The sequence below is a fragment of the Chryseobacterium sp. MEBOG06 genome (genome assembly GCF_021869765.1).
Lineage (GTDB): Bacteria > Bacteroidota > Bacteroidia > Flavobacteriales > Weeksellaceae > Chryseobacterium.
The window spans coordinates 1441789-1903161 of the sequence record NZ_CP084580.1 but is presented as its reverse complement, the minus strand read 5'-3'; the positions used below and the strand labels follow the sequence as shown (position 1 = coordinate 1903161).

The window sequence follows — 461373 nt, the reverse complement described above, 5'->3', positions numbered from 1 at the left end:
AGTGAAGAGACGTTAATAATACGCCCGCTTCCCTGCTTGATCATATGGGGAAGTGCCAGTAATGTGGTTTCACAGACCGTTTTAAAGAGAAGGTCAAATGCTTTTTGATAGTCTTCCACCGTTTTATCCAGTGCCAGCCCTGGTTCGGGACCATTCGTATTGTTCACGAGAATGTCTACAGAGTAACTGCTGAAATATTCACCAATAATTTTTTTATAGTTCTCAAAATCTGAGAAGTCTGCCACCAGGTACTGGTGTTTCTGATCAGAATGTAATACAGGCAATGATGAAACTATATTTTGAAGTTTCGTTTCATTACGGGCCATTACAGTAACATTGGCTCCGCATTTTGCCAGTTCGACAGCTATTCCTGCTCCTATTCCCTGAGTAGCAGCACCTACCAAAGCATTTTTTGAAAAAAGTTGAATATTCATAGTTCTGTAATGATTATGATTTAACTTAGATAAATGTAGGGAAAAACCTCCAAATATACTTTGAAGGTTTACATTAATCAGATTAGTTTTTTGCCATTATTGAACAACGGTTGCTTCCAGCTCAACTTTTAAAGTTTCAAATAATCTGTTTACCTCCAGTAAAGTGAGTGCCTGTTCGACCTTATGTTTTGATATCCATTCCTGAAGGATAGGAAAATAAGGCCAAAGCTCTTCTGTGGAAGTAGTATAGACGTTTAATCTTACAATTCCCTTACATTCATATCCTGCTGTCATGATGACTTCTTCCAGATTGGCAATAGCCTGCTCAAGCTGAGATTTCATATCTTTATTACTGGATGTTCCATCTGAATCTATCGCTGCCTGCCCGGAGCAGTATAGCGTTTTTTCGACATTTTTCACCTCAACTGCCTGAGAATAGCTTCGTTCATCCTGCCATTTCCATGGGTTTACGGTTCTTTTTTCCATTGTATTCAATTTCTTATATGTTACTATGCAAAATTGCAGAATAGATATGGCAAACCTCTGTGATCCGGATCACGATTATAAAGTGAGAAACATCACCTATTACAAAGACAAACGGCTTAATGTTTCTCTGGACACCCCTAGGTAAGATGCAAGAAGAGACTTCGGAACTCTCTGAACCAGCGAAGGATACTTCTTTACAAGTTGATCATAACGTTCTTTGATCCCTGTTGTCATCATAGAAATGGTACGCTGCTGGGCTGCAATAAATCCCATATAGGCTTTCTCCAGAAAGAAGTGTTCCAGTTTTGGGAGTCTGGCGCAAAGTTTTTTATAATCTTCCAGCTGAAGACATAATAGTTCCGTGCTTTCCACACATTCCAGTGACATGGTTGCAGCAGCCTGTTGGTAATAGGCAGGAAAATCAGTTTCCCACCAGTCTTCCATTGCAAATCCTAAAATATGTTCTTTTCCTGCTTCATCTGTATACACCAGCTTCAGAAGTCCTTTCAATACAAAATAGTTGTACAGAACCAGTTCACCTTCCTGTATCAAAAACTGGTGTTTTTTATATTTCTTATAAGTGAAACAAGAGGCTATGAATTCAAACTCATCATCACTTACAGGGATTATCTTTTCAATATGTGCTCTTAACTGCCCCAGCATTCTGTATAATTAAATTTTTTGTTGAGCTGCTCGAAGGCTATTTCACGAGCCAGAATCTCTTCGACCTCATCAAATGTTACCAGACCTTCTGCTTCAAAAGTATGTCCATTAGGGACTTTGTAAGTATATTCAAAAATATCCCGTTGGTAGATATCCTTAAGAATGTCTATCTGTTTTGGGTTTAGATACGGCTCATGGGTTTTCAGTTGGTTGAGTAAATTTTCTTTCAGATCTGCTTCTTCGTCTTCATAAAACATGGAATCATCATCTATTTCAGTTACGGCCTCCAAGAGCTGGCGGAAAATAAAATCCTGAAAATTACCTGCCATTACCTCAGCTTCCACATCGTCATGAGGTATGAAAGTAACAGGAACTTCGCCGTCATTCTGTAAGTCAAACTGAAAAGCATACCAATCTCCTGCTCCATTTTTAGCAAACGGAACAAACTTATAATCTGAATGAATATTTCTGTAATCATCTTCATCTGACATCTCTTGAATTGAACCTTCAACGAGCTGATGATTATTCCAGATTTCAATATCATATCCAAATAAAAGCAATGGCGGGTTTTCCGTTAGTTTTGGAAAAACCGTCTTATACCAGTCTGAGCTGGATTCACCCCAGTCCAGCATCTTATTTTCGGATAAACGTCTGTAAATTTCAGGGTATTGAAAGTTATATTTTTGTTCCAAATCTGTTAAATTATTCATTGTTTTTTGGTTTAAAATGTAAATGGGTAGATTTCACTGAGTTTTATATGAATGGTATTCAAGGTATCATAAAATTCCTGTTTAACAGGTTTCGGGATATCTTCATATTCTTCAAAATAATGGTCCAACTGTTGAATAACAAATGCCATTTGGAGCCACTGTTCAAAGTTAATATTCATCGGTTCAAGTTTTTCATCATAATCATGATCGTAGAAAAAAACCTGATTTCCGGAATTCAGGAACCACCGGTCCCCCTGTCCGTTGCCGGCAAAGCACCAGTAGTGAGGTAATTCAAATTCTTTATTTTCAGTAATGGCCTCTATGGAACTGTATAAGATGGCTTCGGAAGAGATTTCTATTGTTTTAATCTGGGTAACTAATTTTACGTACCATTCTGAAAGAGGAAACGCCATTGTTTTCGGAAAGTTCTGTACAGCTATTTTACCAGCCAGCATTTCGGATTCTACGTCTTCAATGGTTAATATTTTAAACAAACTCATAATAAACTGATTTATAAATTTTCACAAATAATTTCAATGTCAGAGTTTTAATACATCATAATTTTTGTTTCAACAGCTCATCAATCTGTTCATAAAAAGAGTCTGTACTGTAATCGGCCACTCCGGTATGGTGAAGACGAATCTCTCCTTTTTTATCAAGAACAACTGTCGTTGGCAATGAACCGTTATAGAGTACATCAGGAATACTGGAAGCAGGGACCAGAAAAGGAACTGAAAACCCTTTCTCCAGTAAGTAAGTTTTTCCAAGTTCTGTCTTATCATCCATATTGACAGTAAGAAATACTATATCCGGATTGCTTTTATATTTTTCATAGAGTTTCTGAACAGAAGGAAATTCTGCACGGCAGGGAGGGCACCAGGATGCCCAGAAATTGATAAAAACCACTTTATTTTTTAAATCAGAAACATCAGTGACCGTTCCATCTTCATTCTTCAGTATAAAACCTGCATAAGACGTATATCCTGATCCGGAATGATCTTCTTTTGGTTCCGAAATATGGGAATTCAGAATTCCTGTAGAAGCAACCTGTCTCATCAGCCATGCTTTAGCGTCTTTATTTACTAATAATATAATGAACAGAATCATTAAGATTGCCGTAGACCAGTTACTTCTTAACCATTTTTTCAGTCGTTCCATATTCTTTACTGATAATTCTTTACAGCAATATAAGGCTAATATTTGATTTGGCAGTAAACGGCAAATGTTTCCAAAGAAAAAGGCCTTTAAATCCGAAGACTTAAAGGCCCGTTCCTGCATGACGTCTTTTCTTACCGAGAAAAAGACACCTCTTCATTTTTAGCATACATCAAGAATTTCATTTGTGTACTTTACCTTCCATCCGTTTGACTGCTTTTGTATATCCCACATTGTGCGGTAAATTCCGTTTTTTTCCAAAAGTTCCTCATGGTTTCCTTTTTCTGCAATTTTTCCTTCATTCAGAACCAGTATCTGACTGGCATTTTGTATCGTAGATAGTTTATGGGCAATAACAACAACTGTTTTTGACTGTACCAGTTCATGTATGGCACGCTGAATATATATTTCGTTTTCAGGATCAAGGCTCGCCGTAGCTTCATCCAGCAAAACAACCGGAGCATCTTTCAGCAAAGCTCTTGCAATACTTATTCTCTGTTTTTGCCCACCTGATAATTTGCATCCCCCTTCTCCTACTTTTGTATGAATTCCATCTGGTAGTTCCCGGATAAATTCCATACATTGTGACTGCTCAACAGCGTCATACACCTCTTTTTCTGAAGCATCAGGATTTCCAATTTTAATATTATTATAAATGGTATCATCAAAAAGGTATACCTCCTGAAACACTTCACTGATCAGCTTGTAAAATTTATCCTGATTAATATTTCGGATATCGATTCCTCCCAAAGTAATACTTCCTTCATTCACATCCCAGAATCTGGCAATAAGCGATGCAATTGTTGTTTTTCCTGAACCTGAGTGCCCTACCAAAGCAAGCATCGAGTTTTCAGGAACAGTAAAATTGATATCCTTTAAAGTCATTCTATCCTGATATCCAAAGTTCACGTTTTTAAAACCTATTTCATAGTTTTCAGGAAGCTCATCTTTTGGGGTTTCCATGGTAGGCTCTTCCAAAACTCCGATAATCCGGGCCAGACTTTCATTCATATACCTCAGCATCAGGTAATCCACCATTACTACTTTCAAAGGATTATACAGATTATATCCCATGATCAGAAAAGTAATGAGTACCGGAATGGTGATGGACTGCTGAAGAAGAAAATACAATCCAAGTGCCGTCATTCCTATAAAACCAATCTCAAAGACGATAGCTGCCGTCACAATGAATGGCCCTGGAATAGCTTCCATACGAATACTCTTTCGGCGAAGATCATCAAAAGAATCCTCAAGTCCTTTATGCCTTTTTCCCGTTAGCCCATAGGATTTCAGATGGCGGATTCCCTGTACATATTCTAAAAATTTCGCTCCTACTGTATTTCTGGCCGCAATCTGTTTTTTTCCTAAACGGCTTACCAAATAATTGGCTATCCTTAAAAAAGGATATATGAGTGGTAAAGCCAGTAAAAGGCAAAGTGCCAGTCTCCAGTCATATACAAAAAGAAAAACGGATAGTAAAACGGTACCAAATGCGGCAGAAGCCAGGTTGCCAATACTGTGTCCGAATATTCCTTCAAAATTGGCAACATCCTGCAAAACAATAGAAGCAATCTCTCCCGGATCTTTCTGTTTAAAGAATCCCAAAGAAAATTTTTGAATATGGTTTCCAAGTTTAATGCGCAGTTTTGTAGAGAGATCATATACCAGAAGATTCGATCTCACCATGGAACGGGAAGCCACAAAAAACTGAATAAGAAGCATCACCGCCATCAAAGCAACTACGGACCAAATTCTTGTATGATCCGGCTTTTCTGAAAAAAGCTCCCACACTACCACCAGCAGGATACCTGAGGGAGCAGCGATAAGCATACTGTGTACAATCTCCGTAAAAGCAACTTTCCGGGTATCTTTCGGATTGAAGGAGGTGACATACTTTAAGTTTTTTATCATTGTAAAGCTCTTTTAGAAGTTTCATATTCTTTCATCAATTTTCCTCTGAACAGGAACAGCAGTGAACTGAAGAATATCAGATAAGCAATATTGAATATAGCTCCGCCCACCCATCCTGAATACGGCAGAGGCAGCATATTTTTAACAGGAATAATGAACATAGTCAGCACAAACGGTGTCAGCAAAGCCATCCACCAAGGAAGCAGGGTTTTATTTAAAAGAATGCATACGGCAAATGAGATCCAGCCGATTGCCAATACACCTATGGCCGCTCCCCAGGCAATATTCAGCATCTTCATAAATGCTTTTCCTGTATCTAAAAGGTAAAGGTGTGAAACCGGATCTGTATGATAAACCGCTTTATAGATTTCCCCTACATAAAAGAATCCCGCATGACCTAAAGGAGACAGAACGGCTCCTGCCAATAATACCCAATAGACAAAAACCGCGTACCATTTCTGGGTGTCTTTAAAAAACTGATAAACCAGCCAGCTTGCAGGAATTAATAATGGACCTGTAAGTGCCCCAATCAGCGCACCAAACATCAGTCTGGCAGTTGAGCCCTCCAGCATCAAAGTTGCAAATTCAACATTCACATGGTCTGCATAAGTTTTTGAAAACAACGGATAATCGGCTGGATTGGGATCAAATCCGGCAACGTAAATATCGCCAATAAGCCAACAAACCGAGACGATAACGGCTGCTGCAAAAGACCAATTTATTTTATTTGAATATTTCATATATTTTTCTGTAAATCATTAATTTTTAGTCAGAGTTATAGTTTTAAATAACCATTAGACAGGTATTAGTGAACGTCGGCTTCGGAATTCTCCGCATGCCTTTCTGTTGCAGATTTATCTTCTGCGACTCCGGATTTCCAGTACGAATAGGCATAGAGCTCTTCCTGTTTCCATTGTTTATCTTTTCGGAGATATCTTCGGATTTCTTTTACTGATGAAAATTCTGCTGCTACATAACCGGAGCGCGATCCTTCAGGCAGCACCTGTTCTTTGACTACTTCCGCAAGTCTGCTGCCCTGCTGAGGGTGCTCATTATAAATCCAGATAAATTCAATCTCCGCAAGTGTTTGTAAGTTCTGTTCATCTTCTTGGCTATCAACTTCAATGATGCAGATTCCTTTAGCCGTTGCCGGAAGGTCTTCCAGAATTGCTGCTAATACGGGAATTCCCGTTGAATCAGCTACCAGGATATAATGATCAGCCTTTCCATAAAGCTCTGTTTTCCCGTCTTTCATTACTACCCCTATCAAATCTCCTTTCTTAGCGTCCAGGGCCCATGCAGACGCCGGACCTTCATCTCCGTGAGCAACAAAGTCAATCCAGATCTCATTATTTTCAAGATCAATCCCGCGATGGGTATAGGTTCTTATAGTTGGACGAATTTCTTCAGGCTGAGTTTTCCACTGCATTTTATCATAATCAAATTCCGGAAAGTGAACCTGGTCTGCTCCTTTTGGCGGAATAAGAATTTTATTGTTCACTCCTACCGTCGTATTGGCTATTAAAGAGACCTTTTCTCCTGTCAGAAAAATCCTGATATAATGCGGTGTGATATATTCTTTTCTGCTTACTGTAAATTCTGTCTGTATTGCTTTAAAATTTCTCATAATACTGTTTCTGTTATCTTTTACATTACAAATTCTTTGGCTCTGATGTGGGCATTCCACATTCTGTTATAGAGTTCACTTTCTTCCAGTAGGATCTTATGTTTTCCCTCCGAAATAAGCTTTCCTTTGTCAAAAACTATAATCTTGTCTGCATCGGTAATTGTGCTTAGTCTGTGGGCTATAATCAGTACCGTCTTATCTTTTATCAACTGGCTGAATGCCTGCTGAATCATGAATTCATTTTCCGGGTCTGCAAATGCTGTGGCCTCATCCAGAATCAGTATCGGAGCATTTTTAAGAATTGCTCTGGCCAACTGAAAACGCTGCTGTTCACCTCCACTCAGATGTACCCCGGACTGCCCGAATAATGTATCATAGCCATCCGGAAGATTACTGATCATCTCATGAAGCTGAGCGGCCTTGGCTGCCTCTTCTACCTCTGCACGGGTTTTATCCATTCCCATCCGGATATTTTCATACATACTTTGCTGAAACATAAAACTGTCCTGAAAAACAAAAGAAACCATCTGCATAAGCTGCTCCGGAGGGTAATGTTTGATATTAATTCCGCCAATGGTTATCCTTCCTTCGCTGGCGTCCCAGAAGCGGGCTAAAAGTTGTCCTACTGTACTTTTACCTGCTCCTGAAGGGCCCACCAGCGCTGTAATGGACCTTTCCCTGATCTCAAAATCAACATTTTCCAATACAAGATTATTCTCATCATACGCAAAGCTTACATTCTTAAATGCAATACTGAGATTTTCCGGATGATGATTTTCATGGCTTTCTTCTAAGTTTTTATGATACAAAAGTTCATCAATCTGTTCTACTCCCCTGTTGATTATTGAAATCTGTATTCCCATATTGCTCAGTACAAAAAGCGGTTTGATATAGCCTGTCCCCAGAATCAGAAACAACAGCAAAGTAGCCAGGGTTACCCCGTTCTCAAAGTACAGATACAGGCCCAGCGCAAGTACCGGAAGCATCGCATTACTGATAAAGCTCATGAATACGGCAAACGCAGGGGTACTTGTTTTCACCCAATCATTAACGAAGCCATTGAACTGCTTCACGGTATTTCCGTATTTATCAAAAGTTTCCGCAGACTGTCCGAATATTTTCATCACAGGCATTGCCCGCACATATTCTACAATTCCGGAATTCATATCTTCTAAAGACTGGTGATAGTTTTTCATCATTCCTTTGGCTTTTTTCCCTCCAAACATGATGGGAATCCATATAGCCAGAATAATCAAGGGAACAAAACTGATAACAGCCAGCCTCCAGTCCTGGAAAAAAAGGAAAATAATTGTAATCACCGGCAAAGCTACTCCTTTCACAAAATCAGGAATCTGATGGGCAATAAAGTTTTCAATTCTTTCCACATCATCAGACAGTATCTTTTTCAATGCCCCCGAATTTCTGTTATTAAGGTATCCCATCGGGAGCTTCCCTACTTTATCTACAATGAACCTTCTTAATTCGAATAAAATATGATACGCCGCGATATGAGATAAAATTCCTGAAACAAAAAATACAAACATACTTACCACCGCTGCAATGACTGCATAAATAATGTATTGGCGGGCCAGGCTGAAATCCACTCTTTCTCTGGTCAGTTCACGGATGATATAAAATATCAGAATGTAGGGAACCAGACTCAGCAATGCATGTAGTACGGATAAAAAACCAGATATGAGCAACAGTAGTTTTCTTCTTCCCGCTATCTCCAGCAATCTTGCAATTCCGTTTTTCCTTTTCTTATATTCTTTCATGAAAAATAGATTTAGTTATTAAGAATGATTCTAAATAATTATTACCTTTGTGCAAAAGTAGAAAGTATACTCAACAGTATGGGTATGTGAAACGGAATAAAAAGTCCGTGAAAAGGAGAACTTAACCAAAGGAAAGAAAAATGACATTACGCTTATATGATGAAAGTGTCGGAAAAATGCTCATAGAGCGAAATTATCCTGACAGCTATTACGTCCATGACGGAGATATACAGGAGTGTATCATCCAGCTGATCCCTCCTTATGGTAATGGATTTTACCATGAGATCTGCTTTGAAAATGTCCATATCAGTTTTGGAAATATTTCACTGGACAACCAGCTTCAGCTGTATTTCGAGAGTGATTTCGATACGGTGGAAATGCATTTTGCCCTTAAAGGAAAAAGCATGGCAAGTTCGGAAAACTTTGGAAAAACAGTACAGTTTGACAGCTATCAGCATAATATTATCTATGCCCACCGTATGCAGGGAAAAATGGATTTTTACGGTCCGGATCTTCATTTGCTGGAAATCAACCTGGCTCCTTCTTTCTTTAAAAAATTTCTGCCTGAGTATTCGGGCTTGTTTGAGACTTTCAGAAATACGATTGAAAAACAGCAGTCATCACTGATCACACCGGATCACAACCGGATCAGCCTTGAAATGTATGAGATTCTGAATGACATCATGCATTGTGACAGAAAGGGAGTCTTTAAACGGATATATCTGGAGGCCAAAGTAAGCGAACTGCTTCTTTTACAACTGGAACAGCTTTTCCACAACGAATCTTCGAAATCACCCATTGTAAAAAAAGATGAAGAGAAGATGTATGCTGTAAGGGATTATATTCTCAATAACCTTAGTACCAGCTGCTCTTTAAATGATCTGGCCCACCATGCAGGCACCAATGAATTTACTTTAAAAAAGGGATTTAAAGAGCTTTTCGGAACAACAGTCTTCGGTTTCTGGAATGATATGAAAATGGAAGAGGCTAAAAAAATGCTTCTTGACACCCATATGAACATCAGTGAAATTTCGGATATTATCGGTTATAAAAACCCACGCCATTTTTCAGCAGCTTTTAAAAGAAAATACAATATACTTCCCAGCAAGATAGGCAACAGATAATCAATATGATGATAGGCATCAAATCTTCTGTAACTATGTTATTTTAAACTGGCCACTCCCTGGTTTAAAAAGATCATGTAAAACTATATTACTGAATATAATACCACCTGTAGAGTCTTTTAAAGCTCAAAATAAATTTATTTTCTTATTTTATATATCCATTCATTATTACACAGTCAATATGATAAAAAAAATAATACAATTATAAAATTAACACATTGTTTACACCATAAAAATAATATGAACATGGATTATATAACATAATAAAATTCTATCTAAAAAGTATTAATATTTAACATTTTACGGCTAAATCAATTTATTGTTAAAAAAAGAAATATTTAATGCATAATAATATTATTTATAAGAATTTGCGGTTATCTTTGCCTCTTAAATCGATGGAAGAATGCATTAGATGACAAGGCAAAGCCTTTTTACCACGGATTTATTCAATAATCTACCTTTCCTGTGTAACTAATCTCCTTCCTCTCCAACTAATTCAACATTCACAAACTATAACCTATATAAAGAAATCTCTACTACTTTAAAAAAATAAACTTAATGCAAACATCTTTTTTTAAAATTGCTGCTGCTTCTGCCGCACTCTGTCTCAGCAGTTGGGCTATGGCACAGCAGAAATATTCGGTAAGCGGAACGGTAAAAGACCAGAAAAACGGAGAACTTCTGATCGGAGTAGGAGTAAAAATAGCAGAAGATCCTTCTATTAATGTTATAGCCAATGAATATGGATTCTATTCTTTATCATTACCGGAGGGAAATTATACAGTGATCATTTCTTATCCCGGTTATAAGGATTTTGAGCAAAAGATCACTGTTGACCAGAATATAAAACTGGATCTTCCCCTAAACCAGGAAGAACAGAAAGAAAAATCCAAAACAATTGATGAAGTAATCATTTCAGGAGTTAAGAAAGACAAAAACCTTTCTACAGCTCAGATGGGAACTGAGACATTAAGTATTAAAAACATCGAAAAGCTTCCGGTTTTATTTGGAGAAAAAGATGTCATGAAAACCATACAGCTGTTACCAGGGATCAAAAGCAGTGGTGAAGGAAGCAGCGGATTCAGTGTAAGAGGTGGTGCTACAGACCAGAACCTTATTTTACTGGATGAAGCTCCGGTTTATAATGCCTCACACCTTCTTGGTTTCTTCAGTACCTTCAACAGTGATGCATTAAAAGATGCAAGCATTATCAAAGGAAACAGCCCTGCTCAGTATGGAGGAAGACTTTCTTCTGTACTGGATGTAAAAATGAAGGATGGTAATAATCAGGATTATAACGTCAACGGAGGAATTGGCCTGATCAGCAGCAGATTGAGTGTGGAAGGACCTATTCAAAAAGAAAAATCATCATTTATTGTTTCAGGGAGAAGAACTTACGCCGATCTGTTCCTTAAAACAACTAAAGATTATAAAGACAACAAATTATATTTTTATGATCTGAATCTGAAAGCAAACTATCAGATCAATGAAAACAACCGTATTTATCTTTCCGGATATTTCGGAAGGGATGTGCTGGGGCTGGGTGACACATTCTCCACAGATTGGGGAAACACCACAGCTACATTAAGATGGAACAGCATTATCAGCAGTAAATTATTCTCAAATACCTCATTTATCTACAGTGATTATGATTATAAAATCAGTCTGAAAAATGATGATAATGTATTTGATTTAAATTCAAAAATAAAGGACTGGAACCTTAAGCAGGATTTTACATGGTTTGCAGGGAATAAGCATTCTGTACGTTTTGGACTTCAGTCTATTTACCATACTATTATCCCCAGCAGTGCCTCTGGAACCAGCGTGAGCAGTTATCCAAGAAACCCGAGATACTCATGGGAAAATGCTTTGTATATTAACGATGATTTTAAAGCAACAGAAAAGCTGACCGTTAATTATGGAGCAAGACTTTCCATGTTCAGTGTATTGGGGGGTGATACTTTCAACACGTATGAAAATGGCGTTCTTACGGACAGCCAGTTTTTGGAAAAAGGGAAATTCGGGAAAACATATGTCAATATTGAGCCGCGAATTACAGCCAATTACCGCATCAACGAGGTCAGCAGTGTAAAAGCCGGATATTCCCGTAATACTCAGAACCTGCATCTTCTAAGCAACAGTAACAGTGGGAATCCCACAGATCAGTGGATTGGAAGCAGTTATACAGTAAAACCTGAAATTGCAGATCAGATCAGTGCGGGCTACAGCAGAAACTTCAACAATAACAATTATGAACTGAATGCTGAAGTATACTACAAGTCTATGCAAAACCAAATCGACTTCAAAAACGGGGCTCAGATTGGATTTGATACAGGGTCTGATGTAGAAAGTGAACTTTTATTCGGTAAAGGAAGGGCTTATGGTCTGGAACTTATTGCAAAAAAGAAAACCGGAAAGCTTACAGGATGGATTTCCTATACCTTGTCTAAAACAGAAAGAAGGATCAACGGGATCAATAATAATGAGTGGTACAACGCAAGAATGGATAAAACTCACGACCTTTCAGTAGTGGCTACTTATCAGCTTAATCCAAAATGGACCTTCTCAGGGCTTTTTGTTTACAGCACAGGAAATGCAGTAACGTTCCCTACAGGGAAATATGAACTGAACGGACAAACTGTATTCCAATACAGCAACAGAAATGCAGACAGAATGCCTGCTTATCACAGAATGGACGTAAGTGCTACTTATGAACCAAGCACCAATAAACGTTTCCGCGGTTCATGGACTTTCGGTATTTATAATCTGTATGGCCGTGAAAATGCCTATATTATTAACTTCGAAGATAATCCTGACCGTCAGGGAACAACCCGTGCTACGCAGGTTTCTTTATTCCGTTGGGTACCTAACATCACTTATAACTTCAAATTCTAAATCATGAAAAATTCATTTTTTATCATATTATCCCTGTTTGCATTAACTTCTTGTGAAAAAGAAATTGACTTAGACCTTAGTGATCAAAGCGGAAACATTGTCATTGAAGGAAATGTAACCGATAAAGCGGGACCTTATACTGTGAAAATCACAAAATCCGTTGGTTTTTCGGAACCTAATCAATATCCAGCCGTTACCGGAGCTCAGGTTATTTTAAGTGACAATACAGGACAGATGGAAACGCTGCATTATATAGGCAATGGAATGTACCAAACTACTACTTTTTATGGGGATCCGGGCAGAACTTACACCCTGAACGTAAAGGCCGAAGGAAAGGAGTATACTGCTCAGAGTACTATGCCGGAACCCGTTAATCTTGACGGGCTGCAACAGAGTTCATTCAAATTTGGTGATAAAGTTACCTATACCCTTTTGCCGCTGTTTACAGATCCGGCACCATTGGGGAACCGTTATCTTTTTACTTTTACCATCAATAATCTTACTAAGAAATACATGAATGTCTTTTCAGACAACGTTAACAACGGATTGCCCAATCAACAGCCTCTCCTTCTTCCTAATGATGATAACAAAGGCAGAGATCACGAGGTAGTGGTAGGAGATACTATTCATGTAGAAATGCAGTGCATCAGTGCTAATGTGTTTACTTATTATAATGCCCTCCTTCAGATTTCCGGAGGAAACGGCGGCGGCGTAACTCCTTCCAACCCTCCCAGCAATATCAGCAACGGAGCTCTGGGGTATTTTTCAGCCCATACGCTTAATAAGGACAGTTATGTGATTCAGCAGCTGACTACTCCATAAATTTTAAAAAGGATATTCCGAACGTTTGGAATATCCTTTTTTATTAAACATTATTCTGAAATCTGAAACGTATTAACTTTGACCAGGCTTCAACTGCACCAGCCTCAAAAAATATAAATGCTTAAGCTCATTTAAACATAAGGATACTTTTCATCAATATTGAATTCAAAATAAAAGCAGCCTTCAAAAAAAATGAAGACTGCTTTCTGGAAATGTATGAATGTTCTGAATTTAAAATCCTGATTCTAATACTTTTAGAAGTTCTGTCTGCTGGATAACATCATTTTTGCTGCTGATAAGGTTATAATTGGCCTGAAGCCATCCGTTCCGGACAACAAAAAAGGTATAGGCATCCATCAGTCCTTCCTTATATTTTTCTTCTGACTTCTGGAATGACAGTTTCTGATTTTCAAAATTGGCCTCCAGCAGGTTATATTTCTCCTGAGCATTTAAAAACTGTGCTTTGATTGAATTAATATTTTGCGTAAGATCATTAATAACCAATTCTTTATCGTAATTGGAATTGATGATGTTCAGTTTTGCAATTTCCACATTGGTTTTTACCTGTAACTTATTAAAAACAGGAACAGTAAGTCCAAAGAAAACAGTCTGGTTTTTGTTTTGTGAAAACTGATCAGAGAAACGGATATTAGAACCATCATCATTGCCCAACACTTTATTATAAAAAGTAGACCAGCTGTAACTGCCGTTTAAAGTTGGCAGATATCCTGCTTTTGCAATATCTTTTTTCTTTTCCTGTGCCTTAATCTCGGCAATAGCAGATTGGTAGGCAGGATTTTTTTCCAGCAGTTTTTTTGTAAAATCCGGATCATGAAATTCTGCTTCAGAAAAAAGATTTTCGTCACTCATTACAAAATCCACTGAATCCTGACTCACAGACAACGCATTAAGCAGATTAATCTTTGCCTGGTCACGCTGGTTTTTAGCAGATACCCACTGCTCCTGCAGCGTTCCCAAATTCGCTTTGATGTCGTATACGTCACTTTTGGGTCTGTTTCCGATCTCTACTTCTTTTTCGGTACGTTTGATCTGATCCTGCATTCCGGAGATCTGGGTCTCCAGCACTCCAAGCCAGCTTTTGCTGTTCTGGTACGCAAAAAACATCTGGATCACGTTCAGTTTTACTTTGTTCTGAGCCAGTTTAAGTTTATAGGTACTGGTTTCTTTATTCAGCTTAGACAAAGATATATCCAAAATATTTCTCCAGTTGAAAAGGCTCCAGTCTGCCTGGGCTGTAAACTGGTCATACTGGGTATTGAGGGCTTCTCTCTGGTTACTGGACTGATTAATGGAAGAACCAAAACTAAAGGTATTCCTTACGCCTGCTTCTACGGAGGGCAGCAGCATTCCTTTTGATCCTGTTATCAGTTTATCATTTTTCTCAACATTTATGGCAGCCTGTTTTATTAAAGGATGATGGGCGGATGCATAGTCGAGACATTCCTGCAGGTTCCATGTTTGCTGCGCCGGATAAAGGCCAACAAAGAGTATGAAAATCAAATTTTTCATGAGTACGGTCTGGTTTGAATAAATTTAAAAATAAAGTGAATAATGAACTCAGTTACTCATATTTCAGATATTTTACAAGATTCACTTTGGTGGCTTTATAAGCTTTAATGCTTACAACAGCAAACGTTAATCCCAATAAAACAAGGAAACTTGCAATAAAAGGCCATGCCGGCATATCAATTCTGTAGGCAAAATCTTTAAGCCATTCATTCATCAGATAATAACAGATGGGAATGCTGATCAAAACAGCTATCACTGCAATCCAGAGGAATTGGCGCGTCAGTCCGAAAATCAGAGTATGATCTGAAGCTCCCAATGTTTTTCTGATGGCTACATCTTTCAGTTTCTGCTCAATCATTAATGACGATAGTGCAAAAAGTCCCAGTAAAGCTACCATTAATACCATTGCATTCAAAATAGCGAATAAAGTCTGTTGCTTCTGATAGGCTTCAAAAGTTTTGGCGAATTTCTGATCAAGGAAATAATAATCAAAAGGATATCCCGGTTCTACTTTATTTTGCCAATATGTTTTTATTCTTTTTACAGTTCCGGCAATATCATTTGGATCTATTTTCAGTTGAATATTATAGACATTGAATCTCTTCCACTGTGTTTCTCTGTAATGAAAAAACACAATCGGTTCTATTTCCGTTTTCAGATTCCGGATATTGAAATCTTTTACAATACCTACAATTTTATAATTTTTGATATCAAAACCTGGCTTAATTTCATTTTTTAAAGCATCTTCATCTTTCCATCCAAACTTTCTTACAAAAGCCTCATTCACCAAAACATTATTGATGGTATCTGATGAAAGATTAGGGTCCAGCCAGCGCCCTTTTTTAAGTTTTACATTGATGAATTTCAGATAATCATAATCCATAGAACCATGCTGCCCCTGTATACTCTTATCCATAAAGTCGATATTGGAACTGCTGGATCGTCCACTTCCGGGAACTGCTTCTCCATAAGAAATATCAGTAACTCCGGGTATTTTTCTCATCTCGGTTTTAAGTCTCTCATACTTCAGCCAAGGTTTTGCATTATTTTCATTGAAGTTGATCATCATTATCTGTTTACCGCTGTAGCCCAGATCTTTGTTCATCATATATTCCACCTGTTTGTTAACAATCAATCCGCAGATAATAAAGAAGGAAGAAATCACTAATTGCAGTGTCAGAATTCCGTTTCTCAGCCAAACGCCATGTTTACTTCTTGCGAAATTACCTTTAAGAGTTTCTATAGCTTTAAAGTTGGAGAGATACATGGCCGGAATCAGTCCTGCAATCAAAGTTACCATAATGACCATCAGGAAAGAGTAAAAGAAAATATGCCAGTCATCCATCTTCATTTCTTTATCATAAAACTTATTGAAGCTTGGTAAGAGGAGCTCTGTTAATGCCAATGAAAGTAAATATGAGGTCATACAAATCACAAATGTTTCCAGCAAAAACTGCAGCACAAGGCTGGATTTGGTACTTCCGATTGCTTTTCTGACGCCAATTTCTTTTGCTCTCTGAGAAGCCTGCGCCGTTTTAAGATTAATAAAATTAATAGCTGATAAAACGACAATAAGCACAGAAAGTGTAAACAGAATCATCAGTGTTTTGAAATCCGGAAACCCAAACCATGATGCTTTTGCATGGAGCTTCACCTGATCCCATGGCGTCAGCAGACTGTCGGTAGGACCATACAAATCAAGATATTGCTGAACGGTTAACCCGGCAGAACCACTCTCCAGGCTGGCACGGTATTCTAAAACATCCTTTCTGAATCTTTGCTGTACCATAAGAGGATCTGTTCCTTTTTTGAGCATAAAAAGACAGGCATAGTTAAAATTACCCCAGTTCTTTTCATCATTTTTAATCTGGTCAACAGGATTGATGATGAATTCCGGTTTTACCTGCGTATTTCCCTTAGGCAGCTCATACACTGCAGTGACAATATAATTGTGGTTGTCAAATTTGATACTTTCTCCTGCTACATTTGTTCTTCCAAAAAGATTTTTGGCAGCCGTTGTGGAAAGCACAATAACATTCCCTCCTTTCAGTGCATTTTTATAACTTCCGGCAATCAGTTTAAATGGGAAAAAGTCGAAAAAACTTTCTGTAGAGGTCATTCCATCCTGCTGATAGATCGTTTTATCTTTTGTGCTCATCTTCAATCCTATTCCGGAACCATTAAACAAAACGTAATCCTGAACCCCCGGAATGACTTCTTTAGCACGTCTTGCCATTGGGATCGAAATATTATTCCCATAAGAATTTTCTTTCTTGTGATACGTCTGGAAATAGTACATATTCTCCCTTTTAGGGTTCCATCTTTCAAAAGATTCTTCATCATTCCAATTCATCAGGATGAGCATGAATCCAGTTAACCCGACAGTAAGTCCAAATAAATTGATAAATGTGGACAGCCAGTTCTTTTTATAATTGATCAGGGCAATTTTGAGCCAGTTGGTAAGCATAATAGTAGTGTTATAGTTAATGATAGGTGATGAAGTGCATCTGGATTAATCAAATGCTCCGGCATCTGCTTTTGCAAAGACATCTTTTCTTCGGGAGGCATATTCTTCATTAAAAATTTCGCCATCTTTCATAGTAATGATCCGGGAAGCAAAACCTGCATCATAAGAAGAGTGTGTCACCATCACTATGGTAGATCCTTCCCTATGAAGTTCAGCCAGAAGGTTCATTACTTCATTACCATTGGAGCTGTCCAGGTTTCCTGTAGGCTCGTCCGCAAGAATCAGCCTGGGTTTTGTTACCAGCGCTCTTGCTACTGCTGCTCTCTGCTGCTGTCCTCCGGAAAGCTGTTGTGGATAATGTTTTGCACGGTGGGCAATATTTATTTTCTCCAGAATTTCCTCTACTTTTCTTTTTCTTTCAGAAGAAGAAAATCCGTTGTATATGAGTGGAAGCTCAATGTTTTCATAGACCGTCAACTCGTCGATCAGGTTAAAATTCTGGAATATAAAACCTATATTTTTTTTGCGGACGTCTGATTTTTTTCTTTCACTCAGTCCGATCATTTCAACGCCTTCAAACTGATAAGAACCTGATGAAGCAGCGTCGAGAAGTCCAAGGATATTTAAAAATGTAGATTTCCCGCAGCCTGAAGGTCCCATTATCGCAAGAAATTCGCCCTCCTTAATATTGAGATTTACTTCATTTAAAGCATTGGTCTGTACATCTTCTGCTTTATAAATTTTTGAAAGATTATGTATATTGATCATTGTAGTATATGTTTAATGTTATGGTTATTGATATTCTGAAAGCCTTTTGTGGCTGCTTTTTATAAGAGGTTAAAAATATTCATCTTTTTACTTTTTAATCTCAATGATTTCATATTTTTTCAAGTCTGAATAATCTGATGTAATAATGGTCTCTCCTTCTTTGAGTCCTGATATTACTTCATAGTACAGCGGATTTTCTCTGCCGATACTTATTGTTCTTTTTTCTGCTTTATCTCCTTTCACTACAAATACCCATTTTCCATTGGTCTCTTTAAAGAAGTTCCCTTTGGGGATCATGGTACTCCGGGTATCTGCTGAAAGCTTTAATTTCAATCCGAAGGTCATTCCTATTTTCAGGTTGTCAGGTTTTTTATCTGTAAAATTAAGCTCCGCCAAAAACTGTCCGTCTTTTACTTCCGGCAGGATTTTAGTAATTACCACATTATAAAGCTTACCATCATTATCAAGGATCCCTTTGATTCCGTTCTGAAGTTTATTGATATAATACTCATCTATTTTAGCTACCATTTTATATCCGTCCATCAAATCAATCTTCCCTATACTTTGTCCATTGGTAAGGTTTTCTCCTATTGAGATGCTGAACGATGAAAGTCTTCCGGAAGCCGGTGCCAGAATCAGAAAATTGTTTTTATTGGAACGCAAGATCTGAAGGCTCTTATCCATCTGCCCTATTGAGCTGCTTATAGACGCCATCTGAGCATTCCTGGAGTTTTTTTCTGTAGAAAATCCTTTCTCTACGATAGATTTTCTCTGTTTCTGATAGGTAAGATTTTGCGTACTGATGTCATAATCTGTCTTTTTTCCAATCTCTGCGTCATAAAGCCGTTTCTGAAGATTAAAATTCTGCAGCGCCGTATTATAATCATTTTGAGCCTGCAGCAATTCTTTATCCTGAGCCAGTTCCTGATTTTTCAGTTCGAGAAGGGTGCTTCTCATCTGGCTGATCTGCTGCATAATTCCTGTTTCCTGATTCATGTAAGTAAATTCGGTATTAGGATTATACACTCTCGCAATAGGCTGTCCTTTAGTGAGGATCTGACCGTCTTCAGCAAAGATTTCCTTCACCGCTCCTCCCTCCAGTACATTGACCAGTGAAGAATTAAGAGATTGGGTCTGTGCTGTCACCATCAGCATATCTTCAAATTTCCCCTGGGTAACCTCGTCCATCTGAATATCTGCAGCGGAAACATTATATGTTTTTTTCTCACTGATAAAGTACACGCCGGACAACGATATCATTGTCAATAGGGCCAATCCGCCTAAAACAAATTTTAATTTCGATTTCTTTTTTACTATTTTCGTATCCATATTAAAGATAACTCATTTTATTACAATAGATTACACAAGGCAGATGCCAGAGAAATATAAACAGGTAAGTCATTGACAATCTGCAATAATGTTTTCAGGAATAGAAGATCAACTGTTCATTATCGGACACTTCTTGTGCGAAAACGAACACTTTTGTAATCAAAAAACAAGTTTTTAATACATTTAATGTAAACTGTATGCGTAAAAAAGAAGCCCATATTCTGATTGTAGATGATGATGAAGACATTCTCTTCTCCGCCAGAGTCTGGCTTAAAAAGTTTTTTTCAGAAGTCAGCTGCCTCAGTAAACCTGCTCAGATTTTAAAATTCATGACGGAAAATCAGGTGGATGCCGTGGTACTGGATATGAATTTCAGAAAAGGCTTTGAAAGCGGCCAGGACGGTCTATATTGGATGAATGAGATCAAAACCCTGGAACCTCATCTTCCCATTATTCTGATGACGGCTTATGGAGAGGTGGAACTGGCGGTAGAAGCTTTAAAGAACGGAGCTTCCGATTTTATTCTAAAGCCCTGGAACAATGAGAAGCTATACGCCTCCGTTAATCTCGCCGTAGATATTTCACGGAAAAACAGAAAACTCAGCCAATGGGAAAACGTAAGTCAGAAAAACAGCCAATATCAATTGGAAAGCCACTCTTCAAAAATGAAGGAAGTTCTTGAGCAGATCAGCAAAGTAGCCCCTACAGATGCTAATATCCTGCTGTTAGGAGAAAACGGAACGGGAAAATATGTCTTGGCAGAGTCTATCCATGAACAGTCTGAACGGAAAAATCAACCTTTTGTTCATATTGACCTGGGAAGTATTTCTGAAAATCTTTTTGAATCTGAGTTATTTGGATATAAAAAAGGTGCATTTACTGATGCTCATCAGGATTATACCGGAAAAATTGAAAATGCCCAAAACGGAACTGTATTTCTGGATGAGATCGGAAATTTACCCCTTCAGCTTCAGACAAAACTTCTGAGCCTGATTCAGAACAGGAAATTATCCAGAATTGGAGAGTCTAAAGAACGTTTACTGGATGTCCGTTTTATTTTTGCCACCAATGAAAATCTTAAAAAAGCAGTTGCTGAGCACCGTTTCCGGCAAGATTTGTATTACAGGATCAATACGGTGGAAATTCAGATTCCTGCTTTAAGAGAAAGGCAGGAGGATATTGAACTGCTTACACATTATTTTCTGGACCGTTATAAACAGAAATACCATAAACCCAATCTTGTCCTCACGGAAGATTTATTATCCGGTCTCAAAAATTATCCCTGGCCCGGCAATATCCGGGAACTGGATCACTGCCTGGAAAGAAGTGTCATTCTATCCAATGAAAGTAATCTTCACCTATTAATGCCTCAACATGAAGAACATGAGAACACTATTGTGAATCTTAATATCGAAGAAATGGAAGAAATCCTGATCAGAAAAGCTTTGAAAAAACATACCGGGAATATTTCTCTAGCAGCAGAAGATCTGGGCCTTTCAAGGGCGGCTCTGTACAGGAGAATGGAGAAATTCGGGTTATAAAAGCGATTAAATTTCAGATGTGAGATTCCAGACTGCAATCGGGCTGGTAAAATATAAATCTCCGGTTATTATAATGTACTATCAATACTATATAAAAATTCATGAGTAAAACAAAGTATCTGTGGCTGATCTACAACCTGCTGGCTATCGTTAGTGGAATCACGAGTTATCATTTCTTTTCAGAAAAAAAATGGTTCAATGCTGTTCTTTTTGCCGTACTCATGATTGCTTTTACAGCATTGGTCTATACATCACTCATGGCCCAGATTTCAAAAGCAAACAAGGTGATTTCCTCTATCAGGAGAAAAGATTTTTCGTTATTTCCAAAGGAAGAAGGAGCAGAACTTTTAGAAAACAGCGTCCGGCTATATTATCAAAGCAAGGAAGAACAATTCTCTTTGTCTTCTTATAAGCTTCTCTATGAAAGTATACTGGATCAGCTGGAAACCGGGCTTATGATCCTCTCTGAAAAAGAAGAGTTCTGGAATGTATTTTATGTGAACAGCACTTTCCTCAATACTCTTCAGGTTCCCAAATACAACCGGTGGGATCTGTATGCCGAAAAAGTTCCTGAATTTTATAGGATTATCGAAGATACCAATTACAAGAGTTCACAGGAATTTTTTGACATTTCTATTCACGGGAATTCTAAACAGTCGTTCTCTCTGAGAACTAAACAGGTCAGAAGTACTCAGCATCATTTTTATATTATTACGCTGGAATCTGTACAAAAGATTATCGAACAAAAAGAAAAACTGGCATGGAACAATCTGATGAAAGTGATTTCCCATGAGCTCCTGAATACGCTTACTCCCGTCAACAGCCTGATTCAAAACCTGGAGTACATCAGCAACCAGGAAACCATCGATAAGGAAGATCAGCAGGAAATGAAAGAAAGCCTGATGATTATCAATTCAAAATCAAAACAGCTTCTGAATTTTGTAGATCACTACCGTCAGGTTGCAGAATTGCCCAAACCCGTTCTGGCTCCTATTTCACTGAAAAAAATCTCTGAATCTGCCGCTAATTTCCTGAAACCTGAGTTTGAAAGATACAATATCATGATGGTTTCGGAAATAGAAGATTTTATAGTGTCTGCGGATGAAAAGATGATTGAGCGAAGTCTGATCAATCTCTATCTCAATGCAATTTATGCCGTCTCAGAAAAGGAACAAAAGATGATCAAAACAACCGTTAGATCCAATAACAACCGGATTATCATCAGTATTGCTGATAACGGCTCAGGAATTATTCCTGGTATTAAAGATAAAATATTCCTTCCTTTTTTTACAACGAGAGCCAACGGATCGGGGATTGGATTAACACTGGCTAAAAGTATCATGGAAGCTCATGGCGGATATCTTAATTACAGAGCCCTGGAAGAAGGAAGTTGTTTTGAATTGTGGTTTGTAGAATAACCTCCTGACACCCTGTTGTCACCCTTCTGCTCTACCTTTGTTTAAAATTATTCAACAATTAAATTTAAACAGTATGAAACTTGCCTCACTAAGGATTATTACAAAAGACATTAAGCAAACGGTATCATTTTATGAAAAAGCAGTTGGCTTAACCGGTCAGTGGTATACTGAAGATTTTGCCGAATTATCCGCCAGCTCTATCACCATAGCCATTGGAAGTACCCGAACCATGAAACTATTTGGTGAAAATCTTACAGAATCAACAGGAAATAAAACCACAATCATAGAGTTTCTTGTTGCTGACGTAGATGCAGAATATGAAAGGATCAAAAAACTCACAACTGACATTGTACAGGAGCCTACAACTATGCCATGGGGAAACCGGTCTCTTCTGTTTCAGGATCCGGACGGGAATCTGATTAATTTTTTCACACCGGTGACTGCGGAAGCAATTCAAAAGTTTAGCTAAAATTTATGCCAAAAAAATACCGCCTTATTCAGGTGGTATTTTTTAGTAAATCTATGCTCCTTTATTTTTTTAGCTTCTCCAATTCCAACACTTTATCAAGTGTCTTGTCTTTGAAAATACCGGCCGGATAAAAGCTGTTATTAAAATCAGGATATTTCCTTGGGTAATCCATCTCTATCGTGACAGGAATTCCGGTTCCTTCGTAAATTTTTCCTCTTTTATCAGTATAAATCTCGTTGGAAAGGCTAAACTCCCATCCATTAGGCAGTTCTTTCCAGAGGATTTCTGAAAATATTCCTGAAGTTCTGCTTCCGATTCTTGTAATATGCGGATAATCCAGTGCTCCAAGTGCAAAAATTTCTGCTGCACTTGCTGTATTGGGTCCCAAGAGTAAATAGACAGGCTTAGAATACGTTTTCTGTGCAGGATGTAAAGTATAGTTCTGTTTCGGGGTAAAGCCGGAACCCATTTTTGCTCTAACAGAAAGCACATTTTTGTCAGACGGAACAAAATAGCTTAACAGTTTAAGGGCTACCGTTTCATATCCTCCCCCGTTGAAACGAAGATCGATTACTACGGAAGATGTTCCTTCCAGATCATGAAGTACCCGATCCATCATCTTTGCCGCTCCTTCGATTTCATCATCAAACATTTTCTGAGGAGTTTTTGATTCACTGATTTTATCATACAAAGCTCTGAATTCTTTTGAGTTTTGCTGATTTTCAGGAACGTAATCAGCAAAATTATTCATATCTGTCATTAAGATATACCCCGTTTTACCATTTTTCAAAAACCCCCATTGCAATACCCCTCCATTATAAGATTTTAGTCCCTTTCCATAAGTATTTTTCAGATCAGACAGCAAAATCTGTCTTGTATGCACACTTCCTGATGCAGCCGATACTGGTGCAGGCTGGTCCTTCAAAGCATCTGGAAGATCAAGACGGATATGCCCGTCTTTAAGTTTTCCTATAATTTCCTTTAAGATTGCGGCAAACTCTTTATCGGTCTTAGCATTCTGAACCATTGGATGGTATTGGTCATATATTGCTTTCCAGTCTATATTCCGTTCTTTAAAAAAGGCATAATTATCATTAAACGTTTCCCAAAATACCTGAAAGTTCTTTGGATAAGATAGGTCCTTCACCTCTCTTATACATTTTGAAGGAAGTGAATCCAGTGGGGTAAAATTATAATTAACAATTCCTCCCGGATTTAAAACCAGCTTTCTTTTAGCTGAAGAAATGACCCGGAAACGACCGTTAAAAATCCCTTCTGCCAAGGGTTTGCAGGTAACAGAATTGATATTGTAATACGAAAATGCAGAATCTTTGATTGCCAGCACCCGGTCATAGCCTTGTTGTTTCCACACTGTGTTGGTTAGTGACTTTGCGATCTCCTGGGCTTCCGCCATACCTCCTGACAAAGCTAAGCTCAGTAAGAAGAAAATATTTTTTGTAGTATTCATTGGTTACTGATAAGACAATCTTATCCATAGTAATATTACATGGTTTTCAAGATCTTACCTAAATTAAAAGCTAAAACAATTTTTCATTATTTTCCGATAAAAAATAAAACCTCGAAATTTATCGTCGTATATTTTATATAGTAAAATATAATTTATCATATCATAAAGCACAATGTAATACTAAATTATCATTTTTTACCTGGCCACAATATAATGGCAAAAAGAATTGAAAACATCTCCTTTTACTAACTAATTCAGATTTTAAATCTAAATCAGAGAAAGATTATTATCTTTTATAATTCCTGTTACTCAAGAATCATCCTTATGACTATCACTATAATTTGGTAAAATTATATACCTGTTTCCTGTATTAACCAAATCTGCCGATGTAATTTTACTTTCGAATAGACTATTTGTATAAGATATCCCACCAACAGCATTACTTCCTGTAAAGGCAGAGTTGAATCCTCCTGAAACAATACCTGGCAGTACAAACTTAATGGCTCCCGGATTACTTGAAATAGTTCCCAATGCTCCTGAGATTACCGCTCGACCAATGGCGCCTCCCAATACCGTACTCCATATTCTTTGCCAGTCACATTTTACAGGGTTCCAGTTTCCACCATTGGCAGCTACACCATTGAAATAGCCTCTCAAGAATAAACAAAAGTAGGGAAGTCCCTACTTTTGTTTAAAATTCAATTTTGAATATATTACTAGGAGTAATATATTTCTATTAATTATTTAAAAATTTAATAACTATTTTCTTATTACATTTTCTAGTTGCTATAAATAAGAATTCTTAAAATCATCTTCATTTTTTAAAGCTTTTGGCAAAAAATCATTCGCAGTTTTTTGAATGTAAGTCCACTCATCATTACTTAATATAATACTTTTTGCAAGAGAATAAATTTTAAATGATAATTCTTTGTTAAAAATAGCAATCTCTAAAAATGGTGATGTATCTCCGTTAAAAAAAATTCTAAATATGGATATTCTGAATTAATATCTCCAACTTCCTCTATTCTAATATTTCTTTTCATATATATTTTATTTTAACCCTCTAAATCTAATAAATATACCATCTGCTGTCTAACTTGCAGCACTTCCATTAGACAATGTAAAAGTAACCATATGTACAATCTGTATTTTATATAATAATCCCTGAGTCACACTATTTAGGAAGATACTGGTTAAGCTTTGCGTAAATCACTCAAAAGTTCATTCATTCTTTCTTCTCTTTCTTTTCTCTCCTTCATTTCTCCTTTGTCATCTTCACCCCAAAAATCAAGATATACAAATTCTCTACTAAATGCAGCTTCTGCCCATTCCTTCACTTGAGGTTCAATCTTACCTTCCAAAAATAATTGAGAAAATGCCAATGCAATTACTTTGTTATCAATTGCATTTAAATCAATATATTGATTTTGCATGGTATCGACTATTCTTCGAAGCCTTTCAGGGTCTTTACCATCCATATAAAGATCAAATCCTGGATATCCTGAACTAATAAGTTCTTCGTCTATAAATTTTCTTATATCTTCTTTTGGATGTTCTTTTTTCCAGTCACAATACAAGTAGTATGTATCACTACCGATATCATTTCCAAAAGGAGACCATGCATCTAAAGGATCATAATAATACTCATTTAGCATTATTTTTTTTGCTGCTTCGCTTCCATTCTTCCATTCAATTTCTATATACTTAGAGGTGGTCTGGCCTTTAGATATTCCGAAAACCAGAAAACAGAAAAGAAGAGCTAAAGTATTTACAATTTTTTTCATAGATCTACATCACATACTTTTAAAATTATTTTAAATAGAATCCAGAGCAGGAGAAGTCCTGCTCTAGATTTTTAAATTATTTAATAATCTCCTTTAAATCAAATATTGCAGGAGATTCAAACATTGTATTGAAAAAATTCTTATAGATAAATGAATTAAGTTTATTAATTATGATTGGTGTAAACAAATGCAAGGAAATATAACTTATCCTCTTCTTCTCTTGGAGGCAAATGATAACCAATTGTCAATGTAGATTTCTTAGAATCAGTTTCCATTAAGATCTCAGTATTTTCATACTTTGTGTCAAAATCTTCATTTTGAATAGTAGAATTTTTAACTCTGGATCCCAATTTTTCAAAAGATTCAATCAATTTGTGATATTCATTTATCATATCTTCTTTATTATAAAACCAAACTCTTTCGGTAATTGAAAAATTGCCAGACTGAATATCTTCATCTTTTTGTATTATACTAATTTGTCCCTCTTTTATACTGGACTCAATTAATGGGTTCTTATCAAATCTAGCAACAAAATCACTAACATTACCTCCTGCATTTCCCCAACTTATTCCCTGTCTGACTATATGTTCAAATTTCAAGGGGGATTTATTAACCATATTTTTAGGACTTGAAGCTAGATCTAAATCTAAAAATAACTTGTTTAACTCTTCATTCATATTATTTTGACCGTTTAAAATTAAACTTAAAAAACTTAGCACTACAATAAGAATATTTTTCATATAATTATAAATTATTTTATTTAATAAATGATGTACTAGGGCTTCCACCACCATAATATAATCTCATTTCCATAAATTTATTTATCATTCTATATTGAGCTGTCATATGTACAATCTGTATTTTATATAATAATCCCTGAGTCACAATATTTGGTGATATTTTTGTATCAGAAGTAGTACCAATAATAAATTGTCCTCCATATTTATTTACTCCTCCATTTTTACTCATTGCATAAAGCATAGATGATATCTGGCCTTGATTAGAACCATTGTATAAAGTACCATCCATTGCTTTTACCTCTGCAAACTGAACACCAGGATATCTTGTTGAACTTTTAGGAAATGGTGTTGGGACATTAAACATAGAATAATATTCATCTATAACCATATCAAAAATTCCATCTGGAACAGTATTTCTCAATTTTTCGTTATACTTACCTGCTATTTTTTTATTATTACTTTCATAATTCAACGAAGAATAATCAACTCCCATAATTGCATTGAAAGCCTTTTCAAACATTGTACCCGACTTCTGTTGCAGTTTTCCATAAGAACAGTCTTCACAAAAATTAGTTTTAACATAATTGAGTAGTATACTCTTTGTTAAATCATCCCAGCCCCCACCAAAATAATCTTCTGTGGGAGAGTTGATATATCTATACCCTGCACTAATCCCATCCGTAGAAGTCACATTATTGGTAAACAAATTACCAGAATAAGATATCCCACCAATAACTCCTCCTAAGAAATTACCTCCTGTGAACGCTGAGTTGAGCCCTCCTGAGATTATCCCTGGCAAAGCAAACTTAATAGCTCCCGGATTACTTGAAATGGTTCCCAATGCTCCTGAGATTGCCGCTCCACCAATGGCGCCTCCCAATACCGCACTCCATGTTCTTTGCCAGTCCCATTTCCGGGAGGATTTTTTAAGAAAGCAAAAGTAGGATTACTCCTACTTTTGCTTAAAAAAATTACTTTACCACTTTATTTATTAATAAATAATGAATCTTTTAAAATTAGATCTCTATCATAAACTTTATAATCTACTCTCTCTTTCTTCAATAAAGAATCTAAAACTTTAGCTCTAGGTTCATAGAATTCCCAATCCGCTGAGATTCTTGCATTTTCCTCATTAAAGGTTTTATCATTCATTTTATTTGAATTAAAAAAAATAATTATTCTCCGCTCTGATTTTTTTGGAAGAAATAGAACGTAATTTGAAAATAAATCATCTCTACTATTTAGAAAGTTGGAAAAATCATTTTCTGAATTTTTGTAATTAAACAATGTTTTTTTACAGAATGAAAATAATATTCTATTACCTTTTTCCCAATCTTCTATTTCATCTGCAAAAGCAGAACTTACGATTTTCCCTCTAATCTTTCCCACATCATCAGAATAAATTAAACCTTTTTTAGTTTTTACTAAATAATATTCTGGAAAAATAGAAAGTGCATAATTCTGATCAGAATTATTTTTGAAGAGAAGAGTTGTCATTAAACTATTATGATCAATCTTGTCTTTTTTTAGCAAACTAATCTCAATATTTCGATTATTCAAATCTTCCTTCAACTTATTACATGAGAATAAAAAAAAACAGCTCATTAACAAAAGGATCGTTTTTTTATTTGATTTTAACTGATAAAATTTTAATTTTTTCATAAAATTGTTTATAAGTAACACTGTTTAAAATATTTTGGTTAAATATGATATTCATTTTGGAACTATTGTTAAAGTATTTCGGTAGTTCACTCAATCCGTTTTTTTGTAAAAAGTCACGTTCAAGTCCCCAAATCGCAGCATGGTCTATTGAAACTCCTGGGCTACCTGTCCCTGGTATGGTAGATGGAACATAGCCAGAAGTGGTTTTATCATATCTTAAATTAAATAAGGTAGAAAATGTATTAAGCCTCGAGTGTCCCAACTCATGAGTCATTACAAAACCAAGTTTAATTTTAGAGGCAAAAGAGGCTTTGGAGAATGATATACTTGAAGAATTATTATCCCAAGGATTACTTCTGGTATAAGCATATACATCCTCCCCCGTTATGGTATTATAATACGCATCCCCCTTTTTAATATACGGACTAGATACATGATCTACATAAAACTGTTTTGCTCCCGTATTCATTTCACTCCATCCAGTATCTTTAAACATTTTTCTTAACGTCTGTATTGATGGATCCAGAGCTTCTCCCGAATCAGGTATTCCAAGAGCATCATATTCGGCTTTGGCTAGTTCGCTATATACTGATGTTGAAGTCACATTATTGGTAAACAAATTACCAGAATAAGATATCCCACCAATAATTCCTCCTAAGAAATTACTTCCTGTGAACGCTGAGTTGAGCCCTCCTGAGATTATCCCTGGCAGTACAAACTTAATAGCTCCCGGATTACTTGAAATAGTTCCCAATGCTCCTGAGATTGCCGCTCCACCAATGGCGCCTCCCAATACCGCACTCCATGTTCTTTGCCAGTCCCATTTTACAGGGTTCCAGTTTCCACCATTGGCAGCTACCCCATTGAAATAACCTCTCAAGAATAAACAAAAGTAGGGAAGTCCCTACTTTTGTTTAAAATTCAATTTTGAATATATTACTAGGAGTAATATATTTCTATTAATTATTTAAAAATTTAATAACTATTTTCTTATTACATTTTCTAGTTGCTATAAATAAGAATTCTTAAAATCATCTTCATTTTTTAAAGCTTTTGGCAAAAAATCATTCGCAGTTTTTTGAATGTAAGTCCACTCATCATTACTTAATATAATACTTTTTGCAAGAGAATAAATTTTAAATGATAATTCTTTGTTAAAAATAGCAATCTCTAAAAATGGTGATGTATCTCCGTTAAAAAAAATTTCTAAATATGGATATTCTGAATTAATATCTCCAACTTCCTCTATTCTAATATTTCTTTTCATATATATTTTATTTTAATCCTCTAAATCCAATAAATATACCATCTGCTGTCCAACTTGCAGCACTTCCATTAGACAATGTAAAAGTAACCCAACCATCAGGATACCTTCCCCCCGCACCTGAAGTTTTAACGCCATTACGTAAAACGTCTTTGATAGTTGCTGCACCTAATTTATTTAGGGCTTGTGGACTTCTATATACCTTCATTAAAGCTTCTGTCGATTCAAACCCAAAATATTGAGGATGCTTTGTAACCGCTCGACCTGCATTCGTAAGAAAGCCACCTCCTTTAAATAAGGATAATGCAGATTTAAAAGACTTTAATATGTTAAATGAACCCGAAGGTCCTATCGGAATATCACCCGTTATAAATTTTATTTCATTCCATTCCCCTCCAAAATAAGTGTAAGTCTTCCCTACTTTACCAAAATGTTCCCAACTCCAATATTGCTTGTCAAACATTGAATGAGTTTTTTCCGTAAAAATATCCCCATTTTTAGCATTTTTAGGACATTTTGGACAAACATCATTCACAAAATCACCTAATCCAGACTCGTTATAATCTGGTGAAATAATATATTTATATGCAGTACTAATCCCATCCGTTGAAGTCACATTATTGGTAAACAAATTCCCTGAATAAGATATCCCACCAATAGCACCTCCTAAGAAATTACTTCCTGTAAACGCTGAGTTGAGCCCTCCTGAGATTATCCCTGGCAGTACAAACTTAATAGCTCCCGGATTACTTGAAATAGTTCCCAATGCTCCTGAGATTGCCGCTCCACCAATGGCGCCTCCCAATACCGCACTCCATGTTCTTTGCCAGTCCCATTTTACAGGGTTCCAGTTGCCGCCATTGGCAGCCACCCCATTGAAGTATCCTCCTAATAAAGCGCCTCCAAGCATTAACCAAAATTCACCGTCCGGGTCATTATACATCAGCGGATTATTCATCACATACCCGTATTTATTATAGTTCTGGGTATTCATGGGATCCTGGATGTTTTCGTCCGCATTTAAAAACCTTCTGAGCAGAGGATCGTACAATCTGCCATTCATATGGATAATGCCCACGTCCATAAAATGCTCATGGCTGGTGTATCCACGGTCTATGAGAAGTGAAGCTTCTGCAATAAGATTTTTATTCGTTATTACCACCCCGTTATTCCCAAATGCTAAAGCTGTTAAGCTGCCCCATGCATCATAATGCCTCTGCTCCAGTTTATTCCCGGCTTCATCACTAATAGCAAGGACACTTCCTATATAGTCTTTGTGAAGGAATTTATAAGAACCGCTGCTCTGTCCTGCTTCTTTCAAATATACAATATCTGCTTCATAAGGAGTGCCTCCGATGTATAATAAATGATGCTCCTGTCCTGTACCCAGATCCGTCACGACTTCAAAGCTCCCGTCTTCACTGTATAGTTTTGTTAAAGTATTCTGCCATACAGGTGCATTAGGGTCCCAGATTCCGCCGCCGCCTGTTTTTAGTTCTGTGCCTGCTCCTGCATTTTTCAGTTTAGCAATGTTAACCCGCTGACGCATACTTCCCAATCCATATTCGAAATTAATACGGGCCTTTTCTCCATTAATCTGTACCGGATCATTATTCTCATTATAGGTGATGCTCTGTATCAGATCTCCGTTATAATTCTGTACTCCATCCGTATTCAATGTCATTCCGGTTGGCTGATAGATCTTCGCAGCATTTTCATACTTCATGATTCCCACCTGATCATTTTCCATGATTCTGCCTTTTATATCATAGATATTTCTGTTCATGGCGGGTTTAATTCCTGTGACCGGATTGGTCCAGTTTATAAGCCTGTTATTGTCATCATAATCAAAAGATTCTGCAATATTGAGATCTCCTCCGGTTGTTCTTGTTTTAAGTTCATTTCTGATGGCATCAAATGAGTAGGAGATCTGCAGAATTCCCGGTTTTACCTGCGAAGAATGATTAACGCTGCTCAGAAAACCATTGGCATCGTATGCATTGGTAATCTCTGCTGCTCCTAATCTGCTTTTTAATACCTGCCCTTTAGCATTAGTCTCCTGAAGCTCCCAAAGCACTTTCCCGGAGCTTTTATCTTTAACCTGATAGAGTTCTCCGCTCCAGGTGCTGTAAAGGTTTTCTATCACGACCTTGGTTGTAATACCCAGAGAGAGCAATTCTTTCTCATAAGAAATCATTCTTCCTTTATTGTCATAGGTCATCCCTTTCTGGGTATAGGTTCTTTCATTGCTGTTTTCTACAGCAGATATAATCCTTCCCTGAGGGTCATAGGTAATGCCGGTGCTGAACAGCTGCCCTTTTACAGTACCGGATTTTGTGGTAAGCCTGCCTTTGGTATCATAGGTAAAAGCAATGGTTTTATTGGTGGCCTGTCCTCCGTCTGTTGTGGAAAGTTCCTTCTGGGAAACCAGCTGCCCCATGTTATTGTAGGTGTATTCTTTTGTTCCTTTCGGGCTGGTTGTCTTTTTCGGCTGTCCGAATCCGTCATATTCATACTTGTACAACCCGTTGGATGGATCATTGAATTCTGATTTTCTTCCCCATACATCATAAGCAGTTGTGACTGTATTTTCTGCATACTGAGCCTTAATCTGTTCTCCTGCTGCATTATAGGAAAACTGTACAGTTCCTCCTTTGTCTGTTGAAGAGATCATATTTCCCAGTGCATCAGCTGTTTTGGACGTGGTCCTTCCATAGTCCGCTATATTGGTCTCTTTTACCGTTGTGGTGAACCCTGACACCACAGTTTCCGTCTGTTTACCCGTAAATGCTGTAACTTTTACCTTAGCAGGATATACGGAATCATCATAGGCAATGGTATTCCACTTACTGGCACTTTGCCCCTCAAAATACGGTTCGGATTCTTTTATCTTTCTTCCCAGGATATCGTACTGGGTTTCCTGAGAAACGTATTGTCCCTGCGAGAAAGCCTTAGCTGACACCTTATATACCTGTCCCAGTTTGTTGGTGAATGTTTTGGATATATTGCCATCGGGCTCATTTCTTGTCACCGTAACATTATCAAGGTGATCCCTTTCATAGGTATAGCTGGTGGTTCCCTGAAGACTGCTTTCAGAGGTCAGGCGTTTTCCCCAGTTATCATAAGTGCTTGTAAGGGTATTTCCTAACGGATCCGTCTGGCCCGTCAGCTGTCCCCAGCTGTTATAAGAAAACTTAGTCTCTAGCCCTAAATGGTCTGTTTTCTTAATGATAAATCTTCCGGTAGGATCATACTGTGAGCCCGTCATGCGAACCTGAGAATCTATACTGTTAGAGAGTGTTTCCCCCGTTATATTCCCAAAACCGTCATAACTGTAGCTTTCCTGGATATAGCCTGTATTATTCCTGTTCCATTTTTTAAGGGTTTTTACCCTGTTATTTTCATAGGTGTATTCTTCTTTGCCGGACTGGCTGTCTCCGTAGGCCTGCCGGGTTTCTGTTTTAGATTTCAGACGCCCTATATAATAGGCTGCTGCACTGCCGGAAGGGTTGTGTTCATACTCATAGCCGGAAGCTGTAATTCCAAGCGTAGTATTCACCTTAGAAACTGACTGCACCGGCAGATAATACGCTCCGTAAGTAATATTGTTTTCGGTAACAGCTCCTGTTAAGAAGTCTTTTACCCTGCTTGTTTTGGGTAAGATGGCGGTCACTACCTTAGCTTTGTCAGCATCCGAAACACTTGCCACAACCTGACCATTTAGGATTTTATCAATCTGATAGGTTGTAGATTTTAAGGAAAGAAGCTGGGTGTTATTTTCAGAAAGATCCGGCGGGAAAATATTTGCCTCATTATTGGTCCTGATTGACCATTCTTTCACAGGAATACCATCATTCAGAGGGTCTGTCTCTACACCAGACCAAATTTTTGTATTTTCAAATTCCTCTGCATACCAGGAGGAGCGAGCCGTTTTTCTAAAGCCTGTAAGCCCTCTTCCCAGAATATTAGAGGTAAGCCCCCTATACCTGAAATCCTGCTTTAGCTTTTTGTCTGAAGTTGTACTTTGTGTCAGCTGGGAGACCACGTACATTCCAATAGACTGGTTAATCTCTACAAAAGGATAGCTGAGCTGAGAGACATTGTCATATAATCCTGGATTGATACTTTTGTCCAGCTGCTTATATACAATATCTGTAGTGATTCCTCCCTGTGATATGCTTTTGATCCTGCCTGCCTTTGCAATGTCATAATATTCATGTGATATAAGACGCTGCCGGTCTCCAATATCACTGCCATACCCTAGAGCAGAACCCATTGCTACTTTTCTCAGCATCGCCCCGGTCCACTGGTCCACCGGTAGACCTATCAAGTCCCTGGAATTAACACCCACTTCCGCATTAATGGCATTGCTGTCAAGATACAGCGTATAGGGATCAAGACTATAGAGGTAAACCCCATGCGAAAACTGATTTTCTGTAGTGGCATACCCCCCGGTGTCAGAATAAATAGCAGTCATGATATCAATACTTGTGACATACTTAGCTGCGTTATTGTTATCCTGTACAGAGGCTAAACTGTAATTCCTTATTGATTTAACAGCAATGACCTCTGCTTTTCCGTCATTATTAATATCATAAGCAGTAAAGGTTCGTGGGTTATGAATTCTAAAATAGGCACCATGCTGCTCAAGCTCTCTTTCTGTAGGGGCCTTAAACAGTACCTTTTCATAGTTAAAACCATTTCCTTTTGAAATATATTTATGCCAATATTCGGAAGTATTACTCTCGGGTATCATCAGATCACTTAGGCCGTCTCCGTTAATATCTCCCACAACCCCTTTAGCCCAAACGCCCTGTAAGATTTCATTGTTTGCTGGATTAAACGGAGCAATGAAAGATTCATACTGCCCCTGGGTATTCTTTTTAAAAGTAATCAATACAGGTTTTAAGTCCTGGCTTAGTTTCAGAAGATCAAATACTCCGTCCCCATCAAAGTCTCCTCCTTTGTAAATGGTAAATACATCCTTATCCAGCTGATTATAGTCCGGATACAATTCCAGGGAATAATACCAGCCATTACCCTGAATGGACTCATCAGGATCTATTACATAATACCGCTTTGAAGTGGTGCAGGTCTGCGGCGGTTTGCCAGTGAGGTCAGGATTGCCAATGACTGTTGGATGGCATTCCTTATCATTAAGCGCTATAACAAGTTCGCTCAGACCATCCCCGTTGAAATCAACACTGTTGATTCCTGTAACAGTCGTTACAACTCCATTGAATTGGGATCCTGTAGAATTATCATAATCAGTACCCGGAATGGTTTTTGTAAAATCCAGCACCAGGCTATTTCCTGAAAAGCTGTAAAAAGAAAACTGCAAATCTTTTGTGGAAGCACCAGTATTGGTAATTGCTTTAAATCCTACAATTCCCTGTTTGTTATGAATAAGATTAGTACTTTTAGAATTAAATGCAATGAAATTTTTCAATCCCTGCAGGGTACTGCTAATAAATATGGGATTCTCCGTAGTATAAGTAACGGAATAAAAATTTTTGTAAAGATATACTCCCGGTTGAGGAATTCTGGATGAAGTTGAGGAATGATATCTTAGCAGGTCAAGATTGCCGTCTCCATCAAAATCTCCTACAACATCATTATCTTTTTTGGGTTTTAACGCTGTACTTACGGTAGAGAGTAAAAAATCTGGCTCTCCTGACTTTTCATAGGTGAAAACAACCGGGTTGGCTTCTTCATTTTTACCATTTGAAATAGTAATCTTCTCCGGGTACCGGTATGAAGTGCCCTGAACATCTTTTTTATAAGAAATATTGTATTTTTTGTACTGCTGCCCACCTGTGGAAACTACAACGGATTCAAGGAGCTTTGTCTGCTTATATTCAACTCCCCTGATGTAGGCGGTTTCGCTTTTGGGTCTTGCCGTAAAAATAAAATCAATCTTATTAAAGTGTTGTAAGCCTTGTGTTTCATTGCCTCCCCACTGAATATTGCTGACCACAGATATATTACCTTCAGAAATATAGTTGTAGGTAATATAATTCCCGTCAGGATCTTTTGACTTTACTATATTATAGTCTATAGGTGTTCTGGCATTGCTGCTTCCCGAAGCTGTGGCTCCATACCATACCTGAGAGCCGTCAGGGGAAGTGACCTCCCAGTATTCAGGGCCCTGCCAGCTTTGCCCGCTAATGCTTCCTACAGATCTGATTTTAAAATTAGAATACTTCTCGGTAACATATTCTGCCCCGGATTTACCATATTTCCCGGATTTTAATATGAGCCGCTGCCCGTTAAAGCTGTAGTAATCTGAATAATCCAGCTGTACTCCTTTGGTGATGCCATCCTTTTCAAGATTCCTGCCTACCCTTGAGATGGCGCTGAGCCCTGTGAGGTTCCAGCCATAACCTGCCAGGCCGTTTCCAGCACCGCTTACATAAACAAGACCGACACCGGGGGCTGTATTTTTAACTCCGGGGGGAAGGTCTATTGCAAGGGTATACTGAAGCTGTCCCGCCCCTGTAACCTCTATATTTCCCTTGGTATCGTGAAATTTCGGGGCTGGAGTCTGCGAAAAACAGAACACTGATATAAAAGACAGTATAAGCGACGAAAACAGCTGTATTTTCTGATGATAATTTTTTTCCATAGCCTTTATCTTTTGGTGATGTTTTTACTGAAGATTCTCCCGTCTTTCAGGGTAAAGCGAAGAACATATATCCCCCAATCATAGCCAGTCATATTGATTTTTAACTGTCTATTAAGGCCAGAAATATTCTGCTGCTGAAATTTCCAGTGCACCGTACTGTGCTGATAGAGAGAAACTGATTCTATAAGCTTATCTGTTTCCTCGCTCCAGTCAATGGTAAGCATATCATTTACTGGAACCGGGTACAGCCGTACTTGTTTCCAAAAGGTTTTTTCATCCATAACCGGAGGCTGTGCCATTGCAGAGGTTTTAGATGTTAACGCTGATAAAGTTTCAGGGGATTCTTTTGAATTGGTATCAGGGCCGCGATACCGCTGATTTCCTGCTTCGTCATACTTGAAATAGACTTCGGTTTGCTGCTGGGCACCGAGTGCACTCAGCGTAGCGCATAAGAATAATGCGCTTAAGTAATTTTTTTTCATTGATTTGAATTTTTGATGTAAAAAATAAACATTAACTCCCAGTTAAGAGAGAAAATATTTTGATATGGGTTTGTATAACAGGATAGATTTACCCTGAAAGACACAATACTTTCATATGTTTATTTTAAAGAATGATGGTATAGCCTGATTTAAAATCAGGATCTGTTATAATCAGTCACGGGGGACCTTAGACTTTAGAAGTCCTGCACAAAAGAAATAAGGAAGGACCTTAATTTGTGCATACAAGAAATTAGGTGTGGGACATAATTTCTTTCTCTCATCTTGTGTTATTTTTCTCTTAAGCGAACTTATGCGCTACAGAGATTTTCTACAATCCGTAAAATCACGATACTTTTATATCCCGGTTTTTACGGTAATTAAAATAATGCTACCCTATCTTTTTATGTGTAAAGGCGATAAAATAACCTGATTAAAAAATCAGACTCTGATAAAAGAAAAAGTAAACATAAAAATCTGAGGCTTTAAAAGCCCTGCGCGGCAAGAATAAGGTAAAAAACTTAACGCACATGTTCAAAGAAATTTAGTATGGGAAATATTGGGATTACCTAATTTCTTTTCTATCATTCAGTGTTTTTGCAAAGCGACTTTACGTGCTTTAAAGCAGATATACAATCCATAAAAAATCACGGAGTCTGACAGCCGTCATTTTGAGGTAATCGTAAAAGTCTGCTTCTCAAATGTAAACTATTTTTTTTAAACCACTCACTTTAAAATGAAATAAAATCTATTTATTATTAGTTTGAAGCTGATCTTAATGTGATAATACCCCTATTAAAACAAGACTATAAAGCTATTTAAACTATTTTAATTGTTCCCAATCAAGATCTGCCGGGTGAAAGAATGCAGGATATTAAACACTTTAATCAACCTAAGAAATATACCTGGTGCATAGGAACACAGGTGAGTTTTTGACAAATCTTATCTCATAACAGCTTAAGTGATCTAAAGTGTTTTAAAATATCAGGTTATGGTAACTTCATTGTGACTCAAGAACCGGAAACCTGTAAAAGTTTAAGCAAGTTCTATATCCAACAAACCAAAATGAATTGACCTTTACTTATTAGTTTTCAATGCATGAAGTGCTTTCATAGCATCTACAGCATCTTCTTTCGCAACAAAAATGTGATCATGAAAATAGGCAGCCACTACATTACAGCTGATATTCTCCAGTTTCAAGGCATTTGCAAAGGCAGCCGTAAGTCCTACAGCTTCCAGGGAGGAATGAATGTTCAGGGTAATCCACGAAGAAATATAGCTGTAATCCATATTCCACTCATCTGCAATGGTTCTTTCTAAAACAAGTGTAACAGCCTCAGTTTCCCGAAAGAAAAACTGAACCTTTTCAATATCCGGTATCCCGCTCAGATTTTCAATGGTACAGAACACATATTCTCCGGCATTTATTACCGGCTCCATATTCTGCAGTAAAACCGCTAAATCTTTTTCTCCTGACATTTTTTTTGATACAAAACTAAGGTATAGATGGTATTTTCTATTTATCATTTGATAAAAAATAAAATTCATTGCCCCATTAATGACAGATGCCTATTTCTTGTCTTATGCAAAGAGTATTGAAAATTAATTGAGGTAATATTGTAAGGCCTTACAAATAGCTTTCTGCAAACAAATATAAAAAACAACATCTATGGAAAATTATAGCAACAGCTTTGAAGTGAAAACGACTGCTGATAAAGCATATGAAGCTTTGACCAATCAAATTCCGCTTTGGTGGACTGAAATATTCGAAGGTTCGTCAGGAAAGGCTGACGGAGTATTTACGATGAGATTTGGAGATCATGTTCACAAAACAATGCGCGTAAAGGAATTAATTCCCAATTCAAAAGTAATCTGGTATGTTGAAGACTCTCTGATAGCCATTACAGACTTAAAAAACCAGACAGAATGGATGGGCACAACCATAGTTTGGGAGATAAAAGAAAAAAAAGATATGATTGTGCTTCAGCTTACCCACATCGGTCTTACGCCTGCTGTTGAATGTTACAATCTCTGTACTGATGGGTGGCGGCACTATATCAGCAGCCTAAAAGCTTTTCTGGAAACCGGAACAGGAAACCCACACACAAAATAAAGTTTTACCATCATTTTATTTCCATGACGATTATTCTATTTCGCGCCGGGAAGGATCATATATGATAATTTGTTTGTAAATTACGCACAAAACTAACCTCCTTCAGTAATCCATGAAAACTACTTCAGGCACGCAAGATCCATACGAAAAAGAAAGAAATCCATTTGTAAACTGCCATACCCATACTTTTACGGGAGATCATATTCCTCAATTTCTTGGTAAGAAACTTCTGCCGGCAGGTCTTGAGTTTATTCTCACCATAAGACTTATAATCGATTTCTTCAGGTGGTATTACCGGGTTCCTGCAAAATGGCAGTACAAACGCCCTTACAAAGCATGGCAGGCTTTCCACTTTCGTGTAAAATGGTTTCTTCAGAAAGTCCCGTTTATTACCATTCCTATTGCAGTTGTACTTACACTGGATACCCTGCTGATTCTCTTCTTCGGGTATTTCGAAGGAAAATATCACGATGAAATTGGCTTTCAATATATTAAATGGCTGAATGATTTCATGCAAACGATCTATCTTCTTCCCCATCCAGATCATACTGTATTAAGGTTTCTGATTGTAATGGCTTTATTTTTACTCATCAAGTCCGGCAGAAAATTAATCATCTTTATTGCTAAAAGTTTGTTTCAGTTCCTGCGTATCCTTCCCGGGCCTGAAACGAAAGCTTATCTGAAGCGATATATCAGCATAGGCCGTTTTGCATTCCATAAAAGCCAAATGACCATATTCAGAATGCTGGAAAAACAATATCCTGTAGACTCCCGTTTTGTAGTTCTCCCTATGGATATGGATTATATGGATGCCGGCACTCCCAAATCCGGCTACATGAAACAACTTGAAGAACTGAAAAAACTCAGACGCACCAAACCTAAAACCTGTCTTCCTTTTGTATTTGCTGATCCCAGAAGAATAAAGGATGACACTAGTTATTTTGCCGAAATTAAAAACTGTATCGTTCATGAAGAATTCCGAGGGATTAAAACCTATCCGGCCCTTGGATACTATCCTTTCGATAAAGATATTCTACCCCTGATGCTGTGGGCCTGTGAAAATCAAATACCAGTACTGAATCACTGTATCAGAGGAACCATTTATTACCGCGGTAACAAAAAGAAGGAATGGAACAGTCATCCCGTATTCAGGCAGTCAACCGGAGAAAAAGGAAAAAGTGAGCCGCTGGCCCTGTATGAAATCAATAACAGTAACTTTTCTACCAATTTCACCCATCCTCTCAATTATCTTTGCCTGTTGAATGAAGATTACCTGAAACGGCTTCTTGAACATTATAATGATGAGTCCTTATATTCTCTTTTTGGCTATGCAGGTAAAAATCTTCCACTTGCCAGGAACCTTCACGAGCTTAAAATCTGTTTCGGGCATTTCGGGGGTGAAGATGAATGGACAAAATATATGGAACGTGACAGATTCCTTTCTGAAAATGGGTTTACCAATCCTGTAGGAAAAGGAATCAATTTCATTCCTACTGCATTGGAAAATTCCTGGCGGTATAATTCCTGGTTTTCCATTATTTACAGTCTGATGCTGCAGTATCCCAATGTATATGCTGACATCAGTTATATTCTTCATGATGAGAATATTTTTCCTCTTTTGAAATCATTGCTTAAAAAAGACAGCCGAATCAGTGACCGTATTCTGTACGGCAGTGACTTTTACGTAGTCCGAAGCCAGAAAAGTGATAAGCAAATGTGGGCGGATACCTCAGGGAGATTAACTGATCTTGAACTGGAACTTATTACCAGAGATAATCCAAGAAAATTTTTATACAATCATATTCATCAGTATGTTAAGTAATAAAAGTACAGATTCAACTATTAAAAAAGATATCTCACATCTATGGTGTTCCCTTTCACGCTAATCGGGATTTGATACTCAAAACAAAAAGGAGGCTTATTGCCTCCCTTTTTTGTAATAATAACCTTTCAATTGAACTTCTCTATTTGTCTTTGTGTTTTTTTTATCTTAATTATCATTTGGTCTTTTTATCAAGAAGATCCTAAGGTCATTGATACACTTCTATATTTATTTCATCATTTGCATTTTACGTAATTATAGTTCATTATTTTTATGGCTATAATTATTTGTGTTTTTTAATAAAATTTAAAACAAAAAAAAGTTTTTTTTATGAACTTAATACCTTTTTTTCATTTGGTAAATTTTATACTACAAAGTAACAACATTACGGAATAAAATTACGCACAAACCCCATCGATAGCTATCGATAGCTTTATAGATATTTATCGATAAAGCTATTTTTTTGCACTAAGAAAGTGTATAAAGTACTTTAGATACCTTAAATTTTATGGTGGATTTTGACAAGATCAATCAGCTCAACAATGTTTTCTATTTTTAATTTCTCAAAGATATTTTTTTTGATCGTACTGACAGTATTTTGCTTTATGTCTAACGTATTCGCAATTTCCAGATTCCCATATCCTTCTGCATACATTGCGGCAATTTCCATTTCTCTTTTAGTTAAACTGGTCAGAGGATTCATCAGGTTTGGATTGTAAATAAACTGTACCAGTAAATTTCGGGAAATATCAGAAAAAAATTCACCTTTCTGTATAAAAGTACTAAGGGCTTCTCTTATTTCATCTTCTTCACTTAATTTGCTCAGATACCCGTTGGCCCCTGCTTTGATAAATTTAAGGGCATGCAGCTCTTCTTCAAGTCCCGTAAAAATTAAAATCTTAATATCCGGGTTCAGAGCTTTCATTTGCGGAAGAATGTGCAGACTGTTTCCCTCCGGAAAATGGGCGTCAATAATCGCCATCTCTATTCCTTTAGATTCCACGAGTTCTATGACCTGTTGCAAAGAGGATGTGTGATAAATTGTAGCTTTCGGAACAATATCATTGATGACGATCTCCATTCCCTGTCTTACAATACTATGATCATCTGCTAAAAGAAATATGATTTCTTTATTTTCAGTTGGTACTTCCATTCTTATTAATATTTAAATTGATCCTGAATATTATTTTGGTTCCTTTATGCAGCTTGCTGGAAATTGAAATCTCACCATCGAAAAGGTCAACAATTTCTTTTACCAGATTAAGACCCAGACCTGCTCCCAGGTTATCCACCTCATCAGAAACCATTCCCTGATAGTACGGGTCAAAGATTTTACCAAGATCTGATTCTGAAATTCCTACTCCGGTATCTGCTATTGTCGTAATGAGTGAAATATTGTTTTTATCAACAGGCTCGGTGAGCATTGTAAGATCAATCTGCCCATTTTCTGTAAACTTGTTGGCATTCCCGAGAATGTTCATAAATATCTGGTTGATCCTTATATTATCAGAAAATACGACTACATTTTCGGGAATTCTGTCGGTAATAACAAACTTATTATTCCGGGTTTCGAGATAAGGAGTGATCACTTTCACGATAGAACCAATCTCATCTTTAAGATTAAAAACACTTTGTATCAGTCTTTTTTCTGCATCCTGATTTTTTGTATATTCCAGAATCTGGTTAGACTGCAGCAGTAAGGTGCTGTTGGTAAATTTTATCGATTTAAGATAATCCTTTATCGTTTCATCTTCGGTAGATCTGTAGATCTTATCAATAAATATATTAATGATTTTGAGCGGGGATCTCAGATCATGGCTCAGCATTCCCAATATCCTGTTTTTGAAATTGAGGTTCTTTTTAATTTCTTCATTGGCAGCGTTCAGCTTGCGTTCATAGATGAAAGCCACTCTTGTAAAGTACATAATCAGAATAGATACGATGAACATCAAAACCATTAATCCAAGTACCAGATAAGTTCTGATCTTATTATTATCTGAACTTTGCTGGTTGTACTCTTTCTCCAGTTCTGATTTAAAATCCTTAATAGCACTTTCATATACTTCTATCAGTCCGTTACTGTATATCAACAACTTACTGAAATTACTGTAAAACTGCATATTATCCCTTTGATTCTGAACAGCATACAACTGAACTTTCTTTACTTCAGCCGCGTAATGCTTGTCCATAGACTTTATGGTATTGTCCATTTTCGACTTTACCTGAGAAAGATCTATCGTTTTATTATTCGTTAAAGTGATCACCGTGCTTTCCTTCTGAACATTCACTTTTCCGGTAACTGCATCTTTTAAACGCCCGAAAAAGCCCTTTTTCTTAATGGTGTCAGCATAGGTATGCGTTTGTACGTTGAAATCCTCAAAATCATTTTTATACTTCTCCGGCTCAAACTTTTTGTCCTGAATTTTTGCAGGAGGGTTCAGAGAAGATTGATACACTGAATCAATTAGTGTTTTCAGCTTGGCAGTCTGAAGCGTATCTTTTATGTGCTGGGCCAGGTTTTTTTTCAGCCTAGGACTGGTATTTTCATAGTCATTAATCTTATCAAAATTAATCTTAAGATTTTTCAGTGACTGAAAATAAGATTGCAGATCCTTATCATCCTGAGTCACCATATATTTCTGGAAGTGATTCTGGGCATCCATGAAATCTTTTCTCGAGTTATCCGTTAATTTCCCTAACGCCCGGCTGTCTTCCAGCTGATTTTTGATAAACTCCAGCTTCTTCCCATTTACAAATTCGTTGTAGAAAAAGATGGCAATAATAACCTGTATCAATAAAATACATATGATCAATGAGTAATGAACAACTTTCCTCAATTTAAAATTTAAGAATTTATTTTTCATATCTATTTGTCAGCTAAATTAATTTCCTGATTAACTTGGTTTTATCTGTTATTAGTTTTTTTATGATATACTATTATTATCAAAAACTTAGCAATAAGTATATCCCTTACAATTTACAAAGTTAAAGTAATTTTCGGCTTCTTTATAATACTAAATATCAGGCAAAATCAATGAAATCCAATGCTACTCTGTACCAAAATGCTTTTACAACTTTAAAATTCCATCAAGTGTGAGGAAATTTCACTGATTAGCTGCAAAAACCGGGATTGCAAAAAATATTTCAGATGATCTTCAGATTCATCATGACGAGCATAGTCTCCTTATTCCTGGCTACTTCCCACACTCCATCTTTTCTTAGTAATTCTCAGACTTTTTGGTGGGCAGCCACCACTATCGGCATTGCCGGAGCTTGAAATAAAAAATTCATAATTGATAATTGATAATTGATAAATGATAAATGATAAATGAAATATATTGTTAAAAAAAATAAATAACCTCTGATAAACAAACAATAACCGCTCACGTCGCAGAAACCGGAAAAGAAAAGCAGGAAAAGCATCTAACAACTATAAAATCTAAGCATTGATACTATATTCTATTTTCATATCGCAGTTATAAGTATTTTCTATTTCTCATCGGAAATCCTGAAGTGATATTTTGCTAACTTGTCTCTTTAAAATAGTAAGGAGACATTAAGCCTTTACAGAAAACAGGATCCGGCTAAAAACACTTATAAACTTTAGTTCAGGACATCATTCTAACACATTTAACAGCAAAACAGCTTCATCATCTTATGACCAATAAAGATTTTAATTCTCAGAGAGGTTTTACATTCAGTAAACATGTACCGGAAGAATTATCGAATTTTGACAGGGTCTTTGATATTTTCAAAGATCTGCTTACCCATACGTCCGGTGATATTGAAGAAGCCTTCGAATGGCTTGATATGCTCGACAAAGAGTATGATATCTTCAGTGATGAATATACCATTCAGGATTTTGAGGAAGATTTAAAAAAACGAGGATATATCAAGGAAGAGGAACCGGAGGATGGAAATTCAGGACTGGGAAAGGGCAAAAATATTTTGACACCCAAACTGGAATCAGCCTTGCGTGAATACGCTTTAGACCAGATTTTCGGGCAGCTGAAAAAAAATGGCGCCGGAAACCACCGCACTACAAAAACAGGAATTGGTGATGAAAGGGATGGTGAAAACCGCTCTTATCAATATGGAGATGACCTGTCTGCCGTGAATATAACGGAAAGTTTAAAAAACGCACAGGTCAATAATGGGATTTCTGATCTGCATCTCACAGAAGACGACCTTATCATAGAAGAAACCAAACACAAAGCACAGATGAGCACAGTCCTGATGATAGACATCAGCCACTCCATGATTTTATATGGTGAAGACCGAATCACACCCGCTAAAAAGGTAGCCATGGCCCTGGTTGAATTAATCAAGCGAAAATATCCCAAAGATTCCATAGATATTATTGTATTTGGAAACGAAGCCTGGCCCATCAAAATCAAAGACCTTCCCTACTTAAAAGTAGGCCCTTATCATACCAATACCGTGGCGGGTCTGGAACTGGCTATGGATATTCTTCGCAGAAAAAGAAATACCAACAAGCAGATTTTCATGATTACCGATGGAAAACCAAGCTGTATTCAGCTTCCTACCGGAGAGTTTTACATGAACAGCTATGGGCTGGATGATATCATTGTTAACCAATGCCTTAACAGAGCGGCACAGGCCAGGAAGCTAAAAATCCCTATTACCACCTTTATGATTGCTCAAGACCCTTATCTGCGACAGTTTGTAGAAGCATTTACTGCTCAAAATAAAGGGAAAGCATTTCTGACAGGCCTATCAGGGCTGGGACAAATGATTTTTGAAGATTACGAGAAAAACAGAATAAAGAGAATATAAAAGAAAATGAAAAACGATATTACATTCAAAGAATTAAAAGACTCCGGTTATACCCATAAAACGATCAATGAAGAGATCCAGGCTAATTTAATTTCAAAAATTAAAGCTAAAGAACCTGTATTTGAAGGACTTTGGGGTTATGAAGACACTGTAATTCCTCAATTGAAAAAAGCAATGCTAGCGGGACATCATATCAACCTTCTGGGCTTACGCGGACAGGCGAAAACCAGAATTGCAAGAAGTATGGTAGATCTGCTGGATGAATATATGCCTATTGTAAAAGGATCCGAAATTAATGACAGCCCCTTCCACCCTATTTCAAAATTTGCCAAAGATCTCCTTCAGGAACTGGGTGACGAAACCCCTGTTTCATGGGTACACCGCTCCAGCCGTTTCTTTGAAAAACTGGCTACTCCTGATGTGAATGTTGCCGATCTGATTGGAGATATAGATCCTATCAAAGCTGCCACCCTAAAGCTTCCTTATTCTGATGAGCGTGTTTTGCATTACGGAATGATCCCCCGTGCCAACCGTTCTATATTTGTATTGAATGAACTTCCTGATTTACAGGCAAGAATTCAGGTTTCTTTATTTAATATTCTGCAGGAAGGAGATGTCCAGATCCGTGGTTTTCAATTGAGAATGCCTTTGGATATTCAGTTTGTCTTTACAGCTAATCCGGAAGATTATACCAACAGAGGAAGTATTGTAACTCCTTTGAAAGACAGAATCGGGTCACAGATTTTCACCCATTATCCAAAAACGATTGCTCTTGCGAGAAAAATCACAGAACAGGAAGCACTTATTTCTCCTGAAGATAAAGAACAGATACAAATTCCTGATCTGGCGAAAGACCTTTTGGAAGAGGTTTCTTTTGCAGCACGTATCAGCGAATATGTAGATGCAAAAAGCGGTGTGAGTGCGCGTCTGACGATAAGTGCGATGGAGAATTTAATAGCTGCGGCAAAATTACGTCTTATAGAATCAGGGGTGAAAAGTACCAGCGTCCGTTTACTGGATTTCATATCGATTATCCCTTCTATTACAGGAAAAATTGAACTTGTATATGAAGGTGAGCAGGAAGGAGCAGATTATGTAGCGAAAATACTGATCGACAAAGCGGTAATGACTCAATTTGAAACCCTGTTTCCACGTATATCCAAACTGGAAAAAGAAGGAATAAAAACTCCATATACTGATCTGGTAAGATGGTTCAACAAAAACCACCTTGAGCTTAACTATAATGATACTGATGAAGAATTCTATGCTAAACTCAATAAGATTGCTCCGCTTACAACAGTAATTGAAGAAAATGTTTCTGAACTGAGCAAAGAAGACCAAAATTTCTGTAAAGAATTAGTTTTATGGGCATTAACCATCAGCAACAAAATTGATAAATCTGAACATCAGAATACTTTCACTTTTGATTCTCCAGGGATTGGCCAGTTTTTGCGTAACTAAATCATACTCTCAAAATCTGATTTGATTCTCAATAAAAATATAATCCTCCGGTTATCCGAAGGATTATATTTTTATTAAAAAAACTACTTACAGGTAATTGGTATTTCCATTTTTTTCATTGATTTTCTCCCTGGAATTCATTGATTTTATACCGCCTATCCTCTGCGAAAGAGTACAGATAGGTATCCTTATTTTTTCTAAAAAGGGGAAAATAATTTTACAAACCTTTACGAAAAGCAGTTGGTGTATTTCCTGTATGTTTTTTAAAAGCGGTATGAAAGGAAGATTTTGAATTAAACCCAACTTCATATAGGATTTCCAGGATAGTTACCTTAGTTTTTGTCTCATCTTTTAAAATATTCATGGCATAATGAATACGGTAGCTATTAATGAAATCATAAAAATGCTGTCCCAACTGATGATTGATTAAAACCGATAATTCCCGGGTGGGGATTTCAATCGAATTCGAAACATCCTGAATAGTCAGAGAAGGATCAAGAAAAGGTTTTTCTTCAGCCATATATTTTTTTAATTTCAATATATCTTCATTATACTTCTCTTCAGTGAGTACCGGCTGCTCATTGTTTTTTTCTTCGGAAACAATATCGACAACAAGTTTTAAGTTTGAATCTATATTTCTGAATAAATCCGGATTATTTAAAGCTTTGAACAGATACCAGCATACCATCAGCACCTGAAATAATACAAGTCCTAATTTTATCCCTTCTGAAACAGAAGGGTAATCTGAAAATTTAAATATGTTTTTTAAAAGGGCTATCAAATACAGAACACACAATACAACTGTAAACTGAAACAGCCAGTGATAGGAACTGATATGAGTCCCTGCATAGTTTTCAAGATAAAGTTTCTTGGATTTTCTCAGCAGCAAAAAAATGGCAATCATATAGATTATGATTTGCAGATGTATTACAATATGATTGAATTTTAGCTCTATCCTGTTTTGCCGGGTTTCAATAAAATCAATTTTGGAAGCAGCATCCACTAAATAAAAATTGGGTAATAAAACAATATTTGCAATCAAAAACGGGATCAGATGAAATAGATACTGAGGTTTAAGTTTAAAATCGGAATAACATACAGATAACACATACAGATAAAAAACAGGAATCTGCAAGAAAGCAAATGTACTTCTAAACATTCCCAGATTAGAAGGAAAATAAACGACTTTGTTAAATAAAGGTTCGCTTATATCAATCGCAATTATAATCAGGAAAACAGCAAAAAGAGCATTACTCAACTTATGTTTTGTCTTAGCGGTCAGCAAAAAAAAGACTAGAAATAGTGAAATGAACAGCGAGATTATTGTGATAATAAATAATACATTCATCTTATACGTTTTATTCTTTTGCTTATTTCAATTTACGAAATCAGTCTCTGGATACAGCAATGATCTGAGTGTGAAACTGAACTGCACAAATATAGAAATTAGCAGGGATTTGTATTCATATTTTGAATGAAAAAACGAAGGCCAAGGCTATTACTACTAATAAGTGTAGTAAATATTATTAACCACCACATTTTCCTTCATTAGCCTACTCCATTCAACAGGCAATCACAGAAGGAGTGATCACAGACCACTCTCCTTTTTTCTCGGAACTTTTTATTTTAATAAGTCCAGACAGGTTTTATCGCAAAGATCAAAAGCTGTTTAGCCCATTTAATTATTATAACGACAATATTCAACGGGGTTAAAAATAGTATAAAAGCACCATATTAAAGTGAAAATAATGAATCATACTAAAAAATTAAAATTTCAAGAAATAAAATACTAAAAAAAATTGGTCTGCTCAAATCAATATCGTAATATTGCAATATGAAAATAAAACAACCTGATTTATAAAAAGCGAGCAGGTAATCACGCTATTAATGTTCCTGTTAGCTAATTAATCGCAATATAACGATGTTAAAATCATCAATTAATTTTAAAAATTACATTTATTATGAAATTATCTGAAATTAAAGAAATTCTACCCTCTCTGGAAAATGTTGAATTTCAGTTGGAACACGGAACTTTTGTACCCGAACATTTTCATGTTACAGAAGTAGGGCAAATCTATAAAAACTTCATAGATTGTGGCGGGGTCATCCGAAAGGAGAGATGGGTAAACTTTCAGCTATGGGATGCAGACGATTATGAACACCGCCTGAAACCAGGGAAACTTCTTCATATCATTCAATTATCGGAAGAAAAACTGGGTATTGAGGACGCAGAAATTGAAGTAGAATACCAAAATGATACAATAGGTAAATATGATTTGGATTTTAATGGTAAAAATTTTGTCCTGAGGAACAAAACTACTGCCTGTCTTGCTCAGGATGCCTGCGGAATTCCTTCTGAAAAGCTAAAGAAAAATGTATCAGAATTTACTGGTGATAAATCCTCACACTGTACTCCGAATTCAGGATGCTGCTAATTCAGATATTAAGTTATAGCCTGAAAAAAGCGGGAATACCTGAATGAATTGATAAATACCTCATCATACATTCAGAAATAAACAAGCCCTAGAATCAAAAGATTCTAGGGCTTGTTGGCGGAGAAAACCATAAAACTGATTGAATTTGTTTTCTTTAAAATAAGAACGTTAACACCGCCTCTTATCCGAACTCACTTTAATTATTTTTTAATGATTTTTCTGACAATCGTTTTTCCCTGTGAATTTTTTAATATTATCGTGTAGATTCCGGCATTTAAATTTGATACATTTATTTCCTCATTTCCTTTTTTAAGACTTCCGGTCAATAAAAAACGGCCTTCCGTATTATATAGACTATATGAACCATTTTCTTCTGACACTATCCGCAAACTACTGTTTATGAGCGTTTCAGGAATATTTGCGAAAGAATTCTTATTCTTTTTCACTTCATCCACTGTCAATGTTGCATTTGGATCATATCTGTAGGTAATGGTAACCGGAGTTCCGTATTCCGTATTTAAATTATTTACAAGGTAATATTTTATAACATAATCAATAGGATAAGCTCCACTTCCGGCATTAGAATTCCACATATTGTAACCGGTAGAGGGCGTTTCTGAGTTAGCCGCAATATTAATTGGCAAACTTGTATTTGACGGATATACAGCGTTAGCTGCTACAGAGGGCAGACAGGTACTAAGATAGCAGAATTGAAAACCACTTCCCGCTGCATTCTGAATACTCATGATCTTTATACGAACTTTTACAGAAGAGGCAGATGTATTTTTAATTTTATAATGAAGAGTTGCGACATCCTCATCTGTTGAATTATAGGTAAAAACCTCACCGTCAGCAATTGGCGTTCCGTCATCTTTTGCCAATGCAATCTGTGCCTGACTCCATGAGCACATGAAGCTACATACTAATAAGAAAATATTTTTTTTCATAAGTTTAAATATTAAGAAATCAGGAAAACCAAAAGTTTGAGCTTTCCTGATTTGAGTTTAAGTTTGTTATTTTATAATTAATTTTTGGGTTTTAGACTTTGATTTCTTTTCTATTATAGAAACCATATAGACCCCTTTGCTTAATGCCTGAACAGAAACGGGGCTGTCCGGAATGACATTAGACTTCTCTAAAACAAGCTTTCCTGAAGCGTCATAAAACCTTAGATCTACGTTATGATTTGCCTGCACTTTGATGTAATCTGCAGCTGGATTAGGATATATTGTAAGATAGTTTGCATTGGTTTCTGCATCATTCGTACCTAAACTACTCAATATAAAAGAACGTGCATTCACAACTTCACCTGTACCGGCATCCAGTAGAAGTACTACTGCTTTTATTTTGCCCATATTGTATGTTGGAGGGATAGTTGCATTAAAAGTATAGATTACATTCTGTCCATCTGTAAGAGTAGTCGGAATTGATCCTGCCTGCCCTGTATAACCTCCTAACAGCATTCTTCCTACATGATTGTATTCCATTTGTGCTGCAGGAACCGGATTAGGTAAGCCTTCAAAACCTCCCATGGGTCCATATGCATTGTTTGCATAATAATTGGTTTGTTTATAACCTGCAATTGTACCTTTTACTCCATCTTCTATTAAAACTACAGCAAATCTGAAGTTGGCATTAGTAAAATTAGTTCTGAATGTAGCCGATGCATTAAAAGTAAGCTGATCTCCTGATAAAGAGGCCGAGCCATCCAGCTGAGCCGGAACTACAATATTTTTTCTCTCGTTAACATAAGAGGTCATGTCAGTAGTACTTACTGATTCACCTAAAAAGACTCTATCTACATTCATTCCCGGAAATCCGGAAAATGCTGCCCCTGTATTATATGCAGCGACCTCCATAGGATCATTGTTATGTACTGCAATTCCTATAAAATTATCAGGAAAATTGATGTCCATATAATTCATTGCAACCGTACCCCTTGGGCACCATCCGCACCATGTACCGGTCCCTTCTTCTATCAGAACTTTTTTAGTAGAATTCTGACTTACGGTGTTGAAGGTTGTGGTAAGGCTGTTATCCGCAGGAGTAGCATCTGCTGCACCATTAACCTGCGTAACAGTAACATCAATATTTTTATCTACAACTGATGAATAATTTACAGAAACAGGATGATTGACAATTGTTTCCTCCCCTGAAGCCAAAGGAACGGCTAATGCTATTGTGGAAATATGATCTGCTGTCCCGTCATTCCAGTTAACAGTGATGTTATTAATAGTTTCTGTACCATTATTCGTCACTGTTGCTTTAATAGTATAATTTGAATTAGTCACCCCATACCGATCTAAAGACACTTTTTTCAGAGCAATATCTTTATCTGCAATAGTTTTCACCTCAACATTGTCTACAACTAAATAAAATTGATCATTACAATCATAATGTCTGAATGAAACATAAACCTGCTGTCCGATAAAAGATGTAAGATCGATTGATCTTTTTTGGAAACCGCCTGCTGCAACTGTTTCTGTAAAAACAGGGCTACTAGCTGTTATCACTCCTGAGTTATTAGAAGTCGTAACATATACTGAGTACTTCTCCTCAGGATAATCTATATGTGTTGCCAGATCATACTTCAGGAAAACGTTAGATGCACTAACCGTGCCCAGGTTGATTAACGGTGAAGTGACAAGATTATCAGGCGTTACTCCTGCATTGATAACACTTATATAAGAGAAAGAAACCAGTGATCCTGTCCCAAAATCCGGATTTATAGATGAAACGTTCATATTACTCCATTGATAAGTATCTCCATCAATGTCTGTACTTACCCACCCGTTGAGTCCCGGGGTGTTAAAGTTCTGACTGTAGTAAGTCTGTGATTGGTATAATCCAAATAGAAAAATACCAATAATAAATAAAATCTTTTTCATGTAATTTTGATTTTTAAAGTGTTAAAATATTTTATAAAAATTCGTAACTGTTATTTGTTCCTATTTTTTCTTCTCTAACATTCAATACACTTCCATTTTCATCCAGTATCATAATAATTACTTTCAAATGTTCAGGATTGAATCCGGATAAGATGTTATATTGGAATGATCTTATATATTCGTTCGAGATTACCGTTTGTGAATCAGGAATAGGATCTCCGGTTACAGATCCCAGTTTGTTTCGTAAAACATTATGGTGGGTGTAATTATAAATTGCACTGCCACCACCATAAAGCGTTCCGATATAGTTTTTTTGATTATGTACCAATTCATCTTCCACAATAAAGGCTGCAATCTTAAGATTGTCAAGATTTTCCGTAAAGAAGACCCTGGCCTCTATATTTACTTTGTTTCCGGAAATCGTAGAATTCATCTTAATCCCTATTCTACTGTAAGCCTTAATCTGACTGAGCGGAAGTGACATATCTGTATAATTGGAATCATATACCCAAACAATATTCCTATTGATAAACATACCTGGCCATTCTGTGATATTTTTCAGCACCTCCATCTCTGTACTCGTTGCATTAGCCCAGGGATCAGTAGTTCCTTCCGGGCCATGAATCCCCATAAAAACATAATCTCCTGTCTGCAAAGACAAATTATCATGTCTTGCCAATGCTATTGTGCAGTATCCGCACCAGGTCCCCGTAAAATCTTCATATAAAATCCTATGCTTAAAGGCAACCCCTTCATTTACTACAGAATTTACTGAAATAGGATTTACAGGCAGATCTTTATAAGTTGCTTTTACATTGTAGGTTCCTTTTTCAAGGGGAGTATAGGTATTTCCATTTATAAGCTGGTTATTGACATATATTTTACTTTGTGATGTTACATCACTGCTAAGGTTGTCTTTTACTTTAAAAGTAAATGTCTTTCCCAGTAATTTTTCATTTCCGCCTTCAGAGGAGACAGAAATATACGTCACCGCTGAATTTCCTTCATCGCTCTCATTCCCTTTACAGGAGCAGAGTAACAAAAAAATAAAAATCACACTATGAAGAAATAATAAGCTTTTTTTCATGTTTATATAAAATTTTAAATTAAAACTTTAAGTTTTTACGATTTTAAGAAAGTCAATACAATTAAATGGTTAATAATTTACTTTCAAGACATATTAAAAATTCAATAAAAACACATTTTAATTACATTTAATTCAGTAAATATATACAATTATACAATATACTATAATAAATATTACATATATTTGAAAATAAAATTTTACAATATGAGGAAAATATTATCTCTTTCATTACTCCTGACTCTTAGCTTTTGCTATTCTCAAGAAATCCCAAATGTTTCCATCAGCAATCTGGATGGCGAAAAAATAAATGTTTCAAAAATGGATTCCTCAGAACCTGTAGTAATGAGCTTCTGGGCAACATGGTGCCTGCCCTGTATGGAAGAACTCAGCACGATTAATGATAAATATGATGCCTGGCAAAAGGAAGCAAACTTTAAGATGTATGCAGTATCTACAGATGATGCGCGCACCACTTCAAAGGTAAAAACCGTCATAAAAAGTAAAGGATGGCCTTACCGCATATTACTAGATCCCAATCAAACATTAAAAAGAGCTTTAAATATCAACAGTATCCCCTATATGATACTAATTCATAAAGGAAAAATAGTCTATTCCCATGTTGGATATTCTGCCGGAGATGAGGATGAACTGATTGCAAAAATCAAAGAATGTAATAGTAATAATTAATTATTTTCCTATGCAGAATAAATTAATTACCGGAACACTCTTACTTTTTAGTGTTAAAATATTTTGTCAGCTGACCGTTAATCTGGAATCTAATTCTCAGTATTATATTGATGATAATAAAATTAAGCTTACTGAAAAAGAAGCAGCTCAAAGATTCAGGTCCAACAACTATCTGAACGCAAGTTATAAAATCAAGGATTTCACTCTTGGTGCACAGCTGGAATCTTACGAACCGGATGCATTACTTAATTACAATCCGGCTTTTAAAAAAACAAATTTAGGTACTTATTACATCAATTATTCCAATGAAAAATCTGGTATAGATGCAACTATTGGGCATTTTTATGAACAGTTCGGAAGCGGATTAGCGTTACGCCTGTGGGAAGATAAACAGCTTGGGATCGCCAATTCTCTTTTAGGAGGAAGGATAAAATATACAGATCCTGCACAGATTATAACATTGAAAGCCCTCCTTGGAAAACAACGATCCGGGTTCGGATTAACAAACGGCCTCATTGGAGGATTGGACGCTGAAGTAAGACTTGATTCTCTAATGAAAATAAAAAAGCTGAGAACAAGTACCGGCTTTAGTTATGTCACTAAAAATGAAGACAATAAAACAAACATTATATATCCGAAAAATGTAAGCATTTACGGAAGTCGCCTAAAAATGGAATACTCCAAATTTTCCCTGGAATTCGAATATTTATACAAGACCAAAGACAACATAAAGCAAGTCACTACTTTGGATCCCAATAACATCTTTTCAGGAAATGCTTACTACCTTAATCTATCTTACGCAACAAATAATTTTGGAATTATCGCCAATCTCAGAAGATTAGAAAATTTTAGTTTGTATTCCCAAAGAGATCAGATCGGAAACATTTATAACAATGCAATTCTGAACTATATCCCTGCGCTTACCAAACAGTTTGATTACAGTTTAGCCAATATATATGTTTATCAGGCACAGCCGCAACTTACTTTTCTGTCGCAAAAAAAAGCTGGAGAAATCGGTTCACAATTTGACGTTTTTTATAAAATAAAAAAAGAAACATTACTGGGAGGTAAATACGGAACGGATCTGTCTCTGAATATTTCTAATTGGTACGGTTTAAAAGGCAAATACCGTTCTTATATCAATGATGATCAGAATTACGAAACAGAATTCTTAAAATTAGGAGAAAAATACTATTCTGACCAAAGCTTAGATATCAGAACACGATTGAAGGAGAACTGGAAAATTGCTCTTGTTTTCATTAATCAATATTACAATACTTACCGTACAGAAGAAACAACCGGTGAAGTAAAAGCCCAAACCGTTGTTTTGGATAATATCTACAGGTTCAGTAAAAGTTCTATGAAGTTAGAATTACAGCACCAGTGGGCAGACGGTTATCATGGTAACTGGATGGCAGGCTTGGCAGAATACAATTTCAAAAAAAATTGGTCTGTATTCATCAACAACCTTTATAATTACGGGAATCCTGAAAAGGAAAAACAGCTTCATTATTATACAGCAGGACTTGTTTTCAGGAAAAATAGTACCAGAATTCAGGCTTCTTACGGAAGACAGCGTGGAGGACTGTTGTGTGTAGGAGGAGTCTGCAGATTCGTACCCGAAAGTGCCGGATTTTCTCTTGGCATAAGTACTAACTATTAGAGTAGATATGGATTTGATTATTAAAGGTTCATCATCCAAACTTCCATTCAGTAAGCTTTATGTAGTATGGTTAACTTCTGATCTCATTTAATAAGACCATTAAAACTAACAACAGAACATAAAAAAGCATCATTAATATCAATGATGCTTTCTGCTCTTGCGGAGAGAGGGATTAAATACCATTTCGACATTGTTCGGATTGTCATCAGTAAGTATTATTTGAAGTGGAGCTTCTCCAACCTCTAGCACCAAATATGTATTGGCATCTTCTCTTTTAATTGTTGCTTTTTTAGTTTCCATATATTTTTCCTCTTTCTCCGAAGGCTTCTTTACCACCTTCTAATGTTTTCATACTTATCCCTTTCCAGTTTAGCTCAGGTTTTTAAACCATAAATACACTTTAGTGAATTTGAAAATGGGTTTCCTGTTAATGTAAATTTTGCAGCAGATCCCAGAGATACTGCAGCCAAAATAGTTGAATTGGCAAAAAATCCACGGAAAGATTTATTTCCAGATACTGCTTCTATGCTCTTAAAGAATGTTTATGGTGCATTTCCTAAACCTATCATGAATATAGCCTCCACAGGAATGCGATTGATGATGAAGATTAAAAAAGCCTCTTCTGATGACAGAAATGTTTTATATCAATCATCAGAACCTCATAGGATTTATGGCGAAACCATGTTTCCGGCTCCCTCAAAGAAAACTAAAATGGCAGTGTTGGCGGGTGTTAGTTTAGGATTAGCATATATGCTATTCACCAACAGATCTTCAAATAAAGATTTGTTATAGAAAAAACTAAGTCACAAAAATATCCTTCGATTTGAAAGATATTTTTTGTTACTGATCTCAACGTTTTATTCTTCATTTAGTTTGAGATTCCCTGGTAATTGCCATCTATTTAAAACAAAAACGCTCTCTATTCGTCAGGATTTTATTGTTTGTATATTTTTCCACTCATAACAGCTAAAGAGGAATATTTCTACTGAATTACAAAATCTTTTGTGCTTGAGGTGTGTGCCGAGAAATATCCTAAAGCACCATTGCTGATATTACTTGGCGGATTGGAAGGCGTAACACCACCTCCATTTTCTCCCGTAATTTGAAGAAGCGCACTGTAGAACGTAAAGATATTGTTATCAATACTCTGCATTTCAACGTGGATGGTATCGCCTACTACCACTTTAACGGCGTCAGCATCATCGCTGTCATCATTAGGAAGAAATAAAGATCGTTGATTAGGTAACCCATTATTCACGTTATCTGAAAATACATTGAATGTCTTTTTAGGTTTATTATTAACCGTAAACCTAAACAGATAACGGTTTCCTAACGCTATAGGATCTGTAAAAATAGGTAGAAGCGTATATGTTGTTACGCCTCCAAAAACAAATGAATCCTGCGTAAGTCCTTCAAAAGCCACCACGGCAGGCATCGTGCTTTGTGCAGTATACTGCTTTCCTTCAGCCTGTACTTTCATCGTATAGGTTCTTCCTGTTACCACCGTAAAAGCATTCGTCTGGTATTTTCCGTCACCTACGTAATGCAAGGTTTCAGTTTGTCCTGTGTTATCACTTAAAATAACCTGAGCATCTGCAATTGCAGGATATTGGTTATTTTGAGTAAAAGCCACCGATTTTGTAATTCTTACCGTGTGTGGTCCTGCTTGATTAGTGATATTTCCTTCAATAACGATGGTTCCGCTTTTATCGTCTAGATCGAGGTCGATTTCTTTTTCACAAGACGTTAATGCCAACAGGGATAATATAATAAAAAATGTATTCTTCATGATTTAAAATTTGAAATTGTAAGTGATGTTAGGTACCCAACGGAATAATGAGGTCTGCATAGCGCGCGTTGTTCCTGGATTGTTCGGATTATCTTCAAACGTAATGGTATAAGCATTTTCACGACCGTACACATTGTAAATCCCGAATGACCAAGAGCCTTTGAAACGTTTGTTAGAATCCGGTTCATACGTGGCACTTAAATCCATTCTGTGATACGCAGGCATTCTGTCTGCATTTCTGTTGCTGTACTGGAATATTGTTTGTCCGTTCAACTCATACTTTCCTGTTGGAAAAGTAACGGCATTTCCTGTACTGTAAAGGAATAATCCTGAAACCGACCACTTTTTATTCACTTCATATGTTGCAACGATAGAAAGGTCATGGGTTTTATCCATTCTTGCATTGTACCATTCATTATCGTTAATGCCATCAATTTTTCTTTCGGTTTTAGATAATGTGTAAGAAATCCAACCGGTTAATTTTCCGCTTTTCTTTTTCGCTATTAATTCTAAACCATACGCTCTTCCTTTACCAAAAAGTAATTCACTTTCTACATCGGCAGCGGTATCAAATGAGATTTGAGCCCCATTTTTAAAGTCGATTTGATTTTGCATTGATTTATAATAAATCTCTGCATTCACTTCGTAATTGTTATTCTTAAAGTTTCTGCTGTATCCTGCACTTATCTGATCTGCAATTTCAGGCTTCACCGTATAACTGCTTCCAATCCACTGATCGGTAGGGTTTCCGCTGCTGCTGTTGCTTAAAAGGTGTAAGTTTTGTGTATTTCGAGAATATCCTCCCTTAATACTGCTAACTTCATTGATTCTGTAATTCGCTGTAATTCTTGGTTCAAGATTTACATAGGTTTTTCCAAATTTTCCTTTTTCTAAAAATCGACTGTCGGTAAGATTTCCGTTTTCGTACGTATTAAATGTATCGCCTCCTAAAACACTGAAACCGGAAAGTCTTAATCCATAATTAACGGTTAACTTTTCAGTTGCTTTAAAATCATCATTGATGTACACTGCGTTTTCCCATGATTTTCTCGGATTTCTTGGAAAACTGCTCACGCTCGTTCCCGAAGCACTGCTCGGCGTAATGTTATGATAAATAGACTGCAGACCAAAACGAACAGAATGCTTATTTCCTGCAAACCAAGTGAAATCCTGTTTCAGGTTCCAGTCTTGAATTTTTGAATTTAAACCAAAGGTATTATCATTGCTTTCCAAACTGATCTTATAATCATAATCACTGTAAATCAATGACGTATTAGAGAATAATTTGCTATTGATAATACTGTTCCATCGTAACGTTCCTGTTGTATTTCCCCAATCTGTTGCAAAGGTCTTCCCTATTCCCAACACATCTCTTCCAAAATATCCTGATAAATAAAGACGGTTATTTTCGTTGATCTGATAATTGGCTTTTAAATTAAGATCATAAAAGTATAACTTGCTGTCTTTAAAATCGTCCGTTCCTCTCAGAAAAAGATCGGCATACGTTCTTCTTCCTGAAACTATGAATGACGATTTTTCCTTTTGAATAGGCCCTTCCACACTCAGCCTGCTGCTGATTAAACCAATTCCTCCATTGACGTTATAATCTTTATTATTTCCGTCCTTCATTTTAACATCCATTACCGAAGAAAGTCGTCCTCCGTACTGAGCTGGACTGTTTCCTTTGATAATACTTGCATCTTTCAAGGCATCACTGTTAAACGTACTGAAGAATCCCAATAAATGCGAAGCGTTATAAACAGGCGCTTCATCTAGTAATATTAGGTTCTGGTCTGTTGCTCCTCCTCTAACGCTGAATCCGCTGCTTCCTTCCCCATTGCTTTTAATCCCCGGCAATAACTGGATGGTTTTCATCACATCCTTTTCACCGAATAAAACAGGAAGTTTCTCTATGTTTTTAATGCTTAATGTTTCCGTACCCATTTGAGCAGTCGAAAGATTTTTATCTTTTTTTACTCCGGAGATAATAACTTCATCAATATTCGCTATTCTTTCATTTTTATCTTCCTGATTTAAAGGAAGGTCCAGCTTAATATTTTGATCTACTTTTATATACTGTTCGAAATCTTTGTAGCCGGGATATGAAATAATCATTTTATAATTTCCCTCAGGCAATGATAGAGAATAGAATCCGTATTCATTAGCTACCACGTTAATCGAAGGATCTTCAGCTACTTTTACCGTCACCCCGACGAGTAATTCCCCATTTTTTTGGTCTTTTACCGTTCCGCTTACCGAGTATTTTTGCTGCGCTACAGCTAAAGTACTGAAACAGAGCGCAGCTGAGGCAGCCGCGATTTTAAAAAAAGATGTTTGCATTCAGTTTATTGTTTAATGTAGTAGAGTTTTCTTTATAGTGATTTTGGTTTATGTACAATAAACTTCAATCCGTGATTTTATTGCATTTTATTTTTTTAAGTTGCATTTGTAGGTAGAAGTTTTTGTTATTCCATTTTCGGTTTTTGTATATGTATTTTGTGCTTCTAATTTTTTAATATCAGATTCGCTTTTATCACAAAATACAATGGTAGAAGAACTTGATCCTATCATTGTATCATTTTCTTTTACCTCATAGGTCTGTTGCTTGCATTCATAGCATGTGTCATCATTATCTTTTGTACAAGAGGTTATTATTACTGTAGAAGCAATAGTTAAAAAGCTTAAAAATTTCATTATTATTTTTATTTAAAAGAGTAAATAGAATATTTTTGGATTACTATTCATCCCATCATAGTATTGTTTTATTTTCTTTTGAATAGCATGTTTTGAAAAAAGTTGAAGTGTCTATCTTCAACATATTGCTAATGGTTGCTTTATATTTAACGGTTAAATGTTTCTGTTTTTCTGAAAAGGTTTGATAACAGAGGCGGTAAATAAGAGAAAGCTTAAAACGGCAAAAAATGTTCTTAGTACATTAATAGACTGCCACCTGCTGATGATTGCTTGCCAATTATGAGGAGTGTTGTCTTTTGTCCATACCATAATTTGGTTATTAATTGGTACCTCAAATAGGATAGTGAGGAGTAGAGCAAAAATAAAAAACATCAGGCTGAATATTTTAAAATAAAACCATTTTTGTTTTTTTACCGGATACATATAAATCGTAATACTTATAAGTATTATCGTTGCAATGGAAAGAATACGCATCGGGACTGCAAGATTATGAACAATATTTTTTGCAATAGTTATTATTTCTGTTAACGAAAATTGGTCAAAAGATCTGCTGAGTGAAAAATAGTTTCCCCAAAAAACACCTACCGTCAGTAGTAAAAAAAACAATCCTACATATTGCACTACTTTCAATATTGAATTTTCAATATTGTTTTTCATTTGGTAGAATGCGTGTTCGAAATCTTTATGAATTCTGTCATCAGCGATGCTTGTTTCTGTTTGTATAGGCTTGGTGTATGCATTCATTTTTTTTTCATAATCACTAATAGCGGCTTCAATAGAATGAAATTGATTATCAGTTAGATTATTAGTAAGCAATAAGGCATCCTTTAATCCCATATTTACTCCCATCCCTCCAAATGGTGTCATTGCATGAGCCGCATCTCCAGCCAACGTCACCTTTTCGGTTTGGTTTTTCTTTTTATAGTTTGTATTGAAAACACGGAGAGGAAAACCTTTATATTCATTGGATGCATTGAAAAGTTCATGATACAAAGGATTCCAATCTTTAAAAATTTTAAAAAGAAATTGATTGACTGAGCCAACATTTGTATAGTTTAATTTTATATCAAGAAGCCATTGTTCAGTCTTTCTAAATGAAATGTAAAAACAAGTACTCCCGTCACTGCGGTTTTGTAAGAATATCGTTTTCTTGTCCTGAACACATGCCAAGTTATTTTTCCTGATGATTTCATATAGTTTTGGACAATCTTTTTCCAAATTCTTTATTTCTCCTTGTATAACATAAGTCCCTGTTTCTTCAGATAACTCATCTGTAACAAATTTTCTTGCTTTGGAACGGCTTCCATCTGTTGCTATCACTATATCTGCAGTCTCTGATAGACCATTCTCAAATTTTAATTCGTAAGCACTCTCTATTTTTGAGATACTTTTTAGATTAGCATTCCAAATCACAGTATTGTCCAGTAAACTTTCTAATAAAATTTTACGAAGTATGGGCCTGTCGATTTCTGGTTTAGATTTATCAGGGCTTATTGTTATAAGCAATTTTCCATTCAGATCAATAGAGCACATTCCTGTGGGTTTTGAATTCTCAAATAATTTCTGTAATAATCCAGCTGCTAAAAATGTTTTTTGCCCCGTATTTTTATGGATATCAAGAGTCCCTCCCGAAACTCTTGCTAATGAATTAATATCACGCTCATAAACTTTAACATCAGCTCCTTTTATTTGGAGAAGTCTAGCAATAGTTAATCCCACAGGTCCTCCGCCAATTATAGCTATTCTTTTGTTGTTCAATAATGAATTTTTCATGCCTGAAATATTTATAAGTACAAAATTATAATAACTAATGTGGTTAAAATAACTACATTTGGTCTATTAATAGTCTCAAACGGTCAAAATGGAATTAGAAATAAAAGCAACTGAAGGTATCTTATTTTTATCTTCTATTGCCAAATCAATTGGAAGTAAAGTAGAAGGTGATTTAGTTAGAATTCCTGAACATTTGGGCAAAGGGCAAATTAAAGGATATATCATTAACTCTAATATGGGTATGATGATAAGGCAATACGAAGTTCACAAGAATCTGAAATTTAAAATAATAGCCAATAAACAAAAATCAGAAACCATAATGATCGCTTTTCATAATGTTTTCAGAGAAAAACAGGCAAGCAGAGCAGAACTGCCTTATGTGCAAATGGCTTCAGCTGGTTTAGATGCCTCATTTTTTATTCCGGCACAAACAAAAATGAACTCAATAATTATTGGGATAAATGCAGCATATTTGAAAGAGTTATTGGGTTTGAAAGAAGATCACTGGCTTCTACAAACAATTATGTCAAATAATAAGCCTTTTTTGTTTGAACAAATTATTTCACCACAGATACAAGAAGTCGCCGCAGAAATTGTTGAAAAAGAAATCATTGAAGAATTACAGAAATTTTATCTAAAAGTAAAAACTGAAGAGCTCATTTTTCTTTTACTATTAGAATTACTTAAACGTAAAGACACCTCTATAAGTTCATTAAATATTGCAGATGTACAAATGATTTATAAAGTGAAAGACAAAATTCTTTCAAGACTTGATATTCCTCCCAATCTTTCTGAACTAGCTGCTTTCGCATGTATCAGTGAATCAAAACTGAAAAGGTTATTTAAACAAATTTTTGGAAATAGTATTTATAGTTATTATCAAACAATCAGAATAAATGAGGCCGCTTACCTATTAAGGGAAGAAAAATTATCTGTTTCTGAAGTTGGTTATAGACTAGGATTTTCTAATCTCAGTCATTTTTCACGAGTATTTGAGGAGCATATTGGAATAAAACCGAAAAAATATTGGTTAATGCAATCTTAAAAATGGTTGTGATCCCTTTTTATTTGTATCGAAATGATATTTTTTAATATCTTCTAAACATCAAAAGCCTTTAAATAGTAGTATTTAAAGGCTTTTGATGTTTTTTGGTCTCCCAACTTGCGGAGAGAGAGGGATTCGAACCCCCGGACCTGTTACAGTCAATAGTTTTCAAGACTATCGCAATCGACCACTCTGCCATCTCTCCTTAAACTCCGACTATACCGTCGTTTTCAGTGGTGCAAATATAAAACCTTCTTTGTAATCTGCAAAATTTTCGGACCAATTAATAGCTGTAATATGGAAAAAAATATAAAAACCCGACAGGCTTAAAGTAAGAATGATATCCTGCAATAATGAATAACCCTGATAAACAGCAGTATATCTTTTCTAGTTCAAAAAAATAAAAATAAAAAAATTATCAACTCAGGAGAACAGTTTATATTCAACTTTTTGGAGGAAAAGGAAAATGTTTTAAAATAAAGATCCTATCCCCCTCAATAGTACTTCTCAGAAAACGTAATACCAAAAAGCATCATTAATTACAATGATGCTTTCTAATGTTGCGGACGGTAAAAGAGTCGAACTATCTATATCTTAAGTTCACCCATTCTACACTCTCCCGTTTTGAATATATACTCTTTCATTTGTAAATTTCCAGTTTTAATACATCTGATTTTCTGCATATTTATAAACGCTTTTTTCATCCCAAACAAATAATTGGATAGAAGTAAAGGGTGGTATTTTAAATGCCTGACCTGCACTTTCTATTCTAAATTCCTGTGCTCCCTTTGGGTGAGCATTCAATACCAATATTCTTTGACCTGGAAAGCATTCTTTTAATGAGAAAAAACTCGATGGATCTGTACATCTGATGGCCAGCATTCTACTATCAGAACCATAATAATAAACTCCTGACTGTTGTTCGATCCTCGTATGAGATAATCTCATTCTGGAATCCTCATTGACAATCTCATCATTAAGATAGGATAAACTACCGTCTGCAATAAATAAACTGTTAGGGTCTTCATACTCTGATTTAAAGTTTTTAAAAGCCTTCACTGAGCCCAATACATTTACTGAACCGGAAACATCAACTGATTCTGAAACATTTAGCGAACCTGAAATATTTACTTTATGTGTATTATTAGCCTTTGTACCTATACCAATTCTTTTACTTTTTTTATTAAAATTGATACCATTCCAATCAAAATAACCACTTGAATATTTATAATATTCATCTTGTAATACAGTTAAATAAGTTTCTTCATTTTCATCATATATACCAGATTCTCCACCATGCAAATCATCAACAACAATCAATCTGTTACTGCTGTAATTAGTAAATTTCTGGTTGACTATGATACCGTTACTAGACATAGAATTCCAAGCATTAACCTGACTTTGTGAAAAATCAGCATCACTCCACAATTTGTACCACGTACTAGACCACTTATCATCAATCCCTTTTCTTATTTTAAGCATAGGTGCTCCATCTCCATTGATACCGGTTTTATTAGCAAAAGCTAATTGGTATGAAGAGTCTCCAGTTGACCCAGAGGTCCCGTCCCAAGGAGAATAAGTCATTAAACCTGCATAATTTCCGGAGCCTCCTACATGTCCGGCATTAATAAAATCAAATCTAACTCTACGACCATTACTATTGGGTTTAACAACTGTATTTGGATCTCTCGTTCCATCTCTGGATGTAATAAAGTAGTTGGTCGCTAAAACTCCTGTTGAATTGGTCAGATTTATCCATTGCCCATCTTCTCCCTCTGGCAGAATGGATAGAGCTTGGTTAGCAAAATTAGATGACACCCAAGATTGAGTAGCCAGGAACACGTAGCCATCTGTTCTATGATATATATAAGGCGCACCTGCTGATAAACCACTTGAAAACCCTACTATTTGAGCATTTTCTGCAGAATTAATTTTACTGTCAGGATTAAAATTATTAGCAGTCCAGGGAATAGCACCCTGAATTTTTACAGAGCCACTATCAGAGGCTAAAAGTAAATCACCACCGGCACCTGTTGCGCGAACAGCAAAGCTATCACCGCTTCCACCACCATAGGCAGCGCCTCCATCAGCTCCTATATAAGCAATATTTTTAGATCCGTCATATTTTTGCCAGGACATATAATTACCACCTATGGCAGTACCTCTCCAGCTACCAATGAATGGTGAGATAATATTAAGAGCGCCTGTCATCGTATCACCATCTTTCCTAAGATAATCTCCTAAAGCGGAAGATGATACAAAATCGGAAGCTAATCTATGCCCTCCACCTGCGGTTAAAATATAGTTATCATTATAGCCAATTTTATTAAAACCTTTTGATGAAACCTGACCAGCATCCGTAAATTCTACACTATTACCCAAGTCCCAATCTTCTGCATTCTTTGAAACAGATGGTACAAATTTCAAATTATTATTGGTAGGTTTCTGAATTGACCAGGATTTATATGAACTGTTTTTTAGCTTAAAAGGGATTCTGTTATAATAAGATTTTGCTGCTGATATAATTTCATCCGTATTTCTTGTCTGGTAATCACTCGGTTTGAAATTGACATTATCCCAAGCTTTTCTCCATACAGTCCAATTACCGTTATAGCCTCCTCTATAGACTAATTCTCCTGCACTTGCATCGCCATCATTATATTTTACCTGTAGCTGTGCCGTAGTATCCTGAGCTCCCATGTGCAACATAGGACTATATAAATGGTAAACTCCTCCTGCATCATTGTTTGCCCTGTAAATTCCGGAAGAAGAATAACCTCCAAGGCTATTGAAATTATTATTATATTGTACTGATCTTGGTATATAGTTATTATCCACAAAATTAGTTAACCAACTTCGTGTAGCGACCACATCAGAAGGCAAAACAATGATATTATTAGCATACAAATCAAAATTTGATTCGATAGCATGAGACCAGCCTACATTCCAATCTAAATTATAGTTCTCATATTTAGCCTCCACTTTAGCTACCTCAAATGAAAAATACCCATTCCAGAATGTATCTGATTCTCCTAAAAGAATACTAAGATATCCATCAGTTCCAATTCCAACCCTTGCTGTAGTGGTAGGAAAATTATCTGTTACTTCCCAGATTGCTTTGGAACCATTAGAAATTATAGCCCCTGATACATATTTGTAAAAAGCTACATTAACTTTTCCTAAGTATTGACTTTCATATCCATAAATATTAATATCAATACTAAACATCACCTGGTTTGGTGAAGCTTGTGGCATTTTAATGGCTAAAATACCCGTGTGTCCTCCCGTATCATAATAGCCTTGATAAACTTTATTAAATATTCTTACTCTATTTTGGAGTTTACTTATCGCTCCCCCTCCATCAAACTCTAAATCTTTTGCCCCAAGATTAACATCCTGTGTTGCTCCTGTATAAGGGACAAAGTTAAGGGCTTGATTATTTATCTGAGCACTAACCCAATCTCTGTATGCAAATTGTTTCCAATTTCCGAAATTTCCTGCGGCAACACTTCGGAAAAAGGCACCCTCATTATCATTAAATCCTAGCTGAACTCCATAACCTCCCGGATGTGATGCAATACTTACAATAGAATTTGCATTATCAACAATAGGAAACATATTAGCTGAACCATCATGTATTTTATGGTTCAATTTTAATTTATAATCTTCAAATAATGAATTAGCATCTACAACACCTGACTCAGGACTGGATAAAGACTGATGGCTATGATTTATTTGTGAGTAGTTGTTAGGATTAAAATTACCCGTATGATAGACCTCATTAAAAGAAGTATCTTCGTTTCCATGATTACCTCTAAATAACAACCGTTCTTTAGAAACAAGTAATTGAGATTTATGTTCCAAATTATTACCTCCTATCGATAGATAGTTACCTACCCATGTATTGATACCTCCTGCTCCACTTAGTGCTCCGTTGATCCAACCAAATTTATTTTCTTTGGCAAATAAATTTACTGGCTCTTGGTCATTAGTGATTAGATTTGCAGAACCAAGGTTTCTTGTATGTAACAATTCTGACCATTCTCTTACCCCATTGACGCCTTCTTTAGTTCTGAACCAAAGTCTAGGTTCAGTCCCATCATGTCCGTTATTATAATATAAGTCTAAGTTATTTATATCTGCAAAATAACCTTTAAATTTAATATACCCTCCGTAAGAAGCACCAACAGGTCTGTCAGCACCTCCCCAACCACCTGTATTATAAGATGAAATAAAACCTCCGTTTGGTAGTTCAGCATCTAATGTGGTTGCTACATTTCCGATAGCACGAGAAGAAATCTTATTATTACTGAAAAAATTTTCATTGGAACCTGTTACCAAATTTAGATCAGCAATGATCTCTGAATTTGTTCTTTGGGATATTTTTTTTGTTGCGGGATTCCAAACCAATACAAAACCTGCATCGTTTGGAACACTTTTTACAACAATTTCGCCTTCTACGGCGACGTGATTATTAAAATATTCAGGAGCAATCATTAATCAAGTCTTGCGGTTAAAGTAATTCTATATTCATTCGGAGTAAGAGGTGCTAACACCTCTATTTGCACATCGTTTATAGATGTAGGTACACAGCTTACATTTATTTTTCTATTATCAGCATTACGATAACAGATATAATCAACATTCGAGGTTTTCCAACCATGATTAATTGAAAAACTAACGGAAGTTCCATCTCCAATATCCCAAGTATGGGATTTAACTTTTGCATCCAAAACAGCTTTTGTAGATCTTGGAGTCATTGCTTTAATGGAATTAGTTCCCGCAATAGCTTCCACATCTGTAGCTATTTGAATAAGTCCCTTCACGGTATCTGTAGCATCTACTATGTCAGGAATCCCTTTTTCTATAATCTGATAATTTTTAGGAGTATTTGAACCATTATCAGTGTTAGCGATAAGGTGATCTCCAATAGAAACAGGTTCATTACCCACCCATCCATTGGCGGTGATTACCCATACCATACCTGTTTTAATGGTAGCAGATGTAACCGGTATCGGAGCAGCCATTGAGCCTTGAGCAGTAGAAGGAACATAACCTCCCGGCTGATAAATCAATGCTCCTGTAAGGCTTTGTCCTACTAAGTTCTCAATATAATCTTTAATCTTATTGGATGACCATGTAAAGGTACCGGACTGAGCGGCGTCATTCAGGAAAATAGAGACAATATCAGCATTGGTAAGATTTCGGCCTGCTATTTTAATAACATGTCCTGAACTATTGGTCAGGATCTGACTTAATAATAGAAGACCGCTTGTCTGATCGGTCTGAAATGGATTATTGGTTAGCGGATAATCTGGATGTATATAGTTCTGTGCCAGATTAATCCATTTCGTTCCATTCCACTGATGTAACTCGTTTTTATAATCAATTATCCAACCTGGGAGAGCCTTATCTGTACTGGGAAATGTATCAAAATATTGAAAGCGCGTACGCTGCAATTCCCCAAAAAAATTATCCTGATGTGCGTTATTACTTATTACTGCGTTATTATTCATAGTTTTATATTTTTTTATGGTTTAACTTTTAAAATGAGAATATTAATTGGATTAATGAGGTCGCCAAACATCTTAATCTCTATGGTTTGATTGGTTGCGTAATCGTCAACATTTATTTTTTTACCCGTAACGCTATCACGCGCCTGGATGATCACATTCTCTGTCTCCAGTGGATTAGCGAATACCGCACTTTCCTTGATCTGTACCACTGCGCTTGTAGGGGTCTGGGAGATCATTAAAACCTTATCATAGATCTGCTTATTAAACTCCTGCTGATTTTTCGGACTGCTTAACCAATTGTAGTCGAGCAACAGCTTTACTTTATCTTCCCTTGATTCTCCGAATGGAATAGCCTTTAAAGCTTCAATATCATCACGATTTTTTTTAATGAAATCCACTATTTCCTGAAGCTCATCTAAAGACAGATCATTAGATAATAGGATATTCTTAATATTTACGATCTCCAGTGCTAAGTTTTTATCAGCATCTTTCAACGCATCAACAAAGCCATTAACCTGTATTTTGGTGTACGCATTACCCAGCTGATCAGAACTGTCAATCGTAGCAACATTGCTGAGTCCGAGTTTACTTTTCCAGTTATTAATATGAGTTGAAGTCAGATTACTGGCATTCAGCAAAGCCAGATATTGCGAATGTGCTTCTGGATCCGTTACATGCTTTTTAAATGCTTCTGCGCTTGCAAATGATTGAAAAATATCTTCAAACCCCTCGATACCTTCCATAGGGATCGGGTAATCTTTGTGATAAAAAGATGAAAATGTTTCTTTAAACTGTGTTTCTGTGGGAAAATCTCCAGTTTCAAACCAACTGAAAATTGTATCTAATGGTGTACTCATTTGTTTTTTGAAAATTAGTTATGATAAAATTGATTAATTGGGAAAGGCCTATATTGTCCGGAGGCTGATTGCCTTAAATAGAATTCTATATTTTTTTGAGCAATTTTTGATTTAACCTCTCTTTTATCATACTATCAGTAGTGAATTATTTGAACGGTTATCACTTAAGAAAACCATATATTTTGTCAATATTTTATCATTTTATTTCATATCAACAACATCACTCTCATTTTTTCTATACTACTTTCTGCTTATTCGTTTAGTATGATATTTTTTTGAATTCAATGACTATTCAAATTCTTTAGAGCTCAAATTTCATATTTCTCCAGCTCTTATAAAAGTTTTTTGACCTCTCTATTCTGTAGCTGCAGTCCCATTTATTTTTCTGGAATCGGATGATACTGCTTTGCAATTTCAATGTTCAAAATTCCTTTTTTTTAAATTCCTGTGAAAGTTTTTTGACCTCTCCATTCTGTAGTTGCAGTAGATCTGTACCATATATATTGAAATTACAGATACCTATCAAACTATTTTCATCTGGTATTAAAAAAGGCTCAGATTATAAATTCCAAGCCTTAGTTTTTTCCTGCATCCCGCGAAATAATTATTTTTTTTCGCAGAGCAGAATATTAAACAAATCAGCCTCAAAAGTTTTGGGCTAAACAAAAAAAAATTAATCCGGATAGAAAGTATTACTCACTTTACTCTTAAAAAAAATCAATTTTAATCCTTTTAACTGACGTAAAGAGTATTCTCCTTAGGAAAGGGGAAGATTGGAAAGGCAACCGTAAGCGGGTTTACAGAATAACTTTGTTGAATTCTGTTTGGTCATGATTTGAAAGATAAAGCGTATGTTATTCAACTAGTTTTTTTAAAAATAGTTGTTACGTTTTCCCCTAACTTCCCGGCACCTGGAATGGTTGAGAAGTTTGGAATTTCTTATTTTCTGTTAAAGGCAAAATTTCTTGCGAAATGCAAATATGAAGTATTAACAAAATTCACAATCTCGCTAAGCACCTGTTAGACATGGCTTTTGCTAAAAATTTTCTCTCTTTAACTCCATTTGAATCGTGTCCTTGTATAAAACCATGTTCCATTGCATTGATTTATTTCTAAAATTATTAATTTGAACAGGAATTGTATCAGGTTTACTCGGAATTTTTTCATAAGATATAACCTTAAAATTCTGCCCTTTATCATCATGATGATATTTCATAAATAATGCAGTACTATCCACATACATATATGGATTCGGGCAGTAATACATTTTTCCTCTTTCTTCAATATAGATTGTTTTCCAAGCCATAGGATCTTGCTGCCATTCATTCTCTTTAACCAATTTTCCATTACGTGTCATCGATGTGACTTTCCATTTTCCAAAATATTTTTTTGAAAGATGGACGTCATAATTATAGTAAATAACAAACAACAAGGGAATTAGAATACATAATACACGAGCTATTGAGCGTAAAAAATGATTCCCAATGGACGGAAGTCTGTTTTTATGCTGATTAAAGAAGTTTATTATATTTACTCTTTGCTGTAAAAATAAATTGATCAAGCCTAATGTTATGAGAATAGATGTAAATAATGTAATTGGTCCAATATTATAAAAAATATTGATCAAAACAATGTTCAGCATTACAGGCAAAAGTATGGTAATGCCTAGTAAAAGGGTACGTTTAAATAACAAAAGAATACTACCAATTATTTGAAAAAATGCCAAAATTACAGCAAGTCCGTAAGAAAATCCATAATATTTCCAAGTTAATTCCTGACCTGTCAACGCGCCTGATAAAGAATCATTTATATGATATGAATAATTAAAATTAACTTCAAATATTTTTTGAAATCCAAAGTCTAATAATAGAAATGCAATCCAATAGCGTAATAATATTGAAAGCCCGGAAATATATTTTATAGAATTAAAAGTCCTGTTATTTTCTTTTTTGTGCCAATAAAAAGAAAAACAAATTGAGAATAATATAGCTAATCCTAATGTGAAAAGTCCTGCGGGGAGTATAAACTTTGACAATTTATACGGTAAAAGAGGTGAAATTATAAAAAGAGCCGTATTTATGGCACCAACAATTGCTAAGAATGATAATGAAAATTTAGGAAACCATTTTGTATTATTGATTACTTCTGTTGAATTCATAGTTTTTTTAAAATTAATTTTTTGATTTCTACTTGCACAAAAGGATGCCTGAAATTATTATTCACGAAACAAAAAACGTAAGAAATTTGTAAAAAAACGCCTATATCCGTATTTCGTTAAATTTGTCTCTAAGATAACTATTTATTACACAATAGAGATAGTTAATAAAAAAACTTCAATAGATAGCGAAATAATTTAGGATATAGAACAAATGATAGCGAACCAATTCTCGAAACTTTATCCAGCAGATTAGATACACAGCGGTATTCGAATAATACCAGCAAATCATCCTGCGGGTATTCACAAATTTCTTAGAACATATGAAAAAGTATAATGATCTCAATAAAATGGATCAGTCTCAAAAGTTGGGGGGAATGTTTAGTGATTGTATCTTTGTCTTATGCTAAGCGATTACAACCTTCTTAAATTCTTACTTCCAGAATTTCTAGGACAGATCTATTTTTTTTATTCAGATCAACCAAACTTTTTGCGTAGCCCCCAACTTTTGAGACTGATCCAGCTTTTGCACCTGATCCCATTTAACTCCAGTACGTGACATCTGAAAATAAAAAAAGCCTTGAATCAAATGATTCAAGGCTTTTTTCTGCGGAGAGAGAGGGATTCGAACCCCCGGACCTGTTACAGTCAATAGTTTTCAAGACTATCGCAATCGACCACTCTGCCATCTCTCCTTAAACTCCGGTAGTACCGTTGTTTTCAGTGGTGCAAATATAGAACGATTTTTAATTTCTTCAAAACTTTTCTAAAACAAATTTTAACAATACTTAATAATAGCCTATAAATCAATGTAATTATTTTTACTTAAAATCTTTTCAATGCCCTACTTCAGGACAAAACATCGGTAGATAGCTGATGAATTCTCGAAAATCTCTGTGTAACTCTACAACATTTTTATTCAGATACGAAACGGCTTCCAATAAAAAAATGATCATATTTCTAAAATACATAAAACCCGCTATTGAAAATCTCAGTAAGAAAGGGAAATGGCTTCAGTTTTTTCATTCAAGAGATCAATAACTTCTTCTCTCGCGCCGGAATCCGATTACCTATGAATTTTCTCTCCATTCCTACAAAGGAATATCATATCTTTGCAATGTTCATTCATGAACAATACAGAACTAAAAACTATAACTATATTTTCAGATGTTTACTCAATCTTTTATTAAAAAAGTAGTGGTTACGGCCTCCGTATTTCTCTATTCTGCAGGCATTTTTGCACAAAAGACACCCTTAATGATAATCCCTTCCGGCCACCTGATTGTAGAAGCTGAAGTAGAAGGTAAAAAAGGAAACTTTATCTTTGACACCGGAGGCGGAATCAACCTGTTCCTGAGAAACTTCACCAAAAATCTGGAGCCAAAGGAATCTTATAATTTTCTGACTGCTTTTCGTGCGACCGGAGAAAAAATAATCGTTCCGATATTTAAATCAAAAGAAATTCTTTTTAATGGTAAAAAATTTAAAGATATATGGTATGCCACCCATGATATGGAGATTAAAGGAATTGACGGTTTAATTTCTCTGCCTATGCTTTATGACACGGAATTTATCATAGATTTCACAAAAAAGGAACTTGTGTTTCCCACCGAAAAACTGAGCAGTAAGAAGGTAATGGACATTCAGCTCTCTACCAATGCAGACCAATCTCTGGATATTACTACCTATGTGCTTCTAAACAATAAATATAAGATAAATGTTCTTTTAGATTCCGGAGCCGGTAATGATTCATTCTGGCTGGGTGAAAGCCTTATGAAAACACTGGGTATCAAAAAGGAGGATCTTCAGCTTGTAGAAAAGAAAAGCGAATTTAATCCTGACGTTATCAATAAGTTTTACAAAGGAAATATTGCATCTGTTTCTAACTCTTATGCAACAGTTGAAAAGCCCAACGTCTTCTTTGTAGAAGGATTGATCTATGAAGGCAAAACAAGCATCAACTGGTTGGGCAAAAAGCTTGGGTTCAATCTTAAAGAAAAGAAAATCTACATTCTGGATTAAAAACAACACCAAATATACTAAAAATGGCTTCTGATGGAAGCCATTTTTTGTTTTTTACAGATCATATTTATACTTATTAAAACCCTTCTCACCATTTAAATGGGAGGCTGGAGGGATTTCAGATAAGTCAGCGGAAGCCTACTCTGCTGCCGGCTCGAACAATTCAATTTTATTTCCTTCGGGATCCATAATATGTACAAACTTACCATATTCATAGCTTGCCACCTCATCCAGTATAGTAACCCCTTCCTTTTTTAACTCTTCTACCAGAGCCTCGATATTATCCACATGATAATTGATCATAAATTCCTTTGAGGAAGGCTCAAAATATTGGGTAGATTCTTTAAAAGGGCTCCAAAGCGTATAGCCTTTTTTATCGGAATCCACTTCTTTCCAGTCGAATTTGGCACCATATGGACTTGTTTCCACTCCAAGATGTGTTTTATACCATTCATTTACTTGTTCGGGTTCTTTACATTTAAAGAAGATTCCTCCTATAGCCGTTACTCTTTTCATTTTTTATTCGTTTTTGTTAAGTTTATAGTTTCTTGCCTGCAAATTAAGATCGTTTTGCAATTTCACAAATATATTAATGTTTCGGCTACCTATTTCACGATTTGAATTGATTTTTTGATGAATATTATCAGAACAGGTAAAAACACTCATACTATTAAAAAGCAAACTGTCTGATCTGCAAGATAATTATAACTATCAATTACTGAGAATCATTGATTTTCATGTTCTCAAAAGGTATAGAGCAGAAATAAAAAAGCGTACCCACTTGGGTACGCTTTGTATGTTATAAGCTCAATTATACTAGTGTAACTCAGCTAAATATTTCTCAGCATCCATTGCAGCCATACATCCGCTTCCTGCAGCAGTAATAGCCTGTCTGTAGATATGATCCTGAACATCACCTGCCGCAAATACTCCCGGAAGATTCGTTCTTGTAGATCCTTTTTCAGTCAGGATATATCCGTTTTCATCAAGATCTACCTGGCCCACGAAGATATCTGTATTCGGTTTGTGACCAATTGCGATGAAGATTCCTTCTACTTCTACTTTAGAAGTTTCCTGAGTCTGGTTATTGATAATCACAGCTCTTTCTACCAAACTGTTTTCACCTTCAATAGCTATTAGCTCATGGTTGAATTTCACTTCAATATTCGGTGTGTTTTCTACCCTGTGGATCATCGCTTTTGATGCTCTGAAAACATCCTTTCTTACCAACATTGTTACCTTTCTGCATAGTTTTGAAAGATAAGTAGCTTCTTCAGCCGCTGTATCTCCTGCTCCTACTACTACTACATCTTTTCCTCTGTAGAAGAATCCGTCACAAGTAGCGCAAGCGGAAACTCCTCCTCCTGAATATTTTTTCTCATCCTCTAGACCTAAATACTTTGCAGTAGCTCCTGTAGAAATAATAACTGATTTGGCAAGGATCTCTTTATTTCCTGCATATAACTTGTGAACACCGCCCACTTCTTTAGAGAATTCAGCTTTAGTGATCATTTCATAATGCACTTTAGTCTCAAATCTTTCTGCCTGTTTTTGCAGATCCATCATCATTTCAGGACCTGTAATTCCTGCTGGATATCCTGGAAAGTTATCAACTTCTGTAGTGGTTGTTAATTGTCCGCCCGGCTCCAAACCTGTATACAATTCAGGTTTTAAGTCTGCTCTTGCTGCATAGATAGCAGCGGTAAAGCCAGAAGGCCCAGATCCAACGATCACACAATCTAAAATGTTTTGCTCCATAATTTACTTGTTCGAAAAGATTTAATTAAATTAAGACTGCTAATTTCGGAATTTTTACCGTCTCTTTAAAGTTATTTTAATGATACTTGTCAATAAGAGATATGCGAATACTCAATTGAGCCCGGAATGGAAAAGTGAAAGTTATGAGTTGAAAATTAAATTGTGTATTTCCTGTCATATATCCATGAATTCTTCACGTTCCGACTTCAGTTGCCAACTCCTCATTATTCATTTCTGATTTTCATCTTTCCATTTCAACTCCCTACACCTTCATCTTAATCTTATCTACGTTAATGATCTTATACACCAGTTCTTTGATCAGCTCTGCCTCTCCCATATTCACTGCTCCAAGTCCTTTTCCTTTCATATCAAATTCTCTTAAGATAGAAATAACTCTTGTGGCGTGTTTTAAGGGATAAAGTCTTGCGCTTTCCGCATAATCTTTGATAAAATAAGGATTTACCCCCATTTGGGAGGCAATAGTCTGCGGAGGCTGTCCTGCCATCGTCTGATAGATAATGACATTGGAAAAGTAATTGTAAAGGCTTGCCAGCATCATTACAAACGGATTATTCTTTGGATTCTTACCCATAAAGTGGGCGATCTTAAAGGCTGTATTGGCATTTTTTGTTCCTAATGCTTTCTGCAGCTCAAAAATATTGTATTCTTTACTGATACCTATATGATTCTCAATGATAGTTCCGTCGAGGATATCACCTTCTTTAAGGATAATTTTCAGTTTATTCAGCTCATTCGCAATTCTGGACAGATCGTTTCCAAGATATTCTGCCAGAAGGTGTGAAATATTGGGTGCTGTTTTTATTTTCAGGGCTATACATTCATCGGCAATCCATTTTGGAAGGTTATTTTCCTTTACCGATTCGCTAAGGAAAAGAGCCTTTGTTTTTTCTAAAGCTTTGGCCGCCTTTTTTCTGCTGTCCAGTTTCTTATGCTTGTGGGCAAAAACCAATACTGTGGAAGGCACAGGATTTTCTACATAGGATTCAAGAATTCTGTTTTCCTCTTCATTGAATCTTAAGTCCTGGGCTTCTTTGACGATAATAACCTGCTTATCCCCCATCATCGGGAACTGTCTGGCCAAAGAAAGAACTTCCTGATAAGAAGTATCTTTGCCATAGGTAACCGTTTGGTTAAAAGCCTTTTCATCTTCCTCCAAAAAGTTATGCTCAAGGGCTTTTACGGCAACATCAATAAAGTAGGCTTCTTCTCCATGGAAAAAATAAATAGGTAAAACTTCTTTATTTTTAATATTTTTGAGGATTAAATCTAATTCTTTCATCTTATTAATGGAACTTCCAAAACTGAATTTTCAGGAAACTTTTGATTTTAAATTCAAGAAAGACAAAGATAAGTTTTTTATTTATGATTTGGTTCGTAAAACTTATCTTCTGCTCACTCCTGAGGAATGGGTCAGACAGCACTGGGTACACTATTATCTTACTGTAAAATCCTATTCTGCATCGGCACTTATCACCGAAAAAAAGATTGTGCTGAATGGCCTTACCAAACGTATAGATCTTCTGGTTACTGAGAAAACAGAGCCCGTAATTCTAATTGAATGTAAGGCCCCGCAAATCAAATTAACAGAAAAAACATTTGAACAGACCGCCAGATATAACTCCATTATCGGGGCCAGAGAAATCATCCTTACCAACGGATTGCAGCACATTAATGCCTATTATGAAAATGGGCAGTATCAGTTTTACAAGCCTCAATAAAAAAGCAAAGCTGAGCTAAATCATAAATGTATCTTAAAACAAACTGAAACGGTATGCTTTTGGGTATTCTATACTTAGTTTTAAAATACAATTTTAATTATGAAAAAGTTATTAATTGTGGCAGCCCTTGGTGTATTCACATTAGGCTTTTCACAGAGTTATTACAATGATTACAGAGGAAGTGTTTCCTCTATTAATTGGGGACAGGTTGCTATTTTTCTTGGATTAAACAACAATCAGATAAATCAGCTAACATTATTGAATAATCGTTACCCGGATTACAACTCCTGGAATCGTGTTTATGGTAAAGCACCCAACAGATGGTATACAGACCGCTACTATGCTATGGAAAGAATAATGACTCCCGCACAGTACAAAAAATTTTCTTCACGCTATTATCAGGGACAGAATCCAAGGTTGAAATATGACAATGATTACAGAAATCATCATGACAGACCACAAATGCCTCATGATAGAAGGTTTAATAATCACCGTGATGACAATCACAACGATCACCATGACGGGCATCATGGATAGAACAATATAATGAGCCGGAAGATTTCTTCCGGTTTTTTTTATTCAAAAATTTTACTTTAAACAAAACTTCAACTTTGTAGCTTATGCTAAAACTTCGAAAGAAACAATTTCATTCATATCATCTTTAATACTGGTCAATTATAAAAAATTAATCTGGTTTAAATTTTATGTTAATACACAAAGCACAAGGATCGGGTAAAAATTACCTAATTTTAAAACATAATTTAAAATATGAACATTAAGAACATTATATTCGATTTCGGAGGCGTACTGATGGATTGGAATCCGAGATATTTTTTTAAAGACTATTTCAATGATGATGAAAAAATGGAATACTTTCTTGAACATATTGCCCAGTCTGAATGGAATGAAGAACAGGACAGAGGAAGAAGTCTTTCTGAAGGAACGGAAATTCAGGTAAAGAAGTTCCCGGAATGGGAAAAGGAAATCAAAGCTTATTACGATAACTGGACCGTGATGCTGAAAAGTGATATTCCTCAAAACGTAGAAGTATTAAGAAAACTAAAAAACACGAAATATCATCTGTTCGGACTGACCAACTGGTCTGAAGAAACATTTCCTTACGCTTTGGAAAACTATGATTTCTTCCAGATTTTTGATGATAAAATTGTAGTTTCCGGAACTGAGAAACTAATCAAACCTGATCCGAGAATATGGCATATTTTACTGGAAAGATACAATATAAAGGCTGAGGAGTCTGTTTTCATTGATGACAATCCCAAGAATATTGAAATGGCAAAAACTTTAGGATTTATCACCATTCATATTACTCCTGAAACTAATTTGGAGGAGGAATTAACTCATTTAGGAATACAATTCGGGTGATTAGAATTTACAGCGGTCTTTCACTATAATTATGAGTTATTTTGATTAATTTAGTTGAAGATTACTTAATAAACTTTACAAAGCAAAATATGATACGTTCAATCTTATTAACCACAATGATTATGGCTTCAGGAAGTCTTTTCAGTCAAAAACTTAAAACTGTTTCCTATCAGGACGGCTCCCAAAAGCTGAACGGCCTGGTGACTTCTAATGCAGGGAAAAAACTTCCGGGTGTTCTGATACTTCCGGCCTGGAAAGGAATTGATGAGGAAGCAAAAACAGCAGCTCTTGAACTTGAAAAACAAGGATATATCGCTTTTATCGCTGACATTTATGGTGAAGGCAAGCTTCCGGCTGATAATGAGTCGGCTGCAAAAAGCTCAGGCTACTACAAGCAAAATTTTCAGGAATACCAAAAAAGGATTTCTTTGGCGCTGGAACAGCTTAAAAAAAACGGAGCGATCTCTGACAAAACTGCGGTCATTGGATACTGCTTTGGAGGTACCGGAGCTTTAGAATCGGCAAGAGGCCACCTACCTGTAGCGGGCGTTGTTTCTATCCACGGAAGTCTCGCGAGGGATCAGAACAGAAAGAATGAAGCATTAACGGCAAAAATTCTTGTAGAAAATCCTGCTGATGATAAAAGTGTCACTCCACAGGATTATGAAAACCTCATCAAAGAAATGAATGAAGGTAATGCAGACTGGCAGATTATCACCTATGCCCACTCTAAGCATACTTTTACCGATCCGAAATCACCGGATTATAATGAGGTAATGGCTAAAAGAGCATGGAATCACACGCTGATGTTTCTGAAAGAAATTTTAAAATAACAACTCATAAAAAAAGGCAAACCCGCTGATCGCGAATTTGCCTTTTTTGTATTTTTATGATGGGTCTGTTACGGTTTAGCTTCAAGCTCAACATCGTATTTCTTTGGTGAATACTTCGTCAGAGAACCTGTAGCAGCATCAATTCCAACCCCAATAGCCCCGCCAAAAAGGATATTTAACAAGGTCACTGCATTAAAGGTTTTAGTAAGTTTGAATTCCTTGCTTACAAACCCTTCTTTTTCTAATGTAACGGTCTGTTTGCTCAACGATCTTGGAATTTCGGCAATACAAGGCGTAACACATTTTTCAATTCCTTTATGCAATACTTTAGCTCCTTCAGGGCTTGAGTTGAAAGATATTTTGTCTTTAGAACCTGTAAAGATGGTTGCACAAGAAGTAGCAGAAAGCGCAATGCCTAGTAATAGCACAGTCGATAATTTGTTTTTCATAGTATTTTAAAAAGTATTCTTAATAAATTTAAGCGCGCGAACATACAAAATAATTTCGGGCTGTAGAAATTTGTGGATTATAATCTGTGAATTATCTATAGGAATGTTTAAACTTAGTCACAAAAGGTTTTCTTTTTTAAACACTTTTTTACACTTTAGAAAGTTTAAGGAAATACAAAAATTTTTGTACCACCTTTGTGGTTTAATAAAAAATGCTTTGAGCAAAGGTCTCAAAGCATTTTGTCCGGCAAATATCTGTTGTATACTTTACAAAAAATTATTAAAAAAGCAAATCCGAAAATTTACCTTTTACCTTCTTAATCTACACCTTCCACTTCCCTGTTCACCAGTTCCATAGAAAAGGCAGGCAGACAGATAGCAAGGTATTCGCAGGGTTCAGAAAACGGATTACTGTAACGGATCCGGGCTCCTTTTTCAATAAGAATACTCTGTCCTTTTTCCAATATTACGTTTTCACCATCAATTTCAAATTGTTTTTTTCCTGAAATGATATAAGTAAATTCATCAAATTCAGGAGTCTGGTGAGGCTCGCTCCAATCCGGAGGTGCTACCATATGAGCAATTGAAACATTAGAATTCCCTGTAGAATTCCCCCAATGTTCTTCGATAAGTTTTCCGTCTGTAGTGGGTACTACAAAGGGAGACTGTTGAATTTTATATTTTTTCATACCCAATCTTCTTTTGTGATTTCATAAACAAAATTGGTTCTTGTAGGCTCTGCAAAATAAGCCACTTCTTCTTCAGCTATTTTTTTACCGCCCAATCTTTCTAATGCTGTCTGGGAACGGAAATTTTCTTTTCCGATATGAAAGTGAACCTTATCTACAAACTGGAAAATATAATCCAGCATCAGTTTTTTAATCTGCGGGTTGATTCCCTTTCCCCATGACTTTGTTCCATAGAAAGTATAACCTATAAAAATATGATTATCCTCTTTATCAAAGTCATAATAGCGGCTGCTTCCCAATATATCTCCTGTAGCTTTCTCAATAATTTTAAAAGCACCGCCACTCTCTATCGCTCCTCTGAAAAAATTCTCAAAAACTTCTCTCTGATAACGATCTTTATTGGGATGCTGTTCCCATACTTTAGGATCGGAAGCTACTTCATATAAAGATTCAAAATCCCCTTGCTGTAAGGGGATTAATTGATATTCTTCATTCTCTAAAACAGGTTGAACAGAAAAATTCATTGTTAGCCTTTTTTGTTAGAGTCTGATTCTATTTTCTTGATTTCTTTCAACTTATCAGAAATCTTAATTACAGTATCTAATTTTGATGGCTTCAACGGAATTTCTGCCTGTGCCATATCCCATTTGATCACTAAGTTACCTGAGTTTTCATCTGTAGGATTAAGGGTAATCTCGAACCATTCCTGCTTATCCGTTAATGGGTTAACAGGTACAGTAACATCTACCACATCCTGTTTAGGATCATAAGTATAAGCTCCCCACTGCTGGAAATCTTTATTTAAAATTATTTTCCATTCTTTTTCAGTTGGAACAATGAACAAACCATAAGTTCCTGGTGCCACTGTTTTTCCACCAAAGCTAACCGCCTGTCCGAATGTAATTTTTGTAGATGAGTTCGCTCCGGCTCTCCAAACCTGACCGTAAGGAACAAGTTCTCCGAAAATCTTACGCCCTTTTACTCCTGGTCTACCATAGTCGATGGAAATCTTAGACATAGAAAACTGCTGTTCTACCTTCTGACGCGGACTTACTGCGGGTACAGAATAGTCCTGTGCAAAACTGAATGTTGAAACTGAAATGCAAACTGCTGCTATTAACTTTTTCACGTGTAAATTTTTGCTTAAAATTACAAAAATCAAAACAAAATAGCTTTCCCAAATTTTAATAATTTTTGCTTTCTCGATATTTTTCTATTAACATATTTTTCCGGGCAAATCCTTTTAAATACATTACTAACCATTGAATATGTCACTTCTTTTAATCGCTTTTCTCCGCTACCACACGAAAGGATTCATGCCATAGCACTGGAATTTACTTAGCCATTTTACTTTATTATTTGTTTTTCCCGGGATAATGGGTAATTTTAAGCTGTTAAAACACTAATCACCAACAATGCTAAAAAAAACAGGTCTATTTCTATTCCTTTCTGCAGGACTTTTCAGCTTACAAGCGCAGCAAAAGATTCCGTTCAGAATCACTAAAAACAATAATATCATTGTAAAATCCCTGGTGAATAAAAAAGATTCTCTGGATCTTATGTTTCAGATTGCCATGAGGGACTGCTCCATTTCTCCTGAACGCCAGCGGAAAGCTGATCACATTATTTTCAATAAAGAAGAAATAAGTGATGATAATACTCTGAATATTGGAAAACTGTCCTGGAAAAACATTCGCTTTTTTAATCACCAGCTCACCGGCCATGAAGCTGACGGAAAAGTAGGTACCGGCATTTTTGAAGGAAAAACCTTTATGATAGATTATGACAACAACCAGTTTGTCATTTACGATCAGAAGCAAAAGCCCGACCTGAACGGGTTTCAGCCTGTAAAAATTATTTTAAATAATGAAGGTCTTTATATATCGGCAGATAATGTAGTGGATGGTAAACGTCAGCAGGAGGGTTATTTTGTTCTTCAATCCGGCTATTCCGGGGGGATCTTATACAGTAATGATTTTGCGGAGAAATATGAGCTTAGCAAAAAGCTGAAAGTCACCGGAGAGAAGACCTTAAAAAACTCAGAAGGGCAAAGCCTTATTACCAAACAGGCAGTTCTTCCTTTTTTTAAACTCGAAAAATTTGTATTTAAGGATGTTTCAGTTGGTTTTTTCTCTGGAGAACTGAAAACACAAAACGTAAGCTATTTTGGAGCAGATATGCTTCGTAGATTTATATGGATTTTTGATGCAGACAGAGAAATAGCATACATTAAACCCAGTAAATATTATTCGGAACCCTATTATAAAATAAATTAAAGCATAAAAGCTGTTTACACTATTTTTACATCATAAATTTCAATGTACAAAGCAACCAAAAAGATGCAACATATTAAACACTTTAGTTCATGAAAGAAACAGATTCTGTGCATGTAAGAACACTCAAATTTTTAAAAATCTTTGATTTCCATCTAAAGTGAACTTATTTACGCAGTAAGATATTAACCATTCTATAATGAACTAAAGTATTTTAAGACTTCTAATTATATGAATTTCAATGTGAGTAAAGAGCTGGAAATCGATAAAAGTTTAAACAGGTTCAATATAATTAATGATAGTATCTCTTCTTGAGCCATACACTGGCCTTTACCAATAAAATTAAAACAGGAACTTCAATCAAAGGACCAATCACCCCTACGAATGCCTGTGGAGAGTGCAGTCCGAAAACTGCAATAGAAACTGCAATAGCCAGCTCAAAATTATTTCCTGCAGCTGTGAATGCTATAGAAACATTTTTATCATAAGAGACTTTTAAAGCCTTATTGATCAGGAAACTTATAAAAAACATCAGCATAAAATAAATGGTCAGAGGAATGGCAACCTTCAGCACATCCATAGGCAGTTCCAGAATCTTATCTCCTTTCAGGCTGAACATCAAAACGATGGTAAAAAGCAATGCATACAATGTTATGGGTGAAACCGCCGGAATAAATATCCTGTTGTACCAGTCTTTTCCTTTGAATTTGATTAAGAAATATCTACTTAAGAAACCAGCCAAAAAAGGCACTCCCAGATAAATCAGTACGCTCTCTGTAACCTCTTTCATAGATATTTTTATATTGAAACTTGCGAATCCCAACTTTTCAGGCAGTACATTGATAAAGAGCCACACAAAAAAGCTGTAGCTTATTATCTGGAAAATAGAGTTCAGTGCAATCAGCAGAGCTGCATATTCTCTGTTTCCTTTAGCCAAATCATTCCAGACAATTACCATGGCAATACATCTTGCCAGGCCTATTAAAATCAAACCTATCATATAATCCGGTTCATTTCTCAGAAATAATACTGCGAGAGCAAACATTAAACATGGGCCTACGATCCAGTTTAGGAACAGGGAAATACTGATTACTTTTTTATCTTTAAAAGCCATAGGCAGCAATGAATAGTCCACTTTTGCCAACGGAGGATACATCATTAAAATCAATCCTGCTGCCAACGGAATATTGGTGGTTCCGGTGCTCAAAGTATTGGCAGCATCAGAGATACCCGGAAATATTGCTCCCAGGCCAATTCCGGTGAGCATAGCAAGAAAAATCCAGAGTGTTAAATAGCGGTCGAGAAGTTTTAATTTGGGATTCATTTTTTATTTTTTAATCATTGAAAAAACGTACAGCATTTCTGAAGCGATCTCCAGGCTGCGCTGATGATATACTTCTTCCTGTACCGGTAAATTATCTGAATATTTAGGATCTTCATAAGTAATCGGGATTCTGACTTCGGCCCCTGCTATATACGGGCAGCCATCATCAGCCTGTGAGCAGGTGATTACCGCAGCAAAACCTGAATCAGGATTAAACAGGCTGTCATACTTTTTAGAAAAACCAATTACGGGGAAAGCATTCTTATCATATTTTATAGCATAGACAGGATTATCATTCTCAGATATTTTGAAAATAATAAATCCCTGATGGATTAATGTTTCTGCAACTTTAGGAAACAATGCGGTTTCTTCAGTTCCTCCTGAATAACAAAAAACATTAGCTATTCCGAAATGAGCAGCCGCCACTTGCGCCCAAATCTGCGAAAAATGACTCCGGCGGGAATTGTGAGTGCAAATAAAACTGATATTGACCGCTTCATTATGAGTTACTTTCTTTTGGATAAATTCAATCAAAGGCTGTACAATTTTCTTTCGGTCTTCATTTATCGGTTTCAAAAATAAAGCCTTCTGGATTGTTTTGGATAAGTTTACGTTCATTTTTATTAATTATCATATTGCGATATAACGATATTAAAAAATGTAAAAAAATGCTTTAGCAGCATTGATCTATATTGGCTTGCTGATTAAAGAAAAGATTAAACTGAGATTGAACCTCTTTCCAGACCTTTTCATTAATACAATAGCATACCGATTTCCCTTCAATTGATCCTTTGATAATTCCTGTATTTTTAAGTTCTTTCAAATGTTGTGAAATAGTAGCCTGAGCTAATCCTAATTCTTCAACCAAATCATTACAGATACAAGCTTTCTGATTGATGATATGCTGAAGAATGGAAATTCTGGCCGGATGCCCAAGTACCTTAAACAATGCTGCTAACCGGTTCTGTTCCTCTGTAAATATTTCGGTTTTTGTAAGTCCCATATCATATTATTTTACATCGCAATATTACGATACTTTTTTTTAATTGACAAAATTTTAGGATAAATTTCTTTATTATTTTTCTAAAAAACAGGGTAGATCTTATGTCTTCAATCTACCCTGCCTTCTCAATATTTAATAAAAATCTCCTATTTTACTTTAGGATAAAGCTTATTTTTAAGATTCATAAAGTAGGTTTCCGTCTCTTTAAAGTCATTACTTTTCATAAACTTAAGAACAACGTTCAGATAAGCTTCTGATGGAAGAAACTCTGTTCCCGTTTTATCAGAAAGCTTTTTATAATCCACTTCAAGCTGTTCAGGATTTTTGGCAAGCCTTTTAATATCTGTCCTGAAACCTTTGAAAATAAACTTCAACGCTTCATAGTTTGCAGGGTAAGAAACCGTTCCATGTACTTCTCCCGGGAAAAAGCTATGCTTATAATTCAATGAACCGTTTTGCTCAATAATTCCTTTGAACTCTTCTATGGCCTGTGTCATATCAGAATTCCAGTTTTTCTGCTGTTCTTCGTTATCTGCCTGAGAAACGTATAATGATTTTTTGGCTGGAAATTTTTTATTCTTCTCCAGATAATCTTTTGTTCTCGAAACGGTTATTTTATTATCCCACCATAAGCTGGGATCATTCGCCACATAAGCGTTAAAATAATCCGGATGAATAAGGAAAGTATTGATTGCAAACAATCCTCCGAAAGAATGCCCCACCAATATAGATAAATCCTGAGTTCTATAGTTTCTATTGATCCATGGTTTTAATTCTTCCTGCAAAAAGTTTGTAAAATTCTCACTTCCGCCGCTATCTGCAAAAAGAATAAGATCAGGGTTTACCGGACTTTTCCTGTGAGATTTCGTAGGTGTAAGATCTCTGGTTCTTTCTGTATTTTTAATTCCCACCACAATACATTCCGGAATGTCTGCATAAGGAGTTCTTGCAAGGAAATCACTCATTCCTGTATAATATTCAAAATTGATTTCTCCATCCAAAAGATAGATTACCGGATATTTTGCTGGATTGATTGTCTTGTCATTATATGTTTTAGGAAGATGAATCCAGACTTCCCTGTTTTCATTTAAAATTTTTGAAAATAGATTCTGCTTTTCTCCTATTGTCACTTTTTCCTGAGCTTTTCCCGAAATGGAAAAAGCAAATACTGTGAGGTATAAAAATTTAAACCAATTGTTCATGATGTCCTTCTTTTCTATGTTGATGAATATTTTTAATTTCTTTATTTTTCCCTGATGATTTATTCCTCCTTCCCCACCAGATCAGAAATCCGGTCACGGGAAGACTTGTACAGATAATCCCGATAATGAAAGTGAAGATTTTTCCAAACATCCCGCCCCAGTAGCCGACATGAAGGTCAAAATTCATATGTTCAATGACCTCGTGCATCTGGACTTCTTTAGGGTAATGAATTTCGTTTCCTGTATACTTGTTGATTTCTCTGCTTTTGCCTTTTGAAATACTTTTTAACCCAATAAAATGAGCGGCAACAACATTATAAACTGTAGATGAATCATTTCTTGGAACACTCATTCTGATCTGTTTTGCCTCAGGAATTTCTTTGAAGTTTCTGTCTATAAAATCAGTAAAAGGCAATGCTTTTTTCTCAGGATCAAACTTTGGTTCATACTTCTCTGCAATTTTGTGGGGATCTGCTACTCCTCCGAAGGCTTCCTGAGTAAGATCTGTTAAAACCTTATAGGCCATAATCAATCCGGTAATGGTAATAAATACTGCCGGCAATAAAGTATAAAAGCCGAAAACATTATGGAAATCGTAGTTTTTCCTGCGCCATTTTGTTCCTGCCTTGATTTTAAAAGCGGCTGTTCTTGTCGTTTTATTCCATTTTTTAGGCCACCAGAGAATCAACCCGCTGATTAACTGGATGAAAAATATAATTGAGGCAATTCCCACCACTGTCTTTCCAAGCTTTCCTGCCAGCAACTGTGCATGAATATGGGCTACTACATAAAAGAATTCATAGCTTTTGGTAGATCCCATTATTTTACCGGTATAAGGATCGAGATAGTGATAGGCAAATACACCTCTCGGACCACGGCTTTTCTTCTGTGGCTGTGCTGCTTTAGCTTCATTTTTATCTTTTGGTGGCTGGGTAGCTGAGGCCACTCTGAAGGTTCTGTCTGCATCTTTATAAGTGTCGAAATAAAATGCTCTTCTGCCCGGCACCTGTTTCTGAAATTGGACAAGCAGTTCTTCAGGAGCCATTTTCTTTTTATTATCCGGAGCCTGCACATATTTTGCACTGCCTCCGCACCAATCTATAATTTCGTCACAAAAGACAAATACGGTTCCTGAAAGCGTTACCGTCAGCACAATAATTCCGGAAACCAACCCTAGCCATAGATGCAGCCACCCGGTGACTCTCTTGGTAAGAGATTTTCCCTGTTTTTTCTTTGTATTAGTTTTTTTGTTTTCCATATCCTGTTCATTAGATGATTTCAATAGCAACCCATCACTAAAGGGTTAATAGATGCCGGATACGCAAAGACGAAAAGGTATTTTACAGCTTTAATCAAGATGCGAGAATCTGAAATTGATCAAATTTATGAATGCGTGTTAAAATCTAATTATTAAAATTGGTACTTTGTAAAAAGTATTTGATATTCTTACACCTTTTTAAAAACTATATAATCCTCTCAATGTCCTTGCGTTGTCCAGCAAATAGTCGGTTATTAAAATCTTTATGCTTTTTTAAAATTTAAATGCGAAATTGGCAAGAATTTCCCTTGGCTTCTGTGGCTGACCATAAAAGTTCCAGTAATTTTGGTTCAGTGCATTGTTCATCTTCAGACCTATTCTGTATTTTTTTCTGTCATAGAAAACTGTTGCCCCTACTGTGGTATAAGCCGGTGCAAGAAAATGATTTACTATATTAATATAGGTTTTATCTACAAAATTGAATCCCGCACCAAAGCCAAATCCTTCATAGGTTCCATCCATAATCTTGTAACTTGTCCAAAGATTTGCTACATGTTTAGGGCTCCAGGCACTTCTTTTTCCTGCATCTTTACTTCTGTCGTCAAATTTGTTATCGTTATAGCCGTAACCTGCAACAATATTCCATCCTTTAGCCGGATTGGCTACAAGATCTAATTCAAACCCCTGGTTTTTGATATTTCCATCCTGAATATATAATCCTGCAATACCTGACGGATCTGCTATCAGACGATTTTTGATCTTCATATTGTAATAACTTACCGTTGTCAAAAGTTTTTTGCCAAATAAATCAAGTTTAAACCCTGCTTCAAACTGATTTCCCTGTTCAGGTTTATATTCTATGAATGTGTTTCCTTTCTGATCTCTCGGGTCTCTCGTAGGGGCCACGTTCTTGAATCCGTTTACATAATTGGCAAAGAATGAAATTTCGTTTTTGATAATTTCATATACCAACCCGAATTTTGGGGCAAACTGAGTTTGTGTATACTTGCCTTTTCCTTCTACTCCATTTGAAATGATATTATCACTTTTATAATTGTCCATTCGTAGACTTGCCATCACCAGTAAATTGTCTGTAATATTAAGAACATCGGAAGCATATACGCTGAAAGTGCTGATTTTATTAATATCATACATCGTTCCGCTTCTTGGGAGTGCCTTGATGACATCTCTGGAAAGCGGAGTCCATTTTGTGGAAGAATCCAGATAAACCACATCAGTTGGCTGATCTTTGTCCTTTTCTTTAGTAATGATTCCATCCAAAGGGTAAGGAACGAATACTGAAGCATCGTTTTTACCTACTTTATAGACAGGATATTGGTTTTTACCGGTCTGCTGAAAGTAATCTACTCCTACAACCAGACGGTTTCTGAGGTTCCCTATTTTAAAATCTCCAATGAAATTCTGCTGGATATTATCTGTGGTAATTTTATAGCTGTCGAAAGGGCGGATACTTCTGCTTACAGAGTTGTTATTCAGATAATTTAATACTAAAAATACAGATTCATTTTCATTAGCTTCTCCTCGTTGATAGGATGTTCTGGAAGTCCATTGGTTGTTGAACTTATGGGTTACTTCAGCCATTGTCACGAAATTGGTTCTTTTTGATCCTACATCATTACTGGTAAATGATCTGTCGTAGGCACCAGCCAAGTCTTTCATGGAGTGCAGAGTCAATTTATCAGACTGCCTTACATAGGCATTCAGGGTCTTTTCCGGAGCATGGAATTCGGTATCTAAAGTTACCGTTGTTCTGTCACTTACTTTATATAAAATGCTTCCTGAAAAAAATGCTCCTTTATTGTAACCGGCATCCTGAAAAGAGTCCTGTGAATAAGCGGCTATATTAAATCTTGCCAACGCTGTTTTCTCCTTATTTAAAGGGGTATTGACGTCTGCTGTAATTCTGTTCATCCCCCAGCTTCCCGTGGTATAATTGATAATTCCCCCGAAATTTTCCTGAGGTTTTTTGGTGACTACATTTACTACCCCTCCATAATTAGCTAAGGTTCCGCCAAATAAGGTTCCGGAAGGACCTTTGATTACTTCTACTCTTTCAATATTGGCAATTTCAGACTGTACTCTCGGATTCTGGATCAATCCATTTCTGAAACTTGCATTAGAACTGAATCCTCTCAGGAAAATATCATTACCGCTGTCATTCACACTATTACTTACCACTACTCCCGGCGCAGATGCCATTGCTGTGTTGAAATCTGTAGCTCCCATTTCACTGATAATTTCTTTGGGAACAAGATTATAAACGGTTGGATTTTCCAGATTTTCTAAAGGAAGCCTTGCTATGGATTCAGACTTTTTGGTTCTGTAATTGTGAGTTCCCTGAAGGGATACGGATTGAATCTCGGAAACTTTAATTGTGTCTTTTTCCTGTGCACTCAGCATGGCTGCTGCCAATAAAGATGCAGAAATAATAATTTTTTTCATGTTTATAATTAAGCTTAGTGGCGCTAAATTACTTTATTTTTATTAATTCTAAATAAAAATATGATGAAAATCATAAAATACGCTCTTTGAAAAAGCCCATAAATAAAGGGTTTTTGACAAATCAAAAACCCCTTATTTCATTCTATAATGATATTTTACATTGATTATTTTATTTTCTAATCATTTTTTTTGCATTATAATAAAAGCAATGGAATTTACATTCAGATATCTACACAGCCATTATCATTGACATATAATAATTGGCACAATGTAATGAGTTGATCAATATTATTTCTTTGTGAGAAATTGTTTCGAATTTTTCTGAAGTGATGATCTGATATTCACAAGTCAGAGCGCTCCATTTAAGGTGTGGCTTCATTACAAAAAGTTCCGTTCCCTGCTGATCTGCAAGTACGAATGATTCTTTAAATACCCCTCTGTGTTTAAAAAGAAACCCTTCTTTTATTCCATCAAAATAAGTTTGTACGACAATCTCCCCATTCCAGTTCATTCTGAATTTTAAGATCACTCTTTCATGATCTTTTAATTCAATGGTTGTTCCCCAAAAACCCTTTGGCTCCACTTGATAAAAACGGCCTTCAATCTCTATTTCAGCATTAAATGTAAACCAGTTTTTATAAAGTAGTTTTCCTATTAACTGTTCTTCTTTGGTAATTTCAAAAGATAAAGAATCTACTGATTTTGCGTAATATTCTGACATGGCTGTTATTTCGTTTGGTAAGATTTTTATAAATTTATAAATATGATTAACAGTTTGAATTTTAACGCTCTAATTTATAAATAATTCCGCAAATAATATCTACTTTTAAATTGATCTGCCAATAAACCTGTCAGTATTATTTCTTCTCTATTTTCTCTGCGGATATTTTATTTTTAAATACAGGTGTGGCCCCACAGTTTTGATATATAATTCTGTTTAGAAATCCTATTTTTTTTGCATCTGGTGACTAAAAGTACCTTCCAAAGGAATGAAATTTCACTTACTTTAACCCAGGCTCAGGAGATTTAATAAGATTTGATTTTATAGATATAATCGTTATGAATTTTCTCAGCATTTTTCTCCAGTTCCTTAATGCTGTATTCTTTTCCGTCTATATCTACAGAATTTATGGTCATATACCAATTAGCATTAAAGGTCTGATCTATTCTTGTTGTTGAATGCGGATGAAGCTCCATGATAACTGATGAATCTCTGACTTCAATTTTCTCAAGAGTCTTTAGATTTTTAATTTTCTTAAAAACTTTAGGTGATACTATCTCATCTTCATAGTTGAAACTTAAATCTCTATGAAAGGGTCTCTTCAGATCATTGAAAACCCTGCTTTTATAATTAATTGTTATCATCTTTTTTACATCTGTTAAATTCTGAATATAAAAATCTGTTCCTACAGCACATCCTGAGAGTATAAAAAGAAAGATGATTGTGAACAGAGGCCGAATTCGTTTATGTATTTTCATATAGAGTTGGAAGATTTTTATTTCACTACTATTATATCAGTTGAAATAGAAGTAAATTTTGTTTGATATCATAAAATTCAGATCAGAAAGATATCTAATTTCAGTAAAAAGGACAAAAAAACCTCGTAAGAAAACTTACGAGGTTTAGGATATTCTATTTTTCCGAAAATTACATAGTCTCCATTTTGAAACTCATGCTTTCGATTACTTTCAGGATGGCTTCTACCGTATCCATTGATGTAAGGCAAGGAACACCGTTTTCCACACTCATTCTTCTGATCTGGAAACCGTCTCTTTCAGCCTGTTTACCTTTTGTAGTGGTATTCACAACATACTGAACTTTTCCTTTCTGGATCAGGTCGATAAGGTTCACACTTTCTTCTCCTATTTTGTATCCGATCTTACAAGGAATACCTTTTTCACCGAAGTATTTTGCAGTACCTTCCGTAGCCCAGATTCTGAATCCTACTTCATGGAATCTTGCTGCAAGAGCTGCTGCTTCATCTTTGTGCTTGTCTGCTACCGTGAACAGGATAGAACCGTGCATAGGAACTTTTCTTCCCGCTGCTACCAATCCTTTGTAAAGAGCTTTTTCAAGGGTGGTATCTTTCCCCATAACTTCTCCTGTAGACTTCATTTCAGGTCCCAGGGAGATATCTACTTTCGTGAGTTTTGAGAAAGAGAATACCGGAACTTTTACAAAGACTCCTTCTTTGTTTGGAACCAGACCATCTTTATATCCAAGATCTGCCAGTTTCTGTCCTAAAATTGCTTTTGTCGCAAGGTTAGCCATGGGCACCTCTGTAATTTTGGATAAGAAAGGAACTGTTCTTGAAGAACGCGGGTTTACTTCGATTACATATACATTTCCTTCAAAAAGAACGTACTGGATATTCATTAATCCGATCACCTTAAGTCCTTTTGCCAGTCTCTTTGTATAATCTACCAAAGTATCTATTTCGCTCTGTGAAATATTCTGCGGTGGGTACACAGCGATAGAGTCTCCGGAGTGAACTCCTGCTCTTTCGATATGTTCCATGATTCCTGGAATCACTACTGTTTCACCGTCACAGATTGCATCTACTTCGATTTCTTTTCCTACCATGTACTTGTCAACCAAGACAGGGTGTTCCGGGCTCGCTTCTACAGCGTGCTCCATATAGTGAGCCAATTCTGCCTCTGCATATACGATTTCCATCGCTCTACCTCCAAGAACGTAGCTTGGACGTACCAATACGGGGTAACCGATTTCGTTAGCGATTTTTATAGCTTCTTCTTTTGAAGTGGAAGTTCTTCCATTTGGCTGAGGAATTCCCATTTCCTGAAGTGCTTTTTCAAATTTGTCTCTGTTTTCAGCTCTGTCAAGATCTTCCAATGAAGTTCCTAAGATCTGTACCCCGTGCGAAGCCAGTTTATCAGCAAGATTGATCGCAGTCTGCCCTCCGAACTGTACTACTACTCCTTTTGGCTTTTCAAGATCGATGATATTCATTACATCTTCTTCTGTAAGCGGCTCAAAGTATAGTTTGTCAGAGATAGAGAAGTCTGTAGAAACGGTTTCAGGGTTATTGTTGATGATAATCGCTTCATATCCCATTTCTTTGATTGCCCAAACTGAATGTACCGTTGCGTAGTCAAACTCAACTCCCTGACCGATTCTGATAGGTCCTGAACCTAGTACAATAATCTTTTCTTTGTCAGAAACAACACTTTCATTTTCTTCTTCATATGTTCCGTAGAAATAGGGAGTCTCGCTTTCAAACTCAGCAGCACAAGTGTCTACCATTTTGTAAATCGGCATTACTCCGTTTTCTTTTCTGAAATTGAAAACTTCACGCTCTGTTACCTCCCAAAGAACAGCTATATTAACATCTGCGAAGCCTAATTTTTTAGCCTGAACTAAGGTTTCTTTATCAAACTTATTATCTGCAATTACCTTTTCGAAATCAACCAGCTTTTTAAGTTTCCAGATGAAGAACTTGTCTATTTTACTCCATTCTACAATCTTCTCCCAGTCGTATCCTCTTCTTAAAGCATCTCCGATGATGAATAATCTCTCATCATCACACACTCTGATTCTTCTTTCGATTTCTTCTTCTGTAAGCGCCTGAGCCTGCTTTGTTTTTAGTCCCAAGTGCTTGATTCCTGTTTCTAATGAACGGATCGCTTTCTGTAAAGATTCTTCAAAGTTTCTACCGATCGCCATCACTTCTCCAGTAGCTTTCATCTGAGTAGAAAGTCTTCTGTCTGCTGTTTCAAATTTATCGAATGGGAATCTTGGGAACTTCGTTACCACGTAGTCCAGTGCAGGTTCAAAACATGCGTATGTTTTTCCTGTTACCGGGTTCATGATTTCATCCAGCGTTAGTCCTACAGCAATTTTAGCAGCAATTTTAGCAATCGGATATCCTGTTGCCTTACTTGCCAGAGCTGATGAGCGGGAAACTCTAGGGTTTACCTCGATGATATAGTATTCGAATGAGTGAGGGTCTAAAGCCAGCTGTACATTACAACCTCCTTCAATTCCCAATGCTCTGATAATTTTCAGTGAAGCATTTCTCAGTAATTGATATTCTCTGTCTGAAAGGGTTTGAGAAGGTGCTACTACAATTGAATCTCCTGTGTGAACTCCTACAGGATCAATGTTTTCCATGTTACAAACCACAATGGCATTGTCATTTGCATCACGCATTACTTCGTATTCTATTTCTTTGAAACCGGCAATAGATCTTTCAATAAGACACTGCGTAACCGGGCTGTACTTCAATCCTAATTCGGCAATTTCTTTTAATTCTACTTCATTAGAAGCGATACCTCCTCCGGTACCTCCCATGGTAAATGCAGGACGCACAATTACCGGGTAGCCAATTGCATCTGCAAAAGCAAGTGCTCCTTCTACTGTGTTTACAATATCAGACTCAGGAACCGGTTCGTTCAGTTCTCTCATCAATTCACGGAAAAGGTCTCTGTCCTCCGCTCTGTTGATTGCAGAAAGCGTAGTTCCCAATACTTCTACTTTGCATTCTTCAAGAATTCCTGATTTTTCCAATTCTACCGCCATATTCAGTCCTGTCTGACCTCCCAATGTTGGTAATAGAGCATCCGGCCGTTCTTTTCTGATGATGTGGCTTACAAACTGTAATGAAATCGGCTCAATATATACTTTATCAGCGATTTCTACATCGGTCATAATTGTCGCAGGGTTTGAGTTGATCAAAATTACCTTGTAGCCTTCTTCTCTTAAAGACAGACAAGCCTGCGTTCCTGCGTAATCAAATTCAGCTGCCTGACCAATGATGATAGGTCCTGAACCGATTACTAAAATTGTTTTTATATCTGTACGTTTTGCCATTTTTCTTTTTTTATTAGAGTCAAGAATCTAGAGCCAAGAGCCAAGATTTCCAGACTTTATTTTAAACTATTTTTGAATGAGTAAATCATTCTTTGAATTTCAGAAACTTCATTTAATAAAGCATTTACTTTGTCTTCAGTTAAAAGATTCAACTCTTTTACCAAAATCAGTTGAGTCTGCAATTCAAATGCAGAGCCTAAAGCGATAGCGAGAAAGTCATTAAACTCTTTACTGCTATTTCTGCCGGAACCTTCAGCGATATTAGACGGAATAGAAACAGAACATCTTTTTATCTGAGAAATTAAACCATACTTTTCGTCGCTACTGATCTCCTGACAAATAATGTATATATTTTTTGCCAACACAATAGATTTTTGCCAGAAAAGTAGCTTTTCAAAGTTGTGCATCTGTTCTTTCTCTCTTAAGTCTTGATTCTTGGCTCTGGATTTTTACTTTTTAAAGTCTTCCATCATTTGAATAAACTCATCAAACAGGTAGTTTGCATCTTCCGGACCAGGGCTCGCTTCAGGGTGGTACTGAACTGAGAAACAAGGGTGAATTTTATGTTTCAAACCTTCATTTGTTCTGTCATTCAGTGCGATGTGGGTTTCAATAAGATCTGTTCCTTTCAAACTTTCCTGATCTACTGCATATCCGTGGTTTTGAGAAGTGATAGCAACTTTATTTTTCGCTAAATCCAATACCGGATGATTTCCACCCCTATGTCCGAATTTTAGTTTGAACGTTTTTGCGCCGCAAGCCAAACCGATTAACTGGTGTCCTAAACAAATTCCGAAGATTGGGACTTTCCCAAGTAATCCGCGTATCATATCCAGAGCGTGTGGAACATCTTCCGGGTCACCAGGACCGTTAGAAAGCATGATTCCGTCCGGATTCATTAGCAGGATATCTTCAGCAGTGGTATCCTGAGACACTACGATGATGTCGCAGTTTCTTTGAGATAATTCTCTGATGATCCCTAATTTCGCTCCAAAATCAACCAATACAACCTTGAAACCTCTGTTTGGGTTAGCATAGGGTGTCTTTGTAGAAACTTCTTCCACCTGATTGGTTGGAAAATTGGTCACTTTAAGCTCAGAAGCTACTGCAGTTTCGTCAGCATCAGCATTTACGATTTTCCCTTTTACTACTCCAGAGTTACGAAGAATTCTTGTAAGTCTTCTTGTATCAATTCCTGAAATTCCTGAAAGGTTTTTCTTTTTAAATAATTCATCTAAAGTAATCTGAGTACGGAAGTTGGAAGGGAGATCGCAAAGTTCTTTTACGATAAGCCCTTTGATTGCCGGCTCAATACTTTCATAATCATCACGGTTAATACCATAATTTCCGATAAGCGGATAGGTCATACAAACTATCTGACCGCAGTACGATGGGTCAGAGATCAATTCCTGATACCCTGTCATTCCGGTATTGAAAACTACCTCTCCTGCAGTTTCCAAATCTGCTCCGAAACCTTCTCCATGAAACACTTCACCGGACTCCAGTATTAATTTTTTCTTCATTTTTAAAAATTAGATTTTCTATTATTTTCTTTTTTTCTTGTACAATGTCGGTTGTACAAGGTATAATGTATTTATATTCTTTTTTCCTGTACAATGTTGGCTGTACTTTTTACATTATACTATATACTTTTTACAATTTACTTAAAGGTAAACCCTTTCTCTTCCAAAGCTTCTTTCAGAATGGCCATTCTGGCAAAAACTCCGTTTTCCATTTGTTTGAAAACTCTTGAGCGTTCACACTCTACCAGTTCTGAGTCTATTTCTACATCCCTGTTGATAGGCGCAGGGTGCATGATGATGGCTCCTTTTTTCATGGCCTGCTCTCTTTCTTTAGTCAGCCCGTATCTTCTATGATATTCTGAAGCGGTAAAGCTCATAGCAGCATCATGCCTTTCATGCTGGATTCTCAATAGCATCAGGACATCTACTTCTCCTATCAATTCATCTACTGAAAGATAAGTCCCGTTGATTAAAGCGCCTTCGTCAAACCAGTGTTCAGGTCCTGAGATGTATACTTTGGCTCCTAATCTCCTTAATGCTTCTGCATTTGAATTGGCAACACGGCTGTGCTTTACATCTCCCACAATTCCCACTTTTAATCCTTCAAACTTTCCAAATTCCTGATAAATAGTCATCAGATCCAGCATACATTGTGAAGGATGGTTTCCTGTTCCGTCTCCTCCGTTGATCACCGGGATTTTAATATTTTTCAGTTCATCAAAATATCGGTCTTTCTTATCACGGATCACTACTAAATTTATCCCTATACTTTCAACAGTTCTTACTGTATCATAAAGGCTCTCTCCTTTATTTACAGAACTGTGCGAAGCATCAAAGGGTACTACCTGAAGTCCTAATTTTCGTTCTGCAAGATCAAAGCTTGTTTTCGTTCTTGTACTGTCTTCGAAGAAAAGGTTTGAGCAAAAAACTTCTCCTTCAATTTTAGCAGTTTTACCATTCGCAAAAGCGAGCGCTTCTGTTAGTATACTGTTGATTCTCTCGGTGCTTAGTTCTGTAATCGTAAACATAATTCTTAATTTTTGAGCATAAAAAAAGCGAAGACAACAATCTTCGCTAATAACAATAAATATCGTAAAGGGCGCTTTCGCCCGGTAAATCTAATGATATAAATGCTTTTTTATTCATTAGGTGCAAAGATACAGAATTTTTACGAACCTACAAAAACAAAGTTTGAAATAAATTAAAAACCTTAGTATTTCCTTATTCTCATTTAAAATTAATATTTTTGTTAAAACTCAAATTTATTTTATGGATTTAAAAGACAAAATGATTCTCAGCATTATTCAGGAAGATTCCACTCTATCTGTTAAAGAAATTTCAGAAAAGATTGGTCTTACCTTTACTCCTACGTATGAGCGAATCAAACAATTGGAGAAACAGGGGATCATTGAAAAATATGTCGGTCTTTTAAACCGTGAAAAACTGGGTCTGAATATTATTGTCTATTGCAATGTACGTCTTAAAGAGCAATCCAAGAAAGTATTGGAAACTTTTGAGGGTAATATCGGCAAGTATGATGAAGTACAGGAAATCACCAGCCTTTCCGGAGAATATGACTATATGCTGAAGATTATTGCAAAGGACATCAATTCCTATAATGAATTTGCTGTCAATGTAATCTCAAACCTTCCTAATATTGGACAATATCACAGTTCTATCGTACTTCATGAGGTGAAAAAATCTACCAAATTCAAAATCGATTTGCAATAATTTTTCCATTTTAAGTTCAAAATCAATTTCGATAAGAACAAAATAGAATCAAACCATTAAGATAACTTAAGCAGTTAAGATTTATTAAGATTAAGGATTTACAAACGAATGTAAGGCAGTATGCTAAAAAATAATTTTAGTAATTACTGATTCTACTCAGGTTTTTCTATGATCTTAATGGTTTGGATTCTAACCCAATAATTTATTTTTCAGTTTATTAAACTGGTATTCTATCTTATCCAGACAAAGATTGCCTATACTTCCCTGATGGGTATGGTTCAGGTTTCCAGTTTCAAAATCAAACTCATTATTTTCAATTTCCTGTCCTACTTTTACATAAGCATCACGGAAAGAGCTACCGTTTTTCACTTCTTCATTAATCTTTTCTACACTGAACAGGTATTTATACTTCTCATCCTCCAAAATCCCGTCTTTTACCTGAATATTCGGCAACGTATAGGCTAAAATCTCCAGACATTCTTTCAGAGAATCTATGGCAGGGAAAAGAATTTCTTTTGTCAGCTGTACATCTCTGTGATATCCTGAGGGAAGATTATTCGTCAATAGGATCAGTTCATTCGGAAGCGACTGGATTCTGTTGCATCTTGCACGAACCAATTCAAAAATATCAGGATTCTTCTTATGCGGCATAATGCTGCTTCCTGTTGTAAACTCTTTTGGAAAGCTGATGAAGTCAAAGTTCTGATTCAGATACAGACAGACATCGTAAGCAAACTTCCCAAGTGTTCCTGCCAGAGTAGCCATTGACATAGCCAGCATTTTCTCTGATTTTCCACGCGTCATCTGAGCATATATCGAATTGTAATTCATCGACTGGAACCCTAAGTTGTACGTCGTACTTTCACGGTTGATCGGAAATGAAGAACCATATCCCGCCGCTGAACCCAGTGGATTCTTGTTGATAATATTCTTTACAGAAAACAACATTTCCACGTCATCCAAAAGCGCTTCAGCATAAGCTCCAAACCACAATCCAAATGATGAAGGCATTGCAATCTGTAAATGGGTATATCCCGGCAGCAAAACATTTTTGTGCTGATCTGCCAACTGAATTAAAATCTGGAAAAACTCATCAGTAAGTGCAGTGATCTCCCGGATCTCATCCACTAAATAGAGTTTGATATCCAGCAATACCTGATCATTTCTTGATCTTGCAGTATGGATTTTCTTTCCTGTATCTCCTAATTTTTCAATCAAGATTGCTTCTACCTGAGAATGGATATCCTCAGCTTCTTTATCAATTTCAAAAGTTCCTTCTTCAATTTCTTTTAAAATAGTATTTAAAACAGACAGCATCTGTTCTGATTCTTCCTGAGAAATAATCCCGGTCTCTGCCAGCATTATACAATGTGCCATAGATCCCTTGACATCATATTTTGCTAAACGCTCGTCAAAGTCCAGATCTTTCCCGACTGTAAATTTATTTACTAATATATTGGTGGCAAGGTCATCCTTCTGCCATATCTTTTTCATATGTGACTATTTATTTAGTTCATATATAATCTCCGTTTTCTTCTGTTTATCAGAAGATTTCTGTACCGGAGATATAATGATCTGATTCAAAATAATTGATTGGTTTTGACATGCTCAGCAAAGCATTCCTTATTATTAACTATAAAAAAACATTTCCCTATTAAAGTCTTCGTTTTTAATTTTCTTTTTTGCATAAATCCTTATTAAAAACTAAACTTTTGTGCCTGCTGAGCGAAGTCAAAACATATTTTTTTCAGATATTCAGACTTCAGATGTCTGATATCTTTATAATACTTTTTCTAAAACCCGGATATAGATTTCAATCCCTTCTTCTATTTCATTGATATAGATGAATTCATCCGCAGTGTGAGAGCGCCTACTGTCTCCAGGGCCCATTTTCACTGATGTACATGGAATAATGGCCTGATCTGATGAGGTAGGTGAACCATAGGTTGTCCTTCCTATTTCTAATCCTGCTTTTACAAATGGGTGATCCATTTCAATTTTTGAGGAATTCAGCCTGAAAGATCTCGCTGTAAGTGCAGATTCCATCTGAGACTGGATAATTTCAAAAGCCTCCTTATTAGAATATTCATCCGTAACTCTGACGTCCAACGTGAAATTGCATGACTCAGGAACTACGTTATGCTGTACTCCGGCATGAATTCCTGACAACGTTATTTTAACTTCACCCAAATACTCTGAGATTTTCGGGAATTTAAAGGTTAAAATATTCTGCAGGTCCTGCATACATTTTACAATTGAGTTATCATCGTTAGGATGAGCGGCATGAGAAGGAGTTCCTCTCATTTCCCCGTCTATCACAAGCAGTCCTTTTTCTGCAATCGCCAGATTCATCTGCGTGGGTTCTCCTACAATGGCGAATTCAATGTTGGGAAGCTGTGGAAACAGGGCTTCAATTCCGTCAAAACCCGAAATCTCCTCCTCTGCCGTCAAAGCAATCACTAAATTATATTTTAAATCTTCTTTTTCATAAAAGTGTAAAAAAACCTGTGCCATAGAAACCAGAGAAGCTCCGGCATCATTACTCCCCAATCCATATAGTTTCCCATCCTTTTCAAGGGGCACAAAAGGATCAAGTGTATAAGCTTTATTAGGCTTTACGGTATCATGATGGGTATTCAATAAAACAGACGGTTTAAATACATCAAAGTTTTTATTAACTGCCCAGATATTGTTTTTAAAACGTTTCGTTGGAATCTGATGCTTTTTGAAAAAATTCTCAATCTCCACCGAAGTATTGAATTCATCTTTGCTGAATGAAGGAATTTCAATTAGATTTTTAAGCAATCCAACCGCATTATTCAATAGTTCTTCTTTATTATAAACAGATTTCAGTTCCTGCATGATGATTCTCTATATGATTTTTAAGTTCAGTTTCTTTGATAAGAAACACTTTATTTACATTATTTTTTATTGCTCCAAGAGCATTTTCAAGTTTGGGCAAAATCCCTTTATGAAGCTTTCCTTCTTCTTTTAACACTGCAAATTCTCCTTCAGACACAGTTTTGATCACAGATTCCGGATTATTTACATCTTCCAAAACGCCTTCTTTATCAAAGCAGTACAATAATTCAACATCATATTTATCTGATAAAGCCTGTGCCATCACAGATGCAATAGTATCGGCATTGGTATTGAAGAGGTTTCCTTTTTTGTCGTGGGTAATGGCAGAAAATACAGGAATAAGATCAAGTTTAATCAATTTTGAAAGCAGTTTCTTGTTGACGCTTTTCTTATTAATATCTCCTACAAATCCAAAATCAATTTCGGGATGCTCTCTTTTTTTAGCCTTAATTAAATTTCCGTCTGCACCGGAAAAACCAATCGCATTACATTTTTTCTGCTGTAGTTTTTCAACAATATTCTTATTGATTCCGCCAGCGTATACCATCGTTACAATATCCAATGTATCTTTATCTGTAATCCTCCTTCCATTGATCATTTTCTGTTCTACACCAAGCTTGTCAGCCAATGTTGTAGCCAACTTGCCTCCGCCATGAACCAGAATTTTTTTCTCTTTGATTCCTGAAAACTGATCTAAAAACTGATCCAGTAATCGTTCATCATCAATGAGTGCTCCGCCTATTTTTATGATGTATATTTTATTTTTCATGAAAAGATTAAAGGATTTGGGAGTTAAAAAATTACATATGTTTTATTTTCTTTATCATCTAAAAACGTAGATGACAGTATTGATTTTGATGATTATATCAGATTTATTTTGAATTAATTTCGTCTAAAATTTCAGAAAAAACAGCTTGCGCAGAGAAAATACGATTCTTCGCCTGTTGGTAGATAATTGAGTTTTCGCCATCCATCACCTCATCACTTAATTCTACATTACGACGAACCGGCAGACAGTGCATCACTTTTCCTTCATTAGTATTGGCCAGTTTTTCATTGGTTAACATCCAATCTCCTTTCACTTCCGGCATTGCGGCATAATCATCAAAAGACGACCAGTTTTTCACATAAATAAAATCTGCATCTTTTAAAGCCTCATCCTGATCATGGATTACTTTTATATCTTTTGTGAATTTCTGATCCAAATCGTAGCCTTCAGGATTGGCAATCACAAACTCAACATCCATTTCCTGCATCCATTCTGTAAAAGAATTCCCAACTGCCTGAGCAATAGGCTTGATGTGCGGAGCCCAGGTTAAAACAACTTTTGGTTTATGGTCTTTTTTCCAATTTTCGGTAATGGTAATACAGTCTGCCAAACTTTGCAACGGGTGGCGCGTTGCAGATTCTAACGAAATAACAGGAACTTTAGCGTACTGCTCAAATTGGCTCAGAATGCTCTCATTAACGTCATCCTCCTTATTTTTCATTCCTGCAAAGCAACGTACTGCAATAATATCACAATATTGATTTAAAACTTCAATAGCATCTTTGATATGCTCTACTGTATCTCCGTTCATTACGGCTCCATCTGCAAATTCAAGATTCCAGGCTTCCTGTGCGGCATTCAGCGTCAGAACATTCAGTCCCAGGTTTTGTGCTGCAATCTGACTGCTCAGACGAGTTCTTAAACTTGAGTTTAAAAATACAAGTCCTATTGTTTTCCCTTTTCCTTTTTCTGTTTCTGAAAGCGGGTTTGCTTTTATCTGTAAAGCTTTTTTTATGATTTCCTGTAAGTTTTCTACATCACTTACAGAGGTGAATTTTTTCATTTCGAATTGATTTTAAAGATTTCCTTTACCTATTAATTGTTAATCCGGACACAAAAGTTTTTATTTAAGCTCTTTAAAAACACTTTAGCTTTAAAAGAATTCTTTTGTGACTTTTGTGGTTTAAATCTGTTCCAATACTGTTTTCAGAGCATTGATAAAAAGATCTGTTTCCTCTTTTTTGATATTCAGTGCCGGAAGAATCCTTAAAACACTTTTATCATTCGAGTTTCCTGTAAAAATATGATGATCAAACAGTAAGGTTTTCCTTACTTCCGAACAGTCTCTATCGAGCTCTATTCCAATCATCAAGCCTTTCCTTCGGATCGATTTAATATGTGGTAAATCTTTAATTCCATTTTCAATATACTGACCCATCTGCTGGGCATTTTCGATAAGATTTTCATCTTTCATTACGTCCAGTACAGCAATCGATGCTACGCAGGCAAGATGATTACCTCCGAAAGTTGTTCCCAGCAGTCCGTTGGCTGCCTGGAATTTCGGATGAATAAGAACTCCTCCAACCGGAAATCCATTCCCCATTCCTTTTGCAGTAGTAATAATATCCGGTTCAATTCCAAATTCCTGATGAGCAAAGAAATATCCACTTCTTCCATATCCGGATTGTACTTCATCTAAAATAAGAACAGCATCATATTTCTCACACAGTTCTTTGATTTTAGCTAAAAATTCCGGCGTTGGAATCATAATTCCTCCTACCCCTTGAATTCCTTCGATAATTACAGAGGAAATTTCGTTTCCGTGTATGGCAAAGGTTTCTTCAAGCTGCTCAATATTATTCCAGTCTGATTTGATAAATCTTTCTGAGAAGTTGACAGGAGCAACAATTTTTGGATTATCCGTTACAGAAACTGCAGCAGACGTTCTTCCATGGAAGGAACCTGAGAAATAAAGCACTTTACTCTTCCCGTTATGAAAAGAAGCCAGCTTCAATGCATTTTCATTAGCTTCCGCACCAGAGTTACACAAGAAAAGATTGTAATCTTCATATCCTGAAAGCTGTCCAAGTTTTTCAGCCAATTCAGTCTGTAATTCATTCTGAACAGAGTTGGAATAAAAAGAAATTTTTTCCAGCTGCTCTTTTAATTTATTTTGATAATGAGGATGGTTATGTCCAATAGAAATTACAGCATGTCCCCCGTAGAAATCAAGATATTGTTCCCCTTTGTCATCCCAAAGAAAAGACCCCTGAGCTTTAACCGGATTGATATTAAATAATGGATATACGTTGAATAAATTCATTTTTTATTTTTTTATATTTTTCTTTTGTCCTGAAACAAAAGAAACAAAAGTTCAAGACGTGGAAACTTTCGCTAAAAAATATTTTTGTTCTCTAAAAATTCTAAAACTTGTGCGAAATCGGCATTTGTTCTTCGGTTCGACATTTTTGCCGCACTTCGGACAGTAGAATTTTCTTAACGTTCAAAAAATTATTTTTCTTAACGCTCCATTTTCCTAGGTCGGTTTTGATTAAGTTTTAAAAATTCACGATTAGCTTATTGACAATTGATTTTTAAGTTTTCTTTTAAAATGCAATAGGTTTTAAGTTTAATCCTGAGTTTTCTTCCCAGCCCATCGCAATATTCATATTCTGTACGGCCTGCCCGGAAGCTCCTTTTAACAAATTGTCAATCGCTGAGTGAATAACTGCAACATTTCCACTTTTTTCAATCTGAATCACACAGCGATTCGTATTGACAACCTGCTTTAAATCAATTGCTTTTTCGCTTACCTTTACAAAAGGCTCTTCTGCATAAAAATCATGATACAACTGATAGATGTCAGAAAGCTCTAAATCTGTTTTCACTGTAGAACTTGTAAAAATCCCTCTTGCAAAATCTCCTCTCCATGGAACAAAATTCAGACTGACATCTTTATGATTAAACAAAACTATTTGCTTTAAAATTTCTCCCACATGTTGATGTTCCAGCGTTTTATAAGCCGACACATTATCATTCCTCCAGGTAAAATGAGTGGTTGCCTGTAATGACTGTCCAGCTCCTGTAGACCCTGTGATCCCTGTTGTAAAAACCTCATCGAGCAAACCTTTTTCAGCCAACGGTAAAAGCGCTAACTGAATGGCGGTTGCAAAACATCCCGGATTGGCAATACTTTTTGAATCGACCAGTTGTTTTTTATTGATTTCAGGCAATCCGTAGATAAAATTTCTGCTTCCAAAATTTCCATCTAAACGGAAATCATTTCCAAGATCAATTACCAAAGTTTCCTCCTGAGCAGGGTTTTGAGTTAACCAGTTCTGACTTTCCTTATGAGGAAGGCATAGAAAAAGTACATCTGCTTGCTCTGGCTGATCTGTCAAAACCTGATCACAAACCGTCGCTAAATCCGGGTACAAATCCGATATTCTTGTACCCGAATTCGAACGACTATATAAAAAACTCAATGTCACATGGGGGTGGAAAGCCAGCAAGCGTATCAACTCACTTCCTGTATAACCATTTGCTCCTACAATTCCTACCTTTTTTTTCATATTTTAATCTGATAAGACAATGCCTTATCTTTTGTTAAATCGTTCCTTAGGAACTCTAGTTGATATTTTGGTTGATCTGGTGATATATATTTAAAGAATTGCTTACAATTTTTGTATATCCTTTTACATCATCTCCTGTCCATGCTCTGTTTGCCTCTCCATAACTTCCGAATTTATCGGACATCAGATCATGATCAGACTCAATTCCATTTAAAATAAATCTGTACGGATGAAGCGTTACAAATACTTTTCCGCTTACCGTTTTTTGAGAATCTACTAAGAAAGACTCAATATTTCTCATTACAGGATCTAAGAAAAGTGCCTCATGAAGCCAGTTTCCGTACCAGTCAGATAATTGAGATTTCATCATCTGCTGATATTTTGAAAGGGTATGTTTTTCCAGTAAATGATGAGCCTTGATAATCACTGAGGCTGCTGCTGCTTCAAATCCTACTCTTCCTTTGATTCCTACAATGGTATCTCCAACATGAATATCACGTCCAATACCATAAGCAGAAGCTAGTTCTTCTATTTTTTGAATAGCATATACTGAATGTTCGAAGTTTTCTCCATTAACGGAAATTACTTCTCCATTTTTAAATTCAATTTCCAGTTCTGAAGACTGTGTTTCTTTTATTTGCGAAGGGAAAGCTTCTTCCGGTAAATAATTCCTGGAAGTCAACGTTTCTTTTCCTCCTACAGAGGTACCCCAAAGACCTTTATTCACAGAATATTGTGCTTTATGGAATTCCATTTCATAGCCATGGTTTTTCAAAAACTCAATCTCCTCCTCACGGGATAAAGCCATATCTCTGATTGGCGTAATAATGCCGATATTTGGACACATTACGTGAAAGATCAAATCAAAACGAACCTGATCATTTCCAGCTCCTGTACTTCCGTGAGCAATAGCATCCGCTTGTACTTCTATCGCATATTTTGCAATTTCCTGCGCCTGAATGGTACGCTCTGCACTTACAGAAAGAGGATAAGTATTGTTTTTCAACACATTACCAAAAATTAAATACTTCACACAAGAATTATAATAATCCTCCTGAGCATCTACGCACCTGTATTCTTTTACTCCAAGGTTTAAAGCTTTTCTCTCTAATTCTTTTTCTTCCTCCTTAGAAAAACCTCCTGTATTTACAGTAACTGCGTACACATCATATCCTAATGTTTCACTAAGATATTTTGCACAGTAGGAAGTATCTAAACCTCCGCTAAACGCTAAGACTACTTTCTTGCTCATTGTTATATTTAATTTCCGGCTGCATATTGGCAACCCCGTTTACTTTATTATTTTCAGGAACGAAAAGCATTGCTGTACAAAGACAGTTTTTACGCTCCTTTTTCATTAAGATCTCATAATTCACACAGTTCTTGCAACCGCTCCAAAACTCCTCATCCTGAGTCAGCTCGGAATAGATCACCGGTTTATATCCTAAATCACTATTGATTTTCATGACCGCAAGACCTGTTGTAAGCCCAAATACTTTCGCATCCGGATATTTTTCTCTAGATAACTGGAAAACTTTATGTTTAATCTGAGTTGCAACTCCCCCGTTCCTGAATTTCGGCGATACTATCAGTCCCGAATTAGCCACAAATTTCCCATGTGACCAGGTTTCTATATAACAGAAGCCTACCCACTCTCCGTTTTCAGTGGCCACCACAGCATTGCCCTCTGAAATCTTTTTACTCAAATATTCGATGGAACGTTTTGCGATCCCCGTTCCTCTACGCTGTGCAGAATCATACATTTCCTGCTGTATTTCACTCACATACATTAGATGTTCGCATGAGGAAATTTCTATTTCCATTTATTTATCTAATTTTTTTGGCAAATTTAAAATATAATTACTTTAAAAACCAAATAAAAAAGATATTTTTTTTGTTTTAAAAATTTACACAGGTAAAATTATCTTTATCCAGAAAAGTACATTTGCTAATTTATTATATATTTGCTAAAAAACTATAGTTATGGAAAACACGTGCCCAAAATGCCAGAGCAGCAAAGTTGTAAAAAGCGGTATCGTAAATGAGAAACAACGTTTTCACTGCAAGAACTGCAACTATTATTTTACAGTCAAGAAATTGGGCAAACAGATCGATGATTACTATGTAACCAAGGCGCTTCAACTTTATCTTGAAGGGCTTAGCTATCGTGAAATAGAAAGAATTATAGGAGTTTCTCATGTTACCATCAGCTCATGGATCAAAAAATACAATATCACAAGACCTCCCCATTCTGAATTTCATCCGGTATATAAAATTCTCAAACAAAGTGAACTCATTGAATATATTGCTCAGGAAGAAAACATCCAAAATGCAGGTATAATTATCACCCAGTTTGCAGATAAATATATGCTTATCAAATGGGAAAGATTTAAGAAATAACTGATAATTCTGAATTTACAATTAAAAATAGAGAATAAAACTGCATATAAAGTACTTTAAAATCTATAAATTTTTAATTTTTAACTTTCAATTTCCATTTTCAGCTATACTCTTAGCAGTAATATATATTAAATTTTCGTAAACAAATTATTAATTACAATTTGGCATTCTCAAAAAACAACGCCAAAAATTGATAATTTATGAAGAAATTACTTGCATTCATTGGAGCAGTCTTAATAAGTAGTTCTCTCTACTCCCAGGGTTCCCCAGACTATGGCAGTGGATTAAAAGTAAACCTCAATCCTGAAGGAGACAAATTCATCAGATTTATTCTCTGGGACCAGCTTTGGCTGAGAAATACCTCAATGAATCCCGGAAGTATGGTAGGTGGAGAACCTACAGACAACTCCTGGAACATAGGAAACAGGAGGTTACGTGCTTTAACCTATGCACAAATCTCTAAAAGATACATGATTCTCCTCCATTTTGGAATCAATAATCAGACCTTCATCAACGGGGGTGCTACAGGTACTTCAGGAACAGGCGGTTATGGAAACGGAAAGAAAACACAGCTTTTTTTTCATGATGCATGGAATGAGTACGCAGTTATTTTACCTGGAGAAGCGGGTAAATTCAGTTTATCTTTAGGGGCAGGGCTTCATTATTATATGGGACTTTCCCGTATGACTATGGCTTCAACATTGAATTTTCTTACGGTAGATTCCCCTGTTTTTTCATGGCCTCTGATAGACAATTCAGATCAGTTTGGAAGACAGCTGGGAATGTTCGCTAAAGGAAAATATGGAAAATTAGAGTATCGCTTTAGCTTAAATAAACCTTTTGCTACAGACATAGTCCCTGTAAATGTAACAGATCCGTCAAGAGCTGTAGCAGTAGATAATAATGGAAATCCGAGTTTTTCAAAAGCGGGATATGTAGAATACCAATTCCTTGATGAGGAATCCAACACCCTTCCTTACAAAGTGGGCTCTTATCTGGGAACTAAAAAAGTGTTCAATGTAGGTGCAGGGTTTTATCATCAGGCGGACGGAACAAGAACTTCTGTCAATTCAAATATTGAAAAGCATGACATCAGCCTTTTTGCAGTGGATGCTTTCGCAGATATTCCATTGGGAGAAGCAAAAAACAAAATGGCCGTCTCTGCGTATGCCGGATATTATAACTATAATTTTGGTCCTAACTATGTAAGAAATCTGGGAACCATGAATATTGCCGCTTCTGACCCTAATTTTATCGGTAATAAAGCAATTGCAGGCCCGGGAAATCTACAGCCAACCATAGGAACAGGTAATATTATCTATGCACAGGCTGGTTTACTATTACCAAGTCAGGCACAAAAGCCAAAAATAAGAATACAGCCTTTCGCAGCGTATACTCGCAAAAATTTTGAAGCTTTTGATAAATCTTCATCTCAATTCGACGTAGGAGCCAACTGGTTTATAGATGGTCATCATGCGAAAATCACCACACAGTATTCAACGAGGCCTGTTTATACCAGCCCCACTGAAAGTCCTTCTTCAAAAGGAGAATTCATTGTACAGTTTCAGATCTATTTATAAAACTTACACCATTAAGACTAATAAAAACGGTAAGATAAGATCACTTAAAATTCTTTAACAGTCAATTCCAATAACATCAAAACTAAACAATATGAGCGAAAATCACCACGAAACCTACGAAAATATGACTGATAAGCAGAAAAACCGCACCATCTGGAGCGTTATCACTGCCTCATCACTCGGAACACTTATAGAATGGTATGACTTTTATATTTTCGGAAGTTTGGCCATTGTTTTAGCTACAAAATTTTTTCCTGCAGATAATCCTACCGCAGCATTTTTATCTACGCTGGCTACTTTTGCTGCAGGATTTGTTGTAAGACCTTTCGGAGCTTTATTTTTCGGAAGACTGGGAGATATCATCGGAAGAAAATACACCTTCCTTGTTACGTTATTAATCATGGGATTCTCCACTTTTCTGATTGGATGTATCCCGAGTTATAAAACCATTGGATTTATGGCTCCTGTTTTGGTTTTAATTCTGAGACTATTACAAGGACTGGCTCTGGGAGGAGAATATGGTGGCGCTGCCACTTATGTTGCAGAATATGCACAACCTCACCGAAGAGGCTACTGGACCTCATGGATACAGACCACAGCAACAGCAGGACTTTTTATTTCATTGATCGTTATCCTGATCACAAAATCAACACTTTCTGCCGAAGAGTTTGATAACTGGGGATGGAGGGTTCCTTTCTGGATTTCTATTTTAATGGTAGGAGTTTCTTATATCATCAGAAAAAACATGAAAGAATCTCCTCTTTTTGCGAAAGCTAAAAGCGAGGGAAAAACTTCTAAAAACCCTTTAAAAGAAAGTTTTGGCAATAAATACAACTTCAAGTTTGTTTTACTTGCTTTATTCGGAGCTGCCATGGGACAGGGGGTAATCTGGTACACGGGACAATTCTATGCGATGAGTTTCCTGCAGAAGGTAATGAATGTAGAATCTATGCAGGTAGACTACTTAATGGCAACCGCTCTATTCCTGGGAACGCCTTTCTTTGTATTTTTCGGCTGGTTATCGGACAAAATTGGGCGAAAGGCAGTAATGATGACCGGAATGCTGGTAGCCATCCTGGCTTACCGCCCTATTTACGACAGTATGTATAAAAGTGTGAATCTTGAAAATAAAACAGTAGCAACGAACGGAATTACAGAAAAAAGAACAGCTAAAATTCACAATGACATTGCCACAGACAGTCTTGTGACGTTCCATAAAGAGACACTTTATACAGATGGAACTTTAACCAAAAAAGACAGCATCACTCATTGGTCACCTGCCGGTCCTATCATGAAGGACGGAAAAGCTGAGGAACCAAAAGTGTCACAAACGGTAAAATTAGGTGATAACACGAAATGGTATCTCGTTTTCCTTGTATTTATACAGGTGATATTTGTAACCATGGTATATGGACCTATAGCTGCTTTCCTTGTTGAAATGTTCCCGGTAAGGATCCGTTACACCTCAATGTCTTTACCTTATCATATTGGAAATGGGGTATTTGGAGGACTTCTTCCCGCAGTGGCAACTTACCTGGTTACAACAGGAAAAGAAGCCGGACACGCCACATGGTATCTCGAAGGACTTTGGTATCCTATTGGAGTTGCGGCTGTCTGCCTGATTATCGGATTGTTTTATCTTAAAAATAAGAACAATAATCTTCATGATTAATCACCGAATCACTTAAATTTTTATTAATTTTAAAACTACTAAAATGAACGGACTAAAAAAAATATTAGGTATTCTATGGATCGCAATCGCTGTGATTGTGGGCTACTTTGGAATTACAGTTTTAGGAATTCCAAAGATTACTTCCGGAAAACAGGAAGATTTGGTTTTCGGTATTATCATTTTATTTGTATTGATGCCGATTATCTCAGGCGGAATGGCAATTTTCGGCTATTATGCTTTAACAGGAGAATATTCTGACGATAAAAGATAATTATAACAAACACTGATAATTGATGAGCGATCCACAAGGCCATCTGCTCATCAATTATCTTTATCAATCATCATTTATGAAAAAGAGACACGAACAAAAGTTGATTATTCTAAGTATCGGATTAATGATTGCCTTCAGTATTCCCATCTCGCTTCTTTTCAACAGCGAAAAAGAAGTTATGGGTTATCCTATGATTTTGATTTATTTGTTTGCCGTCTGGATGATTTCCATCGTAATTTCTTTTGTAATTGTAAAAAGGTACGATGAGTAGTTTTGCATTATTTTTTGTAGTCTTGTTCTATCTGGCTCTTCTCTTCTTGGTGGCCCATCTGGCAGAAAAGAAAAAAAGCAAGATATGGATTAACAATCCCTATATTTATGCACTGTCTCTGGCTGTATACTGCACGGCATGGACTTATTATGGAAGTATAGGTGTAGCCGCCACAAGTGGATTAAACTATCTGACGATCTATATTGGCCCTATTATGATTATTCCTGCATGGATCTTCATCAATACACGGATCGTAAGAATTTCCAGGGTCAATAAGATAAGCAGCCTTGCAGATTTTATCTCTTTACGATATGGAAACAGCAGAAGCTTTAGTGCCATTATTACTATAGTTTGTCTTTTAGCCATTGTTCCTTACATCGGATTACAAATCAAAGCGATTTCCGAAACTTTTCACTTAGTGACAGAAACTTCCATGTCAAAGGATATTCTGACTGACAATGCAACATTTGTTGTTATTCTGATTGCTTTATTTTCCTCTTACTACGGAACGAGATATGTAGATGCATCAGAAAAACGTCTGGGAATTATTTCTGCGATCGCCCTGGAAAGTTTTCTAAAGCTATTCTTTATCATTATTCTCGGACTTTTTGTCATCTACTATGCATTTGATGGATTTTCGGATATTTATCAGAAAGCGAGTCATTTTAAGGATTTTAAAGAAAAAAATACCTTCAATGGAATTGAAGGTGCTATGAACTGGATGATCCTGTGTATGATTTCCGCAACAGCAATCTGCATTCTTCCAAGACAGTTTCACACGGCAATCATTGAAAACAGACAGGAAAAGCACATCAAAACAGCAATCTGGTTTTTCCCGCTTTATCTTTTAATATTTACCCTATTTATTTTTCCGATCGCCTGGGGCGGGAGGTTAATTTTTGATGGTCAAAACGTCAATCCGGAGTTCTACTCCATTTTGATTCCACAGCATTTTGACAATACATTGATTACCGTTTTAGTGTTTCTTGGCGGGTTAAGTTCATGTATTTCCATGATTATCATTTCCGCTATTACATTATCTATTATGCTTTCCAATAACCTTATTATTCCGTATGGCTTGCTTGGAAAGTTCAAATCTGAGAATGAGGAACAAAACACCAGAAGCATTACCAATATCAGAAAATTCAGCATTTTTGCGCTGATCATCATGGCTTTTGTTTTCTACAAGTATTTCATCCTGAAAATTTCGCTGGATTCTGTAGGTTTAATCTCCTTTGTGATTATCGCGCAGCTGGCGCCTACATTCTTCGGAGCTATATTCTGGAGAAGAGGAAGCTATAAAGGAGCTATTACAGGGCTTGCTGCAGGCCTGGTGATCTGCTATTTCGGATTGATTATTCCGCAGTATTACTTTTCATACAACCAGGAATTCAAAGGAGTTTTGAGAGATCTCTACAACACCTTCGAATTTTTCTCTATTCCTTATCTTGAAAGAATTCCCCAGATTTTCTTTTGGTCGCTTCTTATCAATACAGGTTTGTTTACCATCGTTTCTGTCATGACCAAAGGAAATTATCGGGAAAGAAATTTTGCCGAGCTATATGTAGATATTGACAAATACATTCAAAATCATGAAAACGCCTTTATCTGGAGGGGAACTGCCTATATATCAGATATTAAAAATATTCTGGAGAGATTCTTAGGCAAAAACAAAACAGAGCAGGCTCTAAGAATTTTCAATTTGAAATATAATATTGATTCTAAAACAGAAACTGCAGATTCAAGATTTATTAAATTTTCAGAAAACCTTTTAGCAGGGAGAATAGGAACAGCTTCTGCCAAAATATTAATCGAAGGAGTAACGAAGGAAGATAAAATATCTTTAAAAGAAGTTTTAAACATCCTGGAAGAATCTAAGGAAAACATAACCTTGAATAAAAAACTAACAGAGCAGTCTGAAGAACTTCAAAAATTATCTGATGACCTTAGAACGGCCAACGAAAGCCTGATCATCAAAGACCGTCAGAAAGATGATTTCCTGGATTCTGTGGCCCATGAATTAAGAACACCCATCACTGCTATCCGATCCGCTGGAGAAATTTTAGCAGACGATGATGATATTCCTTATGACATCAAACAGGAATTTCTTAATAATATTATTACAGAATCCGACAGGTTAAGCGAAATTATCAATGACATCCTTTATCTTGACAAGCTTCAACATGGAGAGATTTTATTAAACATTCAGCCCAACAATATAATTGAGACCTATGAAAGAGCAGTAACCCCGCTTCTTCATCTTATCCAGCAGAAAAACATCCATCTGAGTGAAGTCAATCTGCTGAATCAGCTTACTTTTGAATATGATGAAGCAAGAATGATTCAGTTATTTCAGAATATCTGGGGTAATGCCTTGAAATTCACGAATGAACAGGGAACTATACAAACAAAGCTATTTGAAAAAGAGGGATGTCTCGTCATTAGCATTTTCAATACCGGGAAAACGATTCCTGAAGAAGATCTGGAAATGATTTTTGACAAATTTTATCAGTCTAAAAATCAGAACATTTTAAAACCAACAGGAAGCGGACTGGGTCTTGCGATTTCTAAAAAAATTGTGCAGGCTCACGGAGGAAAAATAAAAGCAGAAAATAGCGGATTAGGCGTAACTTTCACCATCAGCATTCCTAAAAAAATAAAAGAAACCAAAAATGAAGTTGAACATCATTAAAAACGAACTATGAAAAAGATAATCATTGCGGATGACGAACATAAAATATTAATGTCTCTGGAATACAGTTTTAAGAAAAACGGTTATGATGTCTATATTGCCAGAGATGGAACAGAAGTTCTTGAATTTTTAAAAACCATGGTCCCCGACGTTATTCTACTCGATATCATGATGCCCAATCTTGACGGATACAGCACATTGGATCTCATCAAACAGAATGAAAAAATGAAAGACACCAAAGTCATTTTTCTAAGCGCCAAGAACAATCCAAGAGATATTGAAAAAGGAATGGGCATGGGAGCTGACGCTTATGTAACCAAACCTTACTCAATTAAAAAACTGATGCAGCAGATTGAAGAAATGTTTGAGTAGATAATCAGAAATTGAATGACATAGAGAACGTACAACACAAAATAAAAACCAAAGGTCATCGTAAATGAAGTATACAATTTTATCTTAAAATGTTATTAAAATCAACATCTTTAAAATCTTCATTACAATTAAAGGTTTAAAGTTCAAGACTAAACCATTAAGATGAAGAAAAAAGGACTAAGGCACTGTTTACCTTCGGCCCACGATGACAGAACTTTCCCACAACGCCCAATTATTAATATGAATGCAGATCAATTATTTAAACAAAGTATAGACAATAAAGAAGACTTCTGGAAAGAAAAAGCCAGAGAAATACAGTGGTATAAATTTCCACAGCAGATCCTTTCAAAAGACCTTAACGATTATCCGCAGTGGTTTTATGACGGGGAGCTTAATATGTGCTATTTATGCATTGACAAGCATATTGAGGATGGTTTTGGAGATCACACCGCTATCGTGTACGACTCTCCTGTCACCCATCAAAAGAAAACATACACCTTCCGTCAGGCTCAGGAAGAGATATCGAAATTTGCCGGGGGACTGGCTTCGTTAGGATTAAAAAAAGGAGATACTGCGGTTATTTATATGCCTATGATTCCACAGACGCTGTTTGCTATGCTGGCGTGTGCAAGGATCGGGGTGATTCATAATGTAGTTTTCGGAGGTTTTGCCCCTCATGAACTGGTAGTAAGGATTGACGACTGCAAACCTAAAGTTCTGATCACTGCTACAGCAGGCATAGAAATTGCCAAAAGAATTCCATATCTGCCTTTGGTGGAAAAAGCAATTGAACTGGCACAGAATAAAGTAGACAATATTATTGTTTATAACAGAAAACTGGTCGACAACCAACACGAAATGTTTGAAGGGTTGATTGACTACGAAGAACTGGTTCGAAAATCAGAACCTGCAGATTGCGTTTCAGTAGCTTCTACCCATCCGCTTTATTTACTTTACACCTCAGGAACTACTGGAAAACCTAAAGGAATTGTTCGGGATACCGGAGGATATGCCACCGCCCTGAAGTTTTCTATGAAATACATATATGGAGTTGAACCGGGAGAAACTTATTGGGCGGCCTCAGATTTTGGATGGGCAGTAGGACATAGCTTTTCAGTGTATGGCCCTCTAATCAATAGAAATGCCACTATAATTTTTGAAGGAAAACCTATTATGACGCCTGATGCGGGAACTTTCTGGAGAATTATCTCAGAATATCAGGTTTCAGTAATGTTTACTGCTCCTACAGCCATCAGAGCAATAAAAAAAGAAGATCCAAACGGAGAACTGGTTAAGAAATATAATCTGTCTCAGTTCAGAAAACAGTTTCTTGCGGGTGAACGCTGTGATGTTGCAACATTAGACTGGTTTGCGGAGCACATTGGGGTTCCTGCCATTGACCACTGGTGGCAGACAGAATCAGGATGGCCTATGCTGGGCTTAATGACCTGTGATGATGACTACAAAATAAAAAGAGCTTCGGCAGGAAAACCTATTCCGGGATACGACATCAAAATATTTGATGAAAACGGTCTGGAGCTGGATCCACATCATGAAGGATATCTGGTTATCAAACTACCGCTTCCTCCGGGAAGTATGCTGGGAATATGGAAAGACCACAAGCGTTTTCAAAGCAGCTACCTCACTCAATATGATGGTTATTATTTCTCAGGAGATGGTGCTATACAGGATGAAGACGGTTATATTTTCATTACCGGACGGGTGGATGACGTTATCAACGTAGCCGGGCACAGGCTTTCTACATCAGAAATGGAAGAGATCGTTTCCTCTCATCCCGATATTGCTGAATGTGCTGTAGTAGGCATTGATGATGATCTGAAAGGGCAAATTCCTTTTGCAGTTGCTGTTCTGAAAAATGGAACTGTAACTTCAGAGGAAGACCTTGAAAAGGAAATCATCCGCATGGTTCGTGAAAAAATAGGAGCCGTAGCCTTTTTAAAAAACGCGATGGTTGTCAAACGTTTACCAAAAACAAGATCCGGAAAAACTTTGAGAAAGCTCATCAGAACCCTACTCGATGGAAAAAATTTTCAGATTCCGCCAACGATTGATGATGAAAAAATCATTGAAGAAATACAGGAAAAGATCAGGGAATATAGGGGGTAAGCGAAAAATTAAACATATATTTAAAATACAATTCAAATTTCAAAAAACGAAAGGGATATGAGAAATTACTTAATAGAAGATTTACCACAATACTTTGAAGATTACAAAAAATCTATCAAAAATCCGAAGAAATTCTGGGATAAGGTAGCCGATCAGAATTTTGTGTGGTACCAGAGATGGAGCAAGGTTGTTAAGTACGATATGAACGAAGCTAAAATCACGTGGTTTAAAAATGCCAAGCTCAATATCACCAAAAACTGTATAGACAGGCATCTTGCGGTAAGAGGTGATAAAACAGCCATTATCTGGGAACCGAATGATCCAAAAGAAGAAGCACAGCATATTTCCTACAATGAGTTATATACGCAGGTTAATAAGACTGCAAATGTTCTTCGTGACATGGGAATTGAAAAAGGAGACAGAGTCTGCATCTATCTTCCCATGATTCCTGAACTGGCTGTTACCATGCTTGCCTGCGCAAAATTAGGAGCTGTTCATTCTGTCATTTTTGCAGGATTCTCAGCCGCTGCAGTAGCTTCAAGAGTCAATGACTGCGAAGCGAAAATGGTGATCACATCCGATGGAAGTTATAGAGGAAATAAAGTTCTGGATTTAAAAAGTATTGTAGATGAGGCATTGGAAAAAACGCCAACCATTGAAAATGTACTCGTTGTAAAGAGAACGCATAATGAGATTAAAATGAAGGAAGGAAGAGATTACTGGCTGGCTGATTTATTTGAAAAAGCTTCTCCTGATTTTGTAACCGTCATTATGGATTCTGAAGATCCTCTTTTCATCCTTTATACTTCGGGTTCTACAGGAAAACCAAAAGGAATGCTTCATACTTGTGCCGGCTATATGGTTTACACTGCCTATACTTTTAAAAATGTATTCAATTATAAGGAAAATGATATTTACTGGTGTACTGCTGATATCGGATGGATCACCGGACACTCTTATATTCTTTACGGACCATTACTGAATGGAGCCACCACAGTTATTTTTGAAGGAGTGCCAACCTATCCTGAACCTGACCGTTTCTGGGAAGTTATTGAAAAACACAAAATTACTCAGTTTTACACAGCACCTACGGCTATCCGATCTTTAGCAAAAGAGAGCGCTGAATGGGTAGACAAACATGATCTCAGCTCTCTGAAGGTTATAGGCTCTGTAGGAGAACCTATCAATGATGAAGCATGGCATTGGTTCAATGATCATGTAGGAAAGAAAAAATGTCCGATTGTAGATACATGGTGGCAGACTGAAACCGGAGGTATCATGATTTCTCCCCTTCCATTTGTGACTCCTACCAAGCCTACCTATGCTACTTTGCCCTTACCGGGTATACAGCCTGTTCTGATGGATGACAAGCGCAATGAAATCACAGGAAATCAGGTGACGGGAAATCTCTGCATCCGTTTTCCATGGCCGGGAATTGCAAGAACGATATGGGGAGATCATAAGAGATATAAAGAAACCTATTTCACAGCATTCCCCGGGAAATATTTCACTGGTGACGGTGCTTTAAGAGATGAGGTAGGCTACTATAGAATTACAGGCCGTGTAGATGATGTAATCATTGTTTCCGGGCATAATTTAGGCACAGCTCCTATTGAAGACAGTATCAATCAGCATCCTGCTGTAGCTGAATCGGCAATTGTAGGCTATCCCCACGACATCAAAGGTAACGCACTTTATGGCTTTGTAATGCTGAAAGAAGTTGGCGAAGGCCGTGATAAGGAGAATCTAAAGAAAGAAATCAACCAATTGATTGCCGATCAGATAGGACCTATTGCTAAACTGGACAAAATTCAGTTTGTTTCCGGGCTTCCAAAAACACGTTCAGGAAAAATCATGCGTAGAATTTTGAGAAAAATTGCGGAAGGTGACTTCAGTAATTTTGGAGATATCAGTACGTTATTGAATCCTGAAATTGTTGAAGAGATCAAGAACGAAAGAATTTAAATACCTTTTAAATTAACCCTAAAAGAGGCTGTTCAGAGATGTTCAGCCTCTTTTTAATAATGTATTAACTAAAACCTTATTCTATTTTTGTATTTCTGTTCAATACTGAATGAACTGTTTCATCAGGAAATAAGTAGCTAAAAAAATTAGAGTTAAATTATTTAAAAAACGGTAAGTTATTGTAAATATGACAGATTCAATAAAGTGATCTGTACCATCACTAATTATTTAACATTTTATTAAATCATCAAAATTAAACACACGTTCAATGAATATTTCCACACAATCAATAATTACTATGTAAATAAAATGTTAATTAATGAATTTTATTAATTAAAGAACAATAAAATAAGAAAAATAATGACTAACTTTAATCATAACTTTAAACCAATTAACTATGTCAAATATACTAGCGGGGCTGTTCGAGCTCCACAGCGATTACAAAAAGCTTGAGAGTGATCTGGAAAATTCTGGGTTTGCCAATTCCGATTACGTTATATACCTTAATAATGATGCTTCAAATAATTCTCAGTATTTGGCCAGTGTTACTGTAAAAGATAACAGTGAGATTGAAAATGCACGGAATATATTCTCCCAAAATGCAGCGCTAAAAGCGTATTTATTTGAGGGGATGAGCGTCAAAGAAACTAACTATGACACTATTAAAAAGTACATCGATGCCAGAAATAAGGCGGAAATTCACAACAGCCCTGATGTAAAGATCAAAACATCCAGTGACGGTATGAATTCTGAAGTAAAATTCTAATCGGCATATAACCTGATAAACAAAATCTGTAGAATCTTCTGCAGATTTTTTTATGGATCACTTTTTGAAAGAAACACTTAAACTATAAATTCGGATTAAATATTTTTTTTATGTTCAAGACTGAGTCCAATCACCTTGTGGTTCGTTCTTCAACTTTTAGATCCGCTTTTTTATCTTTGAAAAAACTAAAAATTTTCGTATTTTCGTTTAAATATAGGCATTAGCACAAATGAGTTACGACTTAGAACAAGAAAACAAAGAGATCCTTGCCAGATATAAGGATCTGATTTCGAATACATACAGAACTTTGGATGAGGAAAATAACAAACTTATCCGAAAGGCATTTGATATTGCTTTAGATGCCCATAAAGATCAAAGGAGAAAATCTGGTGAACCTTACATCTACCACCCTATTGCTGTTGCCAAAATTGTAGCAACGGAGATCGGTCTGGGAGCGACTTCTATTGCCTGTGCTCTTTTGCATGATGTAATTGAAGATTCCGACTATACCTATGAAGATCTTAAAAAGATCTTCGGGGAGAAGATTGCCAATATCGTGAAAGGATTGACCAAGATCTCCATCATGAATCATCAGAATATTTCTGTTCAGTCTGAAAACTACAGAAAATTATTACTGACACTTTCTGAAGATTTCAGGGTGATTCTGATCAAAATTGCAGACCGTCTTCACAATATGCGGACGCTGGAAAGCATGGCTCCGGACAAGCAGAAAAAGATTGCTTCGGAAACAGTCTATATCTATGCTCCAATGGCTCACCGTCTTGGGCTCTACAATATCAAATCTGAACTGGAGGACCTTTCATTAAAGTATAACAATCCTGAAGTATATAATGAAATCACGGAAAAATTGGAACTGGCCAAGGAAAACCGTGAAAGATATATTGAAGAATTCAAAAAAGAGGTATCAGAAAGACTTCATGAAGAGGGACTTAACTTTAAAATTAAAGGCCGTGCAAAAGCTATTTCTTCTATTTACAGAAAGATGCTGAAGCAGGGAGTTTCTTTTGAAGAGGTTTTTGATAACTATGCGATCAGAATTATTTATAAATCTGATGCGAAGAATGAAAAGTTCCTGGCATGGAAAATTTATTCCATTGTTACAGATGTGTACCACAGTAACCCTTCAAGAATGCGTGACTGGATCACCCAGCCCCGTTCTACAGGGTATGAAAGTCTCCACTTAACTGTTCTGGGACCTGATAAAAAATGGATCGAAGTACAGATTCGTTCAGAAAGAATGGATGAGATTGCCGAAAAAGGGGTGGCAGCCCATTACAAATATAAGGAAGGCTATAAGCAAAGTTCTGATGACCGGAATTTTGAAAAATGGGTCACTGAGATCCGTGATGTTCTTGAGCAGCAGCAGAACCTTTCCACTTCTGAGCTTCTGGACAATATTAAGCTTAATCTCTATTCAAAAGAAGTATTTGTTTTTACTCCAAAAGGGGAAATCAAGATCTTGCCAACCAATGCCACCGCTCTGGACTTCGCCTTTTCCGTTCACTCCGATCTTGGAATGAAGTGTCTGGGTGCTAAAATTAACGGTAAACTGGTTCCTATTTCCTATATTCTCCAAAATGGAGATCAGGTAGACATCCTGTCTTCTCAAAATCAAAAACCAAAATCTGACTGGCTGGAGTTTGTAGTAACTTCAAAAGCAAAATCCAAGATCAAAAGTTATCTGAATTCTCAGAAAAACCAGTTGGTGGACGAAGGTAAGGAAACTCTGCAGAGAAAGCTTCGTCACGCAAAAATAAACTTCAACGACGAAGAGATCAATAAACTTCAGAAGTTCTTTAATTTAAAATCATCACAGGAATTGTTTCTTAAATTCCAGAGCAATGAACTGGATGCAAGCAGCCTGAGAAAATACATTGAAAGTAAAAACGTATTCAACAATTTACTTTCCAGATTCAGAAAATCACCCACAAAGAATAATCACTATGAGGAACTGAAAGAACAGAACCTTGATATGATTGTCTTCGGAAAAGATGAAGAAAAGCTGAACTATAGCTATGCAAAATGCTGTACAGTAATTCCCGGTGACAAAATCTTTGGATTCATCACCATTTCAGACGGAATCAAGGTACACAGTGACAACTGCCCGAATGCTATTAATCTCCGTGCGCAGTATGACTACCGTGTGATTCCGGCCAAATGGGTAAATGCAGAAAGCTTCAAAAACAGAGTAAAAATTGAGATTGAAGGGCTGGACAGAATGGGAATGATCAATGATATTACCACTGTTATCAGCGGAAGCATGGGAATGGATATGAAAAGTATGTCCATAGAATCCAATAACGGCATTTTCACAGGAAACATCAACTTAGAAGTAAAAAACAAAGGTCAGCTGGAAGAGACCTTTAAAAAGCTTAAAAGTATTAATGGCGTTTCCATAGTGAGACGATTACAATCTTAAATATGAATTTATCTCTTTATTTTAAAAAATTTTTCAATAACAGCCAGTCCTCAGGAATTATTCTTATTTTCTGTGTGCTGATCTCATTATTAATTGCCAATTCTTCTTTAGCTGAAACCTTTCAACAGTTTTTAGACAAGGAAGTGGGCACTCACTTATTCGGACTGGAATATACTGTCAGCATCTGGATCAACGACGGATTGATGGCTGTATTCTTTCTTTTGGTAGGTCTTGAAATAAAAAGGGAACTTGTAGAGGGCGAACTATCATCTTTTAAAAATGCCTCACTTCCTATTTTTGCAGCAGTAGGCGGAATGCTTGTTCCTGCAGTCATTTATACTATTTTCAATGCCGGCACAAAGTATGGCAACGGCTGGGGAATTCCTATGGCAACTGATATTGCTTTTTCGCTGGCAATTATTTCCATGCTGGGTAAGAAAATCCCGAATTCAATTAAGATATTTTTAGCCGCTTTAGCAATTGTAGATGATTTGGGAGCGATTCTGGTGATCGCTGTTTTCTATACTGAGCAAATTCACTGGACTTATCTTCTGCTGTCTTTTGGAGTGGCTGCCTTACTGTTTATTTTAAACTTTTTAAAAGTCACGAAAATCATATTTTATCTTATTCCCGGGTTATTTTTATGGTATTTTCTTCATCATTCCGGAATTCATGCTACGATAGCGGGTGTTTTGCTCGCCTTCTCTATTCCGACCAATGCATCCAATGTAGAAATTTCTCCTTTAGAAAAGCTGGAGCATAAACTGCATATTCCTGTAAGCTTTCTGATCATGCCTGTATTTGCCTTAACGAATACTAATATTACTTTCTCAAGTAATATGGTTGCAGGAATTACAAGCACTTTAGGATTAGGAATTATCTGCGGACTGATCTTAGGAAAATTAATAGGAATCAATTTATTCTCCTTACTTGCTATTAAATTAAAGCTTAGTTCTTTACCTCAAAACAGCAACTGGACTCAAATGATTGGAGTAGGTTTACTTGCCGGAATTGGTTTTACCATGTCCATCTTTATTGCACTGCTGTCTTTTAAAGATGATATTCATATTCAGGATGAGGCTAAATTTGCTATTTTGATCGCTTCTTTTCTGGCTGCTATTTTAGGATTTGCAATTTTAAGTATGAGCTCCAAGGGTAATATGGAACCTGAAGAGGATTAATCTTTCTTCAGGCCGCCCAATTTCCGGAGCGATTATCCACCTCTTTAAAAGTTGGGTTTACAGCCTGATGCTAAACCGTTTCTTTCTCTATTTCATCTGACAGAATTTTTTCTATTCTGAGTTTTCTGATGGCCATATTGAGTTCATTTCCAAACAACAGAAGATAGACGTTTACGTTTACCCATACCATTAAAAGAATCATACTTCCGATCGATCCGTAAAGAACATTGTACCGGGCAATATCTTTTACATAAATCGCGAAAATATAAGTAGTAATCACAAACAGTACTGTCGTTAAGATAGCCCCCGGAACGGCCTGTCTGAATCTTGTAATCTTTACTGTCCCCAACCAGTAAAATAAAGTCAGAAGTATAAAATAAAAAAGCGGGAAAGAAACGAATCCGATAATTTTGGAAAGGTTATCTACAAGCCATGTAACATCATAAGCCGGCGTAAAAAGTTTCATTACAACTTCCGCATAATATACTCCGAAAAGTGTTAAAAATACAATGGTAATAAAACCTATTGTAATAAAAAATGAAAGGATAAATTCTTTGACATCACTTAGCTTTTCATCTGAGTTTTCGTTAAAACCGTTGATCAGTGAAAAGGTACCATTGGTAGCAAAAAGGAGGGCCAGGACAATGGTCAGGTTACTGATCCCTTTCATATTCGGGATGATATTGTTTACGATATAACCTTTAACATCTCCTTCCATATTGGAAGGAAAAACATTATGCATCAGCACATCGAAAATATAGAACTGCAGTTCATTATAAAGAGGCATATAGGGCAGTACAGAAAGCAGGAAGAGAATAAACGGGAACAAACTGATGGTAAAGCTCCAGGAAATCGCAGCTGCTTTTCGACCAATGTTTCCTTTGAAAATTCCGGAGATATAGATCTGAAACATCTGCCAAAGCGATATTCCCAAGACAGGAATATGAATGTTATCAAAAAATTCTTGAATCTTCAAAATAAAATTAGGAACTTTCAAACCCATCTATTTGTTTGTTTTATACAAATGTAGGGGAATTAAATGAAATAGGGAAAAGCGAGAAGATGATAAGCGGCAGATAAATGGATTAGCTGAGAGAGTGGAGAATTTAGAATTTAGAATGGAAAGTGTAAAGCAATATTGCGTGGCTTGTGACTCCTCAATTTCAATTCGCAATTTTTACACTTCCAGTATAAACCCTTATCTTTGCAGCTGAAACTTCTTATACATGCGCATCAGTTTACTTTGTATCGGCAAAACAGACGACAAGGAAATTACTTCTTTAATCAATTATTATCTCAACCGTTTACCCAGGCACTGGAATTTTGAAATCATAGAAATTCCGGATGTTAAAAACGCAAAAAATCTATCTCCGGATCTTCTTAAAAAGGAAGAAGCGAAGTTGTTTATAAATCATATTGATAAAAATGACCTTGTTGTCATTCTTGACGAAAAAGGAAAGCAGTTTACCAGCCGGGAATTTTCTCAAAAAATTGATGTCTGGATGAATTCTTCTGTTAAAAAGGTACACATCCTTATTGGTGGAGCTTATGGCTTTTCAGAGGATATCTACAGCAGAGCCAACGAAAAAATGTCATTATCCAAAATGACATTTACGCACCAGATGATCCGTTTGTTTATTGTTGAGCAGCTTTATCGTGCTGATCAGATTCTGCAGGGGAAACCTTATCATAACGACTAATATTTAGAAACAACCCATTGAGCAGTTTCTAAATATTGACGTCTTTAGATATTATAAAAAGTTTTAGCGGTTTAATCTGAATATTTTACCGCAGAAAAGCAGTCAGTATAATCTGTTCTATAATCCTATCTGTCTTTTTGCTTCGCCTACTACAAAAGCAACAGAATTTGCAATATTAAAACTTCTGATTAATTTTGACATAGGAATGGTTAAATGATTTTCAAAAATATTCAAAACATCTTCACTCAGCCCCACACTTTCTTTTCCAAAAACCAGCCAGTCTCCATCCTGAAATTGGTTCTCTAAATAAGATTTCTCCGCATGGGAACTCATTAAAAAAACACGTGAAGGATCCGGAATATTTTTAACCCATTCTTCAACGTTGGCATATTCTGAAACATCAAGATGCTGCCAATAATCCAACCCTGATCGTTTCAGATTTTTATCATTAATGATAAATCCAAATGGGTGAACCAGGTGTAATCTGCTTTCGGTACCTACACATAATCTTCCGATATTCCCTGTATTATTAGGTATTTCGGGTTCTACGAGAACAATATTCAACATCTATATTTCTTTATTCTTTTTTTAATTGAAATTAAGTTTAGTTTGTATGGACATCTCTTCTCCATACTACAACGTGTTTATTATTTAAGAGAAGAAAAGAACTGTGCCCTACTTCTTTACACATTTTGTGTAATACTCTGCCAGTACAGCTTTCTCATAGCCTAATGCCACCGCTTTGTCAAGATTTTCACAGGCCTCTTTAGATTTGGCTGTTTCAAATAAAACCAATGCCTTGCTGACATACGACTGCGCGAATTTGGGATCGATAGAAATAGCTTTATTGACATCAGTGAGCGCTTCTTTATACTTTTTCATTTTGAAATATACATCTGCCCTGCCATTGTACAGTAATGATTCCGGTTTCTCGGTGATAAGCTTGTTGTAGTCTTTTAAAGCACCTTCAAGATCCCCGTTATTTTTTTTGAGATTGGCCAGACCTGTTTTTGCAAAAATATTATCTGGTGCAAAGGTCAGAATCTGATTGAGATCTTTAATTGCGAGATCTTTTTTACCCTGGCTATCGTAAATTTTTGAACGTATAAGGTATAGGTCAGGATTTTCAGCATCCACCTTCAATCCTTTTTCAATATACTCCAGTGCTTTGGGCTTATTGCCTTTCTGGCTGTACAATGATGAAAGGTTAACGTACACGGAAACTGATAATGGATTTGCCTTTAAAGCAGATTCATAGGATTTAAAAGCCAGATTAGTCTTTCCCAGCCTTCTCTGAGATGTTCCCAGATAATCATAATATTCAGATTGAAATTTCTGGATCTGTTCTTTCTCCGCCAGCTTTAAATACTGTTCTTCGGCACATTTATAATCGGCCCTTTTAAAACAGTCCTCAGCTAGTTTTTTATCCTGCGAAAAGGCGTTGAATGTAAGACAAATGGTTACTGCAAGTAATAATTTTTTTTTCATGAAGTTATAGTTTGTTTGTTGATCACTTTTCTGGCGAGTGCACCAAATATCACTCCCAATAAAGATCCAACAAACGCCCCCACCAAAATATCAATTGGAAAATGCACTCCTAAATATATTCGGCTGTAGGAAACCACTATAGCCCATACAAATATAGCGTATGGAAACCATTTAATTTTATTTTTCAGTATAATACTTAAAAAGGCTGCTAAAAAGAAGGTATTGGATGCATGAGCGGAATAAAATCCAAATTGCCCGCCACATTTCACAATCCTCATATGATGTTCCAGAGTAGGGTCATGACATGGTCTCAACCTTGCCACTCCATATTTGAAAACACTTGCCAACTGATCAGAAACCGTTGCTCCCAGTGCTAAAAATATAAGAATAAAAACTAAAGCTCTTAGTTTGTAATTTTTGTATAAAAAATAAAGGAATATAATATAAAGGGGAACCCAGATCCAGGTACTGGAAATCAACATCCAGAACTGATCAAAAGAAGAGTTTCCCAAATTATTAAGGTAAAGAAATACCTTTTTGTCTTCCTGAATAAGCTCCTCCATATTCTATTTATCTGCTTACAGGTCCTTCATAAGTTTCATCTTCTGAAGGTTTTGGTTTTGGAGGTTCAGTAGATTCAGCAGGCTCTGTTAAGATATCTTTCTTGATATCATTCATAGGATTGAAATCTTTGGCAGCATCTTTTACCTTTTCAATCTCACGTTTAATTTCAGATACAGGATTATCTGTTTCTTTCATAATCTCCGTCTTGATATCTTCTACAGCTCCACGCATTTTTCTAACACCTGATCCAAGGTCACGCGCGATCTGAGGAAGTTTATCCGGTCCGAATAATACAACGATTGCAATGGCAATGAGTGCCATTTCTCCAATGCTTAATTCCATGGAGTAAAATTACGAAAGATTATACATTAAAATTACAGTAAAGTAAAAATTTAAACAAATTTTAAGATTTTGAGGAAAATAGAGCACAAAAAAAGCCAAAATAAACGGCAGAAACCTTGTTGCTGTCTATAAGCAGCTTGTTATTTTATATGTGAATAGAGAATTTTTTTATTATTAAATTGACAGAGAACATTATTGATCTGTCTTTTTTTAATACGTTTTCCCATTTATTTTTAGTGCTTCAACGGCATTCTCTTTTAAGCCAAAAGTATTGGTAAGAATTTCAAACAGTTGTTCATCATTTTTTATAGGTACAGATTCTTTTATCCCGTCATTAGACCGGATATTCAGCATATGATCTGTGTAAGTATATCTGGCATTCGCATCCACTTTGGACAGAATCAGATTTTTCTTAAAGTTAGATTCCGGATGGGTAGATAAGTACCAATTGGCAATTTCCAGATCAGCAGGTTCTACGTGTTCTATTATAAAACGGTAAACAGGAAGCCATTTTTCCTTCCAGGTACAGAGTACATACGTTTCTTCTTTATGCGAAACCTTAAACAATCCGTTGGGAGTTTGCTGAGGACCTTCTTCATTTAATAATAAAGGGGCTGTAAGCGTAGCCGCTCCAAAACCACAGTCTACAAGATACTCCTGCCCTTCAAAATCTACAATAAGCAATAAGTGGGTCTGCGCAGCAGTGCTGTCTTCTTCCCTTTTCCAAACTACCCTTCCCAATTGCAGTTTCACCTTGAATCCTATCAATTTCAAAACTCCGTCCAAAAGCAGATTTTGTTCATAACAGTATCCACCTCTGGATTCAACGACCAGTTTTTGAAAAACATCTTCTACGTTCAAAGAGGGAACAGTTCCGGTGTAAGGATCTATATTTTCAAAAGGGATATATTGGGGATGGAGCTGATGTATTCTCCTCAATGTTTCAAGATTCAATTTCAATTCTCCGGAATAATGAATCCTCTCCAGGTATTTTTCTAATTTTAATTTGTCCATAATTTCATCTTTAATAATCAGACTTGGAAACTCCAAAATGCAATAGAATAAACGGTCACATAACTCTATTACAATTTACGCAAATATTTAAAACACAGCAGTAAAAAAAATAAGGTTAAGATGAATTCGCACCTTAACCTTATCCGTTTTATTTCGTTTGTTATTGTTAAATTTTCCTCTTTTTCTGAAAGGCAGAATAGGTAACTCCTACACTGATGGCCATTAAAATAAATGCTAAAAAGAACGGCGCTCCTGAAAACTTGAACGGTGCTTCGTCATGCGTAAAGTAGTAAAACAGATTGGTCATCATCGGAGGTCCGATAATGGAAGTAGCACTCATTAAACTCGTAAGTGCGCCCTGAAGTTCTCCCTGTTCATTAGAAGGAACACTTTTGGTAATGACAGACTGTAAGGCAGGTCCGCAAATTCCTCCCAAACAATACGGGATTAAAAATACAAACATCATCCACCCTTCTGAAGCAAATGCAAACAGCAACATTCCTACCGCATAAAATGCCAGTCCGTAATAAATACTTTTCTGCTCTCCAAGCATTGGTGTTGTCCATCTGATCAGACCGCCCTGTACAAGACCTACCAACAGACCTACAACTCCCAATGAGATCCCGACCATTCTTTCTGTCCAGTTGAATTTATACATCGTAAAAAAGCTCCAGTTACTCTGTACGGCGTGACCAGCGATATAGATCAGTATTAATGAAACTATAAGTCCTGAAATCTCAGGATGCTTCCCTAAAAACTTAAACGATCCAACGGGGTTAGCACGTTTCCAGTTAAATTCTCTTCTTTTATCTTTATCTAAACTTTCTGGAAGGATGAAGTAGCCATAAAGGAAATTAAGCAGGCAAAGCCCCGCTGCCGCATAAAATGGAACTCTTGCGCCATAATGTCCAAGAACCCCGCCAAGTACGGGTCCTATGATAAATCCAAGGCCAAACGCAGCTCCTATAAGCCCAAAGTTTTTAGCTCTATCTTCATCTGTAGAAATATCTGCAATATAAGCACTTGCCGTAGTTACACTGGCTCCGGTAATCCCTGCAATCACTCTCCCCAGGAAAAGCCACCAAATCGTGGGGGCCAAAGCGAGGAAAATATAATCTACAGCAAAACCGAAAAGTGAAATCAGAATAATAGGTCTTCGTCCATACTTATCACTCAGATTTCCAACAAGGGGTGAAAATATGAACTGTGTAAATGCATAGGCAAATCCTAGCCAGCCTCCGTATTTTGCAGCCTCACTGATATCTGCATGAATCAGCTCTTCAATCAGTTTTGGAACCACAGGAATAATGATCCCCCACCCTGTAATATCAATAAGTAAGGTAATAAATATAAAGCCTATAGCTGCTTTTTTCTTTGAATTTTCCATGATGATGCAAAATTAATCAAATCTTAAAAATAATGGTTCTAAATTTCATTGTATTAAAAAAGTATAATATTCCCGGAACCATTTCTCATCAGGATCATTATTGACTGCTTTTTCTAAAAATAAAAAAGCCTTTCTTTCGAAAGGCTTTACTAATTTATTGTAGTTTGTATTACTTTGAAGCTAGTACTTCTTTTTCGGAAGTGGTCTTCCCATGCACTTCATCTTCTTTTCCTGTCTTAAGGAAATCATAAGCAATTGCTGATGCAATAAAGATGGATGAGTAAGTACCGAATCCAATACCGATTAACATCGCAAACATAAATCCTCTTAAGTTATCACCACCGAAAATGAAAATCGCTAAGATTACCAGGATCGTAGTAAATGAGGTGTTAAACGTTCTACCTAATGTACTTGAAATAGAGTCATCAAATAATCCCGCCAATGTTAATGATTTCTTCTCTCTCAGATATTCTCTAATTCTGTCGAAGATAATTACCGTATCATTAATTGAGTATCCTAATACAGTAAGGATTGCAGCAATGAAATCCTGATTGATCTCCATGTTGAACGGCATATATTTGTGAAGTAATGAATACGTTCCTAAAATAATAACCGCATCGTGGAATAAAGCCGCTACAGCACCTAGAGAGAACTGCCATTTTCTAAATCTGAATAAGATGTATAAGAAAATACCTCCTAAAGCAGCAATTACAGCAAGAATACCATGAGTCTGAATATCGTCAGCTACAGTAGGACCTACTTTTTCAGAAGAAATGATACCTGCGTGGTCTTTATCTGCAGATTTGAAATCATTCAAGGTAATGTTAGCCGGAAGATCTCCTTTTAACCCTTCGTATAATTTTTGTTCAATAGTCTGGTCAGCTTTTAAAGACTCATCTTCAATAAGGTAATCAGTAGAGATTTTCAGCTGATTAGCATTTCCGAAAGTCTTAGCTTCTACAGAAGAGTTTTTACCGTCTTCAGTTCTAAATAGTTTTACTAATTTTTCTTCAACATCGTTAGCATTAACTTCTTTATCGAATCTAACTACATAGTTTCTACCACCAGTAAAATCAATACCATATTTAAATCCGTGAGTAACCATAGATCCGATACAGATAACTGTTAATACCGCAGAAACAATATAAGCATATTTTCTCTTTCCGATAAAGTCGATCCACGTATTTCTGAATAGGTTCTTCGTAGGTGGAGTCCATACAGAAAGGTGCTTTCCTTTGTTCAGTCTGCTGAAGATCATTACTCTTGATAACAATACAGAAGTGAACAATGTCATGATAATACCGATCATCAATGTCAAAGCAAATCCTTTAATAGGCCCTGTTCCGAAGAAGAATAGTACAACTGCCGTCAATAATGTAGTGGAGTGACCATCAATAATCGCACTTAATGCGTGTTTGAAACCATCCTTATAAGCCTCTAAGATATTCTTACCGGCAAATAATTCTTCTTTCGTTCTTTCATAGATAATTACGTTTGTATCTACCGCCATCGCCATCGTCAATACGATACCGGCGATACCAGGAAGAGTAAGCGTAAAGTCTCCGGAATCCATAATTCCGAAAATATAGAATAAGTTAATTACCATCGCAATTACTGCATATACACCAGCTCCACCGTAGTAGAAAATGATATAAACAATGATAATTAAGAATGCAATAGCAAATGAAATCATACCTGCGTTGATAGACTCCTGTCCTAGAGACGGACCTACCTGAGTAGCCTGAACTACTTTTGCACCAGCAGGTAATTTACCAGCTCCTAAAACGTCTACCAATTCTTTAGCTTCTTCCTGAGAGAAGTTACCGGAGATTTGAGTTCTTCCGTTAGGAATAGCATTTACAACGTTTGGAGCAGTATAAACTCTACCATCAAGCGTTACCGCCACTGGTTTCCCTACGTTTTTCTCAGTCAGAGTTTTCCACTCTTTTGCTCCTTTAGAATCCATCTGCATATCTACTACCACTCTACTCAATTCATCGTAGCTGATATTTGCAGATTCTACAGCACCATCTACTGGAGCCTTTTGATTGATGTTACCTCTGATCGCATACAATACCAAATCGTCCGGGCTTGTAGCTTCAGGTTTGTAACCCCACATGAATTGTGTATATTTAATGTTGGCAGGACGTGAAGCCAATCCAATTTTACTGTTTAAAATTTTGTTTACAGCAGCAGTATCAGATAGTTTTACGTTCGCAACACCATTTGTTCTTAATTTGTCAAGCTGTAAAAGATTCATGAAGTTTACGTTCTTTGCAACTCCCATAGAATCTCCTTTTGCAGCAACAATACTTGTCAAGGATTGGAAATAAGGTGCGATTTCAGGAACCTGCTGTACTTCCCAGAATTGAAGTTTTGCAGAAGTCTGAAGCATTTTCTTCACTTTGTCGATATCCTTCATACCAGGCATTTCCACAGAAATTCTAGCTGTACCAGGTACTCTCTGAACGTTTGGCTGGATAGCTCCAAGCTTGTCAATTCTCGTTCTGATTACCTCGAAAGCTGTACCTACTGAAAGATCAATTCTTCTTTTAACAATACTTTTCACCTGATCATCAGTAGTGTTGTACTTGATTTCAGATAGATTGGTATTTCCGAAAAGTTCCGGATCAGCAAGCTTAAGGTTTGTTCCTTTCGCTTTGTTTACCGCATCGAACTGTTCAAAGAAGTTGTCGATGTAAGATTTTGTTGAGTTTTTCTGAGCCTCATCAGTCTTATTTAAAGCCTCAATAAGAACAGGGTTTGTTGAATAATTGGTTAAATCATTTACCAAATCTCTCTGGTTGATTTCCAATAGAACGTTGATCCCACCTTTTAGGTCAAGACCAAGTTTCATTTCCTTGTCTTTAGCTTTTGAATAATAAAGCTTCGTATACCCAAGATTAAGAGTATCTTCCTTGATCCGTTTGATCTCTTTCTCGTTTCCTTTCGCAGCTTCAATCTGCGATTCAATTTTGCTGGCGTACCAGGTTGGTAATAGCTCGTTTAAGCAGATCAACCCCAGGACAATAGCAACAATTGTAATAAGTCCTTTTCCTTGCATTTTGTTATAACTACGTTAAATTAAGTCGGCAAATATAATGATTTTCTGGTATTTTATGAATTTTTAACAACAGAAATGGTTTATTTTCAGATATATTGGTATTCTGACCTCCATTTAAGATTTAACAATTTTTTCATGCTATCATAATGAAGTCTTCAAAATTTGATTGGTACAAAATTTTCATTACTATTTCAACACACTAATCATCAATATATTATGAAAAAACTACTTTTTAGCATCAGTATTGTTTCTTCCTTAATTGTTAATTCTCAAAGCATTAATTTGGAAGAATTTGTGACCGGGCTTACCAGTCCGGTAGAGATTACGAATGCCAATGACAACCGTTTGTTTGTCGTACAGCAGAACGGTATTATCAAAATTATCCAGCCCAATGGAACCGTTAATCCAGCAAATTTTCTGAATATCGATTCAAAAATTATTTTTGGTGGCGAAAGGGGGCTTTTGGGGCTTGCTTTTCATCCTCAATACTCTACCAATGGGTATTTTTTTGTGTATTATAACAACCCAAGCGGAAATGTTGTTGTCGCAAGATACAGTGTCAGCTCTACGGATCCCAACATTGCAGATCCCAATTCTGAAAAAATACTATTGAACATTCCGAAACCATTCGACAACCACAACGGTGGAAGCATTCATTTTGCTCCTGACGGAAAACTCTGGATTATCACCGGCGACGGAGGAAGCGGCGGAGACCCCAATAATAATGCACAAAATAAAAATGTTCTTCTGGGAAAAATGCTGAGAATAGATGTAGATGCTACCGGCCCTTATAATATTCCTGCAGATAATCCTTTTGTAGGGGCTGCAATAGATGGCGCAGACGAAATATGGGCCTACGGACTACGAAATGGATGGAAATTTTCTTTTGACCTCACAACAGGAAATGTGATGATTGCTGACGTGGGACAGGGAGCCATAGAAGAGATCAACAAAATGCCTATCACTCAGGCAGGTTTAAATTATGGCTGGCGCTGCTATGAGGGAAACAATTCTTACAACCCTGCAGGATGTCCTGCACAGTCTACAATGACATTCCCTATTGCTGTGTATGATCATTCAGGTGGAAAATGCTCTATTACCGGAGGATATGTTTACAGAGGCTCTCAATATCCATCTCTACAGGGAAAATACTTTTTTGCAGACTACTGTTCTACTCAGATCGGAATACTGGATAATAATAACACGATCACATGGACTTCAGCCTACACTGGAAACAACTTTTCTACTTTTGGTCAGGATTCACAAAACGAATTGTATGTAGCTGCTGTTAACAGCGGAAAGATTTTTAAAATAAGTACGGGAACTCTGGGCACACAGGATAATAATAATCTGGGATCAGTAAAAGTGTATCCAAATCCTGCTTCTAAAGAAATCTTCATCAACGGAATTAAAGATAAAAATGCTACTGCAGAGATCATCAGTGCAGAGGGACGAAAAGTACTGGAAACTGATCAGATTGTCAATGGCAAAGCAATTGATATTTCAAAAATATCTGCTGGAGTTTATTTTATTAATCTGAAATCGGGAGACACTAAGTCTTACAGCCAAAAATTGATCATTAAATAGTTTTATTTTTAAAAACACTTCATTAAGGGCCAATCACTCTGTAGCCAAAAGGCAAGATATAAAGCGATGTATGATCCTTTGTGTTTTTGTTAAATACTATTTTTATAACTAAAATTTAAAGCAAATAAAAAGCGGTTCTAAGTGAACCGCTTTTATTTTATATCGTCATAGAGAAAATTCTCGTTTCGGGTTTATTTCTCATCATTCTGAGATCGAAAACCATGGCTACATTTCTGGTGAATGCTCTTCCTTCTTCTGTAATTTTAATTTCATTACCACTGATTTCAACCAATCCGTCATTTTCCATCTCTTTCAGCATTCCCAATGCATTTTCAAGCTCAGGGAACGAATTCTCTTCATGAAAAGTGGTCTCAAGCTGACACATCAGATTCAGAATATGTCTTCTTACGATCAGATCTTCTTCATTCAGAACATGCCCTTTCACTACCGGGATCTCTCCTTCTTCAACCATTTTCTGGTATTCTTCCACTGTTTTTACATTCTGCGCAAAAGCATACCATGAATCTGAAATCGCAGACATTCCCAATCCAACCATCAGCTGCGTATTGCTGGAAGTGTAGCCCATAAAGTTCCTGTGGAGCTTCTTATGTATCAAAGACTGATACAGATCATCATGCTCCAGAGAGAAATGATCCATTCCTACTTCAATATATCCTAAATCCTGAAGGAGCCTTTTGCCATCTTCATACAAACGGCGTTTTTCTTCTCCACTTGGAAGATCATTCTCATCAAAACCTCTCTGCCCTACTCCTTTTACCCATGGCACATGCGCATAAGAATAAAATGCTAATCTGTCCGGCTTCAGCTCCATTGTTTTTCTGATCGTATGCTCCATTGCTTCCCAATTCTGGTGCGGCAGTCCGAAAACCAGATCATGGCTGATTCCTCTATATCCAATTTCCTTAGCCCATTCCGTTACTGCTTTTACATTTTCAAAAGGCTGAATTCTGTTGATTGCTTTCTGAACTTTAGGATCATAATCCTGAACACCAAAACTTACTCTTCTGAAACCAAGATCATATAAAGTCTGAAGATGATCCTTTGTCGTATTGTTCGGATGTCCCTCAAAAGAAAACTCAGGATGTTCTGCAATGTCTACCGTTTCAAAAATTCCACTTAATAATGTTTTTAAATTCTCAGGAGAGAAAAACGTAGGAGTTCCACCACCAAGGTGCAATTCTTTTAGTTTTGGTTTCTCGTTGAAAAGCTCAAGATATAATTTCCATTCTTTTAAAACGCTTTCCAGATAAGGAATTTCCACACTGTGTTGTTTTGTAATCCTTTTATGGCATGCACAGAATGTACACAACGCTTCGCAGAAAGGTAAATGGATATAAATAGAAATCCCCTCCTCTGCATTACTCTCGTGAAAAGACCTTATTACGCTCTGCTTCCATCTTTCCGGTGAGAATGTAGTATCATCCCAATAAGGAACAGTAGGATAAGAAGTGTAACGCGGCCCGGGAATATTATACTTATCTATTAAAGAGTTCATTTTGAAAATTAAAATTTTATAAGGATAAGAAATTTAACATAATTAAATCTCCGAGCTACAAAATTAACCAATAGTTATGAATTTTAACCTATGAATTATATTAGGTTCTATTTTATAATGAGTCTAAATACGTATGGTCAGGCTTTTGTATAATAGTGATAAATTCTATATCTGATATTTAAAATTTTAATTTCATAATCACAATTCTGTCTTTCCCTGCAAAAACCAGGCTGTTACTATTGATCCATTGGCAGACGAAAAAACCTTTTTCATCGGAAATTTTCTTCCAGGTCTTTCCATAATCTGAAGAATAGCTGACATGCTGATCTCCCACTGCAATGATCTCTTTCCCCTTTGAGCCGGGCTTTATTTTCACACACGTCATATATCCTGCATTCTTTGCGGAGGCTTGAATCTGCCACGTTTCACCACCGTCATTGGTAGTCGCAATATTATTGACATTAGCATCCTGTTTGGTGTAATCTCCTCCTACTGCAATTCCGAATTTATCATCTTTGAAATCTAATGAGTACATCCCCTGTGAAGACTCACCCTGTATAAATGGTGTTTTAAATACTGTCAGGTTCTCATCTATCAAATTCAGTCTAATAATTCTTGAAGCCTTACCACCTGTTGCAATCCACATATAGCGGGAAGCGGATGAAATATTGGTATTGCTGGCAGCAAAAGCAGCTTCACCCTCATTCAATACTAAACTATTTTTAAGCATACTCCATTTTCCATCCTTATATTTTGCCAGTTTCAATACATGATCCTGGTCTGCATCACTAAAAGTGTAGGCAAGTTTATCATTTACGAAATGTAGAGCATCGTAAAATGCTGTTTTCGCCGAATCTTTAAAAACAATCTGTGATTTAAGATCTTTTTTATCAATTGTAAAGAAATAGGCCGGACTTTCGATATTGATGGTATAAAAACACGTTTTATCCTGAGCTAATGTTCTGAACTGAAGTTTTCCTTCTGAGAGCTTAATCTGCTTTTGTTCTTTATAATTCTTAAGATCTACAAATCCAAACTTGGAATCCGTACCTGTATACCAGACTTTATTATTATACAGCTCAAGTGCTCTGATGCTTATTTTATCACTGAAAATCGTTTCAACGCTTTCTACCTGTTGAGAAAATGCACTGATTCCTATAGATAAGAGTAAAATGGCGGATATTTTTTTCATAATGAATTTTAAAACAAAAAAACCGCCGAAGCGGTTTATATTATATAATTAATCTAAGTCCTTATATTTTTCAGGATTATTAAGTTTACTATTTGATTTTCCGTAAAGGAAGTATACTAAACCTCCCAAGAATAGCCATACTGCAGAAAGCTCTAATGCATGAGCACTCAGGTTAAAAATCAAATAAATATTAATAAATACACCCAGCGTTACAACTATTTTATAAGCAGGAACTTTAAAAGGTCTGATCAGGGCCGGTTCTTTCTTTCTCATCACCCAAACAGCGATGCACACTAACGTAAATGCAAACAAAGTTCCGAAACTTGTCATATCTGCCAATGTTGAAATTGGTGTAAATGCAGCAATAAATGCTACTACAACTCCTAACAGAATAATTCCTTTGTAAGGTGTTTTTGTTTTAGGATGAAGCTGACCGAAGAACTGAGGAATCAATCCATCTTTAGCCATTCCGATAAAGATTCTTGATTGTCCCATCATCATTACCATTACTACAGAAATCAATCCTACAGTAGCTGCAATAGTTACTACGTTACTAGCCCAGTGTTTTCCGGCAATTTCAAAAGCATAAGCTACAGGCGCTTTGATTGCGTCAGGATATTTACCTTCCGGGTTAAAGTCTGAATAATGCATCATCCCAGTCAATACAAGAGATACACAGATATAAAGAGCTGTACAAACCAACAATGAAACGATAATTGCAAAAGGCACATCTTTTTTAGGGTTAATCGCTTCTCCGGCCTGGGTAGAAACAGCATCAAAACCAATATAGGCAAAGAAGATGGCTGCAGCTCCGGAAATAATACCTTTGATGCCATAGGCAGAGACCATATCACCTTCAGAATTTTTAATTTTTATCTGATCGGGAATAAAAGGTTTCCAGTTTTTAACACCATCTACAGCGTTATAAAGATCTGTATTTGTAAAAATAATATAAACTCCTGCAATAATTACAAAGATAACGGCAGAAGTTTTCATTAAAACAATCAGGTTATTAGCTCCTGCTGCCTCTTTAGTTCCTTTAACCAGCAATGCTGTAATCAGTAAAACAAGAACAAATGCAGGCAGGTTCATGGAAAACCCCTCTCCTGTGTAACTTGCCGGGTCTGAGGTAAGATAGGTGGGTAAATGAATATTAAATATTTTCAAAAACTTGTTAAAATATCCGGACCAGCTCACGGAGACTGCCATACTTGCCATAGCATACTCCAGGATAAGACACCAGCCCATGGCCCAGGCAAAGATTTCCCCCACAGTACCATATGCATAGGCATAAGCAGAGCCTTCTACAGGAATAATAGAGGCAAATTCAGCATAGCATAATGCTGCAAAAACGCAGGCTATACCTGCTATGATAAAGGAAATGGCAAGTGCAGGACCTGCATGATAATAGGCTCCCGTTCCGGTAAGAACAAAGATTCCACCACCGATGATAGCACCCACTCCAATAGCTGTTAAACTCCATTTCCCGAGGACCTTTTTCAGCTCACTTTTCTTCATATCTGCCTCATAGGCACTTAGTGGTTTTTTAACCCAAATTTTCGACATGTTTTTTTATTTATTAAGGATTTACGAAAATATAAAAAATTTAGAGACTCTCACGTTTATCGTTAAAATTTCATCATTTATTTTACATTAAAAACTTTAAAAACCTGACCAGCACCTGATTTAAAGCATTTCGGAAAGTAGTAAATTTTGTTTATTTTTGAACACATGAATTTATATGATCTTTTTATAAAGCCTTATGAAAATTATGATGCTTTACAGATTATACTGGAAGCTTCAGGAGCAATATTCGGCACTCTGAGTGTGTATTTTTCCATTAAAAAAAATATATGGGTATACCCCACAGGTATCATTTCTACCTTGATTTATGTTTATATCCTTTTCAATTTCGGTTTACTGGGAGACTGCCTGATCAATGTCTATTATTCCGTAATGAGTGTCTACGGATGGGTCCTGTGGGCAAAGAATTCAAAAGATCATATTCATGTGGATGTTACATGGGCCACCAGGAAGGAATGGCTCTACGCAAGCATTCTTTTTATATTGAGCCTGGCATTGGTCACTCTTATTTACTATTATAAACCTTATATTGACAACAAGTTTTCAATGGACGGAACCAGCCTTGGGTTATATCATTTGGACTGGGCCAATTGGCTGGATGTATTTACCACTTCAATATTTTTAGTCGGAATGTGGTTTATGGCCAAACAACGCATTGAGAACTGGATTTTCTGGATTGTCGGAGATTTCATCTGCATGCCTATGATGATTTTTAAGGGTCTTGGTATCACTTCGGTTCAATATTTGGTATTTACTATAATGGCTATCTTAGGATATCTAAATTGGAAAAAAAGTTTTAAAGAAAAAAGTACAATAAAGTCATGAAAAATTTATTTAAAATAGCAGTCACTATTTTTGCTATTACCAGTTTAACATCTTGTTTAGCATATTCTGACGGATATGGTTATAACAGCGGTTACGGTGACCCATATTATAATAATGGATATTATTATGCCCCTTCCGGCTATTACGGAAGTGGTGGATATTATGGGAATGATGGGTATTATTATAGAAACAACGTCAATTATTACTATGATAATGGTGTTCCTTATTATTACTATAATGATAATAACAACAGAAGAAAAGTATATGTAGAGAGACGTTCGTCAACAACGTCACAGAGACCTGCTAACGGATTCCAGAATACACGTACTACCAATAGTAATGGCTCATACAATAACGGAGGTGGTTTCAATAACAACGGAAACAGAAACAACAGTGGCGGGTTCAGAAACCAAAACAGCGGTTATCAGAACAGTCAGGGAACCCAGAACAACAGTGGCTTCAGAAACCAGAGTAGCGGTGGTTTCAGAAACCAAAGTACTGGCAATCAAAATACTCAGGGAACTCAGAATAATAGTGGTTTCAGAAATCAAAACAACGGAAGCTCCAACAATAGCGGCTTCAGAAATTCTGAAAGCACCAGCAGACCGGAGCCTTCATCAGGTGGGGGATTCAGAAACAGCTCAGGCAGCCAAAGCAGCAGTGGCTCTACAAGACAACAGAGCGGCGGCGGCTTTAGATAAAACGATTATAAATAACAAAACGAACAGTTAACACTGTTCGTTTTTCATTTTAAATATATTAATTTTGCTCCTTCATTTTAGACAAAAAAATATGGAATTTTATAAATATCAGGGAACAGGAAATGATTTTGTAATGGTAGACAACCGTGATCTGCAATTTCCTAAAGATAAAAAAAGTATTGAAAAACTATGTGACAGACGTTTTGGAATAGGTGCAGACGGACTTATTCTATTGGAAAACGATGCTGATTACGATTTTAAAATGGTCTACTACAATTCTGATGGCGGCGAAAGTACCATGTGTGGAAATGGAGGAAGATGTCTGGTAGCTTTTGCTTTTTTCCTGGATATTTTTGAGGATAAATGTAAATTTATTGCAACAGACGGAGCGCACGATGCTGAAATCCACAATGGAATCATCAAGTTAAAAATGATTGATGTGGATACTATTTCAAATGACGGAAACGATTTTGTGCTGAATACCGGATCTCCCCATTATGTAAAATATGTAAAAAATCTAGCTGAATATAATGTGTATACTGAGGGAAACAGCATTAGAAATTCAGAAAATTATAAGGAAAACGGCATCAATGTCAACTTTGTTGAAAAAATTTCTGAAAATGAAATTTTTGTAAGAACCTATGAACGAGGCGTTGAGGATGAAACTTACAGCTGCGGAACCGGAGTTACAGCTTCTGCTTTAACTTTTCTTCAAAAACACAATCTAACCTCTGTAAAAGTTAAAACTTTAGGTGGAAATCTTAAAGTATATGCTGAAAAAAACGGAAATTCTTTCTTCAAAATATGGCTAGAGGGTCCGGCAAAGCAAGTTTTTAGAGGTAAAACAGATCTTCTTTAAAAACAGGAAAACTTTTAATCAACATATTTAAGAATGAAAAAAGCTATTCTCATTATTATTCTGCTTGTTTTTGCAGTTGCAGGATTTTTTGGTTTGAGATTTTATAATAAATATTACGGAAATAACGTAGAGAAAGAAGGCTATGTTCTGATTCCTCATAAGGCAGGTTTCAAACAGATTCTGGACTCTATTGCTCCCTATATTAAAGACAGAGAATCTTTTGAAGCGGTAGCTAAAGATAAAGGTCTTGACAGTAATTTTAAAGCCGGACGTTATCATATTGAGAGCGGAACCGGAAATACAAATCTTGTCAATATGATTAAAGCAGGTAATCAGACTGCAAATTCTTTCAGAATCGGAGATTTTGGAGATATGTATCAGATGATTGGCAAAGTGAGCAAAAAAACGGAACTGGATTCTTTACATTTCATAAATGATCTTGATGTTGTTGCAAAGGAGAAAGGATACAAAGATGTTGAAGATTTGAAAAAATATTTCTTCATTGATACGTATAATTTTTATTGGACAGTAAGCCCGAGAGAATTTTTTTCAAAATTTGAAGATCAGTATAATGATTTCTGGACAAGTGAAAGAAAAAATAAAGAACAGCAGTCCGGTCTTACAAGAGATCAGATTTATGCCCTGGCTTCTATTGTGTATAAAGAGTCCGGTGGAAAGAAAGATGAAATGAGAACGATCGCAGGATTATATTTGAACCGTTACAGAAAAGGAATGAAACTTCAGTCTGATCCTACGGTGATCTATGCAATCAATAAGCAGACTAATTTTAAAGAATCTATTAAAAGAGTATTATATAAGCATCTGTCTACTCCATCTCCTTATAACACTTATGCTAATGCGGGGATTCCTCCGGGTCCTATTTGTGTGGTAGATAAGAATTCAGTGGATGCTGTTCTGAATGCAGAAAACAACAATTATATATTTATGTGTGCTGATCCTGCAAGATTTGGATATCACAAATTTACAGCAAGCGCTGAAGAGCATGCTGTGAATGCAAAAGCTTATCAGGACTGGCTCAATTCAAAGAATATAAAGTAAGTGTAGAAAGCACCTAAAAATTTATACAGCTAAAAAAAATAAATCATAATATTTTGGAAATCAAATTGATATGGATATTCAAAATATTAAGGGTTATCGTTTCACGATTTTATACAAAAAAATAACCTATGAAGAATAAGACAGAAATTGTCAATATTTTCACAAGAAAAACTTTAGGACTAACCTTAGTACTTTCGGCAGCAGCACTCGCTTTTGCACAAGAAAAAGCGGGGATTTCAGGGACTATTGTCAACAAGAAAAATCAACCGGTACCTTATGCCTCTGTAACCTTCAGTAATAAGGCCGACAAAGCATTAAGTGATGCAGTTCTTACAGATGAAAAAGGACAGTATAAGCTTCAGCTTATGCCCGGGAATTATGACATTACGGTAGAAGCAATTGATTACAAGAAAACTGTAGTCGCTAAAAACATTGCGACAGCAGGTAATATTGGTGCATTATCTATAGAGCCTGAAGCAGGCACTACTATTGACGGGAAAACAAAAGAGATCCAGGGTGTTGTTATTACTGCTTCCGCAGCCAAACCTTATAAGGTAGAATTAGACAAAAAAACATATGATCCTTCACAGGATATTGTAAGTAAAGGAGGAAGTCTTCAGGATGTTTTAACCAATGTACCTTCGGTTTCTGTGGATACGGATGGTACAGTTTCTATGAGAGGAAGTTCTAATGTGAAATTTCTTATTAACGGAAAACCATCTGCTCTTCTGGGAATAGACGATGGAGCTAATGCATTACAGAGTATTCCGGCAGATCAGATCGAAAGAATTGAGGTAATTACCAATCCTTCTTCAAAGTTTGAAGCAAGTGGGACTTCTGGTATTTTAAATATCATTCTTAAAAAAAGTAAGAAAGTTGGATTTAATGGTAGTGTGGTCGGAACGCTGGGCTATTTCCCAAGAACTTCTCTTAATACCAATTTGAGCTGGAGAAAAAACAACTGGACATGGTTTGTCAATGGAGGTGGCGGCTACACTGAAAATAAAACTAAAAATAATTCTGAGACTACTTATCACAATCTTCTTTTTCCAGATGTAGTTCCTAATAAACAACCTAATGATGTTTTGGTACATCAGCTGCAAAATTCAACCAATAATACATATAACAAAAATTATAACGCAAGTGCAGGTTTTGTTTATGATATTTCTGACAAAACATCAATCAACTTAACCGGATTGGTAAGGACATTTGAAGGAGATGGGACTGAAATTCTTGACACTTATGATAGTTTTTACAGGTTTTACAGAGATTCACCAGATCCAACTACCACTGCAGGAAAATGGAATTTATTAAACCCTTTTGGAAGAAGAGATTCTAGAAGTGTATTTAATAACCTTGCATTCCAGGGGGATATTGGATTGGACCACAAATTTGATGACAAAGGTCAAAATTTAGCTGTATCATTAAGTTTGCAGAGAAACAGAAGTAACAACAATGCCAACATTCTTGAGACGAATGATCTTCTTCCTGATGTTAATGATATCACAAGAAGACATTCTGTAAGTAAGACCGTTATTGGAAAAGCGGATTATGAATTGCCATTAGGAGAAAAATCTAAACTTGAAGCGGGATACAGATTGGATATCAATGACAATACCTATGACAATTTTGTAAGTAGTACTTCCAACAATCCTTATATTCCAAATTATAATAACAATACTAACTACAGAGAAATCTTCAATGCCCTGTATTTACAGTTTAAAAGTAAGATAGGAAACTTTGCTTATCAGCTAGGGCTAAGAGATGAACTTTCAAATGTTAAGATTAATTATATCAATCAAAATCCTAACGACCCCCCTATAGATAAAACTAAAAACTATAACAATTTATTCCCAAGTGTATTCCTGAGCTATGATGTTTCCAAGAATAACCAGATTTTGGTTAATTATTCCCGTAGGATAGACAGACCCAGATCATTCTTTATGGTTCCTTTCCCGAATTATAGCAATAGTCAGAATATTTTTGAAGGAAATATAGATTTGAACCCATCCTATGTAGATTCATTTGAAGTAGGATATAATATTACCAGAAAAAAGTTTACTGTTAATCCTACATTATACTACAGACATGCTACGGATGATACTAAAATGTTAGTATACAGACCGGATGAAAGTCTTGGAGTTTTCTATACTAAACCTATCAACTTAGGAAATGACGACCGTTATGGTCTGGACCTGAATTTCACCTATGATCCTTTTGCATGGTTCAAAATAATGGGTAGTCTGGATATGTTCGGATATAAAACTACCGGAATAGCTTATTATGCTGCTGTAGACAGGGATAAACAGGAACAAACCCGCTCTATGGATTTTACAGGAAGTGGTTTCTCTACGAGAGCACGTCTTAATACAACATTTAAGCTTGATAAAACGTTAAGCGTACAGTTACAGGGATTCTATAGAGGTGCACAAAAATCTGCAAATCAAAATACTCAGGATATGTATGCACTGAATCTTGGTGCTTCTAAAACGATATGGAAAGGAGATGGAACAATCTCTTTTAATATCCAGGATATCTTTAATACAAGAAGCAGAGAGGTTTATAGTTTCAACAGTGACTATACAAGAAGAAATTATATGCAGTGGCAGCCAAGGCAGTTTTCTATTTCTTTAACCTACAGATTCAAACAAGGGGAGAAAATAGATCAGCCTAAGAAGAAGAAAGACATTAATTCTAATGCTGCAGGCGACGACCAAGGTGGTGGCCCTATGTAATACAACAAAAATCCCGAAAAATTACTTTTCGGGATTTTTTATTATTTTATTTTACAGTTTCTGCTTTAGTATCTTTTTCCTTTTCCGCTTCATAGATTCTTCTTCTTAAATCACTGGTGGAAAACCTATGGTCTCTTTTGTTATAAAAGATCTCAATTCCTTTTTCCTCACAGTACTGCTTACCGGTAAAATCTCTGTCCATATAATCATCTCCAATGATTCTTACGTCAATAACAAAAGACTTTAAGATATCCAAAAGATCTTCTTCTGTATAATAAGGGATGATCTCATCTACCGCATTTACAGCTTTCAACTGGATATATCGTTCCACGATCGTCTGACTTGGCTTATTTTTGTTTGGCCGGTCGTGAGACGGATCGATCTGAAGCCCTACAATTAAATAATCACATACGGTCTTAGCTTCTTCAAGCATTTTGATATGTCCCGCATGTAATAAATCAAATGAGGAAAATGTAATACCTATTCTTTGTGTCTTCATATTAATTTTAAATTAAAATTTCGCTGAAACCAATGCCCTTTTAAGGGATAAAAGACATAAGATTCAGTTAAAATGTTTTGTAATTTGTTTTATAATCGTTTTAAAATTGTTCTTTTATGTGTCCGGAAATATTTTTATAGCCTCCCAGCTATTAACTTCTGGTGTTCAGATATTTCTGCCATTCCCAAACAGTTCTCAGGGACTCTTCCAGAGACGTTTCCGACTTCCAGTTAAGTTCTTTCTGAGCTTTTTGAGGATCTGCATAAGCGATTGTAATATCTCCTTCTCTTCTTGCGCAGATCTGATAAGGTACTTCAACGTTATTCGCTTTTTCAAAGGCCTTTACAACCTCCAATACAGACGAGCCGTTTCCTGTTCCCAGATTGTAAATATCAATCAAAGAATCAGCTGAAGAATCGTCTATAAGTTTTTTCAATGCTGCAACATGGGCCTTCGCCAAATCCACAACATAAACATAATCCCGAACGGCTGTTCCGTCTTCTGTAGCATAGTCGTTGCCCCAGATATTCAGCTTCTCACGCACTCCGGATGCAGTCTGCATCACAAAAGGGACCAGATTACTAGGAACCCCTATTGGCAATTCTCCGATTTTTCCGGACGGGTGCGCTCCGATAGGATTAAAATATCTCAATAAAGATATTTTACGGTGGTAAGCTTTAGCAAAATCAATCAGGATCTCTTCTCCCATTTGTTTTGTTTTCCCATATACACTTTCAGGAAGCTTTAAAGGGGTCTTCTCGGTAATCGGCATCACTTCAGCCTGTCCGTATATAGTACAGGATGAACTAAAAATGAAATTGGAGATTTCCCTTGCTTTAAATTCCTGAAGAATATTGATTAATGAAAATAAATTATTCTCATAATAGTCTACAGGTCTTATCTGACTCTCTCCCACTGCTTTATAAGCAGCAAAATGAATACATCCATCAATCTGATGGGCATCAAAAACCTGTGTAAGAAGTTCTTTTCTTCTTAAATCGAAAGGATAAAAAACCGGCTTTTTACCTGTAATTTCCTCTATATTATTTAAAATAAACCTTTCTGTATTGGATAAATCATCTACAATAACCACCTCAAAGCCGTTATTGAGAAGTTCTACTACAGTGTGGGAACCTATATATCCAAGTCCTCCGGTAACAAGTATTGCCATTTTTTATTTTTAATCTTTGTGTTCCTTAATCTTTGTGTTTTCCTATATCATCTAACTCTAGAAATTGCACTTTTTTATTTTTAAAAATATTCGTCATCAAAAGAAAAGCTGATATAGTTGAAAAAGTAAGAAAGAATATCAAAATATCAACTTTCTCGAACGAGTCTTCAATCCTCAACTTTATGTATTCAAAAATAAAAAATAATAAAATTAAAATATAGTTTACATTTAAATATAGAACTGCTTTTTTGCTTTTAAATAAAATAGTAATTAAACTTAAAAACGAACTTATAAATAAGGCTAAGGTAAAGAGAAAAAGAAAATTCTCCATTGAAAATATTTTCCCTATACTGATTTCCAAAAATGATCTATAAATACCAAAGCAAAAAAGTAAAAATAAAAACAATTGGAATACAAATACTGCTATTCCAATTATTCTATATTTAAATATCTTATTTTTCATTATCCCATAAACTCAAGCACTGCATCTGTAATATACTTCAGCTGCTCTTCATCTAATTCCGTGTGCATCGGTAAAGAGATCACCTCTTCCAAAAGCTTATCTGTATTTACAAAATCTGCATCATTGCTTTCCTGGAAATAGGCTTTTTGCTTTCTTAACGCTACAGGATAATAGATCATTGCAGGAATTTCTTTTTCCGTTAAAAACTTCTGAAGTTCGTTACGTTTTCCGTTCAGAATTCTTAAAGTATACTGGTGAAATACATGGGTAGAATTTTCAGCTCTTTTTGGGGTAAGAATATTCGGGTTTCCTTCGAATGCTTCATCATAAAAGTCAGCAGCTCTTCTTCTTGCTTCGTTATAAGTATCAAGATGAGGAAGTTTCTTTCTTAAAACAGCTGCCTGAATACTATCCAAACGGGAGTTCACTCCTACTTCATCATGATAATATCTTTCGTACATTCCGTGGTTGACAATACCTCTTAAACGGTGCGCCAGTTCATCATTATTGGTAAAAATAGCTCCACCATCACCATAGCATCCCAGGTTTTTTGAAGGGAAGAATGAAGTGGTTCCTACGGTAGACATTGTTCCGGCAAACTTTACTGTACCGTCAGAGAATGTATACTCAGCACCAATTGCCTGAGCATTGTCTTCAATAACATATAAATTGTGCTCTTCAGCTATTTTCAGGATCTCTTCCATATTCGCACACTGTCCGAATAAATGTACAGGAATGATCGCTTTTGTTCTGGGTGTAATTGCTTTTCTCAAATCTTCTGTTGAAATCGTAAAGGTATCATAGTCAACATCTACCAATACAGATTTTAACTTAAGCAGGTGAATAACTTCCACTGTGGCAGCAAAAGTAAAATCAGCTGTAATAATCTCATCTCCTTCTTTCAGATCTAAAGCCATCAGGGCAATCTGTAATGCATCTGTACCATTGGCACATGGAATAACGTGTTTTACGTCTAAATAAGACTCCAATTCATTCTGGAAAGACTTTACTTCAGGGCCGTTAATAAACGCTGCAGAATCCATTACATTCAAAACCGCATTGTCTACATCATTCTTTATTTTGTAATACTGACTTTGCAAGTCAACCATCTGAATTTTTTTCATATAGATAAATATTTCTGTAAAAATAAGGAATTTAAAATCCTATCAAAAATTTTATTGATTTTGTTTTTATCTTTATACAAATTAATCTCATGAAAAAACTTTTACTCTTTTGTTTACTAACCGGTTATCTCCATGTAGCTGCCCAGACAGAACTTGTTTTTGTTTACTTCACGGACAAGCCTAATAAAGCTGCATTTTATGCTAATCCGCTTACAGAATTGAGCCAAAAATCACTCAGCAGACGTACAACACTGGGAATTCCGCTTAATGACCAGGATGCTCCTATTGAGCAGTCTTATATTCAGAATCTTCAAAATCTGGGTTTTACTGTAGTTGATTATTCAAAATGGCTTAACGGAGCTGCTGTCAATGTTACTACTGCCCAAAAAACAATACTTCAGGGCCTGTCTTTCGTACTTTCAGTAGAAAGTTTTGCCAAAAACAGCTCGGTTTTAGTAAAATCAGCACCCGGAAAATGGAAAGACGATTCCAGTATCAATAAGGTACTTACCAGTTTCAATTATGGCTCTGGTGCCGCACAAATTGACCAGGTAAATTTACGTCCTCTGCATGTCGCAGGATATACGGGAACAGGTATTTCCATAGCGGTCATAGATGCCGGATTTCCGACAGTGAATACAGGCAGTGCTTTTTCAAGATTATGGAATGGAAACCACATAAAAGATGCTTATGATTTCGTTACGAAAACCGGAGATATCTACAACACTTCACTCAGCACTCATGGGTCAGCAATTCTGGGGGCTATTGGCGGATATCTGGAAGATACTTTCGTAGGTTCAGCACCTGATGCAGATTTTTATCTGTACCGTAGTGAGAATGCAGCGGTTGAAGTTCCTGAAGAGGAGTTATATTGGATTGAAGCTGCAGAGGAAGCCGATAGAAAAGGAGTTGAGATTATTACCTCATCTCTGGGATATAATATATTTGATGACTCACGCTATAATTACACCTATGCTGATATGAACGGAACTACTTCCTTCATTGCGAGAGGGGCACAAATTGCGGCTGAGAAGGGAATTTTTGTTCTTGCGGCTGCCGGAAATTCAGGGGAACAGCCCTGGCATTATCTTCTGACCCCTTCAGACAATGCCAAAGTATTCTCCATTGGTTCTGTGGATTCTGCAGGAAATCCTTCGGACTTCTCTTCTTTCGGGCCTAATGCTCTTGGAGTCGTAAAGCCTGACGGAAGTACCCAGGGTACAGGCACAACAACAGTTTATGATAACAACACTATTATTGTAAACGGGACTTCTATTTCTACCCCAATTGCAGCGGGAGGAGTAGCTTGTCTTATACAGGCATTTCCTGCAATGAACAGGGACCAGATAAGAACAAGGCTGAGACAAACTGCATCCCTTTATCCCAACCCCAGTGATCAGATAGGATATGGTATTCTAAATTTCGGAAGTTTATACAATTCTGTTCTGAATGCTTCTGAAATTGTAAGAAAGGAAAAACTTACCCTATTCCCCAATCCCGTTAAAAACATTCTGAATATTACCTCTGAAGAAGAAATACAGTCATTGGAAATCTATGACAATCTGGGAAGACTGGTCAGAAAGAACAGCAACCTAAAATCTATAAAGGTTGAAGATTTTGCAAAGGGAATTTATTATCTGAAAATTCAGACAAAGGATAAAGTCTATTATGAAAAGTTTATTAAGGAATAAATATATTTTCCCGCAGATTAAACAATTTCCTTTATCTGCGGGAAGTTTAATTCTTTTGAAATTATTATCATAGGTTTAGGCTAAAGCCGACGGATCGGGCTATAAAAAAACGGGCTAAAGCCCGTTTTTATGGATATAGATTATTCTATTATCAGTAAAATCAGTCTCGTTTTAAAGAAACTTAAGCCGAGTTTCTACTGGCATTGATATTCCCGAATAAAGAACGTGTTACCAGCTTTTCATAAGCTTCCTTATTTCCTTCTCCTTTCTGAATCTTCATTAATGCATACTGCTGAATACTCAGGAGCGGAAGTACAATTCTTTCACGGATCTTCACAGATTTTCTGGAAAGCGGATCTTCTTCCTGCAGCATTTTAAATCCTGTCAACTCCAACATGATATCTCTTGAAAGCTCATATTCATCAAAAAGGATATTCCAGAATGCTCCGAACTTTGGATTTTTTTTGATGTAGTAAGTCAGAGGGAAATAAGATTTGTTCATACTCATCATTGAGTTCAAAACTAAAGTTTTAAAGAAATCCGAGCCTTTATACAGTTCTCTCACTTCGTCAAACCTTCCCTGCTCCTTCATCTTTTCCATAGCATATCCGAAACCAAAAAATCCCGGTACATTCTGCTTAAGCTGTGACCATGATCCTACAAATGGAATGGCTCTCAGGTCTTCAAACTTCATTTCACTTCCGTTTCCTCTTTTGGAAGGACGGCTTCCGATATTGGTTTTCCCATAATATTCAAGGGTACTCATTTCCTGAAGATAAGGTACAAACATAGGATGAGCTTTTAAATCTGAATATTTCTGATAACTGATATCTGCTAATTCCACAATCAGAGCTCTTTCCTTTTCGGTAAGCTCTTTTTTTGCATTTTTGAACACATCATTTTCCACTCCTGCTGTAAGAAGCTGTTCAAAGTTGTATTTTGCCTGTTCTTTATTTCCGAAAATACTGGTGATCGTCTGTCCCTGAATGGTTAATTCAATCTTATTATTGGCAATCGTTTTTCCCTGTGAAGCGTAGAAATCGTGGGTTTTCCCGCCTCCTCTGGCTGGTGGCCCTCCTCTGCCATCGAAGAATACAACTCTGATATTACTCTGTTCGGAAAGCCTCGTTAATACTTCTTTCGCTTTATAAATTTCCCAGTTGGCTTTTAAATAGCCCCCATCTTTGGTTCCATCAGAGAATCCAAGCATGATCGTCTGCTGATTTCCTCTCTTTTCAAGGTGCTTTTTATAGACAGGATCCTGGTACAGTGCATTCATCACATGTTCCGCATTCGCCAAACCTTCCATGGTTTCAAAAAGGGGAACAATATCCATATTAATATCTTCGTCTTTGTAACCGCATATTTTAAAGAATGCATATACATTCATAACATCTTTTACATCATCTGAATTGGAGATAATATAGCGGTTCATCCCTCTTAGTCCATTTAAACTTTGGATTTCCGAAACTTGTGAAACGGTTAATAAAGTATCTTTTACAATATCCTCAAAATCATCAGCATTTACTTTTTCAGAAATCCGGATCAGCTTCCTAAACTTCTGTTCGGAATCAGCTTCTTCGTCTCCGTATACCTTTGCAAAGACCTCATCAATAACTTTCTGGTGAATTCGGCTGTCCTGGCGTACATCTAAGGTTGCAAAATGAGTTCCAAAGATCATTACACGATCCCTGAAATTCGCTAAAAGATCCAAAAACAAAGAATTATGTTCATTAATCAGAATTTTTTCTGCCTCATTTGCTTTCTTTAAAATATCTTCTGTTGTAATATTTTCACCATTGAAAATAGCAGCATATAGCTCTTCACTCAGTTGGGTCAGTATTTCAGAAACTCCTCTGAAGCTCAATCTTCTTCTGATGAATTTCAAATGGCTGTAATACGATTTTAAAATGGCTGAACGAAGCTCTTCGGCTACTCTTTTCGTAACATCTGCCGTTACAAAAGGATTCCCGTCCCTATCCCCTCCCGGCCAGAAGCCAAGCTGAATGATATCTTCATGCAGATGAAAATGTCCGTTTCCGAAAGTTTTTTTAATCTTTGTAAACAGTTCACCTATGGTATCATAATATACATATCTCAGATAAGAAATAATGCTCAGTGCCTCATCAATCGGGGTTGGTTTTTCTTTATTTACAAAAGGCGTTTTCCCCAACTGCTGAAGAAGCGTATCAATCTGTGTAACAGAATCGCTGGTAATAGCACCTCTTAAATCCTGAATGATTCTTTGTACCGAACTTGGGTAAAACTGCGTCGGATGTGCCGTAAACACAACCTTTATACTGAAATCTTTTAATTTTTCACGTACTTTTTCAATTTTATGGTCCTGAAAAGAACGTTCGAAGAGGTTGGTTACCGTTCCGCTGTCACTTTCTGAATGGAGATTCGGAAATGCGGCATCTTCAATGCTGTCGAATAAAACCACCTGTCTTTCTATGTACTGAATAATCTTGAAAAGCAGTTCGAGTTTCTGTTCTTCGGATTGAAGATCAGTATGGTTTTTAAAAAACTCTTCAACTATTTCTTCGGGAGTTTTTCCTGCTTCATAGCCGGTTCTGCTTTCCTCATAAAGAAATGGAAGGAGCATACCGATATTTGTCATTTTATCATAGGGCAGGCTCATAAATAATGAATTGTAGATCTGGAATTTGTTCTCCACGATCTGCCTGAATTTTTCTGCGCGTTGGTCGTGTATCATATTAACAAATGTAAGTGATTTTGAAATGAGTTGAATTGACAAATGACAAAAATTAAGGGCTCAAAACAAAAATAATATTAATTTTTGCTTAAAAACTGAATAATTGAGTAGCCATTACTATGAAGTGAAATATTAGTAATATCTTAACCTTTTAAGATTATTATGCACTCATTTACCATTGGAATGTAATAAATCCCGTTTCCAGAGTGTTTTACCTGTAAATAAATCACATGAAGATTCTATTAACCTCCGCTTTTTTCTTATTATTGCTAAATACCTCTCTGTTTTCGGGACAAACAACAGCGCAAAAAAACTCTGACAGTATTGATATTTTTATTAAAAGTAAAATGGAACAATTAGGAATTCCAGGACTTCAATTAGGTATCATTAGAAATGGAAAACTTGAAAAACTGAACAATTACGGATGGGCAAATATTGAACATCATTCAATGACACAAAATAATTCTGTCTTTTCTATCAATTCTATGACCAAAGCATTTGTAGGTGTTGCCATTTTGCAGCTGCAAGAGAAGGGTAAATTAAAAACAGACGATTCTATTTCTAAATATCTCACTGATATCCCCAATGAATGGAAACCCATCACTATCAAACAATTATTAAGCAATACTTCAGGACTTCCCAATAATATTGATAATAAAGAGCAGTTGCTGGGCGACGGAACAGAAGAAAAAAATTGGGAAATGGTGAAAAAACAGTCCATGGAATTTATTCCCGGAGAACAATTCAGCTATAATCAGACCGGTTATTATATTTTAGGGAGAATTATCACACAGCTTAGCGGACAACATTTTACAAAATTTATTGAAGATAATCAATTCAAACTATGCCAGATGTCCGTTACGCAATTTGGAGACTCCAATGATATTATTGAAAATAATGCCGGAGCCTATTCTACGATCATTAATAAAGAGGGGAAATGGATCAATGCCGGATCCCTGCACAATATTTTTGCCAGCTTTCCGCTATTTTTCCGGACGGCTACAGGAATTCTTTCTTCCGCCGAAGATATCAGCCACTGGTTAATCGCCTTACAGGAAGGAAAACTGCTTCAAAATGAAAAAAGTATCAAAGAACTTTTCACGACTGTAAAGCTTAATAATGGCAGTATTGGCGGCTTTAACAAACTGACTAACGGATATGCTTTAGGATGGCCAACAGTGGTAAGACCTGAACATCCTGCTGCGGCTCCTGTTGGAGGGATGCGCTCGGCTCTTTTTGTGTATACTGAAGATGATTTGTCAATCATTGTTTTAACTAATTTACAGGGAGCAAATCCGGAATGGTTTATTGATGAAATTGCAAGTTATTATATCCCTGACATGAAAATTGAAAATAGTTTCGGACTGAGTCCCAATATGAAACTTCTCTATCATCAGATCACCCTGGATGGCTATGAAAATACTGAAAAGGCCTATCAAAAGATAAAGAAAAAACAAAAAAGCTTTACATTGCCCGAAGAAGAAATAAATACCTGGGCCTACCAGCTTATGGGCCGAAATCTAAAGGAGAAGGCTCTTTATATTTTCAAGTTAAATACGATATTGCATCCGAACAGCTTCAATGTCTACGACAGTTATGGTGAAATATTGGATGTATTGGGATATCAGAAAGAGGCTGTTGCCAATTATAAAAAGTCATTGCTACTCAACCCTGATAATACCAATGCTTCCAATTATTTAAAAAGTAAAAAATAATCTTAACAAACAGAGACTATATCTTTATTAATAAATTTCAATGAAATGAAAAGCCCTGTTTTATTGAAAACCCCTAAATTTATGGTATATTTAAACAGGCATGGGCTACATCAGAGAATACTACGAACAAATTGTCAAATTACAGGAGTCAGAATGGGCATTTATCGCAGGGCATTTCCACAGAAAAATATATTCTAAAAATGAGGTCATTACCCAGCATGGAGATACTGAAAACTTCCTATCTTTTATAGAATCAGGCTTGGTGAGATTTTATATTCCTGATGATGAGTACGGCTATACATTCAGTTTCAGTTTTGAGAAAGAATTTACCTGTGCCTATGATTCTTTTCTTACGCAAACTCCTTCAGAATATGAAATGCAGGCTTTAACGGAAACGGTAGTCTGGCAGATTTCTTATGATGACCTGCAGAAAATCTATAATCAGACGACTGTTGGAAACCATTTGGGACGTTTTGCTTCTGAGAAACTGTTTCTAGCCAAAAGTAAGAGAGAGCTTTCATTACTGAAGCTTACCGCTAAAGAACGCTATCTGAAATTATTTACAGAACAGCCGGAAATGCTGAAACGCGTTCCACTAAAATACATTGCATCCTATATCGGCATCACCCCACAGGCTTTAAGCAGAATCCGCAGACAGATTAATTAACATAGGTTCATTGTATATCTCTCCCCTTCTGCGGAACTTTGCGGGAAAATACGACAATGAATTTATCTATTCTAGCCTATGGAAACCGCATTTTGAAACAGAAATGCTCAAAGATCAGTGGAAATACCCCAGAGATACAGAAACTGGTAGCTGATATGTGGACTACGATGGAAAACGCCAATGGCTGCGGCCTCTCCTCTTCTCAGATTGGAAAACCACTTCAGCTATTCGTGGTTGACAGCGAGATCACCTATAAAAATATGGATTCAGAGGATAAGATTTTATATTTTAAAAAGAATGACAAAGGTATTAAGGAAACCTTTATTAATGCTAAAATTATCCACAGCTCAGAAGAAACCTGGGAAGATTACGAAGGATGCCTGAGTATTCCCGGACTTTCTCAAAAGGTAAAGAGACCCTGGGAAATTACTATTGAATATATGGATCAACATTTCACAAAGCATACCAGAGCCTTTACAGGTTTAACAGCCAGAATTATCCAGCATGAGTACGATCATACCCTTGGGATCTTATATACCGACCGTCTGACACCTTTATCAAAAAAGCTCATGGAATCTAAACTCAAAAAAATTATCAATGGGAGTATTGAAGTGGGATATCCGATGAAGTTTTTATAAATTTGGCGCCAATCATGCATGTCAAATTCTTTCCAATGATAAAATTGAACTTCGGAATTATTTTTTATACGATTTTAGGGATCTTAACCTTCTTAATAGGCATTTATCTATTACAATATTTTATTCTTCTTTCTATTATTTTTTTCATTGGTTCATTCATCAATGGAGTTTTCATTCACAAAGAATATTCTCTTAATACAATTGATGCAACTGAATATGATGAAAATTCAGTTCCTGATGAAGTTATCATCAAATATTCGCGTTCGGGTATAATTATCGCTATTGCTACTTACAGTATATTTCTGATTCTGGGCCTGTTTTTTCTTTTAGGCTTTAATTTCAAATTCACAGGAACAGCAATAGTGGTGTTATGTATACTTCTTGGATTTACCGGTTATTTTATTTTTAAAATAATTTCACAAGTCAAAAAAATATCACAAATTATCATCTCCATCAATGGAAAAGGAATTCAGATAAAAAATAATAAAAGGTATCTGTGGAATGAAATTCAACTTGAAAAGATTATTGTAAAACGCTTGGTAAGCCGTGAGTCTAAACACGATTACAAACCTGAAATAAATTATTTATACTTTTTTCACAACAACGACAAGATCGAAATAAAGATCGATGATTTTGATATGACAGATGACCAGCTTGCACAGGTTTTGAAAATATTTAGAGCTCGTTTTAATAATTCAGCTTTAACACAGCTATGATTACAAAACATTCATTACTTTTACTCTCCACACCATCCATAGACCATGAAAAAAATATTTACTTTTCTGCTAATAACAATTCTGTTCATCTCTTGTGAAAAAGACTGTTATAATGCACCACAACCCATCGTTTTTGAGTTCGTAAATGCCAATAATGAAAATCTTATTGCCAACGGAACATTGACAACTTATTCACTTAAAGACGAAAATAATGTCAGTGTACCATTAACCAAAACATCTGACAATATGGTTATTCTGGAAAATGTAGGAGCATATAACGGTATTAAAAAATATACATTTTCTTCTAATGTTAAATCTTTTGATTTATCAATACAATCATCTGAATTTAAAGGAGGTTGTGATGGCTATCAAATTAATAAATTAACGTTTACAGGCATAGATATTGATGCAACTGATGAAAAAGGACATTATAAAATTGTACTGTAAACCTATTCTCTATGAAAATAATCATCGCATTTTCCCTCATTCTCTCCAATCTGCTTTACAGCCAGATCAAGACTCCCGATGATTATAAAAAAATCCCTGATATCCTCGATACGGTAGATTATCTTTATCCGTTTATAGTTCCGGACAAAGACTATGCATACTGGAGAGTTCTCAATAATGATACAGATCCTGACAAGGCTATCATTTATGAAAGTCAGGCTCCTGATTATATGACGATCAATGATCCGGCTCCTGAAAAAGGTTTTTTCCAGCGGTGTACAGGTAATAATTGCTTTTCATATATTTTGGCATGCAGGCAGGAAAGATCTGTTTATTTTTCCAATGAACAGCAGCTTAGAGATTTTATCGGAACAGTGGATAATCTTCCTGAAGCTTTGTTGATAGCAAGAACTTATGGCTATTCTATTGATACCAAAAACAGGTTTACGGGATCTTATAAAATAGATGACCGTTATATTTCGATGTATGCTTTACAGTCTAAAGGGTGTCCCGTTATTAAAGAATCCTTTCTAATTAAAATCAATAGAAAAAACGGTAAGCTGGAAGCTAAAAGCAATGGCATTTACTCTAAAAATCAAGATTGCACTGTTCTTTAGTGATTTGCTGAAAACGTAAGAAATCCCTCCGATAAAATTAATACTTCGCTGTAATACATTAAGGTAAATGAAGATCAGAACAATAGATGTTGCCAGCATTACTTAATTATTCCTGATTACTTAAATACCTTAATGTTTCAATTCTCTTAAGCAGGTATATGAGGAATTAGATATTAATTGCTCCCTGCCCTGAGGCAATGAGGTATGCTTCTTTTAAAGTTTCAGAGTACGTTGGATGGGCATAGGAAATACGAAACATATCTTCAGCCGTCACTTCATATTCCTGAGCAATTACTCCCTGTGCAATAAGGTCTGCAGCTCTGGCACCAATAATGTGAACTCCCAGAACTTCTCCATATTTAGGATCTACCAGAACTTTTGCAAATCCATCCATATCCATTGAAGCTCTTGCTCTCGCACTGGCGGAAAAAGGAAACTTTCCAATATTGTAAGCAATGTTATTTTTCTTTAAATATTCTTCGGAATATCCCACAGAAGCTACTTCGGGCCATGTATATACTACAGACGGAATACGGTTGTAATGAATATGTCTCTTTTGTCCATTGATGGTCTCCGCCACAAAAACACCTTCTTCTTCAGCTTTATGAGCCAGCATGACTCCTCCAATGACATCTCCTATTGCATAGATATTAGGTACGGAGGTCTGATTGTTTTCATCCACTTTAATAAATCCCCGTTCATCTACCTGTACATCTGTATTTTCAAGGCCAAGACCTTTCACAAACGGAGATCTTCCCACTGCCACCAAAATATATTCAGCCTCCACTGTATCTTCTTTACCAGTTTTATCTTTAAAAAAGACTTTTGCTCCGGAGTCCGAGTTTTCAGTTTTATAAACAGCATGATTCAGACGAATATCTATTCCTTCTTTTTTCAGAATTTTCTGAAGGTTTTTCCCCAGATCATGATCCATAGAAGCAATCAGGTGATCAGCATATTCTAGGATAGTCACCTGAGTTCCGATACGGTTAAAAATAGAGGCCATTTCAACACCTATCACTCCTCCGCCGATAATAACTATCGATTTCGGTTTTTCATGTAAGGATAAAGCTTCAGTAGAAGTAATGATTCTTTTCTTATCAATATCTAAACCAGGAATGGTTGAAGGTTTTGATCCTGTTGCGATAATGTAGTGCCGGGCTGTAATTTCTTTAATTTCAGACTCATTTACAATCTTTATAGTAGAATTATTCACGAAACCCGCAGTTCCTTTCAGCCTGGTGATTTTATTTTTATTCATCAGAAAATCAAGTCCGGTGGTATTTTTTGAGACCACTTCTGATTTCCTTTTATACATCTGAGCAAAATCAAGCTCTACCTGATCCAGCTTTATACCATGCTCCTTAAATTTACTTTGAGCTTCTGCGTAATGATGTGTACTGTCTAGCAGAGCTTTTGTCGGAATACAGCCTACATTGGTACAGGTACCTCCCAAAGTGTCATATTTCTCTATAATCACAGTGCTATAACCGAGTTGTGCGCTTCTTATCGCTGCTACGTATCCGCCAGGTCCTGATCCTATCACGGCAATATCATAATGTTCCATTTTATTTATTAATTTTTTATGATTAAATTTACTTGCAAAATAAAAGCAAAATTAAATTAAACACTTTCAATTTGCAAGTATTATTTAAAAATTAACAAAATGAGTAAAAAAAGATCAGACTGCCCCATCAGTTGCTCCCTTGAAATGTGGGGAGACAAGTGGTCTCTGTTGATTATCCGCGATTTGATGATAAAAAAGGAATGTACCTATGGCGATTTTCTGAAAGCTGATGAAAAAATAGCTACCAATATTCTCGCTTCACGGCTTCAAAATCTAATGGATGACGGGATTATCGGCAAAAGGGATCATCCGGACAATAAACTGAAAATCCTGTATCACCTTACAGAAAAAGGAATTGATCTGATTCCCATAATTGTTGAAATTAACCTTTGGGGAGATAAGTACCTGACAATTCCGGATGACCGGAAAGAATTACTTGACGATATAAAGAAAGGAAAAGAGGATTTTATAAAACGGGCAAAAGTCTATCTTTTGAGTCCTCAGTAGTTTCCGGATGAAAACGATCAGATAATAGCTTTCATTAAAATGAATCATAGTAATTTTAAAATTTCGTTAACTCAGTTTTACTTTTTCATTCCGTAAATTTGACTTAAATAAATTTAGAACAATGCTTAATTTCGAATTTAAAAATCCAACTAAAATACTTTTCGGGAAGGGTGAAATTGCAAAAATTTCCAAAGAAATCCCTAAAGATGCTAAGATATTAATGATCTACGGTGGTGGAAGCATTAAAAACAATGGTGTTTACGATCAGGTGAAAGAAGCTTTAAAAGATCATGAGCTTTATGAGTTCGGAGGAGTTCCTGCCAACCCTGAATATGAAGTCCTGATCAATGCTTTGAGCTTCATTAAAGAAAAAAACATCACTTATCTTCTTGCTGTGGGTGGCGGATCGGTAATTGACGGAACAAAATTCCTTTCTGCTGCAGCCAATTATAATGGTGAGCCATGGGAAATTCTGAAAAAGCCGGTAAGAACTTTTGAAGGTGAAGGAATGCCTTTCGGCAGTATCTTGACCCTTCCTGCAACGGGTTCTGAAATGAATTCGGGATATGTAATCTCAAGAAGAGAAACGAATGAAAAACTGTCTTCAGGAGGGCCTGGTCTTTTCCCGGAGTTTTCTGTTTTAGATCCTGAAGTGATCAGATCTATTCCTAAAAACCAAATCGTAAACGGAATCACGGATGCCTATACCCACGTATTGGAGCAATATATGACTGCACCTTCTTCTGCTGATCTGCAGGAAAGAATTGCAGAAAGCATCCTGATCAGCCTGCAGGAAACTGCGCCTAAGGTTTTGGCTGACGATTTTAACTATGACGCTGCAGGAAATTTCATGTGGTGCTGTACAATGGCCTTAAACGGATTAATCCAGAAAGGAGTCATTACAGACTGGGCAGTACACGCCATGGGACACGAGCTAACGGCTTATTTCGGTATTGACCATGCCAGAACTCTTGCTATTATCGCTCCATCCCACTACCGTTATAATTTTGAAGACAAAAAAGGCAAACTGGCTCAATATGCGGAAAGAGTTTGGGGAATTAAAGAAGGCACTGTAGAGGAAAGAGCGGAACTGGGAATCAAAAAACTTGAAGAATTTTTCCACAGCCTTCATATCAAAACTAAACTTTCTGAATATACAGAAGACTATAAAGGCACTGCTGAAAAAGTAGAAAAAGCTTTTACAGAAAGAAACTGGCTTGGGCTTGGGGAGTACAAAAAACTGACTCCGCAAGACGCATTAAAGATTGTAGAAATGAGTTATTAAAAATTTAAGGCTGGAGTGAAAACCTTGATATCTATAAGTTTCACAATATCATAATTTAAGTTTCGTCTATAGCCTGGTTGGCAGTAAATCTATATTAAAAGCGGGGTAAACTCCGCTTTTATTGATTAATACTGGTGTTAAATAGCAAAATTCTAGTTTTTAAACTAGAATTCTTTTTCAGCCGTTTTTAATTAAAATCTTAAACAGAGTTTTAAGAATTATCTTTTTTATAAACATTTGTTTAGAAAATCGTGATTTCATTACGGATATTTCAAATTTATTTATATTTTAGCATATTCTTAAATTTGTAAAATGAAAAAACAACTACTTTTATTGGCCTTTTCTGCCTTGGCACTTACCTCTTGTAAAGATGATAATATTGATGCATACGAAATGGACATAATGAAGGGAGATTGGAAGGAAGTTAAAAGGGAAATAATTTCCGGAAAAGACAATAAAACAGTACTTTATACTGAGATTTTAACAGGATGTGAGGCTAAGAACACGCTTTTCCTTAGAACAGATTACTATGTAAGCTATACTGCGTATACCGGAACAGGAGCAGACTGCCAGCAATCTGATAAAAATGAAGGAACCTATACTTATGATGGTGACTCTAAAGTTCTAGGGATTAAATTCAATGGAGAAGGAAACATGAACTATAAAATTGAAGTTTTAACCAACAAAGAATTCAGACTTGCACAGCAATTTGGAAACTTTGACATCAATGGAGATAAGATCCCCGACATCAACTACGTTAGTTACAAAAGATAAAACATAAAACTCCCGATGATCGGGAGTTTTTTATTATTTTTAACTCAAATTTAAATCTGAAAACAATGAAGAAGATTCTATCAGCATTTCTATTGCTGTATTTTACCTTTTCCTTTTCACAGGAAACAAAACCAATGTATTGGCAAGACGTTCAGGAATTCAAGAAACTAGATCAACAAAACCCTCCTCCAAAAGATGCCATTTTATTCATAGGTAGTTCATCTTTTACAAAATGGACAGATGTTGCCGATTATTTTCCTGGTAAAACGATCATTAACAGAGGTTTTGGAGGTTCCAGGCTTGCAGATCTTAATTATTTTGCCAATGATCTCCTAGCCCCTTATCAGCCGAAGCAGATCATTATATACTGTGGTGAGAATGACTTTGCCGATAATCATCAGCTAAAAGCGGAGGAAGTTGTCAGCAGGTACAAAGATTTTTATGCAAAAATACGCCAGAGGTTTCCTGCAATTGAAGTTGATTATATTTCAATGAAGTATTCTCCCAGCAGAGAGCAGCTATGGCCGCAGATGAAGCAAGCCAATACCATGATTGCTGCTTTTATGAAAAAACAACGTAAGTCTAAATTTATTGACGTTACAAAAGCCATGGAAGATTCCAACGGAAATGTAAGAAAAGACATCTTTGTAGAAGATATGCTTCACTTTAAACCGGAAGGCTATAAAATCTGGGCAAAGGTGATGACTCCCTATATGAAGTAAACCAAAATCATGATAAAAAAAACAATAACCATTTTATTTTTTATTTCCCTGTATTCACTTTCGTTTTCTCAGAATAACCTGAATAAAAAAACAGCTCTTCAGGAGCTTTCAGAAAATGCCTGTCAATGCACTGATTCTATCTCCCTGGCTAACCGGAAGAAAGAAGATATCATCAAAGATATGCATGACTGCATTGACAAATATACAGGGGCTCTTCAGATTTCAAATCTTTTAAAAGGAGCAGAGAAACTGTCGGAAAAAGCGCCTGAAATGAATGGTAAAAAGCAGATTAACCTGACTTTTAATACCAACAAAGATTCACAGCAGTACAAGGACAGTTATAATGAAATTGAGCGGTATCTGATGCAAAACTGTGAAAGTCTGAAAAGAGCTACCCAAAGTTCAGAAACCAATTACGACAAGTTTTCAAAAAATGAAACTGCAATTGATTTCTACCAGAAAGCAGTTGATGCATCAAAAAAGGAAGACTGGAAAGAAGCCATCCAAAATTATGAACAGGCTTTAAAAATTGACCCAAAGTTTATTTATGCCTGGGATAATCTCGGAATATGTTACAGAAGGGTTGAAGAATATGATAAGGCTCTTCATGCTTATAAGCAGTCTTTATCTATTGATCCTAAAGGTAAAATGCCTTTACAGAATATAGCGATAACGTATGTTTATAAAAAGGAATATCAAAAAGCTATTGATGCATATAACGATTTTGACAAGGTATATCCAGGTGACCCGGAGGTTTACTATGGAATGGGGCAGGTCTACTTTACCCATTTGAAAAATAATGAAAAAGGGCTCGATAATATCTGCAGAGCATACAGGATTTACAGTGAGCAGAAATCTCCATATCGGTCTGATGCCGAAACCATGATAGGCTATATCTACAAGAGCATGAAAGAGGAAGGTAAATCAGATAGGTTTAAGGAAATATTAAAAAACAACAATATCAAATTTGACTAGGAAAATAAAAAACTCCCAATATAAAATGGGAGTTTTTTATTTTATTTCTTTCTTTTGGACTTAGAGATCGCTTTCTGCTGGGCTCTGTTTGCTCCAAACTTCTTAGGTGTTTTTCTTTTCGAAGGTCCACCCCAGTTTTCTTTTGTATTTTTAGACTTTTTCTCATGGAATGCTGCTCCCCCTTCATTCAGTTTTACCTGTGCCGGGTTTTTCATCACAATCTGATCTTCTTCAGAAACGATTTTTTTAGCATTGATCTTAACTTCTTCCGGGAAGTCATTAAATTTAAGATCCTTATCCATCAATAACTCAATATCAAGAATCAAAGGTTCTTCTTTTTTGGTAACAAAAGCGATTGCTTTACCTTCTTTATCAGCTCTACCGGTTCTACCGATTCTATGAATATACTGCTCCGGGATCTCAGGAATTTCAAAGTTGATAACATGGGTGACATTTGAAATATCAAGACCTCTTGCCATTACATCTGTAGTAATAAGTCCTCTTACTTCTTCGTCTTCAAAGCTTTTCATCGCCTTAAGTCTGTAATTCTGAGACTTATTGGAGTGAATTACATCAAACTGGCCAGGGAAAAGTTCATCTATTTTAGTAAAGAGCAGATCGGCATGTTTTTTATTATTGTTGAAAATCAAGACCTTAGACATATCGTCATTGTTCTTCAATAAATGCTCAAGAAGATTAATTTTTGTATTAAAGTTTTCAACTTTATACGCAGTCTGTTCGATTTTTTCAAGCGGTGTTCCTGATTTTGCCAACGAAATTTCAATTGGACTTGCAAAATACACATCCAGCATTTCATCTACGGCTTCTGTCATGGTTGCGGAGAAAAGGATGTTCTGTCTTTTCTCTTTCATCATTTCAAAAATATGAGTAAGCTGAGGTCTGAAACCTAAGTTCAGCATTTCATCAAATTCATCAATGATCAATTTCTGTACTTCTTTCAGAGAAATAGCATTATCTATGGAAAGATCCATCACTCTACCTGGAGTTCCAACCAAAATATCACAACCATCATTAAACAAGAGTTTTTGAGTGTTAATATTTTTCCCTCCATATATTCCAATTACTCTTGCAGTAATACCTTCTGTCAGTTTTTCAAGAATTTCAGTTACCTGAACCACCAATTCTCTTGTAGGAACAAGCACCAAAACAGTTGGGTTACCTGTTTTACTGTATTTCCAGCCTTTAAGAACCGGTAATAAATAAGCTAAAGTTTTTCCTGTTCCAGTCTGTGCAATTCCCATTACATCTCTTCCGGAAAGAATAGGCTTTAAGCTCTTCTCCTGGATCGGTGTAGGTTCAAATAATTCTAAATCTGCTAAAACATCAAGAATTTTAACCGGCAGGTCAAAATCTGCAAAAGTGAGTTTTTCCATTTTGCAAAGATAGGTATTAATATGTATAATTTAAAATATAGAGAAAAGAGGCAATTAAAAATGAAGAATAGAAAATAGGAATTTGAGAATAAAGACATAAAATGAAAAAAATTATAATAAGTCATCTTCAATTTTCCACTTTCAATTTTCAATTAACCTTAACGCTTTTACTGCTAATCCTGATATCATCATCTTCCCATTTGCTGGTAGTGATGATGACGTAGCCTTTTTTCTTCGGGTCTTTTTTGATTGGAAATTGATTTTCCTCCCACTGACTGCAATGAGTAGAAATGGAAGGCACTAATGGTTTCCAGCCTGTTTTCCCAAATGTATATACATAAAAAGGATGCCAGCAGCTTGTACACCAATTAGGATAAAAACCAATGTCGTCTTTTCCGTCATTATTAAGATCGCCTAAATTATATAAAGTTCCCCCATTGGCGGGTGAAATAATAAATGGTTTTATATTTTCATCACTGAAATAGACGGTAGTATCACATTTACCATCACATTCATCACTGCAATCGCTGACTTTTGTATAGGCATATTCTTTTGTTCCGTTGCCATCAAAGTCTCCTGAAATCTTTTCATTATTGCCTTCCTGAGCTTTATAAAACAGACTGCAGAAAATGAATACTGATGTAATAATTGTTTTCATTGTTATTGTTTTTTATGTAAAGTGAAACTCTCAGCAATGTGTGATTCCTGGTTTTGAGTTATTGAAATTTTATTTCTTTCTTCCAGATCACTTTCTAGTTACTCTCAATAAAAGTATTACAACCAATACGACTGAAAAGGTAAAGCCTAGAACAGCTACCAAAGACAACTCTCCTATTCTGGGTCCGGATTCTGATGCGAAAACAATAGCCGTTGCAATGATATTAGCTCCTAAGATCATTGCCAAGATCAGATTGACCACGCTGGATTTGATGAGCTGATTGGTCTTTTCTATATTTTTGCTCTCGGTGGAGACCGTAAACTTATTTTCATCTAATTTCTGAAGAACAGAACGAAGCTCTTTGGGAATTTCATCTATATTGTCTGTGAAATTCATCATTCTGTCCATTCCCGTTTTTAAAATATTTTTCGGGTTAATTTTTCTGGTGAATATCTTTTTGGTATAGGGATGGAGACTTTTAACAATATCAAGCTCTGGGTTGATTGTTCTTCCTACACCTTCTATCAGGCTTATTCCTTTAAATAAAAGGTAAAAATAATCCGGCATATAAAGCCTGTTATCTTTTAAAATATCTTTCATTTTATTGATAATCACCTGAACATTGATTTCTTTCAACGACGAGCTGTGAACGAAGTTGAGAATATCTTCCACATCATTTTCAAATCTTCTTTCGTCCGGGATCTCATAGCTTACAGCCATTTTTTTAAGGTAGCGGACAATTTTATGCGGATTTTTAGCCACAAAACTGACAATCAGATTTTCAAGGATCTCTTTATCATTGGGCTGGATTTTTCCTACAGCACCGAAATCAATAAAAACAATTCTGCCGTCTTTTTTTACTAAAATATTTCCTGCATGAGGATCTGCATGAAAGAATCCATAATCTAAAATCTGAGAAACAAAAAGTCTCAATCCGGCTTCTGAAACTTTCACCGGGTCTATATCGTGAGCAATAAGACCAGGCTGATCTGTCACCTTTATTCCATCAATAAATTCCATACAAAGAATATTATTGTTGGAAAATTCATCATAGACTATCGGAACGTAAGTTTCTTTATTATTTTTAAAATTGAGACGAAACTGTTGAATATTATTCCTTTCATTGATCAGAGAAAGTTCTTCCAGCAATGATTTTTCAAAAGTAGAAATTGCCTGTTTCAGATTAAGCTGCTCTCCTATTTCTGAATATGCAGATATCAATTTCTCAATATCCTTGATCAATAGCAGGTCATCTTCAATGACAGATTGTACGTCCGGTTTTTTTAATTTTAAAATAACAGGGCTTCCATCCAGCAAAACAGCTTTATAAACCTGTGCAATGGAGGCTGTAGCCAGAGGTTCTTTCTGAATTTCCCGAAAATAGTCTTTAACGGAAATATTGAATTCACTTTCCAGTATATCTTCAACATCCATTTCTATTACTTCTACTTTATCCTGAAGTTTCTGCAGTTCCTGAATAAGTTCCGCAGGTAAAAGGTCTTCCCGATTACTGAAGGTCTGTCCAAGTTTGACAAACGTAGGCCCCAGCTCTTCCAGAGCGAGCCTTATTCTTTCATAAACGGTACCTTTTGAAACAATCTCATCGGAATTTTCTGAAATTTCCTCTTGCTTGTTTCCACCGTTCATTCTTGCCAGCATATCTTTAAAACCATATTTACTTAATACGGAAATCAATCTGGCGGATCTTTTCAGTTTTCTCTGCTGCTTGTCAAACATAATCTATCTATAGTAAGTGCAATTTACTCCAAAAACTGTTCCCAACTACAGTTTTATAAAGGGACCTACTAAAAAAACTGCCGGAAAACCAGCAGTTTTTCACATGTTTGTCCTTAAAATTTATTGTGATAATGTTATATGAGCTGCTTCTAATTTTCCTGTTTTTGATGTAACAACTTCAAATGAAACTCTCTCCCCCTCAGATAAAGTTATTAATCCCGCCGCTTTTAAAGCGGAATTATGAACAAAAATATCTACTCCTCCACCCTCAGGAGAAATAAAGCCATATCCTTTTGATTGGTTATATCACTTAACTGTACCTGTCATTTTTATTAATTTCTAGTGATTTTTTGACTCTTTTTATTTTAGCTGTTATCCACAACTCTCACATTTTCTGCCTGTCTCCCCCTGGGGCCTTCTACAATATGAAATTCTACGGTTTGTCCTTCTGACAAAAGTTTTAAAGAGCCGGCAATAGCCGAATGGTGACAAAAAATAGCATCTTCTGTTCCTTCAGGGATGATAAATCCATAGCCTTTTTCTGCATTATACCATTTTACAATTCCTTTTTGCATAGTTTTTAGTTTTTTATTAATGAATAAATATAATAATTTTAAAGAATAGATTAAAAATTCAAACCAATAATTTGTATTTTACAAATAAAACAGTAGTCATAATAACAAAATAAACAATTAGTGATAAAGCTTAATTAAAATTATATATATTTACAGTGTACAAACAAAACAAAAGTATTAAAACATGAAAAATTTACGCAACAGCAAACTTTCAAGAGAACAATTAAAAGGAATTGCGGGAAGTGGTCTTATCATTGATATTCCTAACTGCTCTAACCAATGTTGTCCTACTGACGGAAGGCCAAGATGTCCAAGACTGATCTGTCCTGCGGTAGTATGTCCTCATTATGATTAATTTGTTTTTTTAAAATTTTAGGTAAAAATAAAAACAGAATGCTTTCGCATTCTGTTTTGTTATTTGAGGTAGGTATCATAGAGATCTTTTCTCCGGTCTTTCATCACCTGAACAGAGCCGTTATGATGGAGATCTTTTAATAGATTCAGGTCTACATCTACAATTAAAGTCATTTCTGTATTCGGTGTAGCCTCTCCTTTTACGGCATTCGATGGGAAAGCAAAATCGGAAGGGGTAAACACGGCCGCCTGTCCAAACTGGATATCCATATTATTAACCCCCGGAAGGTTTCCTACACAGCCGGCAATGGCTACGTAACATTCATTTTCGATAGCTCTTGCAGCGGCACAATGACGCACTCTGATATAGGCGTTCTGCGTATCGGTAAGGTAAGGAACAAAAAGAATTTTCATCCCCTGATCTGCAAGAATCCTTGGTAATTCCGGAAATTCTACGTCGTAGCAGATGACAAGACCAATTTTTCCACAGTCGGTATCAAAAACTCTTATTTCGTTTCCTCCTTTCATTCCGTAGTATTTCCTTTCATTCGGTGTAATATGAATTTTTCGGTATTCATCTATACGCCCATCGCGGTGCAAAAGGTAGCTTACATTATACAAATCATTGTTATCATCGTCAAAGACAGGCATACTTCCTGAGATAATGTTTACATTGTAACTAATGGCAAGCTCAGAAATTTTATTTTTGATATCTTCACTCAGTTTAGCCAGTTCTATCATACTATCCCTTTCTGACAGCTTATTGAATGGTGCCAGCAGTGGTGTATTGAAAAGTTCCGGGAAGAGAACAAAGTCTGATTTGTAGTCGCCCATTACATTGACAAAAAATTCTACCTGTTCATAAAAAGCATCTATATTTTTAAAATGCCTCATCTGCCACTGTACAAGCCCCAGACGAATGATACTGTCCTGCATCGTATTGGGCTTTTTGCTGTAATAAATATTGTTCCATTGCAGCAAAACAGCGTTTTCCAGTGATGATTCATCTTCGGGAAGGTATTTTTTCAGGATCTTTATGGGAAGAAAGTTATTGGAAAGCTGGAAAGACAACACAGGATCATAAATTTCCTTATCTCTTACTCTGCGGATGTATTCTCTTGGGGAAAGTTCGTCACTGTATTTATGATAATTCGGAATTCTTCCGCCCAGGATAATAGATTTTAAATTAAGAAGCTCACACAACTCTTTTCTGGCATCATACAACCTTCTTCCCAGACGCAGCTCCCGAAATTCCGGATCAACAAAAACTTCTATTCCATACAATACATTTCCTGTTGACAAATGGGTGTTGAATGTATAGTTTCCTGTAATATCAACATAGGTATGATCGTCCCCAAATTCGTCATAATTCACGATAATGGACAGCGCTACGGCCGCTAACTTCCCATCTACGGTGATACAAATCTGACCTTTAGGAAATATTCTCGTAAGTTTTTCTATACTTTTTTTAGACCAGATAGATTCAGACATCTGAGGATACGCCCTTTTCATTGTTACAACCAACTCATCATAATCCTGAACAGTCAGGGGTCTCGTTTCTATTTGCATTTGATATAATTTTACTTAAATTTAAGGAAAAATAATTAAGAAAATATAATAGAAGTGGGTACTTACATAAAATACACTGATGAAAATAATATTGAAACACCAAAAGAACAACTTCATAAGCTTTCAGAATTTAACTGTTTAACTTATGATTCTACTACTAATGAGCTTAAAAAGATAGAAAGATTTTTAAAAAACTACAGGACTCAGCAAGTTGAACAATTGGGAGGTGAGGTTTATCTCTCTTCAGAAGATCATTTATCAGAAGTTATTCATCGTCATATAGATATCGGAACATTTGGTAAACCCTGGACCTTTTACTACAATAAAGAAAATAGCAGTAAGGGAGAAACCATGTGGGAGTATGTATTTTATCGTAAAGGCAGCCTGTTAGGAAAAGGTGTTCTAATATTTGATGATAAAAACAGAAAATTAGCTGGATATGCAATTGATGCAATAGCAGGATTTAAAACTGATAAGTTTAAAAACTTTTATGGTGATCCTTCTCTATTTGATGATGAATTCCAAAACGAAACCATTCCTACTATTGAATTTAAATATAACCCAGACGATTCTATCGAAAAAGTTTATTTCCGAGATGATGATTATTCGTTGAGAGATTTTCTTAACAATGATGAAATAAGCACAAAATTCGATTGGAAAGAAAATACTTACTATCATTCTTTTGAGCCCTTCTTTTTATCAAATTAAAAAACATCTTTTTAAAGCTTTTATTGATAAATGAAACCATATGCAATAACTATAAGTATTACAGTTATTTTTATTTTAAGCGTTTTTTATCCCAGCTCAATAATTAATCTTTCCCACTATTTAAACTTATTTTCAGTGTCTGAAATAAAGACTCAGGAAGTAAAAAATCTTGTTTATTTTTATATAGCGGGATCAATGTTATTGAATTATCTTATTTTTCATAGACATATATTATTCAAGTTAATATACTGTTTATTAATCACTCTCAATATTTTATTTATTATTTTTTCATTGAAACTGTTTTAATAAATTTGATGAAATTCTACCTAAATTCAGCGAGAATAACCTGAGCACTACAACTTTGTTTATCTACCTGTTTTAAGTAAAACTTCACATACTATAACTATGAAAATCAACCTATTCCTCATTATCATCTTATTTCTTACAGGATGTAATAAACAAAAAGTAAAAAAATCAGAAGACAGTATGACTTGGATTAAGGATTCTTTAGGCTGTAAGGGAAAGAGAACCTTTGATTTGGCTGAGAAACTCATTCTCGAGAATACATTAAAAAATAGTTCGGCTGAGAAATTCAAAACAATATTTGGAGAACCTAATGAAACTTTCCGGGATGGAAGTTTTACTACCTTCACTTACTATGTAACATCAGTATGTAATAATGATTCTCTTCAAAAAAACTCTGACAAATGCTTTTCAGTATTTACTTTTAAGCATAATAAATTTATTGACCACAACAATGCTTGTGAATGATGATAAGGCAAGCTATTCCAATAAAAAAATCCTGCCCGTTTGGGCAGGATTTATATTATAAATTCAAGTCAAAAATTATTCCCACTCAATAGTTGCAGGTGGTTTGCTTGAAATATCGTAAGCTACTCTGTTGATTCCTCTTACTTCGTTGATGATTCTACTGGAAACAGTATCAAGGAACTCATAAGGAAGTCTGCTCCACGTTGCTGTCATAAAGTCGATGGTGTTGGCAGAACGAACTACAGCGGTGTATTCGTAAGTTCTTTCATCTCCCATTACTCCTACAGATTTTACTGGAAGAAGTACTACAAATGCCTGAGATACTTTTTCGTAAAGGTCATTTTTATATAGTTCTTCAATGAAAATATCGTCAGCTTCCTGAAGGATTCTCACTTTTTCAGCATCTACAGCTCCCAGTACTCTGATTCCTAATCCAGGACCTGGGAAAGGGTGTCTGTATACCATGTGGTGAGGAATACCTAATTCTTCTCCAACTCTTCTTACTTCGTCTTTGAAAAGCTCTCTTAATGGCTCTAACAATTCGAATTCCATATCTTCAGGAAGTCCTCCTACATTGTGGTGAGACTTAATCACTGCAGAGGGTCCGTTGACAGACTGGCTTTCGATAACGTCAGGGTAAATAGTCCCTTGAGCAAGGAATTTAGCCCCTTCAATTTTGTGAGATTCTTCATCAAAAACATGGATAAATTCGTTTCCAATGATTTTTCTCTTCGCTTCAGGATCGTCTACTCCAGCTAATTTTGTAAGGAACCTTTCCTGAGCGTCCACCATTTTAATGTTCATATGGAAATGTTCTCCATATTGGCCCATCACTTTCTCACCTTCATTCTTTCTCAATAATCCCGTATCTACGAAGATACAAGTCAGCTGATCACCAATTGCTTTATGAATCAAAACTGCTGCTACAGAAGAGTCTACTCCTCCTGAAAGTCCAAGAATCACTTTGTTATCTCCTACTTTCGCGCGGATTTCTTCTACTGTTTTATCAATATAATTGGTCAGTTTCCAGTTTTTATCTGCATTACAGATTCCGAAAACGAAATTTTCAAGCATTTTCCCTCCTTCTTCTGTATGAGAAACTTCCGGGTGAAACTGAACACAGTAGATTTTACTTTCTTCATTAGCAATAGAAGCAATAACTCCTGATTTTGCATTGAGCTCAAAACCTGCAGGCAATTCTCCTACTTCATCAAAGTGACTCATCCAAACAACAGAGTTCTGAGTAACTCCTTTCAATAAAGAGCTTTCTTTAATGATTTCAAGGTTTGCTTTTCCGTACTCGCCTTTTTCTCCTTTGTTTACTTTTCCTCCTAAAAGGTGAGCCGTCATCTGCATTCCATAGCAAATACCCAAAACAGGAACACCCTGCTCATATAAAGCTTTTTCTACCAGATGGGCATTGTCTGCATTTACAGAACTCGGACCTCCGGAAAGAATGATTCCTTTAGGCTGTTTTGCTAAGATATCTTGTAATGGTGTATTGTAAGGTAAGATTTCAGAGTATACTCCCATCTCACGGATTCTTCTTCCGATAAGCTGATTGTACTGGGATCCGAAATCTAAAATAATAATACCGTTGTTCATTTTATAACTGATTGATTTATTTTAAATGATGTCAGACATCAGATTTCAGATTTCAGACCTGGTTGAACGTCTGGCATCTGATATCTAATATTGACTGTTTTACAAAAAAAGACTTGGAATTGCTCCAAATCTTTTTTCATGATTTTTATTAAAACTTTCCGATGTCTTCTCTGTAGAAGCCGTAATCGAAATGTACATGACCTGCGTCTTCGTAAACTTTCTTGCGGGCGTCTTCAAAAGTAGCTCCCGTAGCTACAATATTCAGAACTCTACCACCGTTAGAAACCACTTTGTCTCCTTTAGTAATAGCTCCTGCGTATAATAGTTTACTGTGTTGTATTTTATCTCCTCCTGTAATTTCGAAACCTGTTTCGATGTTTCTTGGATATCCTCCTGAACACATTACAAGACACACTGCTTTTTCTTCTTTGAATTTAAGTTCAATGTCTTTTCCTTCCATACAATCCTGGATCACATCTAAAAGATTGTTCTCCATAAGTGCCATCAATACCTGAGTTTCAGGGTCTCCAAATCTCATATTGTATTCAAGAAGGTAAGCTCCGTTTTTCGTAACCATCAATCCGAAGAAGATGATTCCTTTAAATCCGAACCCTTCAGCTTTAAGACCTTTAATAGTAGGCTCTAAAATATTTTTCTCAAAATCTGCATAGTGCTCCTGAGTGAACTCCGGGCTTGGTGCTACAGATCCCATACCTCCTGTATTAGGTCCTGTATCTCCATTTCCTGCTTTTTTATAATCTTTTGCAGCTACACATGGGAATAATTTTTCACCATTAGAGAAAGCAATGATAGAAGCTTCAAAACCTTGCAAATATTCTTCAATAACTAAACGGATACCAGCGTCTCCATAGATTCTTCTGATCATGAAATCATGGATAGTAGCTTCAGCTTCTTCAAGAGTGTCACAGATAACAACACCTTTTCCTCCAGCTAAACCACTCGCCTTGATTACTAAAGGATACTGCTGTGTCTGCACATATTCTTTAGCATCATTATATGAATCAAATACAACAGCCTTAGCCGTTTTGATATCATAGGTCTGCATAAATTTCTTAGAGAAAGCTTTACTTCCTTCAAGGCTTGCTACTTTCTGAGTAGGACCAAAAACCTTAAGATCGTGTTTTTTGAATTCGTCCTTCAAACCAGCCACCAATGGAGCTTCAGGACCTACGATCGTAAGATCTACCTTTTCTTTAATAGCGAAATCTCTAAGTTCTTTGATTTCTGATAAATGAACATTTTTCCCTATTACATCGGTAGTAGCATTTCCGTTGGCAAAAAACATTTTAGAAATTCTTGAGTCATTCTGAAGTTTTGCCGCTAAAGCAGATTCTCTACCACCTTCACCTATGATTAATATTCTCATACTTTATTTATTATCTAGTCTTATTTTACAAATATATAATTTTGAATGCTATAAATACAATCCCTAATTATTTTTTATCTCTATTTTAATTAGTGGAAAAAGTGTCTAACACCTGTAAACATCATTGGTATACCGTGCTCATTGGCAGCTTCTACACTATCCTGATCTTTTACACTTCCACCTGGCTGAATAATAGCCTTGATACCCTCCTGAGCGCAGAAATCTACCACATCACGGAAAGGGAAAAATGCATCTGAAGCCAATACCAGGTCTCCGGAGAATTTTTCTTTTGCTCTTTCAATAGCCTGTTGTGTTGCCCAGATTCTGTTTACCTGTCCTCCACCGATACCGAATGCCTGAATTCCGTTAGAAACTACAATTGCATTTGATTTCACATATTTTACCACTCTCTGAGAGAACAGTAATGCTTTCTTCTGCTCTTCTGTAGGCTGTACTTCTGTAACCACCTTAATATCATCAGAGAAGTGAGTATCGTTATCCTGAACCAAGATACCGCCATCCACTTTCACCCATGTTTGTTTATCAGAAACAGGATTTACGATTTTGATGATTCTTAGATTTTTCTTTTTTCTTAAAACTTCAAGAGCTTCTTCATCAAATTCAGGAGCCATTACAATTTCAAGGAATGTTTTGTTTAATTCTTCAGCTGTTGCAGCATCTATTTTATAGTTCATAGCAACAATTCCGCCAAAGATAGAAACAGGATCACATTCGAATGTTTTCTGATAAGTTTCCAATGCTGAAGTTCCTATTGCTACGCCACAAGGGGTAGAATGTTTCACTGCACAGCAAGCCATTTCTTCTTTGAACTCCGTAACTACTTTCCAGCAAAGGTCCATATCACGAAGGTTGTTGAAAGAAAGTTCTTTACCTCCAAGCTGTTCGAAATCTTTCATTGCACCGTTTTCGAAGGTGGACACATAATAAGCAGCTGTCTGATGTGGATTTTCACCGTATCTCAGGTCAGAAACTTTTTTGTATGAAGCGTTTAGGTAAGCAGGGTACTCCTCATCTAAAAGCATTCTTGAAATAGCAGCATCATAAGCAGAGGTAAGGTTGAATACTTTTCCTGCAAGCTTTTTACGGGTTTCTATATAGCTGTCACCGTTTTGCTCCATTTCCAGTCTTACTGTTGTATAATCTTCTACATCGGTAATTACGGTAACAGAGTCAAAGTTTTTGGCTGCAGAACGAAGCATTGACGGACCACCGATATCAATAAACTCCACCTTTTCATGTAAGGAAATGTTTTTATTTACATTTTCAAAGAAAGGATAAAGGTTTACGATAACCATGTCAATCAGGCCAATTCCGTGTTCCTGAACAATTCTCATGTGCTCTTCGTTGGTACGAACAGCTAAAAGTCCTCCGTGAACTTTAGGGTGCAAAGTTTTCACTCTTCCGTCCAGCATTTCAGGGAAATTGGTTACCTCATCAATCTGAATAGGATTTAAACCAGCGTCTTTCAAATGTTTGAACGTTCCTCCTGTAGAGATCAACTCATAATTCTGAGCTTCCAAAAACTGCGCGAATTCTATTAATCCACTTTTGTCAGAAACACTGATTAAAACTCTCTTTTTACTCATTTTACTTTCAATTTTTTACTTTTTACAGCTATTTCAAACTGTATCCGGGTCTTTCACCTCCGAATTTACTTTTATTTTACTTAGATTTCTTTTTAATTAATGTAACAATGTATCAATTTAATGATGTAAAAAAACATCTTAAATATTGGTCATTTGTTATATTGATCTATTAGTTTCCCAGCACCTTATTGATTGCTGTCGGAAATATTTCATATTCAATCTGGTGAACTTTCTGTGCTAATGTTTCAGCAGTATCTTCTGGGGTTACTTCAAAAGATTTTTGAAGAATAGCTTCTCCTTCATCGATTCCCGGAGTTACAAAATGTACTGTTGCTCCGCTTTCTTTTTCTCCTGCTTCAATAACTGCATGGTGAACGTTCATTCCCCACATTCCTTTTCCTCCGAATTTTGGAAGTAGTGCAGGATGAATATTAATGATCTTACCAGTCCAGTTTTCACAAAACTCAGGTTTCAAAATGGATAGAAAACCTGCCAATACGATAAGGTCGGTATCTGCAGGAATTACTTTTGCCAATTCACTGCTGAAGCTTTTTCCTCTTGGAATCAGAATATTTTCTATGGTATGTTTTTTCGCTCTCTCAAGTCCGTAACACTCTCTGTCAGCCACTACCAAAGATACTTTTGCATTCTGAATTTCTCCAGCTTCAATAGTATCTATGATTCTCTGAAGATTGGTTCCTGAACCGGATACGAGTACAACGATGTTCTTCATATTCTTGTAAAATGTAAAAAGTATTAATGTATTTATGACTTAAAATCAGGAATACTTTTTACGTTCATACATTTATTATAGTGATAAATTGATTTTCTCTGCACTTTCTGTGATTTCTCCGATTTCGTAAGCATCATCTAAAAGGTGTAATACTTTTTCAGCGTGCTCAGCATCTACTACGATGATCATTCCTACTCCCATATTGAAAGTTCCGAACATTTCTTCGCGGGTTACCCCGCCTCTTTTCTCCAGTTCCAGCATTACAGTAGGAATTCTGATTTTTGAACCATCGATGGAAGCACAAAGTCCTTCAGGGATGATTCTTGGGACGTTTTCGTAAAGACCGCCTCCTGTAATGTGAGCAATCCCTCCTACTTTTACTTCTTCCAATACTTTATGAATATCTTTGAAATATAATCTTGTAGGAACTAAAAGTGTTTCATATAAAGGTTTCCCTTCAAACTCTTCTTCGAAGTTCGGGAATACTTTTCTTACTAAAGAAAATCCGTTTGAATGGAATCCTGAGCTTGGCAATGCAATAATCTTGTTTCCCGGTTTGATGTTGGACCCATCAATGATCTGGTCTTTTTCCACGATTCCTACACAGAATCCTGCTACATCATAGTCTCCCGGCTGGTACATCCCAGGCATTTCTGCAGTTTCACCACCTATCAATGCACAGTTGTTATCCTTACAAGCTTTTACCATTCCAAGAACGATTTCAGCAGCAATCTCAGAATCAAGCTTCCCACAAGCCAGATAATCTAAGAAGAACAGAGGCTTAGCTCCGTGGCATAGGATATCGTTGGCACACATTGCAAAACAATCTACCCCGATAGAGTCATACTTTTTAGTATCTAAAGCCACTTTCAGCTTGGTTCCTACTCCATCTGTTCCTGAAACAAGAACTGGATTTTTATATCCTCCGATCTCATAGAAAGCACCAAAACTTCCCAAATGATTCAATACATTGGAATTGTGGGTTTCACCGACCGCTTTTTTGATCTTGTCAACCGTTTTGTATCCTTCTTCTTTGTCTACTCCTGCTGATTTGTAAGTGTTGCTCATGTCTGCTTAGATTTTTAGATATTGGATTTCAGATGATGGATTGTCTTACATCTTTCCTCTTCTTATCTTTTAATATTTCAATTACTTTTTATATTCGATTTTAGAAAACAAAAAAGCCGACAATCTTTTCAGATTATCGGCCGTTATTTTATCTCAGAATTTCAGAGCCCACAACTTTCCCTTTATGAGAAAAACATTGTTTATAGGAGGTCTGAATTTTCATCTCTTTTCTTTTTGCAAAAATAGTAATTTTAAATGAATATTCAAATTCTATTTTTCAAGGATGGTTTCGATAGCTGCAATCTTCTTGATTTTTTCTTTTAATTCGCTGTTTTTCTCTTCATTAGAAATTTTTTGCCCAGCTTTATCAAAGTTATCGTTAAAGAAAGGCAGCGAGAACGTTTCTACCACATTTCCTCCGTGGAAAGGAAAGCGCTTTGATGCAGCTTCCAAAACTCCTGCTCCACCTCTACCTCCCGGGGATGTAGACATCAATAGCATTGGTACTTCATTCCAAACCGTTCTGTCTTTGATTCTGGATACCCAGTCGAACACATTTTTGAAAGCTGTAGAGTAAGTTCCGTTGTGCTCTCCTAAAGAAACCAATAATACGTTTGCGCCATCAATCTTTGCTGCAAAATCATGAGCTTCCTGAGGTACACCACCTGCTAATTCTCTTTCATGTTTATAAATTGGCATTTCGAAAGGATTCAGATCCACTACTTCCACTTCTGCATTTTCAAATAACGTGGCTGCATAAGCTACCAGCTGCTTGTTCATTGAAACTTCTGAGTTACTTCCTGCTATTGCTAAGATTTTCATATGATAGATATTTATTTTTTTTAAGGTTACAAATTTAGTTTATTATTTAAGATAAGAAGGTAATTCCATTGGGACTTCCATTAATAATACTTCTGTATCTTCTACTGCTTCCAGATTAAAGCTCTGAGTATCCCAGATTCCCAGCCCATCTCTTTCATTAAGAACACGATCTCCAATTTTCACACTCCCTTTTAAAACAAATGCATAGACTCCGTTTCCTTTTTTGTTGAGCATATAGTTTTTGCCGTTTCCTTTTGTAAAGTTGGCTAAATTAAACCAGGCATCCTGATGAATCCAAACTCCGTCATCATTTTTATCAGGGGATAAAATCTGTTGAAATCCGTTGATCTTTTCACCTTCCTTGATGCTTTTCTGATCGTATCTTGGCTCAACATTCAATTCTCTCGGGAAAACCCAGATCTGCAGAAATTTTACTTCCTCATCTTTATTCTTATTATATTCACTGTGCATTACTCCGGTCCCTGCACTCATTACCTGGATTTCTCCTTTTTTGATCACTGCTGTGGTTCCCATTGAGTCTTTATGCTCCAGATCGCCCTCCAAAGGAATTGAAATAATTTCCATATCTCTGTGTGGGTGTGTTCCGAATCCCATTCCCTGAGAAACGGTGTCATCATTCAATACTCTTAGCACTCCAAAATTTGATCTTTCTCTATTTTGGTAGTTAGCAAAACTGAAAGTGTGGTAAGAATTTAACCAACCATGATCAGCATGGCCTCTCGAATCTGCTTTATGATATACTGTTTTCATTTTGTGATTATTTATAGTACAAATGTACGGGGTATAAATCCTGTAAATGTTGATGTAGGTTAAGAAAGGAGGTTATATACAAAAGGTGGAGGGAGCAAGTTAATAGCTTTATACATTAAGCCTATCATAAAAATTCAGGTTAAAAATAAAAAAGATTTAGTTTTTACAAATAGGCTTATTATCAATTTTATGTTTTGGCTAAAGCCAATGGGTTGTCCATAAAAAGAAAAAGTGGGCTAAAGCCCACTCCTATTGATATTAAAACCTATTATTCTATTAAACAACAGACATTAAAATAATTTTCAATTCTCCATTTTTCAATTTTCAACTATTAAAATGAAGAGGGCTAAAGCCCACTCCTATTGATATTAAAACCTATTATTCTATTAAATAACAGACATTAAAATAATTCACAATTCTCCATTTTCAATTTTCAATTATTAAAAATGCACCTGTTTAATCTCCCCTTCAATTTCTTTTGGGGTCTCATTTTCTGATTTGACAAAAATCATTGTAACTAATGCTCCTATCAACATACAAACTCCTCCTACAACCACATAATCCATGGCCTGCTTACCAAAAATACCGCTTACAACAGGACCTCCGAATAACCCATTGATGATCTGAGGAACAACAATAAAGAAATTGAATATCCCCATATAAACCCCCATTTTCTTCTGAGGAATAACTTCAATCAGCATCGCATAAGGCATCGCCAGAATACTTGCCCAGGCAAAACCTAATCCTACCATTGAAATCCATAAATTGTTGACATCTTTAATAAAATACATTGAAATGAGCCCTATCCCTCCACAGGCTAAAGCGAGAGCATGGGTTTGTTTTTTACCTATCCATTTTGCAATAGGAGTCAATAGAAAGGCAAAAGGAATAGCCCAAAGGTTATACATTCCGAAAAGCTTACCTGTTAAATCTCCTGCATTATTAAATTCTTTGGAATGGGTATCTTCCGGAGATAATCCCAAATGATGGGTTGCCAGGGCACTGGTTGTAAATACCCACATCGTAAATAATGCAAACCATGAAAAGAACTGAACAATACCCAGCTTTTTCATTTGAGCAGGAATCCTGGCAAAGTCTTTAAAAATATCAGAAAACCTGGAGGGTTCTTCTATTTTTTTATCTCCTGCAAATTCTGCAAACTCCTTTGGTGAATATTCTCTGGTTGTAATGATGGTATATAAAATAGACAGAATAAGTAATACTGCTCCTATGTAAAAGGAATAAATAACATTATCTGCTACAAAACCTTTAGGCGCTTCATTAGAAATTCCAAGTTTAGTAAGCCAGTCCGGAAGGTAAGAACCGAGTACTGCACCTATTCCAATCAGGATGGTCTGCACAGAAAACCCTACTGTACCCTGATGCTTTGGCAACATATCTCCAACTAAAGCCCTGAAAGGTTCCATTGCAACATTTATAGAAGCATCCATCATAGCCAGGAAAATTACGGCCAGCAAAAGAGCGTTGGCCGCAAACATCTGATTTGCAGAAGCAGCATTAGGAAGCAGTACCAATCCTATGGCACATAAAACAGCTCCAATCAGAAAGTAAGGTTTTCTTCTTCCCAACGGGCTCCATGTATTATCTCCCATATGCCCGATAATAGGCTGAACGATCAATCCTGTGATGGGTGCTACCAGCCAGAACCAAGATAATTCATGAACATCAGCCCCTAAATTGGCCAGAATACGGCTTGCATTTCCATTCTGCAGCCCAAATGCCATCTGAATTCCTAAAAATCCCGTGCTCATATTAATAATCTGAAGCATCGAAAGATTAGGTTTTATTTTCCCTGAAAAAGTACCGTGCCGAGTATTCATTCTTATTTCTTTAATTCTTGGATTAATGGATCTTCAAGGGCTGTTTTCTCAGCAACCACTTTATCCACTACGTCATTGGGAACTGTCATGGAAAGTACATATTGCTTTACCTTCCAGTTTCCATTAATTTTTTCTACGACTCCGGAGCCTCTGCAAATCTTCATTTGGGTATCCAGTAATTCATCAAACCAAGCCAGTTTTCCATCATTACTGAAATAGATATTTCTTTTAAGAGCGGTGAAATTCCAGGTTTTCTTTTTGTCAAAATGAGGTTTCGCCCACACCATGAATTCTTTTTTGTTCCAAACTTCAGTTGCATCAGTTCCAATGAAAGTAGACTGATCAGCAAAGTAATTAAAATAAGCATTGTAATCCGCTTTTGCAGCAGCTGCATTAAATCCGTCAAGCATCTTGCTGATCTCTGTCTTTTCTTTTTCAAATGTTTTTGACGATTGAGCAGAAAGGACTGAAAATCCAAATAAAAATAAGATGAATGTGTGAACAGCTATTAATTTTTTCATAGATCGTAATTATTTTTCAAGTTCAATAATAAATGAAGTTTTCGCAGGTATGGCAATAGTGTTTTGGAATGTAAATTCTTTATCTGCAATGATATCTTTCCCTTTTGTAAATCCATTAAGTGATTCTGCAAAATGTTTCAAATCTACTGTTTGGTCTTTATCATTATTATTGATCATAACCATTACACTTTCTTTTTCATTATATCTGAAATAGGTAAATACACCATCCTGAGGGGCGAAGTTTTTAGTTTTCCCGCTATGAATCACTTCTTTTCCCTTTCTCCAGTTCAATAATTTCTGTGTATACTGAAAAAAGTCTTTCTGCTGCGGAGTTTGCGCTGACAGATTGAAGGCATTCTGCTTATCAGATTTCCATCCTCCCGGAAAATCTCTTCTGATATCGGTATCTCCACCTTTTTTCTTATCTCCTCTCATTCCTATTTCTGATCCATAATAGATCTGCGGAATTCCACGGGTGGTTGAAATAAGTGTTAATCCCAGTTTATAGGCTTTGGGATCTGCATTAAAAATTTCATTCCATCTTTCGGTGTCATGATTTTCAAAAAATACCAGCAGGTTATTAACATCCGGATACAGAAAGTCGCTTGTAAATGAGTCGTAGATTCTGTTCATTCCACCGTTCCAGCTCTCTTTTTCATGAAAAGCTTTAGGCATTTCTCCAAATAATATAAAATCCATCACAGAAGGCAGATTCGAGTTGTATCCTGCGGCTTCTCCGGTTTTAGAGTTTTTCTGCCATGCCGAAATGTGTCCTGCAGTAGAAAGCCAAGTTTCACCTACGATATTAAACTTCGGATATTCCTCGGTAATTGCTTTAGCCCATTTTGCCATTGCTTCTTTATCATTGTAAGGGTAAGTATCTACACGGAAACCGCCAAGTTCTGCATATTCAATCCACCAGATTGCATTTTGAGTTAAGTATTTCAGGACTAACGGATTTTTTTGGTTAATATCCGGCATTGTAGTATCAAACCATCCGTCCAGTGCATATTTTTTATCTATTTCGGAAGCATTGGTATCAAATTGAGAGGTAATTTTATAGTTAGATCTTTTGAATCCATTCTCACCATCGTTGAACCAGTGAATCCAGTCTTTTGTGGGAAGGTCTTTGATCATCCAGTGTGAAACTCCCCAGTGATTGGTTACATAATCCATCACCAGCATCATATGTCTTTTATTCAACTCACGGGATAATGTTCTGTAGTCTTCATTAGTACCATAGCGGCCATCAATTTTATACAGATCGGTCTGAGCATAACCATGATAAGAGTATACTTTTTCATTATCTTCATTGACCGGAGTCAGCCATACCGCTGTTGCTCCCAGCTTCTGAATATAATCAAGATTATTGATAATACCGCGAAGATCTCCGCCATGTCTTCCGTTAGGCAGGTTACGGTCAGCTTTCTCAGTAAGATCCGGTCTGGAATCATTTTTCTCATCGCCATTAGCAAAACGATCCGGCATAATCAGATACATCACATCTTTCGAGGTAAAAGAGGAGCGGTCTGCGGATCCGGAATTCCTTTGTTTAAGCTCATATGAGTAGGATCCTATATTTTTTTTACCATTTTTAATATTAATGGTAAACTTAGGAACGTTTATCTCATTGGTATTAACAGTGATAAAAAGATAGTTAGGATTCTCCACCTTTTGGAGATTTTTGATCTGTATCCCGTCCGAAAGAGTGACTTCATTATTGGCAACTCCTTTTCCGTAAACAAGAATCTGAAGTTCGGGATTTTTCATTCCCTTCCACCAGAACGCCGGCTCTACTTTTTCCAACATTTTTTGGGAAAAAGCTGCAGAAGCTATCGAAAGGGCTAATACTGCATATATAGTCTTCATATTAAAGTTCAATTTAGCATTAAATTTTCAAATATAAGCTCAAAACCTAATGTAATGTGCTTATTTCAATCTTCTTAAACTGAAAAAATTAAGGTTTGGCATTGATATCTTAATTTTTATCAAAAACATATAACTTTTTCATAAAAAATTCATCTAAAAATAGGGATTCTCATTATTTTTATCTTTAGTTTTACAGAAAAAATGTTTGATTTCACTTCAATCTTCAAAAGTGATGGGCCAGATATCGTTTATACATGGACTATCCCTTTGTTTGCCGTCATTATTTTTATAGAAATGGCCTACAGCCATTTTAATAAAGAAAAGATTTATGAAACCAAAGATGTTGCTACAAATGTTCTTTTTGCTCTGTTAAATTACAGTTTAGATATCATCATGAAAGGCTTTTCTATGTTTGTCATGATGTTTTTTTACCAACACCGTCTTTTCACCTGGGAAGTGGGAATATGGTACTGGATTGCGGTTTTCCTCGCTCAGGATCTCGCCTATTATATCCATCATTATGTAGATCATCATTCCCGTGTTTTCTGGGCAGTGCATATTACCCATCACAATTCTGAATATTTTAATATCAGTACAGGTTTCAGAAGTCCTGTATTCCAGCCTTTATACAGGTATCTGTTTTTCTCTCCTTTAGCATTTATGGGGTTCCATCCGTTACATGTTATGGTGGCGTATTCTGCAATACAGATCTATGGAACGTTTGTACATACCCAGTCTATTAAAAGTATGGGCTTTCTGGAATATATTTTGGTAACTCCTTCTCATCACCGTGTACATCATGCGTGCAACATCAAATACCTGGACCGTAATATGGGAATGGGACTGATCATCTGGGACAAAATATTCGGAACTTTTGAAAAAGAAGATCCCGAAGTTCCTGTAAAATACGGAGTATACCCCAAAATAAAATCCAAAGATCCTGCTACTATGCTTTTCTATGAATGGAGAAGGATAGGAAAAGATCTCAGACAGCCGGGGGTATCTTTTAAAAACCGTATCAAATATCTTTTTTACTCACCGGGATGGAGACATGACGGCACCGGAAAGACGGTAAAGCAGTACCAAAAGGAATACAATGAAAAAATAAGAAACGGAGTTCCTGTTAAAAGAAAAGAACAGGTATCAGAACCGGAATATCAATATTCATCACTCAGCCAGCAGGCAGAGGATAAATAATCCAAGTTTATTCTAAAGATATAATAAGAAGAAAAACTGGAAGAGTGAAGTTATTTATGATCTAAATAATTTTGCTCTTCCAGTTTTTTTTTAGGCGTATGGTAGCCTCAATACATTATAAGGTAATACAAAACTATATATTCTACATTAATTTTAATTTCCTTAACCCAAACTCAGATTAATTGAAATAGGGAATTCTTAACCTGTATTAAAGAATAATTTCTTACAAAAAATAAAATACCCCGGACATGGAAAAATCCAATGAGCCGGGGCACCCTAGTGTATTTTCAAATTATTTTACAGGCTTGATAGAAATTGCGAAACCTCCGCTTCTTACCATTTTAAAATTAATTTTTGATTTGCTTGTAATCTCTTTCTTATAGATGTTATAGCTTTGAGGATTGTTGATGTAATCTGCATCTTTTCCATCTTCATAGATGATTGCCTCATATTTTTTTCCTTTATCCAGGAATGAGAAATCTACCGTATACTCACGTTTGTTCTCATCGGTAATTCCTCCCACAAACCAGTTTTCTGTTCCTTTTGCTTTTCTGGCAGTGATTACATAATCTCCTGGTTCTGCGGATAAGATTTTCGTGTCATCCCAGTCTGCTGCTACATCTTTGATAAACTGGAATGCATCCATATGTTTTTTGTAGTTCTCAGGAAGGTCTGCGGCCATCTGAAGCGGCATGTACATTGTAACGTACAAAGCCAGCTGCTTGGCCAGTGTAGTTTTTACGAAACGGGTATCTCCAGGGAAATAATAGTCTAATTTTGTCTGGAAAATTCCCGGTGTATAATCCATAGACCCTCCCATCCATCTTGTAAACGGAAGAACAGTCTGGTGATCAGGCTTATTTCCTCCAAATGCTTCATATTCTGTTCCACGTGCGGCTTCGGCAGAAATATAGTTTGGATAAGTACGGCTTTCTCCTGTAGGACGTACAGACTCGTGAGAATTGACCATGATCTTATAGTCATTTGCTTTTTCAGCAATTCTATAATAATGATTGATGGTCCATTGAGAATAATGGTGCTCTCCTCTTGGGATAATATCTCCCACATATCCTGTTTTCACAGCATCATAGCCATATTTATTCATCGTCTGGAAGGCTTTGTCTGCCCATCTTTCATAGTTCGTTGCAGAACCTGAAGTTTCATGGTGCATGATTAGCTTAATTCCTTTTGAATGAGCATAATCATTCAACATTTTGATATCAAAATCCGGGTAAGGGGTAACGAAATCAAAAACAAATTCTTTTGAGTGTCCGAACCAATCTTCCCAACCTATATTCCAGCCTTCAATAAGCAATCCCTGAAATCCGTTTTCCGCAGCAAAGTCAATATACTCTTTAACTTTAGTATTATTGGCTGCATGCTTTCCGTTTGGTGTAAGTTTTGTAAAATCGGTTTTATCCAAATGAACGTTTTCTGCTGTAGAATACGCCCACTGTGATTTTCCGATGATCATTTCCCACCAGACTCCCATGTATTTTGTAGGGTGAATGTAGGAAGTGTCTTTATATTTTGTAGGCTCATTGAGGTTAAAGATCATTTTGGAATCCATCACTTCTTCTGCTTTGGGAGAAACAATGATGGTTCGCCAAGGTGTAACGGACGGCGTCTGAATATATCCTTTTGCTCCCTGTCTGTCTGCTGTCAAATGCGTTTTGAATTTGTAATTCTGTGCATCCACTTCCAGATGGGAGGCCGGATAATCCAATACTGCGGCTTCGGCAACGTTGATATATAAAGGAGATTTCCCTTCTTTCTTCAGCATCAATGGAGACTGCACTGCATTTTTAACCAATGTCTGAGAGGCGTTGGCGTCATATGCCTTGTCCCACTGTGAAGGAATTTCAGAAACTTTTGTTTCCTGATACTGATATTCCTGAGAGTCATAATCTGCCACCATCCACCAGGCTTTCATATCGGTTGGAAAATCAATTTCAGAATCTTCTTCTCTGATCACGAAATAATTAAGATTCTTTTGCTGTGGGAATTCATATCTGAACCCAAGGCCATCGTTGAACAACCTGAATTTCACCACAATACTTCTGTCTGTAGAAGCCTGATTCAGTGTAACGGCAAGCTCATTATAATGATTGATATAGTTCTTTTTCTCACCAAGAACCGGCTGCCAGGTCTCGTTTTTAGAGTCTCTTTTTTCATCTACCTTTGCAAAACCGTTGTTGAGGTCGTATTTTGCATCTTCCGGCTTGGCAATTTCGGAAGCGAATTTGATGGCTGTGTCTTTAAATAATCTCAATCCCAATTTAGAATCTTCAACTACTACGGCTCCGTTATATTTCAGGTTATAGTAAGGCACTCCTTCTTTCAGCTGAAAGCTCATTTCAAACTTCCCGTCCGGAGATTTTAAAGATTGGGCTTTCACGCCTGTAAACATCATTGAGAGCAAAAGTGCTCCAACTGTAATTTTCTTCATAATGACTATTTATTAACTTAAAATATCAAAGTGCCACGGTAAAGCAGCACTTTGCTTTATTTTAAATTTGATTTTTATTATTATTTAAATATTGGAATTAGTGAATATTCAGCGGTAATATCATTGAAATACACATCATATTTAAAGGTTTCACTTACTGGAATATTTCCTCCTCCAAGCTCTGCCACTCCAAAAAACTCCTGAGCTTTCCCCCAGTTTGTTCCCCAGTCATGATTGGCTCTGAACTTGAATTCACCAGAATTCATTGCCGCATTTTTCTTCACCCAAATATGAGGGTCAAAAGTTGACTTTTGAAGATCTACATCTGTACTCCAATCTCCGGATGCTGTTCCGATCATTGAAATTGTAGTATAGCTAACTGTTGGAGGTGCTATTGCAGTAAAGGTATAGGTCAAAGCATTGGTATCAACCGTTAATTTATAATACCCTGCAGCTGATACAGAAATGTTTCCAGAAGTAGCACTTGTGCTTAAGGCTCCGGCAGAACCGCCTAAGCCATATTGAGTATCCCAAGAACCTGGAGTTTTAATTAATTTAAAACCACCCTGTGCAAAATACCCTACATAAGAATATACTCCCGTTGCAGCTGTTTTCTGTAAAGGAAGGAACTTCGCATTTGTTTCACTATTATCCCAACCAGCTGATGTAGCATCACCTATTAAATAAAGATCTGTATACTTATAAGTAGGTCCTAGAAGATAAGGAGTTACTACTAAAGTTGTCACATCAGAATAAAAAGGTGCCGCCCCAACCAAAGTTCTTATTCTAACTTCAATCTCTGCTGACACATTGGTAGCTGCCCCTAAACTCAATGCTATATTATTAAGCTGTTTATTGGTATAGGCTAATGGTGAAGTTGTCACTTCCGTAGTAGAGGCATCTTTAAAATTTTCACCTTTAATTGCAAACTGTATTTGTTGTGTATAAACTACAGGTATATTAAAGGTTGATTTATTCCAAGTGATATTTAGAGCTACATTATCAGGATTCGCCTTATCTAAAACAATCGTTGTCTTATCCGGTGTAACCTTACTTTTTATAGTTTCAGTAATAACAGCCTGATCTTCATCTTTTTCACATGAAATAATAAAAATTCCAATGAATGCTATTGCTAATATTTTAAAGAAATGTTTCATTTTTAGATTCTTTTTTTAAAATTAGTATCCAGGATTTTGAACCAAATTAGGATTAGCTACAATATCATTAGCTGGTATAGGGAAAAGATTTCTATATTCATCTACACCTTTGCCTTCTTTTACGCCTCCTTTCCATGGCCATACATACGAACTTGAAGTGAACTTTCCATAGCGAATAAGATCCGTCCTTCTGGTTGCTTCCCAAGACATTTCTCTAGCTCTTTCATCTAAGAAAAAGTCAGTATTCACTGATGTTACCTGATTTCCTCCAGCTCTCGTTCTTAAAGCATTTACATATCCTAAAGCCGTTCCAATATTACCTCCTGAACCACCTCTGGTAACTGCTTCTCCATACATTAAATAAATGTCTGCTAAACGGTAAAGTGGTATATCAGCATCTACAAAAGTACCCGTAGGGTCTGAGCCCTGAGTATTATCTGCATATTTTATATTCTTATATTTAACAAAAGCATATCCATCAGTAAATGCAGTTATATCATTAATCTCCAGATTTTGCCCATTTGTATAAAAATTACCTCTCTGATCATTTGGATTTCCATTGAATAAGCTAACAAAAGATTTTGTTGTTCTTATTCCGCCCCAGCCTCCGTTGACTCCAAATTGTGCTGCCGGCATAGAACCACCAATAGCAGCATGCACCATAAAAGTTGAACCTCCATAAGTTTTGGTACGCATACCGTCATAATTAACAGATAAAATCACCTCTGGATTACTCAAATTATTATCAGCCATAAACAATGAACCATAATTTGGTTTCAGAGTATATCCTGTATTAATTATTTTATTACAATAAGTAATACAGTCTGTATTTCTTTCTGTACCTGTATAAACTTTTGCATTGAGATATAATCTTGCTAATAAAGCCCATGCTGCAGCTTTATCTGCTCTACCATATTCATTAGTTCTAGCATCCTTTAAATTATTAGCACATGCTAACAATTCCGTTTCTACAAATTTGAATAGTTCAGTTCTTGTAATTCTTGGTGGCGGATTATTAATAACATCAGTAGTTTCCAATACAAAAGGAACATTTCCAAACAGGTCTAAAGCATGATAGTAAGATTGAGCTCTCAAAAATCTAGCTTCTGCATTCATATATTTTGCTTCAGTAAGATTACTTCCTGAAATTCCATTGGTTGCCAACTTTTCATCAGTTGTATTTTTGATAAACTCATTACTTACTGCAATAACGTTATATATCCTATAATAAATAGCAGCAACAAATGGATTTGAAGAATTCCAGGTCATATTATGCATTTCCGGAAGACCTGCATCGCTCCAAGCAATGATAGCCTCATCGGTTGTTAAAACCTGCATACTGTACATTTGACGAAGATAATTAGAAAACCCACCATCAATACCGCCGATATCTGTATTTCCATCACCATTATTCTCATCTCCCTGTCCACCAATTGCCAATCCGGCATAAATTTTTGCTAACGCAGGTTTATAATTATTAAAATCCTTGTATAATACTGTAGAGGTTAACCCTAAAGTTGGTTCTCTTTCAAGATCTTGAGTACAAGATCCTATCGAAATTAAAGTGGACAATGTAATTGACCCAATAATTAGTTTTTTATATAAATATTTATTTTTCATAATAGATTAAAATTGGAAGTTAAACCCTACTGAATACACTTTAGGTCTTTGATAAAATCCATTATCAATTCCACCAAAAACTTCAGGATCTACACCTTTGTACTTTGTAATTACAAATACGTTCTGAGCCATCGCATTGATTCTTAAATTAGTTCCCTTTCCTATTAATTCGCCAGCATTATAACCCACTGTAAGATTATCCATTCTTAGGAACGATGCATCTTCAATAAACATATCCGAAAATAGTTGTGTAGTAGCAAATTGAGTATTCAAAACACTTGAATTGGTATTGCTTAAGAAGTTATTAGCCTGAATATTGGCTATTGAACTGTTAGAAGCAGAGTTATTGTATACATAATTACCCAAAACAGCTCTGAGGGCCGTACCAATCTCCCAATTCTTAAATTTAACCTTTGTAGAAAATCCTAAAATGATATCGGGTGTAGGTGACTTGTAAAAGTATTTATCATCTTCAGTTATCTTTCCATCTCCATTTCTATCAATATAGGCACCATCTAATGGTTTTCCATTGGCATCATAAACTTGTTGATAAACGTAGAATGCATTCAGTGGCTGACCTACTGTAATTGCCTGAATATAATTATTAATTCCAGAAATGCTTCCAGCAGGAATTTTATATGCAGAATCTACATATTGTGAAAGGCTTGTAACTTTAGGATTAAATTTAGTTGCATTAAAATTAACATCCCAAGTTAGGTTTTGACTTTTAATTGGAATAATATTCAAGTTCGCTTCAAAACCTTTGTTTGATATAATTCCAACATTTTTAATATTAAAGTTATTTAAATCTCCAGCCCAAGTAGGAACTTTTGCGATCAAGTTCTCCGATTTTTTGTCAAAATAATCTATAGATCCACTAATTCTACTGTTAAGAATTTCAAAATCTAATCCCAAGTTTTTGGTTGTTGTTGTTTCCCAAACCAGGTTTGGATTATAAACATCAGGACGAAGCAAAGTATAAAAACTATTTCCAAGCTGATACTGAGCAGTACTGCTGTTACTATATGAATAGGAACCAAAAGCTGGATAAAAATTACCTGTTTCCTGCTGTCCAGTTTTACCCCATCCTGCTCTTATTTTTAAGGAGTTTATACTTGAAATATTTTTAAGGAAACTCTCTTCGTTAATCTTCCAGGCAACTGATACTGCCGGGAAATTTCCCCAAAGGTTATTTCTATCCGTTCCATTCCAGAATGTAGAAGATCCATCTCTTCTTATTGATCCATTAATCACGTATTTGTTAGCAATCGTAAAAATACCTCTGGCATAGAATGACACCAATGTTCTTTGGGTATCACCTGGCGTAGAAAAATCTGTTTTTTGATTACCATAATACGTTGGAGCTTCCGGTGTTATTGAATGAGTATCTTGATAAGAATACCCAGCAATAACATCTACATTGGTATTGATGGCTTCAATCTTTTTTACGTAATTTAAATAGGATTCAAATAATTTACTTTTGATTTCCTGAGAATAAGAACGATAAGAGCCTAAACTTCCGATTCCTTGGGCATAGTCCTTAGATACATTTACCGAGCCATCACTTTTAGCATAATCATAGGATCCTGTAACATTTAATCTTAAATCTGGTAAAAAGTGAAATTTATAATCCAGTTGCAAACTTGGAATAACTCTAAAAACAGAAGAAAGATCTCTTTTACCATATAACAAGCCCAGTGGGTTTCTAGTACCATTTACATTCAGACCTGTAGCATGATTTTGAGGATCTAGCCATTCATAATACCCCCCATAATTAGAGTTTCCAGAATATACAGGCTGCGTTGGGTCAAAATATGTTGCTGCTCCAATAGCGCCTTTATCAGGAAATCTATTTTCCGTAAAAGTTCCTTTGAAATTACCATTAACAGTTAAATGATTATCAAAAAACTTAGGAGAGAAATTTAATCCTAAAGATGTTCTTTTAAAATCATTCGTTCTTACAATTCCATTTTGCTCATTATATCCTAAGGATACTCTATATGGCAGTCCTTTAACACCTCCTGAAAAAGAAACATTGTTATCTGTTCCCCATGCCTGCTGATAAATTAGATCTTGCCAGTTTGTATTTGAAGTTCCTAAATAGCTTTTTTGTAATGAAGTTCCAAAGGAATTTACAAACTGCCTAAACTGATCTCCATTCAAAACATCCACATTGTTCATTTTGGTAGAAACGGAAAAATTGGTATTAAAATTTACTTTAAACTTGCCCGCAGTTCCTTTCTTTGTTGTAATCAAAATTACCCCGTTTGAAGCTCTGTTACCATAAATAGCTGCTGAAGAAGCATCTTTTAAGATATCAAAAGTTTCAATATCATTAGGGTTAATTAATGATAGTGGGTTTGTGGCACCACTTAAACTATTAAAGTCAATGGGTACACCATCAATAACAATTAGAGGGTCATTATTTATAAAAGAAGAGCCCCCTCGTACTCTGATGGTAGAACCTGCTCCTGGGGCACCACTATTTCCAGTTATCTGAACCCCTGGTGTCTTTCCTACTATTAATTGGTCTGCAGTAGCTGCCCCTCCATTAAAGTCTTTGGAACTAACCGAAGATATCGAACCGGTAAGGTCTGTCTTCTTCTGCTTACCATACCCAATCAGTACAACTTCCTCAATTTTCTTTTCTTGTGGAAGAGAGTCCTTTGTTTGCGCATGCATTACTGTGCTGGCCAGTAAAAAAGCGGGCGCGATTTTTAATACTGTTGTAAAATTCTTCACAATCTTATTTTTATAGTTTCTTTTTAAGTCAAATTTTGGCCTAAAGCCAGAGTGGTAATTTAAAAAAAAAATATAATTATCATAAAATTAATATAATTTAAGATAATTTTATGTATATTACGAAGCTAAAATAGATTAGATTTCTAAAATCCAGTAGATTAAACGATCCTATGCAATACATAACATAGTATGAAAGCTAAGCACAAAGTCAAACAAACGTTTAACTTTATTTCATGTTCAGCTCATTAAATTGTCTTACAAATCATAATAAGTCCACAAATAGCGGTATTCAAGAGATAATCCTTATCTTTGCAGTCAAAACTTTACTATAAATGTCAAACAGAAAGATGATTACGGCAGCTTTGCCTTATGCAAACGGGCCGGTTCATATAGGACATTTGGCAGGTGTTTATATTCCTGCGGATGTTTACGCAAGATTTCAGAGAAGATTAGGAAAAGATGTAGCGTTTATCTGTGGTTCGGATGAGCACGGGATTCCTATTACTATAAGAGCTAAAAAAGAAGGGGTTACTCCTCAGGATATCGTTGACAAATATCACGGGATCATTAAAAAATCTTTTTCTGATCTGGGAATCTCCTTTGATGAATATTCAAGAACTACGTCTAAGAACCATTATGAAACCAGTCAGGATTTCTTCAAGGTTTTATATGAAAAAGGCAAATTCACAGAGGAGGTTTCTGAGCAGTATTTTGATGAGCAGGCTGGAGAATTCCTTGCTGACCGTTATATTGTAGGAACGTGCCCGAACTGTGGCAACGAAAACGCATACGGAGACCAGTGTGAGAAATGTGGTTCTACCCTTTCGCCATCGGAACTGATCAATCCGAAATCAATGCTTAGTGGAAATGTTCCTATCCTTAAAGAAACAAAAAACTGGTATCTGCCTTTAAATGAATATGAAGATTTCTTAAATGAGTGGATCATTGAAGGTCATAAAGATGACTGGAAGCCTAATGTATACGGGCAGGTGAAATCCTGGTTGAATGACGGCCTTAAGCCTCGTGCCATGACCAGAGATCTGAACTGGGGAGTTCCGGTTCCACTTCCAAATGCAGATGGGAAAGTATTGTACGTATGGTTTGATGCACCTATCGGTTATATCTCTTTCACCAAAGAATGGGCAGAGAAAAATGGAAAAGACTGGAAAGATTACTGGCAGAGTGAAAACAGTGACCTGGTACATTTTATCGGAAAGGATAATATTGTATTCCACTGTATTATTTTCCCTGCGATGATGAAGGCTCACGGAGATTACATTATGCCTAAAAATGTTCCTGCTTTTGAATTCCTGAACCTTGAGAACGATAAGATTTCGACTTCAAGAAACTGGGCAGTATGGGCTCATGAATATGTGGAAGACTTCCCTGGACAACAGGATGTTTTAAGATATGCTCTTCTTTCATCCGCTCCGGAAACTAAAGATAACAACTTTACATGGAAGGATTTCCAGACGAAGAATAATTCTGAGCTGGTTAATAAATTTGGAAACTTCATTAATAGAGTTATTTCTTTCACTAACAAAAACTTTGAAGGAAAAGTTCCAAATGGTGTTTTAGATGATACCAGCAAAGCTGCAATGAAAACAGCGATTGAAGACGTTAACAATTACCTGGAAAAATATGAATTTAGAAATGCATTAAATGCATTTATGCTTTTAGTAGATTATGGTAATCAATATCTTCAAAATGCAGAACCTTGGAAGACAATAAAGAATGATCCAAATGAGGCGGGCCAAGCAATGTTTGTCGGAGCTCAAATTTCTGCTGTTGTTGCTCAATTATGTGAGCCATTCATGCCATTCTCAGCTGAAAAATTATTTGGATACTTTAATATTGAGAAAAAGAATTGGAATGATTTACAAAATACTGAAATCCATATTGAAGTCGGACATAAAATTGAAGAAGCTCCTCTATTATTTACTAAAATTGAAGACAGCGCAATCGAGGCTCAAATTCAAAAGCTGGAAAATACAAAACAAAACAATAAAAAAACAAATCCTAACGCAAACCCTATGAAAGAGGAAATCACGTTTGATGACTTTACTAAAATAGACCTTAGAACAGCAACTATTATAGAAGCTGAAAAGGTAGAAAAAGCAGATAAATTATTAAAACTTACTGTAGATACAGGAGTAGATGTAAGAACTGTTGTTTCAGGTATTGCGGAAAGCTTTACCCCTGAAGAAGTTATTGGTAAGCAGGTAATGATCCTTTTGAATCTTGCACCAAGAAAAATCAGAGGAATTGAATCTCAGGGAATGTTATTATTAACAACAAAACCAGACGGAAAATTATCTTTCGTAACACCGGATGACAGCAATGTTGAAAACGGTATTGAGATCGGATAATTAACATCGTGATAAAGATAACAGGCTGTTTCAATAGAAGCAGCCTTTCTTTTAACAGCTTATGGTGAATAGAAGTGTTTTAAGAAAATTGTCCAATCAGGAATTGGAGGTTTATTTACAGGAAGGCAATCGCTTTGTTCCGGAGGCCGTTCAGGTAGCTTTTGAAATTTTGCAAGAAAGAGGACGTATTTTCAGTGAGCAGGAAAAAACAGCCGTTCAGCAACTAATCCAGTATAAAAAAGAAGCGGAAGAAGCTAAAATCAATGCAGAAAAGGAAATATGGCAGGATTATATAACTGAAGATCCCAACGCTGTAAAACTGTTTCCAAGGGAGCTTATATTCATCATCAGCTTGCTTTTAGGTACTATTCCCGGCTCTATTTTATTAGGTTTGAACTTCATTAAACTAAAAAAATACGGTCCGGCTATTCTGACTTTTATTTTTGGATGTATTTTTTTTACTGTCCAGTATTTTGCTGTTCCTTTTATGTACAGAAATAATATTCAACGGGTTTTTACCTACAGAAAAAGTCCTGAACTTTTAATAGGTGCAGCAGGAGCTTTGATATTATTTGTATTCTGGGTTTTATTTACACCGAAAAAGCTGCCCTACAGAGCAGCTTCATATATTTTTCCGGGAATTATCTCTTTCATTATGTTAGCTTTAATTGTAACCAACTACCAGGGATGGTTCTCAAGCTATTTCTTAGTCAGTTTTGCTAAGTAAGAATCTTCATCTTTCATGATTTTTTCGATTTTAAAACCATTGTATTCAGCGGCATTCTTCAAAGTATTAAAATCAAGGTAAAGCCACGTAATCGGCTCTTCAGATTCTCCTTTGTAATGAACAATATACTCCAGTTCCCCATAATATCCTCCTGCCGGAATGTATACTCCGCCATCTTTATCACGGTCAAACATATAGATAATGTCTGTACTGTCAATCAGAATCTGTCCATTATCATTTAATAAAGTATGCAATTTCTGAAGATAGGTATCAATTTTAGCAAGACTTTCAAAAACCCCTGTACCATTCATCAATAATAAAATGGTATCAAATGTTTCACCGGAAAAATCAAGCATATTTTCACAAACAGCCTTTTCAATTCCTCTCAGCGCACAAACCTCAACAGATTTTGGAGAGATATCTAAAGCAGTTACATCAAGTTTTTTTTCATTCTGAAGATATAAAGAATGAGAACCTGCTCCTGCTCCAATATCCAGTATTTTTCCTTCGGATAATTGCAGTGCTTTCTGCTCAATATCATTCATTTCTTCAAAATCTCTGAATAAATAATCTACCGGAAGCTCATCCAGCTCAGAAATTGATGTTTCAGTCTGCAGGTCTTCAGGATTTTCATTGTGATAGTAATCCCAGATCGCTCTGCCCATTAAATCTTTCATGGCTGCAAAGATACATGTTGAAAGTTGAAAATGGAAAATTGAAAGTGAGAAATTACTTTTGCTGCCTGTACTTCTTTTTTCCCAACCACTCTATCCATTCTCAATTCCTCATTCTCAATTATCAAAAAATTTTCCTACCTACGCCCAGCTCACTACTCCAGTGAATCTTTTTCCTTCTGTCTGTCCGCCTGCGATTCATTTTCTGCAACACCTGCTTTCCAATAAGAATAAGCGTAGAGTTCCTGTGAAGTCCAGTTTTTTTCTTTCCGGAGATATGTACGGATTTCTTTTACGCCTGAGAATTCGCATGCTACATAGCCAAATTTGGATGTTTCGGGGATTTCTACATTCTTCACTGCATCAGAAATATCACTGCTGATCTGTGGATTTGAATTATGAAGCCACTTAAAATCAATATCAGCTTTGGTTTTCAGCTGCTGTTCATCTTCTTTTCCATGAACTTCAATGATGCATATTCCTTTTGCAGTTTCAGGAAGGGTTTCCAAAATCGCACTGATAACCGGAATTGCCGTAGCATCACCTACCAGCAGATACCAATCAGCTTTAGGGTACAATTCTTTTCCATCCAGACGCATCATTACCCCCAATTTGGAACCAGCCTCAGCTTCTCTTACCCATCTTGACGCAGGACCTCCGTCTCCGTGGTCTACAAAATCAATGATCAGTTCATTTTTTTCCAAATCAATCCCTCTGTGCGTATAGGTTCTTATTGTTGGAGCCAATTCTTTCGGAGGATGAACCCACTGATGGTTTTCATCCAAGGTTGGAAAATGAATTTCGTTTAAACCTGCCGGCGGTACAGCAATTTTATTATTGTCTCCTACAGCGGTATCTTTGAATAGCTTTACTTCGGGCGAATATAGATAAACCCTTATAAAATGATCGCTGATGTATTCTTTTCTGGTAACTTCGGCAATGATCTGCCCTGTTGGAATTTTAGCCATAACTGATTTTTTTTAAATTAAAATCCGGTTCCCGATCAATATCAGAAACCGGATTTGAAATACAATATATTTTTCAGAATAAGGCGGTTATACCTTAATCTTATTTTTAAAAGTCAAAAGTATAAGACAGATTGAATGTTCTTCCTCTTCCTTTGTAGTTAAATAATTCCGGAAGTCCATAGGTAGAGTATAAAACCTGGGAGCGCTTACTCCATATCGTCTGATAATCTGTATTAAACAAGTTTTGAATACCCAGGTTGAATTTCCCCCAGTTGAATCTGTATCCCATCATCAAATCTGAAGTATTATAACCTTCTACAACATTATTAAGTTCATCCTTCTGCTTGAAATTCTGTAATGACTGGAATCTGAATGACCAGTTTTGAATATTGTAACCAATATAAGTTACTAATTTGGATGGAGAAGCATTATAAATCTCCTGTTTCTGCCATTCTCCTTTATTATCTACCTCAGACTTGATCAAAAGACCGCTCGCCCCGAAATAAACTCCGTTCTTTAAGGAATAGGAAATCTCAGCTTCAATTCCCATATTTCTTAATTTCAAATCATTCACAAGAATCTGGAAAGTCTTTTTATCTACTGTAACACTCTTGTCAGAATTACTCATAAATCCTGCAATCTGAGCTCTTAAACCACCTTTATTAATACGATATCCTACTTCAAACTGATTTGTTTTGATCGCTTGTAAAGGTTGTTCTTTAACGTTGATACTGGATACTACATTCCAGTTTGTTCCCACCAGCTTATATTGCCCAATACCATAAAATTTAGCAGGGTCTGCCAGACTTGCTCCCTGAGAAAATGTTCCCCAGACCTGATGCTGTTCATTGAACTTATATAATAAACCGGCATTGCCCAACGTCACATTATAAGAACTTTCTCCTCCCGGAATAGCAGATGCTGAGCTTCCATAGCCCATTGCTACCTGCGTTTGCTGTTCTGACCCTACAAAATCATCCATTCTTACATTGATATGCTGGTAACGAACTCCTGCATTGATCTGTAATTTTGGAAGAATATTATATTTTGCCTGTACATAACCTGCGTAGCTCTGGGAGTGATTGGTAGGATATCTTCCAAGGCTGTATTTTGTTTCATTGATCAATCCGCCGCTTGACATTGTTTTGGCAATATCATAAACTGACTGATTTCCTTCAAATTTTTCAAAATCAATATCCGCACCATAGGTAACATTCAGCCCTTTCCATGATTTTGACAATAAAGCTTTTATCCCTGAGTAATAAGTATTTTGTTGGGAAGATGACATATAAGCAATCTTTCCTGTCTGAAGGGTAACATTCCCCGGGAAAGGATAAAATCCTAATTTTTCACCACGGGTAGCAAATTGTACATATAAATCCTGACCTCCCAGAATTCCGTTTGCGGTGTAAGCAACGGTTCCCATATAACGCTCAGTTCCTACATTTTTATCGGAAGAGAATCCGTCTCTCATATCCAGTAAGGAAGCATTTTTGGTAGTGAATGCGCTTAGGTTTTCACCCAGGAATAAACTTCTGTCTCCGTTAAATTTAGAGTTGTAATACTGAAGGGAAGCTGTTATTTTATGTTTATTGTTAAACTGATATCCTCCTGTTGCAAGGATGTCAATAGACTGGTTGTACTGAAGATCAGTTTGTGTAATATCTGTAAAAAGCTGTTTTTGATCTGCTCCATAAACACCACCATTCTGCTGATAAGCAATTCCTAATCTTCCAAAGACCTTTTCACCCTTACCTGCGATGGATTGGGCAGCACGGAAATCATGGTCATCTTTCCCCATAAAACCAGTACGTACTCCCAGTTCTGTTTCTCCGCTGATTCCTTTTTTGGATGGGGTTTTTGTAATAATATTAATGATACCGCCGGTAGCATTTCCTCCATAAATAGAGCTTGCTCCGGAAAGAACTTCAATTCTTTCGATATTAAAAGGGTCAATAGCATCCAGCTGACGGCTGATTGCACGGATACTGTTCAATGAAACCCCGTCAATCATAACCAAAGCAGAACGCCCTCTCATATTCTGCCCATAGTTGGTTCTTCCCTGCGGGCCAATATCCATACTTGGAATCAAAATGGAAAGCATTTCTTTAATGGGCACTCCGCTTTTAGCCTGTTCCTGTATTTTTTCTTTCTGTACTACCCATACTGTACCTGGAATTTCAGAAATTTTTGTAGGCTTTCTGGAAGCTACAATCACAACATCATCAATGTTTTTTGAGTCTACAGAGTCTTTAACTGTCTGGGAAAAAAATAATCCCGAAGCCAGCAGACCTATGAATGCATACTGCTTTTTCATTCTTTCTAATCAAAGTTTTATAATTTCACAAAGGTAATTCTTATTTAGAAACAATAAAAATAACAAAGTATGAAATTTTTCATGATTTCAAGAACCATAAAGTGATTTATAGCACTTCAACCGCTTTTAAAACGTAAAACCCCAGCCTATAAGGATCCAGGGTTTTACTGTGAAAAAACAAGGTTATTTTTTATAATGCAGGTCCTGCCGCATCTTTTATTTCTTCTAATAATTTTTTCCGTTCACGAAGCCTTCTTCTTGCAATAACAGACTTACCGCCAAGAACTCTTACAAATCTGAAATACTGGAATCGCTTCGCTCCGAAGTGATGGGTTATCACATAAAATAACACTCCAAAACCGGCCAGAATAATATATCCGAATATCTTTTTGGTTGCTATGATCACCGCATTAAGCTGAATGCCCTTCATATTGGCCGCCACATTTTGAGGGGTAACTGTCATTCCGTCCATATAAACAGCAAGATCTCCTATTGCAGTAACCTGAAAACGGTATTGTAACCAAGAATACAGGGTTGAAAAAATCCCCACAGCCAGAAAAGTTCTCCAAACCAATACAAGTCCGATAGCAGCAAGCATTTCATCCATCTCAAGCTTATCAAGAGTATAGAACCATACGGAAATAAATAATGAACACATTCCGTAGCCTTTTAAGAACATAGGTAAATACCAGTTATCATAACTGAATTCCAATACCATGGAAAAATACATGATAATTGCATATCCTATCATGCCCGCAAACCCTGAAAATATATACATTTTCAATGGTTTTTCGTTTTTAAACCAAAATATAGCAATAACTCCGGCCAGAATAATTCCAGGAATCATAAGTAAGTTAAGTCCGGCATTTGTCACCTGATCATATCCTAATACTCCCACTGCAAAAGAAGTCTGAATAGAGGCCGTTCCTAAAAACATTCCTAACCAAAATAACATAAACAGACCGTTCTGTACATTGCTTCTGGTGAAAATTTTGAATGATAGATAAGGCCTTTTTAAAGTCAACTGACGAATCGCAAGCAATGCAAAACTCACAAAAGCAGCGATACTTGCATTAATAATATTTTTCGAATTCAGCCAGTCCTGCTGTCTTCCAAATGCATATACATAAGCGGAAAACATAAAAGTGGATATGAAAAGTAAAATGCTTAACCAGTCAATATAATGTAATGGAACCTTTAATGCAAAGTATTTATTATGCATAAAAATCCAATGAATCAATGCCAGAATGAAACACAAAACCGAAGTAAAAATATAGAACTGCTGCCAATTGTAAAGAAGTGAAAATTCAGCTGCATAATAAGCTGCAACCTGGTTCATCACCAACACAAATGTATAGAATGCTCCATAAAACATTCCACGGTTCCCTATCATGGCCATTAACGGAAGAAACAGCTCTATTGTCACCATCATCTTCATAAATCCGATCACCAGAGCCGTAAATACAAAGATCATCGGCTGTAAGGTAGTCGCATTAATATAGCTCATTAATCCTAAAAGAACCAATAACAATACCATTTTGTCCCGTACCTTAAACCTCATTTTAATCCTGAGGACCACAGGCATACAGGCTCCCATCCCGATTGTGGTGGCATAATTGGCCCACATAAAATATTCCGTCAATGCTCCGGTACCACTCACCAGATGGCTGATATTTCCCGTATAGACTCCGCCAATAGGCATTACCACGGCAAGCAGTAATACAATCAGCAGCAGCTGCACGGGTTTCGGTACCCAGTCGCTATATAATCCTTTGTTGTACATGATTTTTTAGATAATAGATTTGAAATATCAGATAAGAGATTTTTTCTATTCATTTTCAGTTTTCATTCAGCATATGATCTGAAATCTGACATCTTCCCTCTTTAAGTCTTAATTGATATTTACATTCATATTCATTCCCGCACTTAGCTTATCCAGATTTTCTTTTGTATTGGATGCTGTGAATTCAATTCTTACGGGAATTCTTTGCTGTACCTTAATGAAGTTTCCGGTAGAATTATCTGTAGGCACGCTTGAATATCTTGATCCTGTAGCTGCAGAAACTGCGGTAACTACACCTTCAAACTTTTGTCCTCCCAAAGCATCTGCTGTCATGGTCATCTTCTCTCCCACTTTAATATTGGGCATCTGGCTTTCAAGGAAATTGGCTGTTACCCATTTCTGGCCGTTTAAGACGATAGTAGCTACCTGCTGCCCCGGCTGGATCAGTTGTCCTTCGGTAATCGTTCTTCTTCCCATTATTCCATCATAAGGTGCTGTGATAACGGTATAAGAAAGGTTAATTCTAGCCATGTCCAAGGCTGATTTTGTTCTTTTAATTTCTGCATCATTGATTCCTAATCTGCTTTTCACTTCTGTAGTAGAAAGATTAGCTGACTGTTTTTGATTAACCAGTGTTTCATAGGCTGCTTTTTGAGCATCATATTCGGTTTTTACCTGATCGTACTGTTGTCTTGTAACTGCTTCTGCCGCCAAAAGGTTTTTGTATCTGTTCAGGTTTTGTTCGGCATTCCAAAGTCTTGCCTTTGCACCGGCAATATTAGACTGCATTACATTAATATTGTTGGAGACAGTATTTATCGAAGAACTTGTGGCTGTTTTCTGAGCTGTTGCGTTCTGGTAAGCTGCTTCAGCCTGCCCCAATTGTGTAAGAATTTCACGTTCATCCAAAATTACCAGTGTATCACCTTTTTTTACACGCTGATGTTCAATAAATTTAATTTCTTTGATATAAGCAGAAACTCTTGTATTGATGGGATTAATAAACTCCTCAACCTGAGCAGCTTCTGTATAAGTCTTATTTCCAATATGGAAATATTCACGGATAAGCCAGAATAACCCAAAGCCAATCACCAGAAAAACGATGATATTAGAAATAATGGCTCTGATTTTATTGGTTTTATTTTTCTTTTTTTTGCCGTCTCCAGCCGGTCTTGCAGGAGTCTGGGCAGTATTTTGAGTAGTTTGTTCCTTGTTTTCCATTGTTGATTTTCAGTTTTAAAAATTAAAGTGTTCCGGTAGATTTCAAAAGGTTGTAATACTGATACAAAACATTGATTTCTGCGTTTGCATAATCCAGTTCTGATTGTAGTTTCTGGTTCTGCGCATCAATCATTTCTGCCTGTACAGCCAATTGATTAAGGTATTTGGCCTCAGTGATCTTGTAGTTTTCTTCAGCAAGCTTTTTAGAATCGTTCAGAATATCTGCCTGCTGAATAGCTTCCTGATATTTTGTATAAGCTGCATTCACTCCCATATCTACATTCTGTTGCACCAGAGTCACAGCATCATTGGCCTGTGTTTTTTGCAGTTCACCTAATTTTACTTTTTCCTTTGTTTTATAGAGGGTATCTATATTATAACTGAGAGAAACACCTGTCTGCCATCCTCCGGAATACATATCCAGGACCGGATTCCTTGTGGTAACAGGCCTTTGCAGGGTATAGCCTCCAAACCCTGCAATGGTGGGTGCATTATCTGTCTTTATGATTTCAATATTTTTATCTGCGATATCTATATTTTTCTTAGCCGATTTCAGCTGCGGATTCTTTTCGTAGGCAAGATTTGTGTAATATTCCATTCCGATTCCCGCTTCTTTGCTCTCTAAACTTTCAGTAGGAACTATTTCCGTATCAGCAGGCAGGCCCAATGCAATATCTAAGTTATAATTCAGGATCTTTTTATTGTTTGAAAGAGTCAGAATTCCCTGATCCAGGTTTTTGATAGCCAGTTCTCCACGGATCACCTCGTTTCTGGTCACCATACCCTGCTGATAGAACTTCTGAATATTTTTAAGACGCTCCTGAGCCAGTTTTTTGTTATTCTGAAATACTTCTTCCTGATTCACAATTTTATAAACGTCCAGATAATTTGAAATCACTAAAAATTTCACATCCTGTTTATTTTTCTCCAGATCCAGTTCAGAAATCTGTTCACGAAGTCCTGCCATCTCTATAGACTTATTTACCAATCCTCCTTTAAAGATCAGTTGGGTTGCCTGTACAGCGTAAGAGCTACCATAATGTGGCATCTGAACTTTTGTAGAATTTGAAAAGTCTTTATCAATGGCAGCGGCATTCCCTAAATAAAACTGACTTGTGGAAGCCGTAATAGTAGGTAGCTGCTGAAGTTTTGTAACATTGATGCTCTGTTTGGCAATATCAATATTCTGTGCGGAAACTTTTAACTGCTGATGATTCTGAACAGCCAGTTCGGCCACCTCGCCTGCGGTCATCTGTTTAATCTGTTGGGAAAAAAACAGCGCAGGAAAAGCTGCTATCAAAAGAGATAGTGCTGTTTTTATTTTCTTTGTCATTTTACCTTGTTTTACAGATGCAAAGTTAGGAGAACAACAAAATCAATCAAATGCTTGATTTTTGGAAAAAGATGTTCAAATGTAAGATTTTAACTTTCGAACTGATGTCTGTACTGGGTAGGACTTACCTCCAGATGTTTTTTAAAGAAGTGAGAAAATGAGTATTGATCACTAAAACCAAGGATAGAAGAAATCTCTGAAACCGGTTTATTGGAAGAGTTTAAAAGCACTTTGGCTTCATTGATAACAATCAACGCAATGATATGACTGGCCGACTTACCCGTGATAGACTTCACTACCGACGAAAGATGTCTGGTTGTAATCGACTGCCGTTCGGCATAAAACTCAACACTACGCTCTGTAAGGTGATGTTCTGCAAGATCGGTAAGAAATACAAATACGATTTCTTCCTGTCTGGACATTTGGTTCAGGGAATTGTTATCTTCTTTAGAAATAATTCCTGCCATCTGATAACAAAAAACGGAGAAAAGATGTTCTACCATTTCTTTCTTATAAAGCATTTCTGTATCAGAATCCAGAATATATTTCAGGAAATTAACACTTTTCCAGACTACTTCCATCTCATTTTCAGGAAAAGGCACTCCTTTGTTCATCTGCTGCCTGAAATAGCGGTAAGTAATCAATCGGTTAAACTTTAATGACAGGGCAGAGATGAATTCTCTTTTGTAAGAAACCATGCGGGATTGAAAATCATCAGTTACAGAAACTACTTCGTAGATCGTCTGCGGGTCTGTTACCATAAACATATTGGCAGAAACTTCCAGATCACTGAAGTGCTGGCGGAGTTTTATAGTTCCGGATTTAATAAAAATAAACGCAGGATTATCAGGACGGAAAGGTTTATCGACAGCGATTCTTTCGAAAATATTACGTTGCGTAAAAATTTCAACTCCGAACTTTTCTAAGGCAGACATAACACAAATGTAAGCAAACTTATCAGTGATTACAAAATTTTATTATTTTAGCGTATCTCAAATCCCGCTACTATGAGAAAGGTTGATTTATTATTTGCAGAATATAGCAAAAGCCATAGAAATGCTACCAACAAATTTATTCACTGGATCTGCGTACCCCTTATTTTCTGGACTATTCTGGGATTTGTATCTCTTATTCCGGCACCTCATTTCTGCATTTCTTATTTTGGATGCGTCAGTATAATGAGTATGATTACAGTAATATTTATCAGTTTATTTTATCTCAGACTTTCTTTACGCATCAGTATTATTATGATCTTCATGATGTTTTTGGCGGAGCATTTCATCTATCTTACCAATATTCATTTTGAAAAACAGTCATGGATGGTCTACTTAATTGTCTTTGTAATAACATGGATTTTCCAGTTTATAGGCCATAAGATAGAAGGAAAAAAGCCTTCTTTCATACAAGATATTCAATTTTTACTGGTAGGCCCTATATGGCTCCTTGGATTTATTCTGAAGAAAACAGGAATCAGATATTAACCAGTAAGGACTTTTACTTCTGATCATGTATTTACTTATATTTTAATGGGCATATTGTATGGGTATTTCCGGGTAATGACTTTCTATAGAATTCCCTTTCCTGCTTTAGGGATTTCAGCTTTGGGATACGTATTTTCAGGTCGGTTTTAGAGCTATTTATTGAATTAAGATTCAATATTCTTTCGATTTAAATTTTAATAATTTTTACAAATGACCATTTTTGAGCACGCTTTTTGATCATATCCATGAAAAACTAACATACCCATGAAAAAAATTATTCTCCTGTTATCAGGTCTTATTCTAATCAATTGCAGTAAATCAGGTGGTGAAAAGCAGGAAGTGAAAGCCGACCTAATGGAAGTTCTGACCGAAGATAAAACACCTTCTTCTTCACATACTCCTGCACCTCCTCCATTTTCTGTTTCTGAGAAGGTAGCCTCCGGTGAAAATGGAACCAACAAAGAAGTTTATACCCCAAAGAAAACAGATACGATCTCTAAAAAAATCATCAAAAACGGAGATATGAAAATTCAGGTGGGTGATATTAAAAAAACACAGAACCAAGTCAATGAGATCATTAGGAAAAACAATGCTTATATCCAAAAAGAAGAGTTTCAAAATACGGATATGGATGATAATCTTACTCTGATTATCCGTGTACCTCATAAAAATTTCGATGCATTGATCAGCTCATTTTCAAACGGAGTAGGATCTGTTTTGTCTAAGAATATTTCATCCAGTGATGTGACAGAGGAATATACTGATGTAGCCATTAAGCTGGCTAACAAAAAAATATATCTTGAAAAATACAGGGACATGCTTAAAAGTGCTGCTACCACAAAAGATATGCTTGAAATTCAGGAAAATATCCGAGAACTTGAAGATGAGATTGACGTGGCTGAGGGCAGGCTTCGTTTTATTGATGACCGCGTGAATTACAGTACCTTGAATTTGAACTTATATAAAGAGAAAGTGAGAAGTTCGGCTACCTCAAAAATCGGTTTTGGAAGCCGCTTTATTGATTCCCTTACTGAAGGCTGGAACAGTTTTGTAAGTTTTCTGCTGGGACTGGTTTCATTATGGCCGTTCTTTTTAATCATTCCATTTATTGTGCTATTATGGAGGAAATGGAAATCTGGAAAAAAAGATAAAAATTAATTTAGTAAAAAATCCGGGCATCTTCGATGCCCGGATTTCTATTGCATTATCAACAATTTAATTGTACTGTTTCCAGTATGATGTTAAAGAACAAAAATAATGCAATAACCGTGTTAAGGGCTGTTAAATATTTTTACCGGAAGAGCTAAAAAAGGATGACCTTTTCGTAGAATAAAACCACCTTGATGACAAAGTGGTTTTTATTCTTATTCTAAATTTTCGTTATTACTTTCGGATCGTTTTCGTAATGCTGCTTCCATCTTTATAATGAATTCTCACAAAATAAATTCCGGCTTGCAGATGACTTATATTAATACTGCTCTGTGTTGGGTTAACAGAAGAAAGCATCTGAAGTCCAGCAGGATTAATCACATCCACTCTACTCATTTTTCCATAATAGTCTTCCGGTGAAAAACTGATCAGATGATCAGATACAATTACTGAAAAACTGTCTTCTTTACTTGTAAGACCGGATGTACAACCCGGACCTTCAGTGCAGGCATCGATTACTTTCCAGACAGGATTACTTCCCGGATTTTCTCCTGGATTAGCATACCATTTATTTTCCCATATTTTGCAGGCATAGAAAACCTTTGTTCCTGCTGTTGGATATGTTTTTGCCGGATTATATTCTTGTGCACCACAATAGGTAACCGGACCGCTTGACTGACAGCCGGGACCTTCTGTACATACATTTATTTCCTCCCATACCATATTTGTACCTGGAAGTTCTCCCGGATTAGCATACCATTTATTTTTCCAGATTTTACAGGCATAAAAAACTTTTGCCCCAGCTGTAGGATATGCATTAGCAGCATTATACTGTTCTGCTCCACAATACGTCTGACCATTCCCAGGTGTAATCATCTTAGTTTTGACTTTTAAATCATTACTCATATCAGAAATCTGATCGTTCATCGCAACAGATCTTACAGTATAAAGATATTCCGTGTCTTGTGCTAATCCTACTCGTGAAAAGTTTGTTTGTACGGTTTCTCCTACTTTGATCCCATTTTCAAATACCTGATAGTTTTTAATACCTTGTGTATGGGTCGAAGCCATCCACATTAATGAAACTGAGTTTTCAGTAGTCCCCATCGAGTGAAGATTTGACGGTGCTATGGGTTTTTCCGGAATACCCTCACTGTTCGTTTTTATATTGAGTGGTGTGCTTTTCCCTGAAGTGAGCCCTGAAGAACCTTTCGCCTGTATTTCATACGTATAAACCGTATTCGCAGTTAAGCCGGTATCTTCAAATGCAGCCATGCTTACCTGCTGAATGCTTTGTCCGTTGCGGAAAACAGCATAAGATACTGCATCTGGCTGTGGCATCCAACTTATTTTGGCAGAAGAACTTGTTACTCCTACCTGTGTTAATCCTGTAGGAGTGGCAGGTGCTGAAACTCCTGTTCCAGAAGTTACGTTAACATCAATAACATTATAAAATGCATTTGTAGTATCAGCTACATCCCAAACCGCTAAAATTATATGGTAACCCGTACGGTTAGCAGGAACTGTAATCTGATGAGAAACATTATCCTGCGGTGGTGTACCGTTATGGGTGACCGTACCAATGAGCTCAAGATCCTGACGGGAAATAGGTTTATTAGGATCCCATCCTTGCTTTGTCATGTAATAATGCCATTTTGCAGTTGCATGATAAGCCAGATATTTCCAGATAAAGGCATTGACACCCGTGGTGATATTGGTTTTCTTCCAACGGTCAGCAGTTTGGAGATCCAGTGTAGTGTCTCCCCCTATACTTCCATTAGCAGAAGCAATCTTTCCATCTGCCGGACCCATTGCAGGAAAGCCTTTTGGTGCTTCCAGAGAACCAGGCTCATTAATAACAGAACCATATTTTCCGAATGCTACAGAATAGCCAAGTGCAGCCTTATCCAGACTTCCCTGATATCCTCTTGAGGCAGGACTTAGTACATATCCGTGTGCAGACAGATGAATAAAAGAAGGTACCAGCATCGCCAGCATGAGCAATACCGGAAAAAAAATTTTACGTGTAATCATATTTAAATATTTGGTGTTGATTTTATTGGATCTATTTTATAAAAAATAAATTTTTAATTATTATACTCTAAATAACTAAAGAAATATGAAGCCTATTGGCTTAAAGCTTTTTAAATTATAAATTATTTAATAAAAACTGAAATAAACAAAATAAATCAGTTAATACATGACGTTAAAACACAAAATAGCAATTTATAACATATTATTATTAATATATAATCATAATATTTTAAAACATAAAAATAGGAAAAATCAAGTAAATTAATCACATATTGTTGAAATAAATTTAATTTAAGTGGTGATAAAAAAACCGGAAGAGAGAAGATGAAACTGAAAATAAAGTAAGTTCCATGATTTCCAGGGAATTAATGAAAACTCTAATACATAAAAAAAGCCGGGATACTGATCCTGATGACCAATACCCAGCTTGTAAGTATAAAATATTCCTGTTAATTTATTAACCAGAAGGAAGTTTCGTTTATTTTCCCAGAACAAAAACGGCAGGAATTTTATGAAGTTCGGGCTTTTGTTTCTGCCAGTCTTTAATTGTTTTTGTCTTAATGAATTCATGCTCAGGATCGTTGATATTAGCAGCGATACAAAGCTTTGTATTTGGTGATAAAAACTTGCACAAATCCTCAAAAAGCGGGTTGTTTCTATATGGTGTTTCCATGAAGATCTGCGAATAGCCCGTTTTCTGGACAAGACTTTCGAGATTCAGGATCTGTTTCTTTTTCTCTCCTTTCTCAATCGGAAGATAACCATTGAAGGTAAATTCCTGCCCATTGAATCCACTGGAGATCAGCGCAAGAATAATAGATGAAGGCCCTGAAATTGGGATCACTCTGATATTTTTCTCATGGCACCATTTTACGATAAGATTTCCGGGGTCAGCAATACAAGGGAGACCTGCTTCTGAAAGCAACCCAAAGTCCTGCCCTTTCAGCATTAGCTCCTGGGCTTCTTTGATATCTGCATTTTCAGTATACTTATCCAGCAGAAATAATTTCAAATCAGACTGTTTTTTTTCGGGAGCAAAAAATTTAACAACTTTTCTGGCTGTCTTTTCATTTTCCACGAAAAAATAATCTGTCTGCATGATATAATCCTTTAAGACAGGAGAAAAATGATTGATAGAAGTATTTTCTGATAAGTAAGCAGGGAGTAAAAAAAGCATGGGAAATTAATTAAAATTATGAATTATATATGATGGGTCGGACTGGTCAAATGAACTGCTATTTCGTCACAACCGGCATTCAATAGCTGAAAAACCTTTTCAAAATCTTCCATTCCGCCCCAATATGGATCCGGAACATCGGCATTTTTATCTTTTCCGGCAGCTTCTAAAAATAATGAAACTTTTTGACGGTCTTCCTCGTTTTCTGTTCTGGATAAAACTTCTTTGTATACCGAAGTATCCATACAGTAGATCTTATCAAACGTCCTGAAATCAGCTTTTGTGATAGGTCTTGATCTTTGTTCGGATATATTGACATCATGGTTGGCTGCTACTTTAACAGCTCTCCTGTCAGGATGCTCTCCTTCATGCATAGAAATGGTTCCGGCAGAATCAACAACAAAATTATCCGGCAGTTTTGCTTTCATAATTCCTTCTGCTAAAGGGCTTCTGCATATATTACCTAAACAGACCATTAATATTTTCATAAGCTCTCATTTAAAAGATAAAAAGGATTAAAAGGTTTATTTACTTTCACAAAACTAAATAAAAAATGAAGAATACAACTATTCTTCATTTCAATTTATCTTTGCTTTACAGTGTGATCTATTGTTTGATTCTTTCTGTAAGGTCTTTAACGTATTTCTTAATTTCTTTATCAATTTTTGATACATCTTTGATCGTATCACAAGCATACATTACTGTTGAGTGATCTTTTCCTCCCATTTCTTCACCAATCTTAGTAAATGTTGAATTGGTAAATGCTTTGGAGAAGTACATCGCAAGTTGTCTTGGTAATGCGATCTCTCTTTTTCTTGTCTTTGATAAAAGCTGTTCTTTTTTGATTCCGAAATAGTCGCATACCACATCCTGGATATAAGGAATATTGATCACTTTCTTCTGGTTGGCAGCAATTCTATTAATTGTTTCCTTCAGTAATTCAAGACTTAAATCTCTCTTATATACTGTTGAATATGCAATCACGGAGTTGATAACCCCGATCAGTTCTCTTACATTGGTTTTTGCTTCTGCGGCAAGGAAATCAAGCATATCGCCCGGAAGAACAATTCCGTCTCTGCTTAGTTTATCTTCAATAATCTGTCTTCTTGTGGATAAATCAGGAGATTTTATTTCTGCAGAAAGTCCCCATTTGAATCGGGAAACAATCCTGTCCTGAATATCCATAATATCTGCCGGAGCTTTATCTGAAGTAAGGATGATCTGTTTTCCGTTTTGGTGCAGGTGGTCAAAAATATGGAAGAAACTGTCTTGTGTAGCTGATTTTCCTGATAGGAACTGAATATCATCAATAATCAATACATCTACCATTTGATAGAAATTAGCAAATTCTGTCTGCTTGTGTGCTTTAGCCGCAGAGATAAACTGCTGAATAAACTTTTCAGATGACAGATAAAGAACTACTTTGTCCGGAAACTGATTTTTCACTTCCAGACCCACAGCCTGGCCTAAGTGTGTTTTTCCAACTCCATATCCACCATATAAGAATAAGGGGTTAAATGCAGTTGCTCCGGGCCTTTTAGCGATAGATCTTGCTACGGTAGCGGCAAATTTATTACTTTCTCCTTCCACATAGCTGTCAAAAGAATAATCCGGTTTCAGGTTTGAGTCTATATTTACTTTTCTAATTCCAGGAACCACAAAAGGGTTTACAATATTAGCTGAGAATCCTTGTGGCATTGTCTCCTGTGTTTTTGGGGTAGGAACACTTTGTCCCTTCATATTCATGGTAACTGGCTTTTCAAGACCTTTTGGTCTGTTTTCCATTACTGAATACCATAATTTCACTCCTTTTCCAATATTTTTCTTTAGGGCAGCAGAAAGTAAGGACAGATAATTATCCTCAATATATTCCTTGTAAAAATCACTCGGTACGATAAGTGTAAGGTTATTAGCTACTAATGAAAGTGGCTGCACCTTATCAAATAACATATCGAAAGATTTTTCAAGTTTTTTTAGGTCAGAATTGTCTTCAGCTGCGTTTAAATTATCACGCATAAACTGAAGGCATTTCTGCCATAACATCATTAAATTATCATCCATTTTTTATGCCCCGATTATTCTTTGTTTGTACTGTTTTTAGAAGGAAGACAAAGGTCCAATATTTTCTTTTCAAAAAAAAATATTGCAGGTATTGATTATTTAAAAATATATTTGTATGTATAATTTGACATTAAAAATGATACACACAACACACTCATTACGAGTACGTTACGCAGAAACAGATCCTATGAAATATGTATACTACGGTAACTATGCCGAGTACTTCGAAGTTGGCAGAGTTGAACTGTTCAGAAGTATAGGAATTTCATACGATGAAATTGAAAACCAAGGAATTTGGCTCCCGGTTTCAGACTATAAAATCAAATATATTCGCCCTGCACTGTATGATCAAAAATTGGAAATCCATACTTATGTTAAAAAAATTCCTGGTGTAAGAATTGAATTTGAGTACGAAATTTACAATGAAGAGCATATTAAAATAACAGAAGCTTCCACCACTCTATTCTTTCTGGATGCAAAAACAAGCAAGGTAATCAAATGTCCGGACTTTTTGATGGAACTGATTGAAAAAAATTGGAAACAAGAAGGAGAGAGTTGAAAATTGAAAACTGAATTGATAATGAAAAATGGAAAGTTGAGAATTGAGAATTGATAATGAGGAGTTATAAGTTGGCAAAATCAGTGATAGGTTGAAATATTGGGGCTTACAGCTAATAACTTTCAACTTTCCATTTTCAACTTTCCATTTTTAATTCTTTAACCTCATTTGTCAATTAATTCGCACCTTTGTACCTTTATTTATTATACCTTATATATATTATTTATGAAGATTGCATTTTTGGGGCCTCATGCCAGCTTTACCCAGCTTGCTGCTGCACAACTTTTTCCGAATGAAGAGCTTTTACCACAGGCAAGCATTCTGGATTGCTTTAATGCGGTGGAAAACGGCGAAGCAGTAAAGGCTGTAGTTCCTCTGGAAAATTCTATTGAAGGAACCGTTTCTATGACGCTGGACTATTTATATAAGACGCCGTCTATAAAGATCGACGCAGAAGCAGTAATGCCTATTGCACACCATCTGATGATTCATCCTGAAAATTCTAAAGAAGAGATAGAAAGAATATACTCTCATCCTCAGGCATTAGCCCAGAGTTTTCATTTTCTGGATTCCCATTATAAAGAAGTTCCCAAACAGGATTTTTCATCCACCGCAGCTGCGGCTAAGTACGTTTCAGAAAACCGCGATAGTAAAATTGCAGCAGTAGCGAATCAGTATGCCGCCAATTTATATGGTTTAGAAATCATTAACCGCAATATTCAGGATTTTGAACAGAACCACACCCGTTTTATCATTATATCTAAGGAGCAGAAAAAATATCACAACCAAAATCTGGAAACTTTAGGAGAAAAATCCGGAATGCTGATCACCCTTCCTGAAGATCACCCTGGCGGGCTTCATCAGGTTTTGTCGGTTTTTGCGTGGAGAAAAATGAACCTCAGCAAAATTGAATCCAGAACATTAAAGACCGGACTTGGCAATTATTTCTTCTTTATTAATGTGGAAGGTCACTGGGAAGATATCTTACACGGAAATGCACTGAAAGAACTAGAATCTATTAATGCCAATGTAGATTTCCTTGGAAATTATAAAGAATTCCTTCTGGAAAGCTAAAACATATCAATAAATCACATAAAAAAAACACTGTCATGATGGCAGTGTTTTTTTATGTGACTATTTATGATATAAATTTTATAATAAATATCCAGCTAATAAGAGTTCATAACTCTCCAAAATAACCCACATAAAAGGGATAAATTTATTTTTTAAATCCCTAATAACCATCCATTTAATTAAAAGACTCAAATAATAACTCGTAATTAAATTACATGATATTATATATTAAAATATAAACATATGTTTAAATATATTACATCATATTAATATTAAAAATGAAAATTTCACAACAACGTGTATAATTTTTATTGTATATTTGTTAACAACTAATTAAAAATCTTGATCATGAAAAGTAAAATTTACAGCCTAATTTTAGCGTGTGCAACATTACCGTTATTTTCACAAGTTGGTATTAATACTGATGCGCCTACAGCCACTCTGGATGTTAATGGAACATTAAGAGTTAGGGTTACACCACCTGCTGCTACTGTTACCGGGTACCAGATTTTAGCTCAAGATGCAGCCACTACAGAAGTCTACACACTGGACCCACAGTTGCTAATTGCAGCTTCCAATGTTAATTCAAGTATTTACTCTGCAAAAAAAACTGCCACTCTGAGCCTTTTGTCTCTTGGCCTATTTCCTTCAGGATTCAGATCGGTTAACTTCTTGCAGGCAGAGAGAACAATAGGCACAGCAGCTTTGTTCAGTGATACAGATAACACATATACTATTCCAACTACCGGCGTTTATGCAATCACTTTTTCTTTTCGTTTGGGAACAGGATTACAAGCTTCAGTACTTGCTAACAGCCCTGGTGTAGGGATTTTAAGAACCAGAAGTTCAGTAGCTACTGTTATAGACAGCCGCCCATTTAGTGGAGCTAATCTCGTATTACTGGACCTTACGATTTCCGACACCACCATTAATGGCATATATTCATTACAGGCAGGAGATAAAATCACATTCGGCCTTACCGGATCTTCTGCAATAACAGCAGGTCTATTAACCAACAGTATTTCTTCATTTTATATTTATAAAGTATCCAACTAGTAAAACATATTGTTAGTTATCTATACCGTTAACCCATCGCTTTGTAGTGATGGGTTAATTTTTTAACAGAATTTTCAAACACATTTCTTTATATTTGATAAAAACTATCGAATGAATGAACTTCTTAGTGTCATCGTAATTGTAGTCATTATTATTATTTTCAACAACCTGAACTCCAAGATCAGAAAACTTGAAAAAAAAGTAACTGACCTCAATTCCAAAATGAATGCTACTTCCCTTCCCTCCCCAATTTCCAGCGAAAACATTCAGGCTGAAAAAATCATTATACCTAAACCCATACAGTCTCGCGAAGCAAGTATAGAAGAAATAACGACACCCAATGAAGAATCTTCTGTAAAAGTTCAAAAAGACTGGCTCGGTCCCTTATCTGATTTTCTAAAACAAAATGCGCTTACCATCATTGGTATTTTCACACTGGTTTTAGGAATTGGCTATTTTGTAAAATATGCCATTGACAAAAACTGGATAGGAGAAACGGCAAGAGCAGGAATTGGCCTTGGTATCGGAGCAGGAATTATACTTACCGGACATTTTCTCAGAAAAAACTATACAACATTTGCCTCCATCATAACTGGCGGGGGAATTGCTGTTTTATATTTTACAGCAACCATCGCTTTCAGGGAATATCATCTCTTTTCCCAAAATACTGCTTTTATCATTACATGTCTGATTACAGCGGTCTCTATTGTACTGTCCTATTATTATAAAAGTGAAGTCCTGATTATTTTTTCATTAATAGGAGGTTTTTCTGCTCCTTTGATGATCAGCACAGGACAAAGTAATTACCTTTTCCTGTTTATTTACCTCAGCCTTTTAAATATAGGAATGCTTACAGCCAATTTTCTTCAGCACTGGAAAAGTGTGGGATGGACAGCTTATCTTTTTACAACAGCTTATCTTTTTTACTGGACCCATGAAAACCCAGAGTTTTTAAATATCACTTTTTATATGATCAGCTATGTGATCTTTTATATTTTCGCTCTGCAGGATTATTTCAGGAAAGGCCATCTTTCAATCTCTGATATTTTAATGGTTACGTTCGTTAATTTCTCAGGCATTATAGGTCCTATTTATATTTTTGACGAATTAAAATACGAACCATCTATTATTTTCCCTCTTATTTTTGCAATAATCAACTCCTTTTTTCTTTTTAGAGAATATGGTCTAAAAAAATTCGGAATTTCATATACTGTATTTACGGGTATTACAATCAGCCTTATTACAACCGCAATAGCGATTCAGTTCAAAACCCATTTTTTGACCAGCATATGGGCCATAGAAACTACCCTGCTTCTTTTCATCTGGAAAAAGACCGGGCATCAGATTTTCAAGACCTTTTTTTATATTCTTTTCCCATTGGTAATGATTGCCCAAACTGTTACCTGGGCTGAATACTTTAATAGACACGACTACCATATTATCTTTAATCCAATATTCATCACAAGTTTATTTACAATCATTTCTATAGTTATTAATTTATATTTACTAAAAACCACCAAAAAAGACACACAGAGTAAAGTAAATCCTTTTTTTGAAGACCTTATTACGGGAACCAGCTATGCAGTAATCTATGCTTCCCTTCTGTTTGAAATCATCTATCATATGCTGGAGATATCCTGGGTGGCGGTTATCAACACAGGACTCTTATTCACTATTTATTATATTTTTGCGCTCTTATTTTTCAGAAGGCAGCTTAACATCAAAAATGATATTCAGGCTATTTTAATCTACCTGTTTCTTTTCCTGATACTATTGAATATATCTGTTTCCACTTCATCAGTGGTTGCAGCTATCTTATCTAAAAAACTACAATCCGGTTTTTATCTGTTACATCTTCTTCAGTGGATCCCATTTATATATACAGGTTTGAGAATAATCCCTTCTTCGGAATTTCATAAGAATAAAATCTCTTACTGGATTCTTTCTTTAGCCCTTATTGTTTCCATAAGCTGTGAGCTTCATCATTCATATGTTTTAATTGCTTCTCCAGATATCCCTCATTCCTATGAACTAAAAAAACATTTTAATATTCTTTACCTGCCCGTAATATGGACAATCATGGCCAGCATTTTTATTTATACCGGCTTAAAAAAGAGCATTCGGGAATATAATAAAATAGGCTTTGCGCTGGTAGGACTTATGGTTTTAAAACTTTATGGTTATGATGTATGGCAAATGGACAATATCTCCAGAATAAGTGCATTTATAGCTCTTGGCATTATTTTGTTATTGAGTTCTTTCACATTTCAGCGTCTTAAAAATATCATCAAAAATATGGTTGACAAAAAGGATAAAACAGAGGAAAACAAAGACTTATAATCGATATTATATAATGATATCTTTAAATAAAATTCTAAACTAAATGATATTCCATTCACATTTTATAAAAAATAACTATATTTATCACGTTTTTAATATTTATAATATGCTGACCATGAAAAAATTGCTCTATTCTTTTTTAATATTATCTTCTGCAACTTTATTTGCACAGCAAAAGACTGCTACTAAGTTTGCTGTAGCTGATAATGTTATCGGAACCGTTGATATGTTCAATGCGAAAAAAAACCTTGTACAGGTTTCGAAGGTATATACGACTCCTGCAAGTCTTCCTCAAAGCCTGAAGAAATACAGCAAGTTATTTACAAAAGGAGTGACTGAGTATAAATTTAAAGACGGAAAAAACATATTTGACATCATGTCTCTGGCTGATATCAATATTCAGTATGGCATTGCACAGGACACTCCTGTTTTTATTGATGGAGTTGAGTTTAATGATACAAAGACTCTAGTATATCCACAGATTCTGAAAAAAGCAGAACAAAAGGATCACAATGGTAAGAAAACATTATTCATTAATACTGCGGGATAATTTCGGATCACTATAATACATTATATCAAAGGATACTGCTTTCACAGTATCCTTATTTTTTTAATATTTTTTGCTCCACTTTTTCTTTAGCTCTTCATAGATTTTCTTTTCTGTAGAGTTATTACCCGGCTCATACAATTTTACGTTTTTTATCTCTTCGGGAAGAAAATCCTGTTCTACAAAATTACCTTCATAAGAATGGGCATATTTATATTCTTTGCCATAATCAAGGTCTTTCATCAGCTTTGTAGGGGCATTCCTTAAATGAAGCGGAACTGGTAAATTTCCGGTTTGCTTTACCAATGCCAATGCTTCATTGATCGCCATATAAGCAGAGTTACTTTTAGGAGATACAGCCAGGTAAACCGCCGTTTCGCTTAAAATAATCCGTGCCTCCGGGTTTCCAATAACGTTTACTGCCTGAAAACAATTGTTGGCAATAACCAATGCATTCGGATTGGCCAGTCCAATATCTTCAGCAGCAAGAATAAGCATTCTCCTTGCAATGAATTTAATATCTTCTCCTCCGGCAATCATCCTTGCCAGCCAGTAAACAGCTCCATTCGGGTCACCACCACGCATGGATTTAATAAAAGCCGAGATAATATCATAATGCTGCTCTCCGTTTTTATCATAAAGAGCCATCGTCTCCTGAAGAACCTCCAGAACATCCGTATTGATAATCTCTGTGACATTAGAATTTTTATATTGATTCAAAACCAATTCTACAGAATTAATCAATTTTCTGGCGTCTCCTCCGGAATATTGTATCAAAGCTTCTTTTTCAAGAATTTGAAATTCTGTCCCTTCATCTTTGTTATATCTTTCAGAGGCTATATCAACAAGTTCTTCAAGCTTTTCGTAGCTTAGTGCTTTTAAAATGTAAACCTGGCTTCGGGAAAGCAGTGCTGAAACCACTTCAAAACTTGGATTTTCTGTGGTAGCCCCAATTAAAACGATCCAGCCTTTTTCTACAGCATGCAGCAGCGAATCCTGCTGGGATTTATTGAAACGGTGAATCTCATCAATGAACAAGATAGGAGGCTTTCCTGAAAACAAATTCTGTTTCCTGGCATCATCAATTACATCACGTACGTCTTTTACTCCTGAAGAAACTGCGGAAAGTTTATAGAACTTTCTACCGGATTGCTCAGAGATAATTTCTGCCAGAGTGGTTTTTCCTGTCCCCGGTGGTCCCCAGAAGATCAGCGAATTCAGGGTGTCATTTTCAATCATTTTTCTGACTGTCCCTTTCTCACCGGTAAGGTGCTCCTGCCCCAATACTTCAGCAAGAGCTTTAGGTCTTAATTTTTCAGCTAATGGAATATTTTGATTCAAAGTAATTCTATTTTTTAAGATCAATATTTCAGATTTCTTATCTCTGAAACTTCTAACAAAATTAAACTAATTTTCATTTTTTTACCCTATTTTTGCATTGATTTGAAACTTACATTCAATAAAATCATTACATTTCCTTTGGTAATTTTGATAAAATTTTACCAGTGGTTTATCTCGCCCCTACTTCCCAAAAATTGCCGTTATAATCCTACCTGCTCACATTACATGCTGGAGTCACTTAAGGTTCATGGATTATTCAAAGGCTTCTGGATGGGATTCAAAAGGATTTTAAGATGCCACCCATGGGGCGGAAGCGGCTACGACCCTGTTCCTCCAAAACATAAAAATTAAAAAAATCAAACTATTAAATCAATAGAAAAATGAATACTATTTTTTTCAGAATTTACCTTGTACTTTTCGCGTTGATTACTCAATGCCTTTTTGCACAGGAATACCCTGGAGGTTTATCTGATGGAACTTTAGACATCAACGGGAACAATGTCCCTGTAAAAATCTATTCTACCACAGAACTCGGAGATCTTAGTGCTTTTCCGGACAGGGAAATCAGTAATAATGTTGTGGTGATCCTTAATGAGTCCAATTTTGAGCCTGCTTACTATAACTATGGTGCATCAGCACTGGCAAGATACAAGGATTATAAATACCAGTTTTTTGATAAAAACTTTAAATTGATTAACTCTTCAATTAATAAAGACAATATTACCACTTTCAAATATGCTGTAAAATCAGCAAAGCCTATCAGCAGTTCTGATAAAGTAGAGCTTAAAACTCCTTTTAAAATATGGGACCCTTCAAAAGGTATCCAGCTGGGAGCTTTTACACTGCACTTTTACAGTCTGATGTTTGTGTTTGCATTTGGTTTCGGATATATTTTAATGACCAGAATCTTTAAGATCGATAATGTTAATCAAAAATACCTGGAACCTCTTTTCACATGGACCTTAATAGGAACCATCCTGGGAGCGAGATTAGGTCACGTCATTTTTTACCAGCCGGAACTATTTAAAGAAGATTTCTGGAGTGTATTTTTGCCGATCAGCACAAAAAATGGTTTAAAGTTCACAGGGTTTTCAGGGCTGGCAAGCCATGGAGCTACTATTGCACTGATCTTTACTACTCTTTATTATTCATTTAAAATTATCAAAAAAAATCCTTTCTGGGTGTATGACAGATTGGGTATTGTAGTTGCTTTAGGAGGTGCATTTGTAAGAATGGGAAATTTTTTCAATTCTGAGATTGTAGGAAAACCTGCGGATCCAAATTCTCCGTTTGCTTTACTTTTCCCACAGCAGAGCAGTGAATACGGCCTTACTGTACCTCGTTACCCAAGCCAGTTATTTGAGGCTATAGGATATGTTACCCTTTTCATTCTATTATGGATTCTTTATAGAAAAACGAATAAAAAATATCAGCAGGGATGGTTATTTGGACTGTTCTTTATCATTCTTTGGGCCATCAGATTCTTTGTTGAATTCCTGAAGGAGCCACAAGGCGATGAGTTTATCCAAATAGGAAACTTAAATACCGGACAGGTACTTTCTATTCCATTTATGATTGCGGGAGTAATTATTATGATTGTTTCCAGGAAGTTTAAAATCACTGAGGAAGAAAACGGGAAACCGGAATAATCGGAATTTAAAAAAGCTTTTCAGAATCTGAAAAGCTTTTTTTATTTTTTACTATGAGAATTGACTTCTTCAATATCATCAAAGACCACTGAAGAGGTTAGAAACTTCTATCCCGTTTTTTTAACCAAGGGAAGTACCTTCAGTAAAATCCCTGTCACCATTATTCTCTGCTACTTTTTAATGATTGTACTCATTTTCTATATTTTAAGCTTTTATATCCTTTAGCTATAAAACTATAAAAAATGTTACAGTTTATTTTCTAAAAGCCTGAACACACTTCCCAATTCATTCACAACATCTGTTGGCAGCATGGATTCTTTTGAATGCTTTTCTGCAGCTAGGTCAGCTGCTTTTCCATGAAGCCAGACTCCCAACACACATACCTGTTCTTCAGAATACCCCTGTGATAAAAGCGAGGTCAGAATTCCCGTGAGAACATCTCCGCTTCCTCCTTTGGCAAGCCCGGCATTCCCGGTAATATTGTAGAAAACACTTCCTTGTGGAGTAATGGTTTGTGTATGGTGATCTTTCAATATAATATAGATATTCAGTTCTTTTGATTTTTCTTTAGCCAGTTCCAATCTCTTAAAAGAATCGTCTGAAGTTCCAAAAAGTCTTTCAAATTCTTTTGGATGAGGAGTTATAATTGATCGTTCAGGAATCAGTTTCAGGTTTTCCGGAGCTTTTGAAATGATATTTAATGCATCAGCATCCAAAACTAAAGGATGAGTATGGGTTTTCAGGAATTTCAAAAGACCATTTTCTGTATCCGGATGAGTTCCCAAGCCGGGGCCGATTCCGTAAGTCAGGTCCTTTTCTCCTTCAAAATTGGTCACAAACAGACTGCCTCCTTCTATAAACATCGCTTCAGGACATGCAGTCTGTAGTATTTCATAGCCGCACTTCGGGCCAAGTGTAAAAGTGAGCCCTGCACCGGTTTTTAAGGCCGATTTTGTAGCCAATACTGCGGCTCCCATCTTTCCGTAACTTCCGGCAGCAATGACAGCTTTACCATAGTTTCCTTTATGGGAAAAATCCTGTCTTGGTTTAAAAATAAAATCGATAACGGAATCATCTGTCACAAAATACTCACTTTTTGTCTTTTCTGAATATTCTTTACTTAAATCAATATCAAGAATAACTACTTTTCCGGTATACTTTCCAGTTTCAGGATGCAGGAAACTCCGTTTCCAGGATTGAAAACTCAGGGTATAATCTGCCTTCAGGGGAAGTTTGTCATTCTCAAGCATTCCGTCAGCCGGTAATCCTGAAGGAATATCAATTGATATTTTAAGACTTCCTTTTGTATTTAACTGGTCAACAAGTATTTTATATTCCCCTTCCAAAGCTCTGTTCAGTCCTGTTCCAAAAAGGGCATCAATAATAATTGTTTTATCATCAAAATTGTATTGCTCTATCTGATTAAGCTTTCTGACAGAAATTCCTGTTATATCCCTAAGTCTTTTCAAATTAACCAAAGCATCTTCCGAAAATTTACCTTTGGGGCCATTTACAAAAATATCCACATCAAAACCTTTTTGATAAAGCATTCTTGCAATGGCTAATCCATCTCCGCCATTATTTCCGTTTCCGCAAAAAACAGCTATCTTTTTATGATTTTTACAATATTCAGAGATCCAACTGGCAACAGCCAGTGAAGCTCTTTCCATCAATTGGATGGAAGAGACAGGTTCGTGAGAAATGGTAAACCTATCCCAACTGCGTATTTGCTCGGCGTTGAAGATTTTCATAAGATTCAATCAAGTTTTAAGCAAATTACAAAAGATTTTCCATTACTATGGTACACTGACAATAAAATTACGGGCTTATTACTGATGAGATAAGGGATCAATTTAAATTTCAGGTTTCCATTAAAAATGGGACTATGAATTCGGAATAAAATTCTACATTCCGGGAATAAAAAACTACAAAAAGTACCGTTTTTTACATTTTTTAATTATATTTTTGTGTATATACTAATTAAAAAAATATAAATTATGGGATTTGTTAAAGAATTTAAAGAGTTTGCTTTTAAGGGCAATGTTCTCGATCTTGCTGTCGGTGTGATCATTGGGGCAGCATTTGGTAAAATTGTTTCTTCTTTAGTTGAGGATGTAATTACTCCGTTGCTTCTAAATCCGGCACTGAAAGCTGCTGGTGCAGAAAATATCGCTAAGCTTTCCTGGAATGGGGTTGCTTACGGGAATTTCCTTTCTGCTGTGATCAGTTTCCTTTGTATTGCTATGGTTCTTTTCTGGATCATCAAGATTGCCAATAGGGTAAACAAAAAAGACGCTCCAGCTCCAGCAGGTCCTACAGATGACCAAAAATTATTGACAGAAATCAGAGATTTATTAAAAAGCAGAAGCAATATATAATCTGCCTGGCAGTTTAAAAATAAAAAGCACCTCGGCCGAGGTGCTTTTTTATCTTATTCCGATCCGATTAATGGATCTGTAAAATGCTTGATATCTGTTCTGCAAGGGAAAGTCCAATTCTATCCTGTGCTTCAAGAGTAGAAGCTCCGGTATGAGGAGTCAACGATATTTTAGTATGATTTAGAATCTCTTTGGATGGTGTAGGCTCATTAATGAAAACATCCAGTCCTGCAAATCTTACTTTACCGGAATTCAATGCTTCAACTAAAGCTGCTTCATCAATTACTCCTCCTCTGGAACAATTGACAACAGCCACCCCGTCCTTCATCATATCAAACTCATTTTTACCAATCATATATCCATCCTTCTGAGCCGGAACATGCAGGGTAATAAAGTCTGAATGTTTTAAAACTTCCTGTAATGACTCCGTTTCTATGTCTACATTGATAAACTGATTGTTGTAGAATTTCACTTTGATACTGGCTCTTCCCACATTATTATCAGCAGCAACCACTCTCATCCCAAGTCCTAAAGCAATTCTGGCAACCTCCTGCCCGATTCTTCCCATCCCTACGATTCCTATGGTCTTTCCTCTTAATTCAATACCGGCAGCATATGCTTTTTTAAGTCCGGCAAATTCTGTATCTCCTACCAATGGCATCTTTCTGTTGGAATCCTGAAGGAATCTCGCTCCTGAAAATAAATGAGCAAAAACAAGTTCAGCAACCGATTCTGAGGAAGCTGAAGGAGTATTGATCACATGAATTCCTTTTTCTCTTGCGTAGTCCACATCAATATTATCCATTCCTACACCGCCTCTTCCGATAATATCAATAGAAGGACATCCATCAATAATATCTTTTCTTACCTGTGTAGCACTCCTTACCAGTAAAGTCTGGATCTTATGCTCATTAATATAATCTACCAAAAACTCCTGCGGAACTTTTGCTGTAATGACTTCAAAGCCTTTTTCTTTTAATGCATCAATCCCTGATTGATCCAAGCCGTCGTTTGCTAAAACTTTCATAAATACAAGTATATTAAAAAATGAAAAGATTTAAAAATTAAAAACGTTTCAGGTTGTTTAATCTTTAAATCTTTGATTTATATTTTTTTTATTCTCCGTCTTCTTTGAATACCTCGATAGTCACTTGTTTTTCCACCAAATCTGTAAATCTGCCTTTATATCTTGTAGCTCTTACCAGGTGATTGTCTATCCAGTGGTAATTGCCTCCTCTTGGTTTACCGCAAAGCACACTGTGGTATTTAAAGCCGTGCTTATCCAACCAGTCTATTGTGATTTGTTTCAAATTTTCGGTTCTTGAGGTAAAGAAGCAGATCTGGTGCCCTTCATCATACCATTTGTTGACTGTTTCCAGTGCGTCCGGGTAAGGTTCGCAGGTAACCATTCTTTCGGGTTCTTCATTGGGAACATCTTCTGTGATGGTTCCGTCTATGTCGATTAAGTAATTTTTGATTCCATCCTTAAGGATAGGACTGATATGTTCTTTGTATTCTAATTCCATCATTAAACATTAAGAAACAAAGTTAGCGTTTTTAGCCTTAACAGCCTTGTTAAACTTGGTTTATGTTAATATTTTACTATAAAAATTACTATTTAATAAATAATATTAATATTTTATCATTCTTTTTCATAGATATGATTAAAAATTTTCGTTTAAACATGATAGCAAAGAATATTGAAATTAAAATCATGGAAATATCAAATTTTCCTTTTAATCGATTCCCTGTCTTTAGATAGTCACAAAAAACATGATGTTTATCTAAAAATTTCCAAAATACATTTATTACTCTTACATTTGTAGGAATGGAAGAATTTGTAGTTTTAGTAAATCCTGATGATAAAGTTTTGGGGCTGATGGAAAAACAGCAAGCTCACATCAACGGCTTATTACATCGTGCTTTTTCTGTATTCTTATTCAATAGCAAAGGTGAAATGCTTCTTCAGAAAAGAGCTTCCGGAAAATACCATTCTCCTAACCAATGGACCAATGCTGTCTGTTCGCACCCAAGAGAGAGCGAAACTTATCTGGAGGGGGCTACACGCAGACTGAAGGAAGAACTGGGAATAGAAGCGGAACTTTCAGAAAAATTCAATTTCATTTATAAAGCAGATGTAGGAGGCGGCCTTTGGGAGCACGAGCTTGATCATGTCTTTGTGGGAAATCATGAATCCGATTTTGATCTCAATAGAGAAGAGGTGGAAGGGGTAAGATTTATCTCTTTTGAAAACCTGGACAAAGAGATTAAGGAGCATCCCGAAAACTTTACAGAATGGTTTAAAATCATTCTTGAAGAATATAAACACCACTTTTAATCATGAAGAAAATACTGCTTTTTGCTGCTTTCTTATCAGGAAGTCTGTTTTTTGCCCAAAAAGCGACGGTCTATGAGAGTTCCAACTACTCAATCAATGTACCTGATGGATGGAAGTCCACTAATGACAGTGAGATTATTAATATCTTCCCTACCAGCCAGATCGGGGCAATTACGATTTCGGAATACCATGATCTTCCGCTGCCAAAGGAAGAGGTAAAAAAATTCATCCTGGCACTTTATCAATCTGAAGATGCCGAGAATAAAGTAAAAGAAAAAAAGAGCCAAAAAGGATACACTGAATATTTCTATGAGCATTTTGATCAGAAAGAGAAACTATTCTGGGTGACCAAAGCTTTTCAAAAAGACAAAAACTTATTTTTAGTTTCCATCAACTGTGGCCAGAAATTCTGGAACGGAAACTATATGACCTTATTCAATGAGACTTTCAACAGTTTTAAAATAAAGAAATAAAAATTAAATATGAAGAAAACAGCCTTGTACGACAAACATGTTTCTTTGGGAGCTAAGATCGTACCTTTCGCAGGTTTTGAAATGCCTGTACAATATTCCGGAGTAACGGAAGAGCATTTTGCAGTAAGAGAAAAAGCGGGATTATTTGATGTTTCCCATATGGGACAGTTTATTATCGAAGGTCCGGGTTCAAAAGACCTGCTACAATTTGTAACTACAAATAATGTAGACGTTCTGGAAAACGGAAAAGCTCAATATTCTTGTCTTCCAAATGAAGATGGAGGGATTGTAGATGACCTTATCGTTTACAAAATGGAAGATGATAAATATTTCGTGGTTGTAAATGCTTCAAACATAGAAAAAGACTGGAACCATATCTCAAAATATAATACTTTCGGGGCTAAAATGACCAATGCTTCTGATGAGATGTCATTATTGGCAGTTCAGGGGCCTAAGGCTACGGAAATTCTTCAAAAACTGACGGATGTTAACCTTTCAGAAATACCTTACTACAACTTCACTGTTGGTTCTGTGGCTGGAGTACATGATATTATTATTTCAAACACCGGTTATACCGGAAGTGGTGGTTTCGAGATTTATTTTAATAACGACTCTGCTGAGAAGCTTTGGGATGCTATCATTGATGCTGGAAAAGAAGAGGGAATTATACCTTGCGGATTGGCAGCGAGAGATACTTTAAGATTAGAAAAAGGGTTCTGTCTTTACGGAAATGATATCGACGATACAACGTCTCCTATTGAAGCTGGTTTAGGATGGATCACTAAATTTGATAAAGATTTCGTGTCTAAAGAAACTTTTGCCAAGCAGAAAGAAGAAGGTATTACCAGAAAACTGGTTGCTTTCGAACTTACAGACAAAGGGGTTCCAAGACATGATTACCCTGTAGTAGATGCTGAAGGAAAGGTAATCGGAAAGGTAACTTCGGGAACACAGTCTCCAATGAAAAAAATAGGATTGGGTCTTGCGTATGTAGACAAACCTCATTTTAAAATAGGTTCTGAAATCTTCATTCAGGTAAGAAACAAAAATATCCCTGCAAAAGTGGTGAAAGCTCCTTTTGTATAATTAGAAAAAGATATTTACAGAAAAAACCGCAGATTGCTCTGCGGTTTTTTTATTTTCTGAATTTTCTATTGAGAATTGCCGACTTTTCTTTTAGCTGTTTAAAACTTTTACATTCAAAGATATCAGAATCTCTGAAGCCCAGTTTCTTTTCACATTGACTGGCAACCTGTGCAGTTTTCACATTGCTCAGATCAATAAAATTCTTCACCTGCCTGTCATTCTCCATCTCCTGTTTAGAAGAAAAGGGATCTGTTATTTTCACTAAACAGTCTGCAATACGTTCCATTGCATCAGAACAATCACAGGGCGTCTTTATTTTTGAGATATCAATAGATACCAACCGTGAAAAAACCTCTTCTTTCTTGACTGTATCTGTTTTTTGCTGTCCAAATCCATAAAAAGAAATCAGGAAAAAGAAAAGAACATTTAATATTCTCATTATTTAGCATCATTTTCCCTGAAAAAATCTTGCAGAGCTTCCACATTCTTTTTATCATTTCCTACAAAAATTTCTTTATCAGTAACGAAAACAGGACGCTTCAAAAAAGTATAGTGATCCAGCAGTAATTCTTTAAAATCCTTTTCCGTCAAAGATTTAATATCCAGTTCTCTCAATTTAATCTGAGTAGACTTTTTACTGAATAGTGCCTCATATGATTTCGTTTTTTCATACATTTCCGCTAATTCTTCTTTTGTGACAGGCTCTTTCTTAATTTCACGAAGTTCCCAATCTCTAAGATTAAACTTGGCTAAAATTTTTCGACACGTATCACAAGAGTTGAGATAAAATACTTTCTTCATTATTTGTAAATCTGTTATTTGTTAAAACTCTCTCTCATTGAAAGTTTCGTCCTCCAAAAGTAGGATTTAATCTATGACTTTGGAAATTATTAAATAACTTTATTCAAATTTTATAAAGATGCAGAACAAGCCTATTACTTTTCAGTTTATTTCAGAGCCTTCAGATGTTAATTATGGAGGGAATGTACATGGAGGAAGTGTTATGAAATGGATTGACCAGGCGGGATATGCCTGTGCTACCACCTGGAGCGGAAATTATTCTGTAACGGTATATGTAGGAGGAATCCGTTTTTATGACCCTATCAAAATAGGAGAAGTGGTAAAAGTAGATGCACAGGTGATCTACACCGGAACTTCAAGTATGCATATTGCGATCAATGTTTTTTCAAGAAACTTAAAACAGCCTACTTTTGATAAAAAGACACATTGTATCATAGTCTTTGTAGCGGTAGATGAAAATGGTAAAAAACTTCCGGTTCCTAAGTGGACTCCAGAAACAGAGGAAGAAAAACAGCTTGAAATATATGCCAAGCGCCTGATGGAACTGAGAACGCAGATTGAAAATGAAATGAAACCTTTCTTATAGGAGCTGAGAGAAAAGTATTGATTATGAACAAAATGTATGTTTTTATTGATTAAAAAACGGATGTTCATGATCCAAAGTAATATTTTTTTGAAAAAACAGATTCTTCTTTTTATATTTGTGCTATCAAAAGGAAATGGTGTTCTTCCTTACCCAACCGCTTTTCAAAAGCTGATGACGCCTGATTGAGAGATTATTAACAATAACTAATCAGGTTTATTATGTCAAAAAATCAACGAACAATTGGTAAAAAAGCGATTTTTCACACTCATTTTTTCTTCAGAAAATTTCCGGCCCTCCCCTATATTTTAAAGTGGCTGGTGATCAGCATTATTATCGGAGCCTTAACGGGGACAGCATCTGCGGGATTTCTTCAGTCGTTGGAATGGGCTACTGATTTCAGAGAAAGCCACCTCTGGCTGATTGCGTTTCTTCCTGTGGCAGGATTTCTTATCGGGCTTCTCTATTATTACTGGGGAAAAGATGTTGAAGCAGGAAATAATCTTCTTATTGATACTATTCATAATCCTCAGGCAATTATTCCCTTCAAAATGGCTCCTTTTGTTTACCTCGGAACCCTTGTTACCCATTTGTTTGGCGGATCTGCAGGCCGTGAAGGAACAGCTCTTCAGATGGCGGGAGCTATTGCTGATCAGCTTACAAAACCTTTTAAACTTGATACCAGTGAAAGAAAAATACTGATTATCTCTGCCATTGCTGCCGGATTTGGTTCTGTTTTCGGAACTCCCCTTGCCGGAGCTGTTTTCGGGCTTGAAGTCTTTCTCATCGGAAAAATCCGATATAATGCTATATTTCCGGCTTTTGTTTCTGCTATTTTAGCGGACTGGACAACAACCTTATGGAATGTAAAGCATACTCATTATCATATTGATTTTATTCCAAAACTGGAATTTTTGCCCATTTTATACAGTATTTTAGCCGGAATTACTTTTGGAATTTGTGCTGCTGCTTTTAGTAAGATCATCCATTGGGCAGGTTCTGTATTTAAAACTAATATCAAATATCCTCCATTTCGCCCAGCAGCAGGTGGAATTATTATTGCTTTATCCGTTTTTGCCATGGGAACAACCCGGTATATCGGCTTGGGAGTTCCCATTATTCTGGAGTCTTTTGAAAAGCAGCTTCCCTTGTATGATTTTGCTTTAAAAATGATCTTTACCATCATCACTTTATCTGCAGGATTCAAAGGAGGTGAAGTAACTCCGTTATTTTTTATCGGTGCAACATTAGGGAGCGCATTATCCGTGTTTATTCCTTTACCCTTCGCATTATTAGCAGGAATGGGATTTGTAGCTGTATTTGCAGGAGCTACGAATACTCCGCTGGCCTGTATGCTGATGGGAATAGAATTATTCGGAGCTGAATGTGGTGTGTATGTAGCTATTGCGTGCGTAGTATCTTATCTTCTTTCAGGACACAACAGCATTTATACCAGACAGAAAGTGGGAGAAGCTAAAAACAGAAGATATGAAAGCCAACAGGATAAATCTGTTTCGGACTTTTTGTAAGTTGAAAATATTATAAATATGCAGATTCAACAGGACTTTATATTGCATGTGTTATGAATAATCTGATTAAGATAGTTTTCATCTGTATTATCAAACTTAGTCTCCAAAGCTTAAATTCTATCTACTCTTCTTTTGACAGTCTCTGTTCCTGCTCTTAAATATTACCTGAAAATTCTTAACTTTTAATTTTCAATTTCCCACTATTACTCATCACAACTATAATTCGTAATTTTACGCCATGTTTGATTACAGATTAAAAGTTTTCCATACGGTAGCTTCAAGACTCAGTTTTACGAAGGCCTCAGAAGAGCTTCATATTTCCCAGCCTGCTGTCACAAAGCATATCAAAGAAATAGAAACTCAGTTAGGTTCCAAATTGTTTGACCGTAAAGGAACTTCCATTCAGCTTACCCAAGGCGGAAAAATACTCTATGAATATGCTGAAAAGATAAGAAATATCTATCGTGACCTTGAATTTGAAATCAGTCAGCTCAATCAACAGCATAAAGGGAAACTTATTATCGGAGCAAGTACTACCGTTGCCCAATATATTTTACCTGAAATCTTAGCCAAGTTCAATGTCTATTATAAGGATATTAAAATTGAGCTTCTTACAGGAAATACGGAAGCTATTTCGACTCTTTTAAAGGAGGGAAAGATTGATTTGGGAATTATTGAAGGAGAATCCCAATCTTCTTATTTTGATTATAAAACTTTTAAAGCTGATGAAATTGTTCTGGCTGCAAAATCTGATCATGTGCTGGCCAATAAAACTTTAAATCTTAAAGATCTCTATGATATTGATCTGATCTTCCGCGAGCAGGGTTCCGGAACATTGGAGTTCATCCACAACCGCTTAAAGGAGAAAGGAATCAATATCCATGAATTGAATACTCTTATCCAGCTGGGAAGCAGCGAAAGTATCAAAAACTATCTTCTGCATTCTGATGCGATGGCATTTCTTTCCATCAGCACAATTCTTAATGAGCTGAAAAACAAAACCCTGACTATTGTTGATATCAAAAACTTTAATATTGAAAGAGATTTTCATTTTATCCTCCCAAAAGGAGGACAATCTGACCTGATAGAAATTTTTCTAAGGTTTGCTGAATAGTTAATAGAATGTATTAATACAATTATCTATTATCTGGCACCCAACAATTATAACCTCTAGTTATCCAACATAACAAAATACAATTTACTTTGTAATACTATATTCCGCAATTTTGATGCAGATTTTAAAAGTTCGCATTATGAAAGATTTCATTCAAAATGAAATGACACGGAAAGTATTTTTTATTGTATTGGCTGTTTTGTGTCTTACTCCCTTTATATCATCACCTATAGCTCTTGCTTTGGGCTTTGGACTGGCCATTTTTATCGGAAATCCATTTGAAAAAAACCTTCATCATTACATTCATTTGCTATTGCAGATCTCGATTGTAGGTCTGGGATTCGGACTGAAGCTGGATGAAGCTCTGCATGCCGGAAAAACAGGATTGATGTTAACTGTTGTAAGTATTGCCGTTGTAATGGGTCTGGGATATGTATTAGGAAAGGTCTTTAAACTCGATAGACCTTTATCTTATCTTCTTTCTGCAGGGACTGCTATTTGTGGCGGAAGTGCTATTGCTGCTGTATCTCCCATTATTAAACCCAGTACTAAACAGATTTCCCTTGCCCTGGCTATTGTTTTCACGTTAAATTCTATTGCCCTGTTTGTTTACCCCGCTATGGGTCATCTTCTGAATCTTTCACAGGAACAGTTTGGCTTGTGGTGTGCCGTGGGAATTCATGATACAAGCTCTGTAGTAGGTGCTGCCGGTAAATATGGAGATGAAGCATTGAAAATAGCAACAACCGTTAAACTCGCCCGTGCTTTATGGATCATTCCTATTTCACTGATCACCATGTTTGTTTTTAAAAGTAAAGATTCAAAAATAAAAATCCCATGGTTTATCGGTTATTTTATTCTGGCAATTCTCCTTAATACCTATTTCCCGTTTCTTGACCGTTTCAGTGCTTCTATAACTGTTTTGGCAAAATCCGGATTAAATCTGACCTTGTTTTTCATTGGCTCTACCCTTTCTGTTCAGACATTGAAAACCATAGGTTTAAAGCCTCTACTAACCGCTGTAATTCTTTGGGTTACGATAAGCGTTGGCAGTCTGCTTTATATTATCCATTAAAAACAGCAGAACCCTTTTGAAGGTCAAAAGGGTTCTGCATATTAAATGTGGAAATGTTTATTTCATGTAGAAATAATTTCTTAATACTCGCCACAAGTATAAACTTGCGGACAAGCGATATATTGCGCGCAATATTTAGGACCTTCTACAGATCCTGCACAGTTGCACCCGCAAAGAGATAAATCCGGAGTTCCGCTTATCCCTCCTGTAATATTTTTCAGATCTTGCTTTGCTAGCTTTTTAGCATTTTTCATAATGTTCATGTGAATTAGTTTTTGATTAAACAGTATAGTTTTACTTACCTTCCAAAGTTAAACAAATATTAATCACCCGCAACATAATTTAATATAAATTTAAATAATATATTGATTTTAATCGTATTAATCTATAAAACAACTAGGATAATCCGTTCAAAATTATTAAACAAATTAAATTATTCTGTAAATTCAAGATCCTTATTATGAGTCTCCGAAATGGTAAGCGAAGAATAAAAAGCAAGTCCGAATACCACTACTCCAATAATCGCAGCGCTTTCTACCACGGAAAAATTTCCTTTTAGGGTGTCAAATGCCAGAATCATCACAGGAACCAATCCTCTTACCATATTCGGGACTGTGGTAGTTGCTGTATTTCTGATATTGGTTCCGAACTGTTCTGCCGCCAGCGTTACAAACATCGCCCAATACCCTGTCCCAAGGCCAAGCCATACGCAAAACATATAATATTTTGTTTCTGTATTGGTGTTCCCAAAGAGCATAACAGCCACGCCGATCAAAGTAAAGCTCAGCATGTAAAATATGGCCATTTTGCGGGACTTTAAAATATGGGAAATAAAACCACTCGCCAAATCGCCGGCAGATATCCCCACGTAAGCCCACATAATTGCTTTTCCGGGGTTGACATCCTTTATTCCAAGTTCAGGGGCAAATTGATTGGCTAAAACGGCCAGAATCCCTATACAATACCAGGTGGGTAATCCCACTGCAATACATTTTAAATATCTTATCAATCTGTTCTTATTGGTAAAAAAAGACAGAAAGTTCCCTTTGGAAACGCTTTTATGTTCAATATTTTTATAAATTCCGGATTCTGATACACTTATTCTGAGTAACAGCAGCAGAATTCCCATGATTCCGCCAATGACATAAGAGATGTTCCATCCTCCGGCCAGTTCTACTGTGAGCTGGGCTACTACGGCTCCCATTAATCCAAAACCAGCCACCACCGAGGTTCCGATCGCTCTTAAATTCTTCGGCAGGCTTTCAGAAACCAGTGTAATTCCCGCTCCAAGCTCCCCGGCAAGCCCTATGCCCGCTATAAATCTTAAGCCTGCATACTGGTACACCAAATGCTCTTTTGGAAAATAAGGCAGAAAGCCACAGGCTATATTCGCTAAAGAATATACGAGGATAGAACCAAAAAGTACGGAAAGTCTTCCTTTTTTATCTCCGAAGATCCCCCAGAAGACTCCTCCAATGAGAAGCCCTACCATCTGACAGTTCAGAATAAAGGTCCCATCCGCATCAGGATTAAGCCCTAATGCTTTTAAACTTGGAATTCTTACAATCCCAAATAAAAGAAGATCATATATATCTACAAAATAGCCCAGGGCAGAAATAACAACGGGGATAGAAAAAATGTACTTCAGTTTTGAAGACAGTGACAGTTCTTGCATTTTTAAGTTTTGATAAAAATAAAAAACCTTTCAATTTCTTGAAAGGTTTTTATAAAATATCTTAATTTGATTATTATCTTGCAATATTGACAGCTCTCGTTTCTCTGATTACTGTTACTTTTACCTGTCCCGGATAAGTCAGTTCGTTCTGGATCTTTTCAGAAATATCGTAAGATAATTGAGAAGCGACTTCATCATTTACTTTTCCACTTTCTACCATTACTCTCAGTTCTCTACCAGCCTGGATTGCATAAGCACTTGATACTCCTTCGAAGCTTAGCGCAGCAGATTCAAGGTCTTTCAGTCTCTGAATATAAGATTCCAGCACCTGTCTTCTTGCTCCCGGTCTTGCTCCTGAGATAGCATCGGCCACCTGAATGATCGGAGATAATAACGACTTCATTTCAATTTCGTCGTGGTGAGCTCCAATAGCATTAACGACTTCTGGATTTTCACCATATTTCTCAGCCCATTGCATTCCTAATAACGCATGTGGTAATTCAGATTCCTGCTCAGGAACTTTACCAATATCGTGTAATAGACCTGCTCTTTTAGCTAACTTTACGTTCAATCCTAATTCAGCAGCCATTGTTGCAGCAATATTAGCTACTTCTCTTGAGTGCTGTAGTAAGTTCTGTCCATAAGAAGAACGGTACTTCATTCTACCAACGATTTTGATCAATTCAGGGTGCAATCCGTGGATTCCTAAATCAATGATCGTTCTCTTCCCTACTTCAATAATCTCCTCTTCTATTTGTTTTCTTGTTTTTTCTACCACTTCTTCGATTCTTGCCGGGTGAATTCTACCGTCAGTAACCAATCTGTGAAGGGACAGTCTTGCAATTTCTCTTCTTACCGGGTCAAAGCACGAAAGAAGAATCGCCTCCGGAGTATCATCAACGATAATTTCCACTCCTGTGATCGCTTCTAAAGCACGGATATTTCTACCCTCTCTACCGATAATTCTACCTTTTACTTCATCAGATTCAATGTTAAATACAGATACTGAATTTTCAATAGCCTGCTCTGTTCCGATTCTCTGAATGGTTTGAATAACGATTTTTCTTGCTTCGTTCTTCGCATTCATCTGAGCTTCTTCCATGATGCTCTGAACGTGTGCCTGAGCTCTTGTTTTAGCTTCAGCTCTCATGGTTTCTACCAATTCTGCTTTTGCTTCATCTGCTGTGTAGTTAGAGATTTTTTCAAGAATTTCAACTTTTTTAGCGTTAGCAGTGTCTAATTCATGCTGCTTTTTCTCTAAAATCTCATTTTTCTTGGAATAATCAGCAATCTGCTTATCCAAATCTTTTTCAAGTTTTCCTACTTTGCTAAGTTCGTCATTCAGCTTATGCTCTTTGTCCTTGGTTCTTTTTTCAACCTCCTGCATTCTCTTTTCAGATTCCTGTATTTTCTTTTCACGGGACTGAATGTCAGCATCATGCTGTGATTTTAGCTCCAGAAATTTTTCTTTTGCCTGAAGGTTCTTTTCTTTCTTTATGGATTCGGCTTGTACGTTAGCTTTTTCTATAAGGTTTTCGGCATTTTTCTTTGCATCATCTATGATAAATTTTGCCTTAGTATTCAGAGAGCTTCTAGAGAAAAACATCCCTATTACTACCCCAATAACTAAGCAAATAACGCCGACTATAATGGCTGTTGTCATAATATATATTGAGTTTTAATTGTCTTCATATAAATAAAAAAAGCCCACAATAATCCAGGGATTGAGAGTAAACTCCTAATCAACACGATTTGAACTGATTTCCACTGTCTGTAATCCGGGAATCCGGCACGCCATTCACTGGACATTTGCTCGGTAATTGTTTAGCGTTGAGTTTACCTTTAATGTGTTAGAATTATTGTAGGCAGGTCTTTAAGGGAAAAAAAATCTATTTCCCTATTTCATTCAATGATTGATTAATCTGCGTTAATCTTTCATTGGTTGAATTAATATTTTTCTCGTAATTAAGAGATACTACTTCTGCATTGGTTCCCAGTTTAAGGGCACACATAGCCAAAGCATCCTGTTTATCTCTTACATCGAAGTTTTGTTCAAAATCTTTAATCATATTCTCTATCTGCTTCCCTACTTTACGCAAAGTTTCCTCCTCTGCTGCCGGTACGTTCAGCGGGTATACCCTTCCTGCAATGTTTACGGTTATTCTCCTTACCTCCATTATAGTCCACTGTTTTGAAGCTGAGCAATACAGAAATCAATCTCTTTTACCAATCTGTTGATATGGTTTTTCATTAATCTATTGTGTTCAGGATTCCCTGATATTGCTGAATAAAGTTTTATATTTTTTTGTTCTTCTGCTAATACCTGATTTCTTCGTCTTTCCTCATCATACTTCTTCTTCAACTCTTCATGCTCAACACTCAGTTCTGCTAAATTTTCCGTAAGATTCTTATAGTTCTTTTGCAGAGTCGAAATCTTTCTCTCTAATTCTGAAAAATTGTTTTCTAAATCTTGAAGCATTTCAGGTTTGTATATTCTAACTGAAAGCAAAAATAAAAAAATAATAACACTAACAAAAATAAAACGCTCTATATTTTGAAATACCAACAAAAAAGGAGGCGCCAGGCACCTCCTTTGTATTTTTTAATATGAAATTTATTATTCAAATTTCAGAACGAACATTACTGCTCTTGTCTGTAATGTAGACATTGCAGCCGCCCAATATGGAGGTGTGGTAGCGTTATCAGCCACTTTTTCGTTATTCATAAAGAATGTTCCTCTGATGGCAGGGGTCAATTTAAATTTGTTGAAATAAAACTGAATCCCCATTTCTGCAGACCAAGCAAAGTTATGCGTTGTTGATCTGAAGATTCCCTGCATGTTATCATCAGTAGAAGTTGCGTTAGACTGAAGATTCACAATATAGTTCACCCCACCGGCAATGTAAGGTCTTGAGTTATACCATCTTTGCCCATGAAGCTCCAAAAGAACAGGAATATCAATCAAGGTAGATTTAATTTCTCTAACTTTATCTTTATCCTGAAGCGGAACAGGCATAAAAGGAGGATTGGTTAAAGATCCGCCCGCGTAGATATCATTAGATTGGGTATTAAAAGTCAACTGTCTTTGTGCAAACTGTAAACCTGGTTCCATTCTTACATCTAAGTAGTCATTCAGTCTCCATTTTGCAATCAGCCCGGCACCGAAACTATAACTCTCCTTGGATGTGACAAGGTTTTCATTCCCGTTCATCCCATATCTCGGATGCAGTACGATGCGATAGTCCAGTCTGTTCCCGTTCAAATAAAACCCCCAACTGAATTTTTGCTCGTCAAAGTCTTCCAACTTATCCATTCTGTTTCGGGTTCTGAATTGCGCATTCGAAAGAATGGCAACATTTACTGAGGTTAAAACCAGTGCTTTTAATAGAAATTTATTCATAGGTTACTTTGTTGCTTTATAAATTGTGGCTATACCTAAACTTAATTTTTTATATTCAACTTTCTTAAATCCCGTATCTAAAAGAATTTGTTTCATCTTCTCCCCGAAAGGAAAAGCATTTACAGAATCCGGAAGGTATGTATACGCCCTATTATCTTTGGAAACCAATCTGCCTATGGCAGGTAATACATTTTTGAAATAAAACATATAAAATGGCCCCATAAACCCCTCAACCTTTGAAAACTCCAGTATATAAACACTTTTGTTATCTTTAACTACTCTTCTTAACTCTGCCAAACCTTTGGTAAGGTTTTCAAAATTCCTCACTCCAAATGCAACGGACACAGCATCAAATCTATTGTCCTCAAAAGGAAGATTTTCGGCATCCCCTTTTTGCATTGAAATTTTGCCGTCTAATTTAAGTTTTTTTATTTTAATAACGCCAACATTCAGCATTTGTTGTGATAAATCTAAACCAACTACTTTTGAACCGGTTCCTTTTTCAATGGTAATTGCCAGATCTCCCGTTCCTGTAGCCACATCCAGCACTTCCTGCGGATTATCATTTTTCATCCATCTTACCAGTTTTTTCCTCCACAAAACGTCAATTTTCATGGATAAAACATGGTTCAGAAGGTCATACTTCGGTGCAATATTGTCGAACATATCCTCTACCTGGCTTTTCTTAGTAGCCTCTGAATTGTAGGGAGTAACTTTGGTGATATCTTTTGTCAAAACTTAAAACTTGTAATATTCTTTATAATAATTTAGGTAATCCTGCTTTCTGAAGATCTTTGATCTTGATTCTACCTGCTGGATATTCTTGATCAGTTTGTCATAATCTTCATCCACATTGTAGTAAAAATCTTCTGTGTAAAGCTTGTTGAAGCGTTTTGCCCCTCCGAAATAATCCTTTCCGTCAATAACAGTCTTATCAAGTGCCATCAGCAGGGAATCTTTTTTAAGATTATACCCATAATACTGATCGTTAACGTAATAATCCTGGTGTGTAATGTTAATCAAACCACGAAGTTTGTTCACTTCAAATGCAGAATCGTAAAGCATTTTTTTATTCTGATCAAAGACCTGAATAGAGTTTTTCCCTTTATTCAAATCCACATGCACATACTGCCCCGCAGACAGAATTCCTTCAGATCCGTTATTGATCTTAAAGTAATAGGTATTCGGGGTAGGATTATCTACGACATAATAATTCTTCTTGGCTAAAAAAAGGAAGTAGATCCCAAAGGCAACGATAAACGCCACAGCTGCAATAAGTAAGCCTTTCAAGGACGAGTTGTTTTTCATAGATTGTAAAGTACAATTTTTGCAAATTTAATAATATTTTTAATTCTTTGTTATTAATATTAATTATTAACTTTGCAACTTTAAAAAAATCATATAAACGAATGCCGAATACGATCATTATTGGTTCTGGATCTTATATTCCGAACAGAGTTATTGGTAGGGATTATTTCATGAATTCCGAGTTCTACACAGAGGATGGAGTAAAGATTGAAAAGCCTGTGGAAGAAACGATTGCAAAATTTGTAGAAATAACAGAAATTGAAAACAGGAGATTCATTGAGGAAGATCTTTCCAATTCACAAATCGGTTATGAAGCCGCAAAAGTTGCCCTTGAGGATGCAAAAGTAGACGGTGAGGAATTAGATTATATTATTTACGCAAGCAATTTCGGGGAAGTTACTGAAAACGGATACGCTGATTTTATGCCGACAATGGCCGCAAGGGTAAAGAACAAACTGGGTATCAAAAACAGAAAATGCGTAACGTATGATATGCTTTTCGGATGTCCGGGATGGGTGGAAGCTATGATTTTGGCTGATAATTTAATTAAGGCTAAGGTTGCTAAAACCGTTTTAGTAATTGGAGGGGAAACATTAAGCCGTGTAACAGATCCACACGACAGAAACAGGATGATCTTTGCTGACGGTGCTGGTGCTGTAGTAGTAAAAGCTACTGATGATGAGAATGTTGGAATCATTGCCCACAACACAATCTGCGACAATGGTCCGGAACTGAATTATCTTGAAAATGCTCCATCAATCAATAAAGAAGTAGATCAAAAACGTCTTTATGTAAGAATGCTGGGAAGAAAAATCTACGAATACGCTCTTAAAAACGTACCGGTAGCCATCAAAGAAACCATTACAGATGCAGGTCTTTCTATTGAAGATATAGATAAAATCTTAATTCACCAGGCCAACGCCAAAATGGATTATGCTATGATTGAAAGACTTCACAGACTTTACGATATAAAGGAGTATGACCACTCTATTTCCCCAATGACCATTCAGGATCTTGGAAATACATCTGTAGCAACTATTCCTACAATGTATGATTTAATAATTAAAGGAAAAATGGAGGGTCAAACGTTTAAAGAAAAAGGTAACATTGTGATGACTTCGGTAGGTGCCGGAATGAACATCAATGCTATCGTTTACAGATTTCCTTAAAAAAATATTTAATAAACAAAAAAATATAAAAGCACAGGGAAGTTATTCTTTGTGCTTTTTTTAACCAGAATATGCAAAAAAACTTTTTAATTATCGCCGGAATCTTCCTGTTTTTGGAAGTGTATATTTATCAAGCCATAAAAACACTTACGGATAACTTCTGGATTAGGGTCGGATACTGGGTTATATCGTTAGCAGTATATGGGATCTTTGCTTACGAAATCGCTCATCAAAAATCTGACAGGAGTACAGCAAGGGCACAGATTATGATTTCATTATTTTTGGTTTTTATTCTTCCTAAAATTTTTGTAGTTTTATTTTTACTGATTGATGATATTATCCGTGCCGGAGGATATCTGATCGGCTTTGCAAAACCTACTGAAAACTTCTTTCCGGAAAGGAGAAAATTCTTAAGCCTGATAGGATTGGGAATGAGCGGAGTTCTTTCTGCTTTATTCATAGACGGAATTACCTTCGGAAAATACCGTCACAAAGTGAGAAGGGTAAAAGTGAAGCTTGCCAATCTTCCGAAAAGTTTTAAAGGGTATAAAATTATACAGATTTCGGATGTTCACAGCGGAAGCTTCTCAGATCCAGGTAAATTGCAGCATGCGATCGACCTGATCAACGAGCAAAAACCTGATCTGGTTCTGTTCACGGGAGACATGGTGAACAATGTTGCAGATGAATTTAAACCTTTCATTCCTTTATTTTCAAAAATACAGGCTAAAGACGGTAAACTTGCTGTATTAGGAAACCATGATTACGGTGATTATGTAACCTGGGAATCTCCTCAGGCTAAAAAAGAAAATCTTGACACACTGATTGATTATGAAAAACAGGCTGGTTTTGATATGCTGAGAAATGAACACAGAGTCATTGAAAAAGATGGTGAGAAGCTATATATTTTGGGAGTTGAAAACTGGGGATTAAAACCGTTTCCTCAATTTGGTAAAATTGACGACGCGTTAAAAAACGTACCGGAATCAGCAACAAAAATATTAATGAGCCATGACCCTACCCATTTTGATTATGTGGTAAAAAAACACCCTGGGAATATTCATCTAACCCTTTCGGGACATACTCACGGTATGCAATTTGGTTTAGATCTTAAAAATATCAAATGGTCACCTGTACAGTACCGCTACCCGAAATGGGCAGATCTATATGAGAGTGAGGGGAAAATGCTTTATGTAAACAGAGGATTTGGAGTATTGGGATATCCGGGGAGAGTGGGTGTATTGCCAGAGATCACTCTTTTTGAACTGAGCTAGGTTTTAGTTGAAAGTGGAAAATTGAAAATTAATAGTTATCGGTTATTTGCTGTTGGAAATTTAGTTTCTGGTGGTTTAGTTTACTGATGATATTTACAGTTACTTTTCTCTATTTTAAATTTAGAATTGGAGAGAAGTTTTGTAAATTTTCAACTTCCCATTTTTCATTTTCAACTCAAAATATATAATCTTTCATACGGGAAGTAGCCATTTCCCTGTCATTAAGAAAAGTAAGGAGGGCATCTAATTTGTCCTCCATTTTTTTGCCCGAAAATAAACTTCTGTAAAAAGGGATCTCAAAGCGGTATTTCTTAAAATCGGTAAACTGCCAGGAGTTTAAATAGATCAAAACAAATTCTTCATTCTGCAATGTTTCCAGAACCATATTCTGGTAATACTTCATCGGCAGGATCTGAAATACAAAATCATTGTATGGCAGCTGGCTGTATGGAGAGATACTTTCCGGCACAATACTCAACCCATCCTCTTCTGTAATTTCAGTATCTCTTTTCAGACGTTTGAGAGGAAAAAGAATATTGGCATTATCGATATTGGAAACATAATTGAACTCCATCATCTTCAGGATTTCCTGAGAAACCTTTACCTCTTTCTGACGAATTCCTCTGATCTGTTTTTCCAGAAGTTCCTGAATATTCTTCTTGGCATTTTCTATTTCTTCCGGACTTGAATCTTTATTATAAAAAGCAATTTCATGCCCTTTGGATGAAATTGCTTTTATAAGATTCTGCAGTTTTCCAGTGAGAGAAACCTCTACAAAAAAACTTGATTTTATATCATGAATATCTAAAATCCTAAGAATTGCTTTGGTATTATTTTCTATAATCTTTAACCTTTCTTCATCCGAAATCTGAACCCCGTTTTTTGCTTCAGCTTCCATTTTCGTAATGTTAAAAGTCAATAATACCATTTAAATTAAGTTTTAGATAAAATTTATAAAATATTAAAAATCAGATGTTAAAACACCTGTTAATTAAACAATAACTTTAGATAATTAATTCTTAGTTAATTTTACTTTAAGATTCTTGATCATATCTTTTGTCATTTCAGAAATTCCGAAATCATAGGTCAGTCCCCAGTCTTTTTTCGCTACTGAATCATCAATTGAAGCGGGCCATGAATCTGCAATGGACTGTCTGAAATCAGGATTGTAATCGATCGAAAAATCAGGAATTTCTTTCTTGATTTCTTCAGCCAGTTCTTTTGGAGTAAATGACATTCCACCAAGATTATAAGATGAACGAACAGTCAGACTTTCTTTTGGAGCTTCCATTAATTTTAATGTTGCATTAATTGCATCATCCATATACAACATTGGCATTCCTGTATTCTCAGAAATGAAACTTGTATATTTCCCCTCCTCTATTGCTTTATAGAAAATCTCAACAGCGTAGTCGGTTGTTCCGCCACCTGCCGGAGTCTTCCATGAGATCAATCCCGGATATCTGATACTCCTTACATCCACTCCATATTTATCAAAATAGTACTCACACCATTTTTCTCCTGCCATTTTAGAAATCCCATAAACAGTTGTCGGGTTCAGTACTACCTCCTGCCCTACATCATGCTTTGGAATTCCTTTTCCAAACACAGCGATTGAACTTGGCCAGAAAATCTTTTTAAGAAGCCCTTCTTTTGCCATTTCACAAAAATGAAGCAGGGGTTCAAGATTTAATTTCCAAGCGAAAATAGGCTGCTTTTCTGAAGTACCTGACAAAAGTGAAGCTAAGTGATACACTGTCGTGATATCATAGTCTTTAACCACCTGTCTCACAAGCTGCGTATTAGTAACGTCCATTCTTTCATAGTGTCCTGCAGAAGTAATTCCTTCCTGCCATCTGTCCAATCCTGAAGCAACAACGTTGTCTGCTCCGTGAATTTCAACAAGTCTGTTCGTAAGCTCTGTGCCGATTTGTCCCAAGGCACCTGTAATCAGTATTCTTTCCGTATAGGATTCCATTTTTCAGATTTTTTTAGAATTGTACAAAAGTAAAAAAAACAAGTCAACCATTATAAAAAAGGTGTATTTAAAAATATACCGAAGTTTAGAGCGAAAAATCATCATGAATTTGAGGTTTTTCATTTCAAATTTCCAGTCAAATCACACTTTCTCATACCTTTTTTGTAAAATATATCAGTGAAAAAACAGTGTATTAAAAATCAAAGCTCCAAATAATCTCCAATTACCTTACTATTCGGTTCCCAAAACAAATCATGCAATTTGTGCTTTTAGCTATTTAGCAGTTACCTGAAATTATTCCGCCATCATCAACAATCATCTAGACAAAAATTCTCTATTTTTGTTATAAAGAAAATCATATGAAGAAGTTTTTAATTGTTTCGGTACTATTGGCCAGTCAATTAAGCTGGGCACAGTTTACAGACATCAGTATTGTCAAAGAAGTACAGGTAAAAAACAAGGGCGTGGTGGTATCAGCACATCCTCTGGCCAGTGAAGCAGGAGCAAAAATCTTAAAAATGGGAGGAAATGCTTATGATGCAGTCACTGCCACACAATATGCATTGGCCGTTGTGTATCCGCAAGCCGGAAACATTGGAGGAGGTGGATTTTTGGTAGGCGTGAAAAATAATGGTGAAAAATTCACTTTGGATTACAGGGAAACAGCTCCTAAAAAAGCTTCCAGAGATATGTACCTTGATAAAAAAGGAAAAGCGGATACGGATCTGTCTCAAAACGGAAGGCTTGCAGTAGGGATTCCGGGAAGTGTGGCTGGTTTCTTTGCCACATTAAAGTACTGTAAACTTCCGATGGATAAAATTATCCAGCCTGCTATTGATCTTGCAGAGCAAGGGTTCACCATTACAGGAAAAGAAGCAGATATGCTGAATAGCCAGAAAGAAAAGTTCCAGAAGAATAATAAATCTTCAATCCTATTTGTAAAGGATACTCCATGGAAAGCAGGAGACCTGTTAGTTCAAAAAGAGCTGGCTGAAACGCTGAAACTCATTCAAAAACTAGGGGCAAAAGGATTCTATGAGGGAAAAACAGCAGAACTTTTGGTTGCAGAAATGAAAAGGGGCAATGGTATTATCACTCTGGAAGATCTTAAAAATTATAAAGTAGCTGAGAGAAAAGCATTAGAGTTTGATTACAAAGGAAACAATGTTGTTTCTATGCCTTTACCTTCCAGCGGCGGTCTTCTATTGGCCCAAATGCTTAGAATGGCGAGCTTTGAAAACCTTGAAAAATATCAGCAAAATTCTACAAAAGCAGTTCAGATCATGGTTGAAGCTGAAAGAAGAGCTTTTGCAGACAGGGCAGAATATATGGGAGATCCGGATTTTATTCAGGACAAAACTTCTTATCTTATTTCTGATGAATATCTGAAAAAAAGATGGAAAAGCTTCAGTTTTGACAAAGCAACACCAAGCTCAGAGGTAGGAAAAATAATTACACAACCAAAAGAGTCAATGCAAACTACCCATATTTCTGTACTTGACAAAGACGGAAATGCAGCATCTGTGACCACAACTCTTAACGGCTATTACGGAAGTAAAGTATTGGTTTCAGGAGCAGGCTTTTTTCTAAATAATGAAATGGATGATTTCTCCATCAAACCAGGAGTTCCCAATATGTTTGGAGCGGTAGGCGGAGAAGCCAATTCAATTCAGCCTAATAAAAGAATGCTTTCGTCTATGACTCCTACCATACTTCTTAAGAACGGAAAACCTTATATGGTAGTGGGAACACCTGGAGGAACTACAATTCCGACTTCAGTATATCAGTCTATTGTCAATGTTGTAGATTTTAAATTAAATGCCAATCTTTCAGTGAATACCCCCAAGTTCCATCATCAATGGCTTCCGGAAACAATCACTGTAGAAAATAATTTTCCCGAAAGCACTATTGCTGAGCTGAAAAACAAAAATTATATCATTGAAAAGACCAAGCAAATCGGAAAAACAGAAATGATCGTGCTTGATGAAAATGGAAATATTCATGCGGTAGCAGATGGCCGTGGAGACGACTCAGTGGCTGTAGAGTAATAAAAATGATTCAAAATAGAATATATCAGGGGCCGGATTTTAAAATCCGGCCCTTCTTAGTATCTGGAAATCAAACATTAGATTCTCATCACCTGATACAATTGCTTAAGCTTATATTAAAACTCATGACTTTTGTCATATTTTTATAAAAAATTCATAATTTCGCCTTCTCAAAAAACCGCATCTATTGAAAGCAAAAAAGTTTTATCAGCAGCTTTATTTTCAGGTAATCATTGCTATTATTGCAGGAATTCTTTTAGGAAAATTCTATCCTGAACTGGGAGAAAAAATGAAACCGTTGGGAGACGGCTTCATTAAATTGGTAAAGATGATCATTGCTCCGGTTATTTTCATTACCCTTACTTTGGGTATTGCGCACATGACCGATCTGAAAAAAGTGGGAAGAATTGCTGTAAAGGCAATGATTTACTTTTTCACATTCTCCACTCTTGCACTGATCATTGGTTTATTTGTCGGAAATATTTTACAGCCCGGTCATGGTTTAAATATTGACCCTTCTACCCTTACAGGGGATGTATCACAGTATCAGGCAAGAGCCCATGAGTCAACACTTACAGGGTTTATTATGAATATTATTCCGGACACTTTATTCAGTCCTTTGGTAGGTGATAATATTCTTCAGGTTCTTCTTGTAGCTATTTTAATGGGTGTTGCACTGGTTCTGACGAAAGAAAAAAGTCAGAAAGTGACTGATTTTCTACAGGATTTATCAACACCTGTATTTAAAATTGTTCATATGCTGATGAAGCTTGCTCCCCTAGGGGCTTTTGGAGCCATGGCATTTACTATTGGAAAGTATGGCCTTCATTCTGTCCTGAATCTTATATTCCTGGTGGCTACCTTTTATATTACCTCTATTCTTTTTGTAGTTTTGGTATTAGGAGCAGTTGCGCTGTACAATGGATTCAATATTTTCAAGCTTCTTTTCTACCTTAAAGAAGAGCTTCTTCTGGTATTAGGGACCAGCTCTTCGGAGTCTGCCCTTCCGGGAATTATGGAAAAGCTTGAAAAAGCAGGTTGCTCACGTGCAATAGTGGGACTGGTGGTTCCCACGGGGTATTCTTTTAATCTTGACGGCACCAATATCTATATGACCCTCGCCTCTCTATTCATAGCACAGGCATTAAACATTCATCTGCCAATTGAAAAACAGCTGATGCTTCTTTTAGTGGCTATGCTAAGCTCAAAAGGTGCAGCAGGGGTTACAGGTGCTGGATTCGTAACTCTGGCAGCAACTTTGGCCGTAGTTCCTGAAATTCCTATTGCCGGAATGACACTTATTCTCGGAATTGACAAATTTATGAGCGAATGCAGAGCCTTAACCAACGTAATAGGCAATTCTGTAGCTACAATAGTCGTTGCAAATTGGGAAAAACAGCTTGACAAAAACCAGCTTCATTACTGTTTGAACCATCCGGAAGAAATGGAGAAGAAATTACATAGGTAATAGCTGGGATTAGAACCTATCCAATTTAAATCAGGATATTCAAACTTGAAGGCTGTACTTTTACATGAATAGGTGATTCTATTTTATTAAATTCACCATCAAGATGCCAGTTTTTGGTATTTACTTTAAATGAAATCTCGGAAACCGGAAGATAGGTTACATATTCATCGTCTTTCAATCTTTTGGTAAACATTCTGAAAGCAAAAAGTGCAGAATAGGTTAAAGGGAATTTTTTTACCAGAACCATATCTACAAGACCGTCACTTTTACTCGCTTTCGGAGCAATATAGGCATTGTTACCAAACTGGCGGGTATTGGCAATATTCAGCATAAGGTATCTCCCGTTATACTGTTCATATTTTTCATCAAAGAACTTCACCTTGATCGGTTTATAATTGAAAAAGGTTTTCAGGGAAACTTTAATATAATTTTTGAATCCACGGGTTGTTTTTTCAAATTCCTTAACTACCTTACCATCAAACCCTGTTCCTGATACATTAATAGAAAGCCTGTCATTGACAGTAAATGTATCAATCTTTCTGGATTTCTTTGCTTTTATCTTTTCTAAAAGCTCATCAAGATTTTTACTGAAACGGGTTTCGTTAGAAAATCCATTTCCTGAACCTGCCGGAAAAATAGCCAGAATTTTTTCTGTATTAATCAGATTCTTGGCCACAGTAGAGATTGTACCATCTCCACCTATAGCTACAAAAATATCTACATTCTCAAAGTGAGTCTGAATAAATTCATCTGTTCCCAAAATAGATTCTGAGACATAATACAGGGGATCTCCAACCTTAGATATAAGCTCGTTCAAAAACGGCTGATAGTTTTTTTTGGCGGAAAAAGGATTGATAATAAAAGCTACTTTGTTCATCACCGCAAAAATAGAAAATGCTTCCTGAACTGGAAGCATTAATTTACTTAATTTTCATTCTTTCTTTAAATTCGGCATTTAATGTCCCATTTAATTCCTCCCATGAAACCGGAATTGTAATATCTCCTGCGGCAAAAGCTGCAATTTCGTAGGGGCTGTAATGAAAATAGAGATTCTTTTCATCAAAATAAAAATTATCAGAAGCGGGGATTTTATCTACCAAAAGCATTTCAGAATTTTTCACTTCTCCGTCACCATCCGTTGTGCCACTGTTAATCTTATTGATATTCTTCATCAGAATAGCTTCAATTTTATTTTTAGGCATTGAAGTAATATCCTTGAGTTCAAGTTTTTTACTGTTTTTAAGGTCAAAAACCCTTTCTGAAAATCCATAATTATCATGTGCGCCTCCTTCGTAGCTGCTTCCTGTGTATCGAATATGCATATATCCGTTAGTATTGGATATCAGATTCATGTAAGAACTCGAATACCACTCCTGAGCAGAGGTAATATCTGAGTACCAGTCTTTATTATCCTCTTTCATAGATTTGAAATAGCTGTTTTTCTCATTTTCCAGATAGCTTTGAAGTCCACTTTTGGAAAAATCTTTAATCTTTTCATTCTGGAAATAAATACTGTCTAATAACTTTTTGTCTTTTAAAGAAGGAAGAACCAATAGTTTTGATGTATAAGAAAGTTTTAATGAGTCTGTAATTTTAACGGATTCATTCACCTTTACGGAATCTACCACAAAGTTTTCTGACGGCCTCTGTTCTGCTTTTTCTATTTTCTCCCCTTTCGCTTCTCCTTTTTTACAGGCTGTAAAAGCTAAGAATGAAGACAATGCTAAGACAGCAATAGTATTTTTCATAATTCTCATTTTCTATATTAATACAAAAACCATTCAAAAGATGAATGGTTTTATAAAAATATTTTTAAGGGTAATCCTTTTAGCAGATCAATTATTTTTTGATTAAACTGATAACCTGGTTTTCGAATTTTGAAGCAACGCCCCAGATTTGTTTAAATGCTGAGTAATATTCTTTTGGATAATCTGCACTTGCCACTTTCATAGTAGAAGTGACTTCCAGTTTATTTTCTTTCTTCTCAACGTAATAAGTATATTCTATCTCTTTGTCTTCGGTTACTATCTTTTTTTCTTTTGGCATTTCTTCAATGGTATATCCTTCTGGAATTTCAAGAATAACCTTTTTGACTTTGGTGGTTGGCGCTCCAAAATCGATAGGAAATTTCCTTGCTTCCGTCTGATCAAATTCATTGGAGTTTTTATTTAAAAACAACATAGGATTGATGATCATTTTTTTACCTACATGATCAATCAAATTCGTTGAAGAAAATTTCATTTTACTTTCAAATGCTCCATTTTCCAAAACTTTTGAATCAATTTCTGTAAAATCTATGGCGAAATTATCCTTGTACACTTTCTTATACTTTTCAGGATTATCATCGTAACTATCTTTAGCATACATTGCAAAAGCGCCGGTATCACGATCTGAATATGTTCCCGAAACACTTCCGTCTTCATTGATCTTAGCTTCAGCAGTAAGGAAAGTATTACTTACTTTAATATTGGCCATTTCAATTGGCATTGCTTTATTTTTCGTCACCAGCACCCCATACTGATTCCAGTTTCTCAATGGAACTTCATCCAAAGAAGATTGCTTAACTGTTGCATCATAGATATGCTGTTTTCCTTCAATTTCTAAAGCTGCCAACACAAAATTCATATTAGAAACATTAGGTGATATCAGATTGATCAACCCGTTGTTCACTGTAGATATAATAAGCGGATTGGCATTTATCCCTGCTTCGCGAAGCATCATTACGAGGAATAGGTTAATTTCCGCGGCATTTCCTACTTTGGTTTCCAGCATTTTTTTTATACCGTCTTCTGTATAAATTCCTCTGTCTTTATTCCACTTAAATGTCTTTTGAACAAATGAAAAAATAGCATTGGCTTTTTCAAGCTCCGTTTTCATGTCCAACACTCCTGCAGGGATATTTTCTTTGGCTAGTTTCGTTTTTTTAAGTTCTCCTCCAAACTCTTCATTCTCATAGAGTCTTTTGCTGATCTGATCCCATGAAGATGAATATAGCTTAAGCTCTCTAAAATTGGTTGAGTTCAATTCAGCACTGATTTTTGTACGGAAATTATTATCATTCCTCACCCACTTTTCAGTTTTAAATCCTTTAAGATTTTCATAGCCAAATCTAAACGTTTTGCACTGGGTACCATATAAGTTCCTTTCTTCGACTTCCCTGTATTTTGGAGCTATACTTCCTGTGTAATTTATGTTATAAGCAATATTAAGGGGAGCGTCCAAAACGTATTCTGTAATCAGGGAAGGGGTATCAGACTCTATCAACATTTCCGGAATAGCGAATAAAAATGGAGATGTTATTTCATACTGATATTCCAGAACCGAACCGTTTTTCACACTGGGAAAAGCAAATTTAGTCACTGTAACATATTTGCTCTCTTTACTTTTATACTGCGAACTTTTTTCCACTTTCACAGGAACAACATTTCCGTTTTCCAGATTATAGGTAAAAGCTTTGAATTTCCCTAAGGTTTCCCTGCTGCCGTTTGAGCTATAAAGAGGAATTTCAAGATTCAACCATTCTTCTGCCTTATCTTTATCATAAATCTTTACTCTGTAAAAATATTTTTTGCTCAGGTTCCCTGTAGAAGTATCCACCATAAAATACATGGATTTATACAGAATTTCTGCAGGTGCATTTTCATCCAGAAGTGATTTTACTTTAGATAAATCTGCATCGTTAAATTTTGGAGGGTTTAGAAACTGGTATTTTTGTGCATTAATCAGTATTGCATTTGCAGAACATAAGACTAATACTATTATTTTTTTCATATTCATATTTTTGTAATTAAGATTTTTGAGTTGTCCATATTCATGATCTTCTTTCTGAAACTTACATAATCATTGTATTTTTCTTTTGAATAAATTCCTTTATTGATCTGTATTTTTCTTATCACTTTTACCTGATCATCACTTTTTACAAAACTTATTTTATAATACCCAAATTCAGAAGTCAGATTCGAATCTGCAGGAGTTTCATCTATTCGGTATCCCTTAGGAAGACTAAAGGCGATGTCATAATCATCTTCAAAAGACTGTCTTACTTCAAAAGGAAGCTCACGGTTTTCATCAGTTTTATATACATTATCTGAAAAAATAGGAACAGCTCTGAACAGAAGACTGTTTCCTGCTTTTTTAGAAAAATTATTGGTTTTAAAGTCGATATCATAGGTGATAACTGCTTTATCTCTGTCATTGACAAAGTTTTTCATTTCAACTTTTTCAAAGTTTAAGATACTCAGCCTGCTTTTCAGGGCATCGTTTTTCTCTTTAGGGTTAAGATTTACAAATCCTAAATTATAATCATACTGACTTCCTGTATAAAAAAAGCTCCCCTCTCCTGTGATACTGTTATCTTCATTAAGGTTGATCTTTAACACCTGCTTTTCCCTATTTTCTTCAGCCTTATAGGCTGGTGTATTAATAATCTCGATTCCTTTAGAGGTTACAGCAAGCACATTTCTATCGGTTGTACTGTAGCTCAGATGGTTAAAAGCAATCTGTTGAGAGGTGTTTTCAAGCCAGATGTTTCCTTTTTCTGTAGGGATCATCAGAATAGCGTGATTCCCTCCCATCGAAGGAAAATCAGGATCAAAAGAGACCTGTGATGAACTGGAGTTGATGATGCAATAATTAGATGGAATACCTGCCTCATTCAAAAGTGTTTTCATGTAATTGGTAAGTCCTTTGCAGTCACCATATCCTTTTTTATTCACTTCATCCGGCAACATAGGAAGCCAACCGCCTATCCCCAGCCCTACAAATATATAACGGGTTTTAGACTGCATATACTGATAAAGCTTTTTCACCTTATCTTCTGTTGATCCCTCTAATTTCAAAGCAGCAATTTCAGATTTAATGGCAGGTGTAGAAACAGCAACCGGCTCTACCAGATTATTGTAATACCAAACCCCGAAATCTTTCCAGTTATTTAAAGTACCTTTTTTTCCTGCCAGATTGAACTGTACCAGAGAAAAGCCCATCTTAGGCAATATCTTTACAGGCTCTGGTACCATCAGTGCATCATCAATGGCCGGAACATTTTTAAAAGTATATGTCTTCTCAGCTCCGTTGTCACTTTCTATCACTGAAGCATAATTATATTTTGAAGGATAGCTTTTAGTTTTAAGCTCAATTCCTGATTTATTAATTATTTTCAACTGACTTTCTTCCAAAGAAACATTATTAGATGAAAAAGGTATAAAATCTGGAATAAAAACAGTATTTTCATCCGTAAGCTCATATGAAAAATCTACTGTATAGGGATAATATGCTGAAGTATAGGGTAATGCTAAGACCCTATTATCAGAATAAAATATTCCCTGAGGATTATTGGCAAAATCACTAAAATCAGACTTTGAAAAGCTCTTCACTTTTTTCCCTGCTTCATCGTATATTGTTACTTTTACATTTGAAATATTATCCCCTTTTTGATAAGGTATATATATTGCTGCTTTTGAATCTCCATCTTTATTGATAACCGTCATTATTCTGTTATACTGATATCTGATCTCATCAATTTTATTAATCTGAACAGTTGTAAAGTTTTTTCTGATGACAACATCAGCATTTTTCTTTAAATTTTCAGGAATTGAAGAAGCCGGATAGATCTGTGCGAAATATATCGAGGCTGTTGAAAGAGCCCCTAAAATTAAAATTTTCATCTTGATTGTTATTTTTTACGAAATAATAAATTGTTAAAATTCAGTTTGCTATTTTTAAGTTACGAATAATAACAACCATTGAATATGGTGGTGTAAAGTAAATTGAAGCAGAAAGAGCTTCTGGAAATGGTATTTTCATCATGGTTATTAAAATTATGCAAACATAAGAAAATCTTAATAGTTGTTAAAATAATATAAAACAATATCACAAAACACTATTAAACAAGCGTATACATTATTAAAAAAAGTATTTACGCATAAAAAAAGACCTCATCTCTGAGGTCTTTTTTTATCATTTCTATTTCTTTAATCATTTGGAATTCTCTTACTGTCATAAGGATCACTCCCCAGTCCAAGTACAGGAATAAAAATAAATCCAAAGAAAAGTATAAGGATGGTGTACAAAGGAGTTTCTTTTGCAAAACCTTTAGCAAGCCTGTCATAGACTACCCAACATGCATAAATATTAACCAAAGGGATGCAGAATAAAATAATCCACCATAGAGGCTTCTTTACAATATCCAGCAATACTATTGTATTATAGATTGGAATAAAAGCTGCCCAGGCATCTTCCCTCCCAGCTTTTTTGAAAATTTTATACATACAGTATCCATAGAATATATAGAATACCAATCCCATAAACATTGTTCCAATTCCTAATCCTGCAGCTGCTGCGCCGGAAACTGCATCTGCTCCTTCATAAGAAGCTGTTTGTAAAAGAGTTAACATATTATTAATTTTAGTTTATCCAAATATAAAAAAAGCTTCTAAATAATTAGAAGCTTTTTTACTATTTTTTAAAAACGATTATGCATCAATTTTTGCATATTTCGCATTTTTTTCGATAAACTCTCTTCTTGGTGGAACCTCATCTCCCATCAACATTGAGAAAACACTGTCTGCTTCCACTGCATTATCAATAGTCACTTGTTTCAAGATTCTATGTTCAGGGTTCAGGGTTGTTTCCCAAAGCTGCTCAGGGTTCATTTCTCCAAGACCTTTGTAACGTTGTACTTCTACACCTTTACCATCCGGAGACATTTCCAGAGTAAATTCTTCACGTTCTTTTTCATTATAGGCATACACTTTTTTGTTACCTCTCTTTAGTAAATATAAAGGAGGTTGAGCGATATAAATATATCCATTCTCAATAAGTTCCTTCATATATCTGAAGAAGAAAGTAAGAATCAGTGTAGAAATGTGAGATCCGTCAATATCAGCATCGGTCATGATCACAACTTTATGGTATCTTAGCTTAACCATATTCAATGCTTTACTGTCTTCTTCTGTTCCTACAGAAACTCCAAGTGCGGTATAGATATTTCTGATCTCTTCGTTGTCATATACTTTGTGAAGCATAGACTTCTCAACATTCAAAATTTTACCTCTTAATGGAAGAATCGCCTGAAAGTGTCTGTCTCGTCCCTGCTTTGCAGTACCTCCTGCGGAATCTCCCTCTACAAGGAATAGTTCAGATTCTGCCGGATCTTTAGATGAACAGTCAGATAATTTCCCAGGAAGACCAGAACCTCCCATTGGAGATTTTCTCTGAACCATTTCACGGGCTTTTTTAGCGGCCTGTCTAGCTTTTGCTGCTAAAACTACTTTCTGAACGATTAACTTTGCTTCACTAGGATTCTCTTCCAGGAAGTTAGTCAGCATTTCCCCAACAATTTTATCTACAGCTCCGGAAACTTCAGAGTTACCTAATTTCGTTTTTGTCTGTCCTTCAAACTGGGGTTCCATTACCTTTACAGAAATTACAGCGGTTAATCCTTCACGGAAGTCATCTCCTGTAATTTCTACTTTTTCTTTCTGTGGAATACCTAAATCATCAGCATATTTCTTAAGGGTTCTCGTCAAAGCACGTCTGAAACCTGCCAGGTGAGTTCCTCCTTCATGAGTATTGATATTATTTACATAAGAGTGAAGGTTCTCGTTGAAAGAAGTGTTGTAACGCATTGCTACTTCCACCGGGATATCATCTCTCTCTCCTTCCATGAAAATAACGTGCTCCATAATAGATTCACGGCTTCCATCGATATACCCAACAAATTCTTTTAATCCTCCTTCAGAGTGGAAAATTTCTGTTCTGAAAGAACCGTCTTCTAAAGTTTCTCTTTCGTCAGTAAGGGTAATTGTAATTCCTTTATTAAGGTATGAAAGTTCTCTCAGACGGTTTGCTAAAGTATCATAGTTATAGACTAACTCTGTAAAAATACTATCATCCGGCTGGAAAAACTGTTTCGTTCCTCTTTTTTCACTATGGCCAATTTCTTCAACTCCAGTCTGTGCTTTCCCTCTGGAATACACTTGCTGGTATACATTACCGTCTCTGTAAACTGTAGTGATCATTTCGTTGGAAAGTGCATTCACGCACGAAACCCCCACTCCGTGAAGACCTCCTGAAACCTTATAAGAATCTTTATCAAACTTACCTCCGGCTCCTATTTTGGTCATTACAACCTCAAGGGCTGATTTTTGTTCTTTTTCGTGAAAATCAACCGGAATCCCTCTACCATTATCGCTTACTTCAACTCCGTTTCCTTCTTTAATGCTTACGAAAATCGTATCACAGTATCCTGCCAACGCTTCGTCAATAGAGTTATCGACTACTTCATAAACCAAATGATGGAGACCTCTTGTCCCAACATCACCAATGTACATTGAAGGACGCATACGAACATGCTCCATTCCTTCCAATGCCTGAATACTACTAGCTGTATATTGTTTCTGACTCATATTAAATATTAAAAATCTTGCTATATGCAAAGACTTACAAATATCGTGATTTTTTTCGAGGTATGAAAGTTAAAAAGTGTCAAAAAAATGTAGAGTTAAAAAGAAAAACGAGCAGACTTTTTCTGCTCGTTTTTCTTTTTAACTCATATCTATAGATCTATGGATTATTCTTTTTAATTTTAAATATATTTTTCAATTTATAACCATAGCTGAATCTATTTTCTTTCTTGGTAAGATTTACCTGTACTTCCATCCTATCCGGATATAGAAAAAATTCAAAATAATTAATTTCATTTTTTTTCACCTCGATATTTTCAACTTGCTGTTTTCCTTTAAGCGTATTATAATATTCTCCTAAAAAATTAAAGTCTGAAGACATGCTGTCAATATGGGGCGTTACTTTAAATATAAGAACATAGGTTTTCCCATCAAAATCATAAGTTAAGTTCTGTTCAATTTTTTCGATAAAAAAAGAAACATCAGATTGGTCGTTCTTCTTTTTTGCATAAAAAAATTCATTAGGCAAGACCAGTTTTATGTCTTTATTCATCATATTCAGATCTCCTCTTGGAAGAACATAATCATTGGTCATATTCTGCAGAGATAGGTTACCCAATGATCTAAAGAAACGGTCAATATTCTGTCTTGTTACATTTTCATCCTTATCTTCAATATAAGCTTTATAAAGAGCCAATGTACATTCGTCACCCAAAGTCTGGGCATTAATATCTTTACATAATCTGGTTAACAGCCCAGGTGCAAATTCATCAATCTTTTCTCCTACATTAATTTTGTTCGCCTTGTTAATATCCCTGATCAACTGAACATATTTTGAAATCCTACTGTTTGCTGGAGTATCCATCCTATTTAAAAAATGAGCAAGAACCTGTTCGTTCGTCATGTTCCAACAAATAACCATGTACAGGAAATTGGCAACATTATTTCGGGGATTGTAAGTAGCAAAGTCTACTGTTCCAAAAGCCATTTTCCATGTATTGTTATTTCGGACCGTAACCGTGGAAATATTCTTTCCCATCAGCTTGCTGTTCATTTGTGGAACCAGCACAAATCCAGTATTCAGAAAATCATATTTTCTGTTTTCAAAAAAAATAAGTTCCAATGAATTAAAACTACTGTCTCTTCCACTGGAACGTTGAAGATTCTGGTAAAATACCTCACCCGCGATTCTGCGTCCTTCATCTATAAAAAAGTTATATTCTGCCGGAAGATTGACTTGTTCTCCCTGGGGCATATAAATTCCCTTCAATCCGTTTCTATACTGAGTAAAAGAATACGAGTAAAATAGAAAAAAAATAATAAAAACGCCCTTATTTAAAAATTTCATGGTTGATAATTTAATCAAAATTCCTGCAAAGATGATATTTTTTTTCGGGGTATAAAAGTGAAAAAAATGTAGAGCTTTTGTTTAGGAAAACATAAGGAGTAGGTAACCAATAAAAGATTCAAAATTAAAATGTATTGCTGAAATAACAACTGTTTTAAATCATACCCAACATCAATAATTTATGCGTAAATTTATTTACTGAAAAGTTGATATTATGGATGATTTTATAGCTGCCCGCGCCCAGATGGCGCTTTCTCTGGGCTTCCATATCATATTCTCCTGTGTGGGAATGGTGATGCCTTTTCTAATGGCTTTTGCCCATTGGAAATACTTAAAAACCAACAACGAAGTATATAAAGGACTTACAAAAGCCTGGAGCAAAGGGGTAGCCATTCTATTTGCAACAGGGGCTGTTTCCGGAACAATGCTTTCATTTGAATTGGGACTGCTATGGCCCGGTTTTATGAAACATGCCGGTCCTATATTCGGGATGCCGTTTTCCTTAGAAGGGACAGCCTTTTTCATTGAGGCAATTGCTATCGGATTCTTTTTATATGGATGGGAAAAATTTAATAAATGGTTCCACTGGTTTTGCGGCTTCCTGGTTGGAGTAAGCGGCCTGGCATCAGGAATTCTGGTGGTGGCTGCCAATTCCTGGATGAACTCACCTACCGGATTTGATTATATCAATGGACAATACCTTAATATAGACCCTATAAAAGCAATGCTCAATGATGCATGGTTTCCTCAGGCTCTTCATATGACTGTGGCAGCCTTCTGTGCGACCGGATTTGCAGTGGCCGGAGTTCATGCTTTTATGATTATGCGAAAAAGAAATGTTGAATTTCATACCAAAGCTTTTAGAATTGCCGTTGGATTTGCCCTTATCGGAGCATTTGGAGCCCCTTTAAGCGGTGATATTGCTGCCAAATCAGTAGCAGAAAGACAACCTATTAAGCTTGCCGCAATGGAGGCTCATTTCGAGACGGAAAAAGGGGCTGCATTTGTGATTGGCGGAATTCCTGATGAGGAAAAAGAGGAGATCAAATATGCCATTAAAATTCCAAAAGTATTAAGCTTTTTAGTGAGCAATGATTTTAATGCTGAAGTAAAGGGACTCAAGGACTTTCCAAAAGATGAATGGCCTCCTATTGCCGTTACCCATTATGCTTTTCAGATAATGATCTTCTTTGGAATGGTGATGATATTTATTGGCGTGGTTTACTTATATGCTTTCTTTTTCAAAAAAGAATGGCTTACTAAAAAATGGTTATTAAAAACATTCTTGATAGCAACTCCTTTTGGGTATATTGCACTGGAAGCCGGATGGACAGTTACTGAAGTGGGGAGACAACCATGGATTATCTACGGAATTATGAGAACAATAGATGCCGTGACTCCCATGCCGGGAATACAGTATTCATTCTACTTTTTTACGGCTATTTTCATCTCATTATCATTGATCCTGGTTTTCCTTTTAAAGAGACAGATTCAAATGGTTCCCAAACTTTACGACCCTACCGACGCTCAGTTTAACGATAAAAACAAAAAATCATGATTTACATTGTTATAGGCTTTCTCTGGCTTTCCATCTGTCTTTATATTATTCTGGGAGGCGCTGACTTTGGAGCAGGTATTGTGGAGCTTTTCACCAATAAAAAATCCCGTCATAAAACCCAGGAGATCATGTATGAATCTATCGCTCCTGTCTGGGAAGCGAACCATATGTGGCTGATTATCGCTATTGTAATCCTTTTTGTAGGGTTTCCTGAAATCTATACCACAATGTCTACCTATCTCCACATACCGCTGGTTCTGATGCTCGTAGGTATTATTGCCAGAGGAACAGCGTTTACATTCAGGCATTATGATGCTGTAAAAGACAACTGGCAGGTGCTGTATACTCATATTTTTTATTACGCAAGTCTTCTCACCCCTTTCTTCCTGGGGCTAATAGCTGCAGCTACTGTTTCACATTCTATTAATCCTGATGCTGTAGGGTTTGTGGATCTGTATATTTACAGCTGGCTGAATTGGTTTGGTGTTTCTGTAGGTTTATTTACGGTAGCACTTTGTGCTTATCTTGCTTCTATTTTTTCGTTAAGAGAAACAAAAGATAAAGCAGAACTGTTGCTGATGATCAGAAAGTCTAAACAAACCATGATATTTGTTGTTATTACTGGAATTCTTGTATTTGCTACGGCTTATATTTCTGATATTCCTCTTTTAAAGTGGGTATTTTCCAAGCCTTTGGGTATTATGGCTATTGCTTTTGCCACCATCGCCCTTTTATTGATTCTTAGAGCACTGAACCGTCAAAAACTGTTACCGGTAAGAGCCTTGGCAGGTTTTCAAATCGTAATGATATTGGTAGCAGCCACGTATCAGCACAATCCTAATATTATTTTATTAGGAAATGGGCAGCATCTTTCCCTGTTGGAACATATGGCTCCTGAAAAGACTATTTCTGTTTTGGCGTGGGCTTTAATGTTGGGTTCATTATTTATCCTCCCATTCTTATTCTATCTGATGGCTTCCTTCAGTAAACTGAGAAAATAGTACCCTATGCAGAGTTATAAGGATAAAACAGAACTGATTGAAGAGATAAAGAACAGATATCTGTTGTATGATAAGGAATTTGATGATATCAAAGAAGCTGATAAAGATTTACTAAAAGCCGGAGTAGATAAAACACCATCACAGAATCTCTCTTATCAGCTCGGATGGACCCATTTGCTTCTGCAATGGGAATATGATGAAAAGAAAGGGATTGATGTGAAAACCCCGACTGCTGATTATAAATGGAATAATTTAAAAGGTTTATATGAATCTTTTTATAATCAATATGGTGTTTTTACACTGGTACAGCAAAGAGCCCTACTGAAAAAGCAGATCAATGAAATTATAGAATGGATAGAATCTCTGGGTCATGAAACATTGTTTTTACCGGAACAAAGAAAGTGGGCAACCACTCCTGCAAAATGGCCCATATGGAAATGGATACACATCAATACAGTAGCCCCGTTTAAAAATTTCAGAACGCAGCTGCGAAAATGGAACAAAGAAACCGGTACAGAATAATTCTGCACCGGTTTTTATTTTTAAATATTTCAATTGCGAATACACTTATAAAAAAGGCGCATATATTATTTTCCAAAATAAAAAAGAGGTTGTCTCAAAAATGGAACAACCTCTTAGAATATCGTTAATCTGATGATATTATGCCAGTTTCATCAAAACATTTTCGTCAATCTTCTCTACTTTCACTAAGTTATTTTTAGTCAAAGTCTTAGAAGCTTTATCCCATTTTTTACCGGATAATTTACTTCTCTCTTTCACTTCAGATAAAGCCATTGGCTCTTCCTGAGAGTTAAGGATTTCAAGGATTACTTTCTCATCCTCTCCGAGCTCAATTTGCGGAACTGCTTTTTCAGGTCTCATCTGAGGGAAGAATAACACTTCCTGAATGGATGCATTGTTCGTTAAGAACATGATTAATCTGTCCATACCGATTCCTAGTCCTGAAGTTGGCGGCATACCATACTCAAGAGCTCTTAAGAAATCCTGATCGATGAACATTGCTTCATCATCTCCTCTTTCTGATAAAGCCATTTGAGATTCAAAACGTTCTCTCTGATCAATTGGATCATTAAGCTCTGAATAAGCATTTGCAATTTCTTTACCGCAAACCATTAATTCGAAACGTTCCGTAAGGCCCTCTTTGCTTCTGTGTTTTTTAGTCAATGGAGACATTTCAACCGGATAATCTGTAATGAAAGTTGGCTGGATGAAGTTTCCTTCACATTTTTCACCAAATATTTCATCAATTAATTTCCCTTTCCCCATTGTTTCATTCACCTCAATTCCGATAGACTTAGCGAAATCGTATAATTCCTTCTCAGTTTTTCCGGTGATATCAAAACCTGTGAATTTCAGGATCGCTTCTGTCATGGAAACTCTTGGATAAGGAGCTTTGAAATCAACCTGGTGTTCTCCAAATGTAGCGGTTGTAGCACCATTTACCTGAATAGCACAAAATTCCAATAATTTCTCAGTGAAATCCATCATCCAGTTGTAATCCTTATAAGCTACATAAATTTCCATTGCAGTAAATTCCGGGTTGTGGGTTCTGTCCATTCCTTCATTTCTGAAGTTTTTAGAGAACTCATATACTCCGTCAAAACCACCTACGATCAGTCTTTTCAGATATAGTTCATTGGCAATTCTTAAATATAATGGAATATCCAAAGCATTGTGGTGCGTGATAAACGGTTTTGCAGCAGCTCCTCCGGGGATCGACTGTAAGATAGGTGTCTCAACTTCAAAATATCCTGCATCATTGAAGAAAGTTCTCATGGCATTGAACAATTTTGTTCTCTTCACGAAAATTTCTTTCACCTGTGGATTTACTGTTAAATCTACATAACGTTGTCTGTATCTTAATTCCGGATCTGTGAATCCGTCGTGCACAACTCCATTTTCATCTGTTCTCGGCTGAGGCAGAGGGCGTAAAGCTTTTGTAAGAAGGGTAAAGTTTTTCACTAAAACAGTCTTCTCTCCTACCTGAGTGGTAAACAATTCTCCTTCGATACCGATAATATCTCCGATATCCAAAAGGTGTTTGTACACTTCGTTATATAATTCTTTATCGTCACCCGGACAGATCTCGTCTCTGTTGAAGTAAACCTGGATTTTTCCTTTAGAATCCTGCAATTCTGCGAAAGAAGCCTTCCCTTGAATTCTGCGGGACATCAATCTACCAGCGATCTTAACCTGTTTATTTTCAGAAAAGTCCTGTTTTATAGATTCTGTAGTATCTGTAATTGTATACTCATCCGCAGGGAACGCATTAATCCCCATTTCAGTAAGCTTATTCAGCTTTTCTCTTCTAATGATTTCTTGTTCTGATAATTGCATTTCTTATTTTTCTAAAAGCGTACAAATTTAGGCATTTTTGAGTTGACCATCAATGGCTTTTTTCAGAAATCTAAATTATTTCCGAAAAATTAAGTTCAGCAGATGATTTCATAAGTGAGGAATGGATACGATTTCAGAAAACAGTAATAATTATCAAAGATAATAAGGTGTAAGCTAAAGCTGATAGATTTACTGATATATTGGTACGCATTAAGGCCTACTCTACTTTCAGATAAAACAAATAGGGATATTTAATAGCAATATCTAGTATCTATTATAATCCTAGCCCCGATAGCAACGGTTACCCCGCAACACCCTCTGGCGTTTGGCTTAGGCGTGAGGAGTATGAGTGAATAGCGGGATAAGCTGCTAAAAAGGAATAGAAATTATTACTTGGATACCCAACCCCTTCGGTTCTGTTGAGGGATAAACGTCCACACAAGTATTCTGCTTACTTTTTGCCCCTGCACCATATCAATAATTTTGAAATCAGCTTTTAGTTTCTTTATCAGCGCTGTTAGCTTGGGTAGGTTATCTTTTTTAGAAACCAGACAGGTAAACCAAAGAACCTGTGATGAGTATAGAGAACTTTCGTGGATCATTTTTGTAATAAATGCGATTTCACCACCATCACACCACAATTCTGACTGTTGTCCCCCAAAATTAAGGAGCGGTTGTCTGGATTTTGATTTTTTGAGATTCTTCGTTTTTCTGATATTTCCTTTTACGGCTGATTCTTCAGAATCATGAAAGGGAGGATTACACATGGAAAATGTAAACCGATCATCAGCACCCATTATATTTTTGAATAGGTGACCTGAGTCAGGCTGATATTTTAATTGGATAACCGGCTCTAAGTCTGGATTCTGATCTAAAATGTGCTGTGCATTTTTCAAAGAATCTTCATTAACATCAGTTCCTGTCATCTTCCATCCATAAGAACGGTGTGCGATCAAAGGATAAACAAGATTCGCCCCTACCCCAATATCTAAGCCTTTTACTGAAGACCCTGAAGGAATTTCACCAAAGGATTCTGCTAAAAGATCGGCAATATAATGTACGTAATCTGCCCTTCCCGGAATGGGAGGACAAAGGTTGGCATCAGGAATATCCCAATTTTTAATATTGTAGAAATGTAAGAGTAAGGCTTTGTTAAGCAGCTTAACAGCCTGAGGAATACTGAAATTAATGGTCCGCGTCTGATACGCATTCACAAAGACATAGTGTTTCAGTTCCGGCACACAAGAAATAAGCTGATCAAAATCATAGGGATTACGATGCAGATTTCTTGTGTGCAGACTGGATTTTTCAGCAGACATATTTTATTTCTTCTGGCTTAAAATATATTCTACCATTTTTTTAGCATCTTCTTTAGATACCTGTGGATGGGCAGCCATTGGGACACCTCCCCAAACTCCACTTCCGCCTTCTATAATCTTGGAAGCCAGCAGTTCTGTATCTTTTTCAGAATATTTGCCTGCTATTTCTTTGTAAGAAGGTCCTATCATTCTCTCATTCAGAGAGTGGCATCCGGAGCAGTCTAATGTTTCCATGATCTGGTCACCTGAAAGATTAGATTTTGCCGGCTCTGAAACGGTAGCATTTTCAGAGGATACAGCCACTTCTGCTGTATTTTCTTTTTTAGAACAGGAAAACATCAGAAAGCCCAATGCACCTGCCAAAAATATTTTTTTCATTATTTTTTTGCTGTAGAATCTGTTTTAGCAGCTTCAGGAGCAGGGGTAGCCGGAGTTGCAGCAGCTGGAGCAGCAGCAGGTTTAGCTGTAGAGTCTGCAACAGTAGCTGTTGTTGGCTCTTCAAGCATTGTGTTGCTGTCTTGTAAAGAGTGATCTACTTTTTTAGAACAGTTTACGACTAATAAACCTCCGATAAATGCAATTGCTAATACTTTTTTCATTGTTTTCTAATTTGGAAGCAAAAATATAAAAAATAAAGTTTTAAACTTATGACAAATGTTTTCTTTGAAAGAAATTTTAATAATCAGGCTAAATTGATTGTTATAAAAAAATTAATTCAAAATATAGGGAATTTTAAATAAGCTTATTACTTTTGTGTTACCAATCATCCAAACAAAAAAAATAGTATTCTTAATTAAAAACTTATGATCACAAAAAATTTATTAAAAATGGCCTTAATTGGTTCTTTTGTATCCCTCATTCTATCCTGCGAGGATTCATCAGATCCTCAAACATCCTCCTATTCTGATAAAGTAGAATCTGCAATATTACTGAAAACCACAAAATCATGGGACGGAAGTCTTTATGAAAGCTATCCCACCGGACAGCCAGAGATTTCAGTGCTTAAAATTGCTATTCCCCCCAATACGGCTTTGGACTGGCACAAGCACCCTGTTATCAACGCAGCTTATGTAGAAAAAGGTGAAATTCAGATCGAAAGAAAAGAAGATGGTAAAACACAATTGATAAAAAAAGGACAGGTGCTTCCCGAGATGGTTAATACGGCTCATAGAGGTAAAACGGGAGAGAAAGGAGCCACCCTGATTGTCTTCTATTGTGGATCTCCTGATATCCCACTATCAGAACCGATACACTGATCTATTTTTTAATGCTAAGTTCGCAAAGACATTAAATTCTTTTGTCAACTAAGCGATTAAAACAACATCATATTAAAAGATAATAGTAAATTTAAAGATGATTTTACTTTCAAAAATTCTGTTTTTTACGAGTCATCATGGTTTTTATACTTTGATACTGCTCTTTTTATTCTTTGGATTACTCTCTTATGTTACCAAAAAAGCATTATTTCTGATTCCTATCATTCCTTTGGCAGTTTTGAATGGATTTTGCGGACAGTTTTTAAACGCCTGGTTTCTTAACACCTATGGTGTTGAAAGTACTGCTATTATCACCTCAGATATTGAAACCAACTCCACGTTGAACGAATCATATATTCATGATTATGAAGCTATTGTAAAGAAACAGGACGGAAAATACACGACGACCTTTTTTTCCACTACAACTGCCTCTATTTATCCTATCAGAAATTCAATCAGAATCCCCAGTCAAAAGGATCTTCCCATAAAATATATTCCAGGGTATGAAAAAAACATTGTCATTCTTTATGATCAGTCCACAGAAGGAAAAATTTTATTAGAATATGAAAAACTAGCTCCCGTTAATTCCGCAAAAACCAAGTATGAGGCAGACAAAACGAATAAGGAATTCATTGAAGAATATATAGCCGCATTGGAAGAGTATGTAAAAGAATATGATAATGAAACTTACAAAGAAAAAATCAAAGAATTGAAACATGAGCTCAAACAGCTTAAATAACAAGCTCTTATATTAAGTTTTCTTTATTTTCTGATTTTTTTTATTCTTTGTATTAAAAAAATTTCTACTTTTGTAACATGTTTAACATGAGCAACAATATTTGGTGGTGGCTTTCAAACTCTTCGTCGGGTCTGGAAGTATTGTCATGTTGTTAACTGTACAGCAGAAATAATTAAAATAAACAATATATAGACTTTGACGGATTCCGTTGAAGTCTTTTTTTTATTCCTTAATCTTAAAAAATAAAACAGCAGATGTTTACTGATACAATCAAAATAAAAACCGTTTCAAAAAAAACACTGGGTGATCTTCATACTCCCATGAATATCTATCTTAAAATCCGAGATAAATTCCGTGACACAATTCTCCTGGAAAGCTCTGATTCAAAGAGTATTGACAACAACTTTTCCTTTATCGCCATCAATGCTATTGCCGGAATTGAAGTAAAAAGCCTTACTGAATTTGAAGTAAAAATGCCGCATTCTGCCCCGGTAAAGCAGTTTATTATAGAACGTGATATCATTGATATATTTGAAGAGTTCCGCAAAACCTTTGAATGTGAGAAGACCAATGATCCTATAGAACAAACTGCTCAAAGTCTTTTTGGTTATACCAGTTTTGAAGCTGTACAGTTCTTCGAAAATGTGGAATTTAAAACCCAAAGCCCGGAAGTGGAGATTCCTATATTAAGATATAGATTATATCAATATGTGATTGCCATCAATCATTTTAATGATGAAATGCATATTATTGAAAATCAGATTCACGGAATAAAATCTGAACTTCATCTGCTGGAAAACCTCATCAAAAATCAAAATACACCAGTCTACCCTTTTGAAAAAAACGGCCAGGAAACTTCAAATATTACCAGTGAAGAGTATATTGAACTTGTAAAAACAGCTCAGAAACACTGTATGCGTGGGGACGTATTTCAACTGGTGCTAAGCAGAAGGTTTGAGCAGAAATTCAAAGGAGACGAGTTTAATGTATACCGTGCGTTAAGGAACATCAACCCTTCACCTTATCTTTTTTATTTTGATTACGGAAGTTATAAACTATTCGGATCAAGTCCTGAGAGCCAATTGATTATCAAAGACAACAAAGCCACAATCCATCCGATTGCGGGAACAGCGAAAAGAACCGGAAATTTTGAAACCGACCTGGAGTCAATTGAAGCTTTAAAAGCTGATCCCAAAGAAAATGCGGAACATACTATGCTTGTAGACCTTGCAAGAAATGATCTTGGAAAGCTTGGAAAAAATGTAACGGTTACGAAGCTTAAAGAAATACAGCTTTTCTCCCATGTCATCCATATGGTAAGTGAAGTAACAGCAGAACTGCCGGAAGAAATCAACCCTCTGGAAATGGTGTCTGCAACTTTCCCTCAGGGTACTTTAAGCGGAGCCCCTAAACATAAAGCTCTTCAATTAATTAACCAGTATGAAAAAGATTCCCGCGGATATTATGGAGGCTGCATAGGAATGATAGGGTTAAACGGAACTTGTAATCAAGCCATTATGATCAGAACTTTTTTAAGCAAGAACAATACCCTCTATTATCAGGCAGGAGCAGGCCTTGTTGCAAAATCTGTTCCTGAAAGTGAATTACAGGAAGTGAATAATAAATTGAATGCGCTGAAAAAAGCGGTAGAAAAAGCGGAGAAGTTAGTTGAGAATTGAAAATTTCAAACAGGAAACATACAATTTTACAAACCAACACCAACAAATAAAAAAATAAAAAATGGACAACACTATAAACACTCAGCCAGCACAGCCTAAAGTTCTTGTTTTTGATAATTATGACAGCTTTACCTATAATCTTGTTCAGATCATTGAAAGGATTCTGAATCAGAAAGTAGATGTGGTGAGAAATGATAAAATAACTCTGGAAGAAGTAGATCAGTATGACAAAATAATCTTATCTCCCGGCCCCGGAATTCCTGAAGAAGCAGGAATATTATTAGATTTAATCAAAAAATATGCACCTACAAAAAGTATTCTTGGAGTATGCCTTGGACAGCAGGCTATTGCGGAAGCCTTTGGAGGCAGCCTTATCAACCTGTCGGAGATTTTTCATGGGGTAGCTACTACCACAGAGCTGGTAAAAGAAAATACAAAACTTTTCAGAGATCTAAGGTCAGGCCTTGAGGTGGGAAGATACCACAGCTGGGCCGTCAATACAGCAGATTTCCCTGAAGAACTCGAGATCACAGCCATAGATAAAGACGGAATGATTATGGCTTTACAGCATAAAACCTACGATGTACATGGCGTACAGTTTCATCCCGAAAGTATCTTGACCCCTGAAGGAGAAGTCATTATTAAAAACTTTCTTCTACAATGAAAACAACAGAAATCCCATCATCAATAAAAGTTCCCCAAATGAAAGAAATATTACAATACCTTTTCAACCATCATACTTTGTCAAAACCCGAAGCAAAAGCGATGATGATTGAAATTGCACAGAATAAATTCAATGCTGCAGAAGTAACCGCTTTTATCAGCGTTTTCCTGATGCGGAATATCACCCTGAAAGAGCTGGAAGGCTTTAGAGAAGCATTACTGCAGATGGCTGTTTCTGTTGATATTGATGCCCGGGATGCAATGGATATTGTAGGAACGGGAGGTGACGGAAAAAATACAATCAATATCTCTACATTGGCCAGCTTTGTGGTGGCCGGAGCAGGACAGAAGGTAACAAAACATGGCAATTACGGGGCTTCCACCACCACAGGTTCGTCCAACGTTCTGGAAGAGCTGGGCTATGAGTTCAAAAATAATTCTGATCAGCTTAATGAAGACCTTGAGAGGGCTAACATCTGCTTTTTGCACGCTCCTTACTTCCACCCTGCCTTACAATCGGTTGGAGTGTTGAGAAAATCACTGGGATTAAGAACGTTTTTCAATCTCTTAGGTCCATTGGTAAATCCTGTAAAACCTCAATTTTCCATGATAGGAGTTTACAATCTGGAAATTGCAAGAATCTATCAGTATCTCCTGCAAAAAGAGGATCCCGAATTTATTCTTGTACATGGTCTGGATGGTTATGATGAAATAAGTCTGACCCATGACAGTAAGGTAATTACCAAGAGCGGTGAGGAAATTTATTCTGCCGAAGATCTGGGTTTCAATCCGGTGACATTGGAAGATATTAAAGCAGGAAATAGCATCCAGGAAACTGCGAAAATATTTAGAAATATTCTTGAAGGCAATGGTACCGAACAGCAAAATTCTGTGGTTTTGGCCAACGCTTCTGTAGCACTTCACCACACCCAAAAATTCGGGACTTATGAAAACTGTCTTCTATTAGCTAAGGAAAGTCTGAAAAGCGGAAAAGCACTGAACAGTTTTGAACTTTTGATTAACTAAGAAAGTTGAAAACGAACAATGAGAAATTGAAAATTGAAAATTGAAAATGAAAATGGAAAACTTAGATAGCTTACGGGCTTTAGTAACTCTCAATTCTCAACTTTCAATTTTCAACTCAAAAACCTTAACACAAACAAATGACTATACTGGATAAAATTATTGAACGAAAAAAAGAAGAAGTAGCTGCGGCAAAAATCATTTCTTCCATTGAGCAGTTAAAGGACGCTGAGTTTTTTGAAAGAAAAACCTATTCCCTGAAAGAATCGGTTAAGAATAAAAATGGAATTATTGCTGAGTTTAAAAGGCAGTCACCATCTAAAGGCATCATCAATAACAATGCACAGCCATTAGAGGTCGTTTCAGCTTATGAAAAGTCTGGTGCCAGCGGAATTTCCATTTTAACGGATAAGGATTTCTTTGGAGGAAAATTTGATGATATTCTGAGTGTAAGAAATCAGATCAACATTCCGGTTTTGCGAAAAGATTTTATGATTGATGAATATCAGTTTTATGAGGCAAAAAGTATCGGAGCTGATGTTGTTTTACTTATTGCTTCCTGTCTTTCGGTCAATCAGGTTCAGGAATTTACGGATCTGGCCCATGAGCTTAATATGGAGGTTTTATTGGAAATCCATACTGAAGAGGAACTGAAACACTGCAATTCAAACGTAGATCTTGTCGGAATTAACAACAGGAATCTAAAAGATTTCAAAGTAGATCTTCAGCATTCTGTCAGACTAAAAAATCTTCTTCCAAAAGATATTCTGTCAGTTGCTGAAAGTGGTATTTATAACCTTGAGGATTTTAATTATTTAAAAGAACAGGGATTCGACAGCTTCCTGATGGGAGAATATTTCATGAAAAACACAGATCCTGCCAAAGCATTTGAAGAGTTTACCAAACAAATCTGAAAATGTGCTAATCTGAAAATTAAAATTGAGAATGAATGATCAATCTTTCAAAATGTTACAGAACGTTTAACTTTCACACAATATGAACGCACAACCTGCCAACCGAAGCCTCCCTTATCATCTCAAAGTATGTGGTTTAACGAAACTGAACCAGATTGAGGATCTTATCGCAATGAAAGTCAGCTTTCTTGGTTTTATTTTCTATGAAAAATCTCCGAGATATGTTCTGAATCATTTGACTTTAGAAGACATTTCAAAGATCGACCATCATGGGAAAACAGGTGTTTTTGTAAATGAAGAAATTAATAAAATAGTAGAGATCGCTGAAAAAGCCGAACTCCATTTTATTCAGCTTCATGGTGATGAAAGTAATGATTTTATTATTGAATTAAGAGAAAAATTAAAGCCTGAAATTAAAATCATTAAAGTCATAAGAATCGGCAGTAATACTGCAGAGGGCAAAAATAGAATAATACAGATTTTTAAAAATCAATCAGAAACTGACCATCCTCAGCCTATCAGCTACTACCTTTTCGACACAGACAGCAAAGCCTTCGGAGGAACGGGAAAGCAATTCGACTGGACCTTGTTAAATGATTTTGAAATCCCACTTCCCTATTTCCTGAGCGGCGGTATTTCAGAAGAAAACATTGGAAATATTGAACATCTCAAGCAGAAACCATTTGCTCTGGATATCAATTCAAAATTTGAAACAGAACCTGGTAATAAAGATACCAGCAGAATAGAAAAACTCATAGCTTCATTCCCCATAAAGACTCCCACATCCTCTACTGTGAAATATCAGATCAAACAGGCAAAAGACTTAACGGAAATCGAGACAGAGCATATCTTAAAGTTATGGAATATCTCTTCCTGGGACACCATGAAGCCAGATTATTTCCGTATGTTTTTCAACAAATCTGAGTTTCACTTACTGCTGGATCTTCATGAAAATATACTGGCACTTATCCGTCTTAATTTTGATTTTGCCCTGGAAATATCAGGAGAAAAACTATCGTTTGCAGAAGCTGTAGGACTTGTTTCTGCATATAAGAAAAAAGGATACGGAGCAAAACTTGTTGAGCTGTTCCGGCAGCATGTGGTCCGGGAAAATATTGAAACTTTAGGGTTCTGTCATAAGGAACTCCGCCCGTTTTATGAAAAATGCAGTATTGAACTCTTATATGACAAGGCTAAAGCCATCAAAGAAAGTATAGATTCTGAATGGATCAATTCTGAAGATGATGATATTTTAATTTTTCATGTTTCAGAAAAAAGAAAAGAACTGCTCAGTCAGCTGAGCGATCAAAACAATGCTTATTTAATCACTAAAGAATAAAGAAATGAATTATAAAAACCCCGATGAAAATGGATATTATGGAGAATTTGGAGGAGCTTTCATCCCCGAAATGCTGTATCCGAATGTAGAAGAACTTCAAAAAAACTACCTTGACATCATAGAGTCTCAAGATTTTCAGAATGAATACCAGGATTTGCTTACCAATTATGTGGGAAGGGCCACTCCTCTTTATTTTGCTAAAAATCTAAGTAAGAAATACAACACTCAAATTTATTTAAAAAGAGAAGACCTCAATCATACGGGAGCTCATAAAATCAATAATGCTTTGGGGCAGGTTCTGTTGGCAAAGCGTCTTGGCAAAACCAGGATTATTGCAGAAACCGGAGCAGGACAGCATGGGGTTGCTACCGCTACAGCATGTGCCCTGCTTGGTCTTGAATGTATTGTCTATATGGGAGAAGTAGACATTCAGAGACAGGCTCCTAATGTTGCCAGAATGAAAATGCTGGGAGCAGAAGTTATTGCAGCCACCTCAGGCTCTAAAACATTAAAAGATGCTGTGAATGAAGCGTTAAGAGACTGGATTAATAATCCTGTGACCACTCATTATGTGATCGGAAGTGTGGTAGGCCCTCACCCGTTCCCTGATCTTGTAGCAAGATTTCAAAGTATTATTTCAAAGGAGATCAAAGAACAGCTAAAAGAAAAGATAGGAAGGGAAAATCCTGACTATGTGATCGCTTGTGTAGGCGGAGGAAGTAATGCTGCAGGAACTTTTTATCATTTTGTGGATGAAAAAGAAGTGAAGATCATTGCCGCTGAAGCCGGTGGCTTGGGAGTACATTCAGGAAAATCTGCTGCCACCACATTTCTGGGCACTCTGGGAGTGCTTCACGGAAGCAAAAGCCTTGTGATGCAAACAGCGGACGGGCAAGTTATTGAGCCCCATTCTATTTCAGCAGGACTGGATTATCCTGGAATCGGGCCTTTTCATGCACATCTATTCAAAGAAAACCGTGCAGAATTTTTCAGTATCAATGATGATGAAGCTTTAAAATGTGCATTCGAACTGACAAAACTGGAAGGGATTATTCCTGCATTGGAAAGCTCTCATGCACTCGCGGTTCTGGATAAAAAGAAATTCAGTGAAAATGATATTATAGTCATTTGCCTGAGCGGACGAGGTGATAAGGATATGGAGACGTATTTGAAAAATCTGTAAAATGTCGGATGTAAATGTACTATGTATTTCTAATTTATCATTATACTTTTTACATTTTACACAGTACATGATACTTTAATACAATAAAAGAAAAAAACATGAAAAAACTAAACATATACTTTACAGCAGGTGTTCCGCAATTGGATAATACGGCTGATATTATAGAGCTTATTCAGGATTCCGGAGCAGATATGATTGAGATTGGAATGCCTTATTCTGATCCGGTAGCGGACGGACCTGTTATTCAGAAAGCGCACGAGCTGGCTTTGCAGAACGGAATGACAATAGAAAAGCTTCTTTCTCAGTTAAAAACAATTAAAGACAAAATAAAAATTCCCATCATTTTAATGGGCTATATCAATCCTGTTCTAAGCTTTGGATTTGAAAAATTTTGTAAAGCCTGTTCCGAAAGCGGTGTTTCAGGATTGATCCTTCCTGATCTTCCTCCAATTGAATTTGAAAAAAATTACCAGCAGGTTTTAAAAAAGTATAATCTTAATTTTACGTTTCTTATTACTCCGGAAACCTCTGATGAAAGAATTTTGTATCTTGATTCTTTAAGTTCGGGGTTTTTGTATGCTGTAAGCTCTTCCTCTACTACAGGAAATGAAAATGCTGTTTTGAAAAATGAAAATTACCTGAACAGATTAGCTGCTCTTCCTCTTAAAAACCCTGTGATGATTGGCTTTGGAATCAAGTCAAGAGAAGATTTTGAAAATGTAACCGAAAAAGCCGATGGAGGAATTATCGGAACAGCTTTTGTCAATATATTATTACAGGATAAAGACTGGAAGAAGACTGCTATAGATTTTATCCATTCCATAAAAGGGTAAAATTCACTAAATTTGTATATCAAAAATTGAAATGAATACAAATCAGAATAAAGCCGTAGAATTTGAAGATTTAGGAATCAAAGAATATCAGCCTGCCTGGGAATATCAGGAAATGCTGATGAAAAATATTATTGATACTAAAATTAAAAACAGGGATTTACCTGCTGAGCAGCACATTACCACTTCTAATCATTTTCTTTTGGTGGAACATCCACATGTTTATACCTTAGGAAAAAGCGGACATGAAGAAAATATGCTTGCCGGTATTGATAAGCTGAAAGAGCTTGAAGCTACCTATGTAAAAACCAATCGCGGCGGAGATATTACGTACCACGGTTACGGGCAGATTGTGGGTTATCCTGTTCTTGATCTTGAAAACTTCTTTACCGATATCCATCTGTATATGAGGAATCTGGAGGAAGTGATTATCAGAACAATTGCTGAATATGGCCTCAAAGGAGAGCGCTCACAGGGAGAAACCGGGGTTTGGCTGGATCCAGGAAAGCCTTATGCCAGAAAGATCTGCGCAATGGGTGTAAAAGCTTCCCGATGGGTGACACTACACGGTTTTGCTTTGAATGTAAATACAGATATGAGGTATTTCGAATACATTATTCCATGTGGTATCAAAGATAAGCAGGTAACTTCTTTGAAGAGAGAGCTTGAAAGAGAGCTGGCACCAGAAGAAATGGAAGATATTAAAGCGAAAATAAGAAAGCATTTTGCAGATGTTTTTCAGGCTGAGTTAATCTACAAATCAATATAAAAAACTTTTCCCTATACATTCCTGTTATTGATGTATAGGGAATTTTTTATTTATTAACCGTATTCTAAAAAAAATCAATATCACATTGATTTCAGCTTTTTACGAATGTCAGACAGCCTATCAGAATTATATACACTCTGGCATTCTTCTTCTATTTCTTTGGATTAGTCTTTTAATCTGATGTTTACCTTTTTTTCTTCCCACATTCGTAGAAATATTTTTATCTTAAAATTAAAGACATTACCTTAAAATTTCATTTTATTACCAATTTAATAATGATATTTAAAATTTTATGAAAAAATATTTGCGTGTGTTCTAATTTTTGCTACTTTTATTATCACAAAATAGTGAACTATTATTAAATTTTTAAGTTCATTAAAAACACCATTAACCACCAAACTATGAGAATTATGAAAAAATTCCTTTTATCCATGATGGTATTCGTGACCATGCTGTCATTCAATGCCTGCTCAGATTCGAGCGCTGGTCAGGATCAAAATTTAACCTCTAAGGAGTCTTCTGAAATTGGCATGAAAGACTTCGGAAGAACTGTTCCGGTAGGGATAGAAAAAGAAAACGGGAAGTTCAAAGTTTCATTTATTATTTCAGCACAGCCTTATGAAATAAAGGACAGCAAAGAAAATGAAAGCTACATTTCCATGATTCAACAGGCTGTAAAAGATGAGTCACCAATTCACATTTTCCTTAAATCCAATACCAATGAAATTGCAAAAGTAGAAAAAGCAACAGAGGAAGATATCCGTTTTTTCAAATCTGCTTTCACAAAAGAGGAAAAAACAGAGAAGGGACAGAGTAATAAACTTGCTTCTGTTATTCCGGACCTTGCGACTTTAAACAGCCTTTTTGCACAGATTAAAAACCAGTCATGCGGAACTTCTACAGCATCATCACCATGTATTACGTTCAAATATCCGGTAGATGGCTGCTATGCAAGGGCTCATAAAATGAGACAAATCCTGATCAATGCAGGGTATGATTGTGAAAAGCAGTTTGTATATGGAAATCTTAGAGCTTCTACCGGTAGCTGCTGTGTATCATGGGTATATCACGTTGCCATACTTGTAAGCTTTAAAAATGCTTCAGGAGTAGTGGAAAAAAGGATAATAGATCCTTCATTATTTTCAACCGGACCTGTGACTGACACAGCTTGGAGAAGTGCATGTACTAATTCTACCTGCGGTTCCACTTCTGTTTCATCCTTTGCTAACACAGCAGGAAATGTTTACTACAGAAGCCCGTCAGGTTCTCTATTGTATGACAATAATTATGTGAATACGAATTGTGTTCTGACTACCTTCTCATCACTTTCAGGCTGCTCACCATCTCCTGCACCTAGCGTAGGACATTGCGGATTTTAATTCTTTTTCATATAGCTCCTGCATTGATTATTGATCAGTTGCAGGAGCTTTTAATTAATAATTTACCTTATGAAAGCCTTATCATACTTATTATTACTATTTTTTATGATTGCATCCTGCTCCGGAAATTCAAGTTCACAGAACTTAACCTGGTATAATAATTCTACGATCACTAATATTATAGAAGACCCTGACAAACCGGAAGATTTTGCACGGGTTTCTATTGGAATAAGTGCTCAGGTTTTTTACATTTCAAAAAAATCTACTGATTATAAAACCATTATGAAAAAAGCTAACCAAAGTTTTAAGAAAAGTAAATCTTTTAATATTGGGATAGAAAATAAAACCAACATCATCAGACAGATTAATGAGGTGAAATAATCTCTGGAATATTCCGGTTTATCTTATCACAGAAATTCCGGCATCTACTTTTATTTCTGCTCCATGGATATAGGAAGCTTCTTCTGAGGCCAGAAAAAGAACTGCATTCGCTATTTCTTCTGGTTCGTCCTGTCTTTTATGAGCTTTTTTCTTTGTTCAAATTCATTAGGGCCGGGGTACAAAAAGAAGCAATCCCAACTAAGAAAATAATGAACCCCAAGATCACGAAAACTGAGCCAATTCCAATCAAATCTGCAATGAAGCCTGTACAAACAAGCCCCAGCATAGTGGGCAGCACTTCTATACTAAAATACATCGCAAACACACGCCCCAACATCCCGGAATGTACTTCTTCCTGTACTATAGCCGTAAATCCTGAGCTGTAAAATGAAGCAGCAACTCCGCCAAGCCCCGTTAAAACAACGAAAAGCAAAAACTTTTCCGATGACAACAGGCCTGAGCATAAAAAGGAAAGTCCTATTAAGATATGGGATATATTCACAATAATAACTTTACGTACGGAAGGTTTCCAAATTCCGAGTATTCCTCCTCCGATCAATGCTCCTATTCCCCAGGTACTTTCTATGACACTCATTTCAAATTTTCCGCCATTAAAATTTTCAATTGTCATAAGAGGGAACAGTACTGAAATTGGCATAATACAAAATCCTGCAATAATAGAGTAAAGGAATAGAAAGCTCAGTCCTTTATTTCTGATAACGACCAGAAATCCACCTTTCATATCTTCCCACATCATTTTCAGACTTGATGAACTTTTCTTTTCCCACCCTGGTGAAGGAACCGAAATGAAAAATAAGGAGACTATAGCTAATACTGCGCCTGCAATATCCAGCAGCAGAACATTTCCGATAGTTAAAAGACCTACAGCCAGAGCTCCCAGCGCTGGTCCGGCAATATTGGACACTGATTTTATAATCTGGCTTATCCCGGCAATACGCAGCAACTCTTTTTTGGGAACCAGTAACGGTATAGCAGCCTGCATAGCCGGCATATGAAATGCGGAACCGGCAGAACGCAACCCCAATATAATATAGACCAATTCAATATTTTCATACCCCATATAAAAACTGACAGACATCACCAATGTACAGGCAGCAACAAAACCATCAGCAAGCATCATTGTTTTTTTACGGTCCCATCGGTCTACATATACTCCGGCAAACGGACCTATCAAAGCCTGGGGAAGCAAACCTGCAATTGCCGCAAAAACCAATATTTCAGCAGAACCTGTCTTTAGACTCAACCATATAATAATTGCAAAGCCTACTGCCGAACTGCTTATCAGAGAAAAAAACTGCCCAATCCATAAAATGGTAATTCTCCTTTTCCACTCATTATTGATCATACAAACTTTATTTGATGGCAAAGATAAACCAAAAATTAATTAACCAACAAAAAAGTTGTTTAATTAATTTTCAACATGCACAATTAAATTTTTTAAAATTAAATTGCACGCAATTTAAAAAATTGTATATTTGCATTATCATTTCATGTTTACTTTAGAATGTAAAGATGAATAATCACCAAGTAGTTTAATTTAAAAAAGAAAAAAATGTCATTAATAGAAAACCTAAACTGGAGACACGCTGTAAAAGCATATGACCCAACCAAAAAAGTTTCACAAGAAGATCTTAACACTATTTTAGAATCTGCAAGACTTGCTCCTACTTCATCGGGATTACAGCCTTTCCGAATCATTGTAGTGGAAAATCAGGAATTGAAAGAGAAAATGGTGGCAGGAGCATTGAATCCTGAAGTGATGAGAGATTCTTCTCATGTTCTTGTTTTCGCAGCCTGGGACAGCTATTCTAATGAAAAAATTGACAAAGTTTACGATCATCATACGGATGTAAGAGAGCTTCCAAGAGGACGTTTCAGCAGTTATACAGACAAAATCAAAGAGATGTACGGAGCACAAACTCCTGAAGAACATTTCGCACACACTGCCCGCCAGACTTATATTGCCTTAGGAATTGCTCTTGCACAGGCAGCAGAACTTAAAATAGACAGTACTCCGGCTGAAGGATTCAGCAACCAGGTTGTAGATGAAGTACTGGGATTAAACCAATTAGGCCTAAAAAGTGTAAGCCTTCTATACCTTGGATACCGTGACGAAGCCAACGACTGGTTGTCTTCTATGAAAAAAGTCAGAGTTCCAATGGATGAGTTTATCATAAAAATGTAATACCTTCATCAACTCTTCGTACTTAAAACTTATGGAAAATCCGAAAACACCCAAATTAGAAAACCAGATCTGCTTTCCTTTATATGTGATCGCCAAAGAGATTACCGGGCTTTACCGTCCTTTTCTTGATGAACTTGATCTCACCTATCCTCAATATCTTGTGATGATGGTTTTATGGGAAGGTGACGGGCTTACCGTAACACACATCGGTGAGAAGCTGTTTCTGGACAGTGGTACTTTGACTCCTCTTCTTAAAAGACTGGAGGCAAAAGGACTTATTGTAAGAAAAAGAAAGAAAGAAGACGAAAGAGTGGTTGAAGTATTTTTAAATGAAGCTGGTCATCTGCTTCGTGAAAAGGCTTGTGAGATTCCCGGAAAAATTCAGAAAAAAATCGATATTCAGCCGGAAGAACTTTTACAGCTTAAAGAAACAGTTTTAAAAATCTTAAACAAAATAGAAAAATAAATGAAAACATTATATACAACTCAGGTTACTGCCAAAGGAGGCAGAAACGGTCATGTAAAAAGTGAAAACGGAGTATTGGATCTTGAGGTAAGAATGCCCAAAGGTTTAGGAGGAGCAAATGATGATTTTACTAATCCTGAAATGCTTTTTGCAGCAGGATATTCTGCATGCTTCGATAGTGCCTTGAACAGAGTAATCAGTCTTTCTAAAGTAAAGACGGGAGAAACTACAGTAACGGCACAGGTAAGCATTGGCCAACTTGAAAATGGTGGTTTCGGACTGGCTGCAGAGCTTGATGTGAACATCCCTGGAGTTTCTATTGAAGAGGCACAGGAGTTGACAGAAAAGGCACACCAGATCTGTCCTTATTCTAATGCTACCAGAAATAATATAGAAGTGAAGTTATCAGTAACTAACAACGGTTAATCCAATTTTTTTAAGCATAGTTATAATGAAAGGAGCTGTTTCCATGGAAACAGCTCCTTTTTATTTTTGAAGCAACTGATAAATAAAGAGATATGAATTTTATATATTTGTACTGTGCAGATTTGTCAAAAGCTATAAAAAAATAATAAAAGTCCTAACCCCTCGTCAAAGCTTATATGAGAAATCGGCAGGTTATTCACAACAGCCCATCTATTTAAGTTTTTAACAAAGGAAGGAATCCAATATATAATATATAAATGATGAGAACACTACCAACAGTGACAGTTTATTTAGGACTTATTTTGGCTTCTTACAACCAGTCTTATGCACAAAAAAACCAAGGAAATAATTCTTTACAACAGATTAGTGATCCTAAAATAGCTGAGCATATTACCCGACTTATAGATGCTAAAACCTGGAATTTGCTATTTCCCAACAGGAATAATATACAGGGAAAAGAAAGCAGCCACAAGGACTTTTATTCTTACCGGGCATTTATAAAAGCGACAACCCACTTCCCCATTTTTCTGAATGAAGGAACACAGGAAGATCAGAAGAGAGAGCTCGCTGCATTTTTGGCCAATATTGCTCAGGAAACGAGCGGTGGCTGGGATAATGCTCCAGGAGGTTATTATAAATGGGGGCTTTATTTTATCGAAGAAAATAATAAGGGGAGTGAGAATAATTATTCTGATGCTTCTAAGGTCAACTACCCTCCGGTAGCAGGACAAACTTATTATGGTCGTGGTCCTAAACAACTCAGCTGGAATTACAACTACGGGCAATTTAGTGAAGCCTGGTTTGGTGATAAAAATATACTTTTAAAAAGTCCCGGACTTCTAGCCAACAACAATGTTTTATCTTTTGCTTCTGCCATCTGGTTCTGGATGACGCCTCAACTACCTAAACCTTCTTGCCATGATGTGATGACCGGAAAATGGCAGCCCACTGAAAAGGATAAAGAAAGTGGAAGAACCTCTGGTTTTGGCACTACTGTAAATATCATTAATGGCGGTATTGAATGCGGACAATCTACCACACAACCCAAGACAGAATACCGTTATGAATACTACCGCTACTTTTGTAAATATTTTGGAGTGAATCCCGGAAAAAACATCACCTGCAGTACTCAAAAACCATTTGGTAATTAACACTATACCGTGGCTTTTTATTTAACTTATCTTTTTTCTAGAAACTTATTATATTATTATCTGAAAATCTATCTCCTGTTCACATCGCTTTTCTGATAGGCATCTACCTTTTTGTAAGAGTTGTTTTTCTCTTTTTCCTTTTTATCGGAAATCAGGATTCCGAAAAGGTGGTCGATCTCATGCTGGAAAATAACGGCTGTAAATCCTTCCACTATTTCTGTATATTTCTGTCCTTTCAAATCCACATATTCCAATTGAATAACTTTACTTCTATAAAACTGATCTCTGAAATCAGGAATTGAAAGATCTCCTTCCGGGCCGAGATTTTGAAGATCAGATTTCCATACAATTACCGGATTGATAAAATATTCTAAGGGATATCCTTCTTTATCGAAACGCTGTACCCAGATTATTCTTCTGTTGATTCCTACCTGCGGAGCTGCAATACCTACTCCTCCATCTGTTGAAAGCAGTGATTCTTTCATTCTTTTTACCAGAGTAGCTGTATTAGCATCAAGGGGGTCTGCTTCTGCAGACAGACTCAGTAATGTTCTATGCTGATGATCATCTGTTGTCTGATAGATGGGTAACGCGGTTTTCACATCTCCCTGATTGATAATTTCAAGTTCGTTTGATGTTAATTTCTGAGCATTGATCAGGCCGGCAAAAAGGATGAACAGAACGGATAATTTCTTCATGTTGATGGAATGTAATACAAAGGTAAATATTGTATCACAAATATGATAATACTTAAAGCTCAGATTTAAGATTCTTTGACTAATTCTGGAATTTTATGTTTTGGCTAAAGCCGTTGTTTTTTAAAAATATACGGCTGGGCTTTAGCCCGGCCGTATTCATGTTTTAAATTAAAAAGTCTTTGTCATATCAGCTGGAATAATCAGATTAAAATCTGTCGGGATATAGTCTTTTGCAGGTACTTTCAATGTTGGATCTTCAGCTTCAAAAACAGAAATTACTGCCATTTTAAGATTTGGGTTTTTCTGTTTGATATACCAGTAAATTCCTCCGAATTCTTTGCTGTGATAGTTTCCGTTATAATGGATAAAAGTTTTTCCAGCCTGGAAGTTTTTCAGGATAGATTCTGCCATGGTTGCATCTTTCGTTGCCTGTGCAGAAATAAAATTCATCACTTTTGTTCCTTCTGCATGGTCGTCCATCATTTTTTTCATTTCCGGATATCCGGGGGTATCTAAAGTGACTTTAATAGGCAATTGTGCAATATATGTTTTCTCTTTATCGGTAAGTTTATTTAATGATTCAAGTCCTTCTTTTGAGGTCTGTGAAGCATATTTTCTTGGAATATTCGTTGCAATAAAGTTTAACTTTTTATCTTTTGCAAAATCTACCAGAGGTTTATAGTCTGTAGCATAATTGTTCCATAAACGGGCAGAATCTTTGAATGTTTTAGCATCAAATTTCCCATTCAGATACTGATTGAGCTGAGGCTGGTTGTCTCTTTCAAACATTTCTGCTCCTAAAATAAGCTGACCGTTTTTCTTTTCGTATAATGCCTCTGTAATTTTCAGCTGCAGCCAGTGATTGATAGAACTGTTATGATTTTCACCAAAAAAGACCACATCATAATCAGCCAGTTCCTTAATCAGTTTATCTGTCTTTACTTCCTTTCCTTTCTTATCATAAAACTGGTAAGCTTTAAAATCCTGTGCATTGAAAGTACAGAAACCTGCCAGCAGAATCATTATGAAAATATTCTTCATTTTATATCTTTTTTATCGTTCAAATTTTAATCACAAATTATGTATTTTTTTTCGGTAAACGGCGAGTTTGCAATTTTGCTTTTTCTTCCTTTTACAATAAAAAAGACCGCTTTGCATTTTACAAACAAAACGGCCCCATTCAAATCATCTAATTATTATTGCTCTAACGCAGCAACAAGATCTTTCCATTCCTGAAGTTCAGGAATTCCTGGTTTTCTTTTCCCAAAAAACTGAACAATAAAGTCACCTTCGTTATTGAATACTTCAATAGCTGTTACTTCACCGTCTTCAGTTGGTTTTTTAACGATCCATGCTTCTGCAATCTTTGTTACATCCAAATGCAGGTTGAAATCCGGATCCATTACATTGAACCACTGCTGATGCCAAAGTGTTTTCTTTACATTTCCGGTGTGGATCTGAATAATACCTCTGTTTCCTACAAAAACCATGATAGGTGTATTTTTTTCAGAAGCATCTTCAAGAACGTTTACCACTTTTGCATTATCAATTTTCTTAGCGAATCCTTCCGGAGCTAATCTTAATGCCTGAGTTCTGCTTACTCCGAATTTTCTTGTCATCATAAAGAAGTCGTGAGTATCTTTCAGTTCTGTCCATGCTTTTTTGAATCCTTCAACATCAATATCAGCATCTGCTTTTTCTGCCTGCTTTGGAGCTACAGCTTCAAAGGTCAATACCTGATTCTGATCTTCTGCCCTGAATTTTTCCACGATGGTATCAAAAACTTCTCCGATACTTTCTTTTGTAAGGTAAATTTTGTGAAGAGCTAATCCGTCTTTACCGAAAAACTGAAGACTTTTCTTATCTCCTTCTACTACTGCAAAAGCAAATTTCCAGTGGTTAAGGAAAATTCTAAGATCGATATCTTCACCTACGAAAAGCTGTGCATGAGGGCTGCTGAAATCTCCGTTCAGGTAAGTTCCTTTTCTTTCATGAACACATTCATCATTACGTGTAAGAGCCATTACTTTTCCTAATTGCCCGGCTTCAGTAAGGATACCTTGAAAATCCGGGTTCAGGACAATTACTCCATCACCTATGCTTGTTGCTAACAATTCTGCCTCACTTACTTCTAACTGTGCGGCAGCATTTCTTATTCTTATATGTGGATTTTCTGCTTTCAGAGCTTCCCATTTCTCCTTTAAATCATTAACTAATGTGCTCATTATTTTATTTTTTTATGGTTAAAACTGTATAAATTCTATGTATTGTTTCGTTTCCGGTTTTACTTTTTATATTTTCTTCCTTTTCAGAGATTTTCATTCTTTTAAAATGAGTTTTAGAGACCAGCTCTTCCATTTCATTATTATGATACAATGTAAAATCGTATTCTGTAAATGGTAATTTCTCCATGAATTCTCTTTGTCCGAAAGTAAGAACGAAAGTTCCGTCATCCTTCAAAACTCTGTAAACTTCATTTAAAAAATCTACTGGATTTTCCCAGAAATAGACGGTATTGACTGTAAATATCTTATCAAATACTTCATTTTCAAAAGGGAGTTTTGTTCCTTCATACAATATAAAGTCTGCCTGGCTGCTGAATTCCTTATTCAATTTTCTGGCTTCGTTATACATTGTTTCGGAAACATCAATTCCTGTATATTTCAAATTGGCGGCTAATTTTAAAATATTTTTCAGATGGCCTGCATTTCCGTGACCTATTTCAAGAATATGTTCATTGTCTTCAATCAGAAGTGTTCTGATACTTTCTAACGTCATTCCGATGTTAGTGGCATTCATCATTTCACCGATCTCAATACCTTTATCACCCTGAGGATTGGCAAGATTCTGTGCAAGGATTTTTAGTTCTTCTTTTTCCATGGTTATCCAAAAATGATCATTGGGTTATTAGTAATAGGATGTCCGCATATGGTACATGGAAAGTTATACGCTTTGCTGATATTATCTGCAGTAAACACTTCCTCCGGGGTTCCATAGGCAGAAACTTTTCCTGATTTCATTAATAAAATCTTATCTGCAAACTGTGCGGCAAGATTCAGATCATGCAGAACAACAATAGCACTGTTGGCTTTTTTAGTAAAGTTCTTAATGATCTCCAGTGCTTTGTACTGATGTTTTATATCAAGATTATTCAAAGGTTCATCCAAAAAAACTAATTTGTGGGTGATCTCATTCTGCAGCTGAGCCATTACTCTTGAAAGATGTACACGCTGTTTTTCTCCTCCTGAAAGGGTGTTATATTCCCTTTCTTTCAAATGAAAAATATCGGTTTCATACATCATATTGTTCATGGCTTCAAGATCTTCTTTTCCGGGCTGGGCATCAAAATACGGATACCTTCCCATCATGACAACATCTTTTACCTGTAAAGGAATTTCATTGGAATTGTGCTGGGAAAACTTAGCTTTATGCTGAGACAATTCTCTCACTTCCCAATCTCCGATAGGTTTATCTTTAAATAGTATTTTAGATTTACCATCTTTTACCTCATTTGCCAAAATGCTCAGAAGACTTGATTTTCCTGCTCCATTTGGTCCTACGATTGCTAAAAATTCACCGTAATCTAAAGAGACATCAACACTATCCAGAATTTTAAAATTCCGGTGATGGTAATTGATCTGATGTGCTTTAATCATTAGAGTGATTTTTTAAATTTAATTAAAATAGCAATAAAAATAGGTCCTCCGATCAAAGAGGTCAGAATACCAATAGGAAGTTCTGAAGGTGCCACAATACTTCTGCTGATAGTGTCGGCAATCAAAAGTAAAATACTGCCCAGAACTGCTGACAATGGTAATATAAACACATAATTGGATTTAAATAAAAGTCTTAAAATATAAGGTACAATAAGACCCACAAATCCAATAGTTCCTGAAAATGCCACACAGGTTCCTATCATCAAAGAGGTAATAATTACGATCTGCTTTTTCAGTCTTTCTACATTAATTCCTAAATGCTGAGCATCTTTTTCACCCAGCATCATTGCATTGAGTGCCTTTCCTTTTGGGAGCAGGACGGTGTAAGAAATGACAATGACTACTGCCAAAACGATATTTTTGGTCCAGGTAGCTGCTGCAAGACTTCCCATATTCCAGAATGAAAGATCTCTCAATTGTTCATCTTTTGAAATATAAATAAGAAATCCTGTAATAGAGAAGCCGATAGAAGTAATGGCAACACCACTTAACAGCATCATGACAACATTTGTTTTTCCTGCACTGGTAGAGATCCTGTACACCAGCATCATCGCCAGTAAAGCTCCTATAAAAGCAGAAATACCTACTAATGAGAATTGTACAATTTCAGGAAGATACTCTTTAAAATGCCCTCCCAAAACAATAGCAAATGCAGCCAATAGTGTTGCTCCTGATGTTAACCCGATTGCCTCTCCTGTTGCCAGTGGGTTTTTAAAAAGTCCCTGCAGTGTAGTCCCGGAAACGGCAAGCATACTTCCTATCAGAATGGCCATAATAATTCTGGAAGTTCTTACTTCCCATATAACATATTTATCACTCAATGACAGAGCGGGATCTCCTTTAATAAACTGGCTTAAAACCGTAAACGGCGAAACACCATTAAAATCATAGACCCCAATATAAAGTGCCACCACTGCCAGAATAACCAGCAATATGGCACTTATAATAAGATAAAAGTATAGTTTACTTTGCGTTTTCAATTAAAAGTTTGTTTAATCCTACTGCTGCTTCTCCTAGTCTAGGTCCGAAACCTGATACTAAACCTCCATCCATTGCGATGATCTTTTTATTTTTCCCTGCGTTGGTCTGGGAAACTCCCGGCATTTTAAGGGCGCCTTCGTTTCCTCCAGCTCCCTGAAGGCCTGTTTCAAAGAAGAATAATACATCTGGATTAGCTTTTACAACTGCTTCAGGAGTTAATGGTTTGAAATCTTCGAAATCATTTACTGCATTTTCTCCACCTGCAAGGGTGATCAATGATGCCATAGGTGTATTTTTACCTGATACCATCAGCATATTACCTCTGGCATAGATGAATAATACTTTCGGCTTTTTAGCAATTGGCTGAACCTGTTTAAGGTCTGCGTCAATTTTATCATTTAATTTCTGATATTCAGTATTTCCAAGGGCTTTCGCAACTTCTTCGATTAATTTTTTGGTCCCGTCAACAGTGTATTCCTGTTTAAAAACGTCAACTTTAATCCCTGAAGACTTTATTTTACCTAATAATTCAGGATTGATATCTTTATCAGAAGCAAGAATCAAAGTAGGGCTTACCGCCATAATAGGTTCAATGGTCATTGATCTTACGTGTCCCAAATCTTTTGCTGTAGTCTTTAAAGAGGCAGGATAAGTACTGGTAACGTCTGTTCCAACGATTTCTTTTTCGTGGCCCAAAGCGCTTACGATCTCGGTAATTCCACCGTTTAATGTTACAATTTTATTGTTGCTTTTCGGCGCTTCCGAAGCTGCTTCTGTTGTATTTTCTTTTGCTGTGCCTTCTGCTTTTTTGCAAGAGTATACTGCTACAAGAACAGAGGCTGCAAGAATGAATTTTTTCATGATATACTATTATTTGATTTCTTAAATTGATTAAAATAAAGGTTTGTATTCAAACTGCGGGAATCCACGCTCTCCCTTTTCGTTGGTTAATCTGGTAAATCTTAACTTGAAATAATACCCTTCTGCATCTTTAATTACGTAGAAAACATCACCTTTTACCTGATATCCATCCGGTCCTACTTCTCTCCAGTTGCCACCAATCACCCGCTGATCTTTATAAACAAATTTTGATTTATCAATATCTGAAAGTTTAAAATTGGTAAATGCAGCTGCTCCTGTTGTAGGTGCAGTTACTTTCACTTCATAAGCTCCAACTCCACCAAGGTTATTAATCGTTGTAAAATCTGCATAAATATAACTACCTGCTCCTGCGATTGAATTAACAAATACAGAGAAACAAATATCCCAATTTTTCTTCTCCGGCTGTACAGTAACTGTTGTTTTATTTTTTAAGCTGTAAAAGCTGTAATTATATGCTGAGTTTTTATTAATCACCACTTCAGTATGCGTTGTAGAATTAAGTTCTGCATATTTTACTTTATAAGCATCTCCCTGTCTTACTACCTGTACTTTCATCCAGCCTCTGCTGTCTCCTCCTGTAGTAACTGTACCTAACGGAACTGTACCTGTAAAAATATTTTTACCCATATTAACTAAATAAACAGGGTTATCAGCATCGATCACCTTAATCTCTTCTATGGCAGTATAACCAGATGGGAAATTTCCGGTAACATCATCAATATAGCTAATATTGGCAGGATTATAATTGGCTACCTGTACCTGGTTCATTAAGGCAGTAACATCTGATTCTTTAACTAAATCTATATTGGTTGCATTGGCAATTTTTCCAGCTCCCATCATAATTGATGGATTGAGAATAACTTTAAATTCACTTCCTGAATAAAAGCCAAGGTCCCAGTCTGTTCTTTTAGTAACCATCTGAGTATTTGTACCCAAATCAAACCAAACCTGATTAGGCTGGCTGGGTCCTCCTACGGCAGGGTCAACAACGTAGCCATCCGTCTTAGATATTGCTATCGGATCTTCATTATCATTGATGCAAGATTGAGAAATAAATGACGCTCCTAGTAAAAGATAAACCAGTATTTTTTTCATTTTTTAGATTTTAGAAGTTATAACTTAATCTGGCAAAGTAACTTCTGCCATAGAATAAATTAGAAGTTGGATCTGCAGCACCGTGAGCAGTACCGGCAACTGTACTATCTCTCACAGATGATACATCAAAAATATTTTTAACACCTGCACTTACTTCAAGATGCCTGTTGAAGAAAGGTTGTGAAACAATAAAGTCCATCATATTGAAGTTTCCTCTTTCTCCTACTTCATAGTAAGGGTTTGCAAGGTCCGGAACAAGAACGAACATTTGAAGTTTCCCTACATATCTGTAAAACAATGAGAAATTGGTATTGACTTTTGGTAAAGTATAGCTTCCGGCAACTTTCCCTTCAAAAGTATAGAAAAAGTCAGTTGGTGATTTTACTGCACCTGAAGACAATTCTTTTGAAATTCCATAATAAGATGCATTGGCAGCTAAAGTGAACTGATCTTTCTGAGCACTAAAGTTGGCCTCAAATAAATAAGATTTAAACTTATCTATATTGATATATTTATATTGTAATGGCTGCTGATTAACGATTAATTCTTCAATCCTGTTTTTAAGCTTCATGTAAGTAGCACTCGCTCCCACTTTGAAATTCCATCCGGAGATTGCATTAAACCTTTTGTCTGCATTTAATGAAGCTGTAAATCCTTCCTCAGGTTTTAAATTTTCATTTCCCCGGATATCATGATTACTATCTACGAAATAAGTATACAGTTCGTCAAAATTTGGAAACCGGTTTGCACTTCCTACTACCAAACGGATATTCGTAGTTTCATTAGCCTTTCCTCTCACCGTTAAGGAGTAGTTATGCTGGGTATCAAATTTATCACTAAGTGCAAGACGGTAACCGGGACGAATGGATAACCATTTGTTTGCATTCCACTCCGCAGAAATGAAATTTGCATAGTTGAATATTTTTCTGGTCACATTATTTCCGGCAAAACTTCCTGCAATAGATCCTGCATAACCTGAAGTATGATCTAATTCGTATCCTAACTGGAAATCAATTTTATCATTATCAAGGAAATTACTGAAAACTCCTCTTGAATAAATAATATCTGCTTTGTTGTATGACTGGTACTCATTCTTATCACCTCTTACCTCACGTTTTGGAACGTCATAGGTGAAATCTCTGTATTTTCTGTCCTGAGTCTGATAAGAAAAATCTCCGGTATAATTGATCGCCCCTAACTTCGTCTGAACATTAAGCTGATTCACATATCTTGTAGTAAGGTAATCTCTGTCTGTAGAAACATAAGTTCTGTTTCCTTCGCCTAAATAAAGTTCTCCAACAATTGGATTATAATAGTTCAGCTTTTCGCTGACAAAACCGAATTTATAGAATATGGACGTTTTATTTTTACTGTATCGTACAATACCATCAACATTCAATACGTCTTTAGGCTGCCACAGATATCCTCTTTTTTTATCTTGTCCAAAATATTTATATCCTTCCTGAGTTCCTTTGAATCCCTGAAAATCATTATGATTAATATTTGCCCCTACATACCAGTGTTCATCAATATTATACCCTATGTTCAATGTTTGTATATGTCTTCCTTCTCCTTTTTTATAAAAATCATACTCTTTACCTACCGTTTCTTCCTGTACAGAAGCATTGAGGGTCAACTTTTTGGTGCTATTCTTTTTGGTAATAATATTAATAACCCCTGCTACTGCATTACTTCCGTAATCTACTCCCATGGAGCCTCTTACAATTTCAATACGTTCAACATTATTTACATTCAGTTTTGTAAGATCTATATTATTTCCTAGACCTATATCTCCAACGATAGGAATATTATCTACCAGAATTTTAGTATATTCTCCACCTAGTCCCATAAGACTTGCCGTAGAATTACCTGAGTTACGATCTGATGTGATAAGAATATTTAAGCTTTGATTCAGAACGTCGGCTACATTGGTGGCAGCCATTCTTTTAATTTGTTCTGCATCAACTACTTCAACTTTATAAATAGATTTATTAATAGATTGCTGGGTATATTGCCCTGTAACGACAACTTCTTCTATTTTCTTCTGATTAAGAGAATCTTTTTCTTGTGCACTCATCCATAATACTATGGATAATGATAGAACGGAAAGCACCTTCTTCTTCATAGAGTAAAAATTTTGGCAAATATAATGCTTTATTTAGAATAGTTAAAAATTAATACTTATTTTTGTAGAATAATTCTAAATAAAAATAATGTCATGAAATTAAAACTACTTTTAGGAACATTAATGTTTACGGCTTTCACAGCAAATGCACAAGTATCTTCAATAAATGAAACTTTCAGTTCTTTCACTACCGGTACGGCATCATTACCTCAAAATGGATGGAGTACAGTAATTCCTGCTTCATCTAATCCTGCTAATCCTAGCTGGGTACCAATGCTTACAGTAGAACCGGGAACTGGGAACAATTTTGTTCAGGCTTATTCATTTTTTGCAGGAAGTAAGGCATTTTATTTGATAACTCCACAAATTGTTGCTCCAAATGGTACTCAGACTTTATCATTCACTTCGGCTCTTATTGGTGGTACGCCAGGAGGAACGGGTACTCTTGAAGTTGGTCTTGTAGCAAGCCCTTCAGATATGTCTACTTTTACTCCTATCGGAACTACTGTAAACCTTACATCAAGTACAGATGCTACGACAACTTTCAATGTACAACAGTCTTCATACCAATATATCGCATTCAAGTTCACAGCATCTACAGTCCACGTGGCATTGCGTATGGATGATGTAGTATTAACTGCTGCCAGCGGTACACTAGGTGTTTCTGATCATGTTAAAACGAAAAATGCTTTGCAATTTGCTGTTAATTCAGAGAACACGGCATTGGAATTTGTTACAGCAAAAGCGCCAAAAAATATCCAGATCTACTCTGCTACCGGGCAGAAAGCTACAGAAGGGAAGCTTAATGGACAAAGATTTGACATCAGTACACTTCAAACCGGAGTTTATTATGTTCTTATTGAAACTGCAGAGGGATCAGTAGTACAATCTAAGTTCATCAAAAAATAAGGTTTATTACACAATCATATACCTTTATAAAGCCGGCTGGAAGATTTCCAGCCGGCTTTTTTTATGAAAAGATAGTCCTGCCGCTATCATAATAATAACCAGTGGTAAGAATGATGATTAACACTTATTTATTCTCCCCGAAAACTTTATATCAAAAGTGAACACGACAAAAATCATGTTTTTATTTAGACTGATTAAAAATAATTATATACTTTTGTAGAATAATTCTAAATAAGGATTCAAAAAAATTAAATTATGAAAACAAAACTATTTTTGGCTTCGATGCTTGCTCTAACGGTTCAGCAGACTGTTTTAGCGCAAACTGATGCATTAGGGTATACACAAGTAAATATGTCTATGGGAAGCGGATACCAAAACCGTGTATTTGTTAATCTGGAAGATGGTAATATGGTTCCTCAGCCTGCTAATACATGGGATGTTGCTTTTTATAGAAATTCAAACTTTGCATTTGGATCAAGAATTAATGATGCTAAAGATATTGAAGTATATGCAGCTTCAACCAATCTGGCAGACTGGGATACTATCAGTATAAGTAATGAATCTTCTTGGGGAGCACCTCTTTATAACCCGGATCAGACAACAGATTTGAGTCAGGGAGCCTTCGAACAGGGACCGATTACTGATCCATTTCTTCCGGCAACAGGATGGGGAGTATACAATACATTAAATCATCATATTGATGGAAAAGCAATTTTTGTTTTAAAATACTCAAACGGAGCCTATATCAAATTTGCAATTTTAGACGCATTTGCAGGTTATACATTTAAGTATTCTAAATGGAACGGAAGTACCTGGGGGCAAACGGAGACCAGAACAATTACCAACGGAACTGATGATGCCTTCTTTAATTATTTCTCATTCGACACCGGAGCAAAAGTTCCTAATATGGAACCTTCCAAAAATGCCTGGGATCTGGTATTTACAAAATATTATACTTTTTACAATGGTCTTCAGATGTATCCTCTTTCAGGAGCTATTCAAAGTCCAAATATCAAAGTTGCCATGGTACAGCCGGAAACACAGCAGACAGCTGCGTACAGCATACCTGCAAGTACCGCTTTCTCATCTGCTATAACAACTGTAGGGCACTCCTGGAAAGGGATTGGAACAGTAAAAAACGATGTAGTATACTACGTTAAAAAAGGAAGTGATTACTACAGAATGTACTTCACAACCAACGGAGGAGCCACTACAGGAAATATGTATTTCAAATACAAAAAAATTACTGAAACATTAGGTATCACTGAGGTAGGTAAAAATGCAAGCTTCGGAATCTATCCTAATCCAACAACTTCTGACAAACATGTTACCGTATTGTTTGATGTAAAACAAAAAGCAGGCAATAAAGGTAATGTGGAAGTTTATGACCTTACCGGTAAGCAGGTTTATTCCGCGGAACTGTCTAACCAGGCTGGGTTCTACAAACAAGATCTGAACCTATCACATCTTACTTCAGGTAATTACCTTGTAAAAATCACTTACGGAGGCAGTTCGGAAACGAAAAAGCTTATCGTGAAATAAATTTTTTATTTTAATACTTTCTATTTTTTCTAATAAAAAGGCGGTTTCAACTTCTTGAAACCGCCTTTTATATTATTTAATAGATTTTAAATCCTTTATAAACTTCCGTCGAGCTCTCCATCATTCTGGAAGCATCTTTACGGAAATCCAGCAGATGATCTTGCCCTATATGTCTGTTGTGGTGTTCTACACTCTCCCATAGCTCAATAAGGAAAAAAGTCCCCTTATTATCTTTATCTTCAATAAGGTCATACTGCAGGCAGCCTTCTTCCTTTCTTGTTTCTTTCACAAGGTTCTGAAACAGCTCTACCGCATCCATCAGATAGTTTTCATTAAACTTAAAGAGTGCAATGATATGTAAATTCATGTTCTAATATTTAGTGATGTAAAAGTAGAATATTTTCAAAACCAAATATATTTTTAACGCTTTTATTTTTGAACATTTAACATGTTTTTTAATTGAAAACTGATTTATAAATAGTTATGGAACTCATGATAATCACTAGAAGTCCAATCATCAGAAACATCTTCTTCACAGGAAGTCTGGCGGTAAGCATAGCGGAAAAAGGAGCCGTTATAATTCCTCCTATCAAAAGCCCGAGAATAATGTTCCAATGCTGAATACCAAGGGTAAAGAAAAAAGTAACTGCAGCAGTTACAGTCAGAATAAACTTGGCTACGGTAGAACTTCCTACTGCAAATCTGGGGGTAAAGGCATTTTTGATCAGGGTTCCGGTAACCAGAGGCCCCCATCCTCCTCCTGCGAATGAATCTATAAAACCACCGATTATACCAAGTCTTGTGAGGTTTGTTTTTCTTTTCAGTGCCTTACTTTGTTTTCCTTTGAAAGCATTTGATAAGATTTGTATCCCGAGATATAATGTATAAAATGCAATAAGTGTTTTTGTAATTTTGGCATAATATTCTCCCAGATATGTTAAGGAAACAGCTCCAATAACGGCACCGATAACAGCAGGAATCGCCAGTTTCTTAACCAGGTTTTTACTTACATTTTTAAGTTTGATATGGCTTACACTTCCTGCAGCCGTTGTAAAACTTTCTGCAGAATGAATACTGGCACTTACAATATGTGGGGGAATATTGAGGAGTAAAAGTGTCGTTGTACAAATTACGCCGTAGCCCATTCCCATAGATCCTGCAACAATTTCTGCAAAAACACCTACTAACAGCATCCAGTAGAAAATATAATTGTCTTTGGCTAATATGTTTAAAAGCTCATCCAGATACCCTAATTCGTACATAGAAAATACGGCAATACCTAAAATTGCTACGGTTACAAAAAGTAAGTTAAGCCTTACCTGGACTTTTCTTGAAATTACCATATATAATATATCGTTTCGGTGTATTTACATCTTCATCCATTATCCGCATGAGATAAAGCTGAAGCATTGCAAATATCTGATAAAATAATTATCCTACCAAAAAGATAGACTATCAATTCAAAAAAAAGGATCAGGTTTAGTCAACCAGATCCATTAAAGTTTTTTTCTCTAAAATATTTAAAGAGGCATCCCTAACTTCGATCAGTACATCATGGAGCCCGCAGTGATCTTCATTACAGTCTTCACATTTTTCATAGAAATTCAGACTTACACAGGGAAGCATGGCAATAGGGCCGTTTACAAGACGGATAATCTTGGCCAGTTTTACATTTTCAGGCTTTTCTTTGAGGAAATATCCTCCCCCTTTTCCTTTTTTACTGTCGAGAATCTCCGCTTTTTTCAGTTCAAGCAGAATATTTTCCAAAAACTTTAAAGGAATCTTTTTGTGTTCCGCGATTTCGGAAATAAGAATAGGTCCTTCATTTCTTTTTTCTACAAGATATGAAAGTGCCTTAAACGCATATTGAGATTTTTTTGAAAGCATTACAGCAAAAGTAAGAAAATTGTTTAATATTTGAAAAAGGTTAGAAAAGTAGAAAAAATAAAGAAGACCAGAAGCTATAAAAAATTGAAAATAAGCACATTATACACAAAACCCTACTCCCCTCACCTTTTATTGCAACAAAAAACGGTTCTCCAGAATCTTATTTCATTAGACTTTATTTTTATGACGAGTAATAAATTGGCTAAATAAGGTTTAAAATAAATTACGTCCCCTTATCCGCTTTCTTTGTCCCAACAATTTTGCCTTTTTCCCATTAAATCATTATGTTTGTCTTATGTTCAGTAAACAAGAAGCACAGCAGTTAAAAAAAGACTTTTGGACAGCTTTTGGAAAATCTTTTCCAAGAAAATGGATTCTCTATGATACCAAAGTCAAGGATATGGCATTCAAATTCTCTGCAGATAATAAAAAAGTAGAAGTATCGTTAGATATTGAAATGAAAGATGAAATCTTCCGGAATGCTTACTATGAAAAAATCTGGTCGCTGGAAGATATTTTAAAAGACTTCATCGGAGAGTTTCATAAAGAAGAATATTACAGCCTGGAAAATGGCAAAGTTATTAGCAGAATCTGGGTAGAAAAACACAGTGTATCAGTATTTAACAAAAACACATGGCAAGAAATTTTTGAATTCTTTTACGACAAAATGGACGGATTTGAAAGGTTTTACTACGAATATGAGGATTTTATAAAGGATATATGAAATCCTTATGAAAATTATACTAATATACACTAAAGGATAAGATAAAAAAGAAACTTATCTTTGCTTCATACCACTTAAACTAATAAATGAAACTAACTAACATGATTAAAAATGAAAAAAGTGTACAAAAACATTTTTGGAGAAGTCATATCCAAAAGCAATGCTGCGAAGCTAAATGAATATCATCTGTATTACTATGACAAAGGTTCGGATTTCCTGAAAGAAATAGAATTCATCAGTGAAGATAGTATATACAATATCAACTACTTTCTAAGTGATCACGAAAACGAGGAACAGGTACTGGATTACCTGAAAGAAAAATCTGACTTTTTTGATATTGAAAAAAGAGAAACAAGCGGTCATTTTATTATTTCTACCAACAAACTTTACTCGCTTTCTGTAGATGATATGCCTTTAATATCAAAGACTGTCTTCAAAACAGATGATCCTGAAAATTTTATATGCTCTCAGGTTATTGACAATGAAACAGCCGAGCCCCAACTTGAAAAAACGGTTAAATGCTGGTATACATCTGATCAAAGCGGAGAAATATATGCAGCGATAGAATGCAGCTATCAGGAAGACGGGAAACTGGAACTTGCCATCGACAAAACTTCTGATCCTGACCACGAGGAAAACTGGAAACATTATGATTATGATACCTTTCAGGATCTTCAGGAACAATTTTCATCCGACATCAGCTATTACAGAACCGCCACATTATTACCTAAGGAAGCCTATCAAAAATAATTATTTTTTTATCACCTAATCACAATTTATTATAATGGAAGACAGTCCAGTTTTTTTTGCAGACGGAAATGACCCGGAAATGATTAAAGCCTATCAAAAAGCACAGGATACTTTTAAGTATTTCTGGCGTGAGCAATCGTGGGAATACAGAAGAATTATCCCCGGGCTTGATGTAGCCTGTGTAAAGACTCTTTTTGAAGAGCAGGATGAACAGACAGGAGAAAATCTTGCTGAGCATATGTGGATCAACGAAGTTTTTTTTGACGGTAACAGTATCAAAGGCTACCTGATCAATGAACCTAATGAGCTTAAAAATATTCAGGTGGGCGATTATGTAGAGATCCCTTTAAGTCATCTTACCGACTGGCTTTTTGCGATAACTCCGAATGTGCAGAAGCCTAAAGGACTCTCCAAACTCTTTTCATCATCATCACCCGTACTTCCGAAAACCTACGGTGGATTTACGATTCAGAAAATGCGTGCTGATATGTCTGAGGCAGAAAGAAAGGATCATGATGAAGCCTGGCAGCTCGACTTTGGTGACTTCAACGACATTCAGGTGGTTAATAACCAGAAAGAAAACCCTGAAAACCTTATTGAACATCCTATGAGCCAAAATATGAAGGATGAATTCGATAAGTTCTTGCAACAATATCCTGATGAAATCCTCAATATTGACGACCATGGTCTGACTCTTCTTCACAGAGAGACTATTGCAGGAAATCTCACCACTGTAAAGGTTGCTTTGAAGGCCGGAGCCGATAAAAATATTCTATCCGGAAATGGAAAAACAGCTTTAGACTATGCAAAACAATTGAAATGGGATCACATTATTCCTGTATTGGAAAATTAACAGAATATTTAATCAAAACAAAAAAGAGAAACGTTCAAGTTTCTCTTTTTTGTTTTGATTAATGGTTTGACTTAATAATATTTTCAACAAGCCCGGTTTCAATGGGATTTCCTCCCCCATTGTTATAAAAATCCAGAGGAATAATTCCCAGACGCCTTTGCCCGGAATAATTTGTGTATTGCTTCAACCACGGATTCATAGCAGGATCTACTCCTATTCCACCCCAGGCGTACTGGTAGGGTGTATGATGAAATGCTCCAAAGGCAATACTGTTAAAACTCACATACATTATAGACTCGTTTGCCGAATCTTTTTTCACAGCTCTTTCCAGATTTTCCTGTACATACTTTACTTTTTTATGGGTGTCATAACTTTGATAGTTATCTTCGATATAAAACTTCTGTCCTTGTGCATTTTCACTTTCAAAAGTAACATCATCTTTCCAGGGTCCGAATCTCACTCCTGCTTTGCTTTTATCTATTCCTGAGTTTCCGGTATTCAGATCAAATCTATAAAAAAACACAATCTTTCCTTTGGCCTGTCCCAGGTCCGGAACAGAGTTTCCCTGATAGTAGAGACCGTTATATTTTTTAAGATAATACATGAAATTTTCAGAAATATCCTGTCCGCTTTTCTCATTATTGACGGACATTAAAACAGTTTCGGAAGGGTGATTTTTCAAAAATGTCTGACAAGCATTCAATACTTCACCAAATGTAACATCACAGGAGATAATACCGTGATAGAGACTTAATGGGTCAGATGAGTATGAAGAATTTACCAATCTGATATCCAGAAAACGAATTCCGTTCTCAAGCTGCTGCTGGATATCATAATTCTGACACCGTGCTCCAAAGGCTGCAGAAGAAATTTTGTAAGTACCCGAGTCATGGGTTCCCGGGATACTCAAAGCTTTCAATGAGTTTTTTTGATTCACTTTACCCATCCATTCAGAAGCATTAAACTTGCAATAAAACTGATTGACTCCTGAAACCAAAATATTACATTTGAAATAAATATTCTCACCCGTTTCCAAAATATAAGTTCCTGAATTTTTTTTAAGATTCCGGCTGCCAATCCACCAGTTATTTTCCAGTTTTGAATTGTGCCCCTGCCCTATTTGAATATCATATAACTCACAATGTCTGTTCTGATAATCAAAAGACAGTGTACAGGTAAATGCAAAATTCAGTTTGCCAGGCAATGCGTCATTAGAACTGCATCCAATGGCATTACCACCTGATATTTTATTTTTAAACCATTGGGCAACTGTATCAGTCCCATGCCTTCCCGCCTGAACATCTATTTCCCACGTATTTCCGGACTTCTGAATAATATCCGGTATATTTTCCCAGGGCTCCCCTGAAGAAATGCTATGTTCTGTTATTACAATTCGTAAATTACTTACTCCATCCATCATTTGGAGGAGAAATCTGTTATGTCGTTTTGTTGGCATGATAGTATGATTTTGTGATATTTATTTACACTTATCATACAAAACTAGAGAGAAATAAAGAATGCTATTAGCGTATAAATACGGATTTTAGAGAATAGGTATTTCCTGAAAGAAATCACTATTTTTTTAAATGATAATGATAAAAAATCATTTTATCTATATTTATATAAAGGCACAAATAAAAAGTCACTGTGTAAAAACTAAAAAATCTAAGAAAGCAAAGAGGCTTCACACTGGATATAAACAAAAAAGAGAAGCTTTCGCTTCTCTTTTTTTATTCAAATTTCTTCTTTCTCAACCAGAAGAATAACCCTCCTATCAAACCTATAATCACCAGCGGAAGTAATAAATTCAACCACTGCCAGTTGGTTTTTTCTTCGGTGATTCTGTGCCTGTCCAGAAGTCGTTCTTCAATATTTCGATTTCTCAGCTCCATTAGATTACTGTCATCTAACAGATAATCTAATGCATTTCTAAGGAACTGTTCATTTCCAAATTGTTCGTTAGTCAGCAGATCCACTCCCAGCGGAAGCGGTTTCCCTTTGATTACTTTATTTCTTCCAACATCTCCGTCTGCAATAACGATCATTTTATTTTCAGGACTTGCAGCTTTAAATCCAGGATAAGATTTCCTTTCAATTCTTGATGCATAAGCAGAGTTAAATTTCCCTTCCAGTGCTACAGCAAAGATTTTGGGTGTGCTTGGCTTTTCCATTTGCCCAAGGCTGTCTACGCTTGCAATTTCTTTCAGATCAACATAATTCGGAACCTGTTTCAGCAATGTTCTTTCACTGGATTCGAAAAGAACTTTTGTTTTGATATTCTTTCTTCCTCCTAACGTATCGATAGAAGTTGGAAATTCAAATTTTACAGGATTAATATTTTTAGTAATCGGATTATTACTTTCAGCAATTCCCAATGGGTAATATGGCCATGGCAGACTTGTATATTGGGGATTTCCGCCTACTTCTCCTGTTACAAGTCTCAGCAAAGCAAACTTCTTAACATCTTTTACCAAAGCGGGATTGATTCTTATCCCATAATTGAAAAAGAAATCTGTCATATTGATATCTACCGGGAAAGGCATTACTTTTTTAGACCTTGTCAGTGTATCCATTTCAGCATTTACGGCATCAATCATCCAAAGCGTTTTCCCGCCATTCATGATATATTGGTCAAGGATTACTTTTTCATTATCTGTAAAAGCTTTTCTTGGCTTTGCAATCACCAAAGCACTCATCTGCTTTAGCAAAGGAACATCTTCCAGTGAAAGTTCGGCCTGGTTCTTAGGAATGATAGGTCCTGCATCATAGTTTTCCATTGCCAGATGCACAAATCCCTGAAATTCTTCAGCACTCAATTCATCATGATTTACCAGAATCCCTATTTTCTTTTTCTTATCAACTGCAATATTCTTAATATTGGATACAAGGCTGTATTCAAGACCTTCAATTGATCTGGTAAGCTGCTGATCTGCGTCTATACCTGCCTGCTGTACTACCAAAGGTATAGATGCCCCATCATTTCCATATTTAATAACAGCATAGGGAAAAAGAGTGATCTGTGAGATCTTTCCATCTTTGATATCCGGAAGAATAGAAGGTTCCATTCCCATCGCCATCAGGGTATCCTGAGACATTTTTGTCTTAATCGGGTCGATGAATTTAAAATCAATCTTTGAATTGACTTTTCTGAACTCTTCCAGCATGAACTTCGTTTCGCTCTGAAGCTGCTTAAAGCTCGCCGGAAAGTCACCTTCAAGATACACTTCAACAGTAAGAGGCTTTTTCACAGACTCCAGCACTTTGATGGTACTGTCGGAAAGAGTATATCTTTTTTCTTTTGTAAGGTCTAATCTGATCCCTGAATACGCCAGGATAATAACAAGGGGAACAATCACAAATAAGAAAATTCCCAGTGGAGATTTAGCATTGATCTTCTTCATAATTCTACTTCTTTTTGTTTATAAAATGATTGGACAATACTAATGAAGCTCCAATGACCAGAATAAAATAAGCTACATCCTTAAAATCAATAAGACCCCTTGTGAAGCCTAAGAAATGCTGATAAAATCCTATATTCTGAAGAAGAAAATCTGCTCCTCCCAGAAGTTTGTAGCTCGCCAGCTGTTCGATTCCAAAGTACATAATGAAGCACATGAAAACACCCAGAAGATAAGCCATAATCTGGTTTTGTGATAATGAAGATGCCAAAATTCCCACTCCGGAAAATGCGGCAATGAGCATAATCAGCCCCAGGTAACTTCCAAGAGTCATCCCAAGGTCAATATTCCCTGCCGGAACTCCTAACACATATACCGTATAAAGGTAGATCAAAGAAGGAATCAGACATAAAATCCCCACGATCCATACGGAAAGGAATTTTCCTGTTACCAGATCTGAAATTTTTAAAGGTTGTGAAAAAAGCCAGTTCAATGTTCCGGTTTGCTGTTCTTCAGCAAAAGTTTTCATGGAAAGCGCCGGGATGATGAACATCAGCAGCCATGGAACCAATACAAAATAGCTCTGCAGCGAGGCCATTCCGATCTCAAAAATATTAGAATCGTTGTCGAAAAAGAACAGGAAAAGGGTCGCTATCAAACTGAAAGCGGCAATGATCACCCATGCGCTCCAGTTTCCAAAGTAACTCCAAAGTTCTTTCTTTAAAATTGCAATCATAGTTTTTTAGTAAAGTGTAGAAAAGATAGATATCCTACTCCACAATTATTTGTTTTTTTTATTTTTATTTACAAGTTTTACGGTCATCATGATCAGAAATACAAGAACGAAAAATCCTGTAATTAATTGCCACCAATATTCAATTGCCATTGATTTTAAAATAACAGTGAATACGACCAGAAACAAAATGAATGTCGCAATTTCATTCGCCTGTCTCAGTTTGATATTGGCAGTTTCTAATGGGTCTCCGTTCAGTACCTTTAAAAGAAGTACTTTTTTCCAGCACCAGTAATGGTAAATAGCAAGCCCGATAAGAAAGGTAAGTTTTAAATGAAACCATCCCATTTTCATCAACCCCGGATTTAAGGCGATCATGACCAATCCACATACTGTCATAATGACTCCTGCCGGAACGGTAATGATATTCCAGAGTCTTCTGGCCATAAAGGTGTACTGCTCTCTAAGAATTTTCTTTTTTTCTCCCGGAAATTCATCGGTATCCTTATAGTAAACGAAAATCCTCACGAGATAAAAAATTCCCGCAAAATAACTCACCATAAAAATAATGTGCAGCGCTTTGATTATTGTATAAAGCATTCAGAAAAAATTAACAGCAAAGATAAGCTTATTATATAATTGTTAAAAATAAATTTCTTTTGATCAGGAAAACCTAATTAAAATGGAGTTCTATAAAAAAATAGTTCGGCTCGGGGCAGCAAAGCTGCCCGAGCCGAACATTATATTTTCATTGATTGGACCAATTCAACGATTAAGAGATCACTCCTAATTCTTTTCCTACTTTTTCAAAAGCAGCAATCGCTTTATCCAGATGTTCTTTGGTATGAGCAGCTGATAACTGTACTCTGATTCTTGCTTTTCCTTTCGGTACTACAGGGTAGAAGAAACCAATTACATAGATTCCCTCATCCATTAGCTTTTCAGCCATTTTCTGAGAAAGCGGAGCATCGTAAAGCATCACAGGAACAATCGCAGCATCTCCGTCCGGAATATCAAAGCCTTTTGCTTTCATCTCTGTTCTGAAATAGTCTGCATTTTCCATTACTTTATCACGAAGTGATGTATCGTCAGAGATCATATCCAATACCTTCAAAGCAGCGCCTACGATTCCTGGAGCTAAAGAGTTTGAAAACAAATACGGTCTTGAACGCTGTCTCAGCATATCAATGATCTCTTTTTTACCGGAAGTAAATCCTCCTAAGGCACCACCCAAAGCTTTTCCTAATGTAGAAGTAATAATATCTACTCTTCCCATTACTTCATTTGCTTCATGAGTACCACGGCCTGTTTTCCCAATAAATCCTGTTGCATGAGAGTCGTCTACCATTACCAAAGCATCATATTTATCAGCAAGATCACAAACTCCTTTTAAGTCTGCAACAATCCCGTCCATAGAGAATACTCCGTCTGTAACGATGATTTTGAAACGGTGATTCTTTTCAGAAGCTGCAATTAACTGAGCTTCCAGATCAGCCATATTGTTATTTTTATATCGGTATCTTGCGGCTTTACAAAGACGAACTCCGTCTATGATAGAAGCATGATTCAATTCATCTGAAATAATAGCATCTTCTTCTGTAAATAATGGTTCAAAAACTCCACCATTCGCATCAAATGCCGCTGCATAAAGAATTGTATCTTCAAGACCTAAGAAATCTGCAATCTTTTTCTCTAAATCCTTGTGAATATCTTGTGTACCACAGATAAAACGTACAGAAGACATTCCATACCCATGAGACTGGATCATATCCTGAGAAGCTTTCATTACTTCCGGATTGTTGGATAATCCCAGATAATTATTCGCACAGAAGTTCAATAGCTTTTTACCATTAGCTTCTATTTCTGCACTTTGCTGAGAAGTGATGATTCTTTCTTTTTTGTAAAGTCCGTCACTCTCAATATTCTGAAGTTCATTCTGTAAATGTTGAAGGTATTTTTCAGAGATCATTTTAGTAATTTTTTAGATGTGCTAATTTACTAAAAAGGCCGCAAAATAAAACCTTTTATATGTTTAATTCTAAAAAATTGGTGCTATATTCAGTTTTAACGACATTAGTCTATAATTTTAGTAGGATAATATCTATATTTGTTTAAAATTTGAACGTATGAAATTAGTTCCGGCACAGAAAATAAAAAAAATAAGTCCCGAAACCTTTATCAAGAAACATATGAAGCCAAGAATTCCGGTTATTCTACAAGATTTTGCAGATCCGGAAAGTCCTGCTTTTAAAAAGTGGAATTATGATTATTTTAAAGAAATTGCAGGCGAACATAAAGTCAACATTTACGGTAGCGAGATTGAATCACTGGACCGAGTAGCCAGCAAACCGATAGGACAAAGCACTTTTTCAGAGTATCTTGATTTGATTACCTCCTCTCCTACCGAGCACCGCCTTTTCTTATTTAATTTATTAACCATTAAACCCGAGCTTAAAAATGATATTCATTATAATGATGTTACAAAAGGAAAAATTTTAAAATGGCTTCCTTTTATGTTCTTCGGAGGCGAGGGTTCAATTACCAGAAACCATGTTGATATTGATATGTCTCACGTTTTTATCACCCAGTTTCAGGGAATCAAAAAAATATGGCTTTTCCCTTGGGAACAGTCTGATTTACTTTACAAACTTCCCTATAATTTTCATAGCATTACTAATATTAAAGAGCCTGACTATGCGGAATTTCCGGGATTAAAATATGTAAACGGCTATGAAGCTGTTATTAAACCGGGAGAAACCCTCTATATTCCTTCCGGATGGTGGCATTATATACAATATGAAACGGAAGGTTATTCTGTTTCTATCAGAGCCCTGCCTTCAGGATGGCTTGAAAAATGGAGAGGTTTTAAAAACCTTGTTCTGATCAGACATTTTGATAATGTAATGCGAAATGTATTTAGACAGAAATGGTTTGATTTTAAAGTACGAAAAGCTGTTAGAAAGGCCAACAGATCAATCAAAAAACAACGAAGCTTTCAAATATGAAAGCTTCGTTTATAATTATCAATCAAGAATATTATACCCAATAAGGGGCTTGTCAGAAATCATTAATGTTTAATAAACTTGATATTTTTCTCATCAACCGTAAAAATATAAGCGCCCGGAACCAATTCTGAGATTCCTATTGCCTTACCCGGCTGATACGTTCCTTTTCCTACCAGTTTTCCATCAAGAGCATGAATGGAAAACTCAACAGTCTTATTAATTCCCTTTATATATAATTCATTTTTTGCAGGATTCGGATATAAGCCAAAGTTATCTTTCTCAACTGACGATATGCTTAATGTATTATCCTGAGTCACGGTAGAGTTTTTTTCCAGAATCTGGTATTCATAATTAAACTGAACACTTGCAATCGGGAAAGATACAGACTCCTGGAAGTATTGGTTATTGGAAGTATTATTAAGCACCAAATAAGCAGTTTGCCCAGCCGTTCCGATTACTTTAACAGGTAGAGGCATTTCAAAAAAACTGACAGTAGGACTACTTTGTGTCTGACTAACTTTAAACAAAGTCTGAGTTCCAGATTGCTGCCATTTGATAGCATAAGTAGGATATCCTTCGCCAGTCACCCAATCATTAAAAAACTCAGTAAAATCTTTTCCTGTAGACTGAAGTAATGAAGTATTAAAGTCTGAAGTCCTTACATAATTGTAAGCAAGAGCAGGCCTTGCATGGTATTCTTTAAGCGCCTGGTAAAAAGCGGCATCTCCCAAGATCCACTTCAGCATTCTCAGAACATAACCTCCTTTTGCATAAGTAAGCCTGCTGTCGAAAATTCTGTTGATACTTGAAAGTCCGCTATCCGGAACATAAACGCTTCCCCCGGGACTTCCGGTAATATAACTGATCTGCCCATTCAGGTAATTCATAAAATCTGTATTGGGCATCAGTAGTTTTTCATTGGCCAAGTGTTCTCCAAAAGTGGCAAACCCCTCATTCAGCCAGATATCATTCCATGCCCCGCAGGTAACTTTATCTCCAAACCACTGATGGGCAAGCTCATGAGCAATAAGAGTTTTACTCCAGCCTCCCAGAGAAGACATCGTTTGATGCTCCATTCCTCCTCCATACATAAATTCCATATGACCGTATTTTTCGTTACGGAACGGGTATTCACCAAAATAGGTCTCAAAAGTATTCATTACCTGCTTTGTCCAGGTAATATTCGCCATACTTGTTGCATTGGAACTGGTAGATGGATAGACATAGTTGACAAAAGGAAACGGAGGGTTTCCGATTGTATCAGTCAGTTTAACAAAATTAGTAATAGCCAGTGCAATCAGATAAGCGGGTGTAGGATACATCGTTCTCCAGAAGGTAAGCTTTGTACTTCCTGTAGGAAAAGTTTCTGACATCAGTTTCCCGTTGGCTGCTACGTTATAGTTTTGAGGTGTTGTAATTTTAAAATCAAATCGGTCAATTTTATCATTCATACTCTGCTTGGTAGGAAACCAGTCCTGTGCCCCATAGGGCTCACTTAAAGTCGCAAGAACAGGTATTCCTCCCTGAAGGCTTGTTTTAAAAGCATCATTACCTGTAGACGGGGCTCCAGAATAATATATAGTAAGAGAATCTAATGTATTGGCCGGAATAGATGCCGGAAAATCAATCTTTAATTCCTTTGTGGAAAGCTGCTGAAAGCTGGTGATATTCGATCCGTGATATTTCACCTGCGAAACCGTCAGTGTATTGGAAAGGTCAAAATAAATGCTTCCCATATTCTGTGTAGGTTTAAAGTGAGAAGTTACAGAACCTGAAATATTATAAACTGCCGGATCCAGGGTAACGTCCATTCTTTGGTACTGCAGGTCATAATTCAGGGTATTGGCATTCACGTTCCCTATATTCATTTTGTGAGTAAAGGACTTCTTTTCCTTTTCAATCAAACCTTTCATATCAATGTTTTGATCCTGTTTCTGGCCGTAGAACGGTTGGGATATCAAAAATCCCAATATCAAAAGGTACAATTTTGTCATGCTTAGAAAATATTTAACCAAATATAAAAAAAACCTTTTAATCAATGATTAAAAGGCTATTATAATATATAAAATAAAAAAAAATTAAAGTTCCAGTGCCGGTTCAAGAATTTTCTCCATTCTTTTCTTCACCATATCTACTGATCCGGAATAATTATTGACCATTAGGGAGAAAACCAATGTTTTTCCGGAATTGGTTTTTAGATAACCCGCCAGTGTTTTTACTTTGTTTAAAGTTCCCGTTTTAGCAAATATCTGACCATTACCTCCTCCGATGAACATTCTTTTCAAAGTTCCAGACTGTCCGCCAATTGGCAAAGAAGTGAGATAAGACCTGTAATACTTCTGATCCATTAAGGAAGTTAGAAACTTCACCTGAGAAATAGGAGTCACATTATTACTTCTTGAAAGCCCGCTTCCATCAATGTAATTAAGGCCCAACATGTCAAAGCCGGCATCTTTCAGATGTCCTGTTACTACTATTCTTCCCGATTCTGAAGTCTGATCACCTATTTTCTGGAATCCTACAGTTTTCAGCAAAGACTCAGCTAATGAATTGTCACTGTGCTGATTTGTATAATAAATAATATCACCTAAAGTGGGAGACTGATACGCTGAAAGCATTTTTCTGTTCTCTGGTGCTGCATCTGTCATTTTTGGAGTTACCTTTCCGGTAACAGGGATTCCGCTTTTTACCAAAGTCGTTCTGAAAGAATTAGCAAGGTAAGCCGGTGCATCCGGAAGTTTGGTTGTCAATACTCCGTCTCCTTCATATTTTTCAGCATATACCATCTGATGGGCATAAGGAGAAACGTAGAAAAATTTCTTTTCTGTAGAGAAACCTCCTTTTTTAACGATCAGTTTTTCATTTGCAGGGTTTATTCCACGAGTTGTTCCTGCAGGCAGGTAGTAATTATTGTTTTCCAACCATACAACATTTTCCGGAAGCATTGAAATATTGCCTTTGAAAAGCGCTGTCTGAATGATAATATCACCATTTACCTTTTTGATTCCCTCTCTTGAAACACCTCCTATGAAATCTGAGATAATGTCTCTGTAAGATGAAGCTCCTGCTTTGTTGGTTCCTAACGAAGGATCCCCGCTTCCAATTACATAAAGATTCCCATTTAAAACTCCGTTTTCATCCACAGTTCCTGAATACTCCAGCTGGGTCATCCAGCGGTAGTTCTCGCCCAACAGATTCATTGCGGTTTCTGTAGTCAATAATTTAGTAGTAGAAGCCGGAACCAAAGGAGTATTTTCATTGTACGAAGAGATTACTTTCTTCGTTTTTGGATCATACACAACGAATCCCCAGCTTGCATTTTTCAGCACAGGATCTGCCATCATTGTGTTTACATTAATATCTACAAGTTCTTTTGCTGACAAAACAGCTTTTTCCACCACCGAACTAACCGGTGAGGGCAGATGTAAACTGCTTTTCTGATTGTCATAATTCTGAGAATAAAGAACGGTAGAAACGGTAGACTGAGCCAGGAAAAAACCGGAAGCCAACACCGCTACACTTGAAATATATTTTCTGTAATTTACCATCTATCTTCTTTTTGTTCTATAGTTTTGACTCTATAAAAAATGATAAGTTAAATCATTCAATAAAAAAGCCAAACACTTAATCAACGTCCAAAAGTAGAAATTATTGTCATACAAAAGCCTATAGCCAGCTTATAAAAGACTGTAAAGTTTGTTAAAAATTGTTAAAAATCCACAAAAACCCCTTTTTTAACGCTTTGATAAGCAGTGATTTCGTCAAATTCTTTTAGACTTATCAAAACCAGATCCTTAAACTTCTCATAATTTTTACCCCTCGGTAGCTTAAGCAAAATCTGAAACTGATATACATTATTCAGTCTTGCAATCTGGGCCCTTTCCGGTCCCAAAATACAATCTTCCGGCAGATATTTTCTTAAGATAGATCCCAGAAACTGAGAAGCACGGTCTACCTTTTCATCTCTGATATGCTTCAGCTCAATCATAATAAGCTTAGTAAATGGCGGATAGTGAAATTTCTGGCGCTCTGTAAGAATGTATTTATAGATCTTCGCCGGATTGTTCATCTTAATAAGCTGAAATACGGAATGTTCAGGATTATAAGTCTGAATCAGAATTTTTCCCTTTCCGGATACTCTTCCTGCTCTTCCGGAAACCTGTGTGATCAGCTGATAGGCCCTTTCCTCTGCCCTGAAATCCTGTACATACAGCATAGAATCTGCTTTTGGAATCGCTACCAGTTCAATATGGTCAAAATCCAGTCCTTTAGATATCATTTGTGTTCCTACAATGATATCAGTCTCTCTATCTTCTATCTTTTCATACAGCTTTTCGTAAGCAAATTTTTTACGCATAGAATCTATGTCCATTCTATCCACTTCATTTTCGGGAAAAAGTTTAGAAACTTCTTCATGAATCTGCTCTACTCCAACGCCTCTTTCATTTAAATTTTCGGATTGGCATTTAGGGCATGTCTTAGGTTTTGAAGCTTTTTGTCCGCAGTAGTGGCATTTCATCTCGTTAGCTGCCTTATGGTAAGTCATCACCACATCACAATTGGAGCAATAGTTCACATATCCACAGCTTTCACATTCTATTACATTAGAATAGCCACGACGGTTGTGAAGGACAATAGCCTGGTTTTTTTCGTCTACTGTCTTCTTTATTTCTTCAATAAGCCTTAAAGAGAAATTGCCGGAAACTTTTTTAGACTCGTGAGCTTCCTTGAAATTGATAAGTTCATATTCCGGCAGACTGACCTCCCCGAACCTTTCATTCAGGAATACGTATTTTATCTTATCTTTTCGGGCTCTGTAATAACTTTCCACAGAAGGGGTTGCAGATCCAAGGATCACTCCCGCCTTATAAAGCCCTCCCAATACCAATGCTGCATCTTTAGCATTAAAATAAGGAGATACTTCTTTTGGTTTGTATGCAGAATCGTGTTCTTCATCTACAACAATCAAACCTAAATTCTGATAAGGTAAAAACAAAGCATTACGGGTAGCAATCAGAACACGGATATCATTCTGCTTAATTCTTCTCCATACTTCCACCTTTTCAAAATCAGTCAGCTTCTGATGGTAGAATCCCAACTGCCTGCCATATTTTTTTTCTAATCTCTGGGTGATCTGTTTAGTAAGAGATATTTCGGGAAGTAAAAACAGTACATTGTTTCCCTGTTGTATACATTCTTCTATTTTCTCTAAATAAATATGGGTTTTTCCAGACGAAGTTACTCCGTGAAGCAGAACATTTTTCCCCTCTTCAAAGGCTTCATCAATTTCGGATTTAGCTATTTTCTGCTGTTCGGAAAGTTCTTCAAGTTCTTCAATCTCTCCTTCATAGCTTTCTATACGGTCCTTCTGCATATAATATTCCTCCACAAAGCCTTTATCTGCAAGCGCTTTGAAGTGAGAACTTCCAAAGTAACCATCTTCAAAAAGTCCGGCTTTCTTAATATGAATATCCGGATGTTCTGTTTGTTTTTCCAGAATCAAAAGGAAAAGATCTTTCTGTTTGGGAGCTTTATTAAGTTTTAAAAGAATTTCTGTAAGATTCTGGTTCCTCAAAACCTCATCATTAATTTTTACATAGGAAACCTCTTTCGCTTTATATTTTTCAGCAATTTTTTCATCAATCTCAATATACTGCATGTCAATAAGTGAGTTGATGGTTTTAATAATCTCTTTTTTAGGAATAAAAGCCTCAATATCTGTAAGGTTAATCAGCTGCCGAACTTCCAGTGCCTGAATAAGGTACATTTCACTCACATCCAGATTTTCAAAATCAATAACAGCACCTGGTTTCAGTTTTAGATAGGTTTCACTTTCCAGCTTTAATGAGGAAGGAAAAGCAAACCTGTAAATTTCCCCAAGACTACACAGATAATAGTCCGAAAGCCAGTTCCAGAAACGAATCTGTTCCTCAGGAAGGATTGGCTTATCATCCAGCATACTGATCACATCCTTTGCGACAAAATTCTCAGGGGCATTGTTATGAAGTTCAAATATAATTCCTGTATAAATCTTCTTTCCTCCAAACGGTACCAATACCCGCATTCCGGGTTGTATTTCAGATATCAGTTCTTCAGGAACTTTATAGGTAAAAGATCCTTTCAGGTTCAGTGGTAAAACAATTTGAGCGTATTGCAAGGGAATTTTTTAAAGTGTAAAATTAGATTTTTCTTCACAGAATTGCAATTATTTATATTTTTATCGTTCTTTTAAAAACCAATATTTTCAATTAAAACTTTATAACCATGAAAAAAGTATTGTCTCTGTTCTTCCTGTTTCTTTTATTAATTATTCAGGCACAGGAAAAAACAGCTATAAAAAAGACTGAGATAACAATTCCAATTGGAAAAAAACTGCTCCTAAAAACTCATATAGAAGGTAATACTATCAATGGTTTTGAAATTACTGATGAACAAAGTATCAGTGATAAACCGGATATGATGAAAGTTCTGAAAAATTTTGAAAAAGATAAAATAACTGATAACAGTATTGAATTTACCTTTTGTGAAGCACAAATGATGAATAATCCGTATTTCATACTTAAAACAGTACAAAAAACCGGAAAGCAAATGACTTTTAAAGCTAAAATCAGGTTAAAAGGATCTCCTTTATATTCTTCAACCTCCATTATGCCCGTTGGAAGCAACAGTCTTTCTCTTGAACAGTGGCAGAATAATATTGACTCCATTTTCCTTTATGACTTTAAGCTAAAATAAAAGCTGAGTCACCTCATACCAAAACGCAGAAGTAAAAAATCCTACAATAATACTGACACCAATGATCAGGTTGATAAGTTTTGTATTGAGTCTGAACTGCTCTGCTATGATACTTGAAGTAATCAGGGTAGGCATTGCTGCTTCAAAGATGGTAATTTTTGCAATATCCCCTTTGATGCCAAATAATAAAGCCAGTCCCACAACGATTGCCGGAGCCAGAATCAATTTATAAAGCATAGACATAGACATTTGCGGGATCAGTTTTTTCCATCCGTTAAATTTTAGCTGCAGTCCAACTGAAAATAAAGCTAAGGGGCTTACTGTGGCAGCTAGCTTATCAAAGAAAGGCTCTGCAGCTGTAAAATCTATAAATTGTGACAACACTAAAGCAGAGATACAGCCCACTAACGGTGGAAAGGTTACCAGTCTTTTTAAAATAAATACAGCACTTACCTTACCTGATCTGCTTCCTCCTTTTACAGCTGCTATAATTCCTAATGTAGAAAGGGCAAAAAACATAGTCTGGTCACAGATAATGGCAATACTCAGCAGCCCTTCTCCATAAAAAGCACTGATCAGAGGAAATCCGATGAAAGAAGTATTACTATAACCACTTGCCAGTTCTAAACTGCTTCTTGAACGCCTTGAGTACCCCTTGCGCTTGCTGTAAAACATCATAAAGAAGAAACAAAATACAGAAATTAAAAAAGTAGCTGCAATAGGAAACAGCATTTCCGTTGTCCATTTTACTTTAGGCAGGTATTTAAAAGAAACTGCCGGAAGAGCAAGATAAAGAATCCAGGTATTGATCCCCTTGTGGGCATCAGGGTGGATAGATTTTGTTGCTTTGAATATCATTCCTGCAATAATGCAAACTGCAATCAGAACAAAATTTACCATAACTATAAAGAAATATGATGCAAATTTACGGCTGATTTTTGAGTTGGAAGAGTAAAATTTATATTTTCTCGGGTATGATTTCTATTAAAGCAGGAATAATAGGGGGTTAGTAAAAGTTTCTTTTACATATCAACCCTTCCAGATTTCCAGAAGCCTAAAATCCGGAAATAATTTTAGTTGTTCATGACTTCCCACAGGCTCATCACTTCAACTTTTTCTAAAGGTTTTGAAAGGGTAATTCTCTTGGATGATCCAGGCAGGAGATCGAAAAAATTATCACTGAAATGAGTATTTCCAATCAGATAAACATCTTTTGCCAGAACATCTGCAGATACTTCTATCTCCACCGGAGATATTTTTCTGATTGTAATGTCAGGTTTTGAAAGTTTTAAATCTTTTGGTCTATTAAAAAAGAACAGTTTTTCATATTTTAAATCATTTTCAGAGGTGATTTTTAAAACAGCTTTTGATGTGTCAAATTGGACTAACTGTGATTTTGTAATGCTCGATATTTTTTCACTGGCATCTGCCTTCAGGTCACCGGACTTCCTGCTCTCCCAAAGCTTTTTCCCTTCAAAATCAATCAATTCTATTTTTAAACTGAACTTCAAATCTTTAAGCAAATCACTTATAAAGTAAATATCATAGTTTTTATCAGTCTCTGCTACGGATATCAATATAGGTTCAAAGCTTCTTTTAGCCTGATAGTGAAATGCCTTCCAGTTCCCAAGATAATCAATGGAAGACCATGAAACCACGGGCCAGCAGTCATTGAGCTGCCAATATAAAGTTCCCATATTGTAAGGCTTTGCACGGCGGTGAGCTTCAATGGCAATCTGCATTCCGCGGGCCTGCAGCAGCTGGGAAACATAATTGTATTTCACAAAGTCAGTGGGGATTTTGTAATCACGCTTTAAGTATTCATTAATAATATCCCAGCCTCTGGAATGTTTTTCATGAGCTTTGACCGTTGAGTTTTCCACCCTTAATTCCGGAGTACCGGAAAACATTGATTTGGCAGTTTCAAGGGTAGGCATTCCCTGAAAGCCATATTCAGACATGAAGCGTCCTACTTTCTCGTTATAAATCTCAAAGGGCTGTTCTCCCCACCAGACTCCCCAATAGTGAGAATCTCCTTCTGTAAGGCTTTCTTTATGCCCCCACCCGATTGATGGAGAACTTGGCCAATAGATATTTTTATCTGCGGTAAGATTTTCTTTTAAGGCAGCAGGAATAACATCATGAAACAGCTTTTTATAATCCTTCCAAACCTGTAGTGAATCGTTCTTTGAATACCTGAACTGCTTCTGATATCCCCAGTTGACAATCGCTTCATCAATCTCATTATTTCCACACCACAAGGCTATGGACGGATGGTTCTGAAGTCTGTTCACCTGATCTTTCACTTCTTCTTTTACATTGTTTAAAAATTCTTCATCTGAGGGATAAAAGCTTCCTGCAAACATAAAATCCTGCCACACCAAAATTCCGTTTTCATCGCAGGCTTTGTAAAATTCATCATCTTCATAAATCCCGCCTCCCCAAATACGAATCATATTCATATTGGCATCTTTGGTATCTTTGATCAGCTTTTGGTATTTTTCTTTCGTAATTCTTGGTGAAAAACTATCTGCAGGAATCCAGTTTGTCCCTTTGATATAGAGTGGGCTTCCATTCACCTTAAAGGAAAAGGATTTTCCGTTTGAATCTTTTTCCTGAATCAGCTCTACTGTTCTTAAACCCATCTTTTGGTTCTTTTCTGAAAGTACTTTTGCCTCTTTGAGTAAGGAAACCTGTATATCATACAAATAGGGTTCACCTCTTCCGTTTGGCTGCCAAAGTTTTGGATTATGAATGGTAAAAGGGATATCTATCCTGTTTTGTCCTTTTTTCAATGAAATGGTATTCTCTTTACCGTTCAAGATAAGGTTATATCTCCCTGCTTTGCCTGCCACAATTGAAGTATGAAGAGCCAGGTCTGCTTTTTTATCGGCTATATTCTTCTGCTCAATCTTCAGGGTTTCTATTTTCGCGGTATTCCAGTATTCAATCTTAATATCTTTCCATATTCCTGCTGTTACAAGCCTTGGTCCCCAGTCCCAGCCAAACTGGTATTGTGCTTTTCTTACAAAACTTCTTGGTGACTCAGGCACTGTAAAGGGAACTGCTTTTGCCAGCTCTTTTCCGGTACTGACAGCAGACTTAAAATTGATTTGCAATAGATTATCTCCCTTTATCAGATAGTTTTTTACCGGAACCTTCCATTTCCTAAACATATTATCTGTTTTTTTCAACAGTTTTCCATTCAGGTAAATTTCTGCGAAGGTATCAAGTCCGTTAAAAATCAAATCTATATTTTCCTTCTTTAGTTCCTGTGACGAAACGCTGAAGGTAGTCTGATATTCCCAGTCTTCATTTTCTACCCATTGTACTTTCTTTTCATTTTCATCTTTAAAAGGATCAGGAATCAGTTTATTATTCATCAGGTCCAGATGAACAGTTCCCGGTATTTTGGCCGGAAACCAGTTTTTCTGCTTCGGGTTTCTGAACTGCCAGTTTTCGGAGGATAAGCTTCTTTCTGAAAATTGTGCAAAAATGATATTCTGACTGAAAAGCAACGCAAAAAGTAGTATTTTATTCATCAATAGTTTGTTTACAATGCTGTGGACTCCGTCCTTAATTGGTCTACCGTTAAAATTATGCAGTATGTCATTTCGTTTCAGATAGGCTAATGCCTGTGAATGAAAAAACCGGATTGAATTCCAATCGTATGTTTTGTTTTATGATTTATTCTTAAGGGCAACCACCTCATCAGGATTGGCAAAAGCACCGCCATCTGTAATAGCAGAAGAGTGGAAATAATCCGCTTTTGTAAACGCTCTTAATTCTTCAATATTTGAGGAACGGAGACCGCCTCCTACAAGAATTTCTATTCTTCCACCGGCTAGTTCAACCAGTTTTTTCAGGTTTCCTTTTCCCTCAGATACATTGGGTTTCTGACCTGACGTAAGAATTGTTTTAAAACCACATTCCATGACTTTCTCTAAGGAATCTTCCAGTGTTTTAGCTCTGTCAAAAGCACGATGAAAGGTACAGGGAAGCGGCGCAGCAAGCTCTATCAAAGCTTTATTCTGTTGCATACTGACCTCATCATTCTCATCCAGAATGCCGAAAACAAAACCATCAACACCAAGAGTCTTTAAATGAACCAGATCGTTTTTCATCTTTTCAAATTCTGTTTCTGAATAGGTAAAATCACCTCCCCGTGGACGAATCATTACAAAAATCGGGATATCTATTTTGTCACGAAGTTTCTTTGTGGTTTCAAATTCCGGAGTGGTTCCTCCTTCACTGAGACCAGCACATAATTCTATTCTGTCTGCTCCATTTTCGAAAGCAATAATCGCTGACTCAGGATTAAAGCAGGCTATTTCTATTTTTGGCATTTTAATTTCTGTATATTTTAATTCTATTTCGGCTCTTACTGTACTACGTCTGCAATTAAAAAGGAGCTGTTTTCTTTTATAATCTTCACTTTAACCGGGTATTCAGCTTTTAGTTCTTTATCGGTAAGTATAACGTCAAATAAATAACTGTTATCACCGTCAGAAATCAGCTGGCATTTTGTTACCTTTATCTCATTCCAATCCTGTCCTGTGATTAAGAATCCAACACCTGTTCCGGCTTTTGACGTATCAAACTTATCTTTCCATTTATCCTGAAACTCCTTTTCAGTGAGACTGCCATCTACATCCAGATCAACGTTCATTGCATCTGTTTTATAATCAAAATAATCTCTGGTTGTCATTTTCTGCATATTCTTTTCCTCATTTCCAAGGTCATCTTTGAAATACTCTTCAATGTTTTTCTCCAGCCAGTTTTTTGCTTCTTCAGAATCCCTGGATTTATTTTCTACAACTACATTTTCTTTCACCTGAGGCTTGGTTTGTACTGCTTTCTCCTTGTTTTCCTGCTTGCATGCTACAATTAAAAATAAGGAAGCTATTATCGTTTTTTTCATATATTCTGATGTAAATGGGTACCCGGGCTAAAGTCCGTTCTATTTAATCTAATATTTGTTATGAATTGGTTATAAGAATATTATTATTTTGATCTCAGCTTATTTCAAAGCAAATTCCGGTTTTTCAAGACGGTTCCCTTTCTGATCATAAACGGCAAAATTAAACCCGTCCTGAATACAGTAAGAACCATATTCTCCTTTTTTATTGATGGCAATGAAACCAACCTGAATATCTTTTAAATTTTTGTTTCTTCTTTGAGTAATTTTTACAATTCTGTCTACCGCTTCTTTACAAGCCTCCTGCGGGTTTCTGCCTTGCCTCATCAACTCAACAACAAGATGTGTTCCTACTGTTCTTATCACTTCTTCGCCATGACCGGTTGCCGTAGCAGCCCCTACTTCATTATCTACAAACAGGCCTGCTCCGATTATCGGGGAATCACCTACTCTGCCGTGCATTTTAAAGGCCATTCCGCTGGTTGTACAGGCTCCGGAAAGGTTACCCTGGGCATCTAAAGCTATCATTCCTATGGTATCGTGATTCTCAATATTGGCAATGGGCTTATACTGACTGGTTTTCAGCCATTCTTTCCATTCTTTTTCTGATTCGGCGGTAAGAAGATTTTCTTTTTTAAAGCCTTGTGAAAGGGCAAACTGTAAGGCTCCATCTCCTACCAGCATAACGTGAGGCGTTTTTTCCATGACGGCTCTGGCTACAGAAATTGGATTTTTCACATGTTCCAGACATGCTACTGAACCTATGTTATAATTTTCATCCATGATACAGGCGTCCAGAGTGACTCTGCCATCTCTGTCCGGCCGGCCGCCATAACCGACACTTCTTTCTTTGGGGTCTAATTCTACAAGACGAACACCTTTTTCAACTGCATCTAAGGCTTTTCCTCCCTTTCCGAGAATAGTCCATGCTTCTTCATTGGCTTTTAATCCAAAATTCCAGGTAGAAAGTACAATGGGTTTATTTTCAAATTTATTGTTTTCCGGAAATTCAGAAGCTATTAATTCTAAAGGGTTTACAGCAAGTGCAAGAGAAGCTGCTGCTGTTCTTTTTATAAAGTTTCGTCTACTTTGCATGTCAGGTTTATTAGGCTTACAAATTAGCAATTTTCCAGCGGTTACAAAAACTAAAAAGACTGTAGAAGAATCATCTACAGTCTTTTTGGAATTTTAGAATAAAAAAAACGGCTTTTTTATGTCCTGTGGCCAGGAAACTGACATTCTATGAAGCACAAAATTACACCTGAATATGAAATCCCTTTATTATGATCAATGGGGCAGTTTATCTTTAAAATATCCATACACCCAGGTTCCTGCAATGGCACTCAAAAGTGTAACCGATACAGCCAACGCTCCTGTCCCGATCTGAGCGAAGAGCGGACCCGGACAGGCTCCTGTAACAGCCCATCCAAAGCCAAATATTAATCCGCCATAAATTTGGCCCTTATTAAATTTTTTAGGAGTGATTGTAATAGGTTCGCCATCTATTGTTTTTATATTAAATTTTTTAATAATCCATACGGAAGCCGTTCCTACCAGCACTGCGCTTCCAATGATTCCGTACATGTGGAAGGACTGCAGCCGGAACATTTCCTGTATTCTGAACCAGCTGATCACTTCTGCTTTCACAAAAATAATTCCGAACAAGATACCCGCAACAAGATATTTCAGGTTATAGTACCATTGACGGTTAGTATTACTTTCATTTATACCAGCAGTATTCTGACAGCTTTTATCATTTTCTTTTATCATTATTTCAAATGCTCTTTAAAATTATACTTATAGGGATAAAATCACCGGCAGAATAATATTTGCCATAAAAAAACCTCCCATCATAAAACAGATCGTTGCTACCAGGGAAGGCCATTGCAGATTGGAAAGTCCCATGATTGCATGTCCACTGGTGCATCCTCCTGCATACCGGGTTCCAAAGCCCACCAAAAACCCACCGACGACCATCGTAATAAACCCTCTGAGGGTCAGCAGACTTTCAAAATTCATCAGTTGGACCGGAACCAGATTGCTGTAGTCTGTAATTCCATAGCCTGCCAGTTCGGTTTTCAGATTGGGATTAATTTTTATTTCAGCCGGATTAAGCATAAAACTGGCGGCAATCATTCCACCGAAAAAAATCCCGAGCACAAAGAATAGGTTCCAGGATTCTTTTTTCCAATCGTATTTAAAAAAGGGCACATCAGCCGGTATACAGGAGGCACATATATGCCTCAGCGAGGAACTGATTCCAAAGGATTTGTTTCCCATAATCAGCAAAGCGGGAACGGTAAGGCCAATCAACGGACCTGCAATATACCAGGGCCATGGTTCTTTTATGATCTCCAACATTTTTTTTATATAAATTTATTTAAAACTTTGATCTTACACATCAGAAAATGGTCCTGAACTTTTTGTAAAGTTCCTGTTTTCTTTTTTCTGCTACTGCTACTTTTGTTACATAAGAAAAATATGGACCTATCAATGATGCATGGAGTTTCATGATAATAACCCTATAAAAATGTTTATGATAAGAATTCGCATCGCTAAACCACCCCGCTAAATCTTGGGTTTACCGCCACAAGGTGGAATATGAGTAGCTTTAATGAAAAAACTGTATTATGAATTGATATTTTTCAGAATAATAATTTTATTTCTTCCCAGTTGCAGCTTTCCTACTGTTTCCAGTTGTTTAAGGAGTCTGGATACGACTACTCTGGCAGTTCCCAACTCGCCGGCAAGCTGCTCATGGGTTGTGTGAATAGTTTCAGAGCCGGTGAGCTCAGATTTTTTTTGAAGAAGGTTCAGGAGTCTTTCATCTACCTTTTTGAAAGCAATGGCATTGATAATATCCAGCAGTTCTTCGAATCGTTTATGATAGAGTCTGAAAATATAATCCAGCCACTCCGGATGTTCTTTAATAAATAAAGAAACCTTGTCTACCGGTAAAAAAAGGATTTCAGCATCTTCTTCTATTTCAGCTCTTACAATACTTTTTTCGTTGTGCATTCCACCCAGAAAAGACATAATACAGCTTTCTCCCGCTTTGATGTAATAGAGCAGAATTTCACGTCCGTCTTCTTCTGTCCTGATGACTTTTAGCATTCCTTTCATCACGATAGGAATGGAACGGATAGAAGCATTTTCGTCTAAAATAATGTCTCCCTCGTGATAGCTCTTTGTTGTGCCATACTGGTACAGCTTCTCTACCAGCTCCGGTGACGAAGAAAACTCTGAAGAAAGTATAGTATTCTTCATTTTTTACTGTAATCTTACTTAATTAACGCCAATTTCATCAACAAAAAGCCATGCGTTGGAATCTGCTCCCGGGTTTCCTGGGGGAATAATTCCTGCGTTTTCTATGTTTACTTTCAGATATTTTGCATTCTGAGTTCCTACATTCAGCCTGATCTTTCCTTTAGCATTCTGAATTTCCTCTTTGCTGATCTCCTTGATCAATTTAAAGTTTTTATTATCATCGGAAACAAAAATTTTCGCAGATTTTGCGAGATGAATCCAGCTTCCTTTATTCTCTAAAGTATTAAAATAAACTTCTGAAAAAACTGTTTTCTGTCCGAAATCTATTGTTGCGATCACATCTTTCCCCTGAAAGCCAAGCCATGTTTTGCCCAGTTGTCTGGTATTGCCGATTATTCCGTCTACAAGGGTAAAAGCACCACCAAAGGAATAATTTTCACTTGGTTGCTGTTCAAGGCTTATATTTTTTCCGGTCGTTTTTGAAATTGTAAATTCCTGGGTAGAAACAGCGCTTTTCAACTGCCCGTCTTCAAAATAAGCTGACTTAATTGTTAAGGAGCTGGGAATCGGAACTGGGCCCTGATATATTTTAGAATTCAGAGAAGGAGCGGTTCCATCCAGCGTATATCTTATTCCGCTCGAACTCTGAGAAGTTGACAGCTCATAATCAATACCATTATTTGCAGGGATTACTTTTCCGGAGATATTGTAAATACTTTTCGCATAGTTTACCTTCATTTTATCCAGAACTTTGAATTGGGTGATGACTCTGTTTTCAAAGTCTTTATAATTCTCAGGGTCTGAGGTTCCCCATCCTACTTCAGAAAGTGCCATTAATCTTGGAAAGATCATATATTGTACCTGCTTAAAGTCTAAAATATATTCTGTCCACAAGTTGGCCTGAACCCCCATGATATATTTTGCCTGCTCTGCATTCAATTCAGAAGGAACAGGGTTATAAGAGTATACTTTATCCAAAGGGGTAAAGCCTCCAAAAGCATTAGGTTCGGATTGAGGATCTCCCTGATAGTGATCAAAATAACAGTAAGCCCCTGGAGTCATGACGGCAAAATGTTTAGATTTTGCGGCTTCAATACCTCCGTTCACTCCCGTCCAGCTCATTACGGCTGCATTAGGAGCTAAACCTCCTTCCAGGATCTCATCCCATCCGATTATTTTCCGGCCTTTGCTGTTTACATATTTTTCAATTCTATGGATAAAATAGCTCTGTAAGCCATGTTCATCTTTTAAATTATTTTTCCTGATCAGATCCTGACAGTGAGCACATTCTTTCCATCTGGTTTTCGGGCATTCATCACCTCCAATATGGATGTATTGAGATGGAAAAAGCTGTATAACCTCATCCAGAACATTTTCTAAAAATGTAAATGTTTCATCTTTCGGACAGAATACATCATCAAAAACGCCCCATTTTGTTGCAGCTTCAAAAGGCCCTTTTGTACAGGCCAGCTCCGGATATGCTGACAGAGCGGCCAAAGCATGTCCCGGCATTTCTATTTCCGGAACAACGGTGATATGTCTGTCCTGAGCATATTTTACAACCTCTTTGATCTGCTGCTGGGTATAAAAATAAGGGCCGTAAGGTTTCCCGTCAAAAGTATTGTCTACATATGCCCCGATCATTGATTCTTTACGTTTTGAACCGATCTGAGTCAGTTTCGGATATTTTTTTATTTCAATTCTCCATCCCTGATCATCTGTCAAGTGCCAGTGAAAAGTATTCAGTTTGTACATCGCCAGATAATCAATATACTGCTTCACCTCATCTACTGTAAAAAAATGACGGCATACATCTAAATGCATTCCTCTCCATGCAAAATTCGGCTGGTCTTCAATTTTTAAAGCCGGAATCTTCTTTACATCTTTATATTCTTCAAGCAGCTGACTCAGTGTCTGAAGGGCAAGAAAATATCCCTGCCGGGTATAAGACTGAATACGAATCTGCTTAGGTGAAACTTCCAGAATATAAAACTCTTCTTCTCCTGCAGCTCCTTTTGGCAGTTGCGAATAGACCAGTTGAGCATCAGCATTCTTTGAATCCTTAGACTGTAATACTGAGGCTATCCTTTTTTTGAAATAGTCTGTTTCATTTTTAGGAAGTTCACTACTTACAAGCAAAACATTAGGAATCGTAAAATTTCCTTCATTGAGCTTTATATTTTGAGGATAAGGAATTAAGTTCAATTTATTCTGAGCAAACATTAGGGTTGAAATTAATGCGAAAAAAACTGACAAGGCTCTTATCATTGGATGCAGTTAAAGGTTTTAGCTAAGATAATTATTTTCTAAAACTCTTTATAAGTTTTTAATCATTAAAGTCACAAAAGCTTTTAATTTTTTTACACTGTATTAAATTATATGGTTTATTTTTTGATAAGTATAGATGACTTAAAAAAATAAAACGTTTAAATTTGTAAAAAAATATGATGAAAAAAAACATTTTTGTGGCAGCCGGTTTGTTATTCTCAATGTCTACCCAGGCACAGCTTTTAGATATGATAAAATCTACGGTTAAAGACAAAACTGGTGTAGATCTTAATACTCCGGCAAAAACAACGGGTAATACAGCATCTGCAACAGCCACTACTCCGTCCGCCCATTCTACAGGTTCTCCTATAAACCTTGGAAGTCTTACCTCAACACAGATTTCATCCGGATTGAAGGAAGCTTTAAATATTGGAGTAACAGATGGTGTAAAGAAACTGGCCGTAACGGATGGCTTTTTTAAAAATGAGGCGGTAAAAATCTTAATGCCTGAAAAACTAAGAAAAATTGATACCACCTTACGTTCTATCGGCATGGGAAGTCTTGCTGATGAAGGGGTAAAGCTTTTGAACAGAGCCGCTGAAGATGCAGTAACACAAGCTGCCCCTATTTTTACAAGCGCTATTACTTCTATGACGATTACTGATGCTAAAAATATCCTGCTGGGAAATGATAATGCTGCAACCAGCTATCTTCAGGGGAAAACCCAGACTCAGCTGTTTAATGCTTTTCAGCCTAAAGTAAAGGCTTCTTTAGGAAAAGTAGGTGCTGACACGGTATGGAAGAACCTGATCTCAAAATACAATACTTTTACAGGACAATCTGTTACCACAGATCTGAATGAATATGTTACAACGGAGACCATCAATGGGGTTTTCAAAATGGTAGCAGACAAAGAGAGCGGAATCAGAAATACACCTGCGATGAGAACGACAAGTATTTTACAGAAGGTTTTTGGAGCTCAGGATAGGAAATAAATAAAACGTTAGAAGTTAGATGACATACTAACCGTTAAAGTATAAAAGGAGCTGTTTCATTGATGAAACAGTTCCTTTTTTTGTTTTAAATTCTTTTGTCTTGAAACAAAAGAAACAAAAATTCAAGATCTGGACCTCTCCGCTAAAATTAAATTCTGTTCCCTAAAAATTCTAAACTTGCGCGAATTCTGTATGGGTTAATCTGTTCTAAGCTGGTCTCGCGCTTCGGACAGGAGAATTTTCTTAACGCTCCCATTTCCTATGTCATATAAAATATCCGGCCTCACTTTGTGAGGCCGGATATTTTATTTATTATAGTCTGATTAGAATTGCATTTCAGGAATTTCTCCTTCAATAATAAGTTCTGCTTCTGTAGCTTTGATAATGTCTTCTACTGAAACGCCTGGTGCTCTTTCTACCAGTTTAAATCCATTTGGAGTAACATCCAGTACCGCTAATTCAGTTACAACTTTTTTCACACAGTTTACTCCTGTTAGAGGAAGTGTACATTTTTTCAGGATTTTGCTTTCTCCGGCTTTATTCACGTGCATCATAGCAACAATGATATTTTCAGCAGAAGCTACCAAATCCATGGCACCACCCATTCCTTTCACCATTTTTCCGGGGATTTTCCAGTTGGCAATATCTCCGTTTTCTGAAACTTCCATTGCTCCAAGAATGGTAAGGTCTACTTTCTGACCGCGGATCATCCCGAAACTGAAAGCAGAATCGAAGAATGAGCCTCCTTCTAAAATAGTAATTGTTTGTTTTCCGGCATTGATGATATCAGCATCTTCTTCACCTTCGAAAGGGAAAGGCCCCATTCCCAAAACTCCGTTCTCACTCTGGAATTCTACGGAAATCCCATCCGGAACGTAGTTGGCAACTAAAGTAGGAATTCCGATTCCCAGGTTTACATAATAACGATCTTTCAGTTCTTTTGAAATTCTTTTGGCAATTTGTTCTTTTGTAAGCATAATAAAAACTTAGAGTGCAATTTAATTATTTTCACTTGAATACAAAAGGCTTTATTCCCACTTAACAATTAACACTGTTAGTTAAAATAATATCTGTAATTTTGCAACATTATTTATTAGAATGAAAATACTCTTAAAATATCTTAAACCTTACCAATGGCTGATTGCCATTTCCTTGTTTCTTGCTACTGTAAATCAGGTTTTTTCTTTATTTGCCCCAGCCATTACAGGAAATATTCTTGATCAATTGGTAACTCATCCTAATTTTTTTGATAAGGAAAAACTTTTACCCAGAAATCTGGATGAATATTTATACGGGACTTCTATTTACCACGGTGCGTTTTATTTTTTGGGACTACTTATCGGAACGGCAATGGTAAGCAGAATTGCCAAGGCTTTTCAGGATTATGTGGTAAGTGTTATTACCCAGAAGTTTGGTGCTAAAATATTCACAGACGGGCTGCGTCATTCAATGGCACTGCCATTTCAGGAGTTTGAGGATCAGAGAAGTGGTGAAACCTTGTCTATATTAACGAAAGTAAGAGAGGATTCTGTAAAATTCATTACCAATTTTATCAATATTTTCTTTGGAATTTTAGTAAGCATTATTTTCGTTTCTGTATATGCCATCCGCCTTCATTGGTCTATTATGCCGGTATATATCTGTGGAATTTTCCTGATTGCCTTTATCACGAATTTATTGAGTAAAAGAATAAAAGTGATTCAGAAAAATATTGTTTCAGAAACAACTGCTCTGGCCGGAAGCACCACAGAAAGTTTAAGAAATATAGAAATTGTTAAAAGTTTAGGATTAACCAATCAGGAAGTTCTCCGTTTAAATAATAATACCTACAAGATTCTCGGACTTGAGCTCAGAAAGGTTAAAAGTATCCGTTCTTTAAGTTTTATTCAGGGGACAATGGTTAATTTTCTTCAGCAGATGATCACCCTGACTCTTTTATTTTTAATTTTTAAAAGCATTGTTACTCCGGGGCAGTATCTGTCTCTTATGTTTTATGGTTTCTTCATTTTCGGGCCGATGCAGGAAATCGGAAACATCATTATTTCTTACCGTGAAGCTGAAGCTTCTCTTCAAAACTTCGACCGGTTAATGAAAAAAGAAGTGGAAGAAAAACCTCTACATCCCAAACAGATTGGTGCTATTGAAGAATTAGAATTTAAAAATGTTTCTTTCAAACATCAGTCTGCTCAATATAAAGCATTAAATAACATTTCTTTTGATCTTAAAAATGGGGAAACTATCGCCTTTGTAGGACCCAGCGGTTCCGGAAAAAGTACGCTGGTAAAATTACTGGTAGGACTTTACAGACCTCAGGAAGGAGATATTTTATATAATTCAATTAATGGTAAAGAGTTTGATTTTGATGAACTGAGAAATCAGATTGGTTTTGTAACTCAGGATACTCAGCTGTTTGCAGGAACAATTAAAGAAAATCTTCTTTTTGTAAACCCTAAGGCTACCGAACAGGAATTGGCTGTTGCTCTGCAAAAATCGAGCTGTACTGCACTGCTGGAAAGAGCTGAAAAAGGGATAGAAACCGTGATCGGAGAAGGCGGCCTGAAACTGAGTGGCGGTGAAAAGCAAAGAATTGCTATCGCACGTGCTCTTTTAAGAAAACCTCATTTGCTGATTTTTGATGAAGCGACTTCAGCACTGGACAGTATTACGGAAGAGGAAATAACTTCTACGATAAAAGATATTTCAAAAGAAAAAGAACAAATTACGGTACTCATTGCCCACCGTCTAAGTACGATCATGCATGCGGACAAAATCTATGTGCTTGAACGCGGACAAGTGGTAGAAACAGGTTCTCACAATAACCTGATTGCCGAAAAAGGACTCTATTACGCCATGTGGCGCCAGCAAATCGGGGAAAGAAAAACACTTACTCCTGAAGCATAAAAAAAGCGCTGAATTTATTTTCAGCGCTTTTTTTTATTGTCAACTGTCTTTTAAGAAGCTTATTCTTTAGTTCTAACGGTTCTTTGCTCTATTCTCTTTTCAAATTTTTCTCCCTGAAAAATTCTCTGGATCATAATTCCCGGAATATGAATCTCATTCGGGTCCAATTGTCCAGGTTCTACCAATTCTTCTACTTCAGCAATGGTAATGGTAGCAGCACCTGCCATGGGATGATTGAAATTTCTTGCTGATCCTTTAAAAATAAGGTTTCCGGCATGATCTCCTTTCCATGCTTTTACGATAGAAAAGTCTGCTTCGTAAGCATTCTCCAGAATATGTGGTTTCCCTTTGAAATCTTTAACTTCTTTTCCTTCTGCTATTTCGGTTCCATAGCCTGCCGGTGTATAGAATGCCGGGATTCCTGCCTGAGCAGCTCTGCATTTTTCAGCTAAAGTACCTTGCGGTGTAAGTTCCACATCCAGTTCTCCTGAAAGCATCTGTCTTTCGAATTCTGCATTTTCACCTACATAAGAAGAGATCATTTTCTTAATCTGTCTTTTATGAAGCAGTAATCCTAATCCGAAATCGTCTACTCCTGCATTGTTTGAAATACATGTCAGATCTTTCACATCACTTTCTACCAAAGCATTAATTGAGTTTTCAGGGATCCCGCAAAGTCCAAATCCACCAAGCATCAGTGTCATTCCATCCTTGATTCCGTCGATGGCTTCCTTTGCATTTTTTACTCTTTTATCTATCATGAAATATTAGATTTTTCTGTTGGCTAAATTTAATAAATTTTATCATATCTATGGTATTTTGATTAACCTGATATTTAAAAGCGTTTTTTATCTGGTCTGAATTTTGGTTAAATAATACTATCACCTTTAAAGTAAATAATATGGAAACAAAAGACATTTCAAGAATTGCCCTTGGTACATTTCTTATCACAGCAGGGATAGGCCATTTAACTTTTGCCAGAAAGGAGTTTCAGGCTCAGGTTCCGGACTGGGTTCCTTTGAAAAAAGATGATACAGTTGTCTATTCCGGAATTACTGAAATAGTATTAGGAACCATGGTAATAGCAACGCCTAAAAAGTACAGAAAAACAATGGGAAAAATTGTGGCTGGCTTTTTCGCCGCCGTTCTACCAGGTAATATTGCCCAATATAAAAACAGAAGAGATTCTTTTGGTCTGAATACGGATAACAGGAGATGTGCCAGGCTTTTTATGCAGGCTCCCCTGATTGTCTGGGCGCTTAAATCTACGGATGACTGAAATAAGAATCGGGAAAAATTTCATTTTTCCCGATTCTTTATTAACTGAATTATATAAAGATATATGTTTATTCCTTTTTATTCAGGGCTTTCCTTTATATTATCTTATTGAATGATTAATTTTAAAGTAAAAAGTTTTCTCCCGTGTACTTTTACAAAATAGACTCCTTTCGGAAGGTTCTCATTTACTAAAGAAAAACGCTGGTTATTAATATTTTTTGATACATAAAGCAGCTCTCCTGATGCAGAAATCAATTCGATTTTCTCAATCGGATAGTCACTTTTAATGAAAGTAGGTTCACCCGGTTTGGTTGGATTAGGGTATAATACTACATTTTTCTCTGTACTTTTGGTTTCTTCAGTTCCTAAAGTGGGTGAAGCCACCTGAAACTGTACTCTGTTTGAAACTTCTGTATAGGAATCGTTGGTAAACATTACCATATAATAATTTCCAGGTGCAGCTGGTACCGCTGTTCCCTGTATTGTTTTCGTTCCCTGTGTCACTCCGTCAAAATAAGTATAAGAAACAAAATTATCATCAGGTGTCTGAATATTTTGAGGATAAATACCCAGCCAGTCTTTGATAATTCCCGGGGAATCCGTCCAGGAAGCAGTGATATTTTCACCTAATGTATACACCGGTTTATTGATCCATAAATCTGTAACAATATCTCCTACTTTAAAGAAAACCTTCTCTCCCACTCCGTTATAACCATCTTCCAGTAAATACTGAGCATAGTAATATCCTTTCGGAAGACCTGTAAAATTAAGGGTTCCTGCTGAAGTGGTCACATAGCTCCATTTAATAGAATTTGTTGTTCCCGGAGTTTGCCCCATTTTATAAATTCCGATCCAGTCTTTCTGCAAATTAGGGCCATCTGTAAAGTTAATAACCACAGTTCCGCCTACAGGATAAGTATCTGCAGTCGCCTGTAACTGAACTTTAGGTCCTACGTAGAAATTTTTTCTTGCTGTAATTTCCGTATATCCGCCGTTAGCAAAAAATCCTGCAAAATACTGTCCTTTATTTGCCAAACCATTGTTGAAAGTAACAGTTCCTGCAGTCTGCCCGGTGGTATATAGGTATCCCTGAGAAGTTGCCGAAGCCGGAGTCTGTCCTTTTTTATAGATCCCTACCCAATCCTGCTGATTTCCAGGACCTCCTGTAAAGGTAGCCGTGATGGGTTCATTTTGGGCATATTCTACTTTATCTAAAGCAAATGTAGGGTTAGAAACAACGCTTCCGGTAATTTCGAACTGTTTCACATCACTCCAGTCACTCCACTCCAGGTTTCTGTCTCTGTAGCGGGTTTTTACATAATAAATACCGTTTGGAATAGAATTCTGTGCCAGAGTAACTTTTGTGATATCTACTCCTTCATTCAAATTTTTGGTCTTATCCGGAGTTCCGTTTCCCTCTTTTCCGAACCAGTTTTCAAAGTCACGGTAAAGCTCTTTTTCAATGACAGAAAAATTGGCTGTTTTACTGATAAGGAATTGTGTTGTATTTAAGAGTTCACCATTAGAAGACGAAAATGCACTACCATTTAAGGTAATAGGTAAGGTAGTTGCCCCTGAGAAAGTATTTGTAATGGATGGTTTTGCAGGTTTGGGCTGATTTTTATACCGGTGAAAAGAATCTACCAGTACATTATTTTTCTTATTATATACACCACCAATAGAATAGCATTCAATGTCTACTTTTCCCGTTGGCACATCTACTTCTACGATCTGATAGGTCCAGTCTGTCAGTGTTTTCTGAACATCATCAAAATCCTGCTCGTTCGACATTCCCCAATACTGATCCCAGGCAGTTCCTCCCGAAATGATCTGGTAAGCCGGGCTGTTTTTCAGCTGCCCTCTGTGATAGAGATGGTGATGGGCACCTACGTGCATTAAATATTTCTCTGAAGTTACCAGAAGTGGTACTGCATTTTCTCTTACCCAAGTAGAAATATCTCCTACATACTGCTCAGCCTGATAAGGTCTGTGGCTCAGGGAAATAATCCAGTCTACTGTAGGATCGTTATTTGCTTCAGTTAATATCTGTTGGAGCCAGGTCTGCTGAGCTGATCCGGTATGTTCAGAACTTAAACTAATAAAAAGGACATTACCTGCCTGCTGAGCATAATAGTTCTCATTTCCGGAGCTTATATTCTTATATTTAATTTCATCAATATAAAAATGAGCATAATAGGAATTCATTCCTAAAGTTCCATAGGTCTCGTGGTTTCCTACTGTGGTTTGAATAGGCAGATATGGTGACAGCTTGATATTCTTTTTAAAGTGAACATTCTCATAATGGTCTAATGTTCCTACATCTACCTGATCTCCCACCATAAAGGTAAGAGCAATATTATCTGACGGATCTGAGCTGGCTCCGAATTTTTCTTTTAATTTTTTATAGGCATTCAGAGTAAGACTGTCATATCTGGGCTCTGCTTTGATCTGGTTGTCTCCCATGATAAGAAAACGGATCTTTCCATTTGCTGTTGCGGCCTGCCCTGGCAAAGGAAGGGTTCTGAAATTATAAACGGCAGACTCGCTGGTTCCCGTTTTTATCTTGTAATAATATTTTGTATTGGGCTGCAGATTGGTAATCTTTGCCGTGTGGTAATAATAGTTGTTGTTGTATCCTGTATCGGAGAAGATATTGGTAGTGCCTGTTACCGTTACGTTCAGATTGGCTGGGGAATCTCCATAGATCACGGTTGTTTCGTTATTGGAAGCTGTCTTCCAGTTCACGATCATAGAATTCGGAGCCGGGTTTTGTAAATAAGGGAACAAAACCTGTCCGAAAGCCATATGGGCCGCGAAACAAAAAAAGAGGAAATAATGTTTCATAATAGCTTAGTTTTTTAATAGTAGATTAAGTTTCAAATTGTAAATCAGTGATTTAAAAATCGTTATTCCGATTTTTATTTCGGGCAAAAGTAGACTTCCCATATAAACTCAGCCTGATGGAACTTTAAAGAAACTGTTAACTTTTCAGCAAAATTGAAATGAAAAAATTATAGTTTTTAGCACATTAATTATTTGGCATATTCAAAAACTATTTTGTACATTTGCAACCTGTTATTCAACCTCTGACGAAAAGCGTGTAAGTTGCTTAGCATTAACATTTTATTTATTAATAATGGATTTATTAAAGTACGTTCAAGACAAGTACATTGCGAAAAAAGAATTCCCTGAATTCAAAGCAGGTGATACAATTACTGTGTATTACGAAATTAAAGAAGGACAAAAGACAAGAACTCAGTTCTTCAAAGGGACAGTTATCCAATTAAGAGGTACTGGTTCTACAAAAACTTTCACTATCAGAAAAATGAGTGGTGATGTAGGAGTAGAAAGAGTATTCCCTATCAACTTACCTGCACTTCAGAAAATTGAGGTTGACAGAAGAGGTAGAGTTAGAAGAGCTAGAATTTACTACTTCAGAGACCTTAGAGGTAAAAAAGCAAGAATCAAAGACGCTGCTTACAAGAAGAAATAATTCAGACAACAATAAATACAAAAAGAGACTGTTTATCCTGTGTAGACAGTCTTTTTTTTATGATAAAACCTGGAAATTGCAAAGACGCAAGTTCTTTTATCATTGATAAAGTTGGTTGAAAATAAAATATTTTAAAATATTAAGCTTTTCGAAGAAGCATTAGAGCAAAGCTAAAAGTCAAAGATTTCTATAAGCAGATCAGCTTAAGAAAAAGGTACTTTACTATTCTTAATGGCTCAAATTAAGAAGAACAGTTATTCATTTTTCATAAGATACTGCAACGGCGTTGATCCTGTATGCTTTTTAAAAAATTCAATGAATGCACTGTCTGATGAGAAATCTAACAGATGTGACACCTCTCCTATTGAATGGCCATCTACCAATAATTCAATAGATCTCTGCAACCTCCATTGTTGCCTCCATTCCTGATAAGTTAATCCTGTTTCTTTTTTAAAAATACGGCTGATTGTTTTTTCAACCGCTCCAATTTCCTCTGCAAGCTTATTCAGCATCGGCGGTATTGAATTTCTTACAGTCCATTCTTCAACGGTCTTTTTAAGACGCCTGTCCTGCGGCATCTTAAGAACTAATTTTTCTTCGGGAGCCAGACTTATTTCATCCCAGAAGACCTTTACAATATTTTCCTGGCTGCTGTCAGCAGGAGCCCATTTCCAAAAGCATATCCTTTCCACTATTTCTTTTAATAAAGAATTTACGTGTAATACTTTCAGACTTGAATTCATATATTTCTCTGCATATCCATCATCGAAATAAACTGACCTGTACGCTACTACATTACGAAAATTGACTCTGTGTACCTCATTGGCAGGAATCCACAGCATTCTGAAGGGAGGCAGCACAAACTGTCTGTCAGAAGTAGTAACCGTCATACAACCTGATGGTGCATATAATAACTGAGCCTTCGTTTTATGAAAATGAAAACCGGAATCATGCATTACCATATCAGAGGCAATCCCGATGACCTCCTCATGAATGGAATCAGGATCGAAATTTTCATTTTGCTTGAGTACAGACATGTCTTATTTTTGATGTTTTTTGTATTTATACCATTATGAATATACACTGAATTTTTCAAAACTTTGCAAAAAAAAAATGAAAAAGAAAAATCCACTCTGGCTGCTTATATTACTTGTCATGCTTCCGCAGTTTGCAGAAACCATTTATAGCCCGGTTTTGCCAATGATACAAGAGCAATTTGGAGTGATGGAAGAATCAGCTACGCTTACTATAAGTTTATATTTTATGGCATTTGCTTTAGGTGTTGCATTCTGGGGAGTACAGTGCGACAGAATCGGAAGGAAAAGATCTCTGGAGTATGGGCTAATCACGTATGGAATCGGAACTTTAGCTGCTGTATTTGCTACAGATTTTAAGATTCTTCTTGCTGCAAGAATCATCTCTGCCTTTGGAATTTCCGTTGGCTCCATTGTCACGCAGACTATTCTCAGGGATATTTATGACAAAGACAATATTAGTAAAGTATTTTCCTGGATCGGAATCGGTTTATCTATCAGTCCGGTTGTTGGGATGATAACAGGTTCTGTATTGGTTTCCACTTCAGGGCATCACGGTGTTTTTATCACACTATGTCTGCTGGCAGTCTTATTCTTTATTTTCTCCAGAAACAAAATATCAGAAACGAATCACTCTCGTAGGAAAATAAATATCCATACGTTAGCTGATTTATTAAGAAGAATGCTCCATGATCATGAGATTATCAGATGCTGTTTATTGATTATGAGTTTCAATGTACTGTTGTTTTCGTACTATTCGCTGGCTCCGTTTATTTTTCAAGAACATCATTATTCGTCTTATGTTTTCGGATATAGCAGTATTGTACTGGCAGGTGGTACATTGGCAGGAGCAAAGCTTAACAGATATCTGCTGCTGAAGAATATACAACCTCAATATCTGGTTAAATCAGCTACATACAGCGCATTTGTTGCAGCTATTTTTGTATGGATTCTTATCAAGAAAGAAATTTATTTTTTAATCCCGTATTTTTTCATTGTTATGGCATTCAGCATTGCCATTCCGAACATTCTAAGTACGGCACTCATCAGGTATAAGAATGAAACCGGAAGCGCAGGGGCTTTGCTGGGACTTATTTATTATATATTAATAGGTTCCGGATTAGTGAGTATGGGATATATACAGAATCTTGGAATTTCGTGTGTTTTATTTTCAGGAATCGGAGTCTGTACTTTATGGATATTTGATAAAAGGAAGAGTTAAGTTTAAAACATTAAGTTTAATGAAGATATTGAGGATCATTAAATATTGCGTTAAAAGCTGTTTTAATAAGAATCTTCATTGGCATTCATCATAAAAAAACTTAATGTTTTAAATCGTATTATTTTATAAAGTTATAAAGCGCTTCAAAAAATTTTGGATAAACCTCTATATGAGGTAAGTGGCCTACATTTTCAATTTCCACTAATTTTGAACCGGGAATTTCTCTCTGTGTTTTCTTTCCCAATTCCTGATACTGCCCCATTTTCGGCTGAAGATCTTTAGGTGCTCTATCCTTTCCTATTGCAGTTCTGTCTCTAGTACCAATGATCAGCAAGGTAGGCACCTTTATATTTTTAAATTCATAACAAACCGGCTGATTGTAGATCATATCGGAGGTCAGTGCTGCATCCCATGCGACTTGTGGGTAATCTGTGTGAAGGGTCCAGCCGGCAATCAAATCTAACCAGGGTTGATATTCTTCTTTCCATTTATTATCATAATAGAATTTCAGCTGGTAATTTTTATAGGTTTCTGCTGTATTTTTAAGCTCAGACTGGTAAGCCTGATCAATGGTCTGGTAAGAGGTGAAGGTTTTATAATCCTCCAATCCAATTGGGTTTTCCAGAATCAGTTTTTGAACTTTGCCAGGATAAAGCAAAGTAAATCTTGTTGCTACCATTCCTCCCATTGAATGTCCTAAAACAATCGCTTTATCAATTTTCAACTCATCCAATACAGCCTTTGTATTTTCAGCAAGCTGAGAGAAAGAAAACTGATAGCTATGAGGCTTTGAAGACTTTCCGAATCCTATCTGATCAGGAATGACCACTCTGAATCCTCTGGCAGATAAATCTTTTGCCGTTTTCTCCCAATAGGCCCCGTTAAAGTTTTTCCCATGGAGAAGCATGATCGTTTTTCCATTTGGCTTTTGAGGCAATACATCCATATAGGCCATTTTAAGATTATTATCCTGAGATTTGAAATTGAGAAAATGAACTTCATAGGGATATTGATAATCAGACAGTGTTGCATCCAATGGTTTTACCTGTGAAAACATATGAACGGAAGAAGCTGTCAATGTAAAAGCTATTATTAGATTTCTGAAATGGTTCATGAAATTTTATTTTAGATTTTAAAATTAAAAAAACCGCTCCAAAAGGAACGGTTTTAACTGATATTTTTATTAAATATTATTTTTTACGATAATTCTGCCATGGACACCTCTTTCTCTTTTTTGGAGGGAAGATTCATAAGAACAATAGCGAAAAGAATAAGGGTAATTCCTATCCACTGTATTAAAAACACTTTTTCACCCAACAAGACAAAAGCCATTGTTACAGATACCGGAAGTTCTAATGATGAAACAATACTTCCCAGTCCCAATCCTGCATTCGGGAAACCGATATTGAATAAAACCGGAGGAATGATGGTTCCAAAAAGGGCTAAAATAGCTCCATATTTCCAGAATATTGAATAATTGAATGAATGGATATGTTCTGTATTTTCTGTAAAGTTCAGATAAAATGATTTCAGCCCATCAAAATACATCGGCCCTATCTGAGCAAAGAATAAAAATGCAAAAATCACAATAGAACCACCCGCCAGCATGATAATACTCTTTCTGAAAACAGGGAGATGTGTTGCTAGGGTATTGGACGTAAACATGGTCAGCGTATATGACCCTGCTGCCAACAGCCCCCAAAATACGCCATGCCAATCCAGTTCTATCTCCATATTAATAAGGTTGGTAGCCAGGACTGTCCCCAGTAATACAATAACTACAGAAACAACTTTCCTTGCATTGGGCAGTTTTTTTGTCAGAATACTTTCTACAACCACACTAAACCACACGGACTGCATTAACAGTACAATCGCAATGGATACGTTGATATACTGAACTGCAATATAATAAAACAAACTTGTTCCCCCAAGCGAAGTTCCTGCCAGCATCAGCATTCTTACTTCTTTAGAAGTTGGTAATGACAGCTTCTGTTTCGAAGTTAGCGTTTGAATAAAATTCAGGATCAAAAGCCCTGTCAGACCTAATACAAACTGAGAGGTCGTCACTTCAGAAGTAGTAAAGCCATCATGATAGGCCATTTTCACAAAAGTGGCCAGCATACCGTATATGCTAGCTCCAATTCCTACAAATAAAACACCTTTTAGTATATTTTTCTTCTTCATAATTTTTTTTACAGCCTGCAAAGTTACAATATATAAATTAAAATCGTCCGACGTGTTGCGGTGATAGATAAAGAAAATCGCCACAAGTCATCTTGCGGCGATCTTTAAAATTGATATATAAATGTATTATTTATTAACAATTACTTTTGAACCAGCTTCAAAGCCTAATCCTTTTACTTTTACCATATAAGTTCCATTTGGTAGTCTACTGGTAGAAATTACTTTTTTAGCATCAGGTGAAATTTTATCTTCAGAAGAAACCAATTTACCGGACATATCATAAAGTTCTACACTTACTTTTCCTATAGTTTTAGAAGGGAAGTTGATATAGAATTCGCTTTTAGCCGGATTCGGATAGATTGAAATCTTATTATCCTTAGTGGAATTTACTTCATGAGTCGCTAACAAACATTCTGCAGGAACTTCAAAATTCTGCACCTGGTCATTAATATTATTTTTAGCACCTGCCGAAGCGTTTACTCCTAATCCTCTTCTTGCAAAAACTCCCCAGATCATACATTTATCTGCTCCCTGAGTGGTTGCCATTTCTGCAGCCAATATTGCATTTCTTCCTTCAATAAAGCTAGGATTACATGCCTGAAGTTTCAGGGCATCAGTCACCAACTGTAATACTTTTGTACTTCCGTTGGTTGTATTAGCCAATACATCTGAAGAATACCCGTATTTTTCAACATATTTCCAATGAAGATCCCATAGCATTGTAGCCCAAACGAATCCTATAGAATGAACATCCGGAACAGTTGCTGTTCCATTGTTATACTCCATTCCATTTGTATTTCCATAGGTAAAACCGTTCACGGTAAGATCCGGTGAATATTTTGCAGGTCTGATACCATCTCCGTTTGTTGGCTGTCCCATTGGATAAGTACCTATACCTCTTGCTACAGCAGCATTATCTCCTGGCTTATTCGTTAACATTAAAGCAAAGAAATCTGACCATCCTTCTCCCATCTGCTCTTTACTTGTATTTGCATTTAAACAACCTGCACCAGTACCTGTTAATCTATTTGAAATTCCGTGTCCGTATTCATGTGTTACGATTCCGTTATCAAAGCTTCCGTCTGGTGTCATGTTGCCTTTCAGACTAACATTTACGGTTGTACCTGCAGCAAGCTGGCTTTTTATATACTCACCTTCTGCATTGGTAATAAGCACTGAAGGAATAGTAACCAAAGGATCTGCTCCAGACATATTGCTCAAGGTTGCTCCATTGGCTGTATTATTATAAACAATAGCAGCCATAGCACCAGCATTCTGAAGATTTTTCACTTTATCAGTAAAAGGACATGTTCCTCTTTCAACCAATCCTATTTTTTCTACCAATGATCCTGCAGGTAAAGCCGTACATCCATCCAAAACCGGTGATAATTTCACATCTCCTGTAGTCCCAGCCATGGTAAGGGGACTACCAAATAAGGCAGTTCCTGCTCCCGGTGCACGAGAAACCGCTGCATTTGGAGCATTATAATAAAACACACGGCCTACTGGAGACCAAAGGTACATCTGCATCTTACCATTATATCCTTCCTGAGGGGAAGAGAAATTAGCATTGTTTGAACCGCTTCCATCTTGTGCCTCTGCATATACAGAATCGTCATCAACACCTCCTTTTCCAAAATTGTTTTGCTGGAAGTTTCTCGCAGATTCTGTAAATCCGAACTGATAGAATACATCATGAATTCTATTGTTCAGATAAAATAAGTTAGTAATAGCAGCATTTCTGTTATTAAGCGGAGTTTCATTGATATTGAAAGGGAAATCAAAATTTCTTGTTGCACCACCATCAGCAGGTGCCCCTGTTAGATAATTTGGAGGTGTTAAAGCTGTTCCGGCAGAATCTTCATATGCAAATACGTTGTTTCCTCTGGTAATAGTATAATGATCTACACCGTCAGAATGCCATCCTTCAGGAGAAGCGTTCAGAAGCCAAGGGTTAGTCAGAATTGATCTTGCCCCGAAAGTAGCAGCTTCAATAGGTAATGGGAATACATTATAGGTAGCATTATCTGGTGCAAACATACCAGCATTGCCTTGTCCTATTATGTTTTGAGGCCCAATAAGCGTATTTTCAAAATGATCGGCATGGTTATGATTCACATCCGAAGCATAGGCGTCAGGGTGAAAGTTGCAAGATACCGTCAAATTATTTTTTAATAAAATCTTTCCATTATTGGCATCTACTAAAATATTCCAGTAATTTGGAGATTTAGGCTCCATTAAAGTATACTCATACGCCAGACGAAGGTTTCCATTATCATCGTTCGCGTATACCAGTCTTTGGTTGGCAGATGTAGATCTCTCTTTAGTCTTTTCAAGATATCCAAGAATCGTAAAATTCGCGATATCAGAATTCTTAAGTTCTTCAGCAATCTTTTGAAGAGCTGCAGCTTTATTGATTACCGCAGTTCCTGAAGTAGATACACCATAGTCTTTCACAAAATTGTCTGTATAATAAACAATCTGATTGTCTTTAATAAGTGCAGTCCCTACAGAGCTGTATATTGGCAAGCCATTATATGTCTGTAAAAATTTCACCACATTACCATTCAGTGATTTTGACGGATCTACATTATCCAAGATAATATTATTAAGATCAGATTTCTTATATTCTCTTATTTTATTTTGAGAAATATAATCTTTAATCAGCTTTTCATTATCCTGTCCAAACAATACTGTTGGAAATACAGAAAATACTGCAAACAAAAGAGGTAGAGTTCTATTTTTCATATCCATTATTAAAGCCGCTAATCTACAAATATTTCACAAAATAAAATACTCCATTATTAACAAAATTCAAAAATAAATCAATACAAATCAAAACAAATCATTAAAATAAAAATGAATATTTCTCAATAAAGAGAAATTACTAATCACATGTGCCTCCCCCATTATGTTTAACAGCATTTTATATTATTTTCAATCAAATTATTTCAGTTCAAACTGACTTATAAGAAGATTCCGGCCAGAAGAAATTTCTTTTATTTTTAATATTTTTTTAATATTTCTCCGGGAAATTTTTATTATCAGGTGCTTTAATATATCTAGGGTTCATTTTTAAATAAAACCACCCTGCTGTCATCCTATATCCATAAAAAAAGCCGCTCATATATGAGCGGCTCCTTATTTATAAATGGGGTAAGGATTATTTACCTTCTTCCATTTTTCTCTTCAACTCTGCTAATGCATCGATGTCTCCAAGAGTAGATCTTTCTTCGTTGTTTGAAGAAGAAGATACGTTTCTAGAAGAAGATTCTTTTACGTTTTTCTTCTCTTCGTCTCTGAAGATACCTGTATGAGAAACTACAACTCTCTTGAATTCTTTGTTGAATTCAATTACTTTGAATTGAGCATCTTCACCTTTTTTGATTTTAGATCCATCTTCTTTCTCTAATAATCTTGAAGGGCAGAAAGCTTCAACCTCAGCATCTTCGAATTGTACAGAAGCTCCTTTATCGTGAACTTCTACAGCTTTACCAGCGTGGATAGTTCCTTCAGCATATTTAGTTTCGAATTTATCCCAAGGGTTTTCAGTCAATTGTTTGTGACCTAGAGATAATCTTCTAGCCTGAATATCTAATTCAAGAACTACAACGTCTAATTTATCACCTACTGCACAGAACTCAGATGGGTGCTTGATTTTCTTAGTCCAAGAAAGATCAGAGATGTAGATTAATCCGTCGATACCTTCTTCTAACTCTACGAATACACCGAAGTTAGTGAAGTTTCTTACAGTTCCTACATGCTGAGATCCTACAGGATATTTAGTTTCGATGTTTTCCCATGGATCTTTAGACAATTGCTTGATACCAAGAGAAATTTTTCTTTCTTCTCTATCTAAAGTTAATACTTCAGCTTCTACTTCATCACCTACTTTCACAAAGTCACCAGCAGATCTTAAGTGAGTAGACCAAGACATTTCAGAAACGTGGATTAATCCTTCTACACCTGGAGCGATTTCTACGAATGCACCATAGTCAGCAAGAACTACTACTTTTCCTTTTACTTTGTCACCTACTTTCAAGTCAGCAGAAAGAGCATCCCAAGGATGAGCTTCTAATTGCTTCATACCTAATTGGATTCTTGTTTTCTCGTCATCGAAATCAAGGATTACAACTTTTACAGTCTGACCATCCTCAAGGATTTCAGATGGGTGGTTCACTCTAGACCAAGAAAGGTCTGTAATGTGAATTAATCCATCTACACCTCCTAAGTCAATGAATACACCGTAAGAAGTAATATTCTTAACAGTACCTTCAAGAACCTGACCTTTTTCAAGCTGAGCGATGATTTCTTTTTTCTGACCTTCGATATCTGCTTCGATCAATGCTTTGTGAGATACCACTACGTTTTTGAACTCAGGGTTGATTTTCACAACTTTGAACTCCATAGTTTTTCCTACAAACTGATCGTAATCTTTAATTGGCTTAACGTCAATTTGAGAACCAGGTAAGAATGCTTCGATTCCGTGAACGTCAACGATCATACCACCTTTAGTTCTGGATTTAACAAAACCGTTAACGATTTCTCCAGTTTCGTGAAGCTCGTTTACTTTATCCCAAGCTTTAAGCGTTCTAGCTTTTCTGTGAGATAATTGTAACTGACCAGTTTTGTCTTCTCTCTTGTCAACCATTACTTCTACCTCGTCACCTACTTTCAGGCCTTGGTTGTAACGGAATTCGTTAAGAGAAATAACACCTTCAGATTTGAAGTTGATGTCTACGATAGCTTCTTTGTCAGTTAATCTTACAACTCTACCAACTAAAACGTCATTATCGTTCAGGCTGTTAAGAGATCCGTTATAGATTTCTTCTAAATCGCTTTTTTCTTTTCTCGCATCTGCATCAAGACCTGATTCGAATGAATCCCAATCAAATTGTTCTGGTGCTACGTTTTGGTTTAATAAAACCTCTGCTGAATTTGTCTCTTTTGACATTTTCTAATAAAATTTGTATTCCTTCTTTTTTAATGGTTTGAATAAATGCGGATTAAAAAATACGGAAGTAATTAAGTTTAAGTAATTTACCCATCAAACCTTTTCACCACAAAAGTGGGTGCAAAGATATGAATTTTATTTAAAACAAACAAAAGATTTCCTCTGACAGAACTATCACTTAAACAACTGGTTATCAATGTCAATTTGTTAAGAAGAGACCAGAACCAAAATCAGGATAATAAACAACGGCTGTCATACCACAGATTCCTGACTATTGCTCTATTCTTTATTTTTTGAAAGTTATTTTTCTGCTTCCATCCTCCTGTACATTGTACATAGTTTAATCAAATATGAATTTTACAGCAAATCATTTAACAAAACGCTTTTTTTTCAATCAAAACAACAACATTTATAAAAACTATAACATGCAAAAATATTTCCTGTTCATTTTAATCAGTCTGTCATGCTTTATAACCACAGTGAAAGCCTGTACCATCTTCTCTTGTGCAAGAGGGGGTGAAGTATTGGCAGCAGCAAATGAGGATGATACGACACCTTTCACCAGGATCTGGTATAATCCCGGTACTAAAGACCGCTATGCCTCTGTCTGTTTTGGAGCTCCGGACATGCAGATAGCAGCAGCAATGAATGAGCATGGGTTATTTTTTGATTATACAGCAGCCAACTATGACCTTAGCAAACTGAACCTTACCAATCCTTATCCCGGAGATATTATGTGGGAAGTTCTTGGAAAATGTAAAACCGTAAAAGAAGCTATGCTGATCTTAAAAAAATATGATTATATATCATCTTCTAAAGTTTTAATAGCAGATAAAGAAGGTAATTCTATTACGGTAAATCCGAAAGGGATTGTTGAAAAAACAGGCGATTTTCAAGTGAATGCAAACTGTAATATGATCAACGGAAAACTATCCTGCCTAAGACCGGAAATAGCTGCTGAAATGCTTTCTGTTTCAAAAGAAAATAATGTAGAGTTTTTAAAGAAAATTCTGGATAAAACACATCAGGAAGGAGAACTAAACACTTTATAATCTGCCATCTATGATCTGAAAAAAGGAATCATCTACGTTTATCTTTTCCACGATTATAATACAGTTTATACCATTGATCTGAAATCCGAATTAAAGAAAGGATACAGAATAGAAAATCTCGCTGACCATTTTCCAGCATCATTTGCTTATGAGAATTTCTCAAAAAATCATTCTTTATATCTTAAGGAATCTATTTTTCAGGAAATGAAAGATAAAGGCATTGATACAACTATTGATCATTATATTGCAGAAAGCGAGAAGCTGTCGCCAAAAAATGAAAAATTAAATTCCGCCATGCTGGAGGCAGCCTTACAACTCATAAAATACTCATGGAACGAACATAATAATGGCAGCGAATGGGGCTATTGGTTCAGTAAACCTCAGGGATATGATATAAAGAAGTATAAAGACAACAGATTGGCCTCTGCTGAAAAACTGCTGGGTTATTTATCTGCTCACGAAAATAAAGATCTGAAGCTGCGGAATTTCATGTACGAAATATCAGGTTATATAAATCTGGTACAGGGAAATACTAAAACAGGGAAAGAATTCTATGCCAAATCAATCAGCAATCCCGATGAAGCTTATGCAGTGACTTTGACAAGAGGAAATGAAATAATGAAGCGACTAAACAAATAGATTATTTCATTTAACCATTCCTTTATTCTAAATTTGCACCATGGAATTAGAATCAATTTATCAAAAACTGCAGATTCAGGATTTGAATCAGATGCAGAAATCTACGTATAAAGCTACTGAAAACAACCAGGATGTTGTTTTGCTCTCTCCTACCGGTTCGGGGAAAACACTTGCATTTTTATTTCCGGTTCTTAGAAACCTGAAAAAAGAGGCTTCCGGAATTCAAGCATTGATTTTAGTTCCGGCAAGAGAATTAGCGTTACAAATTGAACAGGTTTTCAAGGCAATGGGAACAGATTTCAAAGTTTCTGTATGCTATGGAGGACATGATAAAAAAATAGAGGTCAACAATTTAATTGAAGCTCCGGCTGTTTTAATCGGAACTCCGGGCAGAGTTGTTTACCATTTAAGGAATGAAAACTTCGATCCAAAAAGCATTAAGACCTTAGTTCTTGATGAGTTTGATAAAGCATTGGAGCTCGGTTTTCATGAAGATATGGAATTTATTGCCAACTCACTTAAGGGTCTTTCGCAAAGAATACTGACTTCTGCAACAGCAATGGATGAAATTCCAAAGTTTACTGGGTTAAAGAATGAAAAACTTGTTGATTTTCTGAAATTAAGTGATGTAAAACCGGATATTCAATTAAGAAAAGTAATGACTATTTCTGAAGAGAAACTGGATACTCTTTTTAATTTGATCTGTAAAATAGGAAACAAAAGAACCCTGATTTTCTGTAATCACCGTGAAGCAGTGGACAGGATTTCTGAGCTTTTACGCGAAAAAGGTATCGACAGAGAGACTTTTCACGGAGGAATGGAACAGGACGAGAGAGAACGTGCATTATTGAAATTCAGAAATGATTCTGCAAGAATTTTAATTACAACAGATTTGGCTTCCAGAGGATTAGATGTTCCGGAGGTAGAATCTATTGTACATTACCAGCTCCCGCCTAAAGAGGATGCTTTTATCCATAGAAACGGACGTACAGCCAGAATGAATGCAAAAGGTTTTGCTTATCTTATCATGACTGAGGATGAGAATTTCCCTTTTATCAAAAACAATACTCAGGAAGAAAGTGTAGCAGGATTCAATAAGGTTCCTGAAAAAACACCTTTCCAAACTATTTATATCAGTGCCGGGAAAAAGGATAAAGTAAACAAAGTTGACATTGTGGGCTACTTACTTAAAAAAGGAGAATTACAAAAAGAAGATGTAGGCATTATTGAGGTAAAAGATACCACCTCCTATGTTGCTGTTTCCAGAAACAAAGTAAATGCTCTTTTACGAAAACTTCAGAATGAAAAACTGAAAGGGAAAAAAGTAAAAATGGAAGTTGCTTACTAAGGTTAAAACTGAGAATCAGTTCTAAAAATAATTGCTTCACCTCAAGTCATAGTGACCTGCAGGTGAAGCATTTTTTTATACTTAAGTTATTTTTAAGAAATCTGATCTACATATCTTTTTTGTGACTTGTACTGTAAAATATCTTATTAATTAAAATTACTTTACTCCTTTTACCCGCATTGGGAAAGTGTACACAGACTTTGAAGCTGTGATGAACAAAATATCGTTGTTTTTTCCACCGAAAGTTACATTCGAAGTCCATTTCTCAGGAATAGAAATATGATAGATCTTCTTTCCGGAACGGTCAAAAACATGTACTCCATCTCCTGTTAAGTAAAGGTTTCCATGTTTATCCAGAGTCATTCCGTCTGAACCCATCTCACAAAATAGTTTTTTCTCAGATAATTTCCCATCTCCCAGAATGTCATACACATAAGTTTTTCCGGCATCAATATCCGATAGATATAACTTTTTCAGTCTTTCACTTCCTACAATCCCATTGGGTTGTGTGAATGTTTCCAACTTAACGATTTGTCCCTCTTTATTTCTGTAATAAAGACTTTTATGGGATAATTCCTGTTTAAAATTAGTCCAATAGTCTCTTTCATACAAAGGATCCGTAAAGTACATTCCGCCTGTAGCGTCATTCCAGACATCATTTGGGCCATTCAGCCTTTTTCCTTCAAAACCTTTGAGCAAAATTTCCACTTTTTTATCTTTCGATATTTTCCAGATTTCTCCCTGATCATCAGAACAGGTGATCAGAAAACCGTCTTTATCAAAATGGGTTCCATTTGCTCTTCCTGTTTTATCTAAAAACTCTATGATCTTATTACTTTTCCAGTCCCAATAATAAATTTTATCATTAGGCTGATCTGTAAAATAAACATTCCCCTCTTTATCGGTTGATGGTCCTTCTGTGAAACTAAATTGATCCGAAACCATTTCCGGCTTTACACCTTCATAAAACATTTTACTATAATTTACTGATTGGCAGTTTACCAATGCCAAAACCAAACCAATCATCCCTATTTTAAAGATATTCTTCATCTTTTATTTTTAAACCTGCAATTTACGACATACTCCGGATGATGCCAAAATATCTCCTCTTTCCTTTATATTTTTTGAAAAACAGACAATGTCCCAATTGTCCTATTTTTTAAGTAGATCATATTAGTAGTCAAGCTATATAATCCGGAGCTTTGCAGTAACAGGATCAATCACTTTTTTTCAAGAAAAAACTGCTCGAATAACAGGGGTAGGTCCGGATGAAAAATATTACCAAAATACTTTTATAGCATACAATAATGAGCGCAGAATCCAACAATATCAAATCTTTAGAGATTGAGAATGAAGATTTCAGAAATTCAGTGGGAACAATGGATGAGTCCGGAAAGAGAAAATGGATTTTCCCCAGAAAGCCAAAAGGAAAGTATACCAATTACAGGAATTACACCAGCTATTTTCTTCTTGCTCTGTTTTTCGGATTGCCTTTTCTAAAAATCAATAATAATCCTTTTCTGCTTATTAACGTTATCGACAGGAAATTCTTTATTCTAGGACAGCCTTTTTATCTGCAGGATTTTTTCATCCTTGCTTTGGGGGCGGTCACTTCTGTCATTTTCGTTATGTTGTTTACAGTGGTTTTCGGAAGGATTTTCTGTGGCTGGCTATGCCCTCAAACGCTTTTTATGGAAATGGTATTCCGTAAAATCGAATACTGGATAGAAGGAGACCGAAATAAGCAAATGAAGCTTGACAGGCAGGAATGGGATGCTGAAAAAATAAGAAAGAGATTAACGAAGTGGTCAGTATTTCTTTTAATTTCATTGATTATTTCCCACTTCATGTTCATGTATATTGTAGGCTACAAGGAAGTCTTCCGTATCATGAATGAAGGGCCCGTAAAGCACTCATTGAAGTTTATTACCATGATCTTTTTTACCATGACTTTTTATTTCGTTTTTGCATGGCTGCGTGAACAGGTTTGTACATTGGTGTGTCCTTACGGAAGACTGCAGGGGGTATTGATTGATAAGCAGACCATCAATGTATATTATGATTTTAAAAGAGGGGAAGGCCGTGCAAAATGGAGAAATAATGAAGACCGAAAAGCCGCAGGAAAAGGTGACTGTATAGACTGTAATCAATGTGTGGTAGTATGTCCTACAGGAATTGATATCAGAAACGGACAACAGCTGGAGTGCGTGAACTGTACAGCCTGTATAGACGCGTGTGATGAGGTAATGGAGAAAGTAGGTCTGCCAAAAGGTCTGGTTCGTTATGCTACAGAGGCTGAAATTGAAAACAGTGATAAGTTCAGAATTACTCCAAGAATGAAAGCTACCACTGTAATTTTGGCATTGCTTATCGGATTCCTGGGATTCTTGATGTACGACCGTGGTTCTATGGAGGCGAAATTTATCAAACCGGCGGGCTCTACCTTTTTTGTTAAAGATGGTAAAATCACCAACACCTTCATCTATACCCTTCTGAATAAATCGAATGAGAAAAAAATGCTCACCATCAAAGTGATCACTCCAGCGAATGCAGAAATCACCTATTTTGGCTCTGAAAAAATCATATTAAAAGGTGACGAAATTCTGAAAGGAAACATCAACATTTCTTTCCCTGAGGAAGACATTAAGTTTTCAAAACAAAATATGGTGATTGGTGTCTTTGATGAAAAAGGAGTACTTGTGGATTCATTTGATACCACTTTTGAAGGACCATTTAAGCTTGCACTTTAAAGAGTTGAGAATGGAAAATGAGAAATTGAAAATTACTTAGTGCTGTGTTTTGTCTCCATATCTTTCATCCTTTTTTTAAATTATTTATATAGAGAGCCGTATAACTTGCTGAGCCTTACTTTAACTTTCAATTTTTAATTAAAATCTAAGCTTTATATTTCCTCATAAACTGAGTAGGAGTCATTCCGGAGCTTTTCCGGAATACTCTTACAAAGTAGGAATATTCTTCGTACCCCAGCCTGAAAGCAATTTCAACTAAACTTTCATCCAGGTACATCAGCATTCTTTTGGCTTCCAGCACTACTCTTTCAGTAATGACGTCTGTAGCTGTTTTTTGAACAACAGTCTGTACTATTCTGTTCAGGTGTTTTGATGAAATTCCCAATAAAGAAGCATAGTAAGTAATTGATTTCTGCGTTGCAAAGCGCTCTTCCAGCAGGTTTTCAAAATCCTGATAATGTCTGAAATAAGAGAGTCCGGCAGAAGAAGCCATCGTGTCAAAATCCCTTGAAAACAGTCGGGTTGCATTGATAAATATCTGAGACATCAATGAAAGCATGAAACCTTCTTTCATAATGTTTTTGGACTGGTGCTCTTTTCCTAATTCCTGAAATAAACTGATATTTCCTTTTAGTTCCAAAGCGTCCAACTGAAGCTTTCTGGAAAAAGATACAGATCCGAAAAAAGGAAAGTTTCTAAGTTTCTGATTCACGTAATGCATTTCATAAAACTCCTGAGAACAAAAGAAAATATAGCCTTCTATATCTTCTGAAAGCTCCCAGCTATGAATCTGCCCCGGTGAAAGAAAGAATAGACTCCCCTCAGAGACTTCATACTTCTGAAAATCGATCTCGTGCATCCCTATTCCTTTGGTAAAAAGGACGGCTGCATAAAAGTCGTGCCTGTGAGGCTTTTCTATGTGACGGTGTCCTACCACCAGATGATTCTTCATGGTATTAAAGTAAAAATCAGAAGTATTTTTACCAGCCTGGAAAAGATCAATATGAAGAACAGAGATTGAATTCATCATCTATGTTTTAACGAAAGAATACTATAATTAATTTTACCTATGAATATATTACATTTTAAAGGTTCACAAATTTATACAAAAAAGGAACGATATATCACAGACCTTCTTAAAATTAATATCTGTCTCTTCATCATCCATTTATTGCAAAAATCCCTTTTAAGGGTTAATAATAACCGCCAAAAATAAAAGTCTGAAGCCACTTTTAAAGATATATTTGGTTGAAACTTTAAAAAATTTTTATCTTTGACGTTTAGGAGTTGTAAAATGAAAATAAATTTACCTGATAAACTGTATTATTCTATAGGAGAAGTTGCGAAAGCTTTCGATGTAAACACTTCATTAATACGCTATTGGGAACAAGAATTCCCTATTATCAAACCTAAAAAAAACAGAAAAGGAAACCGATACTTCACTCCTGAAGATATCAAGAACCTCCAGATGATCTATCATCTGGTAAAAGAAAAAGGTTATACCCTGGATGGAGCCCGCATCGCTTTGACTACCAACAGTAAAATTTCTGAAACCATCACTATTATTGACCGCCTTGAGTTTGTAAAAGCCGAGCTTATAAAGCTAAAAGAATCTTTGGGCGAAAGGGAGGGTGAGTAAAAAAACACTTATTTCAATTCATTTGTATTTTGTCATATTTTTTGAGTTGCCTTTACTTGTAAGGGGTTGGTAAACTTCCCTGTTTCTCTAACATAGTATCTACTACACCCTATCTTCATAATTTATGATAATATTAAATACCAACTTATAAGCAAAGTTTTTATTATATAAATTACAATTGGTAGCTATTTTTTTTCTTTCTATTATTCTTAAATCTAAAATAATAGATTACAAGTTTATATAGAATTTATCAAGAATTTTGAATATACTTTCTAAATGATTGATAGTAGACCCTTGAGATGTTAAAGACTTTGTTTCAATATTTGCGGCATATTCCATAAACATTCCTAGTCTTTCTGTCCAACAGGTATTATGTAGTAAAATCCCTTTCTCGAAAACATAATAATTATGGTTGCCTTCTACTCCAAAGTTATAAAGAAAGAGTTATTGTATTTAAAAGATAACTCTTTTTCAAGATTTATTTATAAAATCCAGAAATTAGATTTTCCTCTTTTTTTAAAGATTGAAGCTTATTTATTATATCATTTTTTGTAACATTTTTTAAAAGTAAAAACCTATTTAAAACGAAAGCAATTTCATGAGGATAATAATCTATATATATATCTTGAGATCTTTTATTTGTGGTCTCAATTAAATAATCCATCGTTGAATATACCCAATTGTATTTGTTATCATTATTTTTCGAAACAGCTTCAATCATTACTATATTTAAACTTTCCTTATCTATTTGAAAATTAGCATAGAATTGAAAACTTTCATTTTCTGTTAATAAAAATTTATTTTTTATTTTAAAGAAAAAGCTTCCATTTTCATTAATTTCTGTAGGGCTATAAAATATTATATTTTCATCTTCATATTTATAATAGTGTCCTTCTTTTTCATATATTAGTAAATCACATACAAGTTGGTTTAGATATTTGTAACCTTTTATCAAGGAATTTCCCTCTAAAAAGCTTGTAAATTCATAAGGCTGAAAGCCAAAAAGTTCTTTATGTCTATTTATTATCATATTAATTATTATCTAATATAAGGATGTAAACTTCTAATACTTGTTCCTGTTTCATTCATCCAAATTCTTACTTGGCTAGTTGTTCCCGATTCATTAATTGCTCTTCCAAAATCTAATATTATTTGTCTTGCCCCTTGCGCTGATGTCCCAATAGTCCCCTCACCTTTACCAATACGCAATGCAGCTTCCCCTAACATATCTTTGTGAGACAATCCCTTTTGGAACATTTGTGATAGAGGTCTTCAACCAATATTAATCTCTCCCGCAAAAAAATGTTCTGAAATATGTCTTGTTATACCCGATGAAGAATTCTCTAATATATTAGTTATAGCACCTGCCCATTCACAATTATTGTGCACTAAAATTCCTTTCTCGGAAACATAATAATTATGGTTGCCTTCAACCTCAAAGTTATAGACTTTTACCTTTTCATCTAAAAATGAACTATTCCCTTACCGAAAAGGCAAAGGAACAGTTTTAGCCTTAATTATCATCCATTTAATCAATGCTATTAGATATATTATTTCTTAATTTATTAACAGAATCTTTAGAGTCCTTCCATGTATCAGAGTTTAATATATAATTATCAGCTTCTTTAATAGTTAACTTAAATTTAAAAACTAATAACATTGCTGACTGCATCATAGACAGATCATCTTTTCTTCTCATACACGAAAGTAAATCCTCAATTTTATCTAATGTATAATCTTTATACTTTTCTAATAATTGTATATTGTTCATAAAATTTATAATTTAATAATTTGATCAAATTATATGTCCTGGATTTGCAGAAGAGCTATTAGCAGCCCTATCAAATTGAATTCTCATTTGAGAAAACCCATTTTCTCTACCATTATTGTGAAGAACTTTTAAGGTTTCTACCATTTGTTTTCTACCAAATGTATTAGCCATTTCATTTCCTACAGCTCCCTTTGGATAAAAAACCATTTCAGTTAATTCCAACGTGCTTCCTTTTACATTATGATTGGCTAAAAATTCAATTATTTCTCCATTTGCATATTTGAATTGGCCTCCCATATATTTACCTTCTATTTGGGAGAATAATTGTGGTAAATTACAATCATTATGCACCAAAATTCCCTTCTCAGAAACATAATAATTATGGTTGCCTTCAACCTCAAAGTTATAGACTTTTACCTTGTCATCCAAGAAATTAATAGACTCGACAGAAGAAGTTGTTTCATCTAAATTGGTTAAAAGCATTCCTTTGATAAGATCTTTGGCTTCTATCCAACTTCCGTTTACATAGAATGGATGCTCGGGTGTACAGGTGATTTCCGTACCGTTTACAGATATCTTTACTAGTGAAGAAGAAGTGTTAAAGGATAATGCTACTACTTTTTTCAGCTCTTTTTCGCCTGTTTTCTAGTTATAGCTCCAGACAAGATCCCCTTTTTTAATATTTTCAATCTTTTTGTTCCCTTTTTCTACGGCTACTAGTGTACCTTCTGTAAAACAAATTTTAATAAGTCCATTGGTAAGTCTTCCCGCAGAACCACAAATAAGTCTGCTCATTCCGGCTGCTCTCCAACCAGCTGCCAATAGTTCACCTCCAGCAAGGGATGCTGGTAACTCCATGAACATGAAATTCTCAGCAGCTGAAACAGACTGGCCAACTTTAGTATGTTCTATAGCATAATAAAGTGCAGATCGATTATAATTTAACCTGCTTTCCCAAAGAGCACTAGTAAATTTACTGTACATTACAAAGCTGTCAATTCCATTGTTCAGCCTGTCATTCCATGTTCTGGGTGTACCTTTGGAAACTGTTATATTAACAGGAACAGTAAAATGCATTCCACCTACTTCTGCTCCTACACCTGCCAATAAATTCCCGGTAGTTTCACTGTTCCAACTAATACTATTTCCATCATAATCCATTGATTTACCTCCACTACTAGTAAAACCACTCCCTGTATTGTACCAGGTTGTTCCACTAGAAGAGTTATTAATTGAATCTATGAATTGCTGGGATAGCATTCCATTGGGATCAAAATTGAAAATAGGATTATTCATTACATAGGCATATGGGCTTGCCATATGGTAAGATTCCGCCAATTGATCTATCCCGTTCCATCTTCCCAGATCTGGCATATATTGTCTCCAGCCATAGTCAAACATCCCGGTTTCCTGAAGCTCTTTTCCGTTGTATTTGTAAGAGTAGAAACTTCCAAAATTGGAGGAATTCAATCCGTTTCCTCCGGTATGGTTTAATCCAAAAGGATAGTAGTTGTTGGTATCAGTAATTTCAGGAGCGCCTGCGCTGTTTTTGGCAAAGGTGACTCTGGTATTTCCAAGGTGGTCTCTGTACTGGTAAATATAGCGGTTTTCGGTGAAACTGTAAAAACCTTCTGCGGTGGCTACAAAATCAAGTTTCCATTCCGGAATAACACCGGGATCCAGAATACCTCTATAAGCTTCTGCTTCGTAAGCATTTTCGGTTCTGCAGGTAATACAGTTTCCTCCACCTTCAAAGTAGCTGTACTGAAAACCGTCCAGATAGTCTGTGATGCGGGTTGAAGTTGATCCTCTTGGAGGGGTAGAAGAAAACGTTTTACGAAGCTTGGTTCCGTCAGCACGGTAAAGGTAATTGATAGTACTATAGGTTGGCTTTCCAAAGCTATTCTGGTGGATCACATACTGATCAGAAAGATTCAGGTAGTTATATTGTACAGACTTTCCCCCTTTATCCAGCGAAGATTACACTTTATTTTCAGATAAAAAACAGAACACGTTTTACAACACAAAACCACTGCTCAATAGCAGTGGTCTTGTTATTATTATTTCACCACACGATGCAATTTTGCGTTAGCGAGGGAAAATGTTCCGTCGATTGACCTGGTTACAAAAATTGCGAATGCTTCAGGCGTCACCTTAGATTATCTCGTAAAAGATGGACTGTATGAGCCACTCTTAATAAACTAAAAGCGACACAGGAACTCGACAGCGATACCAAAGCTCACATATCTGCAACCATCGATGCTTTTATCAAAGCTTCTAAACTTAAAAACATTACAGCAATGTAGTTCTGTTTTGTATTAGGACTAGTCAATCTGCTACGAAGTTACAAACTTCGCAGAGCAGGGAGAAAGTCCATCTCCATATTTCGCATATGACTCTAAAATAGCCTTCTTAAAATCATTAAATGAACATGATAAGTATGTGCTATTTAATACAATTGGAGACTGATATGTATTATAGTTGTAATTTAAAACCCACTTTAGAAATCCACTTTTTTTATTTATATAAATAGTAGGATTTTTAAGTGAAATTTTAAGGTGTGGAATATTTTTTATGTCATACTCTTCAATTCCTATGACATCTTGCCATTTTATAAAAGGATAATTCAAAATGCTAACACCATCATAAATACCTTCATTGTTGATGAGAAAAATTGATTTTCTATCTAATAATTTCATAAAAAATAAAATTATTAAAAACATTGAGAAAAGAATGGCAACTAATCCTATTACAAATATTATAATACCATTTCTAGTACCTACAGTTACATACTTATTAGGATTTAATACAAAGGCTATACCTAAAAGTAATATTACAAATAGAACTAGAATAATTAATATTAATTTTATGTAGTTTTTTTTAAAATATATCATAGATTATCATTTATATAAATTCTCAACTTCTTGTCCAAACATTTCTCCGTACATATATCCTACACCTGCTCCTACCACAAAACCTAAAATTGTTCCTGCTCCAAGAATTGGGATAAATGATCCAATATACATTCCTATCATTGCACCTTGGGTTGCGCCAGCAAGTCCCCCAATTACACTGGCTGCAGCAACCGCAGTATTTTTTCCAGGTCTCCAACCGTCATTAGATAATCCTTCACCCACCTCACAAGCATTAAGTGCATAACCAACGTATCCCAATCTTTTAGCATATTTTCCATACATTGCAGTGGTTCGTACATAATTACTTCTCAATCCTATTTGTGAGCCTGCTGCTCTTCCTGTATATCGAATACTTCTTTGATTTCCAAGATTATCCATCCAATAACCCCTGCGATATAAATCAGTACGTTGATCGGCTATTGCTTCGTACATAGTTCCAATTATTCCAGATCCATAATCTGCCCAATTTTTATAAGCGTCCCAAGAGGTGTCTGAATTAAGTTTCATACTATGCATGACTCCCAGATCACCTTCTCCATACATTTCATCACCAATTCTGTAAGAAGTCTGGGTGGCCTCTCCTGTCCACCACTTCATATATCCGTTTTGGGAGGTTAATGAAAAGCTTTGCCCATTTTCAAATGATGCCATTAAGTCCTTATACGCCTGAGTCTTACCAAAAGTAAGATACCCGCCGCCGCCTTCATCTGGGGTTCTCCCCATAAACTGAGTCATCAGCATTTGAGAATGTGCCATAATTGTAAAAGGATTTGCATATCCTGAGATATCAATATGTCCAGCTGCATCCATCCATCTTCCATCAGGATCTCTCATTGAAATAGGATTATTGGCTACATAGGCAAAAGGACTTATAGAAGTATATGCTTCCGCCAATTGATCTATCCCGTTCCATCTTCCCAGATCTGGCATATATTGTCTCCAACCGTAATCAAACATTCCGGTTTCCTGAAGCTCTTTGCCATTGTATTTGTAAGAGTAGAGACCTCCAAAGTTGGAAGAGTTCAAACCGTTTCCGCCCGTATGGCTTAAGCCAAATGGATAGTAATTGTTGGTATCGGTAATTTCAGGAGCGCCTGCGCTGTTTTTGGCAAAGGTGACCCTGGTATTTCCAAGGTGGTCTCTGTACTGGTAAATATAGCGGTTTTCTGTGAAACTGTAAAAACCTTCTGCGGTGGCCACAAAATCAAGCCTCCATTCCGGAGTACCAGGAAATATAATATCTACAATTCCTTTATAAGCTTGCTGTTCGTATGCATTTTCTGTTCTGCATTCCAGGCAAATTCCTCCGCCTTCAAAGTAGCTGTACTGAAAACCGTCCAGATAGTCTGTAATGCGGGTTGAGGTTGATCCTCTTGGTGAGGAAGAAGAAAATGTTTTACGAAGCTTGGTTCCGTCAGCACGGTAAAGGTAATTGATAGTGCTATAGGTTGGCTTTCCAAAACTATTCTGGTGGATCACATACTGATCAGAAAGATTCAGGTAGTTATATTGTACAGACTTCCCCCCCTTTATCCAGCTAAGATTGCACTTTATTTTCAGATAAAAAATAGAACACGTTTTACAACACAAAACCACTGCTCAATAGCAGTGGTCTTGTTATTATTATTTCACCACACGATGCAATTTTGCGTTAGCGAGGGAAAAATGTTCCGTCGATTGACCTGGCTACAAAAATTGCGAATGCTTCAGGCGTCACCTTAGATTATCTCGTAAAAGATGGACTGTATGAGCCACTCTTAATAAACTAAAAGCGACACAGGAACTCGACAGCGATACCAAAGCTCACATATCTGCAACCATCGATGCTTTTACTCAAAGCTTCTAAACTTAAAAACATTACAGCAATGTAGTTCTGTTTTGTATTAGGACTAGTCAATCTGCTACGAAGTTACAAACTTCGCTGAGCGGGGGAGGGAAATTATTTAAACTTTTTCCAATTTTGAACTATTGCCTCAGTAATATCACTAATTTTAGCTGATAAAGCATTGGTATTTATTACATATGGTGTCCCGTATTTTTTAGTTCTTGAAATAAAGAAATATTTTTCAAGTCCTTTTTCTTTATTTTTATAATACTCAATATTCTTGATATAAATTATAATATGCTTAATATTATTAACGTCTATAATTTCAATTTTTGTTATATCATTCCAGTTAATTAATCTATTAGAATATTGAATTATACCTAAAAATAACCCTTTTTGATTAATCCTAATGAAAAATTCTTTATTAAAAATACTTTTTATCATAATGTAAGATAAAACGAATGAACCTAAAATTCCCATTATCCCTACTATAAATACAATTAATTCATTAGGCATTAGTGCATAAATGTATTTAGAAGGGTTAGAAATGAATTTAATACTAAAATATATTGTGAAAAGCAATATTATTAAAAGTATTACGAAAAAAAATAAATATTTTAATTTATTTTTTCTGAAAACAATATCTGTCATAATTTAATTTATTTGTAAGAATTTTGTACTGCTTCACCGACATAATCGCTTGCAAAATATCCTGCCACACCTCCCACTATAAATCCTATTACAGTACCAACACCCGGGGCTACAGAACCACCAAAAGCACCAGCAAAAGCACCAGTAAGCCAAGTTGCACCAGCTCCAGCCGCATAACTTACAGCAATACCTGTGCCTACTGTAGCTGCAGCAACTGTAGTATTTTTTCCAGGATTCCAACCGTCATTAGATAATCCTTCACCTACTTCGTAAGCACCAAGTGCATAACCAACGTATCCCAATCTTTTAGCATATTTTCCATACATTGCAGTGGTTCGTACATAATTGCTTCTCAATCCTATTTGTGAGCCTGCTGCTCTTCCTGCGTATCGAATACTTCTTTGATTTCCAAGATTATCTATCCAATAGCCTCTATTATATAGTGCAGTACGTTGATCTGCTATTGCTTGATACATCGTTCCAATTGTTCCAGATCCATAATCTGCCCAGTTTTTATAGGCATCCCAAGAAGTGTCTGAATTAAGTTTCATACTATGCATGACTCCCAGATCACCTTCTCCATACATTTCATCACCAATTCTGTAAGAAGTCTGGGTGGCCTCTCCTGTCCACCAGTACATATCACCTTTTTTATTAAAGTCAATAAATATATTTTGTTTTCCTAATCCATCTTTAACCTGATCAAATAAAGAATAACCATCACCAAAACTATCTGGATTTAGAGTCACTCCGGTAGATGATGTCATAAAAGAGAGCATTGAGAAAACAATGCTCTATCTATTATTAATACAACAAATTTGCATTATTTTTTATCCTCACCATAGATTTTTTTAAGATTTTCTATTTGTTTAGCTTTTTGCAAAGAATCTTCTCTCCTTTCTTTGGTAACAATTTCAGGTGCATAGGGGCCAGTCTGATTTTGTTTTGCTTGTGCAAATAACAAATAAAATGAAAAAATAAAATTAATAATTATTGATGCAGAAATACTATATACAATCCATTTATTCGTTCTATTTTTTTCTTTAGAAAAACTATCAAATTCCTTTATTATATACTTCCATTGATCTTTGTAATGGAAAATCAAGTAGTCAAGTAATACTAATATAAAAACTATTAAAATCCAAAATACTTTACTTTCAAAAATTCCTAATTTTGAAGGGTTGAAAATATCATAATAATTAATAAACGAATTTATTACCAAAATTTCTAATATACCTAAAAGAATGCTTGCTGTAAAATAATTAGGAAAAGCAGAACTCTGTGAATATTTATATAGCACATAATAAAAACAATAATAACCTTTTTTTATCTTTTTCATAATTAAAATTTTATCGCAGAATTACTAAAAAACGGATGTCTTGTAGTTTGTTGTTCATATTTTTCGGTTCTGTCAGCAGTTTCAGAAGCACCGATCCATCCTCCTGGATAATAATTATCAACTCCAAAATATAAAGTGCTAATTATAGTTCCGTAAGCTCCTCCTTTTAAACCCACATATCCCATTACTGTATTTAATTCGGCCTTGCCTGGATGCACTGCATTGGGAGAAGTTGGATCATTACTATAAATCCTTACCCCATTAATATCCATGGCAAACCCTAGCCAAAAAGAAAATTTACCTAGACCTTGTCCGATTTTACTTAGCCCGGTAGTTTTTGTATATATATTTTTAATAAAAACATTACCATTTGCATTAGGATGATACAATTTAATAGATGAACCTGTAGTTGTCACCCTTACTTGCCCCGCGAAATTTTCTACACTGGCTGCTGCTGTTGCTAGTACCCAGTTTGCACGTCCTCCAAAGCCATACCATTCCGGGGTATTATCTGGTTTGTACGGATTGAAGTTATGATAAGACTGCCTGATCTCTGGCATCCCAGAATAAGATCTTAGATTTAGCATCTCTAATACTCCTATCCCCTTAACTCCAGTATTAGGGTCTTTATAAGTGGTCCACCAGTACATATCACCTTTTTTATTAAAGTCTATAAATATATTTTGTTTTCCTAATCCATCTTTAACCTGATCAAATAAAGAATAGCCATCACCAAAACTATCTGGATTTAGAGTCACTCCGGTAGATGATGTCATATATCTCGGTTTATGAGAACTACCTAAAAATTGAAAAGGATTTGCCTGGCCCGATGTATCAATATTTCCAGCTGCATCCATCCATCTTCCATCAGGATCTCTCATTGAAATAGGATTATTGGCTACATAGGCAAAAGGACTTATAGAAGTATATGCTTCCGCCAATTGATCTATCCCGTTCCATCTTCCCAGATCAGGCATATATTGTCTCCAGCCATAGTCAAACATCCCGGTTTCCTGAAGCTCTTTGCCATTGTATTTATAACTGTAGAAGCTTCCAAAGTTAGAAGAGTTCAATCCGTTTCCTCCGGTATGGTTTAATCCAAAAGGATAGTAATTGTTGGTATCGGTAATTTCAGGAGCGCCTGCGCTGTTCAATTAAAAAAAGAGAGCATTGAGAAAACAATGCTCTATCTATTATTAATACAACAAATTTGCATTATTTTTTATCCTCACCATAGATTTTTTTAAGATTTTCTATTTGTTTAGCTTTTTGCAAAGAATCTTCTCTCCTTTCTTTGGCAACAATTTCAGGTGCATAGGGACCAACCTGATCTTTTCTTGCTTGCCTGTCTAAACAATAAAATGAAAAAATAAAGTTTCCGATAATTAGTAATACTATTCCAAATACCATCCAACTTCCAAGAATATTTTTTTTCCTTGGTAATTGATCAAACTCTCGATTATAATTTTTCCATATCTCTAAATAATCTAAGGTATAATAGTTAAAGGCAATAATTAAAATTAGGGGGATATATATAATTGGCATAGATACCGATAATTCCACTTTAGTATTTGTTATTAAAGAATAATAAATACCCATCGAAAAGGCACACCAAATTTCTAAAGCTATCATTACCAAACCTGCTTTAAAATTGGTTAAAAACTGTCCAAATGGAGCAGATGTATATTGAATAGATTTATATATTTTGTAGAAAAAGTAATAATATAATTTTTTAATAGACATATTTTAAAATTTTTGTGAACCACAAAGAGCCGTTATAAATTCAGAAATGACGGCTACATTGTCAAATAAAACCATTTCAGTTGCAATGGTTTTATTTGAAGGATATGAGTTTGGCAACTTTCCACAAGCAATGCTAGTCCTGTAATCTCACCATGAATTCCATGAACCAAAAAAGGACCAGAAGTTCCCTTCACTTTCTTCTTTTTCCCATGCAGATAATGAGCTGACTAATTTTCGAGCGCTTCCTCCTCCCTGTAGATACCCCATTACATTTTGCAGATCACTTCCTGAAAACTCGTAACCATCACGAGTTGGCTTTACATCCCTTCCGTCCGGATCTAGAAAAGAAATAGGATTATTCATTACATAGGCATATGGGCTTGCCATATGGTAAGATTCCGCCAATTGGTCTATCCCGTTCCATCTTCCCAGATCTGGCATATATTGTCTCCAGCCGTAATCAAACATCCCGGTTTCCTGAAGCTCTTTTCCGTTGTATTTGTAAGAGTAGAGACCTCCAAAGTTGGAAGAGTTCAATCCGTTTCCGCCCGTATGGTTTAAGCCAAATGGATAGTAGTTGTTGGTATCAGTAATTTCAGGAGCGCCTGCGCTGTTTTTGGCAAAGGTGACCCTGGTATTTCCAAGGTGGTCTCTGTACTGGTAAATATAGGGCATTGAATTTTCAATGCCCTAATATTAACTTATAAATTATCAAAACGTATTTTTTAATGAACCAAGATAAATTCCGAAAATAATAAATACTGGAAAAGAAATAATAACATAAGTGATTAATAAAATATCAGCAATTGTTTTTTTTGTTTTACTGAATCTTTGCACTTTTCCATTAATTTCTTCATAAGAGGTAAATTTCCAATAGCGTAATCCTAAAAATAAAATAATTGGTAAACAATAGATTATTAAGAAATACTTATTTGAGGGTCCTAAATTAGTGTTAAAATATTTATCCGATATAATTATAAAGAATACCAAATTCCAACAAAGCATAGCGCATGTTAAAATAATTCCTGATCCCTTATGTGTACCATCTTTTTCAAATTGATGATAGAAATTTGTAAACTGATAGTATAAATAATCAATAAGTATCATATATATTTTTTTTAATAGCCCATGGCTGCATTAAATTTTCTTTGCTCTTCTGCCCTCCAGCACCTATTATTCCTGCTGAAGCAGAAGGAAAGACATCTATTTTGAAAGATATATTTAAATTCTTTTCTATATAATTTACATCTATTCTTTGTGCAACATTTACGGGGCTATACCCTTGAATATTTAAAACAATCTTTTCAAATTCAGTCACTTGTGCATATTTTTCAACTATGATATTAAAGCCGATAAAATTACCACTTTTATCAATAAAATTTTTTACCTGATTCTATACCAGGCATAGAGTCAATTGTAACGGTTTTATCTCATTTATTCTATATCAAAGTACGCCCTTGAAAACTTACACGGACGAAAAATTATCCTCCTCCGTATTTATAAATATCATTTAATTTAATATTTTCTTCTTTTATAAACTTAACTTTATGCTTTGTACTTGTTAAACTAAATGTTCCTAGATAGGTAGTAGGAGGTAATTTCATCCAAAACTTCCCGATTAAATTTATTCTTCCTGATTCTTTATCTATTGAATACCATGTACCATCACAATCTATAATAATATAACGCTCTCCGGCATCATATAAATAACTATTTGCTCCCGTCCCATTATCATCCTTTAGTCTTAGAGACTCTAATTCATTATTTTCTTTAGAAGAAATAACTAAATATCTTTTATATTCTCTTAAAAACAGATGATTTTTTGTTAAAGAAATTCCAACATTAAAACTTGAAAGCGGTATTTTATAAATGTCCTTCTTTTCACTGCAGTGTAATAGTATAAAAACTAATAAAATATAATATATTCTTAACATAAAAATTATTTCCTATCTTGTTTGCATGATTTTATTAATAATACCCGCTTGTACACTACCTTTTACATACCCCCAATCAGATACTTTAATATTCCAACTAGAATTCATATTAAAATTTGCAGCTTGACCATTTTCAACTAAGTCATTAAAGTCATTATCATTAGTATAGCCAATACCTGGAACATAATCACCTTTTCCAGCATCCCAATTATATGTATCAAAATAATTTACATTAATATTACCAGAAAATGTATATCCATTGGCACCGGGAATTGTTCCTCTCGTAACTTTTAAAGATACAGAAGTACCGATAGTATACCCGCCACTTCCATACAATAAGTCTAATTCATTGGCTGATGCATAATAGGAATCCTTCCAATTACCATTTAACATTATAGTTTCTCCAAGTTTCATATTTTCAATTTGTTTATTGAATTTTTCTCCAAATAATTTTGTAACATTTAATGCTGTACCATGTCTAACACTTGAATTACTCTTCAGAAAACTAGCAGAAACATTTTTATCGTCTGACCAAACACCCTGTCCGTTTAAAAAATATTCCATATTGTCTGCCGCAAAATTTAAACCCATAGATCTTGCTGAAGAAATCATTTTTTGACCATCTTTCTTAGTTTTCTTGCACTTTGGACAGTCTATTTCAAATTGGGAAAAATTAAGTCCTGTAAAGATATTCTCTCCTGATGTTCCAGTTCCTGTTGACATCGTTGCTACATACATTTTAAAAGCAAATTGTGCTGCTTCTCCAGAAGCGAACATTGCATCATTTCCATCCGGATCAATTACCATCACAGGGTTATTGATCGCATAGTTATAAGGACTCCAGGAACTGTATTTCTCAGACATGGCATCCATTGCTCCCCATCTTCCCAGATCAGGCATCATCATCCTTGCACCGTAATCATACATTCCCGTCTCTTGTAATTCCTTTCCGTTGTATTTGTAACTGTAGAAACTACCAAAGTTAGAAGTACCAAACGACCCTGAGATATGGTTTAAACCAAAAGGATAGTAATTGTTGGTGTCAATAATTTCAGGAGCGCCTGCGCTGTTTTTGGCAAAGGTGACCCTTACTTAACTACATTAGCAGTTTTCGTAAAACCTTCTCTTTTATTGGTCTGTCAAGTTGGTCTTTATACTGATAAATATACTTATTGTTTTCATAAAACCACTGCTCAATAGCAGTGGTCTTGTTATTATTATTTCACCACACGATGCAATTTTGCGTTAGCGAGGGAAAATGTTCCGTCGATTGACCTGGCTACAAAAATTGCGAATGCTTCAGGCGTCACCTTAGATTATCTCGTAAAAGATGGACTGTATGAGCCACTCTTAATAAACTAAAAGCAATACAGGAACTCGACAGCGATACCAAAGCTCACATATCTGCAACCATCGATGCTTTTATCAAAGCTTCTAAACTTAAAAAACATTGCAGAAATGTAGTTCTGTTTTGTATTAGGACTAGACAAATTATAAAATAAAAACCTCGCAACTTGCGAGGTTTCTTTATTATCTGCTACGAAGTTACAAACTTCGCAGAGCGGTGGGATAGGATTTTATTTGGTTTAGCGACAATAATTTCCTAATCTCTTTTTTTATGTCAAATAATTATGGCGCTTTTTTTAAGTCAAGATAACTCCTTATACTAATTATTAGCTTTATTGTTTTAATTGTATTGTATCACTTATAAAGATTTGATCTATTCCTAATGTATTTTTTTTCTTATCTGTGGAATATTCGGAAAATAACCCAACTATTTTCAAATCTGAATGATTTGTATATTTAGATAAATCTAAAGAATATTGATATCGACCATCTGCAATTTTTTCACATTCAAAATCCTTAGGATAAAGTAATGGTCTTTCTCCAGAAATTATACCAATATTTACAACCGCAGAATAATTCGAACCTACGGTTTTCGAACAATAAAAATTATATAAAATAACTCTATTATCGGGATTATACTTTTTTGTATAAAACTTGCTAGATTGAAGATTCACATTATTATTTTTATAAAAAATGATCTGATTATTAAACTCTTTCATTTTATCATCTTCTTTGAAAAATTCTACATTTAAATATTTTTCTTTACTAATATTATCATAAGATTCCCAACAACCAGTTTTATAATTATTTACAAAATTATATTGTCCTTTAATTGAAAATCTTTCATTTTTTCCCTCAAATATCAATACAGAGTCATTAATTTTTTTCTTAATAACATTCTGATAATTATCTATTTTAAATAAATTGTCTAAATCTGTCTTTATTGATATAGGTTGTTTTTGCTCTTTTTTACAACTTACAATTATAAAAATAGAGAATATTTTAATTATATTTTTCATTTCTACTTAATATGGTAACGTTTTGGAACGTGATTATTAAAATTTCTGATAGATCTATTATAGGATGAATCCAATACCGGTTTATATGCTTTATCAAAACTACCTTGAATATTCTGATTATAAAATATTGTAGTATCTTTTTCACGTGTGAAACCAGTATAGTTGGCAGAATCTAATGACGTAACTTTAACTGTCATGGAATTCGAACTACTATTTTTCCCAAATGGATTTCCAATGCCCTGTATGTCAAGACCAAATTGAAAAGCACCATCTTGAAGATTAAGTTTTGTTGCTCTACCGTACCCACCTAAAATATACTCAAACATATTATTAAAATCAATTTTATCCTGTGGTTTTAATTTATTAAGTGTTTCTTTATCAGGATCATTTGATCCTGCGGAAAAACTGTAAAATGTTACATTGGTCCAGGTTCTCCACGTTCCACCTAACCACGTAGGCATTGCACTTGTCAATGCATCTATCGCTCCGTATTGCTCTGCATAGCTGGCTTTTCCTCCCTCACCTAGTCTTACATATCCAATTTCTCCATTAGGTCCTATTTTTGTATTAGCCAGAACCGTCCCATTTTTAGCAAAACCATCAATACCTGCCATTCGCATTGCCTTTTCTAAAGTAGTAATATTAGCATCATATCTCCACTTTCCATCAAGTCCTCTGATCCAATCATCTGTTCCAAAACCAGAAAAATTAAACCCAGTAAAAATATTCCCTCCTGATGTTTCAGTTCCTGTTGACATCGTTGCTACGTAATTTTTAAAAGCCTGTTGTGCTTCGGATAATGGTTGAATATCATTTCCATCCGGATCAATCACCATCACAGGATTATTAATAGCATAGTTATAAGGACTCCAGGAACTGTATTTCTCAGACATGGCATCCATTGCTCCCCATCTTCCCAGATCAGGCATCATCATCCTTGCACCGTAATCATACATCTCTGCTTCCTCTAGTTCCTTACTATTATATTGATATCAACTGTTTGAAAAAGGGGAAGTGTTCAAAAACAAAGAAATTTACCTCTGTACCAGCAATTATCTGGTACGAAGTTACAAACTTCGCAGAGCGGGGATAATTTTATTTTGCATTTAGTACTATATTTAATTTAACTGATCTATTTTTTCTCCTTGATAAGCTGCTATACTATTATTCTCAACAGATACTAAGAGCTCAATTCGAGTAACTCGGAACTTTAATTGATGCTACTGGAAAATCTTTATTCTTTGTTATCCAATCTGAAGTTTCTTTTAAAGTAACATACCTCTATGCTCGTACAAACAAGATTATAATAGCAGTTAGTACATTTATTCTCATAAAACAATAAACTCTTACAAATAGTAAGGGTTGTTGTTATTTTATCAGGTACGAGCGAGACGCTCGCAACAGCAGGGAATAAGCAAAATCTGACTAATTACATTATCATTTTTCATCAAGTTCATTATCTAAATACCCAATAATTTTATCATAATTTTCACTTAAATAATACATCCCAGAATAATTTTTCCCATCAATAGTTACACCCTTTAATAAAATTCCAGAATCATTTTTTAATCCAATAAGTAATTGATGCATTTGCTCTGCAAGTTTATAGTTTTTTTGATTGATAGCTATCCCTTCTCTAATACTATATACCCCAATCATATTTTCCCTATCAAATCTCCCATTACTCAACCTTATATGATAATCGTTAAATTCTCCCCGTAAATTGATGCTTTTTTTTATTAAATTAAAAATTTCTTCTTCTGTTTTCATTTTATGGCTTTATATGTTCTACATTAGCTCTTATTACTGGTCCAAAAATTAACCATTCGCTTTCCTGCATTCTTTTTCCTGTCTCTGAAACATTAGGAATAGCAGTAACTCCAATTTTAAAACGTTTAGATAAAATGATTCCTGATGCTTTTCCCATAGCAGTTGCAAAATCTCTGGCGGTTGATTTATTAGTGGTCCACGATGTCCATACAGAATAATTATCGTTCATTGCATGATCATCCATATCCCAATGCGCTTTATTTCCTGGTCTTAGTCCATTTGGAATTGCAATTCCAAATGATGCCTCATTATACATCATAGCTTGTGTTTCTGTATGTGCAAAAGATGAAACACCCCTATATAGTAATATCCCATTTCTATTATTATCACCTCTAGAAATTTCTTTTGATAAAGATATATCCAAGTCTCTCGTCCAATCATATGCAGGATCTTTCATCATTGTAGGGGTTAAAACAGCTCCTAATGTTAAAGCTGATGTTGATGCGACTGCTGCACCCATTCTAGCAAAAAAGCCTTCTGCTGTTATTTCAGTTACTTCTCCTACCTGAAATGTTCTAGAAATATCAGCACCTCTTAAAAGAATTGAAATATCGGCCCCCTTATTCCCTCCAAACAAATTACTAAAGAAATTCCCTATGTTTCCCCAAAAGCCTGGTTGTGGATTTTCTTTAGGGTTATTATTCAATCCTGTAAATATATTCCCTCCTGATGTTCCTGTTCCTGTTGACATCGTTGCAACATACATTTTAAAAGCAAATTGTGCTGCTTCTCCAGAAGCGAACATTGCATCATTTCCATCCGGATCAATGACCATAACAGGGTTATTGATAGCATAGCTGTAAGGACTCAAAGAGCTGTATTTCTCAGACATGGCATCCATTGCTCCCATCTTCCCAGGTCAGGCATCATCATCCTTGCTCCGTAATCATATATACCTGTTTCCTGAAGTTCTTTACCGTTATATTTATAGGAGTAGAAACTTCCAAAGTTGGAGATGCCAAACGACCCTGAGATATGATTTAAACCAAAAGGATAGTAATTGTTGGTGTCAATAATTTCAGGAACGCCTGCGCTGTTTTTGGCAAAGGTGACTCTAACTGAACTGCGTTCACAGTTTTCGTAAAAGCTTTTCTTTTATTGGTCTATCAAGTTGGCCTTTATACTGATAAATATACTTAATGTTTTCAAAATAAATATATGGCTTTTCACAAACAAAAACAGAACGTTTTTTTAACAAAACCACTACATAATTGCAGTGGTTTTGTTATTATTACTTCTCCACACAGTATAATCTTGCGGCAGCGAGGTTATAAGGAGGATAAACTTTCTATCCTAAAAAAGGTAGCAACTCGATGGTTTAGTTTCTTTTAAACCTTGCAATACACTGCTCCATAAATTGTGTTGATGTGAAGATTACTTTTTTTTCATTTGTAAACATAAATAATGAATCGTTTTTAACTGTATTGGATTTTTTATCATAAACCTTTAAAAGAAAAATTGACTGATAGTTGCCTGTTTTAGTATTATTGGGTTTTAGATGTTCCACACTTTTTATAATTTTTATTTCGTGTTTCATACTGTCCTCTACTTTTGCATATTGTGATTTGATTCGTTCCAAATCTTTTATTGTTTTAATATTCTCAAGCTTTTTTGTTAACTGTTGCTGTTGTTTATTTAATATTATCAATCTTTGAGTAGAATAGTTAGATACAAAGTCAGCTTCTTGCCATTCTTTTAAAGTATCAAATTTTACAAGTTGAATGGATTCTAAAGTAGAACTGTCCTGTTTAAGTTCTTGTGTAATTTTTTTTTGGATAGATTGGGTTAATTCTTCTTTAAAACTTTCAGCCTTATCTTTTTTACAAGAAAAAATAATGAATAAAATTAGTGCGCAAATTATTTTAGTTCTCATATTATCTTGGTGTTATTCTTTTTAATATAGAATCAGCTTGTCTACCAAATTTCACACCATCAGCATTAAATCTATTAATCATTGAATCCTTTTGACTTCTTGACATATCATATTTATAAACGTCTTGAGTTTTAATTCCAGCGCCATTTATTCTGCCACCTTCTCCTCTATAAATATTGACACCTATTGCTTGAGGGCCATAATAACTAAATGTATCCAGTTTTACTGGTGCTGATCCTGATGAACCTCCAAATGGATTTCCAATGCCCTGTATGTCAAGACCAAATTGAAAAGCACCATCTTGAAGATTAAGTTTTGTTGCTCTACCGTACCCACCTAAAATATACTCAAACATATTATTAAAATCAATTTTATCCTGTGGTTTTAATTTATTAAGTGTTTCTTTATCAGGATCATTTGATCCTGCGGAAAAACTGTAAAATGTTACATTGGTCCAGGTTCTCCACGTTCCTCCTAACCACGTAGGCATTGCACTTGTCAATGCATCTATCGCTCCGTATTGCTCTGCATAGCTGGCTTTTCCTCCCTCACCTAGTCTTACATATCCAATTTCTCCATTAGGTCCTATTTTTGTATTAGCCAGAACCGTCCCATTTTTAGCAAAACCATCAATACCTGCCATTCGCATTGCCTTTTCTAAAGTAGTAATATTAGCATCATATCTCCACTTTCCATCAAGTCCTCTGATCCAATCATCTGTTCCAAAACCAGAAAAATTAAACCCAGTAAAAATATTCCCTCCTGATGTTTCAGTTCCTGTTGACATCGTTGCTACATAATTTTTAAAAGCCTGTTGCGCTTCGGATAATGGTTGAATATCATTTCCATCCGGATCAATCACCATCACAGGGTTATTGATCGCATAGTTATAAGGACTCCAGGAACTGTATTTCTCAGACATCACATCCATTACTCCCCATCTTCCCAGATCAGGCATCATCATCCTTGCTCCGTAATCATACATTCCCGTCTCTTGTAATTCCTTTCCGTTGTATTTGTAACTGTAGAAACTACCAAAGTTGGAGGTGCCAAACGTACCTGAGATATGGTTTAAACCAAAAGGATAGTAATTGTTGGTATCAATAATTTCAGAGAAAACAAAAATTCTGTGCTTCTTTAAACAAAATTAGATGCAAACCTATAAGCAGTTTTTTTGCTGTAATAAACAAATTTATACAATACTTATAAGTTTGCATTTTAATTGTAATTTCAACTATTTTATTTTATCATAATTCATAAAAGGAGTGGAGATTTTTCAGGATAAAATTCCGGATCCTCTTATTTTAAAAATTATATAAATAACAGCAATAAAATGCATTAAAAATAGTATTGCCAATATCATGTAAATTATTGCTTTGTACTTCTTATAACTATAGCTATAAAATAAAATAAGTGTTACTTCATATAACAATAGGAAATAAAAAACATCATGATTTTGACTTCTAACAAAGAAATAATATATAACAGCAAATATTAATAATAAAATTATTGTTATAATACTGTTTGATTTTTTATCGAGTATTAACATTTGTATTAATTTTAGCATCTTTTCCCCATTTTACAATATAACCCATTGACTCCATTCCATACAAATATCTATGATTTAAATTTAAAACACTTCCCTCAAAGGAAGTAAACCAACTCAAATTACTATTTAATATTTTGACTGAAGCAGGACTAAGTTTATTATATTCTGGTTGAATTAAATGTTGTTCGTTAATTAAATTTTGACCATCCCAATTAGCAGCAACCTGACCTCTCAAAACAGGCCCGTTATATAAATCTTGCAAGCTACTCCAAATATGATTCAATATTAATTTATTTCCACCTTTCACGAAGTTTCTAATTTCCGTATTGGAAATATCCATTCCAAAATAGCTATCATAATTGCCAATTAAATTTTTTAAATTATCAACTGTTTCCGCTGCTGCACCCGACCATCTTGTTTGGAAACCTTTTTTATCAGTAGCAGATTGAAACCATCTGTAAAAATCTGCCCTTTGATCTAAGTCGGCATATTCGCTACTTCCATTAGTTTGCTTAATATTATATTCATTGGCATTTTGCCATCTACTTGTATTGTTTTTTCTGTCGGATGTTTTCCAGTCTCCTTGCCCTAATTTTCCTTTGTAGTTATCAGGATATTCTCTCATCAAATCATCTTTACCAAATCCCGTAAAGATATTCTCTCCTGATGTTTCAGTTCCTGTTGACATCGTTGCTACATAATTTTTAAAAGCCTGTTGCGCTTCGGATAATGGTTGAATATCATTTCCATCCGGATCAATCACCATCACAGGGTTATTGATCGCATAGTTATAAGGACTCCAGGAACTGTATTTCTCAGACATGGCATCCATTGCTCCCCATCTTCCCAGATCAGGCATCATCATCCTTGCACCATAGTCATACATTCCCGTCTCTTGTAATTCCTTTCCGTTGTATTTGTAACTGTAGAAACTACCAAAGTTGGAGGTGCCAAACGACCCTGAGGTATGGTTCAGTCCAAAAGGATAGTAATTGTTGTTGTCAATAATTTCAGGAGCGCCTGCGCTGTTTTTGGTAAAAGTTACCCTTACTTAATACTCTTTACAACACAAAACCACCGCTCAATGGCAGTGGTTTTTATTATTACTTTACCAAGTGGTAGTTATTGTTTTAATGTGTCTGATACGTAAATATCATTCCCTGAAATTTCTCCATTTTCTAACTGAAATATTTCCCAAAAATTCCCTTCAATAAATAAATCTTTATTATTGAAATTTGCGGGTATAGAAACCGTACAATCAAAAACATTTTTATTTTTAAAGCCTTTAGATTCTAAGTGTCTATATACTTTTCCCTGAAAAGAATATCTATAATACAATTTTCCTTCGGAGTGAACTTCGTTAGATTGGTAGGGTATGTAAAATTTATACTTTACAAAATTTTGACTTTTATTAATCCTATAAAATTTACTTTTTAGTGTGTCAATTTTCCCATTTTTATATAATATATATTGATTAACAAACTCTTTGTTATCAATAAATTTATATTCTAACTTAGCAACAATTTCTTTTTTATTATCGTCAAGTGCTTCCCACCAACCAATTTTCTTATTGCCATTCATATATCCTTGTATAATGTAGTTATTAAATAATCCTTTTATTTTGTATAAAGAGTCATTAATTTTACTTTTTTCAATATTCCTCATGTTCTTTAAGTCAGTTGGAATTGAAAAATATTCTGTAGAATTTAGATTTTCATCCTCTTTTAATTTTTCATTTTTACATGAAAAAAATGAGAAAAAAAGAAAGTAAAAAAAAACATTCTTATTTATTATATTTTTTACCATTTCGCACGTTTTGTTGAATCTGCTGTTTTATATAATTTTGACATTGCTTCGATATAACTTTCTCCTTTTTGTGGTAGTCTTTTATATGTAGTATCCTTGATACCACTTTTATCAAATGTATAATCGTTAAAGTATAGGGTATCAGCTGCTTTATCTCCGCTATGTAATTCATATAACTCCCTAAATCTATCTAATCCCCATGCCCCTGCATACAATCTACCTGCCCATGTTGGAGCGTCTCTATTTTTAAAACCATTAGCTGGAAAAGTACTTGGAAATACAAAACTTCCAGCATCTAAAGTAAAAAGCTTATCACCAGGTCTAAATTTATCCCAGGTACTTGCATCAAAATCTGTTCTTGCCAATCCTCCAATATTGGTGATCTGAGGATACTCTTCATTGGTAGATCCTATCAAACCAGATATAGCAGTAGTTTATTTTGTTGATTTCAAACATTATGATGGTGAGTCTGAAAAAAATCTTCTTTTAAATAAACAGAGCGATCAAAAAGTTAAGATCACTCTGCTTTTATTAATCATTTTTTATTATTGAGATAATAAGCCAAATAACGGTCTTGTTTTTCCTTTTATTTTGGATTAAAAAGTTTAATCTTTTCTGTAAACAGGTTTTATAAACATTCTATCTACAGCAAGTAAAACACTATCTTTTTGTTTAGAACTTGAAAACCTTGTAGCTATACCAATTATACTTTCGTTTTGTTTTATAGGGATATAACAAGAATAATAATTAATAATCTTTGTACAATTTAATTTTTCATTTTTAATTATTTTCCTTTTGAGAGAATCTGAAACTGTATAATTAAAGCTAACGTTATAGGTTCTAAATTTAGATTCTGGAAAATAAAATTTAAAATTTACTCCATTCTTATCAGATGAAGCAGTGTAAAATTTGCTTAAATTTTCTTGAAGCTGTCCATTTTTGTATATTTTTATCTGATTCTCAATTTGTTTATCTAAAAAAATATACTCGATATTATAAAATTCATTATTTAACTTATTTTGAACTTTCCACCAGCCTTCTTTAGAATTATCTGATTCATTTATTGTTCCCTCAAGGTTATAGTTCTCATTATTTCCTTTAACTTTTGTTATCGAATCGTTGATTTTAGTTTTGGTAATGGTATAATCACTTAATTGTGTAAGTTGAAGAAGATTTTTCTGTTCTTTCTTTTTGCAACTAAAAATTATCAGTAAAACAAAAATTTTTATTATTAAATTTATTTTACCACCCATAAGTTTTGTAATGCCAACCTTTACGATATTCCACATTGTTAATTGAATCAACTGTTTTTTGAAGTTTGTTTCTTTCATTACTCATATTTTTTTCAAGAACTCTTTTTATAGTATCTTGCGGAGACGGATAGAAGAGAGTTGCATTAATATCAATACTATCATCTTTCTTTTTTCTAAATAGATCTGATAGTTCTCTAAATCTATCACCACCCCATACACCCGCATACACTCTACCTGCCCATGTTAGTACTCCTTTAGAACCGTCGGCTGGAAAAGTACTTGGAAATATAAAGCTTCCAGCATCTAAAGTAAAAAGCTTATCACCAGGTCTGAATTTGTCCCAGGTGCTTGCATCAAAATCAGTTCTTGCCAGTCCTCCAGTATTGGTGATCTGAGGAAATTCTTGAGATTCCCATGTACTCCAGGTTCCTCCTAACCACATTGGTAATGCATCTACAATTGCATTCATTGAAGCTAGATCATCCGCACCGAGCTTGGTTATACTACCTCCTTCATTTAGTTGTGCATAAGCCGAGATACTTCCTCCATCTACACTTACATTTGAAAATACGGTCCCGTTCTTAGCAAAACCGGTTATACCTGCCGTTCGTTGAGCTTTTCTTAAAGTAGTAATACCAGCATCATATCTCCACTTTCCATCAAGTCCTTTAATCCAATCATCTGTTCCAAAACCAGAAAAATTAAACCCAGTAAAAATATTCCCTCCTGATGTTTCAGTTCCTGTTGACATCGTTGCAACATAATTTTTAAAAGCCTGTTGCGCTTCGGTTAATGGTTGAATATCATTTCCATCCGGATCAATCACCATCACAGGGTTATTGATCGCATAGTTATAAGGACTCCAGGAACTGTATTTCTCAGACATCGCATCCATTGCTCCCCATCTTCCCAGGTCAGGCATCATCATCCTTGCTCCGTAATCATACATTCCTATTTCCTGAAGCTCTTTGCCATTGTATTTATAATAGCGGTAGCTTTGTTACTATTACTTAACACACGATTCAATCGGCAGCCGAGGGATATTGAAAACCAATACTCTAATTTTCATCCCCCTTTGTTAGGGTATAAAATTTCTGTTCTAAAAAAGGTAGCAACTCCACTATTTCAATGTATCTAATACATAAATTTCATTTAGTCCCATCTCACCATCATCATATTCATATCCTTCTTCGAATAACCCCTTAACAATAATGTTATCACCTGTATCAACATAATTTACATCCACGTAGTAATAGTTATTCTTTTTAACACATTTTAAATCTTCTTTTCTTATTTCTTTATTATTTAAAAAGAATGACAAAAAAATAGTTGCAGATGTATTTACCTTAATTTTTTTATTTGGTATATAGAACTTATATCTTAAGGTATTATGGTTTAATCTTTCTTTCAAATAAAACAAACTATTTTTTATGTCATTTCCATTTTTTGTATCATAATTAATATACTGATTAACATATTCTTTATTATCAACAATTCGATATTCTAATCTAACATTGTCAGCTTGAATATTTTTTTTATTTACAATATTCCACCAATTTATTTTTTGATTATATTGATTAATATATCCTTCAATCTTATAATCTTCAAACTCTCCCTGAACCTTTTTTAGAGAGTCATTTACAGCAATTTCTTTATAGTTTTTCCATTTTTTTATATTGGTTGGAAAAGCAAAATATTCTGTAGGATTATAATTTTCCTTTTGTATTTTCATATCTACTTTGTGATTTTCTTTTTTACAAGAATAAACCATAAATAGTATTAAAATAATAATATATATTATCCTCATTATTAATTATTTTATATTTTTAGACTTTAAAATTCTTTGATTATCTACAGAATTCATAAATCTCATAAATCCTGTGGAGTCATTATTTTTAATATATTTTGCTGTGTCTAAAGATTTAAAAGATCCATTTTTATCATAAGTCCAAGTATTGTAAACACTTAATGTACTATCACTTTTCTTTCCAACAAACAAATCTGACAATTCTCTAATTCTATCTACACCCCATACACCCGCATACACTCTACCTGCCCATGTTGGTACTCCTTTAGAACCGTCGGCTGGAAAAGTACTTGGAAATATAAAGCTTCCAGCATCTAAAGTAAAAAGCTTATCACCAGGTCTAAATTTATCCCAGGTACTTGCATCAAAATCTGTTCTTGCCAATCCTCCAGTATTGGTAATCTGAGGAAATTCTTGAGATTCCCATGTACTCCACGTTCCTCCTAACCACATTGGTAGTGCATCTACAATTGCATTCATAGAAGCTAGATCATCCGCACCGAGCTTGGTTATACTACCTCCTTCATTTAGTCGTGCATAAGCTGATAATCGTTGCTGTTAGGGAGACTAATATTCAACAACATAAGAAGAATCACCTTTTATTTTATATAGCTTTTTTGAACTTAAGCTACCGTCAATATTATAAATTTCAAAATATCCTGTCTTTAATTTACTTTGGAAACATTCCTCTGGATTAGAAGATTTTTTGAATCTATATATTCCTTTAGAAAAGAGCTTGTGTGTATTTTTTTCTTCTATTATTTCTGTACCATAAAAGTAGTTACCTTTTGAACTATTTATTATTATAAGGGTGTCAAAATGGTCATTATAAATATCATTGTCTTTTTCCTTATAAACGTAAATTGTATCTAGAAAGTGATCTCTTTTAAACTTTCCATCTGCTTTAATAAAGCCATTTTTATCATAAATGCTATAAGATAAATCGCTCTCTTTTGTGCAGGATTTTATAAAAAAAATAGAAAACATTAGTAATAAAAAACGTACTTGATAATTCATTCTACAGTGCAATTTTAGTGTTATATACAGTATCATTTACAATAATATATTCTGTTTTTCCAATAATAGTTCCTCCCATATCAAAGGTATTATGAATACCGAATGGTTGTATGCTCTGTAATGCTTTTCTAAAATCCGAGTTTCTTTTATATCTATATGATCCCATAAGCTTAGCTCCTCTTTCAAAAATAATGTATTCTGTTCCATAAAAATAAGAACCTTTCATGCTATCTATACTAATAGAATCTTTAAATGGAAGATTTGGATTTTTGTTATAAACAATAGCTCCTATAAAGTAATCTTTATAAAAATTCAAATTCATTACAGCCTTTTCGTTCTTATCAAAAAATGTAATTTTAGTAGTATCTATTTTTTTATTTAAAACATAATTAAGCTTTCCGTTTGGATAATATATTTTTTGAGATACTTCTTTTTTACACCCAAAAAAAATGAACAAACTACATAAAATAATATATTTCATAATCTATTTCCTTAATTGTCTATTCCAGTAATTATTAGAATCTTTAATTGCTTTATTTAATGAATCTACTGTTCCTTTACTCAGTCCTTCTCCTCTTACATTTTTATATTTTAAACCAAATGGAGATCCATCATTATTACGTAAAACTCCAGTAGCTTGCCTATCCCAAATGCCAAATGTATCTGATTTTACAGTCCCTAATCCTGATAAACTTCCAAATGGATTTCCAATACCTTCTACGTCAAGACCAAATTGGATAGCGGCATCTCCCAAATTTTTACGATCAAGCCTTGTATTTCTACCGTACCCACCTAAAATATACTCAAACATATTATTAAAATCAATTTTATCCTGTGGTTTTAATTTATTAAGTGTTTCTTTATCAGGATCATTTGATCCTGCGGAAAAACTGTAAAATGTTACATTGGTCCAGGTTCTCCACGTTCCACCTAACCACATTGGTAATGCATCTACAATTGCATTCATAGAAGCTAGATCATCCGCACCAAGCTTGGTTATACTACCTCCTTCATTTAGTCGTGCATAAGCCGAGATACTTCCTCCATCTACACTTACATTTGAGAATATTGTTCCATTTTTAGCAAAACCGGTTATACCTGCCATTCGCATTGCCTTTTCCAAAGTAGTAATATTAGCATCATATCTCCACTTTCCATCAAGTCCTCTGATCCAATCATCTGTTCCAAAACCAGAAAAATTAAACCCAGTAAAAATATTCCCTCCTGATGTTTCAGTTCCTGTTGACATCGTTGCTACATAATTTTTAAAAGCCTGTTGCGCTTCGGATAATGGTTGAATATCATTTCCATCCGGATCAATCACCATCACAGGGTTATTGATCGCATAGTTATAAGGACTCCAGGAACTGTATTTCTCAGACATGGCATCCATTGCTCCCCATCTTCCCAGGTCAGGCATCATCATCCTTGCTCCATAATCATAAATCCCGGTTTCCTGTAATTCTTTACCGTTGTACTTACAGGATTAGAAACTTCCAAAGCTGAAGGTGCCAAACGCCCTGAGATATTGTTTATAAAGATAAAAATACTTATTGTTTTCAGAATAAACCTATAGACTTTCACATACAAAACAGAATTTCTTTTCACAAACAAAACCACCGCTTAATAGCAGTGGTTTCGCTATTATTACAGGATATAATCTTACAGTAAAGAGGGATAGTTGTTAATACTCTTATACATTAGATATCATCAGATTTGGAATATTACTTTTTTCTACTTTATTTTTAGAAAAGTTTTTTAAAAAATTTGTAATAAATGGTAACTATAGCTGTATAAATAATCATATTAATTCCAAATTGCCCCAAATTACTACCATTAAGCTTCTGACAGTCACTTGAATAAAACTCAAAATAAAACCTAGGTAAGCCTATTGAAAAAGAATTATTAAAAGGTTCTTGACCTAAGAATTTCTGATAGAAAATACTTAAAAAGAGATAAGAAAAAAAACCTACTATTACTTTTATTATTCTTATAATTAATTTCATAACTTAATATTACATTTATTTTGATGGTACTGTTGCATTTCTATAGTATTCAATAGGCTTCAAATATCTATAACCATCGGGTGATTTTGCAGTATATCCTCTTCTGTAAATTGTTAATGGATCTACAATTCCATCTGTTTGTGATCTCATATACACATTTCCAAATGATAACCCAAAATTATTTAAAATAGTATTGCTAAACTCTCCAGAAATTGTTTTTGACCCCCCTGCGCTTCCACCTATTCCAGCTGTGTAGTAAACATTACTAATTCTCATAAATTTTTCAGCAAAAGTATCACTTTGACAACCATAAAAAGCGGCAACGCTATTTTTTGGATCAAAATTCCAATTTATTTTGGACCAACCAACTAAAGACATTTGTCCTTTGTCAATTAGATCTCCTGATTCTTTTGATAAATCATAAGGATTGTTTTTATCATATTCCCCGACAGGTCCATCTGTAGAAGCATGAGAAAAGACACTTAATTCTAATGTTTTACCATAACCTTCTTTTTTTGCAATATCTAATTCTCTTTTTACAATATTTGCAAGTTTTCCAAAATTACCCTCTAAAAGTTCAACTATTTTATCATTAGGATAGTTTCTCCTTATTTCATTTATTCTTGTTTTAGCAGCATCATTCATATCTGCACTTGATCCCATATTTAAAATAAATCTGATTCCTCCCTTTGGTCCGGGTCCTAGATTTTCCCATCCCATAAATATATTCCCTCCTGATGTTCCAGTTCCTGTAGACATCGTTGCCACATACATTTTAAAAGCAAATTGTGCTGCTTCTCCCGAAGCGAACATTGCATCATTTCCATCCGGAGTAGATTTGCTACTTTATAAAGTCATGTTATTATGTTTTCTTCCCCACTTCTTATATAATTGAAAATCATTAATTTGTTTTAATCTGTAGCCTGGTGCATGAGAAATTTCTTTTTGAGAATTAACATTAACAATTGAAAATCCTTTTTCAAAGACTTTATTTCCTTTACCAAAGTTCTTTTCAATTATTGACATACAAGGTAATCCGAGAGAGTCATGTGGTGGAATAGAAATAATTGTTAATGCTTCAAAATTTATCTTCAGTGTATCCCTTTCATAAATATGTCGATACTTCGCTTGAATATCTTTAAGAGAAACTTTAAGGGTGTCATTTGTAGGATTTCCAAAAAGTAAAAAAGTCTCTACATTTTTTATCCTTATACTATCTTTTGTATAATCACATATTAAATTCTGAAAAGAACAAACAACATTATCATTCTTTAACATAGACTTTTTACATGATATAAATAGAAAAATTAATAGACATACATATATATTAAATCTATTTCGATTTGTAAGTGTTATAATACCATTTATCATTAGAATAATTTTTTTCATTAATTGTTGAAAGCCAGCTGTAGTCTTCTTAAAAAGAGGAGAAGAGATTTGATGCTCATAAATTGTGATATGCTCTTTTGCTAAATCTAATTTAGATAGATTAATATTATTAGGATTTACTGTTAAGTGACTTATTTTTCCTCCCTCATGACTTAATGCAGAAATCATATTGTTTTTATCATTATAATATGGATGCGGTTTTCCATTGCCAACCATCAAAGAGACAGTTTTAGATTCCTTGTTTGCCTGCATTAAAGCATCTGGATTATATTCACCTCCATTAAAACGAGAAAATGTACCAACCATTTTCCCTGCATCAAAATGATAATCTGCAATTCCTACAGACATGCTATTACCTTTAAGGTTATTTAAATTTATACCAGCATCTTTAGCATAATGATTAGCGATGTTTGCTAAAACAAACGCATTATCTTTATTAAATATATAATCCTTTAGTTCCACTGACAGCCATGGAGCTGTATTAAAACTGCCTGTAATAGGATTTTGAAAATCAATAATAATATTATTTGTATTCTTATTATCAGTGTATAAAAATTTACCAAACTGATTAAAGTGATCATCAAAAAGGTTAGAGCCAAATCCTGTAAAGATATTCCCTCCTGATGTTTCAGTTCCTGTTGACATCGTTGCTACGTAATTTTTAAAAGCCTGTTGTGCTTCGGATAATGGTTGAATATCATTTCCATCCGGATCAATCACCATCACAGGATTATTAATAGCGTAGTTATATGGACTCCAGGAACTGTATTTCTCAGACATGGCATCCATTGCTCCCCATCTTCCCAGGTCAGGCATCATCATTCTTGCACCGTAATCATACATTCCCGTCTCTTATAATTCCTTTCCGTTATACTTGTAACTGTAGAAACTACCAAAGTTGGAGGTGCCAAACGTCCCTGAGATATGGTTTAAACCAAAAGGATAGTAATTGTTGGTATCAATAATTTCAAGAGCGCCTGCGCTGTTTTTGGCAAAGGTGACCCTAACTGAACTGCGTTCACAGTTTTCGTAAAAGCTTTTCTTTTATTGGTCTATCAAGTTGGCCTTTATACTGATAAATATACTTATTGTTTTCAAAATAAATATATGGCTTTTCACAAACAAAAACAGAACGTTTTTTTAACAAAACCACTGCTCAATAGCAGTGGTTTTGTTATTACTACTTCACCACACGATGCAGCGGTGCGGTAGCGAGGGGATTACTAAATTAGTCAACTTTGTCCACGATTATTTATTATCTTTCTTCAATATACTCTTTATCTAAAGCTCTCTGTTTGAAAATTCTTTCTCTACTAAAACAGGGAAGTTTACCATATTATGGTTTAAGACAAAAGGATAATAGTTATCGGTATCGGTAATTTCTAGAACGCCTGCGCTTATAAATTTAAAAGTTTAAATAAAAGCGAGATGTTCACACTAGTATGAGCAATTGTATCTTTACTCTTTCTTAGCTAAAAGTATACTACAAATAAATATATAAAAAATAATAAAAAGAATTCTTATAAATAAAAGGTTTACATCAATATTCATTTCTCCATAAAAAAACTTTATAAAAAAAATATCTAAACTAATTAATATAAAACTCGATAATAAATTATAGTACTTGTTTTTACTGTTATGAAATATAATTCCAAATAGAATAAGATATAATGACGGAATAAATGAGGGTATTAAATAATAAAAACTAGTTGGGAAATTATTAATTAAGCCTCTAAAAAAGTCTATTACTGAATTATCTGTATTCACTAAAATAAAACACAAATAGTACATAAAGTTTAAAATACACGAAAAGAGTATAATAAATAAATATTTTTTTTTCATTTTAATTTCTTGGATATAAATATGGTTTTCTTACTCCATTTTTAAATAATGAGTGCGTTTCTCTATAAGATGGCTGATCATATTGCATCAACTTAAATGATCCTCCAGCTCCTATTATTCCTGCTGAAGCAGAAGGAAAAACATCTGTTTTGAAAGATATATTTAAATTTTTCCCTACATAATTTACATCAATTCTCTGAGCAACATTTACTGGTCCATATCCTTGAAGGTTCAATCCAATTTTTTCAAATTCAGGAACTTGAGCATGTTTTTCAACAGTAATATTAAAGCCAATAAATTCACCATTTTTATCAATAAAATTTTTACTCGACTCTATATCAGGCATAGAATTAATCTTAACTCCTTTAAATCCTCCTTTATTTGTCATAATTTTAGATCTTATTATTGTGGATATTCCTGTTAGCTCTCCTTTAGCATTTTCTTCTGAAGATATCCATATATCAGTTTGCAATTTTGACCCTGAAACATCAAACCATGGATTTGGCCCATCCCACTGATTTCTATCTATATAACTATCCATACCTATTCGTAAAGATTTACCCATGTAAGTTTCACCTAATTTTGTTGATTTTTGGTTATTTGCCTCATTATCCCAATAAAAAGAACCATCTTTCCTTCTAACCCAATCATATTCTCCAAAAGGCGAATAACCAAATCCTGTAAAGATATTCCCTCCTGATGTTTCAGTTCCTGTTGACATCGTTGCTACATAATTTTTAAAAGCCTGTTGCGCTTCGGATAATGGTTGAATATCATTTCCATCCGGATCAATCACCATCACAGGGTTATTGATCGCATAGTTATAAGGACTCCAGGAACTGTATTTCTCAGACATGGCATCCATTGCTCCCCATCTTCCCAGGTCAGGCATCATCATCCTTGCTCCGTAATCATACATTCCCGTCTCTTGTAATTCCTTTCCGTTGTATTTGTAACTGTAGAAACTACCAAAGTTAGAAGTACCAAACGACCCTGAGATATGGTTTAAACCAAAAGGATAGTAATTGTTGGTGTCAATAATTTCAGGAGCGCCTGCGCTGTTTTTGGCAAAGGTGACTCTGGTATTTCCAAGGTGATCTCTGTACTGGTAAATATAGCGGTTTTCGGTGAAACTGTAAAAACCTTCTGCGGTGGCTACAAAATCAAGTTTCCATTCCGGAATAACACCGGGATCCAGAATACCTCTATAAGCTTCTGCTTCGTAAGCATTTTCGGTTCTGCAGGTAATACAGTTTCCTCCGCCTTCAAAGTAGCTGTACTGAAAACCGTCCAGATAGTCTGTGATGCGGGTTGAGGTTGATCCTCTTGGTGAGGAAGAAGAAAACGTTTTACGAAGCTTGGTTCCGTCAGCACGGTAAAGGTAATTGATAGTACTATAGGTTGGCTTTCCAAAACTATTCTGGTGGATCACATACTGATCAGAAAGATTCAGGTAGTTATATTGTACAGACTTCCCCCCCTTTATCCAGCGAAGATTACACTTTATTTTCAGATAAAAAACAGAACACGTTTTACAACACAAAACCACTGCTCAATAGCAGTGGTCTTGTTATTATTATTTCACCACACGATGCAATTTTGCGTTAGCGAGGGAAAATGTTCCGTCGATTGACCTGGCTACAAAAATTGCGAATGCTTCAGGCGTCACCTTAGATTATCTCGTAAAAGATGGACTGTATGAGCCACTCTTAATAAACTAAAAGAACACAGGAACTCGACAGCGATACCAAAGCTCACATATCTGCAACCATCGATGCTTTTATCAAAGCTTCTAAACTTAAAAACATTACAGCAATGTAGTTCTGTTTTGTATTAGGGCTAGTCAATCTGCTACGAAGTTAAAAACTTCGCAGAGCGGGGGGGCTTTGGTAATTGATCAAACTTTTTATTATAATCTTTCCATATATCTCAAGTATAATAAACCGGACAAAACTTTAATATTAATTATTCATTTTAAATTTTTCGAAACTATTTAAGATAATATCCTCCAATTGAGTAAAACTACAACTTATAAAATTCGATGATATTGATATTGGAGTGCCGTAAGATTTATAATTTCCAGCAAGTAATTTTGACTTTATACCTGTTGAAATATTAATGTAATACTCTGGATTTTTAACCTTGATAAGCAAAAAATTTGTCGATGCTACATTACTTTTTTCTATTGAAATTACATCTTCCCATTTAATGAGGCCTACACCTACAAAACTAGAGTTATCAATAATACCCTCTTCATTTACTATAATTCCTATATTTTTATCAAATATTTTTTTTTTAATCATCGTAAATAACGCAAAACCAAAAAATAGCATTGCTAAAATACCAATAAATTGTATAAGTATTACATTATTTATTAAACGGGTAATAAATACATCAGGAAGAATTATAAATAGCACACCTAAAATTGTAAATATTAAAGATCCTATTGTTAACGATAAAAACTTTTTATTACTAGGCTTAATTACTTTCGTTTCCATGTTTTTCTTTTTATTTGTTAATTTACCACAATTTCTCCCGCCTTTGTTCCTGCTATACCTCCCACTACTCCGCCAATTAACCCTCCTATAAAAGCCCCAGGTGCAGCTCCTACACCTCCAAACCAAACACCAATTCCCGCACCTATTTCTGCACCCAAAATCGCCCCCCCATAAGCTCCTGCTGCACCTCCTATAGTACCTCCTGTGGCTATAGTAGCATTATGCCCGAACGTTCCTCCATCTTTTTGAACTCCATTATAAATATTAATTCCTCCAAGAATAACAGTTCCTGCTATACTTGCTTTTCCTAAAACACTACCAACTTTACCCATGTAAGCAGGTTTTATATATGTTTTGCCATTTCCGTAGAATTTGGTAAAACCTAAATCGACAGGAATACCGGGACGAGCAGTACCAACATATAATCTAGCTCCATTTCTTGCATTATATGAAAGTCCTTCTCCAAATCCACCTACACCATCATTTAAATTTCCAAGCAAACTTAAATCAAAAACACTAGAGGTCTTAAAATTTGCGCTGTGTATTACTCCTAAATTAATATCACCATAATAATCATTCCCCATTCTATATGAGGTTTGCATAGCATTTCCAGTAAACCACATTACCTTACCATCTGTGATATTCACTTCTGAAAAATTTTCTTTATTCGCCAAATAATTAAAAATAGCCCTTGCATCTTTATCGTTAAAAGTATAAGCCCCGCCGCCGCCATCTCTTGGATTTTCCGCCATGAATTGAGTCATTAGCATTTGAGAATGTGACATAATTGTAAAAGGATTAGCATATCCCGATGTATCAATATGTCCAGCTGCATCCATCCATCTTCCATCAGGATCTCTCATTGAAATAGGATTATTGGCTACATAGGCAAAAGGACTTATAGAAGTATATGCTTCCGCCAATTGATCTATCCCGTTCCATCTTCCCAGATCTGGCATATATTGTCTCCAGCCATAATCAAACATCCCGGTTTCCTGAAGCTCTTTTCCGTTGTATTTGTAAGAGTAGAAACTTCCAAAATTGGAGGAATTCAATCCGTTTCCTCCGGTATGGTTTAATCCAAAAGGATAGTAGTTGTTGGTATCAGTAATTTCAGGAGCGCCTGCGCTGTTCAATTAAAAAAAGAGAGCATTGAGAAAACAATGCTCTATCTATTATTAATACTACAAATTTGCATTATTTTTTATCCTCACCATAGATTTTTTTAAGATTTTCTATTTGTTTAGCTTTTTGCAAAGAATCTTCTCTCCTTTCTTTGGCAACAATTTCAGGTGCATAGGGGCCAGTCTGATTTTGTTTTGCTTGTGCAAATAACAAATAAAATGAAAAAATAAAATTAATAATTATTGATGCAGAAATACTATATACAATCCATTTATTCGTTCTATTTTTTTCTTTTGAAAAACTATCAAATTCCTTTATTATATACTTCCATTGATCTTTGTAATGGAAAATCAAGTAGTCAAGTAATACTAATATAAAAACTATTAAAATCCAAAATACTTTACTTTCAAAAATTCCTAATTTTGAAGGGTTGAAAATATCATAATAATTAATAAACGAATTTATTACCAAAATTTCTAATATACCTAAAAGAATGCTTGCTGTAAAATAATTAGGAAAAGCAGAACTCTGTGAATATTTATATAGCACATAATAAAAACAATAATAACCTTTTTTTATCTTTTTCATAATTAAAATTTTATCGCAGAATTACTAAAAAACGGATGTCTTGTAGTTTGTTGTTCATATTTTTCGGTTCTGTCAGCAGTTTCAGAAGCACCGATCCATCCTCCTGGATAATAATTATCAACTCCAAAATATAAAGTGCTAATTACAGCTCCGTAAGCTCCTCCTTTTAAACCCACATATCCCATTACTGTATTTAATCCGGCCTTGCCCGGATGCACTGCATTGGGAGAAGTTGGATCTTCATAAAATGTTTTTACGCCATACACGTCCATTGCAACACCTAAATAAAATGAATATTTCCCTAGACCTTGTCCGATTTTACTTAGCCCTATTGTTTTTGTATATGCATTTTTAATAAAAACGTTTCCATTAGCATTAGGGCGGTACAATTTAATAGATGAACCTGTAGTTGTCACCCTTGCCTCCCCCGCGAAATTCTCTAGACTGGCGGCGGCTGTTGCTAGTACCCAGTTTGCACGTCCTCCAAAGCCATACCATTCCGGGGTATTATCTGGTTTGTACGGATTGAAGTTATGATAAGACTGCCTGATCTCTGGCATCCCAGAATAAGATCTTAGATTTAGCATCTCTAATACTCCTATTCCCTTAACTCCAGTATTAGGGTCTTTATAGGTGGTCCACCAGTACATATCACCTTTTTTATTAAAGTCTATAAATATATTTTGTTTTCCTAATCCATCTTTAACCTGATCAAATAAAGAATAGCCATCACCAAAACTATCTGGATTTAGAGTCACTCCGGTAGATGATGTCATATATCTCGGTTTATGAGAACTACCTAAAAATTGAAAAGGATTTGCCTGGCCCGATGTATCAATATGTCCAGCTGCATCCATCCATCTTCCATCAGGATCTCTCATTGAAATAGGATTATTGGCTACATAGGCAAAAGGACTTATAGAAGTATATGCTTCCGCCAATTGATCTATCCCGTTCCATCTTCCCAGATCAGGCATATATTGTCTCCAGCCATAATCAAACATCCCGGTTTCCTGAAGTTCTTTACCGTTGTATTTATTGCTGTACAAACTTCCGAAACCTGAATTGCTGAACGAATTTGAAATATGGTTCAGTCCAAGGGACTTTACTGATATTTTTAAAAATAGAGTATTGATTTTCAATACTCTATTTTATTATCAATATTGTTAGAATTATCAAAAATTAATAGTAATCATATTTTATTGCAAATATCCAGAACATAATGCATAGGAATACAAAGATTAAAACAATCTTTCTTGATTTTTTTACAGTTTTTTTATTTGCATAAAAAGCATTAATCTTCTCTGTCAAATCGTCATCACCTATTAACTTGGAAGTTGCAAAAATATATCCATAAGCAATTCCTATTATTAGTGGATATAAGAACACTTTTGAAGGAAGTCCAATAGTTTTATCTACTATCATTAATATTGGAAATTCTAATAATAACCATAAAGGAAAACCTAAAGTTAAAATCGAATAAAAATTCTTATCTTTATGTTTTTTATAATAAATATGTGTTTGCAAATAACACTCATAATAAGCGTAGAAATATGCATTTTTAATTGTATTTATAAAGTTTTTCATGTTAATTTTCAGGGTTTAAATAATCATAATGATTGCTGCCTCTATTCATAGCTCCCCATGTCCATATATTCCAATAATTTACATCCGTATTATCAATACCTAAAGAAACAGCTGGTCCTACATAAGGAATAAAGCCTGCAGCATAACTCATAATTCCTCTTGATATATATCCTGGATGATGAGATTCGTAAAACTGAGCCATAGAAATTGCTAATCCAGCATATGCAACTCCTTTTACTACTTTTGAACTGTTTACAGCATTAATAGCTTTTACATTTTTCAAAAACTTTGCACCTGAAATATATTTATTACCATTTAAATAACCATTACTTCTATATAGATTATAAGTTTTAAAAATATTAGATGTTTTTATCATTTTACCTGCATCTACAAGATCATTTGATACTTGAGCAGTAGTTCCTAAGGTGAGCCCAATTCCATTTGTTGCATAAGATTGAGCTGTACTTGCATTATTTAATATTCCCCAATAATCATAGTTATTTTCTTTAAATTTTAAAAAGCCTAGTGCTCCTACTCCTTTCACATTAGTATCAGGGTCATCATAATCTGTCCACCATCTTAAAACTCCATCCTTATTGCTAATACCTACTGTTCCTCCATTAAAAAAGGAGGTCATTAAGTCAGTATATGCCTGAGTCTTACCAAAAGCAAGATACCCGCCGCCGCCTTCATCTGGTGTTCTCCCCATAAACTGAGTCATCAGCATTTGAGAATGTGACATAATTGTAAAAGGATTAGCATATCCCGATGTATCAATATGTCCAGCTGCATCCATCCATCTTCCATCAGGATCTCTCATTGAAATAGGATTATTGGCTACATAGGCAAAAGGACTTATAGAAGTATATGCTTCCGCCAATTGATCTATCCCGTTCCATCTTCCCAGATCAGGCATATATTGTCTCCAGCCATAATCAAACATCCCGGTTTCCTGAAGCTCTTTGCCATTGTATTTGTAAGAGTAGAGACCTCCAAAGTTGGAAGAGTTCAAACCGTTTCCGCCCGTATGGTTTAAGCCAAATGGATAGTAATTGTAGGTATCGGTAATTTCAGGAGCGCCTGCGCTGTTTTTGGCAAAGGTGACCCTACTTAACGACATTAGCAGTTTTCGTAAAACCTTCTCTTTTATTGGTCTGTCAAGTTGGTCTTTATATTGATAAATATACTTATTGTTTTCAAAATAAATTTAATAATTTTAATTGGTCTGAAAAACAGGGAAGTTTACCTATCAAGTTGGTCTTTATATTGATAAATATACTTATTGTTTTCAAAATAAATATATAAAGTTTTCAAAACACAAAACCACCGCTCAATAGCAGTGGTTTTGTTATGATTACTTCACCACACGATATAATCGACAGCGATGGAAAATTTGATATTTACTAATAAACAATAATTATTCGTCTTCGTCTTTTGTTATTTCAACTGAATTATTCTCCAGTTGAAATCTGTACCCAAAAGGTAAAGCCAAATATTTCAATATATCTGGTCGTCGGAAAATAACATGATAAAAATGAACTGTCTTTAATGATGATATATTATCATCATAATCATCAGTAATGAGCCACCATCCACTCATATGCTCTGGTGAATCATACCTAATTCCTTCAATATCTTTTCCCTCATAAACTCCATCTGATATAACGATCATCTGATTGAAATTTGGAAATAATGGTGTAAGATTTTGTTTTGCACATATTTCTGACTGACTTCTGATAGCTGAAATTGCAGTGTCACAACCTTTATTAAAATTACTACCATCTCTATTTATCTCATAAAGATCATAATAGTTTTGATTGTCTATCCGAAACTGTAAAAGCCATGAGTAGTAGCCAATATTTTGGTTTTCAGAAATAACAGGTTTACTTTCTAAAATATAATCAATAATATATTTAATTACATTTTTATAATCATCTTGATCATTATTACCAATTGCTATTCTAATTTCTCTATTAAAATAAGGCTGTAGTCCCTTGGTTGCAACATAATCATTACTTACACTTATTTCAATTTCTTTGTATACTGTCATTATAATCGTCTTTAATTAATATCAATTTGTTATTTTAGGGAGGAGCCCTTGTTTCTTCATTCCTCCAATAATTCCTCCTTGACTTGAACTACAACATTTACAATGTGGATAGAATGTTTGCAGCTATCCATCTGGTTATCAAATCAATTAAATTCATACTATGCATCTTTTTCTAAATAATCTAAAACTTGATTAGTTAATTCAAAAGTATCTATTTCAGAATTTTGAATTTTAAAATCATTAATAATATCTTCTAACATATTTAAGGGGCAAACATTTTGATATTCTACTCCATTAATCTTAATAAAAATTTCATTAGGAATTTCTTCAGCATTAAAAAATTCAATTTCTGAGCTAATATCTAATTTCTCCTTCGCACAAATATCTATTAAATCATATTCAATATCTATAGAATTATTTAGTAAAAATTGTTCAGTATTACTTTGATTAATTTGTTCAATTAGATCTGTTAATTTCATATTAGTATATTTCCAAGTCATCATTTTCAAACTTGTATAAAAATTCTGAAAATGAATTTGCCAATAAAACAGCATCCTTTTCTTCCATACCTATAAATGGAATTGAATATATACTATTATTACTTTTATTTATGAATATTCCAACTCCCCCTCCATTAGTGCCAATAGCAACAAAGTTTGGAGCCAACTCATTTGTTTCATATTCATTATTAATATCTTCTAATTCATCAATTGGAAACAATTCAATATATCCATTTTCTGAGTTAATTTCATAATCATCTAAATTATTCATAAAAGAAATATAATCTTCTGGAAATTCAAATTTACTATTCATGTTCATTGTTGCTAAATGATATTAAAAAATCTGTAAATGAATTGCCAAATATATTTGGGGAAGTATTTCCTATATCTAAAAAGTCTATACCTATAATTTTTCCAGTATTTTTATCAAAAGCATAACCATAATTAGAACCATCTGTTCCAAAGAAAAATAAGTTTAAACATTCTTCCACATCTTCATAGTATGGATTACATGATAAAATATTTTCTATATCCCAAAATGAAAGATATGCATCTGCATTAACAGCTCCCTCAGCTCCATTATATTTAGAAATAAAATCTAAATAATCTTTATCTATATTAAAATCATTTTTTTTTATAAGCTTTTCATATAATGATTGGCTTGGAATTTCATTTTTTGCTAACTTGTCAAAAATTAAATTATTGTACATAGTAAATTTATTTTTTAATTGAATTTTGAAGTTTAAACCAAAATGTATTGTATAACCTATGTTCTTCTGGTGTAAGTAATGCTTTTTTAAAGGATTGGTTGGATCACCTCCAAATTTGACAGGGTGTATCTCATGAATTTGTAACCCTTTAAATTCTGGATTTGTTCTATGCAATGCTCTATTAGCATTATTTGTTGCTTTTCTAGCCGCTTCATATTCAGCTCCCTCTAATATTTTAAAAGGCCCAGTTGGTTTAGATAAACTAGTCGGATACCCTTTCCAATCGAAAACTGAAAATGCTCCTTTTTCAGCCGCCAATATCTTCAAAGCATCATCCCCATTTTTAGTTACTATAAAAAGTGGTAACATTGCAAGCTTCAGAGGTTGACTTTCCTGAGCTGAAATCGCAATTCCTATACCCTCAAAAAAACCAAAAGGATCACCTGGACTGCCCATCATCTGAGCCCGTCCTGGCTGTCTTGCTGCTAATGCTCCCTGTTCCTTCCAATCACTTATACTCTGAACATTGGTTATTTTTGTTTTGGTAAAAACAATCTCCTGTATATCATAAATAGTGGCTCCCATGGCTCCATCTCCCCATGTAGAAGCATAGAGGTTACCACCAACATCACCACCTGTTGCCCCCCATGAATTCCATGAACCAAAAAAGGACCAGAAGTTCCCTCCACTTTCTTCTTTTTCCCATGCAGATAATGAGCTGACTAATTTTCGAGCGCTTCCTCCTCCCTGTAGATACCCCATTACATTTTGCAGATCACTTCCTGAAAACTCGTAACCATCACGAGTTGGCTTTACATCCCTTCCGTCCGGATCTAGAAAAGAAATAGGATTATTCATTACATAGGCATATGGGCTTGCCATATGGTAAGATTCCGCCAATTGATCTATCCCGTTCCATCTTCCCAGATCAGGCATATATTGTCTCCAGCCATAATCAAACATCCCGGTTTCCTGAAGCTCTTTGCCATTGTATTTATAGCTGTAGAAGCTTCCAAAGTTAGAAGAGTTCAATCCGTTTCCGCCCGTATGGTTTAAGCCAAATGGATAGTAATTGTAGGTATCGGTAATTTCAGGAGCGCCTGCGCTGTTTTTGGCAAAGGTGACCCTACTTAACGACATTAGCAGTTTTCGTAAAACCTTCTCTTTTATTGGTCTGTCAAGTTGGTCTTTATATTGATAAATATACTTATTGTTTTCAAAATAAATATATAAAGTTTTCAAAACACAAAACCACCGCTCAATAGCAGTGGTTTTGTTATGATTACTTCACCACACGATATAATCGTGCAGCAGCAAGGGGAAATAAATTATAAACCAGATGAATTGGGAAGTTTTTTTATAAACTCTTTTATTTTAATTTCCTTTAGTCCATCATGTTGCATATAATGTTCAATTTTTAATGCTTTATTATAATCTTTGTAAGATATTTTATACCTTAATATATCAAAAGAAAATTTTGATATCTCTAATCTTAATTTTTCCATTTCCAAAGGATGAACCTCAGTATCTTTTTCAAGCATTTCTGCAAAATCTATTAATTTTTGGCATATATAATAAATTTCATCCTTAAGGAAGGTAGGAGAAAACCCAAGTAAAAAAATTATCCTGGAAAGAATAATTTTTTTTAGGGAATATCCTTTTATTCCATAATAATACTCTAATTTATTCGCATTTATATCAGCATTTAATATTAAAAAATTCACTACTTCTCTGGGATTTACCTGATTAGAGTAAAAATTTTTCAATTCTCTGATGCTTGTCCATCCCGCTCTGTGTAATGATAAATCTGCTTGATTTAAATATGCAAATAAAAATACACACACGTTATATTCTAATTTTACTTTTTTCATATTTTTATTAAAAAGGCCACCACCAGCGTTTAACATATTTTGGATTCAAAGTTCTTATGTCCAATTGCATACGTCCTTCTACGATAATTCTTCCAGCGTTTCCAGTTCCACCAATATGAGGAGTAGAGGTTACTCCCCATTTAGGAACTGTAAACTCTACATATCCACCACCACGATAACCTCCTGCGGCTTGTCCTAATCTTACTTTCGATGGACTTATAAAAGGAGCTACTTCAACATCAACTCCAAATGGTCTAGGCGATGAAACATTAATAGAACCGCTTTTTTTGATAGCATTAACAGCTGAAGTAGATGTATGATGTCGTACTGTTATAAAGTCCTCCATGAGATTTATTTCTTCTTTTACAGCCAATCCCGGTTTCTTTAGTGCTACCGCACCAATAATCCCGGCTGCCATTGCAAGATATCTGTGTTGAGGCTTCCAAGTGCTCATTACCTGGCCTGCAATATCAAAGATCCCTAACAAGTCCCCAAAACCACCTATCATCTGAGCCCCTCCTGGCTGTCTTGCTGCTAATGCTCCCTGTTCCTTCCAATCACTTATACTCTGAACATTGGTTATTTTTGTTTTGGTAAAAACAATCTCCTGTATATCATAAATAGTGGCTCCCATGGCTCCATCTCCCCATGTAGAAGCATAGAGGTTACCACCAACATCACCACCTGTTGCCCCCCATGAATTCCATGAACCAAAAAAGGACCAGAAGTTCCCTCCACTTTCTTCTTTTTCCCATGCAGATAATGAGCTGACTAATTTTCGAGCGCTTCCTCCTCCCTGTAGATACCCCATTACATTTTGCAGATCACTTCCTGAAAACTCGTAACCATCACGAGTTGGCTTTACATCCCTTCCGTCCGGATCTAGAAAAGAAATAGGATTATTCATTACATAGGCATATGGGCTTGCCATATGGTAAGATTCCGCCAATTGATCTATCCCGTTCCATCTTCCCAGATCAGGCATATATTGTCTCCAGCCATAATCAAACATCCCGGTTTCCTGAAGCTCTTTGCCATTGTATTTATAGCTGTAAAAACTTACAAAACTGGAGTTGTTCAAACCGTTTCCTCCCGTATGGTTTAGCCCAAATGGATAATAGTTGTTGGTATCGGTAATTTCAGGAGCACCTGCGCTGTTTTTGGCAAAGGTTACACTTACTTAACTATATTAGCAGTTTTCGTAAAACCTTCTCTTTTATTGGTCTATCAGGTTGGTCTTTATATTGATAAATATACTTATTGTTTTCAAAATAAATATATAAAGTTTTTAAAACACAAAACCACCGCTCAATAGCAGTGGTGTTGTGATTATTACTTCACCACACGATATAATCGTGCAGCAGCAAGGGGAAATACATTATAAACCAGATGAATTGGGAAGCTTTTTTATAAACTCTTTTATTTTAATTTCCTTTAGCCCATCATGTTGCATATAATGTTCAATTTTTAATGCTTTATTATAATCTTTGTAAGATATTTTATACCTTAATATATCAAAAGAAAATTTTGATATCTCTAATCTTAATTTTTCCATTTCCAAAGGATGAACCTCAGTATCTTTTTCAAGCATTTCTGCAAAATCTATTAATTTTTGGCATATATAATAAATTTCATCCTTAAGGAAGGTAGGAGAAAACCCAAGTAAAAAAATTATCCTGGAAAGAATAATTTTTTTTAGGGAATATCCTTTTATTCCATAATAATACTCTAATTTATTCGCATTTATATCAGCATTTAATATTAAAAAATTCACTACTTCTCTGGGATTTACCTGATTAGAGTAAAAATTTTTCAATTCTCTGATGCTTGTCCATCCCGCTCTGTGTAATGATAAATCTGCTTGATTTAAATATGCAAATAAAAATACACACACGTTATATTCTAATTTTACTTTTTTCATATTTTTATTAAAAAGGCCACCACCAGCGTTTAACATATTTTGGATTCAAAGTTCTTATGTCCAATTGCATACGTCCTTCTACGATAATTCTTCCAGCGTTTCCAGTTCCACCAATATGAGGAGTAGAGGTTACTCCCCATTTAGGAACTGTAAACTCTACATATCCACCACCACGATAACCTCCTGCGGCTTGTCCTAATCTTACTTTCGATGGACTTATAAAAGGAGCTACTTCAACATCAACTCCAAATGGTCTAGGCGATGAAACATTAATAGAACCGCTTTTTTTGATAGCATTAACAGCTGAAGTAGATGTATGATGTCGTACTGTTATAAAGTCCTCTATGAGATTTATTTCTTCTTTTACAGCCAATCCCGGTTTCTTTAGTGCTACCGCACCAATAATCCCGGCTGCCACTGCAAGATATCTGTTTTGAGGCTTCCAAGTGCTAATTACCTGGTGCAACATCAAAGAATTCCACAAGATCACCTATAGTGCCACAAATATAGTTTATTCCTCTATCATTGTACCTACCAGCATTTCTTATTCTATCCCATCAGAAATCACTTTTGTTATTCCATGCTTCCATATAGGCATTAACATGGTCTCTGTACTGGTAAATATAGCGGTTTAAACGAAATAATAAAGCCGAATGCAATTGCAAACGGCTTTATCTTATTCTATTCAAAGCATATGAGCTTTTAAACTCATGGCAATTAGGAAATAATTTATTATTATCCGTTTTTGCATAAAATTACCATTTTGTAAATCACTTTGGTTTGAAAAAAATCAACATATTTGAAATGTTACTAAATTTATCTTATGCATCATTAATCGCATAATTAAAGAGAAGTTTTGTAAGCTGTTCATTTGATAGAGAATGATTTTTTGCATTTTTTGATTCTTCTATAGCATCTAAAAAATAGTAGAAATCAAACAAATTAGAATATTTTATATTTTTATATTCATATTCATATTCAATATTACCCTCTGTTTTTTCTATTTCAAAAAAAGCTAATTCATTGTCAATTTTCAAAGGTTGTTCCATATAAATTTCAATCACCTCAGATTGAAGATCCAATGAATATGTTTGACAAAACTCTTCAAAAGAGTGCCCATCTCGAAAATATTTTACTAGTTCTAAAAGTTTCATATATTCTTATATTAAAAATTATTTTTTCCCCCAAATTGAAAATCCACCTTTTCTTTCTGGGTGCATTGTTTCCCAAAAATACCACCAGGAACATTTGGTTGTTGGCTTTTAGGAACTAGCTGCATAGCACCTTGTTTTAAAATTAGAGTACTGAAAACCAACACTCCAATTTATTATCAATATGTTTTGAACATTACCGTATCAAATCAGGCGTCGTTTACTCCATATTCATAAAGTCTTTTAGCTATTTCTTTTTGTGAAGGTGAATAGTCTAAGCTAGCGATCCAGTCAGAAACAAACTCTTTTGCTAAAAAAACTTCAAGAAGATAGTAATACTTATCACCATTTTCTATTTTAATTCCATTATCATCCTCTTCAGGATATGAAAGAATTAAGTCAGATTTATAATCATCCATATTTTTCAAAAAGATTATTAAATCTTCGTCAATACTATTAATTTGGTTTATCAAATCAATTAAATTCATAAATTTTATTTTTAAATTTTATTTTCCCCAAATTGCGAATCCACCTTTATTTCCGGGATGCATAGTCTTCCAAAATGAACTACCAACAGTATGTTGTGGTTTAGGTACTAATTGCATTATCCCTTCATCCACTTGATGGTGCCATACCCAATTATTGGGAGATTTTCCTATTATAGATCCGGCTGGAGATCTTGGTAAGACTATACCCAATTCTCCAATAGATGTGGCAAATTTTGTGTCTGTCTTCATCATTGCTTCAAGCGCTTTATTTGCCTCGCGGAAATGGCTTCCTCTATAAACTCCAGGATAAGAACCTTCAGCAAGTTTCATTTCAAAAGCTACAGAATAAAAAGCTCCATCAGCTTCTTTCACAGCCAATCCCGGTTTCTTTAGTGCTACCGCACCAATAATCCCGGCTGCCATTGCAAGATATCTGTGTTGAGGCTTCCAAGTGCTCATTACCTGGCCTGCAATATCAAAGATCCCTAACAAGTCCCCAAAACCACCTATCATCTGAGCCCGTCCTGGCTGTCTTGCTGCTAATGCTCCCTGTTCCTTCCAATCACTTATACTCTGAACATTGGTTATTTTTGTTTTGGTAAAAACAATCTCCTGTATATCATAAATAGTGGCTCCCATGGCTCCATCTCCCCATGTAGAAGCATAGAGGTTACCACCAACATCACCACCTGTTGCCCCCATGAATTCCATGAACCAAAAAAGGACCAGAAGTTACCTCCACTTTCTTCTTTTTCCCATGCATATAATGAGCTGACTAATTTTCGAGCGCTTCCTCCTCCCTGTAGATACCCCATTACATTTTGCAGATCACTTCCTGAAAACTCGTAACCATCACGAGTTGGCTTTACATCCCTTCCGTCCGGATCTAGAAAAGAAATAGGATTATTCATTACATAGGCATATGGGCTTGCCATATGGTAAGATTCCGCCAATTGGTCTATCCCGTTCCATCTTCCCAGATCTGGCATATATTGTCTCCAGCCGTAATCAAACATCCCGGTTTCCTGAAGCTCTTTTCCGTTGTATTTGTAAGAGTAGAGACCTCCAAAGTTGGAAGAGTTCAAACCGTTTCCGCCCGTATGGTTTAATCCAAAAGGATAGTAATTGTTGGTGTCAATAATTTCAGGAGCGCCTGCGCTGTTTTTGGCAAAGGTGACTCTGGTATTTCCAAGGTGGTCTCTGTACTGGTAAATATAGCGGTTTTCGGTGAAACTGTAAAAACCTTCTGCGGTGGCTACAAAATCAAGTTTCCATTCCGGAATAACACCGGGATCCAGAATACCTCTATAAGCTTCTGCTTCGTAAGCATTTTCGGTTCTGCAGGTAATACAGTTTCCTCCGCCTTCAAAGTAGCTGTACTGAAAACCGTCCAGATAGTCTGTGATGCGGGTTGAGGTTGATCCTCTTGGTGAGGAAGAAGAAAACGTTTTACGAAGCTTGGTTCCGTCAGCACGGTAAAGGTAATTGATAGTACTATAGGTTGGCTTTCCAAAGCTATTCTGGTGGATCACATACTGATCAGAAAGATTCAGGTAGTTATATTGTACAGACTTCCCCCCTTTATCCAGCGAAGATTACACTTTATTTTCAGATAAAAAACAGAACACGTTTTACAACACAAAACCACTGCTCAATAGCAGTGGTCTTGTTATTATTATTTCACCACACGATGCAATTTTGCGTTAGCGAGGGAAAAATGTTCCGTCGATTGACCTGGCTACAAAAATTGCGAATGCTTCAGGCGTCACCTTAGATTATCTCGTAAAAGATGGACTGTATGAGCCACTCTTAATAAACTAAAAGCAATACAGGAACTCGACAGCTACGAAGTTACAAACTTCGCAGAGCGGTGGAACTTTAATTATTAACAAACATACTTACAGATGAAAAAGTTGTTTCTTTTTTATTTTCACTTTCGGAAAAAAATGTTGCAACCCCTGCAATTGATTTTTCTTTTTTTTCCCCAGGAATAAAACATATGTAATAACCATTTTCGGTTTTACAATCAATCCTTTTATCTTCAATAGTATTATTATTTTTTGTCATATAATTAAATTCCACTCTGGTTTTTTCATCTTTATACTTTGGAAAATAAAATTTAAATTCATATCCATTATTCTTATAAATAATATCATAATATTGACTAAATCTATTTATCAATTTACCTTCTTCATAAAATTTAATCTGATTTTCTTTTTCCATATTTACTGACAAAAACTCAATCTCATACAAAAAATCGTTAGTTTTATCCTTAACTTTCCACCATCCTATTTTTTCATTATTTTTAACATTCTTATAGCCTTGCAAAGTATATTGATTACTCTCACCACTAATTAGAATTATTGAATCATTTTCTTTTTTACTACTAATTGCATAATTATCTTCATTAGTAATATCCTGAATATTGACGTGTTTACTAAAATTTTTATCATTTTTTTTACATGAAAAAAATAAAAAGATAATTAAAAGCAAAAAAAAATTTTTCGCCGTTCTTTTATTATTTTTTACTACCATTTTTTGCCGAGAAAATTTATTCTATTATAATAGTTTTTTAACTTTTGATCATTAACATTTTTAACAGCATTATTAAACATAATACTATCATTGGTTTTCGTTTGAGTAGGAACTTTTTTTATTGTATCTCTTGAGTAAGAAAATGGAGAATCTGAGATTTGCTCCACTAAAGCAGTACTATCATTACTCTTGAAATTAAAAGGATTTCCAATGCCTTCTACATCAAGCCCAAATTGGATAAAAGCATCTCCAAAACTTTTACGATCAAGCCTTGTATTTCTGCCGTACCCACCTAAAATATACTCAAACATATTATTAAAATCAATTTTATCCTGTGGTTTTAATTTATTAAGTGTTTCTTTATCAGGATCATTTGATCCTGCGGAAAAACTGTAAAATGTTACATTGGTCCAGGTTCTCCACGTTCCTCCTAACCACATTGGTAATGCATCTACAATTGCATTCATAGAAGCTAGATCATCCGCACCGAGCTTGGTTATACTACCTCCTTCATTTAGTCGTGCATAAGCCGAGATACTTCCTCCATCTACACTTACATTTGAGAATATTGTTCCATTTTTAGCAAAACCGGTTATACCTGCCATTCGCATTGCCTTTTCCAAAGTAGTAATATTAGCATCATATCTCCACTTTCCATCAAGTCCTCTGATCCAATCATCTGTTCCAAAACCAGAAAAATTAAGTCCTGTAAAGATATTCTCACCTGATGTTCCAGTTCCTGTTGACATCGTTGCTACATAATTTTTAAAAGCAAATTGTGCTGCTTCTCCAGAAGCGAACATTGCATCATTTCCATCCGGATCAATGACCATAACAGGGTTATTGATCGCATAGCTGTAAGGACTCAAAGAGCTGTATTTCTCAGACATCGCATCCATTACTCCCCATCTTCCCAGATCAGGCATCATCATCCTTGCACCGTAATCATACATTCCCGTCTCTTGTAATTCCTTTCCGTTGTATTTGTAACTGTAGAAACTACCAAAGTTAGAAGTACCAAACGACCCTGAGATATGGTTTAAACCAAAAGGATAGTAATTGTTGGTGTCAATAATTTCAGGAGCGCCTGCGCTGTTTTTGGCAAAGGTGACCCTGGTATTTCCAAGGTGGTCTCTGTACTGGTAAATATAGCGGTTTTCGGTGAAACTGTAAAAACCTTCTGCGGTGGCTACAAAATCAAGTTTCCATTCCGGAATAACACCGGGATCCAGAATACCTCTATAAGCTTCTGCTTCGTAAGCATTTTCGGTTCTGCAGGTAATACAGTTTCCTCCGCCTTCAAAGTAGCTGTACTGAAAACCGTCCAGATAGTCTGTGATGCGGGTTGAGGTTGATCCTCTTGGTGAGGAAGAAGAAAACGTTTTACGAAGCTTGGTTCCGTCCGCACGGTAAAGGTAATTGATAGTACTATAGGTTGGCTTTCCAAAACTATTCTGGTGGATCACATACTGATCAGAAAGATTCAGGTAGTTATATTGTACAGATTGAATGCTTTTGTCCAGCATATTTGTCATATTTCCGTTCACATCATAGGAAATAGGATTGTTTCCGCCTTCATATCCGGTGTCGTTCAGTGCATTTTCAATCACTTTTGTCAAACGGTTTCCGGTATATTCGTACACAAGGTCATCTACCTGAACAGATGTGGCTCCTCCGGTTGCAGGAAAAGCATTCCTCTTCAGGGTTTTAATATTTCCGTTCAGGTCATAGGTAAGATGCTCATTGTAATTATTGTTAAACGGAACAGAGGCATTGGGTTCAGAATATACGGCATCCTGAAGCCTGCCGAGTCCGTCATAAGTATAATTGTATCGTTTCAGGACATCTTCTGAGGCGTTCTTCCAGTCGATCTCTGTGATCATTCCGGCGAATTTTCCGGGGGCTACATTGGCATTCACAGGATTGATATATCTCATCTCATATCCGAACATTTTTCCGTTCAGGCTTGAAGGGTCATTAATTTTAGTCAGCCAGCCTTTGATATTATAAGTATAGTCAATACTTTGCAGTGGCTGGGCAATATTGGTTCCGCCCAGTTTTTTATTTTTAAGCTGGGAAAGCTCATTGTACTCATTCTGCACCAGGATTTCTTCCGGATTGTTATCTACCTGATGCTTATGAACCAACAGCCTGTTTTGGGCATCGTAAGTGAACCTCTGGGTGATTACTTTTTCAGGATCTGTTGACAATCTTTTATGATAAGCCTTGCTTTGTTGGGTAACGCCTGCAAAGTCTATATCTGATTCTGTTCTGGTAGATCCGCCAAGATGATTTTGGGCATAAGACCCTATGGTCCTTCCTTTTTCGTCATAATAGGTGAAGGTTTTGGTCCAGGCATTGTCTTCTACATTTCTTATATAAGAAGCCAGTGGAAGGCTTTTTGTATTTTTAGAGGCCCCATTTTGTCCAGGCTGTTTCAGTACTGTTTTCCCCATAATAGTGGCCGGAATTTCTGCTCCCTGAGGAAGGGGCGGATAGGTGTCGTAATAATTGACACTTAAAATGGTCATACTTCCGGTAGGAAAAGCATTTTTGGTATAGTAAATATTTTCACCGTTTTGTACAATAGGAGTAGTATCCCGTTTTTCGTTATTCCCTGCATTGGATGACATATTGCTGAGGGCTGTCTGCATAGCGGTTCTGGTAGAGGTATTGGCAAAAAATCCTGTATAGACCACTCTTCCAAAAGCATCATATTTGGAGAACATCCAGCCTTTGGCCACAAAGTTATTGTTGAGGCTTCCCAGCACGGCATCCTGAGACAGCACCAATCTGTTCTGATTATCATACACAAAATATTCCCAGCCTTTTCCCGGCAGCTTTTTCTCTGCCAGGCGGTTTTTGCTGTCATACACATACTGGTAGCAAAGGTTATCTATGGCTGCCGGATCCATAGCTCCTGCTGCGGCCAATGGAGGAATGACGTAGGCAAGCTGTTTATACTCATTGTATACGTAATAGGTATCGGCATTATTTCCGGCATTGATTACTTTTCTGGAAAGGACAGTCTGACCGGAAGCATCTTTAAATTCTACGATTTTATTGCCGTCTTCATCGGTCACCGTATTTTTTACAAGCTGGCCGGCTGCATATTCTGCCGGAGTATACTGTAATTCGTTTTTATAAATTTTTTCCACCTGATTCCAATGGGTAACCACCTGATAGTTTTTGACGTGGTCTGCAGGAATATTTAGATCATACCCAAAATCGGTAGATTTATTATTCCAGTCTTTTCCGATTGATTTTTGTTGCAAAATCCTTTGTAACGGAGAGTTTTCAATAACCTTTTCGGTATAAATTTTTTCATCCCCATAAACCAAAGGATATACTCCAAGAGGTCCTGAGTAATAACTCCCTCCTCCTGTCGAAAGTTGGGGAACAGGCAGGTATTCTTTAATCTGTCTTCCATATTCATCATATTCGATATGGGTAACGACATCCCTTTTTAATGGGGAAGCCTGAACATTTACAACCTGTTTGGGTCTTCCCAAAAGGTCAAAATACTGTACGGTGTATGTTTTTTTGGTACAGTCTTCATTCAGACAGTCTGTAGTGGATATATAGTTTTCAGATGCTGTCTGGGCCTCGGATAAGGTTACCGACAGAAAACTGAATAATAGCAATAGTTTTTTCATCTTAATTTAGAGATTAGAAATTAAAAATTCGAGAGACCTGATTTTCTACAGGCTGCTCATGGCTTACCATTAATGACCGTAGTTATACTGGTATTTCTTTAAAGGTTTTCCGCTTTCATCTTCTACTTTGTCCAGTCTTCCGGCGGTATCGTATTGATAAACAGCACGCACTCCGGTAGGAGGCGTCATAGTTTTCATCCTTGTTAAAGAATCATACACATAAGTTGTAATCTGAAAATCCACCAGATTGGCATTGGTTCTAAAGGCATCCAAAGCATTCTGAAGATCCGATTCCGAAATCACTGCGGCATCTGACTTGGCTATGATATCAGACAGATATGGTAGGATCTGCTCATAGGAAGCTCCTTCCACTTTCGCAATAGGCTGGGTCTTTTTGTAGCCCCAAACAATAGAAACAGGAATTCCGTTTTTAGGAGTATACTGCTCCGGATTTCCTTTGCTGTCATATCGGTTGAAGACCACTTCGGAAGCTAAAGTATTCTGAGAGTCATAAGAAACGGCTGAAGACGGATATTTGTTTCCGGCATTGTCGTACTTAGTTTCTGCTCTTGAGACTAATTTTCCGGGATCGGAACCATTTTTCTTAATCACAGAAGTTGTTTCTAAAGGAAAGCCTACCATATTGGCGTCTTTTAATTTCTGATTGTTCTTCTCCTGTGCATATTGATAAGTGGTCTCCTGAATGCTGCCATCAAATGCTGTAGCTCTTTCTAAATTAGGCTTTTGGTTATGGTTATTTCTGAACACTTCATTTTTAATCTCTGTAACTCCGGAATCAAAGTAACTTTTGGTGATTACTTTATTGTTCTTAATCCAGGAGGTTTTCAGATAAAAATTCCCCCAAGAACCACTTGGAGCAACTAAATATTTAGGACTGTCAAATTCTTCAAAAGTATAATCAAAAAGTTCTTCAGATAGCTTTTGGTTCGAAGCGTTATAAACTTCCCTTTTATCAATAAGTCCACTACGGGTAATATTATAATTGGGCCAAAAATCATTATCACTCTGATAAGGATAAACATCCGGAGCTTTGTAATAATACTTGGTGTACCCCATATTATTACCCTGAGATACTTTTACATTTTTATAGATAAAAGCAGGGTTAGCCATTTCAGCATTCAAAGTACCTCCTGTAACTAAGTATCCACTTGAATTTCCAGGCTGATCAAAGAAACTGTAATCGTATTCTTCAATTTTTGCAGGGGGTACATTAAAAATATTATCAGACGAAGTATTAAAATATTTAATATTTTTAATTCTTGGAAGCCCAGATCTTGGAACCAACTCAACAGCTTCAGAAGGTTCTCCGGTTATTTCTGATAATGAGATCACAGAAGGCCTATTGAATGTTAAATTATTACAATTTAAATCATTACAATATAATTCAGCATAATATTCACCCGGTCCAAAGGTTCTTGTCTGTACATACTCAAAATCAGGATTCGGATCTATAGGTACTCCCATACTATTTGAAACTTCATATGAGTTTCCAGTTTTCTTAAAAAACTGAACTGCCCATAAGCGAGAAGCTAACTTTCCAATTCCCATCGCATTAATTTCAATATTCTTGCCTTCTGTAAGGGTAAAAGCATATTTTTTCACACCATCATTGACACTTGTAAAAGATAAATCTGTCAGAAATGTCTTCGGGGCTGGTATATGGATGGTTTTCCCACTATAGGAGTGAGTGATCATATCAAAGTTATATTTTATAATCCCTCCGGTAGGCAATTTAACCGTATTCAACAGAAGATATTCATCGCCATTTTCATACTCACCATTTTCAAACACTCCTCCTGCATAATCAAAGGCATATTTTTCAATTATTTTCCCATTCTGATCAACCTGGCTGAAGGATGCCAGCGTTCTATAATACACCATATTGCTGCTGACAGAAGTGTTGGAATAATTAAATATATATTTTTTTATAAAAGCATTATTGGCTGTTTTAAGAACAATATTATTGATGGAGAATATATCATGGTTTTTATTCTCATTTTCATTTCTATCATAATTTATTTCTATAATGCCGTGGTCTTTTGCCTCTATCCTGATCAGTTTATTAGTTTCTGAACCGTCGAGACGAATTGTTGTACCGGGAATATATTTCAAATCTCTTAGATAAGTATATTTTACCAGTTCCCGTCCGTTTTCATCAAGAATAGAAGATAGATAGAAGGCACTTTTATATCTTGCATCTGTAAATTTACCACCTTGTGTAGGGTGCGTCCACACATGTACATTCATTAAGCTAATATCATAATCCTTAAAAACATATTGTATTCCAGATTCACTTGTTATGGTAAGAGAATCCAGAACAAGAGTAGCCTGATTAGCAGACCGATGTTCTTTAACTATAGAATTATAAGGACTGAGTTTTATCAATTCAAAAGTATTGGCCTCTATGTTTCTGATGAATCGAAATTTTCCTGATTCCGCCGGAATATTAAAATTATAAATATCATTAAAGCTATTCTTTCTATAACTGTGAAAATTGACATCATCAAATAATTCATCAAAGTCCTTCAGAATCTCTCTTGAAATAACTCCCCCTCCTAAAAATGACCAGCCTTTACCTACATCACCTACAGGGTTTCTACTGGAAGTATTGCCTGCATGATAATTAAGCCCTAAGCTGATATTCACCGATTTATTTCCCGTTTCAAGATTGATTAACGGATAAGAAATATCCGGAATTCCAGTTTGTACAGAAACAGGAATGGTACTGTAAGTTGACAATCCTGCAGCAGATGGGGTTGGTCTTACAATCCCCATATTCTTACTTTCTTCCTGACCACTATATAAGGTGTATCCGAATATAAAGATCAGTAATAAAAATATATTCTTCATAATTCTTAGTTTATTTTTTAATCAGCTTCGCATTCGCTGTTTTATTATTATCCGTTTTTATCGTCACCAGATAAGCGCCCTGAACAAGAGCCTGCGTGTTAATCTTGGTTACTTTATTCTTTGTTTTCAAGCTCTGAAGCTGTCTTCCGCTCATATCATACAGCATAATATCAGCCTCTTTAAAATCAAAGCCAATTTCTACATAAGCATAATCAGATACCGGATTCGGATAGATCTTGATATCAAATTTCTCCATTAACTGATCAACCTGTTTGTCTCCCAGCTTCACAATTTTCCAGTTTTCTTTTCCCAGTTCTGTGGCACTGGTTCCTGCCAGAATAATAGAGCCGTCTCTGTTTAATTTCAAATCTGAAAGTCTTTCTTCTTTCTGTCTGGATTCTCCTTTTACATATTTTCTCCACTGTTCATTTCCATTTTGGTCTAAATATAGTATCCAAAAAGTCTCGTCATTTTCTTCTATTCTTCCTTCAGACTGAGTATATCCCCCTATAAGCAATCCTTTAGTTAGGTCCTGGTTCCTGGCTCTTGAATCTTGACTCTGAATGACACTCATTCCCATTAAGAGATCACGGTTCCCAAAATTGTAAGATTTCTGTGACTGTTCTTCTCCTCTCTCGTTTAAAAAAATCAACCACAGGTCAGTACCCTCTTCAATGCCTACCGTTTTGTTTCCTGATATTTCCGATCTGGATTCACCTCCGATAATGTATCCTGTGGAAGTTAAAGCAAGCGTTCTGATGTGATCATCACCTTTGCCACCAAAGTTTTTTTCCCACTCAATTTTTCCGTTTTTATCTATTTTAAGAACCGTATAATCTCCTTCACCGAAATTGTCGCTTTGCTTTTGTACAATAGTCAGGTGTCGGGTGTCGGATATATTTTGGGTATCTTTTATGGGAGATGTCTTACCTTGTACCGCTGAACTTCTGGAATAAATCCCGAGTAAGGCTCCGCCGTCTTTCGTTGGGATCATTTTTTCAACTTCATCAAGTCCTTTTCCGCCCCAGATTAACTGGGACAGTTCTTTTCCGTCTTTGTCCAGCCTGATGATCAGGACATCTTTAGAACCGTAGCCTTTGGAAGAATTCTGAACATTTCCGGCGACTACGAATCCTAAATCTGTGGTTTGAATAACCGCTCTGGCTTCTTCGTCAGCAGCAGTACCTAATGTTTTTTGCCAAACCTCGTCTCCAAATTCATTGATCCTGATTAACCAAATGTCTGAATTCCCTTTAGAATCTTCTTTTTTGTCAAGACCTTTTCCTGAATGCGAAGTGCCTGTGACAACGAATCCTCCTTCCTGCGTAGCAACTGTTGCAGACAGATAATCATGATTGGTTCCGGAGAAATATTTCTCCCACACCTCTTCTCCATTCTGATTTAATTTGACTAATCTAAAATCGTAACCGTTATTGTGTTTGCTGCCTGAAGCCTGAAGCTTATTGCTTTGAATAGAACTTCCGCTGATCAGATACTGACCATCAATGGTAGTAGTCACCTGGCTCAGAAAGTCCTGTGTTGAAGATTTCAGATCCTTCTGCCATAAAATTTCCTGGGCTGATCCCAGAATGGTACATAAGGTAAATGCACCGAGGTAGATTTTTTTCATATGTATTTGATTTTTTTCAAATATAGTCGTAAACATTTCAAATAACAGGGATATAATGTGCATTTATATATACAATATTGTACACATTGTATATATTTCTATCGCTTCCGGAAACTCCGGAAAATTGTTCAGTGTCAAAAAATTGTAATGATAAGATCGATCTAAGTATAAGATCGCAGTATATCCTGCACAGATATTCTAAAAAGTATTTTCATTCCCATGTTATTTTCAAGTTGGTATTAGTTTATTATTTTTACAAATTTAACCATTTTTAACATATATTAAAATAGGTAAACAAAGTTTATTATACCCTATCAATCTATTATTATGTACATTTTTGTAATATTCTGAAGCAAATGTAGGCCAGTAAAGCGACAGAACGTGACGTATAATAGTAAAAAATTATTAGAAAGGAGGTGAATAAAATCGATAGATAGCTCTTTAAAATGACTCCAATTGATAAGATGACCATATCTGTCCGATATCTTTCTACTGCAAGAGCCGACACTGTATTTATAAAACAGTACACCCATCAACATCCGTATATGAAGCAAAATAAAGGCTGTCGAAACAATGGGACACATCTATCTATTTTATAAATTATGAACCTTTTATCAGATGAAAAACTTCTCTTTTAATTACCAATTGTTTAAAATTCAATACAGTCAAAAAGACGAAACAACTACAAATACAGGATTATATCAAACAAAATGCAATATCATTATCTAATTTTTAATTAATAAGACAAATCTGTATATAATATTTAATCATTTAACCCTTCACTCTTGCTATGCTTGGTTTTTATCAATAAGTTTACCTTATGATGAGAAAAAACTATTACCAAAAACTGGCTTTTATGGTCATGATATTGACTATTCTTTTAGCCTATCAGAAATATACGAGTAAGGACAAGGAATCTTTTCCTGCTGTAAAGTTTATTGCAGGGCCTTCTTTAACTGCTAAAGTCTCAGACTTTGACCCTAATGGCTTAGATCAGGAAAAGTGGCAGAAGCTTGGTTTCTCGGAAAAGCAAGCTTCTACTATACTGAAGTATAAAGATATGATCGGAGGAAAATTTATTTCCAAAGAACAGCTAAAGAAATGTTTCGCTATTTCTGAAGAGAAATTCGGTGATCTGGAAGCCTTTATATTACTTCCCGAAACCACTGAAAAAAGCAATTCAAAGAAGTATAATTTTATTGAAAAGAGAAGTATTACCATTACAAATTCATTCAATCCTGACCATCTTTCTGCTCATGACTGGGAAAAAATGGGTTTCAGTGAAAGACAGAGTGAGGCCATTCTGAAATACAAAAAGTATCTGGGTGGAAGTTTTACCAGTAAAGAGAAGTTTAAAGAATGTTTTATAATTTCTTCAGAAAATTACCATAAGCTTGAGCCTTATTTGCTATTACCGAACAAAACACCTGAAAATTTCAACAGTTTTAAAATAAATAATGCGGCCAAAACAAAAGTCAGGTACTATTCTTTTGATCCTAATCAATTGGATATTGACGGCTGGAAAGCACTCGGATTTTCAGAAAAGCAGGCTATAACTATTGTTAACTACCGCGATCGGAATTTGCGGGGAGGTTTTAAAAGCCCTGAAGAACTGCAAAAGTGCTTTGTTATTTCGTCTGAAAAATTTCAGGAACTAAAGCCTTACATAAAATTCACCTCTGCTCCTGTAAACAAGGAGGAAATTCAACAGGAGAAAACCGATTTTTCAAAAATTGATCTTAATACCATTACTTTTAAACAGCTCCTGGAGTTCGGGCTGGACGAGAGAAGTGCGGGTTCTATGATCGGTTTTCGGAAAAAGCTGGGAGGTTTCGTCAATAAACAGCAGATTTCAGATACTTACAATATTGATAAGGAATTGGTTCAGAAACTTATTTCCATAGCGCCTCTGGACGCCTCCGGGGTCTCCAAATACACATTGACAGATGCCCCTGAAGAATGGCTGAAAAATCATCCTTATTTTAAATATTCAGCAGACAAAATTATCTTCTACCGGATCAGCTATCCCGATGACAGAAAAATATGGAAGCTTTTAAAACTGAAACCGGAATATGAGGCGAGGATGAGATTATATTTAAAATAAAAAGATTCTAAAACATCTATCTAAATATTACAAAACAGCCCCAAAATAGCATTTGAGGCTGTTTAAAATTCTGACTAGCAGTTTTAATAAAAAAATTGATCAGAAATAGTATCTTAAATTTTAATGATGCATATAACTGCTAGGGCCATTAGTTCCTTCAATGGATTCCGGCAGCATTCCATATCGAGCGCGCAGATCAACTGTGCCTAAATTTTTTCCTGTCCGAATCTCAATTACATTAATAGTCCCGGAGTTTAAGTTAGGAATATCCAGCAAGTTATTTTGTACGGCAACCACTTCTTTTCCTGATTTGGTGGTGAAGAAAGCCATATGGTGAGCTCCCCTGTCTGCCTTAAAGGTTTTTAAAAGTTTTAGCTGGGGAAGATTACTTATATCAAAAACGAGTACCCTTCCCGGATCTGCAAAGCTTACATATAATTTGTTGGTATTATCAATGTACATTTCGAGTGCCCAGCCCAGCCCTTGTGTACTTCCGTCAAATATTTTGCTAAAGGCATCGTATTTTTTGGTGGCAGCATTGTATGGAGCGATCCAAATATCTCCCCCCAGCATCGTTGTAGCAAGTGCATATTGAGGAAATTTTCCACGCAGCAATAAAACTTCAACAGGGCTTGACAGATCCGTATCCGAGTCTGCTACCTGGTAGGTTTCTTTTAATTCGTAGGTATTCAGATCCAATAATGTACAGGTATTCCCCATTCCGGTAGTAAGATCCGGGTGAATGGTAGAGGTTACCATCATGAGTCCTTTTTCTTCATTTACAGAAATACCGTGGGGATACATTATAAATTTGTTTGGGTTAGTTTGAATGGGTGCTTTAATTGTTTTGATAAGTTGATTATTAGCAGCATTAAAAACACCGATACTACCATCTTTTGGCCCTCCTGCCCCTCCCATAAAGGTCATAAAATACCTTCCGTCATTGGTAAAAAAGATATTTTCGCCAACTGTATTCTCTCCTGTATCAATGGGGGTTGCACTTACTAATTTTGGAGGTTCATTTTGATTTTTTTCTACCTTTATCTGATAAAGATAGCTGCCTCCCAAAGCAGTTGTGAATAATCTTTTTGCATCGTTATCGTAATAAATATGATGCGGTAATACTCCAATGCCCAATTCGAGTTTGCTGCTAATATTTCCGAAGTTTGCAGATTCAGGATCGAGCTCTATGACAGCTATTCCATCTGGTGATCCTTTCAGGCTTCTATAGTCAATATAAAAAGAAGATTCGCTTGGGTGATCGGAATCGTGATTATCATCCTGATGCTGGCAATTATTAAGTACAATTAAAATAAGGGGGAACAATAGAACTGATCTAAATTTAAATTTCATGATTTTTGGGTTTTAATGGTTATTATAAATATAATATATTTTTTATACACAAGAAAACATATTATGTATATAAACCATTACTCCTTAAATAATTAAAAAATAAAATAGAAATATTACAATTATCCTTCATCCTTTTTTCAGTAAAGGAAGGAGCATAACGGTATAAAATTTTCCAAACAGGGTAAGAAAGCTCATAAATAAAAGAAGATAGAGCCCCTAAGGTTTTGTCTGACATTGTATTCAGGAAAACAATGCTGCGTTTCCCAAAGCTAGATCAGGAATTGATTATGGAATTAAAACAACAAAGGAGCTAAGCAAAAATAAATTTTCCTGCCTGCTCCATTATTAATTATTCGTATTCTTAGTTGATTGTCTTGCTGGAATCTGCCAGCAGAGCGTTCAGAACATTAAATTCTTCTTCTGTCAGGTCTCTCCACTTCCCTACAGGAAGGTCCAGTTTGATATTCATGATACGAATTCTCTTCAGCTTTTTCACATCATACCCAAGATATTCGCACATTCTTCTGATCTGTCTGTTGAGTCCTTGTGTAAGCACAATTCTGAAGGTCATATCATCAATCTTCTCAACCTCACATTTTTTGGTCACCGTATCCAAAATAGGGACTCCATTTCTCATTTTCTCCAGAAATCTTGGATTGATGGGTTTGTCTACCCTTACCAGATATTCTTTCTCATGATTATTTCTCGCTCTCAGAATTTTATTAACGATATCACCATCACTTGTTAAAAGGATCAGCCCTTCACTCGGTTTATCCAATCGTCCGATTGGAAAAATTCTTTTTGGATGGTTAATGTAGTCTACTATATTATTTTTTTCACGTTTTGTATCTGTAGTACAAACAATTCCTACGGGCTTATTGAAAGCTATATAAACAGGTTTTTCCTGTGGTTCTCTTACAGGTTTTCCATCTACTTCTACCACATCTTCATCAGAAACTTTAGTTCCCAGCTCAGGAATCTTTCCGTTAATTGTTATTCTGCCTTCCTCCAACAGTTTATCGGCTGCTCTTCTAGAACAGTAGCCTACTTCTGATAAATATTTATTGATACGTGTCTTTTCCATTAGTCTTTTCCGTAACCGGTATAATTTTTATTACTGAATATGGTAATTCCATAACTCAGTCCTATAAAGAAGCCATCGGCTCCATTTTTCAATTGGTGTGATTCAAAAACAATTCCTCCTTCCTGGCTCAGTCTTTTTGAATAAGAAACCTGCATTCCTATTCTACCGCCCCAAAACTCAGTGTCTGAAATTACAGAACGGTTAAGCTGTTTTCCATAATTAAGATCGATGTAGAACGGGCGCTCTCCCGGAGAAAATATAATTTTTGGCTGAATAACCCAGTATATAAGATGATCGTTATCCTGTATAAAGCTATATTTGAATCCGGTTCCCAATGCAAAGTTAGGAAGAAAATTATATCCACCTATCGCAGTAGCTCCATAAGTGAAATTTCCCAATACTGATTTTGGTTCTATATATTGAGAATTGGCACTTTCAGATTTCTTATTAATATTAAAACCTATGTTGAGAGACGGATTAAAGTAAAAATCCATTTTGCTCTTTTTATCATCTTCATTTTGTGAGAAAACTGCAATAAAAGCGAATACCATAAAAAACAAAGATAATTTTATTTTCATAAGCCTTCGAATCTGAAATCGTTATTTAGAAACTCCTCTGTAGCATTTTCAATAGCATAATCTCCGATTTTTGTACGCCTCAATTGTGTCAGGTAAGCACCTACGCCCAATTCCTGCCCAATATCATGAGCCAGACTTCGGATGTAGGTTCCTTTTGAACAGCCTACAGTAAAACTTACCAGAGGGAAGTCTATTTTAATATCTTTGATATAGTGAATTGTTGTTTTTCTGGACTTCATTTCCACCTCTTCCCCTGCTCTTGCAAGATTGTATGCTCTTTCTCCATCCACTTTTATAGCAGAATAAATGGGTGGCTTCTGTTCAATTTCTCCAACAAATTTTTCCAGAACTTCTCTTACCTTTTCTTCCGAAATATGGGAAATATCCTGATGAAGGATTTCCGGTTTTTCAGTATCGTAGGATTCTGTCTGTACTCCTATTTTGATCTCGGTCCAGTACTCTTTGGGAGCATCCTGGATTTCAGAAATTTTCTTGGTGAATTTTCCGCAGCAAACGATCAAAAGCCCTGTAGCTCTTGGATCAAGGGTTCCTGCGTGTCCGATTTTAAATTTTTTAGGAAGATCAAACTCCCTTTTAAGTTTATATTTCATTTTATTGACAGCCTGAAAGGAAGTCCAGTCCAAAGGCTTATCCAATAAAAAAATGTATCCTGATTTCAGTTCTTCAGCGGTCATGGGTAGGTATAATGAATATTCTTTTATTTAAAGAAATAAAAATAGATCAATAAAGCAACTCCTACAAAAATACGGTACCATCCCCAGGGCTTGAAACCATACTTGTTAAGTACTCCGATGAATGCTTTGATCGCAATAAGTGCTACAATAAACGCTACAACGTTTCCTACTACAAAGATCATAATATGATCCTGTGAAGCCATAATCATTTCGTATCCCTTCTGTGGATTTGCCGTTTCTTTTCCCCATGTTTTAACAAACACAGAGTATACCGTTACAGCCAGCATGGTAGGTACAGCAAGGAAGAAAGAGAATTCTGCAGCTGCTTTTCTTGTAAGCCCCTGTGTCATCCCTCCAATGATAGATGCCGCACTACGGCTAGTTCCCGGCATCATTGCAAGGCACTGCCAAAATCCAATAGTGACTGCCTTTTTGATGGTAATTCCTTTTTCGTCATCAATTACAGGATTTTTAAACCACTTATCAGCAAACAGCAAAACAACCCCTCCCAATACCAATACTGAAGAAATAGCAATCTGATTTCCAAGAATGGCCTCAATTTTATCATCAAATAAATATCCTAAAATCAATGCAGGAACTACTGCAAAAGCCAGTTTAAAGTAAAACTGAATATTATTTAAATCAAAAAACTTTTTCCAATAAGCCACTACAACTGATAAGATAGCACCAAACTGAATAGAAACCTGAAACATTTTTAAAAATTCAGTTTCTTCCAGCCCCATAAGGTTTGCAGTGAATCCCATGTGTGCGGTAGAGGAAATTGGAAGATATTCTGTAAGACCCTCTATAATGGCAATAATAATTGCTTTGATTAAATCCATATTCTTTAAAAAAATTAAAAGATTAAGAGATCCTGAAGTCCAGCAGATCTACCACACTTCATTATCTCTTAATCTCTAAATGTAAAATTTATTTATTTTCTTTTTAAAATAGCATATACTTCTATTGCAAAACCGATTACAACAAAAAGAGGTGCTATTCTGATCCTTCTGATAGAGAAGATGTCATCATTCCATGAGTTGGGATCCAGTTTACCATCTACCGTATTGGCATCCGGGCCCATCATCAGGAGAAAACCAACCACAATAAATGCTAATCCGATCAGCATCCATTTGAAATTCTGCTGTCCGAAATAGAACGTGTTTTCCTGTGGTACTTCTGCTTCATTTCCAAAATTTGAAGCGGAAAATTTATTTGTTTTTTTGCTCATTGTTAAGAGTAATATAAATCGTCAACGTTTGATTTTAAGAATCTCCATGTTGCAATAATGGTGCTTAGAACGGTGATAAAAATCCCTATTCCAATCACCAGCAGCATCAGCCAAAAATACTGCTGATTATCCTGTGCGAATGCCTGCCCGATCTGGTTGGTGAAGTAATACCACACCCCAAATAAAGCCAAAAGACCTATGAATGCTCCGATAGCACCTAAAACAACAGCTTCAATGATGAAGGGCTTAAGAATAAATCTTCTTTTAGCTCCCACCAGCTGCATGGTTTTAATAATAAATCTCTTTGAAAATATTTTAAGACGAATAGAGTTATTGATCAACACAACCGCCAATACTAAAAACAGCAGGGAAAATCCGAGAATCCATTTTAATATTCTGCTTAGGTTATTATAAACATCTACCATCAAAGTACTGTCATTCTTAACATCCATAATACCGGGAACAGATTTGATGACTTTTATTGCCTCATCAATCTTTGCAGGATCTACATATTCCGGCTTTAAAGCAATTTCAATGGATGAAGGGAAGATATTCTCTTCAAACAAGGCATCACTATCAATCCCCATACTTTTTTTGGCTTCCTTAGCAGCCATAGCTCTTGAAATATAGGTTGCTTTTTTTACAGGAGCTAACATCTGTACTTTTTTAAAAGTTTCGTCCTCTAGTTTTGCAATTTTGATAGAGTCTTTAGCGTCATAGTTATCGTCAAAGTAGGCGTTCACCACCAATTGTTCTTTGATATAGTCGGAATACTTTTGGGCATTAATTAAAATAAGCCCCATTAATCCCAACAAAAATAGCACTAAAGCAATACTTATTACTACTGTAATATTGCTGGATCGAAGCCTTTTCTTATTAAATTCATCTACAGATTTAGCCATTAATATTAAAATTTTTGGCTAAAATAGAAAAAAACTTCCGAAATTTGGGACGAAAATGAGAAAATCATTGTTAATAAAATCATAAAAAACTTTGAGTGTAAAAGCAAAAAAACATCTTGGTCAGCACTTCCTGACAGATGAAAATATCGCAAGAAAAATCGTAGAAGGTCTTAGTTTTGAGAACTATAATAATATTATGGAAGTAGGCCCCGGAATGGGAGTTCTTACCAAATATCTTCTTGAAAAAGATCAGAACATCTATCTTGCAGAGATCGATACGGAATCTATTGAATACTTGAAAAACAACTATTCTACGGTTACAGAAAATACTTTTGTAGGAGATTTTCTGAAACAGGATTTTAATTTTATCAAAGATGAGCAGATCGCGATCATAGGAAACTTTCCTTATAATATTTCGTCACAGATATTATTCAAGATTATAGATTACTATGAGCTGGTTCCTGAAATGGTGGGAATGTTCCAGAAAGAAGTTGCTGAAAGAACAGCTGCCGTTCCGAGAACTAAGGATTACGGTATCTTATCTGTACTGATACAGGCGTATTATGATGTATCCTATATGTTTACAGTTCATGAGAACGTCTTTAATCCGCCTCCAAAAGTAAAATCGGGGGTTATCAGAATTACAAGAAATCCGAAGGAAGGATTAGCCGGCAATGAGGTTCTGTTTAAACAGATTGTAAAAGCAGGGTTCAACCAAAGAAGGAAGAAACTTTCGAATGCTTTGAAAGTATTAAATATTCCTGAAGCTTTAAAAGGTCATGAGTTTTTAGACAAAAGAGCGGAAGAGCTTAGTGTAACGGATTTTATACATTTTGCTGATCTTTGGAAAAATAACCAATAAGTAATTTATAAACACAAAACTCTCTGTAGGAGTATTTTTGTCTGCACTAAAAAAATAGACTGCCATATCATAGGCAGTCTATTTTTGTATATTATTAATGCATTGGCTTAAAACAAAACCGGCTGTCTCAAAAAAGGAAACAGCCGGTTTATTATTATACATTATCAATTTTAATTTCTGTTCTTCAACATAATCCATCCTGACCAGTTCATCTGGGCTTTTGATCTTGGGTATTCAAAATTAAATTTATACCAATATGTTGCTGTAGGTAATCTCTTACCTCCTACTGTTCCGTCCCAAATTGGAGTTTCTTTTGAGAATCTGAACATCTCTACTCCATATCTGTCATAGATAGAGCCTGTAAAGTTTTTAAAATCTCCAAGCGCTTTAAGGTCCAGCACATCATTTACTCCGTCATCATTTGGAGTAATAATATTATTGATCTGAAGGGTAAAGAAGTCAAGACTTCCCACACAATGCGTCCCTACTCTTCTTACTAAAGCAGTATAGTTTGTATTATCCAAAAGATTGGTAAATACGTTCGAGGCCTGCCATGAAATTCCGTTATCAATTGAATATTCCAAAGTACTTGGCAAATTATTCATCGGAGGATTTTCTACAGTAAAAGTTACTGTTTTCTTTATACTTTCATAGTTCAATGCAGTAAAAAATGGAGTAGCTGCTCCCATTACTTTAGCCTCAAATATTTTTTTACAAATCCCGTTATCTATTTCTACTGAGTAAATTCCCCATTGGTCTACCTCTATTTTTTGTGTAGTTGCGCCCGTGCTCCAAAGGTATTTATAGCCCGTTCCTGCCCCTGCATCAAGAGTTACTTTATCTCCCACGCACATCTCAACATCTTTTAAAGGTGAAGTGATTTCAGGAGTGACTTCTATTCTGATCGTTGCCGGGTTCAAAGATTTGCATCCTTTTGCTCCAATTGCATATACTGTAAATACAGTAGTCTGATAGAGCGTAACCGTCTGCATATTGCCCGTTCCCATGAAATTGCTCCACAGATAGGTATCTCCACCGTCCGCTGTCAGGGTAACAGATTCTCCCGGACATATTTTTATTCTGGAAGATTTCACAGTAGCCGTTGGCGTTGTTTCCTTCAGCAGCTTCAGTTCAACCATTTTGCTGCAGAAACCTCCATTTGAAACCACAACATATAGAATCTGTCCATCGTTACCATTATAGTTTAATGGAGTCTGGATATAATTATTGTTCTGTGCAACAGCATCAGCCTGATCGACATAGAATTTAAAGATAGCTCCCGGAGTTGGGCTTATAGAAGATGTTATTGTACTTAAGTCAAAAGTGGTAATATCAGGTGTAGTACACAATAACAATGTGGCATCCTGTGCCTGTGGGGTTGTTCCCCCATGAATCTGTATGGAAGCTTTACCCGGACATGGATTTCCAGGAACACTTACTTCAATAGTATAGGTTCCCGGCTGTAATGCTGTAATTGTATTCGTTGTAGCATTAGGTACCGGAGCTCCGTTATAAAACCATTGGTAAACTAAATTCGGATCATTCACTGAAGCTGTGATCACCTGAGGTACATTGTCACATACATTGATATCTGTGGGTAATTTAGCTCCTGCAGGATCTAAAAGATCTACTCCAATATTGAAAGATCCTCCTTCCAAGAATACTGCTGAATCATAACTATGGTCACTATAATCTGCGATAACCATTTTAAAGTGGTATTGCTGTCCTGCTACTACCGTTGCAGTAGCGGTAAGCGGAACTGTTCTTCCGTTAAAATTTGTTTCAACATTGGCTGTATTATATCCTCCAAAATACTGTTCATTCACAGCACCACAAGATGATCCTATCGCCGGGTGAATATTGGTAATACTTACCGGTCCTGCTCCATTGGGAAGCACCGCCATATTTATATAGGGTCCACCTGAAGTAGGTCTAAGTAATATCGCAAAAGCATCTGCAAAGGTACAAGGGAATGATCCTGTGTATTCTTCGGATGCAATTAAATAATTAAATTTAATCTGAGAAGTAGTAGGAACGAAATCAAATTCCAAAAGTACGGCATCATTCAATCTGTTTTCTACAACACCAATTACCTGTGCTAAGTCAGGATCAGATCCTCCCCCGTTGACATCTCCCAAAGTACCGCTTTCAAAGGCATTACCTGCTCTTCTGGCAAATCCTGTAGAAAGTATAAGCCCATCTTTAAAGGGGAAATTGGTGGCTGCTTTATTAAAGTACCCCCATGCTCTGTCTGCTTCCGTAGGAGCATGATTAGGCGTAATTTTCACATTAGTCACATTCGGGGTCAGACAGGTATTGGTTCCAGAGGAGATCAATACGTCTTTTACCATCTTTTCTATACTGTAAGTGGTTTCCACATATGCGGGAGCATTCACGTCAATAAAAGCACCTGCTCTTCGCGACAGTACAGAAGCTTTTTCCTTTACAGGTTTTCTGGATGGCAGGGGTTGGTTTTGTGAAAATAGAAAAGTAGAGAACACGGTAAATAATAAACAAAGCGGTAGATATCTTGTCATAATATTTTTGTTTCAACAAATTTAATTTTTTTTTAAATATACCACACACATATTCATTATTTTTATAATAAAAAAACAAAAATACAAAACTCTTGCGACAAATCCCCATTACCCGGCACTAACCCCAACAAAATACAGATGACACAATATACTCTAAAACGTTCAACATTTGATAAAAAAAGAGAATGTTTAGTAATAACTCATATTTTTCAATACAGCCATTTTTAAGTTGAAAATATCACAAAATTGAAATATCTAAACGTAAAAAATAAATAAAATCTCAATTTATAAAAAAAAGAACTCAACATCCTATCTTCTAATTTCTGATCACTCATAAAAGTATAATACTGGTAAAAACAAAAAAAATCTTTCAGGTGATGAAAGATTTTTTTTTGGTTTATTGTTCATTATTTAATTTCTATTTTTCAAAAGGATCCAGCCTGAACGCTGTTCCATTTTTTTACTGGCCGGATTCTCCCACTGTACTCTATACCAATAAGTACCTGTAGGCAGGTTTAAGCCTTTTAAAGATCCTCTCCATATGGCATCACCTTTTGAAGCCTTAAACACTTCTGCACCGTATCTGTCAAAAATGGAAGCTGCAAAATCTTTATATCCGCTGATTCCGGTAAAGTCTATGGTGTCATTTACCCCATCCATATTCGGAGTAATCGCATTACTGATGACAAATGTAAAATAGTCCAATGTGGTTCCACACTTCGCTCCTTTCACCCTTACCATCAGGCTGTACATTGTATTATTTAAAAGACCATAAAATATATTAGACGGCTGCCAGGTCAAACCTCCATCTATTGAATATTCTAAAATACCACCTGTAGGATTACTTGCTGTAACGGTAAGAACATGATTATCATAAACAACATTCGTAAATTGCGGCAGGTCCGGATTGATCAGCTGGGCTGAGAAAACTTTTGAACAGACCCCATTACTGATGGTCACAGAATACGTTCCCGGCAGGTTGGTGGTAATTGTCTGAGTAGTTGCTCCTGTATTCCATAAGTAAGTATAATTAGGTCCGGCTCCGGCATCCAGAGTTCCATTATCTCCGGAACAAACATAAACGTCTTTTATAGTAGAAACAATTGCGGGAACTACTTCAATGGTAATTGTAGCTGGATCCAGAGAACTACATCCGTTTCCTCCCAACGCGTATACAGAATAAGTTGTATTTACTGTAGGGCTCACAAGCTGAGTATTTCCATTTCCGGTAAGACCAATCCAATTGTACGTAATTCCTCCCGAAGCGGTAAGAGTTACTGATTCTCCTGCGCAGATTTTTGATTTGGAAGCTGCAATTCCGGCTACAGGCGGACCTACCTGAACGGTAACTGTTGCAGGCGTTGCCGATATACATCCATTAGCACCTACTGCATACACTGTGTATACTGTTGTATTCGTAGGTGAAACTACCTGGGTATTTCCATTTCCTGTAAGACCACCACCCCAATTATAAGTAGCTCCTCCCGAAGCAGTAAGAGTAACAGACTCCCCTACACATATACGAGGCTGTGATGATACCAATGCAGCAATTGGCGCTACTTTATCTTCCTGTACTGTTACTGTTGAAGTATAGGTACAGCTTAAGTTACCTGGTTGAGATATATTGGTTACCGTCAGTGTATAAGTTCCCCCGGCACTTACTACAGGGGTAAGCGTATTAGCTCCAGAAATGATATTTCCTCCGGTAGTGGTCCATAAAATGGTAGAACCGGTTGGTATTACAGATGCAGAAGCATTGATTGTCACCTGAGGTGTTGTACAGGTAACCGTTTGCGGAGCAGCTACTGTGAGTGTAGTTTCAGCAGTTCTCAACAATTGTAAGGAAACCACATAGCTACAGCCTCCGTTGCTTACCAATACATATATCGTCTGATTTCCCGGTGGCGAATATGCTGTAGGATTGGCAATAGAGTTACCATTGGCAGCATTGGCATCTGCCTGATTAATATAATAAGTAAATGTTACTCCCGCAGCAGAAGTGATCTGAGTCTGTGCCTCTGTAAGATTATAAGCCAATCCCGGCTGATAACATTTATGTAATATTGCATTTTGTGCTGTAAAAGGCTCCGATACCTCGATCGTTATTGTACCCGGATTCTGAGACACGCATCCGTTAGCTCCTACGGCAGTTACAGTATAAGTAGTGGTCACAGTAGGTGATACAGTCTGTGTATTTCCAGTTCCCGGAAGCGCTGTCCAGGTATAGGTAACACCCCCTGAGGCAGTTAGTATCACCGAATCTCCTTTACATATCTTGATTTTGCTTGCTGTAAGCCCTGTAACCGGTGGAGCACTATCTCCTGTAACGATTACATTTCCCGCAGTGGTACAGCTAACGTTTCCTGGCTGATAGGTTTGGGTTATTGTTAAAGTATATGTTCCCGGCGCATTGATAACAGGATTTAAGGTAGTTCCTCCAGAAACAATATTCCCTCCTGCTGTAGTCCAGTTGAATGCAGCGCCTGCCGGATAAACCGAGGCCGAGGCGTTCAGGGTGATCTGAGAATTAGCACAGGTTAACGCCACCGGGGGTACAATAGAAGCTGTCATCTGCGGTGCTTTTACAAGCTGCAGCTCTGCTACTTTTGAACAAAAACCGTTTCTGACTCTTACATATACTGTCTGGCCTCCCGCACTTGAATAGGCTGTAGGATTAGGAATTGTATTTGCATTTCCTGCCGTAGCATCTGCTAGTGTTGTATAATAAGAAAACACGGCACCTCCAGTAGTACTTATTGAGGTCTGTGCCAGTGGTAAATTAAAAATTGTATTTCCTGCTGTATAGCAAGCCGTCAGGGTCGCATTCTGTACAGTTGGTGATGTTCCACCAATTACTGTAACAGTAGCTTCTCCGGGACAGCTGTTTCCCGGAATATATACCTTAACTGTATAAACTCCCGGCTGTGTAGCGGTGTAGCTGGCATTGGTAGCTCCAGGAATAGGGTTAGTGCCTAAAAACCACTGATAAGTCACATTAGGTGCCTGAACAGAAGCAGTGAAAGTCTGCGGGGTATTATCACACATATTCACAGATGTAGGCAACTGTACTCCGGAAGGGTCCAGAATCTTTACTCCAATATCAAATGATCCGGCTTCTAAGAATACTGCTGAGTCAAAATTGGGATCCTGATAATCAGCCAGTACAATCTTAAAATGATAGGTTTCTCCCGGGATAACAGCTGCCTTTGCTGTTAAAGGAATGGTACGCCCATTGAAATTGGTTTCAATCTGAGCGGTATTTGTTCCTCCATAATAGGCCTCATTCTTGGGTCCGCAGTTGTTGTAGGCAGGATGAATATTGGTAACACTCACCGGGCCTGCCCCTCCGGGAAGCACCGCTAAATTGGTATAAGTAGGATCAGTTGATTTTTTTAATAATAAAGCAAATCCATCTGTGATCGTACATGGAAAGTTTTGCTGGTATTCTTTAGAGGCAAATAAATATCGAAACGTAACTTCTGTAGAAGCTGCAACAAAATCAAATTCTATAGAGGTAGCATTGGTCAGGTTAGAGTTAGCAATTCCCAACGCATTAGCCAGGTCTGTATCTCCTCCTGTACCCAGGTCATCACTTAAAGCACTCTGGAAAACATTTCCTGCTTTGTTGGCATATCCGGTGGAAAGTATGATCCCTTTACTGAAAGGGAAATTGGTATTTGACTTATTAAAATATCCCCAGCTTCTGTTTTGATTACTGGCTGCCAGATTAGGAGACACCGTCACATTACTTACATTGGATGTAGCACAGCCTCCTCCTGATATAAGAACATCCTTTATCAGCTGAGTAATAGGATAACTGGATTCAGGATAGCTGAGTGCATTGACGTCTATAAAAGCTCCTGCTCTCAGAGAGGCAGCACCAGGCCTTTTAGCAACCTCTACTCTTTCTCTGTTCTGGGCAAAGAAAAAATTACTAATAAGAGCAAAAAATAACACTAAAAATAAACTTCCTATCCTCCTATTTAACATTTTATATTATTTTAAACAAAAATAGTATTTTTTTTGATTAAAATTCAACTTAACAGAATTTACATTATTACTAACGCAAATTTATTTATCGTAGAATATCAACTCTATTTATTCCTAAACAATAAAAAAAGACTGACAAAAATGCCAGTCTTTCAATTATAGTTTAAAATCACTCTATATTTTTAAGCAATATCCAGCCTGTTTTCACAGTAAGTTGTTTGCTGGCGGGATCTTCAAAGGTTACCTGATACCAATATGATGAGGTAGGAAGCTTTTTTCCCTGGAAATACCCATCCCAATAAGGCCTGATCTTCTCAGCTTTAAATACTTCTTTCCCATATCGGTCATAAACATTTCCGCTGAAATCTTTGTAATCTACAATCCCCCTGAAATCAATGATATCATTAATATTATCTCCATTTGGTGTAATTACATTTTTCATCACGAAGGTAAAGTATTCAAGGAAGCCTACACAACTTGTATATTTCACTCTTACTCTAATGGTAATGATCTTATTTTTAGGAACATTATTAAACACATTTGAAGACTGCCAGGTAACTCCATTATCCACAGAATATTCTAGTATCCCATTACTTGGATTACTAGCTGTAAGGATCATGGTTCCTTTATCATTATAATCAACTTTTGTCACTTCAGGGATAACAGCCTGAATGACCTGCGTTTTAAAGGCTTGTGAACAGACTCCGTTGCTTATTGTCACTGTATATTCTCCAGGTGTAGCTGCTGTAACAGTCTGTGTAGTTTCTCCTGTATTCCAGATATAAGTATAGTTCGGACCTGATCCTGCATCCAGAATGATCTTATCACCCAGACAGATATGGCCCCCTTTCAATGTAGAGACTATAGCCGGTACAACTTCAATTGTAATACGAACCGGTTGCAATGATTTACATCCCTGCGCTCCGATAGCATATACAGTATACGTTGTTGTTTTCGTTGGGCTTACTGTTCTTATCCCTCCGGTACTGGAGGTATCATTCCACTGATACGTTACTCCGCCCGAAGCGGTCAGTAGCGTTGATTCCCCAACACAAATTTTCAGTTTTGCGGCTGTAAGCTGCGCAACAGGGGTCTCTTCTTTTTTTAAAGTCAATGTTGCTATTTTACTACAAAATGCACCATTCGAAACAAGGACATACAGTATCTGACCGTCTGTTCCGTTATAAGTTGTAAGGTTGGTAATATTACTGTTATTTTGAGCCTGAGCATCCGCCTGGTTAGCATAAAAACGGAATACCGCTCCCTGGGTTGTACTGATCAGAGGTTTCGCGTCTTCTAAATTGAATGTACCCAGCGTAGGTGTGGTACAAAGCTTTAGTACAGCATCCTGTACAGTAGGACTTGTTCCTCCTACTACGGTAATATTAGCCTCACTCGGGCACTGATTTCCCGGAACCATTACTTTTACCACATATACCCCCGGCTGATTGGCTATATAAACTGCACTTGTAGCTCCCGGAATCGCAACGCCGTCTTTATACCACTGGAAGGTCATTCCCGGAATCGGGGCCACCTGCGCTTTCAGCTGCTTGGGAGTATTGTCACACATATTGATACTGCCAGGCAGGACAACGCCGCCTTCATCTACAATTTTAATTCCTACATCAAAAGATCCACCTTCTAAAAAAACAGCTGAGTCATGGGTTCTGTCTGTTGCATCTGCCAATACCATTTTGAAGTGATAGGTCTGTCCCGGAATTACATCGGCAACAGCCGTTAAAGGAATTGTTCTTCCAAAGTAATTAATTAGCACATGTGGATTACTCAAACCACCAAAAAAGGCAGCATTGATTGGTCCGCAAGAAAACCCATTTCCGGCGGGTACAATATTAGTAGCACTTACAGGCCCTGCTCCTCCGGGCAATATAGCAAGATTAGTATAAGTAGGGTCCCCTACTTTTTTCAGCAAAAGTGCAAAAGCATCAGAATAACCACTGCATGGAAAGTTCGAGGTATATTCATCCGAAGCAAATATATAATTAAATTTTACCTGATTAGAATTGGGAATGAAATCAAATTCCAGCGCTACGGCATCCAAAAGACCGGTTTGAGGATTGGTTGCGGCAACAAGGTCAGGATCACTTCCTGTTCCTACATTACCCCCTACATCGGCTACATAGGTATTTCCCGCTTCAGAAGCATAACCTGTTGTGAGCACAATACCGTCATTAAAGGGAAAATTGGTGGTTCCTTTATTAAAATACCCCCAAAATCTATTAGCATTATCCACATCATGATTTGGGCTAACGGTAACATTCGTGACATTGGCTGTACTACAGCTGGTACCTCCGTTGATCAGAATATTTTTCACCAGCTGCTCCGCAGTGAAAGTAGAGGGTGCATAGGGAGGCACGTTAACATCTATAAAAGCTCCAGCTCTAAGACTGGCAGCAGAAGGTTTTATCCTTTGCGGTTTTCTGCCGGGCTTTGTTTGAGAAAATACAGATGCAGAAACCAATAAAAAGGAAAAAAGGAAAAAATAGTTTTTTATTCTATAATTAAACATTTTATTTTCATTTCTTCAAATGTAGCAATTTTATTCCTAATATTTCAATTAGCTGCCAGTTTTCCCCTTATTCAATATATATATTTACAATAAATGTATTTTATTTTTACACTTTTCATAAATTACCAGATAAAATTTTAGCATAAAAAAACAGATCTAAAAAATGATCTGTTTTTTCTGTTTTATTAAAATAATATATCTTTTTGAAATTCAATTTCTAGTTCTCATCTTTCTTCAACTGTTCAATTTCAGTCTTAAGCTGAATAATAATATCTTTCAAAGCTTTTATCTCGTTTTTATTTGAGCTTACATTACTTTTCAATATTACATTCTTAGCTCTTTCATTGTGATCTTCTTCCTCCTCTTCTTCGTTGATCTCTTCAATATCCTCGCTGATTTCTTCAATATCTTCCTGAATATCTTCAATATCTTCATTGATCTCCTCTATATCTTCGCTGATCTCTTCAATATCTTCACTGATTTCCTCAATATCCTCCTGAATATCTTCAATATCCTCCTGGATATCGTCAATTTTCTCGTGGCTTTTGTTCACAGACATCTGAATAAAGATCGCCAGATAAATAGCTTCCAGAGAAAGCACCGTGGTCAGAATCAGAAGCATTTTATCAAACTCCACAAGCTTCACCATAGGAAGCAGAAATGAAGTAAGAAAAAGAACTGTATGTACTATCAGAGACTGAATAGAACCAATCCATGAAGTAATACTATCAGCTATCTTTTCAAGAACTTCTGTTTTTTCGTTATATTTTTTCATCTTAATTCTATTTTTACAACAGTTCTTTGGTAACTCCTAATCCAAACAATGCAAAATCATATTTTGCAGGATCATTTTCATCGAATTTCCGAATGGCAGTATCCAGCTCTTCCACGGTTTTCCAGTCATTCTGTGTTCTTGAAACCAGTTCAAGTTTTCTGGAAATATTCCCTGTATGAACATCTAATGGAATAGACAGATATTTCTGATCTATATTTTGCCAGATTCCAAAATCCACTCCCCGCTTATCTTTACGAACCATCCACCTCAAAAACATAATAATTCTTTTGGCAGAAGAGTTTTTGTAGGGCGAACTGATATGTTTATGACTTCTGTGTTTTTCAGTTTCAAGAAAGCTGCTTCTGAATCTTTCTATTGCATGTAGAAAGTTAGCCTCCGATCCTTTTATTTCAAACAGGCTTTCCAGACTTTCATTCTCTTTGTAAATCCTGTTAAACTGCCTGATAAAATACGAAAAATCCTGCCCGTTAAAGGTCCTGTGAATACTTTTATCCCGAATATCATCTAAATCTTTTTCTGAGTAATGCAACACAAAATCATAGGGAGAATTGCCCATAATATCAAGCATTTTCTCTGCAGATTTGATAATTGACTTTCTGTTTCCCCAGGAAATAGTTGCTGCCAGAAAACCCGCAATTTCAATATCCTGTTTTAACGAAAAACGATGTGGAATCTGTATAGGGTCATTTTCAATAAAATCGGGAGCATTGTACTGGTCAGCCTTTTCGTCCAGAAAACTTCTTAACTCTTCAAATTTCAGCATATTTATTTAAATCTTTACACTTTCCAATGCTTTGGGTAAAAATGAGTTTGGAAAGATATTTCTCGCTTCATCTGTAAATACGGTAAGGTCTGCATATCTGTTGGAAAAATGCCCTAAAATAAGCTTTCCGACCTGTGCTTTCTGTGCAATCGTTGCAGCCTCTAATGCTGTAGTATGCCCGGTATAATCAGCCATCTCCTTAAGATCATGCAAAAAAGTAGATTCATGATAAAGAACCGTTGCATTTTTAATAATCGGGATTACGCTTTCAAGATAACGGGTATCACTGCAGAAAGCATAAGACACTGACGGAGCCGGAGGTAAAGTTAACACTTCATTTTTAAGAACATACCCATCACTTAGTACAAAATCTTTGCCTGCTTTTATATTGTGATAATCGCAGCTTTCAATTTCGTCATATTTAGCAATTTCCTTCATATTAAGATGTCTGTCTTTCGGCTTTTCTTTAAAAAGATAGCCGTTACAGTAAATTCTATGATCCAAAGGGATAGTATACACCTCTACTCTATTATCTTCATAAACTTTCTCGGAATAGTCCTTATCCAGTTCATGATAAACTACTTCGAAGCCACGATGGGTTTCTGTAATCTGAAAAATAGTTTCCAGCATTTTCTTGATTCCTTTGGGACCATAAACATGCAAAGGGGTATCTCTCCCCAAAAGACGGAAAGAAGCTATAAGCCCCGGGAGACCAAAACAATGGTCACCATGAAGGTGAGAGATAAAAATATGATTGATTTTTGAAAATCTCGCTTTTGCTTTTCTAAGCTGTACCTGTGTACCTTCTCCGCAATCGATCAGAAAAAGTCTTTCTTCCATTTCCAGCAGCTGTGCTGTGGGTGATGTATTGATGGTCGGGATAGCTGAATTAAAGCCTAGTATCGTTAAATAAGTACTCAAATCAATAGTTTATTGTAACAAATGTACGACAGAAAATCTAAATGGGTATTTTACCTTTATTAATAAATTTAATCTGTCACTTTTAAAAAATCCATAAATAAGTCTAATGCCTGTTTGCGGTGGCTAATCTTATTTTTATCTTCAGGATTCATTTCTGCAAAGGTTTTCCCATATCCCTCAGGAACAAAAATAGGATCATAACCAAATCCTTTAAATCCTTTATTTTCGGCCAGTAGATTCCCATACACCCTTCCTTCAAAATATTGTGCTCCATTTTGATCATAGTAGCATAGAACAGTTATGAAATAGGCTTTCCTATTTTCTATTTCCTTCATTTCTTCCAGCACTTTTTCAATATTTTTAGCAAAATCATGGTCACCTGCATAACGGGCTGAGAAAATCCCAGGTCTTCCGTCAAGGGATTCCACTACCAAACCACTGTCATCCCCCAAACTTGGTATTCCGGTCTTTTCAAAACAATATTTTGCCTTGATTAAAGCATTGGCACGAAAAGAGTCTCCGTCTTCTACAATCTCTTCATGGATATTGTAATCGGTAAGACTTTTCACCACACAATCATTTCCCAGGATCTGTTGAATTTCTTCTTTTTTATGTTCGTTGTGTGTAGCGACTAATAATTCCATTTCTATATTTATTTTCAATTTTACTTCTCAATTCCGGCTGTTTATAATTCGGCATAATGCACTTTATACTTTTTCATAAAAAGATAATAAAATACTGAAAACAGTACGAGCCCTACAGCCAATATCAGCCACTCTGAAACCTTAAATGCTTCTGCAAAGCTTTCATTTTTACTATAAAGAACCAATAATGAAAGGGTCAAATTATTAAACCCATGCAGCAGCATCGGCATCAGCAGTGATTTTGTTTTATAATATACCAATCCCAGGACACATCCAAGCATTACAGCACTGATAAACTGCCAGGGATTTCCGTGTACCACTCCAAAAATAATGGATGCGTAGAGAATTGCTTTCCAGGGTTCTGTCCCTTTATTGATCAATCCTTTCTGAATAATTCCCCTAAAAATAATTTCTTCAAAAATCGGCGCCATGATTACCGTCATGATGATCATGATTACAGGGTCATCAGTCAGCTGGCTCATCAGCCGGGTGAAATATTCATAAAAGTCTCCAAAAAACGGTCCTGTAGTAGGAATCTGAGCCGTCACGAATTCAGAAATGAACATCATACCGGCCATCATAGGAAAAATAAGGAGATAAGTATAAAAGTTCACGGACGAGAAATTGAAATTAAGTTTCATATTCGTGGTACGCCTTACAATGAAAAAATCAAAAAAAGCAATTGCCGTAAGGAATCCTACAGAGTTGGCCACCATAAGAAACCAGTCTTTAAGCTCTATATTTTCTTTGAAAGCCACTTTCCAAAAAATACTGAATAAAGAAACAGCCATTGTTCCTACAAACAATCCAACCACCAATGTAACAGCGCCCAGCCATGTAAAAGTAAACTTCGGATATCTGCTATTTTCCATTCTATTTCTCTGTAAAAATTTAGTGAAACAAAGATAATTTTTTTGAATACCACAGGCAACTAAAAAAGAAAATACTTATTTTCGCTCTAATCGCATAAAACCACAAAATGAATACCTGTTTACGACTTTCAATTTTGGAATTTAAAATAAATAGATTTATAATTTCCGTTTTATCATTTTATCCGGCTGTAAATAAAATAACAACAATAGCATTTACCTAAAGATCATGCGAATGGGGAAAAAATTCCAAATAATAGAATCTGAGGTTAACTGGCCCATAGCTTATCTTGCCCTGTGCGCAGCATGGCTGGTTACTGTTATAATAGCGGCTTTGATTCTGCTGCTTTTCTGTGAGCTTTTCAACCAGGGTTTCAATGATTACTATTCTTATCATCTGGACCGGTTTTTTATTATTCTTATAACAGAAATCGTATGCATTATCATTTCTATATTTTTGATTCCGTATATGATTAACATCAAAGAAAAAGAATTTCAGAAAGTGGTCATCAATGAAAAAGGACTTTATGTTTACAATTACAGTAATGAGATCATTACCAAGACTTTATACACAGAACTCTTCAGGTCTGACGATTCTTTTCTTCCCGATGTAAGAAGTGTAACCAACACTCAGCCTTCCTTCACGAAATCTATAAAGATTTTTAAGAAAAATGAAAGCGGACAGATACAGGAAACCGGGATTGGTTTCAATTATGGTATTTACATTTTAAAAAATAAATATGACCTGTACAGACACTTTTTAATTGGTGTTCAAAATTTCAGGCCGAATCTGAAAATAGAACAGCAAACACTTGAAGAATACAATCTGTCTGCAAAAGCACGTCCTGTTCAAAAATCGGCAGAATTTGAATTTTTTATAACGATTATTTTACTTGCCCTTATCTTTTGCTTATTGTATTCCATTGTGCTTGTTATTAATTTTCTGGTATAGAGATCAGATTTCAGATACCACATCTTTCATTATCAGAATCCGGGCAGTCTGCCTGCTCTACAGATTTGCAATCCTACTCCAAGGCCCTTAAACGTATCCATTCTTCTACTCTGAAACTATTAAATCCTATGACAGCAAAACCTTCAAACTACCCTCCCGGCATCATACAATCATTTATTTATTAAATTATTTGAAACCCTCATAAAAAATCACGATTTTTGCAACTTCAAAATACGATATGTCAGACTTAATCAAAGAAATACAAAGAAGAAAGACCTTCGGGATCATTTCCCACCCGGATGCCGGAAAAACAACGCTTACTGAAAAGCTTCTTCTTTTCGGGGGTGCAATCCAGGAAGCGGGTGCAGTAAAATCCAACAAAATAAAAAAAGGAGCTACTTCCGACTTTATGGAAATTGAAAGACAGAGAGGAATCTCTGTGGCAACTTCCGTATTGGCTTTTGAATATAGAGATCATAAAATCAATATCCTGGATACTCCCGGGCACAAGGACTTTGCTGAAGATACCTACAGAACATTAACTGCTGTAGATTCTGTAATCGTTGTAATTGACGTTGCAAAAGGGGTTGAAGAGCAGACTGAAAAACTGGTTAAGGTATGCAGAATGAGAAACATTCCTATGCTGGTTTTCATCAATAAGCTTGACCGTGAAGGTAAAGACGCTTTTGATCTGTTGGATGAAGTAGAGCAAAAATTAGGATTAAGAGTGGTTCCGCTGTCACTTCCGATTGGTATGGGAAGTGATTTCCAGGGAATTTACAATATATGGGAAAACAATATCAAGTTATTCCTTGAAGAGAAAAAACAAAAAGTAGGTGAATCAATCACTTTTGAAGATATTAACGACCCTTCCATTGATGAGGCAATTGGTCAGAAAGCTGCTCAGGCATTGAGAGAAGAGCTTGAACTGATACAATCCGTATATCCTGAATTCAGCCGCGAAGATTATATGAAAGGTGATCTTCAGCCTGTATTCTTCGGTTCGGCTTTAAATAATTTCGGAGTGCGTGAACTATTGGATGCATTTATTGATATTGCACCTATGCCACAACCTAAAGAAAGTGATATCCGTATCGTAAAACCTGAAGAAAGTACTTTCACAGGATTCGTTTTTAAGATCCACGCTAATATGGATCCTAAGCACAGAGACAGACTTGCTTTTGTAAAGATTGTTTCCGGAACTTTCAAGAGAAACGAAAATTATTTACTGGTAAGAGAAGGTAAAAAGATGAAATTTTCCTCTCCTAATGCATTCTTTGCTGATAAAAAAGAGGTTGTAGAAGAAAGTTTCCCGGGGGATATCGTAGGTCTTCATGATACGGGAAGTTTCAGAATCGGTGACACCCTTACCGGTGGTGAAAAGCTAAGCTTCAAAGGAGTTCCAAGTTTCTCTCCTGAACATTTCCGTTATATTAACAATAGCGATCCGCTAAAAGCTAAGCAGCTGGCAAAAGGTATCGATCAGTTGATGGATGAAGGGGTTGCACAGTTGTTTACACTGGAAATGAACGGCAGAAAGATCATCGGAACGGTAGGTGCACTTCAGTATGAGGTTATCCAATATCGTCTGGAGCATGAATATGGAGCTAAGTGTACTTACGAACCACTTTCCATGCATAAGGCCTGCTGGGTAGAAGCTGATGAGAAATCTGATGAGTTTAAGGAATTTTCAAGACTGAAACAGAGATTTCTTGCCAGAGATAAATATAACCAACTGGTATTTTTAGCAGACTCTTCATTTACCATTCATATGACGCAGGAAAAATTTCCAAATGTGAAACTGCACTTCATCAGTGAATTCAAAGATCACTAAATAAAAAAGTATTATTGCTGAAAAGATATCAATCCGTAGAAATTTTCTGCGGATTTTTTATTCCAAATATCTTCTACGTTCAATTGAAGTATTTTTTCTCTGTTTTAAAATCTTCTTATATTTGGTTTTCCCTCTCCATAAACTACTAACCATAGCTTCATCATGAAAAAAATAATTTTTATCCTTCTGGCTGTATTGATTTATCAAAACTCTTTTTCCCAAAAATTCCTTTCTAAAATTGATTCACTGAAAACAGAGACGGAAGCTGAAAATCTGATCAATACAATACTCAACGGAAATAAATCATTTAAAATAAAAAAAATAGCTGATTTTAATGAAAAACGTGGACAAAATGATTTTTGCAAAAGAATAGCAGATTCCCTGCACATTGGACAGGCATTTTATAAGGCTGACTTTGATAATAATGGTTATACGGATTTAATGGGGATTGGGGATTATTATGATTTCAGCATTTTTATTGTAATGAATTATGGGAAAAACTCATTAAAACTGAATAGGCTTACGCGAAGGTCTTTTCAAAACTGCACTTTTCCAAAGATCAAAAATGATTCGATCATCCAATATTACTATATGTCGGAATTGGATTGGGATAATGAAGAGAAACCAAGGTTGCAGAAAAAGGATCTGATATTTAAATATGGAGATTTTATAGAATACAGCTCAAATCCCGCTGCTTATGATATTGAAAAAATTGAATATCAGACAGGCGCATGTTTCGGAACCTGTCCACAGTTTTACATTTCAGTTGATAAAAGCAGGAATGGATCACTTAAAGCAGAATATTATAATATTGACAAATCTAAAAATAACAAAGAGATCGTTGGTAATTTTAAAACTTTGGTTACAAAAAATAACTATGATGAAATAATCAACCTCTTAAATTATATTGATTTTCCGGACTTAAAAAATCAATACTCCGTTGGTTGGACTGATGATCAGTCGTCAACATTGAAAATAACTTATAATAATGGAAAAGTAAAAGAAATAAAAGACTATGGATTGATTGGGACTTATGGTCTGGACAGAATTTATAGTCTCTTGTTTGATTTAAGGTTCAATCAAAACTGGAAATAAACAATATGATGCCTTCCATATTTAAAAATCTCTTTATTCAAAGAGATTTTTTTTGCGCTATCAGCAGTGCTCTTTACAATATCAAGCCGCAGAATTCAGCTTTTATTTTAATTTATTCAATAAGGAAAATTGTAAAATCCCTTTATTTATATTTTACAAAAATCTATTAATCAAGTAATTAATAATTTACACAAGTAAAACAATTCCTTTACAATCTTTACAAGAACTTCCCTTCTAATTTTACTTCATCAAAAAAATTAATGTTATGAAAAAGTTCATATTACTGGTTGCTTTATCAAGCACTTTCATCATGTGTAAAAAGGGAGAAACTAAAATTCATGAAGCTATCCAGACAGCAGACAGCACTGCTGCTACTGCCACACAGGCTATTGATAATGCCGGCAAAACAGCTGAACAGGTAATGGATTCGGCTACTATTAAAATAAAGGATTTTGACAATGCAAAAAATGACATCCAGCAGAAAATAGAAAACACTTCAAAGATTGTAGATTCTCTGTCCGATAAAATTGCTTCCGTAAAACTGGAAACTAAAATTGAGAAAAAAGATTCCGCATCAAAAAAGGCTGAAAAAATTGTTGTGAATGTACCTGCCCCCAAAATCATCAAAGAAACGAAGATTATATATAAGGACCGACCGAGAAACGACAGCTATGAACTGAATATGCCGAAAGACAAAATGGTAAAATCAGGATATCTTACCATAAAGGCAGATAATACTGAAACGGTAAAGGAAATCATCAGAGAAGAAGCCATCAAAAATAATGGCTATATCAAAAGCGAAAACCTTTCTTATATAGAATCTGACAATCATCGCAGTGACAATCAAAAAATATACAGCCTGGATATCAAAGTTCCTATCCAGTATTTCGATGGCTTAATGGATGCTTTAAACAATAATATCGGAGATATTGAGACCAAAGACATTCAGGTTTCAGGGCATCATTATACTGATAATACGATTTGCAGTATCAATATTAATATTGCAGATAAAACAGATTCTGACAAAGAACCTAAAACTTTTGGTGGAAAATCATTGGCTGCTATTGGATCAGGCTGGGATGTTATTACTTCGATCTTCATTTTCATTATTCCATTATGGCCTTTAGTACTAATAGGAGGTATAATCTATTATTTTTACAAAAAAAGAAATAAAAATATCACACACAAAGACACCAAATAGGTTGATATATTAATGTACTCGCTAAATATTTTAATATTTTTTTAATAACAAATAGAATTACAGATAAATTCTTATTTCTAAATTTATCATAGTATTAATCTTCAAAATATCCAACTCATGAGTAAAGATCTTCCCAATTTCAAATATGAGTTAGAAAAAAAGGAGCCAAGACTAGGTCCCGGCGGAATTACAAGAGGGGTTTCTGTAAAGGAATTTAAAGCTTCTGAAAATCTGGCTGGCGTTAGTATGCATCTGGAACCGGGAGCCATCCGCGAGCTTCACTGGCATGCCAATGCTGCAGAATGGGGTTATGTTTTGGAAGGACAGATGCGTACTACTGTTATCGACCCTCAGGGGAATGTATTTATTGATATTTTTAACCCGGGAGATGTATGGTATTTCCCAAGAGGTTATGGGCATGTACTGCAGTGTATCAGCAGTAAAAGCTGCCATTTTATTTTAATTTTTGACAATGGTGATTTTTCTGAAGACCATACCTTTAGTATTACAGATTTTATCTCCAGTATTCCGGTGGAAATTGCCGCTCAGAACTTAGGACTGACGGAAGAGGAAGTTAAGCAGCTCCATCAGGGAGAAGCTTATTTTGCAAAATGTGAACTTCCTGATATTCGTTCCGGACTGGCGTCACCAAGAAATGAAATTTCATTAGTGTCAAAGCACCGCTATCCATTGGGAGCTCAGCAACCTATCGTAGTTCCCGGTGGAGGTTTGCAGAGAGTAGTTACTCAGAAAGAATTTGAGATAGCAAAAACCATTACCGGAAGTATTTTCGAAATAGAACCGGGAGGATTAAGAGAATTACACTGGCATCCTAATGCTGATGAATGGCAATATTATATTCAGGGAAAAGCTGAAATGGGTGTTTTCCTTGCGGAAGGACAGTTTGTAAAAGACGAATTTAATAAAGGAGATGTAGGTTATGTCCCAATGGGTGCAGGACATTACATTAAAAATACAGGAAGCGAAAAGCTTATTGTACTGCTTGGGTTTAATAATGGCTTGTATGAGGCAATTGATCTCAGCAGTTGGATTAGTGGAAATCCGAAAGATATTTTAAAAGGGAATTTTGGAGTGGGCAATGAAATTGCAGACCATTTCCCAACCTCTGGTAAGCTTATTATCAGGTAAATGAAGCTCTATATGAAAATGAGGTTCAAAAAAAATTAACCCGGAAATTTTTATTTCATATATTAATATTTTGTGATTTGGTGAAAATAAGGCTCTCAATTTGAGAGCCTTATTTATTTTATTTCATATTCACAATCTTGTCTACGACAAACTTTGTATTTCCTCTCCACGGCAGTGCACCATTATATTCTTTGTAATGAAGATCAAAGGTTTTTCCACTGTTTGTTTCCAGTTGTTTGAAAACTTCAGGATCAGCTACAGAAAACTCAAACTCATAGCTTGTGATAGTTCCTGTTCTTCCTTTCCCGAATCCTTCCTGAATCAGTTTACCTTCATAGGTTTTGAAGACATAGCCCTTTTTCATGGCGTAATTCAGGTATCCGGACTTCACGCCTTCTCCAAAAACGAAGAAGAACTTATACCATACAAATACTCCTAATAAAAGCAGTACGACACCGAGAGTGATCCACAAAGATTTTTTCATAGGTAATGTGTTTATATTTTTTTATTTTGCGATGCTTCTTGAGATCACTATTTTCTGAATTTCAGAAGTTCCTTCGTAGATCTGAGTGATTTTTGCATCTCTCATTAATCTTTCTACGTGGTATTCTTTTACATATCCATATCCACCGTGGATCTGTACAGCCTCAATAGTAGTATCCATTGCTACCTGAGAAGCGTATAGTTTTGCCATAGCCCCGCTTTCAGAAATATCTTTTCCTGCATCTTTTTCGCATGCTGCTTTAAAGCAAAGCATTCTTGCGGCAGTAATCTGAGTAGCCATATCAGCTAATTTGAAAGCAATTGCCTGGTGGTTGATAATTTCAGTTTTGAAAGCCTTTCTTGTTTTAGCATATTTCAACGCCAGTTCGTAAGCTCCGGAAGCGATTCCTAAAGCCTGAGAAGCAATCCCAATTCTTCCACCATTCAATACAGCCATAGCAAAATTGAAACCAAATCCGTCTTCACCAATTCTGTTTTCTTTAGGAACTTTTACATTATTAAAGATCAGAGAGTGAGTATCACTTCCTCTGATTCCCAATTTGTCTTCTTTTGTTCCCACTTCAAAACCTTCCCATCCTCTTTCTACGATGAAAGCATTGATCCCTTTGTGTTTTTTTTCAGGATCTGTCTGAGCGATTACGATATAATAAGAAGCTGTTCCACCATTGGTGATCCAGTTTTTAATACCATTTAAAAGGTAGTAATCTCCTTTATCTTCTGCGGTTGTTTTCTGAGAGGTTGCATCAGAACCTGCTTCCGGCTCAGATAATGCAAATGCTCCAATCACCTGTCCGCTAGCCAGTGGAGTAAGATATTTTACTTTTTGTTCTTCAGATGCAAACTTTTCAAGACCGGCACAAACCAATGAATTGTTTACAGACATTACAACTGCTGCAGAGGCATCTATTTTTGCAATTTCTTCCATTGCCAATACGTAAGAAACGCTGTCCATGCCTGCACCTCCGTATTTTGGATCAACCATCATTCCCAAAAGACCCATCTCTCCCATCTTCTTCACCTGTTCTGCGGGGAATTTCTGGTCACGGTCTCTTTCAATAACTTCCGGTAATAGTTCGGTTTGGGCAAAGTCTCTTGCTGCCTGCTGAATCATCAGCTGTTCTTCTGATAAATTAAAGTCCATAAAAAAAATAATTAGATAGCCGTAAATTTACACTTTTTAAGCAAATATGAAAAAAGAAATTAAAAGCATGGAAAAGGCTGAAAGAAAGGAAGCAGGCGGAGGTTTGGAGATCGGAATACAAATTACGGAATAAGAGGTTATGAGGGCTAAATGAAGGATAAAAAGTTACTCAAAAAAAGAAAAAAGTAAGAGGTTATAAATTGAAATATTCCACTCATCGTCACCTTTCATAAATCTCATTTCCATACTTACGGCCCCCTTTTTGATGAAATATACTATGGTTAGCATTTAACTAATTTCTAATTATGACAATCAGAGGTCAACAATTAAAAAAAATGCTTATATTTAAATTTCTTTATAAATTACTTAAAAAATCATGACGATCAAAAGATTATTCGATATACCACACTATGCTTTAGAAAAATATCCTAAAACAGATATGTTTGTTACCAAATATCATGGTGAGTGGGAAAAAACTTCTACACAGGAGTTTATCAATGAAGGAAATAAGATATCCAGAGGATTGCTGAAACTCGGTATAAAACCGGGTGATAAGATCGCTTTAATCACCACCAATTCCCGTACGGAATGGGCTATTATGGATTTTGGAATTTCACAGATCGGAGTGGTTTCAGTACCGGTTTATCCCAGTATTTCGCCGGAAGATTATGAATTTATTTTCAATAATGCTGAAATTCAATACTGTTTTGTCTCTGACAAAGAATTGCTGAATAAAGTAATGAAAGTAAAGCATAATATTCCCAGTCTGCAGGGAATTTTTACTTTCGACAATATAAGCGGGGCAGCTAACTGGAAAGAGATTCTGGATCTGGGTAAAGATGAATCTACACAAATTGAAGTAGATGATCTTTCTAATGCCATCAATACTGAAGATCTTGCAACAATTATATACACCTCCGGAACCACCGGAAGGCCAAAAGGGGTAATGCTTACGCACAACAATATTGTTTCTAACGTATTGGGAGCTATCCCCAGAATTCCAAAGAAGAAAAGCCTGGACTATAAGGAAACAAGAGCGCTAAGCTTCCTTCCTATCTGCCATATTTTTGAAAGAATGCTGTTCTACCTTTATCAATACAACGGTTTTTCTCTCTATTTTGCAGAAAGTATCGAAAAGATGGGCGAAAACGTAAAAGAAGTGAAGCCTCACTATATGACGGTAGTTCCAAGGCTGGTAGAAAAAGTATATGATAAAATTTACAATACAGGTTCTTCTGCTGGAGGATTAAAATCTAAAATTTTCTTCTGGGCGTTAAATTTAATCAGCAAAAAGAAAGAAATATCAAAACCATCCGGACTTCAGGAAATCATTGCAGACAAATTGGTTTTTTCTAAATGGAGAGAAGGTTTAGGCGGAGAAATTGTAACGCTGGTTTCAGGGTCTGCAGCACTGTCTACAAGGCTTAATTTAATGTTTCAGAATGCAGGTATTCCAATTCTGGAAGGTTATGGATTAACAGAAACTTCACCCGTAATTTCTGTAAACAGTTTTGATAAAATGAAAGTAGGAACTGTGGGAGTTCCATTAGATAATCTAAAAGTAAAAATTCAGGAAGATGGTGAAATTACTGTAAAGGGACCCTCAGTATTCAAAGGTTATTTCCAAAATGAAGAGATGACCAAAGAGGCTTTTACGGAGGATGGATTTTTCAAGACCGGAGATATCGGAAATATTGATAATGACGGATTTTTACAGATCACTGACCGTAAGAAAGAAATGTTCAAAACCTCAGGGGGAAAATACATTGCTCCTCAAACGATTGAAAATTTAGCAAAAGCTTCAAAATTCATTGAACAGATTATGGTAGTAGGTGATGGTGAAAAAATGCCATGTGCCCTGGTACAGCCTGATTTTGAATTTGCGAAAAGCTGGGCGATGAGAAACAATCTCAATATTGGTTCAACGCCGGAAGAGATTGCTAAAAGTCCCGAACTGAAACAAAGAATTGAAAAAGAAATTGACGGAATGAATGAACATCTCGGAAATTGGGAAAAGATCAAGAAAATAGAGCTTACTCCCGAAGTATGGAGCATCGAAAGCGGGCTTCTTACTCCAACCCTGAAGCTTAAAAGAAAGGCTGTAAAAGAGAAATTTATCGCCCTGTACAATAAGATGTATGATCATCACGAATAAAAATTATCAACCGCTTCTCCTGAAGCGGTTTTTTTATCTTTAAAAACAGGGGAAAACCTATTTCTATCGAATTATTTTTCAAGACAGTTTTTTAAACAATCTGCCAAAAATTTCTTCGCCCTAAAAATAATGTTATATTCACTGCACATAAAAAAAGCTGTTTCATTTTTGAAACAGCTTTTGTATGATGGATAATCAGTGCTTAGAATTTAATAACTGATTTCATTCTTTCGTTTTCTTCCATTACCAACTCGTCATCAACAAGGATCTTCCCAGAGTGCTCATCAATAATGATTTTCTTTCTCTGAGCAATTTCCATTTGCTTTTGTGGTGGAATAGTGAAGAAAGATCCTTTTGGAGCTCCTCTTTCTAATCCTACTACGGCAAGACCGTTGATAGAGTTTGTTCTGATTCTGTTGTAAGAAGCAAGTAATCTCTCGTCAATTTTACCTGCATATTCTTTAGACTGCTCAATTAGGTATTCTTCTTCTTTCTGAGTTTCAGAGATCAAACCATCCAATTCTTCTTTCTTGAATTTCAAGTGGTTTTTCAAATCGTTGATCTTTTCAGTCAGTTCGTCTAAAGTTTCGTTTTTGTGAGCAATTTTAACTCCGAATTCTTTAATTCTTTTTTCAGCAAGTTGAATTTCCAGATCCTGGAATTCCATTTCTTTCCCTAATGCTTCAAACTCTTTATTGTTTCTTACATTATCCTGCTGAGATTTGTATTTCTCAATTAACGCTTTAGCATGGTTAATAACTTCATGCTTCGTTTTGATCTGATCGTCCTGATCTTTGATGTCTGCATGAAATTTTTCAGCTCTTTTTTCAAGACCTTCAATCTCAATTTCAAGATCTTCAACTTCAATTGGCAATTCTCCTCTAGTATTTCGGATTTCATCCAATCTTGAATCAATGATCTGTAAATCGTATAAAGCTCTTAATTTTTCTTCAACTGAAATATCGTTGGTTTTTGCCATATTTAAATGAAATAATTTACTGGGTTTGTTTTTTCAATAGATTTTGAAATTGCAAATGTACTAAATTTTTGTGATAAAATTTCAAATAATTGTTGACTTACAAATTGTTCTGATTCATAATGACCTATATCACAGATCAGCATTTTAGACTCTGCCAAAAAATAATCGTGATATTTAAGATCTCCTGTAAGATAGGCATCACATTTCCTGGAAACTGCTGAACGGATTCCACTTGCTCCGGACCCTCCCAGAACCCCTACTCTTTTAATTTTTTTATCATTAAAAGCGGAATGTTTGATCACTTCTAATCCAAATTTTTCTTTTACAAGTCCAAGGAAATCTTTTTCATCCATTTCTTCTTCAAACTCCCCATACATTCCCAATCCTGCAAAATGGTTTTTGTTATCCAGACTGTAAATCTGATGTGCCACTTCTTCGTACGGATGTGCAGCCTTCATAGCTCCTACAATCTGGCCCTGTTTAAAACCTTCAAAAATTACAGAAATCATGTCTTCATCAGCATTTTCACGGATATTCTGCTGTCCCGAGAAAGGGTTGGAACCTTCTGCAGGCGTAAATGTACCATTTCCATTGACCGTGAAGCTGCATTCATTGTAAAATCCTATATTTCCGGCTCCCGCAGAAAACAGGGCTTCTTTTACTTTTTCTGAATACTCTTTTGGAACGAAAACCGTCAGCTGTTTAAGATTGTTTTCTTTAGGCTGAAGAATTTTCATGTTTTTCAGTCCCAATTGACTGCATATACCATGATTCACTCCAAAGAAATCATTATCAAAAGCGGTATGGATAGCATAAATCGCAATTTTATTTTCAATAGCTCTTAAGACAGACCTTTCTACATAGTTTTTCCCTGTTAAAGATTTTAATCCTGAAAAAATAATAGGATGAAAGCATACAATCAGATTGCAGTTTCTCTCAATGGCTTCATCTACTACATTTTCCAAAGCATCATGACAAACCAGAATCCCGGATACATTACGGTCAGGTACCCCACACAGCAATCCTACGTTATCAAATCCTTCTGCCTGCTGTAAAGGAATGAGCTTATCTATTTCTGCAATTACTTTTCTTATTGTCATTTTATTCTGTATGTTTGCTACGAAAATAACGATAATTTGTTAATTTAAAAAGACATTAAAAATGGAAAGAGAGCATAATCTTATTCCTGAAGATTCCCTATGGAAAAGATTCCTTTACCGCATAATCTACCGCTCTGATACCAGGCTCGGAAAGCTGTTTGATATTACGCTACTGTCTTTGATTCTTATAAGTACAGCCATTATTATGATGGAAAGTGTACCGCTGCTTGACAAAAAGTTTCATTATACATTTCTCATATTTGAATGGATTATTTCTATGTTTTTCACGGTAGAATATTCTATGAGAATTGCAGTTATCAAGAATAGGCGAAGCTATATTTTCAGTTTTATGGGCATTATAGACTTTCTTGCTCTGGCCCCATTTTATCTTAGCTTATTCTTCCCGATCACCAAATACTTCCTGATTTTCAGGATGCTGAGAATGCTGAGAATATTCAGGATTTTCAACTTACTGGACTTTATGAATGATGGTTACCTCATCGTAAGGGCCTTGAAAAACAGCTCAAGGAAAATATATATCTTCCTCCTGTTCCTGATTATTTTCTCAGTGATTGTAGGCTCTCTTATGTTTATGGTAGAAGGAGGCAGACAGGGGTTTGAAACAATACCGCAATCTATTTACTGGGCAGTTGTAACTGTAACTACCGTAGGATACGGAGATGTATCTCCTGTTACCCCTCTTGGAAAGTTTTTTGCGGTTGTCCTGATGCTGGCCGGTTATTCTATTATTGCGGTTCCTACAGGAATTGTCACTGCCGAAATGAGGAATAAAAGACAAAACCTGGAAAAGGTATGCGACCGTTGTGGAAATGAGGATATTGACGATGATGCAAGATATTGCAAACAGTGTGGCAAGAAATTAGCTTAATATTTGATATAAAAGTAATTTTTTACCAAATACCACAAAATCATGGAACCAACAAAGAAAAACCGACCGAATGCCTTAGTAGTCATTCTTTTTGCACTCATCGCGCTAATGATCATCATCTATTTTATACTGGCGATGTTCTTCCCTACAGTATTCGATCATATGAATACAGGAGATATACAGCCTGTACCTAATAAGTAATTGACATGGAGGATGGATGAGAAATGATAGCTGAAGTAAAAAAAGATGAGTATTATTTTACTCATCTTTTTCTTTTAGCCCGAAATACCCACCCTTTATTCATTTTTTATCAAAAAAGCGGAACCACCGGATCCGCTTTGTTTGTTTTATAAATTATCAATTATTTCCTAATGACTTTGACAGTCTGCTTGGAACCGTCTTTCATTTCTAATGTTACTAAATACACTCCTTGCTTCAGCTCATTTAAATGAATAGCGGAATCCGGATTTGCAATAGTTTTCAATATTCTTCCCGAAGCATCATTTACCAGAATATTCTTGACATTTTTGATATCAGAGATATTTAATACGTCTGTAAATGGATTTGGGTATACTCTGATCTCATTTTTCTTTTGAGAAACCTCCGATACTGCCAGATTTGTATAATTGATACTGATATCGTCAAGATACAGATCATCCTGATTAGCATCTGAATAAGCATTAAATCCGAAATAATAAACTCCGGAAGCGGGAACAGTAAATGTGATTGTTTCCGTATGTGCTGTATCATCATTAATTGATGGGTAATCTGCCAGCTGGTTAACCATTGCCGCGGCAGTATTTGAGGTACCGTAAGCTACTTTTAATTTTTCAACGTAAGTGGTTGAATTATTTCCGTATTTATAACTAATGGTATATTGGACTCCGGCTGTCAAGTCCAGTCCCTGAGTAAAGAACCATGTGTTTCCAGGGTCAGAAAAACTATATGAATATTTTAATACGTTGGTCGTAAATGTCTGGCTTCCAGAAGGAGCTGATGAGGTCTCCCAGTCATTACCTGATCCCATATTGACATTTAAAGTACAACCGGGAAGTTCCGGAGGAGTAACATTTTCAAAATCAAGCACATATGGAAGGGATGCACTTGAGCATAAAGTAATAAAGGTTGCATAGTCACTCCATGCACTTTTATCAGCAGCGCTACATGCAGATCTCACCCATACATAGTAAGGAGTAAAAGAAGATAATCCCGGTATATTATAGGTAGTCGCCATAACTCCTGTAAAATTAGGAGAAGTATTTGCTGTGGGAGCATTATTGGTTGTACTGTAATAAATATCATAACCATTTGCCGGCACGGGGTTGACAGCTGTCCAGGAAACTGTAGCTCCTGCCGCGGTTACGTTAGAAACAGTTAATACATTAGGTTCACTGCAAGCAGGTGTTACGTCCACTTTGATATCGTCAACATATAATTTATTCATATCAGGATCAGAATACGCCTGAAATCCAAAGTAATAGACTCCTGTAGCTGCCGGGGTAAAATCCACAAAGTTACCGGTAGCGGTACTGTTAATGACATCAGGATGGTCTGCCAGAGTATTCGTCATTGCAGCACTTGTCGCTGAATTTCCATAGGCTACTTTTAATTTTTCAGTATACACCGTTCCTTCTGCATTGGCATATTTGTATTTAATTCTATAGCTAACTCCCCCGGTAAGGTTAATTCCATTAGTAAAAAACCAGGTGTTTGCACTTTCTGAAGAATTATAGGAATAGCGAAGGACATTTCCTGCAAATCCCTGAGCATCCAGATCATATGTTGTCCATGTATTTCCAAGACCATCATTCACTACTGCGGTACAAATCGGCATATCCGGCACGGATACGTTTTCAAAATCAAGTGTATAAGGCACATTTACGGAAACACAGGCTGTAACCAATGTTGCCATTTGAGACCATGCACTTTTATCTGTAGTGCTGCAAACCGATCGCACCCAGACATGATAGGATGTAGCAGGACTAAGTGCAGATAAATCAGCACTTACCGTATTACTGGATCCAGAAGCCACAGTAGCAGCGGTAGGAGTGGAAGCAGAAGTTGAATAATAATATTCGTAGCCATTACCAGGAGTGGAAGTGGAAGCTGTCCAGACAAGATGAGCAGAGTTTGAAGTAATAGCGGATACCACAAGAGCAGTTGGAGCAAGGCAGTTTGGAGGCGCTCCAATAGCTACTGTGTAGTCATGCGCTTCTCCATAACCAGACACGTTACAGGGAATTGGCTGACTGGAGTATCGGTCTGCCACTCTCATTCTGTAAGTACCCGGTGTAACAGTAGCAGGAATAACAATCATTCCCGAAGTGATATTCTCTCCACCTACTGATGCACTGCTTGCCGAAGCTACAAGTTCTGGCGCGCTATCATCAAAAGTTCCGTCGTTATTAAAATCAATCCAGATTCGTACATTCTGACTACCATAGTCATGCTTAACAGAAAAATCATAGCTTAATCCTGCATTCATATTAATGGTCATAGAAGTATAATCTCCATATGATCCTGGAGAGCATCCCGTATTAGGATGATCAAATCCGGCAGCAGGAATTGCAAAAGAATCAATTACATCTCCTCCACTACACCCAAAATTAAATTCGGGTACACAATAGGTTTGTGCAGAGGCTAAAAAGCCCATGGTTAAAAAACCAGCGAGTAAAACACTTTTCATACATTTTATATTTATATTAATAATTAAAATTAAGTAAAAATAAGAGACAAAAACATATAAAAAATTAAATTTAACTCAAATAAATACATAGATAATTAAATTCACAAAAAAGGCTGTCTTATTACAAGACAGCCTTTTTTTTATGAATTTTTAAGAAATTATTTCTTAATTGCTTTCACGGTCTGTTTAGATCCGTCTTTCATATTAAGTACCACCAGATACATTCCTTCTTTCAGGTATCTCAACTCAAGTACGGAAGAAGGATGATCAATAGTTCTCACTAATCTTCCCGCAACATCAATAACTGAAACGGATTGTACCTTAGAAATATCCGAAATAGAAAGCGTATCAGTAAACGGATTAGGATACACTTTAATGCTGTTGATTTTTGCTGCTACTTCAGAAGTCCCCAAATTAGGATTTTGCTTTACTTCAACATTATCCAAAAGAACATCATCATAGTAATATCCATTATTGCTTACATTTTTATCTACAGTAAATCTTACCTGGACAGTAGCTCCTATATAAGATGCTGCTAAAGGAATACCAACAGTTCTCCATTGGTTTAGGTTTGAGTTATCACTAAAGACAGATACCCACCCATTTCCGTCATTCACTTCTACGGTCAGTTTATTGTTATCATATGTTGAAACACCCACTGTAGTTCCTGCTAAAGTAGAATGATTTTTAAACCAGTCAAAAGAAACATAAGGTGATGTCAATCCTGTTAAGTTAATAGGTGGGGTCACCAATTGTACAGTATTAGCACCAGCTCCTGTGTATGGTGTACTTGCATCTACCCATGCATAGGTACCTGCTGCTTTTCCATTATTGGCAGCGCTGGCACCATAATCTGCAGATCCCGAGAATTTCCAGAAAAGAGTAGCATCTGTTGTAGTAGCCATAGGATTCACATTATTCCAGCAGTTTGGCGCAATACCAGCGTCAAAGTTTTGAGCAAACGGTGCCATAGCAGTACCGCATAATGTATTGAAAGAAGCATATCCTATCCACGGACTCTTATCTCCTGTACTACAAACCGATCTTACCCATACATAATATAGACTGCTTGAAGCAAGTCCTGATAGTTGAACTGAGGTTGCATTACTGGTTCCGCTAGCAGCTGTAGCAGCAACAGGAGTTGTGCTGTTTGTTGAATAATAGTATTCATATCCACCCGCCGGCAACGAAGCAGGAGCAGTCCAGGATAAAGTAGCTGAAGAAACGGTAGGATTTGCTACTACAGGAGAAGATGGTTCCTGGCATGTAGGTATAGCCTCTACGATAAAGTCGTCAATATGGAAATCAATATCCGGAGAGGTAGAACTTGTAGTCGCTACAAAAGCAATCTTAATAGTTCCAGAATACCCGACAAGGTCTACTGTTTCTGTCTGACCCGTATTGGAATAAGTTCCTGCTCCTGTATATGTTTTTAAAGTGTTTGCATTACTCCATGTAGTCCCCCCATCAGTAGAAATTATAATTCTAACCTGGTGAGTACCTAATGTAGTTTGAGAAACAGTAGCTAAATAACTCGTAACTGCCATTTTGTATCTTATTCTATACATACCTGGTGTAGCTCCTAGGTTTATTCCCTGAGAAACTAACCAATCTCCTGTATTATTTCCATATAAATTCAGTCTTACTGCGGAATTGGATCCTGCATTTGCAAAACCTGCTTCAGCGGTCCATTTGCTGGATCCATATGTTAAAGTAGATGAAGCAGTAACATCTCCTTTAGCCACAGACCAACATGATGGAGTGAATGCTGTAAATCCTTGGGAAACAGTTGGCGCATTTTCAGCAGAACAAACAGTTGTAAAGTTACGCTCAGTACAAGAAGCAGAATTACTTGTTGAAGTATAAGCATTAACAGTATAAAAATATTTTGTGCTGTTATTAAGTGGAGCCGCAAGTGTATATGTTAATACATTACCCAAGTCAGTATTATTCATCACATCAGTTCCTCCTGCTGTAGTACCGATAGACAACTTGTACCCTGTTGCGTCGGTAACGGCACCCCATGTAATAGTTGGCGTTACAGAAACCCCTGCTGCTGCTGAAGAAGGAGCACTTACTGTTGGACATCCAATATTTTTAGTGGTAAATGATGATCCATTACATGCGGTTGCTGTTCCGTAGTTATTTGTAGGTGATACAGTTGCATAATAAGTAACACCGTATAATAACGGAGTTGCAGTAGGTATCGTATAGGTAAGAACATTTCCTACATCTACCCCGTTCATAACGTTTGTTCCCCCAGGTGTAGTTCCAATGCTTAGTTTGTAAGAAGTTGCCCCGGCTGTTGCATTCCATTTAATATTTGGAGTGATAGATAGTCCTGTTGCTGCATTTGCAGGAGTTGTAACTACGGCACAATCCGGAATTGTAACTGTGGTAATTTTAACATTATCCACATAAATATCATCACTTCCGTTATCACCTTTAGCTAAAAACCTTACGACTGCATTTGGACTTGATGATCCTAAATCTACAAAGTTGGTAATCCATGATGCGGCAACACCAAACGTAGAGCCTACATCTGTAAAGGTGTTTCCACCGTCTGTAGAAAGCTGAATTTTCAAAACATCTGTACCTGAAGGGTTGATGTAATCAAAACTTAAGAATCTATTCCCTGTACCTGAAGATAAATTGACATATAAGTCCATATATCCTGAAGCATTCTGACAGTTATACGAGTGGAATCTAGCCGCGGGTGCTACTGCCGAAGAAGAAGCCGTTGAAGATCCTCCGGTACCGCCCCATCCTGATGCAGAAGTAAATCCTGTGGTTGTAATATCACTCTGCCTCCATGAATTATCCCCTCTTGCCGGCCAGGTTCTCCAGTAATTGGCATTAGGTAAATCTAAAGTAGAGTTCCCGTCTGCCCAGGTACTGAAATTTTCTGTAAAAGGCAGAGTAGCATAGGTCTGAGGCGCAGTCTGCCATGTTCCCGGTGTATAAGTAAAAGTCAGTCCCGAAACAGGAACTGTTGTTCCGTTTGTAGTTCCTAAAGTTGGATTGGAAGATATTGTAGTTCCCGGAGTAAGGGCAGTCCAGTTAGTTCCTGTTAAATTATTGGTATCAGAACTTTCCGAACCTCTTATCCCTACCTGCCCAGAAAGGGTGGCGCTTCCTGAAACACAGTTTCCGTAAACAATAGCAATTGTTTTGGCAGTAAGGTCTAATTGTATCTGGAAATTAATCAGCTGAGCGGCCGATGCAGTATTCCCCTGAACATCTGTATATTGAACAATAAACTTTGAACCTACCGTTTCATATGCAATTTCAGAGGTGGTAGTACTGGCATGTCTTAAATTGACAGCAAACCCTGCAAAAGCCCCGTCATAAGTAGTTGGTGAAACATCCGTGGATAATCCGGTATACGTAGTATTGGCCGCTGGAACCCCCAATGTAATAAAACCATTATTACTAATATAGACAGAGCTATATTTTTGGTTATTATACGTAAAAGGAGTCGGCAAAGGGATTGCTCCGGACACCAGATCGGTTCCCATAGTTGCTCCGGATTGCCATATGGTTCTATTGGCAGACAATGGCGTATAGGTACCTGATGACTGCGTGAGTGCATACCCGTTATTCGTATTGGGGCCGGCAGCCTGTGGCGGCCCAACCTGTGCTGACACGCAATAATAAAAAGCGGTAAGGCACGTTAGTAGAATTTTCTTCATAAATTAGTAATAATAAAAGTTAGGGAGGTAAATGTATAAATATTAATTCAAATATTAAAAAATATCATAAATTATTAAATAAAAACATTTAAATAAGCAAATATTCAGAAATAAAATCAAACGTTTATTTAAATTTAATAATTATTTCATAATTCAATGATAAAAACGTAATGTATTCAATTTAAATACATTATAATAAAATCTTCAAAAATACAATCGTTTAATATTTTACTATTGAATATGAAAATATATGTAATATTTTCAACAGTATGTAAACGAAAAAAGTGGCAGAAGCCACTTTTAAATTGTTATATTTTTATCTAATTACCTAATTCAGGTAGAATTCATATTTATTCAGCAATTGAATTTCCTTAATAAGATCTCCATTGAGATCCACAGAATGTTTCATAGATTGAACTTCAATATGAGAATCATCTTCAATATTTTTAATAAAGAATTTCAACTTTTGATTCCCTTTATTCCGATCAAGAACCTTCCTGAAAAAATCAAGATCTTCCGGCCTTACGTCCATTACATCCATTACTAAAGAGATACTTTTTGCAAACCTTTCAAACGCTTCCTGAAGTTCTATTACATCCACTACATTCACAAAAACCCGTCCGTCTTTCACCTGCGCAAATTTTATTTTAAAAATAACAAATCTCTGCACTTCCAGCTTTTCCTTCAGCCTCATATAATCCCTGTCACCCAATCTGAATGAATAGGAACCTGAATAATCTTCCAGTGTAACAAAAGCTACTTTTTCGCCACTTCTGAAACCATCCTGAACTCTATATTCCGTGATCAGACCAGCTACAGTATATTCTTTACCGCCACCGCCATTTTCTCTTTCTTTTTGAAGTGTTTTCCAGTCTTTCTTTTTCTCCTCGAATAACTCTTCCTGCTTATTGGCAAAAGCCTGTTCTTTATAAGCATCCACCTCATCCAGATTTAAAAACAAGAAATTTCCTTTCGGTTCGGCTTTCTTCGTTATCTCCTCTATAACTTCCTCTTCTCCTGCCACCACATCATCAGATACAATCTCTATAAGATCTACCGCTTCATCCTGCGTGTCCTGTTCCAAAACGGGAGCTTCATCCGCTGTTTCTTTCCCTTCTTGATCTTTTTCCAATACTGATTTCTTGGAGAGCTGCCCCTGCATAAACCGGAAATGATATTTAAATTCATCCAGTGGATGCGCAGAAAGATAGAATCCAATGATTTCTTTTTCTTTATTAAGTTTATGCATATTCGGCCATTCCGGACAAGGAGCCAGTTTTGGCTGCTCTATCTGGACTTCATCAGCGAAATCAGCGAACAAAGAATGCTCCATCTCATTTTTGCTTTCCTGAAAACTCTGCCCATATCTGATCAATCTTTCCAAATTGGTCTTTCCTGCAAGATCAATATCAAAATACTGACCTCTGTGATAAGAATGCAGCTCATCAAAAGCTCCGGCCAGCACTAAACTCTCCGCCACTCTTTTGTTCATCTGTGAAGGAAGTATTCTTTCAAAGAAATCGTAAATATTTTTAAATCTTCCGTTTGTTCTTTCTCTTGTTATAGCCTCACTAGGGCCCTCACCTATTCCTTTGATGGCTCCCAAACCGAAACGGATCTGGCCTTTTTCGTTTACAGAGAATTTATATTGAGATTCATTGACATCCGGACCTAATACATCAACTCCTATACTTTTACAATCCTCCATGAACATGGTAATTGAATCTGTATTGTTAATGTTATTACTCATTACACTCGCCATATATTCTGCCGGATAATTCGCTTTCAAATAGGCAGTATGATAAGCGATTAAAGCATAACAGGTTGAGTGGGATTTGTTAAATGCATACTCTGCGAAGGCTTTCCAGTCATTCCATATTTTTTCTAACCTTTCTTCATTAAGGTTATTCTTTCTTCCTCCTTCAATAAATTTAGGGTACATTTTATTCAGAACATCAATCTGCTTTTTACCCATCGCTTTTCTCAGTGTATCTGCTTCACCTTTAGTAAAATTGGCCAGCTTCTGAGATAAGAGCATTACCTGCTCCTGGTAAACGGTAATTCCGTAAGTTTCTTTCAGATATTCTTCGGTTTCAGGTAAATCATAAACAATCTCTTCTACTCCGTGCTTCCTGTTAATAAAGTTTGGAATATATTTAATCGGACCCGGTCGATAAAGGGCATTCATCGCAATAAGATCGGCAAAAACCGTCGGTTTAAGCTCTCTCATGTACTTTTGCATCCCTGGACTTTCGTACTGGAAAATACCTACTGTTCTTCCTTCTTTAAACAACTGATAGGTTTTAGTATCATCAAGAGGGATCAGGTCAGGATCGATATCAACACCATGCCTTGCCTTTACCAATTTTAAGGCATCTTTTATAATGGTTAAAGTTCTCAGCCCTAAAAAGTCCATTTTTAAAAGACCCGCACTTTCCGCTACCGAGTTATCAAACTGTGATACCAGGATATCTGCATCTTTAGCAGCAATAGTCACCGGAACAAGATTACTTACATCTTCAGGAGTAATAATAACACCACAAGCGTGAATTCCTGTATTTCTGATACAGCCTTCCATCTTTTTTGCACTGGCTAAAACGTCATGGCGCGCATCTTCCGGACTATCAAGAACATACCTCATCTCATCGACAAGCATTTGCTCCTCCGGCTTTAATTTATCATATTTTGCTAAAGCTTTCGCAATATTCATTCCCGGACTTGGAGGAATTAGTTTAGCAATATTATTGGTATCAGGAATTGGGAGATCCAATACCCTCCCTGCATCTTTAATCGCAGATTTACCACCCAGCACAGAGTAAGTGATGATCTGTGCCACCTGATTTTTACCATATTTTTCAACTACCCATTTGATAATTCTATCTCTTCCTTCATCATCAAAGTCAATATCAATATCTGGCATGGAAACCCTTTCCGGATTTAGAAATCTCTCGAAAAGGAGATCATATTTAATGGGATCCACATTGGTAATTCCAATCGTGTAAGCTACCGCAGAACCCGCTGCAGAACCACGACCAGGGCCGACCCACACTCCCATATTACGGGCTTCATTACAGAAATCCTGTACGATTAAGAAATAACCGGGATACCCCGTATTAGCGATTACATCCAATTCGAAATCAAGACGCTCTTTAATTTCATCAGTAATTCCCGTATCAGCGTACCTTTTCCTTGCCCCTTCATAAGTTAAGTGAGTAAGATAGGCCATTTCACCTCGTTTCCCGCCGTCAACCTCATCTTCAGGATGAATAAATTCCTCAGGAATATCAAATTTTGGAAGAAGTACGTCTCTTTTTAAGGTATAAGGTTTAAATTTTGCAGTAAATTCATCATATGCTTCAAAAGCATCGGGATAAGCTAAAAAGCTTTCCTTTATCTCGTCAGAATTTTTAATATAATATTCTCCTGTTGCAAGACCTCTTCTCTTACCAAATCCCTTACCTACAGGTGTTGTAAGCTTTTCACCATCCTTTATACAACTTACAATATCCTGAATATTAGAATCATCTTTATTCGTGTAATATGTTTCGTTCTGCGCTAAAATTTTAACGTTATATTTATCTGCGAAATGCAGTAAAACATCATTCAGGTGCTCCTCCTCAGGAAGTTTATGATTTTGAAGCTGAACATAAAAATCATCCTCAAAAGTATCTTTCCACCATTTGAAAAGCTCTTCCCCTTTTTGCTCCCCCGTATTCAGGATTGCATCAGGAATATCTCCATTAATCCCCGAAGTCAAAGCAATCAGTCCCTCTTTATACTCAGCAATCAGTTCACGGCTAATTCTCGGAACTCCAAAATAGAATCCTTTTAAAAAACCTATACTTGAAAGTTTTGCTAAATTCTTATATCCATTAAAATCTTTTGCTAAAAGAACAACCTGGGTTCTTCTATCAGGATCATCTTTAGTAAATTGTTTCTGTTCGTAACGGTTCGAAATATAAAATTCACAGCCTACCACAGGAATCAAAGGCTTCAAAATCGGCTCAGTTTCATTGAATTCTGTTCCGTTTTCTTCTGCTTCCTGTTTTTTTACTAAATATTCTTTATGTTTTTTGGCCCGGTCACCATTAGCTCCTTCAACCGCAGAAACAAACTTGAAAGCTCCCATCATATTTCCCAAATCTACCATTCCGACAGCGGGAAAATTATCATCTGAAGCTCTTTTTATCAAGTCTGAAATACTGGAAGTAGCCATTAACGTTGAAAAAACGCTATGATTGTTAAAATTGAAATATTGTCCTAGATCAATCTCATCAATACTTCCGAAATCATTCTGTTTTTTCTTGTTGTTGAAATCGGCTACCTGTCTTCGGATAACAATCCCAAAGGGCTTTATCGGATCAGGGTAAAGCGTTTTAAAATAAGCAAGCTGGTCTTCAGAAACTTTTAAAACCTCTGCAGGAATCACCCCTATTCTCATCATTTCAAAGAAAACCTGAGCAGTGGCATTTACATCGGCAGCAGCATTATGGGCTTCATCAAATTTATTCCCATACAGTTTTTCATAAAGTTCTTCAAGTTTCGGGGGCTTAAATCTACCACCTCGTCCTCCTCCAAGCTGACAGAAATTTGTTCCCAAAATCATGGTGTCGGCTTTGGGCTTTTCCTGTAAATTGTCTTTTATATTCTTCCTGTAAAATTCTGCTCCTACAATATTATAATCAAACTCTACATTATGCCCGGAAACCACTCTTACACGGTCCAGTACTTTAGCAAATTCTTCTAGAATCTCCTGCAGATCACGTCCTTCTTCATTGGCAATTTTTGTTGTAATCCCGTGAATCCTCGCTGCGTTGAAGGGAATATCATACCCTTCAGGTTTTATAATATAATCCTGATTTTCAATTAGATTACCATTATCATCGTGTACCTGCCATGCAATCTGAACCATTCTTGGCCAGTTGTCTGAGTCTGAAAGCGGTGCATTGAAATTTTTAGGTAAACCGGTTGTTTCTGTGTCAAAAATTAAATACATATAAGTTTCTAACTTTTTTATAAAAAAGAGAATGTAAAGTTACTTCATTTTTTCTAAATAATCCTTTAAATGCAGAAGATAAACGATGAACATTATTGAAATAAAGGATTGAAATTATCAATAAAAAACTTAAATAGGTATGACTGCTTCAGCCACTTGCTCATTCCATTCAATTATTACAATTACCTGTAATTAATTATCAGAGTGCTCGGAAGGAATTAATTTACCAAAAAACCAAGCCCAAAAGGCCCTTTTTTCACAAATACAATTGAGGAATTATCACTAAATCAGCGTATTTATTACAAAATACTAACGGTTGTTAGTATTTTGTTTTTTTAATGTATATTTGCTTCCTATGGAAAATACACTTCACGAGAAAGTTTCTCAGGATATTTTACTTAAAGCGTACAATCATATGATGCTGGCAAAAGCAATGGCCGACATTTATGAAGAAAACCGAAATGTATGTAAATACGTTCATAGCACATCAAGAGGCCACGAAGCTATTCAGCTTGCTACTGCTTATCAGCTTAAGAAGGAAGACTGGGTTTCTCCTTACTACAGAGATGAAAGCATCCTTTTAGGAATTGGCTTTGAACCTTATCAGCTGATGCTTCAATTATTGGCGAAAGCTGATGATCCTTTTTCCGGAGGAAGATCTTATTATTCTCATCCTTCCAGCAGAGATGAAAATAAGCCAAAGATTATTCACCAGAGTTCTGCTACCGGAATGCAGACTATCCCTACAACAGGAGTGGCACAGGGAATAAAATACATCCAGGATTTTGAGCTTCAGAATTTTGAAAATAACCCCGTTGTCATTTGCAGCCTTGGAGACAATTCGGTTACCGAAGGGGAAGTAAGCGAAGCGCTACAGTTTGCAGCGCTGCATCAGTTACCTATTATTTTCCTTGTACAGGATAACGAGTGGGGAATTTCCGTGACCAAAGAAGAAGCAAGAACCTGTGATGCGTACGATTTTGTGGCAGGATTTACAGGGCTAAGCAGAATGAGAGTGGATGGAACTGACTTCGTAGAAAGTTTCGAAGCCATGAAAAAGGCGGTAGATTTTGTAAGAACAGAAAGAAGGCCTTTGGTTGTTTGTGCAAAAACAGTACTTATTGGCCATCATACTTCAGGTGTAAGAAGAGAATTCTATAGAGACGAAGAAGATTTAACTAAACATAGAGCTAAAGATCCGGGAGAAATCCTAAGAAAACACTTACTGGAAACAGGTACAGATGAGGATCTTTTAAAACAAATTACGAAAAAAGCGCGCCTCGAAGCAGAAGAAGCTTTTGAAAAAGCTAAAAATGCTGAAGATCCTAAACCGGAAACAGTAATGCAGCACGTTTTTGCTCCTACCCCGATCACTGAAGAGGCAGGAACACGTGAACCTACCGGCGGTGAAAAAATCGTTATGGTAGATGCTGCCATCCATGCCATTCAGGAATTGATGTGGAAACATCCTGAAGCTCTTCTGTACGGCCAGGATGTAGGTGAGAGAATTGGCGGTGTTTTCCGTGAAACGGTTACACTGGGAAAAAAATTTGGAAGCAAGAGAGTTTTCAATACTGCCATTCAGGAAGCGTATATCATTGGTTCTACGGCCGGAATGAGTGCTGTAGGATTAAAACCAATTGTTGAAGTTCAGTTTGCAGATTATATTTATCCGGGAATCAACCAGCTTATCACAGAGATTTCAAAATCAAATTATTTAAGCGGTGGAAAATTTCCTGTGAGCAACATTATCCGTGTTCCAATCGGAGCTTATGGAGGCGGTGGTCCTTATCATAGTGGTAGTGTTGAAAGCATTTTAGCCAATATTAAGGGAATTAAAATAGCATACCCAAGTAATGCAGCGGATTTTAAAGGATTGCTGAAAGCAGCTTATTATGATCCCAATCCGGTAGTTATGCTGGAACATAAAGGATTATACTGGAGTAAAGTTCCCGGCACTGAAGATGCCAAAACCATAGAACCGGCAGAAGACTACGTACTTCCTTTTGGAAAAGGTAAGATCATCATAGAAGCTGATAAGAATGAGACTGAAAAAGGAAGAACACTATTGATCGTTACTTACGGAATGGGTGTTTACTGGGCTAAAGAAGCCGCTAAAAACTTTAATGGAAGAGTTGAAGTGATTGATTTAAGAACCTTAATCCCTCTTGATGAAGAACTTGTTTTTGAAAGAGTGAAAGCACATGGAAAATGTATCGTTCTTACGGAAGAGCAACTTAATAATTCTTTCGCAGAAGCTTTTGCACACCGTATTTCCAAAAACTGTTTCAAATATCTGGATGCTCCGGTAGAAACAATGGGATCACTAGATGTCCCGGCAGTTCCTATCAACCTAGTACTGGAAAAAGAAATGCTTCCTAACGCAGAGAAGCTTTCCAGTAAGATCGAAGAAATGCTGAAATATTAAATTTCTATAAATTGAAACCTCTAAAAATTTTTAGAGGTTTTTTTATGCTTTTTTTTCACTACTTTTATTTAACAATTATTAATCTCAACCTTAATCCATTATAAGTACAGAAAACCTGAATAGCCAATTCCTGACAGCCAATAGAAAGAAATCCTGATCATAGTTTGGTATTTGTTTTGTCTGTACACGCAAAAACACATTCATTTTTATGATCACAACCAAATACGTCAATTATAAACAGGTTCTCAACCTGTCTGGTTTACATCTTATCTTAATATCCATCTGGTGTACATTGATTGCGGTTCTTTTTTACTTCTTCAACTGGCACTGGATGTCAATTCCATGGGTTCCTGTAGCCCTTATTGGTACTGCCGAGGCATTCCTTGTAGGTTTTAAAAACAACCAGGCGTATGACAGACTTTGGGAAGCCAGAAAAATCTGGGGCGGAATCGTCAACTCCAGCCGTTCTTTTGCTTCAATGATATATGCTTTTGATACCCAAAATGAAGAAATTGGCATTTTTGATCTGGAAGACCGTAAGAAAAGAATTGTCAATCGTCATATTGCATGGCTGTACACTTTCCGTGAGCAGCTTCTTATCCCTGCGGAGTGGGAACATATAAGCACTGAAAACAGTAAATTCGGAAACATCAATCTCAGAAGAAACAGGCTGATCAAGGCAGGGTTCCCCGATTATGGAAGGGCTCCTATCTTTCTGCACAAATATCTTTCTGAGGACGAATACGACCTTAAAGGTCATTATAAAAACTTTGCTACGTATCTGATCTCCCAGCAGGCAAAAGACATTAATGAACTGAAAAACATGAATGCGATCACAGATTTCAATCAGACTCAGCTTCAAAACAGTCTTAATGAATTCTACAACTTTCAGGGACAGGCCGAGAGAATTAAGAAATTCCCTTCACCAAGACAGTTTGCCAGCACCGCATTTGTCTTTAATATTCTCTTCATTATGCTCCTTCCTCTCGGATTAGTAAATGAGTTTGCCAAACTGGGCGACTGGGGAATCTGGACCTCCATTCCTTTCTGTATCATCATTGGATGGATCTATATTATCATGGAACTGGTAGGAGATTATTCCGAAAATCCTTTTGGCGGTCTTATGTTTGATGTTCCGATGCTTTCTATATGCAGAGCCATTGAAATTGACCTTCTTCAAATGGGTGGAGAAAAAGATCTTCCGGATCCTATTTCTTCTAAAAACGGAGTATTGGTATAATAATAAGCGACTCAGGAAAAATGTAAAAATATTGCTGAGATTTATTTAAAAATTTCATTGTTTTTCATAATTTAGAGGAATAGAAAAACTTCAGGTGTGTTAGCTGAAAACAAACTAATGTTTTGTTTTCAGCTGACTTCTCTGGTTTTTATCAGCTAATCATTATTCCTCCCTTTTTAAACAATGAAATCCAAGCAATTACTGCAGGTCCTGACTATTTCAGCGATGGCCATCTTCTGCCCTAAACTGAAATCACAGGCTGCCTTCAACAGAGAATTACCAAAAGAATTTTCTGAGAAATTCACCAAAGAAATCAATGACAGTATTCCCTCGCTGGGATCGTTCATCGTTTCACAAAACGACATGATTTTATATGAACAATATTTTCATGGAGCGAACAAAGAAACAGTCTTTAGTGTAAAATCAGTTACCAAAAGTATCGTATCCGTTCTGGCAGGAATTGCAAAAGACAAAAATTTACTTCCCAATCTCAATACTCCGGTTTTAAAAATTCTTCCGGAGTACAATATTTCAAGAAGCAGATTCAAGAATATTTCCAATATCGAAGGAAAAGTTCTTCATGATTCTATCCGAAATACGCTAACACTCAAAAATCTGATGACGATGCAGGGTGGCTTTGACTGGGTTGAAAATTCAAAAATATCAATGGATATGTCATTTTCCTATGATCCTGTAAGATTCGTTCTGGAACTCCCTTTCGAAGAATACCCGGGTACGGTATTTAATTATAACAGTGGTGAAACTCACGTTTTCGGAGCTGCTTTGTCAAGAATCATAAAAACCAATCTGAAGCAGTTTGCCACTGAAAATCTCTTCAGACCTTTGAAAATAAATACCATCAGATGGGACACTGATTCAATGGATAGAAATATTGCAGGCTCAGAACTCTTTATGAAAACTAATGATATGCTGAAATTCGGCTCCATGATTCTAAATAACGGAAAATCGGGCGGAAAACAGATTGTATCACAAAAATGGATTCAGGAATCTACCTCGGAACATGTAAAACTCGATTCCTGGGATGTGATGCCTGACGCCAATGGCTATGGTTATTACTGGTGGCGACGAAAAACCAATGGGCATCAGGCTTTTGTTGCAACAGGATATGGAGGACAGTTAATATGTGTTATTCCTGATTTAAAAATGGTAATTGTAACAACCTGCTTCTTAAACGATAAAAATAAAGGAAGAGCAGATATTAAAAGACTTCATTATTTCATCGATAAAATTACCAAAGTAAACTATCAATAAAAATCATAGTGAAAATAGCAGACGTTTTCATCAATGAAAATTCAATCTCAAAATAATATATTGTACAGAATCTGAACCTTTAGGACTTCTTTTAATTTTATAAAACAATTGCCGTTGTATTTTTCACCTCGGAAATCATAAATGAACTGTGCGTACTCGCAATATGCTGAAGGGTTGTCAGCTTCGTCAGCATAAAGTGACGGTAATCTTCCATGTCTTTCACCCCTATTTTCAGGATGTAATCATAATCTCCACTTACATGGAAGCATTCGGTAACTTCCTGGAGATTCATTACCTCTTTTTCAAACTGAAGTACAAATTCTTTTTTGTGCTGTGTGAGCTTCACGTGGCACAGCACAATAAAATCTTTTTTAATCTTCTGCCTGTTTAGTAAAGCTACATACTTTGAAATAACGCCTGCATTTTCAAGTTTTTTTACCCGCTCATAAATTGCCGTCACTGATAATCCAAGCTTACCGGACAGCTCTTTGGTAGTTTGTTTACAGTCTTCCTGCAAAAACAACAGCAGTTTTTTATCAATTTCATCAAGTTCCATAGATAATTTTTTGGTAACATTTTAATATTCCCGAAGATAGCAATTATATTTTCTAAATAAATACATTTTTCCAGTTTTATATACTACAAATTCAATTTTCCATTGTAATAATTAGGAAAATAGCGCAAATTGGCCCTATAAAATAAAAACAATACTTATGGAAAACTTTAACGCAGCCAATGAGATCCAGGATCTTCAGTATTTTGGGGAATTCGGAGGAGTAAACCCTTCTATTTCTGACAGTTCTACCTATACTTTTCTTTCCGCAAAGACGATGTTTGATACTTTCGAAGGCAACGCCGAAGGATGTTATCTGTACTCCAGACATTCATCACCAATGAACCTTTATCTGGGACAGGCTCTTGCAAAAATGGAAAATACAGAATCCGCCAATGTGACGGCATCCGGAATGGGCGCTATTACTTCTGTTTTGATGCAGGTGTGCAAAAGTGGAGACCATATTATTTCAAGCCGCACTATCTATGGAGGTACGTATGCTTTTCTTAAAAACTTCATGCCTCAGTTTAATGTAGCAACCACTTTTGTTGATATCAATAATTTTGATTCTATCGAAAATGCCATCACTTCTACCACTAAAGTTATTTACTGTGAAAGTGTAAGCAACCCGCTTCTTGAAGTGGCGGATCTTAGAAAACTTTCTGAAATCTGTAAGAAGCATAATTTGAAACTGATTGTTGACAATACCTTTTCCCCTCTTTCCATTTCTCCTCAGCTATTTGGAGCAGATGTCGTTATTCATAGTTTAACGAAATTCATCAATGGCAGCAGTGATACCGTGGGTGGTGTATATTGCGGAACCCAGGCATTTATCGATGATACTAAAAATGTAAACTCCGGGGCATGTATGCTTCTTGGTCCTACGATGGACAGCTTAAGATCATCAAGTATTTTAAAAAACTTAAGAACATTACATATCAGAATAAAGCAGCACAGCCACAATGCAATGTACCTTGCTGAAAGATTCGAAAAAGATGGTTTAAAAGTATCTTATCCGGGATTGCCTTCTCATAAAAATCATGAATTAATGGCAAGTATGATTGACCAGGAGTACGGATACGGAGGATTACTGACTCTGGATGCCGGAACGACGGAAAAAGCCAACGAGCTGATGGAAATGATGCAGGCAGAAAATCTGGGTTACCTGGCGGTAAGCTTAGGGTTCTACAAAACTTTATTCTCTTGCTCAGGAAAATCTACCTCTTCTGAAATTCCGGAAGAAGAACGTGCTTCCATAGGGATCTCTGACGGACTGATCAGATTTTCTATCGGCTTAGATCACGACATCAAAAGAACCTATCATAAGATGAAAGAATGCATGCTGAAAGTAGGCGTTCTTAACCATGAAAACATTTCTATATCTTAAATTTATTGTGAAGGCTGCCCCAAACGAGCAGCCTTTTTTATATTTCTTGCTGAAATACCATTTTTTTATTTTTAATAGCTGATCTTTTAAATTCATTCAATAGCAATTTAGCCTATTGATGAATAGAAAAAATTCTTCCGATTGGCTTTAGCCAAAACTTAGAGATATTCCTGCCCTTTATTTTTTATAATAATGAGTAGGAAAAGCTTCTTCAGGCTTCATTCTGAAAACATTCAAAAGAATCCATGACTTTAAAAAACCATAACCATACGAAAACATCTGAATATAAGTGGAAATTACGGCCATCCCTGCAATACTTATATTTTTAGTTAATAATAAAGCATGGAAAAGCACCAAAAAGGTGTACAAACCATAGAAAGCAAGGATAATCCCTCTCCCTGTAATAAAATACTCCAAAAACCCCATGATATAGCCTAACATAAATAAACTAGGAAATGCAAAAGAAATCTTTACATAATTAGGATGCCGCTGGTTAAGAATTGGTCTGGCACAGCCAAACTGAAAGACCTGCTTAGAGAATTTTCCAAAATCCACCCTGCGCTTATGATATACTGCAATATTATCAAAAAAAGCTGTTGTAAATCCGTTTTCCCAAAGGGTCATAGATAAATCCGGGTCCTCGCCTATTCTCATTTCTGAAAATCCGCCTACTTTCTCAAAAACAGCTTTCTTCACTCCCATATTAAAACTTCTGGGCTGAAATTTTGAAACAGCTTTCTTGCTTCCTCTGATTCCTCCGGTTGTAAAAACAGAAGTCATGGAATAGGAAATTGCTTTCTGCATCAGGTTAAATCCTTTGTGTGCCTTATCAGCTCCTCCGAATGCATCACAAGGAATTGTCAGAATATCATTTTTAATATGTTCAATATAATCTTTCTCAACGATCACGTCACTGTCTACAAAAACCAGCCATTCGTTGGCTGCTCTTGCTGCCCCATAATTTCTCGAAAGTCCAGGTCCTGAATTATCTTTTTTGAAATATTTAATATCCAGACTTTCCTCAAAATTCTTTATCGTAGGCTTGAGATCAACCAGAGAACCATCATCCACAATAATGATTTCAAATTCTCTATCAGTCTGTTGGGTCAAAGAGGTCAGCAACTCGAAAAGTTCATCTTTTCGGTTGTAAATAGCAACAACAATGGAAATAGTAGGCTTCAAATTAAAAATTTTTCAAAATTACTTATTCGAGCATGAAACCACAAACAGTTTAACAGCTTATTCTGAGAAATTAACTAAACAGAGGATCCGCCTACTCTGCCAAACCTTTAAAACAGATGAAATTCTAAGCCAACTTATTTGACATTTTAAACACAATCATCATGGGTAATACCTCATAATTTTGCTGTAGAAATTCAAACAAAAAAAATGAAACATACTATCAATCCGTTGCAACAGCCTCTAAACTCAGGCTTCAACGCATACTCTACAGCTCAGGAAGTCATAAAAGGAACCGACCTTACCGGGAAAACAGTCATTATCACAGGAGGCTACGCAGGAATTGGCCTGGAGACCACAAAAACACTTATTTCTGCAGGAGCACATGTCATTATTCCTGCAAGAGATATTGAAAAAGCAGAAAAAAATCTTTCCGGAATTGAAAATATTGAGCTCGAAAAAATGGACCTGATGGATTCCGCATCCATCGATAGCTTTGCTGAAAAATTCATGGCCTCCGGTAAAAAACTAGATATTCTCATTAATAATGCAGGTATCATGTGGGTTCCCCTGCGCAGGGACAGCAGAGGTTTTGAGTCTCAGCTTGCTACGAATTACTTAGGACAGTTTCAGCTTACAGCAAAACTGTGGCCAGCTCTTAAAAAAGCAAACGGGGCAAGAGTTATCAATGTTTCTTCCTATGGCCACCAGATGGCTCCCTTTGATTTTGAAGATCCCAATTTTGAAAAAAGAGAGTATGAAAGCCTTTCAGGATACGGGCAATCTAAAACAGCCTGTAATCTTTTTTCTGTAGAACTTGATGAAAGAGGAAAAAAATTCAATGTCAGAGCTTACTCTCTTCATCCTGGTTCCGTATATGGTACTGACTTGGGAAGAGAAGAGCCTATTGAGCTTTTTAAACAACTGGGAACTCATGATAGAGAAGGAAATATCAAACCGGAAGTTGAAGCAAAATTAAAAACAATTCAGCAAGGTGCTGCCACTACAGTATGGTGCTCAGTAAGTCCTCAACTTGAAAATGTGGGAGGAGTCTACTGTGAAAATTGTGATATCGCTGAGATTGATAAAGGACAGATTGAGCACAGATTTGATGAACCTGCCACCATACGCGGTGTACAGCCCTATTCTATTGATAAGAATAACGCACAAGAGTTATGGAAATTAACAGAAAATATGCTGGATGTTCAGTTTGACACGAAATAATGTCTTTTTTAAATACATTTGTACTGAAAAACAGCTGACAATGGATTTCCAGATTCAATATCTCACACCGGACATCAAGCTTTCAAGCTTTGATGACAGATTATTCAAAACAGAAGCGGTCTTTGAATATCATATGCTGGTTTGGTTCATATCAGGAGAAACTAAAATTATTCAGGCCGATAAAACCTATCTGTTTAAAGCAGGAGATATTTTCCTGATCCCCAGAAACCACCTTTCAACCATTATCAATTATCCGAAAGACGGACTTCCTCATAAAGCAGTGGTCATGCATCTAACCACAGAACGGCTGAAACAGTTTTATGGTTCTATTGATTACCAGCATAAAAATGGGCATCGTGAATCCTGTATTTACAGCTTCGGCAGCCAACCCCTTTTGAGAAGCTGCCTGGCTTCACTTATTCCTTATTTTGAGATAGAAGGTCCCTTTCCTGAAAACATTGCGCATTTAAAAATCACTGAAGCCATAAGTATTTTAAGAGAAACAAACCCTGATATAGATGGTATTCTTACTGATTTTGATGAACCTGGAAAAGTTGATCTGATCAACTTTATGGAAAAGAATTATATGTTCAATATGCCTTTGGAACGGTTTGGGTATCTTACAGGAAGAAGCTTATCTACCTTTAACCGGGATTTCAGGAAAATTTATCAGATAACGCCACAACGCTGGCTGACCCGGAAACGTTTGGAACTGGCGTATTATCATTTATCAGAAAAGAATAAAAAACCATCTGATGTCTTTCTGGAAGTCGGTTTTGAAGATCTTTCTCATTTTTCACACGCTTTTAAAAAACAGTATGGTTTTGCTCCTTCACTGACCAGATAAAAATAAAGGCGGCTGTATCAGATACGATACAGCCGCCTTTTTATTATTTTAGTTTAAAAATAAACCCGATTTAAATAGAAGTACTTAACGTTGTGTAGAGTTTCCCGATGATATTATCTTTCAAAAAGCTATTAAAAAAAATACTGCCATCACAAGAAATCCTGCACTTAGTTTTTCTTTAAACAATCTGAATCTATAGGTTCCATCTTTTGTAGTTTTTCACCACTACTTAAACTTGTTTTGTCTCGACTGGAACGTGATCATCCGGAGCCAGAACCAAACAGCCCGAATACATCAAGAATTGGCTCGAAAATTTCAAAAAAATCCAACTCATCTATTTAAGATTTTAAATCCCCGGGATACTAGTCTTTATTACCTTCCAGTTTATGTACTTTCTTCGTTCCTTCATACATTTCGTACTGTAAAAATCTTGTTTCAAGCTTTCCGTTGAAAAGTTTGATCTTTCTTGAAGGGCGTAATCCAATTTTCTTCACAGCTTCCAGATCAGAAGAAATCAGCCATGCCAGTGTATTCGGGTAATGTGTTTTGAAAGTATCTCCAATTTTTTTGTAAAAATCATCATCATTGATGGAAATTCTCTCGTCGTATGGAGGATTGAATACCATTAATAATGGGAAAAGTTCTTTTTTAGACTCAAAGAAATCCTGCCTTTTGATCTCGATCACATCTTCCATTTCTGCAGCCTCCACATTTGTTCTTGCTGCATTAAGCATTTTTGAATCAATATCGTATCCTACAATTTTCCCATCAAACTGTCTGACTCTGTTTATTCTGAATTCTTTAATTTTTGCGAATAAGTCCGCGTCATAATTTTTCCAGTTCTGGAACCCAAATCTCTTTCTGAAAATCTGAGCAGGAAGATCCATAGCGATCATTGCCGCTTCAATCAATAATGTTCCTGAGCCGCACATAGGATCAAGGAAATTTCCTTTTCCGTCCCAACCTGCCAGCTGAAGCATTCCACTTGCAAGAACTTCATTAATAGGAGCCTCACCCTGTTCTTTTCTATATCCTCTTTTAAATAAAGCATCTCCAGAAGAATCCATAGAAATCATGACAAGCTCTCTATCGATATGAAGGTGGAATTTAATATCCGGATCTCTGGTTTCTACATTCGGACGTCTTTTGAATTTTTCCTGGAAATAATCCACAATGGCATCTTTCATCTTCAAAGTTACAAACTGTGAATGCTTGAAAGTTTCAGAGTTTACCGTTGCGTCAATAGAGAAAGACTGTTCCACATCCATAAAATTCTCCCACTCAAATTTGAATAGTCTGTCATAAAACTGATGCTGGTTAAAAGCTTTGAACTCATGGATAGGCACCAAAATTTTCAATGCCGTTCTCGCAGAATAATTAATTTTATAAAGAAAACCAAGATCTCCTTCACAATTTACCGCTCTGTTTTTAATTTCGACGTTTTTTCCGCCCAATTTTTTGATTTCTTCAGCAAGAATTGGCTCCAATCCGAAGAATGTCTTTATCTGTATTTTGATATTTTCTGTATCCATAATGATGTTTTAAAAGTTTTAAAGTTTTAATAATTAAAAGATTAGCCCTCCAACTTATTGATCAATTGAATTTTTCAATCTTTTAATGTTGTAAAATACTTTGCTTTTAACCGCACAAATTTAGTTATTTTTGCATTATGGAATGGTTTGAATCTTGGTTTGATACCCCTTATTATCATTTGCTCTATAGTAACAGAGACTACACTGAAGCCGAAAACTTCATTACAAAGCTTACTGCGGACCTTCAGCTTCCGCCTCAGTCCAAAATCATAGATCTTGCCTGTGGAAAGGGAAGACACTCTGTTTTTCTCAATAAACTAGGGTACGATGTCCTAGGATTGGATCTTTCAAGACAAAGTATTGAGTCTGATAAACAATATGAAAATCAAACACTGATTTTTGAAGTTCATGACATGAGAAACCCCATTGACGCAGATCCAATGGATGCTGTTTTCAATTTGTTTACAAGCTTCGGATACTTTGATAACGAGAATGACGACAAAAAAGTCTTCCAGTCGGTTTATAATGCATTAAAGCCAGGAGGATATTTTGTATTGGATTATCTGAATGAAGCTTATGTGAGAAATACTTTAGTTCCCGAAACCACCGTTAACAGGGGTGATATTGATTTTAAAATTCTGAAAAAAATCGAAGGCAGGCATATTATTAAAGATATCCGCTTCGAAACAGATGGAAAGCCTTTTCATTTCTTTGAAAAAGTAAAACTTCATCCATTGGAGGCAATTCATGCATATGCTTCAGAATGTGGTTTTGAAAGAATAAAAATCTGGGGAGACTATCAGCTTAACGAATTTAATAAGGAAAGCTCTCCGCGTTGCATCAATTTATTTAAGAAAAAATAATGATAACAGTACTTTTACTGATTTTAAGTGTTATAGCCGGAGTATTTCTGGGAAAGCACTTTGGTAAAAAAGAAAAACTGGCCAAAAACCTGTTGATATTAAGTGCCGGTTTTTTGATTACAATCTGCCTTAATGAAGTTTTCCCGCAAGTTTACACTTCTACAGAAGGCAGCAGTCTTGGAATATTCGTCATCGCAGGAGTTCTTCTTCAGATGATTCTTGAAGCCCTTACCAAAGGTTTTGAACATGGACATTTCCATCATCATAACGAGCACAACATCCTTCCCGTTGCTCTAATGGTGGGCCTTTTTATTCATGCATTTATAGAAGGTATTCCTCTTGCCAATGAGCAGCACCAACTGTCCCCGTATCTTTTAGGAATTTTATTTCATAATCTTCCTATTTCATTTATTCTGGGAGCATTTTTGTTCAACGGAAAAAAGGATTCAAAAAGTACATCTTATCCTTCTCTTCTGATTGTTGCTTTATTTGCATTGGCTTCCCCAATGGGAATGCTATTGGGAAACTATTTCAATCCCAATCTTCAGCCTTATTTTCTGGCCATCGTAGGTGGAATTTTTCTGCATATTTCATCTGTGATCATTTTTGAAAGTAATAAAAATCATAATATTGACTGGGTAAAAATCGGACTGGTGGTACTGGGTGTTTCCCTTGCATTGGTAATGCATCTTTTCCATCAGCATCCTGAAGCTCACGTTCACTAAAAATAGAAAAGCTCCGAAAAATTTCGGAGCTTTTAATTTATATCAGTGATAAAAACTGAAATTTAGAACTTCCATCCTACAGTAAGGAAGAAATTATTTCTGGTGCTTTTTACATCACTTACTGCATAAGAATCACTTTGAGCGATATTTTTTGCTGAATAGTAAGAGGTATCAAAATTATCTCCCATATACCCTCTCATAAAAGGATTGCTGTACTTGGAAGTAATGTTCTGATAAGAAGCATCAACATAGAATGATTTGAAATCATATCCTATCCCCAATGAAGCAGTATTTCTATCGCTCAGCATCAGATTACTGTATGACTGATCGCCTGCAACACCGGCATCATTAAATCTGCTGATTGTAAGGGCATCAAACGGACTTGACTGGTAAGCATATCCGCCTCTTAATCTGAATTGTTTTACTCTATATTCAGCTCCGACTCTTACTTCTGAAAGGTTCTTATAATTGTCTTTAAAGAAATCATTCAGTTCTCTTTCTGCAGAACCGTACACTTTATAATCAGGCTTTGTAAGTCCTAATGTATAGTCTACGTTCAACGAGAAGTTTTTACTTGCTACAAATGCAGCACTTACCGTTGCTTTAAGCGGAGAAGTGAACTTTCTGTTTTCAGCTCCTATATCATCTCCGTAATTAGGATCATTATAGAAGTTATAATTTCTGTCTATACTCCAGAATGTAGGAGTTTCAAGAGACGCTCCAAGTCTGAAATTAGGACTCAGCTTTCCAATAACCCCTACTGAAGCTGAAAAACCTGAAGATCTTTCAGAGTAAGGAGTATCTTGCTTACTGAACAATTCTACAGAATTATTCATAAGGTTTCTGTATCCCAGAGTATCATACTGATCTATTGTTGCATTGAAAAAGTTCAATCCTGCACCAATATAAAGATTATGATTGTAATTTGCACCTACCCCAAAACTCATCTTAGACAAGTTCCCATATCTTTCATAGGAGTGCCCAGCCATTGAAGCGCCTTTTGTAGGGTCAGCAATATCAAAATCATAAATTATATTACTGTTACCCGGTGACTGAATTACGTTATCAAGGGACTGATTGGAAAAATTAATACCAATATTAATAAACTTCCATCCTGTCTCACTCATCAACGGAAAAGCAATAATCCCACCTGCATTTCCAAGATCTCCTCTTGTCTTGCTATAATTTAATGTAGAACCAGCCATAGAACTGCTGTTCTTATTCCCTGCAATAGATAAAGTTCCCGAAACCTCGCCAGAAATAGCAACTCCCAACCCCGCAGGGTTTGTCAGTAAAGAGTTGGCATCTCCTCCTAATGCTCCATTAGATCCAGCCATCGCATTGAACTTGGCAGTTCCTATCATAGGAGTACTTGAGTAAGCTTCCACAGTATTTCTTATTACAGAAACATCCTGAGCCTGCGCAAAAAATGCAGCAGAAATACTCATTAATACTAAAGA

The 461373-nt window shown here is 36.0% G+C and carries 394 protein-coding genes, 2 tRNA genes, 9 pseudogenes and 1 riboswitch (1 of these 406 only partly in view); of the genes and pseudogenes, 135 read left to right on the top strand and 270 right to left on the bottom strand.

Annotated features, from left to right (window positions below):
* The 10 genes from LF887_RS08730 to LF887_RS08685 all read right to left on the bottom strand — a co-directional run.
* A protein-coding gene (locus LF887_RS08730) for an SDR family oxidoreductase (RefSeq protein WP_236858746.1) crosses the window boundary here: on the bottom strand, nt 1-434 show its 5' portion. It extends 355 nt beyond the left edge of the window; 434 of the gene's 789 nt are visible here — the first part of the coding sequence; it begins with the start codon at nt 432-434; the stop codon falls past the left edge of the window.
* A gap of 96 nt (nt 435-530) precedes the next feature.
* Nucleotides 531-920 (bottom strand): RidA family protein, encoded by a 390-nt coding sequence (locus LF887_RS08725; RefSeq protein ID WP_236858745.1) that lies wholly within the window; start codon nt 918-920, stop codon nt 531-533.
* A gap of 99 nt (nt 921-1019) precedes the next feature.
* Nucleotides 1020-1583: a Crp/Fnr family transcriptional regulator gene (locus LF887_RS08720; RefSeq protein ID WP_236858744.1), complete on the bottom strand. Its 564-nt coding sequence runs from the start codon at nt 1581-1583 to the stop codon at nt 1020-1022.
* Complete coding sequence (locus LF887_RS08715; RefSeq protein WP_236858743.1) at nt 1568-2293, bottom strand: SMI1/KNR4 family protein; 726 nt, start codon at nt 2291-2293, stop codon at nt 1568-1570. The genes LF887_RS08720 and LF887_RS08715 overlap by 16 nt, the downstream gene beginning before the upstream one ends.
* Before the next feature lie 11 nt (nt 2294-2304).
* On the bottom strand, nt 2305-2793 hold the full coding sequence (locus LF887_RS08710) for an SMI1/KNR4 family protein (RefSeq protein WP_236858742.1): 489 nt from the start codon (nt 2791-2793) through the stop codon (nt 2305-2307).
* A gap of 55 nt (nt 2794-2848) precedes the next feature.
* Nucleotides 2849-3451 (bottom strand): TlpA family protein disulfide reductase, encoded by a 603-nt coding sequence (locus LF887_RS08705; RefSeq protein WP_236858741.1) that lies wholly within the window; start codon nt 3449-3451, stop codon nt 2849-2851.
* 159 nt (nt 3452-3610) lie between these two features.
* Complete coding sequence (locus LF887_RS08700) at nt 3611-5359, bottom strand: ABC transporter ATP-binding protein (RefSeq protein ID WP_236858740.1); 1749 nt, start codon at nt 5357-5359, stop codon at nt 3611-3613.
* A complete protein-coding gene (locus LF887_RS08695) occupies nt 5356-6099 on the bottom strand; it encodes a DUF6796 family protein (RefSeq protein ID WP_236858739.1) in 744 nt (247 codons plus the stop codon). Before LF887_RS08695 ends, LF887_RS08700 begins: the two co-directional genes overlap by 4 nt.
* Nucleotides 6100-6164: 65 nt before the next feature.
* Nucleotides 6165-6986, bottom strand: a complete 822-nt coding sequence (locus LF887_RS08690; protein WP_236858738.1) for a siderophore-interacting protein — start codon at nt 6984-6986, stop codon at nt 6165-6167.
* A gap of 20 nt (nt 6987-7006) precedes the next feature.
* Nucleotides 7007-8761: an ABC transporter ATP-binding protein gene (locus LF887_RS08685; RefSeq protein ID WP_236858737.1), complete on the bottom strand. Its 1755-nt coding sequence runs from the start codon at nt 8759-8761 to the stop codon at nt 7007-7009.
* Nucleotides 8762-8901: 140 nt separating this feature from the next.
* Here LF887_RS08685 and LF887_RS08680 point away from each other — a divergent pair, with 140 nt between their 5' ends.
* The 3 genes from LF887_RS08680 (at nt 8902) to LF887_RS08670 (ending at nt 13602) form a co-directional block, all read left to right on the top strand.
* Nucleotides 8902-9885, top strand: coding sequence for a helix-turn-helix transcriptional regulator (locus tag LF887_RS08680; protein WP_236858736.1), 984 nt, complete (start codon nt 8902-8904; stop codon nt 9883-9885).
* Nucleotides 9886-10443: 558 nt separating this feature from the next.
* Nucleotides 10444-12780: a TonB-dependent receptor gene (locus LF887_RS08675; RefSeq protein WP_236858735.1), complete on the top strand. Its 2337-nt coding sequence runs from the start codon at nt 10444-10446 to the stop codon at nt 12778-12780.
* A 3-nt stretch (nt 12781-12783) separates the two neighbouring features.
* The gene (locus LF887_RS08670; protein ID WP_236858734.1) at nt 12784-13602 is read left to right on the top strand and encodes a DUF4249 domain-containing protein; all 819 of its coding nucleotides are present in this window, start codon (nt 12784-12786) and stop codon (nt 13600-13602) included.
* A 231-nt stretch (nt 13603-13833) separates the two neighbouring features.
* Here LF887_RS08670 and LF887_RS08665 read toward each other — a convergent pair whose 3' ends face one another.
* The 4 genes from LF887_RS08665 to LF887_RS08650 form a co-directional block, all read right to left on the bottom strand.
* Nucleotides 13834-15132: a TolC family protein gene (locus tag LF887_RS08665; protein ID WP_236858733.1), complete on the bottom strand. Its 1299-nt coding sequence runs from the start codon at nt 15130-15132 to the stop codon at nt 13834-13836.
* A 52-nt stretch (nt 15133-15184) separates the two neighbouring features.
* Nucleotides 15185-17599, bottom strand: coding sequence for an ABC transporter permease (locus LF887_RS08660; protein ID WP_236858732.1), 2415 nt, complete (start codon nt 17597-17599; stop codon nt 15185-15187).
* Nucleotides 17600-17644: 45 nt separating this feature from the next.
* Nucleotides 17645-18367 carry an ABC transporter ATP-binding protein gene (locus tag LF887_RS08655; protein WP_236858726.1) on the bottom strand — a complete coding sequence of 241 codons (723 nt, stop codon included), beginning with the start codon at nt 18365-18367 and terminating at the stop codon, nt 17645-17647.
* An 87-nt stretch (nt 18368-18454) separates the two neighbouring features.
* Entirely contained in the window at nt 18455-19696 is a 1242-nt protein-coding gene (locus LF887_RS08650) for an efflux RND transporter periplasmic adaptor subunit (protein WP_236858724.1), read from the bottom strand.
* Nucleotides 19697-19893: 197 nt separating this feature from the next.
* On the opposite strand from LF887_RS08650, the gene LF887_RS08645 reads away from it, so the two are divergent.
* The 3 genes from LF887_RS08645 (at nt 19894) to LF887_RS08635 (ending at nt 23124) form a co-directional block, all read left to right on the top strand.
* Entirely contained in the window at nt 19894-21237 is a 1344-nt protein-coding gene (locus LF887_RS08645; protein ID WP_236858722.1) for a sigma-54-dependent transcriptional regulator, read from the top strand.
* Between the two features lie 101 nt (nt 21238-21338).
* On the top strand, nt 21339-22655 hold the full coding sequence (locus LF887_RS08640) for a sensor histidine kinase (protein WP_236858720.1): 1317 nt from the start codon (nt 21339-21341) through the stop codon (nt 22653-22655).
* 73 nt (nt 22656-22728) lie between these two features.
* Nucleotides 22729-23124 carry a VOC family protein gene (locus LF887_RS08635; protein ID WP_236858719.1) on the top strand — a complete coding sequence of 132 codons (396 nt, stop codon included), beginning with the start codon at nt 22729-22731 and terminating at the stop codon, nt 23122-23124.
* Nucleotides 23125-23185: 61 nt separating this feature from the next.
* Here the strand turns inward: LF887_RS08635 and LF887_RS08630 are convergent, their stop codons facing one another.
* The 11 genes from LF887_RS08630 to LF887_RS08580 all read right to left on the bottom strand — a co-directional run bounded on the left by LF887_RS08630 (nt 23186) and on the right by LF887_RS08580 (nt 38625).
* Complete coding sequence (locus LF887_RS08630; protein ID WP_236858718.1) at nt 23186-24592, bottom strand: S41 family peptidase; 1407 nt, start codon at nt 24590-24592, stop codon at nt 23186-23188.
* A 309-nt stretch (nt 24593-24901) separates the two neighbouring features.
* Nucleotides 24902-25249, bottom strand: coding sequence for a hypothetical protein (locus LF887_RS08625; protein WP_236858717.1), 348 nt, complete (start codon nt 25247-25249; stop codon nt 24902-24904).
* 536 nt (nt 25250-25785) lie between these two features.
* A complete protein-coding gene (locus LF887_RS08620; RefSeq protein ID WP_236858716.1) occupies nt 25786-26376 on the bottom strand; it encodes a hypothetical protein in 591 nt (196 codons plus the stop codon).
* A gap of 164 nt (nt 26377-26540) precedes the next feature.
* Nucleotides 26541-27116: a hypothetical protein gene (locus tag LF887_RS08615; protein ID WP_236858715.1), complete on the bottom strand. Its 576-nt coding sequence runs from the start codon at nt 27114-27116 to the stop codon at nt 26541-26543.
* 16 nt (nt 27117-27132) lie between these two features.
* Nucleotides 27133-27996 carry a hypothetical protein gene (locus LF887_RS08610; protein ID WP_236858714.1) on the bottom strand — a complete coding sequence of 288 codons (864 nt, stop codon included), beginning with the start codon at nt 27994-27996 and terminating at the stop codon, nt 27133-27135.
* 104 nt (nt 27997-28100) lie between these two features.
* Nucleotides 28101-28778 carry a hypothetical protein gene (locus tag LF887_RS08605; RefSeq protein ID WP_236858713.1) on the bottom strand — a complete coding sequence of 226 codons (678 nt, stop codon included), beginning with the start codon at nt 28776-28778 and terminating at the stop codon, nt 28101-28103.
* The gene (locus LF887_RS08600) at nt 28741-29658 is read right to left on the bottom strand and encodes a hypothetical protein (protein ID WP_236858712.1); all 918 of its coding nucleotides are present in this window, start codon (nt 29656-29658) and stop codon (nt 28741-28743) included. The genes LF887_RS08605 and LF887_RS08600 overlap by 38 nt, the downstream gene beginning before the upstream one ends.
* Nucleotides 29659-29787: 129 nt before the next feature.
* The gene (locus tag LF887_RS08595) at nt 29788-30045 is read right to left on the bottom strand and encodes a hypothetical protein (RefSeq protein WP_236858711.1); all 258 of its coding nucleotides are present in this window, start codon (nt 30043-30045) and stop codon (nt 29788-29790) included.
* Nucleotides 30046-30052: 7 nt separating this feature from the next.
* Complete coding sequence (locus LF887_RS08590) at nt 30053-36667, bottom strand: RHS repeat-associated core domain-containing protein (protein ID WP_236858710.1); 6615 nt, start codon at nt 36665-36667, stop codon at nt 30053-30055.
* A gap of 5 nt (nt 36668-36672) precedes the next feature.
* Nucleotides 36673-37149: a hypothetical protein gene (locus LF887_RS08585; RefSeq protein ID WP_236858709.1), complete on the bottom strand. Its 477-nt coding sequence runs from the start codon at nt 37147-37149 to the stop codon at nt 36673-36675.
* A 1074-nt stretch (nt 37150-38223) separates the two neighbouring features.
* On the bottom strand, nt 38224-38625 hold the full coding sequence (locus LF887_RS08580) for an ACT domain-containing protein (protein WP_236858708.1): 402 nt from the start codon (nt 38623-38625) through the stop codon (nt 38224-38226).
* Nucleotides 38626-38815: 190 nt separating this feature from the next.
* Between LF887_RS08580 and LF887_RS08575 the strand changes: the two genes are divergently transcribed.
* Together LF887_RS08575 and LF887_RS08570 are read left to right on the top strand one after the other, a co-directional pair.
* Complete coding sequence (locus tag LF887_RS08575) at nt 38816-39259, top strand: SRPBCC family protein (protein ID WP_236858707.1); 444 nt, start codon at nt 38816-38818, stop codon at nt 39257-39259.
* A 112-nt stretch (nt 39260-39371) separates the two neighbouring features.
* The gene (locus LF887_RS08570; RefSeq protein WP_236858706.1) at nt 39372-41081 is read left to right on the top strand and encodes an amidohydrolase family protein; all 1710 of its coding nucleotides are present in this window, start codon (nt 39372-39374) and stop codon (nt 41079-41081) included.
* Nucleotides 41082-41580: 499 nt separating this feature from the next.
* Here the strand turns inward: LF887_RS08570 and LF887_RS08565 are convergent, their stop codons facing one another.
* Together LF887_RS08565 and LF887_RS08560 are read right to left on the bottom strand one after the other, a co-directional pair.
* Nucleotides 41581-42234, bottom strand: a complete 654-nt coding sequence (locus LF887_RS08565) for a response regulator transcription factor (RefSeq protein ID WP_236858705.1) — start codon at nt 42232-42234, stop codon at nt 41581-41583.
* Nucleotides 42218-43945 (bottom strand): ATP-binding protein, encoded by a 1728-nt coding sequence (locus LF887_RS08560; RefSeq protein ID WP_236858704.1) that lies wholly within the window; start codon nt 43943-43945, stop codon nt 42218-42220. The genes LF887_RS08565 and LF887_RS08560 overlap by 17 nt, the downstream gene beginning before the upstream one ends.
* Nucleotides 43946-44738: 793 nt before the next feature.
* On the opposite strand from LF887_RS08560, the gene LF887_RS08555 reads away from it, so the two are divergent.
* Both LF887_RS08555 and LF887_RS08550 read left to right on the top strand, forming a co-directional pair.
* Nucleotides 44739-45878, top strand: a complete 1140-nt coding sequence (locus LF887_RS08555) for a vWA domain-containing protein (protein WP_236858703.1) — start codon at nt 44739-44741, stop codon at nt 45876-45878.
* A 6-nt stretch (nt 45879-45884) separates the two neighbouring features.
* Nucleotides 45885-47339 (top strand): sigma 54-interacting transcriptional regulator, encoded by a 1455-nt coding sequence (locus LF887_RS08550; protein WP_236858702.1) that lies wholly within the window; start codon nt 45885-45887, stop codon nt 47337-47339.
* Between the two features lie 217 nt (nt 47340-47556).
* Here LF887_RS08550 and LF887_RS08545 read toward each other — a convergent pair whose 3' ends face one another.
* Entirely contained in the window at nt 47557-48687 is a 1131-nt protein-coding gene (locus LF887_RS08545; RefSeq protein ID WP_236858701.1) for a helix-turn-helix domain-containing protein, read from the bottom strand.
* Between the two features lie 613 nt (nt 48688-49300).
* Here LF887_RS08545 and LF887_RS08540 point away from each other — a divergent pair.
* Complete coding sequence (locus LF887_RS08540) at nt 49301-49774, top strand: DUF6428 family protein (protein WP_236858700.1); 474 nt, start codon at nt 49301-49303, stop codon at nt 49772-49774.
* A gap of 200 nt (nt 49775-49974) precedes the next feature.
* Here the strand turns inward: LF887_RS08540 and LF887_RS08535 are convergent, their stop codons facing one another.
* The 3 genes from LF887_RS08535 to LF887_RS08525 all read right to left on the bottom strand — a co-directional run bounded on the left by LF887_RS08535 (nt 49975) and on the right by LF887_RS08525 (nt 53749).
* Entirely contained in the window at nt 49975-50721 is a 747-nt protein-coding gene (locus tag LF887_RS08535) for a T9SS type A sorting domain-containing protein (protein ID WP_236858699.1), read from the bottom strand.
* A gap of 66 nt (nt 50722-50787) precedes the next feature.
* A complete protein-coding gene (locus tag LF887_RS08530) occupies nt 50788-52662 on the bottom strand; it encodes a T9SS-dependent choice-of-anchor J family protein (protein WP_236858698.1) in 1875 nt (624 codons plus the stop codon).
* Between the two features lie 31 nt (nt 52663-52693).
* The gene (locus LF887_RS08525; protein ID WP_236858697.1) at nt 52694-53749 is read right to left on the bottom strand and encodes an Omp28-related outer membrane protein; all 1056 of its coding nucleotides are present in this window, start codon (nt 53747-53749) and stop codon (nt 52694-52696) included.
* A 204-nt stretch (nt 53750-53953) separates the two neighbouring features.
* Here LF887_RS08525 and LF887_RS08520 point away from each other — a divergent pair, with 204 nt between their 5' ends.
* Both LF887_RS08520 and LF887_RS08515 read left to right on the top strand, forming a co-directional pair.
* Entirely contained in the window at nt 53954-54436 is a 483-nt protein-coding gene (locus LF887_RS08520; protein ID WP_236858696.1) for a TlpA family protein disulfide reductase, read from the top strand.
* Between the two features lie 10 nt (nt 54437-54446).
* A complete protein-coding gene (locus LF887_RS08515) occupies nt 54447-56099 on the top strand; it encodes a DUF6029 family protein (RefSeq protein WP_236858695.1) in 1653 nt (550 codons plus the stop codon).
* Nucleotides 56100-56237: 138 nt separating this feature from the next.
* Here the strand turns inward: LF887_RS08515 and LF887_RS08510 are convergent, their stop codons facing one another.
* On the bottom strand, nt 56238-56435 hold the full coding sequence (locus tag LF887_RS08510) for a hypothetical protein (protein ID WP_236858694.1): 198 nt from the start codon (nt 56433-56435) through the stop codon (nt 56238-56240).
* A 144-nt stretch (nt 56436-56579) separates the two neighbouring features.
* On the opposite strand from LF887_RS08510, the gene LF887_RS08505 reads away from it, so the two are divergent.
* Nucleotides 56580-56891: a hypothetical protein gene (locus LF887_RS08505; protein WP_236858693.1), complete on the top strand. Its 312-nt coding sequence runs from the start codon at nt 56580-56582 to the stop codon at nt 56889-56891.
* A gap of 190 nt (nt 56892-57081) precedes the next feature.
* Here the strand turns inward: LF887_RS08505 and LF887_RS08500 are convergent, their stop codons facing one another.
* The 4 genes from LF887_RS08500 to LF887_RS08485 form a co-directional block, all read right to left on the bottom strand.
* Nucleotides 57082-57888 (bottom strand): DUF4249 domain-containing protein, encoded by an 807-nt coding sequence (locus tag LF887_RS08500; RefSeq protein ID WP_236858692.1) that lies wholly within the window; start codon nt 57886-57888, stop codon nt 57082-57084.
* Nucleotides 57889-57891: 3 nt separating this feature from the next.
* Nucleotides 57892-60228, bottom strand: coding sequence for a TonB-dependent receptor (locus tag LF887_RS08495; protein WP_236858691.1), 2337 nt, complete (start codon nt 60226-60228; stop codon nt 57892-57894).
* A gap of 87 nt (nt 60229-60315) precedes the next feature.
* Complete coding sequence (locus LF887_RS08490) at nt 60316-60582, bottom strand: hypothetical protein (RefSeq protein WP_236858690.1); 267 nt, start codon at nt 60580-60582, stop codon at nt 60316-60318.
* Nucleotides 60583-60735: 153 nt separating this feature from the next.
* Nucleotides 60736-62355, bottom strand: coding sequence for an FAD-dependent monooxygenase (locus tag LF887_RS08485; RefSeq protein ID WP_236858689.1), 1620 nt, complete (start codon nt 62353-62355; stop codon nt 60736-60738).
* A gap of 88 nt (nt 62356-62443) precedes the next feature.
* Here LF887_RS08485 and LF887_RS08480 point away from each other — a divergent pair, with 88 nt between their 5' ends.
* Nucleotides 62444-63400, top strand: coding sequence for a helix-turn-helix transcriptional regulator (locus tag LF887_RS08480; RefSeq protein ID WP_236858684.1), 957 nt, complete (start codon nt 62444-62446; stop codon nt 63398-63400).
* Between the two features lie 120 nt (nt 63401-63520).
* Here LF887_RS08480 and LF887_RS08475 read toward each other — a convergent pair.
* The 6 genes from LF887_RS08475 to LF887_RS08450 all read right to left on the bottom strand — a co-directional run bounded on the left by LF887_RS08475 (nt 63521) and on the right by LF887_RS08450 (nt 72623).
* Nucleotides 63521-63605: transfer RNA gene (locus LF887_RS08475), tRNA-Ser, on the bottom strand.
* Between the two features lie 455 nt (nt 63606-64060).
* Nucleotides 64061-67897: a hypothetical protein gene (locus tag LF887_RS08470; RefSeq protein ID WP_236858681.1), complete on the bottom strand. Its 3837-nt coding sequence runs from the start codon at nt 67895-67897 to the stop codon at nt 64061-64063.
* Nucleotides 67897-68916 carry a hypothetical protein gene (locus LF887_RS08465; RefSeq protein WP_236858679.1) on the bottom strand — a complete coding sequence of 340 codons (1020 nt, stop codon included), beginning with the start codon at nt 68914-68916 and terminating at the stop codon, nt 67897-67899. Before LF887_RS08465 ends, LF887_RS08470 begins: the two co-directional genes overlap by 1 nt.
* A gap of 14 nt (nt 68917-68930) precedes the next feature.
* Nucleotides 68931-69773 (bottom strand): hypothetical protein, encoded by an 843-nt coding sequence (locus tag LF887_RS08460; protein ID WP_236858677.1) that lies wholly within the window; start codon nt 69771-69773, stop codon nt 68931-68933.
* A 1036-nt stretch (nt 69774-70809) separates the two neighbouring features.
* Entirely contained in the window at nt 70810-71931 is a 1122-nt protein-coding gene (locus LF887_RS08455) for a hypothetical protein (protein ID WP_236858675.1), read from the bottom strand.
* A gap of 607 nt (nt 71932-72538) precedes the next feature.
* Nucleotides 72539-72623 (bottom strand) — tRNA-Ser (locus LF887_RS08450).
* 472 nt (nt 72624-73095) lie between these two features.
* Between LF887_RS08450 and LF887_RS08445 the strand changes: the two genes are divergently transcribed.
* Complete coding sequence (locus tag LF887_RS08445) at nt 73096-73950, top strand: hypothetical protein (protein ID WP_236858673.1); 855 nt, start codon at nt 73096-73098, stop codon at nt 73948-73950.
* Nucleotides 73951-74088: 138 nt separating this feature from the next.
* Here LF887_RS08445 and LF887_RS08440 read toward each other — a convergent pair whose 3' ends face one another.
* The 3 genes from LF887_RS08440 to holA form a co-directional block, all read right to left on the bottom strand.
* A complete protein-coding gene (locus tag LF887_RS08440; RefSeq protein ID WP_236858670.1) occupies nt 74089-74466 on the bottom strand; it encodes a VOC family protein in 378 nt (125 codons plus the stop codon).
* Between the two features lie 300 nt (nt 74467-74766).
* On the bottom strand, nt 74767-75708 hold the full coding sequence (gene trxB, locus LF887_RS08435; protein WP_236858668.1) for a thioredoxin-disulfide reductase: 942 nt from the start codon (nt 75706-75708) through the stop codon (nt 74767-74769).
* Between the two features lie 262 nt (nt 75709-75970).
* Nucleotides 75971-77008: a DNA polymerase III subunit delta gene (gene holA / locus LF887_RS08430; protein WP_236858666.1), complete on the bottom strand. Its 1038-nt coding sequence runs from the start codon at nt 77006-77008 to the stop codon at nt 75971-75973.
* 7 nt (nt 77009-77015) lie between these two features.
* Between holA and LF887_RS08425 the strand changes: the two genes are divergently transcribed.
* The 4 genes from LF887_RS08425 to LF887_RS08410 all read left to right on the top strand — a co-directional run bounded on the left by LF887_RS08425 (nt 77016) and on the right by LF887_RS08410 (nt 79663).
* Nucleotides 77016-77447 (top strand): type I restriction enzyme HsdR N-terminal domain-containing protein, encoded by a 432-nt coding sequence (locus LF887_RS08425; RefSeq protein ID WP_236858656.1) that lies wholly within the window; start codon nt 77016-77018, stop codon nt 77445-77447.
* A 99-nt stretch (nt 77448-77546) separates the two neighbouring features.
* On the top strand, nt 77547-77984 hold the full coding sequence (locus LF887_RS08420) for a hypothetical protein (RefSeq protein WP_236858654.1): 438 nt from the start codon (nt 77547-77549) through the stop codon (nt 77982-77984).
* 231 nt (nt 77985-78215) lie between these two features.
* Complete coding sequence (locus LF887_RS08415) at nt 78216-78830, top strand: HAD family hydrolase (protein ID WP_236858652.1); 615 nt, start codon at nt 78216-78218, stop codon at nt 78828-78830.
* 89 nt (nt 78831-78919) lie between these two features.
* Complete coding sequence (locus LF887_RS08410) at nt 78920-79663, top strand: dienelactone hydrolase family protein (RefSeq protein WP_236858650.1); 744 nt, start codon at nt 78920-78922, stop codon at nt 79661-79663.
* A gap of 68 nt (nt 79664-79731) precedes the next feature.
* Here LF887_RS08410 and LF887_RS08405 read toward each other — a convergent pair whose 3' ends face one another.
* The 4 genes from LF887_RS08405 to LF887_RS08390 all read right to left on the bottom strand — a co-directional run bounded on the left by LF887_RS08405 (nt 79732) and on the right by LF887_RS08390 (nt 81930).
* Nucleotides 79732-80112 carry a PEGA domain-containing protein gene (locus LF887_RS08405; protein ID WP_236858648.1) on the bottom strand — a complete coding sequence of 127 codons (381 nt, stop codon included), beginning with the start codon at nt 80110-80112 and terminating at the stop codon, nt 79732-79734.
* Nucleotides 80113-80429: 317 nt separating this feature from the next.
* A complete protein-coding gene (locus tag LF887_RS08400; RefSeq protein ID WP_236858646.1) occupies nt 80430-80801 on the bottom strand; it encodes a cupin domain-containing protein in 372 nt (123 codons plus the stop codon).
* Nucleotides 80798-81325: a GNAT family N-acetyltransferase gene (locus tag LF887_RS08395; RefSeq protein WP_236858644.1), complete on the bottom strand. Its 528-nt coding sequence runs from the start codon at nt 81323-81325 to the stop codon at nt 80798-80800. The genes LF887_RS08400 and LF887_RS08395 overlap by 4 nt, the downstream gene beginning before the upstream one ends.
* 2 nt (nt 81326-81327) lie before the next feature.
* Complete coding sequence (locus tag LF887_RS08390; RefSeq protein ID WP_236858643.1) at nt 81328-81930, bottom strand: DUF2911 domain-containing protein; 603 nt, start codon at nt 81928-81930, stop codon at nt 81328-81330.
* 286 nt (nt 81931-82216) lie between these two features.
* On the opposite strand from LF887_RS08390, the gene LF887_RS08385 reads away from it, so the two are divergent.
* On the top strand, nt 82217-83077 hold the full coding sequence (locus LF887_RS08385) for a hypothetical protein (RefSeq protein WP_236858641.1): 861 nt from the start codon (nt 82217-82219) through the stop codon (nt 83075-83077).
* A 289-nt stretch (nt 83078-83366) separates the two neighbouring features.
* Here the strand turns inward: LF887_RS08385 and arsB are convergent, their stop codons facing one another.
* The 12 genes from arsB to LF887_RS08325 form a co-directional block, all read right to left on the bottom strand.
* On the bottom strand, nt 83367-84398 hold the full coding sequence (arsB, locus tag LF887_RS08380; protein ID WP_236858639.1) for an ACR3 family arsenite efflux transporter: 1032 nt from the start codon (nt 84396-84398) through the stop codon (nt 83367-83369).
* A 3-nt stretch (nt 84399-84401) separates the two neighbouring features.
* Nucleotides 84402-85016, bottom strand: coding sequence for a protein-tyrosine-phosphatase (locus LF887_RS08375; RefSeq protein ID WP_236858637.1), 615 nt, complete (start codon nt 85014-85016; stop codon nt 84402-84404).
* 55 nt (nt 85017-85071) lie between these two features.
* The gene (locus LF887_RS08370; RefSeq protein WP_236858635.1) at nt 85072-85401 is read right to left on the bottom strand and encodes an ArsR/SmtB family transcription factor; all 330 of its coding nucleotides are present in this window, start codon (nt 85399-85401) and stop codon (nt 85072-85074) included.
* 146 nt (nt 85402-85547) lie between these two features.
* The gene (locus tag LF887_RS08365) at nt 85548-86603 is read right to left on the bottom strand and encodes an alpha/beta hydrolase (protein WP_236858633.1); all 1056 of its coding nucleotides are present in this window, start codon (nt 86601-86603) and stop codon (nt 85548-85550) included.
* A complete protein-coding gene (locus LF887_RS08360) occupies nt 86587-87861 on the bottom strand; it encodes a PepSY-associated TM helix domain-containing protein (RefSeq protein WP_236858632.1) in 1275 nt (424 codons plus the stop codon). The genes LF887_RS08365 and LF887_RS08360 overlap by 17 nt, the downstream gene beginning before the upstream one ends.
* Nucleotides 87862-88134: 273 nt before the next feature.
* Nucleotides 88135-90324: a TonB-dependent siderophore receptor gene (locus LF887_RS08355; protein ID WP_236858631.1), complete on the bottom strand. Its 2190-nt coding sequence runs from the start codon at nt 90322-90324 to the stop codon at nt 88135-88137.
* Nucleotides 90325-90553: 229 nt separating this feature from the next.
* Nucleotides 90554-91045: a hypothetical protein gene (locus tag LF887_RS08350; protein WP_236858630.1), complete on the bottom strand. Its 492-nt coding sequence runs from the start codon at nt 91043-91045 to the stop codon at nt 90554-90556.
* Nucleotides 91046-91350: 305 nt separating this feature from the next.
* Nucleotides 91351-91803, bottom strand: coding sequence for a hypothetical protein (locus LF887_RS08345; protein ID WP_236858629.1), 453 nt, complete (start codon nt 91801-91803; stop codon nt 91351-91353).
* A gap of 169 nt (nt 91804-91972) precedes the next feature.
* A complete protein-coding gene (gene carB, locus LF887_RS08340) occupies nt 91973-95155 on the bottom strand; it encodes a carbamoyl-phosphate synthase large subunit (protein ID WP_236858628.1) in 3183 nt (1060 codons plus the stop codon).
* A 56-nt stretch (nt 95156-95211) separates the two neighbouring features.
* A complete protein-coding gene (locus LF887_RS08335) occupies nt 95212-95562 on the bottom strand; it encodes a four helix bundle protein (RefSeq protein ID WP_236858627.1) in 351 nt (116 codons plus the stop codon).
* A 42-nt stretch (nt 95563-95604) separates the two neighbouring features.
* Nucleotides 95605-96678 carry a carbamoyl phosphate synthase small subunit gene (locus LF887_RS08330; RefSeq protein ID WP_236858626.1) on the bottom strand — a complete coding sequence of 358 codons (1074 nt, stop codon included), beginning with the start codon at nt 96676-96678 and terminating at the stop codon, nt 95605-95607.
* A 137-nt stretch (nt 96679-96815) separates the two neighbouring features.
* A complete protein-coding gene (locus LF887_RS08325) occupies nt 96816-97706 on the bottom strand; it encodes an aspartate carbamoyltransferase catalytic subunit (protein WP_236858625.1) in 891 nt (296 codons plus the stop codon).
* 241 nt (nt 97707-97947) lie between these two features.
* Between LF887_RS08325 and LF887_RS08320 the strand changes: the two genes are divergently transcribed.
* The gene (locus LF887_RS08320) at nt 97948-98409 is read left to right on the top strand and encodes an Lrp/AsnC family transcriptional regulator (protein WP_236858624.1); all 462 of its coding nucleotides are present in this window, start codon (nt 97948-97950) and stop codon (nt 98407-98409) included.
* A 189-nt stretch (nt 98410-98598) separates the two neighbouring features.
* On the opposite strand, the gene argH is transcribed toward LF887_RS08320, so the two are convergent.
* From argH to LF887_RS08280, 8 genes are all read right to left on the bottom strand, one after another.
* Nucleotides 98599-99903: an argininosuccinate lyase gene (argH, locus tag LF887_RS08315; protein ID WP_236858623.1), complete on the bottom strand. Its 1305-nt coding sequence runs from the start codon at nt 99901-99903 to the stop codon at nt 98599-98601.
* Between the two features lie 285 nt (nt 99904-100188).
* Complete coding sequence (locus LF887_RS08310; protein ID WP_236858622.1) at nt 100189-101271, bottom strand: M20 family metallo-hydrolase; 1083 nt, start codon at nt 101269-101271, stop codon at nt 100189-100191.
* The gene (gene argB / locus LF887_RS08305; RefSeq protein ID WP_236858621.1) at nt 101246-102040 is read right to left on the bottom strand and encodes an acetylglutamate kinase; all 795 of its coding nucleotides are present in this window, start codon (nt 102038-102040) and stop codon (nt 101246-101248) included. Before argB ends, LF887_RS08310 begins: the two co-directional genes overlap by 26 nt.
* A 103-nt stretch (nt 102041-102143) precedes the next feature.
* The gene (locus LF887_RS08300; protein ID WP_236858620.1) at nt 102144-103103 is read right to left on the bottom strand and encodes an N-acetylornithine carbamoyltransferase; all 960 of its coding nucleotides are present in this window, start codon (nt 103101-103103) and stop codon (nt 102144-102146) included.
* A 120-nt stretch (nt 103104-103223) separates the two neighbouring features.
* A complete protein-coding gene (locus LF887_RS08295) occupies nt 103224-104363 on the bottom strand; it encodes an aspartate aminotransferase family protein (protein ID WP_236858619.1) in 1140 nt (379 codons plus the stop codon).
* 283 nt (nt 104364-104646) lie between these two features.
* The gene (argC, locus tag LF887_RS08290; RefSeq protein ID WP_236858618.1) at nt 104647-105612 is read right to left on the bottom strand and encodes an N-acetyl-gamma-glutamyl-phosphate reductase; all 966 of its coding nucleotides are present in this window, start codon (nt 105610-105612) and stop codon (nt 104647-104649) included.
* A gap of 55 nt (nt 105613-105667) precedes the next feature.
* On the bottom strand, nt 105668-106864 hold the full coding sequence (locus tag LF887_RS08285; protein WP_236858617.1) for an argininosuccinate synthase: 1197 nt from the start codon (nt 106862-106864) through the stop codon (nt 105668-105670).
* The gene (locus LF887_RS08280; RefSeq protein WP_236858616.1) at nt 106836-107435 is read right to left on the bottom strand and encodes a GNAT family N-acetyltransferase; all 600 of its coding nucleotides are present in this window, start codon (nt 107433-107435) and stop codon (nt 106836-106838) included. The genes LF887_RS08285 and LF887_RS08280 overlap by 29 nt, the downstream gene beginning before the upstream one ends.
* Nucleotides 107436-107595: 160 nt before the next feature.
* Here LF887_RS08280 and LF887_RS08275 point away from each other — a divergent pair, with 160 nt between their 5' ends.
* The 12 genes from LF887_RS08275 to nhaA all read left to right on the top strand — a co-directional run bounded on the left by LF887_RS08275 (nt 107596) and on the right by nhaA (nt 123349).
* Entirely contained in the window at nt 107596-108012 is a 417-nt protein-coding gene (locus tag LF887_RS08275) for a helix-turn-helix domain-containing protein (protein ID WP_236858615.1), read from the top strand.
* A 200-nt stretch (nt 108013-108212) separates the two neighbouring features.
* Complete coding sequence (locus LF887_RS08270; RefSeq protein ID WP_236858614.1) at nt 108213-109592, top strand: porin; 1380 nt, start codon at nt 108213-108215, stop codon at nt 109590-109592.
* A 91-nt stretch (nt 109593-109683) separates the two neighbouring features.
* On the top strand, nt 109684-111264 hold the full coding sequence (locus LF887_RS08265; protein WP_236858613.1) for an MFS transporter: 1581 nt from the start codon (nt 109684-109686) through the stop codon (nt 111262-111264).
* Between the two features lie 43 nt (nt 111265-111307).
* Nucleotides 111308-111535, top strand: coding sequence for a DUF6814 family protein (locus LF887_RS08260; protein ID WP_236858612.1), 228 nt, complete (start codon nt 111308-111310; stop codon nt 111533-111535).
* Nucleotides 111536-111557: 22 nt separating this feature from the next.
* On the top strand, nt 111558-111806 hold the full coding sequence (locus LF887_RS08255) for a hypothetical protein (protein ID WP_236858611.1): 249 nt from the start codon (nt 111558-111560) through the stop codon (nt 111804-111806).
* Nucleotides 111799-114498 (top strand): ATP-binding protein, encoded by a 2700-nt coding sequence (locus LF887_RS08250; RefSeq protein ID WP_236858610.1) that lies wholly within the window; start codon nt 111799-111801, stop codon nt 114496-114498. Before LF887_RS08255 ends, LF887_RS08250 begins: the two co-directional genes overlap by 8 nt.
* A 9-nt stretch (nt 114499-114507) precedes the next feature.
* Nucleotides 114508-114870 carry a response regulator transcription factor gene (locus tag LF887_RS08245; RefSeq protein WP_236858609.1) on the top strand — a complete coding sequence of 121 codons (363 nt, stop codon included), beginning with the start codon at nt 114508-114510 and terminating at the stop codon, nt 114868-114870.
* A 240-nt stretch (nt 114871-115110) separates the two neighbouring features.
* Nucleotides 115111-116997, top strand: a complete 1887-nt coding sequence (locus LF887_RS08240) for an AMP-binding protein (RefSeq protein WP_236859488.1) — start codon at nt 115111-115113, stop codon at nt 116995-116997.
* Between the two features lie 57 nt (nt 116998-117054).
* Entirely contained in the window at nt 117055-118962 is a 1908-nt protein-coding gene (gene acs, locus LF887_RS08235; RefSeq protein ID WP_236858608.1) for an acetate--CoA ligase, read from the top strand.
* A gap of 397 nt (nt 118963-119359) precedes the next feature.
* Nucleotides 119360-119728 carry a hypothetical protein gene (locus LF887_RS08230; protein ID WP_236858607.1) on the top strand — a complete coding sequence of 123 codons (369 nt, stop codon included), beginning with the start codon at nt 119360-119362 and terminating at the stop codon, nt 119726-119728.
* Between the two features lie 229 nt (nt 119729-119957).
* The gene (locus LF887_RS08225; RefSeq protein ID WP_236858606.1) at nt 119958-122168 is read left to right on the top strand and encodes a RelA/SpoT family protein; all 2211 of its coding nucleotides are present in this window, start codon (nt 119958-119960) and stop codon (nt 122166-122168) included.
* Nucleotides 122169-122170: 2 nt separating this feature from the next.
* Nucleotides 122171-123349, top strand: a complete 1179-nt coding sequence (gene nhaA / locus LF887_RS08220) for a Na+/H+ antiporter NhaA (protein WP_236858605.1) — start codon at nt 122171-122173, stop codon at nt 123347-123349.
* Nucleotides 123350-123419: 70 nt separating this feature from the next.
* Here the strand turns inward: nhaA and LF887_RS08215 are convergent, their stop codons facing one another.
* The gene (locus LF887_RS08215; RefSeq protein WP_236858604.1) at nt 123420-124352 is read right to left on the bottom strand and encodes a YihY/virulence factor BrkB family protein; all 933 of its coding nucleotides are present in this window, start codon (nt 124350-124352) and stop codon (nt 123420-123422) included.
* Nucleotides 124353-124575: 223 nt separating this feature from the next.
* On the opposite strand from LF887_RS08215, the gene LF887_RS08210 reads away from it, so the two are divergent.
* The gene (locus LF887_RS08210) at nt 124576-125049 is read left to right on the top strand and encodes a 23S rRNA (pseudouridine(1915)-N(3))-methyltransferase RlmH (RefSeq protein ID WP_236858603.1); all 474 of its coding nucleotides are present in this window, start codon (nt 124576-124578) and stop codon (nt 125047-125049) included.
* Between the two features lie 117 nt (nt 125050-125166).
* Here LF887_RS08210 and LF887_RS08205 read toward each other — a convergent pair whose 3' ends face one another.
* From LF887_RS08205 to secD, 7 genes are all read right to left on the bottom strand, one after another.
* Complete coding sequence (locus LF887_RS08205; protein ID WP_236858602.1) at nt 125167-125616, bottom strand: tRNA (cytidine(34)-2'-O)-methyltransferase; 450 nt, start codon at nt 125614-125616, stop codon at nt 125167-125169.
* A gap of 108 nt (nt 125617-125724) precedes the next feature.
* Nucleotides 125725-126537, bottom strand: a complete 813-nt coding sequence (locus tag LF887_RS08200; RefSeq protein ID WP_236858601.1) for a tetratricopeptide repeat protein — start codon at nt 126535-126537, stop codon at nt 125725-125727.
* Complete coding sequence (locus LF887_RS08195; RefSeq protein ID WP_236858600.1) at nt 126534-127100, bottom strand: phosphatase PAP2 family protein; 567 nt, start codon at nt 127098-127100, stop codon at nt 126534-126536. Before LF887_RS08195 ends, LF887_RS08200 begins: the two co-directional genes overlap by 4 nt.
* A gap of 7 nt (nt 127101-127107) precedes the next feature.
* Nucleotides 127108-127443, bottom strand: coding sequence for a twin-arginine translocase TatA/TatE family subunit (locus LF887_RS08190; RefSeq protein WP_236858599.1), 336 nt, complete (start codon nt 127441-127443; stop codon nt 127108-127110).
* A 210-nt stretch (nt 127444-127653) separates the two neighbouring features.
* Nucleotides 127654-128457 (bottom strand): arylamine N-acetyltransferase family protein, encoded by an 804-nt coding sequence (locus tag LF887_RS08185; RefSeq protein WP_236858598.1) that lies wholly within the window; start codon nt 128455-128457, stop codon nt 127654-127656.
* A gap of 166 nt (nt 128458-128623) precedes the next feature.
* Entirely contained in the window at nt 128624-129844 is a 1221-nt protein-coding gene (locus tag LF887_RS08180) for a TCR/Tet family MFS transporter (protein WP_236858597.1), read from the bottom strand.
* A gap of 169 nt (nt 129845-130013) precedes the next feature.
* A complete protein-coding gene (gene secD / locus LF887_RS08175; RefSeq protein WP_236858596.1) occupies nt 130014-132908 on the bottom strand; it encodes a protein translocase subunit SecD in 2895 nt (964 codons plus the stop codon).
* A 216-nt stretch (nt 132909-133124) separates the two neighbouring features.
* On the opposite strand from secD, the gene LF887_RS08170 reads away from it, so the two are divergent.
* On the top strand, nt 133125-134495 hold the full coding sequence (locus LF887_RS08170; protein WP_236858595.1) for a PQQ-dependent sugar dehydrogenase: 1371 nt from the start codon (nt 133125-133127) through the stop codon (nt 134493-134495).
* 157 nt (nt 134496-134652) lie between these two features.
* On the opposite strand, the gene hemN is transcribed toward LF887_RS08170, so the two are convergent.
* From hemN to LF887_RS08155, 3 genes are all read right to left on the bottom strand, one after another.
* Nucleotides 134653-136011 (bottom strand): oxygen-independent coproporphyrinogen III oxidase, encoded by a 1359-nt coding sequence (gene hemN, locus LF887_RS08165; RefSeq protein ID WP_236858594.1) that lies wholly within the window; start codon nt 136009-136011, stop codon nt 134653-134655.
* A 178-nt stretch (nt 136012-136189) separates the two neighbouring features.
* The gene (locus LF887_RS08160; RefSeq protein ID WP_236858593.1) at nt 136190-137203 is read right to left on the bottom strand and encodes a WD40/YVTN/BNR-like repeat-containing protein; all 1014 of its coding nucleotides are present in this window, start codon (nt 137201-137203) and stop codon (nt 136190-136192) included.
* A gap of 48 nt (nt 137204-137251) precedes the next feature.
* On the bottom strand, nt 137252-138769 hold the full coding sequence (locus LF887_RS08155; protein WP_236858592.1) for an amino acid permease: 1518 nt from the start codon (nt 138767-138769) through the stop codon (nt 137252-137254).
* A gap of 165 nt (nt 138770-138934) precedes the next feature.
* On the opposite strand from LF887_RS08155, the gene pnuC reads away from it, so the two are divergent.
* The 5 genes from pnuC (at nt 138935) to LF887_RS08130 (ending at nt 144966) form a co-directional block, all read left to right on the top strand.
* Entirely contained in the window at nt 138935-139612 is a 678-nt protein-coding gene (gene pnuC, locus LF887_RS08150; protein ID WP_236858591.1) for a nicotinamide riboside transporter PnuC, read from the top strand.
* On the top strand, nt 139609-140313 hold the full coding sequence (locus tag LF887_RS08145) for a hypothetical protein (protein ID WP_236858590.1): 705 nt from the start codon (nt 139609-139611) through the stop codon (nt 140311-140313). Before pnuC ends, LF887_RS08145 begins: the two co-directional genes overlap by 4 nt.
* 91 nt (nt 140314-140404) lie before the next feature.
* On the top strand, nt 140405-141172 hold the full coding sequence (gene dapF / locus LF887_RS08140; protein WP_236858589.1) for a diaminopimelate epimerase: 768 nt from the start codon (nt 140405-140407) through the stop codon (nt 141170-141172).
* Nucleotides 141173-141205: 33 nt separating this feature from the next.
* A complete protein-coding gene (gene mltG, locus LF887_RS08135) occupies nt 141206-142231 on the top strand; it encodes an endolytic transglycosylase MltG (RefSeq protein WP_236858588.1) in 1026 nt (341 codons plus the stop codon).
* 128 nt (nt 142232-142359) lie between these two features.
* Nucleotides 142360-144966: a TonB-dependent receptor gene (locus tag LF887_RS08130; RefSeq protein ID WP_236858587.1), complete on the top strand. Its 2607-nt coding sequence runs from the start codon at nt 142360-142362 to the stop codon at nt 144964-144966.
* Between the two features lie 46 nt (nt 144967-145012).
* Here the strand turns inward: LF887_RS08130 and LF887_RS08125 are convergent, their stop codons facing one another.
* The 3 genes from LF887_RS08125 to LF887_RS08115 all read right to left on the bottom strand — a co-directional run bounded on the left by LF887_RS08125 (nt 145013) and on the right by LF887_RS08115 (nt 148223).
* The gene (locus LF887_RS08125) at nt 145013-145465 is read right to left on the bottom strand and encodes an adenylyltransferase/cytidyltransferase family protein (protein WP_236858586.1); all 453 of its coding nucleotides are present in this window, start codon (nt 145463-145465) and stop codon (nt 145013-145015) included.
* 151 nt (nt 145466-145616) lie between these two features.
* The gene (gene galE, locus LF887_RS08120) at nt 145617-146636 is read right to left on the bottom strand and encodes a UDP-glucose 4-epimerase GalE (RefSeq protein WP_236858585.1); all 1020 of its coding nucleotides are present in this window, start codon (nt 146634-146636) and stop codon (nt 145617-145619) included.
* A gap of 462 nt (nt 146637-147098) precedes the next feature.
* Nucleotides 147099-148223 carry a DegT/DnrJ/EryC1/StrS family aminotransferase gene (locus LF887_RS08115; protein WP_236858584.1) on the bottom strand — a complete coding sequence of 375 codons (1125 nt, stop codon included), beginning with the start codon at nt 148221-148223 and terminating at the stop codon, nt 147099-147101.
* A gap of 89 nt (nt 148224-148312) precedes the next feature.
* Between LF887_RS08115 and LF887_RS08110 the strand changes: the two genes are divergently transcribed.
* The gene (locus LF887_RS08110) at nt 148313-149914 is read left to right on the top strand and encodes a S8/S53 family peptidase (RefSeq protein WP_236858583.1); all 1602 of its coding nucleotides are present in this window, start codon (nt 148313-148315) and stop codon (nt 149912-149914) included.
* A gap of 181 nt (nt 149915-150095) precedes the next feature.
* Here LF887_RS08110 and LF887_RS08105 read toward each other — a convergent pair whose 3' ends face one another.
* Nucleotides 150096-152630 carry a phosphoenolpyruvate carboxylase gene (locus LF887_RS08105; RefSeq protein WP_236858582.1) on the bottom strand — a complete coding sequence of 845 codons (2535 nt, stop codon included), beginning with the start codon at nt 152628-152630 and terminating at the stop codon, nt 150096-150098.
* Nucleotides 152631-152860: 230 nt separating this feature from the next.
* Between LF887_RS08105 and LF887_RS08100 the strand changes: the two genes are divergently transcribed.
* From LF887_RS08100 to LF887_RS08075, 6 genes are all read left to right on the top strand, one after another.
* Nucleotides 152861-154345 carry a serine hydrolase domain-containing protein gene (locus LF887_RS08100; RefSeq protein ID WP_236858581.1) on the top strand — a complete coding sequence of 495 codons (1485 nt, stop codon included), beginning with the start codon at nt 152861-152863 and terminating at the stop codon, nt 154343-154345.
* Nucleotides 154346-154445: 100 nt separating this feature from the next.
* Nucleotides 154446-155012: a Crp/Fnr family transcriptional regulator gene (locus LF887_RS08095; RefSeq protein WP_236858580.1), complete on the top strand. Its 567-nt coding sequence runs from the start codon at nt 154446-154448 to the stop codon at nt 155010-155012.
* Nucleotides 155013-155068: 56 nt separating this feature from the next.
* Entirely contained in the window at nt 155069-155650 is a 582-nt protein-coding gene (gene def / locus LF887_RS08090; protein ID WP_236858579.1) for a peptide deformylase, read from the top strand.
* Nucleotides 155651-155685: 35 nt separating this feature from the next.
* On the top strand, nt 155686-156366 hold the full coding sequence (locus tag LF887_RS08085) for a hypothetical protein (protein ID WP_236858578.1): 681 nt from the start codon (nt 155686-155688) through the stop codon (nt 156364-156366).
* Nucleotides 156367-156411: 45 nt separating this feature from the next.
* A complete protein-coding gene (locus tag LF887_RS08080; RefSeq protein WP_236858577.1) occupies nt 156412-156813 on the top strand; it encodes a hypothetical protein in 402 nt (133 codons plus the stop codon).
* Nucleotides 156814-156824: 11 nt separating this feature from the next.
* Nucleotides 156825-157430, top strand: coding sequence for a hypothetical protein (locus LF887_RS08075; RefSeq protein WP_236858576.1), 606 nt, complete (start codon nt 156825-156827; stop codon nt 157428-157430).
* Nucleotides 157431-157596: 166 nt separating this feature from the next.
* On the opposite strand, the gene lpdA is transcribed toward LF887_RS08075, so the two are convergent.
* Nucleotides 157597-158997 (bottom strand): dihydrolipoyl dehydrogenase, encoded by a 1401-nt coding sequence (gene lpdA / locus LF887_RS08070; protein WP_236858575.1) that lies wholly within the window; start codon nt 158995-158997, stop codon nt 157597-157599.
* Nucleotides 158998-159096: 99 nt separating this feature from the next.
* Between lpdA and LF887_RS08065 the strand changes: the two genes are divergently transcribed.
* From LF887_RS08065 to LF887_RS08045, 5 genes are all read left to right on the top strand, one after another.
* Complete coding sequence (locus tag LF887_RS08065; RefSeq protein WP_236858574.1) at nt 159097-159504, top strand: winged helix-turn-helix transcriptional regulator; 408 nt, start codon at nt 159097-159099, stop codon at nt 159502-159504.
* Nucleotides 159505-159625: 121 nt separating this feature from the next.
* Nucleotides 159626-160789: an iron-containing alcohol dehydrogenase gene (locus tag LF887_RS08060; protein ID WP_236858559.1), complete on the top strand. Its 1164-nt coding sequence runs from the start codon at nt 159626-159628 to the stop codon at nt 160787-160789.
* A 312-nt stretch (nt 160790-161101) separates the two neighbouring features.
* Nucleotides 161102-161563 carry a lipocalin family protein gene (locus LF887_RS08055; protein WP_236858557.1) on the top strand — a complete coding sequence of 154 codons (462 nt, stop codon included), beginning with the start codon at nt 161102-161104 and terminating at the stop codon, nt 161561-161563.
* Between the two features lie 65 nt (nt 161564-161628).
* Nucleotides 161629-162285: a GDSL-type esterase/lipase family protein gene (locus tag LF887_RS08050; protein ID WP_236858556.1), complete on the top strand. Its 657-nt coding sequence runs from the start codon at nt 161629-161631 to the stop codon at nt 162283-162285.
* Nucleotides 162286-162294: 9 nt separating this feature from the next.
* Nucleotides 162295-163260 carry a tetratricopeptide repeat protein gene (locus tag LF887_RS08045; RefSeq protein WP_236858540.1) on the top strand — a complete coding sequence of 322 codons (966 nt, stop codon included), beginning with the start codon at nt 162295-162297 and terminating at the stop codon, nt 163258-163260.
* Between the two features lie 41 nt (nt 163261-163301).
* Here the strand turns inward: LF887_RS08045 and LF887_RS08040 are convergent, their stop codons facing one another.
* The 5 genes and pseudogenes from LF887_RS08040 to LF887_RS08020 form a co-directional block, all read right to left on the bottom strand.
* Entirely contained in the window at nt 163302-164654 is a 1353-nt protein-coding gene (locus LF887_RS08040) for a DEAD/DEAH box helicase (protein ID WP_236858533.1), read from the bottom strand.
* Between the two features lie 148 nt (nt 164655-164802).
* Nucleotides 164803-165312 carry a hypothetical protein gene (locus LF887_RS08035; RefSeq protein ID WP_236858531.1) on the bottom strand — a complete coding sequence of 170 codons (510 nt, stop codon included), beginning with the start codon at nt 165310-165312 and terminating at the stop codon, nt 164803-164805.
* 87 nt (nt 165313-165399) lie between these two features.
* Nucleotides 165400-167049, bottom strand: a complete 1650-nt coding sequence (locus LF887_RS08030) for an ABC1 kinase family protein (RefSeq protein WP_236858524.1) — start codon at nt 167047-167049, stop codon at nt 165400-165402.
* A 120-nt stretch (nt 167050-167169) separates the two neighbouring features.
* Nucleotides 167170-167343: pseudogene (locus tag LF887_RS08025) on the bottom strand (cold shock domain-containing protein); the annotation flags it as partial.
* Between the two features lie 71 nt (nt 167344-167414).
* On the bottom strand, nt 167415-167624 hold the full coding sequence (locus LF887_RS08020) for a cold-shock protein (protein WP_236858515.1): 210 nt from the start codon (nt 167622-167624) through the stop codon (nt 167415-167417).
* Between the two features lie 184 nt (nt 167625-167808).
* On the opposite strand from LF887_RS08020, the gene LF887_RS08015 reads away from it, so the two are divergent.
* Complete coding sequence (locus LF887_RS08015) at nt 167809-167979, top strand: hypothetical protein (protein WP_236858513.1); 171 nt, start codon at nt 167809-167811, stop codon at nt 167977-167979.
* Between the two features lie 59 nt (nt 167980-168038).
* Here LF887_RS08015 and LF887_RS08010 read toward each other — a convergent pair whose 3' ends face one another.
* On the bottom strand, nt 168039-169547 hold the full coding sequence (locus tag LF887_RS08010; RefSeq protein WP_236858506.1) for a carbon-nitrogen hydrolase family protein: 1509 nt from the start codon (nt 169545-169547) through the stop codon (nt 168039-168041).
* A 54-nt stretch (nt 169548-169601) separates the two neighbouring features.
* Between LF887_RS08010 and LF887_RS08005 the strand changes: the two genes are divergently transcribed.
* Both LF887_RS08005 and LF887_RS08000 read left to right on the top strand, forming a co-directional pair.
* Nucleotides 169602-170255, top strand: coding sequence for a hypothetical protein (locus tag LF887_RS08005; RefSeq protein ID WP_236858505.1), 654 nt, complete (start codon nt 169602-169604; stop codon nt 170253-170255).
* Nucleotides 170256-170660: 405 nt separating this feature from the next.
* Nucleotides 170661-171026, top strand: coding sequence for a hypothetical protein (locus tag LF887_RS08000; RefSeq protein WP_236858504.1), 366 nt, complete (start codon nt 170661-170663; stop codon nt 171024-171026).
* A gap of 75 nt (nt 171027-171101) precedes the next feature.
* Here LF887_RS08000 and guaA read toward each other — a convergent pair whose 3' ends face one another.
* From guaA to LF887_RS07950, 10 genes are all read right to left on the bottom strand, one after another.
* Entirely contained in the window at nt 171102-172631 is a 1530-nt protein-coding gene (guaA, locus tag LF887_RS07995) for a glutamine-hydrolyzing GMP synthase (RefSeq protein WP_236858503.1), read from the bottom strand.
* Between the two features lie 148 nt (nt 172632-172779).
* The gene (gene purD / locus LF887_RS07990) at nt 172780-174018 is read right to left on the bottom strand and encodes a phosphoribosylamine--glycine ligase (protein ID WP_236858502.1); all 1239 of its coding nucleotides are present in this window, start codon (nt 174016-174018) and stop codon (nt 172780-172782) included.
* Between the two features lie 89 nt (nt 174019-174107).
* A complete protein-coding gene (gene purH / locus LF887_RS07985) occupies nt 174108-175625 on the bottom strand; it encodes a bifunctional phosphoribosylaminoimidazolecarboxamide formyltransferase/IMP cyclohydrolase (protein WP_236858501.1) in 1518 nt (505 codons plus the stop codon).
* 169 nt (nt 175626-175794) lie between these two features.
* Nucleotides 175795-176358: a phosphoribosylglycinamide formyltransferase gene (purN, locus tag LF887_RS07980; RefSeq protein ID WP_236858500.1), complete on the bottom strand. Its 564-nt coding sequence runs from the start codon at nt 176356-176358 to the stop codon at nt 175795-175797.
* 75 nt (nt 176359-176433) lie between these two features.
* Nucleotides 176434-177426 carry a phosphoribosylformylglycinamidine cyclo-ligase gene (gene purM / locus LF887_RS07975; RefSeq protein WP_236858499.1) on the bottom strand — a complete coding sequence of 331 codons (993 nt, stop codon included), beginning with the start codon at nt 177424-177426 and terminating at the stop codon, nt 176434-176436.
* A gap of 270 nt (nt 177427-177696) precedes the next feature.
* On the bottom strand, nt 177697-178248 hold the full coding sequence (locus LF887_RS07970; RefSeq protein ID WP_236858498.1) for an NADPH-dependent FMN reductase: 552 nt from the start codon (nt 178246-178248) through the stop codon (nt 177697-177699).
* Between the two features lie 42 nt (nt 178249-178290).
* On the bottom strand, nt 178291-179019 hold the full coding sequence (locus LF887_RS07965; RefSeq protein ID WP_236858497.1) for a pirin family protein: 729 nt from the start codon (nt 179017-179019) through the stop codon (nt 178291-178293).
* A 440-nt stretch (nt 179020-179459) separates the two neighbouring features.
* Nucleotides 179460-180860 (bottom strand): MFS transporter, encoded by a 1401-nt coding sequence (locus LF887_RS07960; RefSeq protein ID WP_236858496.1) that lies wholly within the window; start codon nt 180858-180860, stop codon nt 179460-179462.
* 2 nt (nt 180861-180862) lie between these two features.
* Complete coding sequence (locus LF887_RS07955; RefSeq protein WP_236858495.1) at nt 180863-181381, bottom strand: nuclear transport factor 2 family protein; 519 nt, start codon at nt 181379-181381, stop codon at nt 180863-180865.
* A 9-nt stretch (nt 181382-181390) separates the two neighbouring features.
* Nucleotides 181391-183250, bottom strand: a complete 1860-nt coding sequence (locus LF887_RS07950) for a glycoside hydrolase family 13 protein (protein WP_236858494.1) — start codon at nt 183248-183250, stop codon at nt 181391-181393.
* A gap of 201 nt (nt 183251-183451) precedes the next feature.
* Here LF887_RS07950 and LF887_RS07945 point away from each other — a divergent pair, with 201 nt between their 5' ends.
* Complete coding sequence (locus LF887_RS07945; RefSeq protein WP_236858493.1) at nt 183452-184447, top strand: sterol desaturase family protein; 996 nt, start codon at nt 183452-183454, stop codon at nt 184445-184447.
* Nucleotides 184448-184739: 292 nt separating this feature from the next.
* Here LF887_RS07945 and LF887_RS07940 read toward each other — a convergent pair whose 3' ends face one another.
* From LF887_RS07940 to LF887_RS07925, 4 genes are all read right to left on the bottom strand, one after another.
* The gene (locus LF887_RS07940) at nt 184740-186896 is read right to left on the bottom strand and encodes a glycoside hydrolase family 97 protein (RefSeq protein ID WP_236858492.1); all 2157 of its coding nucleotides are present in this window, start codon (nt 186894-186896) and stop codon (nt 184740-184742) included.
* 80 nt (nt 186897-186976) lie between these two features.
* The gene (locus LF887_RS07935) at nt 186977-188053 is read right to left on the bottom strand and encodes a SusE domain-containing protein (protein WP_236858491.1); all 1077 of its coding nucleotides are present in this window, start codon (nt 188051-188053) and stop codon (nt 186977-186979) included.
* A gap of 21 nt (nt 188054-188074) precedes the next feature.
* Nucleotides 188075-189673, bottom strand: coding sequence for a RagB/SusD family nutrient uptake outer membrane protein (locus LF887_RS07930; RefSeq protein ID WP_236858490.1), 1599 nt, complete (start codon nt 189671-189673; stop codon nt 188075-188077).
* Nucleotides 189674-189679: 6 nt separating this feature from the next.
* On the bottom strand, nt 189680-192415 hold the full coding sequence (locus LF887_RS07925; protein ID WP_236858489.1) for a SusC/RagA family TonB-linked outer membrane protein: 2736 nt from the start codon (nt 192413-192415) through the stop codon (nt 189680-189682).
* 332 nt (nt 192416-192747) lie between these two features.
* On the opposite strand from LF887_RS07925, the gene metG reads away from it, so the two are divergent.
* Nucleotides 192748-194784, top strand: a complete 2037-nt coding sequence (gene metG / locus LF887_RS07920) for a methionine--tRNA ligase (RefSeq protein ID WP_236858488.1) — start codon at nt 192748-192750, stop codon at nt 194782-194784.
* A gap of 61 nt (nt 194785-194845) precedes the next feature.
* Nucleotides 194846-195511 (top strand): hypothetical protein, encoded by a 666-nt coding sequence (locus LF887_RS07915; RefSeq protein ID WP_236858487.1) that lies wholly within the window; start codon nt 194846-194848, stop codon nt 195509-195511.
* Here LF887_RS07915 and LF887_RS07910 read toward each other — a convergent pair.
* From LF887_RS07910 to LF887_RS07880, 7 genes are all read right to left on the bottom strand, one after another.
* A complete protein-coding gene (locus LF887_RS07910; RefSeq protein WP_236858486.1) occupies nt 195484-196188 on the bottom strand; it encodes a class I SAM-dependent methyltransferase in 705 nt (234 codons plus the stop codon). The two genes, LF887_RS07915 and LF887_RS07910, sit on opposite strands and share 28 nt — an antisense overlap.
* Before the next feature lie 152 nt (nt 196189-196340).
* Nucleotides 196341-197153, bottom strand: coding sequence for a siderophore-interacting protein (locus LF887_RS07905; RefSeq protein ID WP_236858485.1), 813 nt, complete (start codon nt 197151-197153; stop codon nt 196341-196343).
* Nucleotides 197154-197259: 106 nt separating this feature from the next.
* Entirely contained in the window at nt 197260-199470 is a 2211-nt protein-coding gene (locus tag LF887_RS07900; RefSeq protein ID WP_236858484.1) for a TonB-dependent receptor, read from the bottom strand.
* 190 nt (nt 199471-199660) lie between these two features.
* Complete coding sequence (locus LF887_RS07895) at nt 199661-201253, bottom strand: MFS transporter (protein WP_236858483.1); 1593 nt, start codon at nt 201251-201253, stop codon at nt 199661-199663.
* 108 nt (nt 201254-201361) lie between these two features.
* Nucleotides 201362-202474 carry an HlyD family secretion protein gene (locus LF887_RS07890; RefSeq protein ID WP_236858482.1) on the bottom strand — a complete coding sequence of 371 codons (1113 nt, stop codon included), beginning with the start codon at nt 202472-202474 and terminating at the stop codon, nt 201362-201364.
* Nucleotides 202475-202496: 22 nt separating this feature from the next.
* Complete coding sequence (locus LF887_RS07885; protein ID WP_236858481.1) at nt 202497-203807, bottom strand: TolC family protein; 1311 nt, start codon at nt 203805-203807, stop codon at nt 202497-202499.
* Nucleotides 203808-203896: 89 nt separating this feature from the next.
* On the bottom strand, nt 203897-204742 hold the full coding sequence (locus LF887_RS07880) for a helix-turn-helix domain-containing protein (protein WP_236858480.1): 846 nt from the start codon (nt 204740-204742) through the stop codon (nt 203897-203899).
* 72 nt (nt 204743-204814) lie between these two features.
* Here LF887_RS07880 and LF887_RS07875 point away from each other — a divergent pair, with 72 nt between their 5' ends.
* A complete protein-coding gene (locus LF887_RS07875; RefSeq protein ID WP_236858479.1) occupies nt 204815-205288 on the top strand; it encodes a DUF962 domain-containing protein in 474 nt (157 codons plus the stop codon).
* Between the two features lie 264 nt (nt 205289-205552).
* Nucleotides 205553-206446, top strand: coding sequence for a DUF4349 domain-containing protein (locus tag LF887_RS07870; RefSeq protein WP_236858478.1), 894 nt, complete (start codon nt 205553-205555; stop codon nt 206444-206446).
* Nucleotides 206447-206671: 225 nt separating this feature from the next.
* Here LF887_RS07870 and LF887_RS07865 read toward each other — a convergent pair whose 3' ends face one another.
* The 4 genes from LF887_RS07865 to dnaA form a co-directional block, all read right to left on the bottom strand.
* Nucleotides 206672-208471 carry a lytic polysaccharide monooxygenase gene (locus tag LF887_RS07865; RefSeq protein ID WP_236858477.1) on the bottom strand — a complete coding sequence of 600 codons (1800 nt, stop codon included), beginning with the start codon at nt 208469-208471 and terminating at the stop codon, nt 206672-206674.
* Nucleotides 208472-208949: 478 nt separating this feature from the next.
* A complete protein-coding gene (locus tag LF887_RS07860; RefSeq protein ID WP_236858476.1) occupies nt 208950-209648 on the bottom strand; it encodes an SAM-dependent methyltransferase in 699 nt (232 codons plus the stop codon).
* Nucleotides 209649-209671: 23 nt separating this feature from the next.
* A complete protein-coding gene (locus LF887_RS07855) occupies nt 209672-210136 on the bottom strand; it encodes a low molecular weight protein-tyrosine-phosphatase (RefSeq protein ID WP_236858475.1) in 465 nt (154 codons plus the stop codon).
* Nucleotides 210137-210254: 118 nt separating this feature from the next.
* A complete protein-coding gene (gene dnaA, locus LF887_RS07850) occupies nt 210255-211709 on the bottom strand; it encodes a chromosomal replication initiator protein DnaA (RefSeq protein WP_236858474.1) in 1455 nt (484 codons plus the stop codon).
* A 136-nt stretch (nt 211710-211845) separates the two neighbouring features.
* Between dnaA and LF887_RS07845 the strand changes: the two genes are divergently transcribed.
* From LF887_RS07845 to LF887_RS07825, 5 genes are all read left to right on the top strand, one after another.
* Complete coding sequence (locus tag LF887_RS07845) at nt 211846-212268, top strand: acyl-CoA thioesterase (RefSeq protein WP_236858473.1); 423 nt, start codon at nt 211846-211848, stop codon at nt 212266-212268.
* A gap of 225 nt (nt 212269-212493) precedes the next feature.
* Entirely contained in the window at nt 212494-213342 is an 849-nt protein-coding gene (gene pheA, locus LF887_RS07840; RefSeq protein ID WP_236858472.1) for a prephenate dehydratase, read from the top strand.
* 348 nt (nt 213343-213690) lie between these two features.
* Nucleotides 213691-214398: a hypothetical protein gene (locus LF887_RS07835; RefSeq protein WP_236858471.1), complete on the top strand. Its 708-nt coding sequence runs from the start codon at nt 213691-213693 to the stop codon at nt 214396-214398.
* 111 nt (nt 214399-214509) lie between these two features.
* Nucleotides 214510-216738, top strand: coding sequence for a DUF2339 domain-containing protein (locus LF887_RS07830; RefSeq protein WP_236858470.1), 2229 nt, complete (start codon nt 214510-214512; stop codon nt 216736-216738).
* Between the two features lie 115 nt (nt 216739-216853).
* Nucleotides 216854-217288, top strand: a complete 435-nt coding sequence (locus LF887_RS07825; protein WP_236858469.1) for a hypothetical protein — start codon at nt 216854-216856, stop codon at nt 217286-217288.
* A 60-nt stretch (nt 217289-217348) separates the two neighbouring features.
* On the opposite strand, the gene LF887_RS07820 is transcribed toward LF887_RS07825, so the two are convergent.
* Nucleotides 217349-218626: a replication-associated recombination protein A gene (locus tag LF887_RS07820; protein ID WP_236858468.1), complete on the bottom strand. Its 1278-nt coding sequence runs from the start codon at nt 218624-218626 to the stop codon at nt 217349-217351.
* 102 nt (nt 218627-218728) lie between these two features.
* Here LF887_RS07820 and yidD point away from each other — a divergent pair, with 102 nt between their 5' ends.
* Both yidD and lgt read left to right on the top strand, forming a co-directional pair.
* Nucleotides 218729-218977: a membrane protein insertion efficiency factor YidD gene (yidD, locus tag LF887_RS07815; RefSeq protein WP_236858467.1), complete on the top strand. Its 249-nt coding sequence runs from the start codon at nt 218729-218731 to the stop codon at nt 218975-218977.
* 449 nt (nt 218978-219426) lie between these two features.
* Nucleotides 219427-220275, top strand: a complete 849-nt coding sequence (gene lgt / locus LF887_RS07810) for a prolipoprotein diacylglyceryl transferase (RefSeq protein ID WP_262912549.1) — start codon at nt 219427-219429, stop codon at nt 220273-220275.
* 245 nt (nt 220276-220520) lie between these two features.
* Here the strand turns inward: lgt and LF887_RS07805 are convergent, their stop codons facing one another.
* Entirely contained in the window at nt 220521-222026 is a 1506-nt protein-coding gene (locus LF887_RS07805) for an NAD(P)H-hydrate dehydratase (RefSeq protein WP_236858466.1), read from the bottom strand.
* Nucleotides 222027-222272: 246 nt separating this feature from the next.
* Here LF887_RS07805 and mscL point away from each other — a divergent pair, with 246 nt between their 5' ends.
* Nucleotides 222273-222653, top strand: a complete 381-nt coding sequence (mscL, locus tag LF887_RS07800) for a large conductance mechanosensitive channel protein MscL (protein ID WP_236858465.1) — start codon at nt 222273-222275, stop codon at nt 222651-222653.
* Nucleotides 222654-222720: 67 nt separating this feature from the next.
* Here the strand turns inward: mscL and LF887_RS07795 are convergent, their stop codons facing one another.
* Nucleotides 222721-223680 (bottom strand): D-2-hydroxyacid dehydrogenase, encoded by a 960-nt coding sequence (locus tag LF887_RS07795; RefSeq protein ID WP_236858464.1) that lies wholly within the window; start codon nt 223678-223680, stop codon nt 222721-222723.
* 88 nt (nt 223681-223768) lie between these two features.
* On the bottom strand, nt 223769-224179 hold the full coding sequence (locus LF887_RS07790) for a phosphoheptose isomerase (protein ID WP_236859485.1): 411 nt from the start codon (nt 224177-224179) through the stop codon (nt 223769-223771).
* 302 nt (nt 224180-224481) lie between these two features.
* On the opposite strand from LF887_RS07790, the gene idi reads away from it, so the two are divergent.
* Genes idi through gcvT form a run of 3 tightly spaced genes read left to right on the top strand, consistent with a single transcriptional unit; the run spans nt 224482 to nt 226550 of the window.
* Nucleotides 224482-224991, top strand: coding sequence for an isopentenyl-diphosphate Delta-isomerase (idi, locus tag LF887_RS07785; RefSeq protein ID WP_236858463.1), 510 nt, complete (start codon nt 224482-224484; stop codon nt 224989-224991).
* A gap of 2 nt (nt 224992-224993) precedes the next feature.
* Nucleotides 224994-225464 carry a hypothetical protein gene (locus LF887_RS07780; RefSeq protein ID WP_236858462.1) on the top strand — a complete coding sequence of 157 codons (471 nt, stop codon included), beginning with the start codon at nt 224994-224996 and terminating at the stop codon, nt 225462-225464.
* 9 nt (nt 225465-225473) lie between these two features.
* The gene (gene gcvT / locus LF887_RS07775; RefSeq protein WP_236858461.1) at nt 225474-226550 is read left to right on the top strand and encodes a glycine cleavage system aminomethyltransferase GcvT; all 1077 of its coding nucleotides are present in this window, start codon (nt 225474-225476) and stop codon (nt 226548-226550) included.
* A gap of 49 nt (nt 226551-226599) precedes the next feature.
* On the opposite strand, the gene LF887_RS07770 is transcribed toward gcvT, so the two are convergent.
* Together LF887_RS07770 and LF887_RS07765 are read right to left on the bottom strand one after the other, a co-directional pair.
* Complete coding sequence (locus tag LF887_RS07770) at nt 226600-226989, bottom strand: hypothetical protein (RefSeq protein WP_236858460.1); 390 nt, start codon at nt 226987-226989, stop codon at nt 226600-226602.
* A complete protein-coding gene (locus tag LF887_RS07765; RefSeq protein WP_236858459.1) occupies nt 226989-227351 on the bottom strand; it encodes an arsenate reductase family protein in 363 nt (120 codons plus the stop codon). Before LF887_RS07765 ends, LF887_RS07770 begins: the two co-directional genes overlap by 1 nt.
* A 118-nt stretch (nt 227352-227469) precedes the next feature.
* On the opposite strand from LF887_RS07765, the gene LF887_RS07760 reads away from it, so the two are divergent.
* From LF887_RS07760 to LF887_RS07745, 4 genes are all read left to right on the top strand, one after another.
* Nucleotides 227470-227937 carry an acyl-CoA thioesterase gene (locus tag LF887_RS07760; protein WP_236858458.1) on the top strand — a complete coding sequence of 156 codons (468 nt, stop codon included), beginning with the start codon at nt 227470-227472 and terminating at the stop codon, nt 227935-227937.
* Nucleotides 227938-228057: 120 nt separating this feature from the next.
* Nucleotides 228058-228125, top strand: a riboswitch (Fluoride riboswitch).
* 30 nt (nt 228126-228155) lie between these two features.
* Complete coding sequence (locus tag LF887_RS07755; protein ID WP_236858457.1) at nt 228156-229463, top strand: voltage-gated chloride channel family protein; 1308 nt, start codon at nt 228156-228158, stop codon at nt 229461-229463.
* 238 nt (nt 229464-229701) lie between these two features.
* Nucleotides 229702-230577, top strand: coding sequence for a LysR substrate-binding domain-containing protein (locus tag LF887_RS07750; RefSeq protein ID WP_236858456.1), 876 nt, complete (start codon nt 229702-229704; stop codon nt 230575-230577).
* Between the two features lie 139 nt (nt 230578-230716).
* Nucleotides 230717-231652, top strand: coding sequence for a YeiH family protein (locus LF887_RS07745; protein WP_236858455.1), 936 nt, complete (start codon nt 230717-230719; stop codon nt 231650-231652).
* 80 nt (nt 231653-231732) lie between these two features.
* Here the strand turns inward: LF887_RS07745 and LF887_RS07740 are convergent, their stop codons facing one another.
* The 8 genes from LF887_RS07740 to LF887_RS07705 all read right to left on the bottom strand — a co-directional run bounded on the left by LF887_RS07740 (nt 231733) and on the right by LF887_RS07705 (nt 238035).
* Nucleotides 231733-231915 (bottom strand): bacteriocin-like protein, encoded by a 183-nt coding sequence (locus LF887_RS07740; RefSeq protein WP_236858454.1) that lies wholly within the window; start codon nt 231913-231915, stop codon nt 231733-231735.
* Between the two features lie 170 nt (nt 231916-232085).
* A complete protein-coding gene (locus LF887_RS07735) occupies nt 232086-233327 on the bottom strand; it encodes an MFS transporter (protein WP_236858453.1) in 1242 nt (413 codons plus the stop codon).
* Between the two features lie 73 nt (nt 233328-233400).
* Nucleotides 233401-234990 (bottom strand): ribonuclease Y, encoded by a 1590-nt coding sequence (rny, locus tag LF887_RS07730; protein ID WP_236858452.1) that lies wholly within the window; start codon nt 234988-234990, stop codon nt 233401-233403.
* A 226-nt stretch (nt 234991-235216) separates the two neighbouring features.
* Complete coding sequence (locus tag LF887_RS07725) at nt 235217-235504, bottom strand: cell division protein ZapA (RefSeq protein ID WP_034695967.1); 288 nt, start codon at nt 235502-235504, stop codon at nt 235217-235219.
* Nucleotides 235504-235806 carry a hypothetical protein gene (locus tag LF887_RS07720; protein WP_236858451.1) on the bottom strand — a complete coding sequence of 101 codons (303 nt, stop codon included), beginning with the start codon at nt 235804-235806 and terminating at the stop codon, nt 235504-235506. The genes LF887_RS07725 and LF887_RS07720 overlap by 1 nt, the downstream gene beginning before the upstream one ends.
* A 138-nt stretch (nt 235807-235944) precedes the next feature.
* The gene (locus tag LF887_RS07715) at nt 235945-236727 is read right to left on the bottom strand and encodes a porin family protein (protein WP_236858450.1); all 783 of its coding nucleotides are present in this window, start codon (nt 236725-236727) and stop codon (nt 235945-235947) included.
* Nucleotides 236728-236730: 3 nt separating this feature from the next.
* Nucleotides 236731-237462 carry a bifunctional demethylmenaquinone methyltransferase/2-methoxy-6-polyprenyl-1,4-benzoquinol methylase UbiE gene (gene ubiE / locus LF887_RS07710; protein ID WP_262912515.1) on the bottom strand — a complete coding sequence of 244 codons (732 nt, stop codon included), beginning with the start codon at nt 237460-237462 and terminating at the stop codon, nt 236731-236733.
* Between the two features lie 3 nt (nt 237463-237465).
* The gene (locus tag LF887_RS07705; RefSeq protein ID WP_236858449.1) at nt 237466-238035 is read right to left on the bottom strand and encodes a hypothetical protein; all 570 of its coding nucleotides are present in this window, start codon (nt 238033-238035) and stop codon (nt 237466-237468) included.
* Nucleotides 238036-238136: 101 nt separating this feature from the next.
* Between LF887_RS07705 and LF887_RS07700 the strand changes: the two genes are divergently transcribed.
* On the top strand, nt 238137-239204 hold the full coding sequence (locus tag LF887_RS07700) for a 3-oxoacyl-ACP synthase III family protein (RefSeq protein WP_236858448.1): 1068 nt from the start codon (nt 238137-238139) through the stop codon (nt 239202-239204).
* 71 nt (nt 239205-239275) lie between these two features.
* Entirely contained in the window at nt 239276-240478 is a 1203-nt protein-coding gene (locus tag LF887_RS07695; RefSeq protein ID WP_236858447.1) for a metallophosphoesterase, read from the top strand.
* A 175-nt stretch (nt 240479-240653) separates the two neighbouring features.
* On the opposite strand, the gene LF887_RS07690 is transcribed toward LF887_RS07695, so the two are convergent.
* Together LF887_RS07690 and LF887_RS07685 are read right to left on the bottom strand one after the other, a co-directional pair.
* Entirely contained in the window at nt 240654-241406 is a 753-nt protein-coding gene (locus tag LF887_RS07690; RefSeq protein WP_236858446.1) for a polysaccharide deacetylase, read from the bottom strand.
* An 84-nt stretch (nt 241407-241490) separates the two neighbouring features.
* Nucleotides 241491-242456, bottom strand: coding sequence for an NAD-dependent epimerase/dehydratase family protein (locus LF887_RS07685; protein WP_236858445.1), 966 nt, complete (start codon nt 242454-242456; stop codon nt 241491-241493).
* Nucleotides 242457-242815: 359 nt separating this feature from the next.
* Here LF887_RS07685 and ggt point away from each other — a divergent pair, with 359 nt between their 5' ends.
* Together ggt and LF887_RS07675 are read left to right on the top strand one after the other, a co-directional pair.
* Nucleotides 242816-244504, top strand: coding sequence for a gamma-glutamyltransferase (gene ggt, locus LF887_RS07680; protein WP_236858444.1), 1689 nt, complete (start codon nt 242816-242818; stop codon nt 244502-244504).
* A gap of 187 nt (nt 244505-244691) precedes the next feature.
* Nucleotides 244692-245972, top strand: coding sequence for a dicarboxylate/amino acid:cation symporter (locus LF887_RS07675; RefSeq protein WP_236858443.1), 1281 nt, complete (start codon nt 244692-244694; stop codon nt 245970-245972).
* 25 nt (nt 245973-245997) lie between these two features.
* On the opposite strand, the gene LF887_RS07670 is transcribed toward LF887_RS07675, so the two are convergent.
* The 7 genes from LF887_RS07670 to LF887_RS07640 all read right to left on the bottom strand — a co-directional run bounded on the left by LF887_RS07670 (nt 245998) and on the right by LF887_RS07640 (nt 255722).
* Entirely contained in the window at nt 245998-246888 is an 891-nt protein-coding gene (locus LF887_RS07670) for a diacylglycerol/lipid kinase family protein (RefSeq protein WP_410681077.1), read from the bottom strand.
* A gap of 4 nt (nt 246889-246892) precedes the next feature.
* Nucleotides 246893-247720 carry an RsiV family protein gene (locus LF887_RS07665; RefSeq protein ID WP_236858442.1) on the bottom strand — a complete coding sequence of 276 codons (828 nt, stop codon included), beginning with the start codon at nt 247718-247720 and terminating at the stop codon, nt 246893-246895.
* A 91-nt stretch (nt 247721-247811) separates the two neighbouring features.
* Nucleotides 247812-249743, bottom strand: a complete 1932-nt coding sequence (locus LF887_RS07660) for a transglutaminase-like domain-containing protein (RefSeq protein WP_236858441.1) — start codon at nt 249741-249743, stop codon at nt 247812-247814.
* A gap of 2 nt (nt 249744-249745) precedes the next feature.
* The gene (locus LF887_RS07655; RefSeq protein ID WP_236858440.1) at nt 249746-251635 is read right to left on the bottom strand and encodes a DUF3857 domain-containing protein; all 1890 of its coding nucleotides are present in this window, start codon (nt 251633-251635) and stop codon (nt 249746-249748) included.
* A 306-nt stretch (nt 251636-251941) separates the two neighbouring features.
* Nucleotides 251942-252364, bottom strand: coding sequence for a DUF5684 domain-containing protein (locus tag LF887_RS07650; RefSeq protein ID WP_236858439.1), 423 nt, complete (start codon nt 252362-252364; stop codon nt 251942-251944).
* Between the two features lie 78 nt (nt 252365-252442).
* Nucleotides 252443-254377 (bottom strand): DNA topoisomerase (ATP-hydrolyzing) subunit B, encoded by a 1935-nt coding sequence (gyrB, locus tag LF887_RS07645; protein WP_236858438.1) that lies wholly within the window; start codon nt 254375-254377, stop codon nt 252443-252445.
* A gap of 157 nt (nt 254378-254534) precedes the next feature.
* Nucleotides 254535-255722: a hypothetical protein gene (locus LF887_RS07640; RefSeq protein WP_236858437.1), complete on the bottom strand. Its 1188-nt coding sequence runs from the start codon at nt 255720-255722 to the stop codon at nt 254535-254537.
* A 214-nt stretch (nt 255723-255936) separates the two neighbouring features.
* Between LF887_RS07640 and LF887_RS07635 the strand changes: the two genes are divergently transcribed.
* Genes LF887_RS07635 through LF887_RS07625 form a run of 3 tightly spaced genes read left to right on the top strand, consistent with a single transcriptional unit; the run spans nt 255937 to nt 258803 of the window.
* Nucleotides 255937-257280: a cytochrome ubiquinol oxidase subunit I gene (locus LF887_RS07635; RefSeq protein ID WP_236858436.1), complete on the top strand. Its 1344-nt coding sequence runs from the start codon at nt 255937-255939 to the stop codon at nt 257278-257280.
* Nucleotides 257277-258281, top strand: coding sequence for a cytochrome d ubiquinol oxidase subunit II (locus LF887_RS07630; protein WP_236858435.1), 1005 nt, complete (start codon nt 257277-257279; stop codon nt 258279-258281). Before LF887_RS07635 ends, LF887_RS07630 begins: the two co-directional genes overlap by 4 nt.
* 6 nt (nt 258282-258287) lie before the next feature.
* A complete protein-coding gene (locus LF887_RS07625) occupies nt 258288-258803 on the top strand; it encodes a ClbS/DfsB family four-helix bundle protein (RefSeq protein WP_236858434.1) in 516 nt (171 codons plus the stop codon).
* A 138-nt stretch (nt 258804-258941) separates the two neighbouring features.
* Here LF887_RS07625 and lysS read toward each other — a convergent pair whose 3' ends face one another.
* From lysS to LF887_RS07605, 4 genes are all read right to left on the bottom strand, one after another.
* Nucleotides 258942-260639, bottom strand: a complete 1698-nt coding sequence (gene lysS, locus LF887_RS07620; protein ID WP_236858433.1) for a lysine--tRNA ligase — start codon at nt 260637-260639, stop codon at nt 258942-258944.
* A 389-nt stretch (nt 260640-261028) separates the two neighbouring features.
* The gene (gene rlmF, locus LF887_RS07615) at nt 261029-261958 is read right to left on the bottom strand and encodes a 23S rRNA (adenine(1618)-N(6))-methyltransferase RlmF (protein ID WP_236858432.1); all 930 of its coding nucleotides are present in this window, start codon (nt 261956-261958) and stop codon (nt 261029-261031) included.
* A gap of 3 nt (nt 261959-261961) precedes the next feature.
* Complete coding sequence (locus LF887_RS07610) at nt 261962-262336, bottom strand: c-type cytochrome (RefSeq protein WP_236858431.1); 375 nt, start codon at nt 262334-262336, stop codon at nt 261962-261964.
* Nucleotides 262336-262557 (bottom strand): hypothetical protein, encoded by a 222-nt coding sequence (locus LF887_RS07605; protein ID WP_236858430.1) that lies wholly within the window; start codon nt 262555-262557, stop codon nt 262336-262338. The genes LF887_RS07610 and LF887_RS07605 overlap by 1 nt, the downstream gene beginning before the upstream one ends.
* 204 nt (nt 262558-262761) lie before the next feature.
* On the opposite strand from LF887_RS07605, the gene LF887_RS07600 reads away from it, so the two are divergent.
* The 13 genes and pseudogenes from LF887_RS07600 to LF887_RS07540 all read left to right on the top strand — a co-directional run bounded on the left by LF887_RS07600 (nt 262762) and on the right by LF887_RS07540 (nt 274113).
* Entirely contained in the window at nt 262762-263214 is a 453-nt protein-coding gene (locus tag LF887_RS07600) for a cupin domain-containing protein (RefSeq protein ID WP_236858429.1), read from the top strand.
* Nucleotides 263215-263311: 97 nt separating this feature from the next.
* The gene (locus tag LF887_RS07595) at nt 263312-263953 is read left to right on the top strand and encodes a hypothetical protein (protein WP_236858428.1); all 642 of its coding nucleotides are present in this window, start codon (nt 263312-263314) and stop codon (nt 263951-263953) included.
* A gap of 254 nt (nt 263954-264207) precedes the next feature.
* Complete coding sequence (locus LF887_RS07590) at nt 264208-265632, top strand: anthranilate synthase component I family protein (protein WP_236858427.1); 1425 nt, start codon at nt 264208-264210, stop codon at nt 265630-265632.
* Between the two features lie 61 nt (nt 265633-265693).
* Nucleotides 265694-266296, top strand: a complete 603-nt coding sequence (locus LF887_RS07585) for an anthranilate synthase component II (protein ID WP_236858426.1) — start codon at nt 265694-265696, stop codon at nt 266294-266296.
* Nucleotides 266297-266334: 38 nt separating this feature from the next.
* Nucleotides 266335-267321 (top strand): anthranilate phosphoribosyltransferase, encoded by a 987-nt coding sequence (trpD, locus tag LF887_RS07580; RefSeq protein WP_236859482.1) that lies wholly within the window; start codon nt 266335-266337, stop codon nt 267319-267321.
* 137 nt (nt 267322-267458) lie between these two features.
* Nucleotides 267459-268232 carry an indole-3-glycerol phosphate synthase TrpC gene (gene trpC / locus LF887_RS07575; protein ID WP_236858425.1) on the top strand — a complete coding sequence of 258 codons (774 nt, stop codon included), beginning with the start codon at nt 267459-267461 and terminating at the stop codon, nt 268230-268232.
* Between the two features lie 82 nt (nt 268233-268314).
* Nucleotides 268315-268983, top strand: a pseudogene (locus LF887_RS24395) (phosphoribosylanthranilate isomerase); the annotation flags it as partial.
* Between the two features lie 42 nt (nt 268984-269025).
* On the top strand, nt 269026-269571 hold the full coding sequence (locus tag LF887_RS24390; protein WP_262912548.1) for a GNAT family N-acetyltransferase: 546 nt from the start codon (nt 269026-269028) through the stop codon (nt 269569-269571).
* A 4-nt stretch (nt 269572-269575) separates the two neighbouring features.
* Nucleotides 269576-270754: a tryptophan synthase subunit beta gene (trpB, locus tag LF887_RS07560; RefSeq protein ID WP_236858424.1), complete on the top strand. Its 1179-nt coding sequence runs from the start codon at nt 269576-269578 to the stop codon at nt 270752-270754.
* 83 nt (nt 270755-270837) lie between these two features.
* Nucleotides 270838-271587 carry a tryptophan synthase subunit alpha gene (gene trpA, locus LF887_RS07555; protein ID WP_262912547.1) on the top strand — a complete coding sequence of 250 codons (750 nt, stop codon included), beginning with the start codon at nt 270838-270840 and terminating at the stop codon, nt 271585-271587.
* 31 nt (nt 271588-271618) lie between these two features.
* Complete coding sequence (gene lipB, locus LF887_RS07550; RefSeq protein WP_236858422.1) at nt 271619-272353, top strand: lipoyl(octanoyl) transferase LipB; 735 nt, start codon at nt 271619-271621, stop codon at nt 272351-272353.
* 410 nt (nt 272354-272763) lie between these two features.
* Complete coding sequence (locus LF887_RS07545; RefSeq protein ID WP_236858421.1) at nt 272764-273732, top strand: protein-glutamine glutaminase; 969 nt, start codon at nt 272764-272766, stop codon at nt 273730-273732.
* A 69-nt stretch (nt 273733-273801) separates the two neighbouring features.
* Nucleotides 273802-274113, top strand: a complete 312-nt coding sequence (locus LF887_RS07540; protein WP_236858420.1) for a hypothetical protein — start codon at nt 273802-273804, stop codon at nt 274111-274113.
* 18 nt (nt 274114-274131) lie between these two features.
* Here the strand turns inward: LF887_RS07540 and LF887_RS07535 are convergent.
* Both LF887_RS07535 and LF887_RS07530 read right to left on the bottom strand, forming a co-directional pair.
* Nucleotides 274132-274251, bottom strand: a pseudogene (locus LF887_RS07535) (SDR family oxidoreductase); the annotation flags it as partial.
* Entirely contained in the window at nt 274250-275479 is a 1230-nt protein-coding gene (locus tag LF887_RS07530) for an MFS transporter (RefSeq protein WP_236858419.1), read from the bottom strand. The pseudogene LF887_RS07535 and the gene LF887_RS07530, both read right to left, overlap by 2 nt.
* A gap of 207 nt (nt 275480-275686) precedes the next feature.
* Between LF887_RS07530 and LF887_RS07525 the strand changes: the two genes are divergently transcribed.
* The 4 genes from LF887_RS07525 (at nt 275687) to LF887_RS07510 (ending at nt 278362) form a co-directional block, all read left to right on the top strand.
* The gene (locus LF887_RS07525; protein ID WP_236858418.1) at nt 275687-276319 is read left to right on the top strand and encodes an NAD(P)H-dependent oxidoreductase; all 633 of its coding nucleotides are present in this window, start codon (nt 275687-275689) and stop codon (nt 276317-276319) included.
* A gap of 31 nt (nt 276320-276350) precedes the next feature.
* A complete protein-coding gene (locus tag LF887_RS07520; RefSeq protein WP_236858417.1) occupies nt 276351-276785 on the top strand; it encodes a MarR family winged helix-turn-helix transcriptional regulator in 435 nt (144 codons plus the stop codon).
* Nucleotides 276786-277211 (top strand): organic hydroperoxide resistance protein, encoded by a 426-nt coding sequence (locus tag LF887_RS07515; RefSeq protein ID WP_236858416.1) that lies wholly within the window; start codon nt 276786-276788, stop codon nt 277209-277211. It abuts the gene before it with no gap.
* Between the two features lie 257 nt (nt 277212-277468).
* Nucleotides 277469-278362 (top strand): chitinase, encoded by an 894-nt coding sequence (locus tag LF887_RS07510; RefSeq protein WP_236858415.1) that lies wholly within the window; start codon nt 277469-277471, stop codon nt 278360-278362.
* A 68-nt stretch (nt 278363-278430) separates the two neighbouring features.
* Here the strand turns inward: LF887_RS07510 and LF887_RS07505 are convergent, their stop codons facing one another.
* The 9 genes from LF887_RS07505 to LF887_RS07465 form a co-directional block, all read right to left on the bottom strand.
* On the bottom strand, nt 278431-279060 hold the full coding sequence (locus LF887_RS07505) for a peptide deformylase (protein ID WP_236858414.1): 630 nt from the start codon (nt 279058-279060) through the stop codon (nt 278431-278433).
* A gap of 168 nt (nt 279061-279228) precedes the next feature.
* Entirely contained in the window at nt 279229-280101 is an 873-nt protein-coding gene (locus tag LF887_RS07500; protein ID WP_236858413.1) for a ChaN family lipoprotein, read from the bottom strand.
* A gap of 155 nt (nt 280102-280256) precedes the next feature.
* Nucleotides 280257-281285 carry a hemin-degrading factor gene (locus tag LF887_RS07495; RefSeq protein WP_236858412.1) on the bottom strand — a complete coding sequence of 343 codons (1029 nt, stop codon included), beginning with the start codon at nt 281283-281285 and terminating at the stop codon, nt 280257-280259.
* Between the two features lie 4 nt (nt 281286-281289).
* Nucleotides 281290-281940: a class I SAM-dependent methyltransferase gene (locus LF887_RS07490; RefSeq protein ID WP_236858411.1), complete on the bottom strand. Its 651-nt coding sequence runs from the start codon at nt 281938-281940 to the stop codon at nt 281290-281292.
* 2 nt (nt 281941-281942) lie between these two features.
* Nucleotides 281943-282716, bottom strand: a complete 774-nt coding sequence (locus LF887_RS07485) for a heme ABC transporter ATP-binding protein (protein ID WP_236858410.1) — start codon at nt 282714-282716, stop codon at nt 281943-281945.
* Nucleotides 282716-283756, bottom strand: coding sequence for a FecCD family ABC transporter permease (locus LF887_RS07480; protein ID WP_236858409.1), 1041 nt, complete (start codon nt 283754-283756; stop codon nt 282716-282718). The genes LF887_RS07485 and LF887_RS07480 overlap by 1 nt, the downstream gene beginning before the upstream one ends.
* Nucleotides 283740-284618, bottom strand: coding sequence for a hemin ABC transporter substrate-binding protein (locus LF887_RS07475; RefSeq protein ID WP_236858408.1), 879 nt, complete (start codon nt 284616-284618; stop codon nt 283740-283742). The genes LF887_RS07480 and LF887_RS07475 overlap by 17 nt, the downstream gene beginning before the upstream one ends.
* A gap of 30 nt (nt 284619-284648) precedes the next feature.
* Nucleotides 284649-285734: an HmuY family protein gene (locus tag LF887_RS07470; RefSeq protein ID WP_236858407.1), complete on the bottom strand. Its 1086-nt coding sequence runs from the start codon at nt 285732-285734 to the stop codon at nt 284649-284651.
* A gap of 10 nt (nt 285735-285744) precedes the next feature.
* On the bottom strand, nt 285745-287859 hold the full coding sequence (locus tag LF887_RS07465) for a TonB-dependent receptor plug domain-containing protein (RefSeq protein WP_236858406.1): 2115 nt from the start codon (nt 287857-287859) through the stop codon (nt 285745-285747).
* Between the two features lie 93 nt (nt 287860-287952).
* Between LF887_RS07465 and LF887_RS07460 the strand changes: the two genes are divergently transcribed.
* Both LF887_RS07460 and LF887_RS07455 read left to right on the top strand, forming a co-directional pair.
* Nucleotides 287953-288768, top strand: coding sequence for a T9SS type A sorting domain-containing protein (locus LF887_RS07460; RefSeq protein ID WP_236858405.1), 816 nt, complete (start codon nt 287953-287955; stop codon nt 288766-288768).
* 255 nt (nt 288769-289023) lie between these two features.
* Nucleotides 289024-290310, top strand: coding sequence for a T9SS type A sorting domain-containing protein (locus LF887_RS07455; protein WP_236858404.1), 1287 nt, complete (start codon nt 289024-289026; stop codon nt 290308-290310).
* 76 nt (nt 290311-290386) lie between these two features.
* On the opposite strand, the gene LF887_RS07450 is transcribed toward LF887_RS07455, so the two are convergent.
* From LF887_RS07450 to LF887_RS07440, 3 genes are all read right to left on the bottom strand, one after another.
* Nucleotides 290387-290677: a putative quinol monooxygenase gene (locus LF887_RS07450; protein ID WP_236858403.1), complete on the bottom strand. Its 291-nt coding sequence runs from the start codon at nt 290675-290677 to the stop codon at nt 290387-290389.
* A gap of 88 nt (nt 290678-290765) precedes the next feature.
* Nucleotides 290766-291653: a sulfite exporter TauE/SafE family protein gene (locus tag LF887_RS07445; protein ID WP_236858402.1), complete on the bottom strand. Its 888-nt coding sequence runs from the start codon at nt 291651-291653 to the stop codon at nt 290766-290768.
* A 136-nt stretch (nt 291654-291789) separates the two neighbouring features.
* Nucleotides 291790-292197: an RrF2 family transcriptional regulator gene (locus LF887_RS07440; RefSeq protein ID WP_109620007.1), complete on the bottom strand. Its 408-nt coding sequence runs from the start codon at nt 292195-292197 to the stop codon at nt 291790-291792.
* Between the two features lie 295 nt (nt 292198-292492).
* Here LF887_RS07440 and LF887_RS07435 point away from each other — a divergent pair, with 295 nt between their 5' ends.
* From LF887_RS07435 to LF887_RS07425, 3 genes are all read left to right on the top strand, one after another.
* Entirely contained in the window at nt 292493-292921 is a 429-nt protein-coding gene (locus tag LF887_RS07435; RefSeq protein WP_236858401.1) for a DUF4268 domain-containing protein, read from the top strand.
* Between the two features lie 111 nt (nt 292922-293032).
* Nucleotides 293033-293671: a hypothetical protein gene (locus LF887_RS07430; RefSeq protein WP_236858400.1), complete on the top strand. Its 639-nt coding sequence runs from the start codon at nt 293033-293035 to the stop codon at nt 293669-293671.
* 34 nt (nt 293672-293705) lie between these two features.
* Nucleotides 293706-294524: a DUF2314 domain-containing protein gene (locus LF887_RS07425; RefSeq protein WP_236858399.1), complete on the top strand. Its 819-nt coding sequence runs from the start codon at nt 293706-293708 to the stop codon at nt 294522-294524.
* 58 nt (nt 294525-294582) lie between these two features.
* On the opposite strand, the gene LF887_RS07420 is transcribed toward LF887_RS07425, so the two are convergent.
* From LF887_RS07420 to kbl, 5 genes are all read right to left on the bottom strand, one after another.
* Nucleotides 294583-295980, bottom strand: a complete 1398-nt coding sequence (locus tag LF887_RS07420; RefSeq protein ID WP_236858398.1) for a phosphatidylinositol-specific phospholipase C — start codon at nt 295978-295980, stop codon at nt 294583-294585.
* A 274-nt stretch (nt 295981-296254) separates the two neighbouring features.
* Complete coding sequence (gene gldG, locus LF887_RS07415; RefSeq protein ID WP_236858394.1) at nt 296255-297925, bottom strand: gliding motility-associated ABC transporter substrate-binding protein GldG; 1671 nt, start codon at nt 297923-297925, stop codon at nt 296255-296257.
* Nucleotides 297926-297929: 4 nt separating this feature from the next.
* On the bottom strand, nt 297930-298658 hold the full coding sequence (locus tag LF887_RS07410) for an ABC transporter permease subunit (protein ID WP_236858392.1): 729 nt from the start codon (nt 298656-298658) through the stop codon (nt 297930-297932).
* 45 nt (nt 298659-298703) lie between these two features.
* A complete protein-coding gene (locus tag LF887_RS07405) occupies nt 298704-299255 on the bottom strand; it encodes a CopD family protein (protein ID WP_236858390.1) in 552 nt (183 codons plus the stop codon).
* 172 nt (nt 299256-299427) lie between these two features.
* Nucleotides 299428-300624 carry a glycine C-acetyltransferase gene (gene kbl, locus LF887_RS07400; RefSeq protein ID WP_236858388.1) on the bottom strand — a complete coding sequence of 399 codons (1197 nt, stop codon included), beginning with the start codon at nt 300622-300624 and terminating at the stop codon, nt 299428-299430.
* 157 nt (nt 300625-300781) lie between these two features.
* Here kbl and LF887_RS07395 point away from each other — a divergent pair, with 157 nt between their 5' ends.
* Complete coding sequence (locus LF887_RS07395) at nt 300782-301660, top strand: cupin-like domain-containing protein (RefSeq protein WP_236858386.1); 879 nt, start codon at nt 300782-300784, stop codon at nt 301658-301660.
* 62 nt (nt 301661-301722) lie between these two features.
* Here the strand turns inward: LF887_RS07395 and LF887_RS07390 are convergent, their stop codons facing one another.
* The 3 genes from LF887_RS07390 to priA all read right to left on the bottom strand — a co-directional run bounded on the left by LF887_RS07390 (nt 301723) and on the right by priA (nt 307817).
* Nucleotides 301723-303654 carry a M1 family metallopeptidase gene (locus LF887_RS07390; RefSeq protein WP_236858379.1) on the bottom strand — a complete coding sequence of 644 codons (1932 nt, stop codon included), beginning with the start codon at nt 303652-303654 and terminating at the stop codon, nt 301723-301725.
* Between the two features lie 84 nt (nt 303655-303738).
* Nucleotides 303739-305208 carry a D-alanyl-D-alanine carboxypeptidase/D-alanyl-D-alanine-endopeptidase gene (gene dacB, locus LF887_RS07385; protein WP_236858371.1) on the bottom strand — a complete coding sequence of 490 codons (1470 nt, stop codon included), beginning with the start codon at nt 305206-305208 and terminating at the stop codon, nt 303739-303741.
* Nucleotides 305209-305369: 161 nt separating this feature from the next.
* Nucleotides 305370-307817, bottom strand: a complete 2448-nt coding sequence (priA, locus tag LF887_RS07380; protein ID WP_236858363.1) for a primosomal protein N' — start codon at nt 307815-307817, stop codon at nt 305370-305372.
* A 107-nt stretch (nt 307818-307924) separates the two neighbouring features.
* Here priA and LF887_RS07375 point away from each other — a divergent pair, with 107 nt between their 5' ends.
* The gene (locus tag LF887_RS07375; RefSeq protein WP_236858355.1) at nt 307925-308395 is read left to right on the top strand and encodes a hypothetical protein; all 471 of its coding nucleotides are present in this window, start codon (nt 307925-307927) and stop codon (nt 308393-308395) included.
* On the opposite strand, the gene LF887_RS07370 is transcribed toward LF887_RS07375, so the two are convergent.
* The 9 genes from LF887_RS07370 to LF887_RS07330 all read right to left on the bottom strand — a co-directional run bounded on the left by LF887_RS07370 (nt 308387) and on the right by LF887_RS07330 (nt 318803).
* Nucleotides 308387-309295 (bottom strand): AEC family transporter, encoded by a 909-nt coding sequence (locus LF887_RS07370; protein WP_236858353.1) that lies wholly within the window; start codon nt 309293-309295, stop codon nt 308387-308389. The two genes, LF887_RS07375 and LF887_RS07370, sit on opposite strands and share 9 nt — an antisense overlap.
* Nucleotides 309296-309468: 173 nt before the next feature.
* Nucleotides 309469-311937, bottom strand: a complete 2469-nt coding sequence (locus LF887_RS07365) for a beta-mannosidase (RefSeq protein WP_236858351.1) — start codon at nt 311935-311937, stop codon at nt 309469-309471.
* A gap of 138 nt (nt 311938-312075) precedes the next feature.
* A complete protein-coding gene (locus LF887_RS07360) occupies nt 312076-312741 on the bottom strand; it encodes a copper homeostasis protein CutC (RefSeq protein WP_236858349.1) in 666 nt (221 codons plus the stop codon).
* Between the two features lie 35 nt (nt 312742-312776).
* Nucleotides 312777-313316 carry a hypothetical protein gene (locus tag LF887_RS07355; protein WP_236858347.1) on the bottom strand — a complete coding sequence of 180 codons (540 nt, stop codon included), beginning with the start codon at nt 313314-313316 and terminating at the stop codon, nt 312777-312779.
* A gap of 99 nt (nt 313317-313415) precedes the next feature.
* Nucleotides 313416-314408: an isoaspartyl peptidase/L-asparaginase family protein gene (locus LF887_RS07350; protein WP_236858345.1), complete on the bottom strand. Its 993-nt coding sequence runs from the start codon at nt 314406-314408 to the stop codon at nt 313416-313418.
* A 192-nt stretch (nt 314409-314600) separates the two neighbouring features.
* Nucleotides 314601-315083, bottom strand: a complete 483-nt coding sequence (locus LF887_RS07345) for a DUF6691 family protein (RefSeq protein ID WP_236858333.1) — start codon at nt 315081-315083, stop codon at nt 314601-314603.
* Nucleotides 315084-315110: 27 nt separating this feature from the next.
* Entirely contained in the window at nt 315111-315674 is a 564-nt protein-coding gene (locus LF887_RS07340) for a YeeE/YedE family protein (protein WP_236858320.1), read from the bottom strand.
* Nucleotides 315675-315941: 267 nt separating this feature from the next.
* Entirely contained in the window at nt 315942-316580 is a 639-nt protein-coding gene (locus tag LF887_RS07335) for a Crp/Fnr family transcriptional regulator (RefSeq protein ID WP_236858318.1), read from the bottom strand.
* An 18-nt stretch (nt 316581-316598) separates the two neighbouring features.
* Nucleotides 316599-318803, bottom strand: a complete 2205-nt coding sequence (locus LF887_RS07330; RefSeq protein WP_317207791.1) for a family 20 glycosylhydrolase — start codon at nt 318801-318803, stop codon at nt 316599-316601.
* 221 nt (nt 318804-319024) lie between these two features.
* Between LF887_RS07330 and LF887_RS07325 the strand changes: the two genes are divergently transcribed.
* Entirely contained in the window at nt 319025-319843 is an 819-nt protein-coding gene (locus LF887_RS07325; protein WP_236858308.1) for a DUF4197 domain-containing protein, read from the top strand.
* A gap of 323 nt (nt 319844-320166) precedes the next feature.
* Here the strand turns inward: LF887_RS07325 and LF887_RS07320 are convergent, their stop codons facing one another.
* Nucleotides 320167-320820, bottom strand: a complete 654-nt coding sequence (locus tag LF887_RS07320; protein ID WP_236858306.1) for a CoA transferase subunit B — start codon at nt 320818-320820, stop codon at nt 320167-320169.
* 121 nt (nt 320821-320941) lie between these two features.
* On the opposite strand from LF887_RS07320, the gene LF887_RS07315 reads away from it, so the two are divergent.
* Complete coding sequence (locus LF887_RS07315) at nt 320942-322744, top strand: ABC transporter ATP-binding protein (RefSeq protein ID WP_236858303.1); 1803 nt, start codon at nt 320942-320944, stop codon at nt 322742-322744.
* 59 nt (nt 322745-322803) lie between these two features.
* Here the strand turns inward: LF887_RS07315 and LF887_RS07310 are convergent, their stop codons facing one another.
* The gene (locus LF887_RS07310; RefSeq protein ID WP_236858300.1) at nt 322804-323505 is read right to left on the bottom strand and encodes a CoA transferase subunit A; all 702 of its coding nucleotides are present in this window, start codon (nt 323503-323505) and stop codon (nt 322804-322806) included.
* 140 nt (nt 323506-323645) lie between these two features.
* Between LF887_RS07310 and LF887_RS07305 the strand changes: the two genes are divergently transcribed.
* Entirely contained in the window at nt 323646-324023 is a 378-nt protein-coding gene (locus LF887_RS07305; RefSeq protein ID WP_236858296.1) for a hypothetical protein, read from the top strand.
* 104 nt (nt 324024-324127) lie between these two features.
* Here the strand turns inward: LF887_RS07305 and LF887_RS07300 are convergent, their stop codons facing one another.
* Nucleotides 324128-326866: a fibronectin type III domain-containing protein gene (locus LF887_RS07300; protein WP_236858295.1), complete on the bottom strand. Its 2739-nt coding sequence runs from the start codon at nt 326864-326866 to the stop codon at nt 324128-324130.
* A gap of 292 nt (nt 326867-327158) precedes the next feature.
* On the opposite strand from LF887_RS07300, the gene rplS reads away from it, so the two are divergent.
* Complete coding sequence (gene rplS / locus LF887_RS07295) at nt 327159-327515, top strand: 50S ribosomal protein L19 (RefSeq protein WP_068942389.1); 357 nt, start codon at nt 327159-327161, stop codon at nt 327513-327515.
* A gap of 254 nt (nt 327516-327769) precedes the next feature.
* Here the strand turns inward: rplS and LF887_RS07290 are convergent, their stop codons facing one another.
* Nucleotides 327770-328552, bottom strand: coding sequence for an AraC family transcriptional regulator (locus tag LF887_RS07290; protein ID WP_236858292.1), 783 nt, complete (start codon nt 328550-328552; stop codon nt 327770-327772).
* A gap of 76 nt (nt 328553-328628) precedes the next feature.
* On the opposite strand from LF887_RS07290, the gene LF887_RS07285 reads away from it, so the two are divergent.
* Nucleotides 328629-329771, top strand: coding sequence for an MFS transporter (locus tag LF887_RS07285; RefSeq protein WP_236858287.1), 1143 nt, complete (start codon nt 328629-328631; stop codon nt 329769-329771).
* Between the two features lie 118 nt (nt 329772-329889).
* Here LF887_RS07285 and LF887_RS07280 read toward each other — a convergent pair whose 3' ends face one another.
* From LF887_RS07280 to rpsA, 4 genes are all read right to left on the bottom strand, one after another.
* A complete protein-coding gene (locus LF887_RS07280) occupies nt 329890-330885 on the bottom strand; it encodes an alpha/beta fold hydrolase (protein WP_236858283.1) in 996 nt (331 codons plus the stop codon).
* An 83-nt stretch (nt 330886-330968) separates the two neighbouring features.
* The gene (locus tag LF887_RS07275) at nt 330969-331955 is read right to left on the bottom strand and encodes an EamA family transporter (RefSeq protein ID WP_236858270.1); all 987 of its coding nucleotides are present in this window, start codon (nt 331953-331955) and stop codon (nt 330969-330971) included.
* A 126-nt stretch (nt 331956-332081) separates the two neighbouring features.
* Nucleotides 332082-334703, bottom strand: a complete 2622-nt coding sequence (locus LF887_RS07270) for a T9SS-dependent M36 family metallopeptidase (protein ID WP_236858267.1) — start codon at nt 334701-334703, stop codon at nt 332082-332084.
* Between the two features lie 415 nt (nt 334704-335118).
* Nucleotides 335119-336909, bottom strand: coding sequence for a 30S ribosomal protein S1 (gene rpsA, locus LF887_RS07265; RefSeq protein WP_077415250.1), 1791 nt, complete (start codon nt 336907-336909; stop codon nt 335119-335121).
* Between the two features lie 425 nt (nt 336910-337334).
* On the opposite strand from rpsA, the gene LF887_RS07260 reads away from it, so the two are divergent.
* The 3 genes from LF887_RS07260 to LF887_RS07250 all read left to right on the top strand — a co-directional run bounded on the left by LF887_RS07260 (nt 337335) and on the right by LF887_RS07250 (nt 339948).
* Nucleotides 337335-337961 carry a carcinine hydrolase/isopenicillin-N N-acyltransferase family protein gene (locus LF887_RS07260; protein WP_236858264.1) on the top strand — a complete coding sequence of 209 codons (627 nt, stop codon included), beginning with the start codon at nt 337335-337337 and terminating at the stop codon, nt 337959-337961.
* 204 nt (nt 337962-338165) lie between these two features.
* The gene (locus tag LF887_RS07255) at nt 338166-338600 is read left to right on the top strand and encodes a hypothetical protein (protein WP_236858246.1); all 435 of its coding nucleotides are present in this window, start codon (nt 338166-338168) and stop codon (nt 338598-338600) included.
* 40 nt (nt 338601-338640) lie between these two features.
* Entirely contained in the window at nt 338641-339948 is a 1308-nt protein-coding gene (locus LF887_RS07250) for a DEAD/DEAH box helicase (protein ID WP_236858244.1), read from the top strand.
* A 156-nt stretch (nt 339949-340104) separates the two neighbouring features.
* Here the strand turns inward: LF887_RS07250 and LF887_RS07245 are convergent, their stop codons facing one another.
* Nucleotides 340105-340998, bottom strand: a complete 894-nt coding sequence (locus tag LF887_RS07245; RefSeq protein ID WP_236858232.1) for an SMP-30/gluconolactonase/LRE family protein — start codon at nt 340996-340998, stop codon at nt 340105-340107.
* A gap of 257 nt (nt 340999-341255) precedes the next feature.
* Here LF887_RS07245 and ccoG point away from each other — a divergent pair, with 257 nt between their 5' ends.
* The gene (gene ccoG / locus LF887_RS07240; RefSeq protein WP_236858229.1) at nt 341256-342698 is read left to right on the top strand and encodes a cytochrome c oxidase accessory protein CcoG; all 1443 of its coding nucleotides are present in this window, start codon (nt 341256-341258) and stop codon (nt 342696-342698) included.
* A 145-nt stretch (nt 342699-342843) separates the two neighbouring features.
* Here the strand turns inward: ccoG and LF887_RS07235 are convergent, their stop codons facing one another.
* Nucleotides 342844-343728 carry an AraC family transcriptional regulator gene (locus LF887_RS07235; RefSeq protein ID WP_236858222.1) on the bottom strand — a complete coding sequence of 295 codons (885 nt, stop codon included), beginning with the start codon at nt 343726-343728 and terminating at the stop codon, nt 342844-342846.
* Between the two features lie 264 nt (nt 343729-343992).
* Between LF887_RS07235 and LF887_RS07230 the strand changes: the two genes are divergently transcribed.
* Nucleotides 343993-344337 carry a MerR family transcriptional regulator gene (locus LF887_RS07230; protein ID WP_236858221.1) on the top strand — a complete coding sequence of 115 codons (345 nt, stop codon included), beginning with the start codon at nt 343993-343995 and terminating at the stop codon, nt 344335-344337.
* 228 nt (nt 344338-344565) lie between these two features.
* On the opposite strand, the pseudogene LF887_RS24385 reads toward LF887_RS07230, so the two are convergent.
* The 60 genes and pseudogenes from LF887_RS24385 to LF887_RS06940 form a co-directional block, all read right to left on the bottom strand.
* Nucleotides 344566-344769, bottom strand: a pseudogene (locus tag LF887_RS24385) (hypothetical protein); the annotation flags it as partial.
* Nucleotides 344770-344815: 46 nt separating this feature from the next.
* A complete protein-coding gene (locus LF887_RS07225) occupies nt 344816-345367 on the bottom strand; it encodes a hypothetical protein (protein WP_236858220.1) in 552 nt (183 codons plus the stop codon).
* A gap of 8 nt (nt 345368-345375) precedes the next feature.
* Nucleotides 345376-345579 carry a hypothetical protein gene (locus LF887_RS07220; protein ID WP_236858213.1) on the bottom strand — a complete coding sequence of 68 codons (204 nt, stop codon included), beginning with the start codon at nt 345577-345579 and terminating at the stop codon, nt 345376-345378.
* A gap of 30 nt (nt 345580-345609) precedes the next feature.
* Nucleotides 345610-345783: pseudogene (locus LF887_RS24380) on the bottom strand (hypothetical protein); the annotation flags it as partial.
* An 82-nt stretch (nt 345784-345865) separates the two neighbouring features.
* A complete protein-coding gene (locus LF887_RS07215; protein ID WP_236858211.1) occupies nt 345866-346108 on the bottom strand; it encodes a hypothetical protein in 243 nt (80 codons plus the stop codon).
* 24 nt (nt 346109-346132) lie between these two features.
* Nucleotides 346133-346738: pseudogene (locus LF887_RS07210) on the bottom strand (Hint domain-containing protein); the annotation flags it as partial.
* Nucleotides 346739-346753: 15 nt separating this feature from the next.
* Nucleotides 346754-348025, bottom strand: a complete 1272-nt coding sequence (locus LF887_RS07205) for an RHS repeat-associated core domain-containing protein (RefSeq protein ID WP_236858209.1) — start codon at nt 348023-348025, stop codon at nt 346754-346756.
* 419 nt (nt 348026-348444) lie between these two features.
* Complete coding sequence (locus LF887_RS07200) at nt 348445-349002, bottom strand: STM3941 family protein (RefSeq protein ID WP_236858207.1); 558 nt, start codon at nt 349000-349002, stop codon at nt 348445-348447.
* 6 nt (nt 349003-349008) lie between these two features.
* Nucleotides 349009-350502: an RHS repeat-associated core domain-containing protein gene (locus LF887_RS07195; RefSeq protein ID WP_236858205.1), complete on the bottom strand. Its 1494-nt coding sequence runs from the start codon at nt 350500-350502 to the stop codon at nt 349009-349011.
* 460 nt (nt 350503-350962) lie between these two features.
* Nucleotides 350963-351499, bottom strand: a complete 537-nt coding sequence (locus tag LF887_RS07190; RefSeq protein WP_236858202.1) for an STM3941 family protein — start codon at nt 351497-351499, stop codon at nt 350963-350965.
* 8 nt (nt 351500-351507) lie between these two features.
* Complete coding sequence (locus LF887_RS07185) at nt 351508-352266, bottom strand: hypothetical protein (protein ID WP_236858199.1); 759 nt, start codon at nt 352264-352266, stop codon at nt 351508-351510.
* 56 nt (nt 352267-352322) lie between these two features.
* Nucleotides 352323-352838, bottom strand: coding sequence for a hypothetical protein (locus tag LF887_RS07180; protein ID WP_236858197.1), 516 nt, complete (start codon nt 352836-352838; stop codon nt 352323-352325).
* Nucleotides 352839-352840: 2 nt separating this feature from the next.
* Complete coding sequence (locus LF887_RS07175) at nt 352841-353992, bottom strand: RHS repeat-associated core domain-containing protein (protein WP_236858189.1); 1152 nt, start codon at nt 353990-353992, stop codon at nt 352841-352843.
* 61 nt (nt 353993-354053) lie between these two features.
* Nucleotides 354054-354581 (bottom strand): hypothetical protein, encoded by a 528-nt coding sequence (locus tag LF887_RS07170; protein WP_236858187.1) that lies wholly within the window; start codon nt 354579-354581, stop codon nt 354054-354056.
* A 147-nt stretch (nt 354582-354728) separates the two neighbouring features.
* The gene (locus LF887_RS07165) at nt 354729-355256 is read right to left on the bottom strand and encodes an RHS repeat-associated core domain-containing protein (RefSeq protein ID WP_236858180.1); all 528 of its coding nucleotides are present in this window, start codon (nt 355254-355256) and stop codon (nt 354729-354731) included.
* Nucleotides 355257-355292: 36 nt separating this feature from the next.
* Nucleotides 355293-355688: a hypothetical protein gene (locus tag LF887_RS07160; RefSeq protein ID WP_236858172.1), complete on the bottom strand. Its 396-nt coding sequence runs from the start codon at nt 355686-355688 to the stop codon at nt 355293-355295.
* On the bottom strand, nt 355675-355899 hold the full coding sequence (locus tag LF887_RS07155; protein ID WP_236858169.1) for a hypothetical protein: 225 nt from the start codon (nt 355897-355899) through the stop codon (nt 355675-355677). The genes LF887_RS07160 and LF887_RS07155 overlap by 14 nt, the downstream gene beginning before the upstream one ends.
* A 163-nt stretch (nt 355900-356062) precedes the next feature.
* Nucleotides 356063-356515 (bottom strand): hypothetical protein, encoded by a 453-nt coding sequence (locus LF887_RS07150; protein WP_236858167.1) that lies wholly within the window; start codon nt 356513-356515, stop codon nt 356063-356065.
* Nucleotides 356516-356527: 12 nt separating this feature from the next.
* Nucleotides 356528-357562, bottom strand: coding sequence for an RHS repeat-associated core domain-containing protein (locus tag LF887_RS07145; RefSeq protein ID WP_410681146.1), 1035 nt, complete (start codon nt 357560-357562; stop codon nt 356528-356530).
* 632 nt (nt 357563-358194) lie between these two features.
* Entirely contained in the window at nt 358195-358881 is a 687-nt protein-coding gene (locus tag LF887_RS07140) for a hypothetical protein (RefSeq protein WP_236858165.1), read from the bottom strand.
* Between the two features lie 2 nt (nt 358882-358883).
* A pseudogene (locus LF887_RS07135) lies at nt 358884-359861 on the bottom strand (RHS repeat-associated core domain-containing protein); the annotation flags it as partial.
* A gap of 457 nt (nt 359862-360318) precedes the next feature.
* Nucleotides 360319-360651, bottom strand: a complete 333-nt coding sequence (locus tag LF887_RS07130; protein WP_236857568.1) for an enoyl-CoA hydratase — start codon at nt 360649-360651, stop codon at nt 360319-360321.
* 1 nt (nt 360652) lies between these two features.
* Nucleotides 360653-361561: a hypothetical protein gene (locus tag LF887_RS07125; protein WP_236857567.1), complete on the bottom strand. Its 909-nt coding sequence runs from the start codon at nt 361559-361561 to the stop codon at nt 360653-360655.
* A gap of 468 nt (nt 361562-362029) precedes the next feature.
* The gene (locus LF887_RS07120; RefSeq protein WP_236857566.1) at nt 362030-362584 is read right to left on the bottom strand and encodes a hypothetical protein; all 555 of its coding nucleotides are present in this window, start codon (nt 362582-362584) and stop codon (nt 362030-362032) included.
* A 1-nt stretch (nt 362585) separates the two neighbouring features.
* Entirely contained in the window at nt 362586-363689 is a 1104-nt protein-coding gene (locus LF887_RS07115; RefSeq protein ID WP_262912546.1) for an RHS repeat-associated core domain-containing protein, read from the bottom strand.
* A 427-nt stretch (nt 363690-364116) separates the two neighbouring features.
* Nucleotides 364117-365139, bottom strand: a complete 1023-nt coding sequence (locus LF887_RS07110) for an RHS repeat-associated core domain-containing protein (protein ID WP_262912544.1) — start codon at nt 365137-365139, stop codon at nt 364117-364119.
* 116 nt (nt 365140-365255) lie between these two features.
* Nucleotides 365256-365939: a hypothetical protein gene (locus tag LF887_RS07105; RefSeq protein WP_236858161.1), complete on the bottom strand. Its 684-nt coding sequence runs from the start codon at nt 365937-365939 to the stop codon at nt 365256-365258.
* Nucleotides 365933-366355 carry a hypothetical protein gene (locus tag LF887_RS07100; protein ID WP_236858159.1) on the bottom strand — a complete coding sequence of 141 codons (423 nt, stop codon included), beginning with the start codon at nt 366353-366355 and terminating at the stop codon, nt 365933-365935. Before LF887_RS07100 ends, LF887_RS07105 begins: the two co-directional genes overlap by 7 nt.
* A gap of 189 nt (nt 366356-366544) precedes the next feature.
* Nucleotides 366545-367270, bottom strand: a complete 726-nt coding sequence (locus tag LF887_RS07095; protein ID WP_236858155.1) for a hypothetical protein — start codon at nt 367268-367270, stop codon at nt 366545-366547.
* A 724-nt stretch (nt 367271-367994) separates the two neighbouring features.
* Nucleotides 367995-368177: pseudogene (locus tag LF887_RS24375) on the bottom strand (RHS repeat domain-containing protein); the annotation flags it as partial.
* Nucleotides 368178-368312: 135 nt separating this feature from the next.
* Nucleotides 368313-368999 (bottom strand): hypothetical protein, encoded by a 687-nt coding sequence (locus LF887_RS07085; protein ID WP_236858149.1) that lies wholly within the window; start codon nt 368997-368999, stop codon nt 368313-368315.
* 6 nt (nt 369000-369005) lie between these two features.
* A complete protein-coding gene (locus LF887_RS07080) occupies nt 369006-369479 on the bottom strand; it encodes a hypothetical protein (RefSeq protein ID WP_236858148.1) in 474 nt (157 codons plus the stop codon).
* Nucleotides 369480-369566: 87 nt separating this feature from the next.
* Complete coding sequence (locus LF887_RS07075; protein ID WP_236858147.1) at nt 369567-370016, bottom strand: hypothetical protein; 450 nt, start codon at nt 370014-370016, stop codon at nt 369567-369569.
* Between the two features lies 1 nt (nt 370017).
* Nucleotides 370018-370497 carry a hypothetical protein gene (locus LF887_RS07070; RefSeq protein WP_236858146.1) on the bottom strand — a complete coding sequence of 160 codons (480 nt, stop codon included), beginning with the start codon at nt 370495-370497 and terminating at the stop codon, nt 370018-370020.
* A gap of 3 nt (nt 370498-370500) precedes the next feature.
* Nucleotides 370501-371487 (bottom strand): annotated as a pseudogene (locus LF887_RS07065) (RHS repeat-associated core domain-containing protein); the annotation flags it as partial.
* Between the two features lie 550 nt (nt 371488-372037).
* On the bottom strand, nt 372038-372781 hold the full coding sequence (locus tag LF887_RS07060; protein ID WP_236858144.1) for a hypothetical protein: 744 nt from the start codon (nt 372779-372781) through the stop codon (nt 372038-372040).
* 87 nt (nt 372782-372868) lie between these two features.
* A complete protein-coding gene (locus tag LF887_RS07055; RefSeq protein WP_236858143.1) occupies nt 372869-374254 on the bottom strand; it encodes an RHS repeat-associated core domain-containing protein in 1386 nt (461 codons plus the stop codon).
* Nucleotides 374255-375254: 1000 nt separating this feature from the next.
* Entirely contained in the window at nt 375255-376685 is a 1431-nt protein-coding gene (locus tag LF887_RS07050; RefSeq protein ID WP_236858142.1) for an RHS repeat domain-containing protein, read from the bottom strand.
* Nucleotides 376686-377214: 529 nt separating this feature from the next.
* Nucleotides 377215-377751 (bottom strand): STM3941 family protein, encoded by a 537-nt coding sequence (locus LF887_RS07045; protein ID WP_236858141.1) that lies wholly within the window; start codon nt 377749-377751, stop codon nt 377215-377217.
* 17 nt (nt 377752-377768) lie between these two features.
* A complete protein-coding gene (locus tag LF887_RS07040; protein ID WP_236858140.1) occupies nt 377769-378887 on the bottom strand; it encodes an RHS repeat-associated core domain-containing protein in 1119 nt (372 codons plus the stop codon).
* 61 nt (nt 378888-378948) lie between these two features.
* Nucleotides 378949-379464, bottom strand: coding sequence for a hypothetical protein (locus tag LF887_RS07035; protein WP_236858139.1), 516 nt, complete (start codon nt 379462-379464; stop codon nt 378949-378951).
* A gap of 2 nt (nt 379465-379466) precedes the next feature.
* Nucleotides 379467-380606 (bottom strand): RHS repeat-associated core domain-containing protein, encoded by a 1140-nt coding sequence (locus LF887_RS07030; RefSeq protein WP_236858138.1) that lies wholly within the window; start codon nt 380604-380606, stop codon nt 379467-379469.
* Between the two features lie 40 nt (nt 380607-380646).
* The gene (locus tag LF887_RS07025; RefSeq protein WP_236858137.1) at nt 380647-381051 is read right to left on the bottom strand and encodes a hypothetical protein; all 405 of its coding nucleotides are present in this window, start codon (nt 381049-381051) and stop codon (nt 380647-380649) included.
* Nucleotide 381052: 1 nt separating this feature from the next.
* Complete coding sequence (locus LF887_RS07020; protein ID WP_236858136.1) at nt 381053-382171, bottom strand: RHS repeat-associated core domain-containing protein; 1119 nt, start codon at nt 382169-382171, stop codon at nt 381053-381055.
* A gap of 297 nt (nt 382172-382468) precedes the next feature.
* Entirely contained in the window at nt 382469-383101 is a 633-nt protein-coding gene (locus LF887_RS07015) for a hypothetical protein (RefSeq protein WP_236858135.1), read from the bottom strand.
* Nucleotides 383102-383259: 158 nt separating this feature from the next.
* Nucleotides 383260-383580 carry a hypothetical protein gene (locus LF887_RS07010; RefSeq protein ID WP_236858134.1) on the bottom strand — a complete coding sequence of 107 codons (321 nt, stop codon included), beginning with the start codon at nt 383578-383580 and terminating at the stop codon, nt 383260-383262.
* Between the two features lies 1 nt (nt 383581).
* Nucleotides 383582-383914: an SMI1/KNR4 family protein gene (locus LF887_RS07005; protein WP_236858133.1), complete on the bottom strand. Its 333-nt coding sequence runs from the start codon at nt 383912-383914 to the stop codon at nt 383582-383584.
* Nucleotides 383907-385451 (bottom strand): RHS repeat-associated core domain-containing protein, encoded by a 1545-nt coding sequence (locus tag LF887_RS07000; protein WP_236858132.1) that lies wholly within the window; start codon nt 385449-385451, stop codon nt 383907-383909. Before LF887_RS07000 ends, LF887_RS07005 begins: the two co-directional genes overlap by 8 nt.
* A gap of 188 nt (nt 385452-385639) precedes the next feature.
* Nucleotides 385640-386182 carry a hypothetical protein gene (locus LF887_RS06995; RefSeq protein ID WP_236858130.1) on the bottom strand — a complete coding sequence of 181 codons (543 nt, stop codon included), beginning with the start codon at nt 386180-386182 and terminating at the stop codon, nt 385640-385642.
* Nucleotides 386183-386189: 7 nt separating this feature from the next.
* The gene (locus LF887_RS06990; RefSeq protein ID WP_262912543.1) at nt 386190-387320 is read right to left on the bottom strand and encodes an RHS repeat-associated core domain-containing protein; all 1131 of its coding nucleotides are present in this window, start codon (nt 387318-387320) and stop codon (nt 386190-386192) included.
* A 240-nt stretch (nt 387321-387560) separates the two neighbouring features.
* Nucleotides 387561-388103 carry a hypothetical protein gene (locus tag LF887_RS06985; protein WP_236858130.1) on the bottom strand — a complete coding sequence of 181 codons (543 nt, stop codon included), beginning with the start codon at nt 388101-388103 and terminating at the stop codon, nt 387561-387563.
* A gap of 7 nt (nt 388104-388110) precedes the next feature.
* On the bottom strand, nt 388111-388572 hold the full coding sequence (locus LF887_RS06980) for a hypothetical protein (RefSeq protein WP_236858129.1): 462 nt from the start codon (nt 388570-388572) through the stop codon (nt 388111-388113).
* Nucleotides 388573-388924: 352 nt separating this feature from the next.
* The gene (locus LF887_RS06975) at nt 388925-389257 is read right to left on the bottom strand and encodes a hypothetical protein (RefSeq protein ID WP_236858128.1); all 333 of its coding nucleotides are present in this window, start codon (nt 389255-389257) and stop codon (nt 388925-388927) included.
* Between the two features lie 206 nt (nt 389258-389463).
* Entirely contained in the window at nt 389464-389742 is a 279-nt protein-coding gene (locus LF887_RS06970; protein WP_236858127.1) for a hypothetical protein, read from the bottom strand.
* An 18-nt stretch (nt 389743-389760) separates the two neighbouring features.
* Nucleotides 389761-390444, bottom strand: coding sequence for an HNH endonuclease (locus LF887_RS06965; protein ID WP_236858126.1), 684 nt, complete (start codon nt 390442-390444; stop codon nt 389761-389763).
* A complete protein-coding gene (locus tag LF887_RS06960) occupies nt 390327-391274 on the bottom strand; it encodes an RHS repeat-associated core domain-containing protein (protein ID WP_236858125.1) in 948 nt (315 codons plus the stop codon). Before LF887_RS06960 ends, LF887_RS06965 begins: the two co-directional genes overlap by 118 nt.
* A gap of 346 nt (nt 391275-391620) precedes the next feature.
* Nucleotides 391621-392277 (bottom strand): hypothetical protein, encoded by a 657-nt coding sequence (locus LF887_RS06955; RefSeq protein ID WP_236857562.1) that lies wholly within the window; start codon nt 392275-392277, stop codon nt 391621-391623.
* Entirely contained in the window at nt 392271-395933 is a 3663-nt protein-coding gene (locus LF887_RS06950) for a DUF6443 domain-containing protein (protein ID WP_236858124.1), read from the bottom strand. Before LF887_RS06950 ends, LF887_RS06955 begins: the two co-directional genes overlap by 7 nt.
* Before the next feature lie 69 nt (nt 395934-396002).
* On the bottom strand, nt 396003-398804 hold the full coding sequence (locus tag LF887_RS06945) for a hypothetical protein (RefSeq protein ID WP_236858123.1): 2802 nt from the start codon (nt 398802-398804) through the stop codon (nt 396003-396005).
* A 10-nt stretch (nt 398805-398814) separates the two neighbouring features.
* The gene (locus tag LF887_RS06940; protein WP_236858122.1) at nt 398815-400434 is read right to left on the bottom strand and encodes a T9SS type A sorting domain-containing protein; all 1620 of its coding nucleotides are present in this window, start codon (nt 400432-400434) and stop codon (nt 398815-398817) included.
* Nucleotides 400435-401254: 820 nt separating this feature from the next.
* On the opposite strand from LF887_RS06940, the gene LF887_RS06935 reads away from it, so the two are divergent.
* Nucleotides 401255-402538 (top strand): helix-hairpin-helix domain-containing protein, encoded by a 1284-nt coding sequence (locus tag LF887_RS06935; RefSeq protein ID WP_236858121.1) that lies wholly within the window; start codon nt 401255-401257, stop codon nt 402536-402538.
* Nucleotides 402539-402658: 120 nt separating this feature from the next.
* On the opposite strand, the gene LF887_RS06930 is transcribed toward LF887_RS06935, so the two are convergent.
* The 7 genes from LF887_RS06930 to LF887_RS06900 all read right to left on the bottom strand — a co-directional run bounded on the left by LF887_RS06930 (nt 402659) and on the right by LF887_RS06900 (nt 408381).
* Complete coding sequence (locus LF887_RS06930) at nt 402659-403891, bottom strand: YncE family protein (RefSeq protein ID WP_236858120.1); 1233 nt, start codon at nt 403889-403891, stop codon at nt 402659-402661.
* Between the two features lie 361 nt (nt 403892-404252).
* Nucleotides 404253-404975: a 23S rRNA pseudouridine(2604) synthase RluF gene (gene rluF, locus LF887_RS06925; protein ID WP_236858119.1), complete on the bottom strand. Its 723-nt coding sequence runs from the start codon at nt 404973-404975 to the stop codon at nt 404253-404255.
* Nucleotides 404975-405526: a hypothetical protein gene (locus LF887_RS06920; protein WP_236858118.1), complete on the bottom strand. Its 552-nt coding sequence runs from the start codon at nt 405524-405526 to the stop codon at nt 404975-404977. Before LF887_RS06920 ends, rluF begins: the two co-directional genes overlap by 1 nt.
* Before the next feature lie 23 nt (nt 405527-405549).
* On the bottom strand, nt 405550-406248 hold the full coding sequence (gene truB / locus LF887_RS06915) for a tRNA pseudouridine(55) synthase TruB (RefSeq protein WP_236858117.1): 699 nt from the start codon (nt 406246-406248) through the stop codon (nt 405550-405552).
* Nucleotides 406249-406271: 23 nt separating this feature from the next.
* Nucleotides 406272-407090: an undecaprenyl-diphosphate phosphatase gene (locus tag LF887_RS06910; RefSeq protein WP_236858116.1), complete on the bottom strand. Its 819-nt coding sequence runs from the start codon at nt 407088-407090 to the stop codon at nt 406272-406274.
* Nucleotides 407091-407182: 92 nt separating this feature from the next.
* Complete coding sequence (locus tag LF887_RS06905; protein WP_236858115.1) at nt 407183-407479, bottom strand: DUF3098 domain-containing protein; 297 nt, start codon at nt 407477-407479, stop codon at nt 407183-407185.
* Nucleotides 407480-407481: 2 nt separating this feature from the next.
* The gene (locus tag LF887_RS06900) at nt 407482-408381 is read right to left on the bottom strand and encodes a cell division protein FtsX (RefSeq protein WP_236858114.1); all 900 of its coding nucleotides are present in this window, start codon (nt 408379-408381) and stop codon (nt 407482-407484) included.
* A gap of 91 nt (nt 408382-408472) precedes the next feature.
* Here LF887_RS06900 and rsmA point away from each other — a divergent pair, with 91 nt between their 5' ends.
* On the top strand, nt 408473-409243 hold the full coding sequence (gene rsmA, locus LF887_RS06895; RefSeq protein ID WP_236858113.1) for a 16S rRNA (adenine(1518)-N(6)/adenine(1519)-N(6))-dimethyltransferase RsmA: 771 nt from the start codon (nt 408473-408475) through the stop codon (nt 409241-409243).
* Nucleotides 409244-409413: 170 nt separating this feature from the next.
* Here the strand turns inward: rsmA and LF887_RS06890 are convergent, their stop codons facing one another.
* From LF887_RS06890 to LF887_RS06855, 8 genes are all read right to left on the bottom strand, one after another.
* Complete coding sequence (locus LF887_RS06890; protein ID WP_236858112.1) at nt 409414-411780, bottom strand: choice-of-anchor L domain-containing protein; 2367 nt, start codon at nt 411778-411780, stop codon at nt 409414-409416.
* 411 nt (nt 411781-412191) lie between these two features.
* Nucleotides 412192-415770 carry a choice-of-anchor L domain-containing protein gene (locus tag LF887_RS06885; RefSeq protein ID WP_236858111.1) on the bottom strand — a complete coding sequence of 1193 codons (3579 nt, stop codon included), beginning with the start codon at nt 415768-415770 and terminating at the stop codon, nt 412192-412194.
* A 169-nt stretch (nt 415771-415939) separates the two neighbouring features.
* On the bottom strand, nt 415940-418297 hold the full coding sequence (locus LF887_RS06880; protein ID WP_236858110.1) for a choice-of-anchor L domain-containing protein: 2358 nt from the start codon (nt 418295-418297) through the stop codon (nt 415940-415942).
* 217 nt (nt 418298-418514) lie between these two features.
* On the bottom strand, nt 418515-419072 hold the full coding sequence (locus tag LF887_RS06875) for a DUF1003 domain-containing protein (RefSeq protein ID WP_236858109.1): 558 nt from the start codon (nt 419070-419072) through the stop codon (nt 418515-418517).
* 13 nt (nt 419073-419085) lie between these two features.
* Complete coding sequence (locus LF887_RS06870; protein ID WP_410681031.1) at nt 419086-419856, bottom strand: TIGR02757 family protein; 771 nt, start codon at nt 419854-419856, stop codon at nt 419086-419088.
* Nucleotides 419857-419862: 6 nt separating this feature from the next.
* Nucleotides 419863-420777: a ribonuclease Z gene (locus tag LF887_RS06865; protein ID WP_236858108.1), complete on the bottom strand. Its 915-nt coding sequence runs from the start codon at nt 420775-420777 to the stop codon at nt 419863-419865.
* 68 nt (nt 420778-420845) lie between these two features.
* Nucleotides 420846-421421 carry an RdgB/HAM1 family non-canonical purine NTP pyrophosphatase gene (gene rdgB, locus LF887_RS06860; protein ID WP_410681028.1) on the bottom strand — a complete coding sequence of 192 codons (576 nt, stop codon included), beginning with the start codon at nt 421419-421421 and terminating at the stop codon, nt 420846-420848.
* Between the two features lie 41 nt (nt 421422-421462).
* Complete coding sequence (locus LF887_RS06855) at nt 421463-422293, bottom strand: CPBP family intramembrane glutamic endopeptidase (protein ID WP_236858107.1); 831 nt, start codon at nt 422291-422293, stop codon at nt 421463-421465.
* Between the two features lie 232 nt (nt 422294-422525).
* Here LF887_RS06855 and LF887_RS06850 point away from each other — a divergent pair, with 232 nt between their 5' ends.
* The 5 genes from LF887_RS06850 to LF887_RS06830 all read left to right on the top strand — a co-directional run bounded on the left by LF887_RS06850 (nt 422526) and on the right by LF887_RS06830 (nt 428521).
* Nucleotides 422526-423242, top strand: a complete 717-nt coding sequence (locus tag LF887_RS06850; RefSeq protein ID WP_236858106.1) for an aluminum activated malate transporter family protein — start codon at nt 422526-422528, stop codon at nt 423240-423242.
* Between the two features lie 238 nt (nt 423243-423480).
* Nucleotides 423481-425076 carry a peptide chain release factor 3 gene (locus LF887_RS06845; protein WP_236858105.1) on the top strand — a complete coding sequence of 532 codons (1596 nt, stop codon included), beginning with the start codon at nt 423481-423483 and terminating at the stop codon, nt 425074-425076.
* A 162-nt stretch (nt 425077-425238) separates the two neighbouring features.
* Nucleotides 425239-426171, top strand: coding sequence for a DUF6438 domain-containing protein (locus LF887_RS06840; RefSeq protein WP_236858104.1), 933 nt, complete (start codon nt 425239-425241; stop codon nt 426169-426171).
* Nucleotides 426172-426436: 265 nt separating this feature from the next.
* Nucleotides 426437-427372, top strand: coding sequence for a DUF4349 domain-containing protein (locus LF887_RS06835; protein ID WP_236858103.1), 936 nt, complete (start codon nt 426437-426439; stop codon nt 427370-427372).
* A 117-nt stretch (nt 427373-427489) separates the two neighbouring features.
* The gene (locus tag LF887_RS06830) at nt 427490-428521 is read left to right on the top strand and encodes a cupin domain-containing protein (protein ID WP_236858102.1); all 1032 of its coding nucleotides are present in this window, start codon (nt 427490-427492) and stop codon (nt 428519-428521) included.
* A 118-nt stretch (nt 428522-428639) separates the two neighbouring features.
* Here LF887_RS06830 and LF887_RS06825 read toward each other — a convergent pair whose 3' ends face one another.
* Both LF887_RS06825 and LF887_RS06820 read right to left on the bottom strand, forming a co-directional pair.
* Nucleotides 428640-429005 (bottom strand): hypothetical protein, encoded by a 366-nt coding sequence (locus LF887_RS06825; RefSeq protein ID WP_236858101.1) that lies wholly within the window; start codon nt 429003-429005, stop codon nt 428640-428642.
* Nucleotides 429006-429026: 21 nt separating this feature from the next.
* Nucleotides 429027-430166 carry an acyl-CoA dehydrogenase gene (locus tag LF887_RS06820; RefSeq protein WP_236858100.1) on the bottom strand — a complete coding sequence of 380 codons (1140 nt, stop codon included), beginning with the start codon at nt 430164-430166 and terminating at the stop codon, nt 429027-429029.
* Nucleotides 430167-430542: 376 nt separating this feature from the next.
* Here LF887_RS06820 and LF887_RS06815 point away from each other — a divergent pair, with 376 nt between their 5' ends.
* Complete coding sequence (locus LF887_RS06815; RefSeq protein WP_236858099.1) at nt 430543-432321, top strand: AMP-dependent synthetase/ligase; 1779 nt, start codon at nt 430543-430545, stop codon at nt 432319-432321.
* 202 nt (nt 432322-432523) lie between these two features.
* On the opposite strand, the gene LF887_RS06810 is transcribed toward LF887_RS06815, so the two are convergent.
* Nucleotides 432524-433300: a zinc ribbon domain-containing protein gene (locus tag LF887_RS06810; protein ID WP_236858098.1), complete on the bottom strand. Its 777-nt coding sequence runs from the start codon at nt 433298-433300 to the stop codon at nt 432524-432526.
* A gap of 2 nt (nt 433301-433302) precedes the next feature.
* The gene (locus LF887_RS06805; RefSeq protein ID WP_236858097.1) at nt 433303-434400 is read right to left on the bottom strand and encodes a Nif3-like dinuclear metal center hexameric protein; all 1098 of its coding nucleotides are present in this window, start codon (nt 434398-434400) and stop codon (nt 433303-433305) included.
* A gap of 61 nt (nt 434401-434461) precedes the next feature.
* On the opposite strand from LF887_RS06805, the gene LF887_RS06800 reads away from it, so the two are divergent.
* Nucleotides 434462-435289, top strand: coding sequence for an ion transporter (locus tag LF887_RS06800; protein WP_236858096.1), 828 nt, complete (start codon nt 434462-434464; stop codon nt 435287-435289).
* 42 nt (nt 435290-435331) lie between these two features.
* Entirely contained in the window at nt 435332-435490 is a 159-nt protein-coding gene (locus tag LF887_RS06795) for a hypothetical protein (RefSeq protein WP_236858095.1), read from the top strand.
* Between the two features lie 160 nt (nt 435491-435650).
* Here the strand turns inward: LF887_RS06795 and LF887_RS06790 are convergent, their stop codons facing one another.
* The 3 genes from LF887_RS06790 to dnaE form a co-directional block, all read right to left on the bottom strand.
* On the bottom strand, nt 435651-437975 hold the full coding sequence (locus tag LF887_RS06790) for a GEVED domain-containing protein (protein ID WP_236858094.1): 2325 nt from the start codon (nt 437973-437975) through the stop codon (nt 435651-435653).
* 158 nt (nt 437976-438133) lie between these two features.
* Nucleotides 438134-441667, bottom strand: coding sequence for a T9SS type A sorting domain-containing protein (locus LF887_RS06785; protein ID WP_236858093.1), 3534 nt, complete (start codon nt 441665-441667; stop codon nt 438134-438136).
* 328 nt (nt 441668-441995) lie between these two features.
* Nucleotides 441996-446663, bottom strand: coding sequence for a DNA polymerase III subunit alpha (gene dnaE / locus LF887_RS06780; RefSeq protein ID WP_236858092.1), 4668 nt, complete (start codon nt 446661-446663; stop codon nt 441996-441998).
* A 355-nt stretch (nt 446664-447018) separates the two neighbouring features.
* On the opposite strand from dnaE, the gene LF887_RS06775 reads away from it, so the two are divergent.
* The 3 genes from LF887_RS06775 (at nt 447019) to LF887_RS06765 (ending at nt 451603) form a co-directional block, all read left to right on the top strand.
* The gene (locus tag LF887_RS06775; protein ID WP_236858091.1) at nt 447019-449091 is read left to right on the top strand and encodes a thiamine pyrophosphate-dependent enzyme; all 2073 of its coding nucleotides are present in this window, start codon (nt 447019-447021) and stop codon (nt 449089-449091) included.
* Between the two features lie 208 nt (nt 449092-449299).
* Nucleotides 449300-450331, top strand: a complete 1032-nt coding sequence (locus tag LF887_RS06770; protein ID WP_236858090.1) for a bestrophin family protein — start codon at nt 449300-449302, stop codon at nt 450329-450331.
* Between the two features lie 183 nt (nt 450332-450514).
* Nucleotides 450515-451603: a serine hydrolase domain-containing protein gene (locus tag LF887_RS06765; protein WP_236858089.1), complete on the top strand. Its 1089-nt coding sequence runs from the start codon at nt 450515-450517 to the stop codon at nt 451601-451603.
* A 97-nt stretch (nt 451604-451700) separates the two neighbouring features.
* Here LF887_RS06765 and LF887_RS06760 read toward each other — a convergent pair whose 3' ends face one another.
* Nucleotides 451701-452159 carry an Lrp/AsnC family transcriptional regulator gene (locus LF887_RS06760; RefSeq protein ID WP_236858088.1) on the bottom strand — a complete coding sequence of 153 codons (459 nt, stop codon included), beginning with the start codon at nt 452157-452159 and terminating at the stop codon, nt 451701-451703.
* Between the two features lie 157 nt (nt 452160-452316).
* Between LF887_RS06760 and LF887_RS06755 the strand changes: the two genes are divergently transcribed.
* Nucleotides 452317-453543, top strand: a complete 1227-nt coding sequence (locus LF887_RS06755) for an aminotransferase class I/II-fold pyridoxal phosphate-dependent enzyme (RefSeq protein ID WP_236858087.1) — start codon at nt 452317-452319, stop codon at nt 453541-453543.
* Nucleotides 453544-453720: 177 nt separating this feature from the next.
* Here the strand turns inward: LF887_RS06755 and LF887_RS06750 are convergent, their stop codons facing one another.
* Nucleotides 453721-454725, bottom strand: a complete 1005-nt coding sequence (locus LF887_RS06750) for a glycosyltransferase (protein ID WP_236858086.1) — start codon at nt 454723-454725, stop codon at nt 453721-453723.
* 207 nt (nt 454726-454932) lie between these two features.
* On the opposite strand from LF887_RS06750, the gene LF887_RS06745 reads away from it, so the two are divergent.
* Together LF887_RS06745 and LF887_RS06740 are read left to right on the top strand one after the other, a co-directional pair.
* Nucleotides 454933-455946 carry an SDR family NAD(P)-dependent oxidoreductase gene (locus LF887_RS06745; protein ID WP_236858085.1) on the top strand — a complete coding sequence of 338 codons (1014 nt, stop codon included), beginning with the start codon at nt 454933-454935 and terminating at the stop codon, nt 455944-455946.
* 40 nt (nt 455947-455986) lie between these two features.
* Nucleotides 455987-456793 (top strand): helix-turn-helix domain-containing protein, encoded by an 807-nt coding sequence (locus LF887_RS06740; protein WP_236858081.1) that lies wholly within the window; start codon nt 455987-455989, stop codon nt 456791-456793.
* Nucleotides 456794-457155: 362 nt separating this feature from the next.
* Here the strand turns inward: LF887_RS06740 and LF887_RS06735 are convergent, their stop codons facing one another.
* A complete protein-coding gene (locus LF887_RS06735) occupies nt 457156-458325 on the bottom strand; it encodes a class I SAM-dependent RNA methyltransferase (protein ID WP_236858079.1) in 1170 nt (389 codons plus the stop codon).
* A gap of 137 nt (nt 458326-458462) precedes the next feature.
* Between LF887_RS06735 and LF887_RS06730 the strand changes: the two genes are divergently transcribed.
* Entirely contained in the window at nt 458463-459188 is a 726-nt protein-coding gene (locus LF887_RS06730; protein WP_236858074.1) for a class I SAM-dependent DNA methyltransferase, read from the top strand.
* Nucleotides 459189-459190: 2 nt separating this feature from the next.
* Nucleotides 459191-459913, top strand: a complete 723-nt coding sequence (locus LF887_RS06725; RefSeq protein ID WP_236859474.1) for a ZIP family metal transporter — start codon at nt 459191-459193, stop codon at nt 459911-459913.
* Nucleotides 459914-459975: 62 nt separating this feature from the next.
* On the opposite strand, the gene LF887_RS06720 is transcribed toward LF887_RS06725, so the two are convergent.
* Complete coding sequence (locus LF887_RS06720) at nt 459976-461361, bottom strand: OmpP1/FadL family transporter (RefSeq protein ID WP_236858073.1); 1386 nt, start codon at nt 461359-461361, stop codon at nt 459976-459978.
* Nucleotides 461362-461373: the final 12 nt, after the last annotated feature.

Bases quoted from the DNA above. Each gene is read 5' to 3' on its own strand.
- LF887_RS08725 (WP_236858745.1), bottom strand. From the start codon at position 920: ATGGAAAAAAGAACCGTAAACCCATGGAAATGGCAGGATGAACGAAGC.
- LF887_RS08720 (WP_236858744.1), bottom strand. From the start codon at position 1,583: ATGCTGGGGCAGTTAAGAGCACATATTGAAAAGATAATCCCTGTAAGT.
- LF887_RS08715 (WP_236858743.1), bottom strand. From the start codon at position 2,293: ATGAATAATTTAACAGATTTGGAACAAAAATATAACTTTCAATACCCT.
- LF887_RS08710 (WP_236858742.1), bottom strand. From the start codon at position 2,793: ATGAGTTTGTTTAAAATATTAACCATTGAAGACGTAGAATCCGAAATG.
- LF887_RS08705 (WP_236858741.1), bottom strand. From the start codon at position 3,451: ATGGAACGACTGAAAAAATGGTTAAGAAGTAACTGGTCTACGGCAATC.
- LF887_RS08700 (WP_236858740.1), bottom strand. From the start codon at position 5,359: ATGATAAAAAACTTAAAGTATGTCACCTCCTTCAATCCGAAAGATACC.
- LF887_RS08695 (WP_236858739.1), bottom strand. From the start codon at position 6,099: ATGAAATATTCAAATAAAATAAATTGGTCTTTTGCAGCAGCCGTTATC.
- LF887_RS08690 (WP_236858738.1), bottom strand. From the start codon at position 6,986: ATGAGAAATTTTAAAGCAATACAGACAGAATTTACAGTAAGCAGAAAA.
- LF887_RS08685 (WP_236858737.1), bottom strand. From the start codon at position 8,761: ATGAAAGAATATAAGAAAAGGAAAAACGGAATTGCAAGATTGCTGGAG.
- LF887_RS08680 (WP_236858736.1), top strand. From the start codon at position 8,902: ATGACATTACGCTTATATGATGAAAGTGTCGGAAAAATGCTCATAGAG.
- LF887_RS08675 (WP_236858735.1), top strand. From the start codon at position 10,444: ATGCAAACATCTTTTTTTAAAATTGCTGCTGCTTCTGCCGCACTCTGT.
- LF887_RS08670 (WP_236858734.1), top strand. From the start codon at position 12,784: ATGAAAAATTCATTTTTTATCATATTATCCCTGTTTGCATTAACTTCT.
- LF887_RS08665 (WP_236858733.1), bottom strand. From the start codon at position 15,132: ATGAAAAATTTGATTTTCATACTCTTTGTTGGCCTTTATCCGGCGCAG.
- LF887_RS08660 (WP_236858732.1), bottom strand. From the start codon at position 17,599: ATGCTTACCAACTGGCTCAAAATTGCCCTGATCAATTATAAAAAGAAC.
- LF887_RS08655 (WP_236858726.1), bottom strand. From the start codon at position 18,367: ATGATCAATATACATAATCTTTCAAAAATTTATAAAGCAGAAGATGTA.
- LF887_RS08650 (WP_236858724.1), bottom strand. From the start codon at position 19,696: ATGGATACGAAAATAGTAAAAAAGAAATCGAAATTAAAATTTGTTTTA.
- LF887_RS08645 (WP_236858722.1), top strand. From the start codon at position 19,894: ATGCGTAAAAAAGAAGCCCATATTCTGATTGTAGATGATGATGAAGAC.
- LF887_RS08640 (WP_236858720.1), top strand. From the start codon at position 21,339: ATGAGTAAAACAAAGTATCTGTGGCTGATCTACAACCTGCTGGCTATC.
- LF887_RS08635 (WP_236858719.1), top strand. From the start codon at position 22,729: ATGAAACTTGCCTCACTAAGGATTATTACAAAAGACATTAAGCAAACG.
- LF887_RS08630 (WP_236858718.1), bottom strand. From the start codon at position 24,592: ATGAATACTACAAAAAATATTTTCTTCTTACTGAGCTTAGCTTTGTCA.
- LF887_RS08620 (WP_236858716.1), bottom strand. From the start codon at position 26,376: ATGAAAAAAATTGTAAATACTTTAGCTCTTCTTTTCTGTTTTCTGGTT.
- LF887_RS08615 (WP_236858715.1), bottom strand. From the start codon at position 27,116: ATGAAAAATATTCTTATTGTAGTGCTAAGTTTTTTAAGTTTAATTTTA.
- LF887_RS08605 (WP_236858713.1), bottom strand. From the start codon at position 28,778: ATGAAAAAATTAAAATTTTATCAGTTAAAATCAAATAAAAAAACGATC.
- LF887_RS08595 (WP_236858711.1), bottom strand. From the start codon at position 30,045: ATGAAAAGAAATATTAGAATAGAGGAAGTTGGAGATATTAATTCAGAA.
- LF887_RS08590 (WP_236858710.1), bottom strand. From the start codon at position 36,667: ATGGAAAAAAATTATCATCAGAAAATACAGCTGTTTTCGTCGCTTATA.
- LF887_RS08585 (WP_236858709.1), bottom strand. From the start codon at position 37,149: ATGAAAAAAAATTACTTAAGCGCATTATTCTTATGCGCTACGCTGAGT.
- LF887_RS08580 (WP_236858708.1), bottom strand. From the start codon at position 38,625: ATGTCAGGAGAAAAAGATTTAGCGGTTTTACTGCAGAATATGGAGCCG.
- LF887_RS08575 (WP_236858707.1), top strand. From the start codon at position 38,816: ATGGAAAATTATAGCAACAGCTTTGAAGTGAAAACGACTGCTGATAAA.
- LF887_RS08570 (WP_236858706.1), top strand. From the start codon at position 39,372: ATGAAAACTACTTCAGGCACGCAAGATCCATACGAAAAAGAAAGAAAT.
- LF887_RS08565 (WP_236858705.1), bottom strand. From the start codon at position 42,234: ATGGAAGTACCAACTGAAAATAAAGAAATCATATTTCTTTTAGCAGAT.
- LF887_RS08560 (WP_236858704.1), bottom strand. From the start codon at position 43,945: ATGAAAAATAAATTCTTAAATTTTAAATTGAGGAAAGTTGTTCATTAC.
- LF887_RS08555 (WP_236858703.1), top strand. From the start codon at position 44,739: ATGACCAATAAAGATTTTAATTCTCAGAGAGGTTTTACATTCAGTAAA.
- LF887_RS08550 (WP_236858702.1), top strand. From the start codon at position 45,885: ATGAAAAACGATATTACATTCAAAGAATTAAAAGACTCCGGTTATACC.
- LF887_RS08545 (WP_236858701.1), bottom strand. From the start codon at position 48,687: ATGAATGTATTATTTATTATCACAATAATCTCGCTGTTCATTTCACTA.
- LF887_RS08540 (WP_236858700.1), top strand. From the start codon at position 49,301: ATGAAATTATCTGAAATTAAAGAAATTCTACCCTCTCTGGAAAATGTT.
- LF887_RS08535 (WP_236858699.1), bottom strand. From the start codon at position 50,721: ATGAAAAAAAATATTTTCTTATTAGTATGTAGCTTCATGTGCTCATGG.
- LF887_RS08530 (WP_236858698.1), bottom strand. From the start codon at position 52,662: ATGAAAAAGATTTTATTTATTATTGGTATTTTTCTATTTGGATTATAC.
- LF887_RS08525 (WP_236858697.1), bottom strand. From the start codon at position 53,749: ATGAAAAAAAGCTTATTATTTCTTCATAGTGTGATTTTTATTTTTTTG.
- LF887_RS08520 (WP_236858696.1), top strand. From the start codon at position 53,954: ATGAGGAAAATATTATCTCTTTCATTACTCCTGACTCTTAGCTTTTGC.
- LF887_RS08515 (WP_236858695.1), top strand. From the start codon at position 54,447: ATGCAGAATAAATTAATTACCGGAACACTCTTACTTTTTAGTGTTAAA.
- LF887_RS08500 (WP_236858692.1), bottom strand. From the start codon at position 57,888: ATGAAGAATACATTTTTTATTATATTATCCCTGTTGGCATTAACGTCT.
- LF887_RS08495 (WP_236858691.1), bottom strand. From the start codon at position 60,228: ATGCAAACATCTTTTTTTAAAATCGCGGCTGCCTCAGCTGCGCTCTGT.
- LF887_RS08490 (WP_236858690.1), bottom strand. From the start codon at position 60,582: ATGAAATTTTTAAGCTTTTTAACTATTGCTTCTACAGTAATAATAACC.
- LF887_RS08485 (WP_236858689.1), bottom strand. From the start codon at position 62,355: ATGAAAAATTCATTATTGAACAACAAAAGAATAGCTATAATTGGCGGA.
- LF887_RS08480 (WP_236858684.1), top strand. From the start codon at position 62,444: ATGGAATTAGAAATAAAAGCAACTGAAGGTATCTTATTTTTATCTTCT.
- LF887_RS08470 (WP_236858681.1), bottom strand. From the start codon at position 67,897: ATGATTGCTCCTGAATATTTTAATAATCACGTCGCCGTAGAAGGCGAA.
- LF887_RS08465 (WP_236858679.1), bottom strand. From the start codon at position 68,916: ATGAATAATAACGCAGTAATAAGTAATAACGCACATCAGGATAATTTT.
- LF887_RS08460 (WP_236858677.1), bottom strand. From the start codon at position 69,773: ATGAGTACACCATTAGATACAATTTTCAGTTGGTTTGAAACTGGAGAT.
- LF887_RS08455 (WP_236858675.1), bottom strand. From the start codon at position 71,931: ATGAATTCAACAGAAGTAATCAATAATACAAAATGGTTTCCTAAATTT.
- LF887_RS08445 (WP_236858673.1), top strand. From the start codon at position 73,096: ATGTTTACTCAATCTTTTATTAAAAAAGTAGTGGTTACGGCCTCCGTA.
- LF887_RS08440 (WP_236858670.1), bottom strand. From the start codon at position 74,466: ATGAAAAGAGTAACGGCTATAGGAGGAATCTTCTTTAAATGTAAAGAA.
- trxB (WP_236858668.1), bottom strand. From the start codon at position 75,708: ATGGAGCAAAACATTTTAGATTGTGTGATCGTTGGATCTGGGCCTTCT.
- holA (WP_236858666.1), bottom strand. From the start codon at position 77,008: ATGAAAGAATTAGATTTAATCCTCAAAAATATTAAAAATAAAGAAGTT.
- LF887_RS08425 (WP_236858656.1), top strand. From the start codon at position 77,016: ATGGAACTTCCAAAACTGAATTTTCAGGAAACTTTTGATTTTAAATTC.
- LF887_RS08420 (WP_236858654.1), top strand. From the start codon at position 77,547: ATGAAAAAGTTATTAATTGTGGCAGCCCTTGGTGTATTCACATTAGGC.
- LF887_RS08415 (WP_236858652.1), top strand. From the start codon at position 78,216: ATGAACATTAAGAACATTATATTCGATTTCGGAGGCGTACTGATGGAT.
- LF887_RS08410 (WP_236858650.1), top strand. From the start codon at position 78,920: ATGATACGTTCAATCTTATTAACCACAATGATTATGGCTTCAGGAAGT.
- LF887_RS08405 (WP_236858648.1), bottom strand. From the start codon at position 80,112: ATGAAAAACAAATTATCGACTGTGCTATTACTAGGCATTGCGCTTTCT.
- LF887_RS08400 (WP_236858646.1), bottom strand. From the start codon at position 80,801: ATGAAAAAATATAAAATTCAACAGTCTCCCTTTGTAGTACCCACTACA.
- LF887_RS08395 (WP_236858644.1), bottom strand. From the start codon at position 81,325: ATGAATTTTTCTGTTCAACCTGTTTTAGAGAATGAAGAATATCAATTA.
- LF887_RS08385 (WP_236858641.1), top strand. From the start codon at position 82,217: ATGCTAAAAAAAACAGGTCTATTTCTATTCCTTTCTGCAGGACTTTTC.
- arsB (WP_236858639.1), bottom strand. From the start codon at position 84,398: ATGAATCCCAAATTAAAACTTCTCGACCGCTATTTAACACTCTGGATT.
- LF887_RS08375 (WP_236858637.1), bottom strand. From the start codon at position 85,016: ATGAACGTAAACTTATCCAAAACAATCCAGAAGGCTTTATTTTTGAAA.
- LF887_RS08370 (WP_236858635.1), bottom strand. From the start codon at position 85,401: ATGGGACTTACAAAAACCGAAATATTTACAGAGGAACAGAACCGGTTA.
- LF887_RS08365 (WP_236858633.1), bottom strand. From the start codon at position 86,603: ATGAACAATTGGTTTAAATTTTTATACCTCACAGTATTTGCTTTTTCC.
- LF887_RS08360 (WP_236858632.1), bottom strand. From the start codon at position 87,861: ATGGAAAACAAAAAAACTAATACAAAGAAAAAACAGGGAAAATCTCTT.
- LF887_RS08355 (WP_236858631.1), bottom strand. From the start codon at position 90,324: ATGAAAAAAATTATTATTTCTGCATCTTTATTGGCAGCAGCCATGCTG.
- LF887_RS08350 (WP_236858630.1), bottom strand. From the start codon at position 91,045: ATGTCAGAATATTACGCAAAATCAGTAGATTCTTTATCTTTTGAAATT.
- LF887_RS08345 (WP_236858629.1), bottom strand. From the start codon at position 91,803: ATGAAAATACATAAACGAATTCGGCCTCTGTTCACAATCATCTTTCTT.
- carB (WP_236858628.1), bottom strand. From the start codon at position 95,155: ATGGCAAAACGTACAGATATAAAAACAATTTTAGTAATCGGTTCAGGA.
- LF887_RS08335 (WP_236858627.1), bottom strand. From the start codon at position 95,562: ATGCACAACTTTGAAAAGCTACTTTTCTGGCAAAAATCTATTGTGTTG.
- LF887_RS08330 (WP_236858626.1), bottom strand. From the start codon at position 96,678: ATGAAGAAAAAATTAATACTGGAGTCCGGTGAAGTGTTTCATGGAGAA.
- LF887_RS08325 (WP_236858625.1), bottom strand. From the start codon at position 97,706: ATGTTTACGATTACAGAACTAAGCACCGAGAGAATCAACAGTATACTA.
- LF887_RS08320 (WP_236858624.1), top strand. From the start codon at position 97,948: ATGGATTTAAAAGACAAAATGATTCTCAGCATTATTCAGGAAGATTCC.
- argH (WP_236858623.1), bottom strand. From the start codon at position 99,903: ATGAAAAAGATATGGCAGAAGGATGACCTTGCCACCAATATATTAGTA.
- LF887_RS08310 (WP_236858622.1), bottom strand. From the start codon at position 101,271: ATGCAGGAACTGAAATCTGTTTATAATAAAGAAGAACTATTGAATAAT.
- argB (WP_236858621.1), bottom strand. From the start codon at position 102,040: ATGAAAAATAAAATATACATCATAAAAATAGGCGGAGCACTCATTGAT.
- LF887_RS08300 (WP_236858620.1), bottom strand. From the start codon at position 103,103: ATGAAAAAATTCACCTCTGTAAGTGATGTAGAAAACTTACAGGAAATC.
- LF887_RS08295 (WP_236858619.1), bottom strand. From the start codon at position 104,363: ATGAATTTATTCAACGTATATCCATTATTTAATATCAATCCGGTTAAA.
- argC (WP_236858618.1), bottom strand. From the start codon at position 105,612: ATGAAAAAAAAGGTAGGAATTGTAGGAGCAAATGGTTATACAGGAAGT.
- LF887_RS08285 (WP_236858617.1), bottom strand. From the start codon at position 106,864: ATGAGCAAGAAAGTAGTCTTAGCGTTTAGCGGAGGTTTAGATACTTCC.
- LF887_RS08280 (WP_236858616.1), bottom strand. From the start codon at position 107,435: ATGGAAATAGAAATTTCCTCATGCGAACATCTAATGTATGTGAGTGAA.
- LF887_RS08275 (WP_236858615.1), top strand. From the start codon at position 107,596: ATGGAAAACACGTGCCCAAAATGCCAGAGCAGCAAAGTTGTAAAAAGC.
- LF887_RS08270 (WP_236858614.1), top strand. From the start codon at position 108,213: ATGAAGAAATTACTTGCATTCATTGGAGCAGTCTTAATAAGTAGTTCT.
- LF887_RS08265 (WP_236858613.1), top strand. From the start codon at position 109,684: ATGAGCGAAAATCACCACGAAACCTACGAAAATATGACTGATAAGCAG.
- LF887_RS08260 (WP_236858612.1), top strand. From the start codon at position 111,308: ATGAACGGACTAAAAAAAATATTAGGTATTCTATGGATCGCAATCGCT.
- LF887_RS08255 (WP_236858611.1), top strand. From the start codon at position 111,558: ATGAGCGATCCACAAGGCCATCTGCTCATCAATTATCTTTATCAATCA.
- LF887_RS08250 (WP_236858610.1), top strand. From the start codon at position 111,799: ATGAGTAGTTTTGCATTATTTTTTGTAGTCTTGTTCTATCTGGCTCTT.
- LF887_RS08245 (WP_236858609.1), top strand. From the start codon at position 114,508: ATGAAAAAGATAATCATTGCGGATGACGAACATAAAATATTAATGTCT.
- LF887_RS08240 (WP_236859488.1), top strand. From the start codon at position 115,111: ATGAATGCAGATCAATTATTTAAACAAAGTATAGACAATAAAGAAGAC.
- acs (WP_236858608.1), top strand. From the start codon at position 117,055: ATGAGAAATTACTTAATAGAAGATTTACCACAATACTTTGAAGATTAC.
- LF887_RS08230 (WP_236858607.1), top strand. From the start codon at position 119,360: ATGTCAAATATACTAGCGGGGCTGTTCGAGCTCCACAGCGATTACAAA.
- LF887_RS08225 (WP_236858606.1), top strand. From the start codon at position 119,958: ATGAGTTACGACTTAGAACAAGAAAACAAAGAGATCCTTGCCAGATAT.
- nhaA (WP_236858605.1), top strand. From the start codon at position 122,171: ATGAATTTATCTCTTTATTTTAAAAAATTTTTCAATAACAGCCAGTCC.
- LF887_RS08215 (WP_236858604.1), bottom strand. From the start codon at position 124,352: ATGGGTTTGAAAGTTCCTAATTTTATTTTGAAGATTCAAGAATTTTTT.
- LF887_RS08210 (WP_236858603.1), top strand. From the start codon at position 124,576: ATGCGCATCAGTTTACTTTGTATCGGCAAAACAGACGACAAGGAAATT.
- LF887_RS08205 (WP_236858602.1), bottom strand. From the start codon at position 125,616: ATGTTGAATATTGTTCTCGTAGAACCCGAAATACCTAATAATACAGGG.
- LF887_RS08200 (WP_236858601.1), bottom strand. From the start codon at position 126,537: ATGAAAAAAAAATTATTACTTGCAGTAACCATTTGTCTTACATTCAAC.
- LF887_RS08195 (WP_236858600.1), bottom strand. From the start codon at position 127,100: ATGGAGGAGCTTATTCAGGAAGACAAAAAGGTATTTCTTTACCTTAAT.
- LF887_RS08190 (WP_236858599.1), bottom strand. From the start codon at position 127,443: ATGGAATTAAGCATTGGAGAAATGGCACTCATTGCCATTGCAATCGTT.
- LF887_RS08185 (WP_236858598.1), bottom strand. From the start codon at position 128,457: ATGGACAAATTAAAATTAGAAAAATACCTGGAGAGGATTCATTATTCC.
- LF887_RS08180 (WP_236858597.1), bottom strand. From the start codon at position 129,844: ATGGAAAATTCAAAGAAAAAAGCAGCTATAGGCTTTATATTTATTACC.
- secD (WP_236858596.1), bottom strand. From the start codon at position 132,908: ATGCAAGGAAAAGGACTTATTACAATTGTTGCTATTGTCCTGGGGTTG.
- LF887_RS08170 (WP_236858595.1), top strand. From the start codon at position 133,125: ATGAAAAAACTACTTTTTAGCATCAGTATTGTTTCTTCCTTAATTGTT.
- hemN (WP_236858594.1), bottom strand. From the start codon at position 136,011: ATGAACTCTTTAATAGATAAGTATAATATTCCCGGGCCGCGTTACACT.
- LF887_RS08160 (WP_236858593.1), bottom strand. From the start codon at position 137,203: ATGAAAAAAATATCCGCCATTTTACTCTTATCTATAGGAATCAGTGCA.
- LF887_RS08155 (WP_236858592.1), bottom strand. From the start codon at position 138,769: ATGTCGAAAATTTGGGTTAAAAAACCACTAAGTGCCTATGAGGCAGAT.
- pnuC (WP_236858591.1), top strand. From the start codon at position 138,935: ATGAATTTATATGATCTTTTTATAAAGCCTTATGAAAATTATGATGCT.
- LF887_RS08145 (WP_236858590.1), top strand. From the start codon at position 139,609: ATGAAAAATTTATTTAAAATAGCAGTCACTATTTTTGCTATTACCAGT.
- dapF (WP_236858589.1), top strand. From the start codon at position 140,405: ATGGAATTTTATAAATATCAGGGAACAGGAAATGATTTTGTAATGGTA.
- mltG (WP_236858588.1), top strand. From the start codon at position 141,206: ATGAAAAAAGCTATTCTCATTATTATTCTGCTTGTTTTTGCAGTTGCA.
- LF887_RS08130 (WP_236858587.1), top strand. From the start codon at position 142,360: ATGAAGAATAAGACAGAAATTGTCAATATTTTCACAAGAAAAACTTTA.
- LF887_RS08125 (WP_236858586.1), bottom strand. From the start codon at position 145,465: ATGAAGACACAAAGAATAGGTATTACATTTTCCTCATTTGATTTATTA.
- galE (WP_236858585.1), bottom strand. From the start codon at position 146,636: ATGGCAATACTTGTTACCGGAGGACTTGGATATATAGGTTCCCACACT.
- LF887_RS08115 (WP_236858584.1), bottom strand. From the start codon at position 148,223: ATGAAAAAAATTCAGATGGTTGACTTGCAAAGTCAGTATTACAAAATA.
- LF887_RS08110 (WP_236858583.1), top strand. From the start codon at position 148,313: ATGAAAAAACTTTTACTCTTTTGTTTACTAACCGGTTATCTCCATGTA.
- LF887_RS08105 (WP_236858582.1), bottom strand. From the start codon at position 152,630: ATGATACACGACCAACGCGCAGAAAAATTCAGGCAGATCGTGGAGAAC.
- LF887_RS08100 (WP_236858581.1), top strand. From the start codon at position 152,861: ATGAAGATTCTATTAACCTCCGCTTTTTTCTTATTATTGCTAAATACC.
- LF887_RS08095 (WP_236858580.1), top strand. From the start codon at position 154,446: ATGGGCTACATCAGAGAATACTACGAACAAATTGTCAAATTACAGGAG.
- def (WP_236858579.1), top strand. From the start codon at position 155,069: ATGAATTTATCTATTCTAGCCTATGGAAACCGCATTTTGAAACAGAAA.
- LF887_RS08085 (WP_236858578.1), top strand. From the start codon at position 155,686: ATGATAAAATTGAACTTCGGAATTATTTTTTATACGATTTTAGGGATC.
- LF887_RS08080 (WP_236858577.1), top strand. From the start codon at position 156,412: ATGAAAAAAATATTTACTTTTCTGCTAATAACAATTCTGTTCATCTCT.
- LF887_RS08075 (WP_236858576.1), top strand. From the start codon at position 156,825: ATGAAAATAATCATCGCATTTTCCCTCATTCTCTCCAATCTGCTTTAC.
- lpdA (WP_236858575.1), bottom strand. From the start codon at position 158,997: ATGGAACATTATGATATTGCCGTGATAGGATCAGGACCTGGCGGATAC.
- LF887_RS08065 (WP_236858574.1), top strand. From the start codon at position 159,097: ATGAGTAAAAAAAGATCAGACTGCCCCATCAGTTGCTCCCTTGAAATG.
- LF887_RS08060 (WP_236858559.1), top strand. From the start codon at position 159,626: ATGCTTAATTTCGAATTTAAAAATCCAACTAAAATACTTTTCGGGAAG.
- LF887_RS08055 (WP_236858557.1), top strand. From the start codon at position 161,102: ATGAAAAAACAACTACTTTTATTGGCCTTTTCTGCCTTGGCACTTACC.
- LF887_RS08050 (WP_236858556.1), top strand. From the start codon at position 161,629: ATGAAGAAGATTCTATCAGCATTTCTATTGCTGTATTTTACCTTTTCC.
- LF887_RS08045 (WP_236858540.1), top strand. From the start codon at position 162,295: ATGATAAAAAAAACAATAACCATTTTATTTTTTATTTCCCTGTATTCA.
- LF887_RS08040 (WP_236858533.1), bottom strand. From the start codon at position 164,654: ATGGAAAAACTCACTTTTGCAGATTTTGACCTGCCGGTTAAAATTCTT.
- LF887_RS08035 (WP_236858531.1), bottom strand. From the start codon at position 165,312: ATGAAAACAATTATTACATCAGTATTCATTTTCTGCAGTCTGTTTTAT.
- LF887_RS08030 (WP_236858524.1), bottom strand. From the start codon at position 167,049: ATGTTTGACAAGCAGCAGAGAAAACTGAAAAGATCCGCCAGATTGATT.
- LF887_RS08020 (WP_236858515.1), bottom strand. From the start codon at position 167,624: ATGCAAAAAGGAATTGTAAAATGGTATAATGCAGAAAAAGGCTATGGA.
- LF887_RS08015 (WP_236858513.1), top strand. From the start codon at position 167,809: ATGAAAAATTTACGCAACAGCAAACTTTCAAGAGAACAATTAAAAGGA.
- LF887_RS08010 (WP_236858506.1), bottom strand. From the start codon at position 169,547: ATGCAAATAGAAACGAGACCCCTGACTGTTCAGGATTATGATGAGTTG.
- LF887_RS08000 (WP_236858504.1), top strand. From the start codon at position 170,661: ATGAAAATCAACCTATTCCTCATTATCATCTTATTTCTTACAGGATGT.
- guaA (WP_236858503.1), bottom strand. From the start codon at position 172,631: ATGAACAACGGTATTATTATTTTAGATTTCGGATCCCAGTACAATCAG.
- purD (WP_236858502.1), bottom strand. From the start codon at position 174,018: ATGAGAATATTAATCATAGGTGAAGGTGGTAGAGAATCTGCTTTAGCG.
- purH (WP_236858501.1), bottom strand. From the start codon at position 175,625: ATGAGTAAAAAGAGAGTTTTAATCAGTGTTTCTGACAAAAGTGGATTA.
- purN (WP_236858500.1), bottom strand. From the start codon at position 176,358: ATGAAGAACATCGTTGTACTCGTATCCGGTTCAGGAACCAATCTTCAG.
- purM (WP_236858499.1), bottom strand. From the start codon at position 177,426: ATGAGCAACACTTACAAATCAGCAGGAGTAGACAAAGAAGAAGGATAC.
- LF887_RS07970 (WP_236858498.1), bottom strand. From the start codon at position 178,248: ATGAAAATCTTAGCAATAGCAGGAAGTAACTCAGAAGTTTCAATGAAC.
- LF887_RS07965 (WP_236858497.1), bottom strand. From the start codon at position 179,019: ATGAAAACAGTATATCATAAAGCAGATTCGAGAGGCCATGCTGATCAT.
- LF887_RS07960 (WP_236858496.1), bottom strand. From the start codon at position 180,860: ATGAATACTCGGCACGGTACTTTTTCAGGGAAAATAAAACCTAATCTT.
- LF887_RS07955 (WP_236858495.1), bottom strand. From the start codon at position 181,381: ATGAAAAAATTAATAGCTGTTCACACATTCATCTTATTTTTATTTGGA.
- LF887_RS07950 (WP_236858494.1), bottom strand. From the start codon at position 183,250: ATGAAGACTATATATGCAGTATTAGCCCTTTCGATAGCTTCTGCAGCT.
- LF887_RS07945 (WP_236858493.1), top strand. From the start codon at position 183,452: ATGTTTGATTTCACTTCAATCTTCAAAAGTGATGGGCCAGATATCGTT.
- LF887_RS07940 (WP_236858492.1), bottom strand. From the start codon at position 186,896: ATGAAGAAAATTACAGTTGGAGCACTTTTGCTCTCAATGATGTTTACA.
- LF887_RS07935 (WP_236858491.1), bottom strand. From the start codon at position 188,053: ATGAAACATTTCTTTAAAATATTAGCAATAGCATTCATTGGAATTTTT.
- LF887_RS07930 (WP_236858490.1), bottom strand. From the start codon at position 189,673: ATGAAAAATAAATATTTATATAAAAAACTAATTATTGGGTCAATTACA.
- metG (WP_236858488.1), top strand. From the start codon at position 192,748: ATGTCAAACAGAAAGATGATTACGGCAGCTTTGCCTTATGCAAACGGG.
- LF887_RS07915 (WP_236858487.1), top strand. From the start codon at position 194,846: ATGGTGAATAGAAGTGTTTTAAGAAAATTGTCCAATCAGGAATTGGAG.
- LF887_RS07910 (WP_236858486.1), bottom strand. From the start codon at position 196,188: ATGAAAGATTTAATGGGCAGAGCGATCTGGGATTACTATCACAATGAA.
- LF887_RS07905 (WP_236858485.1), bottom strand. From the start codon at position 197,153: ATGGCTAAAATTCCAACAGGGCAGATCATTGCCGAAGTTACCAGAAAA.
- LF887_RS07900 (WP_236858484.1), bottom strand. From the start codon at position 199,470: ATGAAAAAGCAGTATGCATTCATAGGTCTGCTGGCTTCGGGATTATTT.
- LF887_RS07895 (WP_236858483.1), bottom strand. From the start codon at position 201,253: ATGTACAACAAAGGATTATATAGCGACTGGGTACCGAAACCCGTGCAG.
- LF887_RS07890 (WP_236858482.1), bottom strand. From the start codon at position 202,474: ATGGAAAACAAGGAACAAACTACTCAAAATACTGCCCAGACTCCTGCA.
- LF887_RS07885 (WP_236858481.1), bottom strand. From the start codon at position 203,807: ATGACAAAGAAAATAAAAACAGCACTATCTCTTTTGATAGCAGCTTTT.
- LF887_RS07880 (WP_236858480.1), bottom strand. From the start codon at position 204,742: ATGTCTGCCTTAGAAAAGTTCGGAGTTGAAATTTTTACGCAACGTAAT.
- LF887_RS07875 (WP_236858479.1), top strand. From the start codon at position 204,815: ATGAGAAAGGTTGATTTATTATTTGCAGAATATAGCAAAAGCCATAGA.
- LF887_RS07870 (WP_236858478.1), top strand. From the start codon at position 205,553: ATGAAAAAAATTATTCTCCTGTTATCAGGTCTTATTCTAATCAATTGC.
- LF887_RS07865 (WP_236858477.1), bottom strand. From the start codon at position 208,471: ATGATTACACGTAAAATTTTTTTTCCGGTATTGCTCATGCTGGCGATG.
- LF887_RS07860 (WP_236858476.1), bottom strand. From the start codon at position 209,648: ATGCTTTTTTTACTCCCTGCTTACTTATCAGAAAATACTTCTATCAAT.
- LF887_RS07855 (WP_236858475.1), bottom strand. From the start codon at position 210,136: ATGAAAATATTAATGGTCTGTTTAGGTAATATATGCAGAAGCCCTTTA.
- dnaA (WP_236858474.1), bottom strand. From the start codon at position 211,709: ATGGATGATAATTTAATGATGTTATGGCAGAAATGCCTTCAGTTTATG.
- LF887_RS07845 (WP_236858473.1), top strand. From the start codon at position 211,846: ATGATACACACAACACACTCATTACGAGTACGTTACGCAGAAACAGAT.
- pheA (WP_236858472.1), top strand. From the start codon at position 212,494: ATGAAGATTGCATTTTTGGGGCCTCATGCCAGCTTTACCCAGCTTGCT.
- LF887_RS07835 (WP_236858471.1), top strand. From the start codon at position 213,691: ATGAAAAGTAAAATTTACAGCCTAATTTTAGCGTGTGCAACATTACCG.
- LF887_RS07830 (WP_236858470.1), top strand. From the start codon at position 214,510: ATGAATGAACTTCTTAGTGTCATCGTAATTGTAGTCATTATTATTATT.
- LF887_RS07825 (WP_236858469.1), top strand. From the start codon at position 216,854: ATGAAAAAATTGCTCTATTCTTTTTTAATATTATCTTCTGCAACTTTA.
- LF887_RS07805 (WP_236858466.1), bottom strand. From the start codon at position 222,026: ATGAAAATCTTCAACGCCGAGCAAATACGCAGTTGGGATAGGTTTACC.
- mscL (WP_236858465.1), top strand. From the start codon at position 222,273: ATGGGATTTGTTAAAGAATTTAAAGAGTTTGCTTTTAAGGGCAATGTT.
- LF887_RS07795 (WP_236858464.1), bottom strand. From the start codon at position 223,680: ATGAAAGTTTTAGCAAACGACGGCTTGGATCAATCAGGGATTGATGCA.
- LF887_RS07790 (WP_236859485.1), bottom strand. From the start codon at position 224,179: ATGGAATTAGAATACAAAGAACATATCAGTCCTATCCTTAAGGATGGA.
- idi (WP_236858463.1), top strand. From the start codon at position 224,482: ATGGAAGAATTTGTAGTTTTAGTAAATCCTGATGATAAAGTTTTGGGG.
- LF887_RS07780 (WP_236858462.1), top strand. From the start codon at position 224,994: ATGAAGAAAATACTGCTTTTTGCTGCTTTCTTATCAGGAAGTCTGTTT.
- gcvT (WP_236858461.1), top strand. From the start codon at position 225,474: ATGAAGAAAACAGCCTTGTACGACAAACATGTTTCTTTGGGAGCTAAG.
- LF887_RS07770 (WP_236858460.1), bottom strand. From the start codon at position 226,989: ATGAGAATATTAAATGTTCTTTTCTTTTTCCTGATTTCTTTTTATGGA.
- LF887_RS07765 (WP_236858459.1), bottom strand. From the start codon at position 227,351: ATGAAGAAAGTATTTTATCTCAACTCTTGTGATACGTGTCGAAAAATT.
- LF887_RS07760 (WP_236858458.1), top strand. From the start codon at position 227,470: ATGCAGAACAAGCCTATTACTTTTCAGTTTATTTCAGAGCCTTCAGAT.
- LF887_RS07755 (WP_236858457.1), top strand. From the start codon at position 228,156: ATGTCAAAAAATCAACGAACAATTGGTAAAAAAGCGATTTTTCACACT.
- LF887_RS07750 (WP_236858456.1), top strand. From the start codon at position 229,702: ATGTTTGATTACAGATTAAAAGTTTTCCATACGGTAGCTTCAAGACTC.
- LF887_RS07745 (WP_236858455.1), top strand. From the start codon at position 230,717: ATGAAAGATTTCATTCAAAATGAAATGACACGGAAAGTATTTTTTATT.
- LF887_RS07740 (WP_236858454.1), bottom strand. From the start codon at position 231,915: ATGAACATTATGAAAAATGCTAAAAAGCTAGCAAAGCAAGATCTGAAA.
- LF887_RS07735 (WP_236858453.1), bottom strand. From the start codon at position 233,327: ATGCAAGAACTGTCACTGTCTTCAAAACTGAAGTACATTTTTTCTATC.
- rny (WP_236858452.1), bottom strand. From the start codon at position 234,990: ATGACAACAGCCATTATAGTCGGCGTTATTTGCTTAGTTATTGGGGTA.
- LF887_RS07725 (WP_034695967.1), bottom strand. From the start codon at position 235,504: ATGGAGGTAAGGAGAATAACCGTAAACATTGCAGGAAGGGTATACCCG.
- LF887_RS07720 (WP_236858451.1), bottom strand. From the start codon at position 235,806: ATGCTTCAAGATTTAGAAAACAATTTTTCAGAATTAGAGAGAAAGATT.
- LF887_RS07715 (WP_236858450.1), bottom strand. From the start codon at position 236,727: ATGAATAAATTTCTATTAAAAGCACTGGTTTTAACCTCAGTAAATGTT.
- LF887_RS07705 (WP_236858449.1), bottom strand. From the start codon at position 238,035: ATGAAAAACAACTCGTCCTTGAAAGGCTTACTTATTGCAGCTGTGGCG.
- LF887_RS07700 (WP_236858448.1), top strand. From the start codon at position 238,137: ATGCCGAATACGATCATTATTGGTTCTGGATCTTATATTCCGAACAGA.
- LF887_RS07695 (WP_236858447.1), top strand. From the start codon at position 239,276: ATGCAAAAAAACTTTTTAATTATCGCCGGAATCTTCCTGTTTTTGGAA.
- LF887_RS07690 (WP_236858446.1), bottom strand. From the start codon at position 241,406: ATGGTATTATTGACTTTTAACATTACGAAAATGGAAGCTGAAGCAAAA.
- LF887_RS07685 (WP_236858445.1), bottom strand. From the start codon at position 242,456: ATGGAATCCTATACGGAAAGAATACTGATTACAGGTGCCTTGGGACAA.
- ggt (WP_236858444.1), top strand. From the start codon at position 242,816: ATGAAGAAGTTTTTAATTGTTTCGGTACTATTGGCCAGTCAATTAAGC.
- LF887_RS07670 (WP_410681077.1), bottom strand. From the start codon at position 246,888: ATGCTTCCAGTTCAGGAAGCATTTTCTATTTTTGCGGTGATGAACAAA.
- LF887_RS07665 (WP_236858442.1), bottom strand. From the start codon at position 247,720: ATGAAAAATACTATTGCTGTCTTAGCATTGTCTTCATTCTTAGCTTTT.
- LF887_RS07660 (WP_236858441.1), bottom strand. From the start codon at position 249,743: ATGAAAAAAATAATAGTATTAGTCTTATGTTCTGCAAATGCAATACTG.
- LF887_RS07655 (WP_236858440.1), bottom strand. From the start codon at position 251,635: ATGAAAATTTTAATTTTAGGGGCTCTTTCAACAGCCTCGATATATTTC.
- LF887_RS07650 (WP_236858439.1), bottom strand. From the start codon at position 252,364: ATGTTAACTCTTTTACAAACAGCTTCTTATGAAGGAGCAGATGCAGTT.
- gyrB (WP_236858438.1), bottom strand. From the start codon at position 254,377: ATGAGTCAGAAACAATATACAGCTAGTAGTATTCAGGCATTGGAAGGA.
- LF887_RS07640 (WP_236858437.1), bottom strand. From the start codon at position 255,722: ATGAAATTTTTAAATAAGGGCGTTTTTATTATTTTTTTTCTATTTTAC.
- LF887_RS07635 (WP_236858436.1), top strand. From the start codon at position 255,937: ATGGATGATTTTATAGCTGCCCGCGCCCAGATGGCGCTTTCTCTGGGC.
- LF887_RS07630 (WP_236858435.1), top strand. From the start codon at position 257,277: ATGATTTACATTGTTATAGGCTTTCTCTGGCTTTCCATCTGTCTTTAT.
- LF887_RS07625 (WP_236858434.1), top strand. From the start codon at position 258,288: ATGCAGAGTTATAAGGATAAAACAGAACTGATTGAAGAGATAAAGAAC.
- lysS (WP_236858433.1), bottom strand. From the start codon at position 260,639: ATGCAATTATCAGAACAAGAAATCATTAGAAGAGAAAAGCTGAATAAG.
- rlmF (WP_236858432.1), bottom strand. From the start codon at position 261,958: ATGTCTGCTGAAAAATCCAGTCTGCACACAAGAAATCTGCATCGTAAT.
- LF887_RS07610 (WP_236858431.1), bottom strand. From the start codon at position 262,336: ATGAAAAAAATATTTTTGGCAGGTGCATTGGGCTTTCTGATGTTTTCC.
- LF887_RS07605 (WP_236858430.1), bottom strand. From the start codon at position 262,557: ATGAAAAAAGTATTAGCAATTGCATTTATCGGAGGTTTATTAGTCGTA.
- LF887_RS07600 (WP_236858429.1), top strand. From the start codon at position 262,762: ATGATCACAAAAAATTTATTAAAAATGGCCTTAATTGGTTCTTTTGTA.
- LF887_RS07595 (WP_236858428.1), top strand. From the start codon at position 263,312: ATGATTTTACTTTCAAAAATTCTGTTTTTTACGAGTCATCATGGTTTT.
- LF887_RS07590 (WP_236858427.1), top strand. From the start codon at position 264,208: ATGTTTACTGATACAATCAAAATAAAAACCGTTTCAAAAAAAACACTG.
- LF887_RS07585 (WP_236858426.1), top strand. From the start codon at position 265,694: ATGGACAACACTATAAACACTCAGCCAGCACAGCCTAAAGTTCTTGTT.
- trpD (WP_236859482.1), top strand. From the start codon at position 266,335: ATGAAAGAAATATTACAATACCTTTTCAACCATCATACTTTGTCAAAA.
- trpC (WP_236858425.1), top strand. From the start codon at position 267,459: ATGACTATACTGGATAAAATTATTGAACGAAAAAAAGAAGAAGTAGCT.
- trpB (WP_236858424.1), top strand. From the start codon at position 269,576: ATGAATTATAAAAACCCCGATGAAAATGGATATTATGGAGAATTTGGA.
- lipB (WP_236858422.1), top strand. From the start codon at position 271,619: ATGAATACAAATCAGAATAAAGCCGTAGAATTTGAAGATTTAGGAATC.
- LF887_RS07545 (WP_236858421.1), top strand. From the start codon at position 272,764: ATGAAAAAATTCCTTTTATCCATGATGGTATTCGTGACCATGCTGTCA.
- LF887_RS07540 (WP_236858420.1), top strand. From the start codon at position 273,802: ATGAAAGCCTTATCATACTTATTATTACTATTTTTTATGATTGCATCC.
- LF887_RS07530 (WP_236858419.1), bottom strand. From the start codon at position 275,479: ATGATCAATAATGAGTGGAAAAGGAGAATTACCATTTTATGGATTGGG.
- LF887_RS07525 (WP_236858418.1), top strand. From the start codon at position 275,687: ATGTCATTAATAGAAAACCTAAACTGGAGACACGCTGTAAAAGCATAT.
- LF887_RS07520 (WP_236858417.1), top strand. From the start codon at position 276,351: ATGGAAAATCCGAAAACACCCAAATTAGAAAACCAGATCTGCTTTCCT.
- LF887_RS07515 (WP_236858416.1), top strand. From the start codon at position 276,786: ATGAAAACATTATATACAACTCAGGTTACTGCCAAAGGAGGCAGAAAC.
- LF887_RS07510 (WP_236858415.1), top strand. From the start codon at position 277,469: ATGATGAGAACACTACCAACAGTGACAGTTTATTTAGGACTTATTTTG.
- LF887_RS07505 (WP_236858414.1), bottom strand. From the start codon at position 279,060: ATGAAGAAATTATCCGTTCTGTTCATCCTTTTTGCCGGCCTGATCAAT.
- LF887_RS07500 (WP_236858413.1), bottom strand. From the start codon at position 280,101: ATGAAGAATATTTTCATAATGATTCTGCTGGCAGGTTTCTGTACTTTC.
- LF887_RS07495 (WP_236858412.1), bottom strand. From the start codon at position 281,285: ATGAGCACATTAGTTAATGATTTAAAGGAGAAATGGGAAGCTCTGAAA.
- LF887_RS07490 (WP_236858411.1), bottom strand. From the start codon at position 281,940: ATGGAAAAAGAAGAACTAAAAATCCTTGCACAGAATCTTGCCAATCCT.
- LF887_RS07485 (WP_236858410.1), bottom strand. From the start codon at position 282,716: ATGATTAAAGCACATCAGATCAATTACCATCACCGGAATTTTAAAATT.
- LF887_RS07475 (WP_236858408.1), bottom strand. From the start codon at position 284,618: ATGAAAAAATTCATTCTTGCAGCCTCTGTTCTTGTAGCAGTATACTCT.
- LF887_RS07470 (WP_236858407.1), bottom strand. From the start codon at position 285,734: ATGAAAAAAATACTGGTTTATCTTTTACTAGGAGCGTCATTTATTTCT.
- LF887_RS07465 (WP_236858406.1), bottom strand. From the start codon at position 287,859: ATGAAGAAGAAGGTGCTTTCCGTTCTATCATTATCCATAGTATTATGG.
- LF887_RS07460 (WP_236858405.1), top strand. From the start codon at position 287,953: ATGAAATTAAAACTACTTTTAGGAACATTAATGTTTACGGCTTTCACA.
- LF887_RS07455 (WP_236858404.1), top strand. From the start codon at position 289,024: ATGAAAACAAAACTATTTTTGGCTTCGATGCTTGCTCTAACGGTTCAG.
- LF887_RS07450 (WP_236858403.1), bottom strand. From the start codon at position 290,677: ATGAATTTACATATCATTGCACTCTTTAAGTTTAATGAAAACTATCTG.
- LF887_RS07445 (WP_236858402.1), bottom strand. From the start codon at position 291,653: ATGGTAATTTCAAGAAAAGTCCAGGTAAGGCTTAACTTACTTTTTGTA.
- LF887_RS07440 (WP_109620007.1), bottom strand. From the start codon at position 292,197: ATGCTTTCAAAAAAATCTCAATATGCGTTTAAGGCACTTTCATATCTT.
- LF887_RS07435 (WP_236858401.1), top strand. From the start codon at position 292,493: ATGTTCAGTAAACAAGAAGCACAGCAGTTAAAAAAAGACTTTTGGACA.
- LF887_RS07430 (WP_236858400.1), top strand. From the start codon at position 293,033: ATGAAAAAAGTGTACAAAAACATTTTTGGAGAAGTCATATCCAAAAGC.
- LF887_RS07425 (WP_236858399.1), top strand. From the start codon at position 293,706: ATGGAAGACAGTCCAGTTTTTTTTGCAGACGGAAATGACCCGGAAATG.
- LF887_RS07420 (WP_236858398.1), bottom strand. From the start codon at position 295,980: ATGCCAACAAAACGACATAACAGATTTCTCCTCCAAATGATGGATGGA.
- gldG (WP_236858394.1), bottom strand. From the start codon at position 297,925: ATGAAGAAGATCAATGCTAAATCTCCACTGGGAATTTTCTTATTTGTG.
- LF887_RS07410 (WP_236858392.1), bottom strand. From the start codon at position 298,658: ATGATTGCAATTTTAAAGAAAGAACTTTGGAGTTACTTTGGAAACTGG.
- LF887_RS07405 (WP_236858390.1), bottom strand. From the start codon at position 299,255: ATGCTTTATACAATAATCAAAGCGCTGCACATTATTTTTATGGTGAGT.
- kbl (WP_236858388.1), bottom strand. From the start codon at position 300,624: ATGATCTCTGAAAAATACCTTCAACATTTACAGAATGAACTTCAGAAT.
- LF887_RS07395 (WP_236858386.1), top strand. From the start codon at position 300,782: ATGAAATTAGTTCCGGCACAGAAAATAAAAAAAATAAGTCCCGAAACC.
- LF887_RS07390 (WP_236858379.1), bottom strand. From the start codon at position 303,654: ATGACAAAATTGTACCTTTTGATATTGGGATTTTTGATATCCCAACCG.
- dacB (WP_236858371.1), bottom strand. From the start codon at position 305,208: ATGGTAAATTACAGAAAATATATTTCAAGTGTAGCGGTGTTGGCTTCC.
- LF887_RS07375 (WP_236858355.1), top strand. From the start codon at position 307,925: ATGAAAAAAGTATTGTCTCTGTTCTTCCTGTTTCTTTTATTAATTATT.
- LF887_RS07370 (WP_236858353.1), bottom strand. From the start codon at position 309,295: ATGGTAAATTTTGTTCTGATTGCAGTTTGCATTATTGCAGGAATGATA.
- LF887_RS07365 (WP_236858351.1), bottom strand. From the start codon at position 311,937: ATGAATAAAATACTACTTTTTGCGTTGCTTTTCAGTCAGAATATCATT.
- LF887_RS07360 (WP_236858349.1), bottom strand. From the start codon at position 312,741: ATGCCAAAAATAGAAATAGCCTGCTTTAATCCTGAGTCAGCGATTATT.
- LF887_RS07355 (WP_236858347.1), bottom strand. From the start codon at position 313,316: ATGAAAAAAACGATAATAGCTTCCTTATTTTTAATTGTAGCATGCAAG.
- LF887_RS07350 (WP_236858345.1), bottom strand. From the start codon at position 314,408: ATGCAAAGTAGACGAAACTTTATAAAAAGAACAGCAGCAGCTTCTCTT.
- LF887_RS07345 (WP_236858333.1), bottom strand. From the start codon at position 315,083: ATGATAAAAGAAAATGATAAAAGCTGTCAGAATACTGCTGGTATAAAT.
- LF887_RS07340 (WP_236858320.1), bottom strand. From the start codon at position 315,674: ATGTTGGAGATCATAAAAGAACCATGGCCCTGGTATATTGCAGGTCCG.
- LF887_RS07335 (WP_236858318.1), bottom strand. From the start codon at position 316,580: ATGAAGAATACTATACTTTCTTCAGAGTTTTCTTCGTCACCGGAGCTG.
- LF887_RS07330 (WP_317207791.1), bottom strand. From the start codon at position 318,803: ATGTTTGCTCAGAATAAATTGAACTTAATTCCTTATCCTCAAAATATA.
- LF887_RS07325 (WP_236858308.1), top strand. From the start codon at position 319,025: ATGATGAAAAAAAACATTTTTGTGGCAGCCGGTTTGTTATTCTCAATG.
- LF887_RS07320 (WP_236858306.1), bottom strand. From the start codon at position 320,820: ATGCTTACAAAAGAACAAATTGCCAAAAGAATTTCAAAAGAACTGAAA.
- LF887_RS07315 (WP_236858303.1), top strand. From the start codon at position 320,942: ATGAAAATACTCTTAAAATATCTTAAACCTTACCAATGGCTGATTGCC.
- LF887_RS07310 (WP_236858300.1), bottom strand. From the start codon at position 323,505: ATGATAGATAAAAGAGTAAAAAATGCAAAGGAAGCCATCGACGGAATC.
- LF887_RS07305 (WP_236858296.1), top strand. From the start codon at position 323,646: ATGGAAACAAAAGACATTTCAAGAATTGCCCTTGGTACATTTCTTATC.
- LF887_RS07300 (WP_236858295.1), bottom strand. From the start codon at position 326,866: ATGAAACATTATTTCCTCTTTTTTTGTTTCGCGGCCCATATGGCTTTC.
- rplS (WP_068942389.1), top strand. From the start codon at position 327,159: ATGGATTTATTAAAGTACGTTCAAGACAAGTACATTGCGAAAAAAGAA.
- LF887_RS07290 (WP_236858292.1), bottom strand. From the start codon at position 328,552: ATGTCTGTACTCAAGCAAAATGAAAATTTCGATCCTGATTCCATTCAT.
- LF887_RS07285 (WP_236858287.1), top strand. From the start codon at position 328,629: ATGAAAAAGAAAAATCCACTCTGGCTGCTTATATTACTTGTCATGCTT.
- LF887_RS07280 (WP_236858283.1), bottom strand. From the start codon at position 330,885: ATGAACCATTTCAGAAATCTAATAATAGCTTTTACATTGACAGCTTCT.
- LF887_RS07275 (WP_236858270.1), bottom strand. From the start codon at position 331,955: ATGAAGAAGAAAAATATACTAAAAGGTGTTTTATTTGTAGGAATTGGA.
- LF887_RS07270 (WP_236858267.1), bottom strand. From the start codon at position 334,703: ATGAAAAATAGAACTCTACCTCTTTTGTTTGCAGTATTTTCTGTATTT.
- rpsA (WP_077415250.1), bottom strand. From the start codon at position 336,909: ATGTCAAAAGAGACAAATTCAGCAGAGGTTTTATTAAACCAAAACGTA.
- LF887_RS07260 (WP_236858264.1), top strand. From the start codon at position 337,335: ATGCAAAAATATTTCCTGTTCATTTTAATCAGTCTGTCATGCTTTATA.
- LF887_RS07255 (WP_236858246.1), top strand. From the start codon at position 338,166: ATGAAAGATAAAGGCATTGATACAACTATTGATCATTATATTGCAGAA.
- LF887_RS07250 (WP_236858244.1), top strand. From the start codon at position 338,641: ATGGAATTAGAATCAATTTATCAAAAACTGCAGATTCAGGATTTGAAT.
- LF887_RS07245 (WP_236858232.1), bottom strand. From the start codon at position 340,998: ATGAAGAATATCTTTAAAATAGGGATGATTGGTTTGGTTTTGGCATTG.
- ccoG (WP_236858229.1), top strand. From the start codon at position 341,256: ATGAGCGCAGAATCCAACAATATCAAATCTTTAGAGATTGAGAATGAA.
- LF887_RS07235 (WP_236858222.1), bottom strand. From the start codon at position 343,728: ATGATGAATTCAATCTCTGTTCTTCATATTGATCTTTTCCAGGCTGGT.
- LF887_RS07230 (WP_236858221.1), top strand. From the start codon at position 343,993: ATGAAAATAAATTTACCTGATAAACTGTATTATTCTATAGGAGAAGTT.
- LF887_RS07225 (WP_236858220.1), bottom strand. From the start codon at position 345,367: ATGATAATAAATAGACATAAAGAACTTTTTGGCTTTCAGCCTTATGAA.
- LF887_RS07215 (WP_236858211.1), bottom strand. From the start codon at position 346,108: ATGAACAATATACAATTATTAGAAAAGTATAAAGATTATACATTAGAT.
- LF887_RS07200 (WP_236858207.1), bottom strand. From the start codon at position 349,002: ATGATATATTTTAAAAAAAACTACATAAAATTAATATTAATTATTCTA.
- LF887_RS07190 (WP_236858202.1), bottom strand. From the start codon at position 351,499: ATGACAGATATTGTTTTCAGAAAAAATAAATTAAAATATTTATTTTTT.
- LF887_RS07185 (WP_236858199.1), bottom strand. From the start codon at position 352,266: ATGACATCATCTACCGGAGTGACTCTAAATCCAGATAGTTTTGGTGAT.
- LF887_RS07180 (WP_236858197.1), bottom strand. From the start codon at position 352,838: ATGAAAAAGATAAAAAAAGGTTATTATTGTTTTTATTATGTGCTATAT.
- LF887_RS07170 (WP_236858187.1), bottom strand. From the start codon at position 354,581: ATGTCTATTAAAAAATTATATTATTACTTTTTCTACAAAATATATAAA.
- LF887_RS07165 (WP_236858180.1), bottom strand. From the start codon at position 355,256: ATGCCCTATATTTACCAGTACAGAGACCACCTTGGAAATACCAGGGTC.
- LF887_RS07160 (WP_236858172.1), bottom strand. From the start codon at position 355,688: ATGATACTTATTGATTATTTATACTATCAGTTTACAAATTTCTATCAT.
- LF887_RS07150 (WP_236858167.1), bottom strand. From the start codon at position 356,515: ATGTTAAGAATATATTATATTTTATTAGTTTTTATACTATTACACTGC.
- LF887_RS07140 (WP_236858165.1), bottom strand. From the start codon at position 358,881: ATGAAAAATATAATTAAAATATTCTCTATTTTTATAATTGTAAGTTGT.
- LF887_RS07130 (WP_236857568.1), bottom strand. From the start codon at position 360,651: ATGAAAACAGAAGAAGAAATTTTTAATTTAATAAAAAAAAGCATCAAT.
- LF887_RS07125 (WP_236857567.1), bottom strand. From the start codon at position 361,561: ATGGGAGCAATGGATGCCATGTCTGAGAAATACAGCTCTTTGAGTCCT.
- LF887_RS07120 (WP_236857566.1), bottom strand. From the start codon at position 362,584: ATGAGAACTAAAATAATTTGCGCACTAATTTTATTCATTATTTTTTCT.
- LF887_RS07105 (WP_236858161.1), bottom strand. From the start codon at position 365,939: ATGGTAAAAAATATAATAAATAAGAATGTTTTTTTTTACTTTCTTTTT.
- LF887_RS07095 (WP_236858155.1), bottom strand. From the start codon at position 367,270: ATGAAAGAAACAAACTTCAAAAAACAGTTGATTCAATTAACAATGTGG.
- LF887_RS07085 (WP_236858149.1), bottom strand. From the start codon at position 368,999: ATGAGGATAATATATATTATTATTTTAATACTATTTATGGTTTATTCT.
- LF887_RS07080 (WP_236858148.1), bottom strand. From the start codon at position 369,479: ATGAATGCAATTGTAGATGCACTACCAATGTGGTTAGGAGGAACGTGG.
- LF887_RS07075 (WP_236858147.1), bottom strand. From the start codon at position 370,016: ATGAATTATCAAGTACGTTTTTTATTACTAATGTTTTCTATTTTTTTT.
- LF887_RS07070 (WP_236858146.1), bottom strand. From the start codon at position 370,497: ATGAAATATATTATTTTATGTAGTTTGTTCATTTTTTTTGGGTGTAAA.
- LF887_RS07060 (WP_236858144.1), bottom strand. From the start codon at position 372,781: ATGTCTACAGGAACTGGAACATCAGGAGGGAATATATTTATGGGATGG.
- LF887_RS07055 (WP_236858143.1), bottom strand. From the start codon at position 374,254: ATGTATGATTACGGTGCAAGAATGATGATGCCTGACCTGGGAAGATGG.
- LF887_RS07045 (WP_236858141.1), bottom strand. From the start codon at position 377,751: ATGGAAACGAAAGTAATTAAGCCTAGTAATAAAAAGTTTTTATCGTTA.
- LF887_RS07035 (WP_236858139.1), bottom strand. From the start codon at position 379,464: ATGAAAAAGATAAAAAAAGGTTATTATTGTTTTTATTATGTGCTATAT.
- LF887_RS07025 (WP_236858137.1), bottom strand. From the start codon at position 381,051: ATGAAAAACTTTATAAATACAATTAAAAATGCATATTTCTACGCTTAT.
- LF887_RS07020 (WP_236858136.1), bottom strand. From the start codon at position 382,171: ATGTCGTTAAGTAGGGTCACCTTTGCCAAAAACAGCGCAGGCGCTCCT.
- LF887_RS07015 (WP_236858135.1), bottom strand. From the start codon at position 383,101: ATGACAGTATACAAAGAAATTGAAATAAGTGTAAGTAATGATTATGTT.
- LF887_RS07010 (WP_236858134.1), bottom strand. From the start codon at position 383,580: ATGAAATTAACAGATCTAATTGAACAAATTAATCAAAGTAATACTGAA.
- LF887_RS07005 (WP_236858133.1), bottom strand. From the start codon at position 383,914: ATGAATAGTAAATTTGAATTTCCAGAAGATTATATTTCTTTTATGAAT.
- LF887_RS07000 (WP_236858132.1), bottom strand. From the start codon at position 385,451: ATGTCGTTAAGTAGGGTCACCTTTGCCAAAAACAGCGCAGGCGCTCCT.
- LF887_RS06995 (WP_236858130.1), bottom strand. From the start codon at position 386,182: ATGAAAAAAGTAAAATTAGAATATAACGTGTGTGTATTTTTATTTGCA.
- LF887_RS06985 (WP_236858130.1), bottom strand. From the start codon at position 388,103: ATGAAAAAAGTAAAATTAGAATATAACGTGTGTGTATTTTTATTTGCA.
- LF887_RS06980 (WP_236858129.1), bottom strand. From the start codon at position 388,572: ATGTTGCACCAGGTAATTAGCACTTGGAAGCCTCAAAACAGATATCTT.
- LF887_RS06975 (WP_236858128.1), bottom strand. From the start codon at position 389,257: ATGAAACTTTTAGAACTAGTAAAATATTTTCGAGATGGGCACTCTTTT.
- LF887_RS06970 (WP_236858127.1), bottom strand. From the start codon at position 389,742: ATGAATTTAATTGATTTGATAAACCAAATTAATAGTATTGACGAAGAT.
- LF887_RS06965 (WP_236858126.1), bottom strand. From the start codon at position 390,444: ATGGGGGCAACAGGTGGTGATGTTGGTGGTAACCTCTATGCTTCTACA.
- LF887_RS06955 (WP_236857562.1), bottom strand. From the start codon at position 392,277: ATGGTAGTAAAAAATAATAAAAGAACGGCGAAAAATTTTTTTTTGCTT.
- LF887_RS06950 (WP_236858124.1), bottom strand. From the start codon at position 395,933: ATGAAAAAACTATTGCTATTATTCAGTTTTCTGTCGGTAACCTTATCC.
- LF887_RS06945 (WP_236858123.1), bottom strand. From the start codon at position 398,804: ATGAAGAATATATTTTTATTACTGATCTTTATATTCGGATACACCTTA.
- LF887_RS06940 (WP_236858122.1), bottom strand. From the start codon at position 400,434: ATGAAAAAAATCTACCTCGGTGCATTTACCTTATGTACCATTCTGGGA.
- LF887_RS06935 (WP_236858121.1), top strand. From the start codon at position 401,255: ATGATGAGAAAAAACTATTACCAAAAACTGGCTTTTATGGTCATGATA.
- LF887_RS06930 (WP_236858120.1), bottom strand. From the start codon at position 403,891: ATGAAATTTAAATTTAGATCAGTTCTATTGTTCCCCCTTATTTTAATT.
- rluF (WP_236858119.1), bottom strand. From the start codon at position 404,975: ATGGAAAAGACACGTATCAATAAATATTTATCAGAAGTAGGCTACTGT.
- LF887_RS06920 (WP_236858118.1), bottom strand. From the start codon at position 405,526: ATGGTATTCGCTTTTATTGCAGTTTTCTCACAAAATGAAGATGATAAA.
- truB (WP_236858117.1), bottom strand. From the start codon at position 406,248: ATGACCGCTGAAGAACTGAAATCAGGATACATTTTTTTATTGGATAAG.
- LF887_RS06910 (WP_236858116.1), bottom strand. From the start codon at position 407,090: ATGGATTTAATCAAAGCAATTATTATTGCCATTATAGAGGGTCTTACA.
- LF887_RS06905 (WP_236858115.1), bottom strand. From the start codon at position 407,479: ATGAGCAAAAAAACAAATAAATTTTCCGCTTCAAATTTTGGAAATGAA.
- LF887_RS06900 (WP_236858114.1), bottom strand. From the start codon at position 408,381: ATGGCTAAATCTGTAGATGAATTTAATAAGAAAAGGCTTCGATCCAGC.
- LF887_RS06890 (WP_236858112.1), bottom strand. From the start codon at position 411,780: ATGACAAGATATCTACCGCTTTGTTTATTATTTACCGTGTTCTCTACT.
- LF887_RS06885 (WP_236858111.1), bottom strand. From the start codon at position 415,770: ATGTTAAATAGGAGGATAGGAAGTTTATTTTTAGTGTTATTTTTTGCT.
- LF887_RS06880 (WP_236858110.1), bottom strand. From the start codon at position 418,297: ATGTTTAATTATAGAATAAAAAACTATTTTTTCCTTTTTTCCTTTTTA.
- LF887_RS06875 (WP_236858109.1), bottom strand. From the start codon at position 419,072: ATGAAAAAATATAACGAAAAAACAGAAGTTCTTGAAAAGATAGCTGAT.
- LF887_RS06870 (WP_410681031.1), bottom strand. From the start codon at position 419,856: ATGCTGAAATTTGAAGAGTTAAGAAGTTTTCTGGACGAAAAGGCTGAC.
- rdgB (WP_410681028.1), bottom strand. From the start codon at position 421,421: ATGGAATTATTAGTCGCTACACACAACGAACATAAAAAAGAAGAAATT.
- LF887_RS06855 (WP_236858107.1), bottom strand. From the start codon at position 422,293: ATGGAAAATAGCAGATATCCGAAGTTTACTTTTACATGGCTGGGCGCT.
- LF887_RS06850 (WP_236858106.1), top strand. From the start codon at position 422,526: ATGGGGAAAAAATTCCAAATAATAGAATCTGAGGTTAACTGGCCCATA.
- LF887_RS06845 (WP_236858105.1), top strand. From the start codon at position 423,481: ATGTCAGACTTAATCAAAGAAATACAAAGAAGAAAGACCTTCGGGATC.
- LF887_RS06840 (WP_236858104.1), top strand. From the start codon at position 425,239: ATGAAAAAAATAATTTTTATCCTTCTGGCTGTATTGATTTATCAAAAC.
- LF887_RS06835 (WP_236858103.1), top strand. From the start codon at position 426,437: ATGAAAAAGTTCATATTACTGGTTGCTTTATCAAGCACTTTCATCATG.
- LF887_RS06830 (WP_236858102.1), top strand. From the start codon at position 427,490: ATGAGTAAAGATCTTCCCAATTTCAAATATGAGTTAGAAAAAAAGGAG.
- LF887_RS06825 (WP_236858101.1), bottom strand. From the start codon at position 429,005: ATGAAAAAATCTTTGTGGATCACTCTCGGTGTCGTACTGCTTTTATTA.
- LF887_RS06820 (WP_236858100.1), bottom strand. From the start codon at position 430,166: ATGGACTTTAATTTATCAGAAGAACAGCTGATGATTCAGCAGGCAGCA.
- LF887_RS06815 (WP_236858099.1), top strand. From the start codon at position 430,543: ATGACGATCAAAAGATTATTCGATATACCACACTATGCTTTAGAAAAA.
- LF887_RS06810 (WP_236858098.1), bottom strand. From the start codon at position 433,300: ATGGCAAAAACCAACGATATTTCAGTTGAAGAAAAATTAAGAGCTTTA.
- LF887_RS06805 (WP_236858097.1), bottom strand. From the start codon at position 434,400: ATGACAATAAGAAAAGTAATTGCAGAAATAGATAAGCTCATTCCTTTA.
- LF887_RS06800 (WP_236858096.1), top strand. From the start codon at position 434,462: ATGGAAAGAGAGCATAATCTTATTCCTGAAGATTCCCTATGGAAAAGA.
- LF887_RS06795 (WP_236858095.1), top strand. From the start codon at position 435,332: ATGGAACCAACAAAGAAAAACCGACCGAATGCCTTAGTAGTCATTCTT.
- LF887_RS06790 (WP_236858094.1), bottom strand. From the start codon at position 437,975: ATGAAAAGTGTTTTACTCGCTGGTTTTTTAACCATGGGCTTTTTAGCC.
- LF887_RS06785 (WP_236858093.1), bottom strand. From the start codon at position 441,667: ATGAAGAAAATTCTACTAACGTGCCTTACCGCTTTTTATTATTGCGTG.
- dnaE (WP_236858092.1), bottom strand. From the start codon at position 446,663: ATGTATTTAATTTTTGACACAGAAACAACCGGTTTACCTAAAAATTTC.
- LF887_RS06775 (WP_236858091.1), top strand. From the start codon at position 447,019: ATGGAAAATACACTTCACGAGAAAGTTTCTCAGGATATTTTACTTAAA.
- LF887_RS06770 (WP_236858090.1), top strand. From the start codon at position 449,300: ATGATCACAACCAAATACGTCAATTATAAACAGGTTCTCAACCTGTCT.
- LF887_RS06765 (WP_236858089.1), top strand. From the start codon at position 450,515: ATGAAATCCAAGCAATTACTGCAGGTCCTGACTATTTCAGCGATGGCC.
- LF887_RS06760 (WP_236858088.1), bottom strand. From the start codon at position 452,159: ATGGAACTTGATGAAATTGATAAAAAACTGCTGTTGTTTTTGCAGGAA.
- LF887_RS06755 (WP_236858087.1), top strand. From the start codon at position 452,317: ATGGAAAACTTTAACGCAGCCAATGAGATCCAGGATCTTCAGTATTTT.
- LF887_RS06745 (WP_236858085.1), top strand. From the start codon at position 454,933: ATGAAACATACTATCAATCCGTTGCAACAGCCTCTAAACTCAGGCTTC.
- LF887_RS06740 (WP_236858081.1), top strand. From the start codon at position 455,987: ATGGATTTCCAGATTCAATATCTCACACCGGACATCAAGCTTTCAAGC.
- LF887_RS06735 (WP_236858079.1), bottom strand. From the start codon at position 458,325: ATGGATACAGAAAATATCAAAATACAGATAAAGACATTCTTCGGATTG.
- LF887_RS06730 (WP_236858074.1), top strand. From the start codon at position 458,463: ATGGAATGGTTTGAATCTTGGTTTGATACCCCTTATTATCATTTGCTC.
- LF887_RS06720 (WP_236858073.1), bottom strand. From the start codon at position 461,361: ATGAGTATTTCTGCTGCATTTTTTGCGCAGGCTCAGGATGTTTCTGTA.